Below are 461,373 nucleotides of genomic sequence, written 5' to 3' on the forward strand. Positions count from 1 at the left end.
GGGAGTAAGGCACGATTTTCTTTAATAAGAAATGCGACTAAGTGTCCTAAAATGCCAAGGATAATCAAGACTGTACCTAGATTGTGCAACTGTGTATTCCAAAAAAGAAGGGAATTGGGTAATTCAACCCCAGGAAGGTTTTTATAGATTTTTATCAATCCGGTAAGGATCAACAAAAGGAGGCTTCCACCGATAAAGACATAGGCTACGCGTTGTTCAGCCAGATACTTATCAGAGGGGGGCTCTTTGCCTTTAGTGAACATGGCTTTAATGATTAGATAGGATTCCTTCATATCACCTTTGCGGGGGAAGATATCGAACTCTTTGCGAATAACGGCAGTAACGATGTGAAATGTTGTTACGAAGATTATTGCAATGGCACCCCAGTAATGCAGATTAACTGTGGTAAAATAATTGCTGAGCCATGCCGCGCCGGGGAGCTTAGTAACATTATAACGGGTATAAAGAGGGAGCTGGCCTAAACCGGTGAGAATTAGCAGAAAGATTGAAAGAGCAGTCGTCCAGTGGACAAAACGGTTGGTCAGGGTCTGCCTTAATATCTTATCTTTTTTATTTTTGGTCATCTTGAATCTCCCCTCCCTGATCAGCAGAGTTAGTGCGCTTCCCTTTCAATTTATCCCCTTTTAGGGTTCGATAAGCTGTTAAGCCGGCAACTGCTGCTCCTGCAAGTGGGGCCATAACCGCACTCATAAACATTCCTTTTTGGGTGGAGAGGTAATTCTCTACGTTAACTGGCATGCTTGGACGGCCTGGTGAGGTGTCGTTCTTTTTGGATTTATCAGCTTTAATTGCTTGATCGATTTTCTCAAAGGGGACGGCTGAAATATAGAGGGTTGAGGTGCCACCGTTCTCTTTATCCCCATAGACATAACCGTTGATTTCTTTCGCTTTACTGTAGGTTAAATTTCTTATATCTTCTCTCGGGCCAATGGTAAGGGCACTCTTGGGGCAAGCACTGACACAGGCAGGTTCTTTGTTCTGGGCTATAAGATCAGTACACATATCACACTTATACATTACTCCACCGCCGGCTAAGTCTGGGGCAATATCGAGATAGAGACCAACACCAGCCTGGCGTTGCGGAATACCCCAAGGACAGACATCGCGGCATTTTGCTCCACCGAAACATACGCTATCATCGATGGAAACGGCGCCAGATGTATCTTTGCTGATGGCGCTAAATGGGCAAAGATCCATGCAGGTTGGATTATCGCAGTGCATGCAGCGGCGAGGAAGAAAGACTTGCTGTTCAGTTCCGTTATGCTCTACTTTAACTTGGTCAACAAAGGTCCAGTTGTAAGGGGTAAGGCGGGTTTTAAGATCCCGTTTGCCTGACCAGTCTTCAAATTTTTTCTGTGGCCAATAATTTTTAATCGGTTTTACGGGTTCAGGATAACGGGCTTGATTATGCTTGTTGCAGGCTTGAACACAAAGCGGAGATCCGAGGTTCTTGCATCCATCACACTTCGTTAGATCAATTAAAGTTCCTAATTTACCGCTCCTAGTTTCTGTAGCTTGAACTGGTTTATCCAATCCCGTGGCTGCAAGGGTGCTCAGTAAACTTGCTGCTGTAACCCTTTTAAAGAATGTTCGGCGTGAAATGTTGTCACTCATCTAGATACCCCCCCATTAGTGTTTTTGTTCGACGGCGGATCAATTTAATAAATCCATTTTTTCACTCAGATTCCTGAAGCGCTCTCATCGGGCAATATATTACACATTTTTTACACTGAATACACTTATCTTGGTCAATAGTTGGAGCGTTGTATCCATTTTGTATAATCGCACCAACTGGGCATACATTAATCGCAGGGCAAGTATGGTTTTGTGGGCATCTACTTTCATTTACAGTTATTTGCATAAAAAACATATCCTTTCTTTAGTAGGAATCTCGATCCTTTATTCGTTTTCCTAAGCAACTCAAGCATTTGTAAATAACATTTTTTCATTGACCTTTACATTATCCCTCAAGTAAAAAGGTACCCTATGGGGGTATGGGTATAACAAAATTATATATAGGGATTTGCATATCTGTCAAGACATATTTGGCAAGTAAAGAGACTTTATATATTTTTAATTTGGAATTTATATCAAAAAAACCTAAAGAAAACATTCTAAACTAAGATGTTCCGCTGTTATTTGAAACAAAAAATGATATACTATGTATGTAAACAAAACAAGGGGGCGTTTTAGACTCGCTCGGGGAAGCGGTGGCAAGAGTTGCGCGTCGAGATTCCACCTGGTCTCGTTAAACGGTGGACCTTAATAGTTAACAACGATAATTACGCTCTAGCAGCTTAATTGCCGCTAGCATCCTGCCTTCTGCGCCTACGATGAAGGGTCAGGGTGTCAAAATAGTAGGACTGCTCTAATGACAATTCTCGGAGTCATTAGCTAAGATTATCGAGATAGCCTCGGACGTATCCCGTCTTCTGGAGACTAAGAGGTGAAAGTTAAATAGAAGGCTACACGCGTAGACGCTTTTGTGGCGGCTCTTCGATACAGGGGTGCAATTCCCCTCGCCTCCACCATTACATAGGCGATTAGGACAGTCCGCAAGGGCTGTCTTTTATTTTTGAATAATAAAGGGTTTTGCATAGTTATGAAAGCCTTGATTAAGGCGGGATTTAGATAGGCATTTAATAAAATATATAATATGTTATATGATAATTTGGTGAACCAGGGCTTTAGAAGAGTTAGAAAAGAAAAAGTCTGGATGAATTATCACAAGGATGCAAAACGACAACTGGAAATAGTTAAAAATAAAATATTTCCATGATGTCGCCTTCAAAAATATCATCGGAGGAATCTTGATGGTATAATTAATAAAATTTCGATAAAAAATTTAACCTATAACCTAAATGAGGTCCCGTCCTCTAAGTTCGGAGCCCTGCTATTTTTAGGTATAACAATTACCTGATGGATTCCGCGCATTCGTATTATTCAACTGCCACAACACATGTGGAGTGCGTATGTCTTTTGAAGAAGACTATGTGAAAAAGCATAAGGAAGATAGGAATCGAATCCTTAGTAGAATTAATTATAGGAGGACATGTTATGAAAATTTCAAAGAAAGATGCGTTGACTTGGTTCGAATTCTTTTCAATATTGCCAGAGGATGAGGAAGTTATGACAAAACAACAAGAAATCATTTACGCTACCTTTGCACAAATTGAGGCTGCGATCGATCATAGAAATGATATGTTAATGTCGGAAATCAGAGGCTTGAAAACTTTGGAGAATAGAACTTTTTTTGTGGGAAATGAAAGCAAATTCCCCAAAGGATGTCGTTCTTGTCTGTTGGGAACCGGTTTGAGTGCAATCAGGAAAACGAACAAATGTAACTTAGAGTGTAAGTTCTGCTATCATTATGGAGAACTGGATAATATTGCTCCGGTTGGCGAAGGCATGTGGGAAATCGGAGACACAAAATTTTATGAGAAGGACATTGATTTACTTCTTTCCATCCAACAGAAGCCCACGGGCATTTCCTACGTTTATTTAGAGCCATTCATGGAAATCGAAAAATACTATCCGGTTATAAAGAAATTCAGTGATGCAGGGATTCATCAACATCTCTATACAAATGGCACTTTAGCTACGGAAGAGACGTTGAAAGCTTTAGGTGAAGCCGGTCTTGACGAGTTGCGTTTCAACCTGGGTGCCTCAAATTGTTCGGACAAAGTGATTAGAATTATTGCTATAGCGAAAAAATACATTAAAAATGTAGGTATTGAAACGCCAATGACTCCTGAGTTCTTCGAAACTTTTTTCAAGAAGAAGCAAGCGATCTTAGAGACAAAACTCGATTTTATCAATTGCGCAGAATTGCACTTAAATGCCAATAACATAGACAATTATCACGGGGAAAACATGTATATTTTAAGACATGGCTATATATCTCCGATTTGGAGTAGGGAATTAACTCTGAAATTCATGAAAATAGCCGTTGAAGAAAGCTGGGATTTAGCAGTTCATGATTGCTCAAACTATACGAAATTTGCCAGAGGTTTGAATTTTAGTGGCAATGAGGGCAGGTGGGTCGGATCCAGTAATTATACCTGTGAGTTTTCCAGGATACCCTACGAAGTATTTTTGCCCATACTGCGTGATGACAATTTCAAATTTTTAAATGAAGAGGAATTGCCTGCCGGCTATAAACTAGGAGAGCTGGTTTTTTAGTGAGGTAAGATACCAAATGTTGCAAAAAACAAGGTGCTGACAATAGTTCTTCGTAAATTTGATACGCTTGGTATGTAACTTAAAGTTGAAGACGCTACTGTGGATAATTCTTTAACAATGCAGGTAGGTGCAAATGCTGGACAGACGTTCTCCGTTGACGTGAATGATATGCGTGCTGATGCATTAGACATCTCTAGTACAACTGCATCTGCTACAAAGACAGTAAAAGATAGTCAGGGTAATGATATTACTGCTTCTTATCGCGCAACTACAGATGGTAAAGAAGTAACGAATGGAACAGATAGTACGGGAACTGAATACGCATTAGATGTATCAACTGCAACAAAAGCAACAGCGGCTATTAAAGTATTAGATGAAGCCATTAATAATGTGTCTGCAGAACGCTCTAAATTAGGTGCCTTCCAAAACCGCTTAGAGCATACTATCGCTAACCTCGGAACTTCTTCCGAAAACTTGACCGCTGCCGAGTCTCGCATCCGCGATGTAGACATGGCCAAAGAGATGATGAACTTCCAAAAGAACAACATTCTCCAACAAGCTGCTCAAGCGATGCTGGCTCAAGCCAACCAACAACCTCAAGGTGTTCTCCAATTACTCCGTTAATTGGCTCGCTAAAGCAAGTTAATACACTTACCACAGAGCCAGGGGCATTTGCCTCTGGCTTTTTCACTAACTAAAGGTAATGGAACGGATGGAGCGTGCCCCTTAATAAATGGGGAAAAATTTGTGCCATCTAGCGTAAACTGGGGGAGAGCTGCCTTCTGTCACCTGTACAACCTTGTTTTCTTCGAATAGTAGTTATAACTGAAAGGGAATCCGTCATCTTGGTAGGGAATTAGGTTTGCTCTAATGAAAATAATTTTTATATTCGTGGGTTTGGATAGGTACGGTTCGCCTCCACCAAAACATAACTCAATCTTTGATACAATTAAAAGCCCTTAAGCCCTTGATTCAAGGGCTTTTTTTCATGTGCGCCACGCATGGCGATTAACTAGACGGTGAAAGTCCTTATGGGGGTATGTAGCGACCAACCATTAGCTTAAGGCAAGGGTGTCCACCGCGAGGTGGAATCTAAATTCGAAGACTATGCTAGTCAGTTTTATGGAGATACTAACATGAAACTCAGGGTTTAATTACTGCTTCGTGGACTCAATCAACATCTTTTCAATTGCGTTGTTAGATTATGATGGTATATGCTTAGAAAAGCTTGCTGTATTTTGGAGGAAACAGAGTTTTTTGTCGAAAAATTACATTGACATATTAATAGTAATTAGCGAGGTAAGGAGACAAAAATGAGTAAACAAAATGGCGAATATAAGGAAGGGCTTGAGCGTGGCCTGAGTGAAAGACACATTCAGCTGATTGCACTTGGGGGGGCAATTGGGGTAGGACTGTTCCTAGGATCATCTAAGGCAATCAATACTGCCGGCCCAGCATTGCTTTTAGCATATGCTTTTGGTGGAATCATGATGTACGTCATTATGAGAGCACTCGGAGAATTGGCTGTTTCCCATCCAATTTCAGGATCATTTGCCGCATATGCAAACAAGTTTACCGGCCTCTTTCAGGTTATTTAACGGGTTGGACTTATTGGTTCATGTGGATCGTTACTTGTATGGCAGAAATAACAGCAGTTGGCGTTTACATGAAATTCTGGTTCCCGGATCTGCCACAGTGGCTACCCGCTCTTGCCGCTCTTGCAATAATGACAGCCGTCAATATGGTTGCTGTCAAATTCTACGGTGAGTTTGAATTCTGGTTTGCACTTATAAAGGTTGTTACGATTATAGCTATGCTAGTTATCGGAACACTAATGATAGTCTTTGGAATTTTCCACGGCGGACAGCCAATAGGTTTTTCGAATCTTTGGTCGCATGGCGGGTTCTTTGCAAAAGGAATAACAGGTCCGATTATGGCAATGGTTATGGTATCATTTGCTTACCTTGGAATAGAACTGATAGGAGTCACAGCCGGTGAAGCTCAGAACCCGGAGATAGTTATTCCATCGGCTATTGACAAAGTTTTATGGAGGATATTGGTATTTTACATTGGTGCGCTGACAGTCATCATGTCAATCTTTCCCTGGACTGAAATCGGAACTAGTGGCAGCCCATTCGTTCTGGTATTCTCAGGGATTGGTATAAAATCTGCAGCGGGAATAATTAATTTTGTTGTACTTACAGCAGCTATGTCATCTTGCAACTCCGGCATATTCAGTACTGGACGTATGTTATACAATCTTTCTCTGCAGGGTGAGGCTCCAAAATCCTTTGTAAAGCTCAGCTCACGGCAAGTTCCGTCGAATGCTATAAGGGTATCGGCAGCAGTTATGCTAGTAGGGGTTCTTCTAAACTATGTGCTTCCTGAAAAAGTATTCACTTATTTAACATCAATTGCAACATTTGCCGCGATCTGGACATGGGCAGTAATAATTATATCTCAGATGAATTTCAGAAAAAGTTTGTCACTAGATCAAATTAAGAAATTAAAGTACCCAATGTTTGCATTCCCTATAGCAAGCTATATAGCACTGATATTTCTTTTCTTCGTTATAATAATCATGTGGTTTGACCCTGATACAAGAATAGCTCTTTTTGTAGGACCGATTTGGTTAGCAATATTAACCGTTATATATTATTCAGCAGGAATCAACAAGGTCGTTATCAATGAATCAATTAAGACTACCGATTTGGAAGATGTTAATTAATAAGAAGCATCTTCGATTCAGGGAAGGGGCTAATTTGTTAAAGTCCTAAGCCCCTCTCAGTTGATTGTGTTTCGAAACGGATCGGTTCACCTCCACCTATCGAACCCTCGAATTGAACTGAAGATAATTACGAAAACCTTGAGGTACATAAATCATTTGTGCTGCCCCAAGGTTTTTTTGCATTTTATAAAGAAATTTCGTTTATAGCTTCATTGATATAAGTCCTGGTACCATTGAGACATCAGCGTACTTGATTACACGATTAACGAAAGAATTCTAAATTTAATATAATCCTTTTTTACTGAACAGTTGCTATCTAAATTTTCCACTTGCCATCAATTAGTGACATAGCATATGCAAACTCAGGTACTACACATAAATAATCACGAATATATAATATAAGTAAACTATAATAAATATATTTACAATAAGCAGGCATTAATGCTAGTATTTAACTCGAGAATAATCAATCTCCCCCGTTGACCCTCTAGCGTATTATTAAAAAAGTATTATTCTGTAAGGAGATTTACTATGAAAAAGAAATGGTTTACTATTTTTCTTTGTGTTGCAATGGTTGCTGTAGTTGCAACTGGCTGCGCTTCTAAAACAAGTTCAGAAAAACCTTCTGATAAACCCTCAGCTGAAACATCAGCTGTTAAGGCAGTAGATCAGAAAAAGGTATTCGTACCCGCAAACTGGGTAAAAAGTGTTATTGATGGTAAACAGAAAGAATCAGATAATTACTTAATTATTGAGGCTGCTTGGGGCAAAGCAGAAGACGATAAAGCATACACAAAAGCGCATATTCCAGGAGCAGTTCATCTGAATACAGATGAAATCGAAGAAGATAAGTACTGGAATATCAGAACAGGCGAAGAAATTACAAAAGTAATGAAAACATATGGAGTAACAAAAGACACTAACGTTATTATTTATGGTGCTGACTCAGGAGCTACGCGAGTTGCGTTCGTATTTATCTGGGCTGGTGTTGAAAATGTAAAAGTTCTTGATGGTGGCCTGGATGCTTGGACAAAAGCAGGGTATGATACAAAAGATGGTATAGAAACTGCTAAAGTAACTACAAAAGACTTTGGTGTAAAAATACCGGCACATCCAGAATATGTGTTATCTATTGATGAAGTACAGGATAAATTAGCAAATGATAATAATTTTAGATTAGTAAGTGTTAGAAGTTTGGATGAATTTGAAGGTAAAACAAGCGGATATAGCTATATCAAAAGAGCTGGCGAACCAAAAGGTGCTGTCTGGGGTCATGATGAAGCTGACTACCGCAATGAAGATGGAACATTTATCGATTTTAATAAGGCAGTAGCCATGTGGGCAGAACAGGGAATTACAAAAGATAAAAATATTGCTTTCTATTGCGGTACAGGTTGGAGAGCAACGATTCCTTGGCTAATGGCCTATGAAAACGGTTGGAAAAATGTAAAATTGTATGATGGCGGATGGTTCGTATGGCAGATGGATGAAAAAAATCCAGTACAAGCGATTACTCCAGAAGAAGCGGCAGCTAAATATAAATAAATTCAAATTGACAAAATGTCTGACGGCCGAAAAAGCTTTCAGACATTTTTTACGAGTTTTAGTAGTCCTTGAATTTGAAAACTCATTTTTTTAAATAGATAAAAATTTTTAGATCTTGTATCAGTGTGACGATAGCTAGTATAAGACTTATGAAATAATAGGAGCGATAGGTCTCTGTTGAAAATGCTAAAGTGAAAAGGGTAAATGCTGTTGTAATAATTATGAGCATTATGGCCATTGGTAAGGTCATTTTACCCAAAACAGAACCGTCTTTTTTCATCTTTATAATTTTCATAATAAAAATGATAGCTAATAAGGTTAAGATCCCAATTATGATATATTGCAATCTATGTATGGAATATAACTCTTCCCATTTATGATTGATCGATACAACGTATCTCATCATCCCCATCTTTTTTATAGAGAATATTTGGATTCCATAAGCTACAACCAAGAAAAGAATTTGAAGTATTGTGGCTATCCAATAAAGAAATTTCTGCATCATAAATCTCCTCGTATCATTATCTATATATTATATTATATTATGAAATCTAATTTGAGTAAAAGTTTGTTTCGTAAAGGCTAATTGAAAAAACGATGGATTGGTATAGTACTCTCATACAATTATTACCGTAGAATTAAAACCAAACTAAAAGGAATGAGCCCGATTGAATATCTAACTCATTCCAATATGGTTGCCTAATAAATTTTGTCTAACTTTTTGGGTTCATTTAAATCTAGGGGGTCGAACCTGTACGCAATAGCGTTAATTCCGCACATCAGTATCACTTTACAGCCAAGATACATGTTGATACAGTGGTGTTGATAGAGCGGAAACAGCCTGATATCAAGCGGTTCAGCGGTTTTTATTAGAATATTGCAGTGTGCTTTATGTTCCCTGGACGAGAGTTTCACGGGATCTTTTTCATACGGGGGTCTTACTTTTACGCAATATAAACAAATACGCGAAAGGGAGAGGCATTTTGCGCATTTGTTTTTGAAAATGGGGGAAAGGCCCCCCTATTATGCCGAAATGATTCCATTTAACCCATGTTTAGAGATAGCGTATTCCGGACAAATCCCCGCGTTGCTCTTGTAATTGGAGCAGACGAGATGGTCTTTATTCTCGCTGAAATGGTTGCAGGTACAGAAATAGAGTTTTGCACCTCAGTCCGCGCAGTACAACATTTCGTCTGCTCGATGATAGTAGGATGGGTGTTTACCTTATTAAGCAATAATTGAGATGCCACCGCAGATGCTGATAAACTGCCCATTCATGTAATGGGAGCCCTCGCTCGCCATAAAAGCGACTATAGGGCTGCAATCCTTATAGGCGTCTCCGAAATAACCCACCGGGCTTATCTTTTTTATCTGTTCAGCCGCCGCCTGGCCCTGGGGACTGGTATCGAAACCATCGGCCTTAATTACCGGCAAAAAACAGTTGGTAGTAATGCCGTATCTTCCCCATTCCTTGGCAGCAAAACGGGTCAGTGACATTACTGCCCCCTTGGCCATAGCATAACCGGCAAAACCGGGCGTGCCCGAAACAGCGGAACCGGAGGCACAGGTAATAATACGCCCATAATTCTGCTCTTTCATGTAGGGAAAGCATTTTTGCATTAAAAGCATGGTATAGAGAGGGCCGGTAAAATAGCTCTCGAGGGCAAGCTCAGGTTTGGCGTCGAGTAGATTGGTAGGATGGTCCATTCCCCCCTGAGCAATGCAGGCTAAGATCTCTACCTTGCCAAATTCTGCGATGGTTTTTTCCACCACTTTGTCCAGGTCTTCCTGCTTGGAGATATCGCAGGTCATTGGTACGATTTTGCCGTCCATACCCTCAGCTTCCTTGACCAGCTTCTCCAATTTTTCCAGCCTCCTGGCGCAAGCCAGTACATTGGCACCCTCCTCAGCAAAGCGCAACGCGCAGCCATAACCCACGCCGGAACTGGCTCCGACCACTAGCGCTGTCCTTCCTTCCAGAATACCCATAATCAGACCACCTTTCTTATTAAGTAAATTTTATTTGATCAAACAATCTGATTGAAAGATTTAACCTATATAAATTATAAAGACAAAAGCAAAATTTGAGGTATCTCTGGAATTAGAGTTTTTAAGAACGATTATCCTATAAAAATGTAGGGAGAAAGATTATAATATTAATAAAAATTATTAAAGGGAGAAGAGAGCATGCGGACTACATTTGAAATACTTGTTTTTCAATTATCTAAGATGTGGAATATTCGGAGCAGACCAGCCAAACATGGCTTGGGACAGCTTTCTCTGCCATTGCTATACGAGTATCCTATGGCCATAAAAAAGAACCATACCTATATCTCAACAGCGGATAACCTACCCTCGGAAAGGCTGGAAACTGAAGAGTGCTGCATTATTTGCTGCAACGGCTCACCACCCGAATACTATAATAAAAGCGGATGCGGATTGATAGTTATTGACCCGTCTATCCCCTTGGTCACAGTACATAATAAGGTACAAAATATTTTCTCGTTGTATCAGGAATGGGAAGATAAATTAGTGAAGATAGTGGAGAAAAATGGCACCCTGCAAGAATTGCTGGATGTCAGTTCATTAGTTCTAGAAAACCTGTTATGCCTTACCGACGAAAATATCAATCTCCTGGCTGCATCAAGCCGGGGAAAACGTATCAATGACGATAGCTTAATGCTTCAGTTATTTACTCAAGAAACCACGCTTCCGGTATTGAAAGCGGCGAGTAAAAAAATTGCTGCCAATCGCTATAAGCTTGATTTAAAGAATCTAAAAAAGCTTGATGATTCTTTTGAGCTTTATTTTATAGACATTTTTGATGGGAAAATAAATATTGGGGCGTTAAGTATACATCCAACCGAACATGAACTGCAGGATCATGACCGGCAGCTGCTCGAGATACTATGTTCTTATGTAAAGACCCTGTTGCTGCGCCCCTCTGAGGTTGGAGACAAATCTTTTATGAAACTGCTATACTCTTTGCTCTCTGGCCTCACCACCAAAGAAGGAGAAATTGCCAGACTGGAGGCTGCATTAGATTCTGGGCCGAAGGACAGTTATCGCTGCCTAGTCATCCAACTGCCACTGGATCTAACGAAATATGGAGCTTATCTGCGGCGTCGCTTCCAGGTGGAGGTACCGGCGGTGATTGCCTTTATCCATGAAGGTTTTCTGATTGGGGTTATCAATGAGACAAAGGCCGGCTGGGGCAATACGGACTTTTACCAGCAGGTAAGCTCGTGGTTGGGGAAAATGGATTTCGTTGCCGGTGCCAGCGACAGTTTTTGCGATCTTACTGAGTTGAAGGAATATTATCAGGAAGGTAAGGCCGCTATTAAGTTTGCCAGCCCGGGCGCTTCGAGGGTGAGGACATTCACCGACTGTTGGGATAGTTATGTCTTGGCCAACTGTACTGGAGGATTGCCGGCAAAGTTGCTGTTTTCGCCCGGATTTCAGCGAGTTATAGAATATAACAAAACCTCGTCCGTGGACTATGTGGAAACTTTACGCATCTGGCTGGATGAGGGACGGAACGACTCCCGCGCAGCCGCTCGCTTGTTCATTAGCCGAAATTCGTTCCTGTCCCGGCTCGAGCGGTTAATATCATTATTGGATGACGATCTGGCTGACCCTGATGCGCGCTTCAGCCTAGGCTTGTGCTTACGGTTGTATTATGCGGATAATCGGCATTGACTTAAATGATCTCTATTTAGTTAGTATAGAGATTAAATATTTTGGAATACTGAAGTTAAACTAGTATTGGAGGAATTTATAATGGGAGATAAAAGTTCTAAAACTAAAAAAGAAAATAAGAAGTCTGAAAAGAAAGTAAATTCCCCACAACCATAAAGAGAGTAAGGAAACACGTTTTCAAACCCACCAATTTTGAGAAAATAAATGGTGAAAGCCTTGAGGTACATAAGTTGTACATTCTCAAGGCTTTTTTTGCTGTTCAGAAGAAAATTCCCGTTCAGTCCTTCAAACCATAATATTTACAAATAAATTTATTAGAGTAAAATATGGGGTTATACGGTAGTTGGACGATGAAATTACATGTTCACCTGATCTTGAAAATTTTGCCGTAATTCAATTGACCTTATCCACTATCTTTTTTAACTATTATCCGTCCTAATATATGAAGTTTGATTGGCGCTACTTAGGAGTTCAGAAATTTGATGATGAAGCAAGATATTTTAATGGGACTTAATAACTAACTTTCATTGGTGTAATTTGTCTAGTTCATGTGCAATTTACTTCAGTAAGGAGGATTTACAGATGCATATCAGAGAAAATATATATGGCCCTGACGATCTTGAAAATGAGTTTTCGCTTGAACAGATTATTAATGAGAATGAAACTAAAATCATCAACTTAATATACGGAATGACAGGTGATTATCATACCGCGCAAGATTTAACCCAAGAAACATTTTTAAAAGCGTTTCAGTCGAGGCAATCGTTTAATGGTCAGTCCAAAATCTCGACATGGCTATATCGTATAGCTGTTAATACCACGATCGATTATCAGCGTAAAACTTGTGTGCGTAAGGAAAATCCAACTGAAGAAATCGAAGTTAATACTGCAGTAAGCCAAGACCCCGATCAGAAGTGTCAAAAAACAGCAATGAAGAAAATCCTCTTTAAAGCAATCTCTCAACTCCCTGTCCAACAACGTGAAGTCTATACACTCAGGGAAATCAGTGGGTGCTCCACCAAAGAGGTAGCTGAAATTTTAAATATATCGGTTGAACTGGTGAAGTGGCGTTTGCACAAGGCCCGTACGATGCTTCGTAAGTCGTTAGCTGATGGAAACGGCTATGAAAATATGGGTTCCTTTAAATTAAGCCCAACCGGGATTGAGTAAAATTTTAAACGTAAATTAAACAAAACTCCTACTGTGGAAATATTCCTTCTTACCTTACCCAGATTTTCTATTTTAATTTTATCTCAATGGGCCTTTTTATTCTGACTCGATCACTATCTTTTTCGAATCAGTTTCGTCTTAATCTATGAAAGTAAGGTTGGCGCCACCTAACTATAGAACTATTCAACGGTTATTAGATTGCAATTTATTTAAAGGTAGGGTGAAAATGTTCAATTTTATTAAAAAGATGTTCAACAATGAAAAGGAGAATACAGCAATGTCAAAAGTATTGTATATTACAGCAAATCCAAAATCCCAGGAACAGTCCCTCAGTTTATCAGTAGGAAGTACCTTTATTGAGGAATACAAAAACGCTAATCCCAATGACGAGATTATCAATTTAGACCTATACAAAATGGATATTCCCTTAATTGATGAAGATGTATTTAGCGCATGGGATAAATTTGCAAAGGGTAGTTCATTTGACGGATTAACTCCAGTTGAGCAGAAGAAAATATCTGCAATGAATGCTTTATTAGAGCAGTTTTTAGCCGCGGATAAGTATATATTTGTTACCCCATTTTGGAATTTCACAGTACCTCCAAAGATGAAAGCTTACATCGATAACATTTGTATTGCAGGTAAGACATTTAAATATACAGAGAATGGACCCGTTGGATTACTAACTGATAAAAAAGCTGTTCACATCCAAGCTAGAGGAGGGGTATACTCCAGTGGCCCTGCTGTTGGGCTTGAAATGGGAGATAAATATATCAATACGATACTCTCTTTTATTGGAATTACCGATAAGGAATCTATTATTGTAGAAGGTGCAAATGCAACACCTGATAAAGCGGAAGAAATAAAAGCCAATGCAATCGCTAAGGCTCAAGAGGTTGCTAAAAGGTTCTAAAGGGTCCGCATGTTCAAATCGTGTCGCTCCGACCAAATAAGAAATTGGGAAAACCCGCAAAGCAGTGATATCACTGGATTTGCGGGTTTTGTTTATTTATGTGGAGTAAACCATTTTTCTTATTAAGCACCCTAAATATCCGGTATTTTTCGTACCTTGTCTGACAAATCAGCAGACAAAGTTTTCAGCAATAAGGCAACACCATTTTAGAGTTGATACATAGTGGACTAACTTTGTTCCTACTAAACCTATATTAAAATTGCCATCCTTCTTATTCACATAAACTTATAAAGTCATAAGTTTAATCTACTACCTTTATTAAATATTACTAACACTTTAGTTAGTAATTGTCACCATGCTTCATTAAACAATTTTGATATTTATGAAGGATTATAATCCTTGATGTAGAAATATTATACAAATTCTTATATTTTCGGATTTTATAATCGATATATGTGACAAAGGCAAACTTGGCTAAAGCCAAGGACGCAAAGCTATTGGGCCTTCCAGGTTATGCTGATGGTTGCCAGGTTACCGAAACCAATTTTTGTCACTCTTTATTAGAGCGACTTTTTTATTGCCAAGTGGGAACAATGGTGGTTTGAAAAACAACAAAAATTCCGTTATTGAGGCCTATAAAAAAATAGAGTAGGAGGTATATCTTTGGGTATTAATCAATTTGTTATTTTTACCTTAGGGGAACAAGAATATGGTATTGATATTTTCTGCACAAAGGAAATAGTCCGGATACCAAAAATCACCAAAATACCCAATACATCTGCTTTCATGGAAGGAGTTATTAATTTACGAGGTAAAGTAATACCGGTCATTGATCTTAAGAAAAAATTCTGCTTTGCGCAATCGGGGAATGGTATTGATCATAGGCTTCTTATACTTGAATTAGAAGGAATCAATTTAGGAATTATTGTTGACGATGTTTCTGAGGTAGTAAAAATTAACGAACAAGCAATTGAAACGCTTAGCACAGAGATTGCCACCATTGGAGCAAATAGTATCTATGGAATTGCTAAAATCAATCAACGGTTAATCCTATTATTGAATGCTTTAGAATTAAAAAATGAGATTCTAATTTAATATGAAAGAGAGTTGGCATTATGCTTTCTGTAAATGAATCGAATGCTTTAAAAATGTTTGCTGAAGTACAAGCAAAGGCAGTACATAATAGACCCATGTATATGATTACTGAAGGAGATAAAGTAATTTGGAAAAATGCTTCTGATGTTTTTGATATTGATGTTTTAAGTGTGGGTTCAAGGGTTAGGAGTGAAACCAGTGCTTGCAGAGCGGCTTCTCAAAAAAAGATAATAACAGAGAAAGTCCCGAGATCTTTATTTGGAATGAGGTTTTTAGTAACCTCCATTCCTATAGTTGATGAATCTGGAGATGCTATAGGAGCTTTTTCTACTTATTATCCACTTTTGCATCCTATTGATGCTGCATTTGATCATTTTGCCCCAATTCTGGCAGAGATGTTTCCAGAAGGTGTTCTATTGTATATGACTGACTTGCAGAAGTATATCCATAGACAGTCTTCTAAAGTATTTGATTTGCCAGTTAACCAAATTGGGGACGAATTGAAAGAAGACGATAATGCATTTAAAGCCATTAAAACCAAGCAAATGACAGTAGCAGAGGTTGATGCCAGTAGGTATGGGATACCGCTTTTTGTTGCAAGTTATCCATTATTTGATGAAGACAATGAAAATGAAGTTGTGGCTACTTTTGGGATGGTTATACCAAAAAAGACAGCAGCTCAGTTGCGTGATATGTCCGAAAATCTAGATAACGGTCTCTCTGGAATTTCTGCTGCTTTAGAGCAATTAGCCGCCTCAGCAACACAAATACATACAAATGAGCAGGAACTTAATAAAGATATCAAAGGAATAACTAGTCTTTCAGATGAAATTAATGAAGTGTCAGTATTTATTAAGGAAATTGCGGATGAAACAAAAATGCTTGGGTTGAACGCTGCTATTGAAGCCGCTAGGGCTGGTGAAGCTGGTAGAGGTTTTGGGGTTGTTGCAGAAGAAATCCGAAAACTCTCCGAACAGTCAAAGAGCACAGTTCCTAAAATCAAGAAGCTAACAGATAGTATTAAAGCTAACGTAACAATAGTAAGTGAAAAGAGCGAAAGTTCCTTACATTCAAGTCAGGAACAAGCGGCCGCTACAGAAGAGATAACAGCGAGCATAGAAGAAATAACTTCGATGGCTGAAGAGTTAAACAGTATTGCTAAGCAATTATAGTCGATAACTTTGGACAGCCCTCACCCTTCTGAACTGCACCCCAAATGTTAGACATGTGATAAAGTATTTATGTCTGACAAGAGGAGGTGCAGTTTTTCCTTCTTCCTGTCAAAAGCAATAAATCGTTATTCAGAACGTCGATTACTGATAGGAATCCAACCGCATGAGATTCTTAACATTTTGAGGTGGTGGGATTAATTGGATTCATACAATGATGCGACTTAGCATAAGAAGCATCGAGGAGGGATTTGTTTGAACGCACTGTTACAACCAGGAGATTTTGTCCGGGAATCACTAGAACTACACCTCTTTTTTGGGCGGATTATGAAGGAACACTCAATATTTCTGGAAGCTGGTTTTGTAGCAAAAGATGCCGCATTTGCGCAACAGGCAGATATGTTTAAGTGTAAATTTGCCGAAGTCTTACAAGAGGCTTTAATCTTAGCTAATGGGGTAGTTAGCGAGGAAACATTAAACTCCGGGGAATGGATAACAGATAAAACTCTACGGGCAGAACAAATTACCGAGGAGCTTTCCGGTATTAGCATCGAATCAATTATTACGACAGAAGAACTCAGACTGTGCCCCAATGCAGGGATTAACCAATCACACCTAGAGGCCCAAGTCGCTGTCTTAAATCAGAAAGCAATTGGTTTAGCTAGTACTTTGGTTCAATTTAAGACCAATATACTTGATGGGATGCTGCAATGTAAATTGTTCACTTTCAATTTCCCTTTATTATTAATTCATATCCGGAGAGAAGCGCTACTCTATATTCATCAATTAGAACGCTTGCAACAGCGCATGGTCGTTAATTTTGCTCAGGAAGCTCTGGAAGAGGAAAAGTTTTGGAATAGGCAAATGGCTGAGCACGCTGAGTTTATTAGCCATTTACTTGACCCTACTGAGTCTGGCTTAATTCTTCAGGCAAATAACTTTGCTGGCCAGTTTAATAAACTGGAGGATATAGCACAGGGAAGAGTAGAAGGTACAAAAACTCTTAGCCAGCTAACACGGGAAACTATCACGGCAACCCGTGCGCTTAGGGACTTTAAAGCAGCGGGTACAGAAGGGTTACTCATCTGCAAAATTAAATCAATAATTATTCCCCTCTTAGCAGATCATGTATTAAGAGAAGCTAACCATTATTTGAGAATATTAAACAGATCAAAACGAGAGTTACAGTTATAGCACAATGTAATTTCTATGGATAAGTGATTTAAAGGACTGGAAGTAACATAAAAAAGTAAGAGCTAGGCTTGAAGTGCCTAGCTCTATTTTTAGGAGTAACCTGGCTAGGGGCTTATTAAAAGAAACATTTTCACAAGGGTATAAGCTATGTTAAAAGGGATTTTGGTTATTTGGTTTTCTAATACTGGAAAAAATATGAAGGATATTCCGACAACTTGAAGAACATTGTTAAAAAGTAAATAAGGGCGCTTAAACAACTGGAGATCCCCAAGAAAATTGAACTAAGTATTTTGGATTAATTTATAAGAGTCTAATAAATGTAGTAATAAATGCAAGAGGTGCACAATATGAAGGAAAATACATTATATCCCCATCTATTTAAGCCGTTAAACATTGGGAAGCTGACTTTAAGAAATCGTTTGGCCTTCTCTCCTATGGTCTGCAATCAATGTACTATGGATGGGGATGTAACCGATGCCATGGTGGATTTTATCCGCCGACAAGCAGAGACAGGTGTAGCTTACGTAACTATAGGTGACACCCAGGTAGACCATGAGCGTGGTGGGGCTTTCATGGCTGAGTTGAATATTACATCAGAGCGCTGTCTACCAGGAATGACAAGGCTTGCCGAAGCAGCCTCTTATAGCGGTGCCGTTTTATCTGTGGAAATCTCACATGCAGGCCGTGGCGCTAAGGATCATCTGATTACAAAGCAGGCACTCGCTCCGTCTGCCCTTCCATTCTCAGGCTGTACATCGAATCTTAAAGAAATGGACATGGAAGATATGGAGGATGTCAAAGCGCGTTTTTCAGAATGTGCTGACAGGTGCAGACGGGCAGGTTTCGGCATGGTAATGATTCATTGTGCCCACAACAATCTACTGGGTCAGTTCCTGTCGCCACTGAGCAATAAACGAACGGATGGGTATGGCGGAAGTCCTGAAAATAGGAGACGTTATCCCCTGGAGGTCTTAAAAGCTGTCAGAGAAAGAGTAGGTTCAGAGCTCTGTATTGAAGTTCGTGTCTCTGCCTGTGAGGAGGCAGACGGCGGGCTAGAATTTGAAGAATCGCTTGAGTTTATGAAGGAAGCTCAGCAATATGTCGACATCATCCATATATCACGAGGAATAATATATAACCGTTCCGCAATTTACACACTACCAACATATATGAAACCAAGAATGCTCAATGTCGAATATGCTGCCTTAGCCAAAAGAGAACTTCATGTCCCTGTAGCAGTGGTGGGTAATATTACCTCTCTCGAAGAAGCGGAGGAAATTATATCCTCAGGTAAGGCAGACATTGTTGCAATGGCACGGACTCATCTTGCGGATTTTGAGGCTTTGAAAAAATCTGCTGCAGGTCAAAGCACTAAGGTCCGTCCATGCCTGCGCTGCCATCGCGGCTGCATAGACAACTCTGCTTTAGGGCAGGCAATTCACTGTACAGTAAATCCTGCTTTGGGTTTTGAAAGTATGGAACGGGCTATTCCCTATCCTGCCGCTAAAAAGCGTGTAATGGTAATTGGGGGTGGGCCTGCTGGAATGATGGCAGCACAAACTCTAAGACAGCAGGGTCATGAGGTTACACTATTTGAGCGGAGCAACCGGTTGGGAGGTCTCCTAATTGATGCAGCGGCTCCTGTGTTCAAAACGTATATGAAAAAGTATCTGGATTGGGATAGCCAGACGACCATGGAATGTGGTGCAAAAGTAATTCTGAATACTGAAGTTACTGCCGAAATGGTAGAAATGGAGAATCCGGATGCTGTTATCGTTGCCACGGGCTCAAATTATCTTATTCCAGATATTCCAGGTGTGGATGGCAAGAATGTAAAAATGCTCTCTGAGGTAGAAAGGAACCAGGAAGGTGTAGGCGAGCAAGTAGTGGTATGTGGCGGCGGGGTGGCTGGAGTCGAATGCGCGCTTTCGCTAGCGATGCAAGGCAAGAAAGTTACTATAGTGGATATGCTGCCTGCAAATCGACTTTGCAGGGATATTCCGTTTCTTCCACGTATAGACCTGCTCTCTCATGTAGCAGAGTATAATATTACGCTTTTGGGTGAACGAAAAATAATGAGCTTCAGTGAAAACGGCATATTTGTAGAGGGCATAACAGGAGAACACTCCCTAATACCCTGCGATACCACTATCATCGCCCTAGGTGTCAAGCCTTCTACGTCGCTGGGCACACAGCTTTGTTCAAAGTATGCTCAGGGAGTCCTACTGGCAGGAGATTGCGCAGGCGGCAAAAATTTATATGATGCCAACCATATGGCATTTTTCGCGGCAAAAAGAATATAAGATTCTTCTGTTTCCATCAATTCATAAGATGAAAGTTAGGATTGGGACTTTTAGATATAAAGTGCATACATAATAGGGGTAACCTGATGAGTGGCTACCCCTGGTTTTTTATATGTTCTGGTGATGAGTAGGCTTCAAATGGGCCTAACGTCATCAAGGATGTATCTCAAACAGTAATTCCTTTTCATTGGCATCCGCTACTGGCCCAATAGCCAGAAATTTGAACATTGTAAGGACCATTTTTTCTGAGTGAATAATAATCTCACTCTTTCCGTCTCCGGTACCAATAACGTATATTTTAATTTCAGGAGCAATCTTCCTACCCTTTTCATTATATAGTTCGAAAAAGAGTGCCTCACTCGCAATTTTCTTTGTATCATCTAAAGAGCCTGCATTGGTGATGGTGATTACATTATGAAGAGTCGTTTCACTTAAGGCCTTTTCTTTTTCGAATTTAATGCTCGTAAGATTTATGGACATATTCGCCGTGACGCTTTGTTTATTCTTGGGAGCCAAACGGTAATCCTTGTTAAATTCCCCTATGGCGTAATTTTCCTTCTTGGCTAAATCTTCGACAGTTAATGTTTGATTTGAAGTTCCACTTCCAGAAGAACAGCCAATTGAAGCGATGACGACGAGAAATGCCAGAGCTATGAGGATTTTCTTCAGCAAAGTAAATTCACTCCTTTAATATGGCAAGTTTATTTTTAGAATTTCGCTTCAAACTATTCATTTCCTGCTCTTTCGACAACTATTTAATTATCACTCTAATGAAAATTCTCAACAATCAAAAGTACCTGTCTTACTTGTGAAGTTGGGTGAAGGACCAAGGATCAACAACTCGCTCGGAAACCAGTGGTTTACGAGTAGCACGAGAGTATAGTTCTAATAGTAAAGGACGCCATTTATGGACGTCCTTTACTATTGGTTAAGCGTATTCATAGCACTACTTCGCTGTAGACTGTACCTTGTACATTTGCCGATACTTGGTAGACAGCTGAGACATCGATGTTATTCTCCTTCAAGAGCGTCATTGAGGCAATATAATCGTCTACTCGAAGCGCGATGCCGCATCCGGCCTTGATGCTGGACGGCAAGGGCATCACCCCTGCTGGATATCCAGCCTGCAACAGCGCCTTTTCGGCAAAGATGGACATATGAGTGTTAGGGAAAGTAAGAATATATGACACGAAAGCCAGCCTCCTAGATGTTAATGAGTCGCTTTGCACTGGCCATAGCGGTTACGATACCGTACATGTTAGTGATCTCACCAACCCCTAACTTCTCCGTAATTTCGTAATAATTGGTACAGGTGCCACAGGTTTGAATAAGCGTACCTGCTGCCTCTAAGGCAAGAAGGTCTTCCAAGCTGTTGGATTCCTTGCTGGTAAGATATGCCCCCGAGTTGAAGAACAAAATATGTGTAGGTGGCGGGGTAAGCTCTCTCAGAGCAAAGATGAAACCCTTAAGAAGTATGCGGCCTAGCTCTTCGCTGCCCTCTCCCATGGTATCACGGCTGATGGCGACAACGAGACCCGAAGCTTCATCGGTTACTTGCTCCTCCACGGCGCAGCCTTCACCTGCGACGATGGTCACTTCGATAATATTGTTTTCTTTTTGAGTATATTCGCTTTGATAACCGAGACCGGTGGCCATCTTTTGTAGATTTTGCCTTGAAAGGTCGTTATCGACTAAAACAGTCACAACGCCGCCTGCGTCTCCGAATTCCTTCAACGCTTTTTTTGCACGAATGACAGGTATTGGGCAGACTTGCCCTGTGGCATCAATATGTGTCATGAATAATCCCCCTTATCGTAATAAAATGGGTTGCTCTTGCGGTGAAAGTACTTCACCCACGATCGCAGCCTGTGGTTCCACTTCCTGAATGGCACTCAACAGCTCTTGCACACAGGATTTAGGCGCACTGAGAAACAGCCCACCGGAGGTCTGCGGATCCAGCATTAGTTCCTGTAAGGCAAAAGGTGTATCACCAAGTTCCACAGAGCCCTGCATATAATTGCGGTTACGTTGTGCAGCCGCAGTTAAAAGATAATCCTCAGCATACGCATAAGCTTGTGAGATATACGGTAGCTCCGAAGGATATAAGATCAACGAAGTATCTTTCCCTGCCATTTCCCTTGCATGTGCTAACAGTCCGAATCCTGTGATATCGGTGCAGGCATTGATGGGAAAACGATGCATTTTCTCCGCTGCGTATTTGTTGAGTCTCTGCATGGAAGAGAGTGCCGCCTGCACAGCCTGATCATCGGCCATTTCCCCACGTAGCGCCGCCATGACGATGCCTACGCCAAGCGGTTTTGTGAGAATAAGCTGATCTCCAGGCGCAGGTGTATTATTACGCCAGAGCCGTTTGGGGTCGATGCGTCCGGTGACGGCCAGTCCATATTTTGGCTCTTTGTCATAGATGGAATGTCCGCCACAAAGTACGGCTCCTGCCTCTTGTATCTTTTCCGCGCCACCAGCTAATATTTCGCCTAATTCATCTAATTCCATGCGCTCCGGATAACAGACGAGATTTAGGGCAAAAAGAGGCATACCCCCCATGGCATATACGTCGCTCAGGGCATTAGCCGCTGCGATACGCCCAAACAAGCGCGCATCTTTCACCATTGGTGTAAAAAAATCGACAGTGGAAACAATAGCAGTGTCATCATTTAACTGATAAACAGCAGCATCATCCGATGCATCAAAGCCAACCAAGAGTTTGGGGTCGCCAAAAGCAGGAAGACCAGATAACACTTTGGATAATTCGCCCGGGCCAATCTTAGCTCCACAGCCGCCCGAGGTACAGCTTGACAATAAATCTAGCATGAGAAACCCCTTTCTTAACATAAATATTTGAATTATACTAATATAAGTGAAATTACAGGCTCGAATTGGGAGGAAAAATGATTTATCTGGACAATGCCGCTACTACCCTAAAAAAACCCGATAGCGTCAAAAAGGCCGTTTTGCAAGCCATGGATACGTTTGGCAACGCTTCACGCGGAGCACATGCACCGGCGCTTGATGCCCTTCGTGTGCTGATGGAAGCGCGAATAGCATTGGCCTCACTCTTCGGGTTAAGTGATCCTATGCGCGTCGTATTCACACCCAATGCCACTGTCGCCTTAAACATCGCTATAACTGGCATCAATGGACATATCGTCACAACTGCCGCTGATCATAATGCGGTACTGAGGCCTATATACCGACGGGAAAATTATACCGTTGTTCCTTGCGACAGTAAAGGATGCATTTCGACAGAGGCAATTGCCGCTGCCATCCGACCAGATACTGGCGCAGTGGTACTCGCACATGCCTCTAATGTCACAGGCAACGTATTCGATATTCGATCTATCGGAGAATTATGTGCAGAGCGTGGCGTGCACTTCATCGTAGATGCTGCACAAAGTGCGGGGCTTTTGCCTATCGATATGAAAAACATATCGGCGCTTTGCTTTACGGGTCATAAATCGCTCTTCGGGCCACAAGGCACCGGCGGGCTTTGTTTGGGAGACGGTTTCATGCCTGAACCCCTGTATGTGGGAGGAAGCGGCCATCATTCCTTTGACATTAAACATCCCCATGAATTGCCCGATGCATTGGAAGCCGGTACGCAAAATGCTCATGGGATCGCCGGTCTCTTGGCTGGCGTACACTATATACAAGCCACTGGACTATCAGCTATCCATAGCAAGGCAGACACATTATCACGCCTGTTTGCACATTCGCTTGCGGATACTCCTGGAGTTACGCTCTATGGTGATCTGGATGCGCCCCTTCGTACACCTGTGGTCTCTCTCACTATCGAAGGATATGATTCCTCAGAAGTAGCAAGTCTTCTATTTGAGAAGTATGACATAGCTGTGCGTGCTGGGGCACATTGCGCACCGTTGATACATGAGGCGCTAAGCCTATCTGGCTCGGTTCGGTTTTCCTTCTCACATTTCAACACTGAAGAAGAGACGCAAGTTGCTGTTGATGCCATTCGTACCTTGTCTAGGCAAAAGCGGAAGGAATAGATTACAATTATAATTCAACAAATCAACACTTATTCCTTCAAATAAGAGATTGCTTATGCTGGAAATCATAAAAGTATTATGCCCAATTCTATGGCCAGCAGTTAATCGAACTGCTGGCTTGCTATTAATCCCGTAAAGGTTACTTTACAGATATAAATATTACCGTGTGCTTTTGGGAGTTGTCAAATCTGATATACGCACCTTGTTTATGGACGTGCCAAAAACGCAGGAGAGTATACAAGAGAATTGGAAGAAACTTAAATATTTTTTGAGGAGATTTATACATGATTAGAAAAGCGACGATCAATGATTTGGATAGCATCATGAAAATTGTTGGGAAAATCATCACAGAAATGGCCACATATAACAACTTTCAATGGGATGAGAATTACCCTCAAGCCAGAGACTTTGCTGCCGATATCGAAAAAGGAGAACTCTTTGTTTCAGTAAGAGAAAATGAAGTGGTTGGGTTTATATGTATTAATAAAGATGAACCTAATGAATATGAAGGACTAAATTGGTCATCAAACGAAGAGGCCTTGGTCATTCATAGAATGGGAGTAAGTACGGACTATAGAAATGCCGGTATCGGAACAGAACTTGTAGGGCTTGCTGACGAATTGGCTAGAAGTAGCGGTGTAAACTATCTGAAAACAGATACCTATTCGCTGAATACTAAAGTCCAAGGATTATTTCAGAAGTGTGATTATGCTTTTGTTGGAGAAATGAACTTTTTAGGAAAAGAAAAGCCTTTTTATTGTTATGAGAAAGTTTTAGGACTATAGTCAGAAGTAAACGATGTAATGATACAAAAGGATGATGCGTACTTCATGGATAATGGAGTAGGGCATTAAATCGTAGGAGTGAGGTAAACGTTATGGAAATCAAAGAGAGAATCGAAAAGTTAAGACACTTAATGAAAGAAAATAAGATGGATGCCTATATCATTCCGAGTGCTGATTCGCATCTCAGTGAATATGTGGCAGATCATTTTAAATGCAGACAATGGATATCTGGATTTACAGGTTCAGCAGGTACGGTAGTGATTACCTTAGACGACGCTGGCCTTTGGACCGATGGTAGATACTATATTCAAGCTGAGAAACAACTCGAAAATTCCGGAATTCGTTTATTTAGAATGGCAGATCCCGGAGTACCCTCGTATACGGATTGGTTAAAAACCGTTCTTAAAGAAGTAAGCTGTGTTGGTTTTGATGGTAACGTTTTTTCTGCAAAAAGCGTTAACGAAATGGAAAAGGAATTTAAAGCAAAAAGCATAAGCTTAAAAATAGATCAAGATTTAATGGGTAAGCTATGGGAAGACAGACCAACCTTGCCTGCAAACGAAGTTTTTGTCCATGATATTCAGTTTGCCGGACTTTCTAGAATGGAAAAATTGAATCAAGTAAGAGCGGAAATGAAGACAAAAGGGGCAAACCATCATTTGCTCACTTCCTTAGACGATATTGCTTGGCTTCTCAATATTAGGGGAGCCGATGTTCCTAATAATCCCGTGACTATCGCCAATGTCGTCGTAGCCTTAAATACGTGTTATCTATGTATTGAAGCTTCAAAGGTTCCAAGTGCTGTTAAAGCAGAGTTAGAGGCAGAAGGAATTAAGTTAGAAAGTTATTATGAAACGGCACAGCTTTTGCAGAATCTAAAGGACAATGATTCCATCATGCTCGATCCCGATATGACGAATGCCAGCCTATATAACGCGATTAATAATGATGCTGCAAAAATTGAGTGTCCTAATCCTACGACAATGTTAAAGGCTGTAAAAAATATAACTGAACTTGAGAATCTAAGAAGCTGCCAGATTGATGATGGAGTAGCCATGGTAAGATTTATTAAGTGGCTGAAAAACTCTATTGGAAAGCAAAACGTAACAGAGCTGTCTGCAGGAGATAAGCTGGAGGAGTTTCGGAGACAAAACCCAGTTTGTGTGGGTCTTAGTTTTGATACCATTGCAGGGTATAAAGATCATGCTGCAATGATGCATTTTACGGCAAAACCAGAAAACACCTACACCCTGAAAAATGAAGGGCTGCTGCTCGTAGATTCAGGCGGCCAATATTATAGTGGAACAACTGACATTACAAGATCGATTGTCCTCGGAAAGCTTTCAGAAGAAGAGAAAAGAGATTATACATTAGTATTAAAAAGTCATATAGCCTTAGCTACCGCTAAATTCTTATATGGCACGACAGGTTCTAATATAGATATCTTAGCAAGACAACCGATCTGGAAATACGGTATGGACTATAAATGTGGAACTGGACATGGAGTAGGGATTTTCTTAAATGTTCACGAAGGACCACAAAGAATGAGTCAGGTACCTAATAGTGTAAAACTCACAGAAGGTATGATTCTTACGAATGAACCAGGCATATACAAAGAAGGCAAACATGGCATTCGAACAGAAAACATGATGATCGTAGTCAAAGATGAAAAAACGGAATTTGGTCAGTTCATGAGATTTGAAACCATCACCTATTGTCCTATAGATTTAGATGGGGTCGATCAAACGATGCTAACCCAAAGTGAGCTAGAATGGTTAGAAACTTATAATAAAACGGTCTATACAAAGCTCTCTCCTTATTTGAACGAAGAAGAGAAGGCCTGGTTAGCTAATGAGATAAATTATTAAAATCAACAGTTTTAATAATTACCCTATAAAAGACCTCCTATGATAAGTTTTATTTCTTCCATAGGAGGTCTTTTTTATCACTTTACGAATTTCAAGATTCAGTTCAAGAAGAGGCTTTATATATCGCCATTATCCGTTATATGGATTTTGGCTACCCGATTGTAGATCGCTTTGAATATCTTGTTTGATTTTTTGTGCCTCTGATTGATTAGAAAGTTGTGTTCCGAATGTACTGCCTTGCTGACCTTGTTGCATACCCGATTGCAGATCGCTTTGAATGTCTTGTCTTACTTTTTGTGCCTCTGATTGGTTAGAAAGTTGTGTTCCGAATGTACTGCCTAGTTGACCTTGCTGGTTAGCAGATTGTAAATCGCGCTGGATGTCTTGTTTCACTTTTTGTGCATCTGAGCCGAATTGATTTTGGTTTTTCATTTTGTCACCTCCCAATGATACTTTCTCCAGTTTGGATACTTTTATTTGTGGAAATTTGTGGAAGGTGCTTTTCCCTTTGTTGAGGAGAGTAAGAAAAAGGTAGGCCAGGAATTCGATATTCCTGGCCCTTAATATACGCTTCCAGCTAATTCAAGCTACCCTTTCCAATTAACACATTAATAATCGGAGAATCATTAGAATTAACATAATTATGACGATTAAAGTAGTTAAGGGCAACGCTAATAAAGGAAGGATTGTGGACATATGTTTCACCCCCCCTGATTTTTCTGGCATAAGAATTGAGAGAGGGCATTAATGTAGGGTGATAAGGGCCCCATAAGAAGAAAAGAGAGAATTTGGGGACTATAACCCCGGGCTGAACCGGGGCTATAGTCTGTCGGAGCATTAGGTGCTAACGAAGGTAATTTGATTACACGGAATTCGTACAATAGGACGAACTCCATCGATACGAGTACCAATATTCGAAAATTGTTGAGCTGAAGTTAGAACTGCAACACCGTCTTGTAACCCCCCGAACGTACCTTTCCAGAAGCTCGAGTCTTCGCCGACAATTAAACGGGCACCGATGGGAAAACTGTCAAATAATACTCTGCAAGTGAAAGGTACGGAGGATTGACTTAGAAAAGGATGGCAAGGCCGAAAACAACCCAGACCCATATTATAATCCCCCTTAATTTAGATTTGGCCAAGACCTAGGCCTATAAGAATAAGAGGGGGATTTGATATTATACAAGTTATTTACACTTCCTGATTCCAATATATTCAGGTTGTCTTCATTGAGTTACCGTTTGATTAACGAAAATGGAAGTTGTCTCTAATATTTCTGTTTCATGTCAAGTTTTGTGTTTTCTTAAGCTGAGGTAACCTTTTCCGATAAGGTCTAAGATAGGCTTGCTTTTGTTTTGTTTAATTGTTATCTCTTCGAGAACGAGCTTCTTCTTCTCAGAATGAAACAAATCCTCAATTTAATACCTGTCAATCTTCTCTAGTATCGTCGAAATACCTAAATCTCCAGGTGATGGATAAGGGAGATTTGGACATAAATCCACTCCAGCCTTACGGTAGGCGTTAGCCCAGAGTGTTGAGCATAGATTAGTATCATCCGCTTTATAAGGCCATACCCAATTTAATAAATATCTTGATGCTTCCCAGAGGAGTAGCTTGTAATCATATCTTGTTCCTAATTCGCCAACAACGTGATCAACAATTATTTGGCGTTGTTCATTTGTTAAATTGTCACAAGTAAATACTTCCGCTCTTCCGTTATATATACTAAGGTTCTGGTATCTGGTTTTTTTAAATGGGAGGATCTCAATAGCTTTATCTGGTTCTACTACACCAGCCACGTGGGTATAGGAACTTCCAGTAACTGATTGGATTACTTTATCGATCCAAGTGTTACCTCGAATCAATAGAATGTCACCGGGCCGAATCTTGGAAGAAAAGTCTTCTGCCAGAATCGTATCTGTGGCATTTTGTGTTTGAGAGCTAAGAATGATTTTGCTATTGTCAGAATTCCCAATCCTAAAAACACTAAGAGCTAGGGTGCAAGCCGTAAGTAACAAAAGGCTTATAGGAAAGATTGATATTTTCTTTATATACCTAAGCACATTAAATTCCTCCCTAAAATCGCTGGTGCTATCGTTACTATATCGAAAAGCTATTTTCTAACGCCTTAGTATCTTCGGAAGGACTTCAATTTATAACTTAAAACCTCAAATATAAACATTAAAAAGAGGTGTCAAAGTTAAAATTTGCACCACTCATAATAACGGAATAATATGAGACTAGTAAGTTAAATCTATTGTTATGTGCCAATAAAATAAAAAGCATTGGAATAATCTGCCGATTGACGAACGATTATCAATACTACGAAAACAATGGAATCGTTTAGAGGAGATGCGTAAACTTAACCCGAACATTTATACTCATTAGGCTATAAATTGGTATAGGAATCCAAATGCTTTAGTAAAATATTCAACTTTCCTAGTTTATGGCTCTCAAGTTAGTTCTAGGAGCAAAAAGGAAAAGAGGGATCTCAGACTCTTGAGATTCCTCTTTTCCTCTTCTTTTTGTTAATGACTATCATTTTTATAGATGGAGATTATTGTTGTTTGTACTGGGGCTCCTGACCCTGAATGTATTGCTCTCTTCCTTGCAACTCAGCTAGAGCAGAATCAAAGGATTGGGCGAGTTGTTCAAACGTTTGCTTTGCCTGTTGATCCTGAGTTTCTAAGGAGAAGGTCTTCATCGTAGCGGCTGCGTTTTGAACTGTAGCGATAGCTTGTTCCATTTGTGTTCCAACGGTCATTTTATCACCTCCTTTATAGAGTGATTAATGATGGTTAACCTTTAGGTTTAAAAATGAGCGACCCAAGGAAACCAAAGATGATAGCAGCAGAGACACCGGCACTGGTAATCGAAAAGATACCGGTTAGAACCCCGATCGGACCAGAAGATTCGAACTCCTTCAAAGCACCCTTAACTATCGCATTACCAAAATTGCTGATAGGTACGGTAGCCCCTGCACCAGCAAATTTCACGAGGGGTTCATAAAGACCCAAGCCGCCAAGAATAGCGCCCACGACGACTAAGGTACTTGTAGTATGGGCCGGAGTTAGTTTAAGCCCGTCAAGCATTAATTGCCCGATGACACAAATTAGGCCGCCCACGATAAAAGCCCATAAAAATTTTTCCATATAAAAAAACATCTCCTTTAGATCTCAATACTTACGGCATGGGCGATACAAGGGATGCTTTCTTTCTGCTGGTAGGACATAGGGGAAAGTAAAGCACCTGTGGCAATGACTAAAATCTTTCGGAGCTCACCCTTGCGCATACGATTAAGAAAGTGACCAAAGGTGGTAACAGCACAGCAGCCGCATCCACTTCCTCCGGCTAGGACAACCGGTTGATCTTCTTTGTAGATTAGTACTCCGCAATCTGTAAAGATCTCTTTCGGTATATTGAGGCCATGCTTTATTAGTAAGTCACCTGCAATTCGATGTCCCACTCTTCCAAGGTCCCCCGTTGCGATAAGATCATAGTAACTCGGATCTCGATCTAAATCTCTGAAATGGGCTTCAATCGTATCCACTGCGGCGGGTGCCATTGCCGCTCCCATATTGAAGGGATCCGTAAGTCCCATATCAATCACACGCCCAATCGTTGATGCGGTCACTCTGGGACCTTCGCCTTGAGCAGCAACTAAAGCGGCGCCAGCGCCTGTTATCGTCCACTGAGCTGTTGGTGGTTTTTGGGATCCGTACTCCGTTGGATACCGATACTGTTTTTCTGAAGCGGCATTATGACTAGATGCACAGACTAAGGCATTCTTAGCAAATTGACTGTCAATAAGGAGGGAGGCTAGAGATAAACCTTCCATCGAAGTAGAACAGGCACCGTAAAGCCCAAGGTAAGGGACAGATAGTGTCCGAGCGGTAAAACTGCTAGGAACAATCTGGTTAATTAAATCCCCGCTGAATAAAAACTGAACATCTTCCTTTTTCATCTTGGCCTTTTTAATGGCTGTCTCACAGGCTTGTTCTTGAAGTTTTTGTTCCGCTTTCTCGAAGCTATCTTGTCCCAGTCGTATATCTCCATGCAGGAGATCAAAATCCGAAGCTAAGTTACCTTTTGCTTCATAGGGCCCACCCACCGCAGCGGAAGCGATAATGGTAGGTTTTGACTCAAAAACCCAAGTCTGATGGCCTTTTAACATTTACATCACACCCAATGCTCTTAAACTTATAACGACTAAAGAAACGACAAAAGCAGAGAAGACACCATAAACAATGACTGGACCTGCCAGCTTGAACATATTACCGCCGACTCCTAGAACATAACCTTCAGTTTGGTGTTCAATAGCAGCTGAGGCGATGGTATTGGCAAAGCCAGTAATAGGAATAACAGTGCCCGCTCCTGCGAACTGAGCAATATGGTCGAAAACACCGAAACCTGTGAGTAAAACCGTAAGGATGATAAGAACTGCTGTTGCAGGATTTCCTGCAGCCTCTTGAGAGAAATGAAAATACTTAACAAAGAACAAGGATAAGGCTTGGCCTATCGTACAAATAATCCCTCCGACGAAAAAAGCCTTAACACAGTTATAAAGAATCGGCCTTTTTGGCTCTCTTTCTTGGGCGAATTGTTGATATTCTTGCTGAGTAGGTGAGAGCTTCTTTTTCTTCTTACTGGACATTTCAGCACCCCTTAATGCAATAAGTAAGGACGTAATTTATTGAGGAGATCCTCAAGTCTTTGCGAGTTCTTTGAATACATAGCCTTTGCTTCTTTGTTCTCTGTTTGAAAGGTAAACGTTACTAGGTCAGCTTGGCTCTTTTCAAGAGTAGCATAAAGCATTTCTTTGACTTTGGGTTGAGGGAGTTCGACAGAATCGTCAAAGAGATCGAGGTATAAATCGCCGGAGGAATCGACCTGACCGAGAAATACATTCTCAAGGGCTACGCCCATCTTGTCGAGTTCACTATTTAGCCACTCTGGGGTAAGCCCTAAGGAGGCGAGAGGTTCTTCCAACATGTTTCCATCCAAAGCAACCGTTTGTGGTTCAGCCTGAGGGGCGACCTTTCTTCCAAGGTCGTAGGAGGTTACTGGCTTTTTGTGTGACTTTAAGTAAGGATTGATCTCACCGTTTGTCTCCATCACCGCAAATTCCACATCGGTCATATTAAAGGCGTTTTTAGAACGAAGTTTTGCTAACAGGTCTTCTCCCGTCATTCGCACACTCAAAAGGTTTTCTTCCATAACCTTGCCATGCTTGATAAGCACGGCTTCTTTTCCGTTAATTAGCTCGTGCATAACCTTGCTCTTGATTGCGAGATAGTCCAAAGCTACCGGAAGCGTAACCCACACAAACATTACAATAAAACCATAAAACAAAGTGACGAGATTTAAAGACATTAATGTGGCCGTTATGGCAATTATGATATAGCCTATAAAATTAAAAGGATTGATCTGAGTAATATTCCTTTTGCCCAATAGCCTTACGGCTGCCCAGACTAGAATAAATAAACTGATTGATCTTAGAAATATCTGTGCCCATTCTTGCATAGGTATACCTGCCTTCTTAGTTCCCTTTATACTGGGGTTCTTCAAATTCAAGAGTCTTCAAGCGGTTTTCCAGATCTGTAATAATGAAGTGGGTTTCTTCGAGGGCCTCCGTAAACACAGAACGTGTTTCTTCATCTCTCGTTTGTGTGCTATACACTCTTAAGGTTCCCTGGGCCCCTTTCAAGCTAGCTAGGGTTTGTTTAACTTGAGAAGCAACTGTCATATTATCAACCTCCCTTATCACAACGTTATTATGGCTCATTAAAATTTTATAATCCCTCGGATGGTAAATTAGTTAGATGTTTTATTGAAAGAAATGAGAGTACATATTGAAACGGCACGTCTTCACTAATTACTTAGCAAGTGAAGAGTCCATAGGGACTCTTTGGTGGATTCACCACAACTAACTTGTTCGTTTTGTTTCATTCTTGTGTTGTTATGCATGTTGAAGTACACTAAGTCCATGGTGAGAAATCCATTCGTATTAAAAGAGAAAGAGGCTTCGAAAATGACAGGCACAATAATAAAAGTAACAAAGAGTTTTAGCTTTGATGCTGCCCATTTTTTGCCCAATCATAAAGGGAAGTGTTCCTCCATGCATGGTCATACGTATAGATTGGAGGTCACCGTTGTACGCGAAAATGGGAAGCTGATTGATAGCGGTTCTGATGAAGGGATGGTCATTGACTTTTCTGACCTTAAGGCAATTGTGAAGGCAGAAGTTATAGACAAAGTGGACCACAAAGTTTTAAATGATGTATTTCCCTTTAGGACAACAGCGGAGAATATAGCTGCTCATTTTATGGGTGTTTTAATCGATAAATTGCAACCTTTTGGCGTTAAAGTGGAGAAAATTAAATTATGGGAGACACCAGATTCCTGTGTGGAAGTAAGTCATGAATGATATGAACGTACGCTATCCAATCATCGAGATATTCACGAGTATTCAAGGTGAAGGATTTCATATGGGAAAGGGAGCTACTTTCATTCGTGTCGCTGGATGCAATCTACGTTGTAGTTGGTGCGATACCTCTTATTCCTTTGATATATCCAAAGCACGATGGATGTTTGCCAGAGAAATCGCGGATGAAATTCAAACTCCACATCGGCATATCGTGATTACTGGTGGGGAACCAACCTTATACGATCTTGGGCCATTAGTACAAGAGTTACATAGGATGGGTAAATATGTAGCGATAGAAACAAATGGTACCAACCCAATACCAGTGGAGTGGGATATCGATTGGATTACGGTATCACCAAAACCAAGTAGTGGGTTCGCCCTATCTTGTCATGCAGACGAGTTGAAGTATGTAGTAGATGATGAATTCAGTATTGAGGCTATAACTGACCGCACTATGCCTGAGGGAAGGATTTTTCTTCAGGTAGAAAGTGGGCGACCTGAGTCAGCTCGTAAAGGATATGATTTGATCAATCGTTATCCAGAACGTCGATTACGGATGGGAATACAACTGCATAAAGTTCTCAACGTGAGGTAATTCCAACATTATCTTTCATTCTGGTTTATCCAACAGTCATGGAAGGTAATTTTTTATGATGTGATTGTGAAGAGGAGGATTCATACTTTATGAAATTAATATCATGGAACGTTAATGGGATACGAGCTTGTGTAAAAAATGGTTTTCTGGATTTCTTTGAAAAAGAAAATGCCGATATCTTTTGTCTTCAGGAAACAAAGGTCCAGGAGGAACAGATTTCCTTTAATCTTGATGGCTATTATCAGTACTGGAATTTTGCTCAGAAAAAAGGGTACTCAGGAACAGCCATATTTTCAAAAATTGAACCTATCAATATAGTATATGGAATCGGCAAAGAGGAGCATGACCAAGAAGGCAGAGTCATAACCTTGGAGTTTGAGAACTTCTATATTGTGACGGTATATACTCCGAATTCCCAAAGAGGACTAGCTAGATTGGACTATAGGATGAAATGGGAAGAAGACTTTATAAACTATCTAAAAGGGTTAGATAGCTTAAAATCGGTTATATTTTGTGGGGATTTAAATGTAGCCCATAATGAAATAGATCTAAAAAATCCGAGCTCAAATCGAAAAAACGCTGGTTTTTCGAATGAAGAAAGAAGCAAATTTACTGAAGTGATTAACAATGGGTTTGTAGATACGTTTCGGTACTTTTATCCTGATAAGACTGAAGCCTATACCTGGTGGTCGTATATGTTTAATGCTAGAGCCAATAATGCGGGATGGCGAATCGATTACTTCTGTGTATCAGAAGGGTTGAAGGATCAGTTGAAAAATGCCGTTATATATAGTGAGGTTACAGGCTCTGATCATTGCCCAGTCGGATTAGAGATATTTTAAAAAAATGAGTGCACTTGTTTTTCTCATCAGTATCGATGAAAATCAAGTGATGTCCCGAGGACTCACTTGATTTTTATATCGGACAAAGAGTATGGAGAAAGAATAATGGATAATTCTAAATTAAAACGAAGTGTCTATCCCATGCCAGAATTCATAAGAGACGCTCTGTTAAGAGATAATTTAATTGAAGAATATAAAATGCGACCACCCTATCAACAAAACGACTATATAGGGTGGATAACAAGAGCCAAGAGACCCGAAACCGTGCAAAAAAGACTTAATCAAATGATAGCTGAATTGCAGGATGGGGATAAATATATGGGCATGGACTACAAGGCATCAAAAAAAGGACAAAATACTAGGGTTGCCAATAAAAAACGTATTCTCATCATGACGGCTGTGTCAGGAGAAAGGGAGGCAGTATTACGCGGACTAGATAGACTGCAGATTAATCAAAAGTGTGATGTCTTGCTAGCAGGAGTTGGTCCCGTGGCAGCTGCAGCGAATACAGCGAAGGTATTAGCGACGACTAAATACGAGTTGGTTATAAGTACTGGTATCGGTGGGGGTTTTATTGGCAGGGCTGAGGTCGGTTCCCTTGTGTTAGCCAATGAGATTGTTTCGGCAGATCTCGGAGCAGAGACGCCGGAAGGATTTAGGTCTTTGGATGAATTAGAATTTGGCTCCACCAAAGTTGAAGTAGAGTCTAGCTTAGTCGATCAGGTGACGGAGGCTTTGCGTGCCGCAAAGCTCCCGGTTAGCGTCGGTCCGATAATCACAGTATCTACGGTGACTGGAACAGCGGAGAGTGCTGAAGAAATGTGTAGACGCGTGCCAGGTGCTGCTGCCGAGGGGATGGAGGGGTACGGCGTTGCTCTAGCTGCTCAGATTTTCGGAGTACCTGCCTTGGAAATCCGCGCTATCTCGAACCAGGTCGGGCCAAGGGATCGGAGCGCCTGGAGAATTAAAGAAGCATTCGATGTTTTGGAAAAAGCTTATACAGTATTGGAGGAGTTACTATGAAAATTGCCTTTTCACCTTGTCCTAACGACACGTTCATTTTTCACGCATGGGTCCACGGACTCATTCCTGATGCACCGAAACTTGATGTAACTTACGCAGATATAGATATAACAAATAGTTTGGCAGCCAGCTCAAAAGGCCCGGACGTGGTAAAAATTTCGTACGCTGCACTGCCCTGGGTGTTGTCTGAATATGCTTTGTTACCTTGCGGTGGCGCCTTGGGGAGAGGATGTGGGCCACTGGTACTGACCTCAGACGAAAGCGCTGCTGATAAGGGACCAGCGGGCTTGAAGGGACGACGTGTAGCTGTGCCCAGTGAACGATCCACCGCCTACTTACTGTTTAGGCTATGGGCAGCTCAGCAAGTTCCAGGGGGCATAGGTGAAATTGTTGTTATGCCCTTCGACGAGATTATGCCTGCGGTACGCGATGGGGCAATTGACGCAGGACTAGTCATTCATGAGGCACGCTTTACATACCCTGAGTATGGTCTAAAGCTCTTGGCTGATTTAGGGAGCTGGTGGGAGTCAGATGCCGGTTTACCGATTCCACTGGGAGCGATTATTGCTCGTCGGTCCTTGGATTTGGATGCTATCTCCGGATGGATCAGAGCATCAGTTAAATATGCGTGGGCCCATCCGCAGGAGTCCCGGGAGTACGTGCTACAACACGCCCAAGAGTTGTCCAGTGAAGTGGCAAACGCTCATATCAATCTTTACGTGAATGAGTATTCCGAGGATTTAGGCGAAAAAGGATATGAGGCTATTACTGCACTCTTGAGTCGGGCCATGCAAGAGGGAATCGTACCAAAGTTTGACTTGGCAGCACTGCGTATATAAAGGAGTTATAGCAAAGAAAAAGGCCGGGATATCCGGCCTTTCGTTGTTAGAATCTCCGACGGTGACCAAAGAAGAAAAATGGGAAAAAGAAGGGAAAAAACGGGAAAAAAAACGGAAAGAATCCAAAACGCCTAAAACCAAACATACCTCAATCTCCTTTCTCTTATTCAGATTGATGCCCAAGCATCCTTAATTTAGAAGATTACGCCGAGGGCGATAAGGATCAAAATAGCAATGGCAATAATAGCTGCGCCAACACATTGACCTCCGCCCATAACAATTGGGTTGCAACATCCGCCACCATAACCCATGCCGTACAAATTGATCTCCTCCTCTCACATCAGATTAGAACTCTTTTAGAATGCAATTCCCATCGCAATAAGCAGAAGAATGATTACAACTACGATTGCGATACCTTCTAATTTCTCACCATGACGCATAACTCCATCTAACCCCACTGCCATACTTTCAACCTCCCTTCGTTAGATAGTACATAATATGCCTTGTCTTAGATAGATGTCCCAAGTGCTGTAATAATATGTAGAGATTTATTTGTTTCATAGCGAACAGTTGCCACAAACGAATGATAGGGGAAAGGGTCAAGAGTCCGGTTTTTGCTTTTGTTATAGGACAGATTGACTTAAATGAAAGAATGTAATAATATAGTAGCAATGGCTATTTTCTTTAATATCGATAATTGAATAGAATCAACTTCTTATCAAGAGTGGTGGAGGGGCTGGCCCGATGAAACCCGGCAACCGGTATTTTTAAAATACAACGGTGCCAATTCCTGCAATGGATACATTGATAGATGAGAGAGGAAATGGTGTAAATTAATCCTCTTTCGTATGAATGAGGATTTTTGTTTTGAAAGGGGAGAGTCACTTTGCCTATCAACATACCCGATGGTTTACCAGCTGCTGAAATATTAAATAATGAAGATATTTTTGTCATGAATGAGGGAAGGGCTTCACATCAGGATATTAGACCACTGAGTATCCTGATTCTCAATCTCATGCCCAATAAAATTATCACGGAAACACAAATATTGAGGCTTCTAAGCAATTCACCGTTACAAGTCGATATCACCTTACTTTATCCCGAAACGCATCGTTCCAAGAATACTCCAGAAGAATATCTGGTCAAATTCTATGATACCTTTGAGAACATTAAGGATAAGAAATTTGACGGAATGATTGTCACTGGAGCGCCAATCGAGCAGATGGATTTTGAAGAGGTTGATTTCTGGCCGGAGTTAGTGAAGATCATGGACTGGAGCCAACATCATGTTTATTCGACCCTGTACATCTGCTGGGGAGCACAAGCTGGATTGTACCATCAATTTAGTGTTCCAAAGTATTCACTTCCTGCCAAGATGTTTGGCGTTTTTCCCCATACCATTAACAGAAAGAATGTTAGGCTCTTCAGAGGGTTTGACGATATTTTCTATGTCCCCCATTCCAGGCATACGGAAGTAAGAAGGGAAGATATCGAAAAGGTTGCTGAGCTAGAGATTCTCTCTGAATCCGAGGGGTCTGGCGTCTATATAGTGGGCACAAAAGGTGGTCGGCAAATTTTTGTGACAGGCCATTCAGAATATGATCCCCTGACCTTGAAATCTGAGTACGACCGAGATATAGCAGGAGGTCTTCCTATCAACATCCCTCAAAACTATTATCCGGGGGATGATCCGAAACAACCACCGATCGTTAAGTGGAGGAGTCACTCCAATTTGCTCTTTGCAAACTGGCTCAATTACTATGTCTATCAGGAAACTCCCTATAATCTTAATGAACTTGATTAAATAAAAACACGAAATTGAGGAATGTGATCTTAGCCAGAGCAATCAAATTTCAAAGGATTAAAAATAGATTGAGAAAGAAGGAATTTCAATGCCAGATTATGAACACGATCGGGAAGCCGCATGGCAACTTCTAAGCGAATATGTCAAGAGTGAGACTCTTTTAAGACATGCCATAACAGTGGAAGCTGTCATGCGCCAATTTGCCTCCCTCTATAATGAAGATACTGAAAAATGGGGCATCATTGGACTATTACATGATATCGATTTTGAGATGTACCCTGAACAGCATTGTCACAAAACGAGGGAAATACTCGAGCCAAGGCATTTACCTGAAGAGTATATTCGGGCCATAGAAAGCCATGGTTACAAACTTGTCAACGAAGTGGAACCCATCGAAAATGTTGAAAAGGTGCTTTATACCATTGACGAACTGACAGGTCTTATTTCTGCCACGGCACTTCTTAGACCCAGTAAAAGCCTTTTTGACTTAACTGTAAAATCCGTAAAAAAGAAATGGAAGCAGAAGAGCTTCGCTGAGGGAGTCAGCCGTGAAGTCATAGAAGACGGTGCAGAAAGGCTAAAGATGGACTTGGATTATGTTATCGAGCAAACCATCAAAGGCATGCAGAACGTCGCGGCTGAAATAGGTCTAGAGGGAAACCTAGAAGCGGGGAAGTAAATAATACTGAGGAAAACTATGAGCCAGTAACTCTCTTTTAAGAGTGATACTGGCTTTAAACATTTTGGAAGAGGAATAAGAGAGTAAATATAATATGATTTTGCTAAACGTTAAAATAGTTAACGCTTTTTAAGGTGTTAACATAAATCCCGGCCTTATGTTAACTGGTTTACAACGAGTTAACATTCTAACGTTAACTAGTTTACAAATTTCGATATAATAAGCGCGTATTTATCGGGCTTTCGTGTTGGCATGCTTATTGCAATGAAAAATAATGTTATCGAAATGTTGTCTCAACGTCCTGTTATTAAATAATGAGACAACTAGATGTTAAAATTTTAAAGGAGGGATATTTGAGGGCCCATTATCTTAGTCAAGTGCTCTTATAATTTGTCTTTTAATTTGGGTTTTCTTATTTTCAGTACACTATATTGGGAGGAATTATATTATGACATCTTATTTTGATGCTTTAAAAGCAGAGATGAAGGATTGGAAAACAGCACTATTAGTGATTGTCTTTACAGTAGCAAGAGTGATTTTTGGGTATGCTTGGGTTGAAGCAGGAATAGGCAAAGCTACAACATGGCTTTCTGATGGAAAACTCAATTCGATTGGTTTAATTAAAGGAATGGTTAATAATCTAGCGGCTGCCGGCCATCCTGATCCACTGGGTATCACCCATTGGTATGGTTGGGTTGCTAATATTTTCTTCGTAAATATGATGCCTGCACTTACTGATGTCATGGTTGTTGCTTGTGAAATTGGAATTGGTTTAGTCATGATTCTAGGCTTTAAAGTATTCTGGGGTGGTTTAGTAGCGTTATTCATGAATCTCCAGTTCTTTGCTTCCGGATCCTATAATAATTTCGGTTATGTTTGGACAGACTTAGCAGTAATGAAATTCGCAAAATATGCTGAAATGATTGGCGTAAGCGGATACCTTAGTTTTAAGAAAAATCAAAAATTACTACAAACTGGTAATAAGAAGCAAGCAGCCTAATTTAATGTGATAAAGTACAACGTAAAAAGCCTTGGAGGTTAAAGCTCTAAGGCTTTTTTATATTTCTGACTTTGAGTCTTTTTCAAAAAAGTTAAAACATCTAGATGCTAAATATAAAAAAATACTAAAAGATAAAAACATGATAACTTAATTAGCGAGCTCAAACAAATTGAGTTACTCGCCAAAAATAGTCTTGACAGGATGACCTGTTATAGATTAGAATCTAAATAACCTAGAAAAATACTTAACACGATGAAGGGAAGTCCCAAGCTCAATAGTTTAGAGAGCTGACGGTTGGTGCAAGTCAGTCTACGAAGCTAAAGGATTCCATCCTGGAGTGGCCAATGATGAATTGTGACGGGTTCCGCCCGATAGCGCGGACATAAGTTGGCCGATTTGGCAACATGGGTGGCAACGCGGGAATAACCTCTCGTCCCTAATTGGGATGAGGGGTTTTTATATTTTTAAGCGTCTGTTTTCATGTACCTTTAATCGGTTAAAACTTGGGTGGCACCGCGGAATTCCCGCCCCAATGATGGGGTGGGTTTTGTTTTTCCCTAGATATCCAGTTTGATACATTTTAACAATAAATTTTTAAAAAAGGAGTATTTTATGAGAATGACCTATTCGATGGTACGAGGTCCGACTGAGAAAGACGTGGCTTCGTAAGTTCTTACAGAAATTACGGGCGAGAGAAGACTATTTAAGTAGCAAAATTTTAGTAGCGATGAGTCATTTTTAATAAAAATAGTATGAGAAAGTAGGAGATTTTCATGGCAAGAGTCTATAATTTTTCCGCGGGTCCAGCCGTATTACCAGAAGAGGTGCTAAGAGAAGCAGCAGAGGAGATGTTAGACTACAACGGTACAGGCATGTCCGTTATGGAGATGAGTCATCGCTCGAAAGCCTTCGAGAACATTATCGCAGAAGCTGAAAAGGATCTTAGAGATCTGATGAATATACCGGATAATTACAAGGTCTTATTTCTTCAAGGTGGAGGCTCACAGCAGTTTGCTATGATTCCCATGAACTTGATGAAGAATAGAGTAGCCGATCACATTAACACTGGACAATGGGCGAAGAAGGCAATCTCTGAAGGTAAACTATACGGAAAGATCAATGTCATAGCTTCCTCTGAAGATAAGACGTTTTCGTATATACCAGATCTAAAGAACCTCAAGATTTCTGAGGATGCTGATTATGTTTATATCTGCCACAATAACACAATTTACGGAACGAAGTTTAATGAATTACCGGATACCGGGGAAAAGATTCTAGTCGCTGATATGTCCTCAGATATTCTCTCAGAACCCGTTGATGTCACGAAATATGGTCTTATTTTCGCCGGCGTTCAAAAGAATATTGGCCCTGCAGGGGTGGTTGTGGTCATCATTCGTGAAGATTTAATTACAGAGGATGTCTTACCTGGGACTCCAACGATGTTGAAATACAAAATTCATGCAGACAATAATTCTTTGTATAATACCCCTCCAGCCTATGGAATCTATATTTGTGGCAAAGTCTTTAAGTGGCTTCAGAAGCTAGGCGGTCTCGAGGCCATGAAGAAAATAAATGAGGAAAAGGCTGCCATCCTCTATGATTTCCTCGATTCAAGCCAACTGTTTAGAGGTACTGTTGTGAAGAAGGATCGTTCTTTAATGAATGTCCCCTTTGTCACAGGTTCGGAAGAGCTCGATGCAAAGTGTATCAAGGAAGCGAAAGCCGCTGGGTTTGATAACTTGAAGGGACACAGGACTGTGGGTGGTTTGAGAGCAAGTATTTACAACGCGATGCCCATCGAAGGGGTTAAGGCTTTAGTCGAATTCCTGAAGAAATTTGAAGAAGAAAATAGTTAGAGAAAACCGAAAAGAGTTAGATAAAAATTGCTAAAGAATAGGTAGAAAAATTAAGGGGTGGGTGTGATTATGTTTAAGATAAATTGCTTAAATCCTATAGCCAATGTGGGATTAGACTTATTGAGTGACAATTACGAAGTGGTTGATCGATTCAATGATGCACATGCGGTACTTGTTAGAAGTGCGAGTATTCATGATTTAGAATTGCCCCGTACCTTAGAGGCAATTGCTAGAGCAGGTGCTGGAGTCAATAATATTCCTCTGGATAAATGTGCTGAAAACGGAGTTGTCGTCTTTAATACTCCAGGTGCTAATGCGAATGGGGTAAAAGAAATGGTCATCGCTGCATTGATTATCTCTGCACGTAACATTGTTGGTGGAGTTAACTGGGTGAACTCATGTGGACAGGATCCAGAGGTTGCAAAACTCGTTGAAAAAAATAAATCGAAGTTCGCCGGGACCGAAATTAAAGGCAAAAAGCTTGGTGTCATAGGGCTTGGAGCGATTGGAGTTTTGGTGGCTAATGCGGCCAATAAACTTGAGATGGAAGTTTACGGCTATGACCCCTTCATTTCTGTGGAACACGCTTGGAAACTTTCGAAATTTATTAAGCCGATCAAGTCTGTCGATGAGATCTTTAGAGACTGTGATTTTATTACAGTTCACGTGCCTTTAACAGACTCGACCAAGGGAATATTTAATAAAGATACCTTTGCGATGATGAAGGAGGGAGTTAAAATACTGAACTTCTCCAGAGATTCGTTGGTCATCGATGAGGATATGATTGAAGCCTTGGAGTCTGGAAAAGTTGGTCGATATGTTACAGATTTCCCGAATCCTAAGGTGTGCGGCGTCGAGGGAGTCATTACCATTCCTCATTTAGGAGCTTCGACGAGTGAATCAGAAGATAACTGTGCGATTATGGCAGTGCAGGAAGTAATGGACTATCTAGAAAATGGGAATATCAAAAATTCGGTGAACTATCCAAACTGTGACATGGGAGTATGTAATCAAGCGGGTCGTATAGCCATTAATCATAAAAACATCCCGAACATGCTCGGCCAGTTCACCTCAACTTTAGCGAAAGAGAACTTTAATATTTCTGACCTAATGAACAAGAGTAAAGGACAGTGGGCCTATACGATGATTGATATCGAATGCCCGTCTTCTCCTAAAATAATCAAGAAACTGAGTGAGATCGAGGGAGTTCTAAGAGTAAGAGTTATCAAGTAGCGAGAGGGGGCGAGGAGATAGGTCCCTCATTTCACAGAACCAAATGCAAGCAAGAAGCGAAACGGGTGCCTGTCCCCTCGTTTCACAAGAACCTTATGGAGCGGAGGAAGAGTATGGCTACTATAAGACCTTTTAAGTCAGTAAGACCTAGAGAAGATGTTGCAAGTAAAGTGGCAGCACTTCCCTATGATGTATATAATCGTCAAGAAGCTTTGGAAGAAGTATTGAAGGAACCGTTATCCTTTTTGAAAATTGATAGAGCAGAGACACAATTTGATAAAGACTTTAATCCCTATGATACGAAGGTCTATGAGAAAGCAAGAGACCTTCTGCAGGATATGATGAATGAGAGCATATTGATTAAGGAAGATAAGAACTGTTACTACGTCTATGAACTGATTATGGAGGGGCGTTCCCAGACGGGTCTGGTGGGATGTGCAGCGATCGATGATTACCTCGATAATGTCATAAAGAAACATGAAAAAACGAGAGAAGACAAAGAAATCGATAGAATAAACCATGTCGATCGTTGTAACGCTCAAACAGGACCGATATTTCTAGCGTATCGTTCGCAAAAAGACATTAATGAAGTGGTAGAGAGGGCAAAGAAGGGAACTCCCTTATACGATTTTCTAGCTCCTGATGGAGTTAGGCATATCGTGTGGAAAATCGATAAGGAAAGTGACCTGGAAACAGTCTATACAGGGTTCAAAAATATCCAAAGCATCTATATCGCAGATGGGCACCATAGAACCGCTTCAGCTGTTAAGGTCGGATTGAAACGAAGAGAAGAAAATCCAGATTATACTGGAGAAGAGGAATTCAACTTCTTCCTTTCTGTACTCTTTCCCCATGATCAATTGATGATTTTAGACTACAACCGCGTAGTCAAAGATTTAAATGGCTATAGTAAAGACGAATTTTTAAGCGAAGTAGCGAAAGCCTTTTTACTAGAAGAAATGGGCTCGGAACCGTATAAACCTATAGCAAAGGCTACCTTTGGGATGTACTTGGAGGGAATGTGGTATAAGTTAACGGCACAGGAGGAGATTCTTTCCGAGGATCCTGTTGAGGGGCTCGATGTTTCCTTGCTTCAAAATCATTTGTTAACACCGGTTCTCGATATTAAAGACATAAGAACAGATAAGAGAATAGATTTCGTCGGCGGCATAAGAGGACTCAAAGAACTCGAAAAAAGAGCCAACAGTGATATGAAACTTGCCTTCTCCATGTTTCCAACGTCGATCAATGAGTTGTTTGAAGTATCCGATGCCGATCAATTGATGCCACCCAAGTCAACTTGGTTTGAACCTAAGCTTAGAAGCGGATTGTTTATTCATGAGTTAACATGATTTTTCTTCTAGTTCTGGAACGGCTTCTGTAAGTTTTTGCACTTATGGGAGCTGTTTTTTCTTGGGAGGAAAATTTTTCAATAGATTACTTGAATGTTTTTTACTATCCCATTGAGATATCTTCCGTCTTAATAAGTGAAGTTAGGTTGGCGCCACCAAACTTATAACTTTAAAAAAGGGACGGATAATTTTAAATGAATAATAATCAAACCACAACTGAGACCAGTCTTCTAAAAAAAGTCTTTGCAGTTTCCCAATCCAATAGCCTCTTAATTTTGCGTCTCGCCTTAGGAATTATCTTTTTTGCCCATGGAGCCCAAAAAGTACTAGGTTGGTATGGAGGATATGGATGGGAGGGCACCCTCGGCTTCTTTGCTCAAACCTTTCATATCTCGGCGCCTTTAGCTGGATTATCCTTTTTAGTCGAGTTTTTTGGTGGAATAGCAATTATTCTTGGCTTATTCACTCGTCCAGCTGCACTTGTACTTGCGATTAATGTTTTAGTAGCGATGTTTATGGTTCATTGGCCAAATGGTTTCTTCTTGAATGGAGCTATTCAAGGCATTGAGTTTGTTTTTGCCCTCTTTATGATAGCCCTTTACTTGTCAATCAAAGGTGCAGGGACAATTTCTATTGATAAAGTAATCTATGATCATTTGAAATAAGAATTAAAGATGAGTCGATGAAAACGGAAAAGAATAACAGATGTCAAAACGAGCTTCGCATCACGTATCAACGTGGGTGAAGCTCGTTTTGATCTTTTAGAATAAGACTGCAAAGGATAAACAATTGTGGATATTGACAAACTATGCTCTGAAGGACCCAGAGGAACGCGATAACTATAGCAAACAAGTGCGATTGTCCCACTGGAACTTTCGGGAAAAAGGAGGATTTTTGCATCAGAATCAGGAATAAGTCTTTCACTATAAAATGGGTAGGAAAGATGAAATTAATGGTCTACACCTGTAAGGAGAAGAATGATGGAAATTGTAGTGGGAGTTACGGGGGCAACTGGGACGATATATGCCATGAATTTACTGAGGGCCTTAAAAGAGACAGGTAAAGTAAATACTCATCTTATTATGAGTGATTGGGCCAAAGAGAATTTGAGAATAGAAACGGATTATTCCTTAGAAGATATGGAGAGTTTAGCCACAGTTGTCTATGATAATAAGAATTTAGGGGCAAGAACCTCGAGCGGATCCTTCATTACGGATGGAATGGTTATTGTACCATGCAGTATGAAAACCTTGAGTTCGATTGCCAATGGGTTTGACGATAATCTTATTTCCAGAACAGCCGGTGTTATGCTTAAAGAAGGAAGAAAACTAATCTTAAGTCCCCGTGAGACTCCGCTAAGCGCAATCCATATAGAAAATATGCTTAAATTGTCAAGGCTCGGAGTAAGAATGGTACCGCCAATGCCGGCCTTTTATAATCATCCTCAGAGTATAGAAGACGTGATCGATCATCATGTCATGAAGATACTAGATCAACTCGGACTTGATTATGATAGAGGGAAACGGTGGCAGGGTTAACTGTAGCCAAGCTATTTCTGAAATGTTAGGGTATGTAAATTTGGGGTAATTAACAAATAGCCAGCGCTTCAATTCGGAGTGCTGGCTATACCTATAGGGCTGAAGTGTTAGTCCAAGTTAGATAATCTGAGCAACTTTTTGGATGTTCTCAGCAGAGCTGGCCAATTGAGGCATTGAAGTGGCGATTTGCTGAGAGGGAATATTGTAAGAATTGGAATAACCTTGACAATTACTGTTAATGGTCAAGGAGTAAGTACAATAAATTACTTATCTAGTGAAGTATAGCGTATAATAGAATTATATGAGTAAGAAGGACAGGGAAGAGAGGGAGAGGGTTATGCATACCGATGAGTTGCTTAATTTCCAGGATGAGTTATTAAATAAGCTTGTATCGGGTGGCGGACTTAGAGAACTAGCCATGCAAATAGCGACTCTTTTGAAAAAGGAAGTGCTCATCACAAATCCTTCTCAGCGTATTCTTGCTTCTACTGTCATGAATGAGGATTTTAGCGAGGGAAAACTGCTTAGAACGTCGAAAATCGATCCAATTTCTAGTCGAGCTACAGTTTTCACAGGGGAGCAAGAGATTGAAGTACTTGCTATCGAGCTCAGCAATTACGCGAAGAAATTAGGCTTTCTTTTAATCTACGAGCCGGGATCCGATGTGGAGAATAAAATCAAGATTCTGTGCCAACAGGCGAGGATGGCTTGCGTCCTAGAATTACTGAAGCAAGAGGAGTTGCTCGAGACCAAACGACAATATAGAGATTCTTTTCTTTTCGATTTGCTCTATGGAAATATCGAAGAGCGTTCGGATATTATTGCTATGGGTGAAATTTGGGGTTGGAATTTTAAGTGGCCCCATGTCGTAACAGTATTCGAGATAGAAGGTTTTGAACAGTATTCCGCTGATAACCATTTAGTAGAGATGATTTTGGATATTGCTCAATCCGTGCTGCAACAGCAGGATAAAAAGGCGATCTTAATGAAAAGAAACGAAGAAATCGTTCTGATATTACCTTTGGAGGACCAATGCCGTCGTGCTAATAAAGCCTATATGAATATGTTCCTCAAGCAGATGAAAGCCCAGGTAGAAGGGCGTTTTGCCGAACGGGTTGTGAGAGTAGGGGTCGGAAGGGGCTATGCTGATCCTACAGAGCTGTTTCGCAGTTACCAAGAGGCAAAAGTTGCTTTGAAATTAGGATATTTACTTCATGAGCATAATCAAACTCCTTTCTTTATGGACTTAGGGGTAGAACGAATTCTTTATAACCACGAACAGAAGGAATTGCAGGAGTTCTATCTGGAGACGCTTGAGGATTTAGAGCGATTTGATAAGTCGCAAAAGAATGACTTGATGGAAACCCTTGAAAAGTACGTTGCTCATCGGTGTGACTTGAAGAAAACGGCTGATGCACTTTTCTTGCATCCCAATACCCTTCGCTATCGGCTTAAGAAAATCGAGGAAATTCTTCAGATTGATATGGAGGATTTCAATGCGATTTTGTCTTTAATGGTTGCCTTTAAGATAAAATACTTAAAGAAGCTCTAGTTGTTGAGGAGGTCCCATGACAGAAGAGGTTAAGATTTTCCATAATGTCTGCCCACGTAATTGTTATGAGACGTGTGGCTTATTATCCCATGTGCAGAATGGACGATTAATCAAAGTGGAGGGTGATCCTCATCATGGGTACACTCAAGGTCGCCTCTGCGCTAAAGGGTATGCTTATACAGAATATGTGTATAATTCCCAGCGCTTACGATACCCACTAAGGCAGTTTCCGCGAGGATCAGGGAATTGGCAACGGCTGAGTTGGGAGGAGGCCCTGGAGATCATAGCAGGCAAGATTCTAGAGCTTCATCAGCGCTATGGTTCCTCCTTGGCTTGTACCTATAATAAATATTCCGGAAATCTAGGACTGCTTCATTATGCTACAGAGGGGTTGTTTAGGGGCTTTGGCTCGCATACCAAGCTCTATGGGGATGCTTGTTTGGCGGCTGGGAGTGATGCTGTAGCGTATAATCGTGGTCGGATTGCTATTCCAGATCCTGAGGACATGGTGGAATCAAAAACAATTATTCTCTGGGGGGTTAACCCCGCAAAGACTGCAATTCATCAATGGAACTTTATCAATCAAGCACGCGATAATGGAGCCAAGCTTCTAGTCATTGATCCCCTGTATACTCCTTCGGGGGCCCAAGCGGATATCTATCTTCAGATTACCCCTGGAACAGACGGGCTTTTGGCTATGGCAGTCGCTAAAATTCTCCTGGAAGAGGGACAGTTTAACCAAGAGTATATCAAGGAACACACCCTCGGCTGGGAATCCCTGCAGAGTTATCTTCAGGAAGCGGTGACCCTTGAAGATGCAAGCAAGGTTACAGGAGTACCACAAGAGGGAATTCGAGAGTTAGCGGCCTCCTATAAGGAGAAACCGTGTGCCACTTGGGTAGGGTTTGGCCTTCAGAGGTATTCCAATGGCGGTCAAAATATCCGCTGTATCGACGCTTTAGTCGCCCTGAGTGGTAACCATCAGCTTAAGGGCGGTGGGCTTTACTATAATAATTGGGTGAATGGCTTGTTTAAGACAGGGCTCATGAATTTCCCGAGACCGGCGAACCAGAATCCAATCATAGAGCGCACTCTAGATATTAATCACTTTGCCCAAGAGGCCTTAGCACTAACTGATCCCCCTTTAAAATTCCTATGGATTGCCAGTCGAAATCCCTTAAGTCAAGATCAAGATCTGCTGAATTGGCATAAACTCCTAGAACAATTAGAGCTTGTAGTTACTGTGGATTTGTTTATGAATGAGACAACAGCTCAGTCCGATATCGTTTTGCCCGCGGCGAGCCCTTTTGAAGATTATGATCTGCACCGGAGCTACTGGCATCAATGGGTGGCAATTAATCAAAAGGCAATTCCGCCTTTCTTTGAAGCCAAAAGCGATTTGGAGATTGCTCGAAATTTGACGGAAATGTTAAATAAGCTTCATCCAAATTTCTCTAGCTTTCCCTACCAACTCACGGCTTTAGATTGGATAGCCGCTGAATTAACACCGGAAATCCTTGATAAGCTTGGGATAACCACGTGGGAGGAACTCCTTCAAGGACCGCGTAAACTAAAGACTTCAGAAGTGCTTTGGCATGAACAGGGTTTTCAGACGAGCACCGGTAAATTTGAGCTTTATTCGGTTGCAGCGAAGAAAAATCAACTCCCGGCTATGGCTAGGTTTCAAGAGCAGGAGAAGAATTCTTCCTATCCCTTACGCCTCCTTACTCCTCAAAGCCTGTTTCGGATACATTCCCAATATAGGGCGCTATCTTGGTTAAACCAGGACAAGGGAGTAGAAGTGGTAGAGATGAATCCTCACGATGCAGTACTCAGGGGTTTAAACGAAAAAGATAGTGTAACGGTTTTTAATGATTGGGGATCGTGTCAACGGCGAGTGAGGTTGAGCGATCATGTTCCCCAAGGGATCGTGGTCATGGTCCAAGGGGGGAAAGATCCGGTTAATAAATTATTGGCCAAGCAATCTGCAGATATGGGCACTCAATACTCAGGTTCGCGGGGAGCGGCTTATTATGATACATGGGTAGAAGTAAAGAAGAAGCTCCTATAGGGAGAGGGGTGTGGAGAACAATGCTTAACGCAAAAGGCTTTCTCTTTAATGTCGATCGCTGTATCGGTTGCCGTTCGTGCGAAGTAGCTTGCAAGAATGAAAATAAGACAGCTTGTGGGGTACAGTGGCGGAGAGTTACACAAAACGGAGATGGGACGAATCTGTCCATTTCTTGTAATCATTGTTCTAGTCCGGAATGTTTCAGGGTCTGTCCTGAACATGCCTACGTCAAAAAACGGGATGGAGTCGTACTGATTGATTCCAACCGTTGTGCCGGGTGCAAGACTTGCGTTTCAGCCTGTCCCTATAGGGCTCCCCAATTCGATCCTGAACAGAACAAAACGAGCAAATGCAACTACTGCGTTACTCGTCAAAAAGCGGGTTTACTCCCCGCCTGTGTAAGTGCTTGCCCCACGGGTGCTCTTCAAGTGTTGGATCTCAGCAAGGATTTAAGGACGGATGCCGTAGCTACTGTAGAAGGGTTTCCGGATATTCGACTCACAAATCCTTCGATTCGTTTTTATCCAGCTAGGCCTAAGAAGAGATATTGGTTAAAGAATTGCTAAAGGCCTCTTACCGAACATATTTTAATAAACCTACAAGGAGCATTAAATGAGCATATCAAGTGAACTGAGAGTTTATTGTGATATGCTCATTTTTTTGTACAAAAAATCGACAAAATATTTGTAGCTTTGTACAAAACGATTTGTGCAATAATGGGCATGAAAAAGGGGGTGTTACCAATGAACCAAGAAAACGGATTAAAAGCTCAACCTTTATTAGAAACGCGAGTTTTTGTTTATGATGTGTTGAGGAGAACCTTTTTAGAAGAACCCACGAAAGCGTTTTTGAACCTCATTATGGAGAAAGAATTTACTGCAGCATTTCCCTTTGCTGAGGAAAATGAAGAGATCCGTGAGGGAATTGCTCAAATCGCTGCATTTTTGCAGGAACATGATTTGAAAAGTGAAAATGAGTACAATGACTTGCACTGGGATTATACTCGGATGTTTATTGGACCGGATAAATTACCGGCTCCTCTTTGGGAATCAGCCTATCTCAACAAAGAACGACTCCTTTTTCAAGAACAAACCCTTAAGGTTAGGCATGCTTATTTAAAATATCAATTCTTGCCTAAGCATTTCGGTCAGGAAGCCGATGATCATTTAGGCTTAGAACTGGATTTTATGTACCTACTGAGCGAACTATCCTTGAAATATTTGCAACAACAGGATTTTACCGGGCTGAGTGAAGTCTTGGAAGATCAAAAGGCGTTTTTGCAAGACCATCTACTGAAGTGGGTTCCTGAGCTAACTCAAAAGATTCTTGCAAGTGCTAACCTGGCCTTCTATCAAGGAATGGCTAAGATTCTTAATGGGTATCTCACTTTAGATCTTGAAGCCCTCGAAGAGCTTTTAGATATGGATTTTGAAGCGTCTTAAATTAACTGGAGGTGACTTAACGTGGCTAATCTCATTGAGAAGGCAAAGAATTATGCGATGAACAGAAGGTCTTTTCTTGGTTTATCAGCTGGTGCTGTCGCAGCAGTAACACTTCCGGGTTGCGGATTAACAAAAGTAGATTCGACTACGGTAGCGGCAAATCTGGCGAATAAAGAAGGAGAGTGGATTGCCGCCGCCTGTTGGCATAACTGCGGCGGACGTTGCTTGAACAAAGCCTATGTTGTCGATGGAGTTGTCGTCAGACAAAAAACTGATGATACCCATACCGACTCTCCCGATTATCCGCAACAGAGAGGTTGCCATCGCGGACGTTCCCAAAGACACCAGGTATTTGGTGCAGATCGCATCAAATATCCAATGAAGCGGAAAAATTGGGAACCCGGTGGCGGTAATAAGGAATTACGGGGAAGAGACGAATGGGTACGCATTTCCTGGGATGAGGCGTTGGATCTTGTCGCTAAAGAATTAAAGCGAATTAAAGAACAGTATGGAAATAAATCCATTCTTGGTACCAGCAGACTCCTCAATTTCTACGGTGGAGGCCTTACAAGATGGGGATCATCTTCATCGGGTGCATGGGGAATCCCTCAAGAAACTATGACAGGTATGTTCTCATGGAAGTCGAACGACAGACTGGACTGGAGAAATGCAAAACTCATTGTTTTGTGGGGATCCAACCCTGCCCGTTCTAACTTAGGTAATCCGGCTTACAACCTCATGCAAGCGAAAAAAGCGGGGGCAAAATTTATCGTAGTTGATCCTTTTGTGACGCCAACGGTGAAAACATTAGCTGACAAGCATATTCCTTGCCGACCGGGAACAGATACGGCGCTGCTATTAGGAATGGCTTATCATATGATTGAAAAAAATCTGCAAGATCAGGATTTCCTTGATCGGTGTACCGTAGGATTTGATAAGGATCATATGCCTGAAGGTGCAGATCCTAAAGAAAATTTCAAAGATTATGTTTTAGGTACCCATGACGGTATCCCCAAAACTCCTGAATGGGCTTCAGAAATTTGCGGAACGGACGCCAAACTTATCAGGGAGTTCGCAACAGAAATTGCCACAACCAAACCGATGATTTTTTGTTCCTCCTTTGCCCCTGCACGTACCTACAGAGGGCAGCAATACTGTCAGGCATTTCTTACCGTTGGTTGGATGACTGGAAACGTAGGAAAACCGGGTGCTGGTGTTTGGACGATGAACTATGCAGCAAATCAGAGTTATGGCGGTAAAACCCTTGTCAAAGCCGGTGCAACAGGTCTTCCAGCTGCTAAAAATCCATTATTCCCAGATGCAACCTACGGACCCTACGACGGCTACCGATGGGCTAACCCGACAAATTCGAATGCCTATGGTATGGCATATTGTGAAACCTATGATGCAATCTTGAAAGGTGAATACACTGGAACAAACGGACGGGGAAAAGTTCCTTGCGATATTCGCTTGATTTGGCTGGTCCGTGATGGATACGGCTATAATTTCCTAAACCAATCCTCTGATATCAATAAGGGAGTTAAAGCCTTCCGCAAAGTAGACTTTGTCGTAACCAATGATATCGTTCTTTCATGCATCTCAAAGTATGCTGATATTGTTTTACCGGCAACGACAGAATGGGAAAAAGACGGGAAAATCTTGCAAGGGAATCCGGAAGCGATCTTTGTTACTCCAAAAGTAGTGGAGCCGCTTTTTGAGGCAAAAACAGAAGAGTGGATGGATCGTGAACTTGCAAAACGCCTTGGACTTAATCATGAAGAAATTTATCCAATTAGCGGGAAGCAACAATTTTTCAACAGCATTGCCGGAGCGCAAGCAATTAAAGAAGACGGAGTAAATTACGAGACCCTGGTCACGATTACGGATAAAGACATTCAAGAATGGGGAGTTAAAGGAAAGCCCCAACAAGGAAAGATTGCTATCAATGACTTGGTTAAACAGGGCGTTTACCAAGTGCCGAGAACTCCGAGTGACAAACTCACGGTGGTTCAGGGAGAAGATTTTGTGAAAGATCCGAAAGCTTTCCCTCTTACGACTAAAAGCGGCAAACTCGAAATCCACTGTCAAGCTTTATCAGATAAGATCAAAGCATACGGCTTAACGACAATTCCGCCAATTGCGAAGTATGAACCGCCACTCGATGGCTATGAAGCTACGTTTAAAGATTGGAAAAGCAAAAACAAAGAGAAGGGGAAATATCCCTTCCAGCTTGTTACGATCCACTACGGAAGACGTTCCCATTCCACATACGATAATATTCCCCAGCTTAGAGAGGCCTATCCTCAGGACTTCGTGATGAATAAAAGAGATGGAGAAGGCCTTGGTCTTAAAAATGGAGATACCGTCTTAATTGAGAGTGCCTATGGAAAAGTTATCCGGCCTCTTACCCTCACCGAAGCCATGATGCCAGGTGTGGTAGCCCTTGGTGAAGGAGCTTGGGTAGAGATGGATGATAAAACAGGTATTGATAAAGCCGGTGCAACAAATACCCTTTGTGGAGCCCGTTTAAGCGGACAAGGGGAAGAACCCTGGAATACAACGATTGTTCATGTTGAGAGATACAACGGCGAAGCGTTAAAACCAGATGCTGAGTGGGAGCAACGAATCATATTTTAGGAGGTGACACCTGATGGGACAAAAAGGTTTCTATAATGATTTAACGGCTTGTTCAGGATGTAAAGCATGCCAAATTGCCTGCAAAGATAAAAATGATCTGAAAGTAGGGGAACTGTTCCGCAAAGTATTTGATTTTGAAAATGGAACGTATCCAGACGTAAAGGGCTATTCCGTTTCCTTAGGATGTAATCACTGTGATCATCCGAAATGTGCTGAGAACTGTCCAACCGGTGCCATTTACAAACGGGAAAAAGATGGTTTGGTCGTTCAGGATCGGAAAAAATGCATCGGTTGCAAACTTTGCACCTGGTCTTGTCCATATGGACGGCCACAATACCTTAAAGAACAGGGTAAAAGCGGAAAATGTGACGGATGCGCAGACTTGGTGGACCAAGGTAAAAATCCGGTATGTGTCGATACATGTCCGATGAGAGCTATCGAATTCGGGGACATTGAGGAACTGCGTAAAAAATACGGCAAAAATGCGGATGTACAAGGTCTACCGAGTTCAGGGACGACCAAACCGAATATTGTAATTACCGACAAAAAGCGTTAGAACTAAATTGCTAAGAGTTAGGAGGTAAGTAAAAATGATATTTGCCGAAGAATGGCCTCTCATGACCTTCACACTATTAAGTCAGTTGGCTGTGGGAACGTTCATTATCTTGATGATAGTCAAAGCCAGCTTAGGAAATCAGGATTCCCAAGTTTCGAAAGCCCTAAGCTTTGGGTTTACTGCAGTGGGTCCTGTTACGTTGTTAGCCTTAATCTTTTCTGTATTCCACTTGGGTGATCCCTTAGGCGCTCCGCGCTCAATCTTGAATCTGGGTTCCTCTTGGTTGAGCCGTGAAATCTTGACAGCGGGTGGTTTCTTTGTCCTTTGGTTTGCTTTTTGGTGGTTATCCCGTAAAGGCAAAGAAAGTAGCGCTTTAGGGTGGATCACTGCTCTGGTGGGTCTAGCAGCCATCTTCAGTATGTCGCATATCTACAGTTCCTCAATTCGTCCAGCCTGGGATAATACGAATACGTATATTGCGTTTTTCGGGGCAACCTTGGCGATGGGGGCTTTAGGAGCAGCCAGTGCGATTGTTTATGGTATGAAGGGGAGTACTTTCTCCACGACACTTACCAAGACTTTAAAGAGTATGAGCTATATTGGAGCTGCAGCCGTAGTATTGCCACTAGCCTATCTCCCCATTTTCATCTCAGGTTTAAATGCTGGTGGGACCACTGCTGAAGCTTCAGCCCAGATTCTAACGGGAAGCATGGGTATGCTGGCAGGCCGAGGGATTCTCTCCGTATTGGGTGTAGCACTCCTGATTTATGCCTTGAATAAAGGGGGCGACAAGAGTAAAACACTTTCTGCTAGTACAATCTATCTGGCCTTGGTCTTAGTTCTTGTAGGCGAATTTATGGGCCGTTACCTCTTCTATGCGAGCGGAGTTTCTCCTATTATTGGTGGCTAAGTCGTATTTGAAGTAACTATTGATTCGTGAAGGGGCTGTTGCAAAACGAACGGACGGGTTCGTTAAGCATCAGCCCCATTTTCTACTCATAAAATAAAACTAGCGCTTTCTAAATGTTCAAAGTTTCTAACTTAAGAATGCAGAAAAAACGATTTATTGTCGATTTGTGAGATAATACAAAAAAAGAATGTTGATTTTGTACCTTCGTACAAATCGCTTTGTGCAATAATGGACATGAAGAGGAGGTAAAGGGTTATCTCGTTTTGGATCTTGAGGCTCTTGAAGAGCTTTCAGATATAGAGTACAAGGTGTTTTAAATTAACTGGAGGTGAACATACGTGGCAAATCTCATTGTGAAGGCAAAGGATTATGCATTGAACAGAAGGTCTTTTCTTGGATTAACGGCGACCGTTACAGCAGGTGCTGCTGCAGCGATTACGCTTCCGGGCTGCGGACTGGCCAAAGTAGACTCGACTACGGTAGCAGCAAATATGGCAAATAAGGAAGGCGAATGGATTCCAGCAGCGTGTTGGCACAATTGTGGCGGACGTTGTTCGAATAAGGCCTATGTCGTCGATGGAGTGGTAGTTCGTCAAAAGACGGATGATACCCATCCCGATACACCGGATTATCCACAGCAAAGGGGTTGTAATCGCGGTCGTTCGCAACGGATGCAAGTCTTTGGAGTGGACCGCCTGAAATATCCCATGAAGCGAAAGAACTGGGAACCCGGTGGTGGTAAGAAGGAATTGCGCGGTAAGGATGAGTGGGTACGTATTTCTTGGGATGAGGCCTTGGATATCGTAGCTAGTGAGATCAAGCGGATTAGTGGGAAATATACAAATCGTGGAATCTTTGCTTCTAATGCAGGTGACCTTGGACGTGCATTCTCTTTGGCAGGGGGTTATATCGGCTCCTGGGGAACGTCCTCTTGGGGATCCTGGCGTTGGGGACCTGAAAAGTTCGGCATGGCCGAGGGATTTTATGAGCAGAGTATCAACGACCGTATGGATCTGAGAAAATCAGAACTCATCGTCATTGTAGGGGGCAATGCTTCTTGGAGTGCTGGTGGTAATCCCACGTATCATTATCTGCAAGCCAAAAAGGCAGGAGCCAAGTTTGTCTTTATCGATCCAATGTACTCAGATACGGTTGATTTATTAGATGCAGAGTGGATTCCTGTGCATCCGGCAACAGACCATGCGATGTTCCTAGGTATGGCCTATACGTTGCTCAAAGAAGATAACCCAACCACAAACCCACTGATTGACTGGGATTTCCTCAGTAAATACACCGTAGGTTTTGACAAGGATCATATGCCGGCTGGAGCCGATTCCAAAGACAACTTTAAAGACTATGTTTTGGGGGCCAATGATAATACACCGAAAACCCCAGAGTGGGCGGAAAAAATCTGTGGTGTGTCTGCTGCTAAAATCCGTGAATTGGCGCTTCAAATCGCGAAAACCGAACGCGTAGCCTTGCTTACCGCTTGGGGAGCAGCACGTATTCAAAATTCGGATTCTTGGCCGCAAATGTTCATGACCTTTGGCGCGATGACAGGCAACATTGGTAAATCTGGATGCATGACTGGAGTAAGCTGTCACTACGCCACGGCAAATGGTGGAACTAGCCTTGTTACAGCGGGAGCAGCTGGTTTACCAGCCATTGCGAATCCGATTAAAGAAACAATCAATGATATCGAAATGTGGTTAGCCATTTTAAATGGTAAATACACTGCAGGCTATCAAAATGTTAAAGACGTCAATATTCAAATGATCTATCATGGCTATGAATCTCACCTCCAAACGCGATCTGCACAGGCCAAGGGCATTGAAGCACATCGCAAAGTCGAGTTTGTTCTTTCAGCCAGCCATTTTCTGACGACCAATAGTAAGTATTCTGATGTCGTACTCCCCATCATCACAGAGTGGGAGAAGGTTGGCGGCTTTGGATCGTTTACAAACCGGGAAACCCTTATTTTCTGGCGTAAAGTAACCGAACCCCTTCATGAAGCGAAGAGCGAAATGTGGATTGCTCAAGAACTTACGAAAAGGCTTGGGCTTGATGCGACGAAAATACTACCGATTAGTTTTGAACAACAATTCTATAATCAGATTGCTGGGTGTAAGGTGATTGCAGCCGATGGTAAGACGATGGAACCTTTGGTAACGCTTACCGAGGCCGATATCAAAGAAATCGGAGCCACTGGAAAACCTCAGCAAGGCCGTATTACGTTCAAAGAACTTAAAGAGAAAGGCGTTTATCAAGTCGAACGGAAACCAGGAGATAATCTTGGGTTCATAGCTTATGAGAAGTTTGTTAAAGATCCTGTCGCAAATCCTTTGAAGACGGCCAGTGGCAAGCTGGAAATTCACTGTCAAGCTCTGGTGGATTTTGTAAAGAGCAAAGGATTCACTGAGATCAAGCCAATCCCAACGTATAATCCTGCAGTTGAAGGCTATGAAGCAACCTTTAAAGACTTTAAAGCCAATGTTAAAGGCGAATATCCGCTCCAAGTCATCAATCCCCATTATCTCAGACGTTCCCATAGTATTTTTGATAATATCCCCTGGCTACGGGAAGCTTGGCCTAACCCTGTATTCTTAGCGAAGAAAGACGCTGAGGAACGTGGAATTAAGGAAGGCGAAACAGTGCTAATCAAGAGTAGTCACGGTAAAACCTTACGTCCTGCGCACTTGGTGGAATGGGTGGCACCTGGTGTTGTCGCACTACCTCACGGTGCTTGGGTTGAGATGGATGAGAAGAATCAAGTGGATAAAGCTGGATCTGATAACATGCTAACGGGTCCAATCCCAACGGGGCAAGGCATCGGAGGTTGGAACTCGACCATTTGCCAAGTCGAGAAATGGACGGGAGAACCCCTTGAAGAAGATACAAAATGGCCACTACGGATTGTTCTATAGGAAGGAGTGAATGACATTGGCACAAAAAGGCTTTTATTATGACCAAACGAGTTGTATCGGTTGTAAGGTTTGTCAGGTCGCCTGCAAGGATAAAAACAATTTGAAAGTCGGAGCACGTTATCGTCGGGTCTATGATGTAGAATCGGGGAAATTCCCCAATCCTCATAGGTCACATTTTTCCATTGGTTGTAACCACTGTGAGCATCCTAAATGCGTTGAGAACTGCCCGACAGGTGCACTTCAGAAGCGCAAAGAGGATGGCATCGTGACCCATGACCGCGACAAGTGTATAGGCTGTCGCCTCTGCGTCTGGTCTTGCCCTTACGAGGCTCCTCAATTCAAAGAGGATGAGGGTAAAGTTGGTAAATGCGACGGATGTTCAGACTTGGTAGCTAAAGGGGAAAACCCAGCCTGTGTCGACGCTTGTGTGATGCGTTGCCTTCACTTTGGCGATATCGAAGAATTCCGTCAGAAATATGGCAAGAATGCAGATGCACCTGGTCTACCGAGTTCCGGGACGACCACTCCGAATATTGTAATTACCGTCAAAAAGCGTTAGAACTCAATCGCTAAGAGTAAGGAGGTAAGTAAAAATGATATTTGCCGAAGAATGGCCTCTCATGACCTTCACACTATTAAGTCAGTTGGCTGTGGGAACGTTCATCATCTTGATGATAGTCAAAGCCAGCTTAGGAAATCAGGATTCCCAGGTTTCGAAAGCCCTAAGCTTTGGGTTTACTGCAGTGGGTCCTGTTACCCTGCTAGCCTTAATCTTTTCTGTATTCCACTTGGGTGATCCCTTAGGCGCTCCACGTTCAATCTTGAATCTGGGTTCCTCTTGGTTGAGCCGTGAAATCTTGACAGCGGGTGGTTTCTTTGTCCTTTGGTTTGCTTTTTGGTGGTTATCCCGTAAAGGCAAAGAAAGTAGCGCTTTAGGGTGGATCACTGCTCTGGTAGGTCTAGCAGCCATCTTCAGTATGTCGCATATCTATAGTTCTTCGATTCGTCCAGCCTGGGATAATACGAATACGTATATTGCGTTTTTCGGGGCAACCTTGGCGATGGGGGCTTTAGGAGCAGCCAGTGCGATTGTTTATGGCATGAAGGGGAGTACTTTCTCCTCAACACTGACCAAGACTTTAAAAAGTATGAGTTATATTGGGGCAGTAGCCGTAGTATTGCCACTAGCCTATCTCCCCATTTTCATCTCAGGTTTAAATGCTGGCGGGACCACTGCTGAAGCTTCAGCCCAGATTCTAACGGGAAGCATGGGTATGCTTGCAGGCAGAGGGTTTCTCTCGGTATTGGGTGTAGCACTCCTGCTTTACGCACTGAACAAAGGGGGCGCCAAGGCTAAATTGCTCTCGTCCAGCACAATCTATCTTGCCCTGATTCTAGTGCTCGTTGGCGAATTCATAGGCCGTTACCTCTTCTATGCTAGCGGAGTTTCACCTATTATTGGTGGCTAAGTCGAATTTAAACTGAATACTGATTCGTGAAGACCTTTGTATTCATCATAATGATGAAGCAAAGGTCTTCTCTTACTCAGAAAGGTATTCTTAGCGAATCAATACAAAAGATAGCCAATTTTTTTGTATCCTTGTACAAAGTCCGCTATGACATAATAAGGCAAAGAGTGGCGAAGGGGTGATAAAATTGACGCAAAAAGGATTTTATTATGAGCAAGCAAATTGTATCGGGTGCAAAGTTTGCCAGGATGCCTGCAAAGCTATAAAGAATCTGAGGTTTGGTCCCCTTTACCGGCAGGTCTATGATATGGAAAGTGGGCATTCTCCTGTGCCAAGAAAGTTACACCTTTCTATAAGTTGTAACCACTGTGATCATCCCAAATGCGTGCAGGATTGCCCGACAGGTGCACTGCAGAAACGCCAAGAGGATGGTATAGTGGTCCATGACTACGACAAGTGTATAGGGTGCCGCATTTGCACTTGGTCTTGCCCTTATGGCGCTCCTCAGTACAAAGCGGGAGAAGGTAAAGTAGGAAAGTGCGATGGTTGTTTAAGCTTGCTAGAAAAAGGGGAAAACCCGGCCTGTGTGGACGCTTGTGTCATGGGATGCTTGCACTTTGATGAACTCGAAAAACTTCGTCAGAAATATGGATATGACACAGAGGAAATTGGCTTACCAAGCTCTGGTATGACCAAACCGAATATTGTCATTGCGATTAAGAAATCCCTTAGTGAGGCTGTTAATGGTTAGCGTGCTTAGGCTGCTTAACCGATCACTTCTAAAAAGTCAAAATTAGTATTGATTCATAAAGACCTTTGAATTATCGTAAAGATAGAGCAAAGGTCTTTATTCTTTCCACATTCCAGTCTTTGGGGCAGAGTATTTTAACTATTTTTCTAAATAAAGCTCAAGAAAATTAAAAAAGGCTCTTGACATTTAGAATGATTATAATATAATAAAACATGTAAAGAGCATATCACACCAACCCATAATATAAAAAGTAAAAGAGTTTAAAGGAGAGATTTTTAATGAAAAAATTTGTTTGCGCCGTCTGCGGTTACATCTATGAAGGAAATGAAGCTCCCGAACACTGCCCACAATGTAAGGCACCTAAAGATAAGTTTTCTGAGAAGGTTGAAGGGGTTATGCAGTGGGCTGATGAGCATAAAGTAGGAATCGCTCAAGGGGTTGACCCTGAAGTTATTGAAGGATTAAGAGCTAACTTCACAGGTGAGTGCACTGAGGTTGGAATGTATCTGGCAATGAGCCGTCAAGCAGACCGTGAAGGCTATCCTGAAGTCGCAGAAGCTTACAAACGGATTGCCTTTGAAGAAGCAGAACATGCGGCTAAATTTGCTGAACTTTTAGGTGAAGTCGTTAATGCAGACACCAAGAAGAACCTTCAATTGAGATTGGATGCAGAGTTTGGAGCTACCCAAGGAAAGAAAGACCTTGCGACTTTAGCGAAGAAACTCAATCTCGATGCAATTCATGATACCGTTCATGAAATGTGCAAAGATGAAGCTCGCCACGGTAAAGCCTTCCAAGGATTACTCAACCGTTATTTCAAATAAGATTTTTGAGGGATAAGGAGACAAACCTTGTCCCTCTGTTTTTTTACCCTTTTACTGAAGTTTAAAATTAACTATTGACGTACAGCCAAGTGTCATGCTAAATTCTATATAACAGTTGAATGAGTAATCGACGATGATGGAGAAAAGTAGATCATCTCCAGCCTTCAAGGGAGAAGAAGTCACTGACTGGGAACTTCTTCAAGGTATGGCTGATTGAAGTTCTCTCCGGAGTTGCTACGTTGAAAGAGAAGTAGGCGTAGCCGGGGTCCCGCCGTTAAAAGGGAAAAGGTATCGGAATAATATCCTGCACCTTTATAGAGCGCACTTTTGAAATTGGGTGGTACCGCGAAATCTAGCATTTCGTCCCTTTACGGATGAAGTGCTTTTTATTTTGGTTGGACTTACTATTCCTGTACCTGATTGAGGTGGGCTATTTATAGCCAATTTGGGTGGTACCGCGAAACTTTTCGTCCCTTTTGAGGATGGAAGGTTTTTTATTTTATTTAAACGGAGGAATTAAGATGAAAAAGTTAGGTCAGGGTAATTCCACATACACTAAAAAGTGGTGGACTCGTATTGGGGTATCAATCACTATTCTATCACTTATTCTCACGGGTTGTGGATCCGCAAAGTCAGGTACAGGAGCCACAGGGGGTAGTTCGCAGCCCACAATTAAAGTTGGAGTGGTCGATACCTATACCGGAGGAGCAGCAGTCTATGCGAAAGAAGCCTTAGAAGGGTTTAAGCTAGCAATTGCTGAGGCCGAGGCAAAAGGTGGTCCTAAGATTGAAGTTGTGACTCGCGATGATGAGTTCAAGGTAGATAAAGCGGCCAGTTGGGCAAAGGAGCTTGTACTACAACAGCGGGTTGACGTGTTAGCTGGGACCATCAATAGTGCGGGAAGCTTGGCGGTCTCTCAGTATGCAAAAGAAAATAAGACCCCCTTTATGGTCTGGGGGGGCATGAGCGAGAAAATTACTGGAGCTGCTGGACATCGTTATGTCTTCGGGATGCTTCCAAACACGGCCATTATCGGCAAGGCAGGGGCAGCCCAAATGGCGAAAACTTCTTACAAGAATTACTGGTTAGCTGGAAGTGACTATGAGTATGGTCACGCCGTAGTGAATGGTCTATGGAATAACTTACAACAAGCGAAACCCAGTGTCGTTAAACAAGGAGAATCCTGGTGGAGAGTGGGGGAAACCGATTTCACACCGTATATTAACGCTATTCGTAGTGCGAAGCCAGATGCTGTAGTCGTAGGGACGGGGGGAGCAGATTTGGTGGCGTTCATGAAAGCGCTTCAAACTACTGGCTTAGCTAAGGAAATCCCAGTTTGGATTCATGTCTCGACAGATGCAGCTTCGTTAAGCCCACTAGGCAGTGAAGCACCTGAGGGAGTACTAGGGACAAACCCCTATTTCTCATACTTCCCGGATACAGCGGAAAACAAAGCGTTCGTGGAAAACTTTAAGAAGGCCTATAATCGTGAACCAGCTTCCTTTGCCTTATATGGTTACTTAAGCGGTCAATTTTTAGTCGATGCAGTTCAAAAGGCGGGGAGCGCGAACAAAGAAAAGATTGTTGATGCTTTAGAAGGAATGACGGTGGATTCACCGGTGGGTAAAGTTACCTTGCGCAAAGAAGACCATCAAGTAATGTTACCCATGTTTTACGGAACTACAGCCAAAGCTTCTGATAAATTTATAGCGAAAGATATCGTTTCTTTATCTGCTGATCAGATCATGCCATCTGTCGAAGAGGTTTTAAAGACCAGGGAGAAAAAATAAGGCGCGTATCACCCCTTGATCTTAACTAAAAAATCTAATACTTAGAATAAATGGTATTGTCCCCTTACCTATCTACTGTTATAATAAATCACAATTCTAATAAATCTGTTACTAGACAGCATGCATCTAGACATTTACTAGAAAGCCTCTAGACCGGGAGCATATAAGAAGGGTAACCTTCATGCCGCTCACGGCACATCAGATGATGAAAAAGGATTCGGAGTTCTAGGGAACGGTCAAGTCCGTTCCCTACATCGGGTCTTTTTCAGAGAAGGGTAGAGAATTACATGAGATAGGATGGGAGGATGGTAGTTACGGTAGAACACAGGAGTTTAGAGATTTTAGGTATTAGGGTTTAAAAAAGTAGGTAAATGTAGAATGGAGGAACGGTAGTGAAGAAGTTAGGTGTAGTTTTAGCACTGGTGTCTGCATTAATCCTTAACGGATGCGGAGCGGCTAGTACAGCGACAGAAGGAAAAGGGGCAACAGGAGGAAGCGCTCAAACCACGATTAAGGTTGGAGTGATTGATTCCTATACAGGTGGGGCTGCGGTCTATGCGAAGGAGGCCCTAGATGGATTTAAGCTTGCTGTGAATGATGCAGCCGCTAAAGGCGGACCAAAGGTTGAGATTGTAACACGTGATGACGAGTTCAAGGTGGATAAAGCAACGAGTTGGGCAAAAGAGCTTGTCATGCAACAGCGCGTTGATGTTCTGGTTGGAACCATCAATAGTGCGGGAAGTTTAGCGGTCTCACAGTACGCCAAAGAAAACAAGACTCCCTTTATGGTATGGGGCGGCATGAGCGATAAAATTACTGGATCAGCAGGCCATCGATACGTTTTCGGGATGCTTCCTAACACGGCGATTATCGGCAAAGCAGGGGCAGCCCAGATGGCTAAAACTTCCTACAAGAATTACTGGTTAGCAGGAAGTGACTATGAGTATGGTCGCTCCGTAGTGAATGGTTTATGGACTAACTTGCAACAAGCGAACCCCAGTGTGGTTAAACAGGGAGAATCCTGGTGGCGCGTGGGTGAAACGGATTTTACGCCTTACATCAACGCGATTCGTAATGCTAAACCGGATGCTGTCGTTGTGGGAACCGGTGGTGCTGATATGGTTGCCTTCTTAAAAGCCCTTCAAACGACAGGCTTAGCCAAGGAAATCCCCGTATGGATTCATACTGCGACTGATGCAGCATCTTTAAGTCCACTTGGTAGTGGAGCACCTGAAGGAGTACTCGGTACAAATCCTTACTTTTCATATTTCCCTGACACAGCAGAGAATAAGGCCTTTGTGGAAGCGTTTAGAAAGGCCTATAATCGAGAGCCGGCTGCCTTCGCACTTTACGGATACTTGACAGGGCAATTCCTAATCGATTCGGTTGAAAAGGCAGGAAGTAAGGATAAGGAAAAGATTGTTGATGCCTTGGAAGGAATGACGGTAGATTCACCGGTGGGTAAAGTTACCTTGCGTAAAGAAGACCACCAAGTGATGCAACCGATGTTCTATGGAACGACGTCAAAAGTATCGGATAAAGTCATTGCAAAGGATATTGTTTCTATACCTGCGGAGCAAATAATGCCGTCCGTTGAAGAGGTACTGAAAACAAGAGAGAAGAAATAATCAAGTTCCTGTTGACGGTACCAAGGTACCGTCAATTTGCCTTCTGAGATGGGAGTGAATGGATATGACATTGAGTTTAGCAGCGATCGGAAGTCAGATGCTGATTGGTTTAAGCCGGGGGATGATTCTGTTTATCGTTGCGTCAGGGCTTACTTTAGTTTTCGGAGTACTCCGAGTCAACAATTTTGCCCATGGTACGCTATATATGGTAGGAGCCTATCTGGCCTATAGTGTGACACTTCTCGCTAGCAACTCCGGAGGAGGATTTTGGCTAGCGCTCGTTATCGCCCCTTTGATTGTAGCCCTTCTAAGTTTGGTGATTGAAAGGGGGCTTCTGCGCTTTATTTATAAGAGAGATCATTTGATGCAGATGCTTTTAACCTATTCACTCATACTTATTTTAGGAGATTTAGTAAAAATGGTTTGGGGAACGGATTATAAGACCTTTGCCATGCCCCCCATCCTGAATGGAGCTATTAATTTAGGCGAGGTCGCACTTCCAATCTATAACTTGTTTTTATTAATCATTGGCCCCTGTGTGGCTGTGGGCTTATGGTATTTCCTATCCCATACTCGTCTGGGTAAACTTTGCCGGGCCACGGCGACCGATCGAGAGATGGTTGATGTCTTAGGGCGAAACAGTACCTGGGTATTTGCTTTTGTATTCGCCTTAGGGGGATGGTTGGCAGGATTAGGGGGAGCGCTCATTGCTCCAACGACCAACATCGCGCTGGGAATGGATGCAAATATTAATATCTACGCCTTTTTAATTGTCGTCTCTGGAGGCTTAGGGAATATCTGGGGTGCTCTGATTAGCTCAGTTTTAATCGGGCTAGCGGAAGCCCTAGGAGTTCTATTTATACCTGGACTAGCAATTGTTATTCCTTATGTAATAATCGGAGTGATTCTTATTGTTCGTCCTGCTGGGTTGCTTAAATCTGCATGGTAGGAAGTGAAAGATGATGTCGAGCTTAATTGAAAATGTGACAACCCGTAAGGGGAAATTTACCGGATATAACCGCATCTTCCTTATGTTAATCTGGGCAATCTTTTTGTTGCCGCCGCTTATTTTATCTCCCTATGCTAACTATCTTTTAACCAGTATCTTTATCACTGCACTTTTCGCAACCAGTCTAAATTATGTTCTTGGGTACGGTGGACTGATGCAATTTCATCACGCGGTTCCCTTTGGCGTCGGGGCTTATGCTGCTGCGATAGTCCTAACTAAGACCCAATTGCCTTTTCTAGTTGGAGTTATCGCCGGACCGATTGTTGCCGCGATTATTTCCCTCTTCATCGGTTGGTTTTGCGTTCGCTTACGGGGTTTGTACTTCGGAATGCTTACCCTAGCCCTCGGGCAACTTGTTTGGGCTATTATCTACCGCTGGAATACACTAACGGGTGGAGATGATGGGATTCATGCCATTCCGATTCCAGAGGCGCTGAGCTCCCCTACCGTCATGTACTATGTTGCTTTTCTGACGTTTACAGTCTGCATACTCGTTCTTTATATTCTTATAAAATCACCTTTTGGTCTGATTTTGAAGGCCTCTAGGGATAATTCAACCCGAGCAGAGGGAATTGGGGTGAATGTACGCAAGCACCAATTAGTGGCTTTTGTCACCTCTGGTTTTTTTGCAGGTATAGCAGGTGTGATTTTTATTTTGCTTGAACGGTCTGTTACGCCTTCCATGCTTTATTGGAATAAGTCAGCAGAGGTCATAATTATGTGCCTAATCGGTGGAATAGGTACCTTCTTAGGCCCAAGTTTGGGTGCTGGTATTTTAGTCCTCCTCTCGATGGTTATCGGAGTGTACACAGACTATTGGCTGCTTGTATTGGGTTCAATCTTGCTCCTACTCGTCTTGTTTCTTCCGCAAGGAATTCTCGGATTAGCGAAGGATTTGCTCCATAAATTCACACGAAATACTGCCACGGGGAGCAAAGGAGGGGAAAAATGAGATGCTGCGCGTTGAGAAATTAACCAAGAACTTCGCTGGGTTCCAGGCAATCGCTGACGCGAATTTGCACGTGCCTAAAGGTGAGATTGTTGCTGTCATCGGACCAAATGGTGCGGGAAAATCCACCTTGTTTAACCTGATCACGGGCCATCTTTCCGTCGACTCAGGACAAGTAACGTTTAAGGGTCAGCCCATCACGAACTTGCCGCCTCACAAGATTTGCAAGTTAGGAGTATCACGCTCCTTTCAACTGATTAATATATTCACTCGACTCACTGTGTTTGAAAATATTCAGGCTGCAGTACTTGCTGAACAAGGGAAGTCGGGCAAAATGTTTATTCCTGCAGCAAAAATTGCCCTAGAGGAAACGTGGCAAATTCTGAAGGAGTTTGGTCTTACTAGTTTTGCGGAGGTGACCTGTGGGAATCTCTCTTATGGAGATCAGAAGGTTTTAGAAATTGCGATTTCCTTTGCATGTAAGCCGGAGCTATTGCTCCTTGATGAGCCAACCGCTGGAATGTCACCGGAAGAGACACAGAAGATTGTTGACCTCGTCAAGAAATTATCACGGGAGCATGGGGTAACCATCCTTATAACAGAGCACGACATGGATTTGGTATTTGATGTTGCACAGAAAATCATGGTGCTCCATCAAGGGCGAACCCTTGCCCAAGGGTTACCACAAGAAATTAAGCAGAATAAAAGCGTACAGGAAGCCTACTTGGGGGAATATGTGTCATGTTAGAACTTAAAGATATTCATACCTATTATGGTGAAAGTCATGTGCTTTTTGGGGTCTCACTTCAGGTAAGACCAGGGGAGGCGGTGGCGCTTTTAGGACGGAACGGGGTCGGGAAATCGACCACGATTAAAAGCATCATGGGCTTAACTCCTCCGAAAAGCGGGCAAATAGTATATAACGGGAAGGAGATACACCGTATTCCAACCCGAAAAAGGGTCGATCTTGGAATTTGTTATGTTCCAGATAATCGAAGAATCTTTGCTGATCTAACCGTGCGTGAAAACCTCGAAGTAGCCGATGGGGGTATACGAAGGACAAGTCGGGTACCACCACAAGGTGCTAGAAATATATGGACTTTGGATAAGATTTACGAGCTTTTTCCAAAGCTAAAAACGATGGAAGGGCGTCGTGGTGGATACTTAAGTGGCGGAGAGCAGCAAATGCTTGCAATCGCCAGAGCACTGCTCGGTAACCCTGAACTCCTGATTCTCGATGAACCAACAGAAGGATTAGCCCCGTTGATTGTAGCTGAGTTAGAGGAAGAAATTCTTAAGCTAAAGGCGACGGGAATATCCATCCTTATTGCGGAGCAAAATCTAAAATCTGCCTTACGAATCGCGGATCAATGTTATGTTCTAGAGAAGGGTCAAGTTCGTTTCTCGGGCACGGTACAGGAGTTACGCGATAATGACGAGGTTAGAGAAAAGTATCTGTTAGTTTGAATTGATTCGTTAGAACATCAAGTTGCACATTCTGCAGTTGGCATTGAACATAATTACTACAGCCTTACAGGCTTGATCCAAATATTAAGTAGAATGTTAATCAATTACTCACTCACGAGAGTCCGATTATTGGGCTCTCTTTCTAATTGTGCCAGCTTAAATTTAGTAGATATTCATTACTCTTTATTAACTGATAAAACAAGCCGAGGTCAACTTTATGTCAAGTCTCGGCTTGTTTTTTGAGATTAACTTTTTGTCATAGTGGCTAAACTTTAAATTGTTTTGAAAAGAGTTTGCAAGCAACTCAATTTTTATTTTTAGGTACAACCATTAAAATTCTAGTATAATAAAGTTAAAAATCTGTAGTGGATATTAAGGGTTTTTATAAAAAGAGCAAATTAGGAAGGGTGGAAAAAATGAAATCTACACTTCAGAAACCTAGTATTATTGTCTTTGTTCTTTTAGTAACAATTACACTTGTTTTTTCGATTAGTTCATTCTCCAAAATTAATGCCGTAGAGTCAAAAAAAACAATTGGGGTTTTAATCTCTTCAGATTACCGCATGCCTAAAGTCGAGGGAGTAAAAAAAGGACTGGAGGAGTACCAATTTATTGAGGGAGAAACCGTTCTTTATAGTATCAAAAATGCCGCTCTGAACTATGAGTCGCTTCCTCAGCTTGCGGAAGAATTGGTGGAAGAACACCCAGATGTTATCTTTGTGACGGGAGAAGCTGAAGCTTTAGCGGCTCAAAAGGTAGCACAAGCTAAACAAATACCGATTATCTTTGTCGGTGTAGGGTCGGCTAAAGAAATAGGGCTAATCGAGAGTTATAATTCTCCCGGAAAAAACATCACAGGGGTAGAAAATTATTATCTAATTTTATCGGGCAAGCGCTTGGAGTATTTTCAAAGACTACTCCCGGGGGTTAAGAATATCGCGGTGATGTATGACCCTCGAATAACTCCGGCTAAACCGACCCTGAATTTTCTAAATGAAGCTTCGCAAAGATTGAAGCTCGAAATTCAAGCGATTCCAGTTGAAAGTCGAGAGAAGATCCTTGAAGTGATGAATGGGTTAGACATCCAACAAGTGGATGGGGTGATGTTTCTTTGTAGTCAACTTCTTGAGGCAGTTACAGATGAGGTAAGCCCAATAGCACTTAAGAAGCGCATACCGATCATGGGAGTGAGTGAAGAACAAACGGCTAATGGTCTTCTGGCATCTTATGGAATGCCGTACTACGAACAAGGTTTACAAGCGTCTCGACTTGTGGCTAAGGTATTGCATGGGGAAAATGCTTCACTCATCCCAGTAGAAGCACCAGCAAAGGTTGAGTTTATCGTGAATCCGGAAACGGCAAAGAAGTTGCAGCTCCACCTCGACCCAGCGGGGTTGACTTCTGTTACGAAATTTGTGGAATAAGTACGTAGAATGAGTGATTTGGATTATTGGAGTAACGCATGATGAATAACTCGAAGAAGTGGCTAAATAAACTCCCCTTTCTTAAGACCATTGAGTTCCGTCTTCTCCTTTTCGCTTCGATTATGTCCCTTGTGCCTTTGCTTATTCTGGGGGGATACAACCTTCAGGCCGCACGTGAAAATCTAGAGTCTGCTGTTCGCTACCATCATGCCCTTGGCTCCTTAAGTATCGCCAAAGATATTAGTACGATGCTTGAAGAGGCTGAACGGACCTTTTCTATTATATCAAAGACAGAGGGCATGACATTTGCTGACGAAAGTCTTAGAGAACGGGAACGGATTTTCTACGCTTGTCTAACCAGCCTTCCTTATGTTGATGAGATATCGGCCATTGATGCTAATGGGCATGAATTGGCAAATGTGTCACGCCTTCGAGTAACGGCGGGGGAATCCTTAATAGCCGAGAGTATTGACTTGCTAGAGAATCTTCAATCCAAGAAGATTTTTATTGGCGATGTTTATATGGACGAAGGAAACCAACCTGCTTTTGAATTAGTGATTCCTTTTTTTGATCAGACGCATACTATCTCGGGAGGAATCATCGCAAAGATCAGCCTTCGAAGTATTATGGAGCGGATATCTCTCGTTTCAGGAGGAAAAGAGGAGTACATTTTTCTCGTTGACGAGCAAGGGCGTTTGATCGGGCATGAGGATTATAGTCAAGTCTTAAGGCAGCAAGATGTACGCCCAAGCCTTCCTTCGAGCGAGATGCTAAAGGAGGGCACTGAAAAAGGGTTACCTCTGGTACGGAATTATCGTTCGTACACGGGTGAAAATGTCGTAGGCGCCTATGTCCCAGTTAAAGGAACAGAATGGGCGGTTATTTTAGAACAACCTGAGCGACAGGCCTATGCTTCCTTCGCTAAGCTCAAGAATACGTTTGAATTAAGTACGTTGGGTTTAATCATAACGGTCTTGGGAATTAGCTTGTTTTTTGGTCTTGGCTTTAGTCGACGGTTAGAAGCCCTGAAACAAGGAGTCCGGAGAATCGTCAACGGGGAGTGGGGTATTACCCTTCCTGTTAAAGTTGAAGATGAAATCGGGGAAGTGCTTATCGCCTTTAATCATCTTAGTGAAGAGCTAGAGCGTAAAAAACAGATGGAAATGGCAATGCGTCAAGCGGATAAAATGGTCACAGTGGGGCTGCTTGCAGCAGGTGTTGCTCATGAGATTAATAATCCGCTGGCGGCGATTTATTTATCGGTGGAAGAACTTCTGGAACGTCTGGATGGAGGGAAGTTAGGGTCTGCGGAGCAAATGGAGCTCAAACGCTATCTGGAAACCATTGCAGAACAATCTGAACGGTGCTCTGGGATTACGCGTCAACTCCTTGAGTTCTCGCACCAAAGTAGGAATGAAGAAACTATAGAGTCTCTCTATAACTTAAATGACTTAATCCCAAAGAATTTGGGCCTCATCCAGTTTCGCTTACGAAAACAAAAGATTGAGCTTGAGGAGAACTATGCAACGGATTTGCCGTTTCTATGGGGAGATGGGAGTGGGATTCAGCAAGTCGTTTTTAACCTTATCTGTAATGCGATGGATGCCATGCCAGAGGGGGGTGTTTTATCTCTCCGAACTGAGTGCGAAGGTGAATGGATTAAGTTTTCCATTAGAGATAGTGGGATCGGAATTCCTGAAGAACATCTTCCGCGGATTTTTGAACCCTTTTTCACGACGAAACCGGTTGGGAAAGGGACGGGACTGGGTCTTTCCGTCTGTTATGGAGTAATTCAAAAAGCCCAAGGGAAAATTGAAATAGAAAGTACTCAGGGTGTCGGAACAGTTGTCAGGGTCTATATACCGCGAAGAGGGGATAAGGATGAGTGAAAACATTAACTTACTCATAGCCGATGATGAAGTAACCTATGCTCAGCTTTTAGGGGAGCGGTTTGCACGCAAGGGTTTTAATGTAACTGTTGTGCATACAGTGACTCAAGCATTAATCGAGATTCAAAAGAATCACTTTGATCTTGCACTATTTGATCAACGTCTACCCGATGGCGATGGCTTGGAGCTTTTGCATGTTGCTAAGGCAGCTGATCCAAACTTGGAAGCCGTGATCCTTACGGGGTATGGAACAATTGAGAGTGCGATTGAAGCTTTGAAAGACGGAGCCTATGACTATCTCACAAAACCTTGCAATGCGGCAAAGTTGGAGTTTACTCTCTATAAAGCATTAGAAAAAAGACGCTTAGCAGAGCAGGCAGCAGGCTTGTCTGAAGCTTTGCGTCGACTGTCGGGAGCGGGCCCGATCATCGGCCAAAGTGATGGAGTGAAAAAAGTTGTAGAAATGATCCACCTTGTCTTGGATAGTGATGCTTCTGTCGTGATTCTTGGGGAAAGTGGGACAGGGAAAGAACTCGTTGCAAGGGCCCTGCATTTTTGGGGTGAACGACGGGATCAACCTTTTCAGGTACTGAATTCGGCTGCTTTGCCGGCTCAACTCCTAGAAAGTGAACTCTTTGGATATGAAAAGGGTGCATTCACTGGAGCGAACTCAACGAAAATGGGTTTGGTCGAGGTGGCTGACGGGGGGACCCTGTTTCTCGATGAGATTGGAGATATGGATCTTTTGGTTCAAGCAAAGCTGCTGCGGTTTTTAGAAAGTGGGGAGTTTTTGCGGGTAGGATCGACACGAGTACGAAAAGTGAAGGTGCGGGTGGTCGCCGCGACGAATCGAAATCTTGAGGAAGATGTTCGAGAGGGACGATTTAGGGAAGACCTTTATTATCGTTTGAATGTCGTTACGATTGAGATCCCTCCGTTGAGGGAGAGGAAAGAAGACATCCCCATGCTTGCGACCTATTTCTTAAAGAACAAAAGGGGCTCACGCAGTGAAAAGGAACTCAGCAAGGAGTCCATTCAAGCACTAGAACATTATGATTTTCCAGGGAATGTCCGAGAGCTTGCAAACATTATTGAGCGAGGCTATCTTCTTGCAAAGGGTCCTTGGATTGAGCCTGAGCATCTCTTTTGTTCGAGTATTAAAGGTCTTCGTAAAGAAGTGTTGTCCAAAAACGTGGGGATATCTCAAGTTGGGGAGCTTAGTTCACCAGAGGATGTTTTTTCGGAAAATAAGGAGGATCTAAGCCTGCAGGCCGTCGATAAACGACATATTCAAAGGGTCTTACAATATTCTGGAGGGAATAAGACTCAAGCGGCTAAGCTTCTAGGGATTGGACTGAGGACATTGTATCGAAAAATGGAAGAGTACGGACTATGAAGCCAAAATGACTAACTTTTGCCAAAACGACAGGGTAATGTCAATATGACATGGTAAAAATGAGGAGAGTACGAAAGCTCGGTTAGAAAAAAACCGGGCTTTTTGGCTTATTTGCACAGGCTTTAGGAATAAAAACTATCTTGGCATGGTACTTGCAATTATTATCACATGTAGGGCGAATACGATATACCGATTTTAGAAAGAAGAGGTGAAATAAGATATGAAGCGCCGTGACTTTTTTAAGATGACAGCTTTCGTCGGGGCTGCAGCAGTAACGGGTTTAGGAATCGATAAGCTGAGCCTCGCCGGTGAGCCACCAGAGTTTGCGCCTGTTTCCGGTTCTGGACAAGAAGTAGAAGCCCGAATTAATTTAAAAACGGGTCAAGTCGAGCCAAATCCCAATATTCTAATGAGACATAGTGCTTGTTTAGGATGCTACAGTTCCTGTGGAAATCGAGTCAAAATCGATAAACGCAGTGGCAAGATACTCAGAGTAAGTGGAAACCCCTATAACCCTCAATCTGCAGGCCCCGCCCTAGCCTACGAAGCACCACTTACAGAGGGTTATCTAGCGTTCAGCACGTATAAGGAGCGTGGACATGCGGGAAGAGCAACCCTTTGTGCACGGGGAAATGCTACGCTTGATGCTCATTATGATCCTTATCGAATTTTGGTTCCGCTAAAGCGCGCTGGAAAACGAGGAGAGGGAAAATGGAAACCCACCACCTGGGAACAAGCGATTCAGGAAACCGTGGACGGTGGAGATCTCTTTAAAGAGTATGGAGAAAAAGCCATTGAGGGACTACGTCAAGTATATGATGTGAAAACTCCGATGGATCCATCCCAACTCGAACTCGGACCTAAGTCGAATCAGCTCGTTATGATCGGTGGACGGGGCGACGGGAGGACGGCCTTCGGTGGTCGTTTTATGGGGGCCTTCGGAAGTGTGAACAACTTCTCTCATGGCTACACATGAGGGGGGTCCAAGACGCCTGCGTCGCAGGCGATAGCTGGAGGAAATATCCTCAAACCGGATGTCGATAACACGGAATATATTCTTTATATCGGTGCTTATCCTGGTCATAGTGGTAAACCTATGCAGACGATTGCTCGTCAAGTTGCTATTCAAGCGAGTTCTGGGAAGCTTAAATTTGTCGTTGTGGATCCCGTCATGGTTGGAGGAGCAGTCAGTCCCATTGGGGATGCTGCAAAATGGATTCCTATTAAACCGACAACGGATAGCGCTTTTGTGATGGGAATGCTTCGTTGGATGATCGAGAATAAGCGAATCAATGTGGATTTCCTGAGTTCTCCGAGTCTTGCCGCTGCAAAGAAAAAAGGCTTTAACAGTTGGACGAATGCCGCACATCTCGTGATCGCCGATCAGGAACACCCAAACAACAGAAAACTACTTAGAGCGCAAGATCTGGGGCTAACCGTCCCTCCACCACCCGAAGCGGATCCGAAGGCTGCAGCACCTACAACTCCTCCAGAATATTTCGTTGTCATGGATAAAGTGACCGGGAAGCCCATGCTTCATAACGAATCAAACGAAGGGGATTTGTTTTTCCAAGGTGAGGTCACGGATGTTAGTGGTAAAGCGATCAAGGTTCAAACAGCCTTCGTAATTCTCAAGGAAAGTATTTTTAAACAGGATGTAGCTGCATATTCGAAGATCTGTGGAATTCCCGAGGCGACGATAATCGAAGTTGCCAAAGAGTTCACCGCTCATGGCACAAAAGCAGGAGTCGATGGGATGGGGAATACGGCATCGACGACCGGCTTTGACGCTTCGATGGCACAATACCTATTAACTTTAATGATTGGCTGCATGAATAAAAAAGGTGGCGTGGTCACTCGACGAAATGCCTACAAGTCAGTTGCAGCGGGTCCCCGATATAATCTCTCTAGTTTCCCGAACCAACCTAAGACTTCTGGGATCAATATAAGCCGTGCGGGTGTCCCCTATGAAAAGACCCCCGAGTTCAGGCTCCGCAAGGCAAAAGGAGAAAACCCCTATCCTTCGAAGATGCCTTGGCATCCGGTAGGAAGCGGCTCAGATAATCAGGCAATTTTCTCGATTGTCAATGGCTATCCCTATCAGGCTAAGATTTTAATGTTCTGGATGTCCAATCCTTTGATGACCACACCAGCAGCAGCGCGTGCGGAAGTATTAGAGGGGCTCAAAAGTGTGGAGCGTGTTCCGCTGATTATCGCGATGGATGCCTTCATGGGGGAATCGACCGCTGTATCAGATTATATCGTTCCAGATACGACACCGTATGAAAGCTGGGGACTTGCAAATAGTGAAGGAAACTGCCCAGGTAAGGTTGTAACTTTACGCTGGCCGGTAGTTGAACCGATGACTGGGAAAATTTCCAATAATCGATTTGCTTGCTTTGAAAATTACTGTATTGATGTTGCGAAGAAAATTGGAATTCCTGGTTTTGGGGATCAAGCGATTCCAGGCGCGGATAATAAACTCTATCCATTAAATGGCCCAGAGGACTACTTCTTAAGAGGTGCAGCAAACTTGGCCTATGATGGAGAAGCGGTACCGAACATTGCGGACACCGAGATGAAGCTGCAAGACCTTGAAGCAGCGACGACGTTTTGGCAAGGTTCTCTCAGTACGGAAGAATGGCCAAAAGTCCACTATGTGATGGCTCGAGGTGGACGCTTCGAAGATAGCACGAAAGCATACGTGGGTGATAACCATAAATATGGTTTTGCTGGCTGTTTTAATGTCTACGTCGAAAAGATGGCTACAGCTAAGAATTCTTATACAGGTAAGCCCTTCTCAGGAACCTTGGTCTATAATGAGGAAACGTTTGCTGATGGTACAGCTCTACAAGAGAAGTATCCTGAGAAAGATTGGCCATTTAAAGGAGTTTCCTACAAAGCAAAGTTCCGTAGCATCTCCATGCTGTCTAATACCCTTCTCCGTGATCTGAATAAGACGAATTACATTGAGCTCAATTCAGAGGATGCCGCAGGATTGAAGCTGAAAAACGGAGACAAAGTGAAGCTAATTGCAGCGACTGGCGGAGAAGCCGTAGGAATTCTCCAAGTTCGTCAAGGGGTTGCCCGCGGAACAGTGGCCGTTGCTTTCGGGTATGGTCACTGGGAGTACGGCTCCCGTGCTCATCAAGTTGGGGACAAGAAAACGGGTGGAGACCCGAGTATCGCTTCAGGTGTACTACTCGGCGGGATAAGCCTTGTTGACCCCACCGTGAAGGGAGTATTTGGCTTCAGTGAAATGTCAACCGGGGGCCCGAGCCGTAATGGAGGAGCATTCCGAATAGAAAAAGCATAGGCGGTGCTTCGATGAATAACACGAATCCTTTTCCTATGGATCCAGAGATAGACTCACTTAAGAATGCAGTTGCAATGCACGAAATTGCACCGGGCTAATACGCCGAAGCAGTGAAAGTCGCTGAACAGTGGGTCAAAAGTGATAGCGAAGATTATGATCAAGGCTTTTTAATTGCCCAAGAGAGGAGGATACATCATGCCAGAACAAAAGGCGCATTATGGTATGGTCATTGATTTGAAACGCTGTGTCGGATGTCATGCCTGTACAGTTACCTGCAAGATGGAAAACGGTGTTCCGGAAGGCTTTTTCCGTTCTTGGGTTGTTGAAGCGGATAAGGGTGCTTTTCCGAATGTTACCCGAGTGAAGTTACCTCGTCTGTGCAATCAATGTGAAAATGCACCGTGTGAACACGTTTGTCCTGTAAAGGCAACCCATCGTGACCAGGGTGGAGTTGTGATCGTAGATGAGAAAAAGTGTATCGGTTGTCGGTACTGTGTGTCCGCATGCCCCTATGATGCACGGTATGTTAGTCCGAAGAAAGGGACAGCTGATAAGTGCGATTTATGTCTTGACCGGATTAAGGTTGGATTGATGCCCGCTTGTGTAAGCACCTGTATCGCCCATGCTCGTTTCTTCGGGGATCTGAATGATCCCCAAAGTGAGGTTACCAAACTAATTAGCGGAAATTCCTGTCAAGTCCTTCGCCCTGAGTTGGGCACGAAACCTAGCGTTTATTATATCGGGTTGGATGAAGCTCTCGTTGGAGCAGACTACGCCAACCTTGTGAGAGGGAGGTAAGTGCGGTGGATCTAACCTTTATTTATCAGGTTGAACATCATGCTGCTTTTGGCCCCTTGGTTGTTCTCTATTTCTTTCTAGCAGGACTCAGTGCCGGGCTTTTCCTTATTTCGAGTCTGAGCACGGTGTTTGGACTTGGAAAACTTAAGCCCTTAGCGAAACCCGCCTGTGCGATGGCATTAGCAACACTCATCCCTGGGCTTTTAGCCCTAGTCATAGATTTGGGTCAGCCATTGCGTGCCTTGACGCTCTTTTTCCGCTTGAATCCGTCTTCCGTAATGAGTTGGGGCTCGTTTATCCTGTTAATTTATGGATTGGCCCTATTGCTTTATGCCTACTATCTTTGGAGAGAAGATAGTAAAGTGAAGTTTTGGGGAAAGATGGGTGCGGTTTTCGCGGTGGCACTTGGGTTGTATACTGGATTCCTGATTGCCGTCGTGCCTGGTCGTCCCTTATGGAATTCCGCTTTACTCCCTGTTCTGTTCCTTGCTTCGGGCTGGGTTGCAGCACTGAGTTTGCTGAGCTTAGCACAGAGCTTTTTTCCGAAAACTGTTCAGATTGAAGGAGCGAGTGCGGAAGAAGCCATGCACGGAATGAAGATCTGGATGGTCATCCTCGAGATCTTACTTGTAGCCTTTCATCTGTTAGCCGTTCTGACGGTAAACGATGCTGGACGCGCTGTAGTGCATAATTTTATTAGTGGAACGAAGGGCGTTTCTTTTATGCTGATACAGGTTGTCATCGGTATGATTCTCCCACTACTTATCGTTCTCTTGAGTAAGCGTTCTGGTACAGCGCTCGGACTTTCCGGTCTCTTAAGTCTGATCGGGGTCTTTGCTCTTCGCTATAACTTCGTTTTTGGCGGAGAAGAACTTCCGCAAGCGGGCACGCTCCTCTATCTCTTTGAAGGGGGAAGGGCTTGGATCTCAACGGTTGTTCTTTTAGTAGTTACCGCAGTGCTTATTTTCTTCGTACCAGGAATATTTAATAGCATCACAGGGAGAAGTGCGACTGGGTCAGGGAAAGCTTTCTAAAATTACAGAATGATGTCAGCAAAGTTAACTCCTCCTTAATTATAGTGAGACAAGGGGACAGCAGGCCGTGTGATAGTCACATCAATGTCGAATATCAGATCCAGCCTTGTCCCGCCTTGTCTCACCTTTTTAATCCGACCCTGTTGGTTTTTTGTGCATCGCGCTATAAATCCATCATTGGCTGCAAGCCTTATAGTTCCTATAGACAGAACCTACCATACCTTGTAGCTATGTTCTCCGATCCCTGGAATAACGGAGCTCTTTTCCAACAGGGCATCGATACACATCGTTTTCTTTATGCACCTTTATTTGTTCTCGATCCCACAAGTGCTAACTGGCATAATTGTTGCTATGCGGAAGTGTTATCCAGTGTCTCATTAAACTCAAATCGTTTTGAGCAAACCTTTGGAGGTGAATTCCTAGTTATGGATAATGAAGAAGCCTTTCTTGCTTTAACCAAGGAGAACATTTACTCATTTATGGCTTGTATTTTCTTACGGGAACCCGATCCGGTGACTTGGCCTGAGCAATCCCAAGCCCTTTATAACATTTTAAGAGAAATGGGGCAGAATCCTGAGCGCTTTGGAGAAATCATCCCTGAACAACTTAACATTCATGTAGAGAATCTTCGTCAAGAGTACTTTGATTGTTTTTTTGTCCCTATGTCGGGTAAATATGTTCCGCCGTACGAATCGGTACTCTTGAATTATAAACCGGAAAAAACTAGACCTTACGGAACTCTAAATAGCCCAGAAGCACATCATGTTGCTCAATGCTACAAGGCAACTGGGTTTACTCCGAAAAAGCTAGACATGTTTGCGCCGTTAAAAGAGATTCAGTTTCCTGACCATGCAGGGTTCGAACTTGCTTTTATGGCGATGATTTCTCGAGCTGAAAAAGAAGCATGGGAAAATCAAAATCATGAAGAGGCAGCATCATGGAAAGAGTGGGGTTCACGGTTTTTGCGGGAGCATCTTGTAACGTGGTGGCCGAATTTCACCTTAGCTCTTGAGAAAATGGCACCGGGTTACTATGCTCAAGCTGCAAAGGCAGTAAATATCTGGATACTCAGTGAACTTGAGGAATCAAGAAATCTCATAGAGGAGGGGAGGTGCCGAAATCTAAGCTCTTAAAGTTCTTACGGCGGCTTAACTATCCCTATTGTAACGTTAAAACTTAAAAAGAGGTGAGGCATTAAATGAAAAGACGCTCCTTTCTAAAACTATCGACTATTGTTGGTGCTGCTGTAGCTACAGGCTTAAGCCTAGAAAAATTGAGCCTTGCTGGCGGAACTCAGGAATTCGTCCCACTCACAGGCAATGGACAGGAACTTGAAGCGATAATCGATGCAAAAATAGGTTCAGTGAAACCGAACCCAGACATCATGATGCGCAATAGTGCTTGCTTAGGATGCTATAGCTCCTGTGGTAACAGGGTTAAGATCGATAAACGCTCTGGTCTAATCTTAAGAGTAAGTGGCAATCCTTATAACCCAAATAATGCGGAACCCCACTTAGATTTTGAGGCGCCTCTAACCGATGCTTATTTAGCCTTTAGTACGTATAAAAATCGTGGACATATGAATAGGGGGACTCTCTGCGCACGTGGAAATGCAACCCTTTCTGCCCATTATGACCCGTATCGTATCACCGTACCTCTTAAACGAGCGGGTAAACGTGGTGAGGGAAAATGGCAGCCCATAACTTGGGAAGAAGCTGTTAAGGAAACCGTTGAAGGTGGTGCCCTGTTCAAACACTTAGGTGAAAATGCTTCTATCGAGGGATTCAGACAAGTTTACGATAGACAAACCCCACTGGATCCAAATCAACCTGAACTTGGTCCGAAGTCCAATCAGCTTGTGATTATCGGAGGTCGTTTCGATGGAAGAGGAACGATCACAGGGCGTTTTGCGGGAGCTTTTGGAACACCTAACAATTACGGTCATGCCTATTCATGAGGGGGCTCCAAATTACCTGCGGGACAGGTAGCTAGCGGAAATCAAGTTAAGCCAGATGTAAGTAACGCTGAATTCATTATCTATCTCGGAACATCCCCTGGTCACAGTGGTTCCCCTTTCCAATCCCTAGCGAGACAAGTCACAGAGGGGGCAACCCATGGAAAGCTCAAGTTCGTCGTCGTCGATCCGGTGATGAATGGTGGAGCCTTGGGACCTTTAGGAGGACGTGGCAAGTGGGTTCCGATTAAACCTGCAACCGATGGAGCTTTTGGGCTCGCCATGATTCGTTGGATCATTGAGAACAACCTTCATAATATAAGTTATCTCTCTTCTCCAAATCTTGCGGTTGCAAAGAAGAGGGGGTTTAATAGCTGGACGAATGCATGCCATCTAGTCATCGATGACCCGACACACCCGAATAACCGGAAGCTTCTTAGAGCGGAAGATCTGGGATTAACCACGCCACCTCTACCTGAACCAGATCCAAAGCAAACCGCACCTGCAAAGAAACCCGATTATTTCATTACGATAGACAAGGCGAGCGGCAAACCGGCCATCTATACAGACTCTCAAGAAGGAGATATCACGTTCCAAGGAGAGTTAACAGTGGCCGAAGGCAGAACCGTAAAGGTTAAAACAGCTTTCCTAATTATCAAAGAAATCGCATTCAGCCAAGAATTGTCAGCCTTCGCTAAAGATTGTGGTATCCCAGTCGAAACCATCATCGAGATTGCTCAGGAGTTTACATCGCATGGAACCAAAGTGGGAGTCGACGGTATGGGAAATACCGCTGCTGCGAATGGCATGGATGGAGCCTGGGTTCACTATGTACTTTGTGCCTTGGTCGGAGCTTTTTATAAAAAAGGTGGGCTCATCCCTGGGATTGGAGGAGCCTCGTATAAGAGCTTTACACCGGGTCCAAGATATAATCTCGCGACATATCCTGGAGCCCAACCCGTCCAAGGGGCTCGGATTAGCCGAACCGGGTTTGACTATGAAAAGACTTCAGAATACAAAAAGAAAGTCGCTGCTGGGCAAAACCCTTACCCATCAAAGCTCCCCTGGTTTACCTTTGGGTCCGCCTCTGATAACCAAGCAATCTTCTCTATCGTGAATAACTATCCTTATCAAGCCAAGATCCTGATTAATTGGATGGCGAATCCACTACTTTCCACCCCTGCAGCAGCCCGCAAAGAAGTACTTGAAGAACTAAAAAAAGTGGAAAGGGTTCCTCTCTTTATTGCGATTGACGCATTTATGGGGGAAATGAGTGTACTGGCGGATTATATCATTCCGGATACTACACAGTACGAAAGCTGGGGACTCCCAGGAATCTGGAGTAACTTTGCCGGTAGAGCAACGTCGCTTCGCTGGCCTGTAGTGAAACCTATGACTCCGCAAATCGCTGAAGGCCGTCATGCTTGCTATGAAAACTATCTTATTGATGTGGCCAAAAAAGTTGGCTTACCTGGATTTGGCGATCAAGCGATTCCCGGCGCAGACAATACACTCTATCCGTTAAATAACGCCGAAGATCTTTACTTGAAAGCCATTGCCAATATTGCCTTCGATGAGACACCCGCTCCGGATATAACCAAGGATGAGATCAAGCTTCAAGGCTTGGAGGAGCTTTCTAAAGGTTGGGATAAGAGTTTAAAACCAGATGAAGGGGCAAAGGTTCTTTATGTAATGTCCCGAGGCGGTCGTTTTGAAAGACATGGTTCAGGATTCGTAGGGGACAATTACAAATATTCGAATCCTGGTTGCTTTAACCTCTATAGTGAAGCCCTGGCTACTGCTAAAAACGCTTATACAGGAAAACCCTTTTCCGGCGTCGTCGGATGGAACCCGGAAGCCTTTGCTGATGGTACCCTCCTCAGTAAGGCTTTCCCCGAAGATAAATGGCCATTAAAAGGGGCCTCGTATAAAGCGAAATTCCGGAGTGCAACTATGCTTGCAAACTCAGTATTACGTGAATTCAATAAAACGAACTATGTGGAAATCAATACAGAAGAAGCGAAGCGCTTTGGACTTACGGATGGAGATAAGGTCAAAGTCATATCAGCGACTGGCGCAGAAGCCACAGGAATCTTAAAAGTCCGTCCGGGAATTGCCCTCGGGACGATCGGAGTCGCTTTCGGTTACGGCCACTGGGAGTATGGTGCACGGGCTCATCAAGTCGGTGACAAGAAACTTGGTGGCGATGCCACAATTGGTACAGGGATTTTGCTAAACGCAATCTGTCTGATTGATCCGACCTTTAAAGACAGAATCTATGGCTTTAGCGAAATGTCTACCGGAATCCCAAGCCGAAACGGTGGGGCGTATCGAATCGAGAAAATTTAAGGAGGGCAAAGTCAAATGCCGGAAACCAAACCGCATTATGGAATGGTGATTGATCTCAGGCTCTGTGTCGGTTGTCACGCTTGTACGGTCGCCTGTAAAATGGAGAATAATCTCCCCGAAGGTTTTTTTCGCTCTTGGGTCGTCGAAGCGGATAAAGGAGAATATCCCACAGTAACCCGGGTCAAACTTCCACGCTTATGTAATCAATGTGAGTCCGCCCCTTGTGAGCAGGTCTGTCCGGTTAAAGCAACACACCGGGATGAGGGCGGAGTCGTTGTGGTAGATTCGAAGAAATGCATCGGCTGCCGCTATTGTATCTCTGCGTGTCCCTATGATGCTCGTTACATCCATCCGAAGAAAGGAACAGCGGATAAGTGTAATCTTTGTCTCGATCGAGTCAAAGGAGGGCTCATGCCAGCTTGTGTCAGTACTTGTATTGCCCATGCACGGTACTTCGGGGATTTCAATGATCCGATGAGCGAAGTAAGCCAGTTGCTCAGTGAAAACTCCTATCAGGTTCTGCACCCTGATCTAGGGACAAAACCCAGCGTATTCTACATTGGATTAGATGGTGCCCTTGCAGGTGCTGATTATGCCAGCTTGGCCAAAAGGAGGTAAGAGGGGATGGATATGACCTTTATCTATCAGATTGAACATCATGCAGCCTTTGGACCGTTAATTGTACTCTACTTTTTCCTGGCGGGCCTGAGTGCCGGATTATTTATTCTTTCAACATTAGGTCCCGTTTTTGGAATCCAAAAATTTAAACCCTTAGCTAAACCTACTTCGACGATGGCTTTAGCGACATTAGTTCCCGGACTCCTCGCGTTAGTCCTCGATCTGGGGCAACCCTTTCGTGCCTTAAGCCTTTTTTATCGAGTTAATTTTCAGTCCATCATGAGTTGGGGCTCCTTCATTCTACTAATTTACGGGATCGCTTCCCTCATCTACACATGGTATCTCTGGAAAGAAGATGCTCGGATGAAGACATGGGGAAAAATTGGAGTCGTTTTCGCGGCAGCACTCGGTCTCTACACGGGATTCCTTCTCGCCGTGGTGCCGGGTCATCCCCTATGGAACTCCGCATTACTCCCCTTGCTCTTCTTAATCTCGGGTTCTGTTGCTGCTTTAAGCCTAATCAGCCTCACCAAAGGCTTTGCCCCTAAGGCGGTTGGACTTGAAGTTATGGGTAGCGAGGAAGGTATCCACACGGTGAAAGTCTGGATGGTGGTACTCGAAATTCTTCTTATCGCCTTTCATTTGTTAGCCGTTCTCACCCTAAATGATGCCGGTCGAGCCGTTGTGCAAAACCTTTTCAGCGGGACGAAGCAGATGTCTTTCATTATCGTGCAACTCGTCATCGGCATGTTTCTCCCCTTGATCCTACTGCTCTTTAGCCAACGTTCTACTAAAATACTTGGTATTTCTGGGTTACTCAGCCTGATCGGAGTATTTGCCTTGCGATATAACATCGTTTTTGGTGGGGAAGAGCTACCCCAAGCAGGAACACAGCTTTACCTCTTCGAGGGAGGAAGTGGTTGGTGGTTGACCGCTGGCCTCTTAGTCCTAATCGTAATACTCTTAATCGGATTACCTAAAATTCTTCAAAACATGGTCAAAAAATCTTCGGGTATAGCTTCTTCACAAAGTATGTAAATCTAAAACCCTCCTTTATATAGAACTGAACTGTAACCCGAATAATGGATTACTTAAAAAGAGTTCATTTTATTCGGGTTTTTCTATGCCCGTATACATGAAAAATCTCCCACCTGCTTAGAGACTGAGCTGTCCCCCTGTCTCAGAAACCCTAAAAAGGGAATTTTCTAAAAAAGGTATTGACTGATTATATATTATATATTATATATAATATATAATCAGCATTGAAAGGATCATGATATGAAATGGATACCTCGGAAAGAAAAAGTTATACGACAAAAACCGAAATGGTCTATGAACAACTAAAAGAAAATATCATCAACGGACTTATAGAACAGGGCGAGAAAATAGTAGCAAGAGAACTTGCTAAGCAATTTGGGGTAAGTGATATTCCAGTTCGTGAAGCGTTAAAGAAGTTAGAATCCGAGGGGCTTGTAGAAAACGTTCCTCATGTAGGATCTCGTGTGAGCCCGGTTAATATACAAAAAGCGAGCGAGATATTTGCTATCCGAACGGAGTTGGAAGCATTCGCCACTCGATTGGCGGCCCAAAATGCTAAGGCCAACGAAGTAGACGAGTTACAAGAGATCGTGGATGAGATAAATCTGGCTTTGCAGAATTCAGATATTAAAAAAGTAAGTCGATTAAATACTGCCTTTCACCAAAGGCTTTATCAATTATCTGGAAATGAAATGCTTTGCGAGCTGATCATTTCTCTGATGGATCGGTCTCAATATTCCAGATCCGTATTTACACTCATTCCTGACCGTAAAGAAAAATCGAATCAAGAACATCAACTGATGGTTGATGCTTTGCGCAAAGGAAATGCTGAAGAGGCTGAAAAGGCTTTGAGAGCGCAAAAGAAGCATGCTTTTGCTGCGCTTTTAAATAAATTAAAATCTGAAAAAAAGGGGGAGAGAAGTTAACGTTTAGGGTCATAGAAAGAAAGGAGAAAGGTCATTTATGGTTGGAAGAGATTTTTTAAAAGGGTATCTCGATTTACATGTTCATGCAGGTCCATCAAATATCCCCCGGGAACTTGATGCAGCAGAAATGGCACTTGCCGCTGATGAAGCAGGTTATAAAGCCATCGTGATTAAGGATCACCAGTATTGTACAGCTCCCTTGGCACATGTGTTAGAAAAACATTTGCCACTTAAATCTGGGCTGAGAATTTTCGGCGGCATGGCGGTTAATAACTCAATCGGTGGTTTGAACGCAAAGGCAGTCGAGGTAGCGATTGCATTAGGAGCCAAGATAATCTGGATGCCTACGGTCTCGAGTCTAAATCATATCGAAAAGCACAAAGGACATGGTTTTAAATTCCCTGAGGGAAAGAAACACAATATACCGGAGAATCCCATTGTTACTATCGACCAGAACGGAAAGCTGTTACCAGAAGCAGATGCAATCATTCAAGTCATTGCACAGCACCCCGATGTCATTCTAGCAACAGGACATGGAACACGGGAAGAAGTCAATGCTTATATCGTTCGGGCTCACGAATTGGGAATTAAACGCATCCTCGTTAACCATCCGACGTACATGATCGGATCGACCTTGGAAGACATGAAGTATTGGGCTTCACTCGGAGCTTTCATGGAGCTTTCCGGTTGTGTCAGCGTTCCAAGCTCAAATTATTATTGCTTAGATGTAAATGGAATCGTTGAATCCATCCGTGCTATCGGGGTGGAGCACACGACCATTGGTTCTGACTATGGCCAAGCAAAGAATGGTAGTCCACTTGATGGGGCTGCTGAATTCTTCGAACTGTTACTTCAAAATGGGATAACGGAGCAGGAGTTAGTGCAGATGACTCAAATTAATCCCAACTATCTGCTTGACTTATAAATCTACAGGAGGAATAGAGATGGTTACTAAACACGTAAAAATGAACGATTTAATGTGGGAACAAGTCCGTGAAGGGGTTGCTCGTAAAGTCGTTCATGCTGAAAAGGGAACAGTTTGTCTCAATAAGCTGAACTCTGGTCATGAAGCAAGACCTCACCAACATCCACATGAGCAAATCGCTATCATCTTAAAAGGTGAAACCAAATTTACTGTAGGTGAAGAGGTTTTTGAACTCGGTGAGGGAGATGTCATTGTTATTCCACCCAATGTTATTCATTACGCAGAAGTAACGAATGGTGAAGATTGCTTAAATCTTGATATTTTCGTACCTCGCCGTGAGGACTATGTAGATACGCCTGTGGCAAATGGAAGTGCCAACGAATGATTACGGTCAAAGAAAAACTGGTAGCCAACAAGACGGTTGTTGGAACGTTTAGTAAGTTTTCAAGTCCAGTCGCCTCTGAAATTCTTGGGTATCTTGGCTTTGATTTTGTAATCCTAGATATGGAACATTCGGCCCTTGATTATAGCCAAGCTGAGAATCTCATGAGAGCTGGAGAAGCTGCAGAAATTTCAACGGTTATTCGAGTTCCGGGAATTGAGGAAAACCCAATTCTACGAGTTCTTGAAGCTGGAAGCCAAGGGATACAAGCTCCTGGAGTCGATAATGCAGAAATGGCGAAAAAGGTCGTTGAGGCAGCAAGATATCGTCCCTTGGGAATGCGTGGACTTTCGTTTTCTACACGTGCAGCACAATATACCATCAAAGATAAAAGTAAGCACATGACAGATTCTCTCGCCAAACAATTGGTTATAGTCCAGATTGAAAGCAAGGAAGCAGTAGAGAATCTGGAAGAAATCGCAGCGACAGAGGGTATTGACGTCTTGTTTTTAGGGCCTTCTGATCTCAGTAATTCGCTTGGAGTACCTGGCCAAGTGAACCACCCACTTGTGCAGGAAGCTTTGAAGAAACTTTGTAAAATAGCACAGGAAAATGGTAAGGTGGCTGGAACGTTCGTTGGGAACCAAGAACAGGCCTTACGAGCACTGGAAGCAGGCGTTCGCTATCTGGTCTATGACAATGATGTTGCCTTTTTAGTAAAAGGTGCGCGTACAGTCCTAGAAGAACTAAAAAATCACTTAGCTTAAGAAAGAGTGGAGGATTATTTAATGGCCGTAACATTTGAAACTAAACGACCATGGTACAAAGATATTAACAAACAACAATGGAATGCCCTAATTGCAGCCTTTCTCGGGTGGGCACTCGATGCTTTTGACTTTTTGCTTTATAACTTCACGATTGTTACGTTGATTAAGCAGTGGGGATTAACGACGGCTACCACAGGATTAGTCGCTTCCTTCACCGTGGTTGCTTCAGCACTTGGAGGTATGGTTTTTGGACGGTTTGCAGACCGTTTTGGACGGATGAAGGCCTTAACCCTTACTGTTCTCATCTATTCACTTGCTACAGGACTTAGTGGTTTATCTCAAAATATCTGGCAACTGATGGCATTCCGTCTTCTTGTAGGTTTAGGGATGGGTGGAGAATGGTCAGCTGGAGCCGCACTAATCTCTGAAACCTGGCCCAAAGAGCATCGCGGAAAAGCAATGTCAATCATGCAATCCGGATATGCTGTTGGGGGATTACTCGCTTCACTGATTGCAGGCCCAATTATTCAAGCGTATGGATGGCGTCCGTTGTTCTTCATCGGAATCATACCAGCTATTCTTGTTTACTGGGTTCGTAAGCATGTTGAAGAACCAGAAATTTGGAAAAACAATGGAACTCAGTCCGCATCTTCGACACTTGTCAAGACCTCCTGGAGTGATCTTTTCAAAGGTAGTCTATTAAAAGTAACGATCATTGGAACGATTTTCTGTATCATTGGTCTAGGTGCAAGTTATCCGATGGCTTCTTGGCTTCCGATGTTCTTAGGAACAGCCGTGGAAAAAGGCGGAGCTGGATTCTCGGTGGTTAAAGCTTCTCTCTATACAATTCCCTATTACCTGGGAAGTATTATTGGATATCTAATGTTCGGTTTTCTTAGTGATAAGATAGGTCGGAAAAAGAGTTTTGCTATCTACTTTGTAGGTGCAGCTATCGTTATTCCTACCTTTATCATGATCGGTTCAGGTAATATCCCTGTATTCTTCATACTCATGGCTCTTGTTGGATGTTTTGCAGTAGGTTATTATGGCGGCTTTGGTACAGTCTTGGCAGAGATGTATCCGACGCGCTTACGTGGTTCAGGGCAGGGACTCTGCTACAATGTAGGTCGTGGAGTTTCAGCATTTGCAATCACAGGTGCAGGAGCTTTAGCTATGTCAGTTGGGGTAGGAAAGGCCCTTATGTATTCTTCAGCAGGTCTTTTTGTTCTAGCTATATTTGCTACCCTTATCTTGCCTGAAACAGCGGGAAAAGAATTAGAATAAAAAAATACCTAAGAAAAAGCTTTTAGAAAAAGCATTTCTCAGGCAAAAAAGAAAAAATCATCATCTATAATAGTACTAAATATTGTAAAATGCGTCAAGGCGCTATAAACAGTGCGAATAGTTCGAGAAAAGTCCTTGAGGTGTTAAGAGCCTCAAGGACTTTTGCAAAAGGAGTATATTTATGAAAAGAAAAGTCGTCGTCGTTAGTGCTGTACGGACTCCTGTCGGTAGTTTTATGGGAGTGTTTAAAGATATCTCAGCAATTGAACTTGGAACGGTTGCCGTGAAAGAAGCATTAAAGCGGGTAAACCTCGATCCCGCGACAGTGGATGAAGTCATCCTGGGGAATGTCTTGCAGGCGGGCCTTGGCCAGAATCCTGCTCGACAAGTTGCCCTAAAGGCAGGAATCCCGGAATCTGTACCTTCCCTGACCATTAATAAGCTGTGTGGGTCAGGACTCAAGGCGATTAACCTCGCTGCCCAAGCGATTATCGCGGGAGATGCGGAAATAATCGTAGCAGGGGGTATGGAGAATATGTCCCGCGCCCCGTTTCTCCTCCCAGAGGGTAGAACAGGGCATAAAATGGGGGCAACGACGATTCTTGACAGTATGATCAGCGATGGCTTGGTCTGTGCAATGAATGATATTCACATGGGTATTACTGCAGAAAATGTAGCTGAAAAATACAATATCAGTCGTGATGAACAGGACGAATTTTCATCAACAAGTCAACAAAAGGCAGGTGTCGCAATCGCAGAGAATCGCTTTACTGCCGAGATCGTACCTATGCCTATTCCGCAGCGGAAGGGTGATCCTGTCTGGGTGGCACAGGATGAATATCCAAAACCAGACACAACACTTGAGAAACTAGCCAAGCTCCGTCCAGCCTTTAAAAAAGAAGGTACGGTCACCGCAGGAAATGCCTCGGGTATTAATGACGGTGCTGCGGCAGTCGTTGTTATGTCTGAAGAAAAGGCCCTTGCTCTTGGACTTGAACCCTTAGCTTATATTGTGTCCTATGCCTCAGCTGGAGTAGCCCCAGAAATCATGGGTACCGGCCCTATACCCGCAAGTCAGAAAGCGATGCAAAAAGCTGGGTTAGGCATGGCGGAAATCGATTTAATCGAAGCGAACGAAGCCTTTGCTGCGCAAGCGCTTGCAGTGGGTAATGAACTCGGAATTGATCCAGTCAAATTAAACGTTAACGGGGGGGCTATTGCGTTAGGCCATCCGATTGGAGCGAGCGGAACCCGAATCTTTGTCACCTTGCTTTATGCGATGAAGGAACGTAACGTGAAACGCGGCTTGGCGACCTTATGTATCGGTGGGGGACAAGGCGTTGCAACAATTATTGAACGCTAAGAGGGGGTCAAAGCAATGATTGAAGTCATATCGATTCAAGAAGCAGTCGATAAAGTTAAAGATGGGATGAGCATCATGGTGGGAGGCTTCATAGGCTCTGGTGCTCCTGGTCAAATTCTCAGCGAGTTGGCCGAGGTAAATCTTAAAGAGTTAACGTTGATCGCCAATGATACAGGGATCCTAGGCGATCCGCTCAGTCAAATGGTTGTGAACCACCGACTGAGAAAAGTCATTGCTTCTCATATCGGAACCAATAAGGAAACAGGACGACAAATGAATACTGGGGATATAGAGGTTAGTTTAGTACCCCAGGGTACACTTGCAGAGAGAATTCGTGCCGCTGGAGCTGGACTCGGGGGAGTGCTAACTCCAACCGGAATCGGAACGGTCGTAGAAGAGGGTAAGCAGAAAGTATGTGTCGATGGTCGAGAATTCCTGCTTGAAGTCCCCCTTTCGGCTGATGTGGCTATACTTAAAGCGCATAAAGCGGATCGGGCGGGGAATTTGGTATATCGACGGGCGGCACGCAACTTTAATCCCTTGATGGCGACGGCTGCAGAGGTAGTTATCGTAGAAGTGGAAAAGATTGTTGAAATCGGCGAGCTGGACCCTGATGAAGTGATGACTCCGGGGATCTTTGTAGACTACCTTGTATTATCCCAAAGCGCGGAGGTGAAAAACGTTGGATAAGGAAGCTCGCCTAGAGTGGTTAATTAAAAGAGTAGCTCAGGAATTTCATACTGGTGATGTCGTAAATCTCGGAATTGGAATGCCAACGAAAGTTGCGAATTACTTACCCCAAGGGGTGACCATCCTTTTACAATCGGAAAACGGATTTTTGGGGCTGGGTCCTTCACCAGAAGAAGGAAAAGAGGATGCGGATACCGTCAATGCAGGTGGACAGTATTCCAGCATCCTACCAGGTGGGTGTTGCTTTGATAGTGCAACGTCTTTCGCTATTATTCGGGGTGGACATGTGGATGCTACTGTCCTGGGGGCCTTACAGGTTGATCAGGAAGGAAATTTAGCGAATTGGATGATTCCGGGGAAGATGGTTCCCGGGATGGGTGGAGCAATGGATCTCGTTGTTGGAGCACGGAAAGTGATTGTAGCTATGGATCATACGGCCAAAGATGGAAGTTCTAAAGTTCTTAAAAAATGCACTTTGCCCTTAACAGCAGCACATCAAGTGAATCTGATTGTGACAGATATGGGGCTCCTGGAAGTTACAGCCAGCGGATTACTCTTGAAGGAACTCGCTCCAGGTGTAACCCTCGAAGAAATTCAAGCGTGCACAGAGGCGGAATTATTAATAGATGAGACGCTGGTCGAATGTGCATAAACCGGCAGTTTCATTGAAATTATGATTTGAAGTGATAGAGCATAGGACAATGTTAGGAGGTAAAAGGATGAAAATTCTTGGAGTAAATGGAAGTCCTCATAGGAAGGGGAATGCGGAAGTACTCGTGACGACCGTATTAGAGGAGGCTGCCTGTCATGGAGCTGAAACGGACTATATTTTTGTCGATGCGCTGGATTTTCATGGTTGCAAAGGGTGCTTGTGGTGTCAACAGGACGGAAGGGGTCTATGTGTTCAAAAGGATGAAATGACGGCACTCTATCATAAGATTGCGAGTTCTGACGCCATTGTTATCGCTTCGCCTATCTACTTCTCTGGAATTACCGCACAACTCAAAACATTTATCGACCGTTTATATCCGTTCTACGGCAGGGGGGGAACCCCTAGCCGTCTACCTCGAAAAATAAAATGTGCATTGATTGTTACACAAGGACAACCAGACCCTAATAAATATGCACAGTCTATAGAAATCGTTGCAGATAGTTTACGTTTAATCGGCTTTAATGTCCTTAATGATATTTTTATCGCACCCAATTTGCCAGATAAAGGGGACGTCTTAAAAAATCTAACATATTTAGAGCAGGCCAAGTTATTAGGCAGACAGCTTTCAACTTGATTTATTAGCTATTTCATGTATCTATCCAGCAATGATTTGTAGACTTAATACTTCTTATATAAAGGAGTTCTAATAATGGGTCAGCCAAAAATTCTTCAGATATTACCCATGTATCATCCAGAAGGGGAAAAGATACTACGCCAAGGGGCAGAGGTGATCCAAACAAATCGCTACGATATCCCTCATCTATGTGAAATGGTGAAAGATGTGGAGGGTATCATTCTACGTGCTCCCGCAAAAATAACACGTGAAGTCATTGATGCCGCACCTTACGTGAAAGTAATAAGTGGTGCAGGTGTCGGTCTTGACAATATTGACGTAAAGTACGCTACAGAGAAGAAAATCCCCGTTTTGCATGCTCCTTCTATTAATGGAGTCTCAACTGCAGAGCATACTTTAATGCTCATAATGGCTTTAGGTAAATCCCTGATCTCTTTTCATGAAGAAATGCGAAAGGGGAATTATGATTCACGGACGACCATTTTCACACACGAATTAAGAGGAAAACGAGTCGGCATCGTGGGTTTTGGCAATATTGGCAAGGAGGTCGCCCGTCGCCTAAAACTCGGACTTGACATGGAGGTAACCGCCTGGATTAGGAAAGAAGACAAGGAAAAACAAGAGTTTGCAGAGAAATTAGGGATTAAGTTAACAACCAACCTTGAGGAGGTTTTCTCCGAGTCGGATTTCCTATCCCTTCATATTCCTTTAAATCCTCAAACCAAAGGCTCTATTGATTGGCATCTTTTTTCATTGATGAAGCCTACGGCTTACTTTGTGAATACAGCGCGTGGAGCGCTAGTCAATCAAGAGGATTTATATGAGGCCCTAAAAGAAGGAAAAATTGCAGGTGCTGGCTTAGATGTATATGATCCTGAACCTCCTGCCGAAGATCTAGCTCTTTTTTCATTACCCAATGTTATTCTTACTCCGCATGTTGGCGGAACGACGGTAGAAAGCAACTACCATATGGCAACGACAGTGGCTACCAATCTCATCCGCTTCTTTGCGGGAGAACGGCCGAAGTTTGTCGCCAATCCTGAGATACTCGATTAAAAAAATAGAATTTTAAGCTGCTCCTAAAAAGTTAAGCGAGTAAAATCAGCGATACTTCCGTTGATTTTACTCGCTTATTTTGGCTTGCCTAAAACTTACTTTCTACATAGGACTTAAAATGTGCTACTGCAGGTGATACATATCCCTGACTCCGCCAAACCACTTGAATTTCTATTAAGCATCGAGGTTCACGTACGCGAATCAGTGAAGGATGGTCGAGCTTTTTAAAGTCAATTAACGGTGAGCCTATTCAAACACCTTCTGAAGATTTAGGGGGTGTTTTCCTTTAATTAGGGTTTTGAAGAATTGTCATAACTTTTTTGAATAGGCCTATAAGAAAATCAACTAAGATTTTCCATATAGCCGACATAGAATTACAAATTTTTTATATATATGGAAGATATAATTAGCTTGTATATAACAAATTCAAATAATTGGAACAGGAATTTTGATAAGTAAGGAGGCGTTTTAGGGGAGTGCTTGTCCATGTGTTCACTTGATCATGAGAGATCTAAAAAATCGGAGGTGTTCATTAAATGTCAGAGGAAAAGCAAACTGTATCACGGAGGAAGTTCTTAGTTGGATCAGCGGCATTTGCCGTCGGAGCTGTTGCTGCAGGAGTAACAGCGGGAATTAAGCCTAAAGTGGCTGCTGCAGAGACCCCGCCCCTACCGTTTCCTTATCTAACCCTGGATGTAAATCTGGTTAAACAAAGGGGTTATAATAACTACTTCACGGGTGGTTGTATGTATGCCTCGGCTAAAGCATTATTGGATACATTAGTTGAAACCGTGGGTGCTCCTTGGGATTCGATTCCCGCGGATATGTTTAAGTTCGGAAAAGGTGGAGCGCTAAACTGGGGAACACTTTGTGGTGCCTTGAATGGATCCCTGGCGGTTATCGAATTAGCTGCAGGAACCGCTGCAGAAACGATCGGGCCAGAACTTCTGGGCTGGTATACTAAATTCCCATTCCCGAGCAGTGCTCACGAAACGTATTGCCATTTCCCGAATCAAGTGACAACGGTTTGTGATTCCCCTTTATGTCATCAGTCCGTAAGTCTCTGGTGTGATGCTGCAGGTGCTACCGTAAATAGCGTTGAAAAGAAAGATCGTTGTGCCAAACTCGCTGGAGATACCGCTGCAAGAGCGGCTGAGCTATTAAATGCTTGGAAAGCGGGCACGTTTGCAGCGGCTTATCAGCCGGATGCAGACTTTGCACGCTGTTTGCCCTGCCATGTCGGACCGACAAGTCGTTATGATAATGTTCAAGGACAAATTGATTGCCTAGAATGTCATACGGATCGGGCAACCCATAAAATATAATCTGTGAAAATGGAGGTGTGAATTATGTCTTTAGAACAAAAGAATTATGATCGAAGAAATTTTTTGAAAAACCTGGGTTTATTAGCTGCAGGAGCTGCTGTATCAACGGGCATCGGTAGTATAATCAATCCACAAAAAGTTCAGGCGGCTGCTCCGGTCCTTCCGTGGCCCTATGTAACTCTAGATACGACAGTCATTAGACAAAGAGCCTATGACAACTATTGGGTTGGAGGGTGCATGTATGCATCATCAAAGGCTCTTTTAGATACCCTTTACGAAACTGTAGGGACTCCTTGGGATACATTACCGGCAGACATGTTTAAGTATGGTAAAGGCGGAGCTTTTAACTGGGGAACGCTTTGTGGCGCTTTGAATGGGTCTCTTTATGTGATGAATCTCGCGGCCGGAACAGCGGTCGATCCCTTAGGGAATGAATTGATTGGTTGGTATACGACAAATCCATTTCCGAGTAAATTGATGGATGCGTATGCGAAATACACCAAAGTTAAACAAACTGTTTCAAATTCCCCATTATGTCACCAATCGGTAACGTTATGGTGTAACACTACAAACAAGGCAGTAAGTTCTGACGAAAAGAAGGATCGTTGTGCAAAAGTTGCAGCAGATACCGCGGCAAAGGCAGCAGAAATCTTGAACGCTTGGAAAGCAGGGACATTCCAGGGGATTTATCAACCAGATGCTTCGTTCACAAGTTGCTTATCCTGTCATAATGGAGCAACCAGCACATTGGATAATGAGCAAGGTCTTGCAAATTGCACCACATGTCATAGCGATAAAGTCACTAGTCATCCGTAATGGAGTAAGTAGCTTGAAATCCATAGGAGCATAACAGTAACGGTTATGCCTCCTATGGATTTTTGTTTGAGTGTGGAAAATTAAGGGACTCGTGAAAACTAAAACGCTCTTTCCAGCTGGATGTGTGTTATAATCAAAAATAATTTTTTGAAACCACTATATAAGTTAGACAGAGGGGATAATTGTGAGAAATAACAGCGAATTTGAGTCGGGGTTCAGCAAAGAAGAAGCTCTGGCAGAGGCCTCACGTTGTCTTCAATGTAAAAAGCCCCTGTGCAGACAAGGATGTCCGGTTAATAATGCCATACCTCAATTTATTAAGGCTCTGAGAGAAGAAGACTATAACCTGGGTCTAGAAGCAATTTATCGACACAGCTACCTGCCTGCAGTTTGTGGACGTGTTTGCCCTCAGGAGAAGCAGTGTGAAGCTAGCTGTATCTTGGGTCGAAAAGGGAAGGCGATTCGAATCGGGAAGCTTGAGCAATTCATAGCAGACAGGGGGAAAAATGTTGAGTTTACGAAAGTAATCTCTACGATGGGAGCGATCGCCGTTATCGGTTCTGGTCCCGCAGGGTTAGCGGCTGCCGTTCAACTCGCCCAATTAGGTTACGCCGTCACGATCTTTGAAGGAGAAGCAGAGCCGGGTGGCGTACTTCTTCACGGTATACCTGAATATCGATTGCCCAAGGATGTGGTTCGGCGTGAGATTGAAAAGATTAAAAATCTAGGTGTCGAGTTTAAATTAAATGCGTTAATCGGCGTTGATCTATTCTTGGACGATCTTTTTGCTGAGGGGTATCAAGCCGTGTTCATCGGAACAGGGGCTGGATTACCTCAAAAATTAAACATACATGGAGAAGACCTAGAAGGAGTAATTTCTGCACTTTTCGTCCTTCAGACTACGAATCTATATAATTTGGGACAATTGCCTGAAGTTGAATTACCCATTGAGAGTGGGGAGAAAGTGGTTGTCATTGGAGCAGGTAACGTGGCGATGGATGCAGCACGCACTTCAAGTCGTTTGGGTGCCGAGGTTACCGTCCTAGCCCGCCGCGGCACGGACCAAATGGCAGCAAGGGATGTCGAGAGGGATGAGGCCATTGCCGAAGGGGTCATAATTCGTCCCTTCACAGCCCCTCTTGAGATCTTAGGCGAAGAATTTGTGTCAGGAGTACGATGTGCGAGCACAGAAGTTACCGAGGATGGACGCGTTAGCGTCAAAGCAGGGGAGAGCTTTGTCTTACCTGCCGATAAAGTAATCTATGCAATCGGTCAGAGAGCCTTTGCTCGAATTGTCTCCACCTCAGAAGGCTTTGAAGTCGATAAGCATGGTTTACTCATCAGTAATGACCATGGGATGACGACTAGAGAAGGAGTTTTTGCAGCGGGAGACGTTGTTCATGGCCCAGCAACGGTAGTCAAGGCCATGGGAGAAGGAAGACGAATTGCTATAGAGATGCATGCCTACCTACTGAGAAGAAACTAGGCTTAACTTGTTCTCCTTTCAGAACAAAGTGCTTCACACACCCAGAGGTGGGAGGGGATTCGTACCCTCTACGGAAAAATCAAAAGAAGTTTCAAAAAATATGTAGGACCTCATACACTTGCGATAGTGCTATGGGGTCCTTCTTTTGCCTAGTCAGTGGGACACAATTCAATCCCAAATTGTTAAGTTATTTACTAAAAGTATTGAGACATTCATGTGAGAGGGATAAAATCGCAAGCGGATTGAGCAGAATAACGAGGAGAAATAATAGATGTCTTGTGGAGAAATAATAGAAACCCTATAAGTAATAGGATCTCAACGTGGAGGATCACGTAGTGCACATCACGATAACTAACCCCAAAGAATTATGGGTTCCTGTACTAGTCATTGCAGTTATCTTAGGAGTAGTCTTATTATTTGCGGTACCGATCATACGTTATATTGTCAAGAAAGTCGTCAATAGCTCGGCCGAGAAACTTTTGACAGAGAAATACACTCAGAATCTAGCAGAGTTTTTACCTTCCTTGAAACGTTATTCGATCCTAAATGCTATAGAAGTGAACTTGCGGGCTGAGAGCGGAAAAATAATAACGCGGCCCTTAGGTACCCCAAAACATTTTCTTGGCTACGAGAACCTCATGTTCGCACCTAGACAAATGAAGAAATTCTCTCTACATAATAGTACCCCAGTAGACATGAGTGTTACACTTGGGCCTAATGCGAAAAAACCGCTCAAAATAAGCATGCCACTAATGATTAGTGCTATGGCCTATGGTCTGGCTCTCAGTGAAGAAGCAAAGATCGCTTTGGCTAGAGCGGCAAAGACATTACAAACGGCCACTTGTTCTGGAGAGGGCCCACTTTTACCTGAAGAGGCAAAGGAGGCCGATAAGTACATCGTGCAAATTTGTCGCTGGTCATGGGGAGCGAGGACCCCCGAGCAAATTGCTGCTGCGGATATGTTGGAAGTGCAAATGGGACAAGGGGCTGATTTGGGTAGTGCGTTTATAGAGGCTACAGAAATGGAGGGAAGAGCACAACAGCTTGCAGGATTACCTCCTGGTCAACCGACAGAGGCCCTTCCAGCACCCCCAGGGCTTCAGAAACCAGAAGACTGGCCTAAGTTTATTAAAAACTTGCGTGAAAGGGCAAATGGGATTCCTATCGCACTGAAGATTATGGCCACTGGAAATCTCGAAGAAGATTTGGCTATGGCAGTGGACTTAGGTTTCGATGTCATTGTGATTGATGGGGCCCAAGGAGGGGCCCATGCCACGACCCCCATTAAGCAAGATGATTTTGGGTTACCCAGCTTAAACGCGTTAGTTCGTGCGGAGCGGTATTTAAAAAACAAGCGGATTAGCTTGGTCGTAGCAGGAGGATATTTTACTCCTGGTCAATGTCTTAAAGCTTTAGCCTTAGGTGCGGATGCCATCTATATGGCTACGGTTCCTCTCTTTGCCTTAGCACATGGTCAAGCACAGAAAGTTACCCCCTGGGAGCCAATTACGACGCTGGTTTATTACGATTCACCGAGCAAGACAAAGTTGAATATTGATCAAGCTGCTACGAGTGTCGCCAATGCAATGCAATCAATGGTCCTGGAAATGCAAGAAGGAATGCGTGCCTTGGGAAAGGCATCGCTAAAGGAATTAGGGCCTGAAGACCTTATCGCACTGGATGCTATCACGGCTGAAGTGACCGGAGTAAGATCGGTGTAGATCATCCATCAACCCTTAGTAAGTCGATACCATATACCCTTGCCTAAGGCATGTAGATTGTATACTTCTCCCTATAGAGTTGCAAAAGTGTCAATTAAAAAATATAATTTTCATATCATATTGAGTTAGATGAGTATGTAGTTGTGAAGGGAGATTCATAAAGTTATGGCTCTAATGAACGAGAATTACTTAAAGTTACCCGGTAGCTATCTTTTCTCAGAAATTGCCCGCAGGGTAAACCAATTTAAAAGTGAGAATCCAGACGCGGATATCATTCGCCTAGGAATCGGAGATGTTACGAGGCCGCTTCCACCTGCAGTTATCGAGGCCATGAAAAAGGCCGTCGATGAGATGGGGAAAGCAGAGACTTTTAGAGGGTATGGCCCAGAGCAGGGCTATGATTTTCTCATCGAGAAGATTATCGAAAATGATTATAAAACACGCGGAGTTGACTTAGCACTCGATGAAGTGTTTGTCAGTGATGGAGCAAAAAGCGATACCGCAAACTTTCAAGAGGTATTTGGCACATCGAACATTATGGCAGTAACCGATCCGGTCTATCCCGTATATGTCGATAGCAATGTCATGGCTGGGCGAACCGGAATGTTTGATACGGAGAAAGGGCAATATGGGGATATCGTGTATCTGCCCTGTACTGAAGAGAATGGAATCAAACCAGCTTTGCCGACAAGCCGGGTCGACATGATCTATCTGTGCTTCCCTAATAATCCGACCGGAATGACCTTGACCAAGGAAGAACTGAAAATATGGGTAGACTATGCTCGTGATAACAAATCAATTATCCTATTCGACTCTGCTTATGAAGCTTACATACGTGAAGAAGGGGTCCCCCATAGCATTTATGAAGTAGAAGGGGCTCGTGAAGTCGCAGTCGAATTCCGTAGCTTTTCCAAGACCGCTGGTTTCACTGGAACTCGTTGTGCCTATACAGTGGTGCCAAAGGAAATCTTAGTATATGACTCAAACGGTGAGGCTCATAGCTTGAATAAACTCTGGCTGAGAAGACAGGCCACCAAATTTAATGGAGTCTCCTATCCCGTCCAAGCCGCTGCTGCAGCCATTTACACCGAAGAAGGCAAAAAACAGGTGAAGGAAACCATCGATTACTATATGGAAAATGCTCGTATCATTCGAGAAGGGCTAGAAAAGGCCGGCTACAAAGTCTTCGGTGGAATCAATGCACCCTATATCTGGATGAAGACTCCAGACAATATGGGTTCTTGGGAGTTCTTCGATAAGCTTATGAAGGATGCCAATGTGGTAGGTACCCCAGGTGCAGGCTTCGGAGCCAATGGAGAAGGGTATTTCCGTCTGACCGCCTTTGGAACACGGGAGAATACGGAGAAGGCGATTGAACGGATTAGGACTCGGATGTAGATGCTAATCTTAAGTCGATAACGTAAAAAATGGAGCCAGTCCTCTTATTGAAAGGGGGCTGGCTCCGCTTATATCTAATTTCCAGAGGTTATGTCTCCAGGATTTTGCTTTACATCGGACCTTCGCCGTATTGAATTCATTTTAAGCAGTCGGCTTCGGGCGAAACCGACCTTCAGCCGTTTAGTAGCCTTTTTGGGCATGCGGCTTCGGGCGAAACCTTCCACCGGAAGCTTTCGTCACCGGACACTTTCGTACTCTGTAAGCTGCGCGGACCAATCTAATCGCTCAGGATCATTCGTCATGAGCTTGAGGGCCACAGAGACGCTTCACACTTCTCCCATAACTTCCCCCATATGCGAAATATCATATCCCCCAATCCCCGAAACCTCATTTCGGAAGGCAGCCGACTTTAAGATGCTCAATAAGGCCTGGAAATGGGGTTTCGATAAATCCGCTTTGCGTACAACTAAATCATAGCGTTCCTTTTGTAAAGGGACGAAGTCGATATTGCTGACTTGCATGGCGGCCTTTTCAATTCCTAAGCCAACGTCCGCTTCACCGCGTGCCACTCTACTAGCGACCGCGACATGAGTCATTTCTTCATCTGCATAGCCTTGAACCTCTTGATGGGGGATTCCTACAACTCTCAGTTGCTCGTCAAGTAATACTCTTGCCCCTGAACCGCGTTCACGATTGACAAAACGAACATCAGATCGAGCCAGGTCACTCCAAGAAAGGATTTTCTTGGGGTTTTCCTTAGCCACATAAAACCCCTCAGCGCGGTAAACCAGATTAATGATACATGCTTGATGGCCCGGTAATAATCGACGAACATAGGGTAGGTTATATTCATTGGTATCACTATCCCATAGATGTGCGGTCACAACATTGGCAACCCCGCGGTAAAGAGCGGTTAACCCGTCAAGACTCCCGATATAATGGCGCAGAAAACGAATATGGGGAAACTGTCTTTCCAAGTGACGAGTCAAAATATCTAAGACAATGTCTTGTCCACAGATGACCAATCCTTGATCTTGTTCGAAGTAACGATTTACAGGTACATTTACCGCTGGAGAGACTTCCGGAGGAAGGCCAGAACTCCCCCCTTTAGACTTTTGAATATAACTCTCAAGGTCTGCACTCTCGACCCGAACTTTGCGACCAATATGATAAGCGCAGAGATCGCCGCGTTTGATCATCTCATAAACAGTGAACTTTGAAATTTTAAGGATCTTTGCCACTTCCTCAGGCGTATAAGAGACATCATTTGACAAAGAAATCTCACCTTCTTTCAGTTAAGTTAGTTTTTGTTATTGCAATTGATTATACCATATTATACAATAACCTTAAATTTAGTTATGTTAGTTTATGTTTGCTTATATTCGCAGAAGCGATTTATTATGGAGGTGAGCAGAGGTAAACAATTAGATAGCTAACAAAAACTAATATAACTGAATTAAGAGAGAGTAGATCTTATACGAAGACTAACTGCCACTCAATCTAATTGTATCAATAAAAGGCTTATGCTACAATAAAAAGGAGGATATTGTGTGAAGAGATTTTCAAAATTATTTCTCATTTCAAGTTTACTCGTTTCACTGATTTTGGTCGGTTGTGGTAATAGTAATACGAGTATCAATGCGAAAGATGCTGCACCGAATACCGCGCAAACAAAATCTTCGGAAATCATCGTATCGGCGGCCGCAAGCTTGAAGGACTCAATGACAGAACTACAAAAAGCTTATAACGCGAAAAACCCAAATATCAAGTTAACTTTCAATTTCGGGGCTTCTGGAACCCTCCAACAACAGATTGAGCAAGGAGCTCCAGCGGATCTCTTTATTTCTGCAGGAAAATCACAAGTTGATACTCTGGACCAGAAAAATCTGCTCGTCAAAGAAAGCATCGTCAATCTCGTTGGGAATGACTTAGTTCTTGTCGCTGGGAAGGATAACAAGGATGTTACTACTGTGCAAGATTTGACCAAACCAAGTGTTGAGAAAATCGGCATTGGAACACCTGAATCCGTCCCCGCCGGGAAATACGCACAGGAATCACTGACAAATCTTAAGCTTTGGGATACACTAAATCCAAAGTTCGTCATGGCGAAAGATGTAACCCAAGTTTTGAATTACGTAGAGACTGGGAACGTAGAAGCGGGAATCGTCTATAAATCGGATGCTCAAGGTTCTACAAAAGTAAAAGTGGTCGCAGCGTTCCCTGCTGATAGCCATAAGGCCATTGTTTATCCTGCAGGAATTGTTGCCGCAACGAAGGAAAAGGCGGCGGCAGGGGAATTCCTTAAGTATTTGCAAAGTCCTGAGGCCCAACAAATCTTTGTCAAATATGGCTTTTCATCTATGACAAAATAGTTTTCAGGAGATTTTTATGGATTTTGACTATTCCCCCATTCTTTTATCTTTAAAAGTTGCAGGAGCAGCCGTACTTATTGTCGTCTGCTCTTCTATTCCTATAGCGACCCTCATGGCAAAGTGTGAGTTCGTTGGCAAGAATATTGTGGAATCCATCCTCACTCTCCCTTTGGTGCTCCCGCCCTCTGTCGTGGGGTTTACTTTGCTATATGCTTTTGGTAAAAATGGACCTTTGGGTATATTCTTAGAGCATTTTTTTCATTTCAAAGTTGTGTTTACTATATGGGGTGCTATTATTGCCGCTGCGGTGGTTTCCTTTCCCTTAATGTATCAGTCAGTGAAGGCCGCTATCGAGAGTGTAGACGACAAATTGGAGAAGGCTGCACGTACCCTAGGGGCAGGAGAACTCAAGGTGTTCTTTACAATCACCATTCCTTTGGCTTGGAATGGGGTTGTCGCGGGTTTTGTTCTGGCTTTTGCTCGGTCTCTAGGAGAATTCGGGGCAACTCTGATGATTGCGGGGAACATCCCTGGAAAGACTTCAACCATGCCTCTCGCGATCTACTTTGCCAGTGAAAGTGGACAGACGCGTGAAGCTTGGATACTCGTTTCGATTATGGTCTTATTTAGTTTCCTGGTCATTTTTGGATTGAATCATTGGGGGAAGGGCTCGAAGAAGCGTAACTCAAATGAGGGGGTGGTGTAATGGTAAGGGTACACCTCAGAAAAAAGTTGCCTTCATATGACCTCGAGGTGAATTTCTCGATAGAGAATAATATCCTTGTCCTTGTCGGCCCCTCTGGAGCAGGGAAAACAACGATACTCCAGTGCATAGCGGGGCTTCAAACCCCGTCCTGGGGAGAAATCGTGATCAATGATAAATCTGTGTTTTCCTCCCAAGGAAAAATTGATGTACCCGTGAAAAACCGCCGCATTGGGTACGTTTTTCAGGACTATGCTCTCTTTCCGCATATGACCATCGAGAAGAATGTCCTTTATGGAAAGCCGAAAGAAGAGTGCGCTTCACATAAAGCCCTGGGCGTCTCAGAAATCTTAGAAATCCTTAAAATTGGACATCTTCGGCAACGTTATCCAAGCCAAATCTCGGGCGGAGAAAAGCAAAGGGTTGCCTTAGCCCGAGCATTAATGACTGAACCAGAGCTAATGCTCTTGGATGAACCGTTGTCCGCTCTCGATCTTGATACGCGGACACTCCTCCAACAAGAATTACTGAAAGTACAAAGTCAGTGGCAGATTCCTTTCATACTCGTTACTCATGATGCCCTTGAAGCAGAGATTCTAGGAAATCAAATCATTAAGATTGACAAGGGCGTGCAAGAAACATTGAAAATGCCTCGTGCTCCGCTGGCTCAAGTCATGAGAGTGTAATCTGAATGAGGCCCTTGCAGCTTGGTGACGATTCTTATAATACACTTATTTAGAAGAGGTAAGACTGGTTTGTGCACTTTGGAGGTTTTTGTGATTCTTGGTAGCCCTTGATCGTTTATTCATTTAAACGATCAAGGGCTATTTTTATTCCCCAATCACTCACCCATCCTTCCCTAGCCCAATACACTATTACAGATGAAGGCGGTAAGGGGGGAGTGCCATTGAGGAATGTTGTAGAGCTACATAGGTTAGGAATGAAGTATCAGTCCTTAAACGGGGAAATCGTCGCTCTTGAGAATATCAATTTTAATGTTCGTGAAGGAGAATTTGTCAGCATCGTCGGTCCAAGTGGTTGTGGAAAATCAACCCTCTTATCCATTATCTCCGGATTATTGCCACCCACCTCTGGAAATGTTCTCGTTGATGGAGAGGACGTCACGGGAACATCGAGAAAAATCGGCTACATGCTACAAAAGGATTACTTATTTGATTGGAGGACGATCTTTCAAAATATTCGACTCGGCCTGGAGATCCAGAAATCAGTTACCCCTGAGGCTAAAGAATATGCAGAACGACTTTTGAAAACCTATGGTCTTTATGAATTTCGGGATAAATACCCGAGCCAACTTTCTGGAGGGATGAGACAGAGGGCTGCCCTGATTCGCACCCTCGTCACCAATCCTCAGATTCTCCTTCTGGATGAAGCATTTTCCGCACTGGACTATCAAACGCGCCTTGCCGTAAATGATGATATCTACAAGATTATTAAGAAAGAAAATAAAACCGCCATCATGGTCACGCATGACATCGCGGAGAGTATCAGTATGGCAGATCGCGTCGTAGTGTTAACCCGAAGGCCTGGTACAGTAAAGAGCATTCACGATATCCATGTCAGTCTGGACGGACGGACCCCCTTAAGCTCCAGGGAAGCGCCAGAATTCAGAACGTATTTTCAGGAGATATGGAAGGAGCTAGATGTCCATGTCTAAACATCAAAGAGATCAAAAGGAATCTCCACAGATTCCTTCCATATCACCAGAACATCAGGAATTTCTGAGAGGTGTCCGCTTAGAAAAACTAAAGGTCAGACTCACTCAACTCCTTATCTTAATCCTAGCCTTTGGTCTATGGGAAATCTTTGCCAGGGCAAAAATTGTGGATCCCTTTATCACCAGTCAGCCTTCACGGATCCTTAAGACGATAGGGACGCTCTATGAACAAGGGGTACTTTTCGAACACATTGCGGTAACCTGTATTGAGACTATCGTTGGGTTTGTCCTTGGAACGCTCTTGGGAACGCTTCTGGCCATTGTATTATGGTGGTCGGAATTTATCTCTAAGGTTTCTGAACCGTATCTCGTTGTTCTTAACAGCCTTCCCAAAATCGCTCTTGGACCTATATTTATCGTCTGGATCGGAGCTGGTCCTGCAGCCATTATCGTGATGACCTTAGCGATCTCTTTAATAGTAACCATCCTTGAAGTATTAAACGGTTTTTTGTCGATCGACGTGGAGAAGATCAAACTTGTTCAGACCTTTGGAGGGACCAAATTTCAGGTATTGACAAAAGTTCTTCTTCCGGCGACTCTTCCCAATATAATAAACGCCCTGAAAGTCAATGTGGGGCTCTCTTGGGTGGGAGTAATCGTCGGAGAATTCCTAGTCTCAAAGGCTGGTTTAGGATATCTTATCGTCTATGGCGGGCAAGTCTTCAAGCTCGATCTAGTAATGACGAGTGTCCTAATTCTAGGCATAGCAGCAGCTCTGATGTATCAGGGAGTGGTATATCTTGAAAAGTTACTTGTGAAAAACCATAAGTAAAATCCAGGCGGAGAGAGAACTGCCCATTGACCATGGCTCAGCTCTCATCGATCAAGAAAAAGTTAAATTCACATATATTCTTTAAATATTAAAAAGGGAGGGTCTATATGAAACGGTATTTAGTTCTACTTATCGTGGCGCTTCTTGGTATCTCTTTGGTTACGACAGGGTGTAATAATCAAAGTGGAAAGACGGAGCAGCTAACAAAAATTAAACTTTCTGAAGTTACCCACTCTATATTTTACGCTCCTCAGTATGTCGCCCTAACGAAAGGATTCTTCAAGGAAGAAGGTCTTGAAGTCGAACTATTCAACGGTGCTGGCGCAGATAAAGTCATGACAGCTGTACTCACTGATCAAGTAGAGATTGGGTTTGCTGGACCAGAAGCAAGTGTCTATGTGCATAATGAAGGGAAAGAAGATAACAGTATCGTTTTTGCCCAATTGACGAACGGGGATGGGACTTTCCTCATGGCAAGACAGCCCAATCCGAATTTTAAGTGGAGCGATGTCAATGGGAAGACCATCATCGGCGGACGAAAAGGCGGAATGCCGGAGATTATTCTTCAGTACGTCCTACGTAATAACGGTCTAGTTCCAGGAAAAGATGTTAAGATTGACACCACCATGCAGTTCGCAGCAATGCCTGGAGCCTTCCTTGGAGGGCAAGGAGACTATGTCATTCTCTTCGAACCCACAGCCTCCGAAATGGAGAAAGAAGGAAAGGCCTATATCGTAGCTTCCTTAGGCAAATCCAGTGGAGAAGTTCCCTATACAGCCTACTTTGCAAAGAAGAGCTATATCGAGAAGAACCCAAACACAATCCAGAAATTCACTAACGCAATCTATAAAGGCCAACGCTGGGTGGCTACCCATACTCCTGAAGAAGTTGCTCAAGCCATCAAATCACACTTCCCAGAGGCCAATGATCAGATTCTCACCACGGTAGTAAAGCGTTATCAAGAGCAAAACACCTGGAAAAAGGATCCTATTCTCCTGGAAAAGGACCTTAATGTCTTACAAAAAGCGCTCCAAGATGCCGGTGTATTAGATAAGGTCGCACCCTACGATAAAATCGTGACCAGGGTATTTGCCGAAACCGCCATTAAGAATATCAAATAATTAGGTGCAAAATTGAGAGAGCTACTTCTTTTGAGAGTAGCTCTTTTAGCATGTTCGGAGGTAAAACTAAGGGCTTTTGTTGTGCATGAAAAAAACAATTTTAATAAAACTTCCTTATTTTTTAAAGGATTATAGAGGCTTAAATAGAATATATATGTTAAAGTTTGAAATTTTTGTAAAGTAGGTGTTGATATTATGCTTTTATGGATATTCATCTTAGCGACTTGCCTGCTTGCTGGGTATGTTTTCTGGCTTAAACGCAAATATCAAAATTTGCTATACATTGCTGACTCAGAAACTAGAATTTTCAGAAGTGCTTTTGAAGCTACGGCGATGGGAATGGCTGTAGTCAGCCCAGACTTTAATTACATTGTAATTAATAAGGCATATGGAGATATAATCGGATATACCACAAAAGAGCTATTTGACATGGTTCACAAGGATTTTATCCACCCAGACGACCGGGAGGGGGATACCCCTTATGTAAAGAAAATGTACGAAGGAAAAATTGACGCTTTTCGTTCCACCAAAAGGTATATCCACAAGGAAGGGCATATTATTTGGGCAGAAGCAACCGTTTCAATGGTTCGGGATGAAGAAGGTAGACCTAAGTATTATATTACACAAATTCAGGATATTACGTCTGCTAAAAAGGCGGAAGAAGAGTTAAGACAGTCCAGAGATCAGGCGGAAATCCTAGCCTGCACAGACCATCTCACAGGGTGCTTGAATCGAAGGGCATTTATCTTAAGACTGCAAGATGAGTTAGAACGCGTTAAGCGAACTGAAAGGCAGATGGCGATGATCCTTGTGGATATCGATCTGTTCAAGAGGGTGAATGATCAATTTGGTCATTTGGCAGGTGACTACGTCCTTCGGCAATTTAGCGAGTGTATAAAACAGAATGTCAGGACCTATGACTTCATCGGTCGTTATGGAGGAGAGGAATTTATCATCTGTCTCCCCGAATCTGACGCAGAACATGCCCTTGTGGTCGCCGAACGGATGAGAAAAAGCATTGAAGAGTTAGAGATAGAATACATGGGTTCTAAGATTACTGTTACTGGAAGCTTTGGCGTTGCATGTTATGAACATGATTCTACCGATAACATGGATCAGTTAATCTCTAGAGCCGATAAAGCGATGTATATCGCTAAGAGTCATAAGAACTCAGTATATCAGTGGGCATCTTAAATTCTTCATCCCACTTTATCCCAAACGATATTTCTTTGCATAATGATAATATGTAAGGATATTACAGGAAGAAAAGAAGAAAAACTGGGAAACTATAATAAACAATTGTAAAAAACTATATTGATATAAGACCTCTAAAGTGTTATGATAGTCTAAACTGTTGATGGGGAAGTAAAACCGCAAGACCAGCCTCAAAGAGAGCCGGGGTAGGTGGAAGCCTGGCAGGTAACGGAGCGTGTAAATGGGCCTCTGAGGGCGGAGCGAAAAGAAATGAGTAGCTTTCGACGCATAGCCAGCGTTACTGGGCTAAGGGTGTGATGGCACTCTGCAAGAGAGGATGCATGAACGAGTTTTCTTTTATATATCATGCATCAATTAAGGTGGTACCGCAGGTTTGACGCCTGTCCTTAAGTTTACGCTTAAGGGCAGGCGTTTTTGATTTAGGTACGAGCCTCTTTCCATTCATTTCCGCGGATGGATGGAATATTGCAGGGAAGAAACCCTCAAATCTTAATCCAAAAGAATTTGATAAGAGAGTGGGAGGAATCTTCAATGAAAAAAAGATTAGCGGGAATGATTGCAGGAGTTTTAAGTCTTTCATTAATCGCTTCAACAGTCGGTTGTGGGACGAATGCAGGTAGTAATACGGGAAAAGCCGATGGAAAAAAGAAAGTAGGAATTGTCCAGATTGTTGAGCATCCATCATTGAATACCATTAAAGACGCTTTCATCACTGAGTTGGCAGCGAAGGGCTTCAAAGATGGCGAAAATATAACCATCGATTATCAGAATGCTCAAGGCGATCAGACGAATTTAAAAACGATTGCCCAGAAGTTTGTAAAGAATAAATATGACCTTGTTGTTGCCATTGCGACTCCCTCGGCCCAAGCCGTCGTGAGTGAGACCAAGGAAATTCCAATTGTCTTCTCAGCTGCGACCGATCCCGTAGGCTCGGGTCTCGTAACGAGCCTGGAAAAACCCGCGGGGAATGTCACAGGAACTTCAGACCGGGTATCCGCTGAAAAAATTATGGAGTTAGCTAAGCAAATCACTCCGAATATGAAAACAGTCGGGGCACTCTATAACTCCAGCGAAACCAATTCAGTCTCCGTCATCAAAAATTTAAGGGAGTACGCCCAGAAAAATAACCTGCAAGTCGTCGAAGCCACAGTCATGAATTCTTCAGAAGTTCAGCAAGCCGTGAATTCCCTTCTCGGCAAAGCGGATGTCATCTTTTCTCCCATTGATAATACGATAGCCAGCGCAATGCCGCTAGTGACTCAGACCGCGAATAAAGCAAAAATCCCAGTCTACGTCGGAGCAGATTCCATGGTGAAAGACGGAGGACTCGCCACCTACGGAATTAACTACACCATTCTCGGAAAAGAAACTGCAACCATGGCTGCCGATATTCTTAACGGAAAGAAAGCTGGGGACATCCCAGTAAAAACCATGACCGATATGGATATCTATTTGAACAAGAAGACCGCAGACACGATCGGGATTACCTTCCCAGCGGATATCGTCAAGAAGGCGGCTCAGGTGTTTGAGAACTAAGATATATGAGCTAGAGGTCTCCAGGATTTTGCTTTACTCCGTTCACTCCGTAAGCTGCACGGACCGATCTAATCGCTCAAGTTCTCCGCTCCGACGGGTTCACCTTCAGCCGTTAAGCTGTCTCTTAAGCGTGCGGCTTCGGGCGAAACCCTCCACCGGAGGCTTTCGTGGCCAAATCGGCTCCTGCCTCGTGGCCGGTTGGAAACGTCCGTGTTTCCAACCCGTCTCCGCTGCGTACTTTTCTCGAAGATCGGTTACCGCTCGCTTAGAAGGCGTTCACTTCTGTAAAGCAAAATCCTTGGGTTGTTTCTTGGGCTATTGTTCTAGTATGTTTCTCAAGTCACATCTTGCATAACGCTAAAAGATTCTAAGACCACATAGAGTAGCTTCTCGCACAAGAGTGAACGATTTGCGGCGGAAGGGCGTTAAGGCGAATGGAGCTTTCGAGGGCGAGACCCGTCGTAGGGTTTCGGCCTTAGCAGCGGCGCCACTGGTTCACATGCAGTAAGCAAAAGGGTTTGGCAACGGAAGTGTCCAGTGGACATTTTCGCCCGAGGCGGCATTCCACAAATGATACTCATCCGCTGAAGGTGCTCCCTCGGAAGCGAGTTCGCCAGACCTGGAGCGCTAAGTGAACGATGTGCGAGAAGCTACACGACCTGATAGCATCGATATCCCACATATCCCCAGAAAATTTTCTAATTAAAGGAGTACAAGACCAATGAGCATCCTAGCCTTTCAAGGTTCCATCGAACTCGGAATAATCTATGCAATCATGGCACTTGGCGTCTTCATATCCTTCCGTACGCTGAATATGCCAGATATGACCGTCGACGGGAGCTTTGTCTCGGGGGCTGCCGTATCTGTCATCATGAGTATGAACGGACATCCCTATCTAGGCCTTGGGCTTGCTTTCATAGCAGGGTGTGGAGGGGGATGTATCATGGCCTTTCTTCATACCAAACTGAAGATACAGCCACTTCTCGCTGGAATCCTTTCCATGCTCGCTCTGTACTCCATCAATTTAAAGATTTTAGGGGGGAAAGCAAATATTGCCCTCTTGAATAAACCTACGGTGTTCAGTAACTTCGAAAAGGTTGTTAGTGGGGAATATAGTCGGCTCATCATTTCTTTGGGCTTAATCCTTTTTTGCCTGCTGGTGCTGTACCTCTTCTTGAACACCCGCCTTGGCTTTCTCCTGAGAGCGACTGGGGACAACGATCAGATGGTCAGAGCTTTAGGAGTAAACACGGATTTAATGATCTTTATTGGGCTTGCCATCTCCAATGGATTTGTAGCTCTTTCTGGAGCGATGATTGCCCAGTACCAATCCTTTGTCGATGTCGGAATGGGAGTGGGGATGGTCGTCATTGGACTCGCTTCCGTCATTATTGGAGAAGTCGTTTTTGGGACGAATTTCTTAATTCGTAGGTTAATTGCCGTAATTCTCGGATCAATCCTCTATCGGTTAATCATCGCCATTGCACTAGAACTGGGGATGCCACCGACCGATTTGAAGCTCGTATCTGCTGTGATTGTTGCCTTAGCCATGTCGACGCCTGTCCTTAATAAACAGTTTTCCGTAATGAAGAGAAAGTTCAATTCAGGTCGAGCGGATATGAAAAGGAATGCGCACTGAAAGGAGTGAGGGTCTAATGCTTAAATTAGAAGGAATCGGGAAAATCTTTGCCAAAGGAAGCAGCAATGAAAAGCGAGCACTGGATCAGGTCAACCTTTCTCTCCAAGAGGGTGAATTTGTCACCGTCATCGGAGGAAATGGCGCAGGAAAGTCCACCCTCTTTAACTGTATTTCCGGAGTGTATGAGGTGGAAGAAGGACGAATCTCTCTCGATTCTGTAGACATCACCTATTATCCAGAATACAAACGCTCGAAATATATCGGTAGAGTCTTCCAAGATCCCTTAAAAGGCACTGCCTATGATATGACCATCGAACAGAACCTAGCTATCGCTTTTGCTAAAGGACAACGAATCAGCTTGCGACCTGGAGCGACTCAGAAAGAACTTCGCCTTCTAAGAGAACGCCTGGAGGTACTAGACCTAGGGCTCGAGAATCGGATGAAGCATAAGGTCGGACTTCTCTCTGGAGGACAGCGTCAAGCCCTCACTCTTCTTATGGCAACCCTAGTCAAGCCAAAGATCCTCCTTCTCGATGAACACACAGCAGCTCTTGACCCAGCCATCGCTAAAAAGGTCATGATGCTAACACGTCAAATCGTGTCAGAAGAAAATCTTTGCACGTTAATGATTACGCATAATATGAAAGCTTCCCTGGAGTTTGGTACCCGGACGATCATGATGCATGAAGGAAGAATTATCTTGGATCTTCAGGGAGAAGAAAGAGACCAGATGACAGTCGATCAACTCATTGAACAGTTTGAGAAGAGAAGCGGCACAGAATTAGATAATGATCGTATGTTGCTTGGATAAAATCAAGAGCAATTGCCTTGTTAATGGTTTTTGTTAATGGTATTCAATACTGTTTTCTTCAAGTTAATAGTTTTTCGGTAAGGTAACGAGGAGTTCTATGGAGCACCTCGTTTTTTATTCCACGTCAGTAAGAAGACGTCGATGTTCAGACATATACTCAACTTAAATGAGTTGTAAACCATTGGGTGCTAAGCGATGAAAGTCGCTTTTGGTTGAGTTTAAAAAAACAAGGAAGGAAGATTTAGTTGAATCTCGAATTAATTCGTGTAGGTATTTGTTGATTTACGTCGAGTAAATGAAGATCAGAAGTCTTCGGGGGGTCACCTTTGAATAATTTACTGTCCCAACATCATAAACGAATTACAATCTTCTTAATCGCTCTGCTCATCCTTATCCTCCTTGGAATTATAAGCTACTCTTTACTCTATGAAGACTTTCGTAACGAAAAGCAGGCCGAGATCGCCAAGAATAACCAGGCAGCTGATCATGCTGCACGCTACTTGAATGAATATCTTGATGGTTATAAATCTGCTTTGGAAAACCTTGCAGCAACGCCATCAATCATCTATGAGGATAGTGAAGTAACGAAACAAATGATGCAGGATTTTGATTTGGCTCGCCCTGAGACTTCGCTGTTTTGGGTGGCTAATTCAAAGGGAGAGTTTGTGGCGAAATATCCAGATGAATATCTGGATCAGAGCATTTTAGATCGTGAATTCTTCAAGGAGGCGATGAAGGGGGAAAGTTTCATAGGGGGGCCTTACATCAGTACAATTACGGGTACGGAAATTATTGTGATTTCTGTTCCGTATTATCGGAACAATCAGGTAGCAGGAGTTGCGGGGGTCTCCATTCCCTTGTTTGAAATACAAAAAAGACTTTCGATTATTCAAGTGGGGGACAAAGGATATGTTTCATTGGTTAGTCTAAAAGGGGATATTCTGAGTCATCCACACTTAGCGGAGTACCGTGAGACGTTTTCCTTCCATCAAACTCCTCTCTATAGGCTTCTCTTTGTCGATAAGCTTGAAAGAGGGTATTTTGATCAAGCACCAAACGAGCCAGGGAGAATGCATTCCTTTGTCAAGTTAAAGGAAGCTCCTTGGGTTGCTATAACGGTTCAACCCTTACAAGAATTAGATATTAAGTTGCAGAGGACCCTTGGGCGGAACCTTCTCGTACTGCTTATTGTAGGTATGTTTGTGGGTTTTTTAATCCATTACATTCTTTTATTGAGAGATATGAAGAACGCAGAGAAAATTAAACAGACCGAAAAGCTGGCTGTCGTAGGAGAGTTGGCAGCTGGAGTGGCTCATGAGATAAGAAATCCATTAACTTCAATTAAAGGTTTTGTTCAGCTTATCGATTTGAAAAAGGGGACGGAAGTTCCACACTTCTATATAGAGACGATCTTAGACGAACTGGATCGTATCGAACAAATCGTTGGAGAAATGGTTGTATTGGCTAAGCCGGCGCATGAGGAAAAAAGTCAAGTCGATCTCTCCCTCTTGCTTCAGGATACGGTGAATCTTATGTCTCCCCAAGCAGGGATGCGAAATGTGATGCTTCGCTTAGAGATTGAACCAGGGTTACTCTTCGTCAAAGGGGTAAGGAATCAGCTAAAACAAGTAATGATTAATTTAATAAAAAATTCAATTGAAGCCATGGAAGCAGAAGATAAAGGCGAGATAATGATCACAGCAGCCTATGAGGTAGAATATATTTTTATCACGGTAGCAGATAACGGGAAGGGTATAGAGCCCGAGGTGATAAACAAGCTTGGAACTCCCTTCTTCACGACCAAGGATTCGGGAACCGGGCTTGGCTTAATGATTTCTTACGGGATTATCCAAAACCATGAGGGCGAAATTGAGGTCGAAAGCAAACCAGGGGTTGGAACAAAGTTTAAGATCATCCTTCCGGCGATAATAATAAGATAAATAACTGGAGAAAGAGAGCTTAGTGCCATAGCGCACTGAGCTTTTTTGATAAAGGAATTTTAGGTTTTCTAACTGTAATGTCCCCCTTTGTAATGGTGCTATTATAATCAGTAAAAAATAAATTATAATCGTTAAAAAATAGAGGTAATTATCAAAATTTATAGAATATTATTTAATCAGCATTTTACTTTAAGGAATTTGCCGTGGATTTGAAAGATTATACTATCATTGTCGAATCCAAACCCAATTTGCTTTGAAATTAACGGGCCAATGTGAAGTGCGATTATTTAATGGAAATCGGGGCTGGATGGATGTACTACCTTATATGAGTAGCGGTATGACGTTATTTTAATAGGGAGGGAATTCAATGAAAATCAATCCTAATCAGTATGAAGCCATTGTTGAATCATCTCCGAATATGGTATGGAGAGCAAACTTACAAAAAGAATGTGATTACTTTAATACCACTTGGTTACGCTTCAGGGGAAAGACCATGGAAGAAGAGGTTGGCTTTGGATGGCTTGAGGGTGTGCACCCTGAAGATAAAGAAAAATGTTTAAGGACATTTTCAGAGGCTTTTGATCAGCGTGTTTCCTTTAACATGGAATATCGACTTCAAAGATATGATGGTCAGTATAGATGGATCAATGATTCGGGAACCCCCTCCTTTGATAGCAAAAAGCGCTTTCTTGGGTACGTGGGTAGTTGTATGGATATCGATGAAAAAGTCGAAGGTAGGATGTTAAAAGAGTTCGTAAAACAAGAACAACTGAATATTATTAGTGACGTTGCTTCAGGTATAGCTCACGAGATTAGAAATCCGTTAACTACAGTTAAGGGGTTCTTGCAAATATTAACGGAGCAAGTCAGATTTGCTTCTTTTAAGGATTATCTAGAACTAATGCTTAGCGAGATCGACAAAGCGAATGAGATCATTACTAATTTTCTATATCTAGATTTGAATAAAGCCTATAGGCTTAATATAGGCTGTCTAAATAATGTGGTACAACAAGTGATTCCAACATTAGAAAGATATTCTCATCAAAAAGGGATACATATAGTTATCGAAGAAGAGAAGAGATTGCCTCCTTTACTTTTAGATGAAAAAGAGATTACTATGCTTATCTTGAATCTTGCTACCAATGGTATAGATGCAATGGACTCAGGTCAATTAAGTATCAAAACCTATCTGGTCGATAGTGCTGTGATATTAGAAATCCGAGATGAAGGTAAAGGCATAGAACAAAGCATTTTAAACAAGATAGGCAAACCTTTTGTGTCGACCAAAGCGAACAAGGTCGGAATAGGATTAGCGATGTGTCATAGCATAGCACGTAGACATAATGCAGAGATCAGCTATAAAACAAGCGAACAAGGAACAACATTTTATATCTCTTTCACTAAGATTGCACAAGAATCAGAGTATGCTAATCTCATCGGGTAACCTCGCCAGTACGGTGAATATAAGAATTTTAAAAACCTGTAAAAACAGCTGATAAACTAAGGACTAGCTCGATAGATAACTGTTTTCCTGCAATAATGCGCATGTTTACTTCTTTACCTCTTTAGCATACTAAAGTAAAATAGCATCATGATGAATCGGAAGAGATGAAGGAGTTGTTATTTGTATGAAGAAGATTATTGCATTAGCAATGACGGTTGTGATGTCAGGAATATTACTCGTAGGCTGTGGAAGCACAGGCAAAGCAGGGACTGCCAGTACGGGTGGCGCAACGAATAGTGCTCCACAAAAGATTGTTATCGGCTTAGATGACACTTTCGCCCCTATGGGTTTCCGTGATGAAAAAAATGAACTCGTTGGCTTTGACATCGACCTGGCAAAAGAAGCGGCTAAACGCTTGAACATGGATGTTGAGTTCAAACCCATTGACTGGAACAGTAAAGAAGTTGAGCTGAATAGCAAGAAAATTGATGCGATCTGGAATGGTTTGAGCATTACTGAAGATAGAAAGAAAAACCTGAGCTTTACTAAACCTTATTTGGCGAATCGACAAATCGTCGTTGTCCAACCGAACTCTGCGATTAAGACCAAAGCTGACCTTGCAGGAAAAGTCGTGGGTACACAAGAAGGAAGCTCTAGTCTTGATGCCATCAATGCGGATGCTGCAACAGCAAAAAGCTTTAAAGAACTTAAGAAGTATCCAGACTATGTAGCTGCACTACTCGACCTCAAAGCAGGACGGGTCGAGGCGATCGTAGTCGACGAGGTTGTTGGTCGTTATTATGTCGCTAAAAAGCCTGGAGAGTACGCAATTATCAAAGATGACTTCGGCGCTGAAGAGTATGGTGTAGGCTTAAGGAAAGACGACACACAACTTTTGGAGAAACTGCAAAAGGCTCTCGACGATATGAAAAAAGAAGGCAAATCCGCTGAGATCTCTAAGAAGTGGTTTGGAGAAGATATCGTTAAGTAAATTCATTCAAGTATCTTAGAATTTACAGGCTGATGGTTTACACCATTGGCCTTACCTATTTTAGGTGAAGAAAAACTGTAGAAGAAATAAAGTGCATTACTAGAAGCAGGCATTGCAGTATGGAAAGAACCCATTATATAATATTGTGTACCGTCCCCGAAAATAGAGTGGATTACTTATGTAAGTGGCCAAGAATTTACTAGGAGAGAAACAAATGCAATATATTCTTGAGATTTTGGGTCCCATGCTTGACGGCACGGTGGTTACCCTGAAGATGTTCTTAATCACGATTATCCTATCTTTGCCGCTCGGGCTCATGCTTGCTCTCGGCCGAATCTCTAGATTTCGGGCGCTTAAGTCAGGGATTGGAGTGTATATCTGGTTATTCCGTGGCACCCCGCTCATGCTCCAGCTCTTATTCATATATTATGGACTTCCCTTTATACCGGGTATCGGGGTTAGCTTGACGGATTTCCAAGCAGCCATTTTAGCCTTTGTCTTGAACTACGCCGCCTATTTCGCAGAAATTTTCCGTGCGGGGATTCAATCGATCGATCGAGGGCAATATGAGGGTGCTAAGGCGTTAGGGATGACGTATAGTCAATTGATGCGCCGAATTGTTTTGCCACAGGTTATCAAGAGGGTATTACCCCCTGTGAGCAACGAGACGATTACACTCGTCAAGGATACCTCCCTTATTTATGTCTTAGCGATGAATGATTTGCTCCGTACTACGCGGGCTTTAGTTCAGCGAGATTTCAACACGATGCCCTTCATCGTAGCAGCGGTATTCTATCTAGTCATGACGCTTGTTCTCACGTGGGGCTTTCAAAAGGCTGAGAAGCGTTATGCGGCCTATGACGAGTAAGCTTCACAGGGAGTGAAATGATAATATGAAAATGATTAGTGCACTTAACATTCACAAAAACTTCGATAAACTCGAAGTCCTCAAAGGAGTTTCCCTGGAAGTCCAAAAAGGAGAAGTGGTTGCCATCATTGGACCCTCTGGTTCAGGGAAAAGCACCTTTCTTCGTTGCCTCAATCGTCTCGAGACGATTGATGGGGGTACGATTAATATCGAGGGGGATGAACTTGTCGCGACGGGTGCTGAAGGTAAGCCTAAGTATGCCGAAGAAGCGAAGGCCCGGATGATCTGTCGTAAGATGGGTATGGTCTTCCAACAGTTTAATTTATTTCCCCATCTTACGGTGCTAGAAAATGTCCTTGAAGCTCCAATCACAGTTAAAGGAGTCAAGCGTGAAGAGATTATCCCGGTGGCCAAGGAACTCCTACGGAAGGTAGGACTAGAAGATAAGTTCGACAGTTATCCTTCTCGGTTGTCGGGCGGTCAGAAGCAGCGCGTGGCGATTGCGCGAGCACTGGCTATGCAGCCTGACATCATGCTTTTTGATGAGCCGACCTCAGCACTTGATCCGGAACTCACAGGAGAAGTGCTTAAGGCGATGAGGCAGCTTGCTGAAGAGCACATGACTATGATCGTCGTGACTCATGAGATGGGCTTCGCTCGAGAGGTCGCGAATCGAGTGATTTTCATGGATAAAGGTGAAATCGTTGAGCAGGGAACTCCTGAAGAGGTCATTGATGACCCGAAACAGCAGAGAACCCAAGCTTTTCTGAATCATATGAGTGCGAAGTAAGCGAAAAAAAGAAACAAGAATTTGATCAATTTCATAAGATAAAGTGCCTCTAAGCCCTGTAACTGGCTTAGGGGCACTTTGTTCTTTGTAGATATCTTTGATAATGGTATGACGTCTAGTTAAAAGGTGTAGGTCGACCAAGGAATTCTAGCTGGAGTAGGTGAGCTTGTACGCTGAATCAGAACCTGACATTTAACAAAGCTAGAACTTCCTCGATAGGGTTGAGCAAGGTACTTTGGGAAGATCCTGCGAAGAGCAAACCGACGGCTTGATTCTTCAGATCGAACACTAATGAGCCACTGTCCCCGCCTTCCGACATGGGGGTAGTAAGGATTTGTTTTTCGAAACGGAGGACTTTTCCCGCACCATAACTTATATCTACTGTAACATTGAGGGCTCGAATCTGTCCGGTTGTGAGACCCGTAGTACGGCCCGACTTTTGTACCGGCATTCTGAGTGCAGGGAGGGTTACTCCTTGAATCTCACCGATTCCCAAGATATCCGGAAGGATTAAGTCCATACTTCTCGGTTTCGCGAGGGCACAGTCGACTACATTAGTTTTGGGTGATGCCTTTAGATTGACATACCTGGCTAGGGTACCAATGACGTTATTCTTTTTGTCCCCTCCATCGAGTGCGCCTGGTTGGAGGATTCTGTCCCCAATCCTCGCTCGGCCATCTCTTCCATTGGTTTCATTGGCTAAGACGTGATTGTTGGAGAGGATGAAGGGTTCACCCGTTCTTTGATCATATACCACAGCACCAAACGTACCCGCAGTAATCCGATAATGACCGATACTGACTCCCGGGGGAGCAGGTCTTACACGTAAGGTACGCTCCACTTCCTCAGTGATTTGGTAGGCTACAGGTGAAGCTGATGATTTTCGTCTGGGATATGCCTTGAGTTCTCCGACTTCGATGACATCAGTATGCACACCATCCAACGATTCCGGCACAAGTTGGTCTGCTAGGAGACTCTTAAAGGGAAGCTTTTTATTGACGAGGACGATAATTGCCTCTTCTTCAGTTTGTTTTCCGCCAACCTCTTTGAACCCCCTTCCTACCCCAATGACTTGAGGTTTTTTAAGGAGGTATTCTCTTGATGTTTTATCGAGCATGCGCATTCCTCCATTGTCCAATTTCTATCAGCTTATGGCATGCTTGGACAAAAGGTGAGAGGAAAGACTGTTTGCCGAAATACGTTGTAAAATAATTTTATGGAAATAGAAGAGAGAATCATTCAATCACTAAACAGTTTTTTTGGTTGCGAGAAGTCACGAAGAGGACTTTGTTCATTTATGTCGAAAGCTTAAGGTTTAATAAGACTTTATAAGCAAAAGAGAAGATAATGTCTTTTTTTAATAATTATCGGGAGGCCATTAAGATATGAAATCAAAAACTTCCCTGCAGATGACCATTGGAACAAAAATTGCCCTGATGTTCTTACTTGTTATTGCCATGTTTGTTGGTCTGATTTTCTATTCCCAAATAAAAACCAAAGAAATTGAGGTGGGATATGAGGGAATTGTTAATCGAAGCGCTCCTTTGGTCTTTGAGGTTAAAGATCTGAATATGGAACTAAAGAATCAAGGCTATATGGTTCGGGGATACCTACTGACCGGAGATGAGACCTATCTCACTCAATACCAAGATTCAAGAAAAAAGATGAATGATTTATTTACAAGTCTGAGTAAAAACTTAATCACGGTGGAAGGGAAGCAGATGATTCAAGATACGCGGCTGGCGATTAGTCGCTATCATGACTCGACAGATCGGACGATAGAGATTTATAAAAATCATGGACTTCAAGACGCTCTGACCAATCTATCGGCTACAGGGACGGATAGCAAGCTTGCAGAGGATAGGGTTAAGGGCTTTGTAACCTTTTTGACCGAACGGATGGGAATGCGCCAAAACGATAACGTAGTACTCGCTGATAAAATCCACACGACTCAGAATTGGACGATGGGGATTGTGGCTTTAATCGCGATCGGTTTGGGAATAGGATTCTCACGGGTGATTTCCCGACCCCTGAAACAAGTCGCTCAAGTTGCTGACGCTATTGCCAGCGGAGATCTAACCCGAAAAACTCTAAGTTACAGTGGGAAGGACGAGATAAGGAATCTCGTTGACTCGTTTGATACGATGGGAGATAATTTGAGAGAGTTGCTTTCTCAGGTGAATCAGATTTCCGAGCAGGTTGCAGCTTCAGCTGAGCAGCTAACTGCAAGTGCAGACCAATCCGCTCAAGCGGTTAATCAAGTCGCAAGTGCTATCACTGAAGTTGCTTATGCAACGGAAAAACAGCAGTCTGCAGTAGATAGTACACGCCTCAGTGTCGAAGAATTATCGGCTGAGATAGAGCAAGCTGCAGGAATTACGAATACGGTGGCTCGTGCGATCGAACGGACAGCGGCTGCAGCTCAAGATGGCGGGAAAGCCATTGACTCGACGATTCAGCAAATGAATACCATTGAAAAGACAGTTCTTCGATCCTCGGAGGTTGTAGCGAAGTTAGGGACACGCTCTCAAGAGATCGGTCAGATTGTCACGACGATTTCAGGAGTGGCAAGTCAAACGAACCTTTTGGCACTAAATGCTGCGATAGAAGCTGCCCGAGCGGGGGAACAGGGTCGAGGCTTTGCTGTGGTCGCAGAAGAAGTTCGCAAGCTTGCTGAGCAGTCTCAAGATGCGGCCCAACAAATCGCTACCCTGATCAGTGAGATTCAAAAGGATACCGATGAAGCAGTAAGTGCAATGAGCGTCGGAACGAAAGAAGTGCAGGTAGGAACCAAGGTTGTGAACACAGCAGGACAAGCCTTTAACGAGATCACAGTGAAGATTGAGGAAGTAAATCACCAGGTTAAAGATATCACGGATGGAATGCAACGGATGGAACAAAACGGAAATCGATTTGTCAGCGCTATCCAAGAGATTGAGCAAGTAAGTAAGGCAACAGCAGATGAGGCTCAATCCGTATCAGCCTCGACGGAGGAACAATCAGCCTCGATGGAAGAAATCGCAGCGTCCAGTCAATCTTTATCAAAAATGGCGGAGGATTTACAGCTCGCAGTCTCTAGATTTAAGCTTTCATAGAAGCAGTTTGAAGTAGACGATGAAAGTGTCTTAAGTCCCGGAGTTTTCCGGGACTTATTTTCTTATATTCTTTGTGTTTTTTGGGGAAATTAAGCTTGAAAAAACAAAGAAATGTGCAAGCTATTATAGAAATTGCTATAGCGAATATTAGTAAATATTAATTAAGTATCATTATTTTAGTAATTTATGGTATACTATTTCTTTAGTCCATTTACAGAAAGAGGTTATTTTATCGTGATTAAATTTGAAGAATTAGGCATAGACGAACAGATAGTTCGCTCTGTAAGCCATATGGGTTTTGAAGAGACAACTCCCATTCAGGAAAAGACCATACCACTGGCCCTTCAGGGGAAGGATCTCATCGGACAGGCTCAGACCGGGACTGGAAAGACTGCTGCGTTCGGAGTTCCCCTTATTCAGGGATGTCAGCGGGAGAATGAACGTCCTCATGGGCTTGTGCTTGCACCGACCCGGGAGCTAGCGGTTCAGGTAGCCGAAGAGCTTAATAAAATCGGACATGACAAAGGGATTCGTACCTTGCCTATTTATGGAGGGCAGGATATCTCTTGGCAGATTAATGCCCTGAAGAAAAGACCCCATATAATCGTGGCAACCCCTGGAAGACTCATGGATCACATGCGGCGTAAGACCATTCGTTTAAATGAAGTTAAAATGGTCATTTTAGATGAAGCTGATGAAATGTTGAATATGGGTTTCGTCGAAGATATCGAGACCATTCTTCAAGAACTTCCAGAAGAACGTCAGACGTTGCTTTTCTCTGCGACTATGCCGAGGCAGATTCAGAATCTTGCCCAACGGTTCATGAAAGAGCCGGAGGTTATCCGGGTTGAAGCGAAAGAAGTGACGATGCCAAGTATTGAGCAGATGTATTTGGAGGTTCCTGAGAAGCAAAAATTTGATGTCCTCTGCCGGATGATGGATATTAATCCTACAGAACTAGTGATCGTCTTCGGTCGCACGAAGAGACGGGTTGATGAACTTTCAGAAGCGCTAAGTAAGCGCGGCTATTCAGCAGAAGGAATTCATGGAGACTTAACACAGAATCGAAGGGATAGTGTCCTTCGCAAGTTCAAGGAAGGCACGATCGAAGTATTAGTCGCCACCGATGTAGCGGCCCGGGGCTTAGACATCAGTGGGGTCTCACATGTATACAACTTCGACATCCCCCAAGATCCAGAGAGCTACGTCCATCGCATTGGTCGTACTGGACGAGCAGGAAAGACGGGAGTAGCGATCACCTTTGTAACCCCAAGGGAAATAGGCCACCTTCACTTGATCGAGCAAGTCATAAAGCGCAAGATTGCAAGAAAGCCTGTACCGTCACTCATCGAGGCATTTAAAGGCCAACAGCAAATTACTGTGGAAAAGCTGATGCGGGTCATCGAGGAAGAAGATATCCAAAAATACCGCGGCATGGCAGAAGATCTACTTGAGGAAACGGATTCAGTGACTTTGCTATCTGCAGCATTGAAGCTCCTGACCAAAGAACCAGACCAAGGGAGCATCGAACTCTCACAAGAAGCGCCCTTAAGGACGAGAAATTTCAGACCAGATCCCAGAGACAATCGGAGAAGTGGAGCGGGACCGAGATCTGGAGATTGGTACCCAAGACCTAAATCGGGCACGAATCGTAGTAATAATCGAGGCAATTCAAGAAGGCCGTAAAAATATAACCAAAAAATGTGAAGCTCGGGCGATAAACCCGAGCTTTTAGTCTTTGAATGAATTTCATGAGAAGTGGTTGCTGCAGATTTACCTAGTGTCTTATATGGCTAGGAACAATGGCAACTAAAGAATCGAACTTAACTTAAACTTTTGCCATTAATGTTCGAAAAAAACTCTTGACCAATCTCTAATCATTCTGTACAATGAAGCATGTCAAAACTTCATATTGTTCATATAGGCGCAGAGATATGGTCTGCATGTTTCTACCGGGCTACCGTAAATGGCCCGACTATGAGCGAAAGTGTACCTAGGGCAACATATTATTCATATTAATATTTTCTATATAATATGAAGTCCAAGTGGTACAGATTTAGAGGATTAGAAAGTTTAATTCTTTCTTTTCTTTTGGATTACACCGAAGGGATAAAAGCCCAGGCGGGTAGGTTTCACTCACTTTTTCTTGAGTCGAAATCTACCTGTCTGGGTTTTGTTTTGCTCAAGAAATGAGGCCGGCTAGAAATTTACGTAACAGAATGATCGTAACGGAAGACATCTAAGGAAAGTGAAAAAGGAGGCTTATTTCCATGGCAAACCAAGCAAAACATCCCGTCGATGAAGTATTACCTTTCGGACAACTCCTTCTCTATGGACTTCAGCACGTATTGGCTATGTATGCCGGAGCAGTCGCTGTACCCTTGATTATTGCAGGGGCCGCTGGGCTCACGAAGGAACAAACAGCTTTTCTTATTAATGCGGACTTATTTACTTGCGGAATTGCTACATTGATTCAAACCCTGGGCTTTTGGAAGTTCGGAATTCGAATTCCTGTTATTCAAGGAGTTACGTTTGCAGCAGTTACCCCTATGGTTATGATTGCAAAGGGCCAAGGTATGACAGGAATATTCGGGGCTGTCATCATTGCGGGACTCTTTACTCTCTTGATTGCACCGTTTTTCAGTAAACTCATTCGTTTCTTCCCTCCTGTAGTCACCGGTAGCGTCATTACTATCATCGGGGTTTCCCTTCTTCCGGTAGGGGTTAACTGGGCAGCAGGTGGAGTAGGTAACAAGAATTATGGTTCGCTGACGTATTTATTGGTAGCAGCAGTTGTTATGATCACCATCTTGGCTATCAATAAGTATTTCAAAGGATTTATAGCAAATGTCGGAGTGCTTCTCGGATTACTCGTTGGACTCATCGTGGCAATTCCATTGGGAATTGTAAACTTTTCGGGTGTATCGAGTGCTCCTTGGATTGGAATTGATACCCCATTCTACTTTGGTCTTCCTACTTTCGAAATCGGAGCAATCCTCTCCATGATTTTTGTAATGGTCGTCGTAATGGTCGAATCCACAGGAGATTTCTTAGCGATTGGTGAAATTATCGGTAAGGAGATTGGGGAAAAAGATTTAACACGCGGCTTAAGAGCGGATGGATTGGCAACCATGCTCGGTGGAATCTTCAATGCCTTCCCTTATACAGCTTTTGCACAAAATGTAGGGCTTGTCGGTTTAACTGGCGTGAAAAGTCGCTTTGTCGTTGCTACATCTGGTTTAATCTTAGTAGTGCTTGGACTTTTCCCCAAGATTGCGACGATTATTGCTTCTCTTCCTAATGCTGTTCTCGGAGGAGCAGGAATTGCGATGTTCGGAATCGTGGCTGCTAGCGGAATCAAAACCTTAGCTAAAGTAGATTTCGAGAATAATAACAATATTTTTATCGTGGCAATCAGTATTGGGATAGGCCTTATTCCCCTCGTTGCTCCAGACTTCTTTAAAATGTTTCCAGCTTGGAGTCAAACCTTCCTGCATAGTGGAATTACCTTAGGCTCGATTGCAGCCATTATCTTAAACGCTTTCTTCAATGGACAGGGTAGTAAAGATGTGAAGGAAGTCGTTCCAGATCCCAGTATTGATGTAGCTTAACAAGCAAAAGGTGGGGAGACGTCCCCACCTTTTTTAGGTTTAGGGGTCCTTAAGTTTATGGATCTTTAAGTATAGGGATCCTCTTTCGTCGTCAAAAATCTTGAAGCACTCCATTCAAGGGAGTGCGCAGTACATCAGAAGTAATAAGGTTCCTTCAAGTGTGAAGTGGCAGGCAAAAGAAGGGGCCTTCTTTGATTTTTTACCAGATGACTAAGAGACGCCAGACTTGATATGGGCCCGATAATCTGCCATGATAGGATTAACTTTTTAGAGTTAGTTATGGGTGGATAATGAGGGATTGAAGAATGATAGCACAAAGCTCAGGAACTTTATGGGATATGACGCGATTGGCCTCGGTAATCACTTTGATTGGGGCAGGCGGAAAAACCACTGCCCTTCAATCTTTGACAGCGGAAATTCATGCCCAAGGGAAAAAGGTCATCGGCACGACGACGACAAAGGTGTATCCTATGCCTTTTAAAGCCCTTTGGAAAAGTCCAGTTCTTCCGCCGCCGATAGAGAGTGAGTATCCATGTTTTTGGTATGCGGATGAAGATGATAAAAATTGCAAATGGATTGGACCGACGGTCGATATTCTTGATCAAGCCTTGCGTCTCAGAGAGCCTCTAGAGTCGCAGAAAAATAACGTTTGGGTGATTGAAGGAGATGGAGCACATGAAAAGAAACTCAAGTGCTGGGACTCTCACGAACCACAAATACCCTTTGAGAGCCAATGCGCTATCTTAATGATCCATGGGGAGTTATGGGGAAAAATCCTAACGGAAGATGAGATCCACAGACCTGAGAAATGCCCTGACTTAGTGGGAAGGGCTTGGTCGGGAGAAGCGGCAGCAGAATACATACTGAGCTCCCCTGTTTTTTACTCAAGGCATCAAGCACTTTCTTGGATTGTGCTTTTTAATGAATATGATGTTGGCAACCCAGAGTATTTCAAGAATACTTTTGATATAGAGCGTACAATAGATTGTTTAGAAAAGCATTTAGTCAATCATTTTTCTCAGGTCGAGAAGCAGGATATTAAGCCACTCCATCTAAGAATTGCTTCGGGCAATGTAAAGGAGGGAAGGATTAGATGGTACGATTTGTGGTGATGGGAGCGGGGATAGCCTCCCGCATGGGGCAGGACAAGCTGGCTATGCCTTGGGGGGATACGACAATCCTCGGGCATGTTCTCCATACGCTAAACGACTCGCTTAAGTTACTCGATATGCAGCATGAAGTGGTCGTTGTTGCCAGAAAGCCCTTCACTGGTTTTTGCTCAGATAAGTCCAGGTTAGCATGCCCTGAGGCATCGAGGTCGCAGAATTTCGAGGAGTCTAACACGAAGTGTGCAGAAGGTTTTTTGGACAGTTCGCGAGAATATAAGTTCAGGTGGATTCAGGTTCCAGGGGCTCAGCCCTTAGCAGATACGATTCGCGTAGGGCTTTCAGACTTACCGGATACAGTCGAAGGAATTTGTTTTATTCCCGGAGACCAAGTCGGACTAAAGTCTCACGTTTTAGCAGAGCTTACGACGTTCTTTTTAGAGAAGACTCCAGACTTTCTTGTTCCGCAAGTCGGTGGAGTAACCGGGTCACCCGTGTTTTTCCACGTGCGCTATTTACCCGAACTTTTGGCGCTCCAAGGGGAACAAGGGGGGAAACGTGTTATCGAGAGCTATCGTGATCGCTGGACAACGTATCCCGTCGAGGAAGGATTTATGCTCGATATCGATACCATGGAAGACTATGAAAAACATAGTGGTCTTTAAGAGAGGGGGAAAAACTTTGGACTTAGAAATATATAAGAAGCTTAATTCCCTTCTGATAGCTAAAACTTCTGGAATCTTTGGAACGATCATTTCGGAAAGTACAGAGGATTTATCCCGAGGAACGAAATTCCTAGTTGATGATAAGGGGTCACTCCTCGAAGGAGATATTCCGAAAGACCTATTATCCTTGATGAAGGAGCCGATTCAAGGTGTCCTTGCAGAGAATAAAGCAAGGCTTCTTCGATTGAACTATCGAGAAGCTCAGCTCCAGATATTTCTTGATCCAATTTTTCCGATTGCTCGACTCATTATCCTGGGCGGGGGACACATCGCCTTACCCCTTGTTCGGATGGGGAAACTCTTGAACTATGAAGTAACGGTGGTGGATGACCGCCCTTCGTTTGCCAATCCAGGACGTTTTCCGGAAGCGGATGTGGTTCTGTGTCAGGACTTTAAGAGTGCGATTCGAGAGATCAGCTTCGATGCGAATTCCTACGTGATCATCGTGACGCGTGGGCATCGCCATGATCAGACCTGTTTAGAGGAAGTCTTGAAGAAACCCCAAACGGCCTATACTGGGATGATCGGAAGCCGGCGTAAGGTTGCGACCCTCCTTGGGAACCTGAGAGAAGAAGGGTACTCCGAAGACGATCTTAATAAGGTGTATACACCGATCGGTTTAGATATTGGTGCACAAACTCCGGAAGAGATAGCGGTCAGTATCATGGCAGAGATTATCATGGTTAATCGCTATGGTTATAGCCAAGGTTTAAAGTCAGGTCGTGCGGAGAGATCGAGGCAGGGAGGGATCTACCTTGGATAGAAAAGTGATTGAAGCGATTTCCTGCTTAGAAGGAGAAAAGGCTGCCTTGGCTACCATCATTGGAACTAAGGGTTCCACGCCTCGGAAAGCGGGTGCCCAAGTCCTTTTTTTTCAAGATGGACGGACCATCGGCACGATCGGGGGAGGCTGTGGGGAAGCAGAAGTCCGGAGCCACGCCTTTCGAGCTATCGAAAAGGGAGAACCCCTCCTGATCCAGGTCAATTTAACCCATGAAGTCGCAGAACAAGATGGGATGGTCTGTGGTGGAACGATGGAGGTTTTCCTAGAACCAATCCAATCATAAAATTAAAAGGGGCAAATTGCTACATATGCAAACTATGAGTTATACAGGTCATCGTCCTGTCGTCTTAATTCGTGGGGCAGGAGAACAAGCAACAGGGGTGGGTTGGGCTCTAAATAAGGCAGGATTTCGAGTTGTGATGACGGAAATCCCCAAACCCCTGATGGTTCGTTGGCCAGTCAGCTTCGGAAGTGCAATTGATGAAGGGTCTTGGGTAGTGGAAGGGATAGAGGCTATCCGGCTAGATTCCCCAGAGGAGTGTAAAAGGGCCTGGCGGGAGGGAAAGCTTCCGGTTCTGGTTGACCCTGTACTTGAATATTTACCTCGAATCCGTCCAGATATTCTCGTAGATTCCATTATGGCGAAGCGCAATTTAGGTACGACTAGGGATATGGCGCCTCTAACAATAGGGATGGGGCCAGGCTTTTGCGCTGGAAAGGATGTTCACTGTGTCGTAGAAACGAATCGTGGGCATAATTTAGGACGTCTTATATCCTCAGGCTCGGCCGAACCGAATACGGGGATTCCTGGATCCACACTTGGCTACACGCGAGAACGGGTACTTTATGCACCTGTTTCAGGCATTTTTGAGGCCAAGCGTAAGATCGGAGAGGTCGTCGAAGTTGGGGAGGTGCTTGGAGAGATCCGACATGGACAAGAATTCACTCCAGTTCACGCAACTCTTGATGGAGTTTTACGAGGACTTCTTCGTACAGGAACAGTCATAGAAAACACAGAAAACAATGAAAATCGAGTCAAAGTAGGGGATATTGATCCTCGTTTCAAAAAAGAATATTGTTGGACGATCTCAGATAAGGCGCGAATGCTCGGCGCATCTGTCCTACTGGGGATCTTAGAATGGCAACACTCTCATCTCAATAAATAAGCCTAGTTGAAGGCCAAGAACAAGACCAAAAGTTTGGACACGACCAAGACTTTGATCAAGGACAAAGCTAAGAATAAGATCAAAACCTAGATCAAGATCAAGACCTAGATCAAGATCAAGACCAAGAAGAAGAACATAACAAAAAACAAAAGAAACATTTAAAACTACAGCATTTTTTAATTAAATGAAATCAAGCGGGGGGCTGAAAGCGTGTTTACTTTACGAGACATCGTACAACCCGAGACTCTAGAAGAAGCTTACGAGCTTTTGCTAAAGCAAAGAAGTAATTCGATACTTGGCGGGTGTGCCTTTTTACGATTAGGTTCAAAGCGAATTGGGATAGGGATTGACCTATCGAAGTTAAATTTGAATCAAATAACCGAACGAGAGAGCTTTATCGAGATTGGCGCAATGACCTCTTTTCGGGATTTAGAGACCAATCCCTTACTAAAGGAAGCCTTTGATGGGATTTTACCCAAAGCCGTGGGGAATATCATCGGCGTGCAATTCCGAAATGGTGTGACTGTAGGAGGCTCGGTTTTTTCTAAGTATGGGTTTTCAGACCTCATCGCTGCTCTCTTAGCTTTGGATACTGAGATTGATCTTTATAAGGCCGGACGTATGCCACTTAGCGAATTTTTGCAAAGACCCTTAGAGAAGGATATTCTTACCCATATTCGGATTCCTAAGGAAGAGCGGAGAGCTTCCTATCAGGATCTCCGAATTTCGGCGAGCGATTTTCCGGTCTTAACCGTAGCAGTATCTTGTACTGGTGAGGCTTGGAGAATCGTCGTCGGGGCTCGCCCAAGGACAGCCCAGCTTGCAGCAAAAGCTTCTGAGCAACTTTCTAGCGTGCTTACTAAAGTCAAGTCGGAAACTCAGTCAGGAGCTAAGATTGAAGGAATGGATAAGGGGACACAAGATGCTCTCGAGGCAATTTTAGATCAGGTCATTGAGGAGTTGAGCTTTGGCACGAATGCCAGGGGAACGGAAGAATATCGCAAAGCAATCACCAAAGTCTTAGTTAAACGTGGGATTACGGAGGTCTTAGCATGCAAATCGAAGTAAGCTTAAATGGCAAAAAAGTAGTGCTTGAAGCAGAAAAGGATGAACTCCTTGCCGATACTCTAAGAGCGCATGGAGTTATGAGTATTAGAAAGGGTTGCAATACGACCTGTTGCGGGCTTTGTACCGTCTGGATGGATGGAAAACCTACGCTTTCCTGCTCGACCTTAACATTTCGTGCTCAAGGGAAAGAAATTACCACGATGGAAGGACTTAAGGTGGAGGCCGAGGAGTTTGCGAAGGTCTTGGTCGATGAGGGAGCAGAGCAATGCGGTTTTTGTAGCCCGGGCTTCATCATGACCGTGCTCGCGATGAGAAATGAGTTAAATAATCCTACAGAGGAAGAAATCATTCATTATTTGACGGGAAATTTATGCCGGTGTACCGGTTATCTCGGCCAACTTAGGGCCATTAAAAAGTATCTGGGGGTGGCTTAACGTGAAGGTCGTTGGAACAGGTATTTCAAAAATTGATGGGTTAGCGATTGCCACGGGGCGCCCCGTGTATACAGAGGATTTAGCAGTCGCTGATGCTTTGGTGGTTAAAATCTTAAGGAGCCCTCATGCTTTTGCGCGCATCAAGTCGATCGATACGACTCGTGCTGAAGCACTCGAAGGAGTAGAATGTGTTTTAACCTATAAAGATGTTCCCAATGTTCGCTTCACCTTAGCGGGTCAATCCTATCCTGAACCCTCTCCCTATGACCGTTTAATTCTCGATGAGATCGTTCGTTATGTTGGGGACGAGGTCGCGATTATCGCTGCCGTGGACGAGCGAACGGCTTTAAAAGCGATGAAACTTATTAAAGTGCAGTATGAAGTATTCGAGCCGGTTTTGAAATTAGAAGAGGCTGAAGGGCATCCTTCCGTTGTTCATCCTGAGGAGGATCTTCACTGTAATTATGAGATTGGAATGCAAAAGGAACGAAATGTTATCTCTTACCAAAAAGTTGAAGCAGGTGAAGACGTCGAGGAGGAGTTAAAGAAGTGTGCGGTTGTCGTTGAGGAAACCATATTCACTCAGGCTCAGGCCCAGGCGATGATGGAAACCTACCGCGCTTTTAGTTACCTCGATCATGCCAATCGACTCGTGGTGACTACTTCCACACAGATTCCCTTCCACGTTCAGAGGCAACTTTCACGGGCTCTACAAATCCCTGCAAGTCGGATTCGAGTGATTAAACCGCGGATTGGTGGGGGTTTTGGTGGAAAACAAACAGGGGCATGTGAAGTGTTCACAGCGATCGTAACGATGAAAACAGGAAAACCTTCGAAGATCATCTATGACCGCACAGAAACGTTTAACAGTACAACAAGCCGTCATGCTATGAAGATGAAAGTCCGTTTAGGTGCGGATCGGGATGGAATGATTCGTGTCTTCGATTTGGATGTCCTCTCGGATGGTGGGGCCCATGGAGAGCATGCTTCCACGACCTTAGGAGTTGTGGGAGAGAAGACCCTGTCTCTTTATAACAAAACCCGTGCAGTTCGGTTCACCGGCAAGGTAGTTTATACCAACAAGATGCCCGGAGGGGCTCTACGTGGGTATGGTGCAACCCAGGGGACCATGGCCTTGGAAACAGGTGTAAACAAGCTTGCCGCAGAGCTTAAGATGGATCCCGCAGAAATTCGGCTGAAAAACTTGATTCAAGCGGGGGAGACCTCGCTTGTGTATAATGGAAAAATAATAAAAAGTTCGACCTTACATGAGTGTATCCGCAAAGGGAAGGAACTCATTGGCTGGGATGAGAAATACCCGCGTCAAGAGTTAGAGAATGGAAAAGTCCGTGGAATCGGGATGGCTGTAACCATGCAGGGTTCGGGAATTGCTGGAATCGATACAGCCTCAGCCGAAATCCGGCTTAATGCCGAGGGAAGTTACAACCTGCTTATTGGCTCTACTGACATGGGTACTGGAAGTGATACCATTCTCAGCCAGATGGCCGCAGAAGTTCTTGAGACAAAGGTGGAGAATATAGTTGTCTATGCGGGCGATACAGATACTTCTCCTTATGATCCAGGATCCTATGCTTCGAGTACGACCTATGTCACAGGAATGGCGGTCGTTCAAGCAGCCGAAGACTTGAAAAAGCAAATTCTTGAGCAGGGTGCAAAGTATATGGATGCGAATCCTGAAGCGGTCGAATTCGACGGAAAGGCCGTGACAACCCTCGATGGTAAGACGAGTATTCGACTCGAGAAGATCGCCGAGTTGAATGTTTTGGGCTCAGGCAGACATCAACTTGTAGGGAATGCAACCTACGGTAGCCCTGTTTCGCCTCCGCCCTTTATGGCAGGGTTTGCCGAGGTCGAAGTCGACCCCTTGACAGGTAAAGTGGAACTCATCGATTACGTCGCGGTGATTGACTGTGGAACGGTCATTAATCCAAAGCTCGCTCAGATTCAAGCTGAAGGAGGCTTGGTTCAAGGGATAGGGATGGCTCTCTACGAAGACGTACGCTACGATGATAAAGGCAACATGAGCACAAATAATTTTATGCAGTATAAGATTCCATGCCGAAAGGATATTGGTAACGTTCGGGTTTCTTTCGAAGCAAGCTATGAGCCAACCGGCCCCTTTGGTGCAAAATCGATTGGGGAAGTCGTCATTAACACCCCTGCTCCCGCAATTTCTGATGCTGTGTATAATGCCGTAGGAGCGAGGGTAACGAGCCTCCCGATAACACCCGAGAAGGTGTTCATGGGTATGAGACAGAAGCGTGACTAACGCCTGCAAGGCAGGTGAAACAGGGGGACAGGTCCCTTGTTTCACCTAGCTAATGCTGCCGGAGCACAGACAAGAGCCAATGATTTGATACGATGAACTGCCTATGGACAGGGAAAGATGTCTGTAGGCAGCTTTTTTATGCCACTCCTCCTGCTTTGCGGCTGTTCGTTCTCAAAAAAATAGACAAAAATAAAAAAATCTACTTATATACTAGACAGACTTAATAATATGATGCATAATATAAGCAAAACAGTGCAAAAAGTCTGACCAATTCTCGAGAGTGAGGGCATACAATTGAAAGACCTAGAGACATTATTTTGGCAAGCATCTATCGACGAAGTAAAACGTGGATATGTATATAGCTCGGATACAGAAGAATACCGCTGTCTTCGTTGCGGAAAGGGATTTACGAAGGGAGTCATTTATCCAGACCAGAATCGGTGGCTGGACGCTGAAAAGGCGGTTCGCGAACATCTCTCCCAGGAACATTCTTCAATGTTCGAGTATCTCTTAGGCTTGGATAAAAAAATAACGGGCTTAACAGAGCATCAAAAGCAATTGCTCACCTATTTTTATCAAGGTTTAAGTGACCAACAAATTGCTAAAGAACTTGGTGGAGGGAGCACCTCGACGATTCGAAATCATCGGTTTGCCTTGAAACAAAGAGAAAAGCAAGCCAAGGTTTTTTTCATGATTATGAAGCTATTGGAGGAGAACAAGATGGCCTCAAAGGAACAGTTCGTGCCCGTCTATAACTCTGCGACGATGGTCGATGAACGCTTCGCCTTAACGGTCGAAGAGTATCAAGAAATTATCCGAAGATACTTCAAAGAGGGGGAAGCCGGTCCCTTAGCTACCTTTCCGACGAAAGAAAAAAGGAAGATTGCCGTTCTGCGCCACTTAATCCAACGCTTTGAGCGTGGTAAAAAGTACACGGAAAAAGAGGTTAATGAAATTCTAAAGCAAGCTTACCCTGATTTTGTCACCCTAAGAAGGTATTTTATCGAGTATGGATTTATGGACAGGGAAGACGATGGCAGTGTGTATTGGGTCAAGAAATAGTGAAGTAGATAGACAGAAAAGGAGCAAATTCAAATGCGAAGCTCGATCCGTCTATGCTCTTTAATCCGCGCTTGAAATAAGGTTGTGTAGAGGCAAAGTAAAAAGGCAAAGTAAAAAGGCAAAGTGGGAACGGTTAGACCGTTCACACTTTGCCTTTATCGTTTTGTTTATATATGTTTTGTTTCTATTAAATAAAGTCCTAAAGATTTGAGCTAGTCCTGTACGTTGGCATCAAGTACTTTGAATCCCGCTTTTTCGATGATGGCGACGATTGAATCTTTATCCCTCGTGTCCAAACGCAAGACGATTTTCCGAAGATCCATGATAGAAGGATCAACCATGATGATACTAATAATGTTGACTTTGGCTTTGGAGATCAATTTTGTGAGGGTGGCAAGTCGTCCTTCTATATCGTCGAGGACGATTTCCAGCCGGATACCCCGTTTGCCTAAGCCAAGGCTGTTACCCAAGGTTCCAAGGAGTTGCTGCTTTGTAAGTAAGCCAGCCAAATTACCCTTAGAGTCAATGATGCAAAGAAATTGCATCTTCATCTTGGCCATGGTTTGTAGGGGATATTCTAAGAGATCGTTAGGATTAACCGTTCGATAATCCGTTTTCATTTGCTCGCTTACTTTAGTATCCTGAAGATAGTCTGATTTTGAGGGGAAGTCATTGAGGAAAAAAGTCTTATAGATATGTTGTTTGGATATAACCCCTACGACTTGGCTTCCACGGAGTACTGGCAAAGCATCATGTCCATGGAGGGACATCAACTCCAGAGCATCCTTAAGAGTATGATTTTCTGTAAGGGTAATGACTTTTGATGCAGGAATCATGTGATTACGAACGTACATACAATCCCTCCTCGAGCTTTTCCTTTGGCTTCTCTTTACCTTAGATATACTAGGGTGAGCAAGATATTTCCTGCAGGAATGAAAAATATTTATTGAAGAAATAGAAGTGTGAGTTTTATCACACAAAAAGAAATACTGGAATCACGGTTTCATTGTTCCCATTCAGTTAATATATTCACAGGCGGTCGAAAGTGTAGAAAATCAATTGTCTCGAACCGTCCAATAATAAACGGATCACAAACAATATAAAAAATTAGAAAATAGGGGGATTCGAAAAATGAGTATGTTCTGTTTTCAATGTCAAGAAACCGCTAAAGGTACCGGCTGCACGATCAAAGGTGTGTGTGGCAAGACTGAAGATGTATCAAATCTTCAAGACTTATTGATTTATGTCCTAAGAGGGATTTCAATCTACGGTGTTCAAGCTCGAGAACTGGGTGTCGTCCGTCAAGACATCGACAAATTTGTCATGGAGAGTTTGTTCGCGACCATTACGAATGCAAACTTTGATAATGCACGCTTTGTAGCACTTATCCGCGAAGGTCTCGACCTACGTAATCAGTTAAAGAAAGAAATTGTTGAAGCGGGTGGAGTAATCCCTGCTGACCTTCACGATTCTGCAACTTGGACGGCTGTTTCAGCTGAAGCTTTTGATCAAAAAGCAGCACAAGTTGGCATTTTAGCGACTGAGAATGAAGACGTTCGTTCCCTTCGTGAGCTTCTCATCTATGGACTTAAAGGAATGGCGGCTTACGCTGAGCATGCCTTCACTCTTGGCTATGAAGATACTAGCATCTTCAGCTTTATGATGAAAGGCTTGAAAGCTACCACCGATGATACCCTTGGTGCTGACCAACTCGTGGCTCTTGTTCTTGAGGCTGGAAAATACGGTGTCGATGTTATGGCTCTTCTCGATAAAGCGAATACGTCTACTTACGGTAGCCCGGAAGTAACGAAGGTTAATATCGGTGTTCGTAATAACCCTGCTATCCTTATCAGTGGTCATGATCTCAAAGACCTCGAAGAACTCTTGAAGCAAACTGAGGGAACTGGAGTAGATGTATATACCCACGGAGAAATGCTCCCAGCACACTACTACCCAGCCTTCAAGAAATACGCTCACTTCGTTGGAAACTATGGAAACGCTTGGTGGAAACAAGATAAAGAATTCGATTCCTTCAATGGACCGGTTCTTCTCACCACCAACTGCTTAGTTCCTCCTAAAGATTCCTACAAGGATCGCGTCTTTACTACGGGTGTCGTCGGCTTTGAAGGACTAAAACACATCGCGGCGCGTGAAGAAGGTCAAGCAAAAGACTTCTCTGAAATCATCGAACTAGCTAAGACGTTACCTGCTCCTACTGAGATTGAAACCGGTGAAATCGTCGGTGGTTTCGCCCATGACCAAATCTTTGCCGTTGCTGACAAAGTGGTTGATGCAGTGAAATCCGGAGCCATTAAACGCTTCTTCGTCATGGCAGGTTGTGACGGACGCATGAAGAGCCGTGATTACTATACGAACTTCGCAGAAGCCCTCCCGGCGGATACGGTCATCCTCACTGCAGGTTGCGCAAAATACAAATACAACAAATTAAACCTTGGCGACATCGGTGGAATTCCGAGAGTCTTAGATGCTGGACAATGTAACGACTCCTACTCTCTCGCAGTGACTGCCCTTAAGTTAAAGGAAGTCTTCGAATTAAATGATATCAATGATCTTCCTATCTCCTACAACATCGCTTGGTATGAGCAAAAAGCAGTCATCGTACTTCTTGCTCTTCTCCACCTCGGAGTGAAGAACATTCACCTCGGACCCACGTTACCAGGATTCCTCTCCCCGAATGTAGTCAATGTTCTCGTTGAGAATTTCGGTATCGGTGGAATCACTAACGTAGAAGACGACATGAAAATGTTCATGGGTCAATAATCTAACTAAACTAAGAGCAGGAGGCTTTGGCCTCCTGCTTTTTTGGTGCGGTCACGCATGGCGCTTAACGTGACGGTGAAAGTTCGATGGGGGAGGAGAAACGAACAGGTCCCGCGTTTCAATCCTGTGATGCAAATCACTGTATTTCATGAAAAGGCATTTGAAGTCTATAATTGGTATTTCACATAAACCTAAGTTATCTTATAATAGGAAATACAAAACTGTAACTCTGCAATAATATACTATATGCCTTGAATTTTAAGATGTATATTTATGAAAATACTTTCAAAGGGGTGTGCTTCATGAATATTACGTCTTTTTTGTTATACTGCTGCATTGTTACATTCACACCTGGACCTACAAATATTGAAATATTGTCCACAGTGCATAATTTCGGGTCAAAGAAGGCAATGGAGTATGCATATGGAGCAACAATTGCTTTTGGTTTATTACTTGGTATTTCCGCTATATTGAATACTCTACTTGTAGCAGTAATACCAAAGATTTTGATTGTTATGCAGATAATCGGAAGCTTTTATATGCTCTATCTTGCCTATCAAATATTCAAAATGGATGTAACAGAGTCGGCTGAGGTCCAAACTGCTAGTTTTATTTCTGGCTTCCTTATGCAGTTTGTCAATCCAAAGGTCGTACTGTTTACAATGACTGTAATTCCAAGCTTTGTTATGCCATACTATACAGCTCCGCCTGCGCTTGCAGTATTTGCTACTTCTATAACAATTATTGGATTTTGTGCATTTGTTACATGGGTTCTCTTCGGTGTAGTGTTCAAGGAATTTTTACAGAAATATCAAAAGACTGTTAATGTAATTATGGCATTATTTTTAGTTTATTCTGCGATAATGGCATCTGGGGCAGTTGAGCTATTTAAGAGGTGATTCATATGGATAGATTTATATATAAAAAATCAACAGGTATTACTGCGTTGTCAGCAAGCTTTACTGATTTCAAATATAAAAAGCACTCCCATAAGGAATATGCGTTAGGTGTAACACTGCGAGGTATTCAGCAGTATAACCTTGATGGAAGTTTACAGTCGTCATATCAAAATGGTGTCATGCTTTTTAACCCGGAGCAGCCGCATGACGGTATGGCACATGATAAGACAGGTATTGATTATGTTATGGTATATATTGAGCCGAAACTGTTTTTAGAGATTCTTGAAAAGAAGGATATGGTCCGCTTTTCTTCTCCAATTGTGTATAATTACAGGCTTCAACAAAGAATACTAAACCTTTCTTGTGCAATATTGAGCGGAAAAGATGAGGCATTGTGCAATGAATTACTTCTATCTCTTACGGATAGCTTAACTCAGCCCAATCTTTGTATGAGTTCCAGGAAGGATAATGATTTAATCAGAAAAGCAAAGGATATGATTCATTGCAGCCTGGAAAATGTACTAAGACTTGATGACATTTGCAGGGAACTTGATATTTCAAAATTTCAGTTTATCAGAATGTTTAAAGCCGGTACTGGAATTTCGCCCTATCAATATTTTCTAAACTGCAAGGTAGAACTTGCAAAGCAGTTAATAGAAAAAAACAAAGATGTTTATTCGGCAGTAGCAGAATGTGGTTTTGTAGATTTAACCCATTTAAATAAGCATTTTAAAAGCATATATGGAATAACAGCATTTGAATATATGTCATATCTAAGTTAGGGAGTCAAAATCCTACTATTTCTGGTATACTTTATTCTGATTTCCCCGGTTGGTCTTTCACTGTCCTGTCTAACTATGTTAATATCAAAGACGTTGAGAAACTTATATAAAACTAAGGGGATAAAGAATGGATAAAAATGATCTCGCCAAGCTAAGAAAAGAATTTAGGGCAGGCAATGACGGACTTAAATTAAAGGAAATTTGCAGCGTTTATATTAAGAAAGATAGCGCACAAATTCTCGGAGTAGAGACTGAATACTTCGAGAAAATGGACGAATTAAAACAGGAGTTTTACCTGAAAGGGTTTAAAAAGCTCATTACAGGTCAACTGGACAGTAAGATTTTTGAACTGAGTTTTGCGGACAACAAACTCGGTGAAAATCCGGAGCAGAAGGTGCTGTTCGACGCCCTGCACTCGGATTTTAAAGAACAGATTGTGCACATCGTGCAAAAAATCATGGATCACAGTGAGTCCTACGAATCGGATTATATGATTTCATTTACCCGCGGGGAATTTTGGATTCCTGTAAAAAATGAAGTGGGCCAAGACGATGAGGCAAAAAATGATGTGGTGAATGCTTTTGAATTTGTGATGGGTACTGTCAACTTGGTGGCCATTCCCAAACGGGCCTTAATGTTTGATTTTGAGGAGAAGAACTTTAGAGTTGATATTCCGATGAATGTCTATATCAATGCCTTATCACCTGAAGAGGGATTTGTGTTTCCTTCCATGAGTGATGGGTATGCCGATACCAATAAGGTCATTTATTATACCAAAAAAGATAATCAACCCAGTGAAGCCTTCATTCACCATGTTCTGAATTGCGAAGTGATCTCAACAGCCCAAGATGATAAAGAACGGTTTTTAACGATTATCAAGAATGTCACCGGAGATCAGGTTGAACCTGAAGTAATCGCCAATGTTTATGAACAGATAAGTGAATACATCACTGATGCAAATGAAGACGGTGAGATTCCGACTCTTGGCGTCAAAGCCATTGAACAAATTCTTGTTAAAAGCGGAATTGAAGATACGCATAAACTGGAAAGTGCATTTTTAGAAAATACCGATAAGGTCAATTATGAATTTAAGGCAACCAACCTGCTACCAAGCAGTAAGGTGATTGAAATTAAAAGCAACGTCGCACAAATTAGGATTCGTCATGAGGAGCTAAAACGCATTAAACAAGTCAAGAAGAATGGGCGACAGTACCTACTAATTGAGATCGACGACCCTGCAATTCTAGAAGGCTTTGAATTAAGTACAGAAGAATTTTAAAAATGGCCAACCTCGTAAGGGGTTGGCAATAGGCCTCCCTGGTTTAATTCAACTAGGGAGGCCTATCAATTTACTACTAATACTTCGCATTAAATATGACACAGCCAAAATCACGTCCGCTTTTACATCTGAATTCACACCACTAACCGCTATGATGTAATATTTTACAAGTGTGTACAGTCTAGATAAAATGAAGTTAAAGAGGAATTATGAATTGGGGAGGGATTTTCTCATGCGAGGATTGATTTTGTATGGTGCAAACTGCACTCTTGATGTGTGGGATGTACTGAAAAGTGAATTAACAGTACATAATGTTACATTTGTAGAATATCCACATAATATTACAGAAAAAGCAAACAACGTTTCAGATGTTACTAAGTGGATATATGCAACTTATGGAAATGAGAAGTTCGATTTTATTCTCGGACATAGTATGGGGGGAATTATTGGATTAGAATTGGTTGCAGATTTCAAGTTAAGATGTGACAAAGTAATTTTTATCGATTCCAATTTGAAACCTGCAAAAAACTTTTATCGAAACTTAATGCTTCCTTCCAATATGGAACAATATGGTGAGAAAATCATTTCTATGATAAAGGGAGAGGCAAGATACTATAGTGATAGTTTAAAAAAGGCATTGCAAGAGGAGTTTGATTATACAGATTATATTAGGAAAATAAATTCTAAAGTTTATGGAATATATGGAGATAGAGGGCAAAAATGCTATGTCAATAGGATTAGTGATTTGTGCCTTGATGATGATATTGTTGCAAAAATAGACTTTAGATTCGTTGAAAATTCATGCCATATGCCAATGGTTGAAAACCACGAGGCGTTAGCATATATCATAGAGAGCATTTTAGTCGAATGATAGATATTGATAATATTATCTTTATTTATTTGTGTCGCATTACTCAGGAATGTAAATATTTCGTGTAAAAGGAATTCTGCATGAAAGAAAATGGTTGTACACATACGAAAGTCCACCTTACAAATTTACAATGGTCCAAGACTGAAGTATGGAGCGGAGAATTGAAGCATTCGGAGAGGATGAGTCCAATTTCGAAAGTGTATCGAAGTCGGGGTGTTTCTGTGGTTTTCGGAGGAATACATGTGAGCGCGAATCCTGAAGATGCCCTTGAGCATGCGGATGCTGTATGTGTTGGGGAGGCAGAAGGGGTATGGGCTCGGATCTTAGCAGATACGGACGAAGGCCGACTTCAAGGCCTCTATCAATCTACAGAACCAGTCGATCCAGCCAGTATTCTAGTGCCTCGTTGGGAAGCTATTGATTCTACTCCATATCTTTATACCAATATCGTCGTCGCAAGCCGGGGTTGTCCCTTTCAATGCGAGTTTTGTTACAACAGTTCGGATTATATATTCCATCAATACCGATTCAGACCCGTTGACAAGATTATCGAAGAAATCAAGCATTTAGATACGCGCCATATTATGTTCATCGATGATAATTTGATTGGAAATATTCAGTGGGCTAAAGAGTTAGTTCATGCGCTTAAACCTTTAAGAATCAAATGGAATGCAGCGGTCACCGCGAACATCGTGAATCATCTGGATCTCTTAGATGAGATGGCCGAAAGTGATTGTCAAAGTCTGTTCATCGGGCTTGAGTCGATTAATCCAGAATCCATCAACAGTGTTCATAAATATCAGAACAACCGAGAGCAATACGAACGATTGATTCAGGAAATCCATCAGCGGGGAATGATGATTAATGCAAGTCTCGTCTTTGGATTAGATCATGATTACCCAGAAGTCTTTCAAGATACTCTAGACTGGCTTGTCAGAAATAAAGTGGAGACCATGACGGCTCACATCCTAACCCCTTATCCAGGTACTGCAATGTATAAGCGCTACCTTGAAGAAGGACGGATTACCGACAGGGACCTAAGGCACTACAATACGGCCCATGTGGTGTTTGAGCCAAGGAATATGTCTGTAAAAGAGCTTTACCAGGGGTATCTCTGGATATATAAGGAGTTCTACTCAGTTCGGAATATCTTGAGAAGAATCCCAGATCATCCCCGCCAGCGCGTGCCTTACCTGCTTTTCGGATTTGTCTATCGAAAGTTTGGAAAGTTCTTGTCGAATAGGATCTCTCGAATGGAGCTTATGCATTCCCTTGGTCGGTGGGTCAGGAAGCTATCGTATAACCTAGACTAGCTGTCGTATAGGCATCAATTTGCGAAGAGAAAAGAACAAGCTATCACTTGGGGGGACAAGCTTTGTAAATATGTTAAGAAAGATGAAGTAAAAGCTAAGGATGAGAAGGAATGTAGGGAGCAGGTGTCGAATTACACAATCTGGTAAAGAATCAATGCTTTCAGGAGGAAATTATGTCAGACGAGACGATATGGGAACCTTATGAGCAATCCATCAAACAAATCCGGTCTGTTATAGCGACCCGGATCAAAGGTAATTCATCAGAGGAGATCGAAGAGATCCATGTTCTAGCAAACTCAAAGCGTAATCCTAAACAAATCGTTCGTGATATAGAATCTATGTTAGCAGCACAATTCGGTTTAGAAATCGATCATAAAAAAGTAAGTGTCGTCCAGTTGGAGAGTGAAGAGGAAACTCCGCAAAGCTACGCTAAGCATGGGGAGCAAATACGCCCTAAGCTCGTCAGCGTGTCCTTGCGCACTGTCAATACGATGGCAGAGGTGAAGGTCGAACTCTCTGCACAAGATGAGATCATGGAAGGGGTCTCTACCGGGACCTCCACGACCTATAATAAACTTCGGCTCTTTGTCGAAGCCACCATCAATGCTTTGTCCGGTTTTATGATGGACAAGCTCGTCTTCGCTACGGAAGATGTGATGATTAACCGTCTGGGTAAACATCAGGTTGCTCAGGTGGCGATTAGTTTAATTACACCCGTCGGGGAGCAAACCCTAGTCGGATGTGCTATCGTAAAAAATGATGAGCGGGAAGCCGTCGTAAAGGCGACTTTGGACGCAGTGAACCGGAAATTGTGGTTCTATTAATAATGTGAATCTTGGCCGACTTATAGCATATTAGATTCTATTGCCACATTTTCCATCAATTGAGCGAAGCGGAAAAATGAAGCGAAGCGGTTTAAACCTGAATCTCAAAAAGATTTAAAGGGGGTTTACCGTAATGAGCAAACTTTTCAAGGCTATCGCAGTTCTTGTAACGCTTGTTTTCGCTGGTGGCGCTAGTTTCAGAATCTAATGGCTTTAAAGTCGGCCATTTAATAAAGAGGGTTTATATGAAGAATCTACCTAAGGAATTTAGACGTACTTTTGTTACAATAAGTTTACTGGCGTTAGCAGCCCTTCTTATAGTAACGATTCAAACAGATTGGGATCGTAATAATCTGTTTGATTTACTCGTTTTTGGGATTCTTGCCATAGCGAGTGAGTCACTTCCTGTTGCAATGCCGATTGGTGGTTATGTAACGGTGAGTTATGCAGTTTTTCTCTCCGCGATGGCTTCCGTGGCTCCAGGAGTTTCTTTACTTGCCGCTGCTTTAAGTGGATTATTGGTTGTAGGCTTGGATGCTTTAAAGACACCTTTGTGGAAACGAATTTTTAATGCTTCCCAATTCGTTGTATCGATGACGGTCGCATTACTTGCATTACGGTTACTAGGGATAACAGCTTTTAGTTTAGACATCAAATTAATAGCATATTTTCTATTAGCAGGAGTCTCGTATGTTATTACTAATGTAACGATTGTTTCTATTGCTTTGGGCATTTTAAATAAGAAGTCTCCTTTTGCTATTTGGTCTGGTAATATGCGTAGCCTAATTCCTAGCTTCTTAGCATTAGCCCCACTCGGACTACTCATGTCCATGTTATATAAGAATTATGGATCTCTCGGAATTATTCTATTATTTGTGCCCTTACTTATTGCCCGTCACTCCTTCCAGCTCTATGTGGATATGCGTAAAAACTACCTAAACACTGTCGAGGCGCTTGTTCAAGCGTTAGAGGCAAAAGATCCCTATACAAGCGGTCATTCCAGCCGGGTGGCGCAGTGGTCTGTGAAGCTAGGAGAAGTGCTAGGATTACCCGAAGATCGGCTTGAGTTTATCAAGTATGCAGGAGTTTTACATGACGTTGGTAAAATCGGGGTCAGCGAGAATATCTTGAATAAAAAAGGGCAGCTCGAGGATTCTGAGTGGGATATGATTCGTAATCATCCGGTTATCGGACAAAATATTATCCAGGGGATTGATTTCCTGTTTGATGTAGGATCCGTCGTTCGATATCATCATGAACGTTATGATGGAACAGGTTATCCAGAACGGATCGCGGGTGAAGCCATCCCTTTAGAAAGTCGGATTATAGCTGTAGCAGATACATACGATGCAATGACCTCGAGTCGAAGTTATCGTAAGGAGATTCCTCCTGAGGAGGCTTTAGTAGAGTTAAGACGAGTTGCAGGAACCCAGTTGGATCCTCAAATCGTTCAAGCCTTTTGTAAGATTGTTCAGGACGAGAATCCTCAATTACAGTGTTCTAATCAAGTTCAAACAGTTTAGATTGTCCTTTTACCAATTCTTTAGGCATTAGTTATCTTTATATGAACTACAGATAGGCCTCCCGCATTGGGAGGCCGAAATTTTGCACAAAATACCTAACACATAATTCCAGTATAGAAGGGGGAACACGAATGCTCCTTGAGTCTATTGTTCTAGCGATTCTCATCGGTTTTCTTACAGGGGGAAAGCTAAACCCTCTCCTTGAAGTTCATATGAAAAAGGTGGGGTTGCTGATATTCGGAGCTTTGCTTCAAGCGGTGGTATTTTGGTCCGTAAAATCAAACATCGACCTTGGATTCTATTGGCTTATCCCTTTTTTACATTCATTTTCCTATATACTTCTCCTCGGCTTCACCATGGTAAACCGATCTTTTCCAGGTATCCACATAGTATCTATAGGGATTGCTCTGAATGCCTTAGTGATTAGTCTGAATGGGGGACTTATGCCAGTTGATCCTATGTATCTTCCGGAGGAGAGTCATCTGCTCCTTCAAGCAGGAACCGGAACCCATGGACTTGTGACAGATGCAACCCGCTTAAAATTCTTAGCGGATATTTTTTATGCAGCGATACCAGGGCTTGGAAAACAACTGTTCAGTCTGGGTGATGTATTGATCGACTTAGGAATAGGGATTTTCATCGTGAAGAAGATGCGAACGCACATTTAAAGCACGACTATCGGCCAAAAAATTCAGGCTGTCGCTTCTCCAATATTGAGGCCACGGCCTCTTTTTTATCCTCAGTTCCCATGCAAAACGTGGAGGCTACCTCCTCGTATATAAGCCCAGCTTCTAGTGGAGTATCCACAGCTAAGTTTATTGCCTTTTTTGCAAAGCGAACCGCTAAGGGAGGCATGCTTGCGATGCGCTCTGCCATTTTGAGGGCCTCGTCTATAAGGGCATCTGGGGCTACAACGAGATCGACAAGCCCTATCCGTAAAGCCTCCTGGGCATCAATGGTCTCAGCTGTCAGAATAAGACGCTTGGCTTGGCTGGGCCCTACGACACGAGTTAGACGTTGGGTTCCGCCCATATCAGGATTAAGCCCGAGACGGACCTCGTTAATAGAAAAAGTGGCCTTGCTGGAGGCGATTCGAATATCTCCGCTTAAGGCAAGCTCCAAACCACTACCGACGGTGATCCCATTAAGCACCATTATGACAGGCTTGATATGTCGGTCCCATCGTGTATTCACGCCTTGAAAGCGATGGAGTTCAAGTGAGATAAAGTGGGAGTTGAGTTTGGAAAGAAGACTGAGATCCGCTCCGGCACAGAAGAATTTATCTCCTCCCCCCGTAAAGAGAATCACGCGCACCTCATCGTCCATATGGAGCTCGGACTGAATACGTTCCATCTCCAGATAAGTATCCTGAGTCCAGGAGTTTCCCTTTTCTGGTCGATTCAAAGTGACAAGGGCAATAGCCCCCTTCTTTTCTATCAGGAAGTCGACATAAGAATTCATCAACACTATCGCTCCTTTATATTACAAAATATACGAAGATTTCTTGGTCCCAACACAGGTGGGGTAAAGTGATGTGCGGGGTTGCCAAAAGCATCACTTAAGATCTGAGGAGCTTAGATGAGTTTAGTCGCTTCGGCATACGCCGCATGTACGGCATCCAAGACTTTCGCTGGCTTAGATGCATCTCCGATCAGGTGAAGTGTCACTTGAAGCGGGAGTCTGCTTTGCAGTTCCTTGAAGAGTTCTTGATCTGGAGTCGAGCCGATAGCGAGTACAGTCGTATCCCCCGAAATTAGGGTTTCTCCTTCGGGAGTCATAACCCAAACCCCCTCACGACGTACCCCTTGAACCTTCGTATGAGTATAAATCTTTACCTTGTGTCGCTTAAGATCTGCGAGCATGGACCAGCGGGTACTTGGCCCAATATCCTGACCGATTCCCTTGGCCATCTCGACAAGGGTGATTTGTTTTCTTCCCTGGAAAAGGAGTTTGCCCAGGGTTTCGGGAGCTTCAGCCTGATTTACTAAGAGAAAACGCAGAGTTTCTGAGTCGAGAGTCCCTTGTTCTGCGAGATAGAGGGCTGTTTCCACGCCAACTGCCCCTCCACCTACGATGACAACCTTATTTCCAGTTGAAGCCTCACCCGAGAGAACATCCCAAGCTTGAATAGCAGAAGTGCCCTCTTCAACGTGAAGGGGAGGGTTCAAGGGTTTCGCTCCGGTAGCTAAAACGATATGAGTAAAACCGTCATTTTTGACACTTTCTAAGATGTTTTCAGGGGTAGCGATTTGATTATAAATAACCTTAACCCCTTGATCCTCACAGATTTCTAAGAGATAAGTGGTAAAGCGGTTGAAATCGTTTCGACCAGGAGGAGCTGCGGCGAGACTTAGTTGTCCTCCGGCTTTGTTGGCTTTTTCCCAAACAGTAACACGATGACCCTGGAGGCTGGCCACTCGCGCAAACTCTAGCCCTGCAGGACCAGCCCCAATAACGAGGATGCACTTAAGACCTTCGCGAGCAGATACGTTTTTATGATTAAGATGAAGTTCTGCTTCACGGCCTGCCTCCGGATTAACGAGGCAAGAAACAGGCTTTCCACGAAAGATTTGATCGAGGCACCCTTGGTTACAGGCTATACAAGGTCGAATCGGGCCAAAAGAAGGAGCTTGGATATCAGGGAGTAAAGGTTCCTCTTGTCCCAGTACATAAGTCTTTAATGGGAAAAATGGATCAGCAATTAAGGGCCTCGCTAGCCCGACAAGATCAGCGTCCCCGGATGCGATAATATCTTCCGCGAGCTCGGGAGTCGTAATTCGATTCGAGGCAATCACCGGAATGGAAACGGCGTTCTTAATCCCACGTGCGAGATAGCGGAAAGCTCCTGGGGGAACATTCATCGTGATCTGGGGAACGAGGGTTTCATGCCAGCCGCCAGTTACGTTGATTGCATTCACTCCAGCTTTCTCCAACTCCCTGGCAAAGATTTGTGCCTCTTTGTTGCTATGTCCCCCAGGAACAAAGTCATTTCCAGCTATTCGTGCTAAAAGGGGATAATCTGGTCCCACTAACTCTCGAATTTTAGCCACGATGTCGAGAGCGAAGCGCATTCGATTGGACAGTTCTCCTCCGTATTCATCGGTCCGCTGATTCGTAACAGGGGAGAGAAACTCGGAAATAAGATATCCAGTACCTGCTAGAATTTCCACCCCATCGAACCCTGCCTCTTGTACTCGGGAGGCCGCTTGTGCAAAGGAATTAATCATCTTCTGGATTTCATCAAGGGTCAATTCATGGGGAACTTCTCCGCTGAGTTTCGAGGGAAGAGGAGAAGGAGCAACCGGTTGATGTCCGGTTAAGGCGGAAGAAGCATAGCGACCCGATTGATAGAGCTGTGCCATGATCTTAGAATTTTCGCCATGAACAGCTTCAACCAGTGTTTGAAGACCTGGTAAAAAGCGATCCTCATCGACCTGAATCATCCCCAGGGTGTTTCCCACCTTATCAATCCCGCACCCACCGACAATAATCAGTCCGGCTCCCCCTCGAGCCCGTAGTCGGTAGAACTCAACCAACTGATTGGTTACTTCCCCAGTCGGACAGTAACAAAGATGCATGGCTGGCATAACAATTCGGTTTCTCAGGTTCATACTTCCTATTTGAAGAGGAGAAAAGAGCAGAGTATTCTTCATATCGACACCTCCTGTAAATGAATAGTCATTCATTACCCACTAGAATATCATGAAAACCTAGAAGTTAGAATACCATTTTCAAAGTAATCAGAAAATTATTTAAATATAAAATATTTAAATAATAAGGGTTCCGTTTTTGAAAGAAAGATGATATTATGAATGATAAGAAAATGAATGAGTATTCATTCATACGGAGATTCTAACAAGAAAGGGGAATCGAGATGAACATATTGGTTTGTCTAAAGCAAACATTTGACACTGAAGCGAAGATCGTGATTACTTCTCAGGGCCAAATCGATTCTACGGGAGTGAACCTCATCATGAATCCTTATGATGAATTTGCCGTGGAAGAGGGGATTCGACTCAAGGAAAAGTTCGGGGGCGAAGTGACCGTTCTAAGTATGGGTGGAGCCAAAGTCAATGAAGTGCTACGGACAGCGCTTGCGATGGGGGCCGATAAAGCAGTCGCGATTCAGGATCCGGCCTTAGAAGGAAGTGACGAATTCGTAACAGCGGCGGTATTAGCCAAAGTAGTTCAGGGGATTACTTTTGATATTTTGCTTTCTGGACGGATTGCGATCGATGATGGCTCGAGCCAAGTGAGTACACGACTTGCTGAACTTCTGGGTATTCCCTCGGTGACGAGCATTAATGACCTGAAGGTGGAGGGAATGACGGCTATCGCAACCCGTGATATTGACGGAGGAAGTGAAATAGTGGAGGTCACACTTCCCGCCGTTCTTACCGCTCAGAAAGGGCTAAACTGGCCTCGCTATCCTTCCGTAGCAGGGATTATGAAGGCCAAGAAAAAAGAGCTAAAAACGTTTACCCTTGCAGATCTTGGAGTTGCGGCAGAGGCTTCTGGAACACAGGGTGCGAAGATGAAGATTGTACGTTTAAGTTCAGCTCCTCCTCGGCAAGCTGGCCGTGTGATCAAAGGTGAGCCAGCCCAAGCGGTAGCAGAGCTGGTGCAGGCTTTGATGAATGAGGCAAAAGTCATCTAGCATTAAGGCAGAAGATAAGATAAGAGAAGAAAGGATGAGAAGGATGCCCAAGGGAATTTTAATCGTACTTGAGCAGTACAACGGAGAGCTTCGCAAAGTCTCCTTAGAACTATTGAGTGAAGGGCGTCGTTTGGCCGACTCGTCTGGGGCCTCGGTCATCGGAGTATTACTCGGGCAAGGGGTGAAAAGTTTAGCTGCCACGGCTGTCTCCTATGGAGCGGATAAAGTCATCATTGTTGAGGATGCTGCACTGAAGGCTTACACGACCGGCGCGTACACCTCAGTTCTAAATCGACTTGTTCGGGAAGAAGATCCAGAACTCGTGCTCCTTGGCAATACCGCGATTGGAAGAGATCTAGCCCCACGTCTTGCTCAACGTCTAGGGGTAGGCTGCGCATCAGACTGTGTTGCTGTCGAGAAGGATTCGACCTACGGACTGCTCTTTAAGCGTCCAATTTATGGCGGAAAAGCGTTTTCTGAGGTCGCCACCGAAGCATTCCCGATCCTTGCGACGATTCGTCCTAATAGCTTTAGTGTGACCCCACCCAAGCCCGAACGACAAGCGGAGGTAGTAGAAATCTCGGCAGTGATCGATGCTTCTGATCTTAAAGCCATAGTCAAAGAAATGATTCTTCAGGCTTCCAGTCGTCCTGAGTTAACTGATGCTAATATTATCGTATCAGGCGGACGGGGGATCAAGAACGCAGAAAACTTCAAAATCTTAGAGGAGCTTGCTGACACTCTCGGTGCGGCAGTCGGTACATCTCGTGCAGCAGTCGATTCTGGGTATCGTGACTATAAATATCAGATAGGCCAGACGGGCAAGACGGTTTCTCCGACTCTCTATATCGCCTGTGGGATTTCTGGGGCGATACAGCACTTAGCAGGGATGGGTTCCTCTAAGGTGATTGTCGCGATCAACAAGGACCCGGAGGCCAATATCTTTACCGTTGCAGATTACGGTATCGTAGGAGATTTATTCGAGATTGTACCTCTGCTTACGGAAGAGTTTAAGAGAAAATTGGCGTAAATGAATAAGTCTAAAAGCAGAGTTAACAAGTGTAAATGTTGGAGGAGAGTTGACGAAAAGTTGACGTTTATGCGTTGAAAAAAGGGGGTGATCATGGAGAAATGAGGATAGCGTGCGTTGACAAGTTTGAGAAAAGAATGTCTAATATAAAGCAAAACGTAATAGTAAAGGATGACGTATTATGGCTAGTTCCCGTGAGGATAAGTATCAAAGAATTTTAGATGCGGCTGTTGAAGCATTTGCAGAAGTTGGATTTCATCCCTGTCAAGTCTCGAAGATCGCACGGATTGCAGGAGTGGCTGATGGGACGATTTATCTTTACTTTAAAAGTAAAGAGGAGATTCTGATTCGCCTCTTTGAGGAGCGAATGGGGGATTTCATCCAACTCATGCGGAGTGAACTTGATGCGTGTCGGGATACACGGATGTGTCTTAGAGCAATTATCAAAACGCATTTTGCCTATATGGAGAACAACCGCTCTTTAGCCATTGTCACCCAAGTTGAGTTAAGACAACCGAATTCAGACTTGCGCTCTGCTATTTCTGCTCCCCTGAAGGATTACTTCCGACTGCTTGAGGGGGTGATTCAAGAGGGAATCCAGAAGAAGGAAGTGAGTCCTTCTGTGAATGTCCGGATAGCACGGCAGATGATCTTCGGCACGATCGATGAGGCGACCACAGACTGGGTTTTGGCTCGCTCAGAACGGACCTTAAGTAAGGATACCGAAAGCATTTTAGAACTTTTCGCAGGGGCCTTGAGATTACCGGGGAATAGCAGCCCCCATGCCGCTCACGGCACCATCAGATGACGAAAAAGGTTATTTAAGATGAGGTGTAAACAAGGTACCTGTCTTCTTGTTTAAACCAAAGCAAGACTTTTTTTTGATTTCAGAAAACTGAATATTCATAATTTACAGACATATAATGAAGTGTTATTTCAAAGGAGAGTTTTGGAGTCTAAGCAGAGATGATCTGAGGGCTCTCAGAGAGAAGGAGGATGAACATGCCTATTCATAAGGTGGCGGTCTTAGGCTCAGGGGTCATGGGCAGCACAATTGCAGCTCATCTGGCCAATGCTGGAATCCCAAGTTTGCTCTTAGATATCGTCCCTCCGAGTCTATTGCCAGAGGAAGAGGTGGCAGGGCTAACCTTGGAATCCCATAAGGTACGAAATCGCATCGCAGAATCCAACAAGGCTAAACTTCTGAAAATGAACCCTGTCCCTCTCTTTGTTCCAGAATTCGCGGAACGCATTGAAGTGGGAAATTTTATAGATGATATGTCCCGTTTAAATGAGGTGGACTGGGTCTTAGAGGTCGTGGTTGAACGCCTTGATATTAAGGTTGATCTCTTTAAAAAGGTAGCAGCCTCTGTCCGCCCGGGAACAATTATTAGCTCAAATACATCGGGGATTTCTCTAAAGTCAATGGTGGAAGGCCTACCTGAGGAATTCACTCGTTCTTTCTTAGGTACACATTTCTTTAATCCCCCACGTTATATGAAGCTCTTTGAATTAATTCCAGGACCGAATACAGATCCAGAAGTTCTTAAGTACATGGCCGAGTTCGGGGAGCGCGTCCTTGGGAAAGGGGTCGTCTACGCGAAAGATACCCCGAATTTCATCGCCAACCGAATCGGAGTATTTGGGCTAGCAGCAACCCTCCAAGAAATGCATCGTACGGGTTTAACGATTGATGAGGTCGATGCACTCACAGGTCCTGTTATGGGACGCCCCAAATCCGCTTCCTTCCGTACCGTGGATATGGTAGGGCTCGATACCTTTGTCCATGTGGCGAACAACGTCGCGGACGGGGTTCCGGAAGAGAGAGATCTCTTTATTCTACCTGAATTCATTCAGGGCATGCTTCAAAATGGATGGCTAGGAGATAAGAGTAAGCAAGGTTTTTACAAAAAGGTAAAAACGGCACAAGGAAAAGACGTTCAAGTTCTTGACCCAAACACCATGACCTATGTGCCGAAGAAAAACGTCAAATTTCCCTCGCTCGAAAAAGCCAAGGCCGCTGGGAAGGCTTCAGAAAAACTTCGTGCTTTAGTGTGCGGGAAAGACCAGGGAGCACAATTTGCCTGGAATGTTCTAAAATCCATTCTCCTTTATGCAGCAAAGGTCGCGCCAGAAATTGCCGATGATATCACAGCCATCGATGAGGGGATGAAGCTTGGCTTCAACTGGGAGATGGGCCCGTTTGAAACGTGGGATCTCCTAGGGGTGAAATCAACGGCTGAGAGAATTGTCGCTGAAGGAGGTACACTCCCTGCTCTCGTAGAGAAGCTTCTAGCTGAAGGAAAAGAGCGATTCTATGAGAAAGCCGAAAATGGTTTTACCACCTATTATACAGTTGAAGGATACAAAGCAAAACCAGTAAGTCCATACTCTTACTCCTTGAAGCAAGCACATCAACAAGGGAAGAAAGTCTTTGGGAACTCCGGTGCAAGCCTTGTGGATATGGGGGACGGAGTGGCTTGCCTCGAATTCCATTCTCCCAATAATTCTGTGGGTGCAGATATTCTCAATATGATTCACAAGTCCCTAGAAGAAGTCGATAAAAACTATTTAGGACTTGTCATCGGCAATCAGGGGAAGAACTTCTGCGTGGGTGCAAACCTAATGCTCGTTCTACTCGAAGCAGAAGAGGAGAATTGGGATGAGCTTAACTTCATGATCCGAGAATTCCAAAGAGGAACCATGGCTTTGAAGTACGCGAAGAAGCCTGTCGTGGCAGCACCCTTTGGCATGACTTTAGGGGGAGGCGCAGAGATTTGCCTTCACTCGCATGCTATCCAAGCCTCTTCTGAGACATATATGGGACTAGTCGAACTTGGAGTGGGCCTCATCCCAGCTGGTGGCGGGACAAAGGAAATGGCGGTTCGGGCGATGGAAGGACTCCTACCTGGTGTAATTGCAGCACCTGATTACTTTTTCGCAAAGCGTTTCGAAGCCGTAGCGATGGCCCAAGTATCCACGAGTGCGGAGATGGCGAGGAATATTGGCTTTATGCGCGATCATGATCGTTACAGCATGAACTCCGATCATATCCTTCTCGATGCTAAAGCCCGTGTGATTGATCTGGCACGAAACTTCCGTCCGAACCTACCTAAGAAGGTAAAAACAGCAGGTTCTGGAGTAAGAGCAACTCTCGAGTTAGCTTTATACGGAATGAAGGAAGGACGCTACATCTCAGAATATGATGCCTACTTAGCGAAAAAACTCGCTTACGCCCTGACGGGTGGGGATCGCCCCGCAGGTAGTCTAGTGGAGGAGCAGGTTCTCCTTGACCTTGAGGTAGAAGCATTCCTAAGCCTTGCTGGGGAGCAGAAGACCCAAGATCGAATCCGCTACATGCTTACGAAAAATAAACCACTTAGGAATTAGGGGGTGAAGAGAAATGAAAGAAGCATTGATCATTGAAGCGAAACGTACCGCCGTCGGAAGAGCCATTAAAGGTTCCTTAGCCCAAATGCGCCCTGATGATCTTGGAGCATTTGTTATCCAAGATCTCTTGAAAGAGCTGCCGAACTTAAATCCTGCGGAAATCGATGACTGTGTGATTGGGTGTTCCTTCCCAGAAGGGGAGCAAGGAATGAATATGGCCCGTGTCATGGCTCTTCGTGCGGGACTTCCTCTTGATGTCCCCGGATTCACGATCAACCGATTCTGTTCCTCCGGGCTTCAGGCTATATCCTTAGCTGCAGATAAGATTCGACTCGGTGAAGCTGAGGTCATGCTTGCAGGCGGAGCGGAGAGTATGTCGGCTGTTCCGCTGGGGGGGAGTAAGCCTGCCCCGAATCCATACATGATGGAGCACGCGCCAGAAGTCTACCTATCCATGGGACTTACCGCAGAGAATGTAGCCCGAAAATACGAAGTGACCCGAGAGCAGCAAGATGAGTTCGCCGCACTGAGCCACCAAAAGGCGTGTGCTGCACAGTCAAGCGGCCATTTTAATGAAGAAATTGTCCCTATTCTTCTCTCAGTTGGAAGCAAGGAAGAAAAATGGTTTAGCCAAGATGAAGGGATTCGTGCAGATACCACGGCACAGACCTTAGCAAAACTCAAGCCCGCTTTTCTGAATGGCGGAACGGTTACGGCAGGGAATTCATCCCAGACCAGCGATGGAGCAGCAGCGACTCTCCTCATGTCGGAAGATAAAGTAAAGGAGCTTGGACTTAAGCCACTTGCGCTATGGCGAGGCTTCGCAGTCGCCGGAGTGGAACCCGAGCTCATGGGAATCGGACCGATTAAAGCAATCCCCAAGGTGCTCAAGCAAGTGGGACTAACCTTGGACCAGATTGACCTCTTTGAACTAAATGAAGCGTTTGCAGCTCAGGCTTTAGCCGTAGTAAAAACCTTAGGAATCGATCCTGCGAAAGTGAACCCGAACGGCGGAGCGATTGCTTTCGGACATCCACTCGGCTGTACTGGAGCCAAACTTACTGCCACCCTTCTGCATGAGATGAAACGACGCGGTCTGAAGTACGGGATGGTCACCATGTGCATTGGTGGCGGAATGGGAGCAGCGGGGGTTTATGAGTTACTTTGATATTAGAGAGGAGAAAAGACTATGGAATTAGCCCTTAAAGGCGGCGGCTTTTTGCTAGCCGAAGTAACACCAGAGCAGGTCTTTGTACCGGAGGAATTGAACGAGGAACATTTGCAACTTAAAAAGATGGCGCACAACTTCGTTGAGAAAGAGATTGCTCCCAAAATTGAAGAGCTCGAGGAGCAAGAAGACGGTCTTATGCGTAGCTTTATGCGTCAGGCGGGTGAACTTGGACTTCTCGGATTGGAAGTCCCCGAGGAGTTCGGCGGCTTAAGCATGGATAAGTATGCAACTGTTGTCGTGGGAGAAGAAGTCCCTCGCGGCGCTTCGTTTGCTGTAGCTTTTGCAGCGCATACAGGAATCGGAACCCTCCCTATTGTTTACTTTGGAACTCCGGAGCAAAAGGAGAAGTACCTTCCTGGGCTTGCCAATGGGGAGAATATTGCAGCCTATTGCCTGACCGAGCCAGGTGCGGGTTCAGATGCGCTTGGGGCAAAGTCGACTGCAGTTCTGAATGCGGAAGGAACGCATTATATCATCAATGGAACCAAGCAGTTTATCACGAATGCAGGCTTTGCTGATGTCTTCCTCGTCTACGCCAAGGTGGACGGCAAGCTCACAAACTTCATCGTCGAGCGCGAAATGCCTGGAGTTTCGTTAGGACCTGAAGAGAAGAAAATGGGGATTAAGGGTTCGTCTACCTGTCAGGTGATTTTAGAGGATGTCAAGGTTCCGATCGAGAATGTCGTGGGAGAAGTAGGACGTGGTCACGTTGTAGCTTTCAACATTCTAAATGTCGGACGCTTTAAGCTCGCTGCAGCAGCCCTCGGAAGTGCTCAGCTCGCTCTAGAAGTAACTCTAAAATATGCCGAAGAGCGCAAGCAATTCGGCGCACCCTTAAGTTCCTTTGGTGCAATCCAAGCAAAGATCGCAGAAGTCGCTACCCATTCCTATCTGGCGGAGAGTGTAGTTTATCGTACGGCAGGACTTATGGAAGAAGGTTTTAACGGGCTGGATCTTACCGGAGACTGTCGTAAGGAAGCCGGTAAAGCACTCGAAGAGTACGCGATTGAATGTTCCCTTAATAAAGTATTGGCCTCAGAAGTTCTTGATCTCTCCGTTGATGAGGGCGTCCAGATTCACGGTGGCTATGGCTTTATTAAAGAGTACCCGATCGAGCACATGTATCGGGATTCCCGAATTAACCGTCTCTTTGAAGGAACGAATGAGATTAACCGCTTACTCGTTCCCGGTACGCTTTTGAAACGCGCGATGACCGGAGAGCTTCCTCTTCTTGTTGCTGCGAAGGCTGTCAGCAAAGACCTTCTTTCTGGTGGGTTAGGATCCGTCGAAGAAGGATTAGCTGGTCTTGCCCAAATGACCCAGAAGGCGAAAAAGCTTTTCCTCATGGCTGCTGGCCTTGCCGCTCAAAACTTAGGAAATGATCTTAAAGATAACCAATATGTTCTTATGGGTCTCGCTGAAATGGTTCTCCAGATCTATACCATGGAGAGTGGAGTCCTCCGTGCCCAAAAGGTTCAGGAAATGGACGTTTCGGAGGAGCATAAGGCCTTTGTCGAGAAGGCTGCGACCCTGGGTGCCTTTGGAGCAATGAATATCCTCGAGCAACACGCGAAGGAAGTCCTCTGTGCAGCAGAGAAAGGGGATTCCTTAAGCACCGTCCTTGCAGGGATGCGTAAGCTTGTGCGTCGTCCCAATGTCGACATGATTGGTCTGCGTCAAGAGATTGCGAGCCTGGTGATACAGAAAGGGAAATATCCAGTGAGGTAAAATTCCACTTGAAGTCAGCTTCCAAGTCTTAAAGAATTTTGTTTGACACCCGTTCACTCTTGCATCACAAAATCCTATGGTAGTCTGTTAAGTTTCAAGAGTACCTAGATAAAGAAAAAGAGGAGAGGGTTGTTAAGGGGTAGAGGGGCGTAAATTCAAGAAGACGGGGAGGAAAAACCATGTCTCATTGGGTAGGAGAATACCAAAAAAAATTAGCGACTCCGGAAAAAGCGGTGAGCGTCGTCAAGAGCGGAGACTGGATCATTTATTCTTACGCAGCCAATACATTGCCAGTATTGGATATGGCCTTAGCAAAGCGGGCCGCTGAGCTTCAGGACATTCAGCTTTTAGCGGGAGTTTCGATGCGCCCACATGCTGTCATTAAAGCGGATCCTAGGGGAGAACATTTTACTTGGGATTGTGTACACTTCAGTGCCATTGATCGGAAGTACTATGAAATGGGCCGAGCATTTTATGTTCCCTTGAGATATTCGGAAGTCCCACGGTATATCTTAGAGAACATCCATCGGGTAGACATTCTCATGGTCCAAGTGAGTCCCATGGATAAACACGGAAACTTCAATCTCGGTCCGACGATTTCTCATTATCGGGCAGCTGCGGATAAAGCGAAGACGATTATCGTCGAAGTCAATGAAGATATGCCGATTGCCCATGGGGGATATGGAAACTACCTCCACATCTCAGAGATTGATTACATCGTTGAGGGTGGGCATACGGGTATGCCACAAATTCCGCTGACTGAACCCGGTGAAGTCGATCAACAGATTGCTCAATATGTCGTGGAAGATCTGCGGGATGGGGATTGCATCCAACTTGGTATCGGTACGATGCCAAATGCCTTAGGTACACTGATTGCAAGCTCTGACCTTAAGGATCTTGGCGTGCATACGGAGATGCTCGTAGATAGCTATGTGGACATGTTTGAAGCGGGACGGATTTCCGGACGTAAAAAGCAGATCGACCGTGGGCGGATGGTTTACACCTTTGCTGGGGGCACTCAAAAACTCTATGACTTTATCGATAATAACCCCCAAGTCGCTGGTTACCCTGTGGATTATACGAATGATCGGACCATCGCGAGTAAGAATGATAACTTAGTTTCAATCAATAATGCACTTGAAATCGACTTATCTGGCCAGGTCTGTTCGGAAACAATTGGCCCACGTATGATCAGTGGTGCGGGCGGACAACTCGATTTTGTCGATGCTGCCTATAACTCCAAAGGTGGGCGTAGCTTTATTTGTATTGAGTCTACCTTTACAGATTCTGATGGAAAAAAACACTCTCGAATCCGGCCCCTTTTGACAGAGGGTGCGGTAGTTACGGATACGCGTCCGATGGTTCAGTATGTCGTGACTGAATTCGGCAAGGCCAACCTAAAGGGGCTTACCACCTGGCAGCGTGCAGAAAGATTGATCAGTCTCGCTCATCCGGATTTTCGGGAGGAGCTAATCAAAGAAGCACAAAAACTCAATATATGGCGAAGAAACAACAAATAATTACCCCCAACTCGGAGGGAACTTTGAAGTCCTTCACCATACCACCTATCTCAAGGAACTCCTGCTGAAGGGACAGCTTAGGATAGGGAAGTAAAGATAACGTATCATGATTCGTGTTACCTTGGGCACTATAATAGCTACTATATAATAAAGAGACGGCCATGTGATTCATGGCCGTCTACGAGTCTTCGAAAGCATGTTAACTAATGTGGTGTAATCCTCATGTCAGATCATCAGGATCAAACTCCTGCACACTCATCGCAAACTGTGGAAAAAACTTCACCGTCCTTGCCAGAGTAACTGATGGTTTTCTGGCAACGCGAACAGACGACTTGAAAAGGATGGGAAATCGGAACCGAAATCTTAGGTTGGGTTAGTGTGGCTTGCGATTGTGTGGACTGAGCAAGTGGGGTTGTAGATGAATGAGTATTCATAGAGAAGTCTCCTTTTGTGAGGATGTAAATCTCCTTACAGTTTACTATATGTTATAATGAGTTACAAATGAATACTTATTCATTTTGAGAAAGTCTAATATAAAAACGTAGAGGGGAAGCTGGAGTAATTACGGAGGAGAGATAAGAGTGATGGAATTAAGAGAAATTGGTCCAGATATTTTCTTACTTAAGATTTCTGTCCCGCTGAATGTCGCAAGTGTTAATCTATATATTTTTCGAGGTGAGGTTCCGACACTGCTCGATGCAGGAACAAATACACCGGCAGTCTATGAGGATATTCAGGCTGGGTTAAAGCAACTGGGAATTAAGCATCTGGACCAAGTCATTGCCACACATTGGCATGTGGATCATGCTGGAGGAACGGATAGTTTGGCCCAAGAGGGGGCTCGCATCCTAATCGGAGCTCGGGACTATGAAGAGTGGTCAGGTTTTGCGCGTGGAGAGACGTTTGATATGTTCCAGCAATGGGCGGAGCTCGAGTGGGGAGTACCCCGAGATGAGCTTTCAACCATGTTCAAAGTTTATGATCGACTAAGGTTCCTTGCTTCTTTGCCGGATGAGGTGGAGAAAATAGGGGCGGGGGAGGTTTTAAGAGCAGGAAATACAAGTCTCAAAGCGATTTTCACTCCAGGACATACTGCAGGGCACCTCTCCTTTTATGAGGAGGAGAATAGTCTCCTTTTCTCAGGCGATATGCTTTTACCCGATCAGGTTTCTTACCCAGGAATTTGGTTAGATAGTGGACAGGTGGTAAGTGGCTTACCGAGCTATATGAATAGCTTGGATGTCTTAGAAGGGCTAGGACCTAAAGAGTATTTTCCTGCCCATGGAGTGCCACAGGGCAAGACCGTAGCCCGGTGTCAGGAAGTACGTGCTCAAATCCTCAAGCAAGTTGAACGATTTACTCCTCAAGCAACGGTTTACGAGGGGGCACTCCAGTTAAGCAAGGGAAAGATTAACCCTGGGGTTATGTTTATCCAGCTTCATTATGTTTATGGTTGGGAGAAGCTTAAGAAAATCATGGGAAGCTATAAAAGGTGAACAGTTAGATATAGTGATACTATGAGTATTTAAGGAATTTTGATCGTGCCAAATAATAGAGTCATGCGAACGCCTTCCTCATATAATGAGTAGAAGGAGGGAGGCAAATGACGAATCAAGGGTTCCTTAGTCATAACCATGGTAGCGTAACTCATACTTCCTGTGATGATCGACACTCCCATCAATGTCTGGATATTACGGGCCCAGCGATACTCACGCCTGAAGGAGGGCATGTTCATCACTCCGAGAGCTGGGTGATGTATGAACAGGGGCATTCTCATTATTACACGTCGACCTCTGGCCCGGCACTTCAGATCGTGGGCGGTCAACACGTTCATAATTGGGATTTTTACACGAGCTATGATGCAGGACATCGACACCATGTGAGTGGGCCAGATATGCCAGCACCGAGTATCTAAGTATTTCAGGAAAGAGCGTAGAGTAATGGGAAGTATCGATTCGAAAAAATATGACTTAAACAAGATTGAGTCTGAAGAAGCAGGGCGCTCTCAGTAGTTTACTGGAAGGCCCTTTTTGTTTTCAATAGGTTAAGGGATAAGAAAATGGCGAGATAGGAAAGACATCTATTGTGAACCAAGGATAGTAAAAACTACAGTTTCGAGAGAACAAGTGGTATACTTAAAAGAACTGCAACCCCGCTGAACGTGGGTTTGTCGTTAGTAATACCTTAAATTAATTTTGATAATGTTAGGTGAGAGATATGAGTAGCGGAATACATACAAAAAAAGGAACCTATCGTAAGGCCAATGGGGCTTTGGGACTTTCAGCCTTGGGCCTACTTATGGCCTATCCCTTCCAAGGGGTTTTCTGGGGAGGGCTCTTGACGAGCGGGTGTTCAGCAGCTTTAGTCGGAGGACTAGCGGATTGGTTTGCCGTCAATGCCCTGTTTCGTCGCCCGCTGGGGATCAGGCCCGGGAAGATCTTTCGGACTGAGATTATTCCACGGAACAGGGAGCGAATTTATAGCGCACTTACCGATATGGTGCAAAATGAGCTTTTATCCCAAGAAGCGTTGAAAAACAAGCTTCAGACCTATGACTTTTCTGCGCCCGTGCTTAAGTTATGGGAAGCGGAAGGCCGACAAGGCTTTGAAGCCCCCTTGACTCATTTATTGCAGCAGGTCCTGCCGAATCTTCAACTCGGTGTGGAAGGTTTGGAAAAAGAGTGGGAGTACGTCTTAGGGGATGAGAAGTTTCTCCATGAGAACTTAACTCCGTTTGTGGGGAATCTCCTCAAGCAGGTTTTAGAGAGTGTCGAGGGAAGAAACGCGATTGAAGCGGTGATGAGATATTTAAGAGTTTGGGCACAAAGCCCAGAGGTTCATAATTGGCTCGTTCGTTGGTTAGAAAAATCAATCACACGTTATGTCAATGAGAATCCTTCACGTAAATTCCTCACGATGTTCTTACCAGAACCCTCTGTCTTGGGAAGTAAACTTCAAGACCAAATCGAAGACTACCTTCTGCTCTCAGCTCGGAATGAAGTGCCTGCTTGGCTTAAGAAGAAAGTGGACGAGCTTTGTTCAACGAATTCAGCTTCCCTTTCAGAGGTCATAGATAGGTTTCTCGAGTATGGTAGGAAGAGCCTACATAACGTTCTATCCCAGACCTTTGAAGCACCTGAGAGTGCCTTGAAAATAAGTCAGCTTCTTCTTAACCAAGGTGAAGCTTGGGTTGCAAAACTAAAGGAAAGTCCAGAGGAACGCCTAAAGTTCAATGCCCAAGTGCAAGCTCTGCTCCTTCCACTGATTGAGAAGCAGCATGGACGAATCGGGAAGATCGTTCAAGAAGGTCTCGAACGATACTCGGATGAGATGCTCGTTGAGCTCATCGAATCAAAAACGGGAGAAGATCTGCAGATGATTCGGATTAACGGTTCTGTGGTCGGAGGTCTGGCTGGTATGCTTATCTATCTCGTGAATTGGCTTTTGTAGGGGGGATATTCATGAATTACCGTCGTAAAGCAAATATGGTACTTGGGAGTGTCTTCCTGATTTTCGTGGTTGCAGCTGGGTTAAGGCATTTCTGGCCCTCTCATCAAGGTATTTACTTCTTTTTCTTTGTCAGTGAGGCATCACTGGTCGGGGGAATTGCTGACTGGTTTGCCGTCACAGCACTGTTTCGTAAGCCCTTGGGTTGGCCTTATCATACCGCGCTGATATCGAGGAACCGAGATAAGATGATTGAGGGAATCACCGGGATGGTGCAGAATGAGCTTCTCAGTGAAGCACTCCTCCGTAACAAGATTGAGGGCTTTCATCTAACCCCCTGGCTGATTCGTCATGTCGAGAAAGCGGGAGGCGCTCATTTTCTTTCTGAAAAGTTGGTTCAGATCCTCAGAGATAGGCTCAGCGAGGGTTCAGCCCCCAAGGCTACCTCAGAGCTAGAGCGTAGGATTAAGGGGAAAGTTATCGATTCTGGTATTGCGAAGCTGCTCTTAGCAGGAGCGAGTAATCTTTTCGAAAAAAAGGAGTTTCAGCATTGGCTGGATGAGAGAATTGAAGAGGGCTTAGTACTTGCAGCACAGCCTAAAGTAAGGGACAAGCTCCTACAGTCCTTAGGACAGATTCAGCAAGAACAAGTCGGTAATGGCGGCGGGATGCTTCAGAAAACCTTACTCGGAATTTTTCAGGTAACGGATGGACTTAATCTTGATGAAGCCGCAGATTCTCTACAAGTAGAGCTTATTTTACATCTAAGAGAGTTGCAGAATCCCCATCATCCGCTCCGTGGACGTCTGAAAGAGATCTTCAGAGAGCGGTTCCGTAATTGGGAGGAGGACGCAGATACCCTCAATGCAATAGAACTTTGGAAAAATACCCTCATGCTTGAGACGAAACTTGATGACGTGCTTCTTCCCGTAGTGGAACAAATTCTATCCTCACTGCAAGAAGGGAAACTCCCCTCGGGTCAAGGATTATCCGATTTCCTCGAGCCGATTTTAGTTAAGTGGTGGTCTGAGTTTAAAGAAGATACTCAAATCCAAAGCATACTCGACAAGCTCTCCCAAGATCTTTTGCTACGAGCAGTTCAGAGTGAACATGCAGTGATCGGGCAAATTGTTCGGGAGACTTTGGAGGGACTTGACGATGAGGGACTGAACCACTTTATTGAGGACAAAGCAGGAAACGATCTTCAGTGGATTCGCATTAACGGCTCACTCGTCGGAGGAATGGTCGGGGCCGTGCTATTCGTTTTACTCAATTATGGGTATACACCGCTTTTGGGGGTTTTGAGGTAGAAAATCTTCGATTATGCAATAGAATCACAAGAAGTGCAATTAAACATATGAAAGAGCAAAGGACTTCACAGCAGTGGGTCCTTTTTGTTTTCTTATGATGCTATAAATTGAAGTGAACAGAGTCTGCAAAATTGATCATTGACTCAGGAAACACTACGGTGTATATATATAATATAAACCGACCGAACGGTCAGTTCTGTAAAAGAGCACGATTGTCTTACGGCAAATTCTTCATGATGAAAGGGAAGGGATAGAGTTCGAGAGAAAATTCAAAAACGTAATGAAACTTTTGGAGATTCATGACGTATAAGTTTTGGATAGCACATATGTATTTGAGAAAGGTTCAAGAGATGTTTATTCCATACAAATTAAGGGGGAGAGCTTTTATGAAAAAGACAATATCAACGATGCTGATAGGTAGCATGCTTTTATTGCCGATTCCAGTTTTTGCGACGGACGAAGATGAGGTGCTTCACAAGCTTGATTTTGAAAAGATTTCGGAGGAGATTGAAGATCGTAGTCCAGCCGTTAAAGTCTATTATAATTCGATTGAAGTGGTGGAAGAAACCTTTGATGATCAGGAATATGAGATAGAAAAATCGATAAATGATGCCATCGAGAAAGTTAATAAGCAAATTGAATTTTATCAGACTGTACAGATTCCAAAGTATCAACAATTAATTGTAGATGATCCAGCCAATGCTGGCTTATATCAGCATTACATTGATATTTACAAATGGAATATCGTAAATTTGCAAACCCCTGTTCCATCTGATTCTTCAGGTTCCGATGACTTGTTAGATAATCTCGATGACTTAAGGAGTCTCAACACTACTAAAGTAAGAATCAGTGCACAAATGGGTCGTGAAGGTGAAGTTTATAAGACTGAAAAGTTCTTTTTAGCGTATAAGTCTCTCGAAGATCAATTAAATGAAATGAAGGCACAAAAGGTATTACTAGAGAAGAATCTTGATATCCTAAAATTACAACAAAGCTTGGGATTAGTCACGCAGGTAAATGTAGCATCGATGGAACCGACCCTAAAGACGCTTAACACCGGGATTATAACCATGACTAAATCGCTTGAGGATATTAAAGGGAGTATCAACCTAGCATTAGGGCAAGAGTATGATACCTCATTGGAATTGGGGGCTCTTCCAAGCATCGACTGGACAAAGATTCGTGTGATGGATTATGACGAAGATTATGAGACAGCTTTGCATAATAACTATAATATTAGGTTAAAACAGATGGATTATGCGCTCAAAGATGAGGAAGCCGACCAGGCTACCAACAGCCATAAGGAAGATAAAGCCGAAATCGAACGGGATAACGCCGAAATCCAACTTGATGATCTAAAAATGAAATTGGCTCTAACTTTTGATAAGACTTATCGGTCAGTTAAAGATGCTCAAACGACTTTGGACAATGAGTGGTATGGATTTTCTACAAAGCAAACGGAGTGGAATCAGGCACAACTAAAATATAATTTGGGCCTAATGTCGAAGATCGATTGGGAAACTGCAAGAAATACTTATGATACTGCTTATTCAAAATATAGAACAGCACAACAGGCTCTTACTGAAGCCTATCTAACATATGATTGGTTGGTAAAAGGAATGGAATTTACTACCGGAGCCTAAGTGGAGTTTCTGCAGGAAAAATAAACCTTGAGTTAAGTGTAAAATCGGAGGTAAACTCATTGGCAACAAAAGGAGATAAGCGCATTGACATATTTAACGCTGCTGTCAAAGTAATCTCAGAAGCTGGCTTTGAAGGAGCGAAAATCGAGGATATCGCTAAAGAAGCGGGTATCGGCAAAGGGACAGTTTATGAGTATTTCGAAAGTAAGAACACTTTGTTCTTAGAGCTCATTCATTACAGTGTGGATCAATACCTTGAAGGGATTACCAAGGCACTTGCTGAGGGAGATAATATGCTAGCAAAAATACGCAACTTATCTTCCTTCTGTGCTGAATTTTTGAGCAAGTATTTAGCGATTGCAAATTCCTCAATGTCCTGTATGTCCCTTCCAGAGGATATGAGAGCAAAAATGGTGAAAGACTGGGGCCTTATCCAAAAAACTATAGAAGACGAGGTTCGTAACGCAATTCGAACCTCTGAACTCAGGGCTAACATTGATCCTGAGATGGCCACTGCGGTAATCACCGGAGGACTCAAACAGTACATTACAAAGAAAATCTTCATGGATAGAGTAAGCCTTGAGGAGATTAACCATGATGGCATCGCCAAGGTAATTCTTACCGGTCTAGTAAGGTAGGGCATTAGTCTTGTGTACGCAAGGCACGGTAAAAAGTAAAAGTAAAAGTTGTTAAAAAGGGCCCGGCCCTTGATGGAGGAGTTAAATTAATGAGACAACGGTTTCGTATACTAGCTGGTACTTTAGTAATCGGCTTAGTCCTTCTCAGTTCTGGTTGTAGTGCGAAGAATACTGCAGCTGTGACTGAAGAAAAATACTTCCCGGTAGAAGTTAGCCCTGTTGCTGCGCAGACCTTGGTTGAGACCACTGCTTTCAGTGGGAAGGTGATCTCAGATCAGGAAGTTTCCCTTGTGCCTAAGATGCCGGGCAAAGTTACAGCTGTCAATGTGAAAGTAGGGGATAAGGTTCAGGCTGGAACAGTGCTCATTACCCTAGACACGACAGATTTACAGAAGTCAATCGATATGGCATCGATTGGGGTTCGAACCGCTGAGACCAATTATCTTCGCACGAAGGAGCAGATTGACCTAGCCAAGGCGAACTTAGAACGCCAAAAGCAGCTCTATAATGCTGGAGCAATCTCTAAAGTACAGCTAGAAACAGCAGAGAGCCAAGCTTCTGAGAAGCCTCTCGAACTTGCTCAGATTCAGTGGGATCAGGCTAAGGTTAGCTTGGATCAGGCCCGAGATTCACTAAATAACATGGTAGTAACCACGCCTGTCGAAGGAACGGTCTCTGCAGTCAATGTGAAATATGGAGAGATGGCCTCTAGTGCTATGGCTGCGGTGATCATCACTAAGCTTGATGCGCTAAACATCTCCTTAAGTGTGCCAGAGAATATCGTGAATTCACTTAAAGTAGGGCAAGAGGCTAAAGTCGTAGTCACCTCTGCGGGAGATAAAGAAATTAAGGGTAAAGTCCTAAATATCGCGCCCTCTTCAGATTCCCGCACTCAACTCTATGCGGTAAAAATAGCGATTGAGAACGAAAACGGCGTAATTAAGCCAGGAATGTTTGCCAAAGTAGAGATTCCTACACAGACCAAAGCGAATGTTCTTACTGTAAAGAGTGAGGCGTTGGTGCTTAAGAACGGTCAAAATACAATTTTTGTCGTTGAGGACGATCGTGCAGTAGCTAAAGAAGTCGTACCAGGGCTCGATACAGGAGCTGAAGTAGAAATCGTAAGTGGGTTAAAAGTTGGAGATAAAGTGATTATCAAGGGGCAAACCCTCGTGGAGCAAGGGAGTAAAGTCAAGGTGGTAGGGGGTAGCGCATCTTGAAATTAGCCGAGGTTTCCGTCAAACGCCCTGTGACGATTATCATGGTGGTACTCATTGTCATCCTTTTAGGAACGATTTCTATGACGCGTCTACCGATTGACCTCTTTCCAAAGTTTGAGCTCCCGATAGCAGTAGTCGTGACTCAGTACACAGGAGTAGGTCCGCAAGAAATCGAGAAGCTCATCACCAACCCGGTTGAAGGGGCAATAGCTACAGTTGAAAATATCGACACTGTAACCTCCACAACCACTGAAGGAAGCTCGACAGTTATCGCTTCCTTTAAGACGGGTACGGATATGAACTTCGCGACCCTGCAGATGCGGGAAAAAATCGATATGATCAAGCGTATGTTTCCGAGCGAAGTCACTTCCCCGATGGTATTAAAAATTGACCCTTCCATGATGCCAATCATGCAGCTTACTTTAACAGCGAAGAATGCTGACCTTGCAGAATTGCAGGCGATTGCAGAAGATAAGGTAAAGCCTCAGCTTGAACGGGTCAAGGGGGCAGCCTCTGTCACAGTCAGTGGTGGTTATCTCAATGAGATCGAAATTAAGACTCATCAGGAGAAAATGCAGGGGTATGGTCTTAGCATTAGTACCCTAGCGGGGATTCTCGCAGCGGAGAACCTCAACGCTCCGGGGGGTCAAGTTCAAAAGGGAAATCAAGACTTAACCATCCGTACTACGGGCGAATTCCAATCTGTTGCTGAAATCAAAGAACTTCTCATCCCGCTTTCTACAGGTGGGCAAGTGCGACTCAAGGATATTGCGGATGTAGAGCTAGGACATACAGATCTCACTGCGATTTCACGTACAAACGGGACACAAAGTATCAGTATCGCTGTACAGAAGCAGTCCGGAACAAATACCGTAGCTGTAGCAGACGATATTACTCAGGCAGTCGAGGAATTGAAGGTAGAATACCCGGATCTCATCTTCGATACCGTTATGGACCAATCCGTTTACATTAAGCAGACGATTAACACCGTGTTCAGGGAAGCCTTGCTCGGAGGTTTTCTGGCTATAGTCATTCTCTTTATCTTTTTCCATAATTTACGCACGACGTTTATTACTGCCACAGCGATTCCAATCGCCGTTATGGCGACCTTAGCTACTCTCTACTTCATGGGCATCTCCATTAATATGATGACCTTAGGTGGATTGTCTCTTGCTATGGGACGTCTCGTCGATGATAACATCGTGGCCCTCGAAAATATCTATCGCTATCGAAAGTCGGGGTATTCGAAAGTTGAAGCAGCAATCAAAGGAGTCTCTGAGGTGGGAATGGCCATCACGGCATCAACCCTTACCACCGTCGCAGTATTCCTACCTATTGTCTTCGTCCAGGGATTGACCGCAACCCTCTTTCGGGAGCTTGCGCTAACAGTAAGTATCTCCTTGGGTGCTTCCCTCTTAGTTTCCCTGACCTTGGTTCCTACCTTATCTGCGAAAATTATGAAGGCAGAGGAAATTCCTGTAGGTCGCAAAGGGTTAAAAGGAGCTTTTGATAGTTTCGGTCGAGGTTTTGATCGCATGTTTTCGCGTGTCGAGGGAGGCTATAAGCGTTTTCTCCATTATGCCCTCGGACATCGAAAGACAGTAGTTGGGGTTTCTGTTCTCATTTTTCTCCTTTCAGGGGCATCCCTTTTCACCCTGGGAGCGGAGTTTATGCCAGCAGCAGATTCTGGTCAGCTTACTGCCTCTGTGAAACTACCAGATGGCGCAAAACTCAAGGATACAGATGCTGTGATTACTGAGATTGAAAAAAAACTCGAAGAGATAAAAGAAGTCAAGACGGTCTTCACACAAGTAGGAGGGTCAGGAGGCTTCTCTATGCAGAGCAGTTCCGCCAACAGCGGTTCGGTCTCATTGCAGTTGGTGCCTTTGGCTGAGCGTGAACGTACTATCGGTCAAGTCGCTGATGAACTCCGTGCCCTGACCAAAGACATCCCAGGTGCTGAAATCAAGATTAGCGTGACAGACAATATGTCTATGGGAACCACAAACCCTATCGACATCACGATTAAGGGAGACGAACTGGATCAATTGAAGCAGATCGGTAATGATCTCAAGGAAATGGTCACCTCAGTTGAAGGTACACGGGAAGTAAAAACAAGCATGAGTGAAGGCGTACCGGAGGTCCAGATCCAGATCAACCGTCAAAAGGCATCACAATTTGGGCTCACTGCAGCCCAGATTTCTCAAGCTGTTAAAGGAACGATCTCTGGCACTACTTCCACTCGCTATCGCTATGAAGGTAAGGAAATCAACGTCGTTCTGACAGGGGATGATACCTTTAAGAGATCAATCTCTAACTTAGAACAGACCCCGATTTCTACCCCGCTTGGCATCAGCGTTCCTCTTAGCCAAGTAGCAGAAGTGAAGCTTGATCGCGGTCCGACTGCTATTGAACGTTCAGGACAAACCCGTGTGGTGCATATCACAAGTCAGATCATGAATCGTGACCTTGCAAGCATCACCAAAGACATACAGAGTCAACTGGCTTCTTATCAGATGCCAGAAGGGTATAGTTATGAGATGGGTGGACAGGATAAGGAACTTCAAGAATCCTTCCAAGACCTTGGCATGGCCTTAATCCTCGCTATCCTCCTCGTCTACATGATTCTTGCTTCTCAGTTCGAATCGCTAATCCATCCCTTTACCATCATTCTCTCGCTTCCCATGGGCTTCTCCGGCGGAATGCTCGGGCTCTTCATCACCCGAAGCACCATCAGCGTTCCCGCCTTTATTGGGCTCATTCTCCTCATCGGTATCGTAGTCAGTAACGCCATCGTACTTGTTGATTACATTAATAAACGCCGAGAGCGAGGGGAAGGGCGTGAAGACGCCATCGAGAATGCAGGCCCGATTCGCCTACGCCCAATCCTCATGACCACTCTAGCAACAATCCTGGGTCTCATCCCCATGGGACTGGGCATTGGAGAAGGGTCTGAGACCATGGCTCCTATGGCCGTCGTCGTTATCTTTGGACTTTTGCTCTCCACTGTCTCAACCTTGCTCCTCGTACCTGTTATCTACACGATCAATGAGGATATAAGAGATCGCTTTAGAAGGAAGAAAAAAGGGAAGATGGTTACAACACCAAATGTGACCACACAAGCATAAGAGAAGGCGGACTTTCCCAAAATTGATTGGGAAAGCCCGCCTTTACTCATATTATTTTACTCGTCATCCTCATCCGTCTGACTATATTTCCCCAGCTCAAGCTCCACCTTGCGAAGATGCTCATAAGTCAACTCACGAGCCTTCTCAGCATTTTGCTCACGAATCATCTCATAGATACTCCGATGTTCTTCAAAAAGCCGGCGGGTCGTTCCTTCCGTAGCCGACAACCATAGAGCCCGAGTCACTTGTAAGGTCTGCCCCATAGTCTCCTGCACCGTATTCATCAAGCGATCAATCAGGGGATTCTTACTTGCTTTCGCTAAGGCTAGATGGAATTTTAGATCAAGTTCTTCACTCCGCCGAGCCTCAGGCAAATCCTTCTCCATTTGCTCGATAAGATCTTTTATGTAAGCTAAATCCGCCTCATCTCGTCGTTCCGTGGCAAGCCCGACGGCTTCTACTTCAAGTGCTTTCCGTACTTCCAAGATATTTTGGAGTTTGCCTTTTTCTAAAAGAAGGATAAAGCTTAAAGGTTCGATCACTGCATTCGAAGGAGAGGCTTTAACAAAAATTCCTCCTCCTTGACGGATCTCGAGAATTCCGGTCAAGCTTAGTGCTGCTAATGCCTCTCGAACTGAGGTCCGCGAGACTTGGAAACGTTCCGTAAGCTCATGCTCTGTGAGAAGTCGATCACCCGTGGTAAGCTGGCCGCTTATGATGAGTGACTTAATCTGCTCGAGAATAATCTCTGTGGTACGTTTATTTTTTATGGGGCGTATATCCATGATAATCCCTCAGTTCAATAAAGATTTGTCATTGTCGCATAATTACTTGTTGAATTCCAATTATAGCATACTCCTTAGCAGATTGGAGAAATTGGACCTCGTCTTTCATTATAGCACACTCCATTCTGTGAATTTTAAGGGGATCAGCACCGAGTTAAAAAAGTTCCATTCTTCACAAGGATTCAGAAAGTTTTAAAAGTTCTTTTTTTCCCAAAGGTAGAAAATTCAGATGAATTATCGTATAATTTAAATAGTTCGACAGACAACGTATCATAGGATGGTCAGACCACTATCCTTATTTCCATCTTTTAAGGAGGATTTATATTATGTTAAAAGCGGAAGCTTTGAAAGAACTCATCCAAGTCCTAGGGCAGGAAAATGTCATCACAGAAAGAGAAGACCTACTTACCTACTCCTATGACGCTACTGCGGCGATGAAGCATGAGCTCCCCGATGTTGTGATTACTCCGAACAGCACAGAAGAGGTTGCCGAGGTCGTAAAGATCGCTAATAAATATAGTCTCCCGATTTATCCTCGTGGATCAGGAACGAATCTGAGCGGTGGAACGATTCCCCTTCAAAATGGAATTGTTATGTCTATGCTCAATATGAACAGGATTATTGAAGTAGACGATGATAATCTTACTGCCACAGTACAACCTGGTGTCATTATCCAAGACTTGAATAATGCAGCCGTAGAACATGGACTTTTCTATCCCCCCGATCCAGGAACGGTAACAACCGCTACCATGGGTGGTTCAGTATCTGAGTCCTCGGGTGGCTTACGCGGTTTAAAATATGGTGTAACCAAGCATTACGTCATGGGAATGAAGCTTGTCCGCGCTAACGGCGACATCATCAAATGGGGCGGCAAAACCGTTAAAAACGTCTCAGGCTATGATTTAACTGCTCTTTTCACTGGCGCAGAAGGAACACTTGGGATCATTACTGAGATTCTCGTTAAGCTTATCCCAGCTCCAGAGGCCAAGAAAAGTCTTCTCGGTGTATTTGATGATATCGATAAAGCAGGGAACGCCATTTCTGCAATTATCCGTAACAAAGTTATTCCGGCTACCCTTGAAATCATGGACAATGTCACGATTCGTACAGTTGAAAACTTTGCCCATGCAGGTCTTCCTGTGGATGCAGAAGCTATTCTTCTCTGCGAAGTTGACGGCTATAACGAAGTCGTTGAACGTGAGGCAGCACTTGTTGAAAAAATTCTCAAGGAACAAGGTGCTGTCGAAGTCAATATCGCTAAAGATGATAAAGAACGGGATATGATTTGGTTTGCTCGTCGGAATGCTCTTCCTGCACTTGCACAACGCCGACCAACCACCGTGCTTGAAGATGCTACCGTGCCCCGGAGTAAGATTCCACACATGATCAAAGCCATTCGTGAAATTGCCACGAAGTATGATCTCTTAATTGGAACCTTCGGACATGCCGGAGACGGTAACCTCCACCCCACGATTCTCACCGATGTGAATAATCATGAGGAAATGGAGCGCGTAGAAAAAGCTGTCGACGAAATCTTTAATGTAGCCATCTCTTTAGGTGGGACACTTTCCGGCGAACATGGTATCGGTATGGCCAAAGCTAAGTATCTCCCCTTGGAGTTCGGGGAAGCTGGAGTTAGATTACTCCGCGACATCAAAGAAGCCTGTGATCCAAACTATCTCATAAATCCTGGTAAAATGGTGAGGAGGGACTAAGGTGAGCATTTACAGTTCACTAGACTCCGTTCGTGAAGAACTTAATAAATGTATGAAATGCGGAAACTGCCAAGCGGTTTGTCCGATTTATAAAGAGACACGCAGAGAAGTCGCAGTAGCTCGTGGTAAAATCAGCTTGATCGAGCTTCTTATGGCTGGAGAAACAGAATTAACCGAAGGGCTGGCTGATCGTTTCTCGCTTTGCACCACCTGTATGGCCTGTAACGCGATTTGCCCGTGTGGCGTGAAGTTTGACAAGATCATCCTGGCTGCTCGCGCAGAAGCCGTACGTAGAAAAGGCTTACACCCGATCAAGAAGATCGCGTTTAATACTATTAAAGCTAACCGCCTCTTTGACTTTGGGATGAAGGCAGGAAGCGTGTTCCAAGGGCTTGCCATGAAACGAATCCAAGGAAGCGATAAAGGGGCTCGTCTCCGCATCGACATCGGACTTGGGAAAGAAAAGGTATTCCCTAATCTCGCAAAGCGTCCCTTAAAGGATGAACTTCCGGAAGTCACCAAGGTTGAACACCCGAAAATGCGTGTGGCCTTCTATATCGGCTGTATGACCAACTATTTCTATACCGATATGGGTAGAGCTGTCGTAGAAGTCTTGAAAGAAAATAACTGTGAAGTCGTCGTTCCGAAGGACCAAGGGTGCTGTGGTATTCCTGCCTCTGTGAACGGTGATGTCGAGTCGTCAAAGTTCATGGCTCGTCGTAACCTCCTGGCCTTCGAAAAGCTCGGCGCAGATGCGGTCGTTTCCAACTGCTCTTCCTGCGGAGAAGCTTGGAAGCATGTATTCCCTCAACTTCTCGATGACGAACCGGAGATGAAGGCTCTGGCTGATAAATGGGCTGCCAAAACCTATGATATCTCGGAGTTCCTCATTCATAAAGTTCCCTTCAAAAAAGAAGGTTTGGGACCCGTCAAACGGAAAGTAACCTATCACGACCCCTGTCACTTAAACCGTGGTCAAGGGGTAAATAAGGAACCCCGTGAGATTCTGAATTCCATCCCTGACCTTGAATTCATCGAAATGAAAGAACCTGGCCGCTGCTGTGGAATGGCTGGATCCTTCAGTATTGTGCATCCTGACCTCTCTGAAAAAATCTCCAATAAGAAGATCGCTGACATCGCGCAAACGCATACAGATACCGTAGTTACCGGTTGCCCGGCGTGCAGGCTTCAGCTTGCCAGCGGCGTTGAGAATGCGGGTCTGAAGGAAGATGTCGTGCATACCGTTCAACTTCTTGCTGAATCGTATAAGGCAGGCAAAAAGAGCGTTAAAGAAGCAGCTCGTTAAAGAGGACCTAAGTCCTATTGCTTCATTATTACTGACTCGTGTAAGATTAAAGCGATGAAAGATCGCTTTCCCCTTACATGAAATATGGAATGTAGCGGTGTAGACACACAGTGTTTGCACCGCTACATTCTGCATTATCCACTCGTTCAAAGCTTCAAATACATAGTTACAGCTTGTTTTCCGTTTTCTATTTCCGCTTTCAACATTAAAGGGAGTTGAAAAGACATGGAATTAACAGCTGACATAGCAAATCGAATCGTAGAATTCATATATGTGCAAAGCGGGTCGGAGATCACTTAAGCCAGAGCTTGCCAATCAACTATAGGCCAAAAGTTCCACTTGTATAACCCATATGCCATTTCCCAGTTATCGAACGAGCCGAATACCAAATATGATACTTGGATTGTCCGTCCTTATCTTCACGAACAAAGGTGGATTTATAGATAAAATCGTCATCCCACTGATTAGCTAACCCACTGACCAACAGGGGTTTCTCAAGGGGGAACGTCATTTTGGTTAAGTCACTGACTTGGCTTTCAGCATAGACTAATACCATATCCGTCAGCTTTTGACCTTTTGGCCATCCGCTAATGATAATATCAAGCTTTCCTTTCGGAAGGTTAGGTTTTACCTCTAGGTGCCAGGGAATAAATCCACCGTTCCACTCTTTCCAAGCGGATTGAATTTCCCGGCGGTTGCTCCACTTAATCCCATCAGTAGAATCATAAAGCTGAATAGCACCTGTGCCTGATACTGTCCAAAGATGCCATTCCTTAGCGCTTTTACGCCAGACTGAAGGAGAAAGGGCAAGGTTGTTTTTTTGTTTTCCCCAAGCTTCCTCAAGAACTAAGGTCTTGGGTTCCAACTTCCCATTGGACAGATATTTAATCCTCCATATCCGGTCATATTCTCCCTTGAGTGTCTCACGCCAATAGATGAGAAGAGCCTTTTCATCGGGGTCATAAACAAGCACCGGGTCAGAATTAAAATTGGTCTGTCCGGGAAGGATGTCGATGGGTTTCGTTAAGCCTTGAGGGACCACCCATTTAACCCCATCAGCGCTTGCTAGAAGACTAGGATTCTCGAAGCGATCATATCCATCAGGATAAGGGGTCATCGCCATCCAATAGCGGTATCCCCGCCAACTCTCGACGTTATATTCTACTTTAAAATCGATGACACTCGGATGGACGGCCTGTCCTGAGTTATCATAGGTTGGTGTCGTTAAGGGTTTAAGAGCATTATCAAATAGCCCTACTGTAAACTGTGGATTAAGGGGCTGAGGAGAAACCTCTTTCTTTTCAGCAGAAGAAGTGTCTTTTGAGTCATGGAGTGGAGAACTCTTCGGATCAGCGTAAGGAAATCTAAATTCTTTAGGGTCCTCTTTTTTGTCGTTGGCAAGAACAGTTGTTTTTGTGCTTGCACCCGCTTCGAGAGATAGAAGCAGGATAATTATCCCCATGAGTAAGAAGGCTCTCTTCATCTGATTTCCCCTTCCATGAAAAAATAAAATGACTACCTAATATCATTTTATGACAATAACCTACATAAAAGAATAAACCTTTTCTCACAAAGAAAAAAGGCCTATTTTCACAGATGAAATTTTTTTTATTTAGAAAAATTATCTAACTTACCCAAGCATAGCGCACCACATCAATATAGTGCTGTGGGTCCTGATTCAAATCGATGATCTGTTCACTATCTACAGGTTTTCCGTTTGAGTCGTAAAGGATGCGAATGATTGGGCGGGTAGGGTGGGGCAGAGAATACTTGATGACGATTCCGGATTCGCCACTATTTAACGTGACGAGAGAATTCTCAGGATAGATCTGAATCATATCAAGGAAAGCAGTGATTACATCCGGGGAGAAGTTCGTTCCAGACCCCTTGAGAAGCATTTCGATGGCATGGTAAGGTGGAATACCAGGACGGTACGGACGATCTGTGATTAAAGCATCGAAGACATCCGCGACAGCCACGATCTGGGAATACGGATGGATAGCATTTTTGCATAGGCCATTCGGATAACCACTCCCGTTCCAGCGTTCATGATGTTCTAAGATTGCTGTAAGCACACTGCGTGGTAAGAAAAAGTCAGAGCTTCGTTGTACTCCACGTGTTGGATGAGTTTGTATGATGTGGTACTCTTCATCACTCAGTGCCATGGGCTTGTTAATAATGGAGACGGGAACTGTGAGTTTCCCGATATCGTGCAGCAATGCACCTATGACCAAATGTCTTAACTTCTCATCCGTGTATTTCATGACCGTTCCTATAGCATAAGAGAGAAGGGATACATTGATTGAATGCATATAAGTGTATTTATCATAGCTCCGAAGTGCCTCAAAATCGGCTGCAATCAGAGGATGTTCCTCGAGCTCTTGGATTAATCGATTGACATAAAGAATTCCACTGGAAAAAAGACCGGCTTCAATAAGTTCGGCTTGGACATAGATCCTTTGAATCCAGGGGCAGATTCGTTCCGAAACCACTAAATCCTTAGGGCAGATATCGTAAGAAGAAACGGGGTCTAGGTTCTCCGTTAATTCATAATGGAGGGTATAAACCTGTCGTGAATTAAGTGTGTCAGCCAAGGAGCGAGGATTTTGACCTTTGGAAAGGAGCAGTACTCCTTTTTCATCAAAATAATCGCGGATGACTGGTATCTCAGATGAAAAAATGGTTTGAACAGGTCTAAGCACCAAACGCATAAAAAGCCCCCAGTATCCTTAAGAATAGTACAGGAACTTATATTGGAATTAATATACTTCTCTGAAAAACAGCAAATTCCTTTAATATTCCATTAAAAATCTTTATCAATTTCACATTTGTCGTTATTTATTATTTGACCTTAACTGACCTTTGTACTAAAATAACAGTATCGGGAAAGGATATTACAGAAACAAAAGGAAAGAATACACTAAAATACAAGGGGGTTTCATAATGGGTTACTTAGTACCAATGGTTATCGAACAAACAAATCGCGGGGAGCGTTCTTACGACATTTATTCACGGCTATTAAAAGACCGGATCATTTTCTTAGGTGGACCAGTCGATGATGATGTCGCGAATTTGATTGTCGCACAGATGCTTTTCTTGGAAGCAGAAGATCCCGAGAAAGACATTTTCTTATATATTAATAGCCCAGGAGGATCGATTTCAGCGGGCATGGCTATCTATGACACCATGCAATATATCCGTCCAGATGTCCACACCATCTGTGTCGGCTTAGCGGCAAGTATGGGAGCCTTCCTTCTCGCTGCCGGAACCAAAGGAAAACGGACCGCTTTACCGAATGCAGAAATCCTTATTCACCAACCTTTAATTGGTGGGCATGGCCTTTCAGGTCAGGCCACGGAAATCGAGATTCATGCCAAGCATTTGCTCCAGGTCAGAGAGCGCATGAACCGTATCTTAGCTGAGCGTACCGGGCAAACCTTCGAACGTCTCGAAGCAGACACAGATCGGGATCGCTACATGACCGCAGAGGAAGCAAAAGAGTATGGCCTGGTGGATGAAGTATTAGAAAAAGCGACCCAAGCAAAAGAAAAATAAGTTTTAGAGTCAATTGAATAGAATCCAAGGAAAGAACGTTAGGGAATAAATGATATGCTCCCCGTAAGGTAGAGAGATTAAAATCTGTTACTGGAAGGGGAGCATATCATATCTTTACGCTCTTTTTCTATCGCTTCTTTCTTTATCCTTATCTTAGTGCAATCAAAGAATTTGTGCGATGTTTACTAAGATTTGTGAAGATATTTTGGATCCCGAGGAAAATATTTCTAATGAGACGAAAAACGTGAAGGAAATTTACTTTTTTTGTAGAAAATGCAGAGATACAATAACACGTTAAAAGAACCTCGCCAGAAGCGATTGGGACAAAGAGAATGGAGTGGTCGCGTGAGACAAGAACGATTTCGTCTAGGGATTCAAGTCACAGTTATTATGATTTTCATCGCTTTGGCAGCCGGTGCGGTCGGAGGAGTTGGGATCTATGGAATGTATCAAATGAATGCTCAATCCATAGAGGTTTACACTGATGACGTTGTTCCGATGAACACGTTAGCCGATATTCGTATGCATTCCTTGACCTATCGGGGGAATGTAATATTACTCGTCTCCGCTCGTACTCCTGAAGAGCAGCAGAAGTACGTTTCAAAGATTAAGGATGAAGAAAAAAACATCTCTGAGCTAATGTTGAAGTACGAAAGTATCCCTCGATCGGCTGAGGAAGACGAGGCCTGGCAGGGCTTCAAGGGAGCCTGGGCCAATTATGTAGCCTCAGCAAGCGTCACAGTGAGTTACGCTCTCAATGGAGAGCATGAACTCGCCGTAGCGAATATGTTTGATAAGGCAGGAGCTTTGAATCAAGCTGCCCTTGGAATTTTGGATCAAATGGTGGAAGCTAAGCTTGAACTTGTAGATAGGCATAGCACAGTAGAAACTCAGGGGATTTTCAAGAAGGCTTCACAGGTCTCGATTATTATCTCCGTTTTGGCAGTCGTGGTGAGTATTATCATTGGAGCCCTGCTTAGTCTGGCACTCACCAAAATGATGAAAAATCTTGTACAAGATGCAGGTGAAATAGCGGCTGGAGTTATTGAAAGCAAGAAAAAGTCCTCCTGGAGGGCCTGGAACCGAGAAGGAATACAACTTCAAAACGCCTTCGGGAACATGGTGGTATCCTTGCGCGAGACCATCCAAGGAGTTCGTGATATGGCAGCCCAACTTGCCCAGACCTCACAGGAAATGCGAAGCGGAGCAGAACAATCCGCACGAGCAGCAGAGCAAGTGGCTACCTCTGCAAGTGAGATCGCTGCAGATTCGGAAGAACAAGTTCGTGAAATGACGGAAAATGATCAGAGAATGACGCGTGTCATAGAAGAAATGAATCGAACACAACTACAAGCGGAAAAGGTGAATAAAGCATCCCAACGTTCGGCTGGTCTAGCCCGAGAAGGAAGCTCATCCTTAGAGATCGTAGTCAAGCAAATGGGAGATATTGAACATCGCGTAACCAACCTTAGTCAGGTCATTCAAAACGTGGATGTAAAGTCCTCGGAAATTGCTCAAACGGTTCAACTTATCGATCAGATTGCTCAGCAGACCAATCTGCTAGCCCTTAACGCAGCGATTGAAGCGGCACGTGCCGGCGAGAACGGCCGAGGATTTGCCGTTGTCGCAGAAGAGGTGCGAAAACTCGCTGAGCAGGTTCAACTTAGCCTCGTCGATATCTCACAACGGGTCCAGGAAATGCAGGGAGCTTCCTCAGATGCACATCGTGAAATGAATTCAAGTGTACAAAGCGTCAACCAAGGAAGTACCTATCTGCGTGAAATCTCTACCCAGTTTGGCTCGATTCTTACCTCAGTGGAAGAGAGTGCGGAGCTCGCTCAAGAAATAGAAAAATCTGTACGTCAAGTACAAACGGATGGGATGGAGATGCAAATCGCTATTAAAAAAGTCGTAAAAACTGCTCAGGCGACTACTGCTGGAACCCAGAGCACAGCTGCAGCGGCGGAAGAACAAAACGCTTCGGTAGAAGAGCTCTATGCTTCTTCAGATACTCTCGATCAACTCGCTCAAAAGCTCCACGTGCAAATGGAGCATTTCAAGCTATAACTTGACGGCACCAGGGCGACACATCTTGCCTCAATGCTTATTCCTCAATGATTATTTAAGAATTAACAACTCTTCCGTGCGGTTGAGTACATTATGTAGAAATTCAAATCCTAAGCCAGCGAAGAACCACTCAGGTGCCATTCTCAGGGTGATAAACCCCTGAATATTCAGTGGATCCGTATAGTTCCAAGGGCATTTCCCCAGCAAAGTCTGCAGGAGGAATCCGCTTGTATACTCGATTCCCCAGATGATAAAAAGATAGATGAGACCTCTTTCCCACCAGGGAAGAGGTCTTATTTTTTCGTGAACCGGTTCAAGAAAGACGGCCAGACCGTATATAGGGAGCATCACAAGAAAGGTAAAGCCTGGCATGCTCCAATCTCCCCGAATCAAAGCAGCAAGCCCAGTATAAGTCACCTCGAGGGTTAAGCCAATAAACCCATAGATGAAAAAGCGAAGTATGCGATTAATACGAAAGGAAATAATATCGCTATTCATAAGGTTATCTCCTATTACATATCTTTAAAAAATGAAGATTACTCATGAGACGTGCAAGAAAAGGTTTTCAGTGATAGTATTTGTGAGGAAGGCCTGAAAATGCACCCTTCCCGGTGGAATTTTATGGATGAAGCGGAAGGAAATCTACTAGGATTATGGAAAATAAGGTATAATTAGAACATCCGCGTTACAAGGAGTAGAGATATGAGTATGAGAAAAATTAGAAAAGCAATTATCCCCGCTGCCGGATTGGGAACACGATTTTTGCCGGCGACCAAGGCTCAGCCGAAGGAAATGCTTCCTATCGTGGATAAGCCGACGATTCAGTATATCGTCGAGGAAGCAGTAAACTCCGGAATCGAAGATATTATCATTGTCACTGGGCGCAACAAACGAGCGATTGAAGATCACTTTGACCGCTCTATCGAATTAGAAACGTTTTTAATGAAGAGTGCCAAGGAAGACCTCCTTGATATGGTCCAAGACATCGCCCGCCTCGTGGATATTTATTATGTCCGCCAAAAGGAAGCCCTCGGTTTAGGGCATGCCATTTATTGTGCTCGCAAATTCATCGGGGATGAACCCTTTGCTGTGCTTTTGGGAGATGATGTTATCCACTCCGAGGTGCCGTGTCTCAGGCAGATGATGAATCATTATGAGCGGCATGGTGCGAGTATCGTTGGGGTGCAGCAGGTTCCGATTGAAGACACCTCAAAGTATGGAATTGTCGATGGGATCGAATTTGATGAGCGTTTATATCGTGCTCACGACTTAGTCGAGAAGCCACAACCCGAGGATGCCCCAAGCACCCGACTCGCAATTATGGGGCGATACATTCTCAATCCTGTAATCTTCGATATCCTAGAGACCCTTCCACCAGGCAAAGGCGGAGAAATCCAGCTTACAGATGGCCTGCGTGAACTTGCTAAGCTTCAAGAGATTCTCGCTTATGAATTTGAAGGACGACGTTATGATGTAGGAGACAAACTCGGATTCGTTCAAGCCACGATCGAATATGCCTTACGCCGAGAAGATCTGTCCGCCGATTTATTGAGTTACTTAACCGAATTAGTAAAGAACGGAAACAACTAGTCCGCACAAAGAGTATATAGACACTAGAGCCGAGGAAACTCGGCTTTTTTGTTTAATAATACAGAAATGAATCGAATCAGCAGGAATTCAGGTGAAGAAAAAGAATAAACTCTATGGGGCCTTTGAGGTTTTTCGGATTGTTCGGAACGGTCAGGACCGTTCCCTAAATCTGGGCTTATTCAGAAGAGTATTCTGACGGCAATGGGGTGCGATGAAAAATTAAACTTAGAATATATGGAAATAGGAGGGCCTTAATGAAACAGGGATTTAAATTAGATTTCCAGCAAAGAACAAAGAAGATTTCATCCTTAATTTTAATGTTTGCACTTGTTTTAGGTTTGGTCATCACCAGTATTCCTCTAGGAGTACAAGCGGCGACAGGGCAAACCTACTATGTCTCTCCCGATGGACAGGATAGGGGAATGGCAGGGCTAGGTACCTTAGAAAGCCCGTTTCAAACGATTAAATATGCGACCGGAATCATGAAACCAGGAGATACGCTAATTCTCCGAGAGGGTCGATATAATGAGCTTATTGATCTATACAATAAGAATGGATCGGCAGATGCTTGGTTCACGGTGAAAAGCTATCCAGGAGAAAAAGTTGTACTAGACGGCAAGGATTCCCTTGACCTTGGCTTTATCTTTAACAACTGCTCGTATTGGCGCATCGAAGGAATCGAGTTCACCCGTTACATGGGAGCAGGAATTTATATCAAGGACAAGTGTCACCATTTCGACTTAAACCGCTTAACTATCTATGATTTAGATGGACCTGTAGGAAGCACCTCGGGAACTGAGGGAATCATGGGCTATCAGGATACGAGCTATGTCACAGTGAGGAATTCAGAGATCTATAACATAGGCTTAGATCAGAAAACGCAGAAGGATCATGGAATCTACATCGGATATGGAGCTCATCATTGGACCTTTGATTCAAACACGATTCACAATAACGCTGGAGCGGCTATCCAGATGAATGGGGAGCCTAATGGGGGAAGTTATTGTACACTGACGAACAATGTTCTGCATAGTAACCTCCAGTGGGGCTTAGTGCTCGGTTCTCATGCGACAAGTAATAGTGTCGAGGGTAACATCTTCTATGGTAATCTGGATAGTGATGTCTATCTTCTGGAAAAAGCTACGGGAAATGCCTTCCACGATAATGCCTTTGGTTCCTATACTGTAAAATACAGTGTCGCCATTTCAGACCAGCCCTCTCTTCAGAATACCTTTGATAATAATCGCTATTATAAGAGTAATGATCGAGTGGCTTTTACAGTATCGGACAACATTACCTTTAGAGAGTGGCAAGCTTTGGGTCAAGAGCCCTCGGGCCTGTATCAAAATACCCCCTTGCCTGAGGCCGAGAAAATCATCCTTCAACCCAGTGGAAAAAGTTATATCAGTGATCGGTTGTCTGGGGTAAATCGTTATGAAACAGCTGTAAAAATCGCAGAAGAGTTTCATTCTGGGACAGTGGACCAGGTCGTGCTGGCGTCCGGTCTGAATTTCCCGGATGCTTTAAGTGGAAGCGTACTCGCCATGAAACGAAGTGCCCCGATTCTCCTTGTCGGGTCAAGCCCAGAGGATAGTAGGGAAACCCTGAGTTATATTCAGAACCACTTAAGTAAAAGTGGTAGTCTAACAATCCTTGGAGGACCAGGTGCAGTCGATGAGAGTTTTATCAAAGCTTTTAAGGGAATGGGATATCGGGAAGATCAAATTAAACGCCTCTGGGGAACAAGCCGTTATGCAACGAATCAAGCCGTCAATGAGGAACTCGCAGTACCCAAGGGAACTCCGATTGTAATTGCTTCGGGGAATGGATTTGCCGATGCGCTGAGTATCTCAAGCATCGCAGCTGCGAAAGGGTATCCGATTATCCTGACTGACTCACTACTACCTGATGAAGCGGAAAAGATGATCCTGAAAATATCTCCCTCCAAAGTCTATATCGCTGGAGGAGAAGGGGCTGTCTCTCCGGCAATTCGTTCGCGTGTTCAAAGCCTAACAGGATTAGGAGACCAGCAAATGATTCGGATCGGTGGAGCGAGCCGATATGAGACTTCAATCAATATTGCGAGGCATTTTAACCTAACTGGAGATAGCACCTTCTTTGCATATGGAGAGAACTTCCCGGATGCCTTAGCCGGAAGTGTGCTTGCAGCAAAGCAGAATGCGCCCATTCTTCTGATTAGTCCTCAGGAATGGCTCATGGCAAAGCAGTATGTAGATGCTACCCCCGCTTTGAAGCAAGTCATTTTAGGCGGACCGGGAGTGCTCGGTGAGGATCTCAAAACGCGGCTCAGTCGCTGAGCCCTTCCAAAATAACACGAGAATTCATAAATCAAAATGAGAAAAAAGCTGAGGAAACTTGGCTTTTTTTCTTCTCTTCAGGTCTATCAAAATAATAAATTTAAGTAAGTTAGAATTTTATACAAATCCGCAATGAGGTTTGCTGTTCTTTTTTCGCGAATACCTGTAGCCTTAAGTGACCCCATGACAAATCGGACAAGCTGAGAGCGGAAAATGGGTCAAGCTATTCAGGAAAAGCGACACGTTTTCCTCCTAGAAATTGGTAATATATTAAAGAACTATATTCCATTTTTGAAGGAGGGAGATTCATGGAGTTCGACCAAAAGAAAGTCCTTACTCTGGCAGGAACCCTTGTTTTGGCCGGTGCGGTCGTAGTCGGTGGGATTTATGGACCGAGTGCCTGGAAGGTTTTTATGAATAAGGCAGTCGCTGACAAAGACCCAATCGTTATTCAGACACCACCGGTTGAAGGCTCTGGCACCCAAATCCCTGGCACTACAGGTAGTCCACCTGGGCAAGCCACATCAGGGGTAAGTCCGGCTGCAACGGTGACGAATCCGCCAGGAATTAACGTCGCTCCACAGGGAGATGTCTCAGGGCCAAAGAAATATAAAGAGCCCGACACGAAAGACATCAGTTTGGCACCATCTGTCGCAGGATTTTTTGGCGAGAGTGGGTTGAGCCAAGACGCTAAGAATCTCGTTTACGGGGCCGCCTGGAATATTCATCAGTATGTGGATGGATATTTATATGGACCAAATGGTGGGCCACAGATGAACGAACAGGACATTAAAAAGTACATTGTCTTCCACAAGTCTCTGTGGGATCAACGATTAAAGAGCGAAGCCGGAGCCAATAAGGCCTCGGGACTCAGCAGCTATATCGAAGTGCTGTTGAATCGTGGAATAGACGCGTTTGATGCGAAGGATAAAGTTCGTATCGAGCAATTCCACCAGGAAATCCATGATTTGGATGCGCATCTGATGCGTAATGATGCAAGTGCGAAGATCTACGGTGCAACTCCCTTTGCCACTAAGCGGTAAAGAACTCTTCTTTTTAAAAGTACTGTAGGAAGGCAATATAGCTGAGAAAGAGCAAGGCTAACGACAGGAATCGCGGCTGATTCACCACGAAAGTTTGAGTTTGATACCGCAGGGGCAGGAGACCCGTCCAAGCATTTTAAGTCAGTACACTTCAGATAGATGTCTGGAAATTGGAATACAATTGAATATAGCGGATTTCTTGTGGTACGCGGTAACGTGCTAAGAATGGCCCCTTAGGGGTTAGGAATTCAGATGAGATCTGAATCGATAAGAAGGATAACGCAAGTGCGCTTCAGCCGGCGTAAAGAGAAGGCTGCATTTCTACAGAAAGGAATGCCATAGGGACGAAGGAAAAACAGAGGTTTTTCCAAATGAAGCTTAGACCACTTTAAGCGCTTAAAGTCGGAGGAAGCTTAATGAACAAGAGAGGTTGAAGCGGTGAAGTAGATTCGCTTCAGGTAAGAAATTGAATAAAATTGCGTGCGTAAGTGAAGAAAGATCTGCCCGAGGGGACAGGTCTTTTTCTTTTTGTCTTAAAGCTTATTTTTTAAGAAAATCTTACTGGATTTTTTTAAAAAATGTCAATGGAATACCTTAAAATTCCTAGAAAATGTCAAGAAAATATCTATAAAAAAGTGATTTTTTCAGTTGACACTATATGGAGAATTGCTATAATAAAGTTAATAATACATTTAGATAGTTGTCTAATTATCTAAGGATTAAGGGGGTTGTTTATGTCACCACTCAATGAAACCTTTAAAGCCCTCTCGGATAAGACGAGGCGTCAAATCCTTAAGTTTTTGCATGAAGGGGACTTGACTGCTGGGGAGATTGCCGATCATTTTGATATGACAAAACCGAGCATCTCACATCATCTTAACTTACTGAAGCAGGCTGATCTGATCAGTGACCGAAGACAAGGTCAGAATATCTACTATTCATTAAACACGTCTGTGTTTGAGGAGATTATGGGTTGGTTTCTCGCGTTTAAGGGCAATAAACCAGAAGAGAATTCTGAAGAAGACAATGACTTAGTACGTGATGGTAAACCTGAAGCCTTAGATAAAACTAGCAAAGATACCATAGGTACTAAGAAAGCTAAGGGGGATGCATATGGAAAACAAAAATAAAAGTCAAGGGATGGTTTTCAAAGTCTTTTCTGGTATCCTTGTCCTCATCAATCTCTTGCTTGGAATATGGGCATATCCACACTTACCGGAAAGAGTACCCTCCCATTGGAATACTGCGGGCGAAGTCAATGGTTATTCAGGACCTTTTGTAGGGGCTTTCTTATTACCACTAACCCTTATAGGAATCTATCTTCTTTTCTGGGTTCTCCCAAAAATCGACCCCAAGAAGGCGAATTACACCCAGATGGGTAGAGTCTTCTGGATTATTGGTGCAACGATTATTTTATTTATGTCCATACTCTACTGGGGAACCCTGGGTGTCGCCTTAGGCTATCTAGAGACTCTACCGCGCTGGACCTTCTCTGGTATTGGTCTTCTCTTTGTCATCTTAGGGAATTACTTTGGGAAGATTAAGTTTAACTATACTTTAGGAATCCGCACCCCTTGGACCTTAGCAAGTGAAGAGGTGTGGTATAAGACCCATCGCTTTGCCGGCCCAATCTGGATCGTCGGAGGAATTGTACTTTTTCTCATCGGATTCCTTCCTAAAGCTTGGACCTCTCCCTTGTTTATTGTAGTCATTCTCGCCTTGACTGTTTTGCCTATGGGGTATTCTTACTTGCTTTACAGGAAGGTAATGAAGTCGTAAAAACATTTTAAGCTTGTGTCTAAAATCTCTTTTACCTGGTCAAGATATAAACGAAACTTACTTTAGGTATCTGAAGTTTAGTTGAGTTACCCAGGGGCTTAGCGCCACTTATTCCCGCTTTGGCTGGAACAGTGTAGTGGCGCTTAGCCATCGGGAGAATATAAACCGGTAAAGGAGATTTTTTGTTTATGCGTAAGATGAACTGGCTAGTTGGTTCAATAGCTCTTGGGATAGGTTTGGTTATTGGAATGGTGGGATATGCTTTAGCGATCACCCCAGTGAATGGGGATTCGCGCCTTGTGAGTTTTTTGGGAAATAAGGATTCCCAATCCGTAACAGGGACCATGCAAGATTCTGACCCTCAAAGTCCGGATGCTTTGAATACTTCAGGCTCGAATGTGCAGACACCAGAAGGGAATCTACTGGGTTCAAATGACCCGAATTCACTCGGGACAAATCCAGCTCTCGGAACCTCGGGATTGGATTCAGAGAGTTATCCAGGCTCGGCCTCTGGTGAAGGAGATTTAATTACTCCTGGAGCGACTCAGCCGAATTCAGTAACTCTACCGAACACACAAAGTAATGGAGTATCGGCAGAAATCACCCAAAAAGTCGTTACAGACTATAAGCAAGATATTGGATTCTTTTTTGAAGCTTGGAAATCCCCTGAAATGGTGAGTTTCCGCGCCAAGCTTAATAAGGCCTATACAGGGGATTTGTACGAAAAACATGCACGGCAAGCAGAGGGCTTTATTGCTCAAGGCGTGGGGATAGAAGTCAGCGGTATCCGCTTCGATCAGGTCATAGTGGAGTCAGCCACAGCGACAGCAGCGACCCTAACTGCAGCCTATCACTATGTAGCTCAAGACTACAATATTGGTGATCAAACACCCGTCGGTAATAAGACAGAGCATCAAGTTAAGGTTCGCGTAAATTTGATTAAGGACAACACACGCTGGTTAATAACTGGGGAGACACCGATTCAATAAGAAGTATTAAGGATTATTTCAAGGAGGCATTCATTCCTAATATTGGAATGGGTGCCTCTTTGTTATTTCATTCCTTCAATGAATCTGATAAAATGGACGTGACTATAGATTGAGCGGGGAAATTAATGTTTAAGGAGAGGAGGAAAAGGGTTGGAAGAAAAAATATTGAGCGTTTTAAACCAATTGGTTGAAGGTCAAGAAAGATTAACAATAGGTTTAGAAAAACTTACTAAAGGCCAAGAAGAGTTATCAAGACGTCAAGATGAGTTTTCAAGGGGCCAAGAAGAGTTATCAAGACGTCAAGATGAGTTTTCAAGGGGCCAAGAAGAGTTATCAAGACGTCAAGATGAGTTTTCAAGAGGTCAAGAAAAGTTATGGACTCAAGTGGCAAAGTTAACTGAAGGACAAGGAGAGTTAAGTGCTCAGGTAACTCAGATTAGAACTACGTTAGAAAACGAAACGAATGTTCAAATTCGTGCCTTGTTTGATGCTCGTGAAGCTCAAAATGAAATAAATAACCGAATTTTTGAATCTCTAGATCGGCTTGAGAAGAAAGTAGACAGATTACAATTAGAAACGGCTCATGTTCGTATTGTAAAATGATTAGAACGGAATTTCATTAACATGCCTTTGTTCCTTAAAACGAGCAAGGGCATGTTTTTTCATATATACACAAATTGCTAATCTTTTTCGGCAGGAAACTCCGAGGAAAGTGTTGAACTATGTTATATTCGACACTAATTAGGGGGAGATGCTGTGGTTCGTAGACATGCTTTGGTGAGTGTCATGCTCTGTACACTTCTGACGACTCAAATTCTAATGGAACCCGCTTTACTTAAAGCTACGACACAAACCGTATCCGATCCAGCGAATCAAACAAATCCAACGAACACAACGATTCTAAAGAATCCTTCACTGGATGAAATAAATCTGAAGTTTGAAGCGATTGCCAAGGAAAAAAATATCCCAAGCATCCTTCTCAAAGTCCTTGCTTTTAAAGAGAGTACCTGGCGCCAATTCGACAGCCAAGGTAATCCGATTTTGGGAGCAAACGTAACCCATCCTGCAATTGGGATTATGCAAGTAGCAACCTATAAAGATGATGACAAAGAAACGATTGAAAAGCTCAAGACAGACATTGATTTTAATATCAGGATGGGGGCAGACCTTCTCAATGAGAAGTGGAACTTCACACCGAGGATCGGGGATGGAGATCGCAACAAGCTCGAGAACTGGTATTTCGCCCTCTGGGCATATAATATCTGGTCAGACAGAAATAATCCGAATGTTTTAGAAGCGAATTCACAAGCTACTCAGCCCGTGCTTGCCTATCAGGATAAAGTCATCAATCTTTGCGCCAACCCAGATGGGTTCTTAGCGCGTTATATATTGCCTGTCCAAATTACGAAGATCCCAGCATCCTTATTGCCAAAGGAAGGGATACCGTCAAAGACGGTTGTCTGGGCAACTCCTCAACCTATCCATTACGGTAATCCAGAACAGCCTACTCAACCTCCTAAAGAGCTGGAATTTATAAGACTCGCTGGAAGCGATCGGATTGATACCGCCATTCAGCAAGCCTTAAAAGGTTGGTCCAATGGTGCCCCTGCGGTTGTGCTTGCTCGTGCAGATAATTTCCCGGATGCTTTATCAGGCGTCCCACTCGCGGCAAAGCTCGGAGCCCCCGTACTCCTTACACCCAGTAACGAACTGGATGCCCGAGTACAAAATGCACTAAAGACGTTAAAGCCAGAAAAAGTATACTTGCTTGGCGGAGAAGGGGCACTTGGCACTAAGATAACAACAAAGCTTACAGAATTAGGGTGGGGAACCGTCCAGCAAGTTCGTCTAAGCGGTGTCAATCGGTATGAGACTGCAGCGAGCATTGCACTAGAAACGGCTCGCCCAACAAGTCGTATCTCTTCTGTATCTCAAACAGGACTGGTCTCAAGCCTATCAGATCCAGTAGAGGCCGTCGCCATTGCCACAGGTGAAGACTTTCCAGACGCCTTAAGCATCGCTTCGATAGCCGGAGCAAAGCAGATGCCTATTCTACTCACTGAGCCCAAAGCCTTACCAGAAGAAACCCTTAAAGCACTCAAGGATCTGAAACCGAAGAAAGTGTACTTAATTGGCGGAGAAGGAGCAATTTCCCCCTCGGTTCAGGCGAATCTCCAAGCTCAGTTAAACCTTTCCTCCTCAAGCCTTATCCGTATATTCGGCGCTTCGCGCTATGACACCATGGCCGCCGTCGCAAAAGCCTTCGCAGGAGAAAGCCAGGGATTAAGCTTTGCCACAGGAGAGGATTTTCCCGACGCCTTAGCAGGAGCTGCTCTAGCAGCCCGTCTTAAGTCTACCGTCATACTTCTCCCCAAGTGCTCCCTTGAAGAATATCCGAACCTAAAGACCGCAATCGATCAGCACCCCTGGAATTCCACAGCCCAGCCGTATATCTTTGGGGGAGACGGAGCCATCTCAGACGAGCGTGAGCAAGAGCTTAAGGACTTGCTGTCTAAAAGTCAAGCCTGAGAAACCACCCAGGGATTTTGCTTTACAGAAGAAAACGGCTTCTAAGCGAGCGGCTACCAATCTTCGCGAAAAGTTCGCAGCGGAGTCGGGTTGGAAACATGGACGTTTCCAACCGGCCAAGAGGCAACAAGTGCGATAGCAGTGCCATCGGGAGCCGATTTGGCCACGAAAGCCTCCAGTAGAGGGTTTCGCCCAAGCCGCCTACTACAAAGATAACTTAACGGCGAAGGTGGACCCGATGGAGCGGAGAACTTAAGCGATTAGATCGGTCCACGCAGCTTACGGAGCAAACGGTGTAAAGTAAAATCCTGAAGACTTCACTTCAAAGCAACTAAATTCACGCGAATAACCCCAGAATTCCTAGCGATCTGCCCCTACACCCCCATTTGAGGAATTCCCAACCCAATAAGCCTTTATATCCGTATGCACAAAAGTGTATGCCTTGTTGTAAAACTGAAGAAACTATAGTAAACTGATGAACGATGATTTAAAACTACGAAATTAAAGGGATTTCATCCATTCCCTTAAGCGTTTTAAGGAAGGGATTATAAAACCATGCTATGGCGTAAAAGAACTCTGTTACTTATGGCAATCGACGCTGTGCTCGTGAATCTCGCAGCGTTTTTAAGTTTTTATATTCGATTCGAAGGAACGATTCCAGAGGAATATATCTGGACTCTTACTCACTCGGCATGGACCGCCACGGTAATCTATTTGGCGGTTTTCTACGTCTTTGGACTTTATAAGAAGTTATGGCAGTATGCCAGCACTGGAGAGCTTTTATCGATCGTCTTCGCAGCCACAGTAGGTACGGCGGGCACGGTCGCAGTCGTTTATTTCCTAGCCCCGATGCGTTTTCCACATTCTGTTTCCGCCTTGCTCTGGTTTACAACCGTTTTTTTGATTGGCGGCTCACGTTTCATGTGGAGGATTCTTCAAGAAAACGTATTTACGCCGCATGTACCCGGTTCGCAGAATCAAGTCTTGATTATTGGTGCAGGCGATGCAGGTGTTATGGCAGCTCGAGAACTTAAAAATAAAAATTATCGAGAGGGCCGTCCTGTAGGTTATATTGATGATGCTGCGAAAAAGCAGAGACTTCAACTCATGGGAATCCCCGTGCTAGGTACGCGCAAAGATATTCCGCGAGTCGTTAAAAACCATAATATTGATGAGATCATTATCGCGATGCCCTCGGCTTCCGGAGATGTCATTCGTGAAATCGTTCAAATCTGTGAAAAAACCGGTGTCGAATTAAAAATTATGCCGGGCGTTTTTGATGTCATGAGCGGAGAAGTCGATACGAAGGAAATCCGCCAAGTCCAAGTGGAAGATTTATTAGGGCGCGAACCCGTAAAAGTCGACCTCGAAGATGTCGCAGGATATCTTACCGGAGAAACCGTCCTCGTCACTGGGGGTGGAGGCTCGATCGGCTCTGAGCTTTGCCGCCAGGTTGTAAGGTTCAATCCAGCAAAGCTTGTCATCGTTGGGCATGGAGAGAATAGTATTTTTGATATCGAGCAAGAACTTCGCGCAGACAACCCGGGACTGGATGTCGCGACAGAGATTCTTGATGTGAAAGATCGGGATAAAGTTCAGATTGTTTTCCAACGCTACAAACCAGGAGTCGTCTTTCACGCAGCGGCACATAAACATGTTCCACTGATGGAGAAAAATCCTGAAGAAGCCATGAAAAACAATATCATGGGAACAAGCAATCTTGCAGAAGCGGCCGATGCCTCGAAAGTCAAAACCTTTGTTCTAATTTCTACCGACAAAGCGGTTAATCCGACGAGTGTCATGGGAACGACGAAACGGGCTGCCGAAATGGTCATCCAAAGTTTGGACAAGCGTTCCGATACAAAGTTTGTAGCGGTACGGTTCGGGAATGTTCTCGGTAGTCGAGGAAGTGTTATTCCGACCTTTAAGAAGCAGATCGCTAAGGGTGGACCGGTCACGGTCACACACCCGGAGATGGTTCGCTTCTTCATGACGATTCCGGAAGCCTCTCAGCTCGTTATCCAAGCGGGCTCGATGGCCGAAGGCGGAGAAATCTTTATTCTCGATATGGGTCAACCCGTCAAAATCGTGGACCTAGCCCGAGATTTAATTCGACTTTCTGGCTTTGAGCCTGAAGTTGATATTAAGATTAAGTTTACAGGAATGCGACCCGGTGAGAAACTTTATGAAGAACTCCTGACAGCGGAAGAGGGAACCTCGGCGACAAAGCATAAACGCATTTTTGTCGCTAAGCCTAATGATATCAATACTCAGCAGCTTGAGGAGCTCATTCATCTCATTCGGGAGCGAGGTTCTTATCTTACTCGAGAAGAAGTTATTCAACACTTGCAAACCGTTGTACCTACGTTTAGAAAGCAAACGCCCAAAGCGGTTGCTAATCAATAAGGGGGAAAAATTCCATGTTGCGTATGAAAGAAGTAATTACCAGCGAAGATGTTCTCGCTAAGACTCTAAAAGAAAAGATTTTGGCTCATTCTGCAACCGTCGGTGTGATCGGACTCGGTTATGTGGGTCTCCCCTTAGCGGTAGAGAAGGGAAAAGTTGGGTTTAAGGTTATTGGTTTTGATATTAACGCTGCGCGTGTCGGACGTGTCAACGCCGGAGATAACTATATCGGAGATGTCAAGAATGAAGAGCTCCAAGAGCTTACGCAAAAGGGAACCCTAACAGCCACGACAGACTTTGATCGCCTTCCAGAGTGCGATGTCGTCGTTATCTGCGTACCAACACCCCTGACCGTCACTCGTGACCCAGATATCTCCTATATCGAATCCTCCACTGAGCAGATTGCAAAGTACCTAAGACCTGGTCAACTTGTTACTTTGGAAAGTACAACCTATCCGGGAACTACGGAGGAAGTTATCCTTCCGTTACTTGAGAAAAAGGGACTTAAAGTAGGTAAGGACTTCTTCTTGGCCTTCTCACCAGAGCGTGTTGATCCAGGGAATAAACGTTTCAGCACCCACAACACCTCAAAGGTAGTCGGAGGAATGACTCCAGTTTGTCTCGAAGTGGCATATACTTTCTATGCCCAAACGATTGTTAACGTTGTACCAGTTTCCTCTCCGGCAGCTGCAGAGTTGACGAAGGTTTTTGAGAATACCTATCGTGCCGTAAACATTGCCCTCGTTAATGAACTCATGCTTCTTTGTGACCGCATGGGTATCGATATCTGGGAAGTCGTAGAAGCTGCTGGAACCAAACCGTTTGGTATCCAAACCTTCTGGCCAGGTCCTGGCGTCGGCGGACACTGCATCCCGATTGACCCCTTCTATCTCACATGGAAAGCACGTGAGTATGATTTCCATACTCGCTTCATTGAGCTTGCTGGGGAAATCAATGTTGAAGTTTCTTATCATGTTATTAATAAAATCATCCGAGCTCTCAACGATGAGAACAAGAGCTTAAAGGATGCTAAGATTTTCGTACTCGGAGTTGCTTATAAGAAAGACATCGACGATGTCCGCGAATCTCCAGCACTTAAGATTATGGAGCTTCTCCGTAAGAACGGAGCTGATATCTCCTATCACGATCCGTATATCTCAGTTATCGAGCCCCATGGTGGCAGCACGATTCATTTAGAGAGTACAGAACTCACGGATGAGACCTTAGCCGCCGCTGATTGCATCTTGATCCTCACGGATCATAGTGCGGTTGATTATCAACGCGTTGTTGATCATGCGACTCTTGTCGTCGATACCCGGAATGCGACCAAAGACGTTGAGCACAACCGTGAGAAGATCATTAAAATCTGATCAAAAACTAAAAAAAGATATTTTAGGGGAATCGATTAGATTCCCCTTTGAACGATGTAAGACTATGGATAAATATGGAGAGTGAAAAAATGGAAAAGAAAATGAGATTTGCAGTCATTGGATGTGGGCGAATTGCTCCAAAACATGCAGAATCCATCGTCGCCCTTGAAGAAGCAGAACTCGTTGCAGTATGCGATATAGTTCCTGAAAAAGCTCAGGCGTTTGCGGATAAATATGGTGCAAAACCCTATACCTCTTATGAAGAAATGCTTGCCAACGAAGATCTCGATGTCGTGACGATTGCGACAGAATCGAATTTGCATGCTCCGATCGGAATCGCTGCCGCGAAAGCCGGCAAACATGTCATGGTGGAAAAGCCAATGGCTATGACTCTAGAAAGTGCGGACGAACTCATACGTACCTGTAAGGAAGCCGGAGTTAAGCTGGCCGTCATCCACCAAAATCGTTTCAACAAATCTGTGAAGCTCATGCACAAAGCGCTAGAAGAAGGCCGTTTTGGCAATCTCACTCATGGACAAGCAACCGTCCGCTGGAATCGCGACGATAATTATTACGCCCAAGCTCCTTGGCGGGGAACGAAACTCCAAGACGGCGGCGTACTTATGAACCAGTCTATCCATAATATCGACCTCTTACAGTGGACTTTCGGACCTGTCGAGTCTGTTTTTGGATATACACGCACAGCAATGCGCAAAATTGAGATGGAAGACATCGGAACAGCCGTCATTAAATTCAAAAGTGGAGCTCTCGGCATCATCGAGGCCGCATCCACGATCTACCCCAAAAACATCGAAGAAACTCTGAATGTCTTTGGAGAAACCGGTTCTGTTATCATCGGTGGCATCGCCGTCAACCGAATCGAGAACTGGGAGTTTCCTGCTAGCGAAGAAGAGAAGAAACAAATCTTTGCCAGTCAGGAAAATGATCCCCCGGACGTCTATGGATTTGGGCATCGCGAAGTTATCAGCGACATGATCGAAGCTATTCGTCAGGACAGAAGCCCTGCCATCCCAGGAGAAGAAGGACGTAAAGCCCTTGAAATAATTTTGGCTATTTATAAGTGCCAGGAGACCAAGCAGCCTGTTGTGTTCCCACTCGTGGAGAAATGAGGACAAGCTAATGACGACTGAAAATGCACATACTATAATAGCCCCTACAGCGACCGTTCCATCAAGTGTAACCCTTGCACCTTTCTGCGTAATCGGCGAGAACGTCACCCTTGGCGAAAACGTTACACTAGGCGTAGGCTGCGTCCTCGAAGAAGGCGCAACAATTGGAGCAGGTTCGACCCTCGGACATCACGTAACGATCTCCGCAGGAGCTTCTCTCGGCGAAGAATGCCAACTTTCTGCTCATGCGAGCATAGGCACCGGAGCTAAAATCGGGAACCGCACTCGCATTGGCGAACACACCTCCGTCTATCTCCAAGCAGAACTTGGAGAGGATGGATTCATCGGAAGCAGCTCATCAATCGGACGTTTCCCCAAAGCTGCCGCGACCAGTACAGTCAAAGCCCAAGCAGACCTACCCCCACTGAAGATGGGGAATGGCTTTACCATAGGTTGTTCAGTCGTTCTTTACGCAGGAACATCTTATGGGGAGAAAGTCTTTCTCGGAGACGGTGCCTTAGTTCGCGAACGCTGCGCGATTGGACAGAATGTCGTCATCGGAAGCGGTGCAGCTGTCGAAAACGACACCCGAATCGGCGCCTTCACCAAGATCCAGACCGGATCCTATATAACAGCTTACATGGAAATCGAAGAGCGCGTCTTCATCGCCCCTATGGTTACCACCACAAATGATAACTACATGGGTCGCACAGAAAAACGCTTCAAGTCCATCAAAGGAGCAACCATCGGCAGAGGAGCCCGAGTCGGAGGAGCATCGATTCTCCTCCCCGGCGTCAAAGTAGCCCCCGAAACCTTCGTTGCAGCCGGCGCCTTAGTCACTAAGGACACTACCGAAAAACGCGTCGTCAAAGGCTTCCCCGCGAAGGACTTACGGGCGGTTCCTGAAGAAGAGCTTTTGCCATAAACAATTGCTTTGTGGGTTGTAGGCCCGTGCAAGTCGAGTTGCGTTACAGATGCTCGGAAATACGCTCGCAGACCGAACTATGGGCGAAACTGCTTGGTGAAAGCTGCGGGGTTCCCGCCTAAAATCGCTCCTGCTCAATAGGCGGCGTCCACGTCCATGTGGCCGCCCCGCTATCTGGGGTGCAGTTTAGCCCAAGTTCGGTAGCTGCTCGCGAAGAAACCTCGCGTACTGTAATCGTAACTCACTTTGCAGGAAGGCTTGCAAGTAGTGACTTAAGAGACTAACCCAAGCTATAACCTTGAGGAATCACCCAAGAATTTTACTCTGCGAGAGAGAACGACTTCTAAGCGAGCGGTAATCAAACTTCGCGAAGAGTACGCAGCGGAGACGGGTTGGAAACATGGACGTTTCCAACCGGCTAATAAGGCATGGATGCCGATTCAGCCGGGGACCCGTCGAAGCGGAGGACTCGAGCGAATAGTTTGATCCGCGCAGCTTAATGAGTGAACGGTGCAGAGTAAAATTCTGGAGAACCCACTGATGATAGAGCCTCAGTAAATCTCAGCTAAGGAAAGGAAGACGCCCGATGACCATCCCACTCTTAGACCTGAAAGCCCAATACCTAACGATAAAACCCGAAATCGACACAGCGATCCTTAACGTCCTCGACTCCTCCAAATTCATTCTCGGACCCGAAATGAAGGCTCTCGAAGCAGAAATCGCCGCCTACTGCGGTGTTAAAGAAGCCATCGCCGTAGGTAACGGCACCGATGCGCTTGTTCTCGCCTTGAAAGGACTTGGAGTTGGCCCTGGAGATGAAGTTATCACCTCGCCTTTTACCTTCTTCGCCTCCGCAGAGACCATCGCTTCCGTCGGCGCAACCCCTGTCTTCGTGGACGTCGATCCCGTCACCTTGAATATGGACTTAAACAAACTTGAAGATAGAATTACCCCTCGCACCAAGGCCATTATCCCCGTCCATATCTTTGGACAGATGGTGGATATGGATCGCCTCATGGAGATTGCTGCTCGTCACGACCTCAAAGTTATCGAAGACTCCGCCCAGGCCATTGGCGCAGAGTATCGTGGGAAAAAAGCGGCTTCGATCGGGCATGCAGGAACCTTTAGTTTCTTCCCAACGAAGAACTTAGGTGCTTACGGGGATGCCGGGATGATTGTCACAGATGACGAGCACCTCGCAGCTCATCTGCGGATGCTTCGCTTCCACGGCTGTAAGACAAAGTATTATCATGATGAAATCGGCTTCAATAGCCGGATGGATGAGATGCAAGCGGCGATTCTTCGCGTTAAATTTAAATATATTGACCAATGGAATGAAGCACGCCGTGAAAAAGGAAATGTCTATAATGAGCTCCTCGCGAAACTGCCCATCACTCTTCCAGGGGTTGACCCGAATGGAACTCCAGTCTATCACCTCTATGTTTTCCGCACAGAAAAACGGGATCAGATTATGGAAGCCTTGAAAAATGCGGGGATTGCGACTGCGATTTATTATCCTGTACCGCTTCATCTCCAACGCGCCTTCAGTGACCTTGGCTATAAAGAGGGAGACTTCCCAGTAGCAGAGAAGGCCTGCCAAGAGGCGATGGCGATACCTTGCTATCCAGAGCTTACCCTTGAACAACAAAAAGAAATTGCTTCCGTAATCCAAGCGGCCCTGAGCTAGGGGGAGAGGTTAAGGTATGTCTTTTTTGAAAGAGAAGAAGTCTAGGGTAAATGGAGTGTTTGCACTCTTCATCCTAGGAAATGTCGCATTAAGTCCGAATCTCATTTTTTTGAATCTATACGCCCTTGTAATGGGTCTCCTGATCATCAATCGTATCCACTGGGAGACACCCTCAGAGCTTCTTTATCACTTTGTTCTTCTGTTTTCAGTGATGGACTTTGCTTTTAACCTTCCCATCATGGGACGGTTCAACATCTATTACCTTCATATCGCCTTGTTCATCCTGACACTCAGTATGTTTATCTCGTTTATTAGAAAACGCCCTTCGTTGAGTATTAAGCGGCTTGCCTCGAATCGTTATTTGCTTTTCCTTTCGATTTTTATCGCCTATATGGTTGTATCCCTTGCTTGGGCGGAAAGCCGTAGTGCTGGAATCAAATACATCATTAACTATGCGATCATGATTTGTTTCATGATTGCGGTGTACACGTTTAACCCGAATCGAGAAAAGGTGAAAGAAACCCTGAAAGTTCTCCTTTACACCTCGATACCTATCCTTTTCATTGGCTTGCTTGAAGTGGCGAAGCTTCGCATGCCGATCAAAAATGTCTATCTTGACAACGGGTGGTATGTCAAAGGGGTAGAGTACCTAAAGACGATCCCAACTGTATTTTTCTATAACCCCAATAACTATGCAGTGTTTCTCGTGATGCTCATGTCGTTTATTGTTCCCTTCGTCGTCTATAACCGCAACAAAGGTAAGAATATTCTTTTCTGGGTAATGCAATTTCTGGCGCTCATGAACTTGATTTTCTCCACCTCGAGAACCGGATACATCGTGATGCTTATGACGATGGTTGGATTCATTTTCCTCTTCCTTGTGATGAAGGAGTGGAAAAAGTTTCGTAAGGCTCTCGTCATTGGGTTATCGACCATTATCCTGTTTCAAACCTTGTCCTTTGTTCCCGATTTAGGTGTTTATTACGGAAAGTTCAATGACACCCCGCTTTTGAGCCGCCTAGGCTTTCATAGCAGGGTCCCCAAGAACTTACCCCTCGCCCAATTTGGAGAGGAAGGTTCTGCTAACGATCGCTGGACGATGATGGTTAACATTACGAAAGGAATCACGCTAGAAGGTCATCCTCAGGGATTTGGGGTCAATAATACCGGACTCTTTCTGAAAAAACAGGGTAATACACACGGGTTGGTGAATCCCCATAGTCTATGGTTTGAGGTTCTCGGAGACTTTGGAATAGGGATTTTCCTCTATTTTATCTTCATCTATCTCAATATGCTCTGGGATTTGCTCAGAATTTATATCGAGACTCGCAAAAAAGCGGCCTATGGTTTGACCTCATATCTAACCGTGAGCCTAATTGCTGCGTTGGGTGGTTTTATCTTGACAGCCTTTGCGCCGAGCACGGTGATCAGCTTTCCTCAGATGTGGCTACTCTATGGTCTAGCAGTTTCTGTTATTCTTCGTCGTAAGGTATTTCTCGAAGGAGAGTCAGAAGAACCCTTAGAGTGACGATAATGAGTACTTAAATCTAAGTATATAAAGTTAGGTGGGTCTAGGTGCGAATCTTAATCTTAGCGGGATGGTATCCGAATAATAATAACCCCATGAAGGGGATCTTCATCCGAGAACAGGCCAGAGCCTTAGCAGCTGCTGGCCTCTCGGTCGCTGTTTTCTATCCCTTTGATGAGGAAATCGCATCCAAGCAAGTGGAAGTGAGCCAGGAACAGGGCTTTACAGTCTTTCGGGCGAACACCTATGGGCAAGGCAATCGATATCTTGCGAGGTTTCTAAGCTATCACACGGCTCAGAAAAAGCTTCAGGAAGTTGTCGGGAAATTTCACCCAGAGCTTATCCATGTTCATGTCGGGTATCCCGCGGGAATCATTGCCTATCTTTTCACGCGATCCCACCGAATTCCTTATGTGATTACAGAACACATGTCTTACCTCAAGGACTATGTTGAGAAGTGGCAGCACCGAATTCTACTTCGCCCAGCTTTTGAGCAGGCGGCGCGAGTGCTCCCCGTAAGCTCATCACTCGCTGAGCAGATAAAGGGTTTCGGGTGGGAGGTTAAACTTCAACCGGTACCGAATGTGGTAGATACCGATCGATTCAAGTGTGGGAACTCAAGTTCAGGTGCAGATTCAGACTTATTGTTAAATTCAAGTCGGACACTGGATTTAGGTTCCAGCGCGATTAACGATCAGATCAACCTTCTATTCGTCGGGAATATGGAAGAGACCCAAGTCAAAGGACTGCAATTTCTTCTCCCTGCCTTTGCCAAAGTGCTAGCTGAGTTTAAAGGTAAATCACCTCAGAACTCTTCAGGGAGAAAGTTACACCTGCATTGTGTCGGGGATGGACCTAAACGTGCAGACTATGAAAAGCTAGCAGGAGATTTGGGAGTCAAGGAGTCTTGCACCTTTTATGGGCGAGTGAGTCCAGACCACATGCCGGAATTTTATCAACGAGCAGATCTACTCGTCGTTTCTTCTCTCAAGGAAACCTTCGGCTGCGTCCTCATCGAAGCCATGGCAAGCGGGAAACCCGTCGTTGCCACAGCCTGTGGAGGCCCAAAAGACATCCTACAACCTGAGGTTGGGGTCTTAGTAGAACCCGGCAGCACGGAGGAGCTTGTCCAAGGGATTAAACAAGTCATCTCTACTCTGGAAAGTTATAACCCTGAAGTCATCCGTCACTACGCGGAAGATAAGTATAGTCCCCAAGCAATAGCTAAAACTTTATCGGCTATCTATGAAGAGATTCTAGCCTAATGAACACTTGAAAGGGAGAATAAAGCGAATGGGTTTTACAAAATCAGTAACGATCACGTTCTTAAGCAACTTGCTTTTGTTCTTTCTCTCAATTATCAATACGACGGTTCTTTCCCGAGTACTGGGTCCTGAGGGAAAAGGAGTCGTTGATGTCGCGAATAACTTTTTGAGCTTTGGTACCTTGATTCTGGGTATGGGGTTTGCAGCCTCTAATGTCTATTTCTTAGGAAAAAGAAAAGATGCTCAAAATGAGATTATAGGAAATAATATTCTTGTCTCCCTCTTAGGGGTCTTAGCGTTACTGCCTTTTTACTTCTTGCATCAGAAATATCAGTTTAAGTTTTTAGAGGGTGTCACAAATCTGCAGATGATTGCAGTCTTGTTGACGATACCTTTGGTTAATTTCAAATCGGCAATGATCAATATTCTGCTTGGAATGCAGGATATTGTAGAATACAATCGAATAAATGTTATTGATAAGATCCTCAGCATAGCACTCTTGGTGGTCTTTCTATTAATAGTAGTGAGCCCGACAGCAGCCATTCTATCCTTGCTCGTTGGAACCGTTGCGATATGCATCTGGCAAGTCTATCTCCTCATCCTTAAGCCTCGCCGAACTCCTCGATTGGATAAAGGCCTGATGAAGGATATGTTTGGATATGGAGTAAAGGCTCAGATTGGAAATATTATTCAGCGCTTAAACTATCGGCTCGACGTCTTTATTCTCAATTATTACTTACCTCTTGATCAGGTGGGGATCTACGGAATCGCCGTAGTCTTAGGGGAAACCCTCTGGGGAGTGTCTGGAAGTATTGCGACTGTTGTTTTTCCAGTCGTATCTTCCTCTACAGATAAAAAGTCACTCGTGATTTTCACCAATCAAGTCACACGCGTGAGCTTAACCCTAATTATCTGCTTCTCCGTGGGTCTAGCGCTGGTCAGCAAGCCCTTAATTATCCTCTGGTTCGGTCAGGCCTTCGCACAGGCAAATGGGGCCTTGTTGTGGCTATTGCCTGGGATTGCAATTTTCTCCGTATCCAATATCCTGGCCAACTTCTTAGCCGGTGTGGGCTTACTCTCAAAAAATATCTACTCCTCCATCATTTCCGGAATCGTCACAGTGGTGTTAGATATTCTCCTGATTCCCAGGATCGGCATCAATGGAGCCTCCATCGCCACAAGTCTTTCCTATATGGTCTTTACCCTCATGACGATTATCTTCTACACGCGTTATACCCAAGCCCGCTGGGTCGACCTCATCTTCATTAAGAGCTCAGACGTAGAGATGATTAAAGCCTATATCCTGAAAAGGTTTAAAAAGTAAAAGATTCCCTAAGCCGGAATAATATTATCTTAGATAAGAATTCTGAAGAAAACTTGAAAGAATACCCAAGGATTTTGTTTTACACAAGGGAACGCCTTCTAAGTGAGCAGGTAACCGATCTTCGAGAAAAGTACGCAGCGTAGACGGATTGGAAACATGGACGTTTCCAACCGGCCACGAGGCAGGAGCCGATTTGGCCACGAAAGCCTCCGGTGGAGGGTTTCGCCCGAAGCCGCACGCTCAAGAGATAGCTTAACGGCTGAAGGTGAACCACTCGTAGCGGAGAACTCGAGTGACTAGTTTGGTCCGCGCAGCTTACCGAGTGACCAGTGTAAAGCAAAATCCTGGAGATGCTAACCTAAGAAACAACCTGGAAAATCTACGTATAACCGCGAAGGAGGAAAAGGCATTGCTCTGGATCACACTGGTCATAACCCTACTGGCCGTTGCATGGGGATGGAAAAATCCGCGTCTTCTCTTACCTCTTTTGATCCTTGCCTTACCTCTTGAGATTTCTCGGGAGTGGTTTCCGCACCTGGGAGTTCTGGATAAGCTGGGCGAGTTTGTCGGAGTGATTTATTTTGGTCGGATCTTGACGCTCGCCGTTCTCGCCTATTTCCTCTGGTCCTTGATCAGGACAAGGAATAATGGGTTATATGAGATGAAAACTTGGGACTGTCTCCTCGATACCCTACGTTCTCCGTTATTCTTAGCCCTTAGTGCGTATATACTCTGGGGAGCAATCTCCGTGCTTTGGTCAGTGGATCCAACGAAGTCCCTGGTCGGTGTCGCCCGGTTGGTCTTGCTTTGGCTCTTGGGAGTCGCTGTGGTCGACCTTGTGCGAAGGCAGGATGGATACTTCATCGTACCGTTATCCTTTGCGGCAGTGTCCTCCGGACTTGCCCTAATCGGAGTTTATGAGGTGCTTAGTCACAACTACATCTTCCTTTCCGAAATCTACGAACTTTCAGGTCGAGCCAATGCAACGTTTGTTGATGCGAATATCTATGCACGGTTTTTAATGATTGGAATTCTCGCGACCGTAATCTTGATGCTCGGGGCTCCCTGGAGTGGTCGGCTTGTCGGAAGCGTCGCTCTTCTTATCCAAGGAATTGCTCTTGTGGGAACGGGGTCACGAACGGCGTGGCTTGCCATGCTCGTCGTTTTCTTCGCTCTCGCGGTTTTGATCCCCCGAAAGCCTGTGATAGTTTCAATCCTTGGTGGAGTGATCCTAGCGGGTATCGGGATTTTCATGAATCCAGAGTATTTACAACGGATACTAGAAATCAAGCAGAATTTCGGAGCAGCTCTAACTCAGCGCCAATACCTAATTACCTCAGGAATTGCAATGTTTAAGGAGAATCCTGTTCTCGGGGTCGGGTTATCCGGCTTCCAGCAGGTTATGTTGACTCGCTTCACAGATCTGATTCAGAATGATGTAAGCCTTTCGCATACCGCTTTGGTTACGACCGCCGCGGAATTGGGAACAATAGGATTAGGAATATGGGGAGCCTTTCTGGCACTACTGTATTCTCGGTTACCTCGAGTGTTACGATCTCAGCGCTTTGCATATCGGCACTCGATCTACCAACCAAAGTCTTACCAAGTGATCTTTGGAGTACTCGCAGTAACCGCGATTTTTATCAGCTCGCAAGGGGAAGGCCGATTTTTTGAAGATCCTTATCTTTGGATCTTAATTGGATATCTTACAGCGATTCGTGATGTGGAGGAGGTGAGCTAAAGTGCGCGTATGCTTTCTTGGGGATGCGGGAAGTATCCACCTGCAACGTTGGGTTCAATATTTTGTAGAAGCTGGATATCAGGTGGAGGTCATCTCGTTTCGTCCCTGTACGATTAAGGGAGCAAAGGTACATCTCTTAGCTCGAGGCCAAAGCGGGCGCATCGCCTATATTATGGCTCTGAGCAAAATCCGCCGACTCCTCGAAGAGATTCAACCAGATATTCTTCACGCTCACTATGCGACGAGCTTTGGACTTCTGGCATTGGTCAGCGGCTTTAGCCCCTTGGTCGTTTCCGCTTGGGGTTCGGATGTCCTCGTTGCTCCCCAAGAGTCATCTTTTCTCCGTGTCATCGTGAGTCAAGTTCTCAAACATGCAGATGCGCTCACCTCAGACTCTGAGTATATGTCACAGCGGATGCGTGAGCTACTCAAGGGTCAGGAAAAAATCCTCAAGACCGTGACGATGGGGGTATCACGAGACTGGTTTGAACAGCTTCCAAGTGTCGATAAAAAGATGCATCAGATCTTAAGCCTAAGGGGTCATCAAAGTATTTATAATATCGACATCGTCATTCAAGCGATGGCTGAGGTCGTTCAGAGTATACCAGAAGCTCGGCTTATCATCGCAGGGGAAGGTCCCGAGACTCAGAATCTCCGTACCCTCGCTCAGTCCTTAAAGCTTGAGAAGAACATCCAGTTCGTTGGACAATTACCGCATGCTGCTGTCCAAAGCTATCTGAATGAATCAGCAGTTTCCGTAAGTGTTCCTTCCTCGGATGCCACAGCAGTTTCTCTGCTTGAGACCATGGCCTGCGGATCGTTTCCGGTCGTCTCCGAATTACCGGCGAACCGGGAATGGATCGATCAGGAAGTGAACGGACTATTAGTTCCTTCGAAAGATGCTGGGGCTTTAGCGAAAGCGTTGATTCGAGCGCTCGAGGACTCAGATTTGCGTACTCAAGCGCAGGAGATCAACCGTCAGCGTGTCAAGGAAAAGGCCATCTGGGAAGAGAACATGCGCGAGATGGAAGAACTCTATCAAGCTCTGATAACGCAAGGGAAAAAGTGAGGGTGTCGATAAGGCAATGAATATTTTTCAGATGATCAAGGCCTATGGTGGGATGGTACTCGGGAAAACGGATTACTGGCACCCTGATATGAATGTGAATCTCGAACTTAATCCAGATGTACTCCGCAAATACCCTGTCGATATGTCCGCCAAAGCAGAGTATGCAGGGGAATTCGATGCCGAAGGGATTCCGCTGGTTGAAATGGATGGGCACCTCTCCTACTTACCTGTCACCATTTCTCAATATGCTTTGGGTAACTATGATGAATATATCAACAAGAAGCAACCGGTTAATTGGGAGCGTTTCCTTCGTTCAGCAGACTGGCTTGTTACGAACTTAGTCGAGTTTAAAACAGCGGGCTGGGGCTGGGTGAACGATCATGATAAAGGTATCTATAATCTAAAAAAGCCATGGCTCTCCGCGCTCTCACAAGGACAGGCACTTTCCGTACTTGCTAGAGCCTATCAGGAAACTCAGAAGGACGTGTATCTAGAGTCCGGGAAAAAGGCACTCGGAGTATTTTTTCGCCCCTCGGCTGAAGGCGGTATTCTCGCTCAGTGGAATGGGCTCGATTACTACGAAGAATACCCCTCCGAGCCCCCCTCTTTTGTCCTCAATGGATTTATCTTCTCACTCTGGGGGCTCTGGGATTTTTATCTCGTTAGCCAAAGTGCCGAGGCCAAAGAACGCTATGAGACAGGGCTACTTACCCTCAAAGAGTGTCTAGCCAAGTATAATATTTCCTCTCTTAATTGGTCTAGATATGACCTTTATCCCTTTGCAGTGGCAGATATCGCGAGTATCTTTTACCATAAGCTTCATATCCAGCAGCTTAAGGCAATGGCCTTACTCACAAGAGATTCACGCTTTACCCATCAGGCCGAGAGTTGGGAAAAAGCTCGAAGAAGTAGCCTCCGTTATTGGCTTGCGACCGCTTACAAAATCCGGCATAAACTCTCGATTCGAAAACAAAGCAGTTATGTCCCGAGTGTAAAGAAAGGGTAGTTGGAATGAAAAAGGCACTGGTTATCGCATACTTCTTTCCTCCTCTCGGTGGAAGCGGAGTGCAGAGAACCTTAAAATTTGTAAAGTACCTTCCCATGTCTGGGATTCTACCCGTCGTCAGCACGGTTAGTAGTGGACATAACTTTGCCTATGATGAGAGTCTACTCGAAGAAATCCCGCATGAGGTGAAGGTCTACCGATCCTCAAGTCTTGAGACTCTTTGGTTGCGGGAGGCCTTAGAAAAAATTGCTTCACTTCGGGGTTCAAAGAAAACCGAGGTAGATTCGAAGGAAGAATCTAAGGCAGATATCAAGGAGGATTCCAAGGAAGATGCGAGTGCAATTGTTGCAATGGAGGATACCAAAGCACCTTCCGCAAGCATAGCAACCCCGGTAACTCAAGAACCCTCCGGACCCTCCGGACCCTCCGAACCACCACGAAGATCCCTCAAACAACGCGTGTTTGACTTTATCGATAATTACCTCTTCATCCCGGATTCCAAGGTGCGCTGGCTCCCCTTTGGGTTTCTCAAGTCCTTGCAGGTCGCACGCCGGGAGCAGGTGGATTATATTTTCTCATCCTCCTACCCGTATACCGTTCATCTGATAGCACTTTTAGTCCATAAATTTTACCGTAAACCCTGGATTGCAGATTTCCGGGATCCGTGGGTCGGAAATAAAGCCATGCAGAAGGAGCTGCCTTTTCGGAAAAACCTTGATGCCTGGCTAGAACGTAAAGTGGTGGAAAACGCAAGCTACCTCCTGAATGTTACTCCAGCACTTACGGAGATGTACAAGAATCGCTATCCGGAATATGCCTATAAGATGATTACTATCACCAATGGCTTTGATCCAGCAGATTTTCAGGAGATTACCGAGATTCCGCAAGAAAAGTTTACTCTTATTCACACCGGAATTATCGCGGAAAACTATGATATGGAGACCTTCACAGAAGGGGTGGAGCGTTTCTTAACAAGGCATCTGGAGGCAAGAAGTAACTTCCAGTCTCTTTTCATCGGGTACGTCCCGCCTCAGTACGAGGAGCGAATGAAGAACCGTCTTCAGGACACCGTTGTTTTTAAACCCTATATGCGGCATAAGGATGTGCTTAATTACCTAGCCGGTGCTCAGCTACAGTTTATGACGTTTGACCGGAGCGTGGATATCGCTTATTCTGGGAAGCTCTTTGATTACATTGGGATAGGAAAACCCATCTTAGGGCTGTTACCTGAAGGAATCGCCGCGAAGCTTATCCGCGAGCGTGAGTTAGGAAGGGTCGTTACCCTTGAGGATCCTGAAGGACTTGCCCAGGCGATCAGTGTGTATTATGAGGCGTGGCTCGCTCAGGATTCGAAAGTTTTCGAGACCGGTTCGAGAGAGCGTTGTTCCGAGTTTAGCCGTGTGAATCTAGCCCAGCAGCTTGCAGCACTTTTTCAGTAAAAGGAGATCTTGGTGTGCGTATTCTTATGTTGACCCAGTATTTCCCGCCCGAGACCGGAGCAGCCCAGGTTCGTTTGTTTGAAGTTGCCAAGGCCATCCGGGATCAGGGACATCAGATTGAAGTAGTCACAGCCTTTCCAAACTATCCGAATGGCGTGATTCCACCCGAATATCAGGGAAAGTTTTATATGCGAGAGGATCTTGATGGAATTCCCTTGTACCGAACGTGGATTTATCCTGTCCAGCGCGGGAAGTTCTGGAAGCGTTTACTGAACTATTTCTCGTTTGTCTTCTCAGCCCTTTACGGAGTTTTAAAAGCCGGGAAAGCGGATTATGTGTTCGTCGAATCCCCTCCGCTTTTTATCGGGTTTACCACACTGTTTACGAAGTGGGTCAAAGGAGCCAAGGTTATTTTTAATGTGTCTGACCTTTGGCCTGAATCCGCGGTCTCCTTGGAACTCGTCACGAATAAGCAGTTGATAGCCATGGCGGAAAGCCTTGAGCGGACGATGTATAAGTCCTCTTGGAAAATCTCCACGCAGACTGAAGGGATCATTGATTCTCTAAAAAGTAGGGGAATCCCTGAGGGAAAGATGGTCTTTCTCCCCAACGGAGTAGACCCCGATCTCTTTACACCGCATGAGCCAGATGCAGAACTCGTAGAGAAGCTTAAGCTTCAAGGAAAATATGTCATTCTCTACGCAGGAACGATGGGTTATGCCCATGGTTTAGAAGTGGCCTTGCAAGCTGCGGAACTCCTCGAGAAAAGTGAACCAGACATTGTGTTCCTCTTTGTCGGGGACGGGTCAGAAAAACCACGCTTAGTGGAGATGGCCCGAGAGGAGCAGCTTTCCAATGTGCGCTGGGTTGATTTTCAGCCCATCACCGTGATGCATCGCTATTATAGTTTATCGAGTCTTAACCTATCCACCCTAAGGCGTTACAAGCTCTCTGAAGGGGTTCGACCCTCAAAGGTCTTCCCAGGACTCGCAAGCGCTAAACCGATCATCTATGTCGGTGAAGGCGAAGGCGCAAGGATCGTGGAAGAGAGCGGCGGAGGAGTCGTTATCCCGCCAGAAGAGCCTGAACTCCTGGTCCAAGCGATTCTTAATCTGAAGAAGGACCCCGAGTCCTGTCAGGCAATGGGGGTCAAAGGACGGGAATTCGTAATTAAGCATTACTCTTGGAAAGCCATCGTCTCGCGTTGGCTGAAGGATCTAGGACTTTAGAAAATCACGAAAGGAGGAAACTGAAATGCCGAAGCTCTGTCTACTCGCGAACGCTGCAAGCCCCCACACCCAGAAATGGGCGATTGAGCTATCCCACCGGGGATGGGCTGTTGAGCTAATCAGTTTTCTTCCTGCTGAGATTCCTAATGTTCCAGTCCATGTCGTACCGAAAGCTTTAGGCGGGAAAATCGACTTCATCCTGAGGATCCGTTGGGTGGAGAGTAAAGTTAGGGAGCTTCGACCAGATTTGGTGCATGCCCACTATGCGACCAGCTTTGGTTTCCTTGGGGCACTATCGGGAGAACACCCGTTTATCCTTTCTGCCTGGGGAAGTGACATCTTCTCCTTCCCACGCAAATCCGCGTTCCACCGCTATCTACTCCAGTGGATTCTAGGTAAAGCCGACTTTCTCTGCTCGACGAGTCATGTTATGGCCGAGGAGATGGAAATCTATCTGGAAGAGAAAAAGGATATAGAAGTGATCCCCTTCGGGGTGGATGTCGAACTATTTTCCCCACCGAAGAACGAAGATACTGCCTCGCCAGGAAAAATCGTTTTTGGAGTTGCGAAATATTTGCAGCCAGTCTACGGCTTAGACCTTCTTTTAAAAGCCTTTGCTCTCTTAGAGGAGAAAGAGCCCGGACGTGCCCTTTTACGGATCGCAGGTGCAGGGCCCGAGCTTTGGAAGCTCCAGGCACTCGCAGGGAGGCTGGGAATAGCAGACAAGGTCGAATGGATCGGTGCCATCCCCAATTCTGAAGTTGCGGAGTTCTATCGTAGCCTTGATGTCGTAGTTGTTCCCTCCCGTAAGGAAAGCTTTGGAGTCACAGCAGTGGAGGGTTCCGCCTGTGAGCGTCCTATCATTGCAAGCCGAGTCGGAGGACTTCCGGAGGTCGTGAAAGATCAAGTAACAGGCCTCATGGTAGAACCCGAAAACGTGGACTCCCTAGCCCAAGCGATGGAGTATCTTATAGAACATCCAGAAGAGAGACGTCGAATGGGGAGAGCCGGGCGGGATTTTATCCTCGAACATTATGACTGGAAAAATAATGTGACCCAGATGGAGCGAGTCTACCATGCCCAGCTTGCTACGAGACGCAGAACCTGAGAGTTAGATTATAACCGCACAGCCTCACTCCTAATACATACTGAAGATACATACCTGAGTATCGAATCAGAAGTCAGACACTCAATCTAGGGGTCTAGAATATATCATACCAACATATCTAAAGTACGAGGAGGTGATCAAGATGGTACAGAACTCAGCCGCACGAGAATCCATAAGTCAGCCAGGAAAAGAGTACCCTATCACATACTCACGCTGGCAGTTGCTAGCGAAGCGGGTGCTTGACCTCTTCGTATCCTTCGTCTTGCTCATCTTGCTCTCGCCCTTACTCCTCTTTATCGCACTCTGGATTCGGATGGACTCCTCAGGTCCAATCATCTTCAAGCAGACCCGTATCGGTCTTCATGGCAAGCCCTATACCATCTATAAATTCAGGACGATGGTGACGAATGCAGATGAGATCATGAAAGCGAAGTTGGCTAAGTTAGAAAGCTTAGAGAATTTCACCTTTCAGGAAAAAGATGACCCACGGATTACACCAAGTGGTCGCTTCTTACGTAAACTGAGCTTTGATGAGCTGCCACAGCTTTTGAATATCTTGATAGGGAACATGAGTTTAGTTGGGCCACGACCCGAAGTTCCGGATATCGTGAAGCACTACACCACTGAGCAGCACAGACGATTGAATCTTTTACCCGGTGTCACAGGGCTAGCTCAAGTTAACGGAAGAAGCGAGTTGACCTTAGCTGAGACAATGTCATACGACTTAGAGTATGTTCATCGCTGGAGCTTTTGGCTTGACCTCCAAATCCTTTGGAAAACTGTATTTGTTGTGCTTACCGGTAAAGGGGCATACTAAATGCGTAAGCCATACTAGGAATTAGAGATACTAGGCAATTATGTTAAGGTTATTCAGACCAGCTCAATGTATGAAAGAGTATGGTCTTTAACTTTCATTAATCGTAGATGCATATAAGTCGAAAAACGAGCAATTAGATAGTATAATAAAGAACTAACAGAGCGAAGAACTAATAGCACGAAGAACTTATAAGCAATCAATATGGCACATAAAAGTACATAATGAGCCTATGAGCAGGCGAGCTGCATTGCGGAGAGAATCTTTTAGGCCGAAGAGCGAGGGGAGCGCCGGAGACGTAGCGTGAAGCCGAGCTACGGTTCACATCAGGTATTACCCAGAGGTTCAGCGAGGTAGCGAAGACGACTAGCGATGCCTACGGCCGAATGCTCCCTCGCATTCGAGCTCTGAACCTATAGATGAACGGAGCAATGCAGCTCGCCGCCGACCCAGATAAAAAGACCCTAAAAAATACTAAATACTAGGAGGATCACTATGATACGCGAAGTCATTCTAAACCAACTAGCAGAGATCACCGGAGAAGACGAAATCAAGAGGAATCCAGATATCGAGCTCTTTAACGGTTTACTTGATTCCTTCGGGATAATCCAATTATTTGTAGCGATTCAAGAGGAACTAGATATCGATGTCGCTCCCACCGAAGTAGATCGCGAGATGTGGTCTACTCCAAATAAGATTATAGCGTACCTTGAGGAGCGCTTCGGCAAATGATCAGACGAAGTTTGGGGCCAGTCATCGTGGCACTCATTCTCTTCTTTCTCACCCTGTCCTCTCTCGAACCAATAACTAGGGCAGTTCTCGATCGATTCTACTTTAGACCAGGTGTCGTGCAAGCAGCCGGATCCTCACAAACCCCGATCGCTTTTCAGGGAGTGGTTCTCCAAGAAAAAGCGCTGACCACTCCTGATATTTTGCCCCTCTACGGATCTTCGGAGTTTTCCGCTGAGTCAGAATTCCATCCCTGGAAGGTCTTTGATGGAAAACCAACGGGGTTTGTTCCTTTTCTGGTTGGGCGGGGTGGGAGCCAGAGCTTGGTCCATAGTCTAAGCTTGGCAGCTCAAGGGGATACTCTGAAAGAGAAAAAGGTTGCAGTTATACTTTCTTCACAGTGGTTTGTCCCTCAAGGGATCACAACCGAATATTTAGCGCAAAATTTTTCTCCCTTACAGGCCTATCAGATACTTTATGATGATACCTTATCATCCCAGATCAGAGGACAGATTATTGCCCGCTTGCTAGAGTACCCGGAAGTGTTGAAGAGTTACCCGACGCTTGAGAGGAATCTTCGTCATTACGGAGACAGCGGACTTAGAAGCTGGGTAGAGGCCCCCTATACGGCGGTCTATCGAGTGGCGGGGTGGACTGAACTCCAGGCACTCGTGCTTCGAGATGCGATGGAAACGGCTCAATTTTTACCTTTATTAAAAGAAGATGTTGTCAATCGAAATGCAGATACCGTAAACGTGAATTGGGAGGCGGGGACAAGCTCCTTAGATTGGGCGAAGCTTCGGAAAGCAGCCGAGCAACGGGGAAAAGAACTTACAAGAAACAATTCCTTCCATGTGATGGATTCTTATTATACAAAGTATATTGCCCCAGACCTTAAGAAAAGTAAGGGATCTTCTGAAGGATTAAGTCTTTACCCCTCACCAGAGTATCAAGATTTACAAATCTTGATGGATGTGCTTAACGAAAAGGATGCGGAAGCTCTCTTTATCATTGTTCCGACTAATGGGAAGTGGTATGACTATATCTCCTTTTCTCAAAAAGAGCGAAAAGCGTATTATGCACGGGTTAACGATATGATTCAAAAGAACGGCTTTGAAGTGGCGGATTTTTCCGGACATGAATATGAACCCTATTTTCTGCAAGATATCATGCATCTAGGGTGGAAGGGATGGGTGTACGTCGATGAAGCATTGGACAAGTTTTATCACAAAGGGTAAAGAGTGGAGTCCGACCGCTCGGTGGTTTGGACGGGTATTTTATTACTACTTCATTTTAATGGCACTTTTCATTCTTTATTTTGTTCAGAAACAGCACGTACCAGCACCCTATATCTATAACAACTTCTAAAAGCGAGTGGGGACGATTATGCTAAGAGAAATCATCGACCAGTGGGCAGTTGAGTGCCCACAACGCATTGCTCATCAGCACCGAGAGCAGGCTTTAACCTATTCGGAGTTAAAGCAGTTCTCTGATGCACTTGCAGTATGGATTCATGAGAAATTAGGGGAAGAGCAGGAAGCCCACTCTCCTATTGTTGTCTATGGTCATAAAGAAAATGAAATGCTTGTAGCCTTCTTGGCGTGTATTAAATCCGGGCATCCCTATGTCCCCGTGGATACCACAGTTCCCCTTGAAAGGGTACGCCAGATTATTGAAGCCTCTGGAGCGAAGCTTCTTCTTTCCCCGCAGGAAGTCCCTGAAGGGTTAAGGAAAGAGGGATTAGTCGTTCAGGAAAAGCTATCGATCCACCGGTCTGATAGAAGATATCTTGGACAAGCACCAGCCCTGGAGTGGCAGGTGGGTCAAGAGGATGTCTACTATATCATCTATACCTCAGGAAGTACGGGCACGCCTAAGGGGGTTCAAATTACCCTGGGGGCTCTTGAGAGTTATTTAAACTGGGTCAATACGGCCTATAACCCGATCGCGAAGAAGGAAGTCTTCCTAAACCAAGCTCCTTTCTCGTTTGACCTCTCGGTCATGGATCTTTACATGTCTTTAAGCACCGGAGGAACCCTCTGGAGCATAGATAAAGCGGAAATTGCCAACCTTCGAGAGGCATTTCAGTCTTTCTCACGCTCAGGCGTAACCATTTGGGTTTCTACTCCTTCGTTTGCGGAGATCTGCCTCATGGATAAAAGCTTTAACGCGACACTCCTACCAGAGCTGAAGCATTTTCTCTTTTGTGGAGAGGTCTTACTCCATGACACAGCAGCGAAGCTTATCGAGCGGTTCCCGGGAGCGAAGGTTGAAAATCTCTACGGTCCGACAGAAGCTACTGTGGCAGTAACGACCGTTACGGTCACTCCAGATATTTTAGCGACCTATAATCCGCTACCCGTCGGACAAGCCAAGCCCGATGCCCAAGTCCTCATTTGCGATTCAGAGGCCTTGGATCAAGCCATGCAGGAGGCTGAGTTGAAACATGCCCCACAGAACCTGCCAAACGGAGAGCGGGGAGAAATCATCATTGCTGGCCCGAACGTCAGCATAGGGTATCTCAATAACCCGGAGCAAACCCGTAAAGCTTTCTTCTCCTGGCAGGATGAAGCCGGGACAATTTGGCAAGCTTACCGGACAGGAGATGCAGGAGCCTTCAAGGGTGAGCAGCTCTTCTTTTATGGTCGGTTAGATTTTCAGGTCAAGCTGCATGGTTACCGAATTGAGCTTGGAGACATAGAAGAGAATCTCAGAAAGCTTCCTGAGGTAGAGAATGCCGTTGTTCTTCCCATCGAGAAGCAGGGCAAGGTCGAATACTTGCAAGCCTTCCTGACAACTACAGAAACCGTGACAGAAGAATTCAAGACATCCCAAGCCCTCAAGGAAGCACTACGTCAGAGCCTTCCAGACTACATGATTCCAAGACGATTCACCTATGTTCAGACCATGCCTATGACCCCGAACGGTAAAGTCGATCGAAGGGCTCTTCTGGGAGGGATCCGATGATTCCTTATGAGAATTTCTCCTTCTTCGCCTTGATGCTCGTTCCCTTAGTTACTGCAGTGCTTCTAGGACTCTTAGGGGTTTCCGGGCGAATCCGAGCCATATGGCTTATCGTTGCTACCCTTTTGATGCTCTGGGTGGTTTATCGGCCCGTCATCGCGCTAGCTCAGGTGGTTACCTATTTCCTTTGGGGCTACATCCTCGTCCGAGGTTTTCTGGCCTTTAGGCAGAGTGAAAAGGGTAAGGATAAGAAAACCCTTCAGCGAGTGTATCTGCTAGCAGTTCTAGCCAGCATTTTACCCCTTGTCTTAGTTAAGCTGAATCCGGTTTTTAGCGCGACTGGGATATTGAGCACCCCCATCGGGTTCTTAGGGATTTCTTATTTAACCTTTCGGACCACTGGAACCGTGATTGAAATCCGCGATGGTCTCATCAAAGAAGTAAAATTCCTTGATTTTATGCTTTATATTTTATTCTTCCCCACCCTAGCCTCTGGCCCAATCGACCGTTATCGGCGCTTCGTCGAGGATTTAACCAAGCCGCCTTCCAGAACGGACTACTTAGGCTTAATTGGTGAGGGAATTGATCTCATCTTCCGAGGGTTGCTTTATAAGTTCATCATCGCGTACCTCATTAATAAGTACGCCTTAGCGCCTTTAACTCAAGTCTCAGGATTTGTCGCAACGATTAAGTATATGTATGCCTATAGCTTTTATCTCTTCTTTGACTTCGCTGGATATAGTGCCTTTGCGGTCGGAACGAGTTACCTTCTTGGGATTAAGACCCCTCAGAACTTTAACAAACCGTTCCTCTCGAAGAACATTAAGGATTTTTGGAATCGTTGGCATATGTCACTATCCTTCTGGTTCCGAGATTACATCTACATGCGTTTCGTCCTAGATTCCGCTAAGAAAAAGCGCTTTAAGAATCGCTATGCCTCCGCTTATATCGGCTATCTTCTCTTATTTGGTATCATGGGAATCTGGCATGGGACCCAGCTTCAATATATTGCTTATGGTTTCTATCACGCGGCAATCATGATTGGCTATGACTGGTTAGAGCGGCAGAATAAGAGCAAACACTTCTGGGGTGAAGGTCGGGTCTGGGATGCGTTAGCTACAGTCGTCACCGCACACTTTGTCTTCTTTGGCTTCCTCATTTTCTCCGGTCGACTCGGGTAAGACCAGACTTTTTCATGAAACTTATAGCTAAGTGATGCACTATTATCATGATTGAACGTACAAAAAGGATGTCTCGAGTGAATCCACCAAAATGAGGTTCACCAGAGGCATCCTTTAATTTTATGTAGTTTAACAACATTCTTAATTTTCCAGTTGATTATTAAAGAATTCGCGGTAATATAGAAGTGTCCCTAAATTTCGATAAACTTAGACAATAAATTTTAAAAAATAAAGGAGGGAGATTTCAATGTCCCTCGAACTTCAAATTATAAAACCAGAGAAGAAGTATGTTTCGGAAAGAATAAGCAAATTGGGTCACTTCCTAAGTCATCCGCTTTGCATTTTTCTTTTTACGATCCTTCTTTTTGTGCTTAGTATCACTTTTCTTATCCGAGGTATGAAAGCTTGGACAGAAAACGTTGATTTAAAGCCCGGTGTGGTCAAGGCGATGGGAGTCAACCCACATTTTGATACCTTCCAAGGTTTACTCCTTCAGCAGAAGGCCTTTAGTACCCCAGGGGTACTCCCTATGTATGGATCGTCTGAGATGTCTATGATTAAGGATTATCACCCGGCTAAAGTACTAACTCCTGAGACAGGAGTGACTCCGTTCCTGGTCGGAAAGGGAGGAACCCAGACCATCATCCATGTATTGAATTTTGCTTCCCTTAAGGACTTAGAGGGGAAGAAGGTTGCTATCTTTTTAACCCCCCAATGGTATGCAAAAGGGGGTATACCCCAATCCTTCTTTGAGGGAAATTTCTCAGCCCTGCAGGCCTATCAGATACTTTATAATTCAAAGCTTTCGCCAAGGCTTAAGCGTCAGATAGCGGAACGAATTCTTAAGTTTCCAGGAGCCTATACTGATTATCCACATCTTAAGAAGCTGCTATCAGATGAATTGGAATCGGGCTATAGGGTTGAAGCGGATCGTACCTTGAATTGGGTCCCTGCTCATATGGAATACGCTGCTTTAGAAATCCGGGACATCGTTAAGACGGAATGGCATCTAAGAAGACTTTCGCAAAAAACTATAAATGACTATTCCTCTCAAGACACCTCTGTCCAACCCGTGGCATGGGACAAGCTCCGTGAAGAAGCTCAGGTCGAAGGGATGAATTCCACGACGAATAACCCCTTCGGTATGGATAATACCTTCTATCAAGACAATATTCTCCCCAAGCTTCAGGAAAAGAAGGATACGGATAAGAATGATTCACTGTCCACTTCACCAGAGTATGATGATTTGACGCTTTTAATTCAGGTGCTTAAGGAAAAAAAGGTCAAGCCCTTATTTGTAATCATCCCAATGAATGGGCGATGGTATGATTACACTGGCTTACAGCGCTCAGAACGAGAAGAGTGTTATACCAAGCTTGATACTCTAATTAAGGAAGGAGGTTATCCTGTAGCGGATTTTTCCTCTCATGAGTACGACGATTATTATCTAAGGGATCCCTGGCATCTTGCCTGGAAGGGCTGGGTCGATGTGGATCAGAAGTTATACGAGTTCTATAAGGAAAACTAGGTCTAAGAATGAAGTGTATAGAGATAAGTAAGCTTGCGGGGGAGTAAAAGTGAAAGTACGGCGCTTTGGCCCAATGGTTATCGCGATTGTTTTGTTCGCGTTAACCGTCTTTTTTATGAGGCCACTTACTGAAAGCATAATCGATAATGTCTGGTTAAAAGATCCTGAGAATATCGAGGCCGTTGGTCTCAACCCTGAACCTGAAGTGCTGTACGGGAGCATACTCCAATCCAAAGCGATTAGGACCGACGGAATTGTGCCCTTCTACGGCTCCTCTGAGCTCGGGACCGGATTTGAGTTTAACCCTACAAAAGTATTTGCCAACAAACCAACGGGCTTTACCCCGTTTATCGTGGGCAGAGGGTCTGTCCAATCCTTAGTCAACGTCTTAAACCTTGCATCCCAAGATGGCCTAAAGGGGAAAAAGCTAGTCTTTACCTTCTCCCCCGACTGGTTTGCCGCAAAAAATGGACTTGCCTCAGAACGCTTAGCGATGAACTCTTCACCACTTCATGTCTATCAGGTCATCTTAGATCCTAAGCTTCCTCGAGATATAAAGAAGGAAATCGCACAGAGAGTGCTTGAAGTTCCAGAGGTCATCAAGGACTATCCAGATTTGAAGCTTCTCCTTGAAACCTATCTGTCGGAGGACTGGGGTTCTACGGCGAAGAGAGTGGGGCTCTGGCCCTTAGCCGAAGTGAAGCTCGCAGCTCTGGAAATCCAGGATGCCAGGCAGGTTCAGCCCCTTCTCCAAAAGGCGAAGCAAAAGGCAAAGGGACACCCAGAAGGATCTACCCCGACAGATCCTAGAGTAGCTTGGGATAAACTTCTCGATCGTTCCGTTCATCGAGGGCAAGACCTCATCACGAATGACTTGAATATCCTTGATTCAAGCTATGCCTCCCACGCAGAATACGGAAAGAAGGGCTCCTGGAAGAATCTGAAGCTCTACCCTTCAAAGGAGTATCAAGACTTTGAGCTTTTGTTACGTATATTAGAAGATAAAGGGGCAGAGCCGTTATTTGTACTCATTCCCGCCAATGGAAGATGGGCAGATTATGCTGATTTTCCAGTCGGAGAGCGGAAGGCCTACTATCAGAGAGTTCGTGGCATGATTCAAGATCATGGCTTTCAGATTGCCGACTTTTCCGATAAAGAATACGAAAAGTATTTTATGCAGGACCCTTGGCACATCGGTTTAAAGGGATGGGCGGAAGTGAATAAGGCTATCGATGCATTTGTGAACTCCTAAACTCAATGATTCTACATTTCATATCTCGCACACACAGAAATGACCGAGGGCTTTGCGCCTTCGGTCATTTCTACGTACTTATGCTAGCAGGGGAGAGGCTTCTATATGAAAAACAATTTTATACTAGAATTCAAACGAACGTGTTATACTATGTTTACAGAACTTCTGAATTTCAGATGGAGGGACAAGAATGCAAACTGCAGCAAAAAGGAAATCATACGGCTTAGTACGTTTGGGAAAACGCTCTGTTCTTACCCTTGGAGCAGACTTAACACGGGAATTGCGTTTATCGGATGGTGATCTATTTGAGCTTTGCGTACAGGACGGAAAAATAATTTTAGAACCCAAAAAGGTTATCCCCGCAAATCAGGAATGGTTTTGGACAGAAGAATGGCAAGCAGGGGAGCGCGAAGCTCAAGCTGAGATTGATGCAGGGTTAACAAAACGTGCTAATTCTGCAAAAGAACTCATGGAGGAACTAATGAAAGATGACGATTGAGCATTCAATAATCTTTGATTGGACTCCTCGCTTTAAACGGGCTTTTAAAAAGATACCAAAACAAGCACAACTCCTTTTTGGGGATAAGATCGCACAATTTGAAGACGATTGGCGGCATCCATCACTAAGAGTTAAGCGTATAGAAGGAACAGAAGGGATATGGGAAGCTAGTGTGAACATGAGTATCCGTTTTACCTTCAGTTGGCTTAAGGATGGACAGGGAAACGAGATCTGCCAGCTTCGTAACATCGGAGATCACGATCATTGTCTGAGGCCACCGTTCTAATAGGGGATTGAAATTAAGCCCAGAACAACAAAATTTAATTCGGAACAATGAAGAAACCTTAGCCAACAGATAGGCTAAGGTTTCTTCATTCTATTCGTAATTTAGATTCTTCATTTTCCTGGTAACTAAGTTAGTATCGACAGAAGAATCCTAACGTAGATGTTGTCTTAGTATGGGATAAATAATCTTAGCGGTATCATCGTCATTTACCCATCCCATTGCCCATGGGCCAACTCCAGCAAGTCCAAATTCTTCGAGTAAAGAGAGTTTAGCATTCCAGCTCTTGCTATCATCAAAATATACTGTATGCCCAACACCTTTGCTGTCGGTATATTTAAACGTAGGAGTACCCACTGAATCGGTCACAGGGTTTGATTTTTCGTAAGAAATATCTGCTTTATATAGCTGTAAGGTTTCAACAGCCTTGGAATACCCATAAGCTGTTGAATCATATAGATCATTTCCATCCTTATCTTTTCCTGTAGTGACCCAATCTCGGCCATAGTAAGGGATTCCCATCAAGACCTTTTTCATATCGACGCCCTCACCTTTAACATAATTGAGAACTTGCCTAATCCAGGGTAAGGGTGCGATAGGTCCGGGAGCGGAAGTTCTATAGTGATTATCATAGGTCATTACATGGAGATAATCGACGTATTGTGATAAATCATGGTAATTATATTCATCTAACCAATATTGACTAGATGAGCTTCGTGCCATAACGGCCATGATTACAATTTTATTTTGAGGCTTTAGCTGAGTATATAATGACTTCATGAACTCAGTAAGATCTTTTTCTACGCTATCATCTAGCAACTCAAAATCAACGACAACTCCGTCTGAATTTGTGTTTTTAACTAGGGAAATGATTTGAGCAATTAGCTTCTCTCTTGCAGCAGGATCTTTAAGCATGGTGTCTATTTCTGAGCCACTTCCATTGACCAGCGGTACAACTTTTAAGCCAAGTCCATGTGCCATATTAACCAACTGGGTGTAGTTAGGTGAAGCACTATCCCACACGAGTTCAAGTGTACCGTCTGCACTAATGGATTTTCTCCAGTTTGGGGATACGTAGTCCACATAGTCGGTCGTTTTGTTTGGAATCCGGGACAGCTGTTGAATATAAGCGTTGAGGCTTGAGTAACCATCCCAATACTGTAGAGAAATTCGTGGGCTTACAGAGCCCGTTCGAATCATACTTTCAAGACCGTAGCTTATCACTCCCCAACCTCCGAGCATCGTGAAAGAGGAGCCGCCTAAGCGCCGGGTACTGAGATAGCCCATGCTATCCGTACTTAAATCCTGTTTCGGGACAAGGACGATCGGGTTGTTTTGCTTTGCTGCGAGCACTGCACCAGCGAGTGCATCCGGGAAGTCCTCACCTGTGGCAACATAGATGGAATCAGAGGAATAGCTCAATGTATTTAACACCTTGAGATTTGTTTCATAGCGGTCAAGACCTGCGAGGCGACCTACGGTGTATTTCTCTTTTAAAAGCGTTTCTACCTTGGGTTCAATAACCCCTTCTCCCCCAATTAGGGTGATTTTCGTTACGCCAAGGGTTTGAAGTGCGTTAAGGGTTACCTCAGGGACACTCCCTGCATCGGTTAGGAGAAGGGGGATCCCCTTCGCAGCCGCATAGGAGGAGATACTTAAGGCATCGGCGAAGGACTCTCCAGCAGCAAGGAAAGCTTCAGTCGAGCTGGGGACTCCTTTTAAAGCGATTTTCGCAGCCGTTTCATAGCGATCTTCGCCCTTTAAGCGTTCGACAGTGAGGTTGTTTTTCGTCAGTGTCGCTTCTACTGCACTGGAAACGGCACCTGTTCCACCCAAGATATAGACTTTAGTAGCTTTTAGACGTTGGATCTCAGCCAGGACTCCCTCGGTTAATTGCCCCGTCTCAGTCAGAAGAAGGGGACCATTTGCTTGAGAACTCTTAGCTAAGACTGCACCAGCAAGGGCATCCGGAAAATCATCCCCTCGGGCAAGAACAACCGTACCGGCTTGTGTCCAACCCGCTTGGGAAACCTGAAGGGCGGTATCATAACGCGAAGTCCCAGCAAGACGAAAGGCTTGAGGGGCAAGTGTATCCGCGTAAACCTCATTCGTATGACCTACCGGAAGAACGGAATTTGAGAAAAAAAGGGTAAAAGTAGTTAAGGTCGCAATAAGCGTGGCTGTGACTTTTTTGGGGAGCCGAGATTGGGTATTCAATCGTTTCAGCATGTCCATCTCCTTTACTTTGATAGTAGCATCTTTGCATACTTCGCCAGAATTAGGTAGATTCCTTCCAATTTGCTGTAAAAAGCAAGTAGTAGTTTGTCGAAAAAGGAAATAAGCCTGCTGGGGCGAATTTAAATCTTAAATTAAGATAGGATGTCTTAATTCTAAAGGAATTAGATCGAAAGAAATACAAGAAAAAAAAGGAAGGCAAAAATGCCTACATTTAATGATACGAAAACAAAGTTCTCTTTTGATGGGGATAAGGGAGGAAATGCTTAAGATGATAAATAGGAACGCGAGGGTTATAAGCGTAGGGGTGATTCTAACACTGCTCTTCGGTATGAGTACCGTACCTAAGCACACTCAGCTTGAAGCAAGCGGGTATGAAGAGAGGGAAAACAGCAAGGTATCTGAGAATAAGGTAGCCACGGCAACCCAAGTGAATCCCGCCTATGTCAAGGAGGAAATAGAATCAACGGAGAAGTTAATAACCTCCGAGGAAGCTAATCCGTCTGAGAAGTCAGGGCTTATATCAGATCTTTCAAATCGATTCGTTGTAAAGCTTGCTCAAGGGACATCACCTGAGGAGATTGCCGAGAGCATCCATGCTGAAATCCTGCGGAAGGGACCGCTTGACTATATAACGCTAGCTGTACCTTCCGGGCAATTGAACGAAGCCATCAAAGCTCTCGGAAGAACTCCGGGAGTATTAAGCGTAAACCCCGCGCAGAAGATTAAGACCGCAGAGGTCACAAGCCCACAGGTAACAGACTCTCACTATTCAGAGCAGTGGGGACTAAGCAAGGCTGAGGTTCAGAGGGCTTGGGGACTTGGTGCGACAGGCGCAGGGATCACAATCGCGACCATTGATACAGGTGTAGATGTGAATCATCCTGATCTGAAGAATAATCTTGTCGAAGGATATAACGCTATCACCGGAAAAACGGGGCTCTCCGCCGTACAGGATAATAATGGGCATGGGACGCACGTGGCTGGGATTGCTGCAGCAGGACTAAACGGAGAAGGAATCGTCGGAGTTGCTTATCAGGCGAAGCTTATGCCAATTAAAGCAATGAATCGCTTGGGAGAAGGAACCGATGATGTCGTTGCAGACGGAATCATCTGGGCGGCGAATCATGGGGCACAGATCATTAACTTAAGCATCGGGGCTAATGAGGAAACCAATATTCTGAGAGACGCGATTCAGTACGCTCAAGCGAAAGGAGCCTTGCTTATAGCAGCTGCAGGGAATAAAGAAGAAAGTAGTTCAGTTGCTTCTATAACCTTTCCAGCGGCTGAGTCTGGAGTTCTGGCCGTTACTGCAACAGATAGTAGAGATCAACTGGCCTCCTTTTCCGTAACTGGGCCACAGGCTGGATTAGCGGCCCCTGGAGTGAATATCATCAGTGATTATTGGCAGAATCGTTCAGGCTATGCCTCGACAGATGGGACCTCCATGGCTTCTCCCTTTGTGTCTGGTACAGCTGCACTCGTCTGGGGTCTTCATCCGGAACTCAATGCAGAGCAAGTAAAGATTCTCCTTGAGAATTCAGCCCTGGATCTCGGGGGAGCCGGACGTGATTCAGACTACGGTTTTGGACGAGTCAATGCGTATTGGGCGGTGAGGTTTGCAGAAAAGCTCGAAGATGTTCCATCACCGGCTAATTTAACCTGGGTAGGGGGAAGGGTGCAAAGCGAAACGGGACAAGCCTCAAGCACGACGGCAAAATTAACGATCCCGCCCAGAGCATTTGGAACAGATCCAGAAAAACGTGTCTCAGTTCAACTCACTGCTCTCCAAGAAGTACCTGATTTTCCTCAAGAGATTATCTCGGCAGGGGACGGAATCTTAGCTAAGTGGGATAGCTTGAGTCAGAAAAGCTTAAGTTTAACCGTCTTACTTAAGTCGGATCAGGTCTCAGGGAGCAAAAATCTATCGCAGGGCGATAACCAATTAGCCTATCTTTATCACTGGACCGGATCACGCTGGCTCAAGATAGGAGGGGGAATCGGATTAGCTGAGATGTCTCAAGGGGTTACAGCAGGAATTTCAGAACCTGGGATTTATCGGGTCGGCTTCGAAGCCCTTCCTGAAGATAATCGGATTGCCGGAGAAGACCGGATTCAGACCGCTGTGCAGATTTCACAGGCCAATTTTTCGACGGGGGCAGATACCGTCCTCTTCGCACGTTCCGATGACTTCCCGGACACTTTAGCAGGAGCACCCTTGGCCTATAAATATCATGCACCGATTCTCCTGACAGAGGTCACTGCTTTACCAGATTCTGTACTGCAAGAGCTGAAGCGGCTTAACCCTAAGAGGATTATCCTCTTAGGAGGGACGGGTGCTGTCTCTACATCCGTGGAAGCCAGGCTTCAAGCGCTTGCCCCTGTACAACGCATAGGAGGAGCAAATCGCTACGCGACCGCTTCGGGAATCGCCAAAGAGCTTGGCATGATCGGAGAAGCGGTCCTTGTAAATGGGAACAATTATCCAGATGCCATCACCATGGCCGCAGTGGCAGCGCAAAGAGGAATCCCGATTCTTTTGACAGAGTCTAACGCTATACCCGCTGAGACGGACACCACTCTTAAGAAGTTCTCCGTGAGTCAGACGGAAATCATCGGTGGAGAAGGTGTTATCTCCTCCGTAATCTTCAGAAGCCTTCCCAGCCCTACCCGCCTCTCTGGGACCGACCGCTATGCCACTTCCGCAGCGGTGCTTAAGGCGTATCCTCCCGAGGGCAGCCTTGTCTTTCTCGCTACAGGAGAAAACTTCCCGGATGCTTTAACGGGAGGAGTCGTCGCAGCCCTTAATAACTCGCGAATCGTCCTTGTTCCCCCCGAAGGAACCAGTGCTAAGCAACGTGAGGTTATTGATCCCTGGAGTGGGAAAAGTTCCTTTGTTTTCGGAGGGAATAGCATTGTCCCAGAGGATATAATCAGACAAGTGCAGGTTTTGATCCAGTAAAGTAATAAGAACCCTGTTAGGATTTCCCACTCAAGGACAGAAGATTTTTGCAGGATTTGCCTGAACCATGTCGAAACCCATAAAGAAAACCTAAGAAAAAGGAGGGATATCAGTGTGGCAACGAAAAGTTAAATGGGGTTTCTTACTTGCGGCATTCATAGGCTTTTGGTTAACGAGCCAAGCCATTACGCAAGCAGCTCCATTAACAGCCCAGGTGACACGACTCTACGGACCAACACGAATCGAAACTGCCATTCGGATTTCCCAAGAAGGGTGGACGAACGCCCAAACGGTCTTGCTCGCAAGAGCCGATGATTTTCCGGACTCCCTGGTCTCAGTGCCCCTATCTAAGCGCCTTGATGCACCGATCCTACTTACTTACCCAGAAGAACTCGATGCAACCGTTCTTAAGGAGCTAGAACGCCTCGGAACAAAGCATGTCATCCTGCTCGGTGGGGCCGGGGTAATGGGAGAAGAAATTACTACCCCTCTTGAGAACGCGAATCTAACGTGGGAAAGAATCGGGGGAAAAGACCGTTATGATACTGCCGTTCAGGTCGCAGAGCGCCTGGGCGGAAATGGACAAGTCATTCTTACAAATGGGCAAAACTTCCCGGATGCTTTAGCCATCGGGCCGTATGCAGGTTTCACAGAAACTCCGATTCTACTCACAGACTCAAATGAACTTCCCGAAGTTACTCGGGATACATTAGAAGCCTACGGTGCTTATAAGCTCAATAATGGGGGAGAAGCCGTCGCCAAAACCTATGTCATCGGTGGAGAAGGAGCGGTATCTCCAGAAGTCGTTCAAGGGTTAAGCGGCATTACACGAATTTCCGGCAAGGACCGTTATGAGACTGCTGCGCGGGTCCAATGGTTTGCCCAAGAAAAACTGAAAGGGCAGACACAGGCAGGCACGTTACAGAAGCTTTTTCTCGTTACAGGCCAAAATTTTCCCGATGCCTTAGTTGCTGGAGCGCTTGCAGTGAAGCAAAATGCCTTTCTCTTTATGTCTGAGAAGGATGAACTCCCTGTGATGACCTACTCCGCCATGGGGAATGCCGGCGATAAGCTTTGGGTCGTGATGGTCGGAAGTCAAGCCATTCTTTCCGAACAAGTTCAAGGTATGGTCGAGGGGAGAATTATCCCGCCCTATCTCCTAGCAGGAGTAACGGTTGTCCTCGATCCGGGCCACGGCGGGAAAGATACAGGTGCCATCGGTGCGACCGGTTCATATGAAAAGAACAATACCTTGCCGACAGCCCTTTACGCTGCTGATTTACTAAGGCAAGCGGGTGCAAAGGTTATCTTGACCCGAACCAGTGACTCTCCTCCTTCCGGTGAGGCCTACACAGAATTAAAAGATTTACAAACTCGCGTAGACATTGCGAATCAGAATAAGGCCGATATTTACGTCAGTATACATAATGATTCCTTTTCTAATCCAGAGGCTGGGGGAGTAACGACCTACATATCCGAGGATAACCCACAGATGGATAAGGCAAAAGCCTTAGCAAACGCTGTCCAGAAAGAAGTCATTAAGCAGGTGGGATTACAAGATCGCAATGTAAAAAGTGCGAATTTTTACGTGATCAAAAATACGAATATGCCTGCTATTCTGGTTGAACTGGGCTTTGTTTCCAATCCAACAGAAGAAAAGCTCGTCGCAACCAGTGATTTTCAGAAGAAAGCAGCCATGGGGATTTACCGCGGAGTCCTGATTAACCAAGGGTTCTAAGGCCATACTCAGGAAAGGTTCAGGGAAAATTAATAAATTCTTAATCCGAATTCCATAGAAAGGTATGGAAAAAGTCAGGCTTTTTCGGTATACTTAATCTCGCATTCAATTTTGTTATAGCTATGCTTCCAAAGATTATAAAATATTTTTGGGCAGTAGCAGGAATATTACTTCCTCTGCAGAATAGTTATAACGAGTGTAGAAACTGATATAGGTTTCTACATTACAATGCGTCTAAAGGGTAAGCCACCCGCGAGGCTCAGGCCTCTCTGGGGGGGACGCCCCCGTAAAAGGGGTGGGGTGCCTTTAGATATTGCGCAATGTCTAAAGATTTGCGGCTTATTTAAGGGGGGTGGAAGATCAAACACTTTTTCACCTTAGGTGAGGATACGGGTAACATACATACTGTTTCTAATTAAAAAGTACACATGAAACCCGCAACTCCGAAGACACAATTTTAGTTCCACATGAAAGAGAGGAGAAATTCACTACATGAAAAAGACGAAAAAAGCTTTAGCATCTTTAGCTATCGCTGGTATGGTACTCTCCATGGCACCGATGAGCGTTTTCGCTGCCGATGCTACAACTAGACTCTCAGGCGCAGATCGCGTTGCAACTGCAATTGCAGTTGCTGCCAATGGCTGGGCAGCAGGTTCTGACAGCGTAATCGTTGTTTCTGCTGACGATGCTAACATCGTTGATGCTTTGGCTGCAGCTCCTTTAGCTGGCCAACTCAATGCTCCTATCCTCGTAACCTACAAAGATGCTTTGGATGCTCAAGTTCAACAAAAAATTGTTGATCTCAAAGCTAAAAACGTATACGCAATCGGTGCTTTAAGTGACGCAACTGTTGCTTCCTTAAAAGCTATTTCTGGCGTAACCGTTGAGCAACTTCAAGGTGCTGACCGTACGGAAACTGCTGCTAAAGTTACAGCAAAATTGAGCAAAGTCAATGGATCCTTTGTTGTTGCTTATGACGGCAAAGCGGATGCACTGTCTGCTGCTTCTTTTGCTGCTGCAAACGGCTATTCCATCGTCATTGCTAATCCAGACGGTACAATTCCTACTAACGAAACAGTTGTTGCCCCGACTTACTCCGTTGGTGGCCAAGTAACCGTTGCTGGCGCTACAGCTCTTGCTGGTGCTGACCGCTACGCTACTAACGCTGCAGTTGTTAACGGATTGACCTATAACTATGACAAAGTCTATGTTGCTAACGGCGAATCCCTCGTCGATGCACTTGCTGGTGCTCCTTTAGCTGCTAAGACCAAATCCCCAATCGTTCTTGCTGATGCTACTCAAGCAGTTACCGCAGCTAATGATAACCTGACTTCTTCTAGTCAAGTAATTGCATTAGGTGGCGTTGGTGCAGTTAGCGATACAGTTCTTGGGAAAGTTGCTTATCAAGCTCCTGCTACATTAGCAGTTGAGAGTGTAAGTGCTATTAACCTCGCAAAAGTCGTTGTAGTATTCAACCAAGCAGTAGATGAAGATTCTGCTGAAGTTGCTGGAAACTATGATGGAATCCCTGTTGTAGCTGCAGAGTTACAATCCGATGGTAAAACTGTCAATCTGTATATCAACAATAAATCAGATGAAACAGTTGCTGGTCTTGACAACTTTGAAGACTACGATGTAACTATTTCTGGTGTGAAAACCGTTGATGGAGTTGAGATGGATGAAGCATCCTTCGAAATTTCAACAAAGGATACAACAGTACCAGTAATTAGCTCTGTAGTTGCAAAAGGAAGTAAGTATGTTACAGTAAGCTTCAGTGAAGCAGTTAAAAATGCTGTTGTCAATGATGCTACTGACTATACTAACTTTGAATTAGATGGCGATCCTGTTGCTGTAGCTGATGTAGCTGCTTCCATGGGTACATCTGGTCAAACTATGACACTGAAGTTTGTTAATGCGATTACCGCTGGTAAACACACATTAACATTGATTCAACCGGCTAATGCGACTGCAGTTCAAGACTATGCAGGTTATAAAGTACCACCTGCAGAGTATGAATTCACAGTTACAAACGACTTCGCAGCTCCTTCAGTATCTAGCGTTAAGGTTATTGATCAGTCTAAAGTACAAGTTGTATTCTCTGAAGGTATGAACATCAATTCTACTGACGGAAATATTCAGGAGAAAGATTTCTACTGGAATACAACTGGTAGTGCGTCAAACACTGCGAAGTACAGCGATGATATTTCTAAAGTGAGTGACACTACTTGGGAAATCAGCTTCACTGATAATGCACTTGATACTGGAAAAGTCTACTTCTTTGCTAAAAATGTTGAAGATTTCTCTGGTAACAAATTAGCTGGTAATGTAGATGTTAATACCTACAAAACCGAGTTAACAGTTGCTGCAAATGAAGCTCCTAAAGTTACTGGTGTTACAGTAGAGAGTGACTCTGAATTAACAGTTAAGTTCTCTACATCAATGGATGAGGATACTGCAAACGATACAGACAATTATGTCTTAAAAGATGAAGATGGAGATGTCATCGACATCAACTCTGCTACATTAGTAGATGATGAAGTAACTCTCTTATTCGATGCTCTGTCTGGTGGAAAGTACACACTAGAAGTCTCAGGCGTTGAAGATGTAATTGGTACGGAGATGGCAAGTGCTCAAACTTACACTCTCAATATCACAGATACAACGCAACCAAGTGATGTTACAGCAGTAGCTACTTGGCAGGATGATTCAATCGTAATTGCATTTGACGAGGAAATGGCTGTTTCCGGTGATTATGCAATAGATAATAAGGACAACTACAAATTCCGCGGAAATGATCTTCCAGCTGGAACAGACCTTACAGTGCTTGATGGTGGTAAGAAAGTAAGAATTACCTTCCCGTCCTCTATTACCCTCAGTGCTGCAGATTCAATTGATATTGGATACTTTGATGCAAGTAAGGTATATACAGTAGCAGATTCTTCTGGTAATTTGTATACACCTGACACACTCGCAATTGGTGCAGAGCAACCAGCATTAAATATCAATACCGCTGGAACAACAGTTAAAGTTAACAGTTCTACGGAAGTTGAACTGACATTAGCTTCTTCCCTACCTGGATTTGATGAAGTAGTAGCAAGTGATTTCGTACTTGTAATTGGCACTAACACTTATGATGTTGTGACTGCCGAATTAGATGCTGACGATGATACCAATAAGACAGTATTTTTGACGATTGATGATGCTGATCACGAAATCGCTGCTGGAGAAACTGTTTACGTCAAGGTTCTTGATCTAAATCCAGCAGAATCTACTGACCTATACGGTATCGCAATTACAGACAATGTCATGACCCCAGCTGCTTCGACAAACGCAATCAGCCCTGTACTTGACGGTGCAGTAATTGTTTCTAACGATGTAATCGCTGTGAGCTTTGATGCTACTATTGCTAATGCTAGCTTTACCAACCTCAAAGGAGACTTAGTTATCACCCAAGGAGACAATACATGGACTGGTAATGACTTCTCCACAGTTGGATCTTCTTACGCTGCTGGAACTGTATCTGGTACAACTGATACCAAGACAGTCTACCTACAACTCGCTAGTAGTTCTGACAACTTCTTTGACGTTGCTGCTGATGCGACTATCAAAACTGTTGGCGAAGACTTCATTGATACCTTAGGTTCTAATGGTGGCGACTTAGCTGCTAATACCACAGGTATTACGACAAATTCGATGGCTCCAGTATCCTTAGCATTCGCAACTGACACCTTTACAGTTAATTTCAATCGTGCAATTGACTTCAAGACGGTTAAGGATGTTACTTGGACGACTCTGACAGCAACAGCAGATGTTGATGCCGATGGTGTAATGACATTTGATGGTGTGAACATTGGTGAAATCAAAGGCTTCACCACAGTTGCTCCTGTTAGCAATATCCCGGTTACGATTGCTAAAGTTGGTAACTATGGATTAGCGATTACAATTGGAGCTAATACAAATGGTGATTATGATGGAACAGCTAATATGACATTTGTTGCTTCCACCAAGATCAAGTCTACAAGCGGTGTTTCTGCTTCTGATGCTGTAACAGCAGTCTGCGCTACGAGTGCAGCAGGTGCTACTTTTGCAGTTGATAAGGCAGCTCCTGCTGCTCCGACAGCGACACTCACTGCTAATACGATTGTATTAGCGGGTGAAGCTGGTGCTACAATTAAGTATACTGTAGCAGCAGCCGCTACACTTCAAGCTGATGTGCTTGCAACTGGAACTGCATATACAGTAGCTCTCACACCTGCTGATGTTACTGATACATTCCACGTATCAGTTGTAGTAACTGATGCAGCTGGTAACACAACTTATAAAGATTTTGTTGTTACAGAAGCTGTCGCAGGAACAATCACAGCTGTAAACTAATTAGCAACCTCAGACCTAGGCTCGGGGGGAACTTCCCAGAGAATCTCCCCCGGGATCGTACCCCCTCAGGGTTCGACAATAGTTACAAAGAGATTCGATTGCCCCCAGGGTAATCGAATCTCTTTCTATCATTGAGAATGGTAAGCGCTCACGATAAGGGTAAGCGTCTAGTAAAACGTAAGCGTCTAATAGGTTCTTTCCAGCTTTAGTTGAATTTACAGCACTAAAGTGGTATAGATTTACAATTAAAACTGACCACTGATTTACGAATAGAATTGACCACTTTCGAAATAGACATTATCCTTCTTTCAGGGTGTTGAAAGGAGGAAAATTCGGAGGTGAGAGATGTGCAAGACTGGATAACGGTCAAGAAACTATATAAGAATGGGGTGAAAAAGCAACAAATAGCAAAACAACTTCATATATCAAGGAATACAGTCAAGAAGCTAATAAAAGCCAATAAAGAACCTCGGTATAATAGAACGATTTATGCTAGCAAGATTGATCCCTATCAAGAACTCATTAAAGAATGGTATCAAAGTCCACAATACGATTACATAGGAACTCGGATATTCAGAGAATTAAAGAAGATCGGTTATACCGGAAGTATTAGTCCCTTATATCGCTTTTTGAAAAAATTAGACGGCGATAAGCATCAAATTAACCCCAAGGCAACGCAACGAATCGAGACACCACCAGGAGAACAAGCACAATTTGATTGGGCTGAGTACGATGTGGTCCTCGATAAAGCCATCACGAAAGTGTACTGTTTTTCCCTGGTAATGGCCAATAGCAGAGATAAAAGGATACACTTCTCATTATCTTGTGATGGAGATGCGATTTATGATGTCATACAAGAGTTATTTAACGAGTTCGGAGGGGTTACTCAAGAACTAATTATTGATAACCCAAAAGCTCTCGTTGTTGAGAATGTTGAAGGAAAAGAAACCAAATATAATCTGGATGCTCTCAGAATGGCAGCTCATCTTGGGTTAGAACTCAATGCCTGCGCACCGTATCGAGCCCGAACCAAGGGAAAAGTGGAAAGACCTTTTAACTACATCGAAGAGCAGTTTATTAAAGGAAACTCCTTTTCATCAATGATCGAATTAAACAGAGCTGGAAAGGAATTTATTAAAGATTGGTGTCGTCAGAAACACGGGACAACAAAACGAATTCCAGAAGAGGCTTTTAAAGAAGCGGTTCCATGCCTGTTGCCATTACCCGATAAGCATTTCTTCCTCACAAACTTAGAAACAAGAAAAGTTAGTCTAGATTCACTAATAAGCGTAAATGGCAATAAATATAGCGTTCCAGTTAAGTATGTAGATAGGATTGTTCACTTTAAAATTTTCTATGGCTACCGATTAGAGATCTACGATTCAAAAAACAATGGGATAGCATCTCATAATCTTCTAAGAAATAATTCTGCAATATCTAGACTTGATTTACACTACGCCGAAATTGCGGTTAAAACGCCAAAGTCGATTCCCGAAGTTAAACGTGTATTTACGGCAACCTTTTCAAGAGGTGCGGAGTATTTAGAAAAGGCCAGTAAACGACTCCAACAGCCCAGTTACCACGCGCGACAAATTCTGAAGCTTCAGGATTTGTACACCATCGAAAGCCTCGAACTCCTCTTAGGATACTGTATTGACCACAATATCTATGAAATTGACAGTATAAAGGAAACTCTAAAAGTTAAGGCTGTGGATATTTTGCTTGGGAGTTTGGGTAAAGAGGTTGCTGCCACCACTGAAGCAAATCCTGATTTAATAAGAGATCTATCCTATTATGGTGGAGGTGGTCAATTTTGAGTGTAAATCCTACGATTAGCGCAGAGGATCAACATATTCACAGGACTTTGAAAAAGTTTAAGCTCGTCGATATCCGTAATAATTACAATGATTTGATTGAGGAAGCTAAAAGAGACAAACTCGATTACAAAAGCTTCTTGATCAAGCTCATTCGATATGAGGAACATGGAAAACTACGGCGAATGGTAGAACGGAATACGAAATCGGCCGGTTTTGACATCGATAAGACCCTTGAGAACTACGACTTTTCTTTTCATAACTACCGGTATAAGACCAAGATAATGGAGTTGGCCAGTCTCAACTTTTTAAATCGAAATGAAAACGTAATCTTAATCGGACCACCTGGTGTAGGCAATTATCGAAAGAGTCTAGTTATGGAAAGAAATTAGTGTACATCCTTAGTAATGCAATGAATGTTCTTTAATTTCCTTCCATAATAATCAGGGACGACAAAGGTTCTGTAACCAATGAAGGATATCGTTGTTTTCCTCCCATGCAGGAGCGTCCTCGCTCATCACTTGGGGATATGCAGCTTCCAAAGCTTTTCTTTTAAGCTCAGTATCGAATTTTAAATATATCTCAGTTGTGGTCACACTAACATGTCCTAACAAATCGCGAATATATATCAAGTTTATACCCGATTCCAACAGATGAAGTGCTTTTGAATGCCGTAGTATATGCGGATGTAGCCGGTTTGGAAAAGCCTCGTCACTATGGTTGAGCTTAGCCTGTTTAAAGTATTTGTCGAGAATATATGTAATGCCTGGTCTTGTAAAAGCTTGGTACCTGCTGTTATGAAACAAAGGACTTTGCTGTCGCCCATTTTCGAGAAGGTGGTTTTCGACCATATAACCTTCAAGAAGACTTCGGGTTTTAGCCAAGATTGGAACAATTCTTTTCTTGTTGCCTTTACCAGTCAAGGTAATCGTTGGAGGTTGCGCCAATCTCACTTCGCAGACCTTCAGATCGATCAATTCCTGCACTCTAGCACCTGCATCATATAGGACGACCATTAAGGCCAAATCACGACGACCTCTTTTCGTGGACGTATCAGGCTGTTCGAACAAATAAGCTAACTGATCCATAGAGAGATGCGGTATCGTCTGTTGCTGTTTCTTTTTAAACGGTATGCCGAGGATCTTTTGACTCTCAAATAAGATTTCCGGATATTCAGTTTGGGCATATCTGAAGAAACTGTGAATAGCGGCCAACCGCTGATTCCGGGTACTTGTACTTACATTTTTGAAGGTTTCGAGCCATTGTAAAAAGTTCTTAATGCTAAGTGGAGTTACACAAGCAAACGAAATGCTTTCCGGCCTGATTCGCTGTTCCTCTCGCATGAACATTAGGTATTGTTTAAAGGTATCGCGATAGGATTTAATCGTGTTAGGGCTAACATTTCTCTGTCCAGGCAGGAAATCAGTCAGATACCGCGCAAGTGTTTTTGCGAAATCAGTCTGCTTCATACAATACCTCCACCTCTGGGATGATGTATGAACAGGTTTTTTCAATCTTACTTGTAATGTCTGGATATAAATCGGCAGTTAGTCTCAGGTATCTTTGGCTTCCACGTAAATCTTCATGACCGAGGTAGGCCGAGAGATAGGGAAGGCAATTGTTAAGGTCCTTTCCTTCTCGAACCCACTTTTTCAAGCAGTTTACTGCGAAGACATGCCGCAGATCGTGAATACGAGGACCTTTGCCCCTCCCCAAATGTGAAATTCCCGCTTGCCGGAGAATATCTCTAAAGAGCTTGTATATAGTCGACTCTGAATAATATCCGCCATACGGAGAAGGGAAGAAAAAAGGGTTCCCTTTCTTTCCAATTTCGACGGTTACACAATATTCCCGGCACCGTTCGGTGAGGCTTTCCGCCATAGGTAATATTCGTTCTTTATTAAACTTTGTATTTCGAATATACAAGAGGCCTTTATTAAGGTCAACATCCTGTAGGGTCAGATGTACCGCCTCAGAAATCCGAAGGCCACATCCATAGAGTATGCGGAGTAAAAGTGGCATGACTAAATGTCGATTGGGAGTACTGTCATTAGGCGGATAATGGTCGCACACCTCAAATATCCTTTTCATCTCATCACTCGAAAATATATAGGGAATGTAAGCATATCGATCAACTGTAACCATTGACTTGGGATAAACATACGCGGAGTAACCAATGCGATTCATATATTCCGCTAATCCACGCAACAATGAAATCCTGCCACATTGTGTTGAGATCGTCTCATTTGGCTTGCGGGTGGTCCAGACCATAACCAATTGCTTTGTTAACACTGTTTCTTTTAAGTATTGACTGCACACAAAGGAGTCGAAACTCTTCAGCATTTCAGCGCCTTTTTTGAACTTGTATCCAACAGCTTGCTTTTCTGCGATGTAGCTCTCAATTGGAACGGTTAGTGAACTCAGAAACCGTCTGCTTTCAGGCATCTGCGAACACCTCCTCAGGGTCAAGCGCACAGGCCTTTAACCCATTCAGATCCGTATGCAGATATACCGAAGTTGACTTTGCATCAACATGACCCAGGATTTCAGAGATAATGGCAAGAGATGCACCTTGTTCCAAAAGGGCGCTAGCCAGTGAGTGCCTCAAAGAATGAAGTCCGTGCCGTTCCCCGCGAGGAACGTTAATACCGGCCAAACGGGTGTATTTTGTAATTATGTTATGGAGATTTGCATTTTTGCCAAAGGCCTCAAAAGGGGCATGTAGACGAACAAACAAGTACGGCACATCGCAAATAGGTCGTGCATTTTGAAGATAATCGATTAGTGCCCAGCCTATGTCGTGAAGAATCGGATAGGTAACTTTACCTTTTGTTTTTTCTTGCGTAATAGTAATCGTTTTGTCAGTCCAGTTTAGATCCGAGAGTTTCAAGGCCTTTATATCACCAGCACGTATTCCGAGCTTTGCAACAAGAATAAGGATGGCATAGTCTCGTTTTCCGAGAGAGCTTCCTCGATCAATAACTTCAATCATACGCTTTACCTCAGCCGGATCCCATGTTGATGGTACGGCTGGGTAATTATATTTGTTCTGCTTTGGCACGCTGAGAGACAAATCTATGTCGGTGTACCCGTTTAGGTAGAGAAACCTCAAGAACACTCTCAGTGTAGTAAGTATGGCCGCCATACTTTTTTCATGCTTTGGACAAATGCTTATAACATAATCCGAAATGATTTTTGGCGTAAGTTCTCTTATATCCGCTACTCTGCGTAGTGAGAGATAATCCACAAAAAAGAATAAGCGCTGCAGTCTAGTACGCATTCCGCGCATGGAGTATTCATTATTTTCGCATTCCTTCTCATAGGCTGTTAAAACTTCCTCAAACTGCGGCGGTTTTTCGAATCCCTTTCGCTTTATGATTCTGCGAATGATAACACCATGGAGTTGATAATCGCCCAGAAGTCGGATTGACCGGATAGCCTGTTTTGCTTTTTGAGGAAATGCTTGAAGATAGTAATCCGTTGTACATCCATATTTTTCTCTCAAATACTCCTTTCCGAGATTTTCTGAGAAGTTCATATCACCTCTGTTCTGCGCAAATGTACAGAATCCGTTTGAATGAAGCACGCAACCCGCATATGGTGTTATATGCGTAATTTAGTTGCTTGAGTTCCTCGATGACCTCTGCAGCGAGTACCTCAATTGGTTTTCTTGTTTCCATAGCTTACCTCCTGATAGACAATATTTCATTGCCTATTCTGAGGTTTTACTGAAGTTTTTATGGAAAGAAATCAAAGAACATTCTTCGTAATAACGGGGATGTACGCTAATTTCTTTCCATAACTAAACTCTTTCGATAATTCCCAGCCCCTGGGGTACCGATCATAGTAATATTTTGCCGTTTCTTTATGTAGTCACAAGAGGCGAGCTCCCCTATAAAGGATTCTGAGATGTGTTCAAGTCTCTCATAATGAAATTCATCCAGCGTTTTCATGACGGGGAACCCGGCCTTTTTGATTCTTCGTGTTTGTCCAGCCGCCTGCCGTTGTAATACTTCAAGCTTCATCGTCTCGCAGAGAAATTTATCATAGCCATCGCCAGGGGAGAGCTGCCTGACCACGTTTTCATAACCCACAAATGCTGGGGTCCTAAGCTGCTTAGCATAAAGCTTGATCGTCTCTTTAATGGGGTTTATCTCGTGAGTATTTACTCCACTCATACCCTAGCCCCCCTGTTCATCAGGGCATCATACTTGTCAAACTGTGGTTTTGAAACCTTGATATCGATTGAGGGATAGATTCGCTCCGGGTGGGGAGTATCCTGAAGGAGATAGGCTTGTATCTGTTCGACTGATAGTGTAGGACTTTTTAAGCGGCTTATTACTGTCATGACCTTGGCTTCCCCATAGTCTATACAGAGTCGCAGAAGTTTGACCATTTCACGGGGGCCAGACAGCCGTCTGCCGATCTCCATCAGTTCAGTGGATATATTATTCTTTACTGGCTTAGCGTTGAAAACACTTCGGGGCCGTTTCTCAATAAGGTCTATGTAATGTTCAAGTCGGTATTTCGTTTGTCCTCTTTCGTAACAACGGGGATATTGGGCAATCTCAGTATTCCGGTACACCATCACAACCTCGTTACCATAGCCCTTTACACTCACTTCTTTGTCTACATACTTGAACGGTACGGAGTAGTGGTTGTAATCGAATCTCACGGTCGAGAATTCACTGACTCTTGCGGTGATGCTCTTGCTTGAATCAAACCTATATCGGGGTAACTGGGTCATCCTTACCTTTGTCGTTAGTGCCATCCCACCGATGGTTTGCTCTCTACCGGCAATCTTATGATTACGGTATTTAAGGCACCTTCGTAGGAGCTCCGCGTTAAGATCGTCTAGGCTTTCCACTCGGGGTATAGGCACCAGCATATTCCGCCTTACTAATCCGACCATCCCCTCGACCAAGCCTTTTTCGTGCCCAGATGCAATATTGCAGAAGTCACATTGAAAGGCATAGTGTGCGGCTAATGCTTTGTAGCGATCTTGAGCTTTGGCATGGACTCCAAAACCTTCTTTGACGGCTACTTTGGCGTTATCGAAGATCATCCGTTTCGGAGCCCCTTCGAAATAGTCGAACCCACTGATTTGGCCTTCAAGAAAGCTTTCTTCATTCTGTCGGTAAAACGCTTTACAGTACATATCTGCGCTGTAACACTCTCGCATACAGAATAAGTTAATCTTCATTTTCTTGCCCTGGATATATACCGTTGCCTCACCCCAGTCTATCTGGATGGCTTCTCCTGGATCATAAGATAAGGGGATAAAAACTTTCGCTTGTTTACCCTTAAGTTCGGCTACGATTTCTCGTATCGTTGTTTCGCCACCCTCGAAATCCATAAAGTCCACAAGAAGATCATAGATTCGCTTGGCGGTGTGTTTTTGTTTCTTGACATTCTCAGCCTCATCGCTAGCTAAGCAGCTCTTGATGAATTCCATCACCTCATCGGTTACCACATAGCGCTGACGACCACTTACTCCTCGCCGTTCCCATGGGACCTGAGTGCCCTCGTAGTATTTCTTGACTGTGTTGCGTGATATCCCGAGTATTTTAGATATTTCCCTCTGTGACTTGCCTTCGTGCTCATGTAGGTGGCGGATCTTTTCATAAATCTCCACTTCTATTGACACCCTTTCTCCCCCCTGTACGTCAGCTCTCTTTCTCTTCTGAACTATACAGGGTTTTTAATAGAAGTGGCTCACTTTTTTCCTGGCGTTTTATCTATTTTTGGCTCACTTTTATTGTAGCGTTTATAATTTCTTTGAATTCATTAACTATGTCTATGATCTCCTTGTACCGTGGATATTGCCTATTCACTCTGTCTAAACATTCGGTATCGAGTCCTTTGATTTTCTCTAATTTCTTAAACAATAGTTTTATTAATGTTTTACGTTCCACTAATTCGATATTCCCTGGCACCTTTTTATTGGCAATGTAAGTATTCTGAATCAGCTTCTTTATACGTGCCATATAATGTCTTAGTGTAGAGGATGAACCAGCATAACCTTTTTGGCGGATTTCTGTTTCAATTACAGGTGAGGAGACGCCTTTATCCATTAGCAAATTTATTTCACGTAGGTATGGATCTAAGATGCTTTTCCTCTTAACACTATAGCTTCCATGAATGGCTGTTACATCTTCTTCCAAATATCTTGAAACCGTCTGCCTAGATAATTGTAGCTCTTCGGAAATTGACCTAATAGAATACTTTTTCACATGCATATTCCTTACTGTATTTATCAATTCCTGCTTCTTTAACACTCTTTGCTCATGGGAAAGTTCCATAATGCTCCTCACATACCGATTACGTTCTTCCTCGCTCATTCCCATCAATCTATCCAGTGTCCGAATATCCATATTCAACTGTTTGCAAATCTGTGTCTTACCGCAACCTTCTACCAGCATTGACAGTGCTCGGTTTGACTTTTCTTCTAATGTTAGTTTTTTGTTTTTTATAGCAATATCCAATGTTTCCGTCACATCAACTTGAGGTTCTTCAGGCAACTCAATGGTTATTTTTGCTTTGAAATATTTCATAAGGAACTCTTTACAATACGAAGTTAAATTCTTAAGTAGATGAAATCGATCACTTACCTGTATAGCCTTGGGATGAGCTGTTGTTATAGCGTTGTGGTAGGTAATAGAACCGTCTCTTGAAATGACTTTAAGATTTGGATAGGTCTTTAACCATTCTACAACATCATCGCATTCTCTTGACGGAATTAGATCAATCACTCGGTGAGTTTCGATATCAACCATGATTGTTCCATAAGATTCCCTTTTCCTAATTGCAAAGTCATCTATACAGACCAAAGTAATGGATTCCTTATCAATTATCGGTGCTTCTTTTTTTTAAAAGATTGCAAATAGTACTTTTACCTACTTTCGCAACACTCGTTTTCAATAGGGCAGATGCTGTCAGAGAGCTTACATTCATGGATAAATTAATTATTTCATCTTCCAGGCGCTTTGTCTTCTTGGCCTTGGCCGGCAGGAAATCAAACGTCTCGGCGAATGTTGTATGTTCACACTCTGGATTATGGCAGAACATTTTTTTGTTTCTAAGAATTACAATGACTTTCTTATTCTGCATCGGTAAATCTTGAAAACTTCTGGCATAATGAGAATGGATTTTTGATGAAGGTTGTCCACAAAAAGGACAGTTAACTGTTTCCCTTATTGAAACAACTCGAATGAAAATCGTATCGTCAATTATCTCATGGCTGACGTACTCTAAATTCCCATCTAATAACTTAATAAACTCATCCATCGAATAGCCTCGTTTCAAATGTTTCTCACTATTCATTTATATCGCTAGTCATCACTTAATTCAACTAACTATGGAAAGAATCACTTTTTTCTTGACGTTCGCAAGAAATATTGTCGAATAAAAATATTGGCAAATTTGAACAGTGGATACATAGGGCATCAGGCTTAAATATCCGTGGAATAACTTCATTTATAAATGGCATAACCAGAGATATTACAGCTGTAAAAAATGCCATTAAATATGAATATAATAATGGACTCGCTGAAGGCAGTGTAAATAAGCTTAAAGTTATAAAGCGTATAATGTATGGCCGTAATAGTTTCGAAATGTTAAAAAAGAAATTGTTATGGCTTGAAAAAGGCCGAAAATTCAACTAACTATGGAAAGGACCATTTCTATTTTGCCATAAACAGTTACAAATTTCTGGTGCATAACCCAAGCAACCGTAGAAGGAGATGCCATTGAGTGCTGAATTACCGGATATGGCATTGGTGCTTTCTCCATGTAAGGCTGACCATTCTTACGACAGGTACGACACTCGAAGGTCTCGCGGTAAATGTCAATAACTCTGACCTGAGCAGGTATGTACTCGATTTCTGTACGGATAAACTCTTCGCCCACCGACACAAGCGTAGTATTGCATGCTTCGCAAAAACGGTCTTCTTCAACAAGCGTACAAAGACGTTTTTCGTGGGGGATATCTTTCAAGAGTTCCATCCGTTGGCCTTTAAATTTCTTTCGACGATAACTCTGTACTTCCTTAAGGTCAGGCTCTGGAGCCGCCGGATTAGGCTCAGTTTCTGCTTCATCAAAAAGAGACATCTGTCCCAATGAAAGGACTGATGTCTTCTCTGAACTTCTACCAAAAAGCTTACGCTTTAAATATTCAACCGTATCGTGAAGTAGTTTATTTTCTTGTTCCAGTTCGGATATGCGATTTTCAAGTGTTTTTACCTGATCCGTTGCGCTCATTTTTGCTGTTAAATACAAGCCGTTATATTCAACTTTTTTACGGCCTTGGGTTGATCTATCGATAGCCCTTCTAGGAGCCATCTGAATTCTTGGTAGGTGACACTGCGAACGGCTTCAGCATTCATCGGCCATTTAAAGCTTCCGTTTTCTAACCGTTTATACAGAAGAACGAATCCATCACCTTCCCAATAGAGTGCTTTCATACGATCACGTTGCCGACCGCAGAAGAGAAAGAGACTATTCTGGAAGGGGTTTAACTGGAAGTTCTGCTGGACTACGGCTGCAAGTCCATCAATCGATTTTCGCATGTCGGTATACCCACAAGCGATATAGATTTGCTCTGCTTTGGAGATATCACCGAACATGTTGCAGTGCCCTAAGCGTATTTTCGATCAACGTTGCTGATGCGTTATTGGAAATTTCCAATGTAACAGTACCCATTCGCAAAACAATATCCGACGATGATTCTTGATCCGGAGAGTCAGTTTCGACCGTATGGACCGGAATGTTTACCGGAACGATTAAATTGTTTCCACTAAGTGATGGAAGAGCTTCACAAGCAGCTTTGCGAATACGCCTTAACCAATAGTAATAACTTGTTGTATTAATGTTATTCTCAGCACACCATACAGCAACTGTCTGTCCGCTACTGCGGCATTGACGCACAATCTCAGTCCACTGATTTAAACGATATTGACTAGCAACTTTCCTTGTATCCAACTCTAAACCTCCTTTAAAAGTTTTTCAACTTAACTTGAAAAACTTTAAAAACTTTAATTTAGAGGATTGTCCCATAGTTTTAGGAAAGTTTCTATACACTGTTTTACTAGACGCTTACGTAATAGACTGATTTGCATAAAATAGAAATAATTTCAATATTAAGACGCCCTCTTTTAGGATACTATAAAAGATAAAGATAGAGGAGGGTTCTAAAAAATGAGATTGAGATTATTAATGAAATCCCAATCTTCCGTACTGAAGATTGGGAAGATGAAGGATTCAATTACTATTGGGCTTCTTGGAGGCTTAATTGGGGCAATCTTTATGGATATATCAAATTTCTTAATATTTAAGGCAGGAAAAACCGAAACGTTATATGGATACATAGCCGGTGGATTATTTGTAGCTCCTTTCAGAACAAAACAAAGGAAAAATTTTATTTTAGGCGAAATAGCCCATTTAGGTATAGGTTCAATTTGGGGAGTTCTATTAACATATATTTTAAAGAAAACAAGTAAAGATTATCATCTAATTAAGGGTACGTTTGTAGCAATACTTTCTCTAGGTAGTCTTATAGCTGGGCAAAAGTTTGGAGTACTGAAAAAATTTAGGCTAACAAAGACATTTTATTCTGCTATTTGGAACCATATTGTTTATGGTTTAGTTAGTGCACAAGCCATCGTTTCATTATCTGATTCAACGATATTTGCGTCTGATAACGACGTTGACGTAACGAGTAGTTTTTCATGGGCAGGTATCGAGCATCCTGAAATATAATAGTCACTGAAAATTTGAAGAGATCCGGGCACCTTTGAGCGAAGGGAAGGGGCAAGTTGATCTCTTTTTGTCAAATCTTGAGGGGTTCAGACACCTGAATCTACCCTGTTTGGTACTAACAATCCTGCGATTAAGGTAAAAGTACTCTAATTATGACATTGTTTTTATTATATAATTCAGATATTTTTTAGGTAAATCTTTCTTAAATAATATATGATTATAGTATAGTTTGTGCCTAAGTTCACTATAAATACCTTAAGTTTATAAGGAGGCTTAAAGGATGAAAAATCTTAAACTATTTCAGTTGCATTTATTAATCTATCTAGTTATTGCATCAATGTTGCTTCCTAGTTATGCCTTAGCGGCGACTGCTCCATCTGCGCCAACTAATCTTACGGCAACGCCTATAAGTTCTAATCAAATTGATTTGAAGTGGGATTTAGTGGTTGATCCGAATGACCCAAACGCCGATGCAATCTCATATACTGTTTTAAGAGCAAGTTCTTCTTCAGGTACATATACCGAGGTTAATGTCGTATCAACTAATGACTATTCAGATATGGGGCTTTTGGCCTCAACACAGTATTATTACAAGGTGAAAGCTACTAGTAGCAGCGGTTCCAGCGGCTTTTCTTCTGTTGTTTCAGCCATAACCTTAGCTCCAACGCAAGTTCCGGGTATTCCAGAGAATCTTAATGCAACTGCAATAAGTTATAATGAAATTAAATTAACCTGGAATCCCACTACTGATGCAACTTCATATATTGTTTACAGAGCAACCTCCGCAACAGGGTCATACACAAGAATAGCTACGGTTCAAGATACTTCATTCAATAATACCGGGCTTACAGCAAGCCGTACTTATTACTACATGGTGCAAGCCACCAACAGCAAGGGTACGAGTGCTTACTCTTCAGTCTCTTCTGCAACAACGCAAGCTGCGCCGAGTATACCCTCAGCACCAGCTACTCTTACAGCTTCGGCAGGGAGTTCCAGCGAAATTAACCTAGACTGGGGTGTAGTTAGTGGAGCATCTTCCTATTATATCTACAGAGCAACTTCTTTATCTGGGACTTATACCCAAGTTGCAACAGTGACCACTAATTCCTATTCAGATACAGGACTCTTGGCCTCAACAACTTATTACTACAAAGTTAAAGCCTATAATATCAGCGGACTGAGTAGTTACTCTCCGGTGGCCTCAACTACAACCTTAGCACCGACAGGAGTTCCTGATATTCCGGCGAATCTCGATGCAGATGATTCTGGAAACAACTCTGTTTCTTTAACTTGGAACACTGCAAATGATGCAACGGGATATTATGTTTACCGAGCAACCTCAGCTTCAGGAACCTACACTAAAATCGCTACAGTCAAAGCGACCTCGTATACCAATACAAATCTTACCCCGGGCAAGACCTATTACTACAAAGTAATAGCCTATAATAGCTATGGATCAAGCGACTATTCTACACGAGCATCTGCTTATGTAACCCCTAGTATCCCTGGCGAACCGTATGATCTCAATGCCACAACCAATGGTTCGAGTGAAGTTTACCTTGACTGGGATACCGTGGATAATGCAACCTCTTACTATGTTTATCGTGCGACCTCTTTATCAGGGACATATACAAAAATCGCGACTGTTAGTTCTCAACACTATACAGATACCGGCCTGTCGGCAAACACAAGATATTACTACAAAGTAAAGGCTTATAATAGTTATGGTACAAGTGACTATTCCGATAGTGAGTATGCAACCACAAATTACTATGGTTCTTATGGGGATAATATTGGACGATTAGCAGGTCAAAACCGTTACGAGACAGCGGCTAAAATTGCAGAGGAGGGTTGGACCAGTTCCTACTATGCCGTTCTTGCAAGTGGGGAAGATTTCCCAGACGCATTATGTGGGACACCACTAGCTGGAAAATACGATTCCCCGGTCTTATTGACCTCACGATATAATTTAGAAAGCCAAACAAGAAATGCATTAACGAATTTAAACGTTCAAGAAGTATTTATCATCGGGGGAACAGGCGTTATCTCATCCACTGTTGAGCAAACAATCAAGAATATGGGGATTACCGTTATCAGGCTTGCTGGGAATGATCGCTATGAGACTTCAGTCAAGGTTGCTGAAAAAATGGGCTATGTAAATCAAGCTATCATTGCTACAGGAGATAATTTTCCAGATGCGCTATCTATCGCACCGATTGCTTCAATGAAGGGATTTCCCATTCTGCTAACTGCCAAAGATCAACTATCTGGAGTAGTAAAAACCTATCTAAAGAATAATATTCAAAGCACGGTCGTCGTAGGTGGTAATGGAGTGATAAGTAGTTATGTCTACAATCAGCTTCCCTCACCAACACGGTTAAGTGGAAATGACCGTTATGAAACGAACTTGAATATTGTCAAAGCTTATATTAACACTTTGGATTTTGACACCTCGTATATTGCAACAGGAGAAGATTTTCCAGATGCTTTAGCGGGTTCGGCACTCGCCTCTGCAAATCAATCCCCTATTCTTCTCGTTAGCAGTGTTACGAGTCAGGCAACGAAAGATTTTTTGAGCAATCGAGATGTGGATAAAATCACTGCTTTGGGAGGTACTGGAGCTGTAACAGATAGTATCCTTGTAAGTCTTGGGTCGTCAATTTTAGGACCTTCATCTACGCTATTTACTCCCGATAATATTTCAGCTACTTTCATGGGCTCGAATGAAATCTATCTTAACTGGGATTCAGTATCCAGTGCCACATCTTATTATATTTATCGGGCAACCTCTTACTCTGGAACCTACTCTAAGATTGATACAGTAAGCACCTCTTACTATTATGATACTAATGTCTCTGACGATACGACCTATTATTATAAAATTCAGGCTCATAATAGCTCTGGTACAAGTGCTTATTCATCAATTGCTTATGTAACGACAGATTCCGAAATCTCGCTTGATACACCAACGAATTTAGATGCAATTGCCTTAAGTTCCAGTTCAATCTACCTAACTTGGGATGAGGTAGATGGTGCGACTTCGTACTATATTTACAGAGCAACATCGTCCACCGGAACTTATACGAAAATAGCTACTGCATACAACGAATACTATACCAACACAAATCTCACAGCAAACAAGACATACTATTACAAAGTTCAAGCGCATAACAGCAGTGACACAAGCGGTTATTCTGTAAGGGCTTATACGACGACAGATTGATAACCGAATAATGTATGAACAGACAGACCCCGCTCACTTTTAACAGTGAGCGGGGTCTGTCTGGTATATCAACACTCGATAGATATCCTTCTAGCCTGTATTCAGGTCTAAGGGCGAAAGTACCTTTTTTCTAGGCCATTAGACCTAATTCGCTGAAATAGCCTTGTTGGGTTATTTTGTAAAGTGCTATAATGCAGAAAGAGAGAAAGGTTGGATAAGCTTTTCGGAAGTAAAATTATATAAGGAAGTGGATAAAGATGAAGAAACAAATCAAGACTTTAGCCTTTGTTTTTGGCTTAGCCCTTTGTGCTTTTTCTTTCAATGCCTCTGTCGTTCTAGCTGACGAGACAGTTACTGATCAAAATACAACCGCGGTAAGCACAGAAACTGCACTTACAGAAACCACCTCTAGTACAGAATCGTTGGAAGTCACCGAAGCAAGTGCAGCTACCGAAACTGCTGGAGGTACAGAAGTTATACCAGGCACCGAAACCACCGATCCTATTTCAGTCCCAGAAGCTACAGAAAATAGTGATACCGCAATTGAAACCGAACTTCCTCCAGTACTTGATGAGAACGGAGAAGTTGTCTTACCGGGGACACTTCCAGATTCTCCATTTTACTGGTTAACGACACTTATCGAAAAACTTCAAGTCGTCTTCACGGTTGACCCCGTGGAAAAAACAAAACTTCTAGAGGAGCAAGCCCTAGAGAGAATCGCAGAAGCTGATGCATTGATTAAGAATGGGGATACTGAAGAGGCTGAAGTTGCACTTCAAGCATACTCGGAAAAAGTCACTGAAGCTCAAGCTTTTTTAGCCACACTTACTGAGACAGATTCTGAAACGATGCAGAAACTTGAGACCGCGCTCAGCGAGTCTCACGCCAAGAATATTCAAACCTTGGGTGGACTATTAGATAAGCTTCCTCCCCAAGCCGCGCAGAAAGTGGCACTAAACGTAGTAAAGTCTATGGAAAAAAGTATTGCTAAAATGGAGAAAAAAGAACAGCTAAGGGTTGCTAAAGAACTTAAGAAGGCAGCTGAAGGTTTAGAGGATACCGAATTATCTGAGGAAGATCAAGAAGCTTTGGAAACCCTTGAAGGAACCCTTGAACCTCAGAATGGTGATTTAGAAGAGACTGTTGCAGTAACTTCGGGTGTGATGTTAAGGAGTATGGCAGTAACAGCAGATTCATTAACGACAAGTACTTCAAAGGATACGACGGCCAATACGAGTAAAGAGAGTCGTCAAGCCCTAAGTCAGAAGAATGAGAAGTATGATGGAACGGAATTGAAAGCTAAAGTTAAAGCCGAGGAGATCCCGCTGCAGGAGCAAAAAGAGGGATTAAAAGCGGAACCAAGACAGCAAGAAGTAAAACAACAGGAGTTAAAAGAACAAGAACAGAAGCAATTAGAGAAACAAGTGCAAAAGGAAGAAAAGGCACCGAAAGAGCGTGGAGATGAAGGTAAGTCAAAGAGCAAGGAATAAATTTAATCCCTAGAGCTCGGAAATGTCATGATGGTTTTTCAGAAATCAAGTCGACCAAATCACTGAAAGCACGTTAATATGGTCAAAAAGCACAAAAATGTAGGGAACGACTGGGCCGTTCCCTACGTTTTTGTGCTTAATTACAATTTGGAAGAACTCTTTTTAGAGGCTAAGCGTAAAAGGGCTTAATCCCTCCCCAGCTATCAAAGGCTTTTTCGACCTGGGATTTGCCGTAAAAATAATCAGTGAAAAGAACAAATCAGTGAGCTGTGTGACCGCCTCTTGATTTAAATAAGTTAAAGATTCCGGAAAACCCCTGCTTTTTGCAATGATTTATAGGCAATCAAAATAAATGGGCCAAGAATTAATCCTATTACTCCTGTAGCTGCTAAACCGATATACATGCTCGCTAAAACAAACAGTGGATCAAGTCCTACATTGTCACCTAGAATTTTGGGTTCGATGACATGCCTTAAGACAGAAACGACAATAGTAAGGATAAGAAGTTCCACTGCGAGAACATTGTTTCCAACAATAGCAGATAGTATCGACCACGGGATGAGGACTATCCCTACACCTAGAACAGGCAATATGCCAAAAATTCCAGCTAATGTGCCAAGTACAATTGCATACTTGGCTTTAAATAATAATAGTGTTGAGATACAAATAAGCAGAGAAATGCCGAAAATGATGAGCTCCGCTTTGATAAATCCAGATAAGGCTTTCGAAAAATCATGACCGAGTTCCTTAAGGCTTTCCCTCCACTCGGATGGAAAGATTTTTAGGAAGCCAATAATGTATCGTTGACTTCCCATTGATAAAAAGTAAGTTGCCACAATAGCAATTACAATGACGATAATTGCTTCAGGAATTGTGATTGCAAAGGAAAGACCTTGACTTAATAATTGCGGGACGGAATTCATGAGTTTTGAAACCGTGTCTTTAATCATTGAAATATACTCTGCTGGGAGGTTTAGATAGAGTGTTTGAGCTTTCGTTAACATATTTGAAAAGGTATTTTGGAAAATTGTATTATAATGTGGCCAATTGAGATAGATGTCTTGGAACTCGCTAATGATTATAGATATTAGGATAAAGATGAGTAAACTTAATCCTCCTATGCCTATAATCATCGCCATGATAACAGCCAAACTCTCCGGGAAACGAAGTTTTCGTATAAGATAATTCTTCAAAGGACTAATCATTGCCACCATGATGAAGGCGAGAATAAATGGAATAAAAAGATGTATAAAATGGCCAATAATCCATATAGTCAAGCCGATGAGTACCCAAAAGCCAATAAACTTTAGGGTGCGAACCAAGAAAGACTGGGTAATAAGATCCACTAATTAGACTCCTTTCTTCTCTGGAAGCGATACGATTTAAATAGATTAAAGATTTATACTGATTATAACAAATAAAGTAGATATAAGGTATGTTTACTCGAAAGATATAAATATAATAACCTGGGCTGTACACTATTTTTAGTGTGCTTTCCCCAGGTTTTTTTTATTTTTAATTAAAAGAGGGGGTGGTTGGTTAATCTATGGATATGTCTTACCAGCCACTATTTGGAGGTGTCATTCGTGCGTAGTGGATTAATTAAAACTCAACAGCCTAGGAGGTTGGGTTGGGTAGATATCTTGGTCATTGTTATATCTAGAAAGGGAAGAGGGTAAATAGGCCAAATGACACTTTTTTTAAACAAAAAATGTAAGCCGACGATAGATAATAGATATAATTATCCCCAGTTAAATATACTAGGTATATCTTGAAAAGCATCTATGCAAACTCTATTGGGGAGGAGATGCTATGACTTGGCGAAGGTTATCTGGAATGATTATTAACTAGAACAAGTATGCGATTAATGTTGAAAAAACAGATAGTGGTTTTTGTAGAGATGTAAAAACCACTATCTGCTTTTTAAGCTTACTTCTATCAATTATTGCTGGACTGTTGTTTGTTGTGCCGTCTGGGGTGTACTGCTAGCGGGTGTGTTCAATGCTTGGCTTATGTTCTGTAGGTCAGACAATACTTTCTGCATAGCACTAATCCGGTTTTGAATATCGGCTTGGATTTTCTGTAGGTCAGTACTAATTGCTTGCTCGTTATTAGCTTGCTTATCGCTCTTCAATTGTTGCCAATCCGCTTGGCAGGTTTGGGCAAGTGTTTCCAAAGCAGAGATATCACTTTGAGCCGCGATTAGACCATTTAGGGCTGTAACGATAACATCATAATTTTTGGCTTGTCGGTTTGTTTTAATTTGCTGATGAATTTGATCCCTCACTGTTTTTATCTGAGATCGGAGGTCTGCCTCTTGTTTTTGCAGGTCTCGAATCGGCCCTAAGGCCTGCTGCATCTCTTGAGTATTTTGAATTCGCAATATCTCTTTTTGTAAACGAGCCGTATTATGATCCGCTTTTTCCTGAGGGGAAAGCTTAGATGAGCTTGCAGATGAAGTTGGGCTGGTCGTTGATGTCTCGGCTAAGGCTGGAATGGCACTAGTCAGAATTAGTCCAACCGTCATTAAGGCAATGATTTGTTTTCTCATGATCATACTCCTTTTAATAAATTTTTAGCCTATTCAATGTTCCCTAAGCTGGAATCTAGAGCGTTCAATGCTTTGTCAAGGTTCTGCAACTTTGCGTCCACTTCTTGATTAACTTGTTTTTGCCCTTGAGAGGACTTGGTGTCAAATTGTTGGGCCTGTGGATTTACCTGGGGAAGCTTGTTTGTCTGTGCATTACTGGGCGGATTGCTGCTGACAGAAGCCGATGAAGCTCCGGTTTTACCACAACCCGCTAAGGTAAGACATAAAAGCACTGTTATTAGGAAGACTCTTTTCCGCAAAAATCCATTCCTCCTCTGAAATTATTGTTAATCGTTTTGGATTAATTTAAGTATAGGGTTGGAAACTGAGAATAACCTGAGATTATTACTTTTCTTTTTCGGGATAAGGGAGTCGTATGCAAATAGCAGTACCTTGTCCGGGTATGCTGTCTACGTGAATTGTGCCATGGCGTAGTTTAACAATGTCACCCACAATCGCCAATCCGAGACCCGCGCCTTGACCTTTGCGTTTATCGCGAGCCTGATTTCCACGATAAAAGCGTTGGAAAATATGGGGGAGATCCTCTGGGTTGATACCTTCACCGTCATCGGCCACGGAGAGCACGCAAATTGAGTCTTCTCTGACAATTGTAACCTTGATTTTACCCACATCGCTGGTGTGCTGGACGGCATTTTGCACGAGATTGTAAAAAATATGCTTTAACTCCTCAGACGAGAGCGGGAGCTCGTCAGCGGTACAATTAATGTCCAAGGTTCGAGGATAGGCTAGTGATTGTAATAGCGGAGTTAGAGTGTTTAGGGTATCCGCAGGAAGTAACGAGGGAATTTTTTCATTTGCCTCAACCAAGGTAGCACTAAAACGATTGAGAGTAAGCAAAGTCTCCGTCAGGCCGATTAGCCTTTCGGTTTCTGTCAACATGGTTGCATGCGCAGAGTGAAGTGCTTCAGTATCTGAGGTGTGTCCTTTGAGCAAGATTTCGAGAAAACCACGGATTGAGGTTAAGGGGGTACGTAGTTCGTGAGAGGCATCTGCAATAAACTGGCCCATTTCCTCCTTAGCCTCCCGTTCTTTGACCAGGGCATGCTCTAAAGTTTCAAGCATATGGTTCAATGCTTCGGTCAGATATTTAATCTCACTGGCGCTATTCGGGTCAACGGGTATCCTTAAATCATAACGCCCCGCAGCAATTCGCTCGGAAATTAGCGAGATGGTTCGAAGCGGCTGCAAGGGTCGTCGCAAAACAAAATATGAGGCAATACTTCCTAGAAGAAGTACTACAATAACAGCAATTACTGAAGTCTTGACTTGATTGGTCAGGGTATTATCTACAGTTGACAATGATGATGTAACGACCATATATCCAAGGGGTGATTTCTGATTAGAGCCTGTGTTTGCGCTGGTGGGTTCATTGGGCAATACGGGTTTAACGAGCAGTAATAATCGGTCTCCGTTTTTTTGCCGCAATACATATCGTTTAGGGACAATTGGCCGCTTAGCCAATTGATTTTGGATGATTCTGTCCCGATTCTGAATCACTTGATTGTTGACTTCTTTACGCGCAAATACTCCCTTGAGCTGGCCATCGTTAGTATAGAGAAAGACTTCGATTCCCGAACTCAGATCCGAGTATGATTTAGGCGGGGATTGGCGACCGGTTAGCCAGTTTACAGGCTCCTGAGCGGTAAAAGAAGCTAACTGACTCTGTACACTTTGCTCTTGTGCTTTTAACAAAAAGCTACTTAAGGTCTGATACTGTACTATCCCAATGAGGGTAGCAAGCAGCAGCAAACTAATCCAAATGCGTACTAAGAGTCGAATGCGTAGAGAACGACTATCACGCTTATCTCTCATGGTTACGAACTCACCAGTCGGTAACCTGCGCCCCGCACGGTTTGAATGATGGTGTGATTTTTGTCTCCAAGTTTATCCCGCAAATAACGAATATAAACTTCAACAATATTTTCCTCGCCACTAAAATCATATCCCCATACATGATCTAGGATCGACGATTTGCTTAATACTCGGTTCGGGTTCCATAAGAAGTAGGACAAGAGCTTGTATTCCGTGCGCGACAGCTCCAAAGGGGAGTCTTGATAATGAATGAGATGATGAAAATCATCCATACAAAATACCCCTATATTCCGTTGTCCTGTCAGGTTAGGGAACCGGTGACGGAGTTGAACTTCAATCCTTGCCAACAATTCATCGAAGTGGAAGGGTTTTCCGATGTAGTCATGGGCCCCCTGCCTCAGGCCTTTTACGGCATCTGTAGACGTATTTTTGGCCGTTAACATGATCATCGAAGCGTCTGAAATGCGCGGTATAGCTTTGCATAGGTCATAACCATCAAGTATGGGCATCATCAAATCCAAAATAACGACATGTGGATCGAAATCTGGCATAATCTCTAAGGCTGTCTGACCATCATCTGCAGTTTTAACCGTATAACCCTCCTGGCTTAAGCCCAAACTGATCATTTTCCGGATAGCAGGGTCATCGTCAGCAATTAGAATACGAAACGGATGGAGTATCATGGTTCGCCTCCCTTTAAAATCTATTGACTTAAGTATAGCTTATCAAGCTGAAAATAAACTTAGAGGTATAAACTAAAGATCTATTTAAGGTTAGAGTTGTTTTCTAACAGTTCCTTAATCTTTGCGATATCTGCTTCAATTCGATGTAAATGTTGTTGCATATCATCAATTTCCTTTTCAGCCTTAAAGTTAATCGCAAAGTCTATCAAGGATTCATTTTTGTCGCGCGCCGCTTGTCGGTTTTGGCTCATCATAATGATCGGGGCCTGGAACGCAGCGGTGAAGGATAAAACAAGATTGAGGAGAATAAAGGGTGGGGGATCAAAATGGCCGATAACCATTACGGTGTTTGTTATAATCCATAAGGCTAGAAAACAACTGAACAAGATTATGAAGTGCCAACTCCCACCGAAAGTGGCTATTCGGTCTGCCAAACGATCTGACCACTTAGTGTTTACCTGGTATTGCGCATCGAGTTGTCGTTCTATAGCGTTCTCATATTCTTTGACGATTTCTTCGATGTGATTCGTATAATCCTTTAATGAATTCTTGTTCAAAATTCTCTACCTCTTCCTAGCGTATTGCTTAATTTTACCAGAAACATAAATAGAAATAAAAGCCTGATCACGTGTGGTCAGGCTTTGCAGTGTTCTTATACAACCTACTTTGTGATATAGGTCTATACAGAAAAGGGCTTAATGCCGCCCCACCGATCGAAGGCTTTTTCGACCTGGAATTTGCCGTAAAAATAAATCAGTGAAAAGTACAAATCAGTGAGCAGTGTTGGGGCTAAATCTTCCTTGGGGGTAAGAGCGAAGAACTCGGCTATATGCACTGGAGTGAAGCTTAAGGTCTTGAACTTTCCGCTGACCTCCCAAGCATCAGCAGCATTTGCTGTGTTCTGTCTCCCTATGATATGGCTTAAGGGTTCCTCGGTAATGACTTGGGTTATAAGTATCGGTTGGAGTTGATCAGCTTTTAATATGAGTGCAAGCACTTGTACTTTATTTTCCTCGATGGCATAGCCCGTTTCCTCTTTTAACTCTCTAACGACTGCTTTGATGGGGTCAATCTCGTTATTATTGTCAAAGTCTGCCTCAGGGTCCATATCTCCTCCTGCTGTGTGCCCCCAAACACCAGGGTAATTCGCGTTCTTTTTACTCCGTTGTGAGATAATAACATATCTTTCGTTGCCTTGCTCTACGATGACATTGATACTCACGGCCATGTTATTCGCTCTTTTTGCCCCGAGCAGCTTCTTAGGTTCCTCATTTAATAAGGAATCTACAGTATGCTCACCGACCTTTTCTTTAAGTGCAAAGTTAGTCACAGCAAACGTAAACCAATTAGTGGGCCTGAACTGGAGCATCAGTAATGGCATCGGGCCATCCTTCTTTAGAGACCAATGCTCTAATCTAACCACTCGACCATTGAATAATATTGCACCGTTTTTGATGGCATTATCTTGAACCTTGTGAAGAAGTTGGGGAACAAAGGGAAGAAGCTCTTGTGAGAAATCCTTAGAGGTCCTTGATAAATTTTTCAAGACGTAATCCATATGATTTGTGCGGTCAACTTCATCTAATGAGCTACAATCGGGTAACCCAAAAGGCTTATCCATATTAAGTGTGGTTCGGATATTCTGCTTGGAGAATGATTTATATTTTTCCTCAAAGGAAAAAAGAACGTACGCAGGAATCGTAAATCCCTTAGGCTCTTCTGTATTCATTACTGATCCCCCATTCTATCTGAGACGCTTTGTGGTTCATGCTTCTAGGTAAAGGAATATACAGCGACACTGACTAAAATCAAGGCTATCCCTGATAAGGCGACTGTTAGTATTCTTCGCATGGAAACTTGATTCGTTGGCATTAACGCAAAAAAACCTGAATAACCGGTTAGTAAGGCACCAATTAAAACGACGATAAGAAGTGATGCATCCTTAAACGTCTGTTGGTTAAGAATCTGTATAGAAGCAATGGTAAAACTTATTATGGCTGTAAAGAATCCTAAGATTTGGAGATTCTGTGCTCTGACTTCCTCTAAGGACAATTTGAGCTCCTTTATGCGATTTTCAGATTCTAACTGTAAACGAGCCGCATCAGCCTTTAACTTAGCCGCTTGTGCGGAGACTTCTTCTATTTGCTTTTCTGAGAATTTAAGCATTTGCTCTCTTTCGATTCGAGTCATGATATACATATATTCATTGATCCGTATGGCATAATCTTTTTCGTTTGAATTTTCCTTGTCAATCGCTTTTAAGATACTTTTTTGCCCCTTATCGAACTCACCTTGGAGAGCTAATAGCCTTCCTTTTGTACAATAAAATTTCGCATAGTCACTTTCGAGTTCTAAGGCTTGATCGATTGCGGCTACTGCTGAATCTAAGTGATCGAAAGCGAGACAATTTTCTTTTGTTTCACAGTCACGTCCACGTTCTTGTTCATCTTCAGCCATAAGAGCGACGATTTCAGCGTAGCTATGTAAGACTCCGGGGTGTTCAGGGAGAGTATCTTTAGCCTTTTCAGCATTTTCTAAGGCTAATTTATATGTGGATTTACTTTGCCGATATAATAGAGATTTAAGATGCCAGTATAAAGGGATAGTATTAAAGAGGGAGCCGAAGTTATAATCTAGTTCCTTGAATTTTGTAATATCCTTATTACGCCTATATATCGTAGCTAAGGAAAAAAAGGCGTAGAAGCGAGTCTTGGAATCTGAGGTCTCATCTTCGATCAGGGATAGAAACACACTAGATTCCTGGGGGAAATCTTCAACCGCAATTTTGGTTAACACTCTTTCAGTTTCTCTCGGCTTTTTGTCGGGTAAGTGGCTGAAACGATTGAGAATGTCCGTCTTGATTTGTACTGAATCGTGTGGGTTTTCTTTCATCATTTACCTACCTCCAATATCCTCTAATGAAATTGAAAGAAGAAGAGCCGAAGCATCATCCGATATCTTTAGGCGCTCGAATTTATCCATGGTTTTATCCTTGAACTCTATCTCGCGAATTAAATCCAGGGCGTTTTGAAGGCTCAACTTCTGCAGTAATAGATCATCCCATTTACAGGTGTTATATAAATCGACTACCCTCGAGAAACCATCGGTACAGCCGAGGACGTTCATATCACTATCGAGATCAAGGCTGCCGAGAGTCGCATGAGCTACACCTTTTCTGTCCCAGGTGCAAGTCCAATAGCCTTCACTTGAATTCATGAGTGAACGATTTTTTTGAAGTAAGGACATTCTATAGGATTCAAGTTCATTGCGATCAAGATTACCCTTCAGCCTTTGGCTTCTTAGCTTCTGAAGGACACTGTGATCGAGGGCGACGACCGTCTTGTCTTTAACTTCTAGCAAATGATCTCTATAGTGGAATATCAGGGAGCAATCCCCTAACGTTAGATACTCCAGCGTATTCGAATTGACCCTTAACATAATTAAACTGCAACTGGGTATCTCAAATAAGGTCATCTTCGTAACGTCTATGCCGAGATTTATGACACTCTGCTCTACCTGAGTTAGGGCTAGGTTAAGAAGAGATTTTAAATCTGGGGTATCTTCTTGATGTAAGATCGATGTTAATGCGCTATCAAGTTCTTTAACGAACCACTGGGCATCTGATGGACTGGGCAAGAAATGGGATTTAGAAAGTGGTGTGGCTCCATCCATTATCCAAAACGTTTTCTCATAGTGTCCAATTAAATCTTCATTTACGGCACTACCCCCATGGGTTAAAATTTTAAACTTAACTTTAGACATGCATTTGCTCCTCTACTAAGTAGCTTATCTCAATTGAATTTTCATAGACTTTTCAATAAGTCTAAATTCAACAAAGGTGAGGGTTCTCCTTTAATTTACCTAATTGTAGAGTTCTTTTCTTTTTCGTTAGTCCTTAAGTCCTAGACGAATAGGACTTGAGTACTAACTTTAGACTATTAGATAAAATTCGACATTAATTTCGATATTTTTTAAACCTAGTCCTTTAGAATTATTCCTAGGATTGGATCCACAAAAACAAACTCGTTCAAGAGCGGGAGATGGACCTAACTTTTTGGTTTCGAAGGAGAGAGTTGTATGAGAAAAATTCTAACGGGTATAGTAACGATCAGTTTATCGGTCAGCTTATTTTTAAGTCTTCCAGCAAATGTGATGGGAGCGGGCGTAATTCAAATGAATACGGCGGTTGAACGCTTATCAGGTCTCGATCGGTATGAAACGGCGACTCGAATCGCGGATGAACTAGCCGAGCAACATGGAATTTCATTCTCTACTGGAGGTAAGTTCGAGAATGTTGTACTTGCCTCGGGAAATAACTATCCTGACGCGTTGGCTGGAGCACCACTTGCTAATCAAGAAGATGCACCTATCTTACTCTTGGATAGCACTCCAGAAGCCAGTTCGAAGACACTTGAGTATATTAAAGCGCATGTAAAGCTTTCAGGAGAAGTCTACCTTTTAGGGGGAACGGGGGTCATTCCCTTGAGCTTCACCGAGGCGTTGAAGGATGCGGGCTTTGCTCCGGAGAAAATTCATCAGCTCGGGGGTCAAAATCGAAATGAAACGTCTCTTATCATCGCCGAGAAAGTCTCCAACCCACTTAATGAAGTCGTTCTCGTGAGTGATTCCAACTTCTATGATGCACTTACAATTGCCTCTGCTGCAACTTCAGATGCAGGTCCCATTCTTTTGGTTTCTGATTCAGGATTGACGACCGAGCAGAAGGCATTCTGTGACCGACAAAAGACGGTCGTTGCGCTCGGAGAAATTGTGAAAAATATCGGGAGTATTTATTCGAGAGCTTTAGGAGTTGCTGGAGCGAATCGTTATGATTCAAATGCGCTGTGGAGCATACAGTTAAAAAACAAACCGTTTATCTTTTTAGCCACGGGGGAGGATTACCCTGATGCGTTGGCTGGAGCAGTTCTTGCGGGTTCATTAGGGTCGGCTCCTATCTATTTAACGAAACCTAACGAACTTCCTCTAGAAATCGAGGCGGCACTGAACATTGCATCTTATTATAATAAACAAGCTCAAACTCTAACAAATGAGCACGGTCAGACCGTGAGCATTCCACCGGTTGTCTATCCTAAACTCTATGTATTAGGTGGTCAGGGGGCAGTGTACACGGAGATCGTAAACAAGGCCGAAGAAATTTTGAACGGGCCTGGATTTTCTCTGAAATAAGCTTAGAATTCAACATATTTGCAAAAGAAATCTGATTGCCCTCCTGGGTGGTCAGATTTCTTTTTAACTCATTAGTGGACCACTGGATAAATCTTAGTACAAGAAAACCCGATCACTTAAAATTAGTGATCGGGATGCTTGTTTGTCGATTATGGGTAAGTTTAAGGACATTTCGAAAAATGACTAGCAATTGTCTTGGAGTTTATTTCTTGAAGGTAATTGGGGGTGGAACACTCGTTGTTTCAAGTTCCAATGAAGTTCGCGTGGAATCCATCGGAACTACAAGCTTAAGTCATGTACGCGCTTCTTGTCAGCCCCTTATGAATCTAACTTCCCAGTCCGCAATCTTAAGCAACTTGATGAATCCAAATCCCTGGATATCAATAGTAACTTGAGGCCTGAGTGGCAGCCCCTTCGAATAATATATGCTCAATCCATCTTTCTCTATCACGTGATACCGTTCAGGCTTCATTGGCCTCCCTTTGCGCACATCAGGCGGAGCGACGACGGGGATACAACATGAACTGATATCTATCTCATCAATCGTGATGTCCTTATCATTATTTTTCTCTAGATACTCTAGAGCTCGAGGTGTTATGACAATATTAACTCCAGTGTGAATGGTTTGATCCATGTAAATAGCCTCCTCCAAGTGTATTTTATGGACCAATGGCAATAATATGCGGCATGGGTTTATAATTGCTTTTGCCGAGTTCTTCGGTTTTAATAATCGTCCCATTGAGTTTAACCGTTCGAAAGGCCGACACGATATATCCCGGTTGCCCCATTTGCTTGACAACGTGTTCACCCTTTGCGAGTGAACTATCTTGGATCGTTTGTTCAGTGGGAGGAATTACGGACTCTATCTTACTGGAAATCTGGACTACCTGTCCCGGTTTAACTTTTCCATAAAGCTCGATGGTCAATGCATTCTTGACGACTTTCGAACGGATGAGAAGATAACCTCCGGTATCATTGTTGAGCTTTAAATCCAAGTCAGGATAAGCAACAGTTGCATCTTGTCCTAAGGGCGCGTAGGATATGGCTAACTCATGATTCGAACGTTCCTTTACGCTTAAATTAGCTAGAAGACCTACATTATAAAGCGTACTGGAAACCTGACAGATACCGCCGCCTAGTCCAGGAACAAATTCTCCGTTTACAATAACATAAGCGTCTTGATAACCCTTCTCCCCGGTTCTTTGACCGACAATACCGTTAAAAGAAATCGTTTCTCCAGGTTGTATAACTGCTCCATCCAGAGCCTTGGCTGCGATACGGACATTCTCACTGCGTTCTAGGAGTGAAGCGTCAAATTTGGTGGTGTAACTTGCTAGCAAACCATCGATTTTCTTGGTCTCCAGATCTGCAGCTGTGACGGAAGGCTTTACTTCTTTAAGATTCACTTTGATGGAGTCGGGACTTTGGAAGATTTTACTTTTTTTAACCTGAGTAACCAAAGGTTCGATTTCAGTAGTTTGACCCAGCGTTTCACTCTGAATCTGCATCCGATTCTGTTCATTGACATGAAACGATGCATCAATCGGTGCTTTATTATATTTGGCTAAGTTCGCAGTAAACGTATCTGTAAGTTTTTTGTCATCCCAAGTCGGAACGAGGTCAAAGTGTACCTCATCTGAATCATTCATTTTACTTTTGGCTTTATCAAAAATTGAGCCTTTTCTGCCAAGGTCATAAGCCTCATTTAAGGGTGCTTCAATGTCTATATGAGTTTCCAGGCTTTCAAGAGAGAGCTCAATCACTTCTCCATTAACGTCTAACTTGACGGACTGAGTCAACCACTTTTTTACTTCTTCGTTGATCCTTTCTTGAGCCTGGTCTTTTGTTAATTCACCCACTTCGATACCCGAGATAATCACGCCTTTGTTAAACAAATGATCATCTCGCGTATATAGTTTAAGCGCGATAGCTGAGGTAATAATGATTCCTAGAAGTGTTAATAATACAATTTTCGTGATTTTCAACGATGTTTCCCCCAAAAAGCTGATGTTTTGTATTTAAACAAATAATTCAACATACAAAACTAATTTCCTCTATTCGGTGAATAAATCAAGATGACAGTTTCTCCCATGTCCTGAGGAATTGCCGGAATACACGATAAACGCTAGTTCCCGTTTTAAAAGGGAAACAATAGCGCACGGGGGAGGAGGGTTATATTCTCTGGTTTCATCGAGAAGGGTGGAATCTTCCGCCGATAAGGAGAAACATTCGTAGAACAGGAGGGGATTACGCATTTTTGAGGAGCTAATCGCTAATATTGCTATTTGGAGTGTGCTACTGTCAGTAAAGTGCGGAATAAGGTCAAGGTAAACCCTACAAAAGTATAAATGCTATGCGAAGTACTTTATGAGAGGCAATGGTCCAAATAGAAAGGGAGGTATAACAGTTGAAAAAGCTTATCTCAAGTATGCTCGCTGTTGCTTTGGTTACCCTCTTAGTGCTCCCATCAGCCGTCCTGGCCAAACAGGTTGAGGATGCGGAAAAGAGTAAGAATAATGGGAAGGAAAAAGGTTACCAGAGCAGCCAGATGAATGCAAAGTGGAGTCGGTTTGATGTCGAACTCCAAGGGACTGATGGAAGTGGGAAAATAATCAAGATTATTGATGACAACCCTGTCTTCGATTATGAAGTAGCTAGTGGAAACGAAGGTTTAGCAAATGGAGATTCTGTTGTAATCAACGTGCGTAATCGTGGGGGAAATATTGTTAAACAACTTAGGTATACTATAGATGGTCTAGAAGATGTAGTAAAAGAAACGGAGCCTGTGTATCTACATTCTACAAGCCTGGATTTAGATGAAACGTTTGGAGCGGTTAGGTTCTTGAATTTCAATAACCTGGCGGGGACTGCAGAAGTTTATTTGACGGATGATCAAGAAAAGCTAAGCACAACAAATCGTACACATATCGACTTCTACCGTGGGACCACAATTGACGATGAAACCCCCTATGGAGATTGGGAAGAGCGGAATAAGGTGCGCTTCGGGTATGATTCAGATGAGGGGGAGGTTTGGGTCGAACTGAATGCGGAATATGAGTATCGGGCAGAGTATGATACTATCCAAGATGCGGATTTTGATACTATCCAGTTTATGCTTCTCAATCGTCAGTCAGGTTCAGACGTTAGACTTGAGAATATCAAGGTTAATGGGAAGAAAATCAGTGATACAGTTTTAATCGGAAATTCTACTTGGCCTAAGTGGAATCTCGAGGGAGATATTCAAAATGCTCATGGGAACTTCGTCGTAGAAGCTGAGCTCGTGATTACAGGGAATCAACCGAGCAATGAGTATAATAAGGTAGAAATTATGTTTGGCAAAAAGTAGTAATAATAGAGAGATAGGAAGATAGTAGAATAAGGTAGAAACAAAGAGATAAGGTACTCCACATGAAGAGAACCTCGCTTTCACTTTTTAGGTGATGCGAGGTTCTCAGTTTTATAAGTTTCTATGGTTCTCTGATTTCTATCTCCGCTTTGATCTCGAAGGTTTTACGGCCCCATTTGTCTTGGTGTGTGACGCGATATTTGTAATGGTAGGATCCGAAGTCTCGCAATCGGCTTCTTCTAAAAGCCCTTCGGTTGTTTCTTCTGCGCCAACGGCAACACGATCAACGCTACTTTCCGCAACACTCACGAATGCACTTTCTTCCACAGCATCCCCTAAAAGCCGACTTGAGCCGATAAACTGAGCCCCTTGGTCGATTTTCAGCTGTTGAGTATAGATATTCCCGTATAAGCGAGCACTCGAACACAGCTCGAGGCTTTCTCTTGCGGTGATATCCCCACGGACCTCTCCGGATATGCTAATCGTATTGGCTTGGATCGTTGCCTTAATCACAGCACTTGGGCCAATCACCAGATCACCGGTTAAAGTGACCACTCCTTCAATCTGCCCATCAATTCGAGCATTCCCTTTGAGGGTGATGTTTCCTGTGAATTCACTTTCTGCAGCGATGTAGGTTGTCTCTCCCCCTCCTGACTGGAATGCACTTGCTAAACTTTTCGGACTCGATGAATTTTTACCCCACATGCTTCATTGCTCCTTCGTAAAATCTGTAAATTGGAGTGGATCTATCGATTTACCATGATCACGGGCTCCATAATGAAGATGGGAGCCTGTACTACGACCAGAGTTCCCGCTATAGGCGATGAGGTCACCTTTTTGAACGGTGTCTCCCACTTTGACGAGCAAGCTTGAATTATGACCATAGAAGGTTTCGATTCCTGATCCATGGTCGATTTCAACCTTTCGCCCGTAAACCGCATCCCAACCCGCAAAGGTGATTACTCCCGCTGCTGTCGCATGAACCTCGGTACCATAATCACAGGCAAAATCAACTCCGTTATGAAATTCACTCGTCCAGCCTCCAAAGGGATTGCGGCGGTAACCGAAGGTAGAGGCGATTTCATGTTCCCCGTTAAGGGGGAGGATGCTCGGGGTATGGTTGATTTGATCTTCCTTTTGTAGGGCTAAGTTGTAATACTGTTCTAATAGAGTACGTTGCTTAGAAATTTGCCCCGGATCACTAGTAAGCGTCGAAGAGGATTGTTGGACACCCCCCCGGCTTAGTTGTGAGGAAGTCGTAGATGTAGGCGTAGTGGATGAAGTCGGAGTATTAACTTTCAGGATGGACGTGAGTTTCAATTCAAGGTCGCGAATCGATGAAAGATCTTGAGCCATTTGCAAGGATTCTTCTTTGAGCTCTTCGATCTTTTGATCTTTTTCCTGATTGGCTAACTTAAGCTGATTCACAGATTGTAATTCAGCATTCTTGATTTGGAGAGTATGAGACAAATAAAGATTGTAGGAAAATAGGCCAACGATAAGGACCCCAAGGGTCAAGACACCGGAAACTAGAATGCGTTTACCCTCAAGTGAGAATTGAAATTGCCGAGTTGGCTTATGATTGGGGGGGATAATTAAGAAGGTATATCTATCTTTCATGCCACTCCTCCTGAAATGAAAGACACAAAGGTATAAACTTTGTGTCTCTTCCTGCTGTCGAATATATGCTATGTGTAGAATATATGGCATTGGAAAGCTTGTCAACGCTTTAATAAGAAAAAAGCACTACAGTCAAACGGAGAGAGGACTAACCTTTTTGTTCTTTTTGTTACAAAATCGGGTTTTATTCGAGAAAAATCTACCAAATATTTATTGGAAATGCTATAATTAGAAACAATTGGGATTAAGAATGATTTCTATTAACGATTGATTAAGCAAGTTGAAAACTCTATGTAGGGGTGAGATAACAAATGTATGTAGAAATTATGATGGAAATCATCAAAAATGCCGCTTTGTTACTTGCCCTAAGCATAGTCTATGAAATAAGCTACCTTATTCCTACAAAACGAAAGAGACTAGCCCAAGTTATTAAGGGGAGTTTAATCGGATTAATAGGAGTAGCGGTAATGACTCTGCCTTTTAGATTTTCGGCGGACGTTATTTTTGACACTCGCTCGATTCTAATCGGAGTAACTGCCTTAACCTTTGGGCCCCTTCCAACGGTGATCGCCGCTAGTATGATAAGTATATACCGGATAATTATCGGAGGCGGAGCAAGCGTATTTGCTGGTGTGGCGGTTACAGTTTCCTGTGCTGTTATAGGATTATTGTGGCGTCATTTCATGTTGAATAAGAGTCATTATCGTTGGTTAAATATCTATTTATTTGGCATCTGCATTCATGTGGTCATGCTCTTATGTATGTTTATACTCCCGTGGCCTTTGTCAGAGCAGGTGTTGGAAGCGATTAGTTTACCTGTCCTACTTATATATCCGGTGGCTACTGTTTTATTATGTCTCCTTCTTCTCCAGCAGAAAGAACGTAAGGAGGCATTAATCCAAATTGTTGTCGCTGAAGAGCGCTATAAGAGCTTATTTGATAATAATCATGCTACGATGTTGCTTATTGATCCAGATAACGGAGATATTATCGATGCAAATCTTGCCGCTAGCCAATTCTATGGATGGCCGATTCAAAAGATAAGGTCAATGAAAATCTCGCAAATCAACACCTTGACCCCCGAAGAGGTCAAAGTTGAGATGAAGAAATCAGCGGACAAAAGACGCAGCCATTTTCAATTTAAACATAGGATAGCTACGGGGCAGGTTATTGACGTCGAGGTTTTCAGTGGCCCTATCCCGCTCGATGGCCGAACGATGATCTACTCGATCGTTCACGATATCAGAGAGCGTGTAGCCTCAGAGAATGCCCTGCGAGAGGTTGAAGCCCAACTTCGGCAGCAGCAAAAGCTAGAAGCTATCGGAACTTTGGCTGGAGGTGTAGCGCATGAGATCAATAACCCAATCTATGGGATTATCAACTATGCACAACTCATTCTTGACTCCATAGATCACAATACCCAGAATGCTGAATATGCCAAAGAAATAATCCATGAATCTGAGAGAGTATCCACGATAGTAAAAAACCTATTACAGTTTTCACGTCAAGAAAAACAATCCCATAGCTATGCTAAGATTGAAGATATCATTGACCAGACGCTCTCATTAATAAGGACAATTATCCGAAAAGATCAAATCACATTGGATATCGATCTAGAACAGGAATTGCCAGAAATAAAATGCCGAAGCCAGCAAATACAGCAGATCATCATGAATTTATTAATCAATGCTAAAGATGCTTTGAATGAGAGATATCCGAAATATCACGAAGATAAAATAATTCGCATCGCCTGTAACCAGTTCACGCTTGATCATCAACCTTGGCTTCGCATTACCATCGAAGATCATGGAAATGGGATCCCTGTGGAAGTGCAAGAAAAGATATTTGAACCTTTTTTCTCAACTAAACCTAAAGATAAAGGAACGGGTTTGGGCTTATCCATAAGTTTTGGAATTGTTAAAGATCATCATGGGAGGCTTACTCTAGATACGAAGCAAGGCTCATATACTCGGATGTATCTGGACTTACCAGTAGATAACGGCTGGGTCATTTAAGGATTTCTTTCAGTTTAGGAGGGGTTACATGAGTAGAATTTTGGTCATAGATGACGAAAAGAGTATTCGCATCACTTTATGCGAATTCTTACGAATGGAAGGCTATCAAGCAGATTTTGCAGTGAACTCAAAGGAAGCGTATCAAAAGTTACAGGAAAAGGATTTCGATGTAGTTATTACAGATATCATCATGCCTCGCGAATCTGGGATTGATTTACTCAGCAAAATACGAGAACGATCTCAGACGATTCAAGTGATTGTTATGACTGGGGAACCAACGGTGGATACCGCTATCAACGCGATACGAAGAGGCGCGAATGATTATCTCACGAAGCCCATTAACAAGGCAACCTTACTGCAAACCGTCCATAAAGCGGCACAGCTTAAAGCACTTTATGATGAAAAGGCTCAACTCGAAAAGCAAAACATGCTCTATCAAAAAAATCTTGAAGAACGTGTTGAAAGTAGAACTCATGCCCTCCAGAGTGCCATGCAAAGTATAATTAACCTTCTATCTTCAGTGGTGGATCTTCGAGACCCCTATACAGCAGGCCATCAACGCAGTGTCGGAAATTTGGCTGCAGCAATTGCTAAGAAGATGAATCTCGAACGTGAAACGCTCGACTTACTCAGGATCATCGGGTATATCCATGATATCGGCAAAATTGTAATACCCGCTGAAATATTATCGAAGCCTGGGAAACTAAGTCATCTCGAGATGGAAATGATACGAAACCATCCCTTAAGTGGATATGAGATGCTTCAAAAAGTTGCACTTCCAGAGCCCGTCGCAGAAGTGGTCTATCAACATCACGAACGCTTGAACGGGAGTGGTTATCCAAGAGCACTCAAGGCTGAAGAAATTTCACTGGAAGCCCAGATTATAATCGTTGCTGATGTAGTAGAAGCAATGATGTCCCATCGCCCCTATCGGCCAGCTCTCGGGATTAAAGCAGCACTCTCTGAAATTAAGGAAAATGCAGGGAAACTCTATCAACCCGAGGTTGTTCTTGCCTGCAGCGAGCTGTTCGAAAAGGATGGCTATGTCATCGATAACGTAGAACACCAATTCACTTTCTCGCTGGCCTAGAACTCCATCTAATGTAAGACACTTTTTACGAGAGGAGCAAAGATGGGATCAGTATGGCCATGAATGCGGAGATTATGTTTTAAAGTGCTTGTCAGACTTTATGAAGTCAAAAATAAGGGAGCGGGATATACTTTCCCGATGGGGCGGTGAGGAGTTTTTGCTTCTTATCACTGATACGGATTTTGAAGGCGCAGTCATTGTGGCTGAGAAACTTCGAAGCGGAATTGAAGCTTTAGAAATAACGTATAAGGAAATAACCCTGAGAGTAACCATTACGTTTGGAGTCGCGGAGTATAGTCAAGAAGAGGATATAGAGGGGACAATTAAAAGAGCTGACAAAGCTCTGTATAAGGGTAAAAGTCAAGGCAAAAATTGTGTGGTTAGTTCATGAGATAGAATAACCCGTAGATATAAAGAGAGTCGATTTGCCTTAGGGGCGAATCGGCTCTCGGATTATTGTTTGTTTACTTATCTAGCTATTAGAATCTGAACAAAAATAAATTTAGAAACACTTTGAACATTATGGGACTAATCGAACGCCTGCCAAGTTATTAATAGCTAATCAATGCTGCCATTAAAATGGCACTTGAAAGGGAGAGGCAAAAGGAGAAGATGCCTACGCCAATATTACCTGCGGGGATTTCCTTGCGGACGGATACTCCTGGGGAGAGCAACTCAAATAGCCAGTAAACAGCAATAAAAAATAGAATAGCCGTGATTCCCCAAACCACAAGATCCCAGAGACCGCTAGCATGGTAAATCGCAGATCCAAGGACAATGGCTAAGCCAATGATCTTACCACCTAAATCAAAAGATATGGCCTTTGATGCGGCAACTTTTTTAACATCATGCAACTCGTCACCCTCGAAAAGCAATTTAAATTCTGGGTAGGGTGTTGTTTTAGTGAATAGGAAAATACCTATTAGAACCAGGGGCAGTGTTACTGCCAAATAAGCAAGAAAGTTTAACAATAACATGAACATATCTCCTTTTCCCATTACTTATAACCAACAGGCAAAAAATACGAAAGATTGCCGGTAATTAGTTCGCCAACTCTTAACCCGATTCCCGAAGCTTGACCTCCGATTAGAAAGGATCCCCACAGCGCTTTTCCTTTATAGAGACCTGAAAGGGTCTCTATCTCTATATCTTCTAAGTCAACCATCTCCTGATAGACCATAGGCTGTTCCCAATAATTCGCTTCGTTATCCTGAGCGATCAGGTCTCCATTCTTTGAGAAAAGGCGGATTGCACCTCCTTCCCTCCCAAAAAGTGGCTTGCTGACATGCGGCCGTTTATCGAGAAATCGGTTCTCAAGATAAGTAGGCAGCATATATTTTTCAATCACTTCATGTTCCTCAGGTTCGAAAAATTCCCCTGCTTCATGCAGATTCCAGATCAAGGCCTGAACCGCTTTACTTTGCGCGAGAAAGGCAGAAGGGGGATTGATGAGAGCTAGTTTCTTTCGCGAGACTAAATCGAGAACATGGGCACCGGTGGGGTATTGATCGACTTCATCTTTTTCCTCCGCTAATTTCTCTAAGGCATGAAGTCGATACCAAATATCGATGGGAGTATACAGACCTTCTTGATTGCAATAACACAATCGATCCTCATAAACTCTTAACTCTTCTAAAGGGACAAACTTGGCATTGAGCCCAGACTGGTGCAGGAGGTACTCTGTTGTTCCTCGATCCTCCTCGTGCCAACCGAGGGAACTAAATACGATGGTTTCCGTGGGATAACCCAATTCAATATATTTCTTGACAATGTCTTGAAAAGCCTGAGTAAGGTGTGCTTCCATTCCGGCATTAGGGTTTTGAGAATGATAATACGTACAGGCTCGCGCATTCACATAAAAGGCTTCGACCACACTGGTCGGCGTATCCGAATTGAACTCCAACATCTTAAGCCCTTGCTTCGTCTGGGCAAAGTCAAAACGACCAATGCTAGTGACGATATGCTGAAACACAGGAACTCTAATTGTAGGCCAAGCTTCGGGAGGAATCCCTAGCATGTCTAAGACTTCTTCATTAGCTTGTTGCAGGATGTTAATAACTTTGGTATAAAGATTTCCGAGCTTGGTCGTAGCATAAGCGATTTCTTCTCGGAACTCACGGGTTATGGAATGCATACTGGCAAGGGCGTATTCTTGTTGATACATCGTTTGCCAGCCAAAAACCTCTTTAATGGACCCATAGAGTTCAACCGATTTTTCTTGATAACTTTTAGCCATGAAGCTTAACCTCCGATAGAGCCACCGCTTGAGCCAAGTCCGCCTTTGGCACCGCTCGAAATACCACTATTGGGTATAGTTCCTTGAGTTCCACCCGGTTGGATGTCGGTATTAGGACGGATTGCCGAACCAGGATTGTTCGTGATACCGGCGCCTCTTCCCCCAAAACCCCCAAAGAAAGGCATGAAGAAAGGAAAGAACCCACCGCCTGACCGTTGCTCCTGGACTACTTCGACAGGATTTCCGTTTTCATCATAGGTGGTTGTGGTTCTAGGTTGAGTCGCGCTACATCCTACGAGACTCACAGCCAAGGCGGAAGATAAAAATACGCTCATGAGTTTTTTACTTTTGTCCATTAAAATTGCTCCTCTATCCTTTCGTTAATCTCAGTAACTATGATTTAGACGGAGTAACATAGATGACATACCTTTTGCTATCTTCATCAATTTCAGTCGACGTTTTTTCATATTCCAGTCCACTCATCGTCAGATAGTTTGCTTGAAGGTGTAAGATGAGATCCATATAGTCTGTGAATTGAAGGGAGGTTAGTAAAGGATACTCGCTTGTGTGCTCTAAATATTCCCGAATTTCGACTAAAATATGACCCTGGTGAACGGCAGGGTAGTTTTTCGCGGTCTCGTCTACGCTTCTCTGAACATAGATAACATAAAGTAATAAGGGTTCAAGGGCTGTGGACGTCTTTTCATACACTATCCCATCTTTAATAAAGTAGTCACATTGGAAACGAACGGATATCTCCTCACGAGAAATCTTCTCGTAATGGTAGAGTGTGGGATACCCTTTAGATTTGTCGAGCAAGCGGTATTCTAGTCTATACAGAATAAGCACTTCCTTTTTTAAGTCTTTACTAGGACCAAAGGCTTCTATAACACATTATACCATTAATTTGAACTATAGTTCCTTAAAAGACAAGTATGTACAGCATACTTAACCACCTTTTAAAAACAGTATTATCAATGCCCACTTCTATTGACACCCTTTCTCCCCCCTGTACGTCAGATCTCTTTCTCTTTTGAACTATACAGGGTTTTTTAGTAGAAGTGGCTCACTTTTTTCCTGGCGTTTTAGGCGTTTTATTTATTGTTGGCTCCACTTTTATTATAGCGTTTATATGCTTAGAGTCTCGTGGATAAAACATCGTCAAATGGTTTAAGCTAACTCAGAATTTTTGAGTAGCGGAGGCAACTATGCGAAACGAAAGGGTAAGCATCAAACAGCCATCGGAGGGGCTGAGAGGTTTTGAACCTGAAATTCAGGAGAGGCCTGAGGGGAATTCCAGTTGTGATACGCCGAAGGAACAGGACCCACTTTATCGGAAACTGGATGAATTTATCGACAGCGTTTCAGATGAGGATGGGGTGCTCATCCGCGTACTTCACTATGCCCAAAACGTATTTGGCTATCTACCGAGGGAAGTTCAAATCCATATCGGTAAACGTCTGGGGAAATCCTTAGCTGAAGTATATGGTGTCGTTAGCTTTTATCATTACTTTGTGACGGAGCCGAAAGCGGAATATACGATTGAGGTTTGTATGGGAACCGCCTGTTATGTTAAGGGAGCTGCAAGCATCATTTCTGAATTAGAGAAAGAACTGGGTATCAAAGTCGGTCAAATGACCGAGGATCAAAGATTTGGACTTAAGGTTTCACGCTGTATCGGAGCCTGTGGTTTGGCACCGGTTATGGTTATTGGGGAGGATATTCACGGTCGATTGACCCCGGCGATGATTCCGGAAATCCTCAAACGCTATGCAAAGTCCAAGGAGGCTTAGAATAATGGATTCAATATCTCAACTCGAAGAGATTCGTACACGGGTACTGAATATCCCGAAGGGCCGGATACTCATTGGAATGGGGGTGTGCGGGATTGCAGCGGGTGCGCGGAATACCTTACAAGCGAGCCAGGAGGAACTGGTCAACCGACGGTTGGAAGAATGGGAGATTGTGCAAACGGGTTGCCTGGGAATCTGTGACCGGGAGCCCTTAATGATCGTGGAAAAACCGGGTGAACCACGGGTCATTTATTATGGGGTGGATGAGGATCGGGCAAGACAGATTGTGGTTAATCATATCGTCAATAACACGATCGTTGGAAACTGGGTATTACCCGAAGATCAGGCTATTTATTCATAGTAAGAGGTGAGCGTAGTGCACTATCGCCATCATGTGCTCGTGTGTCAAGGAACAGGTTGCCTTTCCAGCGGGAGCATCGGAGTGTTAAGGAGTCTGGAAAAGGAAATTAAAGCAAAGGGCTTGGCTGAACAAGTCAAGGTTGTCAAGTCAGGCTGCTTTGGGTTTTGTATGCAAGGGCCGGTTATGATCGTTTATCCGGAGGGGGTCTTCTATACGAAGGTCACTTCGGAAGATATCCCAGAAATCGTTGAAAAGCATCTTAGAGGGGGTAAAACCGTTGACCGGTTACTCTTCCGCGATCCAGTAACTGAGCAACCGATTGAAGAATTTGAGGATATACTTTTCTTCAAGGGACAAAAGAGGATTGTCTTAAAACATTGTGGATCGATTAATCCGGAAAATATCGAAGAATACATAGCCCAAGATGGATATTTTGCACTTGCAAAAGCCTTAACGGAAATGTCTCCGGAATCCGTCATCGAGGAAGTGAAAAAATCCGGTTTAAGGGGACGCGGGGGTGGAGGGTTTCCAACGGGACGTAAATGGGAATTTGCCCAGAAGGCTCAAGGGAAACCCAAATATGTTGTTTGTAACGCTGATGAAGGGGACCCAGGAGCTTTCATGGATCGGAGTATTCTGGAAGGGGACCCTCATGCAGTCATCGAGGCGATGTGTATCGCAGGTTATGCCATTGGATCGAATCAGGGGTACATTTACGTCAGGGCGGAGTACCCTGTGGCCATTAAACGCTTAGAGATAGCAATTCAGCAAGCGAGGGAAAAGGGGCTGCTCGGTAAAAGGTTATTTGGTACGGAGTTCTATTTTGATCTCGATATCCGACTCGGTGCGGGAGCTTTTGTCTGCGGAGAAGAAACTTCCTTAATCCGTTCCATCCAGGGTTTAAGAGGGGAACCACGCCCCCGTCCACCTTTTCCGGCAGTCGAGGGACTCTGGGGAAGACCAACCTTGATTAATAATGTAGAAACCTTAGCTAACATTCCTCAAATCCTTCGCAAGGGCGGTGACTGGTTCGCTTCAATTGGAACAGAACGTAGTAAGGGGACCAAAGTATTTGCTCTTGCTGGTAAAATTCATAATACCGGATTAATCGAGGTACCCATGGGGACCACTCTGAGGGAAGTCATCTATACCTTAGGTGGAGGAATCCCGGAGGGTAAAAAATTCAAGGCTGCTCAGACAGGGGGGCCCTCTGGCGGATGCCTAACTGAAGAACACTTAGATATTTCCTTGGAGTATGACTCCTTACTTAACGTCGGTTCTATGATGGGATCGGGTGGGCTCATTGTCCTGGATGAAGACAGCTGTATGGTCGATGTCGCGCGCTTCTACATAGATTTTATGCGGGATGAGTCGTGTGGCAAGTGTACTCCTTGTCGGATCGGAACGAAAAGGATGTTGGAAATCCTCAACCGAATCACGGAAGGGAAGGGAACAGAAAAGGACCTGATAGATCTAGAGGATCTAGCAAAAGTAATTCAAGAAAATTCCCTTTGCGGGCTGGGCGTATCCGCTCCCAACCCCGTACTGTCTACCTTGCGATACTTCAGAAAGGAATACGAAGCGCATATCTATGATAAGCATTGCCCGGCGGGGGTGTGCCAGGCTTTACTTTCTTATCGTATAGACCCCGAGCTCTGTAAATCCTGTGGATTATGCCGCAAGGAATGCCCAACCGGTGCCATTAAGGGAGCCCCAAAGCAGAAGCATTTTATCGAGTCCGAGGCGTGTGCTCGATGTGGGGTTTGCTTGACGAAGTGCCCCTTTAAAGCAATCTCCAAGGGATCAGACACCCGAATTCATCTAGATCACTCTCACTCTGCTGCCCACTAAGGAGGAAGAAAGAGTATGGTTCATTTGACCATTGATGATAGGCCGACCGAGGTGGAGGAAGGGACCACAGTGATTGAGGCGGCTCAGGAATTAGGGATCGATATCCCAACGTTATGCTATTTAAAAGAAGTCAACGTCATAGCTTCCTGTCGAATTTGTCAGGTCGAGCTCGAGGGGCATCACAACTTGATTGCTGCGTGTTCCTTAACGGCAGCGGAGGGTATGGTAATCCGAACACATACCCCCCGAGTTTTGCACGCTCGGAAAAAGGTACTCGAGCTTCTCTTATCTGATCATCCGTTTGATTGTCTGACCTGTTTCCGAAATGGAAATTGTGAATTGCAAACCCTAGCTCGTGAGATGAATGTTCATGGTTTGCAATGGGAGGGGGAACGAGGTGTTTTCGCCGTCGATGATCTCTCTCCCTCCTTAGTGCGTGAACCGAGCAAGTGTATCCGCTGTCGCCGCTGTGTAACCGTCTGTCGGGATGTTCTCACGGTAAGCATCTATGATATGCTCCATCGTGGCTTTGATTCCGTGGCCGGCCCTGCCTATAATGATAGTGTCCAGGATACTCCCTGCATTACCTGTGGACAGTGTGTACTCGTCTGTCCAACAGCTGCACTTCATGAGAAGGATGATACCGATAAAGTGTGGAGAGCCCTGCAAGACCCTGAGTTGCATGTCGTGATTCAGACGGCTCCCTCGATTCGAGTGAGTTTAGGGGAAGAATTCGGAATGCCTCAAGGAGAGCTTGTCGCCGGGAAAATGGTTTCGGCGCTCCGTCGATTAGGGTTCAATAAGGTGTTTGATGATTGCTTTGGAGCCGATGTCTGTATCATGGAAGAGGGGCATGAGCTCTTAGCTCGTTTGGAGGGTCATGGAGGACCCTTGCCGCAGTTCACCTCCTGTTGTCCCGGCTGGGTTAAATTCTGTGAGAACTTTTATCCTGAACTGATTCCTCACTTGTCTTCAACGAAGAGCCCCCAGCAGATTTTTGGTGCTTTAGTTAAGACCTATTATGCGAAGCAGGCAGGGATTCCAGCGAAGAAGATTTTTAGTGTCTCGGTCATGCCGTGTATTGCCAAAAAGTTTGAAGCGGCGAGACCGGAGCATCGAGATAGTGGTCAACAGGATGTGGACGTGGTACTTACTACGAGGGAATTGGCTCGAATGATCCGCATGAGTGGAATGAACTTCGCAGATCTCCCAGATGAGGAATTTGACCAACCGATGGGGTATTCGAGTGGGGCAGGGGTCATATTCGGTGCTTCAGGTGGAGTCATGGAGGCAGCCCTACGTACTTTGAGTGAGAAGGTTAACGGCTCTGAACTTTCCGATGAGGAACTGGAAAAAATCCGCTCCTTCAATGAACTAAGGGAGGCGGAATATCAACTAGGGGACCGGACGCTTCGTGTGGCCGTGGCCAGGAATATCGGGGAAGCGCGTAAGCTTTGTGACAGGGTTCGGAATAAGAAGGCCGAATACGACTTTATCGAAATCATGGCGTGCCCGGGAGCCTGCGTCGGTGGAGGGGGACAACCCATCTACTCAAACCTTGATAAATGGAGTCTACAGATTGATCTTCGTAAATCCAGAGCGAGAGGCTTGTTCCAAGCGGATCAACAGAAAGAGTATCGGAAATCCCATGAGAACCCCTATGTGCTTAAGCTCTACGAAGAATTCCTCGGCGAGCCGAACAGTGAAAAGGCGCATGAGCTCTTACATACGGGGCATAAGGCGCGACCGCTCTATACCTGTGAAGGAACCTATGCGGGAGATAAGGTGGATCATCGGCATTACCGAGAAGAACAGGGGTATGTTCATTAGGAAAAAAAGGAGTCAACACAAGAAAAGTGTTGACTCCATTTTTGATCAAAGAACGAAAAATGAAACTGCCATGATTAAGTACACTGCGAGAAGCTGAACCCCTTCCAACCAATTGGACTCACCATCATTAGCTACTCTGTTAGCAATGAGAACCGCAAATACAAGGGCGATCAGTTCGAACTCATTAAATACGATACTCATGGGTGTGAATAGCAAGCTGAGGAAAATTAAAACGGGTGTCACGAAAAGAATAATCTGTAAGCTTGAACCAAGAGCGATTTCAACGGCTATATCCATTTTATTTTTGTAAGCCATTACGATGGCTGTACTATGTTCTGCTGCATTACCAATGATGGGTATCAGAATGATTCCGACAAAGAATTCACTAAGTCCAATAGCCTTCGTCATCGGATCGACAGCACTAACAAAAAACTCACTCTCTAAACCAATAAGTACCGTTGTTACTATTAAAACAAAAATTGCCTTTTTAAGAGACCATTTGGGAGTGCTCTCCTCCTCGTGATCAACTGAATAAATATCCTTATGAGTATGAAAGGAAAAGAATAGGCTCAATAGATAAATGCTGAACATAATAACCGCTACGATAACACTTAGTCCTTCGTACTGGGTATTAAGAAACTCAGTAGGTACCGTATGTGTAAAAATGGCCGGGACGGTTAAACCAATGACAGCAAACAACAACATGCTTGAAGTCACTTCAACCGCCTGTTTATTGAACGACTGCGATTTATATTTGATTCCCCCTAAGAGCATGCTGGCACCCAACACCAATAATATATTGCCGATTACCGAACCAGCAATTGACGCTTTGACTACATCAAAAAGCCCTGCCTTCAAGGCGAAAAAAGCAATGATGAGCTCCGTAGCATTACCAAATGTAGCATTAAGAAATCCCCCGATGCGAGGTCCGGAGTAAAAGGTGATTTCCTCCGTTGCTTCACCCATTAGCCCAGCCAAGGGGATAATCGCTAATGCAGATAGAACAAACATTACTGTACCTGACAGGTGGATAAACTCTCCGAGGATACTTATTGGAACAAAAATAAGTAAAAGTCTCAAAAATTTCATTTACGATCCCACTCCTATCTATTAATACCCTTTTTGATTTACATAAACTAGGTGATCAATAAGCAAGTACCCTTCTTTTTAAGTTCTATAATAACATACATGACTACTTATAAGTAATTTACTCGACTCGCGGTTCCCGCTCGGTAGGGGTCGTAAATGAAGTATGGTCTAATAATCTTTCTGGTATAGCCCTTGACGTCTATGAATAAGTTTTAGAAAGCAAAATTAATCTAAGGGGGAGTTATGGTTAAGTGCCTTTTAAACGTAATCCTTGGAGCGCTTGGAGTTGCTATCTTGCTTTCATGTTCTACGATGTATAGCTTGGCCTGTATAGTATTGGGATGGGCCCCCGATCTATCCCTTAAAACCTGGGCATATATCACTATTGGACTAAGTGCTGCTATTTTAGTTGCAAGCTTTAGTCTATGGCGATTCACTCAATTTAAAGAAGGGATTCACGGCTGGATTCTCATTCCGGGATTATTCCTTGGCAAACTATGGGTAAACTCGGTGGATGAGATATCCTTTTTGAACTTTGTCATCGGATCTTTGTATATAGGACTGGTCTTGATTGTTTTGGTATGTCTTGAAATCGGCCGGAGTTGGTATATGGATCGAATGACTGAGAAGTCTTAGGGTGGAAAGCGTGTTAATTCCCTAGTAATTAGGAACGTGAATTTTGTTCACCCAAATACGTAGAACTGGGGAGATAAGGGATGTTAAGGTTATACCCTTGTCTGTTCAGAATGGTTCCTTTGATTAGGGCTAATTCTTCATGGACATTTAATTCCGCAGCAATTTGCGCAGAAGTGAACTTCATATTGGCGCAGTCCAAAAAGTCGCCGTCATCGATAAGCAGCTGTGCAGCAAATAGGTTTGCCTCGAGTTCACAAAGATCGGCGACGTTAAATATATGATAATCCTTCATTAGACCGAGCTTAGCCTGCCTGCGGTGCAGTCGATCATGGCCTAATTCATGGGAACAGGTGATGTTCTGTTCAATTTCATTTAAGCGAGAGTTAATAACAATAAAACGATTGCGGTAGGTATAGTTATAAAACCCCTTGAGTTGCGAGAATTCTCCGTACTTCACGGTGATGTTGAGATGATTGGCAATCTCAAAAGGGTTTCGTGTCTTATATTGCTCTACTAACGCATCTGCTTTTTTGATGATGTGGTCCATACGGTTCCCCCATCCGGCAAGTTCTATTTATTGCGCCCGTATTTTTTGTTATTTTGCTTCGCTTCGAAGTACATTTCGGAGACCATTCGGAAAAACTCATCCCGATCTTCCTCCGGTAATTCGCCCCCAGCAAAGAGAGCTTGAACATTATTCAATACTTCCTTGGCTTGTTGACTTCCAGTATAACCGAATTGCTCGACAGATTTTTGTACAAAGGCTCCATCCTTGCCGACAAGTGAATCAATGGACACCTTAAACACTTCAGAGAGTTTCTGGAGTGTTTCTGGCTTTTTAGGGAAGCGTACATTGGCTTCGTAATAGCCAACCACACGATCGGACACGCCAATTCGCTTTCCAAGTTCGGCCTGGGTTAAACCTGCATCCTCGCGCATCTTTCTAAGTCTCTCACCGAACAACATATTCGTTCACCTCCGTCTGAATCTAATGGAATTATAACAAAACGTTCGGTTAACGTCAATAATACGAACAAAAATATCGATTGACGACAATGAAAATATTCGCTAGAATAGGCACAGAACGAAATGTTCAAAATTTAAGGAGGTGCGAGAATATGAAAAACCAAGGTTTTAAAGCATTGAGGCTGCATCGCGGGTACACCCAAGAGGGGTTAGGATTGGAACTGAGAATAGCGGGGGATTATGTCAACATGATCGAAAATGGCCGTCGAACACCCAGCTTTGCCTTAGCGAAGAGGATTGCTGATTTCTTCGGGGTAACGGTGGATGAGCTATTTTTTTACCCTGATTACGAACAAAACATTCAGAATTACTCATATATCGATAAAACTGTTCGAATAAAGGGCGATAGTGACAAATGATAGGAGGCCGTAGGTGAGATAATCGGCCTTGAATAGCAAAAGCTGAAGGAGGCCCTGTCCATGTGAGAAAGCATGGAGGACTGACAGGGAGTGACTCGAGTTCGGGAGAAGGAGGAGGGAGTAGCGATGAAGGCTAAAGATTATTTATCACAGGCTTTTCGGTTGGACCAGAGAATCAGTAGTAAATTAGAGCAGGTCGCATGCTTGAAGGATCTGGGGAAGAAAGCGACTGCAAGCACTCAAGGGAGGTGTGTCGGCGGGATACAGCAGTACAGCCCGATGGAGAATGCAATCGTGAAGATGGTCGATCTGGAAGAGGAGATCAATGCAGATATAGACAGGCTTGTGAAGCTGAAACGCGAGATTATGGGGGTGATTAACTCCGTCGAGCAGCCAGAGTATCATCTTTTATTGGAACTTAGATACCTGAGTTATAGGACCTGGGAAGATATCGCTGAACGGATGAATTATAGTTATCGTCAGGTTCATAGGTTACATGCTCAGGCGCTAAATAGTTTAGAACAGGGCATACCCTGTCATAGTATGTCCTAAGCAAAGGTGATAATCTAAGTATAGAACAGATGTTCTCGGGCAGGGGAGCATGTTCACACACTCTTCCTGCCCGGAGATGCGTGAATACCCCTTGTCCAAAGCAGTCGGCAGGCCCGGCTGCTTTTTTTAATGGGAGAACGTCTGTGGATATCAAGAAAGGAGGTGTTGAAGATGGCCGTAACCTCAACCGCTAAAGACTCGGTATTGGTCGTAAGTTATCAGGTGGGTCTGAACGAATTAGGCGCTCCTATCGTGCGCCAACGGAGTTTTCCTAATGTCTTGGTCGCTGCCTTAGACCAGGATGTCTATGACGTCGCAGCTGCACTCTATGCTTTGCAGGATTATCCTCTAACCGGCGTGCGCCGCGACAATCGATTCGACCTCGTGTCAGAGTAAGAACGTTTCCTTGAGTTTAAAAGGAAGGACCTTTGAGGAAAGGAGGGAATAGAATGGCAACAACGACTAGAAAAGTCTTGAGAATGACCTTCAATACCGCTCTTGGTGGAACAGTAAGTCTCACCTTGCCAGAGCCGAAAGTAGGTATCACCACGGCAGAGATTGAAGCCGTAATGGATCAGATTATTGCTAAGAATATCTTCTTAGGTTCCGGTGGAGCGATGATTTCGAAGAGCGATATCAAAATTGTGAATACTACAACGGACGACCTTTATGATGCTCCTATCGCGTAAGCGAGAAGGACGAGTGAGTTCTAAAGGAGGTTGGTGGAGGCGTAGAGGAAACTCTATCGCCTCCTGATCGTAAGAGGGTAAAAAAGAAGGAAGGGGGTTAAGGCATGGAAGAAATTTTAAAACTGGTCGGGAATTTTGGCTTTCCCATCGTGGTCAGCGCTTATCTATTAGTGCGGATCGAAGGGAAACTCAATGAACTTTCAACAAGTATTATGGAGCTTGCAAAAGCCATAGCCGTCCTAGAAGTACGAAAGTCTCCGGTGGAGACTTTCGCCGAAGCAGCTTACACCAAAAGATAGCCTAACGGCGTAGGATGAGGAGAGGTCAAATAGATGGATTGGCACTTGAAGAGCGGGTGAGTCTATAGTAGAAAGAAAGAAGGCTTAGAAATGCCCCATGGGGCATTTCTAAGCCTTCTTTCTTATGATCAAAGCGTCGAGCTTATGCACGGCTAAGGATATGGGGGCTACGGCAACTTATAATAAAGCCTTTTTATTAACTTCTTTAACCCAACCGTCATCCAGTTCGTTTATCCAGTCAAAGGTGTGGCATTCCAAGCAGCTAGGGGTCGATTGTTTATGTACTTGATGACAAGTAAGACAATCTTGTTCTCCATTGTGGTTATCATGAGGATTCCCATGTGAGAAATTTGTTGCAGTCTTAATTTTTTCGCGAGTATGGCATTTCAAGCATGACTCCTGAGAAGAGACACTATCACTCTTTCCACCGGTTAATTTCTTAAAGCCAATTCCGAGTTGATCCTGTCCGTGACATTGCTCGCAAGATACACCCACATTATGATGTTTACTTGCTAAGAGATTACTACTATTATTCCATGTATTAACCTCTGTCTTCACGCTACCCTTTACTAGGGTAACTGACCCTACACCGATGATCACTAAAGCAACTATTAGTATCATGATGAGCTTTTTAGTAGTGGATAGTTTTTGGCCCATAACGCTATACCTCCATTTTTCTAGTACCCCTTAGAGATTGTTTTTTGTTCATTTACCACTGTCTTGAATATGACCCCCCCTTTGATGGCTTAGCCATAACATGACTAAATTCTACAATAACTTGTTCTTATATTCACTTGGAGGGAACTCTGAAACTTTTTCATATCATGCTCCAATTAACCTTTTACAAATTAAATATAAGGAACAAAAATCTAGTTCAAGAATCGAAAAGGGACAAATTATTATAAATTTCGACAAAATAATTCTAAATATGTTAGCGGTTATTCTTCTTTTAACTTTTGGAGTCGACTCCAATGCTGGAGTGGACTCTGATTTTACACAGAAATATTTGGAGTCTCATACACTCGTCTATTTCATTTTTCCATGGTACATTACAGACAAGCGTCACATTTCACAAGCTCATCTATAGTCGCACCACGCTATTAGGAAAGGAAGGGTAAAGATTTATGAGCTCTGAAGACAAATCAAAAAAGGGACTTTCGCGGAGGGATTTTTTCAAGGGTAGTGCATTTGCTGCTGTAGGAGTCGCTACGGGTGGCATCTTAGCCGGTTGTGGAACACCAGCCGCTCAGACTACGACTACACAGGCACCTGCTGCTGAATCTGGGGGTAAGAAATGGAGCTGGGAAACCAAACCGGCATCTATCCCCGCATCTGAAATTAAGAAAACAATTGATACTGATGTTCTTGTCATCGGCGCAGGACTTGCAGGTACCGTTGCAACCTTATCGGCCCACGAAGCTGGAGCCAAAGTTATTCTCATCGACAAAAACGAAACAACAGCTGCTCGAGGCGGACATATCACCGCTTTTAACAGTAAGCTTCAGCAAGAAATGGGCATCAAGGTTGACTACCGTCAAGTCGTTAGAAGGTGGATCTATTGGGCACAAGGTCGCTGCAAAGAGGAAATGCTCTGGCTTTTTGCTCACAAAAGTGGAGCCTGTTATGACTGGGTAATGGATATGGTGCAACCCCGAGGCTTGAAAAGTGCTCTATGGGACGGCTATTTTAAAGGACCGGATTATACCGAATATCCAGTGACCCACTTCTTTTATAAGGAAGGCACGAATTTCGTTTACACCAATGGTAATGTCGAAGGGGCTGGCAACGCTGTCCTGCTTCCCGAATTGGAATCCATCATTAAGGAAAAAGGGATTGAGATTCACTATAAAACTCCAGCAGTTCAATTAATTCGCGAAGGCACTGGTCCGGTCAAAGGGGTTATCGCGGGGACTAAAGGGAACTATACCCAGTATAATGCTAGTAAAGGGGTTATCATTGCTACTGGTGACTATGCTTCTGACAAAGAAATGAGAGAAAAATATGCTCCTTATTCTCTAAAAATGGATGCTCAGATCTATTTCCCGAATAAATGCAATACCGGGGATGCCCATAAAATGGCGATGTGGTCTGGCGGCGCCATGCAGAAAGTGGAGCCACATGCAGGTGTCATTCATTTAGAAGCCGGTGCCAACAGCTATGGTTTTCTCCATATTAACGGTTTAGGTAAACGCTACAAGAATGAAGACGTAAACACCCAGTCCAAGAGCGTCACCAAAGCCTATGAGCCAGGCGGGGTTGCCTGGACTATTTATGATGCCGATGGATTATCTGAAGTCAAACAACAAATTGATTCGGGTATTGCTGGAGGTTTGTTCTACGGGCAAACGTTCCAACGTATCGGTGCAAAGTACGATTTGGCAGCAGAGCAGCAAATTTTGGAAGGACAACTGAAAAGCGGCAAAGTCGTTACCGCTAATACACTAGAAGAGCTCGCACAAAAAATGAACGTTCCGGTGGACACCTTCTTGGCAACCGTCAAGCGCTATAATGAAGTCGTTACGGCCAAAAATGATGAAGACTTTGGTAAACGTGCTGAGTTATTGACTCCGATTTTGAAACCACCTTTCTATGCAGGGAAACTGCTCAGTACGATTCTGACGATGGTTGGGGGATTGCGCACCAACACAGGCTTAAATGTTTTAGATGAAAACGATCAACCGATTCAAAACTTGTTTGTCGCCGGATCTGCTGCAGGTGACTTCTTTGCAAATGACTATCCGACGATTTGCCCGGGTATCGGGCATGGTCGCTGTATCACCTTCGGCCGTTTGGCTGGACTGATTGCTGCCGGGAAATCGATAGATACGGTCCCTTCATTAAAGATGTAAGTAGTCGTCAAATATGTTCTTCCTAATCGTTTAAGGGAGCGTCCAGTAACTGACGCTCCCTTAATTTAAATGAACTATAAAATAGTTAAATTAGTCTGTTATGATATAATATTAATCATAACATTTGAATGTCATTGGGGATGATTATTAATGAAGAAAAACAAACTGAGTTGGGAGAAGCCACCTGCTCCTATCCCTAGCTCCGAAATTATAAACACTATCAATACTGATATTGTGGTCATCGGCGCAGGGCTTGCTGGAATGGTTACCGCCCTAGCGGCTCAGGAGGCTGGCGCTACTCCCATTTTAATCGAAAAGAACTGGACATTTTCTGCACGAGGCTACCATAATGCTGCTTTCGGCAGTAAACTGCAACAAAAATTAGGTGTTAATATAAATTATCGACAAGTCATCAAAGAGTGGATTAGATGGGCTCAGGGAAAACTTAATGAGGATTTGCTCTGGCTTTTCGCTCGTAAAAGTGGAGCCTGTATGGATTGGCTTACGGACATAGCCGAAGCAGGCGGTATGCAAGTCAGTCTTTGGGATGGCTATTATAAGGGACCTTATTATACAGAATATCCTGTGAGTCATATTTTTTATATCCCAGGAGACCCAGAGGATTCCTATAATTATGACCTAGTCAAAACCTTAGAAAAAACAGTAATAGATCGAGGAATAGCCCTTCATTATAACATGCCAGCTGTACGCTTGATTCGAGAGGGCGATGGGCCGGTTACGGGTGTTATTACTGGAAAGCCCGGTCACTATACTCAATACAATGCCAGTAAAGGAGTCATAATTACCACTGGGGATTATGCATCCAATCTAGAAATGCTAGAGCGATATAATCCTTCTGCCCTTAATGCTGATGCACAATACTATTTTCCTCAATCCTCAAATATGGGGGACGGTCACAAATTAGCCCTGTGGGTGGGTGGAGCCATGCAAAAAGTGGAACCCCATACAGCTGTGATTCATTTAGAGGCCGGAGCCATGAGCTATTTTTTTCTCCACGTTAACGCCAAAGGCAAGCGTTACATGAATGAAGACGTCAATGTCCAATCCAAAAGCTGTACGAAAGAGTATCAGCCAGGTGGAATTGCCTGGACTGTGTATGATGCGGATGGCCTAGCAAATGTGCAAAGAGTTTTATCTATGAAACAAAGTGGAGGTTTGTTCTGTGACCAGGTCACTCGATTAGCCGGTGAAGAATGGAACATGGAAACTGAGCAAGCTCTCTTAGAGGAGCATCTTAAAGCAGGTAAGGTTGTCTCGGCGGATACGCTCGAAGAGTTGGCTCGAAAAATGAGAGTTCCAGTTGATCAATTCAAGGCTACGATTGCCCGCTATAATGAACTGGCTAGCTTGAAGGATGATCCAGATTATGGAAAACGACCGGAGTTGTTGACCCCAATCATAAAACCCCCGTTTTATGCAGGTAGACTTTTGAGTACAATCTTGACAGCTTTAGGTGGCCTGCATACGAATGAAAATTGCGAGGTCTTAGATGAATTTAATAACCCTATAAAAAATCTATATGTAGCAGGATCTACAGCTGGAGACTTTTTTGCGAATGACTATCCAACCATTAGCCCTGGCATTGGTCATGGACGTTGTATTACTTTTGGCCGAATTGCAGGGACTATCGCTGCTGGAAAATCTGTTGATATCATACCATCAGCCCAAATTTAAGTGATATATATCTAACTGTTTAAAGAGGATGATGCTTTTATGTCAACGACTAATATAAAAAGCTCATATTATTTATTAGAAAAAATGTTAGATGGTGGGTTACCTTTTCTTAGATCTTATTTGCATACAAAAATTGAGTACCCTGTAATTATTACAGATGCCCTAGGCCAAATTAGCTATCCTGATTTACTGAGCAGTGCTAATGATAAAAAGGGATTCTTTATTGATATTCCTGAATTTACAGAGGACTACTATTATGAACCGTATAAGTCTTGCCTTTATTATGCTATTCAGCACAATTCAACGATTGGGTATGTCATTGTTGAAAACCTCCCCAAGGAAAGGATTGATACCTCTCTAATCGTTATTAAAGAAGGGGAATTAGCGTTAAAGTATTATTTTTCACTCAATAGTAAAAAAGAGGAAGATCCTAAACAAAGCTTGTCTTCGAATTCCTTTACCCCTGCAGATATCAATATCCCTGAACAACTTAAGTTATACGAACCAACTATGGATCCAAACAATTACTACTTTGTCTCGGTATTAGAGGTAGAGGAAGGATCCTCAGACTTAAATTGGAATACTTTACGCTTGAATATCTATTCAACTATGCAGAAAGAAAATACAGAATATGTGAGCTCTATCATAGCACCCGAACGCTTAATCACTATTCACAGAGGTAATCCCGTGGATAACCCCATGGATATAGACCCGAATTGGCCAGGTCAAGAAAACTTAGAAGCAACCAAACAGACCCTTGAAGAAAAATTTAATTTTGGCTTTTCTCTCGGTCTAGGCAAGGTTTATCCACCCTCAGATTTGCTCAAAAGCTACCAGGAGGCATGCATTGCCTTAGCTTTATCTAATTTAGTGGGCGAAAAACATTCGATTCAATATTTTTCTCAATTAGGAGTTTTCACACCCATTTTTTCTCTTGATCTTAATAGTATCAGAAATTACTGTATGCAGATTTTGGGGAAAGTAATTGAACATGACAAGCAATTTGGGACTGACTTTATTGGTACCCTGAGAATTCTACTAGATAATGCGTGTAGTTGGACAACAACCGCTTCCAAACTATATGTCCATGTGAATACCGTATATTATCGAATGTTCAAAATTGAAAGACTGCTCAATGTAAATTTTTCTTCCTATCAAACCCGGATTCATCTTTATACTGCAATTAAAACGTGGGATGTCCTTCAAAAGTGTGAACTGATAGAATAACCAGTAGAGCTAATAAAAGAAAGCAAATGAAGAGGCTGCTACACCATGAACAGAAACGTTCGTTGCGTAGCAGCCTCTTCATTTGGGCTCTCTATAATTCTAAGTCTTTAAAAGGCTCCGGTTGACAGGAGAGATACCTTTTCGTCTTAGAGCAAGGATGATTTTTGTAAGGCACCGTAAACACTTTTTGTCAAGATGCTTGCAACGATCGTTGCTACGAGGGTGGTTAGTGATGAACTTAAAAGTGCGATCTTCCAGTCGAGATGAATGACATAAATCAATCCGAGCATAACGCAAAAGTTACCGGTAACATTACACCCGATCTGAGCCAGTATATGGTGGCTTAATTTCTCCATGGAAAACTTCCTTGCAATTAATGAATAGGAAATGGAGCCGATGGTATTGGCGAAAATAAAGAAAAATGCGAGAGGGGAATAGGCTGTTGCCATGGCTACAATGGCTTCCAATAAACCGGAGATAATACCTGCCGGCTGTTTGTACATTAAGACGATGAGACCAGTAAAGAAGGCCCAGCAGGTTCCATTAAAAAGTAATAGGGTAGGGTCCAAAATACCGTCGATACGTCCTGTTACCTGCATCATAATCAGGAATACGATCCCTACGATGACGGAGCCTACTAAAGCTTTTGTGTCTGTTCTGAATAAACTTTCTTTCATTTTTAACTCTCCTCCTAAAATTTTGTGATTATATAAATGGTAATAGCCTGCTAACAAGATGGAGGGTTATTACCAATAACATCGTAACGATTAAAGCGATATCGTACTTCTTAATCGATAGATTTGAAGAAAAGGTTCGGGTTTTGCTCCGACCATAGCCTCTTAACTCCATTGCTAAGGCTGTCTCTGTCGAACGTCTGACAGCGCGGTATAAAAAAGGCAGGAAGGTTGGAATAATGCCTTTGATATTGTCCCAGACGCTTTCTATTTTAAGGCCTCTGGTGCGCTGACTATCGATGATGGAGATATATTCATCTTTCATTAGAGGGATGAAGCGGACGCCCAGTCCCACCAACATGGCAAAGCGGTAGGGAATTTTGAATTTCATGAGCATTAAGGTGAAGTCAGTGGGTGAGGAGGATGTAAAAAACTGCATACTTGCAAAGACAATAAGGGTGGCCTTCAGTAGACCGGTAATCGTGAGGGGGATTGCTTCACTGTAGATTTTGAAGATGCCCCATTGGTAGATTAGAACGCCTTCCCTGCAGAAGAGCAGTTGAAGGATGAGTAGCTGGAGTCCCAAAAGTAACATGATTACAATCATGACCTTATACTGCTTCAAGGAACCCGTTAAGATAAGAGAGGCCGTAAGTCCCACTAATAAAACAAGGCATAACTGAATAGCAGTTTCCAAACTCAGTGCAAAATAGATCATCAGGGCATACCAGGCTAGTTTTGTCCGAGGATCCAACGTATTTATAAGTTTTATATTTTGTTTTTCCTTTTGTTCAATGCCATAAGAAAGTCCCATTCTAACCCTCCTCAAAGGAAATAACAGGTTTGAAATTTAGCCCCAGGTCTTTTAGCGTATCAAGATGCTCCTTGAGATCATTTGTTGAGATATCCAGTTGAAGGCGATGGTTATGCAGGGCAACTAACCGGTTCGAATAGTTTTTAGCCATGGTTAGGTCGTGGGTAATAACCAGGATTGTTTTGCCATTCTTGGACAGCTCGGCTAGTTTATCCATGATCATATATCCTTGGCTTTCGTCAAGGCCCGAGGTCGGTTCATCGGCGAGGATGAATTCCGGATCACTGACGAGGATGGAGGCTAGTGCCAAAAGCTGGCGCTGACCGCGGCTTAAGCGTTGGGGATGCATTTTCTTATAGTCAAGCAGCCCCACAAATCCTAGACACTCATCAATTTTTTGATCAATTATTTCATTTTGCTCACCTCTTAACTTCAGTGAAAATCCAACCTCTTCTTCCAGGGTGCTTGCAAAAATCTGATAGTCAGGGTTTTGAAACAGAAAGCCCATGTGCGCACGAATCTCTGTAAGGTTTTCTTTATTTAGAGGTTGGTTAAAAACTTTAATCTCACCCTGAGAAGGCTTTAATAGACCGATGAGCATTTTGGCTAGGGTTGATTTTCCGGACCCATTTAATCCGATGACGGCTAAGAAGTCGCCCTTATGAATTTTTAAATGAATGTCTTTACAACCGAGCAAATTATTTTTGTACTGGTAGGAGACATTTGTAATTTCGGCTATGATTTCCCTCGGCTTACCGTTGTTCGTCAAGGAAGTGGCGCATTTCAGCCTTCCTTTTCGATGTTCAATTTGTTCCTTGTAATATTCCGCAGGCAAATACTGTTTGAAAATTTCGCCGTCCCTCATATAGAAGACTCTGTTGGCATAGTTAAGGACTTCCTCAATTCGGTCCATGACCAAAACAAGGGTTAGATTCTGAATTTTATTTAACTGACCGAGCCGCTTATATAGCTCGAAGCGGCCCAAGGGATCCAGTTCCGCGGTTGGTTGGTCAAGAATCAAAATAGGGGCATTGAGAGCCAAGACACCGGCCAAAACAACACGCTGGGCCTGCCCGCCTGAGAGCGAAGCGGTCTGTCTGTTTTCATAGCCCGTTAGACCTACAAATTCCAAAGTGTTTTTAACCGTCTGATCTATTTGTTCCAGGGGGATTTCTAGGTTCCCGAGGCCGAAGGCAACATCCTCGTATACATCCAGACTGATGATTTGGTTTTGAGGTTCCTGCATCATGTATCCCACATAGTCGGACATTTTATTGAGGGGTATGTCCTTGATATCTTGACCCATGATAGTGACTTTCCCCGTTAATTCCGCGCTATGGTAGTGAGGGATAGCGCCTGTGATCGAGTGCAGCAAAATCGATTTTCCAGAGGCTACATCTCCTGTAATGACGATGAAATCTCCCTGATTAATTTCAAGGTCAATATTTCTGAGTGCTGGTTTTTCTTCATGCGGAAATACGAGTTTCTCGATTTTGATCGTTGCAATTGTTTTCATGGCAGCTCCTAAAGCATAAAAAATTATAAAAAAAAGTCCCAGCTTTATAAAAAAGCTAGAACTTTACCATTGTCCATCTTCGCGATATTTTATAGGCAGGTCTCCTGACTTATAGACTAAGATGTACGCCTTCCCAGTTATCCCAGTGGCAAATGCACATCGTCAACATCTAATTACAGTGGTGGGTCCGTCCAGGATTTCTACCTGGTTCCCTATTATCCCTTGCGGGCACCTAAAAAATGATGTATTCAGTTGGCTTAATGTTAGAATAGTAAAATGATTTTGTCAATAGGGGATGAAATAATCATGACATAGGAAATTGCAAAAACAGCCAAGGTTCCTGCCATCAGCAGGAGCCTTGCTTATTATACGGGATTAAGAAGGATTAGCGCAATCTGTGTCGAATATTGGGAATAGTATTGCAATTCAAAACGCTTAACTGATGCTTATGGGTAATGAAATAAACTGCAAGAGGAACATATGAGTAAGTAAGGATAAGGGGCTTTTCAATGAATGTTGAAGTTTTACTTACGAATAAAAAACTATGTGTAGGTTGTAATAAATGTATAGCTAAATGCCCGGTCAAAGCAAACGTAGCGTTCTTAGATAATGGTGAAAATCGGGTTAAAACTGACCATTTGAAATGCATTCACTGTGGGGCGTGTATAGACGTATGTGATCATAAGGCCCGAGATTTTGCTGATGATACTGAGAGGTTTTTTGCTAACTTAACACGGGGAATTGGTATTTCTGTCATTGCAGCTCCTTCTATCAGATATAACTTTCCTAATTATAAACGGTTATTTGGTTATTTAAAGTCCTTAGGGGTAACGCTTGTTTACGATGTGTCGATCGGTGCAGATATCACGACTTGGGCTTATCTAAAAACCATTGAGGAGCAGAAACTAGATTCAATTATTGCTCAACCCTGCCCTGTGATTGTGAACTACATTCAAACATACCGCTCTGAACTGATTAAGTACCTTGCCCCAATCCAAAGCCCTATGATGTGCACGTCAATTTACTTAAAAAAATACAAAAGGATTGACGATAAGATAGCATTCTTGTCTCCTTGTATCGGCAAAATCGATGAAATCCAAGATAAAAATTCGATGGAACTCGTCAATTATAATGTTACCTATCAAAAAATGGAGGCCTATTTTGAAAAGAATCATATTGACCTCAACGATTACCCAGAGGTAGATTCGATAGCTGGGTTGTTGAATCAGCGATTGAGATATTAGGGAAACATCCTGACGTATCAGTTTTCGTAAACATCTCGGCATCGAGTCTTGGAGATACAGAATTACTGAAATTCATTGAGAGTAGAATTAAAGAGAGTAATCTTGAGCCTTTCCGAATTGGGTTTGAAATCACTGAAACTGCAGCAATCAGGGACTTAGATCATGCAGAACATTGGATTCAGAGGTTAAAACAAATAGGGTGTAAGTTCGCCTTAGATGACTTCGGAGTAGGCTTTCTGACGTTCAATCATCTAAAAAGGTTGCCCGTAGATTATCTTAAAATTGATGGAACCTTTATTCGGAATCTCGACGCTAGTCCTACTAATAATGCATTGGTACATGCCATCAATGCAGTTGCTCATGCCCTTGGTAAGGCGACCATTGCTGAATACGTTGAGAATGAGGAAATATGGACAATTTTACAAGAACTAGAGATAGATTGTGTTCAAGGATATTTTTTAGGAAAACCTATCCCTTTCGTAGACCAAAAAGTTGAAATCGGGTCAAGCTTATATATGGCTAAGGATATGGAGGCAACGGCAAGGGACAAAGTAGTTAATGCTTATTGTCATTTTTAAAACGAAAGACACAATCGGGCAGGATATATGCCCGATTTATTATTTAATTAATCAATACAGAAAAAGATTATTTTAGTAAGAATATGTATTGACAGAATTTTATGGAATGGTACTATTGAGATAGCACAAAGTTAGAATTATTTCTGTGTTCTAGATTAGAAAAAAGGAGAGAAGAAAGTGAAAAAAGGGAAAAAGATTATTGCTCTTGCCCTGAGCGTGCTTTTAGTCGGTATTACTGTTGCTGGTTGCGGCAGTAAAGCAAGCACGAATACAGCAAGTAGCGACACCAAATCAAAGGCTAACGATACCTTGATTTATGCGCAGGGCGCAGAGCCGAGAGGACTGGATCCGGCCCTCGTCGACGATGGGGAGTCAGCCAAGGTCATGATCAATATCTACGATGGGCTCTTAAAGTACAATAAGGATTCCACAAAGGTAGAACCCTCCCTGGCTAAGAGCTGGGATGTAAGTCCAGATGGTCTTTCCTATACGTTCCATCTCCAAGAAGGAGTTAAGTTCCATGACGGCACCGATTTTAATGCTGAGGCCGTGAAGATTAATATCGATCGTCAGATTCCTCCGCAGGTTACAGCGGATATGGCTTATGGTCCTTTCGTTTATGGTTCAGTAAAAAATGTTGAGGTCGTGGATAAGAATACCGTTAAAATCAATTTAACGGAACCTAGTACTCCCTTCCTCAGCAATTTGGCTATGGTCATGGGCGCACCGATCGTTAGTCCCAAGGCTTTAAAAGACAATAACAACAATGTCAACCAAGCACCTGTCGGAACTGGCCCCTATAAATTCGTAAAATGGGCGAAGGACGAAAACATTGTTTTAGTCCGCAATGATCAATACTGGGGGACCAAAGCTCTTACCCAGAATGTCATCTTTAAATTCATTAAAGACAACTCTGCACGTGTCGTTGCTCTGAACAACGGTGAGGCTGATATCGTTGATGGTATCGATGCGACAGTGGTTAAGCAGATCACGGATGCACAGAACAAAATCTTCCAAGCTCCAGGTATGAATATCAATTACATGGCTTACAACACCTCCAAAGCACCTTTCAATGATCCTAAGGTTCGGAAAGCAATTTCTCAAGCCATTAATGTTCCTGAAATGGTAAAGAGCCTGTATCAAGGATACTCCGAACCTGCGACCTCCATTCTCCCGACTTTCATGGAAGGTTATGACAAGAGTATTTCCCAAGTAGCCTATGATGCTGCAGCCTCTGCTAAAGCATTGAAGGAAGCTGGTTTAACTTCCGTACACATGATCACCTATACCAATCCAAGACCCTATAACTCCGCCAACGGTCAGGCTCTTGCCGAAGCCATTCAAGGTTACCTTTCCAAAGCTGGAGTGACCGTCAAAATTGACGCTTTTGACTGGACTACTTATAAACAAAAAATAAAAGCGGGCGATTATGATATCGCTTTCTATGGTTGGATCGGGGATAACGGGGATCCTGACAACTTTATGTACCTGTTAGCTCACGAAGACCGCAGTATGAATGTCGCTATGTATAAAAATGCCGAATTCAACAAGTTAATCGCCGATGGGATAAAAACTCCTGCAGGCCCAGCGCGCAATGCGATTTACACCCAGCTCGAAAAGATTGCTGCGGCTGACGCTGCATGGCTCCCGATTTCCCATGCTCAAACACTTGTTGCTTACAGACCGAATGTCCAAAATTTCTACTTCCATATGACGGGTATTGCTCCATTGGTAGGAGTGTCCAAAAAATAATAAGTATCAAATAATAAGGTAGGCTGCCGAGAACCGGTATTTTATATCGGTTCCCGGTTTTGCTTTTTTCTGGTGCTAAAAGGAAAAATACACCAAATGTCACATGAGCTGAAAGGTGTTGCCAATGCTTAAATATATCATTAAACGGATTTTGATGTTAATTCCTGTGCTGATTGGTGTTTCTATTATTGTCTTTCTGATTATGCGCGTCTTTTCACCGGACCCTGCTCCAATTGTTTTGGGTGAGCATGCAACTCAGCAAGCGGTCGAGGCGTGGCGACAAGTGAACGGGCTGAACGATCCGATTTACCTGCAATATTTTCATTTTATTACGGGTGCCTTTACAGGTGACCTGGGTATGTCCTACTATACTAAGGCGCCCGTCTTTAAAGAGATTATGTCGCGTTTCCCCGCCACGATCGAGTTGGCCTTGGTTTCCATTATCTTGGCTTCGATTTTTGGGATTCTCATCGGAGTCATTTCTGCAGTAAAAAAGAACTCCATTTTCGATAATGCTGGCATGTTCCTGGCGTTAATCGGTGTTTCAATGCCTATCTTTTGGCTCGGTATCTTGCTGATTATTCTTTTTTCTGGCTCTTTGCACTTGCTTCCCTCAAGTGGAAGAATCGATCCGCTGCTGCAACCAGCAACTGTGACTGGATTTTATCTGATTGACAGCCTGATAGCAGGCGATGGGGAGGCCTTTCTCGATGCCTTGCAGCATTTGGTGTTACCAGCAGTTGCCCTGGCGATGTATTCTATGGCCATCATTGCCCGGATGACTCGTTCAAGTATGCTGGATACCTTGCAGCAGGATTATATCCGTACGGCAAGGGCTAAGGGTATCTCCGAAAGTAAAGTCATTCGCAAGCATGCCTTTCGTAACGGATTGATTCCGATTGTTACTGTTATCGGTCTACAGTTAGGGAGTCTTCTAGGCGGTGCCGTACTGACGGAAACGGTGTTCTCCTGGCCAGGGATTGGCGCGTATACCGTGGCCTGCATCCTGAAGTCCGACTTTCCTGTGGTCCAGGGTGTCGTATTGCTTGTTGCTACGGTTTTCGTGCTGGTGAATTTATTGGTCGACATAATCTATGCGTTTCTCGATCCGCGTATTAAATATTCTAAGAAAGAGGGGTAGCTTGTATGAACAAAGATAATATCTCGAAGTCAGATGAAAATCTGGTACAGGCTGCCGAATACGTGGAAAAACCGGAATCGCAGCTGAAGGAAATGTGGGAAACTCTCAGGCAGAATAGGGCCGCTGTCGTCGGCTTGTGTATCATCGGAATTCTTGTGCTGATTGCTGTGGCTGTCTGGGTGAGCGAATTATTTGGGAAACAGATCTTGCCTTATGATCCCAATTATTCGGATATGACTAAAAGCTTTATAAAGCCAAACGCCGAGCACTGGTTCGGAACAGACCAGTTGGGGAGGGACTTGTTCAGTCGAATCCTTGACGGTACGAAGATCTCTCTGTTTGTTGGTGTTAGTGCGGTTGCCATCTCGCTTTCGATTGGGGTTGTGTTAGGCGCCCTCGCGGGGTACCGTGGCGGAAAGACGGATACGATCATCATGCGCATGATGGATATGATGCTGGCCATCCCCTCCATTTTGCTGGCTATCGCTTTTATGGCGGCCTTGGGCAAGGGACTTGACAAAGCGGTTATTGCCATCGGGCTTGTGTCCATTCCAGAGTATGCCCGTATCGTACGGGGGAGTATTCTGTCTATCAAAGAAAATGATTACGTTCAGGCGGCAAAGGTCATCGGCAACAAGGACAGCCGTATTATTTATAAGCATATTTTACCGAATATTATTTCCATGATTGTTGTTCGGGCCACCCTTGGTATATCCACCGCTGTGCTCGATACCGCAGCACTTGGCTTTTTGGGTCTGGGCGTTCAGCCACCCTTTGCTGAGTGGGGTGATATGCTGGGTCGGGCAAGGGGTTTTATTTTCACTGCGCCCTACACCTTGATTTTCCCCGGTATTGCGATCACCCTTACCGTCTTGGCGTTTAACCTGCTTGGTGACGGGCTCCGGGATGCGCTGGATCCGAAATCCAGAATAAAATAGGGTGGTGAATACGATGTTGTTGGAAGTGAAAAATTTAGTAACGGAATTCAAACTGAAACGTGGTACGGTTAGGGCCGTCGATGACATCAGTTTTACCATAGATAAGGGCGAAATTCTGGCCATTGTCGGGGAATCTGGCTCCGGAAAAAGTGTGACCTCCCTTTCTATCATGGGGCTTTTACAGAACCCCGGCAAGATTGCGGGGGGAGAGATTTCCTTCAAATCTCAGGATTTGACGAAGATGAGCCAGAAAGAATTGCAAGACATTCGTGGTAATAAGATTTCAATGATTTTCCAGGAACCGATGACGTCTCTGAACCCCGTCTGGCGAATTAAAGATCAGATCATGGAAAACATCAGGACGCATATGAAGATCTCCAAGAAAGATGCCTTGAAACGCACGATTCGAATTCTGGATACGGTAGGGATACCTTCTCCAGCGGAACGTGCCAAGGACTATCCGCACCAGATGAGTGGCGGCATGCGTCAAAGGGTCATGATTGCGATGGCACTTTCCTGCGAACCTGAACTTTTGATTGCTGACGAACCGACCACGGCACTCGACGTGACGATCCAGGCTCAGATTCTAGAGCTGCTTTATAATATGAGGCAACAGTTCAACATGGCTGTTTTGCTCATCACGCATGATTTGGGCGTGGTTTCTGAAGCGGCCGACCGTGTCATCGTGATGTACTGCGGCAAGATTGTTGAAGAAGCCGATGTGAAGAGCCTTTTCAAGAATCCCCTGCACCCCTACACCGTCGGTTTGTTAAATTCCATTCCTCAAATCGAGGATGACAGTGATGAACGATTATATATGATTAAGGGCATGGTGCCTAATCCCTTGCATATGCCATCTGGCTGTTCCTTCTCCGATCGCTGCGACCGCTGCATGGAACGATGCACGAAGGAAATGCCAGAACTACAGGAGATTGACGGACATAAGGTGCGTTGCTTTTTATATAACGACACCAAGGAAGGGGAATTGAGTGCAAAATGAGCGAAGTATTGATGGACATTCAAAACCTTTCCAAGCATTTCACCGTCGAGACAAATATGTTCGGCAAGCCTGTTTCTGTGTTAAAAGCAGTGGACGAGGTGTCCTTTACCATTCACAAAGGGGAGGCCTTTGGTCTGGTCGGGGAATCCGGCTGTGGGAAAACCACTCTGGGTAAAATCCTCGTTAATCTTTACAGCCCCACAAAGGGTAAACTTTTTTTCGAGGGCAAGGAATTGACTGCGCTGAATGAAACGCAGCGTCGCTCCTACTGCAAGGATATCCAGATGATTTTTCAGGATCCTTACGCCTCTTTGAACCCCAGGATGACGATTGGCGACATCATCGCTGAACCCATCATCATCAATAACCTTCTGCCGATGAATAAAGTGGAAGAACGGGTCATCTATCTATTGAACTGTGTGGGTCTCGCGCAGCATCAACGGAATCGCTATCCGCACGAATTTTCCGGCGGTCAGAGACAGCGTGTGGGCATTGCCCGCGCTCTGGCAGTGGAGCCCAAGCTCATCGTCTGTGATGAACCGGTTTCTGCACTGGATGTTTCCATTCAGGCTCAGGTGTTAAATTTGCTGGACGATTTAAAAGAGGAGTTCGGCCTGACTTACCTGTTTATCGCTCATGGTTTGAACGTCGTTAAGCACATCAGCGACCGCGTGGGTGTGATGTATCTCGGGAAGCTGATGGAGATCGCACCGAAACGGGAGCTTTACGCGAATCCTCTCCATCCTTACACCCAGGCTTTGCTTTCTGCAATCCCCATCATTAATCCGGAGAAGAAAAAGGAACGCATCATCTTAGAGGGAGACGTTCCCAGTCCGATTAATCCACCCTCCGGCTGTCGCTTCTGTTCTCGTTGCTTTAAGGAACTTGAGCGTTGTAAACTCGAGGCGCCGGTAATCAAAGAAATTTCTCCCGACCACTGGGTTGCCTGCCATTTATTTGAATGAGGCTACCGAAAAACAATGTGCTCAAGCGAGCAGTAAAAGAGATCCGATTCGCCTTTTGAATCGGATCTCTTTCTATTTTTAGAGGATAATCTGTATACCACAATTCCTCAAATCTGTTCGGAGTTGGCTTACGGGCATCCCGAAATCTTATTTAATGAAATCTCTCTTCATTTTCTTACGCTTAATTAGTATAGATCGGAATATTTAGCTCTATATAGGTTTGATCTTGCAGATTAACTTTTTCAGTAACAATTAATTTTCCAATAATATCTCCAACCACAGTATAATTATGTTCTTTTAAATAATCTATTGCGAATTGAATAGAGGACTTCGATAGGAATTCCTCAGTTGTTGTTAGAACAGTGGATAGATATGTTTGAGCGCTGACATATTCAGTAGTATCATCAATTTTAAGATCAAAATATTGCATTTCATCTTCAAAAATAGCTAGCCCCCAAGTACAGTTTAAACGGTTTTCCTCAAAAAAAGCATTTTTTTCCACCCTGAAAGAACGAAATGAATAGGGTAAACTATTCATCCAAGTGTTTATAACATCCTTCAGCGAACTATTTTTTAGTAAAATGTTTTGGTTTGTTTGTTTTACGCGGTAGATACCGGGTAATTTTTTTATTTTGAGTTGATATAAGGAAGAATCTATTCCTGTAATATCTTTTTTTACTTCTAAGATTTTATTTAGAAGTAATGTGTTCATCTTGATTTTTCTTTCTAGATCCAGTTGGGTCTCCTCGATCTTTGCAGTTATTTTTTCTAAGGATGGATTGTTGACAAGATCAGCCACATCATTCAAAGAAATCTGGAAGCTTCTGTACCATCTACTCATTAGTAGTTTTCTAGCGTCTAAATCGTTGAAATATCGATAATTGTTCTGTTTGTCTTTAATTGGTTTTATAATACCACGTTTTTCATATAGTCTCAGAGTATCTACCGTTATTCCGAGTATCTCGGAAAACTCTCCGATTGTGTATTTCATTCATATTCTCCTTTATTCAATAAAGATTACATGAATATAATTTAACTTCATTATACTTTATTCTCGTAGTTTGTTAAAGATGGTACAAAAGTCCTTGACCTTGGTGCAGGACCATAGTTTATTGTTATCTTGTTACAGACGAAAATAATATAGAAGGAGGAAAATCAATGGAAAAGAAGTCCCGATTTAAAAGTATACTCTCGATATCTCTTAGCGTATTGTTAGTTCTCGCAATGATTGTCGGTTGCTCCAAACAGGTATCACAAAGTTCAAATGCAAAAACAGAGAAATTGCAGACTGATGTTGTCGTCGTTGGAGCAGGAGCTTCTGGCGTATCCGCAGCAGTAGCCGCGGCGGACAAAGGTGCCAATGTAATTCTACTTGAAAAAACAGCAATTATCGGAGGAGCCAGTAATATTTCCTGGGCAGGTAAATTTATTAACTCAAGTGTAGCTCTTCAAAATAATTTAAAGGTTGACGAAGAAAAGATTATTTCCGATTGGATCGTTATGAACCACTGGAGAGTTGATGCTGCAGATCTTAGACAATATATCACGAATTCAGGAGATACCTATGACTGGTTAGCCAGCAAAGGATATCCAACAACCTTTCTTAATTTTCACGGTGAACAGATGCATATGCTTCCTGCATATGAGCAACGTCAGGACCTCTTGAAAAAAATGTTGGCTAATTCGGTAGAAAAGATTGGCGGTAAGGTTCTTACTCAAACAACCGCAACCAAACTTTTGAAGAATGATAAAGGTGAAGTTACCGGCGTCGTAGCAACTAAGAAAGATGGTACTACCCTGGAAATAGCCTCTAAGAATGTCATTATGGCGACAGGCGGTTATGCCGGAAATAAAGAAATGGTCAAAGAAGCATCTGGATTTGACCCGATTCTCGGCGGACTTTCCCAGAATGTCGGTGAAGGGTTAAAGATGGCTTGGGACGCTGGGGCTGAGAAACCGGTTAATTTTGGAATTCAAATGTTTCACCAGACTTTAAGCAAAGCAACGGATAAATTGAATGGTCAATATAGTCCGGATAAAGCGAGCTACCCGTTAATGCTGGATTATCTTCCTACATTAATGAACGTTAGTCCTTCAGGTGCAAGATTCAGAGATGAATCTGCCGTCATGGTTCCAGATGCCGCTTCGAATACGAGCATCTACCAAGGACAGGTTCACTATACAATTGTATCTAAATCTCAAGTTGATGCCTTGGTGAAGGAAGGGATGAAAGGAATTAAAGCTCCTGCCCTGCCGGCAATGCCTCCGGAATTCTATCTTGCTTGGAAGGATAAATTTAAATTAGATAATCCATGGACTGATGCAGATAAGGTTTTAGAGTCTATGGTAACAAACGGAGATGGCTTCAAAGGCGCTACGCTTGAAGAATTAGCTATAAATGCAGGAATGGATCCGACTACCTTAACCCAAACATTTAATAATTATGAACAGGCTTGTAAGGCTGGAAAAGATACTGATTTTGGCAAAGCTGCTTCATTATTAGTCCCCTATGGTGCAGGCCCGTATTATGCTATTCCTGCCCAGATAAATAACTTAGCTTCTGTTGGTGGGTTAAGCGTTAATAAACAATTCCAAGTATTGAATTCCAAAAAAATTCCGATCAAAGGATTATATGCAGTAGGTTTGGAAACCGAGGGTGTATTATTCAGTGATGCCTACATCGGTAACGGAGATGGCATCGGTTATGCCTTTACTTCTGGACGTATGGGTGGGGCGTATGCAGGTGATAATGCCTTAGGAAAATAATAAAATCTATATCAAAGGTAAATAAAGTTTGTGATCTTTACAAAGAGGGCTTCATTGCCCTCTTTATAGAGTATTGAATAAAACACAGTTAATATTTAGTTGGATTGTCCAGTAAATTGATTCTATATAATACAGGAGGAAAAGATGAAAAAAATACTAATATTATTTGCAGCAGTAGTACTCATATTTACAGTAGTAGGATGTTCAAGTGGCGCGAAATATAAGGATGGGACATATTCAGCTGTGGGCAAAGGTAAGGGCGGAGATGTTAAAGTAGAAGTAAAGGTTGCAAATGGAAAACTATCGGAAATCAATGTTCTCGATAATAAGGAAACACCCGCAATGATCGACTCTGTTGAAGATGGTTTAATTCCTGAGATTATTAAAAAGCAAACTACTGAGGGTGTTGATACTGTTTCAGGAGCAACATTGTCTAGTAAAGCAGTATTAGAGGCTGTAGGCAAGGTTCTAAAAGATGCTGCGAAATAATTCTTAAACAAATAAAAACGACCAACAGCTCAAATAACGAGAAGTTGGTCGTTTTTATTTAGTAAATATTTTTGCTATTAGTAAAAATTAAGAAGGTTTTCTATAAAATTCGACGAATAATAAGTCTATTATGTAACACAATCAGAATAAGGAAGGTGTATTTATAACAATGAAAAAGAGAATTACAAAGTTGTTTACTGGAATGTTAATAGGAGCACTGCTACTAACAACAGCTGGATGTGGAGGGTCTTCAGCTCCCGCAGCAAGTTCAGGTTCACAAGGTGGAGGAGTAGCTAAGCTCGGTGTCGTCGCCTATATGTCTGGAGGCGGAGCTGCCTATGGTCAAGCCATTAAGGAAGGCTTGGATCTCGCTAAAGATGAAATCAATGCGCAAGGCAAGGTTAAAATCGAACTCCTCTATGAGGATTCACGTGGGAACAATACCGAAGCGATTAATGCGGTTAATAAACTAGTCAATAAGGATAATGTCGTTGGAATTATTGGGCCAACCTTAAGTGGAGAAATGTTTGCGGCTGGCCCGGTTGCCAATCAATCAGGAGTTCCAATCATGGGAACTTCAACCACGGCCGAAGGAATAACTGAGCTTGGTGAATTTGTCTTCCGGAATGCTTTGCCTGAGTCATCGGCAGTTCCGCAAGCCGTCAAGAAGGCGGTTGAGAAATATAACTTGAAAAAAGTAGCGGTCATGTATTCCAGCAATAACGACTGGGCAGTGTCTGGTTATAAGACCATTGAGAAAACCCTTAAGGAGATTGGCGTAGAAATTATCGCTACTGAGACCTTTGCAGATAAAGATACAGATTACTCCGCTCAGTTGACAAAGATTGCCTCATTAAACCCAGATGCCGTGATGGTATCAAGTCTCTATCAGGAAGCAGCTCTTGTCTTAAAGAAAGCAAGAGAAATTGGGATTATGGTTCCCTTCGTCGGAACGAATGGCTTTAACTCTCCAGAGTTAATCAAAATCGCCGGAAAAGCAGCAGATGGAGCAGTCGTTGCAAGCCCTTGGTATCCTGGTAAAGAAAACGATAAGATTAAGAAGTTTGTAGCTGACTATAAAGCAAAATACAACAAAGTGCCTGACCAGTTTGCAGCTCAAGCTTATGATGCGCTTTACATCTACGCTAGTGCTTTGGAAAAAGCCGGAACAACCACAGACCGCAAAAGATTGCGCGACAGCCTCGCTAACATTAAAGATTTCCAAGGTGTTACCGGGAAGTTTGCTTTTAATGAAAAACGGAATCCGTTGATGGAAGCTACTGTCTTGATCGTTAAGGATGGTCAGTTTACCGAACTAAAATAAACTTTAGGAGTGAAGATCTTGTTCTGGCAGCAATTGGTCAATGGTCTGACATTAGGAAGTACGTATTCATTAGTTGCTTTGGGATATACCCTAATCATGGGGGTCCTAAACATTATCAATATGGCTCACGGTGAGATATTTATGTTCGGAGCCTTCATCGGCTTAATTATGGTGAACTATCTAGGGGTAAATATCTTTGTGGCTATGATTGGTGCAATGGTGGCCGGTGCGTTGCTAGGAATTCTTATGGAAACGCTTGCCCTGCGTCCCTTGAGACGCCGGGCCGTTTCTCATCTGGCTCCTTTAATTAGCACGATCGGGGTATCCATCTTTCTTGAAAATCTGGCTTTAAAGGTTTTTGGACCGCAAACACAGGCGTTTTCTGCGGGAGCTTTATCCGGAGTTCAGATGCAGCTGGGTCCAGTTCAGATTACTCTCGTCCAAGTTGTAATTCTGGCGATATCCTTTGGTTTGATGGTTATTCTTCGTTTTTGGCTGTCTAAAACGCGGGTGGGTAAAGCCATCCGAACAACTGCGGAGAGCATCGAGACAGCTAATCTGCTTGGTATCAATACGAATAAGATCATCTTGTTAACCGTCGCCCTCGCTTCAGGGTTAGGTGGAGTTGCCGGAGTTCTGGTTGGGCTCTCCTTTAATGCAATTGAACCCACGATGGGCTTGAGCATGGGCTTGAAAGGGCTCGCTGTTCTGATTCTTGGCGGGATGGGCAATATCACCGGAGCAATGGTGGGAGGGCTGATTTTAGGGATCGCCGAAGTCTTTACAGTTGCTTATGGTGCCTCGTCCTATCGAGATGCTATAGCCTTCGGTATGATTATTCTGATCTTATTTATTCGTCCTCAAGGACTTTTTGGATCTTCGTCGCGGCAAGGAGGGCGTTTTTAAAATGGCAGTTATATTGAACCAATATTATCTTCAGATTGCGATGTTCGTCTTGCTCAATGCCATCCTCGGGGTGAGCATTTATATGACGCTATCGACCGGGCAGTTATCTCTGGGAAATGCCGGATTCATGAGCATTGGAGCCTATACGGGTGCGATCCTGACTATAAAAGCAGGCTTACCCGTTTATTTGGCTGTCCCAGTCGGTGGTCTTGCCGCCAGTCTTATTTCCATAATTATCGGCTTCCCAGCGTTACGACTGACGGGGATTTACCTAGCGATTGCTACGCTTGGCTTTGGAGAAGTTGTTCGTGTTATCATTTTAAACTTAAAAATTACGAATGGTGCCTTAGGGATATCGGGAATTCCGACCCTTGGATTAAAGTTTGGTAAATTGCTTTCTTCCTTGGGTTTGTCCGAGGGAATCGGAGGATTAACCCCTCAGCAGACCAGTAACTTGCTGGTATTAGCTGTTCTCCTCCTCGTTCTCGCTTTTCTGTTCTTTTTCTGTGTAAGACTGAATAGGTCGAGAGTTGGGCGGGCGTTTGCCGCTATTAAAGCGGATGAGCCAGCAGCCGAAGCCATGGGGATTAATACGACCTATTACAAGCTACTGGCCTTTGCTTTAGGGGCTTTTATCGCCGGAGTTGCTGGTGGTCTATCTGCGCATTTAACTTATTTTATCGGACCGAAAGATTTTGCCTACCATCGTACTGTGGAAATCCTTACTTTTGCTGTCTTAGGTGGAAGCGATTTAATTATTGGTCCAATCATCGGGGCCTTACTCCTCACCTTGCTCCCTGAACTGTTACGCTCGGCTTCAGAATACCGAATGATGATTTACGGAGCGCTTATGGTTGCTATGATGGCCTTTCGGCCTCAGGGCCTCATTAGTGAGGATACTGTTCGTTTCTGGAAGGGTAAGCTTAAAAGGAGGATTAAGCAATGACGTTAGTCCTTGATCAAGTCAGTAAAAGCTTTGGTGGTTTGAATGCGTTAAGCGATATCAGCTTTAAGGTGAATGAGGGAGAAATCTTAGGGATTATTGGTCCAAATGGTGCAGGAAAGACAACGCTCTTTAACCTCATCACGGGGATATTCCCTCCCACTGAGGGAAAGATCACCTATAAGGGTAAGAATTTGCTAGGAATACGACCGTATAAGGTTACGGCATTAGGCTTAGCTCGGACCTTCCAGAATATCCGTTTATTTGGCCATTTAAGTCCTTTGGATAATGTCATGGTCGGGGCACATTGCCGAACTAAGGCTGGAGTATGGACGGGATTATGGCGCACTCCTGCCCAGTGCAAGGAAGAGAAGAAGACCAGAGAACGCGCTCTGGACCTACTTAAGTTGGTTGGCATCGAAGAAGTCACAGATACGCCTGCGGGTTCGCTACCCTATGGGCAGCAGCGTCGTTTGGAGATTGCCAGAGCGCTAGCCACAGAACCCGATTTAATCCTGCTCGATGAACCTGCAGCGGGGATGAATGAGAGTGAAACCGAAGACCTAAGTCTTCTGATTAAGAAAATACAAATGACGGGTAAGACCGTCATTTTGATCGAACATGACATGAACCTGGTAATGAACGTTTGTGATCGACTCGTGGTGATTAACTTCGGACAAAAGATTGCCGAAGGTAATCCGGCTGAGATTCAGCAGAACCCGTCGGTCATTGAGGCTTATTTGGGCCGGGAGGAGGCGTAGAGATGCTGAGGATTAGCGGTTTGACAACGAGTTATGGCAGTATTAAAGCAATCAAAGGGATTGATATAGAGGTTCCCGAAGGCTCGATTGTATCCCTTATCGGGGCGAACGGTGCTGGGAAAACGACCACAATGAAATCTCTTGTTGGGCTTCTCAAGCCTCAGGCCGGGCACATTAAGTTTCAAGGCCAGGAGATACAGGGCTTAGCCCCGCATAAGATCGTAAACCAGGGAATGTCTTTGGTCCCAGAAGGCCGGAACATATTATCCGGGATGACGGTCTTGGAGAACTTGGAAATGGGAGCTTACCAAAGAAAAGATAACGACGTTCAAGCCGATTTAAAAAAGGTTATTCAGCGTTTCCCTATCTTAGAGGAACGTAAACAGCAATTAGGGGGGACCCTTTCCGGAGGGCAGCAGCAAATGCTTGCAATCGCCCGTGCTCTTATGGCAAGACCTAAGCTTCTATTGCTTGATGAACCCTCTATGGGCTTAGCCCCTCTGGTCGTAGCTGATATCTTTAAGGTTATTCAGGAGATTAATCAGGAAGGTACGACTATTCTCCTCGTTGAGCAAAATGTTCGTCAGGCCTTAAAGATTGCCCACTATGCCTATGTTCTAGAAACAGGAAAGATCGTCCTGCACGGAAAGGCTCAAGAGGTCGCTAGCAATCCTCGCGTGGTGGAAGCCTATCTGGGCGGAGCGAAGGTAGATTCCCAAGTGTTAGTTAGGTCGTGACTTGTTAGTAAAGTAGTACCTCGATAAGATTAGTTGTGGCGAGGCCATCGAGGGAACGTAGGGAACGTAGGGAACGATCCCTGTGTCGTTCCGAAAGGTTGGAAATCCCTCTTTCGGTATTGCACGGGGCAATTCCCTACATTTTTTGGCATTTTGATGTTTTGCATTTTATGATTTCGGTATTTTGATAATCCAAGAGAGGAGATGTTAGACCATGAGTAATCAAACCTATAAAATAGTAAAGAACAAGGTCACTGAAGGGCTTCATGATATGGAGTCTCGGAAGGGAAGATTGCGTGCTTTTGATGTGATTCGTCCGGCTATGCTTAAGATGGTTCCGAATTATCCCGAGCTTTCCAACCGGTTGCGTGGTATCAAAGAATACAGTATGAATCATTTGGATGAGGTGATCGCGAAAGCGCAGAAGTCCTTGGAGAATAAAGGGTGTAAGGTGTATCTCGCAGAAACGACGGAAGATGCTCAGAAGTATATCGCAAGTCTAATTCCAAGCGAGGGATTGGTGGTTAAGTCTAAGTCGAATGCGGGTAAAGAAATCAATATCTCGCATTACCTCGAAGATCGTGGCGTGACGGTCGTGGAAACCGATCTCGGAGACCGAATTAATCAGCTGGCTAAGTGTGAAGCGAGTCACTCTCTGGCACCTGCTATCCATATTCCTATCGAAAAAGTGACTGAGCTTTTTTCGGAAGAGGCAGGAACAACGTTAGAGTGCACTCCTGAAGCGTTGGTGGTGTCTGCCCGAAAAGGACTCCGTGATTTTTTAGTTAAAGCGGATGTGGGTATCTCGGGAGCGAATGCGATTGCAGCTGATACGGGAAGTGTTTTCGTAACTGAAAATGAAGGTAATATCAGGGCTGTGACTATGATGCCTAAAGTCCACATTGTGATTGCAGGCGTGGAGAAAATAGTATCCACCCTCGAAGATGCCATGCAAGTGGTACGGGCTGCAGCGGTCTATGGCGTGGGTCAGGATATCGGGACGTATGTTTCCGTGATCTCCGGGGTAAGCGAATCTCTTGATCCTGATCTTAAGGAGCTCGTGCAGGGTCAAGGTCCAAAAGAGGTGCACATCGTCTTATTGAAGAACGGTCGTAAGGAAGCGATCGAAGCAGGATTTATAGAGTCTCTTTACTGTATTAACTGTGGGAGTTGTCTGAATTTTTGCCCGGTTTATGGGGAAGTCGGCGGCAACTACGGGTATAAGTATCTGGGGGGACGCGGTATAGTCTTTGCTGCCTTTCATGATGGTCTGGCAAAATCCGAAGAAAATGGCTTATCGCTCTGCATCGGTTGTCAGAAGTGTCAAACCGCATGCCCAGTCCAGATGTCGACTCCGGACATGTTATGGAAGCTTCGCCAAAAGGTAGTGGCCAAAGAAGGGGTAGGCTGGAAAAAAGATTTCATCTTCTCGACGCTCACCAAACCTCAAGCCTTGCCGACGGTAAGCAAGCTAGCGACTACGTTCGGGAAGCTGGCTTTAAAAGAGTCGAAGATGGGGATGACCTCCCGCTTGTCTTTAGAGTCCTTTGGTTTACCGAAAGAACGCGTGATTCCTCGATTCTCAGGAAAGTCCTTTGAGGAAACCGCGCATCCCAAAACGATTGCTAAACCGATTAAAAAAGTAGGTTTTTATCCTGGATGTGTTGTGAATTATACCGAACCAGATCTTGGTGAAGCTCTTCTTCATGTCTTGGGAGAAAACAATGTCGAGGTCAAACTCGCCAAAGAAAATGTTTGCTGTGGAATCCCCAGCATTGTAAGCGGTGATCTGGCCCATGCCAAAGCGATGGCTTTGAAAAACATCGAGACCTATAGTTCTTTTGATATGGATGCTTTGGTTTTTGTTTGCCCGAGCTGTGCAGTCGCTTATAAAGAAGAGTATCCTAAGCTTTTTGCGGAGGAATCACCAGAGATTCAGGATAAAGTGAAGAAACTCGCGAGGAAGGTTAAAGATATTAACGAGTTTCTGAGCGAAGATATCGAGTTAAAGCTTCCCAGTCAACAACTCCTGGAAAAGGTGACCTATCATGATCCCTGTCACCTCGCCCGCAGTATGGGAGTAAAAAAGGAGCCACGGGAAATTATTCAGAAGATTCCTGGAGTCGATTATGTGGAAATGCAGGATGCCGATGCGTGCTGTGGTTTCGGCGGATCCTTTAGCTTAAGCTTCTATGAACTTTCGCATCGAATTAATGAAGGTAAATTACAGAACGTTGCCGATACCCAAGCCACCACACTGGCTACGAGTTGTCCCGGGTGTATGGTGCATTTCCGTGATGGGATTGCTCAGCACGAGATGAAGCAAAACGTTTCTCATGTAGTCCAGATTCTAAGCCGAGCCTATGGAAGGAGATCAGAAGTATGAGCAGTACGAAAGTTCAAGCTATCTTAAAGCAAATCGGTTCTCGCCGCGAAATACTTCTTCGAGAGTATCCTAATTTAGCTAACCAAGTACAGGAAATCAAAAGTACGGTAGCAAATAACCTCAAAGCCCATGTGGAGAAGGCAACTTCCTCGTTAAAGGCTAAAGGCTGTCATGTGATTTTTGCCAAAGATGCTGCGGAGGCACAAGAGCAAATCCTAAAAATCCTAGCGGGAAATCAGCGTGTAGCCATGAGTAAGAATCCTATTTTTACCGAGATTGCTCTGAGAAATTATTTAAAATCGCAGCAGGTTGAAGTTCTGAATACCGATCTGGGAGAGAGGGTTGCCGGGACTGAAATCGACGTACATCCTTGGATTGCTAGCATCAATACGTCAATCCCGAATAGAGAATGGGTAACTCAGGTTAAGGATGAAATCAAGGAGCAGGTAGCGCATGTAGAGTATGGAATTACAGGGGCGGAGGCGATTGTTGGACAAAATGGAACCCTTGCCCTGTTAGAAAGTGAGGGGAATGTACGATTCACCTCGAATCTTCCGTATAACCATATTGTGGTGATAGGAATTAATAAGATTGTTCCTGCACTCGAAGATGCCTTAGCCGTATGCCGGGGGATTAGTGTGTATGGGCTAGGAAGGGATCTCCTTAACTATATTTCCTTCATCCATGGTCCTAGCCGCACAGCGGATATCGAGTTTAAAATGGTTCAGGGTATGCACGGCCCCAAAGAGGTGTATGTCATCTTACTGGATAATGGACGCTTGGCAGCGGCTGAAAGCCAGGAGTATGAGGTGCTTAAATGCCTACACTGCGGAGGTTGTTTGGTCGATTGTCCAAAATATCAAGCTGAAGGATTAGAGAAGGGATACCATTACACTGGGAAAAGAGCGCAGATCCTGGCAAGTTTCTTAGCCGGGTCAAAACAAGCCGATGATACGGATTGTGGAGAATGCTCATTGTGTAATCAAAACTGCCCTGTGGGTATATACGTTTAGATTGGCGGACGGAGGCTGTTGCAAAATTGTAAATTTGAACAGTTAATCATAGGGAACGGCCCCTGTGTCGTTCCGAAAGGGGCAAATTTCTCCCTTTTCGGAATTTCACGGGGGCTATTCCCTGCATTTTTTGCGCATTTTGACCTACAAAATATATGAGATGAAGGTATTTTTAGGTCCTTATTTCAAGAATTCTGAACTCTTTTTACTACTGTAATTGGAGGATGTGCACTTAAAAGCGGTGGCCCAAATTTAACGATTGTGCGTCCCAATTGTGTATTGAGTACTTCGCCTACAGCTTGCCATATAGCCGTTATTACAATTGGAACTAAAGACCAAGTGGCAATTGTCGCAAATACGGGGATTCCAAAAAGCTGAGAAAGCCCAGTACCTAAGAAGAAGATATCTGTTGTTATCATGAAAACTACGTTCACAAGGTTTTTATAGAAAGATGGAAGTGTAAAGCAAATCATATAGATTGCCATGAGCGTATAAACAAATCCCGTTACATCTGCAGTATTAGCCGGCATCAAATTCATCGGTTTTAAGAGATCTGCCCACATCGTCATGAAACAGAAGAGACTGAAACCTAACATAATATTCCCGCCTACAATCTGTCCATTGCGAAGTTCAATAACACCAACCGTAAATTGGACAAGTCCAGAGGCAAAACCAAGAGGGATCAATGCAGCCGCTAATGTATGAGACGCATAACCACTGGATATCGAAAAAACACCGATTAAGAGAAAACTTAAGACCATCAATCCGGCTGGATTAGGACTGGCAAAGGGATGATCGCTATTTGACATCGTTCTTCCTCCAATTTCCACTACATTATTCTCAAACCAAGAGTCATCAGTTTCTCGTTATACTAGCCCTTTTTAGACTATCTTCAGCAAGATCATGAGATACCTCCTTTACTCGTAATTCACCTTTTTCTATAAGGCAGTAGAGCTTAAGTCTGTGTCTTTCCCGGATTACGTAATTGACAAAAGGGGAAAATAACTTAAGTTGTTGCTAGTGAAATATAATGCAAAATTCACACCAAATTACCTGCAAACACATAGAAAATTTATAAAAAGAAGCCCCCAATTCGCTCATAGTAGGCGAATTGGGGGCTAAACTAATTATTCGAATCTATATTTAAGTTCCATAAGTTGTGATTTCCGTACAATTATTAGTTGGATTTTGAGATATTGTATCAATTTAAGACTTAACTTTTGGAGGGTAGATCATCGAATAGGGGCAAGAAAGTTACTCTTTAACCTTATTTTCATCACAGGGTTTACCCTCAGGTTTAACTTCCTGGTTAACTTCAGCTTTGATCTCAGGCTTAGCTTTGGCTTTTCTTTTGATTCTAAACTCGCGCCAAATCGCGATTAAAAAGACGATGATTGCGCCGGATAGCACTGAACCTAGAATAACAAGGACTAAGGGTACCTCAGCTACGATCCAGAATAAATTGATTGCTACTGGAGCAGCATTCTGGACTGCAAAGATAGCCACTAATAACGCAACTAGCAAGGTGAAAATCAATAAAATCATGCTCGCACCCCCTTTTTTCTCGAATTCGACTTTACTCTAAAAGAATCCTGCTTTTATCGTATTAATCCTACGAACTTTTAAACAAGAATATACAATTAAAGTGAGGAACTAACTATCTCTGATTCCATGCTTAAAGAAACGGGGTTATTCGTGATAGTTAGCAATAGAATAAACCTAGTATATGCAAATAATACAAGAAAACCCGTGCTTTAAAAGTCATGTTATAGAGAATTACAGAGAAAACTTGGGAAATAGGGAAATTTAGCAGGAATTATTGAGAATAAAATAGAAGATAAGGTAATAAGAACTTAAAAGTAAGAACTCCTAAAAATAAACAACAACACTACCTCGTTACCGAACGGTCACGAAGGTAAGCTTTTACCTTTGCGTAATGACAGGAGGCTTAAGGTTGAAAGAAAAGAATCGCCGAAAGATTGTACCTTGGTCTTTCAAGACGGATTTTAATAGCGATTCGACGATTCGTTTGGCTTCACGCGTTTTCGAATTCTCTCAGGAAGGGATCTGCATGACGGATCCATTCTTGAGGCTTCTCAGGTGCTCTTGGAGCTCTCCTCCCTAACACAAATTGCCAAGAAGCAAAGCCAATCTGCTGCCATGAATTCTCAGACAACGCTGGATACTGCTGAGAGGGGGAAAGGGACAGTTGAAGATGCCGTGGGAAGAATGGCTACGATCCGTGCCAAGACCCTCGAAACGGAAGACCTTATGGTGACCTTAAGTGCGCTTTCTAAACAGATTGATACGATTACGGAAACGATCACAGGACTTGCGAGCCAGACGAATCTCCTCGCACTTAATGCGGCGATTGAGGCGGCGCGTGCGGGTGAGTCAGGAAGGGGCTTTGCTGAAGGGAATAGAGGAAGTCACGCCTGAAGAAGTTACCTCTCACCAAAATTGTCGGTTAGGAAAGTGGTATTTCTTAGAGAATAACCCCTTTAAAGATGCTGCTGAGTTCAAAGCGTTAGATGAGCCTCATCATCTCGTGCATAAAATGGCCTATGAGGCAGCTTTGGCTTACCAAGCAGGGGACGTGAAGAAGGCTCAAAGATGTCTTAAGAAGTTGGATCAACAATCGGGTAAGGTGATTAAGTATTTGAATATCCTGATAGCTAAAGAAGAGAGAAATGCTAAAGCGTGAATGCCATAATGCCATATAGTAGAAGTCTATAGTTAAGGTCATAAGCCAGAGGGACTCCACTTGATTTGCGTGGAGTACCTTGGCTTCTTGTATACTGGTATGTGAAATTTAGATCTTATAGGAGTAAAGAAATGAACAGATCGGCTAGAAAAAAGTCGTACTCTAACATCAAAGTCTGATCAGGATTATTTCGACTTCTCTCGAGGTTATTCTGGCTGAAATAAAGTCAAAATAAGTCGGGCAGTGGGCAGAAAGAGTATATGGAGTAGAAAAGTGACTAATTCTATTGACGTTTTGGAAGATTTAGGTTAAATTTCACTTAGGTTATGAACGTTTTTCCGAGAACATTCTTAAGATTCATCCGTTAATATAGGAGATGGAGCAAATAGTTGATAGGGGGGATCGCGCTGAATAAGAAATTATGCCCAGTGTGCAGGAAGTTCTCTTATTCTGCCCTGACGAAGGGTAAATGGATTTGCCCAACGTGTGGGACTGATATCTCACGGTATCAGGCGAAGCCACTCGATCAGACGGATATAGAAGTTGAATTTGAGAAGGAAGCGGAAATGCCCTTAAGCCAAGGTAATGCATTTTTCCCAGATTGGCCACAGAACACCTAGATAAAATGCCCTCACATAGTAGAGCATCTTGATTCTACTGTGTGAGGGCATTTTATCTATCTGTGTGAGAGTGGTATTTCTAACGTACTCGACAGTACGTCTTTCAATCAGAAAATAAGGTCACTAATATTTGAGGATACGTATTATCCGGGCTTCTAATTCAGCAATGGAAAACGGTTTGGTTACATAGTCATCCGCCCCGCAATGAAACCCTTCGATGATATCACTTTCACTAGATCTCTTAGATAAGATTACGATTCGGGTATTACTTGAGAGAGGATTTTCTTTGATTTTGCGGCATATTTCTAGGCCATCTACATCTGGAAGGATCAGATCTAACACGATGGCATCAATGAATTGCTCACCAGCAATTTGAATCGCTTGCTGACCGGTAGAGGCAAGGACCACATTATAACCAGCTCCACAAAAACGTTCGCTTAATAATTTAAGTATTGTGCTTTCATCATCCACAATAAGGAGCGTCTTTGATTTTTTTGTTTCATTACTCAAGCCGCTATATTTGACGACTTTGTTTCTTCCCGCTTTCTTAGCTGCATACATTGCTTCATCAACCATACCGAGGAGTTGACTCACCGATTTAACCTTCTCGTCAACCTCCTTAATGCCACAGCTAAAAGTAATGTAAAGATCATTTCCAGAAAAACATATCGGTTTTTTCGTAAAAGCTTCCCGTAAACGGTCAACCGCAAGGAAAGCATGCTGCTCATTAGTATCCGGCAAAAAAAGAATAAATTCTTCACCTCCATAGCGGAAGAGACAATCACATTCTCTAATGTTTATACCTATGAATTCTGCAAATTGCTTGAGTACAAAATCACCCGTTATGTGCCCGTAATTATCGTTTATACGCTTAAAAAAGTCTAAATCGATAAAAGCAACTGAAAAGATGGTTTTATTCCTCCTATACCTTTCTAATTCGTCTTTAAAACGTTCATTTAAATAATATCTCGAGTAGGCACCCGTGAGACTGTCGAGTAAGAGTTTTTCTTTATATTTTTTTGCACGTCTTAGGACCATCTCAACTCGTAAGATTACTTCTCTGAGATTAAAAGGTTTGGTTATATAGTCGTCTATATCCGATACCATTGCCTTTATTTTTGTCTCAATATCATTCATTGCACTCAGAAAAATTACGCATATATCCGAGTAATCGGGTTTTTCCTTAATTCTAGCTAGAATCTCATATCCATCTACCTTGGGCATTAATATATCCAATAATATAAGATCAGGTTTGCTTAGTGCAATAATATCCATCGCAGTTTGTGAATCATCGCAAATATATACAGTATATCCCTCGCTCGTAAAAATGCTTTCGAGTATATTTAGGACAGTGATATCATCATCAATTAAAAGGATCTTACCTGCTTCGGGCATATTTGTATAATTCAAAAATTTTTGACCTGATACCACATCATTGCTGCTTGGCCGAGTACTAATAAGCAGATGCAGGATTTCATTAAGGGATGTAGTAATTACCTCCGCAAAGCCTGTTTTTGGGTGATCACCGGTCATAAAATCCTTTACCGATGTTTCACCCTCTTTACCAAGTTCCGAAAGCCGTGCTAACCCTAATGTAGAGGCTGTACCATTTAATGAATGAAACAGTCGTAAGATCTCCTCAAACATTTCAGAAGATAATTGATTAGCAGGCATGTTTACCCAACTGATTATTTTTTCAATCTTAGGCAGCAAATCTTCTAAGAAAAACTGTTGAGACCTGTTCAATAGTTCCTGTAATTCATCATTCCTTTGTTCCATTGTAAATGTCACCTTCCAAAGTAATCATAAAAATGCTATCATTACTTTTAATCTCTTTAACTCTAATTCCATTCTGGCTTAAAATCTTTTCTAAATGTTCATCTAAGCTTTCGTCACCGTGCATAAACATCTTGGCTTTGACAGACTCGTTCATAACCTTATGAACGACATTTAGAAGTTGTTCAGGTTTAAATGGTTTTACAAGGTAATCGCTTATATCTTTTGATAGAGATCCGCCATTGTTTTCATAGATGCTGGAAATTACTACGGGTATATGATTGGTTTTCTTATTGTCCTTAAGTGCTTTTACTACATCCCATCCCGTAAGCTTCCCGGCTAATTTGATATCCAAAATAATTATTTTGTAATTAACTTGATCAATTAATCTAAGGGCCTCTTCTCCACTGTTTACAGTATGTATGGTAAAACCGTCTTCTTTAAGAATTGTTTCAACTAGGTTCGCTAAATTCTCATCATCTTCAACAATCAGAATTGAATGTTTTCCATATTCGTTGATCATAGGGTGTTCTTTAATTATAAAGGTGCTTTGAGACCATGATGAAGCTGGTTGCTCAATCGGAAGAGTAAAATGGAAAGTACTTCCCACGCCATAGAGTGACTCAACCCAGATTATCCCATTATGAGCTTGTATAATTTCCTTGCAAATGGCCAACCCCAATCCTGTCCCACCAATTTCACGGCGGTCGTTATTATTCACTCTGAAGAACTTTTCAAAAAGCTTTGTTTTTGCTTCCTCAGGTATCCCTAAACCATGATCCGTAATACTGACTTGAAGCATATCATCATGGACTAGAACTCTGATGGAAATTTCTCCTCCCCGGGGGCTATATTTAATGGCGTTGGACAATAGATTGGACATTACTTGTAACAATTTATCACGATCACCATAAATGAAAATGGGTTCTAATTGGTCGAAGTTAAAAATAATCTTATGTTTTTCTCCGGTATTGCCAAATAATTCACTTGTTTGACTAATGACCTCTTCAAAATTGATGCGCTGCTTGTCGAAGATTTGCTTGCCACTTTCCATGCGCTGGATGTCTAAGAAGTCACTAATGAGCTTTGTTAATCGGTCGGCTTGTTCGTGAATTATCTCAATGTATTGCTTTGAACGCTCCGGTGACAACTGACGAGTCAAAAGCAGTTCAGAAAAACCCATAATACTACTCATTGGGGTCCTCAGTTCATGACTCACAGTGCTGATCAATTCCGATTTGAGTAAATCAATTTCCTTATAACGAGTAATATCTCGGAAACGGAAAATCCGTCCAAGTGCTTGGTTGTCGGAGGAGTGGCAAGGTTCTGAAGAGATCCTGCAGTACCTATGTGCAAATTCACTATATTCTAATTCCTCTCGGTAATTTTTATCAAAGTTATCCAGCGACTCACTTAGCCTTGCTAGTATTTGCTCGGCGTTAGTCGACCCGGCAACAACCTTTCGGATTAAACTGTCGGCATCAAAATTGCCCCACGAGCTAGTATGCATACCATCGTTCCCATTATCGTAACGAAAGATCCTTCGCCAAAACTTATTCATAAAGATTGTTTTGCCAGTAGTATCAATCATGGCGATACCGGTCTCTATTGAGTCGATGATCGCCTGCAGGGTATCCTTTTGCTTTTGATTCTTGTTGCTTTCCTTTTCTAATTGGGCATTGAGTTCTTCGACGATTGCTTTCTGTTCCTGGAGCTCAGCTTGTTTATTTATGAGTTGAGCATTGAGGTATGCCAGTTCATCGTTTTCCCTACGCAGTTGTTCCGCCATTAAAACGTTTCTATATATGATTTTTCTCTTCATATTTTTTAATCTCCCAAAATCTCTTCCACAATAGATAACAGCTGGGCCGGGCTAAACGGTTTGGCGATATAAAAGTCAGCAAGTGCCTCCCGCGCTGCCTCTTTATCGGATTGCTGTCCCTTAGCCGTAAGGATTATTACTTTAATTTTCTGCAGTCCATGGGTAGATTTGATCAATCGGCAAACTTCATAACCTGTCATTCCCGGCATCATAACATCTAGAATCACAAGATCGAGTCTTTCCTGGGTAATTATTTTCCAAGCATCCATGCCATTATCGGCTTCAACCACTGAAAAGTCACCTATTTCCAATGTTCCGGTAATTAGCATCCTTAAGGCTCTTTCGTCGTCAGCCACAAGTATTTTCTTCAAGTTTAACCCCCCAGTTATACAAACTGTTTAACCCCGTGCGAATCCATTCCAAATTTAGTGTGGTTTAATTCTTTGTTCAAAACCTTTGGTGTAAATGGAATAAACGTAACCAATTAGAAAAATAAAATACCAGGAAGTAAATCTCCTGGCAGCTGGCTATCATTGCTAATGCATTAGACCCTTTAGCTTTGCGTCATTGTCTTTCGACAATTTTGCTCTTCATAGTATGATAAATATTTCCATTGTTTTAAAAATTATAAAGCCTTTAGCGTAAATTGTCTATATATGAAATTTAATACAGAAGGGAGGTTATAACGGAGATTGGACCAAATGCGGCTAAGATGAAAATTAGTGGGGGCTATTATTCAAACTGCCTTCCTGGTAAGAATTAAAATTTCAGAAATAGTTGAAAAATAGTAGATTATGGATTATGATACAAATAATGTGTTGAAAATTGGTCTGGAGTGATTCATAATTGCACTTCACGAGTTTGTGAGTTGAACCGCAGCCAGGCGGTGTTTTTTATTAAGAATGGTAATGATTATTTGAGATAAACTAATTCTAGGGTTAAAATATATTTTTCAAATGGAGGTCTTACCGTGGGTATTGTGAAAGAACCCAAAAGAGCAGAGATTCAAATGCACCTTACTGAATTTGAAATGCCTCCCATGCAAGACGTTTTAATTGTGGGTCGAGATGCACCTATCGGTCCGGAGGCAGTGAAAAGGATGGTCGATGTCCTTAGCCCAGATCAATACAAAATCATTAAGGTTAATCACCCGGTCATAGAGGCCATCGTAGTACGCAATGCTCTTATCAAGATGATCGAGGAAGAAAAATTAAGTCAATTTATTATTGAGGAGGGAGAAAGGATAGTTGACGCAAGCATGATTATTAAAGCCCATGTCAACATAACTGTGCACGTCAGCAAATCTATCGATTTATGATAAACGTGAAGCGAGTTGCAAATATCTATTCTAAAGAATTTTCAGCGGTTAATGTTTTGGATGGAGTGTCCAAGATTAGGTCATATCTATTGGAATCGGGAAATGGTTGTTGTCCGGTAATGGACGCAGATAATCTGGTTGGAGTAATAACATACAAGGATTTACTGAGAACGCATCCCAATAGAATTGTTGCCGACGCTATGTGCCAGGAACCAGTAATCATTCCTGCAGAAATGCCGCTTTGGGAGGCCAAAGAACTTTTTGAAGATACAGGATTGGATGTGTTATTGGTTCAGGAGGAAGGACTGTTATCCGGTATTCTATCCCGCAATCTGCTCGATATACATTTAGCGTCCCATACTGACTTGCTAACCGGGCTTTATAAGAGTGATTACATATACTATCACGGTGTTCGACTCCTAGGAAATAAGCAAGAAATCAGCATTATTTTTTTAGATTTAAACAATTTTGGTGTAATTGATAAAACTTACGGTCATACAGTAGGGGACATTATTTTAGTCGAAGTGAGCAAAGTGTTAAGCGAAAATATTCCTTCGGAGGCCTTTTTGTGCCGTTTCGGAGGAGATGAATTTGCTCTTTTGTTACCAGCACACTTGGACGAAGCAGCAGCCTTAGCTTACAGTTTGACGGATATTATTGGTAGGCACGATTTTTCATATGGAATAGAGATAAGTATTTCGGCAGGAGTAATTGGGGGACAGCGACATGAAGAGCGTGCTGATGATCCCCTGAATACAATGGAACAACTCATGAATATTGCTAGTCTACGATCAACAGAAGCTAAAAAGAGTAAGGAAGAGAAGATTCTGGCAATCTAAAGAAAAGGAGTTCAACATCCTGATAGGGCTGTGAGCTCCTTTTTTATCGCATTATAACTTCTTTTCTCGAATTCGCGTTTCGCCTCTGAGGTTCAGTATATTCTGCAGACGAACACCGCGACCGATCTAACTCTGAAAGTAGCCTACCAAGACTTCCTATCTGGGGTGATGCCCTCTCATGGTAGAATCAGAATGATTCTACCATGAGAGGGCATTTTATTGTTGTGTCTAGGAGAGGAGACTTAGTTCAAGCGCATACGAAGAATCAAATCGATTAGCTCATTCAAAAGATCGGGTGTAAGGCCTGCCTTTTGGGCTTTTTGAAGAGTAGGCAGATAAGGTAGGCTTTCCTCATTAATGACTAAATGAGAAAAATCATTGGCTTGCTTATAAGATGTCGGGAGACTCGCGCTAGATTCCTCGGTAAAGATAGAAGATATAGGGACATCGAGGGCTTTAGCTAATCGATAGACGGTATCCATACTCGTTGATTGACGTTTACCGGTTTCAAGCTGACTGATTAGACTGCGAGCGACACCCGAACGTTCGGAAAGTTCTCTGGCGCTGTAATTTCTCTTTTTTCTTAATTCTTTTATCTTTTTTCCTAATTCTAACACAGATTCCCCTCCCTATGCTTTGAAAGACAATTACTTCATTGAAAAACACTACGACTATTATTACCGGAAAGGGATAGAACAGACATAGGATGCATTCTTGGAGCAAATCATTATTCCTCTAATTGTTTACAAAATTAAACAATCAGGATATAATGTTTACAGGATTAAACATCATAAGCTGGACAAATTCCAATAATAAAAGAATTTGCTAGTACTTGCCAAGGAAACTTTTTAAGGGAAGCAGGAGGGCAAGAGTGAATAGTAAGAACAGTTTAAGGGAGTTGCGATTAACAAAAGGAGTCACACTAAAGCAACTAGCTCAGAAGACAGGTTATAAGTACAGTTATCTAGTTCAATTAGAAAAGGGGGTGCGTAAAGGAACTCCGAATACCTGGCTTAGACTGGCTCGAGAATTACAGATTCCGGTGGAAGATCTGTTTCGAGAAGCAATTGGAGAATATAATATTAGCGCGAATAAAACTACAATTCCAAATCGGCTAGATAGATATGAACAGATGGATGTGAAAATTCTTGAACAGGAGGGATCGTACTGATTAAAAAATTGTGCCCTGAATGCGAGAATTTCTCTTATTCCGCGATGACAATAGGTCAATGGATTTGCCCTAAATGTGGGTTTGATCTCTCGCGTTATAAGGCAAGGTCAATTGATACTACAGATATAGAGGCTGAAGACATGAAAGCTTCAGCCTCTATTATTGAAAGCTTTAAAAATACATAATCCCAATTAGAAACGTCTATGGATGTTCTAATTGGGATTATGGTAATATTGATGTTTCAATTTGTCGTGATTGATTAAGAATGCAATCGATAAAGGAACCGTTCCTCCATCTCTTTGCTAGGTAATGGCCTACTAAAGAGATAGCCCTGCATTTCATCACAGCTTTCCCTTTTCAGGAAATCGAGTTGTTCTTGTTCTTCGACTCCTTCGGCGATGATTCTGAGCTGAAGATCTTTGGCTAGCCGAATAATTGTACGCAATACGGCCTCTCCGTTATAGTCGTTCCCTATCTCCCGGATAAAGCTCTGATCGATCTTTAGGGAAGTGAGGGGGAGTCGTCGAAGAGAGTTTAACGAAGAAAATCCAGTGCCAAAGTCATCGATCGCGATTTGGATTCCGAGTTCTCTGAGCTGTTTTAACTGCTGGATTGTGGTTTCTCCTCGTTCCATGGCAATGCTTTCCGTGATCTCTAGTTCAAGCCATTGTGGATCCATCCCGGTCTCATCTAACGTCCGCGCGATGGTTTCTACAAAATCTGGTTCGCGGAATTGACGAGCGGAAATATTCACGGCGATGCGATGGGGTGGGAAGCCTTTTTGTTGCCAAGTAAGGTTTTGAAGGCAGGCCTCTCGAAGTACTCTTTCTCCTATCGGAACAATCAGGCCGGTTTCCTCTGCGATGGGGATGAAAATTCCTGGAGATACGAGCCCTCTCTGGGGGGATTGCCAGCGTATTAGTGCTTCGACTCCGACAAGCTCTCCACTGACGAGATTCACTAAAGGCTGATAATGAAGAACAAATTCCTTGCGTTCCAATCCTTTACGCAGATCGTTTTCGATGGTTAGACGTTCATGAGTTTTCTCATTCAGTTCTTGGGTAAAGAACTGATAATTATTGCGTCCTTGCTCTTTGGCATGATACATGGCGGTATCAGCATGTTTGAGGAGGGTCTCAATGTTTTCTCCGTCGGTAGGATAGAGGCTGATTCCAAGGCTTGAGCTAACGAACACCTCATGATTATCGAGGTAAAAAGGCTCAGTAAAGAGGTTGAGAATCTTCACTGCAACGGTGGCGGCGTCCTTTTCGTGATCTAACTCAGGGAGAAGGATCAGAAATTCATCTCCTCCTAGACGCCCGATGGTGTCTCCCTCATAGAGCCCTTTCCGCAGACGCTGAGCGACTAATTGAAGTAATAAATCCCCATTACTATGGCCTAAGGTATCATTGATAAGCTTGAAACGGTCCAAATCCAAGAAGATAATGGCGCATTTTCTTCTTTTGCGTTTCGCGTGAGCAAGGGCGAGAGTCAAGTGTTCATTGAAGAGTAACCGGTTCGGCAAATCGGTTAGGGTATCATGATGGGCCTGGTGCCATATTTTCTCTTCGATCCGCTTCATATCGGTGATATCCTTGAAGATGGAGACTAACTCTCCAGTCGGAAGCTTGTAGATATAATTTTCTCGCCAAAACTTAATGTTGTTCTCCTCATAATAGGCAGAGAATTGTTCGGAATTTCCAGTTTGCCATACGTTTTTCAAGGCTTTTACTAGGCCCAAAGACTCGGCGTAAGGAAAGACAGTGTAAAGGGATTTTCCAAGAACATCTTCCCGAAGACACTGCTCTGTCCGTTCAGCAGCGGAATTAAATTCCTTAAAGATAAAGTCCTCGCCCTCATCGATTACATCATATACGGCAACTGCATTACTCATATGTTCAAGAATTTCGCGGTAGCGAGCTTCGTTTACTTTGAGTTTTTCTCTATCTATAGCCTGGCTAAAAAGCAAGGCGAGCTGAGTCGCAAAGTGCTCGAAAAAAGCCATAAGTTTGGGGCTGAATAAATCTGAAGTATAGGAGTAGAGGGCAAAAGCACCAAAGATGTCTCCCTCATGGATGAGAGGGAAGGAAGCTACCGAATGAATCTGATGGACGTGAAAGTAGTCGGACCAGGGTGCAAAAAAGGAATTGCCCTCAATGGTGAAGGTCTGAGGAACGCCAAGGCTTATGGCACGTCCGATAGCTCCTTGTGCGAATTCTGAGTCATCCCAGCGGATGTTCAAGAGTTCTAACCCTTTGATTCCAGCCTGAGAGCTCGTGGATACTGAGCCGTCCTCTTCCTTTCGTCCGACCCAAACAAGGCCAAAATCAGATTGAGCAGCCAGTCGTTGACACAGTCTCTGTTCGATTTGAGCCAGAGGAGTTTCCATGAGAACTGCTTGATCCATTTCATTAAGAATAGAAGAAGCAATTTCAATTTTTTTGTCTTCAGTTCGATCGACTAGGGTTGTGATGATTTCTATCTGCTTCGTTCTTCCATTAATGATGGTATTGGAATGGGCAAGTAGCCAAGCCGTTTGCTCTTTTTCACTGATGACTTCGATGAGAAGGGACCGATTCAGAGACTGTTCGAGGGCTAGGTAGGGGATAAGCTCTGTGTAATATAAAGTTCGGTCGTCTATTCGGTATTGGGGAAGTTGACGGTCAAGCCTTAAGAGGCGGATCGAAGAATCATTGGAATGAATGAGCTGCCCTGAGTGATCGTGGACTAAGATCCCGCTAGAAATCTCTTCATAGATGCCTCGGTAATAGGCCTCACGCTCTTGGATTTCATCGAATTGTTGCTTAAGTTCTTCCTCTGTAGCGACGAGTTCTTCGTGGGTCGCCTCTAGATCGGAATAACTGCGGCAAAGAGCCTGTTCGGATTGTTTGAGGGAACGCAAAGCAAAGTGCATTAGCCCATAAAATAAAAGAGATGTAACCCCCACAAAGGCCCAACCCTTAACGGTCTGAAGCCAAGAGTCCAGAGAGGATTCAAGCTCTAGGATTTCAAGTAAACGGTCAGAGAAGAGAATCCATAATCCTCCAAAAAAGGCATAGAGAAGTGCGCCAAGTAGAGGAGTATTTTCTTTGAACTTTCGCCAATCCATAGATTTCCCACCTTTCAAAAAGAGTTATTGTTCTATGTGAAATAGAATACAATTACAGCAACTTAAACACTAATATTACTTTGTAATAAACATAGATGTTCTACAATATTCCCTAGGATTCCTGCTAAATTGACCTAATTTACATAGGACCAAGGTCCTATTTTGTTGAAAGGTTTTAAGTGTAATTCGCTTTAAAAGATGAGTCGAGCAATGTTAAATTACTTTTAGTTATTTCTTTTAATCTAAATCCAATTTAGGACTAAAGTCTCTTCCTTCATGATTAGCAAAATTCGACATTGTTTTTGATAGACTAATTTAAGACTATCGATTAAAATAATCTTCGGTCGGTTACTACAAAAAAGGTGCCAAAAGTGTGATGTAAATCATACTCAATGTGTGAAGCGAATCAAGCTTTCTGCGCTACCTGTCTGGTAGGATAAGTATAAAGAGTTTTAAAGGAGTGATTTGATATGATCGCAAAAGTTGACAGAGCGAAATGTATCGGTTGTGGAGCCTGCGCTGCAGTGTGCCCAAGTGTTTTCGACATGGATGACGAGGGTCTAGCTATTGTGATTGCGAATCCCGTTCCAGCAGGGGATGAAGAATCTGCACAAGAAGCAGCAGATGGTTGCCCCGTTGAAGCGATTACCATCGAATAGAAAGTAGTAGAGTGATATGAAAAAATTAATGGAACAAATTGAAGAGCTGCGTTATCGGTTGTATGGTCTGTCTAAGGGGAAGGACCTTGTGGATCCCGAAGTGGTTCAGATGAGCCAAGAGTTAGACCGCTTACTTAATGAGTATTATCAGTCAAACGACTATTATGGCCTTCGAAAAGTCGGATGAGGAATGTAGAAATAGTAGAACCTTAGAGCTTGTCTCTTGGGTTCTTTCTTTTTTTACCCTGTACGAGATTCTACCCAATTAAAACATCATGAGGTGACGTATTAGAAAAGTAGTGGAAACTAACGGGGTTAATCCACAATCAAAAAGATAAGGAGCTTACGTGCGTGTTAGGTGTAGAATCTCCTCCTATTAAGCATCATGTTTCAGTTGCTGTAATATTACGACTAGGATTTTTGTTCCTCATCCTTTCTTCTCTAGGTCTCCTGTTTTTTAATGATTTGTTCCATGCTCCGATTGAGGCATCGCTGACTCCAAACCAGAGGATAGCTGGAGATCAAGTAAAACCGTATGTGGAAGAGCATTTTCAAAAGGTTCGTTGGTATCCCCTTATCGAGACGATCGAGACTCAAGAGGATCAGATTATGATTAAAACCTTGATATTTCCTGACCAAGATGGACGTGTGCTGGCAGATGAAATTGTGGATGATTTACGACAGCAAGGCATAATGGATGAAATTTCGATCTATGGTCGAAATATTTCCTATTCCTTGCTTACCCATAGATTTCCTTCCAGTAGAATGGATAAGTAAAGAATGAATCACCCCCTAGAACTAAGCTCTAGGGGGTGATTTGGGATTATAGATTAAAATGGATTATCATTCTTTTTGCACTTGCGCTTCATACGCTGGTCAGCTAAAGCTAGATAGCACAGGGCATACCCAAGCAGTGAGAAAAATACTGCCGTTGTGAAGAAGTCATAAGAAATCATTATTAGCCCTCCTATCTTGATAAATTCCACAGAGTGTTCCGTAGTGCAGCATGTCCTATAAAAAGGTATACGCAGGATAATTCTGGATTGAGGGAGGAATGTCACGATTTTTCTAGAAATTAATAAATAAATTGCTTGGAGGAGGGGACCACTTGAGACGTTCTTGGAAATATATCATGATACTTAGTTTCCTATGCACTTTACTTTTAACCCAAGCCCCTAATGCACTGGCTTCTGCTACGAGTTCTCGCCTTATGGGAAATGATCGTTATCTAACGGCGATCGATGTGAGCAGACAGGGGTGGTCGGAGGGTGTTGATACAGTCATTTTAACGAATGGGGAAGATTTTCCGGATGCTCTAAGTGCTGCACCGCTCGCTAAGAAATATAGTGCTCCGATTCTTCTGACCGGAGCTCAGCGTCTCCAGACAGAAACGGCCTCTGAGTTAAAGCGTCTGAAAGTGAAAAAGGTTGTGCTCGTTGGTGGAGAGGGGGTCATCTCTACCGATGTGGTCAAGCAATTGAACCTCATGGGGATAACCACGACGCGCCTAGCGGGTGAAAATCGTTATGATACAGCTTTAGCAGTTGCCCAGGAGGTCGGCATGGGGCAAGGGGTTTTCGTGCTGGGGGGAGAGACCTTTCAGGATGCTTTAAGCACTGCCCCGATAGCCGCTGCCCAAGGGATGCCGATCCTACTTGTACCGACGGAGGATCTGACTGCGAACCAAAAGAGTGTCTTAAGTAAAAGCAAACTGTCTAAAGCTATCTTCATTGGGGAAGGAACGGAATTCAGTGAGCAGGTTCTTCAAAAGTTTCCAACCCGCGAGTGGATAACGGGTAGTGATGCTTATGAACGGAATATTAGCTTGGTCACTCGTTTTGCGGACGCTCTTGATTTTGATACTTCTTATGTCGCTACGGGGACGGATTTCCCAGATGCTTTAGCGGCGTCTGCCTTAGCTCAGAAGGGGAAAAATCCCTTGTTCATTCTGAATGGGAATACGATACCCTACCCTATTAGAAGCTTTATCTCGAATCATGTGATTAGTCAGTTTAAAGTGCTAGGGGGAACAGGAGCTATTAGCCGTGACACTGAATACACTCTAACCACGTACCCCGCCCAGTTTTCTTCCTATAAAAATATCTCAGTGAGGATACAGGAAAAACAAAAGTATGAGCTTCCAAAGACTGTGACGATGAAGGTGAGCACAGGGGTATGGGAAGAAGTGCCAGTGATCTGGGGACTTTCTTATGTCTCGACACTTCGAGCTGGGACCTACCAGTATGAGGGGACGGTCAAGGGATATGGAAATTCCGTCTACTTGACCTTGATTGTGGATCCAATTCCCAGCAAGGTGGCAACTTTAACTGCAGAAATCGTGCAAGGGGATTCTTATTATCTTCCAGACTCTATCCCTGTGACGATGAGTGATAACTCGGTGGAACAATATCCTGTGACCTGGAGCTCGAATATTGTCACGATGAATAAAGTCGGAAGCTATTCCTTCCAAGGGGTTGTTGAGGGGTCTACTTTAAAAGCTACACTGAGCCTTAAGGTCTCGGAGGATAGCGCGATAACCTTCACGGATTCGGCGTTAGAATACGCTGTACGGGAGGAGATCGATAGGAATAACTATAGCCAACCCATCTATAAACGAGATGTCTTGAGGATTACTTCTTTGGATGCGGAGGGGTATGGAATCTCTGATCTCACGGGATTGGCAAGCTTTACAAACCTAGAGCATCTCGATTTACAAAACAATGCCTTAACTGGTGCTGACTTAGCTCCGCTGCAGAAGCTTACGAATCTGAAGTATTTAAACCTCGAGGACAATCAGCTGGAGCAGGTCACCTCTTTAAAAGGACTCATCAATCTGACGTTTCTCGATGTGAGTGGGAATCTAATCTCGGATTTTATACCTCTGAAGGGTTTGACTCGCTTGAGTACACTTTATCTTTCTGGGAATGCGACGCTGGATTATAGTCCGCTTCGCCCGATTTATAATAATTTGTCGAGGGAGGATTTTGAATTAGAGTAGCTTTTTGCGTAGACTTCACTCATTAGCTTCGGGGCTCGAATGCGGCGGAGCATTCGGACGAAGGCCTCACCCGCTTCCGAGGGAGCACCTTCAGCGGATGAGTATCATTTGTGGAATGCCGCCTCGGGCGAAAATGTCCACTGGACACTTTCGTTGCCAAACCCTTCTGCTTACTGCATGTGAACCTGTGGCGCCGCTGCTAAGGCCGAAACCCTATGACGGGATTCGCCCTCGAAAGCTTCGTTCGATTTTACGCCCCTCCGCTAGAAGTCGTTCAGCTAAGGCCGAAAGCCTACCACGGCTTTCGTTCTACGCGAAAAGCTACGTTGCAGGTCTTTCATAGGGCAGCTGTATTGGGTATTTGAAGATCGAGTATACTGTTATATAATAAGGGTAACTTGAAGTATGTTGAGGGAGGGATGTTTTTATGGCAGACTTAAGGGGAATTGCATGGGTCAATGGGAAAATTACGAGTTTAGAGGATGCTCAAGTTCCTTTTTTGGATCGAGGGTACTTTTTTGGTGATGGCGTATATGAAGCAATCAAGGTAACAGGGGGGAAGTTCTTCGCTTTAGAGGAGCACCTGGAGCGTTTTGAGCGGAGTATGAAGGAGATTCGGATTCCAGCACCAAAGACGAAGGCGGAGTTTTCTGCGATTATTCGGGAGTGTGTGGAGAAGGCGGAAATTCCGGATGCGATGGTTTATTTACAGGTGACTCGGGGAGTGGGGCCAAGAATGCATGCATTTCTTCCGAAGGCAGAGCCCATGGTGACTCTTTTTGTTTCCCCGATGTCGTCTGTTGCGGAGGAGGTCCGAAAAGTTGGCGTAACCTGCGTCACTGTAGCAGATGAGCGTTGGGCCCATCCCCATATCAAAACCTTGAATCTACTCCCTAATGTACTTGCGAAACAAACTGCTGAGGAGCAAGGGGCTTATGAAGCGATTTTTATTCGTGGGGAGGAGCCTGGCGGTGGACTCGTTACCGAAGCTGCAAGTAGTAATGTCGTGGCTGTCGTTGATGGGCAAGTCGTGACACCACCGACGAATGGGAGCATTCTACCTGGCGTGACTCGAGCTATTATGATCGAGACGGCACGTGAAGCAGGGATACTTGTCATAGAAAGGGATTTAACTTTAGAGGAGTTACGTCGGGCTGAAGAAATCATGGTGACGAGTACTGGAGCCGAGGTGTTAGGGGTTCGAGAATTAGATGGGATCCCCGTTGGCAAGGGGAAAACTGGCCCGATTGCTCAGAAATTATATGAGGTATTTATGGAGGGCTTCGCCAAACGACTCTCTTAATTAGATTATCGAGAAATTCCTCAATAAGCCGCTTTAGACACCTAGCGAAAGAGTGTCTAAAGTGGCTTATTTACCTCTTTAGGTAGTTCTAATATTGAATATCCGAATAAGTATATTTTAATTTATATGTTAATTTTTAAATATAAAGGAGGAATTGCCTAATAATTTGGAGAATAATGACAAAGTTTGGTCTTATGACATTGACTTTAGAAGAATGAGAAAGGAATTTATAGTGAGAACCTTGAGTAAGGAAGCATAAAAGCATAGTGGAAATGTAATCTCGGAATACTGTGAAAGGTTAAGGGCAGATTTCTAGCGCTTAAAGTATAAGGAGATCACGTATGACTTTGAAGGAATCGATATTTGAGCAGGAACAGCTAGATCTTTTTAAATCATCATCCCTAGCCGAAGGCCTTAAGAGCGAATTTAAAAGTCACCTTGCTGTGCTAAATTTCCAGCGGGCACGAAATTTAGCTATTCTACTCTTTCTGACGAATTTATTTCTCTTGTTTAGTGATTATTTGAACTACCGAAAAGACTTCTGGACTCTTAATCAAGGATACAAGCTTTTATTTCAGTCACATGTGGCTCTGGGAGTTGTCATGTGCCTTCTCATCCAAGTATCAATTTTTTTGAGTACTTCCCCAAGTGAACAAAAGGAACGTTGGCAAGCTTGGTTTACTGTGGTTACCTCCTTATCTGTTTTGAGTATTGGGGCGTATACCTCTGGAGTCGATCAGTTGCTCCATCAGCAGATTACCGTATATATTCTTGCATCGTTCTGCATCTCTGCCCTAATCTATCTTAATCCTCGGGTCAGTCTTGTAATCTATCTCATTTCCTATGCGCTCTTCTGGGGGTGTCTACGGGGGTTTCAGATAGACTATGAACTTGTAAGGGGGCACTCTGGCAACGGGGCCATCCTTGCTTTGGTGGCCTGGTTTTTTGCTGTAACTCTTTATCGGCTTCACCACAGGGATTTTCAGCATCAGAAGTTTCTAGAGGAGATGGTCAAGCACCAAACTATGATGCTCCAAGAGGCTATGGCCCGAGAGGAAGTAGAGAGAAACTCCAATCAGGAAAAAGTATCACAGTTGGCCTCAATCGTGGAATCCACGGATGATGGTATCATCGGAATGGCTCCTGATGGGACGGTTCTGTACTGGAATCAGGCGGCGGAACAGGTGTATGGGTATACGCAGGAGGAGATCGTAGGGAAGTCTATCAGTATGATTTTCCACGAGGATCGATATGATGAACTACCAGAAATATTCGCAAAAGTTTTAAGGGGTGAAAAAGTTTCGCACCTAGAAACTGAACGACGTCATAAGAATGGCCGAATTATAGAAGTTTCACTCACCGTGTCTCCGATCAAAGATAACCTGGGAAACGTCATTGGAATTTCAACCATCTTGCGAGATATAGGCGCAAGCAAACAAATGGAGCGGGAACTTTCCCGCCTTGAGCGACTGAACCTGATTGGGGAGATGGCGGCAGGTATCAGCCATGAGGTTAGAAACCCGATGACAACGGTACGTGGCTTTCTGCAACTGCTCTATGATAAGGAAGGAAATGCGGGTAATAGGTCGTACTACGACTTGATGATTGCTGAACTAGATCGAGCGAACTCGATTCTTACGGAGTTTCTATCCATTAGCCGAACGAAGATAACCGAGCGAAGAAGTCAAAACCTGAATGAAATCATAAAGTCGATGTCCCCCCTCCTCGAAGCGAGTGCTGTATCAAGTAATAAGCGTTTTCAAATTGAGATGGAGGAGTTGCCGGATTTATTGCTTGATGACAAGGAGACGAGGCAGGTCATTCTCAATCTGTCTCGTAATGGGCTTGAGGCAATGGAAGAAGGGGGCACATTGACAATTCGGACCTATACTAAGGAGAATGAGGTCATTCTTGAGGTTCGAGATCAAGGTCCAGGCATTAGTCCAGAGTTAATCGAGCGGCTGGGCACTCCCTTTTTGACGACTAAGAATGAGGGAACCGGGCTTGGGCTTGCGATATGTTACGGAATCGCTGCTCGTCACGATGCGCGAATCGAAGTGGAAAGTGGGAAAGGTGGAGCAACCTTCCGTGTGAGATTTCTGATAAGGCGTTAAGAAGAACTGGGAGCGTTGCAAACTATTTTTTAAAGTAGTAGCGATGCTCCTTCTGCTTTATGTCGTAAGAATTTAGATTATCTAAGAAGGAAAAAATCTAAGAAATGCTGAAATAGATAAAGATTACTTGACGAGATTATTGAAGAAAGGAGAATATCACTTGTATATCATCGATCACTTTGAAGGGAAAAGGTGTGAATGGGTAGTCATCAGGGCGAGTAACTGCCAGACCTTTAAACTTCCGCGCCTTATCCTACCCGCAAACACTTGGGTAGGAGATGCATTATCTATTTCGGTAACTGTTGAACAAACCGAAGCTAGAGAATGCAGGTCTCAATCTATTTTGGAATAAAAGAGAGCTCTCAGTACCACCTGAGGGCTCTCTACATCTTCCAAAGGACTACTTACACGTGGACAACTTTATAATGTTGTTAATTTACTAGAATATATGGAGTTAATTACCATTATAAAATAATACTCACTCTTCCATACTACATATTGTGGTTTTAATATCTCTCAGGAGGCGAATACTTTGACAGTACAACAAGATTTAGAAAAAGCAAAAGCTGCGGCGCAATCAGCACTAGGTACCTACGCTACATTTGCATTATCTACTCAAGATCAAACTGCTCAAGAAATGTTTAAGGATCTTGCTGATGATGCACAGCGTCATGTCTCAATGCTCAATGGACGTCTTAATTATGTTATTCAAAATAATAATTTGAATCAGCAACAAACAACCTAAAGACAACGAATGAGCATAACAACAGCCCCAACAGAAATGAGGGCTGTTTTACATTGGTTAAGTAGACCGCCCAATAAAAAGCCCTACCTTTCGGTAGAGCATTATAATCACTTTGCTGCTAGATAATATTCATTCAAAAGCTTGTCTAATTTCTGGCTTAGTTTTATTACCTCTGGATCCGTAAGAGGTTTGCATTTGCCTAATTGATTAAGCTCCTTACGCATTTCTTCAATAGGGTTGAGTAAATGACAGTTCACCGCAACTCAAACTTCCTTTCTATCGTAACTCACGAATCCTATTGTACTTCAAGGTTGACCGTCGAATCTATAAGAAGTTTTGTCGAATTACGTCTATTATATGACAAAATGTACTGCTGTTGGTGAGGATATCATTCTCAAGCTGTCTGGATATATCTGGCATGATCAATCTTCATGTCTCGGGGAATTATATGGTTATCTTACAATCAAGGTAGGTGGTTTGATTATGCTAAAGGATATAATTAATTCAGATAGTGATATTTTCTGGGAGTGGTGGTCTAAACCCATGGTATCAGTGGATAAAGAATATCGTCCCTCTATCGTTGAAGTCAGAAACTGCGCTACAAGGCGCCACAACATGCAATAAAAAAGCCGAAGCCTAGGCTCCGGATAAGAAGGAAATCTAATGAATTACTATAGGATATGGACGAAGGTGACAAAGGGTTACCGCTTGGCCAAAATACTTTGATTAAAAGAGTCTCGCCAAGCGAACTGAACTGCGCCCTGTCAAGTAGACAGCAAAAAAATAAAACCGATTTAAAAGCGGCCTTGGTTCGAAATTCCATCGGACTGAGGCCGTTTAATTTCGCCTGTATCTTTTCTAATTGTAAAAATAGATGTAGTCTCCATTATCAATGCATATGCCCACACATACGGATAAAGGTAATGTTTCTTATATTAAAACAACTTAGGAAACTCTTTTAGGCCTAGGATAAGCATCTCTACAAGCTGCTCGAAGTCCTTCTGATGAATCATCTCTACGGGTGCGTGCATATAGCGTAAGGCAACCGAGACAGCAAGCATTGGGATTCCAGCCTGCTGAAGGGCAGAACCGTCTGTTCCTCCCCCGGTCATCGCGGCCTGAAGTGGAATTCCGTGCTTCTTACACACTTCCTGGAAGAACTTTCGTAAGAAGGTATCCGACATCGCGAGGTTATCTACGACGCGAAGGACGGGTCCTTCCCCTAAACGAGCGGGGGCATAGTGGAAGGGCACTTCGGGTAGATCAGCGCAAGTATAGGCATCGACTGCGATAGCATAATCAATCTTCAGCGTAGCAGCGATTCCCTTGGCTCCATGGAGTCCGATTTCTTCCTTTACTGTCCAGATGAAGGTGATACGGAAGGGGAGAGCTTCCTCTTTTAGGGCTTCAAGGACTTTAAGTAAGACGAGGCAACCAAAGCGGTCATCAAGTCCTCGGGCCGAGATGTAATCGTAATTGAGGACGTTGAATTGCTTTTGGAAAACGACCGGGGTAAGTATATCAACTCCAAGAGCCTGGGTCTCCTCGCGGGAGCGGGTTCCAAAGTCGAGATAAAGATTCTCACTCGGGATCGTTTTACTTTGCTCGGATTTATCGGTCATGAGATGGGGTGGTTTGAGTCCAATGATGGCAGGAATCACGCCGTTTTCGGTTAGTGCATTCATGGCCCGCCCAGCGAGTGTTCGGTCATCTATGCCATTAATTTTTCGGAAGCGGGCATAGCCGTTTTGCTCGACATATGAAACGATGAGGCCGAGCTCATCCATGTGAGCCATCAGGGCAACATTTTTCTCGCCGCTACCAATCTCAGCTATGAGGTTTCCTACGGCATCGACTCGTGGGGCGATGCCAAGGGCCTGGACCTTTTCGGCGAGGTAAGTGCGGATGGGGTCTTCGTAGCCGCTGATGCCGGGGATGGAGATGATTTCTTCGAGTTCGTTAAAGAGTGACAACGCAATTCAAGTCCTTTCTTAGGAGATTCTCCAGGATTCTGCTTTACATTGGTCACTACGTAAGCTGTGCGGACCAAACTAGTCGCTCAAGTGCTTCGCTCCGTCGGGTCCCCGGCCAAATCGTCTCCTGACTCGTGGCCGGTTGGAAACGTCGTGTTTCCAACCCGTCTTCGCTGCGTACTTTTCACGAAGTTTGGTTTCCTGCTCGCTTAAAAGGCGTTCCCTTTTGTAAAGCAGAATCCTTGGGTATTCTTTCGAGTATTTCAAAGGATTCTTTCGAGATATTTTACTTCACCAGGTGGCAAGCGACCTTATGGCCGGGGGAAACTTCTTTGACCGCTGGGCGGGTAGTTTTGCAGATATCCATGCAGTGGTGGCAGCGGGTATGGAAGGCGCAGCCACTGGGTGGATTGGCGGGGCTGGGGATGTCTCCGGTAAGGATGATGCGATCTGGCCTTTCTCGGGGGTTGAGGTTTGGTGCTGCTGAGAGGAGGGCTTGGGTGTAGGGATGGAGAGGGTTGCTGTATAGATCAGCTTTTGGGGCGATTTCTGCTATTCGTCCTAGGTACATGACTCCTACGCGGTCGCTGACGTGGCGGACAACGGAGAGGTCGTGGGAGATGAAGAGGTAGGTGAGCTTGAATTGTTCTTGGAGATCCTTCATGAGGTTGAGGATCTGGGACTGGATCGAGACGTCGAGTGCGGAGACGGGTTCGTCTGCTACGACGAGCTTAGGATTTGTAATGAGTGCCCTAGCGATGCCGACCCGTTGGCGTTGTCCGCCGGAAAATTCGTGGGGATAGGAACCGGCATGGTATTCGGTTAGGCCGACAATTTCCAAAAGTGTAAGCATTCGCTTTTTTCGTGCAGCTTTCGGGACGCCTTGGATAAGAAGGGGTTCCTCGAGGGTTGCTCCGATGGTCTTACGAGGATTAAGGGAGGCGTAGGGATCCTGGAAGACAATCTGGAGATCTTGACGCATCTGACGAAGTTCATTTCCCTTAAGTTCGGAAAGCTTCTTATTATTGAAGATAACCTCGCCTCCTGTGGGTTCAAGAAGACGGATGATGGTGCGTCCGGTCGTGGATTTACCGCAGCCGGATTCTCCTACAAGGCCGAGAGTTTCTCCTTCCTGGATTTCAAAGGAGACGTCATCAACGGCTTTGACATAGCCAACGGTTTTACTGATGACCCCACCAGAGGAAATCGGGAAGTATTTTTTTAAACTTTTTACTTCTAGTAAAGCACTCATTTTGCACTCACCTCATTTAAAGTCGATGGGGCATTTCTCCAGCAGCGGCTTTTTTGGCCGTTCGGGAGTTCTACGAAAGGTGGTGCTTCTTCCAGACATTTTTGCTCGACATATTGGCAACGCGTAGCGAAGCGACAGCCATGCTCGATCGTGCCTGGGAGTGGAACGCTTCCAGGGATGGGTTCCAGTCGATCTAGATCAAGATTGGCCTTCGGCATGGAGTTGAGTAGTCCTTGGGTATAGGGGTGAGCTGGGTTTTCGAAGAGGGAGAAGATATCCGCTTCTTCGACGACTTGACCTGCGTACATAACGTAGACTCGGTCACACATTTCAGCGACGACACCGAGGTCATGGGTGATAAGCATAATAGACGTTTTTTGAATCTCACGGAGTTCACGCATGAGATCTAGAATTTGCGCCTGAATCGTCACATCGAGAGCGGTGGTTGGCTCATCAGCGATGAGAAGGGCAGGGTCGCAGGACATGGCCATAGCGATCATGACCCGTTGACGCATTCCGCCAGAGAGTTGATGAGGGTATTCATCCAGGATTTTCTCAGGACGTGGGATATTGACTTTTTTGAGCATATTTAAAGAGTGTTCCCGTGCTTCTTGCTTCGAGCACTTCCGATGGATTATGACCATCTCACTCAGCTGTTGATTGATTGTATAGACCGGATTCAGGGAGGTCATCGGCTCCTGAAAGATCATGGCGATTTCGTTTCCACGTATGCTGCGCATTTGTTCTTCAGTGAGAGTGAGAAGGTTTTTGTCATTAAATAGGATCTCACCTGCGGCAATTTTCACACCGGTCCGAGGAAGGAGACGCATCACTGTAAGAGAGGTGACGGTTTTCCCCGAACCCGACTCCCCAACAATTCCTACAGTCTCACCTTGTTTTACACAAAGATCTATTCCATCGACTGCTGGGATAATTCGACCATTTGAAAAGAACTGTGTTTTCAGGCGGTTAACCTGAAGTAAATTTGAAGAATTAGACATATGAACACCTCTTTTTTTGCTGGGTTAAAATACTTTATATTTATAATTTTTATGAAACTTTTAATTGCCAAAAGTTCCAAAACTTATTGATTCTTGTAAAAAATGGTGATAACCTATTATACAACAAGGGATATGAAACAACAACAGTCAGCGGACAGTTGAGTAACACTTGCGGACTAGTGTGTTGTGAATGGAGGAAAAGAAATGTTTAAGAAAATAAGAACAACTATGGCGGCGGTACTCGTTGGACTTCTGCTCGTGACAACGGGTTGTGGAAGCAGTGGAGGAAGTAGCCCAACCACCGCAACCACAGGAGGTAAGACCGCTACAAAAGAAGGGGGTATATTAAATATCGCACTGAGTGCGGATGCCCCGAAGCTGGACCCTTCCCTTTCAAGTTCCGTGTATGATCGGTATGTGTTCCAGAGCTTATTTGATAAACTCTTCGATCTCGATAAAAATGGCAAAATAGTGCCGGTTCTCGTTAAAGAATATAACGTATCCGATGATGGTAAGATCTACACCTTCAAACTCCAAGAAGGAGTCAAATTCCATGATGGCACAGAATTCAATGCTGAAGCGGTTAAATTTAACTTTGCCCGAAACATGGAAGCTGCATCCCCTCGTAAAAACGAACTTGGTGCAGTGAAAACGGTCACTGTCGTTGATCCGCTCACTGTGAAGATTGAGTTATCCCAAGCGTATGCACCGTTCTTATCGGTTTTGACAGACCGCGCTGGAATGATGGTTTCCCCAGAAGCTGTCAAAAAATCCGGTAGTCAAGAATTTATGAACCAACCCGTTGGTACCGGTCCGTTTATGTTTAAAGAGCGTGTAAAGGGAACCACGATTACCCTCGTGAAAAACCCGAACTATTGGCAAAAAGGGCTTCCTCATCTCGATCAAGTCGTCTACAAGATTATTACGGATGCTAATGTATCTGCGATGAACATGAAGAGTGGCCAGATTGATATGACCGACTGGCGTTTTCCGACCAAGGAAATAGAAAACTTTAGTAAAGACCCGAACTACACTATCATTAATCAACCTGCTCAAGGATATGTTGGTTTCTATCTGAATGTAAACAAAGCACCTTTTGATAACAAATATATCCGTCAAGCATTAGATGTCCTGATTGATCGTGACTCGATCATTAAGATCGTTAAGAACGGTGCCGCTACTCCGGCCCATCAACCGTTCCCGCCGGCAAACTTCGCTCATAATAAAGCGGATGTCGCTCCGAAAGTGGATGTCGCTAAAGCAAAAGAACTTCTTGCTAAGGGCGGTAAGCCGGATGGATTTAGCTTCACGTTCAAAACGGGAACCACTCCGGACAATCAACGGATTGCTGAAATGCTACAAAATATGTTCAAGCAAGCGGGTATCGACATGACCATTGAAAAGATCGAATTTGGTGCCATGCTTGATCAGGCTAGTAAGGGGAACTTCGAAGCGGTAGCTCTCGGGTGGAGCGGACGCCCTGATCCCGATCAAAACATATATGATGATGTAGTCACTAAGGCGTCTTTGAACTATGGCGGCTATAGTAATCCTCAGGTCGACAAGCTTATGAAGGATGCTCGCATCGAACTCGATCCTGTGAAACGTACAGCGATTTATACCGATGCAATGAAAATCGTCAATGATGAATTACCCTATATCTACTTCTACTTTGAAAATAATGTTTTAGGACTGACCAAGAAGGTTCAAGGGTTCAATTATGTTTCAGACGGTTTAATTCGGACTGCAACAATCTCCAAGGAGTAGTTTAAACGACTTGATGCAGTCGGTCTTCCGACTGCATCAAGTCAAGTTAAGGGAGCACATTCGATATGAAATATTTACTCAGGCGCTTATTGCTTGCGATTCCGGTCATCCTCCTTGTGACAATAATGGTTTTTTCCCTCATGCATCTTATACCCGGAGATCCGGCGACCGTTATCCTGGGGCAAGAGGCTACACCTGAGGCCATTGCAGCGATGCGTGCTGAGTTAGGGCTCGATAAACCGATTGTCATTCAGTACCTTACTTGGTTAGGTGGAGTGCTCCACGGTAATCTGGGGCGCTCTTTAGTCGACCACACGCCAGTGGCCGCCTTGATTGCGCAGCGCTTGCCTGCAACTCTGGAGCTCACCCTTGGTACGTTTCTCGTGGCGCTTATCATTGCGATTCCAGCAGGGATTTTTTCCGCTGCACGTCAGGGGACCTGGGTCGACTATATTAGTACATCCTTTGCTTTGGGGGGGATGTCTGTCCCACATTTCTGGTTAGGAATGATGTTCATCGTCCTCTTCGCAGTGAAGCTCGGGTGGCTTCCCGCGTCGGGGTATGTTCCGTTCGTGGATAACCCTTCTGAGAATATGAAGGCCATGATTATGCCGATGGTCGCGACAGGGTTACGTGAAGCCGCGATTCTCATGCGGATGGTAAGAAGTAGTCTGCTTGAAGTGATGGATGCAGACTATGTTCGTACTGCTTATTCAAAGGGCTTAAAGGAGCGTACCGTCATTCTCAGCCACGCTCTGAAGAATGCGTTTGTGCCTGTTCTGACTTCGAGCGGTTTGATGATCGCAGGACTCCTTGGAGGACTTGTTATTACTGAAAGCATTTTCTCTATTCCTGGTTATGGTAAATTGATTGTAGATTCGATCTACACCCGAGATTTTGTGACTGTCCAAGGAGCAATTCTTGTTTCAGCATTATTAGTTGTTGTGGTCAATCTGGTTGTGGATATCCTCTATACCGTGATCGACCCGCGTATCAAAGTGGGTAAGGGGGCAGGAGCATGAGTAGTCTAGCAAATACTTCAACGAAAGTGACTGCTTCTAATGCCTCAGTCGTTCCAAAACGCGAAAGGCAATGGAGGGTCATGTTTCGGCGGTTTAGGAAAAATAAGCTGGCTGTCTTCGGTGGGCTGATTGTCTTAGTTCTAATCCTCACAGCACTTTTCGCCCCTTGGATTGCTCCTTATGACCCTGTATATTCTCAAGATTACAATCATACGCTTGAGCAACCGAGTAGTACCCATCTCTTAGGAACGGATGATCTCGGCCGGGATACGTTCTCACGGATTGTCTATGGTGCGCGGTTATCTATTCAGGCTGCCATAATTACAGTCGCGATTGCGGTAGTCATTGGGGTGCCCATTGGACTCATCACTGGATATGTCGGAGGCTTCTGGGATGAGTGGGTCGTGATGCGGGTTGTCGATGCTTTTCAAGCGTTTCCTTCGCTTATCTTAGCGTTGGCGATGGCTTCTGCTCTTGGTGGGGGCTTCTATAACGCGATGATTGCGATTGGGATTGGTTTCTTGCCTTCCTTCATCCGAATTACTCGGGCACAAGTTATGACGGTAAAGAACCTTGAGTACGTCCAAGCTGCAAAAGCGATTGGTGCGGGTAACCTACGAATTATGTTCGGGCATATCCTTCCTAATACGATGGGGCCGATTCTTATTCAGATGACTTTATCCATGGCTGCTGCAATCATAGCAGAAGCTGGACTCTCTTATCTGGGTATAGGAGCAAGTCCGGAGCAACCCAGCTGGGGTTCCATGCTGAGTATTTCTCAAGGATTCCTGAATGTGCAACCGCTGATGGCTATTTGGCCAGGACTCGCAATTTTTATCGTCGTGCTTGGCTTTAATCTCTTCGGAGATGGCGTTCGTGAGATGCTTGATCCGAAGATGAAGAGCTAAAAGGCTGTAGCAAAATTGTAGATTTGCATATGGTAAGTGTAGGGAACGACCCCTGTGTCGTTCCGAAAGGGAAAAAGTATCCCTTCTCGGAATTGAACAGAGGAAATTCTCTACATTTTTTTGTGCTTCTGAGAATGCAGCTGTTCGCCTTCATTGGCTTTTGCAAAAATACCCAGAGCACTGTCTCGGGGTATGCCTTATAATGAGGAGAGACCTGCTCGGGAGGAGAAATGGACTGGATGAAGCGAATTGATGAGCGAGAGCTTAGCACTGATAGTTGGCCACAAAGGCTTCTAGAATGGTACTGGAAATTTAAGCGAGATTTGCCTTGGCGTAGGACGAGTAACCCGTATCATATCTGGGTTTCTGAGGTGATGCTGCAGCAGACTCAGGTAAAAACGGTCATTCCGTATTATTATAATTTCTTGGAAAGGTTTCCGGACCTTGCTTCTCTAGCCCAGGCTTCTCTGGAAGAGGTACTGGAGCTGTGGCGCGGACTTGGATACTATTCTCGGGCGAGGCGTCTGTGGGAGGGTGCTCGCTTTATCCTTGAAAAGGGAGAGGGAAGGGTGCCAGAAGATTATCTGTCCCTCTTAAAAGTCCCTGGAGTTGGGGAGTATACGGCTGGGGCGATTGCAAGTTTCGCCTTCGGGGAGTGCGTCCCGGCCATTGACGGTAACGTGAAGCGGGTGGTCGCTCGTTTTTTAGCTTGGGAAGAAGCTATCGAGAAGGTGAAGACGAGCCGTTATTTTTTGGAATACCTGAAGGGGTGGCAGCCAGTAGAACATGCTGGGGATTTCAATCAGGCGATGATCGAGCTAGGAGCTACGGTGTGTACTCCCAAGTCTCCAAAATGCGCTGAATGCCCACTGTTAGAAGGGTGTCAAGGGTTCGCGTTGGGGACACCGCTGTCTTTCCCTGTGAAGCGGAGTAAAGAAAAGATTTCTGAGGCAATTCGCCCGACCCTTGTTCTCCTTCGTAATGGGAAGGTTCTATTAAAGAAACGCCCTTCTGAAGGGCTTTTGGCTGATCTCTGGGAGTTTCCGGGTGAGGAGCTATTGATCGAAACTCAAAAGGTTCAAGGGAAGAGCTTGGCACACGTCGGGAATTCCTTGCTGGCAGCTGAGGAAGTGTCCAGCTATCTGACTCAAGGGGAGTATATGAGCCAGGGTGAGGAATTTAGCGAGAAGACAAAAAGGGGTTTTCCGTGGTTTACTCTTTATCAAAATCAAGTTTCCAATCGTTTCGATGATGCTGAAGTACAAGAGTTGTTCAAGCAGGAGGTTCCAGTGTTTGGACCGCTCGTGCATACCTTTAGTCATCGACGCTGGAGAGTCTTCTGGATTGTTCTCGATTTAACGGGAGTGGAGTGTTTTAGGGAGAACGCTTGTGCAGAAGCATCGGGCCAATTTCGTTGGATAGATGCGAAGGATATGGAGAAAATCGCTTTGCCTGTTGCTTTCCAGAAGGTGTGGAGAGTGTCATTGGATTCGGGTTGGGTGGTTGATGTATAATCATTAGTAAAACGACTAAGGAGTTGGGGTTCGATGAACTCGACCGGCGTTAACGTGAGAGAGGTTTTAGAACTTCCCATTTTAAAAGATTCTCGAGTCTTAAGTGGGGCGAATGGGCTGGACCGACTGGTTCGTTATATCGATATAATGGAAGTTCCAGAAATTAAGCCGTGGTTAAGACAGGGGGAGATTCTCCTGACCACTGCCTATTCGATTCGCGAGGATTCGAGTCTGTTACCGAAGTTGGTGGAGGACCTTGCCTCAGCGGGTGCAGCAGCATTAGTCTTTAAGCCGGAACGCTTTATTCATCAAATACCTGAGGAAATGATTGAGGCGAGTGATAGGTTGAAACTTCCTGTCATTGCCGTACCTGTCGGAACACCCTCGATTGATATCACACATTCTGTGATGGAATTGATTCTCAATCGGCAGTCGGCTCTTTTACGCCAAGCGGAAGGAATCTATAAGAAGCTTACGGCGATGGTTCTAGAGAACAGGGGAATTCAAGCGGTGGCTGATGCCGTCTGTGGGATGTTAGATTCGTCTGTTCGTGTGGTTGACTCAGTAGGTGAAGCAATCGTTGTGTCCCCTCGTGGGAGCAACCACGATTTTGAGCATTCTCTGCAGTGGAATATAGTAGTAGACAAAGAGATTGTAGGGAAATTCTTCCTTCAAAAGAAGGGTTTAAGTGCTATGGATCAGGTTTGTATCGATCAGGCAAGGTTGGTTTTTGCTCTTGAATTAATGCGGAGAAAAACAGCCGAAGAGACTGAAAAAAGGTTAAAAGGGGATTTTATCGATGAGTTGCTCTCTGATATTCCACCGACAAAAGCGAACACGCTGAAAAAAGGACTACAACTAGGGCTTAATCCCAATCTATTGTGGCAAGTTGCAGTATTTGCCGAGGAAGCTCAGATTTCCTTGAACAAGAAGGTACGTGCTGAACTCGTGAGTCTATTTATGACCGAGGGTCAAAAGCAGGGGGCTCATCCTCACCTCGAAGTACGAGGTGGAAGAGGAATCTTGTTCTTGCCGACTCGGCGAGGGGAAGGGGGGTCGTGGTCTTGGAAGGAGCGTCTTGCAACGTGGCTTCAGCAAGGGAATCACCCTCAACAAACGCTCATTCTAGGAATTGGGAAAAGTTATCCTTTATGGGAGATTGCGAAAAGCTATCAAGAGGCTAAGAAGGCTTTGTTCATCGGCCAAAGAACTTTTGTAAGCACCCAGAGCCTTCGCTATGAGGAGGTAGAGATCTATGATATCATAATGGAGATATCGGACAAGGAGAGGCTCGCTTCTTTGTTCAGAAGCAAACTGGCAAGTATACTGGACTATGACCAAGAACATGGAACAGAGCTCTTAAAGACTTTTTTTATCTACCTTGAAGCGGGTGGAAGTACTCAGAATACAGCAGAACTCTTATATATTCACCGTAATTCTGTTAAGTATCGCTTGGAACGCATTCGGGAAATTGCGGATATTAAATTTGACTCCGATAAACAGCGTTTTGAATATCTATTTTGTCTGGTTTGGTATCTGATGAACAAAGTATGATGTATACAGAAGAGGGTTATTTGTCCACGATGAACAAATAACCCTCTTCTTTTCTGTAAATCAAGACGTAGTAATCAAACAAGGAATTCGATAAAATTGCAGATAATATATTTGCGGAAATAACTGAACTATAAAGCTTCGGAGAAGGGATGAGTAATTTTGGTTGCTTATGTTGTGCGTCGACTGATTTATGCAATTCCAGGCCTTATTGGAATCATTCTGATTACGTTCATCCTGTCTCGTGTTTTGCCAGGGGATCCGGCTATTATGCTGGCGGGAGAACAGGCTCCTCCTGAAGTCGTTGAAAAAATCCGGTTAGAGATGGGCTTGAATGACCCGCTTTATATGCAGTTTGTAGATTATGCTAAAGAACTGGTTCAAGGGAATCTGGGAACGGCTTGGCATACAGGGCATACCGTTATATCGGATTTTACGACACGATTTCCGGCAACCTTAGAGTTGACTATTGTTAGTATGTTCTTTGCAATCTTGATCGCGATCCCAGTGGGGGTGTTATCGGCGACAAAGAAGAATTCATGGGTGGATCACATTTCGAGAGTTTTTTCCTTGCTGGGGGCAGCCATTCCAATCTTTTGGTTGGGTCTCGTTCTCATCTATATCTTTTATGCTAAATTGGGGATGGCACCTGCTCCGCTCGGAAGGATTAGTCAGGGAGTCTATCCGCCAACCCATATCACGGGACTCTATATCCTCGATAGCCTCATCACTGGAGATATGGTGGCCTTAAAGCAATCACTCAGGCAAATCATTCTACCAGCTATTTGCTTAAGTACGGGAACAATGGCCATCGTGGCTCGGATGACTCGATCGAGTATGCTCGAAGTCATCGGGTTGGATTACGTCAGAACTGCGCGAGCCAAAGGACTGAGTGAAAGTACGGTTGTGTATAAACATGCCTTAGTCAACGCCTTGATTCCGACCTTGACGGTCTTGGGATTACAGTTCGGTTATCTTATCGGGGGTGCGGTTATCACGGAAACGATTTTCGCTTGGCCTGGAATTGGAAGTTATATCACGGAATCTATCCTCGCCACAGATTATGCTCCGATTCAAGCGTTTACGCTCTTAAGTGCCATTTTATTTATGATTATTAACTTGCTTGTCGATTTGGTCTATGGACTTATCGATCCAAGAATTCGTTACGAATAAATAAGGAGGGTGGACGATCATGGCAAAAAAGTCAATCTGGATACATCTGTTAAAGAATCGTTTAGCCCTCATCGGTCTTTTCTTCATCGTACTATGGACGTTAGCTGCGATTTTTGCTCCACTCGTTGCGCCCTATGCTCCGAATGCTACTGATACAGCTATTAAGCTCCAGGCCCCGAGTGGGAGTCACTGGTTTGGAACGGATAATTTTGGGCGGGATATTTTTAGCAGGGTAATCTATGCAGCTAGAATATCGCTTTGGACGGGAATCATCGGAGTAGGAATTTCCTTTTCCATCGGTGTGCCTTTAGGAGGAATAGCTGCTTATTTTGGAGGAAAACTCGGGAATACGATCATGCGTGTGATGGATACGTTACTGGCCTTTCCTTCACTTGTATTGGCGATGGCCATTGCGGCTTCGATTGGACCGGGGTTAATGAGTGCCATGATTGCAGTAGGGATTGTCGGGATTCCCGAATTTGCGCGGCTTATGTTTGGACAAACAATTTCTCTGCGTGAGAAGGAGTTCGTGGAAGCAGGTCGAGCGATTGGGGTTAAGAACAGCGAGATTTTGCTTAAACATATTTTCCCGAATGCGCTGGCTCCGTTGCTCGTTCGGGCAACCCTGGGTCTAGGCTTTGCGATTCTTACCGCGGCAAGCCTTAGCTTTCTAGGATTGGGTGTTCGCCCACCCATCTCTGAATGGGGAGCGATGATTTCGGAGGGGCGAGAGTACATTATTTCCGGTGAATGGTGGATTGTCACGTTCCCCGGATTAGCGATTGCGACATCAATCTTAGGGTTTAATTTGCTGGGAGATGGATTACGGGACATCTTAGATCCGCGGATTCGTACTGGCAAATGATATACCAACAAGCAACATATTAAACGAGATGGGGGATGAAGTATGAAAAAGGTCAAATGGATTGCGGCAATCTTAGCCTCAGCGCTGCTCATTACGACAGTCGGTTGTGGAAGTAATGCAAATCAAGCCGCCAACAATGCACCTAAAACAGGCAAAGACATCGTGGTCGCTTACTCTGAAGGAGGGTCTACAATGGATCCGGCTGAGGCGAATGACCTCACCTCGGATACGCTCGTTCTGGCAGCGTATGACCAGTTGATAACCTATGCGACCAAAACCGTCAATGGTGCAGAAATTGCTAAAACGGAAGAAATCAAGCCGATGCTCGCTAAGGAATGGAAAGTTTCCTCAGATAACAAAACCTACACCTTTACCCTCAATGAGAAAGCTAAATTCCAAAGTGGCAACCCGGTAACTGCCGAGGATGTCGTGTGGTCCTATGATCACGTTAAAAATTCCAAGTCAGGTAGCTTCTTATACGGGCTAACGAAAATCGAGAAAGTTACTGCCAAAGATGCTAAGACCGTGGAGATTCAACTCAAGGAAGCCAATCATATGTTCACGCAAATTATTGCGATGTACACCTTCTCCATCATTGATTCGAAAGCTGTGAAGGATAAAGGAGCCGATTACCTAAAAACCGCTGCAGCTGGCTCTGGACCCTTCAAATTAGAGAAATGGGATCCTGCAAGCGAGGCAATCTTCAATGCTAATGCAGATTATTGGCAAGGGGCCCCAAAAACGAATAAAGTAACCATGAAGTTCATCAAGGAAGCTTCGAACCGTGTTCTCTTACTCGGTAAGGGTGATGTCGATTTAGCCATTGAAATTCCTGCTAAAGATGTTGCTGAATTAAAGAAAAATGAGGCACTCACTGTTCGTTCTGATCCGAGTAACCGAATTCTCTATATGGCTTTAAACAGCAAGGTAAAACCTTTTGATAATGTAAAAGTGCGTCAGGCGATTGCTTATGCTATCCCTTATGACAAGCTCCTTCATGATGTTATGTATGATCAAGCGAAACAACTTAAGAGTGCAGTACCTAGTAATACTCCCGGGTCAACTGATGCAGGCTTTGTTTACAAGTATGATCTAGAAAAAGCAAAACAACTCTTGAAAGAAGCTGGCTACGAGAAAGGCTTTAGCTTTGACTTCACTTTAGGTTCCGGATTCCAAGATTGGGAAGACGATGCCGTTCTAATTCAGTCAGAGCTTCAAAAAATTGGTGTCACGATGAATATCCAAAAAGTTGCTCGTGCACAATTCTTAGAAATGCAAAAACAAAAAAATCTAGCGGCTTATCTCTCCAAATGGACCTCCTTCGTTAATGATCCGGGCTACCACCTCGGCTTCCTCTTATACGGAAAAGGCACTTCAAACTATGGTAACTATCAAAATGCTCAAGTCGATAAGCTATGGGAACAAGCAAACTCTGAGCCGGATCAAGCTAAGCGCGAAGTCCTCTACAAGCAAGCTCAAGAAATCATCACTTCGGAAGCTCCTTGGGTTTATATGTATGAGTACAACCGTGTTGTCGGTTTAAATAAGAATCTTAAAGGGTATGTCTACTACCCGGATGAAGTTATTCGTTTCTATCCTCTGGCGAAATAAGGGATCTAAACCAATAACGAATCTATAGTCATTCTCCTACCCCCGGTTCCAACTAACCGGGGGTAGCTTGTAGCAATGTAAATGAGGTGTGGATTATGGACTGGAAAGCAAAAGTACGAGAAGAGATTGAACGTAATCAAGATGAACTCATTCAACTTTGTTCAAAATTACTTCAAATTCCGAGTGAGAATCCCCCGGGTGATTCACGGCTGGTCAGTGAGTTTATAATGGATTATCTCAAGGAAGCAGGGATAGAGACGACGATTCATCAGGCCTCTGACACGCAGTGGAATCTCGTAGCTTCAGTTGGCAATTCAGGAGATAAACATCTTCTCTACTGTGGCCATTCGGATGTGGTTCCTGCAGGAGATTTGAGTCGATGGGAGTATCCTCCTTTTAGTGGGCTAGTCAAAGATGGTTATATACATGGTCGGGGTGCAAGCGACATGAAAGGTGGGCTAGCTGGCTTACTTTTCGCCACCAGTACTTTGGTTCGTTTGGGAGTTCCACTGGATGGGAAACTCTCTTTGTTTGTTGTGCCTGATGAAGAAACAGGAGGACATTTGGGGGTTCCCTGGGTCTTGGATAAGGGCTTGATTACAGGAACGGCCTGTGTGATTGCTGAACCTTCTTCTCGTTTGAATCCAACGATTGGTCAGAAGGGAAGCTGCTGGTTCGAGTTTACGGTGCAAGGTGTTCCTGGCCATGGAAGTTTATCTCCTTTAAATGGGGAAAGCGCAATTGTTAAGGCAGCTAAAGGGATCGAAGCACTACAGAAAATTTGGGAAATGAAGCCGAATATTCCGGCTGATGTTCAGGCGATAATCGATTTAACGAAAGCTTACATTAAAGAACGTGAGCCGAAAGACTTTAGCGATGTTATCGACCACGTTTCCGTGAATATCGGCACCATCAATGGGGGAACCAAAGTCAACATCGTGGCAGATCGCTGCACGGTTCAGGTGGATACTCGGGTGCCTTTTGGATTAGAATATACCGATGTTTTAGCTGAGGCAAAACGTCTTTTACTTGAGGTTGGGATTGACGTAGAAATTAGGCCTTATGGCTTCCAAGGCAATGCTAATTGGACGTCACCGACGGAGGATATCGTGAAGCTTCTCGTGGAAAATATCAGCGAAGTGACAGGTGAAGAAGCCTATGGAGTACTGCAGTGGGCTTCTAGTGATGCTCGGCATTTCCGAACCCATGGCATCCCTGTTCTGCAGTATGGTCCAGCCGACTTATCCGGAATTCACTCCTTTAACGAGCGAGTGCCTGTGCAGAATCTTATCGAATCCGCGAAGGTCTATGCTTTAACTGCTTTGGACTATCTTGGTATAAAAGATGAAGAACAGAAGTAGACCGTGGCGGCAAAGAATTATTACAGGATGAGACTAAGACACGATGAAAAGGGAGGTCGGCTTTTTTGTTAAAGCAAGTTATCGAAGTTATGGATTTGATGGATAGCTCATATGTATCTGGGCAAGTTGTTAAAGATTATTTACTCGCTAAAAAGGATGTTCAAGTTTTCGTTGATCGCGTTCGAGGGGAAGAAGGAAGTACAGATTTTGTTAAAATCCTTATCCCGGGGACGAACGGTAAAGTCCAGGGCGGAAATAGTCCGACTCTTGGGGTTATCGGCCGACTGGGTGGACTCGGTGCACGTCCAGAACAAATCGGGTATGTTTCTGATGGGGATGGGGCTGCGGCGGCAATCGCTTTAGCGGCTAAACTCGTGGAGATGCAGGTTAAGGGGGACTTCTTGGAGGGGGATGTTCTGATCTGTACTCACATTTGTCCTGATGCGCCGACCCAACCTCATGACCCGGTACCCTTTATGGGTTCGCCGGTAGATATCTTGACGATGAACCAGTATGAAGTGGTCCCAGAAATGGATGCTATTCTTTCGATTGATACGACCAAAGGAAATCGTGTCATTAACCATAAAGGGATTGCGATCTCGCCAACGGTCAAGGAAGGATATATCCTCCGTATCAGCGAAGACTTAATCGATATACTACAAACGGTTTCGGGCCAACCTGCGATGACGTTTGCCTTATCTACTCAAGATATAACTCCTTATGGTAATGATCTTCATCACTTAAATAGTATTTTGCAGCCTGCTGTGGCAACGAAGGCCCCTGTGGTTGGGGTTGCTATCACGACCCAGACTGCAGTACCAGGATGCGCTACGGGTGCGAGTCATGAAGTCGATGTAGCCTTAGCTGCACGCTTTGCCTTAGAAACGGCGAAACAATTTGGTCGACAGAAATGTTCCTTCTATAATGAAGGCGAATTTGCACATCTTCAGGAACTCTATGGCTCGATGAACCATCTGCAAACGCTCGGTGGTGTCAACGAAAGCTCGTAAGGAGGACAAAAAATGGAGCCGCTACTCAAAGTATCTGATTTGAAAACGGAGTTTCTCACCCCGGACGGAGTGGTTCGGGCGGTCGATGGGGTGGATTTCACGCTGCATCGTGGGGAAACGTTAGGAATCGTCGGAGAATCAGGTTGTGGAAAGAGTGTCACTTCTTTGTCTGTGATGCGGCTTCTTGCAAAAGATACAAGTCGGATCGCCGGCGGGAAGATATTATTTGAAGGTCGGGATCTTCTTACTCTGCCTGAGAAAGAAGTGCAATCCTTGCGGGGAAATCGGATTGCCATGATTTTTCAGGAACCGATGACCTCGTTAAATCCAGTTTTCAAAATTGGGAATCAAATTGTCGAGGCTTTAAGATTCCACTTGAAACTTGAAAAAAAAGAAGCTTCTGACAAGGCAGTTGAACTTCTAAAACGGGTGGGAATTCCCAGACCGGAAATGATAGCAAAGGAATATCCTCACCAGCTATCCGGCGGGATGCGTCAACGGGTTATGATTGCTATGGCGATGGCCTGTAACCCGAGTGTTTTAATCGCAGATGAACCGACTACCGCTTTAGATGTGACGATCCAGGCTCAGATTCTTAATCTCATGCGTAAACTTCAGGAGGAAAATGAGACCGCGATTCTTCTGATTACCCACGATCTCGGTGTGGTTGCGGAGATGTGTGAACGGGTCGTGGTTATGTATGCTGGACAAGTCGTGGAAGAGGCCCTGGTTAAGGATTTGTTTAAGAATCCACAACATCCGTATACAAAAGGACTCTTGAAATCTTTGCCCTCACTTGCGGGGAAGGAAAAGCGTCTTTCCTCTATCCCGGGACAAGTACCTAATCCGTTAGAAATGCCTAAGGGATGTCGATTTGCTCCACGTTGTTCCGAGCGGAGGTCACACTGTGAGGGGGCTCAACCTGAACTTACCCTCGTTGCACCAGGACACCAGTGCCGATGTCTGCTCAGTCAGGAGGGAAGCCGATGAGTACCTTACTTGAAGTAAAAGGTCTAAAAAAACATTTTCCTATTACCAAAGGGGTATTTAATAAACAGGTTGGAGCGGTCAGGGCTGTCGACGGGGTCACCTTTACGGTAGAAGCGGGAGAGACCCTTGGAATCGTCGGGGAATCAGGCTGTGGAAAGTCCACAACGGGCCGAGCGATTCTACGCTTGCTTGAGCCGACTGAGGGTGAAATCCTGTTTGAAGGGGTCGATATTCGTAAGCTTAACCCCGAGGAGTTACGTCGTTTCCGGACGAATATGCAAATTGTTTTTCAGGATCCGTTTGCTTCTTTGGATCCGAAGTGGACAGTGCAAAGAACCCTAGAGGAACCGTTTCGTACGCACTTGAAACTTAGTGAAGCTGAAATTAAAGACCGTGTGGCTCAATTAATGGAAGTGGTCGGCCTATCGCCCTATCATGCGGAGCGTTTCCCCCATGAATTTTCCGGAGGTCAACGGCAGAGAATCGGAATTGCTAGAGCGCTTGCTCTCAATCCCAAGTTTATCGTCTGTGATGAGCCTGTATCTGCTCTCGATGTGTCGATTCAGTCTCAGGTCCTTAACTTACTGCAAGATCTACAAGAAAAATTTTCTTTAACCTATCTTTTTATATCCCATGACTTGTCAGTGATTAAATTTATCTGTAACCGAGTCGGCGTCATGTATCTGGGGAGGATGGTAGAGCTTGCCCCAACGGAGGAAATGTTTCAGGAGCCCTTTCATCCTTATACAAAAGCTCTGATGTCCGCAGTTCCTGTACCTGATCCGGAGGCCCCGAAAAACCAAATCATCCTGTCTGGCGATGTGCCGAATCCAGCGAATCCGCCCTCAGGTTGTACGTTCCATACCCGGTGTCCGATTGCGACGGATATTTGCCGCTCTGTTGTTCCAGAATGGAAGGAAGTATCGACCGGGCGTTTTGTGGCTTGTCATTTGTGCTAAAGCCCTTGGAACAGGGGGACAGGTCCCTCGTTTCATCATATCTCCTTAAGGAAGTAAAGCTTATGAAGAAGAAACTTGGTGTGGTAACCATCGGCCAATCTCCTCGTGTAGATGTTGGTCCGATATTAGAGAAGCACTTGGGTGAAGAGGTTAAGGTGCTTCAAACGGGGGTCTTGGATGGCTTCAGGCTGGAAGAAATCACAAGTCGGTTTGCGCCTGGACCCAAGGATTATGTACTGACCTCTCGCTTGAGTACGGGTGGTTCAGTGGTCATGGCGAGGGAGAAAATATGGCCAATTCTCCAAGGGCGGATTTATGCACTTGAGGAAGAGGGCTGTGAAAAGATTTTGGTACTTTGTACAGGGGTTTTCGAAGGCTTAAAGACACGTAAAGCCCATTTAATCGAACCTGATCAGATTATCACCCCCGCTGTAGCAGCGATGGTTCGTGGGTTAAAGTTCGGTGTGATTGTTCCCCTGCAAGAACAAAAGGAAAGTCTTGTGGGTAAATTTAAAAGACATGGGCTTCACCCGTTTTTTGCTGCAGCTTCCCCGTACGTGTCTAAAGCGGAGGATTTTCAACGAGCTGTCGAAACTCTAAAGGCTTCAGGTGTCGAGATTATTCTCTTAGATTGTATGGGGTATACTGAGGAGCATCGGGAACTTGTGAATCGACATGCGAGTATACCTATCATTTTATCGAATTCGCTGATGGCTAAGATTCTTTCGGAAATGATTTAGAATGAAAAGCTGGTTTTCCTTACTTTAAGGAGAATCGGCTTTTCTTCTTTATACGCCTAAAATTTCTGATGCGTTGATAGTTTTAACTAAGCCTTTGCTTAACAGGAATTGAACAAAGTTTGTCGAATTCTTGTTATACGACAAAGGGGGATAATGAAATGTCTAAATCAAGATTAGGATTTTGCCTTCTAAGAGGTCATACGAGAAAAGCGTGGAAAGCGTTAACAGCTACCACGCTTGCTCTGATTTTAAGTGTATCGAGTCCGATGCTCGCTTTGGGGAGTCAGCTGACGGAAGTCCGTGACTTGCTTCAAAGTGGTTATGTAGACCCTGTGGGTGATTCGGTACTAAGCTCTCCGAGTATCGAGGAGATCCTTCAAAAACTAGGTGATCCACATACTAAATTCTTCACAGAAAGTGAATATCAAGATTTCCTCAATTCGATGGATATGACTTTCTCTGGAATTGGAGTGTATATCAATATTGTTCCAGAGGGAGTTGCGATTACCTCAGTGATGCCGGGTTCTCCAGCAGGTGAGGTGGGACTTCGAGCGGGGGATGTCATCGTTAAAGCGGCAGGACAACCTCTTGCAGGTCTTTCTCAAGAGCTGGCAACGGGGCTACTGCGCGGCCCAGATGGGAGTACGGTACAGATCACTATCATCCGAGGCGAAGAACAACTCGATCTGAATGTTGCGCGAAGAGCAATCGAAGTCCCGACAGTAATCGGGGAAGTGGTTAATGGACATACGGGGTATATAGGGATTCAGTCGTTTGGAGCGACCACCCCGGCAGGCTTCGAACGAATTGCTAGGGAGCTCAAAGGAAAAGGGGTTGATTCCTGGATTATTGACTTACGGGATAATCCAGGTGGATATTTGACGTCTGCCTTGAGTCTAGCAGGGTACTTTATCGGAGACCAAACCGCTCTCCAAACCAAAGGCCGTTCTCAAACGTTGACCCCTTATGCTGGGGTAAAGCAAGAGTTTCTCTTAAATGAGCCTGTCATGTTTTTGACGAATGAAAATAGTGCGAGTGCTTCAGAAATCTTGACGGCTGTCGTCAAGGATTATGGGAAGGCCACCATTCTGGGAAATCGTACTTATGGAAAAGGATCAGTACAGAGTATGTTCCCGCTTACAGAGGGCGGGGTTCTAAAAATGACGGTTGCGAAGTTCTTCTCGCCGTTTGGCAAGGAAATCAATAAGGTGGGAATCAGTCCAGATCTTAAAATCGTGGAAAGTGATCCAAAGCGGCTAGCGGAACTCCTTCTGGAGGGGGTAAATCATCAAGTCGAAAGTATAAATGCTGGGCAGAGCGGAAATCCTTCTGAGAAGGTTCAACTTAAGGCAGGGGGTAAGTCTTGGGAGATTCCACTGAATAAGGTAAGGACTTCTGTTTATTGGGCAACCTATTCCGAGCTGACCCGCACTCTGGTCTCTCACGCGGATCTAAGTAAAGGTAGTGGATCGGGCTGGAACACTTTTTCTGAAGCGGATTGGGCTGCGAACTGGCCACTTTTCTATCCAAGTTATCGAGGTCTGAATGAATTGACCGAGCTTCCGCTTGATAAAAAATTTACCGTTCGTTTTACCGCTCCCATTGACTGGACGAGCGTAACCCGTGAGAGTCTGGAGCTCATCGAGAGTGAAAGTGGGGCCCGTATTCCGCTTGAGTTCGAACCAATCGATGACCAAGCGGTACGTGTCATCCCTGAGGAGCGTCTTGAAGCAGGGAGAACGTATTGGCTTCTCACGCATCGTGGGATTCATGGGAAGGATGGGGTCGCTCTGCGTGAGGGAGCGCTGGCGGTAGCTAAGACGATAAGCGGGGAAGAATCTGCTTCGCTAAGCACATCAATGAATACAATGGGGAAGGTTAAGGTTCAAGACGGAGTTAGGGGCTTTGCTGTTAGGCCGGAGCTCTATGGTATACCGGAGTTTAAACCGGCGCTGAATCCGAGTGATTATGGTCAGGCGATTATGGAATAGAAGGGGTAGTGGATTATGGAAAATCACCAAGTAAGTGTAAGCCTTCGCCACTCGAAGACTGTGACTTTACCGCGTTTGAATCGGCTGAGTCCTTCTTTAGAAAGTACGGCTTTGAAGATTATGGAGGAGTCGGGAGAACTCGCACAGGCTATCGGGAAGTTCCGGGGGCTGAGCGGTGAGCAGCTTAGAGTGGAAGAAGCTGAGGCGATGCAAATGGTCGCCCAAGAACTTGTCGACGTCGCGCAAACCGCGGTGACGATGATGTTCGTCTTGGAGGAACAGTACGGGATTGATATCGAAAAGATCATGGAGGAGCACATCACTAAACTCAAGCAGAAGGGCTATTGTGATTAGGGTAAGAACTGTCATGTTATGGTGAAGCTGAGGTACTAAGAGGTTGGGGTAGTGTTGAGGCCTTAGCTTTTAGGTCTTTATTTACTGCTGTAAGGGATTGACAGATGCTTTAGGGTTGAGATAGACTATCGTTATAGTACAGTTGAGTCTTATTTCCAAGGGTTATAGTATAGTCGATAAATGGTTTCTTTTGCTTAGTTGCTAAGCAAAAAAGCAGGACAGTAGATTTTCAGGTTGGTTTCAACATATTAATTTAATATCTGTAGGATGGTAGGAAGGTGTGTAGTTGGAGTCAACACCCTTTCTTGGGGTGCTTTTATTTTATCTTTTTCGGGGAGGTAATTTCATGAAGCAAGAGTATACATTTAAATATGGCGAAGGATATCTGCACTTCCAGATTAATCCCGAAAACGTAATTCAGGAGTTACACGCGAAGGACATTCAGACTCTTCAGGATGTAGAAAAGGAAGTTGAAAGGGTTCTAGATGACCCGATTGCTTCTCAGCCGTTTAATACCCTCTTTCAGGCAGGAGATAAGGTAACGATTGTCGTGAGTGATATTACACGGTTGGTCAAACTCCATGAGTATTTACCACCGATTGTAAAACGCCTGAATAGCTTGGGAATTCCGGATGAAGATATTCTCATCCTGACGGCCACGGGGACACATCGGGAGCAGACTCCTGAAGAGAGAAAGAAAATTGTCGGTGAGGAGCTATTTTCTCGCCTCCAGATTATCGATCATGATTGCGACCATTCCGAAATGGTACAGGTCGGGACGACGCCACGGGGTACGGAAGTGGTTGTGAACCGCTTGGTGGTAGACCGCAAAGTGATTCTCACTGGCGGTATCGTGCATCATCTCATGGCAGGCTTTGGTGGGGGACGTAAATCCATCCTCCCTGGAGTAGCGAGTCGGAGAACGATCGCCCAGAATCATCTACATGCCTTAGATCCAGAGGCAGAACAGTCTAACCCATTGATTGGAGTGGGGGCGCTCATTGATAACCCCTTGCATGAGGATATGGTTGATGCTGCACGTTTCGTGAATCCGGACTTTCTCATAAACTCCATCATTCATACGGATGGCAAAATCGCGAGATTAGTCGGCGGACATTGGCTTAAGGCTTGGGAAGATGGCTGCCAATGGGCAGATGATAACTATGGAGTACCGATCGAGAAAAAGGCTGATCTCGTCCTTGTAAGCTGTGGTGGTTTTCCGAAGGATATATCGCTGTATCAAAGTACGAAATCCTTATTTAATGCCTCGCTTGCGGTGAAGCGAGGGGGGACGATACTTGTCTTAGCGGAGTGTCGTGAAGGTGCTGGGGCAACGGAGTTCTTCGGTTGGAATGACCCTCTCAAGGAAAGTAAGCTTGATCCTGAGCTTCGTAAAAACTTTACGATTCCTGGATATATCTTCTACGCTGCTGTAGAAGCTGCTCAGAAAGCGAAGGTGGTGCTTTACTCGACGATTGCTCCAGAGCTCGTCAAGCCGATGGGAATTATCGGAGTCAATTCACTTGAAGAGGCTTTGGAGTTAGCTCAAGTTAGTAAAGAAGAGCAGGAGATTATCTTAATGCCTTACGGTGGAGCAACGATTCCGCTCGCACAGAAGGGTTAAAAATGTTTTCAATTTAGTAAGGTTTGCTTATCGGATTATGTACGTAATTTGCATCCTAGAAGAACCTTTGAAATGATATTTAAATGGCTTTAAAAAGCCAAGGAAAAGGGCGTTTTTTATACGTCTAATCCTTGGCTTTTTTTATATAGTTATAAAAATCACTGATATTGGGAAAGAATAGGAATAATTCTTAAATCTCAAGAGGTGATTTTGTTTGCCACACCGACGATGCCGAAAAGCCTCGGCGATTTTCCTCTGCTGGGTGATGACATTATTCTGGTGGCAGAGTATGGTCTATCCTGTGCATGGAGAATCCGGCATTAGCACATCTCGTGTGCAAGATGCCAAGGTGCAGAAAACGGGCACAAGTTATGAGAGTAATCTTCAGGGAGGAAAAAAACTCATAACGGTTCAGCCTGGGGAAACCTTGTCTGGGATTGCCCGAAAATATCAGACAACGATACGTCAAATTATTAGCCTGAATGGAATTCGGAAACCGGATGAAATTAAGGCGGGTCAGAGACTCTGGGTCAATGTCTCGGAGGACGAGAATTTTTTCAAACTCAATCACGTGGTAGCCGCAGTCGCAGAGGTTACACCCAAGCAGGAATCTTCGCTTGCAAAGGGGGATAACCCAGTGCAGACAGTAGAGATTTTTGTCAATAATGAGAAGGAAAATGTAAGTGCTGCTGAAGATGTCCCTAAGGATGTCTCTGAAGATGTCGCAGGTCAAGATCAGCAAAGCTATACGATTCTTCTTCAACCGATAACCTCGGTTCCGGTTCAGGTTTCGGAAGAGACCCCGACGGTTAAAAGCGCAGAAGTAAGTTCACAAGGGACAGTGGGGAATTCTGCAGCTCTTTCACGTGGGCAAGGAACGTTCACGAAAGAAGATGTTGAACTGCTTGCCCGAGTGATCCATGCTGAGGCACGGGGAGAAGATTTTGAGGGGCAAGTCGCCGTAGGGGCGGTTGTATTAAATCGCTTGGAAGATTCTCGCTTCCCCAAAACAATTCATTCTGTGATTTATCAGCAAGGCGCATTCACGGCGGTCCTAGATAAGCAGATTCACTTAACCCCAGATGAAGCAGCTTACCGTGCGGCTGAAGCAGCTTTAGAAGGTAAGGATCCAACAGGAGGGGCAATCTATTACTACAACCCCAAGACTGCTACGGATCGCTGGATTAAGAGTCGCCCAGTCATTAAAACGATTGGAAATCACACCTTCAGTATTTAAACTAAATTCATTTCTTCCCTGAAAGAAAAGCCTGCTTCGCTCATGCGAGGCAGGCTTAAATCGTCGTATGTTTTGGGTCCCCTTGGCCCTTGTGTAAACGAAATACAGCAATTTCTGGAGGGACATTGATACGAATCGGGATCCCGCTCTCTCCGATTCCACGGTTGATGTACAGGGGGATTCCTTCTATGACATGGTAGCCCTCGTAAATTCCTTGGTCTCCTAGAAAGGTATTTGTGACGAAGGGTTTCATCCCAGGAAGCCGGACTTGTCCGCCATGGGTATGTCCCGTTAGAAAGAGTTCTGCCCCATATTTGTAGATGCCATCGAGACAGTCAGTGGAATGAGCGAGCACAAGGCGAAAAGGTGCGGATGTAGAAGATGAAGATGTGGAGGATAAGGATGAGGATAAAGGTGAAGGTGTCGATGCTGACGAAGAGGATGGAGGATAGAGGGGGCGAGAGGCAAGACCAAGAGAAGGAGACGTTCTGGAAGGATTACTCATTAGCTTGGAGTAGGCTTTGTCAACATCATCGTGGGCTGTTGCTGGATCGTCCACACCGATTACCCAGAGGTTTAAATCACTGAGAAATTCAGAATCATTAATGAGGGGAACCCACCCCATGGTGCCAAGAAGCTCCTGATAACGCATAAAAAGGGTGCGAGAAAAGTGGGAGTAGTCATTGTTCCCCATGACCAAATATTTTCCTAAGGGAGCTTGTAGAGGTTGGAGGTAGGCTGCAACCTTTGTAAGGTCTGAACGCTCAGAGATTAAATCCCCAGTTAGGACGAGGAGGTCTGGAGATACTGAATTTACAGCAGCAGAGATTTTTTCGGGAGCAAGGGGTAGATTCTCGAGATGAAGATCAGAGAGTTGGACGATGGTTTTCCCATTAAGCTGAGATGGAAGCTCAGGATAATTGAGATCCCAGACTTCTTTTTTTAGAGTAAGGGTATCATGGCTTGTCCAAGCAAGGACGCCACCTCCACCGATTAAAGTCGAGGAGAGAAGCCAGTGACTAGCTGTCCAGCCACCGAGACCTTTGAGGAAGGTTCTTCGGGAGATAGGGGGATTTGGTTTCTGCATCATTTTCCTCCTCTTTGTTTCTTGTGACTTTCTCAATGACGTTCTTACAGATATTTCAACTGGTATTAGATATACCGAACTTGTATTACTAGAGATACATCTAAGAATGATAGTAGCACACCTCGCCCCCAACACAAAATACTCTCTTTGCACATATCCTATTTACGAGAAGTCAGGTGAATGTCAGGAGGGAGAAATGTGAGATTCAGCAGGGATCAGGGAAATGGCTCGTTTGGACAGGCCGACCCTAGAGGTCCCGGGCGAATGGTCCCGGGGAGTATGATGCGACCGGGGGGATTCCCAATGGAAGGGGCTACGATGCCTGGGGGATTTGGCCAAGGAGGAGGACCTGCTAATGCTGCTGGAGGGGGGTTCCCACCTGGGGCCGGAAGGATACCGATGGGTGCACCACAAGCAGGAATACCACCGACAGGAATGCCTCCCATGGGTATGCCGCCAGCAGGAATGCCACCCTCTGGGATGCAGGGTTTTAGTGGAATGGGTCAGGTTCCCATGCAAAATCCTGGACCTATGATGGGTGGAGCCCCGGGCGGATCTATTCGTAATAACTTAGGATCAGAATTAAAAAAGCGTGGTTTCTTCCAGAAGGATGGTCAGATCAATAACTCCCGTGGAGGATTTTTCGGGCCAAAACCGCAGCGGCAACAGCAAGCTATACCACAAGGGGGTGGTAATATGGGAACAGGGCCTTTCTCGTTTTTAGGAAATGGGGGCGGAGCCGGTGGACCTGGTCCGGGTATGCCACAAGCGAGGCAATTTATGTTAGAAGCAGCACAAGCAGGAATCAATGCAAATGGTATTGCTACGATCTCACCGGATAATGTGTTTTCGTGCATCGCGAATCTACCCTCGCCCAATACTTTAATGGGGCAAGGGATTGGAACGTATGCAGCTTATCTAGTGGATAATAAAGGTCAGACAGGATTTTTAGCTGGGATATTAAGACCTGCCGGGAATGGAGTTTATCAGGCACAATTCCGCAGTCAAGTTCCCCTGGCACATTATACTCGTGTGATGATCACGGTTGAGAATCCGCAACACCTTGGGCATGTACCGCAAGGGCCGGTCATCTTACAGGTGAAGCAACCCATGGGTCCGGTTCGTTTTTTGACACCGATAAAAAATGCAGGAGGATCTGTCTGGAAAAAGCTTTCCGGGTTAATTCAGAGAAAGCCGAAAATCCCCGTGCTTCCAGAAGCAGGTCCAATTCCTAACGAAATTGTGCCTCCAGTAAATATTGAACCTCAAATGGGAAACCCACCTATTGATCCACCCATCAATCCGATGAATTGAGATAGATAAAGGGGCCACAGTTTTTTCAACTGGGCCCCTAATTTACTTTATAAAACAAAAAGTATGAAAATGATGATCCCTATAAAGGACAGTAAACTCAGGGTCACTGTGATGCCTATGGTAGCTAGAGTAACCGAACTTAGAATCGCATTGGAAGCAAAGGCGATAAGGAAGAAAATCGCGATTGAGAGGACACCTGCCCCGCGAGTAGGTGTAGCAATGACTGTTTCTGGCGAGGGATATCCTGCTGCATTTGCTCCTGTCGAGGGGTTTCGGTTTACAAAGGGTGGGTTAGTCATGGACTTCCCCCCTTCGTGGGAGTTGAGGGTTGGCAGCCAGGGGTGCCGACTCCAGAACGTTCAACTAGGAATTGGGCGATGATCATCGCCAGGGCAATGATGAGATTACCGGGGACACCAGGTATTTCAAAGAGAGGAACGTTGAAGGAGGAGTCTGGGCTTCCATCGAAGGAGCCAAAGGGAGCGCCAACAATAAGAGAAAAACTCAAATTATCTGGGAAAAGCGGTTCATCCCCCCCTACGGGACCAACGCCTTGCCCTCCTGGATTCCCATTCGGAAAAGTAATCTGACCTCTGTACACGCTTTGCACTAACTCTGAGAGTTGGGCGAGATTTAAGGTAACGGGATACATTTCCGGCGGTAGCCTGTTTGGATTAGGGAGTTGAATGAGGGAACGTTTTGCTAAAAAGGTCATGAGAATATCAAGTCCGGCGACAATGAGCCCCGCGAAGGGAAATTCGACCTTCGCGAGGGGTAGAATAATCGCACTCACTGGGCTAAATGGGAGATTGCAACGAATGGGGCTATCGATGAGTATGGAAAAAGAAAAGGGAGTGACTGGAACGGAGGGGAAACAGTTTGGGGATGTTACCATATCACTCACCTCCGCTTCAGTCACGACTCCAAATTAGATTAAGCGTCCTCAGAAACCTTAGAATATTGGAACGAAAAAACCTCAGATGCCATGAATACCATGAATACCATGAATACCATGAATACCATGAATACCATGAATAACATGAATTCCATAGATACCATAGATAACATTGATCAGAAAAACCAAGTTTGGATAATGAGCCAACTCCCAAGTGCTAAGACAATGAGAAAGGCAATAAGGGTGATGGGGTCAGTAATATCATTCTTAATGAGTGGACCGCAGTATCCATTCGGGGGCATGGGGATTCCCCCTTACTTGTTATCTGTCAGGCCGGGAATTTTCATACCGGGTGGGAGTTTCATTCCAGGGGGAAGTTTCATGTCCTGCGGTATTTCCATAGTTTTGGTGGGTTTTCCTCCGCCTATTGAATCGAAGATTTTTTGGGCCATGTTCTTGATTTCATCGGGAAGGGGAAGCTGATCAGCGCTCGGCATACCGTGGATTGTGGTGGTTATCGTTAGGTTAACCATTGCCATAACGCGTTCAAAGCTTTGTTGTGCTTGGAAATACGTGCGAATAAGAGGGTGTTTATTCATGAGACGGATCTTGAGATCAATGAGAGCTAAGGCATCTTTTTCGGGGATGACTTTGCTGATCATTTGGGTGGTCACAAGTTGGCTTTCTTTTTCTTGGTATTGGAGAAATCCTTCATTGGCTTCCGAGTCTGCTTTGATCGCGGCTTCGGCTGCTACTAAAGCTTGTACTTCTGGGGTTTGACCCAACGCTTCCCCGAGTTCCCTAGCTTTATCGATGTAGCTCATTCTTTGGGCACCTCCTATGATTACTGATTCTCTCAAGGACGGGTTCAACTAAACTTCAGATGGGATTAGAACTCCACATGAACTAGGTTTCCTTGATACTAAGGTATGCGAGGTTTTGTCAGGACGTGAGAGTGTAAATCTCTAGCCTAAATATTGGGCACAAATATCTATTTTTATGGAGGGATTAAACAACGATTTGTAGAATTATTTGTATATGGATATTAAGGATTTAATGTGAGATTGTACACCACATCTTAAATAAATTGGCAGCAAGATTGTATTATTATAACAACGTATCTTCCTAATTTGAGTATCAAGGTGAAATGAAAAGGGGGAACAGCAAGTAGCATGCGTACCTATCGATTGCAAATTCGCTTAATTCAATTTTCCGTGGCCTTAAGCTTGCTTGTGGTGGTCGCGGGTTTCTTCGGATTATGGGGGAATCGCACAAGCGAGCAAGCTATAACACAGCCTCAAAAAGAAGAAACTCAGGTGAATGCTTTGCAAAATACGAAAATTGTCGCGCTTGGAGATTCCTTTACCTTTGGCTATCCGGGGAAACCGGAGAAATCCTGGCCTGAGGTGTTGGCGAAGACCATCCAAATCGATGTCGCCAATAAAGGGAAGACCTATCAGACTGCTTTGGATTTGCTTTCTCGATTCGAAGCGGATGTATTGAGTGAGAAGCCTGGTAGGGTCATTATTTTCGCTGGAAATGGGGATGCACTTCAAGGAGTTCCTCTTGAAACGTTTAAGAAACAGGTTCAAGCGATGGTGGAAAAGTCTGGGGGAAATCATATTGTTCCAGTGCTTGCCTTGCCCGTGCCTTATCCAGGTGCTCAACAAGCAATCAAAGAACTGAGAGAGTGGGAAATAAGCTATGCACAGGAGAAAAAAATCCTTGTGCTGGATTTTGCTTCGGTCTTAATGAATGCTGACAATAAATATTTAGAGGGTCTTTCGGCGGATGGGAAGTATCCGACTGAAAAGGGTTATCAGGCAATGGGGGAGTATGCGGCGAGGGTGCTTAAGTAAGTTCGCCATGGCATAAAGTAGCATGTCTCCAGGATATTGCTTTGCACCGGTCACTCAGTAAGCTGCGCGGAGCAAACTAATCGCTCAAGTTCTCCGCTACGACGGGTGCATCCTTCGCCGTTGGGTCATCCTCTCTAGTCACCGGCTTCGGCAAAACCCTCCACTGGAGGGTTTCGTGGCTAAATCGTCTCCCGATGGCACTGCTATCGCACTTGTTGACTCATAGCCGGTTGGAAACGTCCATGTTTCCAACCCGTCTCCGCTGCGCACTTTTCGCGAAGGTTGCTTACCTGCTCGCTAAGAAGTCGTTCCCTCTTGCAAAGCAATATCCTTGGGTGGTCTTTCAAGGTTGTTTTTGAGTATGTCTTCTGATAAGATTACAAACTCCCTCTGTTGCAACTTTAGTGTAAGACACTTATTAAAGCGAAGAAGATGTACCCGACCACGCCGCCGAGTAGGGCGTAGTGGGGATGGCGTTCTCGAGAGAGGGGCCAGAGTTCGGCGAAGACGAGGAAGGCCATGGCTCCTCCGGCGAGGGCGAGGAAAAAGGCGAGGGAATTCTGGACACTGTCTACGGCGAGGAGACCGATGAGTGCTCCAAGTGGGGTGAAAAAGGCGATTCCTACATTGAGGAGGAGGATTTTCCACCAAAGAATGCGGGCCATTTTAAGAGGTGCGGCAGTGGCCATGCCTTCGGGGAGATTGTGTAAGGTGATGGCGAGAGCAATCAGAAAGCCGAGTCCATCGGTTGCTTCTTGCCCGACTGCAATGGCCATACCTTCGGGGAGATCGTGAAGGGCAATCCCTGAAGCGACAAGAAGGCCGATTCTTTTGAGACGTTGGCGTCGGGAAAGAGGCAGAGTCGGTGAGGAGGAATTCATCTGTCGGTCAGCAAGCCACATAAAGAGGATGCCAACGATCAGGCCAAGCACAACTTGGTTTAGAGGCCCAATCTGCCAAGCGGTGGGCAAGAGGTCGAGGGTGACAACGGCGAGCATGACCCCGCCGGACCCGGCTAATAGGGTAGCGAGCACGCGTTCCTGGGGGCGGCCAAAGATCAAGACAAGCAAGCTTCCTAGGGTTGTCGCTAGTCCCGCTATGGTACTGATCCACAGAATATGGAGTGCATCCTGCATGAAAACTCCTCCCTAATAGGTGAAACCGAGAGTAATCGAGCTGTTAGGCAGACTTCCAAAGCCTTATTAAGGATTTATGTGAAATTTTTAAGGGATAGAAGCTTTTTAGAGGATAGGGACAATGAGTAAGTCGTAGAAATCTTTATGACTTTTTTCACATTAGTATGTCTAGACCCTTACTTCTCTTGGACATAATGGTTGTAGAGAGTAATGTTTCGGGAGAAGAGAGGGTTATTTTTAAATGAAGGGTTTCGACTTCATAAAAAGCGTAGAGCCGATGAAGCAATTAGAAACAGAAAATTGCATTGCTTTTGAGCTTGAAAGAACATGTCTGAAAGGAAATCGGTGGGATTATTTCAAAAAGAATCTGAGAGCATTTGACTTCGGATGGATTTGTGTCCTGATCTTAAGTATAGCTTTAATAGTGTTTGTGCAATCTGAGAAACTTGGGCAATCCTTAATCCAGACTCGAGCAGTGCAACAGTCACTCGACTTAAATGATATGACTCAAAGTGCAGTGAAAAGCCCAGAAGAACTCATTCGTTTTCATGTGGTGGCGAATTCGGATTCGGAAGAAGATCAGGACTTAAAACGGGCGGTTCGGGATGCAATTCTCAAGGAGGTTTCGCCACGGCTTGCTGCTTCACACTCATTGAAGGAGTCCCGGGAAATCTTGATTGGGCTTCGGCCGGAGATGGAAAAGATCGGTAAGACGGTGGTTGAATCCTGGGGCAAGGATTATTCTGTGAAAACAGAGTACGGGAATTTTATTTTCCCAACAAAATCGTATGGTACCTTGATTCTCCCTGCGGGAGAGTATGAAGCGGTTCGGGTTGTTATCGGGGAAGGTAAGGGGTCAAATTGGTGGTGCGTGCTCTTTCCTCCGCTATGCTTCGTAGATATCGAACATTCAACAGCCGTGGCAGTGGATGGGAAACCAGGAATTCCGTACGATGAGAAGAATGGTATCAGCGAAAAACAGACTCAGGGTACGAAGGAGTCCGTGAAGGCGTCCGTTCAGGATGCTGGGAATGGGTCAGTACAGGAAATCGTGAAGGGGTCAAAAAAGGTAGTTGAAAAGCCCAAGGTTCGCTTCTGGATTATCGAAGAACTTCGACGGATCTTTTGATATAACGTTATGATTGAATGTTAGAAGGATTCTCGTTCAAGGAAATATAACCTAGAAAAAGTTAACCTCGATTTTTAATTGCGCTTCAAGTATGTAACACTACCCGTTTCAGATGGAACATCTATTGTTAATAATATGAAACAATCCTAGAATTTTACTTTTAACTAAATTAAGTTATTTTAATAAGTGGGAGTAATTCAAGTAATTCACAAATGCACATGAATAGTGTAACTCAACATCAAAGGTATTATTTTAAGTTAAGACTTCTTGAGCGTTGGCACGGTAATTGCAATGCTTAGAAAGTGGGCTTCTAAATACTCATTTGGAACCAAGCTTCGTTGTCTAGAGCTAAGGAATAGTTCAAGGGTACGACTTGTTACTGATGAGTACTACAGATACCCCAAAGAGCTTAAAATAGGGGGGAATTACTTGCGTAAACACAAAAGGATTATTCCTACTTTGGTTGCAGCCTCAATGCTCCTTAGTACTATTTTAGCCGGCTGCGGTACGACGACTCCGACAAGTACACCAAGCAACTCAAGCACAGCACCCGCAAAAAGTGATTTTAAAATTTTAGAGGCGAGTATGCAAGACATTCAAAAAGGACTAAAAGACGGAAAAGTGACCTCTGAGGAACTCGTGAAATTCTACTTGGAACGTATCGAGAAATACGACAAACAAGGTCCCAAACTAAATAGCATTATCTATCTGAATAAGAAGGCTGTAGAAGAGGCCAAAGCGCTCGATAAAGAGCTCAAAGAAAAAGGACCAAGAAGCCCACTTCACGGTGTCCCTATTATCCTGAAAGACAACTTTGATACCTTTGATATGCCGACCAGTGGCGGTAACAAAGCGATGAAAGATTCACAACCCACAAAGGACGCTTTTTTAACGAAGAAATTGCGTGATGCCGGTGCAATCATTATCGCTAAATCAAACCTTCATGAACTCGCACGTGCAGGGTGGACGATGAGTTCCTTAGGAGGACAAACCCTTAACCCGTATGATCTTACTCGTACCCCAGGGGGTTCTAGTGGTGGTACAGGAACATCGATCGCAGCGGACTTTGCAGTCGCAGGTATGGGTTCTGACACTGTAAACTCTGTCCGCTCCCCAGCTTCAGCTAACAGCTTAGTGGGTTTCAGACCGTCGTACGGTTTACTTAGTCGTACTGGCGTTATCCCTGCAGCCATGACTCAAGACATGGCAGGCCCAATCACCAAAACTGTAGCCGATACAGCAGTCATGATGAGCGTTATGGCAGGAGTTGACCCCTCTGACCCTGTAACTAAAGCTGCTGAGTCTCACATCGAGAAAGACTATACAAAATTCCTTGACAAGAATGCCCTCAAAGGCAAGCGTATTGGGGTTGTTCGTGAAATTGTAGGTAAAGATCCCGAAGTCACCAAGGTATTTAACAAAGCCCTCGACGTCTTAAAAGCTCAAGGGGCTGAACTCGTAGAGATTACTGACCCCAACTTCAACACCGGTAAAATCTCCAAAGAATGTGACGTACAAGTTTGGGAGTCGAACCCCAATCTCGATGAATATCTAGCAGTACTGGGGGACAAAGCTCCTATAAAAACAACGAAAGAGCTCATCGCCACCAACACTATGGACCCATCTATTATGAAGTTAATGAACGGCTCTCAAGCCCTCTATCCCAACAACCTAACTGACCCTGCGTATAAAACTGCCCTTGAAAATGGTCAAAAACTACGCGACCTCATTAACAAAACCTTTGCTGACAACAAACTTGATGCAATGGTTTACCCACACCAACAAGTATTAGTATCCAAAGTAGTAGACAATGCACAACCCGGTCGTAATGGTATCCTTGCATCAATTGGTATGACACCTGCCATTACCGTCCCTGGAGGCTTCTCCACTCCCACAGCAGATGCCCAAATTGGAGTACCGATTGGAGTAGAATTTATGGGTCTACAATGGTCTGACGCAAAATTGATTTCCATCGCCTACGCCTTCGAGCAAGCAACACATGCTCGTCAGGTTCCTAAGGTTACTCCATAATTAAAAGTGATTTACTTAGTCTTTTATTTCTTGCACAAAGACGATAGTTTCATGAGCTATAGGAAAAGTTGCAGAAAAGGGGCTGTTTGTTTTGAAACAAACAGCCCCTACTGTAGTGCGCCACGCATGGCGACTGAATTGACGGATTAGCGAAAAATCCGGTCGATTAGAGTTTGAGGAATGACGCCTTCAGCCCCAAGAATCAGTTTGGTCTTCATCATAGCCTTATTGTACCTTATATTCTCTAAGACTTCAGAGTTCATTCTTGGAGAGATAAGAACTAAAGGGCTGTTGACAATTCCGGCAAGGGCTGAACCAGCCAATGCATCTGGAAAATCTTCTCCTGTCGCAAGGAAGGTAATAGCATAATTGAATTGAAATTTCGACAGCACTTCGAAATTGGTCTCATAGCGATCCATGCCTGAGATGCGTTCCGGACCCGGAAGGGAAGAATCGAGGCTCGGGTCAATGACACCATATCCTCCGACGATATACGTCTTGTCAATGTTATGGGCACTTATATAGTCGGTTAAACCTAAGGGTAAGGCATGGGTTGGAGTTAATAAGATGGGAATCTCCTGGGAGGCAGCATAGGAAGCGATGGATAGGGCATCTGGATAATTCTCACCCGTAGCGAGGAATACTTCTCCTCGGGGCTCGAGGCGCTTGGCGATGGCCAAAGAGGTTTCATAGCGATCTTGACCTTCGATGCGATCTGTGGAAATCCCCTTTGCTTCTAAGCTCTTTTCTATCCCTGTGGAAATTGCGCCGATTCCGCCGATGAGAAAGACCTTTTTCACGCCGAGGCGATCGAGTTCCCCTTCAGCTTCTGGAGATAGAACTTGAGAATCTGTAAGAAGAATTGGAGCCAAGTATTTTCGGGCTAAGGGAGCGGCGCTAAGGGCATCAGGGAAATCCTGACCGGTTGCGAGCACTGCATAGTTTGAGGAGTGCCAGTTCTCTTGGGCGATTTTTGCACTCGTTGCATAGCGATCTTTCCCGCCAAAGCGAACAAACTCAGAGCTTGTGGTGAAGCTCGTACTAAAGTCCTCATCGATCGTTCCTCCGGCATACCCGACGACTGAGGAAGGAGAGAGGGTCAGGGTATACGTGGTATTGTAAGCCAGGTCGGACTTGGGTCTAATAACGAGAAGGTCATCGAAGCCTTCCGCGAGAACTTCCACTTTTGTGCCTTGACTGCTTCTGAGTGTTATACGACTTAAATCTCCAGCAAGGACGGGGTGATTAAAGGAAAAGAGAATCGGTCCTGTAATAAGTTGGTTTGTCTCATTATTGGGTGGAATGGTTTCAAGGGGTTCCAGTGTTTCAGCAGTTTGGGGCAGGTCGATTCGCTCGATAAAGTACTCTCCAGCCGCATCTTTTGCTACTGAGGTGAGGACACCGGCTTGATTGGTTAGATAGAGGGGATAGCCGGCCGTGCTTAAAGTTCCCAATCGGTCAAAGGGTACTTTGAAGGGGAGTGGCTTGGCATGATAGGTGGAGTCATAGACCATAATTCCCGGGAAATCCGGGGAGCCTACATAAAAACGATGGGAGGTTAAGTCGAAGGCTAGGCTGCTATATCGGGACTGAAGGGTTCCGATATATACACCGTATTCGTCGTAAATTTCTCCAGACGTATTAAATACGTATTCCCCATCGGGAGAAACTTGCAAGCCTGGTTCAAAGGCATCCTCCGGTAAGCCGCTCCAAGTACGATCAGTGCTAATATTTTTGACGATTTTACCTTCACTGAGTTCGTAGGTAGCGAGCTGGGCAGGATGCTGATTGATTTTCGACGTATACAACTTGTCTTTCAAGGGATTTATAGAGATATGACCTTGTGGCATGACAAAACCGTTTGTTCCTATTTGATCCCCACTTTTTTGTAGGAGGGATTTTGTGGAGCGGGAGTAGATGTAGATTTCCTCCCAGTAACCCGAACCGGGGGTTAGATAAATAAGTCCGTTTTTGACAGTGATATCATAAGGGTCAGTATCTACCTCGAATTCTTCCTTTAAGGTAAACGCTTCTGTGTCGATCAGAGCGATTTTACCCGCTTGGGGGTTGTTATTCGAATTGATGGAATGTCCATACTTCGAAAAGGTGACATAAAGCTCATGATTTTCGTAGGCGAGCCTTTCGGGCGCAAGGTCAAAGGATATGCTTTGGATGGTTTTGTCTTCATAGTTGAAAGCATAGACCTTTTTCTCAGAGGGGCTTGTCAGGTAGACGACCGATTTCTCTGGATGGAAGAGTCCATCATAGGGGGTAAAATTGATAGACATCAGTCGATTCTCTGTAACAGGTTGAAAAACTGGAAGGTTGGGATTATCGACGGGATTGGCTAAAGCAGGCTGAAGTGAGGTGAGTAGTAAAGTGGTGGTGAGGAGAAGGCTCAACATTGCCTTTCTGCTTTTAAGAACGCTTAGCATGAGATGACTCCTTTCTGATTTGAAACTTTGCATTGAAACAACTAAGTGAATACTTAAAAAAGTAAAAAACCGCTAATAATCATCCGACACTGAAGTCCTTTAATGAAAGTAGCGGTTTGGAAGAAAACCTTTAATTTAATGTAGGTCTATAATTTAACAGGTCTATAATTTAATAGTGACATATAAAGGATAATTTAGAGGACGTAAAAATAAAAGAGAAAACAAATGGTGCAGAATCCAAATGTTTTCTCTTTTGTATTAAATTCCTAGAATCTCTTTCAGCTTCCTCGATTGGGTGCGGCTGACCGGAATCTCACTGCGTTCTTGATCATCCACGACAACGGTATACGTCCCGTTAAAGTAGGGGATGAGTTCGCGCATTCGTTTGATATTGACGAGATAACAGCGATGAGAGCGGAAAAACAGACTCGGACTCAGGCGAGCTTCGAGATCTTTAAGGGTAAAACGTGTAAGATAGGATTCTTTTTGCGTTTTAGCAAATACGTTATCTTTATCAGTATAGATGTAAATGATTTCCTCAGGACGGAGGAGGAGGGTCTTTCCACGCTGTTCAACTGGAATGACTTCAAGGGGACGGGGAGGAGAACCATTTGAACCATTCGAGGTATTGGCGTTAATCATATCATTTGTGGGGATGGACATTGTGTCAGCTGTAGGATCGGGTGAGGGCTCAAGGGACGGCGCAGCTTGAGGAGAAGATGCAGCACTGCGTTTAAACACTTTTTTGAGTGCTTGATCCAGACGCTTTGGGTTGATTGGCTTGAGAAGATAATCAAGGGCGTTGACACAGAAGGCATCCACAGCAAATTCTTCATGTGCAGTGATGAAAATGATGGCAGGAGCATTCTCTTTTTCCTTAAGTTGTCTGGCTAGATCAATCCCTTTGAGTCCCGGCATATCTATATCCAGGAAAACCACAGAGTAATCTACATTGTTGATAAGCTCCAAAGCTTCAATGGCGTTGGTTGCTTCCCCAACAATCTGAAGGTCTGAGTAATCTTGGAGTAAGAAACGGAGCTCTTTACGAGCTGGGGATTCATCATCCACTAACAAAGCGCGAAGCTTCAAAGGTATCACCTCTTTTCTATGGTGCAGTGAGATCAGATTGAAGTGTTTATTTTCATACTATTTTGACAATAGGCTAAAAATCCCTCTTTTTTAATGTAAAAAATTTGTTCGGTATAGATAATTTTGGAGGGAGAACCTGTACTATTTTTCTGGACAAAGCATAGCATTTAACTAAGACTGGATAAGGAGGAGAAATCATGGTTAAAGATTGGGACGCTAAACCCAGGCCAACTCGTATAAAATTCTTGATGTTCTTGAGTGTAATTTTACTGAGCGCGCTTGTTTTGTCAGGTTGTGGAACACTGCAGACTCTCGTGCAAAAGGATGGAAAAACTTCTCCGCTGGCTGATTGGATAGGGGGCACAAGTCAGGAGGCGAATATCCCGGCAACGAGCAACCTTGGAGATGGCAAGGCAATCAGCCTTTACTTTCCTGATTCAACCGGCAAAGCGTTGATTAAAGAAGAGCGGACACTCCCCAAAACCTTGAGCCTGGCTCGTGAAACCGTGAATCAATGGTTAAGAGGTCCTGCGGTTCAAGGGAATACTCAGGCTGCGGTGGATCCGAAAACCACTTTAATTGATATTGCAGTCAAGGATGGAGTGGCCACAGTAGATCTGAGTCGTGAATTTACTCAGGCGTACGGAAAGATATCTCAGGAAGTGGCAGTTTATGGCTTAGTCAATACCTTGACCCAATTTCCAACCGTTCGGGAAGTTAAGCTTCGGATTGAGGGAAAAGCTTTAACGAAACTCGGCACCCTTGATTTAACTAAGCTTTCTTATCGTGAAAGTCTGGTTAAAGGTTCAAGTGTGAATTCAAACGCTTCGGCTGGGTCAGGTGCAAGTCTTCCTGTAGTTCCCGCCACAGGTAAAGGGACAGACAGTCAAAGTAAGCAAGGCTCGAATTCGGTGCTGCCGGATTCCCCTAGTTCTATCAATCTTTTTTCCTTCCCAGCGAGCTCAACCTAAAGCTAAACATCAGCAGAGGAAGAGTGTATTAGATATTATGAAACAGCGTTTCATTTTGAGATGAGACTGAGAACTTCGTTTAATTTAATTTATATCATAATACAGAACGATCTAGAAGTATAGAGTGATTTTTTAGATAGTTTAATCCAGGCAGGTGTGCCTGGATTTTTACTTATTGGCTTTCTATTAGGACAAAATTTATGAGGATCAGGTGGGGGGAATGTTTTTTGGGTTGGGGTTATGTTAAAATTAGAGTAATAAATTAGGGGAATATTCGGAAAAAACAAGCTCTTTATAGGAGTAGAAAGGGGGCTGAAGAATGGAAGAAACCCAAGGGTTAAGTCGGCAGTTAGAAGAGGCGATTCGTCGCTCGAATACTGTGATCTATCGCAGAGGCCGATCCATTCTCGCTGAAATGGGGATTTCTAACCCTCAGTTCAACGCATTGCTGACGCTGAATGAGTTTGGTCCGCTGACGATGGGGGAGTTATGCAAGCATCTGTTGACGGCTTGCAGTACAGCGACAGACTTGGCAGATCGTCTGGAACGTGATGGATTAGTCGAGAGGGTTCGTGATTCTAAGGATCGTCGGATTGTCAGAATGCATATGCTCTTGAAAGGGGAAGAAGTGGTTGAGCTGGTCATTAGCGAACGCCGTCGTTTTTTCGATAAGGTGTTACTCGGATTTAAATCAGAAGAGCAGGCGCAAGTATTGGAAAGCTTTGAGCTATTGGCCGACCGGATGGAGCGCTTGGATAAAGATCACCCGGTTCAACTTGTCGAAGTGCAGGATATGAAGAAAAGAGTCAATTTCTAGTTCGTACAAAAAGGTTTTTTTGCCTGAAATGTCGAATTGGTTTTCCTAGCATAATGCGGGGTGCACGGATGCACTATGACTTCTCATGGAGGAAAAAGGACATGACGAGCTGGGAAATCCAAGAATACAAAGAAAAGATCCAAAGCAAGGATCCTTTGACAAGCAATCATTGTACTAGGGCAGCAGAATATGCTGTGGTTTTGGGTGAACAGTTATCGCTTACGATGGAAGAGTTAGAGGCTTTAAGTTTGGCTGCTGTTCTTCATGATCTTGGAAAAATTCGAATACCTGATGAAATTCTTATGAAGCCAGCTTCTTTGTCTGAGGAGGAGTTCGGCCTTGTTCGGTGTCATCCAGCCTGGGGCGCGGATATGATTGAGAAAGATGCCCCAAATGACCCGAAGCGGAAATTTGTGGCAGAAATCGTGCGTTATCATCATGAACGCTATGATGGATGGGGTTATCCTGAAGGGTTAAGAGGGGAACGGATTCCTTTTCTTGCCCAGATTATTTCCATCGCAGATGCTTTTGAGGCCATGACTTCAGATCGTCCTTACCGCAAAGCAATGACGCCTTATCAAGCGCTTAGCATTCTCAATGAGGAGCGGGGAAAGCAGTTCCATCCTGAATTAGTTGACCGATTTGTTCAGTTAATTGCCTGATATGCTGGATATCATTTCTGTTTCTGATGAATAATTGACCTCGAAAATAACTGAGACAAGCAAACCACGGCCAAATTCGGTCGTGGTTATTCTTTTTCCCAGGCAGTATAAGGATCAGCCCGGTGCAGATAATACCCAAATAATATTTAGTGGATGATATGGCTTGCAGGAATATCTTGTGAAGTGTCGAATTCCCTAATTGTAAAATGGACTAATTAACCATGCCAATTATTGAAGCCAATTGCATATAGTAAGTAAGGATACATAGAGTAAGTATGGATAGAGTAGGGGGGATTAAGTAGATGGAGCTTGACCGGAAAAATGGGATACCCTATTACATTCAGCTGAAGGATCAGATTCGTAAGCAAATCATTCAAGGGACATGGCTGACCGGAACCAAGCTTCCGACGGAACGGGAATTGGCCCAAGAACTCGGAGTAAGTCGTAATACGGTAAGCCAAGCATATAAGGAACTGGAAAGTGAAGGGGTGCTTTCATCCACTCAAGGAAGGGGAACGTTTGTCGCTGATAGTTCTCACACCGTTCATCAGGAAAATCGCAAAGAAAAGATTTTGCGAATCATTGATGTGGCGATGGAAGAAGCAGTAGGTCTGGGATTTACAATCGACGATTTTGTATCGTTTGTCCATGTCCGAGGAATGGAGAAAAAGGAATTTCTCTCAAAGGTTAAAGTTGCTTTCGTGGAATGCAATCCGGAGCAACTGGCCGAGGCCCATTGGAATCTCGGTCCCGGGGTGACTCTCATCCCCATTCTTTTATCAGAACTGAAAGAGCGGCGCGGCCGGGAGCGGATAAAAGGAATGCACCTGGTGGTTACGAGCACGGGGCATCTCCAGGAAGTAAAGCAGTTACTTATGGGAATGGATTTGCCGGTTCTCGGGATATCTCTTCAGCCGAAGCTTGAGACGATTGTTCGGGTAGCAAAGCTGCTAACGGGGAGGGACGTTGCTTTAATCTGTGAGAGTATGCTCTTTGCGGAAAAGGTGAGGTCCGCGTTAGCTGAAGCGGGCCTTTATCCCCTCCTTAATAACCAGATTCAGGCTGATGAGGAGAAACTTAAAGCTATTTTGCCAGAGTGTAGTGCAGTCATTACAGTGCCTGGTCAGAGGAGGAAGGTCGAGAGGTTTCTTCCCGATCATATGGAGCTGATTGAGTTTCGATTTGAGCCGGATGCAGGGTCACTGAATTTACTACGAAGTACTCTGATGGAGCTTAAGCAACAGAAGGAACCTGTCCTTTTATTTCGTGGAGGTGTAATATGAAACGTCAACATGTTATTGGTATGTTTGATTCGGGTGTGGGTGGCTTGACGGTGATGAAGGAGATTACGGAGCAGCTTCCTGAGCTTCGCATTGTCTACTTTGGGGACACAGCACGTGTCCCTTATGGGAATCGGAGTCGGGAAGAATTAATTCGCTTTGGGGAGGAAATCATAACCTTCTTGATTAGTCAGGGGGCTGAAGCGATTGTTGTCGCCTGCAATACGAGTTCAGCTAATGCGGTCCCCGTACTCAAGGATAATTTTGATATTCCCTTGATTGGAACGATAGAACCGGGTGCCCGCTCGGCTGTCAAAGTAACGGAAAATGGGAAAATCGGGTTGATTGCTACAGAGGCTACTGTGCGCAGCAAAGCTTACTCGTCTGCCATAAGTAGGGTTTTATCTAAGGGGATATTGCCGGAGAAACGTGAACTCCGAGACTCCTGGCAACAGGGGGAGCAGCCGATCAGTCTTGTCAAAGCGCAAGCTTGCCCTCTCTTTGTTCCTCTTGTCGAAGCGGGGCTGGCAAATTCTCCAGAAGCTCGGGGGATTGCTCGGACGTACTTGTCCTCGATTCAGGAGGCTGGGGTGGATGCCTTAATTTTAGGATGTACTCACTATCCCTTCCTCGCTCCGATCCTTCGAGAGATTCTCGGAGAAAAGATTCAGCTCGTGGATCCAGCAAAGTCGATGATTGAAGAATTAAAAAGGGTTCTCGATAAGTTGGAGGAAAAGGGTACCTTGGAGGGATCCGAATTCAAAACAGAGCAAGTGGGGGAAACCGAGTCGGAAAAGGTAACCTGGAAAGACCGTTTTTTCGTAAGTGGCGATCCAGAGTTATTTAAGCAAGTCGGGGATACCTTATTGCCTGGCAAAATTCAGGATGTAATACAAGTGAGTTGGGGAGATTAAAGCTAAGCCCAAATATAGGGTTCGGTAGGAGGAATTGAAGTGGAACAGAAAACATTGGTTCTCGGAGTGATTGGGGCCGATGTCCATGCGGTTGGAAACCGGATTCTCGACTATGCGTTTACACAGGCGGGGTTCAAGGTGATTAACATCGGAGTGCTTGCCTCTCAAGAGGAATTTATCCGTGCAGCCATCGAGACGAATGCGGATGCGATCCTCGTATCCTCGCTCTATGGGCATGGGGAAATCGATTGCCGAGGGTTAAGGGAAAAGTGTCAAGAGTCAGGTATTGGAGATATCCTTCTCTATGTGGGAGGGAACCTCGTCGTTGGTAAACAGGAGTTTTCTGAGGTTGAAAAACGCTTTTTAGACATGGGTTTTGATCGGGTGTATCCTCCAGGGACGATGCCCGAGATTGCGATAGAAAATCTGCATCAAGACGTTGGGGAATAAGGAGGGATAGGGTTTGCAACATATCCTTCTGATCGATTTTGGGAGCACGTATACAAAAGTAACGGTCGTCGATCTGGATCAAGAAGAGATTATTGGGTCAGCTTCGGCAGGTACAACGATTGAGACGAATATCATGGAGGGGTTGAATCAAGCTCTTCACAAAATCCCTGAACCCCAAGGGGGCTGGAACTTTGTTCGTAAGCTCGCCTGCAGCAGTGCTGCCGGAGGGCTGAAAATGATTGCCAGTGGGCTTGTCAAGGAATTAACGGCTGAAGCGGCCCGTCGCGCGGCACTCGGGGCAGGAGCTCGAGTTCTCGAGATTTTTAGCTATGAGCTGACGTCAGAGGATATCCAGAAAATCACGAAGGCCCAGCCGGATATTATCCTTCTGGCCGGGGGAACGGATGGAGGGAATAAAGAGATTCTCTTAAAGAATGCCGAGAAGCTTCTTGAACTTCCGATAAGTCTTCCAATCGTTGTCGCAGGGAATAAAGTGGCGTCTCCGCAGGCTGCAGAGCTACTTCGGCAAAAACATGATCCGGTCGTGGTGGCAGGCAATGTCATGCCTGAACTCAATGTGCTCGAGGTGGAATCCGCTCGGGCTGCGATAAGGGACTTATTCTTAAATCAGATCACCCAAGCAAAGGGTTTGAATCGAGCCGAGGAACTCATCGAACGAGTCATGATGCCGACTCCAGCAGCTGTTCTTTCGGCGGCGGAGCTATTAGCGAAAGGTTATGGGGAAGAAAAAGGACTCGGGGAGCTCGTGATTATCGATGTCGGGGGAGCTACGACGGATGTCCATTCTATCGCGACTGGGGATCCAAGCAAGCCGGGAGTTATGCAAAAAGGTTTGCCTGAACCGTATGCGAAGCGCACCGTCGAAGGCGATCTCGGGATGCGCTATAGTGCAGAGGCACTGGTTGCGGCAGCGGGAAGACAATTGAATCACTACCTGGGTTGGAGTGAAGAGGAGATTCATGCTCAGCTCAAACTTCTTCAAAAGGATCCTTGGCGAGTCCCTCAGGATGAGCGGGAAGCTAAGTTCGATACTGCACTCGGCCGTATGGCCGTGGAAATGTCCGTAAAGCGGCATGTCGGAACGATGGAAGTCGTGTATACTCCGTTTGGCGCAACGTATATTCAAATCGGAAAAGATCTGACCCAGCTACCGGTGGTGATTGGAACTGGAGGAGTACTCCTCCATCACTTGGAGCCCGGAGAAATTTTGCGGGGTGCACTTTTTGATTCGGCTGAGCCCATGGTTCTTAAGCCTCAACTACCCGCGTTTTACCTTGATCAAGAATATATCTTAGCAGCGATGGGCCTTTTACGAGAAGTGGCTCCGCTTGCTGCATTACGCATGATGAAGAAGTATCTAGTTAACCTGCCCGATGACTAAGCGCCACTAATATTCCTGTTAATTAAGGAGAGTTAAATGGCGCTAAGTCCCTGGATAACTCAACTAAACTTCAGATAAAGCTGAAACTTCACCTGAAGTAAGTTTCATTTATAGATGATTACGAGGAGGTTTTTTATTCATGGAACTGACCGTTCATCGTATGGACCCTGAAGAATTTGCACGGCAGCGTCAAGAGGTCTTAACCCAGTGGACAACCGCTAAGGATGTGGATTTTGAGGAAGCGATAGCATATCATAAGAATCTGCCTAAGAGCAAGGTCTTTGCTCATAAGCTCAAGGAAGGGAAAGAAAAGGGGATTACCTTTGCGCAACCGCGTGCTGGGGTGGCCCTTCTGCATGAACATTTAGAGCTTCTCCGGCATTTGCAGGATGAAGGGGGAGCGGATTTTCTTCCGACGACGATTGACTCCTATACGCGTCAAAATCGCTATGCGGAAGCTCAGTCTGGAATTGAAGAGAGTCGGACTGTGGGGCGTTCGATGCTGAATGGTTTCCCCGCAGTCAATCATGGGGTTGCAGCGTGCCGCCAAGTGGTTGAAAGTATGCAGGTTCCGGTTCAGGTCCGGCATGGGACTCCTGATGCCCGACTTCTGGCAGAGATTACCTTGGCAGGAGGGTTTACGGCGTACGAAGGGGGCGGAATCTCGTATAATATTCCTTATGCGAAAGAAGTCTCGATCGAAAGTACGATCAAGTATTGGCAGTATGTGGACCGGTTGGTAGGGCTGTATGAGGAAAAGGGTGTAAGTATTAATCGGGAACCCTTTGGTCCTTTAACGGGGACACTTGTTCCTCCTTCTGTTTCACATGCGGTAGCGGTGATTGAGGGAGTCCTAGCTGTTGCACAGGGAGTTCGGAGTTTAACTCTCGGTTATGGTCAGTGTGGAAATCTCCTTCAGGATGTGGCTGCGATTAAGACCTTGCCCATCGTAGCCGAAGAGTATCTGAAGAGACTTGGTTTTGACGAGTTTAATATTACGACGGTCTTCCATCAATGGATGGGTGGTTTCCCGCAGGATGAGGCCATGGCCTATGGAGTTATCTCTTGGGGGGCTACTGCAGCTGCCTTAGGAAAAGCCACGAAGGTCATCGTGAAGTCTCCCCATGAGGCGTTTGGGATTCCGACGAAGGAGGCAAATGCTGCGGGGATTCGGACGACGAAGCAAATCCTTAATATGCTGAAGGATCAGACCTTGCCGAGGACCGAGGAAATGGCCTTAGAGGAGAAGATGATTATCGCTGAGACTCGGGCGATTCTGGACAGGGTTCTCGAACTTGGTGAGGGAGACATGGCAGTTGGAGCCGTTCGAGCCTTCCAAGCGGGGGTCATCGATGTACCGTTTGCGCCAAGTCGCTTTAATGCAGGGAAGATCCTGCCAGCTCGGGATTCACAAGGAGCGGTAAGGATGCTCGATTTCGGGAATTTGCCCTTCGATGAGGAGATCAAGGAGTTTCATCGGGAACGAATCGCCAAGCGTGGGCGTGATGAAGGCAGGGATCCGTCGTTCCAGATGGTGATTGATGATATCTATGCCATTGGTAAGGGTATGCTAGTGGGGCGGCCACGCTCCTGATGGCTTCGAAGTAGTGAAGCGGGGGCGGTACTGCTTCTATCTTTAGGTGAATTGTAATAAAGGGGGTTAGTGTATGAAAATTATTGATGTGCTTGCTTCACCTGGACTTACTGGCTTTTACTTTGATGACCAGAAGGCGATTAAAGCGGGGGCGGGTCATGATGGGTTTGCTTATACAGGTGAAGCGATGACTCCGGGCTTTACTGCGGTTCGGCAGCGGGGGGAGTCGATTTCTGTGATGCTCATCTTAGAAGATGGGCAGGTGGCGTACGGGGACTGTGCTGCAGTTCAGTATTCGGGAGCGGGTGGTCGTGATCCGCTGTTTTTGGCTGAGGATTTCATCTCGATTATCATGGAAGAGATTCGGCCGAAGTTGGTGGGGCAGGAGCTTAATTCCTTTAGGCGGATCGCTGACTTGGTAGAGCATTCTCAGCGGCCAAATGGGGTGCGATATCATACGGCCATTCGGTATGGGGTAAGCCAGGCGATTTTGGATGCCGTAGCTAAGGCAAAGAAAGTTACGATGACAGAAGTCATTTTGGAAGAATATCATCTTCCATTAGTACTTGAGCCTGTACCGATCTTTACCCAGACGGGGGATGACCGCTATGATAATGCGGATAAGGCGATCCTTAAGCGAGCAGGGGTACTTCCGCATGCGCTGATTAATAATGTGGAGACAAAGTTAGGTAAGAACGGTGAACTCTTACTTGAGTATGTGAATTGGCTGAGAGATCGGGTTATTCAACTGGGAGGCTCTTCTTATCGTCCTGTTTTGCATATCGATGTCTACGGGACGATTGGGATTGCTTTTGAAGATGATGTCGAACGAATGGTACAGTATTTCGCTGAATTGGAAAAAGCGGCTGAGCCACTTCGTCTGAGGATCGAGGGTCCGATGGATGCAGGAAGCACGAAAGATCAGATTCTTCAGCTCAAAGCCTTGCGTGAGGCACTGAGAAAAGCGGGGGTTAAGGTTGAAGTCGTAGCGGATGAATGGTGCAACACGTATGAGGATATCGTAGAGTTCGTCGATACTCAGGCTGCTGATATGGTGCAGATTAAGACGCCGGATCTCGGTGGAATTCAGAACACGATCGAAGCAGTTCTCTATGCGAAAAAGTTTGGAGTCGGGGCTTATGTCGGAGGCTCCTGTAATGAGACAGACTCGGGTGGACGTACTGCCGTTCATGTCGCGCTTGCGACTCGGCCGGATCAGATGCTTGCTAAGCCGGGGATGGGTGTAGACGAGGGATATATGATCGTGCATAATGAAATGAATCGGACATTGGAGTTTCTGCGGTATAAGGAGAGGAAGAAAACGCATTCGAGTGAGGCGTTTTGGAGTTAAAATCTCGCCCAGATTTAAATTAGAGTTGAGTGAGGTCTCCAGGATTTTGCTTTACACCGTTCACTTATTAAGCTGCGCGGGCCAGACTAATCGCTCAAGTACTACACTCCGACGGGGTTTCCGGCCAAATCGTCTCCTGACTCGTGGCCGGTTGGAAACATCCGTGTTTCCAACCCCGTCTCCGTTACGTACTTTTTGCGAAGTCTGGCTACCGCTCGCTTAGAAGTCGTTCACTCTGGTAAAGCAAAATCCTTAGGCATTTTTTAGGGAAACTTAGAGTTTGAAATCAGTATTTTTAACTAAGGATTTAGTGTCGAATCTTGAGGGGGTCAGCCCCCTGTGAACAAGGGGTTAGGAATTTAATGAGTAAAATCGGTTTAACGACGACTGTACCGGTCGAGGTGATTTTTGCTGCTGGGGAGACCCCGGTGGATTTGAATAATATCTTCATCTCGGATACAGCTGAGGCGATGAAGCGTATCGAGGAGGCGGAGCTTGCGGGGTATCCTCGGAGTGTGTGTGGGTGGATTAAGGGGTTGTATTCGACGGCTTTGAAGAACCCCGAGATCGGGCGGATTGTTGCGGTCACTCAAGGGGATTGCAGTAATACTCACGCGCTGATGGAGACTTGGGTAGAGCATGGGATTGAGATTATTCCGTTTGCTTTTCCCTATGATCGGGATGCAGATATGCTTAAGCTTCAGCTGGATAAGCTGGTAAACGCTCTGGGGACGACCTGGGATAAAGTATATGAACAGAAGAAACGATTAGATGCTATACGGAAGCTCGCCTGGGAGATTGATAGGCTGACTTGGGAAGAGAATAAAGTTAAAGGGTTTGAAAACCATCTCTATCTTGTCTCCTGCTCGGACTTTAATGGAGATCCGGAAGGGTTTGCTGCGGATATGGAACGCTTTATCGCAGAAGTTAAGGAGCGCGAGCCGATTAATATTAAAAATAAGGGACCTAAGAAGCGAGAGCTGCGGATAGGATTCATGGGGGTTCCGCCGATTATGCCTGATCTCTATGATTTTATGGAGGCGCATGGGGCACGGGTTGTTTTCAATGAAGTTCAGCGGCAGTTCAGTATGCCTTTTGAGACAGAGGATATAGTGGAGCAGTATAGACTGTATACTTATCCTTATAATATCTTTGGACGGGTAGAGGATGTTGCGCGGGAGGCAGAACGCCGGGAACTCGATGGGATTGTCCATTATACGCAGAGCTTTTGCTACCGTCAGATTGAGGACCTCATTGTACGCAAACGGTTGGATTATCCGATCTTGAACCTTGAGGGAGAGAATCCGACGGGACTCGATGCGAGGAGTAAGATGAGGTTGGAGTCGTTTTTGCAGATGCTTCGCGATTAAGACCTTCTGTATACGAGATTGTCTCCAGGATTCTGCTTTACTCTGGTCACTCTGTAAGCTGCGCGGACCGAACTAATCGCTCGAGTACTTCGCTGCGTCGGGTTCACCTTCAGCCGTTAAGTTATCCTCTTGTGTATGCGGCTTCGGGCGAAACCCACCTTCAGCCGTAAAGCTATCTCTTAAGCATGCGGCTTCGGGCGAAACCCTCCACCGGAGGCTTTCGTCACCGGAGGCTTTCGTGGCTAAATCGGCTCCCGATGGCACTGCTATCGCACTTGTTGCCTCGTAGCCGGTTGGAAACGTCCATGTTTCCAACCCGTCTCCGCTACGTACTTTTCGCGAAGTTCGGTTACCTGCTTGCTTAGAAGCCGTTCCCTTATGTAAAGCAAAATCCTTGGGTAGTTTCTAAGGATAGATGAAAATTAGTACTGATTCTTGAGGGGAAGATTAGATGTCAACGGTATGTGGAATTGATTTAGGTAGCCGAAGTGTAAAAATCGCTGTGATAGAGAACTCTTTGGATGGGGAAACGTTGCAGATTAAGCGGTTGGATCGGCTTGATACGATCAAGTTTTATCGGGAATATGGTCGGAAGGTTAATGGGAAGCTTGCGGTGGACTTTAAGGCGCTGGGACTTCCTGAGGTGGAGATGCTCGTCTCGACGGGTTACGGACGAAATACTCTCGAAGTTGCTGGGGGAGAGACGATTCCTGAACTTAAGGCTCATGTCAAAGGTGCGATTTACCAGACGGGGCTTAAGGATTTCACTTTAGTGGATCTTGGGGGACAGGATAGTAAGATCATCCAGGTAAAAAAGGGTCGAATGACTGATTTCCAGACCAATGATAAATGTGCCGCTTCTTCGGGACGGTATCTTGAGAATATGGCGAGTGTCTTGGGAATTACGCTGGAAGAATTGGGTGAGCATTCGGAAGAGCCCGTAGAACTCAGCTCGACGTGTGCAGTGTTTGGTGAGAGTGAGTTAATCGGGAAGATTGTTGAGGGGGAACCCTTATCGCGGCTTGCGGCTGGAGTGAATGCGACGATTGTTAAACGGATACTTCCTCTTCTTCGCTCCTATCCTGGAGAGTTAATCGTTTTTACTGGGGGAGTTGCTCATAACAAAGCCGTCCAGGAGCTTTTGCGGGAAGGAACGGGTCGTAAGATTGTCGTTCCGAAGGAGCCTCAGTTTAATGGAGCGATTGGTTGCGCTGTGTATGGGTTTGAGGAACTTGAGGAAGATTAAAAGATTGAGGTGATCAACGAATGTCCAAACAAATCCAAGTCGATGAAATCATCGAAGCAGTAGAGAAACTTTGTATCGAGGCGAATTATGACCTCGGGGACGATATGATGCTTAAGTTCAAAGAGTGTTTGACAACCGAAGAGGCCCCGTTGGGACGGGAGGTTTTTGAACGGCTGATTGAAAATGCGACGATCGCCCACGAAGAGCGGGTGCCGATGTGCCAGGATACGGGAATGTGCGTAATTTTCGTGGAAATTGGGCAGGAGATTCAAGTGACTGGAGGGGTCTTGAAGGATGCGCTCAATGAGGGAGTGCGACGTGGGTATGAGAAGGGTTATCTTCGTAAATCCATGGTGAAGGATCCTTTTGATCGGGTGAATACTGGGGATAATACTCCGGCGATTATCCATTACGATATTGTCCCGGGTGAGGAACTTCACATCACAGTCGCACCCAAAGGTGCGGGGAGTGAGAATATGGGGGCCCTTAAAATGCTAAAGCCTTCAGAGGGGTTAGAAGGGGCTATACAGTTTGTTGTGGATACGGTGGAACGAGCGGGTGGAAACCCTTGCCCTCCCATTATCGTGGGAGTGGGCGTCGGTGGAACCATGGAGAAGGCAACGTATCTGGCGAAAAAATCCCTTCTGCGTCAGGTGGGTGAGTCGAATAAGGAAGAGCGCCTCGCCAAAATCGAGCAGGAGATTCTCAAGCGGGTGAACCAATTAGGGATTGGACCTCAGGGGTTTGGCGGGGTTAATACTGCTCTCGCGGTGAATCTCGAAGTTTACCCGACCCATATCGCTTCTTTACCTGTGGCGGTAAATATCCAGTGCCATGCGGCTCGCCATAAAGAAGTCGTCTTAAAGGGGAGGGAAGGATAATGGGTGATTCAATTCGCATAGAGACTCCCCTGACTCAAGAAAAAGTCGCCCAGCTTAAGGCGGGCGACAGTATCTTGATTAGTGGAACGATTTATACGGGGCGAGATGCTGCTCATAAGAAAATGGTGGAAGCTTTAGCCCGTGGGGAGGAGCTTCCCTTTGATGTTCGGGACCAGATTATTTATTTTGTGGGTCCCACACCTCCAAAGCCGGGTCAAGTGATTGGCTCAGCGGGTCCGACGACGAGTGGACGGATGGATGCGTATTCTCCGAAGTTGATTGAGCTCGGCCTGTCCGGGATGATTGGAAAGGGAATCCGTTCTGCGGAGGTCATCGATGCGATGAAAAAGCATGGAGCGGTGTATTTCGGTGCGATTGGTGGGTCTGGTGCACTTCTAGCAAAGCGGATCGTGTCTGCAGAAGTGATAGCCTATCCAGAGCTCGGACCTGAAGCTGTACGGGAACTCGTCGTGAAGGATTTCCCAGTCATGGTAATCATCGATAAGGATGGGAACAACTTGTACGAATTTGGGCAGGCGAAGTATCGGAGAGTCTGATGAGGAGTCGGTGTAAAGGCCCCCTTTCAGTTGTACAACGTGCTGTGTAATAAGCAGCAAAAAAGCAGCTAATGGACTAGAGTTGGCTGCTCCACAAGTCAGAGCGCGCCACGGACGGCGCGCTCTCAAACAATTCCTATTAGCAACTACTTCGCATTTTAAAGAAAAGTGCGTCACAGGTTATCTCCTTTAATATTCAACGCTTTATTGATAGTTTCTTGAATAAATGGGCTACAGCATTTGCCTAAAGGATTGTTAATTTCACACTTTCCGTTCTTCATTGCTCCCGTAAGTCTAATAATATCCTTCATATCTTTTGCTCCATCATTTATAACGGCATCAATAATTTGTTGCTCTGTAACTTGGTTGCAATAGCATAGAAATTTTGGATTAGCATCCTCTTTAAACCATATAGGCACTTTTACCTGCCGTCTACTGAATGATGTTCCTAAATCTGGATTAAAGTAGACAACATTGCATTCTTCATTCATACAAATAAAATAAGCATAATCTTTTACTCGGTCTTTAAATTCATCAATAACTAAATGTTTTATAGTAATGTTTTTAACTTTTATTCCTTCACTATTACATACAGGACAGAGGTTATTATTCTCTACTGCACGAGTAGAGTTTTGTTCACTTGCTCAACAGGATTTGTTTAACTCTAATTCTCGCATAATAAATCATCACTCCTTGAGTCTATTTTAAGTATTAAACATGATAATCTGCAAATATATCTACTGAACATAATGCTACTTATGCGTAACAACTGCAAAGAATTCCGGTGTATTGGCCTGTGAATAGATGTTCGAACTGGTTTGAGAAAAGCCTTGATAATTAGAATGAGAAATGAAGAGTGAATTACAAGTTTGCACCTCTCAAGTGAATCCGTTATGAAGATCATAAGAAGTTACTTTTCAGCTGACCATTTCTTTGAGTCAGAAGTGTTTAGGACTAATCCTAGCGAGGGAGAAGCCAGTTACTCTCCTTATATGGATTTCGGATCACCGCTAACTCTTTCCGACTCGCAATGAACTCTTGGACTGTACCGCGCAGCCAAACCTGAAAATGCTCTTTGTTGTGCTCTTTGTCATACCGATTATTAGACCTTTCCAAAAGCTGTATTTCCATAATGGATGCTTCAGGAATATATCACTATCCTTTCCTTGTATACAAGTATAAGAAATGGGTTACATTGGTACGAGGTTTACAAATATTAGCCAATAGTGTATCCTATTAAGGGGTATTGTTGAACAATATTGTTATTTTATTTTAGCTTTACTTTATCCAAAATATAAAACTATTGAGTATGAATGAGGTTAGGGTTATGAGTAAGCAAACAGATGCAGCTTATCAATATATCAAGCAAAGAATATTAGAGGGTAGTTACAAACCGGCTCAGAAGCTTAATGAAAGCGAATTATCTGAGGCAATTGGGGTCAGTCGCAACACGGTTAAAAAAGCTTTGTTGAGCCTTCAACAAGAAAATCTGGTAGAGATTGAGGATAATAAGGGTGCTAGCGTCAAGTCATATACCCTTGAAGAAGTAAAGAACTATCTTGAGATTCGGGAAGTTCTCGAAGGACTTGTTGCGAGAAAAGCAGCAGGAAATATATCGGATGAAGACTTAAACGAGATGGAGCAAATTCTCGAGCGAATGTATCTGTGTATTCAAGAAAATCGCTTGGATGAATATTCTAAGTCTAATCAGGAATTCCATAAGGTTATCTATATGACGTCTAAGAACGATGAAGCAGTCGAAATGATTACTATCATCCGAACCCAACTAATTCGCTATCACTTTCGAACGATTCTGGTTCCGGGGAGAACTCAAGAGTCCTATAAAGACCATAAAAGGATCCTAGAAGCGTTGAAGGCTCGGGATGGGAAGCTAGCTGAAGAGGCAGTTCGAAACCATATCGCAAATGTCCGAAATACGATTGAGAAGAATTATAACTATTTAATCTAAACGTTTTTTAGGTATATTAAGCGTATCCTGAAATAGAGTGGATGCATAAAAGAATATGAAAGCTATTTGACGGGGATTATTCCTCGTCTTTTTATATGCTGTCATTTTTGCATGATATCTTCCAACTTAGCTATGCGCAAGGTAAGTTGTTCATATCTCCTCCACAATATTCGCACTTTTTTTCGGGAATCCTAATTTTCAGTATTGACAGTCTATTACGCGGTGAATATAATATGAATTGTCAGCAAAATTGTAGAACAATAATGAAACACAATATGGCTTTACAATTTTTTGGATCATAGAAAGGTGAGGAGATTTATGTACGAAGAGTTAATCCAAGGTGCCTACGATCTTCATGTTCACTCCGCCCCGGACGTCATGCCGAGGAAAATGGACGATTTAGAGATGGCAGAACGGATCCTAAAAAGCGGAATGAAAGGTTTCGCGATGAAGTCTCACTATTTTTGTACCGCAGATCGCGCTAGCTTAATTAATAAGCTCTATCCTGGTGTTAATGCTGTAGGAACGATTACGTTCAACAACGCAGTCGGCGGCTTGAATCCGGTCGCTATGGAAATGGCTGCTCGTGCCGGAGCGAAACTGGTTTGGATGCCTACCTGTGATGCAACTAATGAGCAAGGATTTCTAAAAGCCAACCAATATAGCAAGCTTCCTTACTGGGCTAAACTGCAAATGGAACTCATAGAGCAAGGAATCGCCACAACCAGTGTAAGTCTCCTTGAAGATGGTAAATTGAAGAAGGAAGTCTATGACATCCTGGATACGATCGCCAAATTCAATATTATCTTGACCACGGGTCACATTGGGAAAGAGGAAACCTGCGCTTTAGTTAAAGAAGCCGTTAAGCGTAACGTCAAGAAGATTATTGTTACTCACCCCGATTTTCCTTCCACGTATTACACGAAAGAGGAGCAAAAAGAACTCGTTGACCTCGGTGCTTATATGGAGCATTGCTTCACTACCCCGTACACGAACAAAACGACATGGGAAAACGTATTCGAACAAATTCGTTATGTCGGTCCTGAGCATTGTACTTTAGCGACTGACCTTGGACAGCCTGTGAATCCGTATCCTGATGAAGGCTTACTCATGTTCGCTACGAAACTCGTGGAAAATGGCTTCACTAAAGAAGAAGTAAAGCAAATGACGATTGTTAACCCAACTCAACTCGTTGAGGGGTAATCGTTGGAGATTAATAGTAGAAGTTAAGTGAGTAAAAGTTAAATAGTCGGTGTTAAAGTAGCGGAAGTTTATCGAAGTAGCTTTCCCTTTGAGGTTAATTGAAAAGGGAAAAATCGAAATAATTTTTGGAGATGACAATAATGATTGACAGCAACACAAATCTACTCGTCGTGAGTGCCCATGCCGCAGATTTCGTCTGGAGATCAGGAGGTACCATTGCGAAATATATTAAACATGGCGCCAATGTAAAACTTGTTGTTCTTAGCTATGGTGCTCGTGGAGAATCGAATGATCTTTGGAATATTGAAGGTCAAACGTTAGAAAACGTAAAGAAAATTCGTCAGAGTGAGATTGAGGCTGCTGCGGCTTGCTTGGGTGTAACTGATCTCGAAGTATGGGATTTCGAAGACTACCACATGGAAATTACCCCAGAGCGGATGGAGCGGATGGTCAAGACGATTCGTGCCTTCAAACCTTACCACATCTTGACTCATGGTCCTCGTGATGCCTTTAATCCAGATCATGAAACGGTTTATAAGTACGTTTTTGATGCCGGTGTCATGTCGACCTCGAACGGTGTTCGAATCGATGGATATCCGACAGCAAAACAAGCGCGTATCTTTGGCTTCGAACCCCATCAAACAGAAATCAGTGATTTCAAACCAGAGGTTATCCTCGACATCACGGAAACCTATGAGCAAAAAGTAGCTGCAATGAACTGCTATAAAGCCCAAAAACACTTGATTGAGTACTATAGCGCAAGGGCTATGACCAGAGGAAATCATGCTCGCCGTTGTTCAGGGAATAAAGAATATAGGTTTGCTGAGACCTTTACACGTGTCTTCCCTTATGTCGGAGGTGAGTTCGTCTAATGGAAAAGTACGTCGTTAGAAATATTACGAGACCGAGTCAGGAAATACTTGCAGAGTATAATCAACTTGATGTTTCGACGGTCTATGAAGCCCAAGGAAAACAAGGCTTACTCAATCGAGAACTTCGCCCCATTATCGAGGGAACGAAACTCTGTGGGCCTGCAGTGACTGTAACCTGCCCCACTGGAGATAATTTGATGGTTCATGCTGCGATTGAAGTATGTAAACCTGGAGATATCCTTGTGATTAACACCATCGGCAAAAGTGAAGCTGGAATGGTTGGAGAACTGATCGTTACGGCTCTCATGAAGCGTGGTGTGAAGGGGATCATCACAGAAGCGGGTATACGAGATGTGGCTCAGCTTCGCAAACTTGGCTTTCCAGTGTGGACAAGGTCTATCTACTCCCAAGGTAATACGAAGTCAAAAGGTGGCTGGGTGAATGCTCCTGCGGTTTGCGGCGGTATGCTTGTCAATCCTGGAGACTTGATTCTTGCCGATGATGACGGTGTCGTTGTGGTAAAAAAAGATGATCTGGAAACTACACTTAATGCTTCGAAACAACGTGGCCTAAAAGAAGTGGGAACCAAAGAAAAAATTGCCCGTGGGGAATTAAGTTTAGACTTTTACAACTTAAGACCGGTCTTGGAAAAAGAAGGCGTTGTATATTACGACTCTGAAGAAGATATCCAAAAGCAAGCTTAATTTATACCCTCGTATCGAGAATATACCCCCCAAACGAGAATTTAAATGAACTGTTCAAGTAGAAACTGAATTTTGGTTAGGACAATTCATATGTAAGGTTAATTCATCGCAATAATCTTAACACGAGAGAGTAAAGGGGAAATTTATGTATGGTACATTCTAATGCAGGAAACCGCTTAGATCGGTTGCCTATCTCTTCTTTCCACAAATGGACTGTGGTTGCTGTCGCGTTTGCCTACTTCTTTGAATTCGCCGATGTTAATACCTTTGCCGTAGTTGCACCGCAGCTCGTAAAGCATTGGGGCATCTCTATGAATACCATCGCCTATATTACCTCGATCTCATTTTTAGGAATGTTTATTGGATCCATCGCTGGAGGTTGGATTGCCGATAAATATGGTCGAAAAAAAGGTTTGTTGTATACAGTTATATTCTTCTCCTTCTTTTCCTTATTGAACGCTATTGCATGGGATCCCCTCTCTTTGGGATTTTTCCGTTTACTCACAGGAATGGGACTCTCAGCAATGACCATCGTAGCAAATACCTATATCAGTGAGATTTTCCCTGCTAAAATCAGAGGTAAATATTTAGCCTATGCGATGGTCATCGGTATTTGTGGTACTCCTGCTACCACTTGGGTTGCACGCTTCTTGATTCCGATTTCAGATTGGTCTTGGAGACTCGTATTTGTCTGGGGTTCACTTGGAATGATCTTCCTGATGTTCCTCCCCAAACTCTTAGAATCTCCACGTTGGCTTGAGAGCCGTGGTGAGTTTGACAAAGCTGATGTCGTCTTGAAAAAACTCGAGGTCGAAGCTACTGCTGAACATGGTGCTTTGTCAATTCCTGCTGAATATCGTGAAGAAGTTAAGACGACTAAAAAAGTACCCATTGCAGACTTGTTTAAAGGACAGTATCTACGCAATACCGTCGTGCTTTCGATTCTTTGGATTTGTCAAACTATCGGTTTCTTTGGTTATTCCACTTGGGCACCCACGCTCTTAGCTAAACAAGGATTCACGGTTGAAAAATCCTTAACGTACGTTGCCTTAAGTGCCTTAGGAGCTCCTATCGGTTCCTTCTTGGCTTCTCTCATCTCTGACCGTTTCGAGCGGAGATGGACACTCACGGTATTTGGTGCTTTAATCGCCCTAAGTGGTCTCTTATACGGAATTACCTTTAACCCAACGTTTATCGTTGTCTTTGGATTGATGGTTAATATTTTTGAAAGAGCCTATACTTCCTTTGCTTATGCCTACTCTCCCGAGTTATTCCCCACAGAAGCAAGGGCGACAGGAACAAGTATTCCTTATGGACTGGGTCGCTTATCCAATCTTATCGGACCCATCATTATCAGTTCTCTCTTTACAGGTTACGGATATCGAAGTGTATTCTACTTCATCGCAGGGACTTGGCTCGTTGGAGCAATCGTCCTTGGCTTATTTGGCCAGAATACCAAGAAAAAAGAGACTGCTGGAGCACTTAAACCAGCTGCCTAAGATTTCAAATATGGGGTGCTATCGTTGGGTTAACGAAAGTCTAGCCGCCGCTAGCACCCTCTTTTTTTTGTGGCTGTTAGCCATCAGACAGAAACTGGAGTGATATGATATGAAATTTGTACGATTACAGGCCGATAATGGCATTAAATACGGAATTTTAGAAGAAGAAACTATTCGAGTCATTGAGGGAGATCTCTTCAATTCAGAATATCGGCTTACTGAAGAAATCATCCCACTGCAGAGGGCGAAATTGTTAGCCCCTTGTCTACCGGGAAAAGTTCTCTGCATAGGGCTCAATTACAAAGAGCATGCAGAAGAAGTGGGTTTTGCCTTGCCGGAGAAACCGTTGATTTTCCTAAAGTCAACGAGCTCGATTAATGATCCTGAGGGAGAAATCAACTATCCCCCTGAGACTCAACAGTTGGAGTTTGAGGGTGAGCTCGCTATCGTGATCAAGAAGGAAGCAAAAAACGTCCGTCCTGAGGAAGCCTATAACTATATCTTTGGGTATACTTGTGCTAACGATGTGACTGCTCGGGACATTCAAAGACGTGAGAGTCAATGGATGCGCAGCAAATCCTTTGATACCTTTTTGCCCTTAGGACCTTGTATCGTAACCGATATCGATCCGAATAACTTAAGAATTCGGTCCTATCTAAACGGAGAAATTAGGCAAGATTCAACAACGGCAATGTTCATTCATAAAATCCCAGAAATCCTTGAATTCGCAACCCAAGGGATGACCCTTTATCCTGGTGATGTTATCTTGACAGGATCGCCTAAGGGGACTGGAGCGATGAAGATTGGAGACTCTATCGAAGTAGAGCTAGAAGGCATCGGCCGGTTAAGCAATATCATCGCAGCGGGGCAGAAGATAGCTGTAAGCGCAAAATAGAATGTATGACGAAAAAAAGCAGGAAGTGTCGCTAGCTACTTAAAAAGTAGTTTGGCAACACTTCCTTTTTTGTTAGATTGGACCCTTATAGAAGGAAGGTTTCGACTGTTCGTCCTTTTGTATGATAAAATAGGTATTGAATACTAGGGGTAAGGGAGGTAATTTCATGGAAAGACCAAGCTCACCATCGGTGCTTTCAGATTTCGACCTCCATGAGATAGCCAAACGGAGTGGAGTTAGTGTCGGATATCTTTCTATGATTTTTAACGGAAAAAGAAAGAATGTGAGTCTGTCTGTTCTTACCCGCTTAGGCTTTGCCCTCAATCTTCCAGTGGTGGAGATTAAACAATGGATTCTGGAGTCTTCTGAAAAAGGTCAAATTGCTGAGCAGATAGGAAAAAAGGAAAAGGCTAAAAGGGTAACACAAAAAGAAAAGGACGAAGAATTACAATATTTGATTCTGCGCATTCTTAAATCTCTGGAGAAGTTCGACCCAATTCAACTGAAGGAACTGAGGTGCGAAGCAGAGAGAAATTCAAAGTTGCTTCCCCTCAAGGACCAACTGATTGAGTGGATTGAAGGGATTCTTGCTGGTAAGAACAGTCAATTCAAACAGGCACTTGAACATTTCAGGCGGGCGAGAACCTTTAGAGCATCGAAGGTCTATGAGAAACGAATGCTTGCTAAAATATACGGTGGGATGGGTGGCTGTTATACTGTACTAGGCGATCATAGAATGGCCTTTAAGATGTTTACAAAGAGCTTGAATATTTGGGGAAGAGGTGCTGACGCAGCACTTGTCTATTTGAATATGGGAACTCTATATCGAAGATGCCAAAAATATCGTTATTCTCGCCAATCTTACCTTCAGGCGATAGAATTGGGAAGTTATTTTATTCGGATTATGGCTTATTCTGGGTTAGGACAGATCGGTATCGATCAGAAGGATTTAGAAAGCGCCCGTACCCATTTACTCAGCGGGTATAAACTGAGCAAGCATCAGCCTGAGATGTGGGGCGTTCCAGAATTGTACTGTAATCTAGGGATCGTGTATAAGTTATCCCATAAGTACAACAGGGCGAAAGCGATTCTAAATAAAGGAAGACGTTTGGCTGAGAAGTTAGGAGCAGTTCGCGTAAAGTATTACATCCTGCTCGAGCTTGAAGAGGTACTTTTGTTTCTTGAACTGAGAGATGAAGCCAATACTGTGTTTTCTCTGTTAGAAGAAGAGCTAAGTGATGACGGGGATCTATTCCTTTTGGGTAAGATATTACTGTCTAGCGCGCAGAATCTATGGGATAGTTCGCAGGAGCTCGCCTTAGATTGCCTCTTAAGGAGTTATCGTACTTTGGGACAGGTAGGGGCATCGAGTGAATTGTTAAGGTGTTGCCAGCTTTTAGTGGAGGCTTTTTCGAAGAAAGGAACCCCAGAGCTAGGTGACTTTTATCAGGATGAAGTGAAGAGAATAAAGAAGATGTTAAACGACAAGGCGGTCTGAGTTGTCTTGTCGTTTTTTGTCGAGGCTGTAAACGCAATCTTCGACAATATATCCATATCTAACCCTGAAATGCGATCTACTCTATAATAGCAGTATTAGCGTAAATGAAAGGTGTTGGATTACATGCGAAAGATTGTGTTTGGAATTTTGCTGAGTGTAAGTCTAGTTGTTATGGCCTTTGGGGCAGTTGTGAATGTAGACCCCATCCATATCGGCTCAGATGATCCAATTATCAATGTTGATCCGATTCACATTGGTCTTGCAGAAATTAAGTAATCGTTTGACTATAGCTAGACATCAAGATTTTGGTGCGGGACTCTGACTCCCTGGAGAGACAGAGTGGAACTCCCACTCTAGAAGTGAGAGTCTGAAATCGATAAACCTTGAAAGTATTCGAAGCTAGATGTCGAAAGGGCACGTCTGACTTAGTTGATGTGCCTTTTTTCGTTGTCTATAGGCATAATTCTTAAGACATGGGAGTATATATGCAACTAGGCTTCTGCCTTTGTAAATTGAATTGTTGTATAAACATTTCTCCTAAGCATAAGCCGAGTTTTAATATTGTAATGGGTTTGAGAGGTGTTCATCGTGTGGTATCAAAACTTGGTGGAACATATGGACGGTGGGGTCATCCGGACAAAGAAAGGGCGTATTCTTAATTGGAACAAAGGAGCTGAAGAGATTTACAAGTATTCTGAAGCCGAGATGATGGGGAAGAATATTGCGTCTCTCGTTGCTCCTGAATGGCAGAGTAAAATGGAATTAATGCTGGACCGTATTCAAAATGAAGAAGTTCCTTCCTTAGAGATGAGGCATATCGGAAAAGAGGACAAGGTCATCTTTGCTTGGGTTACATTTATTCCGAACCGAGACGAAAATAAGGATGTTGAAAGCGTAACCTTGATCATAAGGGATATTACCGCTCAAAAGAAGATTGATGAGCAAATGCGCAGACTTGACGAACTTAATCTGATCGGGCAGATGGCTGCAAGTATAAGCCATGAAATAAGAAATCCAATGAGTGTCGTAAAAGGCTTTCTACAGATTTTGAGTGAGAAAAACGAATTGGCTCGCTATACAGAATACTTGGATATGATGGTCTCGGAGATTAATCGCGTAGACTGTATGTTAAGTGAATTTCTAGCCTTCGGGCGGCTTAACACGGGGAAGATGATGCTACAAAACTTAAATGAAGTTATCCGCCCACTTCTGCCTCTAGTGCAGGCAGATGCAACTAAGAGTGACAAGCAAATACTAGTGGAACTCGAGGAAATCCCCAAGCTTGAGCTCAATGGAGATGAAATACGCCAGGTGGTTTTAAACCTGGTTCGTAATGGCTTAGAAGCAATGTCAGTGGGTGGGATGATCAAGCTGAAGACGTATTGTGAAGGAGATACAGTGGTTCTGGCTGTGCAAGATCAGGGGACAGGAATCTCTCCACAGATTATGGAAAAGCTGGGGGCACCCTTTTTAACCACCAAGAAGACGGGAACAGGGTTAGGACTATCGGTGTGTTACAGGATCGTGGAGAAACACCAGGCGAGGCTTGATGTTCACACAGGGCCAGAAGGAACGACTTTCTATGTGAGGTTTCCAATAGTATAAAGCGAGGTGTGGTGCCGCTTATTCCGCTTTTAGCCAGACTCCTGAAATGTTCACGAAAACTTCACAGTTTCTTAAGAAGAAATTAAGAAGTTCTTGATATACTCTGAAGTAAGATTTAATTCTGGTGGAGTATAGGCTGACATTAGCGTGTACGATTTAAAGGAGAGATGGCTATCGTGAGTATTCGCTGCCCGATTTGCGGTTCGAGAGAGACGGGGAAGATTAACCGGGGAAGGTACTTTTGCGGAGAATGTTGCCATGAGTGGACAGTTGAAGACGAAGGCAGTATAACGGTATATAAGATTGCAGTTGATGGGACGATTATCCGTTTAAGATCTAAAGCTAATCTAGCGCCTAATTCACTTCAAAGGTATGCCGGGTAGGTAAGCAGAAAAAAGTGGTTAGAAGTGTAAAAATAAACTGTCCTCAAACAAAATTCCTGTTGGAGATTGTAAAATCCTGCAGGAATTTTGTTATTTAGCAAGAATGTAGAAGGTATCATGTAGAATAATTCTAAATGACAAGTGAAGAGCATTAAGATCACTGTTCACCCTGGGATAATAGATCAGAACGTCTAGAATGACATATTTGGATCTCTTAATTAGGAAGGGAAGGATTTCATGGGGACATTAGAACGCAATGAAAGATACGAGTGGACTACGGAGGGGATTTGTAGCTCATCTAAGATTCAGTGGGGAATCACAGAGCAGGCCAATGGAGTGGTCGCTATCTTGGTGAACGCTCCAGGTGGTGTCTTGACTGGAAAACAGTTGCGGATCATCTCTGAAATTGTCGGGGAAGAGGGCATCATTAAAAACAGTCGGAGGATGGCTCCGGTCTTACTTTTGCCTCGGGAAAAGGTAGGAGAGGCCTTAGAAAAGTTGAAGCTGGCCGAGCTGCGGGTGGCTAATCTGCATAGCAGTGTACGCAATATTGTGGCGTGTCCAGGCAAGGGGCTTTCAAGCAATTCCCGGGGAGATACGCTTGAGTTAGCGGCTGCCTTGGATCAGGAGTTTTATGGAACCGTACTCCCTTGGGATTTTAAGATTGGGATTTCAGGCTGCCCAAGAAATTGCTCGGGTGTGCATTGCCATGACGTCGGGCTAATGGCGGAACCGAGAGGAAGGTACTCCCTCTGGATTGGGGGAACTGAGTCTGGTGCAGCTCCTAGACATGGAGAACTCGTTCGAAAAGGGATTCCGCGTGAGAAGGTTCTGGCGGTTATCCGCCGGATCTTGGAGGAGTACTCTGAGCTCGGCGAGACCTATAAGGAAGAGCTTGGGCATCGAATTCGTCTCTACCGAGTGATCGAAAAAGTAGGGCGAGAGCATTTCGTTAATGCGATAGCGGAAACACTAGAATAAAAAACATAGTATTTAGTAGGACGTATTACATAGAACAACTTTAATGGAACAAACGGTGTTGATCATGAGAGGAGATAAAACGATGGGGCGTCAAGGTTTTAGTAAGCTCACCGCATTTAAAGCGTTTTCCAAAATGGACAAGGCCTGTACTTCAGGCTGTCGTTGTTCGGCTCTATGCCAATTGTTTATGGCGAAGGAATTCTTAGGATATGCAGCCCAAACGGGGGAGAAATTCTCGGATAAGATTCCAGACGATATTCTCGATATGTTTAGAAGTGTTCCTTTGAAATCGGAACGCTACAACCAGATGGAGTTACTGGATGCTTTCAATGAGGTTCAAAGCATCTGTGATGATTGTCCGCTCGAAGAGCATGACGCCTATTGTACTGTCAATGTTGTTCTTACAGGGCTTGGAATCTTAGTCTATGGCAAGGATTTCGTGACAGATAAGGATAAGGCTGCAGTAAACTAAAGGCATGAAGGTCTACTTCTAAATGAGTAGACTGAGTTAAATCTTACCAGATGATTCACTTGTCTAGGCACACTGCACCTACGAAGATATATTATTGGATAGAAGAGAGGAAAAATTATGATTCAGCTTCACCAATTCGATCTCGAGGAATCAATTAAACTACTAAAACTAGATAATAACGAGCTCGCTCTATTAAAAGAGTTCAAGCCCATTTTGGAGCGGGATGTTGATGTGATCATTCAGCAGTTCTATGCTCATATTACGAAGATCCCGAAGTTGAGAGAGATTATCGATCAGTATTCAACCCTCGAGCGCCTAGCTGTGACTCAGAAAAAATATTTGCTTTCTATCTTTCCCGATAAGATCGATGAAGAATTTATTATGGGACGGGTAAAAATCGGCAATGCCCATAATCGGATTAACTTGCCTCCCTTTTATTACATGAGCTCCTACCAAACGTTGTATGATTTGATCCTGCCACGCATACACCAGCATTATCGCAAGAAGTCTGAGCAGGCCTTGCGTTTAAGTCTAGCGATCCTTCGGATTTTTAGCTTTGACCAGCAAGTGGTTATGGCGAGTTATATCCAGTCTTACGTTTCTGAGATAGATAAGAAAGCCGAACTAGAGAAGGCCTATGAGGAAATCGACCTCTTGCAACGTCGTGTGAGTGAGGCAAGCCAGGCCTTAGCTGCGACGTCCGAGGAGACGGCTGCTTCTGCAGCTCAGATGCATGAAGCGACTGAACAGATATCCCACAACGCGGGGGATGCCGCAGAGTTTTCCCAGCAGGTGGACAGTCTCGCTCGGGAAGGAGCCCAAAAGATCCAACAGATTGCAGAGCGAATCCTCGGGCTTGCTGATATGACTGCGCAGATGCAGGTAAAGATGTCGGAGCTCGATCAAAGTTCGGCTCGCATTGCCAATATTACGGACGTCATTAAGGAGATTGCTTCCCAGACGAATCTTCTGGCCTTAAATGCGGCGATTGAGGCGGCGCGAGCTGGAGATTCTGGACGTGGATTCGGAGTCGTTGCTGAGGAAGTAAAAAAACTTGCGAGTAACTCTGAACAGTCCGTTAAAGAAATCAGTGCGATGATTACAGTGGCGAGACAAAATACGGTGGCTGTTAATAAATCAATCGAAGATACTACGAAAGAAATGCATGTGGCTGCGGCCGAGGCCCAGGGCGTTGTGACCCGCTTCGGGGATATTATGTCGGCGATAAATTCGAGTATCCAACAAGTACGTGAAATTGCTACGCAAATTGATTCCCTTACTATGACGGCTGGGCAGATCGGAGCGGCCTCTGAAGATGTAGCGAATTCTGCCACGTCACTTGCTCAGATGGGAATTCGAGAATAGCCAGAGAAATATCTCGATCCAAGGGGTCTCTGGTTGAGCTTCAGAACGTAGGAGAGGGGCAAGTCAGGGAATTCGGATCAGAAAGGAAATTTGCGTGATAACAGATGCTTTATATATTCGCAGAATGTGGAGTTTTTCAAAAGCCTTAGATCTTGCCTTAGTGGATGAAGAGATTGAAAAGGGCTTTAATGCCCCGATCGGACAAAGGCACGGGGAGAGGGTTGGATATATCGCCCTTAGTATCGGGAGAAGTCTCGGGCTCAATCAAAAGGAGCTTATCCAAGTCTTGATCGCCGGTCTGATGCATGATGTCGGCGCGGTCGGGGGATTTCACCAATACCATGGAAAACCCGGTTTGGTCAAGGAACACTGTCTATTAGGTGCAAACATCGTCCAGAGATTCCCGGATGGAGATATCCTTGCCCAAGCTGTTCGCTATCATCATGAATCCCCGAACCCGGCGTACTCAGCCTTAGGAGTAGAACAGAAAGAGGTTACGCTTATGGCGAAAATCCTCTCTCTTGCAGATAAGATCGATGTCAACCTGTGCAGGAAGGTTATGAATCATTCAGACCGTGAAAGTCTTTTTCAGTGGGTAAAAGCCGAAGAGGGAAATCAAATTTATCCTGAGGTTATCCCTGCTTTCATCGAGACAGCTCGTCGTGAGGCGTTTTGGCTTGATCTGGAACAGACGGATTTGCTTCAGACTTCCTTGGGCCTTCTTTTTAACATGTGGTACATGCCGACTTCGCAAAATACGGATAATAAGCTCATTCTTGAATTGGCTTCGACCTTTGCGGACCTAATCGACCAAAAAAGCGATTTTACAGCGAGACACTCCCGTTCTGTGGCTGAGAATGTAGAGCGATTGGCTCAAGGCTTGGGCTGGGAAATGAAAGAGCTCAAGGAGATTCGGGTTGCTGGTTTACTCCATGATCTAGGTAAACTTTCCGTGCCGCAAAAGGTCTTGGACAAGCCGGGACGACTCGACCCCAATGAGGTCGCGATTATCAGAACGCATACCTATCATACCTACCACCTGCTTGCGGGGGCTGGCTTTCCACTCCATATAGCACAGTGGGCGGCGTACCATCATGAACGCCTCGATGGGTATGGCTATCCGTTTGGTATTAAAGCTGAAGGCTTAGATACTGGGGCAAGGCTTATGACTATTGCTGATATGTATACTGCTCTGACTGAACAACGGCCCTATCGGGAAGCACTAAGTGCCGGCGAGGCTCTCGAGATTATATCTAGAGGTGCCGGGACGTCAGTGGATGCAGAGCTCGTGGAGGTCGCACGGAGGGTATTAGTGTAGAATATCAATGAGCTGTGAGATGTGGTTAAAAAAGTGATTTATAGTTTAATGCAGATCTCGTTTTCGGGGTCTGTTTTTTCATTTCCCCATTGTGGTTCATGGATAAAATAATTATATGTTTTTTGTAGCATGCTTTTAATGTACTATTATATATAAGAATTAGTTAACTCCTAAAAAAAATTCACTATTATTTTCAATTTCATTTAGATTTCTAAAAACTAAAAAATACGCCAAGGAGGAAGGTAAAAAGTGATTAAATTTAATGATGCTGAGGTCATGGAAGAATACGAAGCTCTTCCTCAAGGCATTAAGACTGCCTTTGAGGATGTTTGCAGTAAAGAAAAAAGAGATATTTATTTAGAAGGCGTTTATTACACGAAAAGCGATAAAGGAATTGCCAATCAAAGGTGTGCTAATTTATCAACGTTTACTCTAAAACAGGTAGGGGACTCCGTCGAGGTTGATGAAACCATTTATGTTGGTATTTTTGACTATGATAATAAGATAGAAGTTACTGTTACTCGTGATTGATGGTTGAACTGAGAAAGCTGCGCATTGAACATGCGGCTTCTTGCGTATGGTTTTGCATAAGTTGTTATTTCGTTTTAAGTGCTGTATCATACCAAGAAAAGGGATAAGGGATGTTAATCCTTGATGAATCAGGACTGAAGAGGGTGCCAAAGTGTTTTATTCTTTTGAGTTGGAACAGTATCTCGGGGATTTGCTGCCCAAGCGAGATGAGTTGTTGTTAGAGATGGAGGAGCAGGCTTTAAAGGAGACCATTCCTGTCGTTACACCACCTGTGGGGAATTATTTGGCCTGGCTTGTTAAGGTGAGCGGGGCTTCTCGTATTCTTGAGGTGGGTACTGCGATTGGGTATTCAACACTGTGGTTGGCTAAGGGCTTAGAGAAGCGAGAGGGAAGGATTATCACGATCGACATGAATGTGGATCGGGCGACGCGGGCAAAGGAGTACTTCGTTCGAGCAGGGGTAGCAGAGAAGATTGAGGTTCATATGGGGGATGCGCGGAAGATTCTGCCGAGCTTTCAGCAGGGGACCTTCGATTTTGCCTTTGTGGATGCGGCGAAAGGGGAGTATCTTGATTATCTTGAACTTGTCATCCCCTTGATGAGTGTGGGTGGAGTGCTTGTCGTGGATAATGTCTTATTTCGGGGTTGGGTGGTTCCGGGATCGGAATTTGCACCAAAGTATGACCGAATGGTTGGGCATTTACGCGAGTTTTTGAGTCAGTTGACTCAGAATCCGGAGTTCCAGACGAGTGTACTGCCATTTGGGGATGGGTTGGCGGTAAGTGTACGGAAGGGCGCATAATTTATCGTTATTGGGATGAGAATACGATTAAAACCTGCATCCCTATCTTTTCAAATCCCAGCTACCTGTCTACAATAAGAGTAGTGTGGTTTTCGGAGAGGCGGTGGCGATGGTGCCGACACTATTTGTACATGAACATCTAATGCAGGCGGTTTACTTTGCCCCACGAGGGAAAAAACGCCTGCTATTTCTGGGAACGAATTTACAGCAGAGGTATTTAAGCCCAGAGGATAAGTTGATTGGTTTTTTAGGGGATGCCGGAGCGGGTAAGTCGCTGCTTATCCGGGGGATGTTTCCGGGTTTAGAGCTTACCAACGATGACGACGGGATTAACGTTAGACCCCTTCCCCTGATGGAAGACGCAGAACGAGATCATTTTCGATGCCATACCTATCATTTGGATGTACGATTTGAATCAGCTTTTACGCAACCCTGGAAGATTGCGGAGGCCATCAAAAAGGCGGTTATGAAGGGTCGACGTGTGGTGATTGAACACTTCGATCTGGTTTACCCCTTTTTGGGAGTCAATGCAGAAGTTCTGATTGGCATCGGGGAGGAAGTGATTGTAACCCGTCCGACGGTTTTTGGTCCAGAGCCTCAGAGCATTGCAAAGATAGTTTTTGAATCGATTAAGTACAGACGGATGGCCCATAGTGCAGAAGATATCACCTCCATGATTCTCGAGGAGATGGGATTGGAGCATCCAGAGATTCATAGTGATATTAAGCATGGGTTTGTCTTGGAGCTACCGGAGAAACCCGATATCGATCTCGATATAGTGGAGCAACGGGTAAGAGAACTGATTCAAGCGGACTTGCCCATTTGCTTTTCTGATGAGGAACATATCCGGATGGGAGAAATTCTTTATCCCTGTACGGGTCCACGCATTCATATTAAGAGGACCTCGGATATTAAGGGTTTCCATCTGCTTAAGGAGTTTCGCTTTGATCCTATTCAACGGATGTATACCATCGCGGGAATCGTCGGAGATGATGGGCCCAATCGTTCCGTTGACTTGATCGGTGGAAGGAATCAGGGGCTGTCTACCTAGAGGCGCCTTTACATAGAATTTAAGAGGTACTAGTGCGGAGCGAATATCTTTTGCACATTTCATTTATTTTTTCTCAGATACTCTTACACGAAAGCTGTCTTATTAGCTTAAGAGTTTAATGAAAATATAAGAAACGAGGTTTCAGGAAAAATGAAACGATTTGATGGTCGGGAAGCAAATCAATTGCGCCCTGTAAAAATTACCAGAGGGTTTACCCAAGTTCCAGAGGGTTCTGTGTTGATCGAAGTCGGGATGACTCGAGTAATTTGTACAGCAACTGTAGAAGAAAAGGTTCCTTCTTTCCAAAAAGGAAGTGGCCTGGGCTGGGTGACTGCAGAGTATTCTATGCTCCCACGAGCTACTCATACTCGAAATCAACGTGAGGCGACCAAGGGGAAACTCACGGGAAGGACAATGGAGATTCAGCGTCTTATCGGGAGGGCTTTACGTTCCGTGATTGATTTGAAAAAGTTAGGGGAGCGGACGATCTGGCTTGATTGTGATGTCATCCAAGCCGATGGAGGGACTAGAACAGCTTCGATTACAGGTGCTTACGTTGCTTTAGTCGATGCGCTCAATCGTCTAGTCGAAAAGGGAGTTCTAAAAGAAATCCCTATCCAGGATACCCTCGCTGCTGTGTCTGTTGGTAAGGTCGGGGGCGTTCCTGTACTCGATTTAGCTTATGAAGAGGATTCAAAAGCAGAGGTTGATATGAATATCGTCATGACAGGGGCAGGAAAGTTCGTCGAAATCCAAGGGACTGCTGAGGAAGTTCCTTTTGATCGGGCGGAATTAGATCAATTCCTCGTACTAGCTGAGAAAGGGATCCGTGAGTTGATGGGAGAGCAGAAGGCGGCGTTAAAGAAGCTTTAAGAAAGCAGGATTGGTTTCATGAAGATATTGCTTGCAACCCAGAATCTTGGCAAGGTTAAGGAGCTTCAGGAGCTTCTTCAAGGGGAAGAGATTGAAGTGATGTCTTTGCGGGATATTGCTAACTGGGAAGAGGTCGAGGAGACAGGGGAGACGTTTGCTGAGAATGCTGCGCTGAAGGCAAGAGTTGCGGCGAAGCGGTCTGGGTTAATCTCCTTAGCGGATGATTCGGGGCTAGAAGTTGATGCTTTAAAGGGTGCGCCCGGTGTGTACTCTGCGCGGTATGCTGGGGAGCCTAAGGATGATGAGCGGAATAATGAGAAGCTTATAAAGGAACTTGAGGGGGTACCAGAGGAACAACGGAGCGGACGTTTCCGGTGTGCCCTCGTGATTGCTACTCCAGAGGGTAAAGAGTTTCTGACAGAGGGAACAGTAGAGGGCCGGATACTAAAGGAGCGCCGCGGAGCAGAAGGGTTCGGCTATGATCCGCTTTTTTATCTTCCAGATTTTAAACGAACGATGGCTGAACTTAATGTCAGTCAAAAGAATAAATTAAGTCATCGAGCTCAAGCTTTTCAAAAGGCGATTCCGATCCTTAGGGAACTTATGCAGGGACATCAAAGTTTCTAAAACCTAAAAATTTTAACCTAAAAAATTAAAAAACTTTTTCAAGAAATGCTTGACTATGATGCCCGAATCAGATAGAATAATCATTGTCACTGAACGGGGCATAGCGCAGTTTGGCTAGCGCGCCTGCCTTGGGAGCAGGAGGCCGGGGGTTCAAATCCCTCTGCCCCGACCATTTTTTTCATTGGTGTCTGGGTTTAGTGAGAGGCTTATGCGCCTGTAGCTCAGTTGGATAGAGCATCTGCCTTCTAAGCAGGTTGTCGGGGGTTCGAATCTCTCCAGGCGCACCATTAAAGTTTAACATGGTGGTTGTGGCGAAGTGGTTAACGCACCGGATTGTGGCTCCGGCACTCGGGGGTTCAAGTCCCCTCATCCACCCCATACGTAAAAGATACACCGGAACTTAGTTTCCGGTGTTTTTGTTTATTGTCCGTAATTAGGGTATAGTTGGGAAGGTTTTTTTTTGTCCATCATTTGCCAAGAGGAACACAATGGGAATCAGCGAACAGTTCGAATTGAACGATATAATTTTTGTCATAAATAGGAGGCAAAGGATGAGAAAAGGTTTCAAGATGATGGCTTTGGTACTTTGTGTATTGATAGCAACACCACTTGTAATGTCACGGGCCGCAATGGCGGACTCGCTGGGCTTTACAGCTATCTCGGCAGGTGGACAGCATCGGATGGCACTTGACGAGAAGGGGAAAGTCTGGACCTGGGGGATTAATCAAGGGGGTCAACTGGGGGATGGAACTACAATTCCAAAACCTTACCGTGTGGAAGTAGTAGGCCTAGAAAATATCCAAAAGATTTCCGCTGGAGGGATGCATTCCGTAGCCTTAGATGGGCAAGGGAAGGTTTGGGTATGGGGAATGAAGCCAGTAGAGTTCAATGAAGGTTCGAGGCAGATTCAATATTCCCCGGTACAACTGAGCCAGTTATCGGATGTGAAGGATATATCAGCGAATATCCATACTGTGGTTTTGAAGAAGGATGGGACCGTTTGGACTTGGGGGCTTAACGATCGAGGACAATTAGGGGATGGATCAACCAACTTTTCTACTACTCCTGTACAGGTAAAAGATCTTAATGAGGTTATCGCAGTTTCTGCAGGAGGTTTTCATACGCTTGCGCTACTCAGTGATGGAACAGTGTGGAGTTGGGGAGATAATACGTCTGGGCAGCTAGGTACGGGTAGCTCAGATTATTTCAGCACTACGCCCGTTCAAGTAGCGGATTTGTCCGAGATTGTTGCGATTTCAGCAGGACATTATTTTTCCTCTGCTCTTAAAGCGGACGGAACGGTCTGGACCTGGGGTAGTAATCGAAGGGGCCAATTAGGAGATCAATCAACCGAGGATCGCCGTTCCCCTGTTCAGGTCGTGGGGCTTGATGGGATCCAAAAGATTTCTGCTGGCGTGAATGAAATGATGGCCCTGGACCAAGAGGGGCAGGTTTGGGTTTGGGGAACGGACTGGACGAGACGAAATCCGGCGGATTACGATCTTGGCTATGAAGTGCTTCTTAGTCCCAAGAAAGTACAGGGGTTGATGCAGGTTAAGGAGATTGCATCAAGTTCAAATTATACCGTCATTGCTTCAGATGGCGCGCTACTGACTTGGGGTCCGAATTATGGGTTGCTCGGAGATGGGACGGCAAATGCCCGAGCCCTACCGGGACCAGTAGTGGATACGATTCTACCCGAGGATGTACGGCTATCGGGTGCAGATCGGATAGATACAGCAATAGCCATCTCGAAAAAAATGATGCCAACGGGTCAGAGTGCAGATGCTGTATTAATTGCTACTAGCGAAGATTTTCCGGATGCACTTGCAGGGGCAAGTCTAAGTGGTCTGGTGAATGCGCCACTTTTACTGGTCGATCCGAATTCAGATAACGAAAAAACGTTGAAGGAAATTTACCGAGTTTTGTCCCCAGAAGGAACAATTTATATTCTCGGTGGGAAGGGTGTTGTCTCTGATCGTCTTGAAGAAAGTCTTAGGGGCAATCCATATGGGCATGCGGTCAAACGCCTGGCTGGAGAGAATCGCTATGCTACGGCTGCAGCAATCGCTGAAGAAGTAAATTCTGTTCAAGGAGGAGAAGTGATCATCGCGACAGGGGAAAACTTCCCTGATTCCCTAGCAATGTCCCCTTACGCAGCAGCGTATGGGATTCCCTTGCTTCTTGTAGAAGGTAACAAGATTCCTGAAGAGACACTTGAATATTTAATAAACCTAAAACCAGAAGGAATCACGATTGCTGGGGGTGAAGGAGTCGTGAGTCGTGGAGTCGAAGAAAAGCTTAAGGAGCTTTTCCCTGAGGCTGAGCTGCGCCGTTTAGGAGGTGTAAACCGTTATGAAACCTCTTCGATGATCGCACACGAACTCTTTGGAGATAGCAGTTCCAATCTCTTCGTGGCCACTGGAACTAATTTTCCTGATGCATTAGCGGGATCGGTATTCGCGGGAAGTACAGAATCTCCGATCATTTTGGTCGAGCAAAATCAGATCCCTGAAGAAGTTTCCAAATACCTGAGTTCTTTGACCTCAAAGAAAGTTGTCATTCTAGGTGGACAAGGCGCAGTAACAGAAGAGGTTTATACAGGGGTAAAGGCTAATTTCTTGAAGTAAGCACTCTTTTTTAGCCATGTGAATCTATAATCAAAGGAACTATTATAGGGATTTATTCCATAGAGGTGTCCGAGAAATCGGACACCTTTTCCCATTGATTTTGAAGAATGAGATTCGAAGGATCTCATTGGCTGGCAGAATCGCTTGAAGCTTGAGTATTGTCAAGTGAGGAAATAAGATATAGAATCTATTATCGTAATGTATTAGGACTTCTTTAGTGAGTTTTTTCCTTCAGGGAAGGATAAAATGAAAATCATTGCTTGACTTAATTTTCTAAAAAAGTCATACTGTTTCATAGAAGAATATTCGAAACGGAGTTTCGTTGGATGAAACTACCAGTCGATCGGAGGATATTATCGTGGCAGAAAAATATGTTCAAACGTTAGAGCGCTCTTTGGATATTCTTGAAGTTCTTGCCCATACGGAAGAACCCTTAGGAGTTACAGAGATTGGCAACCGTATAAGTCTGCACAAGAGTACGGTTCATCGAATTTTACAGACCTTATGTTATCGTGGTTATGTCGAGAAAGAGAAAGATAATGAGCGGTACAAGCTTGGGATTAAAATCGTAGAACTCGGAATTCGCTTCTTCAATGATCTAGAGATTCGTAAAGTGGCGGGACCGGTCTTAGAAGACCTTGCAAAGGCTTTGGATGAGGTCGTTCACTTGGTACTTCATGATGATGGTGAAGTAGTGTATATCGATAAGCGAGAGAGTTCACATGTGGTTAGTATGCGTTCAAAAGTAGGGCGCAGAGCACCTATGCATTGTACTGCTGTTGGGAAAGCTCTTCTGTCTACTATGACGAATGAGGAAGTCATACGCATCTTAGAAACTAAAGGGATGCCTGGTTTTACTCCTTATACAATCACAGAGCCGGAAGCGCTGATTAAGAATCTCGATGAGATCCGGGAGAGTAAGATTTCTGTGGAGCATGAAGAAAATGAGATTGGGATTATCTGTTTGGGTACTCCTGTTTTTGATTATTCTGGTCGTGCTATTGGTGCTATTAGTATCTCTGGACCAGCTGCCCGAATGAGAGAGAAGGGAATCGACAGGATCGGGGAAGAATTAAAACGCGCTGGAGAGCTTATTTCCACGAAGTTGGGTTTCAATTATTATCAGAATCCAGGAAAGTAAAACCATTTGGGAAAATAATGAATTGAAGAAATAAATGTTTTTAGAAAATTTACTCTTGACGTTTTGGGATCTTCAAGCGATAATAGAAACACAAGGCAATTGAAACAACGTTTTAAATAGTGAAACGATTTATGCTCCAGGTAGGATGAATACAATTTTATTCTTCAACTTGAGGCATTAAATTTCACCATAATGCAAAACGAAGTTTCATATTATGGAACACTTCTATTCCTTGTTTGATCCCTTTTTTCTTAAACCCATTTCTCTTTTTTAACATTATTATGAAACGTAGTTTCATAATGTGAGACAAGTGAGTGATCCTTAGTGCTTTAGGTAGCCCTAAGTGGCTTTTGACCAAAGGAAGTATGAAGAAACAATTTAAGGAGAGTGACGGAATGAACGCTATGAGACTTACTTTACCATCCTATAATCCAACGAAAGAGTGTCAAGGATGTACCTTGAGAGACGAAAATAAGGTGGCAGCGCATATTCTGTCGTTTCAACTTGCTGAGCTTCTCTTAAAACGTTTATCAGGAACTTGGCAACTCACCAACGGAGAGCTTAAGCTTCGTTTGACGGGTGTTGAACAACCTTTGTGTTTCGAATTAAATACAGGGACCCTAGGTTACGGGTCGTTAAGAGCATCGATTGGCGCACGGTATTCTGTAGAAAAAGGAATCGTTGCGTTAGCAGATGAGATTTCTCAAGATTTTGTGCTTCCTTCTTCAGTAGACGAAGGATATAATGATTCTTTATTTGGTCTCTTTGTTAAGTTAATTGAAATTTATCATGCTCGCTGTGGACTGAATATTTTACCTGTAGAAAAGGATAACCAGCTTGTGGGTTGGGAGTTGTCCCTCTGCGAAGAAGGCCCCCGCGGATGGATTAGTACCGAGGGAATCGCTGAGAATCGCTTTGGTGAGCGGGCAGATATAAAAGAATGGTTTACCCTTCGACCTGAGAAGATGGCGACGTATGTATTCGGCTTTAACCGGTTCTGTAGGAATTATCCTAGTCCGTTCAAAACGATTAAATAGGAATCGTAGAACCCACTTCACTCTTTTGTGAGGTGGGTTTTTGCTGTTTCTAGTCACCGAAATATTTGCTTTGTACATAAAAAAACTTACAGAACATTTTCACAATGCCTATGAAAGAATTAAATGACGAGTTATAATAATCCCAGTAGCAAGAATTGTTGCGCAATTAAAAATCTATTTAATACGGTGGTCTGACCATCTACAAAGAAGGGGGAGTTTAAGTGAGCGTTTTAGCAGACGTTTATGAAATGCTCAACACGTGTAATAAGTGTGGATTCTGCCATACAGCTTGTAAGACTTATAAAGTGAATGGCGCTGAGACCACAGTTGCACGGGGGAGAATCCAACTGATTAAAGCAGTGGCCGATGGAAAACTCGAACCGGATCAAGATTATGAGGATGCCATCATGAGTTGCTTGCTTTGTGGAGAGTGCGGGGTGGCCTGTCCGAGTGGGGTAAAGGGTAATGAACTCGTTCTTGCAGCGCGTCGCGATCTGAAACTCAAAAAGGGGATTAAACCTTTTGCGAAATCCTTTGCTCTTAAAACCCTAGCTAATCCGAAAAAGTTGGAACGTGCGTTTAAACTTTTTGGTGGAATGGGTAAAAGTGTTCTGACAAAGGTTGATGGTGTAGATTACTTCCGCGGTGTCGATATCAAAGGCATGAATGTTGCCAAAGTACCTTTTCTTGAGCAAGTCCCTGAGAAGATTACCGTTCAGCATCCGAAACATAAAGTTGCCTTTTATGTTGGCTGCTTCTTAAATCATTCCCTAGATCATACTGCACATTCGGTTATTAAAGTTTTAACAAAGAATGACTGTGATGTGACTATTCCGAAGGATCAAGTCTGTTGTGGACTTCCTCAATATGCATACGGGGATTTTGAGACCGCTAAGGTCAATGCTAAGAAGACCATTGAGACATTCTTAGCGAAAGATGCCGATGTCATTCTAGCTGCCTGCGGATCTTGTGTAGCAATGCTTAAAGATGACTACCTCAAACTTTTTGCAGATGATCAAGCTTACTTACCAAAGGTTCAACAATTCTGCAGTAAAGTGGTGGAGTTCTCTGAGTATATGGCTAAAATTGGGGTCGACGAGTCGAAACTTCATAACTCCTCCCCAGTTAAAGTAACCTATCATGATCCTTGCCACATGGTTCGTGGAATTAAAGTTACCCAACAACCACGTCAGATGCTTAAAATGCTACCTCGGGTTGAATATATCGAGATGAACGAAGCAAACCGTTGCTGTGGAGCTTCTGGTCTTGTCCAAGCGTTCTATCATGAGATTTCCACAGATATTACCCATCAGAAGGCTCAAAACATCCAGGATTCTGGAGCTGAAATCGTGGCTACCAGTTGCCCTGCTTGTATGATGCGGATACAAGGTGGAATTAACTTTGCGGGTCAGAACCAAAAAGTAATGCACGTTGCAGATTTAATGGCAAAAGCATACGAAGGATAAGCCTTGAAAAGTAGCCGAATTACCAAATGATGGTCTGGCTCCTATGTTAAAGATTTATTTAAATGGTGTAATACGGAACATTTCCACACCGCAAATTCTAGAAAAGATGGAAGGGCGGGTAGTCATGAGCAACTCAATTTCGAGTCTATTACAAGGGATTGTCGGCGACCAAAATGTCATTGATAACCCTTCGGAAATGGCAAAATACCTTAAGGGAAATGGAAACCCAGCAGTGGTCGTTTTCCCTGGAAATACCACCGAAGTTTCTGGCGTCGTTAAACTAGCGAACGAGAAGAATGTTAAGATTTCTGTAGCAGGTTATGTTGTGGATACTAAAGGCTTAGAGGGTGGAATCGCCCTAGTAATGAGTCGGATGAACAAAATCGTTGAGATGGACCATGAGAACCTTGTAGCCGTAGTTGAGCCTGGAATGACTCATCAAGAGTTTCTTAAGCAAGTCGGGGAAGCAGGACTGTATTTCCCACCAGAACCCTATGAAGTGGATACAAGCTCCATTGGCGGCTGCTTTGCAATCGGGGATTCTGATTCGAAGACCTTTAAGTATGGCCCGACACGGACTTTCCTCTTAGGCTTTGATATGGTTCTTCCAAACGGTGAGATTATGGAAATCGGAAACAAATGTATTAAGAACGTTTCTGGTTTAGACTTCATCCACTTCGCAGTAGCTAGCCAAGGAACCTTCGGGATCTTCACAAAGCTTTTAGTGAAGATCTTACCAGCGCCTGCAGCGAAGAGGGTTGTAGTAGGTCGCTTTGCTTCAATGCACAAAGCCAATGCAACCTTCAATACGCTCATTAAACGAAACATCCATCCGGATCGGATGAATCTGATCAGCGAAAGCTTGGTGAAAGACGTTCTTCCGGGTCAAGGTCACCTTGCTTTGATTGACTTGGAAGGATTCGTTCAGTCTTCTCAAAACATGGCTAATGAAATTGCTGCTGTTTTCACCTTAGGGGGTGGAACTGACGTTCAAATCATTAATGATGCTGAAGGCTATGAAAATGTGATTAACGGTTGGTTGAAGGTTCGTCAGGTCCTCAATAATAAGCCTGAGCAAGTTCTCGAATTTGCTGTGGGTCCGATGAAAATGCCTCAAGCGCTCAATCAATTAGAAGGAATTATTGGAGACCTTGGAGCCTATCCGGGAGTTGTCGTAGAAGGGCTGTTAGGCTTTGCTCGTTTACTGCTACCGGAGAATGCGGACAAGATGGCAATGGCTAAGAAAGTCAATAAAATGGCGATGTCCTTGGGTGGCAATGTCACAGGCCTTCTTGGTCACAAAATGATGTGTGAAGCTTATAATGATGCGGAAATGTGGTCTGACACCACAGCACTGCTCAATGAACTTCGCAAACAATTTGACCCCAAAGGAATTCTTAATCCTGGGGTAAGCCTGCAGGGTTAAAAGATAAGGAGGGCTGAACATGTTATCCCAATCGATTATCAATCGCTTGAAAGAAATAGTTGGGGAGAAAAACGTGGTAACAGACAAAGTAGGTCTGTACTCGTATAGTTATGATGGCACGTTATTATCTGGTGATGCGTTAGGAGCCGTTTTCCCGCATACAACGGAACAAGTCGTTGAAATCGTCAAATTAATGAACGAGCAAAATATTAATCTTATTCCTAGAGGTGCTGGAACGAATGAGAGTGGTGGATCCATTCCTTCCGAAAATTCTATGGTTATTAACTTTGCTCGTATGAATAGAATTCTTGAAATCGACACTGAAAACTTCGTTGCGGTCGTTGAACCAGGAGTCATCAATTTTGACCTCCAACTCGAACTCGAAAAGAAAGGCTTTTATTATCCCCCAGATCCGTCTTCCTATAAGGCCTCAACATTGGGAGGGAATCTCGCTGAATGCTCAGGTGGACCCCGGTGTTTTAAATATGGGGTTACCCGCGATTATATCTTGGGTGTAGAAGTCGTTCTCCCGAATGGCAAAGTCATTAACGCTGGGGGACGTAACTTTAAAAGTGAGCCGGGCTATGACTTAACTCGGATCTTCAATGGCTCGGAAGGAATCTTGGGACTTGTAACGAAGATTATCCTCCGTGTCTTACCGAAACCAGTAGCCAAGAGAACCATGCTAGCTATTTACAACAAAGTTGAAGATGCTTCGCAAACGGTTGCTGATATCGTTGCAGCCGGTATTATCCCAACAACTCTCGAATTAATGGACAACCTCCTTATCAATACGACTGAGGATTTCGTTCATGCTGGGCTTCCCCGTGACGCTGGAGCAGTTCTCATTATTGAGATTGACGGATATCCGGAAGATATGGATGAGCAAGTCAAGACGATTGGCGAAATCACCAAGAAAGCCAATGCGAGAGAATTTAAAGTGGCGCAAACAGCAGCTGAAGTCGATCAAATTTGGGCAGGTCGACGCGTTGCTTTCGGATCTGTTGCTCGCGTTAGACCGTCGTATGGTGTGAATGATATTACGGTTCCGAGGAGTAATTTCCCGAAAGCGATTGAGGGAGTCCTTAAAGTCGCAAAAGATTTTGGTGTGACGATCGGAGTTGTAGCCCATGCCGGTGACGGAAATCTTCATCCGCTGATTCTTTTCGATCAACGGAATAAGGAGGAAGTCGAAACCGTCCATGCCGCAGAACAGGCGCTCTGTAAGATGGCTCTTGGTCTCGGCGGTACGATAAGTGGTGAGCACGGAATCGGAGTCGTTAAGAAGAAGTATCTTGATTCGGAGTTTAAACCGGAAGCGATGGAATCCTTTAGAAAAATTAAGAGAAGCTTTGATCCTCAAAACCGCTTTAATCCCGGTAAAATTTTCTCATTATAGTAAAAAAATAAATACAAAGATAGTAAAAAAATAAATACAAAGCATCACGATTTTTCGTGGTGCTTTGTATTTTTTAATATATATTTTTATCAAATATTCTATCCAATATTTAGATGAAGTTTTTAAAATCATTGACAACTTTAAAACTTTTATCTAATAATAGTTTATTAGGTTTAATTTTTTAACCTATTCTATAGGGACGATGAGATCTATTGAGCTTATCTCCTCAAAAATTAGATTTGGAGGGTTACAGAATGGAAAAAAGATTATTTGATCTGGGAGAACTTGCTCAGTTCGACGCGAATGTACCACAGAAAGTTCTTGTTTACCAATCGGATAAGACTCTAGGTGCTATGTGGTGCTTAGAACCGGGTCAAGAAGTGTTCTTACATATGCATCCCAATGCCGATGATGTCTGGATTTGTATCGAAGGAGAGTCTGGCCTATACTTTGCCGGTGATGGCAAAGAGGTAGAGATTTCTAAAGGTATGGCCATTCTCGCTGAAGCAGGCCAAACACATGGAATGAGAAATACGGGCAAGGATCGCTTCGTCTTCATTGGCATAGCGGGCCCAGTACCTGTGCAAACAGAAAAGCTGGCTAACAACTAAGAACTAAGAACAAATAGTCATGGACTTGAGATAGCACAATCGCAAAAGGATTGCGTCTTATCACAAAACGATTGCATGCTAAGTAAAATGAGGGACAGTCTCTTCAAATGGAGAAACTGCCCCTCGTTTTTTTATCTTTAAAGAAAAACGTGTGGACAACCCCCCTTAAAAAGAGAGAAATAGTACGTAGTTATAGAGTGTACAGGCGCTGAAGTCACAACCGAATTCGGAGATACAATGATAAAAGGAGAGGATACTAATTATGAAAAAGCAAATCGCTATTGTACTCACAGCAGCTCTGCTGGCTTTTCCGGTCTCTTCAGGAGTCGTATTAGCGGAGACAGCACCAACTAACACTACGGTAACTACGACGGATACAACGACGGATACAACGACGGATACAACGACGGATACAACGACGGATACAACGACGGATACAACGACGGATACAACGACGGATACAACGACAGGTACTAATACGACAGGTACTAATACGACAGGTACTAATACAACAGGTACTAATACAACAGATGTAACTAACAATGAAACTCCCGTAACAGATACAACCAATACGAGTACAGAAGTAACCCCTGTAGTTGATGAAAACGGAGAAACAGTTGATCCTGGAACCACGCCAGATTCTCCCTTATATTGGTTTGATAGTCTTATTGAGAAAATCCAGGTTGCACTTACTTTTGACCCTGTGAAAAAGGCAAAGCTCATTGAAAAGCATGCGTGTGAGAGACTTGCTGAAGCTGCGAAAGTAGCTGAAAACGTGGACAATAAGGACGTTGAAGATGTTGAAAAAGTGGAGTACGTTGAGAAAGCGCTAACTCGCTACAATGAAAAGATCTCAGAGGCCCAGGAATACTTGGGAAAAGTTGAGAATACCGAATCAGAAGAATCTCAAAAGCTTCAAGCTGTATTAGCTAAAGTGAATCAAGAGAATGTAGTCGTCTTGGAAAAGCTCCTCGAAAAGCTTCCTCCTCAAGCAGCTCAAAGACTTGCATTAAATATCGTCCGTACGATGGAGAAAGCCGTTGCGAAGGCTGAAAGAATGGATAATAAGGATGCTCAAGTTAATGAAAATGAGCAAGCTGAAACTACTACAGATACAGACTCTGCAACTCCTGTAACTACAGATTCAAACACTAACACTACGGATACTCAAGTAACAGGAACTGAGGATTCTAACTCGGATGAAGTCTATACAAAGCTCACAAAGGAAGAACTAAAAGCTCTTTCAAAGGAAGCAAAAATGGCTTTGCGTGAATTCCAAGTAGCTTTAGGTGTGAAAAAGGCCCCTAACGGACATGCCTTTGGATATTATAAAAATTTCAAGCAAGAAATGGATGATGTAAAAGCTGAAGAGACTCAAAAGGTAGCTGCTACTCAAACCATTAAACAGCAACAGGTTCAACAACCGGTCCAAGCTCAGCCCGCAAAAGTTCAGCCAGTCCAAGGTCAAAATGTACAAAAGTCAGAAGTGAAAAAGGATACTTCGGAACAAAAGAAGTATGAAGAACGTGACGAGAAAAATCGTTCTAATGATGACAAATCTGACCGTAATGATAATGATCGCGATAAGAATGACAAAGGAAATCATGATCGCGACTAAGTGTAGAACCGCAGAGGATATCCCTCTGCGGTCTCTTACTAGATATATAATTTGCATTCCCTTATTTTTACAGAAAAATATATTCATAAAAGCTTGTCAACTTTGGCGAAGTAAGATATAATCATATCTGCAGCTATCACTGCAAATGCGAGAGTGGCGGAACTGGCAGACGCACTGGATTTAGGTTCCAGCGGGAAACCGTGCAGGTTCAAGTCCTGTCTCTCGCACCAATTTAAGAAGTTTAAGATCGTCTAACATTCTTTGTTAGGCGATTTTTATTTAGTCGCCTTGAAATGACCTCAAGAAAGATTAAATGAAAATTTATGTGAACCTTAACTTTGAGATTTCCCGATTTTGGGTTAAAATGGAGGAAAAGGTTAACGTACCATGAGGAGGACTTTTTTCGTGGGGGAATTACGCATATTAGTATTTTCTGCGACCTTTGGAGCGGGTCATGTTCGAGCAGCGGAGGCGACGATTGAAGCTATCCGAGCAAAAGCGCCTGAGGCTGAGATTACCCACCTGGATTTTGGAGCCTTTTTGAGTAAGACACTGAATAAAATTGTGAAGAATACCTATATTGAATTGATTAAACATACTCCGCGACTCTGGGGGAAGTTTTATTACCGAACCTCGAAGATCCGCCCCGATTCCGTATTGCAACATCTCATCAATATTCTGGGACGCAGAGAATTTCTCGACTATATCAATGAACTACGGCCTGATGTTATTATCTGTACGTATCCGACCATCGCGGGAGTCCTAGGTGAGCTACGCTTAAAAAGGACTCTTCCGGTCCCGATTGTATCGATAGTTACTGATTACGCTGTTCATAGCCAATGGGTTCACCCAGGGGTCGACTTGTATATCGTAGGGAACCAAGATGTCTTCGAAGGTCTAACCAGTCGTGGAATTGACTCGACGAGGATTCGACTCACAGGAATTCCGGTGAGTCCGAAGTTTGAACAGAAGCTTGACCGTGAAGAACTCGCCCATCGCTTTAACCTCCTTCCGAAACGCCTCACTTTCCTGGTAATGGGGGGAGCTTATGGGGTCTTGGGTGGAGCAAAAGGAGTATGCAAAATTCTAGTGGAGGCTGAAGAGCCGGTCCAAGTATTAGTGGTTTGCGGTCAAGATGAAAAACTCTATCGATCCTTAGATGGACTTATGTCAGAGGGAAGAAACCCGCTTCATCGTTTTGGGTACATAAAGAATGTAGAAGAACTCATGACCGTTGCGGATATGATTATCACAAAAGCTGGAGGGCTCACTGTTTCAGAGGCTCTCACCAAACGGCTTCCCCTAATTATCTATAAACCTATTCCAGGGCAAGAGGAAGAAAATGCCTATTTCGTAGAAAAAATCGGAGCAGCAAGACTAGCGCAGACGGAAGAGGAATTAGAAACTACGATTCATCATCTTCTCTCCCATCCCGAAGAAATGGCTAAAATGCGTGAAGCTGCGGCCAAGGCATTACCTGGGAATGCTGCAGATAGCGCAGTGAACTATATTTTTTCCCTGCTAAAAGATAAACCACTTCCAGCAAGAAAAGAAATAAAACGGGTAGAGAAAGTACTTCAAAGTTAGCTAGAAATGAGCTATTGGATGGGAGCTAAGCCTATATGAATCGACTTATTGAAATTCACTCCTCTGAAGATATCCCGCCTGAATGTAGAAACACGCCTATAGGTGACTTGCTCGAATATCATAATCTAAACAGAGCACTTGAACCTGTGGAGAAGGCACAGCTTCTCATCGGTATGTGTATGGATAATCGAAAATCCCTAAGAATTCCTGAAAACTTTGCTTTTATCTTGCGCACGGGTGGGGGAAATCTCCGGTACAGTGAATTCAAGGTTTCCTATGCCGTTTCGATTGGCGGGGTTGAGGCAATTGCCTTGCTTGCCCACAATCACTGTGGAATGGTGAATCTCGTAAGTAAACGAGAGGCGTTCGTTGAAGGACTTATCCGCTCTGGGTGGGAGAGAGAATTTGCAGAGCAGCATTTTATGAACTTCGCACCTCACTATGAAATCGGGAATGAAATCGATTTTGTATTGGTTGAAGCTCAGAGACTTCGCCAGAGGTATCCAAACCTTTTGGTGGCACCGCTTTATTATAGAATTGAGGATAATGCTATTTTGCTTGTACGGGAGAATTAGATCCTCAGCCGTTCTAAAGAAGTTTAAAATGAGTTAAGATGGGGTGACTCGAGGAGATTACGTTAATAAGAACGTGTTTTTTAGAGTTAATCATTGTCAAATAGGCCTAAAGCTTGATTTTCGGCGCGTTGTTTGATAGAATGGTCAGGTAAATTTGCTTATTAATACCTTTGAAAAAACTTTATGGAAACCTGATTGAAAAGGGGAACGCCAAGTTCCCCTCTTCTGGTGATGTGGGATAATCAAGCTTTAAAAGGTAGTAATTGACGAAAAATGTCAAGTTTGCCTTGAGGTGTTTTCGGATAAACTAACTTTATCCTCAAAAAATTTGAAATATCTGCACCCATTTCAATCTGTCGTTGCGTGGCGGAATAACGCTCGCTAGTTTACATAGAATTTGGGTTCAAAGGAAGTATTTAAGGGGGAGCACAAATGTCGGTTAAGATGGACAAAATAGAGAAGAACACGGTTGAATTAGAAGTTACCGTGGATGCGAAAGACTTTAGTGCGGCTGTTAATAAAGCTGCAAAAGTACTTGCTAACAAAGTAAATATTCCTGGGTTCCGCAAGGGCAAAGCTCCACGCTTAATGGTTGAGCGCCATGTTGGTACCGCGACACTTTTCAATGAAGCGGTAGACGATCTCCTCGGACCGGCTTATACGAAGGCCGTGGATGAGACGGGAATCGAACCCGTTGATCGTCCAGAGGTTGATCTCGTCCAAATGGAAGATGGTAAGGATCTCATTTTTAAAGCAAAAGTCACAGTAAAACCTGAAGTAGAACTCGGGACATATAAAGGTTTAGACGTTGAGAAGACGGCTGCAACGGTAACCGACGAAGAAGTTGAAGAAGACTTGAAGCGTAAGCAAGAGCAACACGCTAAAGTAGTTAACCTTGAAGAAGGCACTGTCGAGAACAAAGACAGCGTCACCATTGACTTCGCTGGCTCTGTGGAGGGGGTTCCTTTTGAAGGGGGCACAGCCGAAGGATATGATTTGGTCATCGGATCTGGCTCTTTTATTCCAGGTTTTGAAGAGCAAGTTATCGGTGCTCAAATTGGCCAAGAAGTCGATGTCAACGTTCGCTTCCCAGATGAATATCATGTTGAAGACCTTAAAGGAAAAGATGCCTTGTTTAAGGTTAAGGTGCATAAGATAAAAAGAAAAGAACTCACTCCGCTTGATGATGAATTTGCTAAAGATATTAGTGAATTTGAAACCCTTGATGAATTGAAAGCGGATTTGAGAGACAAACTGATGAAAGCAGCAGAACAACGCGCAGAATCCGAGTATCGCAATGCCATCGTTGCTAAGGCTGTCGAGAATGCAAGTGTTGAAATTCCAGAGGCGATGATCCATACCCGTGTCGATACGATGGTTCAAGATTTGGAGCAAAACCTTTCTAATCAAGGACTTGACCTGGAAACTTATTTCTACTATATCGGTACGTCCGAACAAGAAATGAGAGAGAGATTCCGTCCGCAAGCCGCTGAAAACGTAAAAACTGAACTCGTTTTAGAAGCAATCGCAAAAGCAGAAGGAATTCAGGTCGACGAAGCAGAATTAAATGATGAGTTAGCGAAACTCGCCGAGCGTTATCAAACCAGTGCAGAAAACTTAAAACAGGCCCTTCTTGCCCGTAGGGAGCTAAATCTGTATCGTCAGAGCTTAGTTTCCGAGAAAACGGTAAGCTTCCTGGTTGAACAGGCGTAACCTACGTGCAAGGGTATTCTGTGGTAGAGAGGTGAGAGGATGGCAAAGTACAACGACGAAAAGAATCAGCTTAAATGCTCATTCTGCGGCAAAACTCAAGACCAAGTCAAAAAGTTAGTCGCGGGCCCTGGAGTATACATTTGCGATGAGTGTATCGAACTCTGCAATGAAATCATTGAGGAAGAACTCAGTGAAGACTTAGGCGTGGAAATCGGAGATATTCCGAAGCCTAAGGAAATCCGGGCAATTCTCGATCAGTACGTGATCGGGCAGGATGAAGCAAAAAAAGCACTGTCAGTTGCCGTTTACAACCACTATAAACGGATTAACCTTGGAATGAAGATCGATGATGTCGAACTCCAAAAATCAAATATCGTGATGCTAGGGCCGACAGGATCTGGTAAAACTTTACTAGCCTCCACGTTGGCGAAAGTCTTAAACGTCCCCTTCGCAATTGCAGACGCAACCTCTTTGACTGAAGCTGGTTATGTCGGGGAAGACGTGGAGAACATCCTTCTCAAACTTATCCAAGCGGCTGATTATGATGTAGAGAAGGCTGAAAAAGGCATCGTCTACATCGATGAGATTGATAAAATTGCGCGTAAATCCGAGAATCCCTCCATTACTCGGGACGTTTCCGGGGAAGGGGTTCAACAAGCTCTTCTTAAGATCCTCGAAGGAACGGTTGCAAGTGTCCCACCACAGGGTGGACGTAAGCACCCACATCAGGAGTTCATCCAACTCGATACGACGAATATCTTATTTATCGTCGGGGGTGCCTTCGACGGAATTGAAAAGATAATCCAAGGTCGGATAGGCAAAAAGAATATGGGCTTTGGTGCTGAGATCAAGAAGAAGAGCGAGCAGAACATTGGAGAAACGCTCAAGGAGCTCCTCCCAGCAGATCTTCTCAAATTTGGTCTTATTCCTGAGTTTGTCGGCCGTTTACCTGTCATGGTTACGCTCGATGCTTTGGATGAAGACGCACTTGTTCGGATTCTTACCGAGCCGAAGAATGCTCTTGTGAAGCAGTATGAGAAACTTCTCGAACTCGATGGTGTCGCCCTAGAGTTCAAAGAAGAAGCACTCACTGCCATCGCAGAGGAAGCGATTCGCCGGAACACAGGTGCTCGTGGTTTGAGAGCGATCGTTGAAGAGATTATGCTTAATGTGATGTATGATCTACCTTCTCGCACTGATGTCACCAAGTGCGTCGTCACAAAGGATGTCATCCTAAAGAAGGAAGAGCCCTTCCTTGTGACAACGGATAAAGGGAAAAAGAGTAAGAAGGAAGAGTCCGCTTAAGCTTGAATGGCTGTTACAAAAGGCTGTTATCCAGAATTAACTGGGTAACAGCCTTTTTCTACGTTTCAAATCTTTCGCTTTCTGAGATCATTTAGTAATTCAAACATTAAATCATGGAGTGTTTATTGACCACCAAGAGAAAGGAACTTAGAATTTTTGAGCCCTCCGGAGTCAAGATGCTTTCGGGGTGAAATTGTAGGCCGTAAAAAGGATAGTATCTGTGGCGGATCCCCATGACCAGATCATTTTTGGTACGTGCTGTGATGATAAAAATGGAGCTCAGTTCAAGGGGATCGACAATGAGGGAGTGATATCTTCCAGCGAGAAAGCCTTGTTCACATCCCGAGAAAAGTTCTGTCTCATCATGAAAGATTGGGGATTGCTTCCCATGTAGCACTTCTCTAGAGCGGGTTACTTTTGAGCCGAAGGCATGGGCTAAGGCCTGATGCCCTAGACAGACTCCTAGAAGAGGAATAGGCTTTCCTTGACGTGCACGCTCGTTGAGCAGACGAATAACTTCGAGGGAGATTCCGGCCTCCTTCGGGGTACAGGGTCCCGGGGAAATGATAACTCCATCGGGGTCACAGGCTAGAAACTCCTCGGCCTCTAATTCATCATTTCGATAAACCTTTATGGATTCCCCTAATTCGCCGAAGGCCTGAACGAGGTTATAGGTGAAGGAATCGTAGTTATCTAAGATTGCAAGCATAAGATCACGGCCTTTCTGGATGAAGTTTAACTCACCCTGAAAAATTAACAACGTTAAATAATGCATTCGCCTTATATATTGTCTCTTTGTATTCATGTTCTGGTACGGAGTCGAAAACGATTCCAGCCCCAGACTGAACACTTACTTCATTTTCTTGGATGGTTAAAGTACGAATTGTAATGCAAAAATCTAGATCTCCATTCCAACGAAAGATGCCAAGTGCTCCACCGTAAGCACCTCGGTAGTCGGGTTCTAAGTCCTGTAGGATTTCCATAGCTCGTACTTTCGGTGCGCCACTTAAAGTACCCGCAGGAAATACAGCTTTTAAGGCATCGAGAGAATCATAGGGGGTAGTGAGCTTTCCTTCTACCGTTGATACAATGTGCATGACATGGGAGAAATATTGGACTCCAGCATATTCGCTAACGTCGACACTTCCATATTTAGATACTCTACCGATATCATTGCGTCCAAGGTCAACAAGCATAGCATGTTCGGCCATTTCTTTAGGGTCTTCTAGAAGTTCCTTTTGTCTAAGTTGGTCTTCCTCAGCGGTTGCACCTCGTGGGCGGGTTCCGGCGATAGGGCGGGTTTTGATTTGGGATCCGATAGATGAGATTAATAGTTCAGGAGAGCTTCCGACTAAGGTTTCCTCCTCACCAAATATGCAAAAAAGCCAAGGTGATGGGTTTAGAACTCTAAGCTTTTGATAGGTAGACCACGGTTCAATCCGAAGGTTAAGGGTAAATCGTTGAGAGAGAACGGCCTGGAAGATGTCTCCGGCTCGAATATATTCCTTAATTCGTTCGACTCGAGATAAGAAATTCTCACGTGACATATTAGGCTGCCATACTTTGCAACTTACTTCTTTTAAATCAAGGGAATTTGATAAGGAAAATGGTTGATATTCTCTGAAATAATGGTGGAGCTCTTCCGCCCAAGAATTGAAAACCTGTTGCAAATGGTCTTCTTCTTCAGCGAAGACTTCTAGGATGACTTTATTATAGTGAGGAAGGATAACAATATTCACTGGACAAAGGCGGAAGAAATAGTGCGGCGTAGCTGAACTTGCTTTGGGTTTTTGCCAATGAAGTCCCCATTCATAGTCTAGATACCCTATTATTCCGCTTTCAAAATTCATTCCAGGAAAGTTGGCCTCACGAAACCTTCTAAGATGGATCAAGGGATCTGGATTAGAAGTCTCAGTTTGGTCAAAGGTTTGACGGGATAAGATCCAGCCTTGACCAAAGCCCAGATAGGTGCGTTCCTGTGCGCCTTCTTTACCTTCAAGGAGGGCAAAGCACTTTTCCCCAAGTGTTTCTCCGAATTGAACGAGGCCCATAACCCAGTTGGGATCACGATTAGTAAAAGATTCAAGCACCCACTCTTTTTGTGCAGCTAGCATAGCGTCGTCAACTCCTTAACAAGGTGAATTTCGCAGTTTAAATACCCATTTATAAACCTCTTGTTCGCAATTGCATATCTCAGCTTCCGGTAGCTTTAGGTCATCAAGCTCGGCGAATCTCTTTACTAAGGCACTTCCTACTATGACACCCTCGCAGACCTCGCTTAGTTTTGCAACTTGTTCTGGGGCTTGGATCCCGAAGCCGACAAATCGAGGTAAGGAGAGTGGAGTTTTTAGAGAAAGTATGAAATTAAGGATATGGGGAGGAATTTCCGCTTCACCACCTGTTATGCCATTGCGAGATAAGACATAGGCGAAACCGTCTTCAACATCAGATAGGGTTTGAAGGTGGTCGGGCAGGCTCGTTTGTGCAATCATCGGGATAAATGTTAATAGATCTTCGATGACCTCACTTGCTCGTTGGCGAAAGGATGCACATTCGCGCCATGGCAAGTCGGGGAGAATTATACCATCTACTCCGGCTTGAACCGCATCTCGAAGGAAACGGTCATAGTCATAAGTGAGTATGGGATTGAGATAACTCATTAGGAGTACAGGGGTCTCATGGTTCTCTTCACGGAAACGACGTACCAAACCTAAAACTCCCCTGAGATTCGTTCCTCCCTTGAGGGCTCGTAAGCCTGCCGCTTGAATTACTGGGCCGTCGGCTATAGGGTCGCTGAACGGAACTCCGAGTTCAAGTATGTCGACTCCGGCTTGGGCAAGTCCTTTTAAGCGGCGAAGGGTAGTCTCTGAATTCGGGTCTCCAGCCATGAGATATGTGATTAAGCCAGTTCCCAGGTTGTTTTGGGGTGTCTTTTGTCGAGCCTTGGCAAGGGCACGCTGTAATCGGTCATTCATATGATTAACCTCCTTAATTTTATTATTAGAAGTTATGAGGAAACCCTAAAACAGCTTTCCTCCTGTGTGAGAAGCTACCGACTTCGGGTCACTATTGGTAATTCTTTTATGGTTTAGAGCAGTTTAGTTATCGGAGAAACTTTGCTAACGTCTCGACATCTTTGTCTCCTCGTCCAGATAGGTTAACGATAATGTGCTGATTTGGGGAAAGCTTGGGAGCAAGTTTTACAGCATAGGCAACGGCATGGGAACTCTCTAAAGCAGGGAGTATTCCCTCTGTACGGGCGAGAAGCTCACTTGCTTGAAGGGCTTCTTCATCGGTTACACTGACATATTGAGCGCGTCCGATGTCTTTGAGATAGCTATGCTCTGGTCCAACTCCAGGGTAATCGAGGCCTGCAGAAATGGAGTGTGTGTCGAGGATCTGGCCATCCTCATTTTGCAAGAGATAGCTGTAGGCCCCATGCAGAACTCCAGGGCGCCCTAAGGTTAAAGTGGCGGCATGCTCTCCTAAGGCTGATCCTTTTCCTCCAGCTTCGACTCCAATCAGCTGAACACTTCGATCGGGGATAAAGGGATGGAAAAAGCCAATTGCATTACTTCCCCCACCGACACAGGCGATGAGAATATCCGGAAGATGTCCCACCTCACTTAAGAATTGGGCACGGGTTTCCTTGCCGATTACGGTCTGAAAGTCTCGAACGATTGTTGGATAGGGATGGGGTCCAGCGGCTGTGCCAAAACAGTAGAACGTGTCTTCGACATTTGTGACCCAGTCTCTCAAGGCTTCATTGATTGCATCCTTAAGGGTACGTGATCCAGTAGAAACTGAGCGGACCTCAGTGCCCAGCATTCTCATACGTAGGACATTGAGATGTTGTCTTCGAATATCTTCTTCTCCCATATAGACCACGCAGTCGAGTCCAAAGAGTGCACAAGCGGTAGCGGTCGCGACCCCATGCTGGCCCGCCCCAGTTTCCGCTATAACCCGCCTTTTTCCCATTCGCTTCGCAAGGAGGATTTGACCGATGGTATTGTTGATTTTGTGGGCACCCGTATGGTTAAGATCCTCGCGCTTTAAATAAATTTGGGCTCCATCCAACTTTTCACTCAGACGTATTGCAGAGTAGAGAAGGGAAGGACGTCCGACATACTTTTTCAAGAGGTCGTCGCACTCGATTTGGAAAGCGGGATTTTTTCGAGCGTTTATATAGGCCGTCTCTAATTCTTCTAGGACCGGAATAAGGGTTTCTGGAACAAAGGAACCGCCATATCGTCCGAAATGGCCACCTTGGGATAAAGAGGTGTGGTTAGTTAACATGTGAAATCCTCCGTTCGTTTTTTAATTATACGTCTTCAACTCGACGGATGATGTATTTCTCAATTGCTTAAATTTGGCGAAGGCTTTTCCTGAATCAAGGCTTTCAGTAGCTAGGGCGATTCCTTCTTGAATACTGAGTGCTTTCTCGGCTGTATAGAGGGCAGTTCCCGCATTGAGGAGTACAATATCACGTTTAGGTCCCTTTTCACCCTCGAGGATACTGAGAGTGATTTGGGCATTGTCTGTTGGAGACCCTCCCTCGATATCATGGAGTGAGCACCGCTTAAAACCGAGTTCTTCTGGGTTAATAGTGAAGTTAGTCATTTCTTCACCTTGAATTAGGATGGCTTGGGTATTGGCTGTGAGGCTTACCTCATCTAAACCATCTTCTCCTACAGCTACGATAGCTCGTTTGACTCCGAGAATTTGGAGAGCTCTGGCCATCTTCGGCAGAAGGGGAAGGGAAGAAACCCCGAGTAATTGGTAGGGAGCATTGGCTGGATTGAGTAGGGGTCCGAGTAAATTAAATATAGTTCGGATACCAAGCTCACGACGTTCTACAGCGACTTTGGCCATAGCAGGATGGTAAAGTGGGGCGAAAAGAAAGGCCATACCAATTGTTTGTAGGTGGGCTTCACTTTCCTGAGGTGTCGTGGTAAGAGAAACTCCGAGGTGTTCTAGAACATCTGCACTTCCACAACGACCGGAGGCAAAGCGATTCCCATGTTTCGCAACGGGGACTCCTGCACCAGCTACAATGAAGGCGGCAGTTGTTGAGATATTGAACGTGCCACCACCGTCTCCACCTGTCCCACAGGTATCGAGTGCCCCTTCGGGGGCTTTGATCGGGTGACTTGCTTCTCGTAAGGTTTTTGCAAAGGCGGCAATCTCTTCAGCGCTTTCTCCTTTAAGTCGTAAGCCGAAGAGTAGGCCACCAATTTGGGTAGGGGTTAAATTACCTGCAAGGAGGTCTCGAATCACAGCGGAGGCGAGTTCGGGAGGGAGATCTTGATTAAGGGCTAGGCGGTCTAGCGATTCACGGATTTTTGTTGTCATAATGGATTACTCCTTTCAGATTTGGGGTTTAATTTCGAGAGTTGCGCTCCAGTTCCATAGAGGATGAAGTGAACCAGTGGTGCCGCTTCCCAAACCATTAGAGGTTTAAGGACTTTGCTCGGTAAACGAATTTTTGGATAAGCTCGCGGTCCTTACGGCCATGAAGTTCTATACCTGAACTGACATCGACTCCGTAGGGGTTGGTTTGGCGGATGGCGTCAGAGATATTCTCAGGATTGAGTCCGCCGGCTAGAATTACTGGGTAGCCAGTTTTCTTTATTTCCCGAAGAAAGTCTTGGAAATGAGTATCCTGCCAGGGAAGGGGGACTCCAGTTCCGCCAGTGTGTCCTTGGTGGTTGGAGTCGAGGAGTATCCCGTGAAGGGAGTGAGGGAGGCGTGGTTGCCTGTAGATAAAGTCCCTGGAGTCGCCATTTGATAGGGAAGGGAAGGAGATTACTTTAATCTTAGGAACTGGAATTTCACGATATAGTTCTAGATCCTCCCCACCATGGAATTGAAGGGTGTCTAATACGCTTTGTCTCGTGATTGACGCGACCTTGGCTGGAGATTCGTCTGCAAATACTCCGACTTTACTCACAAAGGGCGGAAGGTGGGACGAAATCATTTGAATTGCATTTGGCTCGATATATCGCTTGCTACTCGGAACGAGGATGAATCCGAGAGCATCCGCACCTGCTTCCACTGCCCAAAGTGCTTCCTCCAAGGACTGAATTCCACATATCTTTACTCGAATCATCAGATACTCCTACTCCTTTTGTTTTTTTTGTATCATACTTAGGGTGGGGTTCATTAACTGGGAGAGGCCTTTTTCTTAAGTCCGGCCTGGAGTAGAGCTTGGATATGTCGTGAGGGATGGCTTGACCGGACGCAGGATTCTCCGACTAAGATGGCATTGGCTCCATATTGGGAGACGAATGCAGCATCTTGGGGGGTGTGAATTCCGCTTTCACTGATCAGGATGCAATCGTCTGGAACAAGGCGGCTTAGCCCCTCTGTTCGTTTTAGATTAATTTCAAACGTTCTTAAATCTCGGTTATTGATTCCAAGGATGGAGGCACCGGCGTCAAGGGCTCGTTTAATTTCTTGCTCGTCCCGACATTCAACTAAGACTTTTAAGCCAAGTTTATTCGCTAAGTGAAGAAGGCTTTTAAGCTTTGTGTCGTCTAATATCGCCGTTATGAGAAGAATGGCATCTGCTCCCAGTAAGGCACTTTCATAGAGTTGGTATTCTGTGAAGAGAAAGTCCTTGCGTAAGAGGGGGAGGGAGGTTAAGCTGCGTACCTTTTGAAAATCTTCTGTTCCTCCCAGAAAAAAGTCTTCTTCTGTGAGAATAGAGATGAGTGAAGCACCCCCTGCCTCATAGTTCTGGACAATTTCTTCGAGAGAGTGTTCCCAAGGAATAGTTCCTTTGCTCGGGGATGCCCGTTTAATCTCGGCTACGACGTGAAAAGTACCCCGGGTAAGTAGCCATTTTCTGGGTGAGTATGCGATGGGGTTTTCCCGCCATCGCTTTACGAGTTCCTCAAACGGCAGGGCCTTCTCACTCTCTCTAAGACGTTTTCTTTTCTGGATTAGAATTTTGTCTAAGATATCCATGTGCTTGCCACCTCCTGAATTCTAGAATTTAAACGAGGTTACAGTGTATCAATGTTTGTACTCCCTCATTTTTGTACACAAAAAAAGCCTTCCGTCCCAAAGGACAGAAAGCTTCTGTGGTGCCACCTTAATTCATACTTGATTAGGACTTCAGAAAAACCTTGTAGAGTAGGCTTTACACATGAAGACACCAATCAGATACCTTAATCAGGTACGGAGAAACTCATATAAACATACTTTGCTTCCGTTTAAAAGGACAATGTAAGGCCGGTTTACGGAAGGTTAACTTCCTGAACATTCAACAGGAAAATAAAAAAACTTCCTGCCCAAGAAAAGGACAGAAAGTTACTTCCGTGTTGCCACCTTAATTTGCATAGATCAAGAAATATAATTGATATACTCGACCCATACCTCTAATCGGATGCGGAGAGAATGTCATAATTGCTCTCGATACCCGTGTTTCTGTAACGGGAAACCCCCGGCTCACCTACTCATAAAGTCAAGAAATTGACTATTCTTTCGGATTGCGCTTCTGAGACCCATTCCACCAAACGGTTTGTATCAGCTCTCACCAGCCCTGACTCGCTTGGACATTCCTGCTAAGGCGTACTCTTTCTCATCATCAGCTCTAACACATTGAATTGATTGTTATTATATGCTGGAAAATGGAGGATGTCAAAAGGTTTTATTCTAAATTTTTTCATAAGGCTTGTAAAATGTACTAGTCAACCTTTATACCCCTGCCGGAAATGCTTTAAACTAACGTTTCCAAATCTAATTCTCTGGTAATACTACAAAGGAGAAATTAGGTAGATTTTGCCTGCAGGAGGGAATGTGAACGGATGAATGGTTTGAGTGGTATTGTCATGGTGGTCCAGCTTATTTTTGCTGTGGTCATCGGGCTCTATTTTTGGGGGATGCTAAAGTCCCAGCAGGGAAACAAGGTTGCAGTGGAGCGAGAGTCACGCAAGGAACTTGAGAAACTTGAGAAGATGCGTAAGATTACCTTGACTACACCGCTTGCGGAGAAAACTCGGCCAACAAATTTTGAAGAAATTGTCGGGCAAAAGGAAGGTATCAAAGCCTTACGTGCGGCACTATGTGGCCCGAATCCCCAGCATGTACTTATATATGGCCCTCCGGGAATAGGAAAAACAGCGGCGGCTCGTTTAGTGCTTGAGGAGGCGAAGAAAAATCCACTGTCTCCGTTTAAGGAACATGCTAAGTTCATGGAGATTGATGGTGCAACAGCTCGGTTTGATGAACGGGGGATTGCAGACCCTTTAATTGGTTCTGTCCATGATCCGATTTATCAGGGCGCTGGGGCTATGGGAATGGCAGGGATTCCTCAACCTAAGGCGGGTGCGGTGACGAAAGCCCATGGGGGTGTTTTGTTCATTGATGAGATTGGAGAACTTCATCCGATTCAGATTAATAAGCTATTGAAAGTTTTAGAGGATCGTAAAGTCATACTCGAGAGCGCGTATTACAGCTCAGAAGATCCGAATATCCCAGCTCATATCCATGACATCTTTCAAAATGGTTTGCCTGCAGATTTCCGTATGGTTGGAGCAACCACGCGTAGTCCAGAGGAGATTCCACCTGCGATTCGCTCGCGATGTATGGAGATCTATTTTCGCTCGCTCCTTCCAGAGGAAATTGCTCAAATCGCTCGGGGTGCCGCCGGGAAGATGGAGATTCCCATCACGGCAAGTGCCGTCGATGTCGCTAAGCAGTATGCCACAAACGGACGTGAAGCCGTCAATATCGTTCAGCTTGCTGCAGGGGTCGCTCAATCAGATAAGGTTTTCGAGATTAATGCCGCAACCATAGAGTGGGTGGTAACCTCGGGGCAGTATGCCCCACGTCCAGATCGGAAAGTCCCGCCAGTAGCTGAAGTCGGAGTCGTCAATGGACTTGCTGTTTATGGTCCGAATATGGGGATGCTGCTTGAACTCGAGGTGACGGCCCATCCGGTCACTCCGGGTACAGGAGAACTCCTCGTGACGGGCATCGTGGAAGAAGAGGAACAAGGGAGCTCCTTTAAGAAAACCCGACGTAAAAGTATGGCGCGAAGCTCAGTGGAGAATGTCCTCACTGTGATTCGTCGTCAGCTTGGCATTACCCCTCATAACTATGACATTCATGTCAATTTCCCTGGGGGAGTACCGATCGATGGACCTTCGGCAGGGATAGCGATCGCCACGGCTGTCGTCTCTGCCATACGTAAAGAGAGAGTGGATAATTTCTTGGCGATGACAGGGGAACTTTCTATACGGGGCGGGGTGAAACCTGTTGGTGGAATCGCAGCCAAGATTGAGGCTGCCCATCAAGCAGGATGTCGAAGAGTTTTTATCCCAAAAGAAAATTGGCAGGAACGCTTCAACAATTATGCCGAAGGCTTCGAGGTTATCGCTGTGGAAAGTTTAACTGAAGTATTGGCAGAGGCCTTGTTGAGCGATTCTGGGATTGAAAAGACCGAAATTCGGCCGATGCTGGATGAAGTCTTATCTCGTCTCGATTTAAATCCTGTACAGGCTGTCAATTTGCCTGAGCGAGGTCAATCATGTTAGAATAGTTCTAGACAGAGAATGGCACACTAATTTCAGTGTGCTTTTTTCATTCGGAACCTCTAAACTGTCCGAATGAGAAGGAGGGAATTTGATGAGCAAAGAACGGGAATTACCATTACTGCCCTTGCGAGGGATTCTTGTCTTTCCATATATGGTGATCCATTTGGATGTAGGACGTGAACGCTCCATGGCAGCTATTGAAGAGGCAATGCTGGGAGATAGAATCATCCTCTTAGCTTCACAGAAGGAGACAGAGATTGATTCTCCTAACGCAGAGGATATCCATTCCATTGGAACTTTAGCAGAAATTAAGCAACTTCTAAAACTCCCAGGGGGTACGATGCGCGTCCTAGTCGAAGGGATGCACCGTGGAAAAGTTTTAGGATTTGTAGCAGAGGAGCCTTACTTTAAGGTTCGGGTAGAGGAAGTCGAAGAGACAGTTAAGGAAATTACCCCAGATCTCGATGCCTTAACTCGTGGTGTGATTCATCAGTTTGAAGAGTATGCTAAGTTGAGTAAAAAGGTCCCACAAGAAACTCTGGGGACAGTACTCGGAGTAGAGGAACCAGGGCGTCTAGCCGACATCGTGGCCTCACACCTTAATCTAAAAATCGGAGATAAGCAATCTATCCTTGAAGCCCTCGAAGTTTCAGAGCGCTTAGAGCGCCTTACTGAACTGATTATGCGGGAGATTGAGATCATGGAGCTTGAGCGCCGGATTGGTCTTCGTGTGCGCAAGCAGATGGAAAAAGCACAAAAAGAGTATTACCTGCGTGAGCAGATGAAGGCGATCCAAAAGGAACTCGGGGATAAGGATGAGAAGCAGGCTGAAGTCGAGGAATATCGGCAAAAAGTTGCTCAAGCAAAATTATCGGCTGAGGTCGAGGAAAAGGCTTTAAAGGAAATCGACCGACTTGAAAAGATGCCTCAAGCTTCTGCAGAAGGGACGGTTGTACGAACTTATCTCGATTGGATTCTTGCCCTTCCCTGGAGTAAGGTGAGCCGAGATAAAACGGATATTCCCCGCGCTGAGAAGATTTTGAATGAGGATCATTACGGTCTGGAAAAAGTCAAGGAGCGGATATTGGAGTTCCTAGCCATCCGAAAGCTCACACCGAAGATGAAGAGCCCCATTCTTTGTTTCGTTGGGCCACCTGGAGTGGGGAAAACCTCTCTGGCTAAGTCTGTTTCGCGTGCGCTCGACCGGAAATTTGTCCGGATGTCTTTGGGCGGGGTGCGTGATGAAGCGGAGATTCGCGGACATCGTCGGACCTACATAGGTGCACTTCCGGGGCGGATTCTACAGGGGATGAGAACGGCTGGAACACGAAATCCGGTATTTCTCCTCGATGAGATTGATAAGATGGCCTCGGATTTCCGTGGCGATCCAGCCTCTGCACTTCTCGAAGTCTTAGATCCGGAGCAGAATAGTACTTTTGCTGATCATTATCTGGAGTTGCCCTTTGATTTATCGAACACTTTATTTATCATGACAGCCAATTCGTTACATACAGTTCCGCGACCACTGCTCGATCGAATGGAAGTCATTTCGTTAAGCGGCTATACCGAGGATGAAAAGGTTAATATTGCACGGAAATATCTCGTTCCCAAACAGCTTAAGGCACACGGCTTAAAAGAAGAAATCATGCCCATCAGCGATGAGGTTCTCTTGAAGCTAGTGCAGGGCTATACTCGGGAGTCCGGAGTACGTAACCTTGAACGCCAAATCGCAAATCTCTGTCGTAAGGTTGCGACACGCTATGTGAAGAAGGAGTGGGAGCCTCAGGCACTCACTCAGGAGGAACTGGAGGATTTACTGGGAGCGCCTCGTTTCCACTTCCAGGTCGCAGCGCCCAATCCGGAAATCGGTGCAGTGACTGGGCTTGCATATACTGAAGTCGGTGGGGATGTCCTAACAATTGAGGTGATCCCGTTGCCAGGCAAAGGGCAGCTCACTTTGACCGGTAAGCTTGGGGATGTGATGAAGGAGTCGGCCTATGCCGGTCGGACATTCGTACGTGCTCACTCACGGGAGTTAGGAATACCGGATGACTTTTATGAAAAGGTCGATCTTCATATTCATGTTCCGGAAGGAGCGATTCCCAAAGATGGCCCTTCTGCCGGGATTACGATGGCGACCGCGATGGCTTCAGCTCTTACTAATCGTGCGGTTCGTTCGGATCTTTGCATGACAGGGGAAATCACTCTGAGAGGGAATGTCTTGCCCATCGGTGGAGTGAAGGAAAAAGTCCTCGCTGCACATCGCGCTGGGATGAAGATCGTCATCTTGCCTGAGCAGAATCGTAAGGATCTTGAAGAAGTTCCAGAAATGGCGCGCAAGGCTTTGGAATTCCACTTCGTGAGTCGGATGGAAGAAGTGATTGATCTGGCGCTTCTGCCGGTTGCGGAGTCGGAGCAGTACCTTGGGAGGGCTAGTCAGTTTCCACTCTTCGGGCAAGGGGAGATTCCGTCAGTGCCGGTGCCTAGGCCGGAGGAACGGCCGGTGTCGAAGGGGTATTAATTTCACTATAGAAGAATTACAAAGAAGACACGGGGTTAGCTATACCCCGTGTTCTTGCCATATGGACTTCATATTAGAGTAAAAAGGAGCATGTTATTTTGTGATTACAATTCGTAAAGCTGAATATGTCACATCAGCGGTTAATTTCAAGGGTTACCCTGAAGGGCCTGAACCGGAGATTGCCCTGGCTGGGCGCTCGAATGTCGGGAAATCGTCCTTAATCAATAAGTTTATTAACCGGAAGAATCTTGCCAGAACAGGGAATACTCCGGGAAAAACACGGATGCTTAATTTCTACCGAATTAACGATGAATGGACCTTCGTCGACTTACCGGGTTATGGGTATGCAAAGGTGTCTAAAGAAGTCAAGGGGACTTGGGGCACGATGATGGAGGAATATTTTTCTCGCCGTGAGAACTTGAGGGCGGTCATTCAAGTGGTGGATATGCGGCATGAGCCTAGCCTTGAGGACAAGGAAATGCATGCTTTTTTGCGCACTCGTGGGATCCCCGTCCTGGTCGTCGCGACAAAGGCGGATAAGATCACCAAGGGTCATTGGCCAAAGCATCTTAGCATGATTGCTAAAGGCTTAGAGATTCCTGATTGGCACTTGATTGTTCCGTATTCCGCAGAGACGGGACTGGGAGTGGAAGATCTACACCAGGCGGTGGAAGAGATTCTAGCGGAGCCTGAAGAGGAAGACTTAGAAGTAAAGTCTGAGGAAAATTTGTAGGGAACGGTCTTGACCGTTCCCTTTTGGCATCGTGCGCCACGCATGACGATTAACTAGACGGTGAAAGTCCGTTATGGGGGTATGTAGCGACCAACCATTAGCTTAAGGCAAGGGTGTCCATCGTGAGGTGGAATCTGAAGGAAGCCGGCGGCAAAGTTCCGACCCGAGGAACACGAACAATATCAGGCGCAAAACGTGGGGCAAGACTGCGATCCAAGCCGAAGCCCAAAAGCTACACGGACACGTTAGCGTAAATGTTGCGGGTACATGGAATGAAAGTGAATCGTCTTACCGTGGGAGACCTCACAGACAGGCGGAAACAGAGTAAGAAACCTGGTTGAAACAAGATTTATCGTGAGGAGTCAGCAGAAGCCATAGTACAGAGGTGCTCTAGACACCGACGGAAGGGCCGAACCAAAGGAGGTGTGGGTCAATGAAAGTTACTGAAAGTGGTAATTTAAAACACAGACAACTTCGTTTTGAAGACTATCTGCAAAAGGTATCTGCGGAACAGAAAGAATATGTAGAAGTGTGCGCGCCACCAAAGATGACCGAAACCGACAGCACTAACACCAACGAGCAAACAGAGAAACTGGTGGAGGAAATCCTTAATGCCGAGAACTTGAATCGAGCCTACAAGCAAGTGAAGAGGAACAAAGGTGCAGGTGGAATCGACGGTATGCAGGTGGATGAACTTCTGCCCTTCCTGAGAGAACACAAGGATGAACTTCTACAATCTCTCTGGGACGGGAAATACCGTCCAAAACCCGTACGGAGAGTAGAAATACTCAAAGAGAACGGGAAAATGAGAAAACTGGGAATCCCCACCGTCGTGGACAGGCTCATCCAACAAGCCGTAACCCAAGAGCTCTCGCCAATCTTCGAGAAGCAATTCTCAGACAACAGCTATGGATTTCGACCTAACCGAAGTGCCCATGATGCACTAAGAGAGTGTCAAAGACACATTGCTGATGGTTATGTCTACGTAGTAGACATGGACCTAGAGAAATACTTTGACACGGTCAACCAAAGCAAACTCATCCAAATCCTATCGGAAACGATAAAAGATGGAAGAGTTATATCCTTAATCTATAAATTCCTCAGAGCAGGAGTCATGGTCGATGGATTATTCGAAGAAAGTCCAGAGGGCGTCCCACAAGGGGGTCCACTGAGTCCATTACTTGGAAACATCATGCTGAACGTCTGTGACCACGAGCTAGAAAGACGTGGACACCGCTTTGTGCGCTATGCAGATGATATGATGATTTTCTGCAGGAGCAAGAAAGCGGCGCAGCGGACCCTAGACCATATTCTTCCGTACATCGAAGGGAAGCTATTCCTCAGAGTAAACAGGGAGAAAACAAAAGTGGCACATGTCAAAGAGGTAAAGTTTCTAGGACATGGCTTTTATATGCACAAAGGAGAAGGACGTTTGAGAATCCACCCGAAAAGCATCCAAAAACTGAAGGATAAAATCCGAGAAATGACTGGACGAAGTAACGGAATGGGAATCGAAGAAAGGAAAATGAAACTCAATCAGATAGTGCGAGGCTGGACGAATTACTTTAAGCTAGCTGACGCAAAGAGCCTACTTAGAACACTAGATGAATGGCTGAGAAGCCGCATACGGATGGTCACATGGAAACGATGGAAGAGAATACGCACGCGCGGCGAAAACCTCAAGAAACTTGGGATTAGAGAAGAGCAAGCATGGATGTGGGCAAACACAAGAAAAGGCTATTGGCGAATAGCCCATAGCCAGATTTTACTGATAGCCCTATCCAACAAACGAATTGAGCGTGCCGGATATCTCAGTTTTAATCAAATATATTTTGCAAAGTAACGTGTAAACTTTGGAACCGCCGTATACCGAACGGTACGTACGGTGGTGTGGGAGGTCGGCTGATCAAATAATGGTCAGCCTCCTACCCGATTATGTCACAACGTCCGCTATGGAAACGTGGGGTTTAGGTTATCTGGAGTTAATTAAAAAGGCGGAAGAGACCTAAATTCCAATTTTGTAGCCGAATTAGATATTATCTGATATACTCAATTTGGGCAGTATCATTAGAACTGCACCTTTTTGTGAAATCCAGTTATTTATACTGCCTGTATCCATTATGGACCGGGACAGAGGGATAAAACAGTTCTGTGTTTAAAAGTTCCTTCTGGCTAAAGGAACTTTTTTTATTGTTTTATCACCTCTCCTGAAAAAAGGAGGAAAAATTATGAAATCAACAAAAGACTTCTTGGAAATGAAAAAGCAAAGAAAAAAGATTGTCATGGTAACTGCCTACGATTATCCATCAGCTAAGCAAGCCGAGCAAGCTGATGTAGACATGATTCTAGTTGGTGATTCTCTTGGTAATGTTGTACTTGGCTATGATTCAACCATCTATGTGACAATGGAAGATATGATTCATCACGCTAAGGCGGTTAAACGTGGGGCTTGCAACACTTTCATAGTAGTTGATATGCCATTTATGAGCTGTCATCTATCCATCAGAGATACACTTTTAAACGGAGCAAGGATTCTTCAGGAAACTGGTGCTCAGGCTGTAAAAGTGGAAGGGGCTGATGAAGTGCTCCCCCATATCGAAGCACTTGTAAAAGCTGGTATTCCTGTTGTATCCCATCTAGGACTGACTCCGCAATCAGTAGGAGTCCTTGGAGGATTCAAAGTTCAGGGGAAAGATGCAGAGACTGCTAGGAAAATAGTCGAGGATGCGAAACGATGTCAGGAAGTAGGTTCCTTTGCTGTTTTGCTTGAATGTGTTCCAAAACAGCTTGCCGAAGAAATTACTTCCTTACTTCCAATTCCTACGATAGGGATTGGAGCAGGTGTTCATACTGATGGACAAGTGCTTGTATACCATGACATTCTTACTTACGGAGTAGAACGCGTCTCGAAATTCGTTAAACCCTTTGCAAATGTGAATGAACAAATGATTCACGGCCTAAGGGGGTATGCAAACGAAGTGAGAAACGAACTTTTCCCTGATGACGAGCACAGTTTCACAATGAAAGAAGAAGAATTAAAGACTCTTTACGGAGGTAGGGAATGACTTAAGGGGTTCAATTTTTGGATTTGAAAATCTAAAAATAACCACAAAATCGCAACTGTTTAGCATATCAATCAGCAAAGTTTCTAGCAGGAAAATAGCCATGATTTGGATTCATCAAATCATGGCTATTTTCTGCTGCTTTACTCGTGACAGCCTCTGGGATTTTCACTTTACTGCTTATAATAAGAAGATTAGGAATAAGAAAACATTATTTTATTCTTCGTTACTTATTAGCTGAAGTGCAAATGATCTGGTGCGTTTATCATCTGTGATAAATATAGAATTATACCCTAAATCTCTTTCAGCGAGCATTCCAACATATTTTAATTGAGAGTGCTTGCAATACCTTCTGATACCCTCTTCAAATAAGTCAGCTCCTTTTTCTGGTTTGTAACCACAGGTCGTTATAATAGCTAACTTTTTACCAACCCAAAGAGAAGGTCCCACTTCATCACCATAATATTTATTCATTCCATATACTAATCGGTCCAACAATGATTTCATTGGTGGGGTACAGTACCAAGAATGAATAGGCGTAGCTAAAACAATTACGTCGCAATCGGATATTTTGTCAAAAATATCTTGTGTATCATCCTTGAACTGGCACCCGAAAGTAGTCCAATCTTTTTGGCAGTTTCTACAAGCAATGCAGGGTTCAATATGCTTGTCATAAAGCCAAATTAAATCATGCTGAATTTGATTAAGCTTAAGCTCTTCAATAAACGGCTTTAAAAGCTTAATAGTATTTCCATTCTTTCGCGGACTTCCCATAAGAATACAAAATCTCACATTACCACTCCTCTACTAATATATTACTTAATTAAAAAACCATTTGCACTAAAAACATATAAACTGCCGTTCCAACTCCAATGCTCAGAAGGGTATTGCCTTAACAGATGTTAAAGATGTTTACTTAACTATGAGACCTAATAGTGTAGATAGAGAAACTGCTTGCATCGTAGTAACTATTGCACCTTTTACATCAGGAATGTTTACTCCTATACCGTCAATTTCACAGCTGGTAAAGTCTATTCCCTTAAGATTTGTGAATTGCATTTGGGCCTGAAGTAGATTAGACTCTTGAAATTCTACTTTCGAAAAGGTTGAGTTCTTAAAATCCGAGGAACGTAATTGACATTGGAGGAAGGCAACTTGCTTACAATTAGAATAGCTGAAGAAAGCATATTGACCATTGCAATTTTCGAAAATGACATCTCTCAAGGTGGCATCACTAAGATTGATACCAATGATTTTACAATTAATAAATTCGACTCTATGTAAGGACGCTTCATTAAAATCTACATTGGATAAATCACAATTTTGAAAGCTTACATCGATCAGCTCTATATGTCGAAAAATGATTTCGCTAAAAATAACGTTTTTCAATATGACTTGTTTGAACGTCACTCTATCTGTTTTGTGGTTTTCTAAAGTGCAATCGCTTATTGTTCCGAAAGAAAAGATGGTTTCATCCTCTATAGTTTCAGCCGATAATTCTATGCGAGATAGTCCGTTATCAAATCTAGGTCTTAAGACTTTTGTTATTACTTTCTTGTCTTCCATGTGTGATTACCTCCATTTGGTACCTTGATTTGAGAATGATGCTCTATATTTAATCAAGTTGAATTAGTAATGTAAGCTATTATACCATTAGTAGCCAAAGATATTAAGGTAATCACAGAAGGTCCAGTTAAGATGATCTTAAGTCATCATAACTGGACCTTTCCTTTGCACTTTCCTACAAATGCATTTCTTTCACTCATTAGATTACATCAAAAAGACTTAGTTGATCACTTTCTGGAATACCTTTTAAGCAACCAAATTTTCTAAGCATATCTATAGCAGAATTCCCAATCTTAGAACGTTTCTTTACATCCTCTATGGAGTTGAAGGGTTTTTCTTGGGCAGCGTTATATATACCTTCTGCCGCGACGGTTCCCATTCCGGATATACTATTTAGGGGCGGTCTTAAGCCTTCCTCTTCTACCAGGAATTTTGTGGCATGGGATTTGTATAAATCAATGGGCAGGAAATTAAGGCCCCGTTCATACATCTCCAAAACCAATTCCAAGTCATCGTACATATCTTTATCCTTAGGGGTGGCTTGATTGCCCAGCGCCTCGATTTCCTTCATCTTGGCCTTAACCTTTTCTTTTCCGTATATCATAAATTCGGAGTCAAAGGCCTTGGCTCGAATGGTAAAGTAGGCTGCGTAATAGGCCTTAGGTATGTGGACCTTAAACCAGGCAATTCTGAAAGCCATCATGACATAGGCTGCAGCATGGGCCTTAGGGAACATGTATTTTATTTTTTTGCAGGAATCGATATACCATTCCGGAACATTGTGTTCTCTCATTAAAGCCTCATATTCCGGCCATTTTGGTTCCTTTAGAGCCTTTCCCTTACGCACCGTCTCCATAATCTTAAAGGCAGTATTGGACGGTAGACCCTTCTTAATAAGATAGACCATAATATCATCTCGGGTACACACGGCTTCACTTAGGGTAACTGTTCCCGCATCAATTAAGTCCTTAGCATTCCCCAGCCACACATCGGTACCATGAGAAAGTCCTGAAATACATATCAAATCGACGAAGGCTGTAGGCATGGTATCTAAAAGGATTCCTCTTACGAACTTCGTCCCAAACTCAGGAACTCCAAAGGTTCCCACCTTGGAATAAATCTGATCCGGGGTTACTCCTAAAGCTTCCGTGGATGAGAATAGTGACATGGTCTCCTTATCATCCATAGGTATCTTTTGAGGGTCTACACCGGTGATGTCCTGTAGCATTCTTATGACTGTTGGGTCATCATGACCCAATATATCTAGCTTTAATAGGTTCTGGTCAATCGAATGATAATCAAAATGTGTTGTTATGATATCCGAATTTGGATCATCGGCAGGATGCTGTACGGGGCAAAATTCGAAGATTTCGCGGCCCTTAGGCACCACTATGATTCCACCAGGGTGCTGTCCCGAAGTTCGTTTTATGCCTGTACAGCCTTTTGAGATTCTGGTTATTTCTGCCTTGTTTTTTATAAGGTTTTTTTCCTCTAAATACTTTTTCACGTAGCCAAAGGCTGTTTTGTCGGCTATGGTACCTATGGTTCCGGCCTTAAAAGTTGTACCCTTTCCAAAGATAACTTCTGTATATTTATGGGCTTTTGCCTGGTATTCCCCAGAGAAGTTTAAGTCGATATCTGGCTCCTTATCTCCATTGAAGCCTAAGAAGGTTTCGAAGGGGATATCTATGCCATCCTTAGCCAGCTTTTCTCCGCATACTGGACACACTTTATCCGGCAAGTCAAAGCCGATCTTAAAGCCGTAGTCGGTGAAGTCCGAGTACTTGCAGCTGGGGCACCTGTAATGGGGTGGCAGGGCATTGACTTCTGTTATACCCGTCATATAGGCGACCACAGATGAACCCACAGAGCCTCGAGATCCTACCAGATAGCCATCCTCGTTAGATTTCCATACAAGCTTTTGAGCGATGATATACATGACGGAGAAGCCATTTTTGATAATTGAATCCAGCTCCTTATCGAGTCTTTGCTGAACAATTTCCGGCAATGGGTCTCCATAGAGTTCATGGGCCTTCTCATAGGCAATATCCTTAATGGTCTGCTCGCAGCCTTCAATATGAGGTGGGCATTTCTCCTCTGAAATAGGACTGATCGGCTCACACAAATCGGATATTATATTGGTGTTGGTTACGACCACTTCATAGGCCTTTTGCTGTCCTAAATAGGAAAATTCCTCAAGCATCTCCTCGGTGGTTTTTAAATATAAGGGTGCCTGTTGATCTGCATCCTTAAAGCCCTGACCTGCTTCTAGTATGCGCCTGTAGATCTCATCCTCAGGATCCATGAAGTGAACATCTCCCGTTGCGACTACAGGCTTGTTTAGTTTTTCACCCAGTGCAACGATTTTTCGGTTAATCTTCTTTAAATATTCTTTGTCTGGCACCTGCTCAGTTCTTACTAAATAATCATTATTTCCGAGAGGCTGGATTTCTAAATAATCGTACTCCTCTGCAATGGCTTCAATTTGCTCATCGGATTTTCCCAGTAAGATGGCCTGGAAAAGCTCTCCTTCACTGCAGGCACTGCCAAGGATTAAACCTTCGGAGTATTTCTTATAAAGGCTCTTCAAAATTCGTGGTTTTTTATAAAAATAATCGAGATGGGAATAAGACACTAACTTATATAAATTCTTTAATCCTATATAATCCTTGGCTAATATTATGGCATGATACGTTTTAAGCTTCTTATATTCTTCCTTCTTTGCTTCTTCATCGGAGCCATATTGGTCTATATCCTCAAGGGTTTCTGCTCCCCTTTGCTTTAGCTTTTCAAGCATTATCTTAAACACCTTAACGGTGGTATCCACGTCATCTAAGGCTCTATGGGCGACCTCCACCTTTATGCCAAGATTTTTAGCGATTCTTCCTAATTTATACGTTTTATAATCAGGAAAGAGCTCCTTGGCCAAGGACAAGGTATCCAAATAGGTGTAATCGAAGTTATAGCCTAAGATCTTGGCATTATGTTTTAAGAAGCCTATATCAAATTCAGCATTATGGGCAACCAAGACACTCCCATTAATAAAATCCAGCATCTTAGGAAATACCTGTGCTATGGTTTCTGCATTTCTTACCATATCATCGGTTATGTTGGTAACCTCCACAACCCTTGCTGGAATAGGCTTTTCAGGATTTACAAAGCAGCTGAATTCCTCGATGACTTTTCCATCTTTAAGTTTCATGATTCCTATTTCTGTGATTTTTTCGGTTACGGCTGAAAAGCCTGTGGTTTCCAAATCCAACACACAATAGGTGGTATCCATACTCTGTCCCTTTGGGTTTGTGACAGAGGGCTTTTTATCCGGTGCCAAATAGGCCTCTACTCCATAGATAACCTTCATGTTGGGATTTTCTCTTCCTAAGAGTTTATGGGCTTCAGGATAGGACTGAACCACTCCATGGTCCGTTATAGCAATGGATTTCATGCCCCAGCTCATGGCTCTTTTAATTAAATCCGTGGCACTGGTCATAGCATCCATCTGACTCATTTGGGTATGCATGTGTAGCTCTACCCGCTTCGCTTCTGCCAAATCCCGCCTCTGGGCCTTCTTCATGCCTTCTGTTTCTACGATAGTATTAGCAATAAGCTCAATTTCCCCAGAAAACTTGCTATAGCCTGCATTTCCAGAAAGTTTGACACCTTTAGCCTTTTTAAGCCTGGATAAAACTTCCCCGTCTTCACCGGGTTTGAGGAAAGACTTACAGGTCAGGGAACTTGAGCCATCATATAAATCAAAGGAAATTAAAGTCTTCCCGCTTCTTAATTCTTTGGCGTCGATATTTGATATTTCACCCTCTAAAGCGATCTTACCCTCATCCGGTGTAATATCAGTAATTTTAATGACGCGATCCTTGATCGTCGCATTTCTGCCTAAGATCAAGGATGGATCGCCTTTTTTTCCATCGGTTTCCGCTTTTATATCCTGCTTTATTTCCGCAGCTTCCTTAGATAATTCAGGAGCGTTATTGCTAGGTGTGGTCATAACTTCCTTTTGAAGTAGCAACAATTCCTTTTCTTGTGTAGCTTCTTGCAGCCTTAATAATTCTTCAGGGCTTACGTTATCAGCAAAATTTATTTGATAGGCTGTGCCGTACAGGTTTTTTATGACTTCTTGGATTATCTTATCGTAACCCTTTGCTTTTAATAAGTAGGATACTGCCGTTTTAAACGTAAAATTAATCGTGTTATTTTTCGCTATTTCATATTCACAATGAGTTAGAGCTGCTTTTAAGACCGGATATTTATCAGACAACACGACTACAATATTTTCGAATTCCTCTTCTAGGGGCTTTTGATTCGTTCCCTCCGCGTACTCGACAGTGATTATTGAATCGTCTACTGCTAATCTTTCTCTTATAAACTTATTAAGACGTTCAATTTCTCTTATTTCGATATATTTTTCAGAACTGATTTTCATCTCCAGGGTTTTTGTACTTTTAGTTATGACCACCGCTTCGACAAAGGCTGTATTTATGTTACCCCGTACTTCATAATCACTAAAAATTTCACTTATTCTTTTCATGATACTTCCTAATTTCTCCTAAAAATTTTTGAGAGTAATAGAGCCCATAACTATTTCTCATTATAACATTGATTACCTTTCCTTGGTTTGATGAAATTTTCCCTTATTTAGATAATACAACTATGATACTTTTCAGGCTTCTCCTCGAATATACATTATTGGAAACGAGTGAAAACACTTTCGAGTGTATACCCTTAATCTGGGTGTGAGGAGCGGAGGGCTTTGAGAGATTTAGCAATCATGTTATTCAGCTTGGGAGTCATCCTTATGTCTGCAGAGGCATTTACGAATGGTGTGGAGTGGCTCGGCAAAAGGCTTCATCTCGGAGCAGGTGCGGTCGGAAGTGTGCTAGCAGCTGTTGGGACAGCTTTGCCTGAGACGATGGTCCCCGTGATTGCTTTTCTAGGGACACAAGGGGAGGACGGTATTGCAGAGGTAGGAATCGGAGCAATCTTGGGTGCTCCGTTCATGCTCGCGACCTTAGCTTTCTTTGTCTCAGGAGTTGCTGTACTCGTTTTCAGGCGCAATAATGGGCCGCTATTTATGAACAGCTCAGTCATCCGACGAGATATTAAGTTCTTCTTGCTCGTTTATAGCTTCGCTATCTTGGCTTCTTTCTTACCGACTCGCCCCTTAAAGCTCGGAGTAGCCGGCTTGCTTCCTATTCTTTACGGAATCTATGTCATAAAGACTGTGCGTAACAGCCAAGGAGCTGAAGATCACTGCAATTTACCTCCACTCTACATTTCACGACGCAATCACAGTCCTTCTCTTAACCTGATTCTCGCGCAGCTGACCTTGGCATTGTTAGGAATTGTCGCAGGGGCACATGCGTTTGTGGATGCAGTTCAATCGGTCGCACTCCTTACAGGAATTCCAGCCTTTATTCTTTCCCTGATTATCACACCTATCGCGACAGAGCTTCCAGAGAAATTTAACAGTGTCATTTGGCTGAGGCGTGGAAAGGACACATTAGCACTGGGAAATATTACGGGTGCGATGGTATTCCAAAGCTCGGTGATTCCTGCGATTGGGATTGCGCTTACACCCTGGCAACTGGATCCGTTGGCATTATGGAGCGCACTATTAGCTTTAGGCTCAGGACTCCTAATATACATGACGCTTCGACGCAGGGGGACGATTCTCCCTATCAATCTCATTGCAGGGGGAGGATTCTATCTCCTATTTATCTTGACCCTTCTTCGCTTCCCCCAGTTCCACTGAATTCAGCGAAGAGCGTACCTAAAAGTACCAGTGCTGCCCCGGCTAGCCCCCGGGGCGTTAATATTTCCCCTGCTAACAGGAAGGCAAAAATCGCTGAAAATACAGGTTCTGTGGAAAAAATCAGAGCGGTATGGGTGGGCGTTGTAAACTGCTGCATCTTCATTTGAACAACAGCAGCGATAGAGGTAGCGGGGATTGCAGTGAGGAGAATGCCAATCCAAGCATTTGAAGTAAAGTTTAGGGAGTCATGTGAAAAGAAAAAACTAGATATCCCGCTGAGAACAGCGACGGCGAGAATTTGCCCAGCGGCGAAGATTGTGGGGTTCTCGGAGGGGGCATGCTGGCCAACAAGGAAGATCTGTAAAGCAAAAAATACAGCACACATGAGAACGATTAAGTCTCCAGAGTTGAGGCTTAGATTTTCTCCAAGAGAAAGAAGTGCTAGGCCAAACATAGCACTCATAATTCCAACGATAAGAAAAGGGCGGGGGAGCTTCCGAGTGGTTATGAGGACGAGGAGCGGAACCAATACAACACTTAGGCCAGTAATAAATCCTGCGTTGGAGGCACTCGTGTATTGAAGTCCGATGGTTTGTGAGGCATAACCGAGGAAGAGAATACTTCCGATTCCAAGTCCTTTATAGAGGCTTGGGCGAGTCAAGTGAGCACGCTGAGTCCAGACAAAAGGAAGCAAGGTTAGGAAAGCCAGCCCAAAGCGAATTTCGAGGAAGATGAAAACCGGTAAGTCTTCGGTGGCGCGCTTTACGATGACAAAGGTCGCTCCCCATACGAGAGTGATGGCGAGTAAGGATAGGTCGGCCCAGTGGCGTTTAATGATCAAAAAATTCACTCCTTAATGTGAAAAGAACACAGAAAAGCCGTTGCGCCTTGGGTGCGTAACGGCTCATGATTGTACTGTACTTGTACTGCCGTACTTTAAGTATAACGAAGTTCCGTAGTGATGGGAAGAGTGAATTGAGTTAGCCGTTTGCGCCATCAAAGGGGAGCTCGGTCATCGGTGTCGGTGGCATCGGACCGAAGGGGGCTGGAGTGGGCGTGGGTGGAGCTGAGACCTGGATGGGCATTTCCTGCATTTCTGGCATTTGGGCTATTTCTACTCCACAGAAATGCATTTTAGCCTGTGCAAAACATTGGTAGTGGCGTTCCTCATCAGCGGCCAACTGACATAGGATGGCTTGAATTTCTGGAATTGGAATTTTCTTAGCTAACTCAGAATAGTGTTTAGCAGCTTGGGCTTCGTCTTCCATGTTATAGTCGAGAATTGCGCATAGCTCGGAGGTGTAGTTCAGGAAGCGAGAACGCCAGTCGACCCAATGCCCTTTGCTGAAGGCACCATAGCGGGGATCAACTCCGAGAAAACGAATCGACCAGGCAAGTTGTTCGAGATGGCGAAGCTCATCATAAGCGATAGGGCGGAGGAGTTCGTCAAATTCGGGTCGATCGAGAACGACCGCTTGATACAGGTAAGTCGTAACAGCAGAGAGCTCTGAGTCCTTACCTGCATACACATCATAAAGCAACATTGCGTAAGTAAAATTGGGTTCTGGAATTTCCCCAGGTACGGGCTCAGAGGTCTCAAAAGTGGGTAGGAGGAGTACTTGGCCTGGATAGATTCGATCAGGATGCTTTAGATGATTAAGATGGATAATATCGGACATTTCTACCTTATAGGACTTAGCAATCTTGTAGATGCTATCCCCAGGTTGAACGACATAGCGGGCATAATCCATATAAGTTTCCCCCTCTCGCGGTATATTTTACTATATTCCCCGAGAGAGGAAGATGGGAAAGGGTAATTTTTCCACGAATTATCGGACGACTAAGCATGAAATGGACAGGTTCACCATAGAAATGAAGTAAAGGAGTTGAAGGGGGCGGAGAGCATGGGAAATTCTATACTTAAAGGAATGAGTGCAGCTCTGTTTGTTACTGTCATTACTTTATTCGCGGGGATGTTTTGGACAGCCATGGGGCTTGGCGGACTCACAATGTCAACTCTTGTAGATATCGGTTTGATCGCAAGTTGTGTGGCAGCAGGATATCAGGCGGGAAAAATGAGTGGGCAATGGGTACTCGGCGGAGTGTCTGCCTTGGGATATGTCCTTTTATCGATTGTGCTTTTATCCTTATTCCTCGAAGTAAATGGTTGGGGAGTTATTCAGATCGTGGCTGAAGGAGGACTTATCGGGATACTGGCAGGTGCTTTCGGAGTGGGGGGAGGAGCTGGTAAGAATCGACCCGCAGGGAGCTGGAGGTCTTCCGGACGTTTTTCGACTTGGGGAGATCCTTACAATCGTGATTCTTATCGTAGAGATACCTATGAGGAGTGGGATAGCCATGTAGACGATTGGGATGACCGCGAAAGCCGTGATAATGACCGAGAAGATCGAAATAAGAAAAGCGCAAGTGAATACTGGGAAACTGAGAAGAACCTTGAGGATAAGGACTTAAGAAACTCCGATAGGGTCTCACGGACAGGCTTGGATAGGCTTTCCCGGACAAAAGAAATAGGGGCTGAGAAAAGTAAGTGGACAGAAGAGCTTGATTCTTCGAGGCAAAGAGTACACCATGGCTTTGAGAGTTCCGGAAAAAGCTCGGAGGAGGATGAGTGGGAAGATTGGGTGCGCGAAGAAAAGAAAAGCCCCTCATCAAGTTATCGTAAAGCTTGGTGGGAAGAAGACGTTCTTTAGTATAGAATTTGGCAAGGGTTACAGACTAACAAGGAAGATTCTCAAACAAAGGGTGAGTGAGGGAATGGCCTTGATGGAAAATGCCCTTGTTTTTGTATTATTTGGGGCGATCGCAAGTTTCTTTGGATGGGGGATTCTCATCATTCTCTTGTTCTTTATTGGCAAGAAATTTTTTAGGACGGGAGTACAGCGGATCTTCAATCTCGTATTGGGACGGTTGTTAGAGGATCCCTATTCAGAGAATTTAATGGAGCTTTGGAGTGCAGTCCGAAGAACATCGATCCAAAACATCGTAGAAATTAGTCTGAGAGCCCAGTCAGGGAAAGTGATTAAAAGAGCCATGGGTAGTCCTAAACCCATGAATCATTATGATAACCTGATGTTTGTTCCAGCTCAGATGGCACGTCTTCCGATTGACCTGACAGTCCCCGTGGATATGACGGTGACACTTGGGCCAAAGGCTGAGAAACCGATGTCGATACCGATTCCTCTTATGATTGGGGGGATGGGATTTGGAGTTGCCTTAAGTGAGGAGGCGAAAGTAGCCTTAGCCAAAGCAGCTAAAGAATTAGGAACTGCTACGAATTCAGGTGAGGGGCCCTACTTAATTGAGGAACGAAGGGAAGCTGGCAAATATATTTGGCAGGTGAGCCGTACTCCTTATGGTAGAGATCCTCAAGCGATTGCAGCGGCAGACATGCTTGAAGTTCAGATGGGGCAAGGGTCAAGAATGGGAGGACATATCCTAGAGCCCAAGGAGATAAAGGGAAAAGCGCAGAAGCTTATGGGGGTATCCCCGGTCGGGGCTACCATCTTCCCTGCGGGTATTCCAGGAATTACAAAACCGGCAGATTGGCCGCGATATATCGAGGAGTTGCGGCAAGAGGCCGGGGGGATTCCTATCGGTCTTAAGATGATGGGAGGGGGCAGGCTGGAAGCAGATTTAGCTGTCGCCATTGAGGCGGGTTTTGATATTATCTGCGTCGGTGGGGCACAGGGAGCGGCGGGAGGAGCTTCTCCTATCCTTACGGATGATTTCGGAATCCCGAGTATTAATGTCTTATTAAGGGCTCAGCGATATCTGAAGGAGCAAGGAGTCAGACAGGATATTAGCTTGGTTGCGGCTGGAGGATATGCTACGCCTGGAGAGTGCCTTAAGGCATTAGCTCTAGGAGCGGATGCGCTATATCTAGGAACCGTTCCACTTTTTGCCTTAGTCCACAAGCAGCTCGGTAAGGTTTTACCTTGGGAACCTTTGACGCAGCTTGTGTGGTATAATTCGAAGTATAAGAATCGTTTGGATATCCCTTTGGCTTCCCAAAGCGTCGTGAATGTGATGAAGTCCTTCGTGATAGAAATGGAGGAAGGGGTCAGAGCCGTCGGCAAAAAATCGCTTGCCGAGTTAGGACCAAACGACTTAGTGGCTTTGGATGACTGGACGGCGGAAATTACCGGAGTGCCAATAGCTTGAGAATAAAATCTTTCCCCACATTTCAGCGAATTAGAAAAAGGCTTGAGTGGCTCAAGCCTTTTTAAGTACGTTCTTCTTATTGAGTATGCTCTTTTAGTTAAGTTTAAACTTTCTTGCCGCTTGCTGAAGTTCCTGGGCAGTAACGGAGAGTTCCAAGGTCAATTTATTAATTTCTTGCATCGAGAGCATTTGCTCTGAGCCACTCCCTGCCACTTCTTCGGTTTGAGCAGTGGTCTCTTGGCTGATGGAAGCAACTTGAGTTACTTCATGTGAAATCATTTGAGAGCTCTGGCTAAGTTCACTAGAGAAGCTGAAGACCTCCTCGATTTGCTGGTTCACGACTTGGGTATTTTCCTTAATTCGGGTGAAGGCTTGTTGTGCATCCTGGATTGCGAGAGCCCCGCTTTGGACAACCGCTTTTTCGGTACTCATGCTGGCGATCGCTTCTTCCAGACTGGTTTTGATATCAATAATAATTTGTTCAATTTGAGCACTGGAAAGGGTTGATTGTTCTGCTAGCTTTCGAACTTCTTCAGCAACGACGCTAAAGCCGCGACCATGTTCTCCTGCTCGGGCAGCTTCGATCGCTGCATTGAGCGCGAGGAGATTCGTCTGATCAGATATAGCTTTAATCGTCTCCACGATCGAACCGATAACGGCCGATTTTTCACCGAGGGAAGAAATGATCTGACCGGTACTTTCAACAGAATGATGGATTTGGTCCATTTGGAGATTGACTTTCGACATAGCAGTATCCCCGTCTTCAGCGACCTTTAAGGCAAGGCGCGAGGCTTGATCGGCTTGGTCGATATTCTCTTCTATCTTTTGAGTCGCGTGAACAATATCTTGGATCCCCTTCATAATACTTTGTACGCTATTCGCTTGGGTCTGTGAGCCAGAAGCAACTTGGTGTATGGCTTCAGAGACTTGTTTCGCAGCGAGTGCAGTGGTTTCTGATCGTGTTGATAAGATTTGTGAGGATTCGGCGAAGACATCTGCACCGTGGGATATATCCCCTACGAGTGAACGGAAATTCTCTGTCATCTGATTTAAGGATTTACAGAGGGTTCCAATTTCGTCCTTCAGATCCATACAGTAGAGAACTGCGGTGAGATCACCCTTAGCCATGTGATCCGCAAATTCAACTCCACGTCGAAGTGGGGTTGAAACTAAGAAGGCTATGTAGAGTCCATAAAGTAAGACGATAAGGCTCGCTACAATCATGAAGATTAAAAAAGTCCCGATGTTTTTCTCTAGGTCCGCTCCTGCCTTAACCATGTAGTAAATTGTGCCCCCGGCAGCAAGGGTGATGATGGCGTTGATCCCAAACGCCAGTGATAATTTTGAGGATACGGATAAATTGAACCACCAGCGAACAATACGGGAGTGTTTAAAAAAGAATTCGCTTACTCCATTTAAAAGACTTTCCATCCCAGGCCTCCTCAATGTGTTCTTACCTTATCTGTTGTATTGTATAGCTTACGTCCTTGTAAGTGGGATAAGGGGAATTTCGGAAAGATGAAAAAGTTAAAATAAAGATATTGAATGATTATGGGAAATTTAGTGCGTGGATAAGTACGTGAATAAGTGCGTAATAAGCGTGAAAAAGTGTATAAATAAGTACGTGAAAAAAAGAGATAAATTAAGATTCTTAACTACAGTGGGGCGAAAAATAAAAAATGAATTTGAAATAGTTAATAATTGGGGGAATATTGAAGCAATTACATTGTATCACATGTTATTTGAATTGGGGAGTAGGAGCAAGCTTTTTTGACATTGAACTTGAGGATTAGTATAATATATAAAGCTGGATATTTACTGAAAGTATAGCTTTTTTAGTTATACTGAACATGAAATGAACAGATGTACAACTCGAAGAATGTGAGGAATAGTCGGAACCGGCTGTTTAGAGAGAAAGATTGATACGCTGAGAGATCTTTCCAGTCCGGGGCTAGGGTCGCACAGGAGAGGCAAGGGGGAATAGAGTACTCCTTGACGGGTAGCCCGTTATAGCTTAAGAGAGTAGAAATTTTTCTGTATTTTGGGGAGTTTCTTCTAAAAAAGGTGGTACCACGAGCCCTTCGTCCTTTTATGGATGGGGGGCTTTTATAATTGAAAGGAGAGTATTTTATGTCGGACGACTTTAAAATGGAAAAAGTCTATGATCCTCGACAAGTTGAGGAGAAATGGTATCCGTTCTGGGAGGAGAAGGGATACTTTCACGCTGAGGTGGATCAATCCAAGGAAGCCTTCAGTATCGTAATGCCCCCACCAAATGTCACGGGAGCACTTCATCTCGGACATGCGATTGATAATACGATTCAGGATATTCTCACTCGTTTCAAGCGGATGCAGGGTTACAATACGTTATGGCTCCCTGGAACAGACCATGCTGGGATCGCAACTCAGGCCAAAGTCGAGGAGCAGCTCGCCAAAGAAGGAACGAATCGTCACGAACTCGGTCGCGAGAAGTTCATTGAGCGGGTTTGGGAGTGGAAGGAGCAGTATGGGGGACGAATCACCCAGCAACTTCGTCGGATGGGAGCATCTTGTGACTGGTCTCGTGAGCGCTTTACGATGGATGAAGGGTGTTCGAAGGCGGTTCGAGAGGTATTCGTTGACCTTTATAATAAAGGGTTAATCTATCGTGGGAACTATATCGTGAACTGGTGCCCGCATTGCCATACGACAATCTCTGATATTGAAGTCGAGCATGTGGATCGGGAAGGAAACCTTTGGCACTTACGCTATCCTGTCAAAGATAGCGATGAATTCCTCATCGTTGCAACGACACGCCCAGAGACTATGCTCGGAGATACTGCGGTTGCGGTTCATCCGGAAGATGAGCGCTATAAGCATTTAGTGGGGAAAACGATTATTCTTCCTTTAGTCAATCGGGAGATTCCGATCATTGCTGATGAATATGTAGATCGGGAATTCGGTACTGGGGCAGTGAAGATTACACCTGCTCATGACCCGAATGACTTTGAGATGGGACTTCGTCATAACCTCCCTTCGATTGCGGTCATGGACAAAGAAGCTCGGATGAATGAGCAGGCAGGTATATATCAGGGGATGGAGCGCTATGCGGCTCGTAAAGAGATCGCGAAAGACCTTGATGCCCTTGGTGTACTCCTAAAAGTAGATCCTCATCAGCACGCGGTAGGGGAATGCTATCGTTGTTCTACGGTCATCGAGCCAATGGTCAGTAGACAGTGGTTCGTCAAAATGGAGCCCTTGGCAAAGCCTGCCATGGAGGTCGTTCGGGAAGGAATTCTGGAATTCGTACCGGACCGCTTCGCAAAAATCTATCTCGGATGGCTTGAGAATATCCGTGATTGGTGTATTTCCCGTCAGCTTTGGTGGGGCCATCGAATCCCCGTATGGTACTGCGAAGACTGTGGAGCGGAGATCAGTGCCAAAGTGGATCCAGACGTTTGCCCGAAATGCGGTTCAAAGCATCTGCAGCAAGATCCAGACGTATTGGATACCTGGTTCTCTTCAGGACTCTGGCCGTTCTCCACGATGGGGTGGCCTGAGCAGACTCCAGAGCTTAAGCAGTTCTATCCAACCTCGGTCCTGGTTACAGGACGGGATATCATTTTCTTCTGGGTTGCTCGCATGATCTTTACCGGACTGGAATTCATGAAGGAAGTTCCCTTCAAGAAAGTCATGATCCATGGCTTGGTTCTCGATGCTCAAGGTCGGAAGATGAGTAAATCCCTTGGCAACGGTGTGGATCCCATCGAGGTGATTGATCAGTATGGCGCCGACACCCTTCGCTTCATGTTGATCACAGGAAATACTCCTGGCAATGATCTACGCTTTCATCCTGAGCGCCTGGAAGCCACTCGGAACTTCGCCAATAAGATTTGGAACGCGTCTCGCTTTGTGCTCTTGAATCTTCAGGATTATGAGGAAGCACCGCGCGGGGAATTGAAGCTAGCGGATCGCTGGATTCTTTCTCGTTATGAAGCCACGACCCAGGCTGTTACTGAGGCACTCGACCGTTTTGATCTGGGTGAGGCAGCACGTCTTCTCTATGAATTCATCTGGAACGAGTTCTGCGATTGGTATATCGAGCTTGCGAAGGGTCGACTCTATGATAAGGAACATCCAGAAGCTCGGCATGCGGTACAGTCCGTTCTTCTCGAGATTCTGGAAGGGACGATGCGACTCCTTCATCCCTATATGCCGTTTATCACTGAGGAGATATGGCAAAACCTCCCCGTTAAGGGAGAAAGCATCATGATGCAGCCCTGGCCTAAGGTGTCTGGATATCGGAACGATTCTGTGGAAAAACAGATGAACTTGATTATGGAGGTCATCAAAGCCATTCGGAATATTCGTGCTGAGATGAATGTCCAACCTGGGAAAAAGGCAGAAATCATTCTTGTTGCTCCAGAAACGGAAAATCGTGAGGTTCTTGAGCTCGGCAAGGAAAGTATTCGCCATCTGGCAGGAGGCTCACAGGTTGATGTCGTCGCCAGCTTGGAGCTTAAACCTGCTCAGGCCGCAAGTGCTGTGCTCGATGGGGTAGAGGTATATCTTCCACTACGCGGACTTCTTGATCTGGAAAAGGAGATTGCTCGCGTGGAGAAGGAAATTGCCCAAGCGCTTCAAGAACAAAGCCGCTTAGAAGGAAAGCTTAATAATCCAGGCTTCGTAGCGAAGGCGCCTGAGCAAGTTGTTGCTAAGGAGCAAGAGAAGCTTGAGGGGATTTACGCTCGGATTTCTACGCTGAAGGCGCGGATTGAGGAATTGAACGAGGCGTAAGGCCAATTCTGCCAGCAATCGAGTATAACGAATAGTAGTATAAAGAATTTTAAAAGGTATGCTTATCGAGTTCGATTAGCATACCTTTCTTTTAGATGGACTATATTAGATTCGCTTGCTTGCTTGTGCACTGAGTTGATTCAATGCTCTTTGCTTTCGATCTTCCGTTCTATTGCCCTAACGGACTCAATTAATTCCTCATGAGCCTCTTTGACACCATTTTTAACAGCTGCCTTTATTAGGTAATAGAAAATTGCTAAGCTAAGGGCCCATAGTAGGACTGCAAAAATCTCCACCTTAATTCACCTCTATAAAATGATATGCTAACTCTTAGATTTATTTATTCTCTATCCTATTCATCGATTCCTTTTTCTAACCTTGCTCTCTACTTTCAAAAACTTCCCGAAAATTGCAGGAAATCGAGTTTTGATAGGGAATCAATGGGTAGAAGTTTGTACATATTAACATAACGTATAAAAAACTAGGGTGGTTAGTAAGAAAAAGATAATGGTAGGAGGAGCGTAAGGGATATGGAAACTGCAGGAAATCAAGGGCATGAAACAAAGCTAGCGGCAGAGGATGTAGACCGCTTAGAATATGACTATAGAGAGGCGATGGACTATCTCGTAAACTTGACCAAGTTTGGAATGAACTTCGGCTTAGGTAGGATCGAAGAACTTCTTAAACGCGTTGGAAATCCAGAACAGAAGCTGAGAGTAATTCATGTGGGTGGTACGAATGGCAAAGGCTCAACAACAATGCTGATCGCTGGAGTTCTCGAGGAAGCTGGGTTTAAGGTCGGGGTATTCACCTCGCCTCATCTTCAGGACTATCGGGAGCGTATAACCATCAATGGAGAAATGATTCCTAAAGCGGAAGTGAGTAGGCTGATTCATACCGTTCGACCGCATCTGGAGGAACTCGTTCAGAGTGGAGTAGAACACCCGACTGAATTTGAAGTCAATACTGCGATGGCTTTCATGTATTTTGCTGCCCAAAAGGTCGATTTTGCCCTGATCGAGGTGGGATTAGGAGGGGCGATCGATTCAACGAATGTCGTCACACCACTGATCTCAGTCATTACTAATGTTGGGATGGACCATATGGATTACCTCGGAGAGACCTTCGGGGAAATCGCTAAAGTGAAGGCGGGGATCATAAAGCCCAGTTCGATTACAATCACTGCAGCGAATCGTCCGGAGGCGCTTCAAGTGATTCGGGAAAAAGCTCAAGCTGTTGGATCACCACTCTGGGTGGTCGGAGAAGATGTACACTGGGAACCGCGTTGGAGTGGGGAAATGGAGCAGGAATTTGATTTGGTCGGGCTCCATGGTGCGTATAGAAAGCTTCATTTACGGCTTGTTGGAGAGCACCAAATGGTGAATGCAGCAACCGCTGTGGCTGCGTGTGAGGTTTTGCAATCCGAATATGGAGTGAAGATTGAGCGACATCATATTTATGAAGGTCTTCGCAAAACGGTATGGCCCGGACGTCTGGAAATGCTCTCACTCAAGCCCAAAATTCTGCTCGACGGGGCACATAACGTTGATGGGGCAATGACCTTAGTCAAGGCCTTGGAGCTATTTGGCCGACGGCGGTTAATTCTCTGTCTAGGAATGCTGGGAGATAAGGAGCGGGAGAAGGTTGTTGAGCTTTTGTATCCCCTTGCAGATGAAGTCATTATCACCAAACCGAATTCTCCCCGCGCTGGATACTGGCAGTATCTCGCAGAGTTAATCGAAGCAAAAGGGAAGCCCGTAACTCGGATCGAAGAACCGCGGGCTGCTGTTTTAGAAGCGTATTCTCGCCTGCAGCCCGAAGATATGCTCTGTGTGACGGGCTCCCTCTATATGATTGCAGATGCTCGGAATGCCCTTCTTGAGATTTTGCTCAAAAATAAAGAGAGTTAAGTTTGACTAATTAAAAAAGTCAGATCGCTAATATATAGAAGGTTTATCTTCATAGTCGACTTACTTGGGGGCATCGCCAACTACTTTGAAAAGTAGTTTTGCAACGCCCCCAAGTTCTCTTTAATGTTCTTTTTGTAAATTCAGCATTAAAAAATTAACATAAACTTAACACTTGGTTTTTAAAAATTTGTTACAATACTACGGGAGTTTTGTGCCAAATATGACTGGAGGTTTAAACATGTTTAGTTTATCTTCAAAAGAAGACAAATTCTACACTTTGTTTCGACAAAGTACGGACGTAGTTTGCTCAACTGTACTTAAGCTTGAGGAACTCGTGGCTCAGAATTCTGTCTCAGATCAAGATGCTGAAGTAATGCACGATTTAGAACATCAAGCTGATAAGGTCACGACTGAGATTATCGATCGGTTGAACTCAACTTTTATTACTCCATTGGATCGAGAGGATATCTATACTCTAGCTCAGAGCCTCGACGATATCGTCGATCTGAGTCAAGGAGCGGTTGAACGGATGTCCCTCTACCGGACCCAAAAACCGTCAATTGGTGCACAGGAACTTGTTCACACGATTGCGAAGGCAACAGACCAGATTAGAATCGCGTTTTGCTGTTTAAACAACATCCATTTTAAAAAGTCTGAAATTCTTGCTGCTGCCGAGGAAATCTACTTGCTAGAATCTGCAGGGGATACCTTATACCGTCAAGAAGTTGCCCGTCTCTTTGAAAATGAGAAGAATCCGATTGAAATCATTAAATGGAAAGAAATCCTTGAACACTTAGAAAATACGCTAGATCACTGTGAGGATATCGCCGATCTCCTCAAAGGAGTTGTATTAAAGTATGATTAGTTCCAGTGCGTTGCTTGTCTTGGTCGTTTTCTGCGCGCTGGCATTTGACTACATTAATGGCTTCCACGATACAGCTAACGCAATTGCGACAAGTGTTTCTACTCGGGCTCTTACTCCTCGAAGAGCGATTATTATCGCTGCCATTTTCAACTTTACAGGAGCGCTTGTCAGTACTGGGGTAGCTCAAACGATCGCCAAAGATATTGTTAACCCTTCATTTGTTACACAAGAAGTTGTGATTGCTGCTCTTCTTGGAGCGATTGTCTGGAATCTCGCTACATGGTATTTTGGAATCCCGAGCAGTTCCTCCCATGCGATTATCGGCGGAATGATGGGGGCTGCTATTTCAAAGGCTGGATTTGAAGTGCTTCGCGTCCAGGGATTAACAAAAATTATTGCTGCACTACTTCTATCGCCAATTATAGGTATTGCCCTCGGTTTCATAGTCATGAAAATCCTATACTTTGTTTTTCAAAAGGCTGCCCCTTCGAAAATTAATCATGGTTTTAAGAAGATGCAGATTCTTTCTGCTGCTTTACTTGCCTTCAACCATGGTTCAAATGATGCGCAAAAGTCAATGGGTATTATTACGATGGCACTCATTGCTGGGGGTCTGCAGGCCTCGACAGATCTTACTCCTGCATTATGGGTTAAAATCGCCTGTGCTTTGGCTATGTCCTTAGGTACTGCAGCAGGTGGCTGGAAAATTATTCGGACTATGGGCGGAAAAATATTTAAGCTTGAACCGATTAATGGCTTCGCCGCGGATTTAACGTCTTCGATAGTCATCTGGACTGCGACTGCCTTCCCGGGCTTACATCTTCCGGTATCTACCACACATGTGGTTTCTGGTTCGATTATGGGTGTTGGAAGTGCTAAAAGGATTTCCGCAGTTCGCTGGGGAGTTGCCCAGCAGATGCTTGTTGCTTGGGTCGTAACCATTCCTACTGCGGCTATCACGGCTGCGATATTCTACCAAATTGTTTCATTAGTGATTTAGATTTAAAATCTATATAGAAACTAAAGATTTTCTACGCCTTAGCTTTTGATGAAGTTAAGGCGTTTTTGTTTATGAATGAAAAAGTAATTAAGTTTGAAGAGAGAGGTTGTTTAATAAAAAATAATATTTTTAATCGAAAAATAATATTTTTTAACTTAATAATAATATTTAATCTATTTTTAAAAAAGAATTTTATGCTAGGATATTTAGGTATCATAATGCTGTTATAAGATTAGAATCGCCCTCAAAATGTGGAAAAAGGGCGGTTTGTTGTTTTTGTATAAGCTATTTGAACATCCCTCTGTATTTCAAATTTTTTTGATTATATCAAAAAAAGATTAATAATAAAATTATGTTTGAGTTCACAAAATTACACAATGAAGTTATGCAAATAAGGAGTTGCCCTATGAAAAACACCGAGAAACTATTGGAGGATGTCCATCCCTTGGTTGAGATCCGAAAATTTCTTTACGATGTCTTAAGACGCACATATCTTAAGGAGCCCACCCAAGTCGACATTAAGCTTGTGAAAGAACTAGTTAGTTCAGATGAGTTTCCTTTTGTGTCAGATAGTCCTAAGATTTTAGAGGGCATAAATCAAGTTAGAGATTATTGTTCACAAAGTGATATGACGAGTGACAGGGTCTATAGTGATTTGCATTGGGAGTATACCCGTCTGTTTATTGGTCCCTACGAACTTCCTTCGCCACCCTGGGAATCAGTGTATGTCAATAAGGAACGTCTTCTTTTTCAAGAGGATACACTCAAGGTCAGAAGGTTTTACTTAAAATACTCCTTCTTACCGGTCGAATTTGGGCATGAAGCTGACGATCATCTTGGTTTAGAGTTGGACTTTATGTTTCGCTTGAATGAACTCGCTTTGGAAGCGATGGGTCGAGGGGATTCGAATGAGACACTACAACTGCTGAGGGATCAAAAGCTTTTCCTCGAAGAACACCTTCTCAAGTGGGCTCCACAATTCGTAGAGAAGGTCGTGGAACATGCTAATACCGATTACTACCGGGGTATGGCTAAGATTCTTGAGGGCTTCTTGATCTTGGATAATGTAGCGCTTGATGAACTTATTCATTGTTTAATGAGTGAGGCATAAAGCAACAGTAGCTAAGACAATAGACTGCTTTGACTAATTTCCCTTTGGAAAAACCAAAGGGATTGAATTATATCAAAATAAGGAAGAGAGGAAGAATTTCGAAATGACATTAATCGAAACAGCTAAGAATTACGTCATGAGTCGAAGATCATTTCTCGGTAAAACAGCGACCCTCACCGTAGGGGCTGCTGCAGCGGTTACTCTGCCAGGTTGCGGCTTGCAGAAAGTGGACGCTGATACTACCGCAGCCTTGATGAACAAAGAGGGCGAATGGATTACGGCAGCTTGCTGGCATAACTGTGGTGGACGCTGCCTGAACAAAGCGTATGTCGTCGATGGGGTCGTTGTTCGTCAAAAAACAGATGATACTCACCCTGATACCCCAGACTATCCACAGCAAAGAGGATGTGCACGCGGCCGCTCTCACCGGAAAATGGTTATGGGTGCAGATCGCTTAAAATATCCTATGAAGCGAAAGAACTGGGAGCCTGGAGGCGGTAAAAAAGAACTTCGTGGTAAGGACGAGTGGGTCCGCATCTCTTGGGATGAAGCGCTAGATATTATGGCGAGTGAGCTTAAGAGGATTAAGGAGAAGTACGGAAATACTAGTATTTTCGCACCGGTTGGCGGTTCTGATGCTCTTCAAGCCGTCCCGCGCCTCTTAAGTGAATTTGGCGGATATACAGAACGTTGGGGAAGTGTTTCCTGGGGTTCGTGGCCCACTGTTTATACTAAGGTTACTGGACTTCCGAATAATGGAGCCTCCTCAGGAAATGATCGCTTTCGGCTGAGAGATTCAAAACTCATTATTCTTTGGGGTGCAAATCCTGCTCAGTCGAGCCAAGGACTTCCGACCTATAACTATTTACAAGCGAAGAAGGCCGGAGCGAAGTTCATTGTTATTGACCCACTCTATTCCGAATCGGGTAGAACCTTAGCAGACCAATGGATACCGGTACGCCCAGCGACCGATACGACCTTGATTCTCGGAATGGCACATCATATCCTTACAAATAAACTACTTGATCAGAAGTTCTTGGATAATTGCACAATTGGCTTTGACGCCGACCATATGCCAGAGGGTGCAGATCCCAAGGAGAACTTCAAGGATTATGTTCTTGGGACATATGATAATACACCAAAGACTCCGGAATGGGCTTCAAAAATCTGTGGAGTTAGCGCCGAAATCATCCGCAAGTTCGCTCAAGAATATGCGACAACTAAACCAGCAGCGATAATTTCGGGTGGGGCACCAGCGCGCATCAATAATGGAGAGCACTTACCTCATGCTATGATGACACTTGCTTACATGACAGGTAATGTCGGAATTCCGGGTGCGGGTGTTAGCCCCAATATGCACAACAGTGCAACGAATGCTGGGCCGACTTTGGTTCAACCCGGAGGCAATGGCCTTCCTAAGATTGCTAATCCTATGAAAAGCAAAATTAATAGTGGCGAAATGTGGGATGCAGTCCTTAAGGGACAATTCACTGAAAGCAAAGGGAAGAAGGTAAATGTTAATATCCAGATGATCTGGAACTGGTTTAGTCATAACCTGAATCAAAGAGCGGGTACGACACAAGGAATTGAAGCTCATAAGAAAGTTGAGTTTGTTGTGGCTCAGAACCTGTTCTTAACCACCGATGCAAGATACTCCGATCTAGTGTTGCCTGTGACCTCTGAATGGGAGAGATTCGGAGGCTTTTTGACAGGAAACCGTGAAATTCTCATTCACTACAGGCAAATTATTAAGCCACTTTATGAAGCCAAAAGTGATATATGGATTGTCTCGGAAATTGCTAAGCGCTTAGGAATCGACCCGACAAAAACGATTAATCCAATTTCTGAAGAGCAACAAGTCTACAATCAACTCGCAGGGGCAACAGTCATCAAAGCGGATGGATCAGGTTTTGAGAAATTAGTGACGATAACTGCGGATGATATAAAAGAACTTGGAGTCAAAGGAACCCCACAAACTGGACGTACCTCCTATAAAGAATTCAAAGAAAAGGGGATTTACCAAGTTACGAGATCTCGTGGAGACAAGTTGGAGTTTACGAGTTTTGAAGATTTCCTCGCCGATCCCGTTGGTAAAAAATTAGCAACCCCCAGTGGTAAATTCGAAATCTACTGTGATTCACTTTCCAAAGAAATTGAAAAGATTGGCTTTACAACGAAATCTCCTATACCAAAGTATGATCCCCCTCGTGAAGGATATGAGGATGGGATAAAGGATGGTTTCCCCTTCCAGGTTGTTACGATTCACTATTTCAGACGTTCACACTCCACGCTGGACAATGTGCCCTGGTTGCGTGAAGCATTTCCCCAAGAATTTAGGATGAATGCAAGCGATGCTGAAAAGTTAGGGATCAAGACGAACGATATCGTGAAGGTAACCAGTCGACACGGATCCATAATTCGTCCTGCTTATGTCACTGAGACCATCATGCCGGGTGTAGTCGCCTTAGGTGAAGGGGCATGGGTTGAGATGGACGAACAAGCAGGAGTAGATAAGGCAGGAAGTACTGGGATTCTTAATGGACCCATTGCTACGGGTCAAGGCCACTCTGGGTATAATTCCTGTAATGTCAAGGTTGAGAAGTATGATAAACCCCTTGACCCTGATGTCAAATGGCCTCAAAGAATCATTTTTAAGGAGGTGTAAGCAATGGCACAATTAGGATTTTACTACGATATGACGGCGTGTACAGGATGTAAAACCTGTCAAATCGCCTGTAAGGATAAAAACAATTTAGAAGCGGGAACGCTTTTTCGGCAGGTTTATCAATTCGAGGGAGGTAAGTTCCCCAACCCTTGGGTTTATAACCTTTCCCTTGCCTGCAATCACTGTGCAGAACCTAAATGCACGAAGAACTGCCCGACCGGTGCTTTATACAAACGAGAAAAAGATGGTATAGTCATGCATGATCCAGAGAAGTGCATCGGCTGTAAGCTCTGCACTTGGTCTTGCCCCTATGGAGCCCCCAAATATATTGAGTCCAAAGGGAAGGTGGGGAAGTGCACTCTTTGTGCGGATCTTATCGATAAAGGGGAACAACCTGCTTGTGTAGCAGCTTGTCAAATGAGAGTTCTTGAATTTGGTGATATCGAAGAACTGCGTAAGAAATATGGTAATACTGCAGATATCAAGAGAATACCTGATTCTGGAATAACGAAGCCTTCGCTCACCATTAAACCCAAGAAAGAAGCTATGAAGTAATTAGTTAACTGAAAAATTTATAGGAGGCTGAGTTATGTTTGCTGAGGAATGGCCTTTAATGATGTTTACACTGCTAACCCAATTAGCGGTCGGCAGTTTCTTCATGCTCGTTCTCATTCGCTCCTTGCTCGTTAAGACGGAGCAAAAGGAAGCGAATCGATTCCTACAATTTGGAGTCAAAGCAGTAGGTGTGACGATGGGAATTGCCTTGGTGTTTTCTCTTTTCCACCTTGGAACCCCTAGTGGAGCTTATCGTTCCATTCTAAACCTTGGATCTTCTTGGTTAAGTCGTGAGATTCTCACAGCCGGAGGCTTCTTCGTACTTTGGCTCGTTACCTATCTACAGTTTAGAAATGGAAGCTATAGTAGCGTCCTCGGTTGGATAACTTCCCTTGTCGGTTTGTTGGCCATCTACAGCATGGCGAGTATTTATGCTACCTCAATCCGCCCCGCTTGGGACAATGCCAATACGTATCTCGCGTTCTATGGGACAACCTTCCTTTTTGGTAGCGTTGGAGCAACTCTTTCCTTGCTCTGCGGCAAAAAAGGAACGAACTTTTCTGACGAGTCTTTAAGCGCCTTGAAAAAGGTCAGCATCATTGGCTTGGTTGCTGTGATTATCCCACTCATTTATCTTCCTCTGTTTATCTCTTCTCTTAACGGGGGCAATTCCGCAGCGATAGCATCTGCTCAGTTGTTATCAGGAAACTACGCTTTCCCGTTAGCCTTTCGCTGGATTCTTAGCGTGGTTGGAGGTATTCTGCTTGCGTACTTCATCGCAAAATTGAGTAAGAAGCAGGCTGTTTCTGGTAACATGCTTTACCTTGCGTTCGCAACAATAATTCTTGGGGAATTTATCGGTCGTTATGTGTTTTATGCTTCGGCCGTATCCATTATGGTAGGTATTCAATAACCTCATTAGAATTCTTTTTATGGAGTCGCTCAATTTTTGAGCGGCTCTAATTTTTTTGGTTTAAGCGTTACTTATCTCAACCCAAAAAGGGGTGGCGATGTTATTCCACACCTAAAGAGGTGGGAGTCTTCTTGCCATACTAACGATAAATTGTTCACTCAGGCATTATAGGCCCATTAAGGACATAAGATGTAATGAAACTCAGGTTGTCCTCATTGCAAGAAATTCAAACGGGATGCTGTGAAGGAGAAAAAGTGGTAAAAAGTTGACCGCGAATCAGGAGAGTGATAAAATGATGAAATACAATCGTTTAAAAAGATGGGTGATCGGGCTTTTTGGACTTAGTATATTGGTATGGATGACTTGGTTTTTTGGTTATACTTATGTTAGGATGGCTACTCAACCGAAGAATTTAGCAAAACCCGTTCCGAGTACGCAGGAACAAGGTGAAGCACGAATAGACTTATCCGTGCTTGAGTTTTGGACCTGCCAAATCGGAGTCTTCAATTCAGAAGAAAACGCAAAACAGGAGAGAGACAACCTCAGACAATTGGGCTGGGATGCCCAAATTATCACGAAGGATCCGTGGGTTGTTGGCATAGGATTTGCTCATTCTCAACAAGACTTATCTATTATTCGTGAACAACTAAAAGAGGGGGGGATTGTATCCATTCCCAAAAGTATGAAGTTACCGGAGCATGCCTATCGAATCCGAGGTGTGGGAGCCGAGCAGACAGCTCGAATCTTGGAGTCAGTTCATTTATTTTTAAAAACTCCACTCTCCTCACGAGAGAAGGCTCTTTCCGAGCTTGAGAGAGAACTCATTATTCCTAGCCCTAAAGGCCTCTCAAAACTTCAAGAAGCGGGAATGCTTATTATTAAAGCAGAAAGAACTCTGCAGACGGATTCGCTAAAAATCGTTTCATTAGGACTTTTTGCAGAGTACCAGGCGACACTGGATACACTTCAGAAATAGATTTATCCATTTTGTAAAACTATTCGCAATTTAGAATAAAATTATTTGCTTATTTCAAAAAGTAAGTGATATAATTATTTTACTTTATATAATTTGGAATATGTGAAACGGGGGATCATGTTGAAAACGCTAAAAATCCCAGAGGCTACAATTATTCGGCTTTCTGTGTATTCGCGGCACTTAACCGAAGTAGACCGTAAGGGAATTATCACCATATCTTCAGGCGATATCGCTGAAGGAGTCGGGGTAAGCCCAGCCCAAGTCCGAAAAGACCTTGCATACTTTGGTGAATTCGGAACACGCGGAGTAGGTTATAATGTCAAGGACCTACATCGTCACATTTTGAAGATCCTGGGTTTAAGCCAGGATTGGAGTGTGACACTTGTTGGTATAGGAAACTTAGGTTTAGCACTTAGTACCTATAAAGGTTTCCGTGAGCGCGGATTCATTATCACAAGTATCTTTGATAATGATCCGAAAAAGATTGGGACTACGATTAATGGAGTCGAGGTCATGTCTACTGACCGTCTCGTTGAAATCGTTACCGCTAACAAGACTCAGATTGGAATCATCGCAGCTCCTTCTGCTGTTGCACAAGATGTTGCAGATCAGCTTGTTGAATCAGGGGTTAAAGCGATTCTTAACTTTGCGCCAGTTGTTTTAAATGTTTCACCGGAAGTTGAGTTGAGAAATGTAGACTTGGCTGTCAATCTGGAAGTGCTGACCTTTAATGTAGGCGCTCATCGCTTCTAAGCTTCTGGATTGTTTAAAAAGGTTTTAGTTTTGGATTCAATGCTTAAATTTAAATGAATTTGCAAAAAGTAAGGCGAGGAATTGTCCCGCCTTACTTTTTTTCGTTTCCGGCGCTTGAAAAATCAGTTGGCCTCAAGTAGAATATTGTATACAAGATACAATCGCTACTCGGATTACTTATAAGTATTTACATAGAGTTTTTTGGGATAGAAAAGGGAGAGATTTTAATGCGTTACGAGAAGGACTTATTAGGAATTCTGGAGGTTCCAGATGAAGTATATTATGGTATCCAGACGATTCGAGCGACAGAAAACTTTCCGATTACCGGCTACCGCCCTCATCGAGAAATGATTCGGGCTTTGGGGTTTGTTAAAGCTGCAGCCGCTCGGGCGAATATGCAGATTGGAACGATGACAAAGACGGTTGGGGAGGCAATCCTTCAAGCTTCTAAGGAAGTGTCAGAGGGCAAACTTGATGACCAATTCGTAGTTGATGTGATTCAAGGCGGAGCGGGAACTTCGATTAATATGAATGCGAATGAAGTGATAGCCAATCGTGCGATTGAGTTGTTAGGCGGCAGGAAAGGGGAATATTCCAAGGTTCATCCGAATGTTCATGTTAATATGGCGCAAAGCACGAACGATGTTTTCCCGACCGCGATTCGAATTGCTTGTTTGAATATAGCGGATGACTTGATTTTGGCCTTAAGGGAGCTAACGGTCGCTTTTGAGGATAAGGCAAAGGAGTTTGATGGTGTCATTAAAATGGGGCGGACACATCTACAGGATGCGGTCCCCATCCGCTTAGGACAAGAGTTCTCAGCCTATGCCCAAATGCTCAGACGGGATATTCGACGGATTGAAGAGGCTTCGAAAGCTCTTCAGGTCGTTAATATGGGTGCTACAGCTGTAGGTACGGGACTTAATGCAGATCCAGTGTATATAGAGAAGGTGTCGGATAATCTAAGAGAAATTACTGCGCTTCCTCTAGTGAGGGCGAATAATCTCGTGGATGCAACTCAGAATACGGATGCCTTTTTGGAAGTGTCTGGAGCGCTCAAGACTTTGGCTGTTAATCTCTCAAAGATCGCCAATGATCTGAGACTTATGGCCTCTGGACCACGAACGGGGTTTGGAGAGATTAATCTTCCCTCCATGCAGCCTGGTTCCTCTATCATGCCAGGTAAAGTAAACCCGGTTATGGCTGAGGTAGTGAATCAGGTGTCCTTCCAAGTGCAGGGGAATGACTTTACGATTGCGTTGGCGTGTGGTGCGGGACAGTTAGAGTTAAATGTGATGGAACCTGTCGTAGTGTTTAACCTGCTTCAGTCTTTGGATATTTTGAGAAATGTCCTAAAGGTCTTTAGAGACCGGTGTATCGTAGGAATCACTGCAAATGAAGCTCGGTGTAGAGCTCTAGTAGAGAATAGCGTCGGGGTAGTCACAGCGATCAATCCTCATGTCGGGTATGAAGTCGCATCACTTGTTGCGAAGGAAGCCATTTCTTCGGGAAGACCTGTTCGAGAGATTGTCCTTGAAAAAGGAGTGCTTACTTCCGAGGAGCTTGATGTCATCTTAAACTCGTTTGAGATGACGAAGCCTGGGATTGCTGGGGCGGAGTTGCTGAAGAGGTAATTTGCAGCCAAGCCTTTACGAAAAACTGGGGTATGTAGCTTTTCGCGCAGCGGACCTTCGGGCGTGAATCTCCACCGGAGACTCACGTACTCATTAGCTTCGAGGCTCGAATGCGGCGGAGCATTCGGACGAAGGCCTTCCTCGCTTCCGATGGAGCACCTTCAGCCGATGAGTATCATTCGTGGAATGCCGCCTCGGGCGAAAATGTCCACTGGACACTTTCGTTGCCAAACCCTTTTGCTTACTGCATGTGAACCAGTGGCGCCGCTACGCTAAGGCGCGAAACCCTACCACAGGTTTCGTCATCGAAAGCCTCGTTCGATTTAACGCCCCTCCGCTAGAAGTCGTTCACTACTGCGCGAAAAGCTACGTTATTGGGTTTTTGAAAGTCAGGCCCTTGCGAATTAGAACTCCAGGTGCTAAACTAAAAAGTGTCGAAAAAACAGCCAGGGAGCACCATGCCCTGGCTGCATTTCTATGGGTGAAAGGGGGTAAAATATGCCGGCAGGTCGAAATAACTCGGGGACGGGTCGCACGATTCTCCTTATTATGACAGGAGCCGCTCTCGGAACGCTAATTGGCTTTGGACTTCAAAAATATGGGATTTTCACTCCGTTTTTGCGTCCGGCAGTTATCGATTTTCCCTCGCATACGTATCTTGATTTCTTTTTTCTTTCCTTTTCATTTGGGTTCCGTCTGAGTATCACCTTTGCGACACTTTTAGGTGCACTGGGTGGATATTATCTCTCTAGGAAGTGGTAGCATGCTCGTATTGGCTTCGACCTCCCCACGCAGGGGGATGCTTCTTGAAGAAGCTAGATTTATGTTTGCTCGAGTTAAAGCAGAAGTTTCAGAAGAACTTCCACAGGGGGTTTCTCCTGAATGGGGGGTACAAGAACTTGCTTTAAGAAAAGCTCAGGCAGGGTTAGCACATTGGCTTGATTTAGGTGGGGATCCAGAGGATATTATCCTCGGAGCAGATACCATTGTTGTATTAGATCACGAGATTCTAGGGAAGCCCAGAACTGAGAGAGAAGCAGAGCAGATGCTTTCCTCATTAAGTGGGCGAGTGCATGCTGTGTATACTGGAGTCGTTCTCATGAATGGAAGGGGTCGGAGAGAGAGCGCAGCGATACGGACAGAGGTCTATTTCCGTCCTTTAACTCAAGAAGAGATACTCACGTATATTTCAACAGGGGAACCGATGGATAAAGCGGGAGCTTATGGAATTCAAGGAAAAGCTTCGGCATTTGTCGATCATTATGAAGGGTCCCTCAGTAATGTGATTGGTTTGCCCATGGAACATGTCAGGGAACGACTGAACGTGTGGGGGATTGAGCAGGAAAATATCACCCTGCCTGAGGTGAAGGATGGATTATCGTCGTTTGAAGGATCTCCCAGGGGAACTATTACCCCGTGAACGTTTATTCCAGTATGGCCCGGAAGCCTTATCGAATCGGGAGATTCTTGCGATTCTCTTAAGGACAGGGCTTAAGGGAGAAAATGTACTAGAATTTGCGGAACGTTTATTAACCGAAGCGGGAGGGTTATCCGGTTTGGCTCGCCTTACGGTACACGAGTTAACCCAGCTCCATGGCTTAGGAAGTGCGAAGGCTGCAGAAATTAAGGCCGCCTTAGAGTTGGGAAGACGCTCCGTCTCTTCTGATCCGCTGGCACGACCGGTGGTGAATTCTCCGCAAGACATTGCCCATCTCGTAATGGAGGAAATGCGCTACCTCGATCGGGAACACTTCCGAGTCGTCAGTCTTTCAACCAAAAATCATGTCTTGGGGATTAGCTCTATTTCCGTGGGCTCTTTGAATTCTTCGCTCGTTCATCCGCGGGAATGCTTTAAAGAAGCGATTCGCCGAAACTCCAATGCGATTATTCTTTTACATAATCATCCCAGTGGGGATCCTAACCCTAGTCGGGAAGATATTGATGTCACTCGAAGGTTATCCGATGGGGGACAGATCTTAGGAATTGAAGTACTTGATCATGTAATTATCGGGGATAATCGGTACATAAGCTTGAAGGAACGAGGGATATTATAAAGGAAACTTGGTGAGGGTTGACCCTCGGGTAGAAGTCAAAGCCTCCTAAGGAAGAATTTGGAGTGGACAAAGCCCCAAAAATTTCTTACCCTTATCGTATTAACCTTATGTACCTATACACTGCTGTAAACGGAAGGGGAATTAACCAATGTTTTTTGGTAAGGATTTAGGAATTGATTTAGGAACTGCGAATACGCTCGTCCATATGAAGGGGAAGGGAATTGTCTGCAATGAACCTTCTGTGGTTGCGATGGATATTGATAAGAAGATACCCCTTGCTGTCGGAGATAAGGCCAAGGAAATGATTGGCCGGACGCCGGGCAATATTACTGCAATTCGTCCACTCAAAGATGGGGTTATCTCTGATTTTAATGTGACCCAAAAGATGCTGAAGTACTTCATATCCCGTGCCTTGGGAACAGAGTCTCCGTTTGCTCGTCCACGGGTCGTCATCTGTGTTCCTTCTGGAGTCACGCCAGTGGAAGAACGTGCCGTTAAGGAAGCAGCTCTCGCTGCTGGTGCAAAGGATCCAATCATCATGGAAGAACCGATGGCAGCAGCGATTGGTGCAGGACTCCCCGTCAGTGAGCCGACTGGAAACATGATTGTTGATATCGGTGGAGGGACCACGGAAGTCGCGGTTATTTCCTTAGGGGGAATCGTAACCAGTCGCTCAATTCGGGTAGCTGGAGATGAGATGGATGATGCGATCGTTGCGCATATCAAACGTCGCTATAACTTGATGGTCGGATATCGTACGGCTGAGGATATGAAAATGGAGATTGGGGCGGCCTATCAAGCTGAACCGGGCGTGAAGTATCAAGTTCGCGGGAGAGACCTTCTTACAGGTTTACCTAAAACGGTGGAAGTAACAGCCGAAGAAATTCAGGAGGCGCTTCAAGAGCCTGTCATGGCTATCGTAGATGCCGTAAAATCCTGCTTGGAAAAAACTCCACCCGAGCTTGCTTCGGATATTATGGATCGTGGAATCGTCATGGCCGGAGGGGGTTCACTTCTTCGTAATCTGGACAAGCTGATCTCCGATGAGACAGGGATGGCCGTGCATCTAGCCGAGGATCCGCTTTCTTGTGTTGCTTTAGGAACAGGAAAGGTATTAGAAGATGCGGATATTCTCCGTAAAATTGCTGCCTTACAAAAGAGCTGAATCTAAATAAAACGGGGAGGAACTTTTGGTGGGAAAAAGAGTGACTGCAACGGGAATCACGGTTCTCGTTTTCTTCCTGGTGTTAGGCGTATTGGTCAGTATTCGCTTAACTGGACTAGGGAACCAATTTCCTAACCCGATTGGTGGGGTGCTGCAGCGCGTTCTTAGCCCGGTGGAGGATGGATTGCTCCAAGTCGGAAACGAAATCCGTCAGAACACCCGGGTTCTTTGGAATTTCAATGCTGTTGAAGAAGAAAACGTGACTTTAAAAAAGAAAGTGGAACAACTGACCGGGGATAATCTGAAGCTTAAAGAACAGGTTCTTGCGGGAATGCGTTTCAATGAGCTTGATCAGGGGATGTTTCGAAGCCCCACTCTGGACAAGTTCCCTAAGGTCGGGGCAAGTATCATTAATCGAAACCCTACGGCTTGGTATCAAACCCTGACCCTAAATCGAGGCACGAGTGATGGAGTAGCCGTTAATAATCCTGTCATTGGGGAGTATGGTTTAGTCGGGAAAGTCGTTGCCGTGACCTCGAGTACCAGCGAAGTGCTTCTGATTACGGATAGTGAGGGTCAAGTGAGCGCCTTAGTTCGCGGAAGCACAGGTTCGCCGACGTTTGGGATTGTCCAGGGAACCTATAAGAGAACGTCTCGATTAGAAGCGGAAGGGAATCTCCAAATGCTTTTCCGCAGGGACGATAATGTTAATCTAGGGGACTTTGTCCTCTCTTCTGGACTCGGAGGAGTTTATCCTAAGGATATCCCGGTGGGAAAGGTAGAACAGATCCAACTGGACCGCTCCGGGTTGTTAAAAACGGCGTATATCACCCCCTTGGTTGACTTTGACTCGTTAGAGGAAGTTTACATCGTTAAAACAGCAGGGGGGCAGTAACTATGCGTTATCTCATCATACTCGTGATGGGTCTTTTGAGCCTCATTCTGCCGGGGACGGTTTTTTACTTCTGGTCGTGGGGTGGAATTAAGCCGGATCTAATTATGCTTTTCACGATTTATATGGCCTTGCATCATCGGACTGTACCTGGAGCCCTCTGGGGGCTTGGAGCGGGTATAATCGAAGATCTATATCTTGGTAGACATCTTGGGATGTATTCCTTGACCCTAACGGCGGTAGCGTTGCTAAGCAATTGGCTCACCCAACGTTGGTATCGGGATAATTATCTCTTAATTGCGCTGCTTGTCTTCCTGGTTAGTTTTGCAGGACAAGGGTTAATGGCTCTATTGAGCATCGTGGTGGGCGCACAGTGGTCGTTCGGAGACGCTCTGCGCTTAGTTGCTGGGGGCTCATTGTATAATGCAGTTTTAGTGCCGATTACCTATCCGTGGATTCATCGCTCGTTTACGCGAGGGTGGTTAAAGTATCGGCCGAGGTATGAGCGTTAAGGAGGCTTCAGGATGGAAGATAATGAACGAAAACCCTATTTGCATCGTTTATGGGGTTTAAGTGCCGTTGTGTTTCTGGTTTTTGCGATTCTCGGTTTCAATCTTTGGCGCCTGCAAATCGCTCAAGCTTCCTATTACGCGACTAAGGCTCAGGGTAATGTGATGCAGCTTGTGACGATTCCCTCCACTCGCGGGGATATTAAGGATCGAAATGGGAACCTCATGGTCACCAGTATTCCTCAGTTCGCATTAACGATTGATTGGATGGATTTACAAAAGGTACAGAATACAAATTGGAAAGATGTTATTCGACGATTAGCAGGGTATATCAAACCGTACTGGCCGAACCAGGCCCAAAGCGTGGATTCTATCACGGAAGATATTCTGGTTATGACTCAGAATCATCAGTGGGAGCGCTATCGTCCCGTTACTGTGATGAATAACGTACCTGATCCCTTGAAGGCCATTATAGCGGAGCACCAAGAGGAACTCCCTGGTGTTAGTGTGGATGCTTTGCCGGTGCGAGATTACCGGAGAATATCGCTTGCTGGCCAAATTCTTGGCTATGTTCGAGAAGTGAGCAGTGATCAGGAAATTGCTCAATTTAATAAAGACCCCATGGCTCTTAAGGACGGGTTCACCTATGCTCAAGGAGATCTAGTCGGCAAGATGGGTGTAGAGAAAAGCTATGACTATTGGCTTCGTGGAAAAGAAGGAATTCAGCAGGTTGAGGTCGATAACAATGCCCGTCCAATTTCTAAGGATGTTATTCAGCCAGCTGAACCGGGAAAAACCCTCCAGTTGACTATCGATGCGGATCTTCAGGAAGTGGTTGAGAAGTCCTTGGATGACGTATTCCGAGAGAAGGTTCTTCCTGCTCATCCGGACGCAAATGCGGGGGCAGCGGTGGTTATCGATGTAAAGACTGGGAAAATCTTAGCAATGGCTTCACGTCCCTATATGAACCCAAATGACCTAACAGGTATCATCTCAGAGGATATCGCGAATAAGTACTTTCAAGTTAAAGAGGCAGCCTCTTTCAATCGGGCGATAGCAGGAGCCTATCCGCCTGGATCTACCTTTAAGATGATTACTGGAATGTCAGCCTTACAGGCTGGTTTGGTCACGCCCTATGAACAATTTAATAGCTCAAACAAAATAGCCACTCTAGGTAAAGATGGAATTGACGAATGGTTGCCAGGAGGCTTTGGTCTAGTCAACTTAAATCGCGGACTAGCTAATTCTTCGAATATATACTTCCAAGCGATTGGGAAAAGGGTTTTTGATAGTAATCCAGAATTGGTTAAACAAGTAGCCAACGAATTTGGATTAGGTGTCTATACTGGGGTTGACATCCCTGGAGAGGCGAAGGGAATTGCTCCTTCTGCAGAATGGAAGAAAGAGCAGTTGGGCCCCTATTACCAAAAGATTAGAGACAATAAGTTAGCGGCCATCGAAAGTGATTATGAGAATCAGCTTTCTCAAGCTCCCGATGAAAAAACTAAGAATAAGCTTCTAAAAAAAGAAGAAAATGAGAAGAAGCAGGTCGAGGTCTGGTATAACCAGCAGATTGCCCAGAAAGTAAATTGGCAATTATTTGAGACCTTCAATACGTCAATTGGTCAAGGTGATAATTTATATTCTCCCTTACAGCTTGCCAATTATGTGGCAACGATTGTCAATGGGGGAAAGCGTATGCAGCCTTACATTGTTGACAAAATTTTAGATCCTGTTTCCGGGAATTTGGTCTATGAGAATAAACCCGTGGTCAAAAATACTGTGTCTATTTCTCCTGAGAACTTGGAGCATATCAAAGAAGCCATGAGTAAAGTAACAAGTGGCGAAGGAACTGCTAGTTGGCTATTTGCTGATGTTCCCCAGTTCAGCGGTGGAGGAAAAACGGGTACAGCACAGATTGGTTCAAAAAATACAGTTTCAGGGGATCTCTTTAATGGTGTGTTCGTAGCCTTTGCTCCCTATGATGACCCGCAAATTGCTTTCGCGGGGGTTGTCGAATATGGGGGACATGGTGGTGAAACAGCCGGTGTTGTCGCCAAAGCTGCTTTCATGAAATATTTTGGTTGGGAATCTTCCAGCAAAGGTTAAAACTTGGTAGCAAGATAATTAAAAGAATGAAAAAACGAGGAAAATCGTCCTCGTTTTTTTCTTATGGCGAAAGGGAAATTGCTTAGTCCTGTAGAATTACTATGAACGTCTATAATATGTTCTTTTTCTTGAAGGTTTGGACAAGCTTTGAGGGCGAGATGCTTAGTGTAGCATCGAACACGGAAACAATTGGGGGATTGACGGTTGACACGGACGGAACACATAGCCTTAAAGGGGACTCGGGAGGGCATTGTATTATAT

403 protein-coding genes, 4 tRNA genes, 1 other RNA gene, 6 pseudogenes, 5 riboswitches and 2 other annotated features (2 of these 421 running past the window's edge) are annotated in these 461,373 nt (G+C 44.1%); of the genes and pseudogenes, 315 read left to right on the forward strand and 99 right to left on the reverse strand.

Annotated features, from left to right (window positions below):
- The 3 genes from ACZ42W_RS01310 to ACZ42W_RS01320 form a co-directional block, all read right to left on the reverse strand.
- Positions 1-584, reverse strand: the 5' portion of a protein-coding gene (locus tag ACZ42W_RS01310; protein WP_464167831.1) for a formate dehydrogenase subunit gamma. It extends 166 nt beyond the left edge of the window; only the first 584 of its 750 coding nucleotides appear in the window; the start codon lies at positions 582-584; the stop codon falls past the left edge of the window.
- Positions 571-1,635, reverse strand: a complete 1,065-nt coding sequence (locus tag ACZ42W_RS01315) for a 4Fe-4S dicluster domain-containing protein (RefSeq protein ID WP_464167832.1) — start codon at positions 1,633-1,635, stop codon at positions 571-573. Before ACZ42W_RS01315 ends, ACZ42W_RS01310 begins: the two co-directional genes overlap by 14 nt.
- Before the next feature lie 61 nt (positions 1,636-1,696).
- A complete protein-coding gene (locus ACZ42W_RS01320; RefSeq protein WP_464167833.1) occupies positions 1,697-1,891 on the reverse strand; it encodes an ATP-binding protein in 195 nt (64 codons plus the stop codon).
- A 310-nt stretch (positions 1,892-2,201) separates the two neighbouring features.
- Between ACZ42W_RS01320 and ssrA the strand changes: the two genes are divergently transcribed.
- The 5 genes and pseudogenes from ssrA to ACZ42W_RS01345 all read left to right on the forward strand — a co-directional run bounded on the left by ssrA (position 2,202) and on the right by ACZ42W_RS01345 (position 8,476).
- Positions 2,202-2,552: a transfer-messenger RNA gene (gene ssrA / locus ACZ42W_RS01325) on the forward strand.
- A gap of 526 nt (positions 2,553-3,078) precedes the next feature.
- Positions 3,079-4,203, forward strand: coding sequence for a radical SAM protein (locus ACZ42W_RS01330; protein ID WP_464167835.1), 1,125 nt, complete (start codon positions 3,079-3,081; stop codon positions 4,201-4,203).
- 102 nt (positions 4,204-4,305) lie between these two features.
- Positions 4,306-4,827, forward strand: a pseudogene (locus ACZ42W_RS01335) (flagellin); the annotation flags it as partial.
- Positions 4,828-5,516: 689 nt separating this feature from the next.
- Positions 5,517-6,931 (forward strand): annotated as a pseudogene (locus ACZ42W_RS01340) (amino acid permease).
- 531 nt (positions 6,932-7,462) lie between these two features.
- Positions 7,463-8,476 carry a sulfurtransferase gene (locus tag ACZ42W_RS01345; RefSeq protein WP_464167837.1) on the forward strand — a complete coding sequence of 338 codons (1,014 nt, stop codon included), beginning with the start codon at positions 7,463-7,465 and terminating at the stop codon, positions 8,474-8,476.
- 1,227 nt (positions 8,477-9,703) lie between these two features.
- On the opposite strand, the gene ACZ42W_RS01350 is transcribed toward ACZ42W_RS01345, so the two are convergent.
- Positions 9,704-10,465, reverse strand: a complete 762-nt coding sequence (locus tag ACZ42W_RS01350; protein WP_464167839.1) for an SDR family NAD(P)-dependent oxidoreductase — start codon at positions 10,463-10,465, stop codon at positions 9,704-9,706.
- Positions 10,466-10,663: 198 nt separating this feature from the next.
- Here ACZ42W_RS01350 and ACZ42W_RS01355 point away from each other — a divergent pair, with 198 nt between their 5' ends.
- The 7 genes from ACZ42W_RS01355 to ACZ42W_RS01385 all read left to right on the forward strand — a co-directional run bounded on the left by ACZ42W_RS01355 (position 10,664) and on the right by ACZ42W_RS01385 (position 20,019).
- Complete coding sequence (locus ACZ42W_RS01355) at positions 10,664-12,175, forward strand: PucR family transcriptional regulator (protein WP_464167841.1); 1,512 nt, start codon at positions 10,664-10,666, stop codon at positions 12,173-12,175.
- Between the two features lie 582 nt (positions 12,176-12,757).
- Positions 12,758-13,345, forward strand: a complete 588-nt coding sequence (locus tag ACZ42W_RS01360) for an RNA polymerase sigma factor (protein ID WP_464167843.1) — start codon at positions 12,758-12,760, stop codon at positions 13,343-13,345.
- 277 nt (positions 13,346-13,622) lie between these two features.
- The gene (locus ACZ42W_RS01365) at positions 13,623-14,258 is read left to right on the forward strand and encodes an FMN-dependent NADH-azoreductase (RefSeq protein ID WP_464167845.1); all 636 of its coding nucleotides are present in this window, start codon (positions 13,623-13,625) and stop codon (positions 14,256-14,258) included.
- 453 nt (positions 14,259-14,711) lie between these two features.
- Positions 14,712-14,797, forward strand: a riboswitch (cyclic di-GMP riboswitch).
- Between the two features lie 124 nt (positions 14,798-14,921).
- Positions 14,922-15,353 carry a chemotaxis protein CheW gene (locus ACZ42W_RS01370; RefSeq protein WP_464167847.1) on the forward strand — a complete coding sequence of 144 codons (432 nt, stop codon included), beginning with the start codon at positions 14,922-14,924 and terminating at the stop codon, positions 15,351-15,353.
- A 20-nt stretch (positions 15,354-15,373) separates the two neighbouring features.
- Positions 15,374-16,525: a methyl-accepting chemotaxis protein gene (locus ACZ42W_RS01375; protein ID WP_464167849.1), complete on the forward strand. Its 1,152-nt coding sequence runs from the start codon at positions 15,374-15,376 to the stop codon at positions 16,523-16,525.
- Positions 16,526-16,777: 252 nt separating this feature from the next.
- On the forward strand, positions 16,778-17,716 hold the full coding sequence (locus ACZ42W_RS01380; protein WP_464167851.1) for a DUF2935 domain-containing protein: 939 nt from the start codon (positions 16,778-16,780) through the stop codon (positions 17,714-17,716).
- Between the two features lie 347 nt (positions 17,717-18,063).
- Positions 18,064-20,019, forward strand: a complete 1,956-nt coding sequence (locus ACZ42W_RS01385) for an oxidoreductase (protein ID WP_464167853.1) — start codon at positions 18,064-18,066, stop codon at positions 20,017-20,019.
- A 153-nt stretch (positions 20,020-20,172) separates the two neighbouring features.
- On the opposite strand, the gene ACZ42W_RS01390 is transcribed toward ACZ42W_RS01385, so the two are convergent.
- The 4 genes from ACZ42W_RS01390 to selD all read right to left on the reverse strand — a co-directional run bounded on the left by ACZ42W_RS01390 (position 20,173) and on the right by selD (position 22,851).
- On the reverse strand, positions 20,173-20,691 hold the full coding sequence (locus tag ACZ42W_RS01390; protein ID WP_464167855.1) for a hypothetical protein: 519 nt from the start codon (positions 20,689-20,691) through the stop codon (positions 20,173-20,175).
- A gap of 266 nt (positions 20,692-20,957) precedes the next feature.
- Positions 20,958-21,209, reverse strand: a complete 252-nt coding sequence (locus tag ACZ42W_RS01395; protein ID WP_464167857.1) for a putative Se/S carrier protein — start codon at positions 21,207-21,209, stop codon at positions 20,958-20,960.
- Between the two features lie 13 nt (positions 21,210-21,222).
- Positions 21,223-21,816 (reverse strand): sulfurtransferase-like selenium metabolism protein YedF, encoded by a 594-nt coding sequence (gene yedF / locus ACZ42W_RS01400; protein ID WP_464167860.1) that lies wholly within the window; start codon positions 21,814-21,816, stop codon positions 21,223-21,225.
- A 12-nt stretch (positions 21,817-21,828) separates the two neighbouring features.
- Complete coding sequence (selD, locus tag ACZ42W_RS01405; protein WP_464167861.1) at positions 21,829-22,851, reverse strand: selenide, water dikinase SelD; 1,023 nt, start codon at positions 22,849-22,851, stop codon at positions 21,829-21,831.
- Between the two features lie 77 nt (positions 22,852-22,928).
- Here selD and ACZ42W_RS01410 point away from each other — a divergent pair, with 77 nt between their 5' ends.
- The 3 genes from ACZ42W_RS01410 to ACZ42W_RS01420 all read left to right on the forward strand — a co-directional run bounded on the left by ACZ42W_RS01410 (position 22,929) and on the right by ACZ42W_RS01420 (position 26,697).
- Complete coding sequence (locus ACZ42W_RS01410) at positions 22,929-24,044, forward strand: aminotransferase class V-fold PLP-dependent enzyme (protein ID WP_464167862.1); 1,116 nt, start codon at positions 22,929-22,931, stop codon at positions 24,042-24,044.
- A 284-nt stretch (positions 24,045-24,328) separates the two neighbouring features.
- Positions 24,329-24,829: a GNAT family N-acetyltransferase gene (locus ACZ42W_RS01415; RefSeq protein WP_464167863.1), complete on the forward strand. Its 501-nt coding sequence runs from the start codon at positions 24,329-24,331 to the stop codon at positions 24,827-24,829.
- Positions 24,830-24,921: 92 nt separating this feature from the next.
- Entirely contained in the window at positions 24,922-26,697 is a 1,776-nt protein-coding gene (locus ACZ42W_RS01420) for an aminopeptidase P family protein (protein ID WP_464167864.1), read from the forward strand.
- A gap of 129 nt (positions 26,698-26,826) precedes the next feature.
- On the opposite strand, the gene ACZ42W_RS01425 is transcribed toward ACZ42W_RS01420, so the two are convergent.
- From ACZ42W_RS01425 to ACZ42W_RS01465, 9 genes are all read right to left on the reverse strand, one after another.
- Positions 26,827-27,129 carry a hypothetical protein gene (locus ACZ42W_RS01425; RefSeq protein ID WP_464167865.1) on the reverse strand — a complete coding sequence of 101 codons (303 nt, stop codon included), beginning with the start codon at positions 27,127-27,129 and terminating at the stop codon, positions 26,827-26,829.
- 405 nt (positions 27,130-27,534) lie between these two features.
- A complete protein-coding gene (locus tag ACZ42W_RS01430) occupies positions 27,535-27,807 on the reverse strand; it encodes a hypothetical protein (RefSeq protein WP_464167866.1) in 273 nt (90 codons plus the stop codon).
- 308 nt (positions 27,808-28,115) lie between these two features.
- Positions 28,116-28,760, reverse strand: a complete 645-nt coding sequence (locus tag ACZ42W_RS01435) for a hypothetical protein (protein WP_464167867.1) — start codon at positions 28,758-28,760, stop codon at positions 28,116-28,118.
- Between the two features lie 494 nt (positions 28,761-29,254).
- Positions 29,255-29,461: a DUF1657 domain-containing protein gene (locus tag ACZ42W_RS01440; protein ID WP_464167868.1), complete on the reverse strand. Its 207-nt coding sequence runs from the start codon at positions 29,459-29,461 to the stop codon at positions 29,255-29,257.
- A gap of 34 nt (positions 29,462-29,495) precedes the next feature.
- A complete protein-coding gene (spoVAE, locus tag ACZ42W_RS01445; protein ID WP_464167869.1) occupies positions 29,496-29,849 on the reverse strand; it encodes a stage V sporulation protein AE in 354 nt (117 codons plus the stop codon).
- A gap of 17 nt (positions 29,850-29,866) precedes the next feature.
- Positions 29,867-30,871 carry a stage V sporulation protein AD gene (gene spoVAD, locus ACZ42W_RS01450; protein ID WP_464167870.1) on the reverse strand — a complete coding sequence of 335 codons (1,005 nt, stop codon included), beginning with the start codon at positions 30,869-30,871 and terminating at the stop codon, positions 29,867-29,869.
- Positions 30,872-31,351, reverse strand: coding sequence for a stage V sporulation protein AC (gene spoVAC / locus ACZ42W_RS01455; protein WP_464167871.1), 480 nt, complete (start codon positions 31,349-31,351; stop codon positions 30,872-30,874).
- Between the two features lie 11 nt (positions 31,352-31,362).
- Positions 31,363-32,220, reverse strand: coding sequence for a DUF421 domain-containing protein (locus ACZ42W_RS01460; RefSeq protein ID WP_464167872.1), 858 nt, complete (start codon positions 32,218-32,220; stop codon positions 31,363-31,365).
- A gap of 16 nt (positions 32,221-32,236) precedes the next feature.
- Positions 32,237-32,443: a DUF1657 domain-containing protein gene (locus ACZ42W_RS01465; protein WP_464167873.1), complete on the reverse strand. Its 207-nt coding sequence runs from the start codon at positions 32,441-32,443 to the stop codon at positions 32,237-32,239.
- A gap of 285 nt (positions 32,444-32,728) precedes the next feature.
- Here ACZ42W_RS01465 and queD point away from each other — a divergent pair, with 285 nt between their 5' ends.
- From queD to ACZ42W_RS01490, 5 genes are all read left to right on the forward strand, one after another.
- Positions 32,729-33,124: a 6-carboxytetrahydropterin synthase QueD gene (gene queD / locus ACZ42W_RS01470; RefSeq protein WP_464167874.1), complete on the forward strand. Its 396-nt coding sequence runs from the start codon at positions 32,729-32,731 to the stop codon at positions 33,122-33,124.
- On the forward strand, positions 33,117-33,719 hold the full coding sequence (locus ACZ42W_RS01475; protein WP_464167875.1) for a 7-carboxy-7-deazaguanine synthase QueE: 603 nt from the start codon (positions 33,117-33,119) through the stop codon (positions 33,717-33,719). The genes queD and ACZ42W_RS01475 overlap by 8 nt, the downstream gene beginning before the upstream one ends.
- Before the next feature lie 89 nt (positions 33,720-33,808).
- Positions 33,809-34,561 carry an exodeoxyribonuclease III gene (locus ACZ42W_RS01480; protein WP_464167876.1) on the forward strand — a complete coding sequence of 251 codons (753 nt, stop codon included), beginning with the start codon at positions 33,809-33,811 and terminating at the stop codon, positions 34,559-34,561.
- A 105-nt stretch (positions 34,562-34,666) separates the two neighbouring features.
- Positions 34,667-35,584, forward strand: a complete 918-nt coding sequence (locus tag ACZ42W_RS01485) for a futalosine hydrolase (RefSeq protein ID WP_464167877.1) — start codon at positions 34,667-34,669, stop codon at positions 35,582-35,584.
- On the forward strand, positions 35,581-36,423 hold the full coding sequence (locus ACZ42W_RS01490; RefSeq protein WP_464167878.1) for a 1,4-dihydroxy-6-naphthoate synthase: 843 nt from the start codon (positions 35,581-35,583) through the stop codon (positions 36,421-36,423). The genes ACZ42W_RS01485 and ACZ42W_RS01490 overlap by 4 nt, the downstream gene beginning before the upstream one ends.
- A gap of 194 nt (positions 36,424-36,617) precedes the next feature.
- Here the strand turns inward: ACZ42W_RS01490 and ACZ42W_RS01495 are convergent, their stop codons facing one another.
- Positions 36,618-36,743, reverse strand: a complete 126-nt coding sequence (locus ACZ42W_RS01495) for a hypothetical protein (protein WP_464167879.1) — start codon at positions 36,741-36,743, stop codon at positions 36,618-36,620.
- 392 nt (positions 36,744-37,135) lie between these two features.
- Positions 37,136-37,241: riboswitch (SAM riboswitch) on the forward strand.
- A gap of 68 nt (positions 37,242-37,309) precedes the next feature.
- Here ACZ42W_RS01495 and metA point away from each other — a divergent pair.
- The 53 genes from metA (at position 37,310) to ACZ42W_RS01760 (ending at position 99,105) form a co-directional block, all read left to right on the forward strand.
- On the forward strand, positions 37,310-38,227 hold the full coding sequence (metA, locus tag ACZ42W_RS01500) for a homoserine O-acetyltransferase MetA (protein WP_464167880.1): 918 nt from the start codon (positions 37,310-37,312) through the stop codon (positions 38,225-38,227).
- A gap of 88 nt (positions 38,228-38,315) precedes the next feature.
- A complete protein-coding gene (locus ACZ42W_RS01505) occupies positions 38,316-38,906 on the forward strand; it encodes an HDIG domain-containing metalloprotein (protein WP_464167881.1) in 591 nt (196 codons plus the stop codon).
- A 448-nt stretch (positions 38,907-39,354) separates the two neighbouring features.
- On the forward strand, positions 39,355-39,906 hold the full coding sequence (locus ACZ42W_RS01510) for a DoxX family protein (protein ID WP_464167882.1): 552 nt from the start codon (positions 39,355-39,357) through the stop codon (positions 39,904-39,906).
- 773 nt (positions 39,907-40,679) lie between these two features.
- On the forward strand, positions 40,680-41,762 hold the full coding sequence (gene serC / locus ACZ42W_RS01515) for a 3-phosphoserine/phosphohydroxythreonine transaminase (RefSeq protein WP_464167883.1): 1,083 nt from the start codon (positions 40,680-40,682) through the stop codon (positions 41,760-41,762).
- Between the two features lie 69 nt (positions 41,763-41,831).
- The gene (locus tag ACZ42W_RS01520; protein WP_464167884.1) at positions 41,832-42,995 is read left to right on the forward strand and encodes a phosphoglycerate dehydrogenase; all 1,164 of its coding nucleotides are present in this window, start codon (positions 41,832-41,834) and stop codon (positions 42,993-42,995) included.
- Between the two features lie 113 nt (positions 42,996-43,108).
- A complete protein-coding gene (locus ACZ42W_RS01525; RefSeq protein WP_464167885.1) occupies positions 43,109-44,347 on the forward strand; it encodes a DUF1015 domain-containing protein in 1,239 nt (412 codons plus the stop codon).
- A gap of 194 nt (positions 44,348-44,541) precedes the next feature.
- Positions 44,542-45,012 (forward strand): DoxX family protein, encoded by a 471-nt coding sequence (locus ACZ42W_RS01530; RefSeq protein ID WP_464167886.1) that lies wholly within the window; start codon positions 44,542-44,544, stop codon positions 45,010-45,012.
- Positions 45,013-45,327: 315 nt separating this feature from the next.
- Positions 45,328-45,885 (forward strand): UbiX family flavin prenyltransferase, encoded by a 558-nt coding sequence (locus tag ACZ42W_RS01535; protein WP_464167887.1) that lies wholly within the window; start codon positions 45,328-45,330, stop codon positions 45,883-45,885.
- 337 nt (positions 45,886-46,222) lie between these two features.
- Complete coding sequence (locus ACZ42W_RS01540; RefSeq protein ID WP_464167888.1) at positions 46,223-47,437, forward strand: PucR family transcriptional regulator; 1,215 nt, start codon at positions 46,223-46,225, stop codon at positions 47,435-47,437.
- 16 nt (positions 47,438-47,453) lie between these two features.
- Positions 47,454-49,508, forward strand: coding sequence for a molybdopterin-dependent oxidoreductase (locus tag ACZ42W_RS01545; RefSeq protein ID WP_464167889.1), 2,055 nt, complete (start codon positions 47,454-47,456; stop codon positions 49,506-49,508).
- Positions 49,509-49,528: 20 nt separating this feature from the next.
- Positions 49,529-50,074, forward strand: a complete 546-nt coding sequence (locus ACZ42W_RS01550; protein WP_464167890.1) for a 4Fe-4S dicluster domain-containing protein — start codon at positions 49,529-49,531, stop codon at positions 50,072-50,074.
- A gap of 177 nt (positions 50,075-50,251) precedes the next feature.
- Positions 50,252-50,950 (forward strand): TorD/DmsD family molecular chaperone, encoded by a 699-nt coding sequence (locus ACZ42W_RS01555; RefSeq protein ID WP_464167891.1) that lies wholly within the window; start codon positions 50,252-50,254, stop codon positions 50,948-50,950.
- A 57-nt stretch (positions 50,951-51,007) separates the two neighbouring features.
- Complete coding sequence (locus ACZ42W_RS01560; protein WP_464170836.1) at positions 51,008-53,587, forward strand: molybdopterin-dependent oxidoreductase; 2,580 nt, start codon at positions 51,008-51,010, stop codon at positions 53,585-53,587.
- A gap of 13 nt (positions 53,588-53,600) precedes the next feature.
- Positions 53,601-54,143: a DMSO/selenate family reductase complex B subunit gene (locus tag ACZ42W_RS01565; RefSeq protein ID WP_464167892.1), complete on the forward strand. Its 543-nt coding sequence runs from the start codon at positions 53,601-53,603 to the stop codon at positions 54,141-54,143.
- A gap of 34 nt (positions 54,144-54,177) precedes the next feature.
- Positions 54,178-55,053: a dimethyl sulfoxide reductase anchor subunit family protein gene (locus ACZ42W_RS01570; protein ID WP_464167893.1), complete on the forward strand. Its 876-nt coding sequence runs from the start codon at positions 54,178-54,180 to the stop codon at positions 55,051-55,053.
- Between the two features lie 338 nt (positions 55,054-55,391).
- Complete coding sequence (locus ACZ42W_RS01575; protein WP_464167894.1) at positions 55,392-57,977, forward strand: molybdopterin-dependent oxidoreductase; 2,586 nt, start codon at positions 55,392-55,394, stop codon at positions 57,975-57,977.
- A gap of 16 nt (positions 57,978-57,993) precedes the next feature.
- Entirely contained in the window at positions 57,994-58,536 is a 543-nt protein-coding gene (locus ACZ42W_RS01580; protein ID WP_464167895.1) for a DMSO/selenate family reductase complex B subunit, read from the forward strand.
- A 34-nt stretch (positions 58,537-58,570) separates the two neighbouring features.
- Positions 58,571-59,446 carry a dimethyl sulfoxide reductase anchor subunit family protein gene (locus ACZ42W_RS01585; RefSeq protein WP_464167896.1) on the forward strand — a complete coding sequence of 292 codons (876 nt, stop codon included), beginning with the start codon at positions 58,571-58,573 and terminating at the stop codon, positions 59,444-59,446.
- Positions 59,447-59,633: 187 nt separating this feature from the next.
- Entirely contained in the window at positions 59,634-60,197 is a 564-nt protein-coding gene (locus tag ACZ42W_RS01590; RefSeq protein ID WP_464167897.1) for a 4Fe-4S dicluster domain-containing protein, read from the forward strand.
- 278 nt (positions 60,198-60,475) lie between these two features.
- Entirely contained in the window at positions 60,476-61,021 is a 546-nt protein-coding gene (locus tag ACZ42W_RS01595) for an NADH peroxidase (RefSeq protein WP_464167898.1), read from the forward strand.
- A gap of 124 nt (positions 61,022-61,145) precedes the next feature.
- Positions 61,146-61,499, forward strand: a binding site (T-box leader).
- A gap of 43 nt (positions 61,500-61,542) precedes the next feature.
- Entirely contained in the window at positions 61,543-62,811 is a 1,269-nt protein-coding gene (locus ACZ42W_RS01600) for an ABC transporter substrate-binding protein (RefSeq protein ID WP_464167899.1), read from the forward strand.
- A 392-nt stretch (positions 62,812-63,203) separates the two neighbouring features.
- On the forward strand, positions 63,204-64,439 hold the full coding sequence (locus tag ACZ42W_RS01605) for an ABC transporter substrate-binding protein (protein WP_464167900.1): 1,236 nt from the start codon (positions 63,204-63,206) through the stop codon (positions 64,437-64,439).
- A gap of 64 nt (positions 64,440-64,503) precedes the next feature.
- Positions 64,504-65,388, forward strand: a complete 885-nt coding sequence (locus ACZ42W_RS01610; protein WP_464167902.1) for a branched-chain amino acid ABC transporter permease — start codon at positions 64,504-64,506, stop codon at positions 65,386-65,388.
- Between the two features lie 10 nt (positions 65,389-65,398).
- Positions 65,399-66,400 carry a branched-chain amino acid ABC transporter permease gene (locus ACZ42W_RS01615; protein WP_464167904.1) on the forward strand — a complete coding sequence of 334 codons (1,002 nt, stop codon included), beginning with the start codon at positions 65,399-65,401 and terminating at the stop codon, positions 66,398-66,400.
- Between the two features lies 1 nt (position 66,401).
- On the forward strand, positions 66,402-67,145 hold the full coding sequence (locus ACZ42W_RS01620) for an ABC transporter ATP-binding protein (protein ID WP_464167906.1): 744 nt from the start codon (positions 66,402-66,404) through the stop codon (positions 67,143-67,145).
- Positions 67,139-67,864: an ABC transporter ATP-binding protein gene (locus tag ACZ42W_RS01625; protein WP_464167908.1), complete on the forward strand. Its 726-nt coding sequence runs from the start codon at positions 67,139-67,141 to the stop codon at positions 67,862-67,864. The genes ACZ42W_RS01620 and ACZ42W_RS01625 overlap by 7 nt, the downstream gene beginning before the upstream one ends.
- Before the next feature lie 416 nt (positions 67,865-68,280).
- Positions 68,281-69,288 carry an ABC transporter substrate-binding protein gene (locus ACZ42W_RS01630; RefSeq protein WP_464167910.1) on the forward strand — a complete coding sequence of 336 codons (1,008 nt, stop codon included), beginning with the start codon at positions 68,281-68,283 and terminating at the stop codon, positions 69,286-69,288.
- Between the two features lie 38 nt (positions 69,289-69,326).
- Positions 69,327-71,177, forward strand: a complete 1,851-nt coding sequence (locus ACZ42W_RS01635; RefSeq protein WP_464167912.1) for a sensor histidine kinase — start codon at positions 69,327-69,329, stop codon at positions 71,175-71,177.
- Positions 71,170-72,573, forward strand: a complete 1,404-nt coding sequence (locus ACZ42W_RS01640; protein WP_464167914.1) for a sigma-54-dependent transcriptional regulator — start codon at positions 71,170-71,172, stop codon at positions 72,571-72,573. Before ACZ42W_RS01635 ends, ACZ42W_RS01640 begins: the two co-directional genes overlap by 8 nt.
- Positions 72,574-72,793: 220 nt before the next feature.
- Positions 72,794-73,549, forward strand: coding sequence for a hypothetical protein (locus ACZ42W_RS01645; protein WP_464167916.1), 756 nt, complete (start codon positions 72,794-72,796; stop codon positions 73,547-73,549).
- A gap of 87 nt (positions 73,550-73,636) precedes the next feature.
- On the forward strand, positions 73,637-75,889 hold the full coding sequence (locus ACZ42W_RS01650) for a molybdopterin dinucleotide binding domain-containing protein (RefSeq protein WP_464170837.1): 2,253 nt from the start codon (positions 73,637-73,639) through the stop codon (positions 75,887-75,889).
- A 195-nt stretch (positions 75,890-76,084) separates the two neighbouring features.
- Positions 76,085-76,687 (forward strand): 4Fe-4S dicluster domain-containing protein, encoded by a 603-nt coding sequence (locus tag ACZ42W_RS01655; protein WP_464167918.1) that lies wholly within the window; start codon positions 76,085-76,087, stop codon positions 76,685-76,687.
- Between the two features lie 5 nt (positions 76,688-76,692).
- Positions 76,693-77,721: an NrfD/PsrC family molybdoenzyme membrane anchor subunit gene (nrfD, locus tag ACZ42W_RS01660; protein WP_464167920.1), complete on the forward strand. Its 1,029-nt coding sequence runs from the start codon at positions 76,693-76,695 to the stop codon at positions 77,719-77,721.
- Positions 77,722-78,146: 425 nt separating this feature from the next.
- Positions 78,147-78,854 carry a TorD/DmsD family molecular chaperone gene (locus ACZ42W_RS01665; RefSeq protein WP_464167922.1) on the forward strand — a complete coding sequence of 236 codons (708 nt, stop codon included), beginning with the start codon at positions 78,147-78,149 and terminating at the stop codon, positions 78,852-78,854.
- Between the two features lie 65 nt (positions 78,855-78,919).
- Positions 78,920-79,678 carry a twin-arginine translocation signal domain-containing protein gene (locus ACZ42W_RS01670; RefSeq protein ID WP_464167924.1) on the forward strand — a complete coding sequence of 253 codons (759 nt, stop codon included), beginning with the start codon at positions 78,920-78,922 and terminating at the stop codon, positions 79,676-79,678.
- Positions 79,679-79,756: 78 nt separating this feature from the next.
- Positions 79,757-82,024 carry a molybdopterin dinucleotide binding domain-containing protein gene (locus ACZ42W_RS01675; protein ID WP_464170838.1) on the forward strand — a complete coding sequence of 756 codons (2,268 nt, stop codon included), beginning with the start codon at positions 79,757-79,759 and terminating at the stop codon, positions 82,022-82,024.
- Positions 82,025-82,039: 15 nt separating this feature from the next.
- A complete protein-coding gene (locus ACZ42W_RS01680; protein ID WP_464167925.1) occupies positions 82,040-82,642 on the forward strand; it encodes a 4Fe-4S dicluster domain-containing protein in 603 nt (200 codons plus the stop codon).
- 6 nt (positions 82,643-82,648) lie between these two features.
- Positions 82,649-83,680, forward strand: coding sequence for an NrfD/PsrC family molybdoenzyme membrane anchor subunit (gene nrfD, locus ACZ42W_RS01685; RefSeq protein WP_464167927.1), 1,032 nt, complete (start codon positions 82,649-82,651; stop codon positions 83,678-83,680).
- Between the two features lie 245 nt (positions 83,681-83,925).
- Positions 83,926-84,606, forward strand: coding sequence for a GntR family transcriptional regulator (locus ACZ42W_RS01690; RefSeq protein ID WP_464167929.1), 681 nt, complete (start codon positions 83,926-83,928; stop codon positions 84,604-84,606).
- Between the two features lie 37 nt (positions 84,607-84,643).
- Entirely contained in the window at positions 84,644-85,531 is an 888-nt protein-coding gene (locus tag ACZ42W_RS01695) for a DUF6282 family protein (protein WP_464167931.1), read from the forward strand.
- A 19-nt stretch (positions 85,532-85,550) separates the two neighbouring features.
- The gene (locus ACZ42W_RS01700; protein ID WP_464167933.1) at positions 85,551-85,916 is read left to right on the forward strand and encodes a cupin domain-containing protein; all 366 of its coding nucleotides are present in this window, start codon (positions 85,551-85,553) and stop codon (positions 85,914-85,916) included.
- Positions 85,913-86,680 (forward strand): HpcH/HpaI aldolase family protein, encoded by a 768-nt coding sequence (locus tag ACZ42W_RS01705; protein WP_464167935.1) that lies wholly within the window; start codon positions 85,913-85,915, stop codon positions 86,678-86,680. Before ACZ42W_RS01700 ends, ACZ42W_RS01705 begins: the two co-directional genes overlap by 4 nt.
- Positions 86,681-86,701: 21 nt before the next feature.
- Complete coding sequence (locus tag ACZ42W_RS01710) at positions 86,702-87,964, forward strand: MFS transporter (protein ID WP_464167937.1); 1,263 nt, start codon at positions 86,702-86,704, stop codon at positions 87,962-87,964.
- A 181-nt stretch (positions 87,965-88,145) separates the two neighbouring features.
- Positions 88,146-89,327, forward strand: a complete 1,182-nt coding sequence (locus ACZ42W_RS01715; RefSeq protein ID WP_464167939.1) for an acetyl-CoA C-acetyltransferase — start codon at positions 88,146-88,148, stop codon at positions 89,325-89,327.
- Positions 89,328-89,342: 15 nt separating this feature from the next.
- Positions 89,343-90,017, forward strand: a complete 675-nt coding sequence (locus tag ACZ42W_RS01720) for a 3-oxoacid CoA-transferase subunit A (protein WP_464167940.1) — start codon at positions 89,343-89,345, stop codon at positions 90,015-90,017.
- Entirely contained in the window at positions 90,010-90,669 is a 660-nt protein-coding gene (locus ACZ42W_RS01725; RefSeq protein ID WP_464167942.1) for a 3-oxoacid CoA-transferase subunit B, read from the forward strand. The genes ACZ42W_RS01720 and ACZ42W_RS01725 overlap by 8 nt, the downstream gene beginning before the upstream one ends.
- A gap of 67 nt (positions 90,670-90,736) precedes the next feature.
- Positions 90,737-91,303 (forward strand): flavodoxin family protein, encoded by a 567-nt coding sequence (locus ACZ42W_RS01730; protein ID WP_464167944.1) that lies wholly within the window; start codon positions 90,737-90,739, stop codon positions 91,301-91,303.
- A 75-nt stretch (positions 91,304-91,378) separates the two neighbouring features.
- Positions 91,379-92,359 carry an NAD(P)-dependent oxidoreductase gene (locus ACZ42W_RS01735; protein ID WP_464167946.1) on the forward strand — a complete coding sequence of 327 codons (981 nt, stop codon included), beginning with the start codon at positions 91,379-91,381 and terminating at the stop codon, positions 92,357-92,359.
- 536 nt (positions 92,360-92,895) lie between these two features.
- Positions 92,896-93,684 carry a C-GCAxxG-C-C family (seleno)protein gene (locus tag ACZ42W_RS01740; RefSeq protein ID WP_464167948.1) on the forward strand — a complete coding sequence of 263 codons (789 nt, stop codon included), beginning with the start codon at positions 92,896-92,898 and terminating at the stop codon, positions 93,682-93,684.
- 24 nt (positions 93,685-93,708) lie between these two features.
- Positions 93,709-94,500, forward strand: coding sequence for a C-GCAxxG-C-C family (seleno)protein (locus ACZ42W_RS01745; protein ID WP_464167950.1), 792 nt, complete (start codon positions 93,709-93,711; stop codon positions 94,498-94,500).
- A 184-nt stretch (positions 94,501-94,684) separates the two neighbouring features.
- Complete coding sequence (locus ACZ42W_RS01750; RefSeq protein ID WP_464167952.1) at positions 94,685-95,986, forward strand: NAD(P)-dependent oxidoreductase; 1,302 nt, start codon at positions 94,685-94,687, stop codon at positions 95,984-95,986.
- Positions 95,987-96,321: 335 nt separating this feature from the next.
- Complete coding sequence (locus ACZ42W_RS01755) at positions 96,322-97,707, forward strand: FMN-binding glutamate synthase family protein (RefSeq protein ID WP_464167954.1); 1,386 nt, start codon at positions 96,322-96,324, stop codon at positions 97,705-97,707.
- Between the two features lie 165 nt (positions 97,708-97,872).
- Positions 97,873-99,105, forward strand: a complete 1,233-nt coding sequence (locus tag ACZ42W_RS01760; protein WP_464167955.1) for an LL-diaminopimelate aminotransferase — start codon at positions 97,873-97,875, stop codon at positions 99,103-99,105.
- Positions 99,106-99,431: 326 nt separating this feature from the next.
- Here the strand turns inward: ACZ42W_RS01760 and ACZ42W_RS01765 are convergent, their stop codons facing one another.
- The gene (locus tag ACZ42W_RS01765; RefSeq protein ID WP_464167956.1) at positions 99,432-100,379 is read right to left on the reverse strand and encodes a substrate-binding domain-containing protein; all 948 of its coding nucleotides are present in this window, start codon (positions 100,377-100,379) and stop codon (positions 99,432-99,434) included.
- Positions 100,380-100,655: 276 nt separating this feature from the next.
- Here ACZ42W_RS01765 and modA point away from each other — a divergent pair, with 276 nt between their 5' ends.
- From modA to ACZ42W_RS01840, 15 genes are all read left to right on the forward strand, one after another.
- Complete coding sequence (gene modA / locus ACZ42W_RS01770) at positions 100,656-101,477, forward strand: molybdate ABC transporter substrate-binding protein (protein WP_464167958.1); 822 nt, start codon at positions 100,656-100,658, stop codon at positions 101,475-101,477.
- Positions 101,478-101,493: 16 nt separating this feature from the next.
- Positions 101,494-102,183: a molybdate ABC transporter permease subunit gene (modB, locus tag ACZ42W_RS01775; RefSeq protein WP_464167960.1), complete on the forward strand. Its 690-nt coding sequence runs from the start codon at positions 101,494-101,496 to the stop codon at positions 102,181-102,183.
- On the forward strand, positions 102,183-102,866 hold the full coding sequence (locus ACZ42W_RS01780; protein ID WP_464167962.1) for an ATP-binding cassette domain-containing protein: 684 nt from the start codon (positions 102,183-102,185) through the stop codon (positions 102,864-102,866). Before modB ends, ACZ42W_RS01780 begins: the two co-directional genes overlap by 1 nt.
- A gap of 221 nt (positions 102,867-103,087) precedes the next feature.
- The gene (locus ACZ42W_RS01785; RefSeq protein ID WP_464167964.1) at positions 103,088-103,855 is read left to right on the forward strand and encodes an ABC transporter ATP-binding protein; all 768 of its coding nucleotides are present in this window, start codon (positions 103,088-103,090) and stop codon (positions 103,853-103,855) included.
- Positions 103,848-104,687 carry an ABC transporter permease gene (locus ACZ42W_RS01790; RefSeq protein WP_464167966.1) on the forward strand — a complete coding sequence of 280 codons (840 nt, stop codon included), beginning with the start codon at positions 103,848-103,850 and terminating at the stop codon, positions 104,685-104,687. The genes ACZ42W_RS01785 and ACZ42W_RS01790 overlap by 8 nt, the downstream gene beginning before the upstream one ends.
- 107 nt (positions 104,688-104,794) lie before the next feature.
- Positions 104,795-105,808 (forward strand): ABC transporter substrate-binding protein, encoded by a 1,014-nt coding sequence (locus ACZ42W_RS01795; RefSeq protein WP_464167968.1) that lies wholly within the window; start codon positions 104,795-104,797, stop codon positions 105,806-105,808.
- Positions 105,809-106,003: 195 nt separating this feature from the next.
- Complete coding sequence (locus ACZ42W_RS01800; RefSeq protein WP_464167970.1) at positions 106,004-107,002, forward strand: GGDEF domain-containing protein; 999 nt, start codon at positions 106,004-106,006, stop codon at positions 107,000-107,002.
- A gap of 552 nt (positions 107,003-107,554) precedes the next feature.
- Positions 107,555-108,559 carry an ABC transporter substrate binding protein gene (locus ACZ42W_RS01805; protein WP_464167972.1) on the forward strand — a complete coding sequence of 335 codons (1,005 nt, stop codon included), beginning with the start codon at positions 107,555-107,557 and terminating at the stop codon, positions 108,557-108,559.
- 721 nt (positions 108,560-109,280) lie between these two features.
- Positions 109,281-110,198 carry an ABC transporter permease gene (locus ACZ42W_RS01810; protein ID WP_464167974.1) on the forward strand — a complete coding sequence of 306 codons (918 nt, stop codon included), beginning with the start codon at positions 109,281-109,283 and terminating at the stop codon, positions 110,196-110,198.
- 16 nt (positions 110,199-110,214) lie between these two features.
- Entirely contained in the window at positions 110,215-111,009 is a 795-nt protein-coding gene (locus tag ACZ42W_RS01815; RefSeq protein WP_464167976.1) for an ABC transporter ATP-binding protein, read from the forward strand.
- A 326-nt stretch (positions 111,010-111,335) separates the two neighbouring features.
- Positions 111,336-112,949: an ATP-binding protein gene (locus ACZ42W_RS01820; RefSeq protein WP_464167977.1), complete on the forward strand. Its 1,614-nt coding sequence runs from the start codon at positions 111,336-111,338 to the stop codon at positions 112,947-112,949.
- Positions 112,950-113,316: 367 nt separating this feature from the next.
- Positions 113,317-114,393, forward strand: coding sequence for a two-component system sensor histidine kinase NtrB (locus ACZ42W_RS01825; protein ID WP_464167979.1), 1,077 nt, complete (start codon positions 113,317-113,319; stop codon positions 114,391-114,393).
- 184 nt (positions 114,394-114,577) lie between these two features.
- On the forward strand, positions 114,578-115,384 hold the full coding sequence (locus ACZ42W_RS01830) for an amino acid ABC transporter substrate-binding protein (RefSeq protein ID WP_464167981.1): 807 nt from the start codon (positions 114,578-114,580) through the stop codon (positions 115,382-115,384).
- Positions 115,385-115,598: 214 nt separating this feature from the next.
- On the forward strand, positions 115,599-116,252 hold the full coding sequence (locus tag ACZ42W_RS01835; RefSeq protein ID WP_464167983.1) for an amino acid ABC transporter permease: 654 nt from the start codon (positions 115,599-115,601) through the stop codon (positions 116,250-116,252).
- Between the two features lie 25 nt (positions 116,253-116,277).
- Positions 116,278-117,042 carry an amino acid ABC transporter ATP-binding protein gene (locus tag ACZ42W_RS01840; protein ID WP_464167984.1) on the forward strand — a complete coding sequence of 255 codons (765 nt, stop codon included), beginning with the start codon at positions 116,278-116,280 and terminating at the stop codon, positions 117,040-117,042.
- 178 nt (positions 117,043-117,220) lie between these two features.
- Here ACZ42W_RS01840 and ACZ42W_RS01845 read toward each other — a convergent pair whose 3' ends face one another.
- A complete protein-coding gene (locus ACZ42W_RS01845) occupies positions 117,221-118,159 on the reverse strand; it encodes a chymotrypsin family serine protease (RefSeq protein ID WP_464167986.1) in 939 nt (312 codons plus the stop codon).
- A gap of 268 nt (positions 118,160-118,427) precedes the next feature.
- Here ACZ42W_RS01845 and ACZ42W_RS01850 point away from each other — a divergent pair, with 268 nt between their 5' ends.
- The 12 genes from ACZ42W_RS01850 to ACZ42W_RS01905 all read left to right on the forward strand — a co-directional run bounded on the left by ACZ42W_RS01850 (position 118,428) and on the right by ACZ42W_RS01905 (position 132,383).
- Positions 118,428-120,137, forward strand: a complete 1,710-nt coding sequence (locus ACZ42W_RS01850) for a methyl-accepting chemotaxis protein (protein WP_464167987.1) — start codon at positions 118,428-118,430, stop codon at positions 120,135-120,137.
- A gap of 234 nt (positions 120,138-120,371) precedes the next feature.
- Positions 120,372-121,823 (forward strand): DEAD/DEAH box helicase, encoded by a 1,452-nt coding sequence (locus ACZ42W_RS01855; protein ID WP_464167988.1) that lies wholly within the window; start codon positions 120,372-120,374, stop codon positions 121,821-121,823.
- Between the two features lie 210 nt (positions 121,824-122,033).
- Positions 122,034-122,135: riboswitch (purine riboswitch) on the forward strand.
- A 272-nt stretch (positions 122,136-122,407) separates the two neighbouring features.
- On the forward strand, positions 122,408-123,748 hold the full coding sequence (locus ACZ42W_RS01860) for a nucleobase:cation symporter-2 family protein (RefSeq protein ID WP_464167989.1): 1,341 nt from the start codon (positions 122,408-122,410) through the stop codon (positions 123,746-123,748).
- A gap of 305 nt (positions 123,749-124,053) precedes the next feature.
- Positions 124,054-124,860 (forward strand): selenium cofactor biosynthesis protein YqeC, encoded by an 807-nt coding sequence (gene yqeC, locus ACZ42W_RS01865; protein WP_464167991.1) that lies wholly within the window; start codon positions 124,054-124,056, stop codon positions 124,858-124,860.
- A complete protein-coding gene (locus ACZ42W_RS01870; protein WP_464167993.1) occupies positions 124,842-125,519 on the forward strand; it encodes a nucleotidyltransferase family protein in 678 nt (225 codons plus the stop codon). Before yqeC ends, ACZ42W_RS01870 begins: the two co-directional genes overlap by 19 nt.
- Before the next feature lie 16 nt (positions 125,520-125,535).
- The gene (locus tag ACZ42W_RS01875; RefSeq protein WP_464167995.1) at positions 125,536-126,342 is read left to right on the forward strand and encodes an XdhC family protein; all 807 of its coding nucleotides are present in this window, start codon (positions 125,536-125,538) and stop codon (positions 126,340-126,342) included.
- The gene (locus ACZ42W_RS01880) at positions 126,335-126,646 is read left to right on the forward strand and encodes an XdhC family protein (protein WP_464167997.1); all 312 of its coding nucleotides are present in this window, start codon (positions 126,335-126,337) and stop codon (positions 126,644-126,646) included. The genes ACZ42W_RS01875 and ACZ42W_RS01880 overlap by 8 nt, the downstream gene beginning before the upstream one ends.
- A 25-nt stretch (positions 126,647-126,671) precedes the next feature.
- Positions 126,672-127,529, forward strand: a complete 858-nt coding sequence (yqeB, locus tag ACZ42W_RS01885; RefSeq protein WP_464167999.1) for a selenium-dependent molybdenum cofactor biosynthesis protein YqeB — start codon at positions 126,672-126,674, stop codon at positions 127,527-127,529.
- 210 nt (positions 127,530-127,739) lie between these two features.
- Positions 127,740-128,597: an FAD binding domain-containing protein gene (locus tag ACZ42W_RS01890; protein ID WP_464168001.1), complete on the forward strand. Its 858-nt coding sequence runs from the start codon at positions 127,740-127,742 to the stop codon at positions 128,595-128,597.
- Complete coding sequence (locus ACZ42W_RS01895; protein WP_464168003.1) at positions 128,582-129,031, forward strand: (2Fe-2S)-binding protein; 450 nt, start codon at positions 128,582-128,584, stop codon at positions 129,029-129,031. The genes ACZ42W_RS01890 and ACZ42W_RS01895 overlap by 16 nt, the downstream gene beginning before the upstream one ends.
- Before the next feature lies 1 nt (position 129,032).
- A complete protein-coding gene (locus ACZ42W_RS01900; protein ID WP_464168004.1) occupies positions 129,033-131,321 on the forward strand; it encodes a xanthine dehydrogenase family protein molybdopterin-binding subunit in 2,289 nt (762 codons plus the stop codon).
- 294 nt (positions 131,322-131,615) lie between these two features.
- Positions 131,616-132,383 (forward strand): DUF2087 domain-containing protein, encoded by a 768-nt coding sequence (locus tag ACZ42W_RS01905; RefSeq protein WP_464168006.1) that lies wholly within the window; start codon positions 131,616-131,618, stop codon positions 132,381-132,383.
- 212 nt (positions 132,384-132,595) lie between these two features.
- On the opposite strand, the gene ACZ42W_RS01910 is transcribed toward ACZ42W_RS01905, so the two are convergent.
- On the reverse strand, positions 132,596-133,237 hold the full coding sequence (locus tag ACZ42W_RS01910) for a CBS domain-containing protein (RefSeq protein ID WP_464168008.1): 642 nt from the start codon (positions 133,235-133,237) through the stop codon (positions 132,596-132,598).
- A gap of 277 nt (positions 133,238-133,514) precedes the next feature.
- On the opposite strand from ACZ42W_RS01910, the gene hcp reads away from it, so the two are divergent.
- The 9 genes from hcp (at position 133,515) to ACZ42W_RS01955 (ending at position 143,323) form a co-directional block, all read left to right on the forward strand.
- On the forward strand, positions 133,515-135,164 hold the full coding sequence (hcp, locus tag ACZ42W_RS01915; RefSeq protein WP_464168010.1) for a hydroxylamine reductase: 1,650 nt from the start codon (positions 133,515-133,517) through the stop codon (positions 135,162-135,164).
- A gap of 302 nt (positions 135,165-135,466) precedes the next feature.
- Positions 135,467-136,063: a LysE family translocator gene (locus ACZ42W_RS01920; protein ID WP_464168012.1), complete on the forward strand. Its 597-nt coding sequence runs from the start codon at positions 135,467-135,469 to the stop codon at positions 136,061-136,063.
- Positions 136,064-136,068: 5 nt separating this feature from the next.
- Entirely contained in the window at positions 136,069-136,845 is a 777-nt protein-coding gene (locus ACZ42W_RS01925) for an AraC family transcriptional regulator (RefSeq protein WP_464168013.1), read from the forward strand.
- Between the two features lie 127 nt (positions 136,846-136,972).
- The gene (locus ACZ42W_RS01930) at positions 136,973-138,124 is read left to right on the forward strand and encodes a DUF4317 domain-containing protein (protein WP_464168015.1); all 1,152 of its coding nucleotides are present in this window, start codon (positions 136,973-136,975) and stop codon (positions 138,122-138,124) included.
- 232 nt (positions 138,125-138,356) lie between these two features.
- Positions 138,357-138,995 (forward strand): alpha/beta fold hydrolase, encoded by a 639-nt coding sequence (locus tag ACZ42W_RS01935; RefSeq protein WP_464168017.1) that lies wholly within the window; start codon positions 138,357-138,359, stop codon positions 138,993-138,995.
- An 80-nt stretch (positions 138,996-139,075) separates the two neighbouring features.
- On the forward strand, positions 139,076-140,308 hold the full coding sequence (locus ACZ42W_RS01940; protein ID WP_464168019.1) for a B12-binding domain-containing radical SAM protein: 1,233 nt from the start codon (positions 139,076-139,078) through the stop codon (positions 140,306-140,308).
- 173 nt (positions 140,309-140,481) lie between these two features.
- The gene (locus ACZ42W_RS01945; protein ID WP_464168021.1) at positions 140,482-141,132 is read left to right on the forward strand and encodes a hypothetical protein; all 651 of its coding nucleotides are present in this window, start codon (positions 140,482-140,484) and stop codon (positions 141,130-141,132) included.
- 245 nt (positions 141,133-141,377) lie between these two features.
- Complete coding sequence (locus tag ACZ42W_RS01950) at positions 141,378-142,655, forward strand: HD-GYP domain-containing protein (RefSeq protein WP_464168022.1); 1,278 nt, start codon at positions 141,378-141,380, stop codon at positions 142,653-142,655.
- Between the two features lie 131 nt (positions 142,656-142,786).
- Positions 142,787-143,323: a DUF5317 domain-containing protein gene (locus ACZ42W_RS01955; protein WP_464168024.1), complete on the forward strand. Its 537-nt coding sequence runs from the start codon at positions 142,787-142,789 to the stop codon at positions 143,321-143,323.
- A gap of 7 nt (positions 143,324-143,330) precedes the next feature.
- On the opposite strand, the gene ACZ42W_RS01960 is transcribed toward ACZ42W_RS01955, so the two are convergent.
- Both ACZ42W_RS01960 and ACZ42W_RS01965 read right to left on the reverse strand, forming a co-directional pair.
- Complete coding sequence (locus ACZ42W_RS01960; protein WP_464168026.1) at positions 143,331-144,116, reverse strand: enoyl-CoA hydratase/isomerase family protein; 786 nt, start codon at positions 144,114-144,116, stop codon at positions 143,331-143,333.
- A gap of 113 nt (positions 144,117-144,229) precedes the next feature.
- On the reverse strand, positions 144,230-146,308 hold the full coding sequence (locus tag ACZ42W_RS01965; RefSeq protein WP_464168028.1) for an oxidoreductase: 2,079 nt from the start codon (positions 146,306-146,308) through the stop codon (positions 144,230-144,232).
- Positions 146,309-146,529: 221 nt separating this feature from the next.
- On the opposite strand from ACZ42W_RS01965, the gene ACZ42W_RS01970 reads away from it, so the two are divergent.
- The 7 genes from ACZ42W_RS01970 to ACZ42W_RS02000 all read left to right on the forward strand — a co-directional run bounded on the left by ACZ42W_RS01970 (position 146,530) and on the right by ACZ42W_RS02000 (position 156,211).
- A complete protein-coding gene (locus ACZ42W_RS01970; RefSeq protein WP_464168030.1) occupies positions 146,530-147,312 on the forward strand; it encodes an electron transfer flavoprotein subunit beta/FixA family protein in 783 nt (260 codons plus the stop codon).
- 43 nt (positions 147,313-147,355) lie between these two features.
- Entirely contained in the window at positions 147,356-148,342 is a 987-nt protein-coding gene (locus tag ACZ42W_RS01975; protein WP_464168031.1) for an electron transfer flavoprotein subunit alpha/FixB family protein, read from the forward strand.
- A gap of 181 nt (positions 148,343-148,523) precedes the next feature.
- Positions 148,524-149,150, forward strand: coding sequence for a TetR/AcrR family transcriptional regulator (locus ACZ42W_RS01980; RefSeq protein ID WP_464168033.1), 627 nt, complete (start codon positions 148,524-148,526; stop codon positions 149,148-149,150).
- A 194-nt stretch (positions 149,151-149,344) separates the two neighbouring features.
- On the forward strand, positions 149,345-151,732 hold the full coding sequence (locus ACZ42W_RS01985) for a 3-hydroxyacyl-CoA dehydrogenase/enoyl-CoA hydratase family protein (RefSeq protein WP_464168035.1): 2,388 nt from the start codon (positions 149,345-149,347) through the stop codon (positions 151,730-151,732).
- Between the two features lie 13 nt (positions 151,733-151,745).
- Entirely contained in the window at positions 151,746-152,900 is a 1,155-nt protein-coding gene (locus tag ACZ42W_RS01990; RefSeq protein ID WP_464168036.1) for a thiolase family protein, read from the forward strand.
- 21 nt (positions 152,901-152,921) lie between these two features.
- The gene (locus ACZ42W_RS01995; protein ID WP_464168039.1) at positions 152,922-154,691 is read left to right on the forward strand and encodes an acyl-CoA dehydrogenase family protein; all 1,770 of its coding nucleotides are present in this window, start codon (positions 152,922-152,924) and stop codon (positions 154,689-154,691) included.
- A 179-nt stretch (positions 154,692-154,870) separates the two neighbouring features.
- A complete protein-coding gene (locus ACZ42W_RS02000) occupies positions 154,871-156,211 on the forward strand; it encodes an acetyl-CoA hydrolase/transferase family protein (RefSeq protein ID WP_464168041.1) in 1,341 nt (446 codons plus the stop codon).
- A gap of 239 nt (positions 156,212-156,450) precedes the next feature.
- Here ACZ42W_RS02000 and ACZ42W_RS02005 read toward each other — a convergent pair whose 3' ends face one another.
- Positions 156,451-156,645: a hypothetical protein gene (locus ACZ42W_RS02005; protein ID WP_464168043.1), complete on the reverse strand. Its 195-nt coding sequence runs from the start codon at positions 156,643-156,645 to the stop codon at positions 156,451-156,453.
- A 150-nt stretch (positions 156,646-156,795) separates the two neighbouring features.
- Here ACZ42W_RS02005 and ACZ42W_RS02010 point away from each other — a divergent pair, with 150 nt between their 5' ends.
- From ACZ42W_RS02010 to ACZ42W_RS02045, 8 genes are all read left to right on the forward strand, one after another.
- Positions 156,796-157,707: an MBL fold metallo-hydrolase gene (locus tag ACZ42W_RS02010; protein WP_464170839.1), complete on the forward strand. Its 912-nt coding sequence runs from the start codon at positions 156,796-156,798 to the stop codon at positions 157,705-157,707.
- A gap of 107 nt (positions 157,708-157,814) precedes the next feature.
- Positions 157,815-158,126 (forward strand): YmaF family protein, encoded by a 312-nt coding sequence (locus tag ACZ42W_RS02015; protein ID WP_464168045.1) that lies wholly within the window; start codon positions 157,815-157,817, stop codon positions 158,124-158,126.
- Positions 158,127-158,428: 302 nt separating this feature from the next.
- The gene (locus tag ACZ42W_RS02020) at positions 158,429-159,661 is read left to right on the forward strand and encodes a DUF445 family protein (RefSeq protein ID WP_464168047.1); all 1,233 of its coding nucleotides are present in this window, start codon (positions 158,429-158,431) and stop codon (positions 159,659-159,661) included.
- An 11-nt stretch (positions 159,662-159,672) separates the two neighbouring features.
- Positions 159,673-160,968: a DUF445 domain-containing protein gene (locus ACZ42W_RS02025; RefSeq protein ID WP_464168049.1), complete on the forward strand. Its 1,296-nt coding sequence runs from the start codon at positions 159,673-159,675 to the stop codon at positions 160,966-160,968.
- Between the two features lie 386 nt (positions 160,969-161,354).
- The gene (locus tag ACZ42W_RS02030) at positions 161,355-162,611 is read left to right on the forward strand and encodes a TolC family protein (RefSeq protein WP_464168051.1); all 1,257 of its coding nucleotides are present in this window, start codon (positions 161,355-161,357) and stop codon (positions 162,609-162,611) included.
- 59 nt (positions 162,612-162,670) lie between these two features.
- Positions 162,671-163,249, forward strand: coding sequence for a TetR/AcrR family transcriptional regulator (locus ACZ42W_RS02035; protein WP_464168053.1), 579 nt, complete (start codon positions 162,671-162,673; stop codon positions 163,247-163,249).
- Positions 163,250-163,338: 89 nt separating this feature from the next.
- A complete protein-coding gene (locus ACZ42W_RS02040; RefSeq protein WP_464168055.1) occupies positions 163,339-164,469 on the forward strand; it encodes an efflux RND transporter periplasmic adaptor subunit in 1,131 nt (376 codons plus the stop codon).
- A complete protein-coding gene (locus ACZ42W_RS02045) occupies positions 164,466-167,597 on the forward strand; it encodes an efflux RND transporter permease subunit (protein WP_464168057.1) in 3,132 nt (1,043 codons plus the stop codon). The genes ACZ42W_RS02040 and ACZ42W_RS02045 overlap by 4 nt, the downstream gene beginning before the upstream one ends.
- A 56-nt stretch (positions 167,598-167,653) precedes the next feature.
- Here the strand turns inward: ACZ42W_RS02045 and ACZ42W_RS02050 are convergent, their stop codons facing one another.
- Positions 167,654-168,382 (reverse strand): FadR/GntR family transcriptional regulator, encoded by a 729-nt coding sequence (locus ACZ42W_RS02050; RefSeq protein WP_464168059.1) that lies wholly within the window; start codon positions 168,380-168,382, stop codon positions 167,654-167,656.
- Positions 168,383-168,708: 326 nt separating this feature from the next.
- On the opposite strand from ACZ42W_RS02050, the gene ACZ42W_RS02055 reads away from it, so the two are divergent.
- Entirely contained in the window at positions 168,709-170,097 is a 1,389-nt protein-coding gene (locus ACZ42W_RS02055; protein ID WP_464168061.1) for an FAD-binding oxidoreductase, read from the forward strand.
- Position 170,098: 1 nt separating this feature from the next.
- Entirely contained in the window at positions 170,099-171,403 is a 1,305-nt protein-coding gene (locus ACZ42W_RS02060) for a (Fe-S)-binding protein (RefSeq protein ID WP_464168062.1), read from the forward strand.
- A gap of 319 nt (positions 171,404-171,722) precedes the next feature.
- Here the strand turns inward: ACZ42W_RS02060 and ACZ42W_RS02065 are convergent, their stop codons facing one another.
- Complete coding sequence (locus tag ACZ42W_RS02065; protein ID WP_464168064.1) at positions 171,723-172,886, reverse strand: hypothetical protein; 1,164 nt, start codon at positions 172,884-172,886, stop codon at positions 171,723-171,725.
- A gap of 142 nt (positions 172,887-173,028) precedes the next feature.
- Positions 173,029-174,114, reverse strand: coding sequence for an HD-GYP domain-containing protein (locus ACZ42W_RS02070; RefSeq protein ID WP_464168066.1), 1,086 nt, complete (start codon positions 174,112-174,114; stop codon positions 173,029-173,031).
- 232 nt (positions 174,115-174,346) lie between these two features.
- Here ACZ42W_RS02070 and clpP point away from each other — a divergent pair, with 232 nt between their 5' ends.
- Both clpP and ACZ42W_RS02080 read left to right on the forward strand, forming a co-directional pair.
- A complete protein-coding gene (gene clpP / locus ACZ42W_RS02075) occupies positions 174,347-174,958 on the forward strand; it encodes an ATP-dependent Clp endopeptidase proteolytic subunit ClpP (RefSeq protein WP_464168068.1) in 612 nt (203 codons plus the stop codon).
- Between the two features lie 345 nt (positions 174,959-175,303).
- Positions 175,304-177,025, forward strand: a complete 1,722-nt coding sequence (locus ACZ42W_RS02080) for a methyl-accepting chemotaxis protein (protein ID WP_464168070.1) — start codon at positions 175,304-175,306, stop codon at positions 177,023-177,025.
- Between the two features lie 51 nt (positions 177,026-177,076).
- Here the strand turns inward: ACZ42W_RS02080 and ACZ42W_RS02085 are convergent, their stop codons facing one another.
- Entirely contained in the window at positions 177,077-177,523 is a 447-nt protein-coding gene (locus ACZ42W_RS02085) for a putative ABC transporter permease (protein ID WP_464168072.1), read from the reverse strand.
- 204 nt (positions 177,524-177,727) lie between these two features.
- Here ACZ42W_RS02085 and galU point away from each other — a divergent pair, with 204 nt between their 5' ends.
- The 31 genes from galU to ACZ42W_RS02240 all read left to right on the forward strand — a co-directional run bounded on the left by galU (position 177,728) and on the right by ACZ42W_RS02240 (position 215,753).
- Complete coding sequence (gene galU / locus ACZ42W_RS02090; protein WP_464168074.1) at positions 177,728-178,615, forward strand: UTP--glucose-1-phosphate uridylyltransferase GalU; 888 nt, start codon at positions 177,728-177,730, stop codon at positions 178,613-178,615.
- 254 nt (positions 178,616-178,869) lie between these two features.
- Complete coding sequence (locus ACZ42W_RS02095; RefSeq protein ID WP_464168076.1) at positions 178,870-180,933, forward strand: cell wall-binding repeat-containing protein; 2,064 nt, start codon at positions 178,870-178,872, stop codon at positions 180,931-180,933.
- Positions 180,934-181,241: 308 nt separating this feature from the next.
- Positions 181,242-181,976 (forward strand): hypothetical protein, encoded by a 735-nt coding sequence (locus ACZ42W_RS02100; protein WP_464168078.1) that lies wholly within the window; start codon positions 181,242-181,244, stop codon positions 181,974-181,976.
- Positions 181,977-182,710: 734 nt separating this feature from the next.
- Positions 182,711-183,106 (forward strand): autorepressor SdpR family transcription factor, encoded by a 396-nt coding sequence (locus ACZ42W_RS02105; protein ID WP_464168080.1) that lies wholly within the window; start codon positions 182,711-182,713, stop codon positions 183,104-183,106.
- Complete coding sequence (locus tag ACZ42W_RS02110) at positions 183,090-183,755, forward strand: SdpI family protein (protein ID WP_464168082.1); 666 nt, start codon at positions 183,090-183,092, stop codon at positions 183,753-183,755. Before ACZ42W_RS02105 ends, ACZ42W_RS02110 begins: the two co-directional genes overlap by 17 nt.
- Before the next feature lie 188 nt (positions 183,756-183,943).
- On the forward strand, positions 183,944-184,744 hold the full coding sequence (locus tag ACZ42W_RS02115; protein WP_464168084.1) for a hypothetical protein: 801 nt from the start codon (positions 183,944-183,946) through the stop codon (positions 184,742-184,744).
- Between the two features lie 150 nt (positions 184,745-184,894).
- Positions 184,895-185,347: a hypothetical protein gene (locus tag ACZ42W_RS02120; RefSeq protein WP_464168086.1), complete on the forward strand. Its 453-nt coding sequence runs from the start codon at positions 184,895-184,897 to the stop codon at positions 185,345-185,347.
- A 153-nt stretch (positions 185,348-185,500) separates the two neighbouring features.
- Positions 185,501-187,273, forward strand: coding sequence for a cell wall-binding repeat-containing protein (locus ACZ42W_RS02125; protein WP_464168088.1), 1,773 nt, complete (start codon positions 185,501-185,503; stop codon positions 187,271-187,273).
- 555 nt (positions 187,274-187,828) lie between these two features.
- Positions 187,829-189,679, forward strand: a complete 1,851-nt coding sequence (locus ACZ42W_RS02130; protein ID WP_464168090.1) for a polysaccharide biosynthesis protein — start codon at positions 187,829-187,831, stop codon at positions 189,677-189,679.
- A gap of 14 nt (positions 189,680-189,693) precedes the next feature.
- The gene (locus ACZ42W_RS02135) at positions 189,694-191,049 is read left to right on the forward strand and encodes a nucleotide sugar dehydrogenase (RefSeq protein WP_464168092.1); all 1,356 of its coding nucleotides are present in this window, start codon (positions 189,694-189,696) and stop codon (positions 191,047-191,049) included.
- Between the two features lie 89 nt (positions 191,050-191,138).
- Positions 191,139-192,179, forward strand: coding sequence for a Gfo/Idh/MocA family protein (locus tag ACZ42W_RS02140; protein WP_464168094.1), 1,041 nt, complete (start codon positions 191,139-191,141; stop codon positions 192,177-192,179).
- A gap of 10 nt (positions 192,180-192,189) precedes the next feature.
- Positions 192,190-193,104 (forward strand): DapH/DapD/GlmU-related protein, encoded by a 915-nt coding sequence (locus ACZ42W_RS02145; protein WP_464168095.1) that lies wholly within the window; start codon positions 192,190-192,192, stop codon positions 193,102-193,104.
- Positions 193,105-193,690: 586 nt separating this feature from the next.
- Positions 193,691-194,791: a DegT/DnrJ/EryC1/StrS family aminotransferase gene (locus tag ACZ42W_RS02150; RefSeq protein WP_464168097.1), complete on the forward strand. Its 1,101-nt coding sequence runs from the start codon at positions 193,691-193,693 to the stop codon at positions 194,789-194,791.
- Positions 194,792-194,807: 16 nt separating this feature from the next.
- Positions 194,808-196,319, forward strand: a complete 1,512-nt coding sequence (locus ACZ42W_RS02155) for an O-antigen ligase family protein (RefSeq protein WP_464168098.1) — start codon at positions 194,808-194,810, stop codon at positions 196,317-196,319.
- A gap of 47 nt (positions 196,320-196,366) precedes the next feature.
- Complete coding sequence (locus ACZ42W_RS02160) at positions 196,367-197,584, forward strand: glycosyltransferase (protein WP_464168100.1); 1,218 nt, start codon at positions 196,367-196,369, stop codon at positions 197,582-197,584.
- Between the two features lie 28 nt (positions 197,585-197,612).
- Positions 197,613-198,908: a flippase gene (locus ACZ42W_RS02165; protein ID WP_464168102.1), complete on the forward strand. Its 1,296-nt coding sequence runs from the start codon at positions 197,613-197,615 to the stop codon at positions 198,906-198,908.
- Between the two features lie 292 nt (positions 198,909-199,200).
- On the forward strand, positions 199,201-200,649 hold the full coding sequence (locus ACZ42W_RS02170; protein WP_464168104.1) for an O-antigen ligase family protein: 1,449 nt from the start codon (positions 199,201-199,203) through the stop codon (positions 200,647-200,649).
- Between the two features lies 1 nt (position 200,650).
- The gene (locus ACZ42W_RS02175) at positions 200,651-201,718 is read left to right on the forward strand and encodes a glycosyltransferase (protein ID WP_464168106.1); all 1,068 of its coding nucleotides are present in this window, start codon (positions 200,651-200,653) and stop codon (positions 201,716-201,718) included.
- A gap of 16 nt (positions 201,719-201,734) precedes the next feature.
- Positions 201,735-202,724, forward strand: a complete 990-nt coding sequence (locus ACZ42W_RS02180; RefSeq protein ID WP_464168108.1) for a D-glucuronyl C5-epimerase family protein — start codon at positions 201,735-201,737, stop codon at positions 202,722-202,724.
- Between the two features lie 5 nt (positions 202,725-202,729).
- Positions 202,730-204,163 carry a glycosyltransferase family protein gene (locus ACZ42W_RS02185; protein WP_464168110.1) on the forward strand — a complete coding sequence of 478 codons (1,434 nt, stop codon included), beginning with the start codon at positions 202,730-202,732 and terminating at the stop codon, positions 204,161-204,163.
- Positions 204,164-204,177: 14 nt separating this feature from the next.
- Entirely contained in the window at positions 204,178-205,392 is a 1,215-nt protein-coding gene (locus ACZ42W_RS02190; protein WP_464168112.1) for a glycosyltransferase family 4 protein, read from the forward strand.
- Positions 205,393-205,417: 25 nt separating this feature from the next.
- Positions 205,418-206,500 (forward strand): glycosyltransferase, encoded by a 1,083-nt coding sequence (locus ACZ42W_RS02195; protein ID WP_464168114.1) that lies wholly within the window; start codon positions 205,418-205,420, stop codon positions 206,498-206,500.
- Positions 206,501-206,642: 142 nt separating this feature from the next.
- Positions 206,643-207,317 carry a sugar transferase gene (locus tag ACZ42W_RS02200; protein ID WP_464168116.1) on the forward strand — a complete coding sequence of 225 codons (675 nt, stop codon included), beginning with the start codon at positions 206,643-206,645 and terminating at the stop codon, positions 207,315-207,317.
- Positions 207,318-207,809: 492 nt separating this feature from the next.
- Positions 207,810-208,046, forward strand: a complete 237-nt coding sequence (gene dltC, locus ACZ42W_RS02205) for a D-alanine--poly(phosphoribitol) ligase subunit 2 (protein WP_464168118.1) — start codon at positions 207,810-207,812, stop codon at positions 208,044-208,046.
- Positions 208,043-209,281, forward strand: coding sequence for a D-alanyl-lipoteichoic acid biosynthesis protein DltD (gene dltD, locus ACZ42W_RS02210; RefSeq protein ID WP_464168120.1), 1,239 nt, complete (start codon positions 208,043-208,045; stop codon positions 209,279-209,281). The genes dltC and dltD (ACZ42W_RS02210) overlap by 4 nt, the downstream gene beginning before the upstream one ends.
- Positions 209,282-209,429: 148 nt before the next feature.
- Positions 209,430-211,010, forward strand: a complete 1,581-nt coding sequence (dltA, locus tag ACZ42W_RS02215; RefSeq protein ID WP_464168122.1) for a D-alanine--poly(phosphoribitol) ligase subunit DltA — start codon at positions 209,430-209,432, stop codon at positions 211,008-211,010.
- Complete coding sequence (dltB, locus tag ACZ42W_RS02220) at positions 211,007-212,188, forward strand: D-alanyl-lipoteichoic acid biosynthesis protein DltB (RefSeq protein WP_464168124.1); 1,182 nt, start codon at positions 211,007-211,009, stop codon at positions 212,186-212,188. The genes dltA and dltB overlap by 4 nt, the downstream gene beginning before the upstream one ends.
- A 247-nt stretch (positions 212,189-212,435) precedes the next feature.
- The gene (gene dltD, locus ACZ42W_RS02225) at positions 212,436-213,716 is read left to right on the forward strand and encodes a D-alanyl-lipoteichoic acid biosynthesis protein DltD (protein ID WP_464168125.1); all 1,281 of its coding nucleotides are present in this window, start codon (positions 212,436-212,438) and stop codon (positions 213,714-213,716) included.
- 49 nt (positions 213,717-213,765) lie between these two features.
- Entirely contained in the window at positions 213,766-214,968 is a 1,203-nt protein-coding gene (gene dltD, locus ACZ42W_RS02230; protein WP_464168126.1) for a D-alanyl-lipoteichoic acid biosynthesis protein DltD, read from the forward strand.
- 190 nt (positions 214,969-215,158) lie between these two features.
- Positions 215,159-215,467, forward strand: coding sequence for an AbrB/MazE/SpoVT family DNA-binding domain-containing protein (locus ACZ42W_RS02235; protein ID WP_464168127.1), 309 nt, complete (start codon positions 215,159-215,161; stop codon positions 215,465-215,467).
- Positions 215,457-215,753, forward strand: coding sequence for a cytotoxin (locus tag ACZ42W_RS02240; RefSeq protein ID WP_464168129.1), 297 nt, complete (start codon positions 215,457-215,459; stop codon positions 215,751-215,753). Before ACZ42W_RS02235 ends, ACZ42W_RS02240 begins: the two co-directional genes overlap by 11 nt.
- A gap of 150 nt (positions 215,754-215,903) precedes the next feature.
- Here ACZ42W_RS02240 and ACZ42W_RS02245 read toward each other — a convergent pair whose 3' ends face one another.
- Positions 215,904-217,979 (reverse strand): cell wall-binding repeat-containing protein, encoded by a 2,076-nt coding sequence (locus ACZ42W_RS02245; protein WP_464168131.1) that lies wholly within the window; start codon positions 217,977-217,979, stop codon positions 215,904-215,906.
- 277 nt (positions 217,980-218,256) lie between these two features.
- Here ACZ42W_RS02245 and ACZ42W_RS02250 point away from each other — a divergent pair, with 277 nt between their 5' ends.
- From ACZ42W_RS02250 to ACZ42W_RS02270, 5 genes are all read left to right on the forward strand, one after another.
- Positions 218,257-220,947, forward strand: coding sequence for a S8 family serine peptidase (locus tag ACZ42W_RS02250; RefSeq protein ID WP_464168133.1), 2,691 nt, complete (start codon positions 218,257-218,259; stop codon positions 220,945-220,947).
- Positions 220,948-221,059: 112 nt separating this feature from the next.
- Entirely contained in the window at positions 221,060-222,685 is a 1,626-nt protein-coding gene (locus ACZ42W_RS02255) for an N-acetylmuramoyl-L-alanine amidase (RefSeq protein WP_464168135.1), read from the forward strand.
- A gap of 492 nt (positions 222,686-223,177) precedes the next feature.
- On the forward strand, positions 223,178-227,059 hold the full coding sequence (locus tag ACZ42W_RS02260; protein WP_464168137.1) for a cell wall-binding repeat-containing protein: 3,882 nt from the start codon (positions 223,178-223,180) through the stop codon (positions 227,057-227,059).
- 338 nt (positions 227,060-227,397) lie between these two features.
- Complete coding sequence (istA, locus tag ACZ42W_RS02265; protein WP_464168139.1) at positions 227,398-228,876, forward strand: IS21 family transposase; 1,479 nt, start codon at positions 227,398-227,400, stop codon at positions 228,874-228,876.
- The gene (locus ACZ42W_RS02270) at positions 228,873-229,265 is read left to right on the forward strand and encodes an ATP-binding protein (protein WP_464168141.1); all 393 of its coding nucleotides are present in this window, start codon (positions 228,873-228,875) and stop codon (positions 229,263-229,265) included. Before istA (ACZ42W_RS02265) ends, ACZ42W_RS02270 begins: the two co-directional genes overlap by 4 nt.
- Positions 229,266-229,316: 51 nt before the next feature.
- Here the strand turns inward: ACZ42W_RS02270 and ACZ42W_RS02275 are convergent, their stop codons facing one another.
- The 7 genes from ACZ42W_RS02275 to ACZ42W_RS02305 form a co-directional block, all read right to left on the reverse strand.
- Positions 229,317-230,342, reverse strand: a complete 1,026-nt coding sequence (locus ACZ42W_RS02275) for a tyrosine-type recombinase/integrase (RefSeq protein WP_464168143.1) — start codon at positions 230,340-230,342, stop codon at positions 229,317-229,319.
- Entirely contained in the window at positions 230,329-231,318 is a 990-nt protein-coding gene (locus ACZ42W_RS02280) for a tyrosine-type recombinase/integrase (protein ID WP_464168144.1), read from the reverse strand. The genes ACZ42W_RS02275 and ACZ42W_RS02280 overlap by 14 nt, the downstream gene beginning before the upstream one ends.
- Positions 231,311-232,411, reverse strand: coding sequence for a site-specific integrase (locus ACZ42W_RS02285; protein ID WP_464168145.1), 1,101 nt, complete (start codon positions 232,409-232,411; stop codon positions 231,311-231,313). The genes ACZ42W_RS02280 and ACZ42W_RS02285 overlap by 8 nt, the downstream gene beginning before the upstream one ends.
- 247 nt (positions 232,412-232,658) lie before the next feature.
- Positions 232,659-233,051 carry an ATP-binding protein gene (locus ACZ42W_RS02290; RefSeq protein WP_464168147.1) on the reverse strand — a complete coding sequence of 131 codons (393 nt, stop codon included), beginning with the start codon at positions 233,049-233,051 and terminating at the stop codon, positions 232,659-232,661.
- Positions 233,048-234,520, reverse strand: coding sequence for an IS21 family transposase (gene istA, locus ACZ42W_RS02295; protein ID WP_464168149.1), 1,473 nt, complete (start codon positions 234,518-234,520; stop codon positions 233,048-233,050). Before istA (ACZ42W_RS02295) ends, ACZ42W_RS02290 begins: the two co-directional genes overlap by 4 nt.
- A gap of 91 nt (positions 234,521-234,611) precedes the next feature.
- Positions 234,612-235,703, reverse strand: a complete 1,092-nt coding sequence (locus ACZ42W_RS02300; RefSeq protein ID WP_464168151.1) for an ISL3 family transposase — start codon at positions 235,701-235,703, stop codon at positions 234,612-234,614.
- 16 nt (positions 235,704-235,719) lie between these two features.
- A complete protein-coding gene (locus ACZ42W_RS02305; protein ID WP_464168153.1) occupies positions 235,720-236,160 on the reverse strand; it encodes a transposase family protein in 441 nt (146 codons plus the stop codon).
- Between the two features lie 110 nt (positions 236,161-236,270).
- Here ACZ42W_RS02305 and ACZ42W_RS02310 point away from each other — a divergent pair, with 110 nt between their 5' ends.
- Positions 236,271-236,537, forward strand: a complete 267-nt coding sequence (locus tag ACZ42W_RS02310) for a transposase (RefSeq protein WP_464168155.1) — start codon at positions 236,271-236,273, stop codon at positions 236,535-236,537.
- Positions 236,538-236,574: 37 nt separating this feature from the next.
- Here the strand turns inward: ACZ42W_RS02310 and ACZ42W_RS02315 are convergent.
- The 3 genes and pseudogenes from ACZ42W_RS02315 to tnpA all read right to left on the reverse strand — a co-directional run.
- Positions 236,575-237,132: pseudogene (locus tag ACZ42W_RS02315) on the reverse strand (IS66 family transposase zinc-finger binding domain-containing protein); the annotation flags it as partial.
- An 8-nt stretch (positions 237,133-237,140) separates the two neighbouring features.
- Positions 237,141-237,497, reverse strand: coding sequence for an IS66 family insertion sequence element accessory protein TnpB (tnpB, locus tag ACZ42W_RS02320; protein WP_464168156.1), 357 nt, complete (start codon positions 237,495-237,497; stop codon positions 237,141-237,143).
- Positions 237,487-237,852, reverse strand: coding sequence for an IS66 family insertion sequence element accessory protein TnpA (gene tnpA, locus ACZ42W_RS02325; protein ID WP_464168157.1), 366 nt, complete (start codon positions 237,850-237,852; stop codon positions 237,487-237,489). Before tnpA ends, tnpB begins: the two co-directional genes overlap by 11 nt.
- Before the next feature lie 216 nt (positions 237,853-238,068).
- Here tnpA and ACZ42W_RS02330 point away from each other — a divergent pair, with 216 nt between their 5' ends.
- From ACZ42W_RS02330 to ACZ42W_RS02340, 3 genes are all read left to right on the forward strand, one after another.
- A complete protein-coding gene (locus tag ACZ42W_RS02330; protein WP_464168159.1) occupies positions 238,069-238,629 on the forward strand; it encodes a hypothetical protein in 561 nt (186 codons plus the stop codon).
- A gap of 280 nt (positions 238,630-238,909) precedes the next feature.
- Positions 238,910-241,852 carry a cell wall-binding repeat-containing protein gene (locus ACZ42W_RS02335; protein ID WP_464168161.1) on the forward strand — a complete coding sequence of 981 codons (2,943 nt, stop codon included), beginning with the start codon at positions 238,910-238,912 and terminating at the stop codon, positions 241,850-241,852.
- 257 nt (positions 241,853-242,109) lie between these two features.
- Entirely contained in the window at positions 242,110-243,342 is a 1,233-nt protein-coding gene (locus tag ACZ42W_RS02340) for a DUF5667 domain-containing protein (RefSeq protein WP_464168163.1), read from the forward strand.
- Between the two features lie 296 nt (positions 243,343-243,638).
- On the opposite strand, the gene ytvI is transcribed toward ACZ42W_RS02340, so the two are convergent.
- From ytvI to ACZ42W_RS02385, 9 genes are all read right to left on the reverse strand, one after another.
- Positions 243,639-244,688, reverse strand: a complete 1,050-nt coding sequence (ytvI, locus tag ACZ42W_RS02345; protein WP_464168165.1) for a sporulation integral membrane protein YtvI — start codon at positions 244,686-244,688, stop codon at positions 243,639-243,641.
- A 596-nt stretch (positions 244,689-245,284) separates the two neighbouring features.
- Entirely contained in the window at positions 245,285-245,893 is a 609-nt protein-coding gene (locus tag ACZ42W_RS02350) for a hypothetical protein (RefSeq protein WP_464168167.1), read from the reverse strand.
- A gap of 29 nt (positions 245,894-245,922) precedes the next feature.
- The gene (locus ACZ42W_RS02355; protein ID WP_464168169.1) at positions 245,923-246,192 is read right to left on the reverse strand and encodes a hypothetical protein; all 270 of its coding nucleotides are present in this window, start codon (positions 246,190-246,192) and stop codon (positions 245,923-245,925) included.
- A gap of 85 nt (positions 246,193-246,277) precedes the next feature.
- Positions 246,278-247,765, reverse strand: coding sequence for a sensor histidine kinase (locus ACZ42W_RS02360; protein ID WP_464168171.1), 1,488 nt, complete (start codon positions 247,763-247,765; stop codon positions 246,278-246,280).
- Positions 247,766-247,767: 2 nt separating this feature from the next.
- A complete protein-coding gene (locus ACZ42W_RS02365; protein ID WP_464168173.1) occupies positions 247,768-248,448 on the reverse strand; it encodes a response regulator transcription factor in 681 nt (226 codons plus the stop codon).
- Between the two features lie 80 nt (positions 248,449-248,528).
- Entirely contained in the window at positions 248,529-249,005 is a 477-nt protein-coding gene (locus tag ACZ42W_RS02370) for a DUF1003 domain-containing protein (RefSeq protein WP_464168176.1), read from the reverse strand.
- Positions 249,006-249,127: 122 nt separating this feature from the next.
- Positions 249,128-250,177 (reverse strand): NUDIX domain-containing protein, encoded by a 1,050-nt coding sequence (locus ACZ42W_RS02375; RefSeq protein ID WP_464168178.1) that lies wholly within the window; start codon positions 250,175-250,177, stop codon positions 249,128-249,130.
- 44 nt (positions 250,178-250,221) lie between these two features.
- Complete coding sequence (locus tag ACZ42W_RS02380) at positions 250,222-251,343, reverse strand: hypothetical protein (protein WP_464168179.1); 1,122 nt, start codon at positions 251,341-251,343, stop codon at positions 250,222-250,224.
- Complete coding sequence (locus ACZ42W_RS02385) at positions 251,344-252,210, reverse strand: hypothetical protein (RefSeq protein WP_464168181.1); 867 nt, start codon at positions 252,208-252,210, stop codon at positions 251,344-251,346.
- Between the two features lie 315 nt (positions 252,211-252,525).
- Between ACZ42W_RS02385 and ACZ42W_RS02390 the strand changes: the two genes are divergently transcribed.
- Positions 252,526-253,635, forward strand: coding sequence for a cell wall-binding repeat-containing protein (locus ACZ42W_RS02390; RefSeq protein WP_464168182.1), 1,110 nt, complete (start codon positions 252,526-252,528; stop codon positions 253,633-253,635).
- Between the two features lie 310 nt (positions 253,636-253,945).
- On the opposite strand, the gene ACZ42W_RS02395 is transcribed toward ACZ42W_RS02390, so the two are convergent.
- A complete protein-coding gene (locus ACZ42W_RS02395; RefSeq protein ID WP_464168183.1) occupies positions 253,946-254,269 on the reverse strand; it encodes a CC/Se motif family (seleno)protein in 324 nt (107 codons plus the stop codon).
- Positions 254,270-254,294: 25 nt separating this feature from the next.
- On the reverse strand, positions 254,295-255,620 hold the full coding sequence (locus ACZ42W_RS02400) for a VanW family protein (protein WP_464168185.1): 1,326 nt from the start codon (positions 255,618-255,620) through the stop codon (positions 254,295-254,297).
- 422 nt (positions 255,621-256,042) lie between these two features.
- Here ACZ42W_RS02400 and ACZ42W_RS02405 point away from each other — a divergent pair, with 422 nt between their 5' ends.
- The gene (locus ACZ42W_RS02405) at positions 256,043-256,981 is read left to right on the forward strand and encodes a hypothetical protein (RefSeq protein ID WP_464168187.1); all 939 of its coding nucleotides are present in this window, start codon (positions 256,043-256,045) and stop codon (positions 256,979-256,981) included.
- 138 nt (positions 256,982-257,119) lie between these two features.
- On the opposite strand, the gene ACZ42W_RS02410 is transcribed toward ACZ42W_RS02405, so the two are convergent.
- Together ACZ42W_RS02410 and ACZ42W_RS02415 are read right to left on the reverse strand one after the other, a co-directional pair.
- Complete coding sequence (locus tag ACZ42W_RS02410) at positions 257,120-257,686, reverse strand: bactofilin family protein (protein ID WP_464168189.1); 567 nt, start codon at positions 257,684-257,686, stop codon at positions 257,120-257,122.
- A gap of 3 nt (positions 257,687-257,689) precedes the next feature.
- A complete protein-coding gene (locus ACZ42W_RS02415) occupies positions 257,690-258,601 on the reverse strand; it encodes a peptidoglycan DD-metalloendopeptidase family protein (RefSeq protein ID WP_464168191.1) in 912 nt (303 codons plus the stop codon).
- Positions 258,602-258,912: 311 nt separating this feature from the next.
- Between ACZ42W_RS02415 and ACZ42W_RS02420 the strand changes: the two genes are divergently transcribed.
- The 3 genes from ACZ42W_RS02420 (at position 258,913) to ACZ42W_RS02430 (ending at position 262,097) form a co-directional block, all read left to right on the forward strand.
- Positions 258,913-260,616 carry a LytS/YhcK type 5TM receptor domain-containing protein gene (locus ACZ42W_RS02420; protein WP_464168193.1) on the forward strand — a complete coding sequence of 568 codons (1,704 nt, stop codon included), beginning with the start codon at positions 258,913-258,915 and terminating at the stop codon, positions 260,614-260,616.
- Positions 260,617-260,644: 28 nt separating this feature from the next.
- Positions 260,645-261,706 (forward strand): HD domain-containing phosphohydrolase, encoded by a 1,062-nt coding sequence (locus ACZ42W_RS02425; protein ID WP_464168195.1) that lies wholly within the window; start codon positions 260,645-260,647, stop codon positions 261,704-261,706.
- A gap of 100 nt (positions 261,707-261,806) precedes the next feature.
- Positions 261,807-262,097: a GGDEF domain-containing protein gene (locus ACZ42W_RS02430; RefSeq protein WP_464168197.1), complete on the forward strand. Its 291-nt coding sequence runs from the start codon at positions 261,807-261,809 to the stop codon at positions 262,095-262,097.
- A 160-nt stretch (positions 262,098-262,257) separates the two neighbouring features.
- Here ACZ42W_RS02430 and ACZ42W_RS02435 read toward each other — a convergent pair whose 3' ends face one another.
- Genes ACZ42W_RS02435 through ACZ42W_RS02450 form a run of 4 tightly spaced genes read right to left on the reverse strand, consistent with a single transcriptional unit; the run spans position 262,258 to position 264,791 of the window.
- Positions 262,258-262,683, reverse strand: coding sequence for a DUF350 domain-containing protein (locus ACZ42W_RS02435; RefSeq protein ID WP_464168199.1), 426 nt, complete (start codon positions 262,681-262,683; stop codon positions 262,258-262,260).
- A gap of 20 nt (positions 262,684-262,703) precedes the next feature.
- Positions 262,704-263,942, reverse strand: a complete 1,239-nt coding sequence (locus tag ACZ42W_RS02440; RefSeq protein WP_464168201.1) for a glutathionylspermidine synthase family protein — start codon at positions 263,940-263,942, stop codon at positions 262,704-262,706.
- A 5-nt stretch (positions 263,943-263,947) separates the two neighbouring features.
- Complete coding sequence (locus tag ACZ42W_RS02445) at positions 263,948-264,298, reverse strand: hypothetical protein (RefSeq protein WP_464168203.1); 351 nt, start codon at positions 264,296-264,298, stop codon at positions 263,948-263,950.
- Positions 264,299-264,335: 37 nt separating this feature from the next.
- Positions 264,336-264,791: a hypothetical protein gene (locus ACZ42W_RS02450; protein WP_464168205.1), complete on the reverse strand. Its 456-nt coding sequence runs from the start codon at positions 264,789-264,791 to the stop codon at positions 264,336-264,338.
- A 359-nt stretch (positions 264,792-265,150) separates the two neighbouring features.
- Here ACZ42W_RS02450 and ACZ42W_RS02455 point away from each other — a divergent pair, with 359 nt between their 5' ends.
- Genes ACZ42W_RS02455 through ACZ42W_RS02470 form a run of 4 tightly spaced genes read left to right on the forward strand, consistent with a single transcriptional unit; the run spans position 265,151 to position 269,777 of the window.
- Complete coding sequence (locus ACZ42W_RS02455; RefSeq protein ID WP_464168207.1) at positions 265,151-265,735, forward strand: NADH-quinone oxidoreductase subunit NuoE family protein; 585 nt, start codon at positions 265,151-265,153, stop codon at positions 265,733-265,735.
- Positions 265,736-265,739: 4 nt separating this feature from the next.
- Positions 265,740-266,096, forward strand: coding sequence for a (2Fe-2S) ferredoxin domain-containing protein (locus tag ACZ42W_RS02460; RefSeq protein ID WP_464168209.1), 357 nt, complete (start codon positions 265,740-265,742; stop codon positions 266,094-266,096).
- A gap of 15 nt (positions 266,097-266,111) precedes the next feature.
- The gene (gene nuoF, locus ACZ42W_RS02465) at positions 266,112-267,947 is read left to right on the forward strand and encodes an NADH-quinone oxidoreductase subunit NuoF (protein WP_464168211.1); all 1,836 of its coding nucleotides are present in this window, start codon (positions 266,112-266,114) and stop codon (positions 267,945-267,947) included.
- Positions 267,948-267,962: 15 nt separating this feature from the next.
- Positions 267,963-269,777, forward strand: coding sequence for an NADH-dependent [FeFe] hydrogenase, group A6 (locus tag ACZ42W_RS02470; protein WP_464168213.1), 1,815 nt, complete (start codon positions 267,963-267,965; stop codon positions 269,775-269,777).
- Between the two features lie 45 nt (positions 269,778-269,822).
- On the opposite strand, the gene cax is transcribed toward ACZ42W_RS02470, so the two are convergent.
- Positions 269,823-270,866: a calcium/proton exchanger gene (gene cax / locus ACZ42W_RS02475; protein ID WP_464168215.1), complete on the reverse strand. Its 1,044-nt coding sequence runs from the start codon at positions 270,864-270,866 to the stop codon at positions 269,823-269,825.
- 243 nt (positions 270,867-271,109) lie between these two features.
- On the opposite strand from cax, the gene ACZ42W_RS02480 reads away from it, so the two are divergent.
- Entirely contained in the window at positions 271,110-271,502 is a 393-nt protein-coding gene (locus tag ACZ42W_RS02480) for a hypothetical protein (RefSeq protein WP_464168217.1), read from the forward strand.
- Between the two features lie 28 nt (positions 271,503-271,530).
- Here ACZ42W_RS02480 and ACZ42W_RS02485 read toward each other — a convergent pair whose 3' ends face one another.
- Complete coding sequence (locus tag ACZ42W_RS02485; protein WP_464168219.1) at positions 271,531-272,049, reverse strand: ImmA/IrrE family metallo-endopeptidase; 519 nt, start codon at positions 272,047-272,049, stop codon at positions 271,531-271,533.
- 23 nt (positions 272,050-272,072) lie between these two features.
- Positions 272,073-272,468, reverse strand: a complete 396-nt coding sequence (locus ACZ42W_RS02490; protein ID WP_464168221.1) for a helix-turn-helix domain-containing protein — start codon at positions 272,466-272,468, stop codon at positions 272,073-272,075.
- Positions 272,469-272,620: 152 nt separating this feature from the next.
- Here ACZ42W_RS02490 and ACZ42W_RS02495 point away from each other — a divergent pair, with 152 nt between their 5' ends.
- The 5 genes from ACZ42W_RS02495 to ACZ42W_RS02515 all read left to right on the forward strand — a co-directional run bounded on the left by ACZ42W_RS02495 (position 272,621) and on the right by ACZ42W_RS02515 (position 274,427).
- Complete coding sequence (locus tag ACZ42W_RS02495) at positions 272,621-272,887, forward strand: helix-turn-helix transcriptional regulator (protein WP_464168223.1); 267 nt, start codon at positions 272,621-272,623, stop codon at positions 272,885-272,887.
- A 126-nt stretch (positions 272,888-273,013) separates the two neighbouring features.
- Entirely contained in the window at positions 273,014-273,439 is a 426-nt protein-coding gene (locus tag ACZ42W_RS02500) for a DUF1492 domain-containing protein (protein WP_464168224.1), read from the forward strand.
- Between the two features lie 171 nt (positions 273,440-273,610).
- On the forward strand, positions 273,611-273,835 hold the full coding sequence (locus ACZ42W_RS02505; RefSeq protein ID WP_464168226.1) for a DUF1659 domain-containing protein: 225 nt from the start codon (positions 273,611-273,613) through the stop codon (positions 273,833-273,835).
- A 53-nt stretch (positions 273,836-273,888) separates the two neighbouring features.
- Entirely contained in the window at positions 273,889-274,128 is a 240-nt protein-coding gene (locus ACZ42W_RS02510) for a DUF2922 domain-containing protein (protein ID WP_464168228.1), read from the forward strand.
- A 104-nt stretch (positions 274,129-274,232) separates the two neighbouring features.
- Positions 274,233-274,427, forward strand: coding sequence for a YvrJ family protein (locus ACZ42W_RS02515; protein WP_464168230.1), 195 nt, complete (start codon positions 274,233-274,235; stop codon positions 274,425-274,427).
- A 177-nt stretch (positions 274,428-274,604) separates the two neighbouring features.
- Here the strand turns inward: ACZ42W_RS02515 and ACZ42W_RS02520 are convergent, their stop codons facing one another.
- Positions 274,605-275,084, reverse strand: a complete 480-nt coding sequence (locus ACZ42W_RS02520) for a cytochrome c3 family protein (protein ID WP_464168231.1) — start codon at positions 275,082-275,084, stop codon at positions 274,605-274,607.
- 467 nt (positions 275,085-275,551) lie between these two features.
- On the opposite strand from ACZ42W_RS02520, the gene ACZ42W_RS02525 reads away from it, so the two are divergent.
- The 3 genes from ACZ42W_RS02525 (at position 275,552) to ACZ42W_RS02535 (ending at position 280,198) form a co-directional block, all read left to right on the forward strand.
- Complete coding sequence (locus tag ACZ42W_RS02525) at positions 275,552-277,276, forward strand: FAD-dependent oxidoreductase (RefSeq protein WP_464168233.1); 1,725 nt, start codon at positions 275,552-275,554, stop codon at positions 277,274-277,276.
- Positions 277,277-277,426: 150 nt separating this feature from the next.
- Positions 277,427-278,971 (forward strand): FAD-dependent oxidoreductase, encoded by a 1,545-nt coding sequence (locus tag ACZ42W_RS02530; protein WP_464168235.1) that lies wholly within the window; start codon positions 277,427-277,429, stop codon positions 278,969-278,971.
- 39 nt (positions 278,972-279,010) lie between these two features.
- Positions 279,011-280,198 (forward strand): PucR family transcriptional regulator, encoded by a 1,188-nt coding sequence (locus ACZ42W_RS02535; protein WP_464168237.1) that lies wholly within the window; start codon positions 279,011-279,013, stop codon positions 280,196-280,198.
- A gap of 146 nt (positions 280,199-280,344) precedes the next feature.
- Here the strand turns inward: ACZ42W_RS02535 and ACZ42W_RS02540 are convergent, their stop codons facing one another.
- The 3 genes from ACZ42W_RS02540 to ACZ42W_RS02550 are packed head-to-tail and all read right to left on the reverse strand — an operon-like array spanning position 280,345 to position 283,202.
- On the reverse strand, positions 280,345-280,875 hold the full coding sequence (locus ACZ42W_RS02540) for a hypothetical protein (protein WP_464168239.1): 531 nt from the start codon (positions 280,873-280,875) through the stop codon (positions 280,345-280,347).
- A gap of 28 nt (positions 280,876-280,903) precedes the next feature.
- The gene (locus tag ACZ42W_RS02545) at positions 280,904-281,686 is read right to left on the reverse strand and encodes an energy-coupling factor transporter transmembrane component T family protein (RefSeq protein WP_464168240.1); all 783 of its coding nucleotides are present in this window, start codon (positions 281,684-281,686) and stop codon (positions 280,904-280,906) included.
- Position 281,687: 1 nt separating this feature from the next.
- Positions 281,688-283,202: an ABC transporter ATP-binding protein gene (locus ACZ42W_RS02550; RefSeq protein ID WP_464168242.1), complete on the reverse strand. Its 1,515-nt coding sequence runs from the start codon at positions 283,200-283,202 to the stop codon at positions 281,688-281,690.
- A 77-nt stretch (positions 283,203-283,279) separates the two neighbouring features.
- Positions 283,280-283,453: riboswitch (cobalamin riboswitch) on the reverse strand.
- Positions 283,454-283,711: 258 nt separating this feature from the next.
- On the opposite strand from ACZ42W_RS02550, the gene ACZ42W_RS02555 reads away from it, so the two are divergent.
- From ACZ42W_RS02555 to ACZ42W_RS02585, 7 genes are all read left to right on the forward strand, one after another.
- Positions 283,712-284,446, forward strand: coding sequence for a [Fe-Fe] hydrogenase large subunit C-terminal domain-containing protein (locus ACZ42W_RS02555; protein WP_464168244.1), 735 nt, complete (start codon positions 283,712-283,714; stop codon positions 284,444-284,446).
- Positions 284,440-285,024: an EAL domain-containing protein gene (locus ACZ42W_RS02560; protein ID WP_464170840.1), complete on the forward strand. Its 585-nt coding sequence runs from the start codon at positions 284,440-284,442 to the stop codon at positions 285,022-285,024. The genes ACZ42W_RS02555 and ACZ42W_RS02560 overlap by 7 nt, the downstream gene beginning before the upstream one ends.
- Positions 285,025-285,201: 177 nt before the next feature.
- On the forward strand, positions 285,202-286,776 hold the full coding sequence (locus ACZ42W_RS02565; RefSeq protein ID WP_464168246.1) for an ABC transporter substrate-binding protein: 1,575 nt from the start codon (positions 285,202-285,204) through the stop codon (positions 286,774-286,776).
- A gap of 124 nt (positions 286,777-286,900) precedes the next feature.
- Positions 286,901-287,917, forward strand: coding sequence for an ABC transporter permease (locus ACZ42W_RS02570; protein ID WP_464168248.1), 1,017 nt, complete (start codon positions 286,901-286,903; stop codon positions 287,915-287,917).
- A 5-nt stretch (positions 287,918-287,922) separates the two neighbouring features.
- Positions 287,923-288,855 (forward strand): ABC transporter permease, encoded by a 933-nt coding sequence (locus ACZ42W_RS02575; RefSeq protein WP_464168250.1) that lies wholly within the window; start codon positions 287,923-287,925, stop codon positions 288,853-288,855.
- Positions 288,856-288,868: 13 nt separating this feature from the next.
- A complete protein-coding gene (locus ACZ42W_RS02580) occupies positions 288,869-289,855 on the forward strand; it encodes an ABC transporter ATP-binding protein (protein WP_464168252.1) in 987 nt (328 codons plus the stop codon).
- Positions 289,852-290,820: an ABC transporter ATP-binding protein gene (locus ACZ42W_RS02585; protein ID WP_464168254.1), complete on the forward strand. Its 969-nt coding sequence runs from the start codon at positions 289,852-289,854 to the stop codon at positions 290,818-290,820. The genes ACZ42W_RS02580 and ACZ42W_RS02585 overlap by 4 nt, the downstream gene beginning before the upstream one ends.
- A 181-nt stretch (positions 290,821-291,001) precedes the next feature.
- On the opposite strand, the gene ACZ42W_RS02590 is transcribed toward ACZ42W_RS02585, so the two are convergent.
- Entirely contained in the window at positions 291,002-291,811 is an 810-nt protein-coding gene (locus tag ACZ42W_RS02590) for a MerR family transcriptional regulator (protein ID WP_464168256.1), read from the reverse strand.
- A 167-nt stretch (positions 291,812-291,978) separates the two neighbouring features.
- Here ACZ42W_RS02590 and ACZ42W_RS02595 point away from each other — a divergent pair, with 167 nt between their 5' ends.
- From ACZ42W_RS02595 to ACZ42W_RS02635, 9 genes are all read left to right on the forward strand, one after another.
- Entirely contained in the window at positions 291,979-293,586 is a 1,608-nt protein-coding gene (locus ACZ42W_RS02595) for an FAD-dependent oxidoreductase (RefSeq protein WP_464168258.1), read from the forward strand.
- A gap of 144 nt (positions 293,587-293,730) precedes the next feature.
- Positions 293,731-294,075: an FMN-binding protein gene (locus ACZ42W_RS02600; RefSeq protein WP_464168259.1), complete on the forward strand. Its 345-nt coding sequence runs from the start codon at positions 293,731-293,733 to the stop codon at positions 294,073-294,075.
- 169 nt (positions 294,076-294,244) lie between these two features.
- Complete coding sequence (locus ACZ42W_RS02605) at positions 294,245-295,399, forward strand: ABC transporter substrate-binding protein (RefSeq protein WP_464168260.1); 1,155 nt, start codon at positions 294,245-294,247, stop codon at positions 295,397-295,399.
- Between the two features lie 18 nt (positions 295,400-295,417).
- The gene (locus tag ACZ42W_RS02610; RefSeq protein ID WP_464168262.1) at positions 295,418-296,305 is read left to right on the forward strand and encodes a branched-chain amino acid ABC transporter permease; all 888 of its coding nucleotides are present in this window, start codon (positions 295,418-295,420) and stop codon (positions 296,303-296,305) included.
- A 1-nt stretch (position 296,306) separates the two neighbouring features.
- Positions 296,307-297,251 (forward strand): branched-chain amino acid ABC transporter permease, encoded by a 945-nt coding sequence (locus tag ACZ42W_RS02615; protein WP_464168264.1) that lies wholly within the window; start codon positions 296,307-296,309, stop codon positions 297,249-297,251.
- Positions 297,248-298,009, forward strand: a complete 762-nt coding sequence (locus ACZ42W_RS02620; protein ID WP_464168266.1) for an ABC transporter ATP-binding protein — start codon at positions 297,248-297,250, stop codon at positions 298,007-298,009. Before ACZ42W_RS02615 ends, ACZ42W_RS02620 begins: the two co-directional genes overlap by 4 nt.
- A 2-nt stretch (positions 298,010-298,011) precedes the next feature.
- Complete coding sequence (locus tag ACZ42W_RS02625) at positions 298,012-298,746, forward strand: ABC transporter ATP-binding protein (RefSeq protein ID WP_464168268.1); 735 nt, start codon at positions 298,012-298,014, stop codon at positions 298,744-298,746.
- A 214-nt stretch (positions 298,747-298,960) separates the two neighbouring features.
- A complete protein-coding gene (locus ACZ42W_RS02630) occupies positions 298,961-301,132 on the forward strand; it encodes an LUD domain-containing protein (RefSeq protein WP_464168270.1) in 2,172 nt (723 codons plus the stop codon).
- Entirely contained in the window at positions 301,129-302,145 is a 1,017-nt protein-coding gene (locus ACZ42W_RS02635) for an LUD domain-containing protein (RefSeq protein WP_464168272.1), read from the forward strand. The genes ACZ42W_RS02630 and ACZ42W_RS02635 overlap by 4 nt, the downstream gene beginning before the upstream one ends.
- Positions 302,146-302,330: 185 nt before the next feature.
- Here ACZ42W_RS02635 and ACZ42W_RS02640 read toward each other — a convergent pair whose 3' ends face one another.
- Both ACZ42W_RS02640 and ACZ42W_RS02645 read right to left on the reverse strand, forming a co-directional pair.
- Complete coding sequence (locus tag ACZ42W_RS02640) at positions 302,331-302,954, reverse strand: acetate uptake transporter family protein (RefSeq protein WP_464168274.1); 624 nt, start codon at positions 302,952-302,954, stop codon at positions 302,331-302,333.
- Between the two features lie 445 nt (positions 302,955-303,399).
- Positions 303,400-303,690 (reverse strand): LapA family protein, encoded by a 291-nt coding sequence (locus tag ACZ42W_RS02645; protein ID WP_464168276.1) that lies wholly within the window; start codon positions 303,688-303,690, stop codon positions 303,400-303,402.
- 534 nt (positions 303,691-304,224) lie between these two features.
- On the opposite strand from ACZ42W_RS02645, the pseudogene ACZ42W_RS02650 reads away from it, so the two are divergent.
- Both ACZ42W_RS02650 and ACZ42W_RS02655 read left to right on the forward strand, forming a co-directional pair.
- Positions 304,225-304,849: pseudogene (locus ACZ42W_RS02650) on the forward strand (methyl-accepting chemotaxis protein); the annotation flags it as partial.
- A gap of 389 nt (positions 304,850-305,238) precedes the next feature.
- The gene (locus ACZ42W_RS02655) at positions 305,239-305,469 is read left to right on the forward strand and encodes a transposase family protein (RefSeq protein WP_464168278.1); all 231 of its coding nucleotides are present in this window, start codon (positions 305,239-305,241) and stop codon (positions 305,467-305,469) included.
- Positions 305,470-305,592: 123 nt separating this feature from the next.
- Here the strand turns inward: ACZ42W_RS02655 and ACZ42W_RS02660 are convergent, their stop codons facing one another.
- The 3 genes from ACZ42W_RS02660 to ACZ42W_RS02670 are packed head-to-tail and all read right to left on the reverse strand — an operon-like array spanning position 305,593 to position 309,438.
- Positions 305,593-307,248 (reverse strand): response regulator, encoded by a 1,656-nt coding sequence (locus tag ACZ42W_RS02660; RefSeq protein ID WP_464168280.1) that lies wholly within the window; start codon positions 307,246-307,248, stop codon positions 305,593-305,595.
- Positions 307,232-309,067: an ATP-binding protein gene (locus tag ACZ42W_RS02665; protein WP_464168282.1), complete on the reverse strand. Its 1,836-nt coding sequence runs from the start codon at positions 309,065-309,067 to the stop codon at positions 307,232-307,234. Before ACZ42W_RS02665 ends, ACZ42W_RS02660 begins: the two co-directional genes overlap by 17 nt.
- 5 nt (positions 309,068-309,072) lie before the next feature.
- On the reverse strand, positions 309,073-309,438 hold the full coding sequence (locus ACZ42W_RS02670) for a response regulator transcription factor (RefSeq protein ID WP_464168284.1): 366 nt from the start codon (positions 309,436-309,438) through the stop codon (positions 309,073-309,075).
- Positions 309,439-309,582: 144 nt separating this feature from the next.
- Positions 309,583-309,665: riboswitch (cyclic di-GMP riboswitch) on the reverse strand.
- 372 nt (positions 309,666-310,037) lie between these two features.
- Between ACZ42W_RS02670 and ACZ42W_RS02675 the strand changes: the two genes are divergently transcribed.
- The 3 genes and pseudogenes from ACZ42W_RS02675 (at position 310,038) to ACZ42W_RS02685 (ending at position 311,224) form a co-directional block, all read left to right on the forward strand.
- Positions 310,038-310,385: a hypothetical protein gene (locus ACZ42W_RS02675; RefSeq protein WP_464168286.1), complete on the forward strand. Its 348-nt coding sequence runs from the start codon at positions 310,038-310,040 to the stop codon at positions 310,383-310,385.
- Positions 310,382-310,495 (forward strand): annotated as a pseudogene (locus ACZ42W_RS02680) (hypothetical protein); the annotation flags it as partial. The gene ACZ42W_RS02675 and the pseudogene ACZ42W_RS02680, both read left to right, overlap by 4 nt.
- 9 nt (positions 310,496-310,504) lie before the next feature.
- Positions 310,505-311,224, forward strand: coding sequence for a GGDEF domain-containing protein (locus ACZ42W_RS02685; protein ID WP_464170841.1), 720 nt, complete (start codon positions 310,505-310,507; stop codon positions 311,222-311,224).
- 242 nt (positions 311,225-311,466) lie between these two features.
- Here ACZ42W_RS02685 and ACZ42W_RS02690 read toward each other — a convergent pair whose 3' ends face one another.
- Positions 311,467-311,841: a helix-turn-helix domain-containing protein gene (locus ACZ42W_RS02690; RefSeq protein ID WP_464168288.1), complete on the reverse strand. Its 375-nt coding sequence runs from the start codon at positions 311,839-311,841 to the stop codon at positions 311,467-311,469.
- A gap of 254 nt (positions 311,842-312,095) precedes the next feature.
- Between ACZ42W_RS02690 and ACZ42W_RS02695 the strand changes: the two genes are divergently transcribed.
- Complete coding sequence (locus ACZ42W_RS02695; RefSeq protein WP_464168290.1) at positions 312,096-312,395, forward strand: helix-turn-helix domain-containing protein; 300 nt, start codon at positions 312,096-312,098, stop codon at positions 312,393-312,395.
- A 259-nt stretch (positions 312,396-312,654) separates the two neighbouring features.
- On the opposite strand, the gene ACZ42W_RS02700 is transcribed toward ACZ42W_RS02695, so the two are convergent.
- Complete coding sequence (locus tag ACZ42W_RS02700; protein ID WP_464168292.1) at positions 312,655-315,504, reverse strand: EAL domain-containing protein; 2,850 nt, start codon at positions 315,502-315,504, stop codon at positions 312,655-312,657.
- A 470-nt stretch (positions 315,505-315,974) separates the two neighbouring features.
- Here ACZ42W_RS02700 and ACZ42W_RS02705 point away from each other — a divergent pair, with 470 nt between their 5' ends.
- The 3 genes from ACZ42W_RS02705 (at position 315,975) to ACZ42W_RS02715 (ending at position 316,940) form a co-directional block, all read left to right on the forward strand.
- Positions 315,975-316,163, forward strand: coding sequence for a ferredoxin (locus tag ACZ42W_RS02705; protein WP_464168294.1), 189 nt, complete (start codon positions 315,975-315,977; stop codon positions 316,161-316,163).
- A gap of 16 nt (positions 316,164-316,179) precedes the next feature.
- Positions 316,180-316,350 (forward strand): Spo0E family sporulation regulatory protein-aspartic acid phosphatase, encoded by a 171-nt coding sequence (locus tag ACZ42W_RS02710; RefSeq protein ID WP_464168296.1) that lies wholly within the window; start codon positions 316,180-316,182, stop codon positions 316,348-316,350.
- Between the two features lie 164 nt (positions 316,351-316,514).
- Positions 316,515-316,940 carry a hypothetical protein gene (locus tag ACZ42W_RS02715; protein ID WP_464168298.1) on the forward strand — a complete coding sequence of 142 codons (426 nt, stop codon included), beginning with the start codon at positions 316,515-316,517 and terminating at the stop codon, positions 316,938-316,940.
- A gap of 53 nt (positions 316,941-316,993) precedes the next feature.
- Here ACZ42W_RS02715 and ACZ42W_RS02720 read toward each other — a convergent pair whose 3' ends face one another.
- A complete protein-coding gene (locus ACZ42W_RS02720) occupies positions 316,994-317,119 on the reverse strand; it encodes a hypothetical protein (protein WP_464168300.1) in 126 nt (41 codons plus the stop codon).
- 152 nt (positions 317,120-317,271) lie between these two features.
- Here ACZ42W_RS02720 and ACZ42W_RS02725 point away from each other — a divergent pair, with 152 nt between their 5' ends.
- The 6 genes from ACZ42W_RS02725 (at position 317,272) to ACZ42W_RS02750 (ending at position 323,323) form a co-directional block, all read left to right on the forward strand.
- Positions 317,272-319,161, forward strand: a complete 1,890-nt coding sequence (locus ACZ42W_RS02725; RefSeq protein ID WP_464168301.1) for a cell wall-binding repeat-containing protein — start codon at positions 317,272-317,274, stop codon at positions 319,159-319,161.
- Positions 319,162-319,258: 97 nt separating this feature from the next.
- Positions 319,259-319,504: a hypothetical protein gene (locus tag ACZ42W_RS02730; protein ID WP_464168303.1), complete on the forward strand. Its 246-nt coding sequence runs from the start codon at positions 319,259-319,261 to the stop codon at positions 319,502-319,504.
- Positions 319,505-319,588: 84 nt separating this feature from the next.
- Complete coding sequence (locus ACZ42W_RS02735) at positions 319,589-320,464, forward strand: D-amino acid aminotransferase (RefSeq protein ID WP_464168305.1); 876 nt, start codon at positions 319,589-319,591, stop codon at positions 320,462-320,464.
- A 341-nt stretch (positions 320,465-320,805) separates the two neighbouring features.
- Positions 320,806-322,578, forward strand: coding sequence for a two-component system sensor histidine kinase NtrB (locus ACZ42W_RS02740; RefSeq protein WP_464168307.1), 1,773 nt, complete (start codon positions 320,806-320,808; stop codon positions 322,576-322,578).
- A 160-nt stretch (positions 322,579-322,738) separates the two neighbouring features.
- On the forward strand, positions 322,739-322,930 hold the full coding sequence (locus ACZ42W_RS02745) for a DUF3006 domain-containing protein (protein ID WP_464168309.1): 192 nt from the start codon (positions 322,739-322,741) through the stop codon (positions 322,928-322,930).
- Positions 322,931-323,110: 180 nt separating this feature from the next.
- Positions 323,111-323,323 (forward strand): DUF1657 domain-containing protein, encoded by a 213-nt coding sequence (locus ACZ42W_RS02750; protein WP_464168311.1) that lies wholly within the window; start codon positions 323,111-323,113, stop codon positions 323,321-323,323.
- Between the two features lie 107 nt (positions 323,324-323,430).
- Here the strand turns inward: ACZ42W_RS02750 and ACZ42W_RS02755 are convergent, their stop codons facing one another.
- Positions 323,431-323,547: an aspartyl-phosphate phosphatase Spo0E family protein gene (locus ACZ42W_RS02755; protein ID WP_464170842.1), complete on the reverse strand. Its 117-nt coding sequence runs from the start codon at positions 323,545-323,547 to the stop codon at positions 323,431-323,433.
- Positions 323,548-323,806: 259 nt separating this feature from the next.
- Here ACZ42W_RS02755 and ACZ42W_RS02760 point away from each other — a divergent pair, with 259 nt between their 5' ends.
- On the forward strand, positions 323,807-323,947 hold the full coding sequence (locus tag ACZ42W_RS02760) for a hypothetical protein (protein ID WP_464168313.1): 141 nt from the start codon (positions 323,807-323,809) through the stop codon (positions 323,945-323,947).
- Positions 323,948-324,258: 311 nt separating this feature from the next.
- Here the strand turns inward: ACZ42W_RS02760 and ACZ42W_RS02765 are convergent, their stop codons facing one another.
- The 3 genes from ACZ42W_RS02765 to ACZ42W_RS02775 form a co-directional block, all read right to left on the reverse strand.
- Positions 324,259-325,296, reverse strand: coding sequence for a M42 family metallopeptidase (locus ACZ42W_RS02765; protein ID WP_464168315.1), 1,038 nt, complete (start codon positions 325,294-325,296; stop codon positions 324,259-324,261).
- Positions 325,297-325,582: 286 nt separating this feature from the next.
- Positions 325,583-326,548, reverse strand: coding sequence for an ABC transporter ATP-binding protein (locus ACZ42W_RS02770; protein ID WP_464168316.1), 966 nt, complete (start codon positions 326,546-326,548; stop codon positions 325,583-325,585).
- Positions 326,545-327,549 (reverse strand): ABC transporter ATP-binding protein, encoded by a 1,005-nt coding sequence (locus tag ACZ42W_RS02775; RefSeq protein ID WP_464168318.1) that lies wholly within the window; start codon positions 327,547-327,549, stop codon positions 326,545-326,547. Before ACZ42W_RS02775 ends, ACZ42W_RS02770 begins: the two co-directional genes overlap by 4 nt.
- A gap of 204 nt (positions 327,550-327,753) precedes the next feature.
- On the opposite strand from ACZ42W_RS02775, the gene ACZ42W_RS02780 reads away from it, so the two are divergent.
- The 17 genes from ACZ42W_RS02780 to ACZ42W_RS02860 all read left to right on the forward strand — a co-directional run bounded on the left by ACZ42W_RS02780 (position 327,754) and on the right by ACZ42W_RS02860 (position 348,226).
- Positions 327,754-329,316 (forward strand): ABC transporter substrate-binding protein, encoded by a 1,563-nt coding sequence (locus ACZ42W_RS02780; protein ID WP_464168320.1) that lies wholly within the window; start codon positions 327,754-327,756, stop codon positions 329,314-329,316.
- Positions 329,317-329,381: 65 nt separating this feature from the next.
- Positions 329,382-330,338, forward strand: a complete 957-nt coding sequence (locus ACZ42W_RS02785) for an ABC transporter permease (protein ID WP_464168321.1) — start codon at positions 329,382-329,384, stop codon at positions 330,336-330,338.
- Positions 330,335-331,246: an ABC transporter permease gene (locus ACZ42W_RS02790; protein ID WP_464168322.1), complete on the forward strand. Its 912-nt coding sequence runs from the start codon at positions 330,335-330,337 to the stop codon at positions 331,244-331,246. The genes ACZ42W_RS02785 and ACZ42W_RS02790 overlap by 4 nt, the downstream gene beginning before the upstream one ends.
- A gap of 230 nt (positions 331,247-331,476) precedes the next feature.
- Positions 331,477-332,760 carry an A/G-specific adenine glycosylase gene (gene mutY, locus ACZ42W_RS02795; RefSeq protein ID WP_464168324.1) on the forward strand — a complete coding sequence of 428 codons (1,284 nt, stop codon included), beginning with the start codon at positions 331,477-331,479 and terminating at the stop codon, positions 332,758-332,760.
- 33 nt (positions 332,761-332,793) lie between these two features.
- Positions 332,794-334,314, forward strand: a complete 1,521-nt coding sequence (locus ACZ42W_RS02800; protein ID WP_464168326.1) for a PucR family transcriptional regulator — start codon at positions 332,794-332,796, stop codon at positions 334,312-334,314.
- 159 nt (positions 334,315-334,473) lie between these two features.
- Positions 334,474-335,484, forward strand: coding sequence for an ABC transporter permease (locus ACZ42W_RS02805; RefSeq protein ID WP_464168327.1), 1,011 nt, complete (start codon positions 334,474-334,476; stop codon positions 335,482-335,484).
- Positions 335,485-335,503: 19 nt separating this feature from the next.
- Positions 335,504-336,349, forward strand: coding sequence for an ABC transporter permease (locus ACZ42W_RS02810; protein WP_464168329.1), 846 nt, complete (start codon positions 335,504-335,506; stop codon positions 336,347-336,349).
- Positions 336,350-336,391: 42 nt separating this feature from the next.
- The gene (locus ACZ42W_RS02815; protein ID WP_464168331.1) at positions 336,392-337,960 is read left to right on the forward strand and encodes an ABC transporter substrate-binding protein; all 1,569 of its coding nucleotides are present in this window, start codon (positions 336,392-336,394) and stop codon (positions 337,958-337,960) included.
- A 95-nt stretch (positions 337,961-338,055) separates the two neighbouring features.
- A complete protein-coding gene (locus ACZ42W_RS02820) occupies positions 338,056-339,321 on the forward strand; it encodes a M20 family metallopeptidase (protein ID WP_464168333.1) in 1,266 nt (421 codons plus the stop codon).
- A 65-nt stretch (positions 339,322-339,386) separates the two neighbouring features.
- Positions 339,387-340,331 (forward strand): DUF1177 domain-containing protein, encoded by a 945-nt coding sequence (locus ACZ42W_RS02825; RefSeq protein WP_464168335.1) that lies wholly within the window; start codon positions 339,387-339,389, stop codon positions 340,329-340,331.
- 12 nt (positions 340,332-340,343) lie between these two features.
- On the forward strand, positions 340,344-341,321 hold the full coding sequence (locus ACZ42W_RS02830) for an ABC transporter ATP-binding protein (protein WP_464168337.1): 978 nt from the start codon (positions 340,344-340,346) through the stop codon (positions 341,319-341,321).
- Complete coding sequence (locus ACZ42W_RS02835) at positions 341,318-342,280, forward strand: ABC transporter ATP-binding protein (RefSeq protein ID WP_464168339.1); 963 nt, start codon at positions 341,318-341,320, stop codon at positions 342,278-342,280. Before ACZ42W_RS02830 ends, ACZ42W_RS02835 begins: the two co-directional genes overlap by 4 nt.
- A gap of 62 nt (positions 342,281-342,342) precedes the next feature.
- On the forward strand, positions 342,343-343,020 hold the full coding sequence (locus tag ACZ42W_RS02840; protein WP_464168341.1) for an AroM family protein: 678 nt from the start codon (positions 342,343-342,345) through the stop codon (positions 343,018-343,020).
- A 158-nt stretch (positions 343,021-343,178) separates the two neighbouring features.
- On the forward strand, positions 343,179-345,011 hold the full coding sequence (locus tag ACZ42W_RS02845; RefSeq protein ID WP_464168342.1) for a S41 family peptidase: 1,833 nt from the start codon (positions 343,179-343,181) through the stop codon (positions 345,009-345,011).
- A 15-nt stretch (positions 345,012-345,026) separates the two neighbouring features.
- Entirely contained in the window at positions 345,027-345,365 is a 339-nt protein-coding gene (locus ACZ42W_RS02850) for a MazG-like family protein (RefSeq protein WP_464168344.1), read from the forward strand.
- Positions 345,366-345,711: 346 nt separating this feature from the next.
- Positions 345,712-346,989 carry an NPN-dependent 2-hydroxyacid racemase, LarAH10 family gene (larAH10, locus tag ACZ42W_RS02855; RefSeq protein ID WP_464168346.1) on the forward strand — a complete coding sequence of 426 codons (1,278 nt, stop codon included), beginning with the start codon at positions 345,712-345,714 and terminating at the stop codon, positions 346,987-346,989.
- Positions 346,990-347,203: 214 nt separating this feature from the next.
- Positions 347,204-348,226, forward strand: coding sequence for a cell wall hydrolase (locus tag ACZ42W_RS02860; RefSeq protein WP_464168348.1), 1,023 nt, complete (start codon positions 347,204-347,206; stop codon positions 348,224-348,226).
- 55 nt (positions 348,227-348,281) lie between these two features.
- Here the strand turns inward: ACZ42W_RS02860 and ACZ42W_RS02865 are convergent, their stop codons facing one another.
- A complete protein-coding gene (locus tag ACZ42W_RS02865; protein WP_464168350.1) occupies positions 348,282-349,316 on the reverse strand; it encodes a metallophosphoesterase in 1,035 nt (344 codons plus the stop codon).
- A gap of 195 nt (positions 349,317-349,511) precedes the next feature.
- On the opposite strand from ACZ42W_RS02865, the gene ACZ42W_RS02870 reads away from it, so the two are divergent.
- Complete coding sequence (locus ACZ42W_RS02870; RefSeq protein ID WP_464168352.1) at positions 349,512-350,627, forward strand: hypothetical protein; 1,116 nt, start codon at positions 349,512-349,514, stop codon at positions 350,625-350,627.
- Positions 350,628-350,674: 47 nt separating this feature from the next.
- On the opposite strand, the gene ACZ42W_RS02875 is transcribed toward ACZ42W_RS02870, so the two are convergent.
- The 4 genes from ACZ42W_RS02875 to ACZ42W_RS02890 form a co-directional block, all read right to left on the reverse strand.
- Positions 350,675-350,926, reverse strand: a complete 252-nt coding sequence (locus ACZ42W_RS02875) for a hypothetical protein (protein ID WP_464168354.1) — start codon at positions 350,924-350,926, stop codon at positions 350,675-350,677.
- Complete coding sequence (locus tag ACZ42W_RS02880) at positions 350,923-351,522, reverse strand: hypothetical protein (protein ID WP_464168356.1); 600 nt, start codon at positions 351,520-351,522, stop codon at positions 350,923-350,925. Before ACZ42W_RS02880 ends, ACZ42W_RS02875 begins: the two co-directional genes overlap by 4 nt.
- A gap of 176 nt (positions 351,523-351,698) precedes the next feature.
- On the reverse strand, positions 351,699-351,824 hold the full coding sequence (locus ACZ42W_RS02885) for a hypothetical protein (RefSeq protein WP_464168358.1): 126 nt from the start codon (positions 351,822-351,824) through the stop codon (positions 351,699-351,701).
- 12 nt (positions 351,825-351,836) lie between these two features.
- Complete coding sequence (locus tag ACZ42W_RS02890; protein ID WP_464168360.1) at positions 351,837-352,346, reverse strand: YlbF/YmcA family competence regulator; 510 nt, start codon at positions 352,344-352,346, stop codon at positions 351,837-351,839.
- 348 nt (positions 352,347-352,694) lie between these two features.
- Between ACZ42W_RS02890 and ACZ42W_RS02895 the strand changes: the two genes are divergently transcribed.
- Positions 352,695-353,381 carry an SGNH/GDSL hydrolase family protein gene (locus ACZ42W_RS02895; RefSeq protein ID WP_464168362.1) on the forward strand — a complete coding sequence of 229 codons (687 nt, stop codon included), beginning with the start codon at positions 352,695-352,697 and terminating at the stop codon, positions 353,379-353,381.
- Positions 353,382-353,782: 401 nt separating this feature from the next.
- On the opposite strand, the gene ACZ42W_RS02900 is transcribed toward ACZ42W_RS02895, so the two are convergent.
- Positions 353,783-354,517, reverse strand: a complete 735-nt coding sequence (locus ACZ42W_RS02900) for a ZIP family metal transporter (RefSeq protein WP_464168363.1) — start codon at positions 354,515-354,517, stop codon at positions 353,783-353,785.
- A 475-nt stretch (positions 354,518-354,992) separates the two neighbouring features.
- On the opposite strand from ACZ42W_RS02900, the gene spoIIR reads away from it, so the two are divergent.
- Complete coding sequence (spoIIR, locus tag ACZ42W_RS02905; protein ID WP_464170844.1) at positions 354,993-355,646, forward strand: stage II sporulation protein R; 654 nt, start codon at positions 354,993-354,995, stop codon at positions 355,644-355,646.
- A 429-nt stretch (positions 355,647-356,075) separates the two neighbouring features.
- Positions 356,076-357,677, forward strand: a complete 1,602-nt coding sequence (locus ACZ42W_RS02910; protein ID WP_464168365.1) for an amidase family protein — start codon at positions 356,076-356,078, stop codon at positions 357,675-357,677.
- Positions 357,678-357,823: 146 nt separating this feature from the next.
- On the opposite strand, the gene ACZ42W_RS02915 is transcribed toward ACZ42W_RS02910, so the two are convergent.
- Complete coding sequence (locus ACZ42W_RS02915; protein ID WP_464168367.1) at positions 357,824-360,112, reverse strand: cell wall-binding repeat-containing protein; 2,289 nt, start codon at positions 360,110-360,112, stop codon at positions 357,824-357,826.
- A gap of 258 nt (positions 360,113-360,370) precedes the next feature.
- Positions 360,371-361,201 (reverse strand): LytR/AlgR family response regulator transcription factor, encoded by an 831-nt coding sequence (locus tag ACZ42W_RS02920; protein WP_464168369.1) that lies wholly within the window; start codon positions 361,199-361,201, stop codon positions 360,371-360,373.
- A gap of 197 nt (positions 361,202-361,398) precedes the next feature.
- Here ACZ42W_RS02920 and ACZ42W_RS02925 point away from each other — a divergent pair, with 197 nt between their 5' ends.
- The 10 genes from ACZ42W_RS02925 to ACZ42W_RS02970 all read left to right on the forward strand — a co-directional run bounded on the left by ACZ42W_RS02925 (position 361,399) and on the right by ACZ42W_RS02970 (position 372,012).
- A complete protein-coding gene (locus tag ACZ42W_RS02925; RefSeq protein ID WP_464168371.1) occupies positions 361,399-362,172 on the forward strand; it encodes a GerMN domain-containing protein in 774 nt (257 codons plus the stop codon).
- A gap of 319 nt (positions 362,173-362,491) precedes the next feature.
- Positions 362,492-362,989 (forward strand): MarR family winged helix-turn-helix transcriptional regulator, encoded by a 498-nt coding sequence (locus ACZ42W_RS02930; RefSeq protein WP_464168373.1) that lies wholly within the window; start codon positions 362,492-362,494, stop codon positions 362,987-362,989.
- A gap of 101 nt (positions 362,990-363,090) precedes the next feature.
- Positions 363,091-363,651: an HD-GYP domain-containing protein gene (locus ACZ42W_RS02935; RefSeq protein WP_464168374.1), complete on the forward strand. Its 561-nt coding sequence runs from the start codon at positions 363,091-363,093 to the stop codon at positions 363,649-363,651.
- Between the two features lie 302 nt (positions 363,652-363,953).
- Positions 363,954-364,934, forward strand: coding sequence for a GntR family transcriptional regulator (locus ACZ42W_RS02940; RefSeq protein WP_464168376.1), 981 nt, complete (start codon positions 363,954-363,956; stop codon positions 364,932-364,934).
- Positions 364,931-365,845, forward strand: a complete 915-nt coding sequence (gene murI / locus ACZ42W_RS02945; RefSeq protein WP_464168378.1) for a glutamate racemase — start codon at positions 364,931-364,933, stop codon at positions 365,843-365,845. The genes ACZ42W_RS02940 and murI overlap by 4 nt, the downstream gene beginning before the upstream one ends.
- A 39-nt stretch (positions 365,846-365,884) precedes the next feature.
- Positions 365,885-366,295: a methylaspartate mutase subunit S gene (glmS, locus tag ACZ42W_RS02950; RefSeq protein WP_464168380.1), complete on the forward strand. Its 411-nt coding sequence runs from the start codon at positions 365,885-365,887 to the stop codon at positions 366,293-366,295.
- 13 nt (positions 366,296-366,308) lie between these two features.
- A complete protein-coding gene (gene glmL, locus ACZ42W_RS02955) occupies positions 366,309-367,697 on the forward strand; it encodes a methylaspartate mutase accessory protein GlmL (RefSeq protein ID WP_464168382.1) in 1,389 nt (462 codons plus the stop codon).
- 139 nt (positions 367,698-367,836) lie between these two features.
- Positions 367,837-369,291 carry a methylaspartate mutase subunit E gene (locus ACZ42W_RS02960; protein ID WP_464168384.1) on the forward strand — a complete coding sequence of 485 codons (1,455 nt, stop codon included), beginning with the start codon at positions 367,837-367,839 and terminating at the stop codon, positions 369,289-369,291.
- Between the two features lie 73 nt (positions 369,292-369,364).
- On the forward strand, positions 369,365-370,642 hold the full coding sequence (locus ACZ42W_RS02965) for a methylaspartate ammonia-lyase (RefSeq protein WP_464168386.1): 1,278 nt from the start codon (positions 369,365-369,367) through the stop codon (positions 370,640-370,642).
- Between the two features lie 362 nt (positions 370,643-371,004).
- Positions 371,005-372,012 (forward strand): 2-hydroxyacyl-CoA dehydratase family protein, encoded by a 1,008-nt coding sequence (locus ACZ42W_RS02970; RefSeq protein WP_464168388.1) that lies wholly within the window; start codon positions 371,005-371,007, stop codon positions 372,010-372,012.
- A 72-nt stretch (positions 372,013-372,084) separates the two neighbouring features.
- Here the strand turns inward: ACZ42W_RS02970 and ACZ42W_RS02975 are convergent, their stop codons facing one another.
- The gene (locus tag ACZ42W_RS02975; protein ID WP_464168389.1) at positions 372,085-372,327 is read right to left on the reverse strand and encodes a hypothetical protein; all 243 of its coding nucleotides are present in this window, start codon (positions 372,325-372,327) and stop codon (positions 372,085-372,087) included.
- A 136-nt stretch (positions 372,328-372,463) separates the two neighbouring features.
- On the opposite strand from ACZ42W_RS02975, the gene ACZ42W_RS02980 reads away from it, so the two are divergent.
- The 3 genes from ACZ42W_RS02980 to ACZ42W_RS02990 are packed head-to-tail and all read left to right on the forward strand — an operon-like array spanning position 372,464 to position 374,696.
- Positions 372,464-373,258: an acyl-CoA dehydratase activase gene (locus ACZ42W_RS02980; RefSeq protein WP_464168390.1), complete on the forward strand. Its 795-nt coding sequence runs from the start codon at positions 372,464-372,466 to the stop codon at positions 373,256-373,258.
- 20 nt (positions 373,259-373,278) lie between these two features.
- On the forward strand, positions 373,279-374,139 hold the full coding sequence (locus tag ACZ42W_RS02985) for a fumarate hydratase (protein WP_464168392.1): 861 nt from the start codon (positions 373,279-373,281) through the stop codon (positions 374,137-374,139).
- Positions 374,139-374,696, forward strand: coding sequence for a Fe-S-containing hydro-lyase (locus ACZ42W_RS02990; RefSeq protein ID WP_464168393.1), 558 nt, complete (start codon positions 374,139-374,141; stop codon positions 374,694-374,696). Before ACZ42W_RS02985 ends, ACZ42W_RS02990 begins: the two co-directional genes overlap by 1 nt.
- 173 nt (positions 374,697-374,869) lie before the next feature.
- On the opposite strand, the pseudogene ACZ42W_RS02995 reads toward ACZ42W_RS02990, so the two are convergent.
- A pseudogene (locus ACZ42W_RS02995) lies at positions 374,870-375,322 on the reverse strand (Csac_0668 family 2Fe-2S cluster-binding (seleno)protein); the annotation flags it as partial.
- 701 nt (positions 375,323-376,023) lie between these two features.
- On the opposite strand from ACZ42W_RS02995, the gene ACZ42W_RS03000 reads away from it, so the two are divergent.
- The 35 genes from ACZ42W_RS03000 to clpX all read left to right on the forward strand — a co-directional run bounded on the left by ACZ42W_RS03000 (position 376,024) and on the right by clpX (position 409,852).
- The gene (locus tag ACZ42W_RS03000) at positions 376,024-376,665 is read left to right on the forward strand and encodes a GntR family transcriptional regulator (protein WP_464168395.1); all 642 of its coding nucleotides are present in this window, start codon (positions 376,024-376,026) and stop codon (positions 376,663-376,665) included.
- Between the two features lie 318 nt (positions 376,666-376,983).
- On the forward strand, positions 376,984-377,868 hold the full coding sequence (locus ACZ42W_RS03005) for a DUF6282 family protein (protein WP_464168397.1): 885 nt from the start codon (positions 376,984-376,986) through the stop codon (positions 377,866-377,868).
- 140 nt (positions 377,869-378,008) lie between these two features.
- Positions 378,009-378,740 (forward strand): PIG-L deacetylase family protein, encoded by a 732-nt coding sequence (locus ACZ42W_RS03010; RefSeq protein ID WP_464168399.1) that lies wholly within the window; start codon positions 378,009-378,011, stop codon positions 378,738-378,740.
- Positions 378,740-379,444, forward strand: a complete 705-nt coding sequence (locus ACZ42W_RS03015) for a 4-carboxy-4-hydroxy-2-oxoadipate aldolase/oxaloacetate decarboxylase (RefSeq protein WP_464168401.1) — start codon at positions 378,740-378,742, stop codon at positions 379,442-379,444. Before ACZ42W_RS03010 ends, ACZ42W_RS03015 begins: the two co-directional genes overlap by 1 nt.
- Positions 379,445-379,593: 149 nt before the next feature.
- Complete coding sequence (locus ACZ42W_RS03020) at positions 379,594-380,943, forward strand: MFS transporter (protein ID WP_464168403.1); 1,350 nt, start codon at positions 379,594-379,596, stop codon at positions 380,941-380,943.
- A gap of 109 nt (positions 380,944-381,052) precedes the next feature.
- Positions 381,053-381,838 (forward strand): fumarylacetoacetate hydrolase family protein, encoded by a 786-nt coding sequence (locus ACZ42W_RS03025; protein ID WP_464168404.1) that lies wholly within the window; start codon positions 381,053-381,055, stop codon positions 381,836-381,838.
- A gap of 166 nt (positions 381,839-382,004) precedes the next feature.
- On the forward strand, positions 382,005-383,336 hold the full coding sequence (locus ACZ42W_RS03030) for a helix-turn-helix domain-containing protein (RefSeq protein WP_464168406.1): 1,332 nt from the start codon (positions 382,005-382,007) through the stop codon (positions 383,334-383,336).
- 123 nt (positions 383,337-383,459) lie between these two features.
- Positions 383,460-383,612, forward strand: a complete 153-nt coding sequence (locus tag ACZ42W_RS03035) for a hypothetical protein (protein WP_464168407.1) — start codon at positions 383,460-383,462, stop codon at positions 383,610-383,612.
- A gap of 312 nt (positions 383,613-383,924) precedes the next feature.
- Complete coding sequence (locus ACZ42W_RS03040; RefSeq protein WP_464168409.1) at positions 383,925-384,941, forward strand: two-component system sensor histidine kinase NtrB; 1,017 nt, start codon at positions 383,925-383,927, stop codon at positions 384,939-384,941.
- A 167-nt stretch (positions 384,942-385,108) separates the two neighbouring features.
- Positions 385,109-385,324: a hypothetical protein gene (locus ACZ42W_RS03045; protein WP_464168411.1), complete on the forward strand. Its 216-nt coding sequence runs from the start codon at positions 385,109-385,111 to the stop codon at positions 385,322-385,324.
- 237 nt (positions 385,325-385,561) lie between these two features.
- Positions 385,562-386,305: a nitrite reductase gene (locus ACZ42W_RS03050; RefSeq protein ID WP_464168413.1), complete on the forward strand. Its 744-nt coding sequence runs from the start codon at positions 385,562-385,564 to the stop codon at positions 386,303-386,305.
- An 82-nt stretch (positions 386,306-386,387) separates the two neighbouring features.
- Positions 386,388-386,777 carry a nitrite reductase gene (locus ACZ42W_RS03055; protein ID WP_464168414.1) on the forward strand — a complete coding sequence of 130 codons (390 nt, stop codon included), beginning with the start codon at positions 386,388-386,390 and terminating at the stop codon, positions 386,775-386,777.
- A gap of 117 nt (positions 386,778-386,894) precedes the next feature.
- Positions 386,895-388,142 carry a methyl-accepting chemotaxis protein gene (locus ACZ42W_RS03060; protein ID WP_464168415.1) on the forward strand — a complete coding sequence of 416 codons (1,248 nt, stop codon included), beginning with the start codon at positions 386,895-386,897 and terminating at the stop codon, positions 388,140-388,142.
- A gap of 94 nt (positions 388,143-388,236) precedes the next feature.
- A complete protein-coding gene (locus tag ACZ42W_RS03065; RefSeq protein WP_464168416.1) occupies positions 388,237-389,460 on the forward strand; it encodes an HD-GYP domain-containing protein in 1,224 nt (407 codons plus the stop codon).
- A 249-nt stretch (positions 389,461-389,709) separates the two neighbouring features.
- Positions 389,710-389,991 (forward strand): hypothetical protein, encoded by a 282-nt coding sequence (locus tag ACZ42W_RS03070; RefSeq protein WP_464168417.1) that lies wholly within the window; start codon positions 389,710-389,712, stop codon positions 389,989-389,991.
- Between the two features lie 151 nt (positions 389,992-390,142).
- Positions 390,143-390,793: an O-methyltransferase gene (locus ACZ42W_RS03075; RefSeq protein WP_464168418.1), complete on the forward strand. Its 651-nt coding sequence runs from the start codon at positions 390,143-390,145 to the stop codon at positions 390,791-390,793.
- A 109-nt stretch (positions 390,794-390,902) separates the two neighbouring features.
- Positions 390,903-391,844, forward strand: coding sequence for an alanyl-tRNA editing protein (locus ACZ42W_RS03080; RefSeq protein ID WP_464168419.1), 942 nt, complete (start codon positions 390,903-390,905; stop codon positions 391,842-391,844).
- A gap of 150 nt (positions 391,845-391,994) precedes the next feature.
- Positions 391,995-392,717 carry a ribonuclease PH gene (rph, locus tag ACZ42W_RS03085; protein WP_464168420.1) on the forward strand — a complete coding sequence of 241 codons (723 nt, stop codon included), beginning with the start codon at positions 391,995-391,997 and terminating at the stop codon, positions 392,715-392,717.
- A gap of 18 nt (positions 392,718-392,735) precedes the next feature.
- On the forward strand, positions 392,736-393,344 hold the full coding sequence (locus tag ACZ42W_RS03090) for an XTP/dITP diphosphatase (protein ID WP_464168421.1): 609 nt from the start codon (positions 392,736-392,738) through the stop codon (positions 393,342-393,344).
- Between the two features lie 94 nt (positions 393,345-393,438).
- Positions 393,439-393,516, forward strand: a tRNA-Pro gene (locus tag ACZ42W_RS03095).
- Between the two features lie 38 nt (positions 393,517-393,554).
- Positions 393,555-393,631 (forward strand) — tRNA-Arg (locus ACZ42W_RS03100).
- A gap of 15 nt (positions 393,632-393,646) precedes the next feature.
- Positions 393,647-393,722 (forward strand) — tRNA-His (locus ACZ42W_RS03105).
- A gap of 173 nt (positions 393,723-393,895) precedes the next feature.
- The gene (locus ACZ42W_RS03110; RefSeq protein ID WP_464168422.1) at positions 393,896-395,974 is read left to right on the forward strand and encodes an RCC1 domain-containing protein; all 2,079 of its coding nucleotides are present in this window, start codon (positions 393,896-393,898) and stop codon (positions 395,972-395,974) included.
- Positions 395,975-396,332: 358 nt separating this feature from the next.
- Complete coding sequence (locus ACZ42W_RS03115; protein ID WP_464168423.1) at positions 396,333-397,115, forward strand: IclR family transcriptional regulator; 783 nt, start codon at positions 396,333-396,335, stop codon at positions 397,113-397,115.
- A 395-nt stretch (positions 397,116-397,510) separates the two neighbouring features.
- Positions 397,511-398,152, forward strand: a complete 642-nt coding sequence (locus ACZ42W_RS03120) for a hypothetical protein (RefSeq protein ID WP_464168424.1) — start codon at positions 397,511-397,513, stop codon at positions 398,150-398,152.
- Positions 398,153-398,373: 221 nt separating this feature from the next.
- Positions 398,374-399,618, forward strand: coding sequence for a (Fe-S)-binding protein (locus tag ACZ42W_RS03125; protein WP_464168425.1), 1,245 nt, complete (start codon positions 398,374-398,376; stop codon positions 399,616-399,618).
- A 124-nt stretch (positions 399,619-399,742) separates the two neighbouring features.
- On the forward strand, positions 399,743-401,044 hold the full coding sequence (locus ACZ42W_RS03130) for an FAD-binding oxidoreductase (protein WP_464168426.1): 1,302 nt from the start codon (positions 399,743-399,745) through the stop codon (positions 401,042-401,044).
- 19 nt (positions 401,045-401,063) lie between these two features.
- A complete protein-coding gene (locus ACZ42W_RS03135) occupies positions 401,064-402,443 on the forward strand; it encodes an FAD-binding oxidoreductase (protein WP_464168427.1) in 1,380 nt (459 codons plus the stop codon).
- Between the two features lie 254 nt (positions 402,444-402,697).
- On the forward strand, positions 402,698-403,054 hold the full coding sequence (locus ACZ42W_RS03140; protein ID WP_464168428.1) for a cupin domain-containing protein: 357 nt from the start codon (positions 402,698-402,700) through the stop codon (positions 403,052-403,054).
- Positions 403,055-403,316: 262 nt separating this feature from the next.
- On the forward strand, positions 403,317-404,672 hold the full coding sequence (locus ACZ42W_RS03145) for a DUF5667 domain-containing protein (RefSeq protein WP_464168429.1): 1,356 nt from the start codon (positions 403,317-403,319) through the stop codon (positions 404,670-404,672).
- Between the two features lie 147 nt (positions 404,673-404,819).
- Positions 404,820-404,902: transfer RNA gene (locus ACZ42W_RS03150), tRNA-Leu, on the forward strand.
- Between the two features lie 175 nt (positions 404,903-405,077).
- Positions 405,078-406,259, forward strand: a complete 1,182-nt coding sequence (locus tag ACZ42W_RS03155; RefSeq protein WP_464168430.1) for an MGDG synthase family glycosyltransferase — start codon at positions 405,078-405,080, stop codon at positions 406,257-406,259.
- A 35-nt stretch (positions 406,260-406,294) separates the two neighbouring features.
- Complete coding sequence (locus ACZ42W_RS03160; RefSeq protein ID WP_464168431.1) at positions 406,295-406,834, forward strand: carbonic anhydrase; 540 nt, start codon at positions 406,295-406,297, stop codon at positions 406,832-406,834.
- Positions 406,835-407,266: 432 nt separating this feature from the next.
- Entirely contained in the window at positions 407,267-408,547 is a 1,281-nt protein-coding gene (tig, locus tag ACZ42W_RS03165) for a trigger factor (RefSeq protein ID WP_464168432.1), read from the forward strand.
- Positions 408,548-408,586: 39 nt separating this feature from the next.
- On the forward strand, positions 408,587-409,852 hold the full coding sequence (gene clpX / locus ACZ42W_RS03170) for an ATP-dependent Clp protease ATP-binding subunit ClpX (RefSeq protein ID WP_464168433.1): 1,266 nt from the start codon (positions 408,587-408,589) through the stop codon (positions 409,850-409,852).
- Between the two features lie 106 nt (positions 409,853-409,958).
- Here clpX and ACZ42W_RS03175 read toward each other — a convergent pair whose 3' ends face one another.
- From ACZ42W_RS03175 to trpC, 7 genes are all read right to left on the reverse strand, one after another.
- On the reverse strand, positions 409,959-410,561 hold the full coding sequence (locus tag ACZ42W_RS03175) for an anthranilate synthase component II (RefSeq protein ID WP_464168434.1): 603 nt from the start codon (positions 410,559-410,561) through the stop codon (positions 409,959-409,961).
- A gap of 31 nt (positions 410,562-410,592) precedes the next feature.
- Positions 410,593-411,966 (reverse strand): anthranilate synthase component I family protein, encoded by a 1,374-nt coding sequence (locus ACZ42W_RS03180; RefSeq protein ID WP_464168437.1) that lies wholly within the window; start codon positions 411,964-411,966, stop codon positions 410,593-410,595.
- 15 nt (positions 411,967-411,981) lie between these two features.
- Positions 411,982-412,827, reverse strand: a complete 846-nt coding sequence (gene trpA, locus ACZ42W_RS03185; RefSeq protein WP_464168439.1) for a tryptophan synthase subunit alpha — start codon at positions 412,825-412,827, stop codon at positions 411,982-411,984.
- A 127-nt stretch (positions 412,828-412,954) separates the two neighbouring features.
- Positions 412,955-414,148: a tryptophan synthase subunit beta gene (gene trpB, locus ACZ42W_RS03190; protein ID WP_464168441.1), complete on the reverse strand. Its 1,194-nt coding sequence runs from the start codon at positions 414,146-414,148 to the stop codon at positions 412,955-412,957.
- A gap of 21 nt (positions 414,149-414,169) precedes the next feature.
- Positions 414,170-415,204 (reverse strand): anthranilate phosphoribosyltransferase, encoded by a 1,035-nt coding sequence (gene trpD / locus ACZ42W_RS03195; RefSeq protein WP_464168443.1) that lies wholly within the window; start codon positions 415,202-415,204, stop codon positions 414,170-414,172.
- Positions 415,205-415,301: 97 nt separating this feature from the next.
- Positions 415,302-415,961 carry a phosphoribosylanthranilate isomerase gene (locus ACZ42W_RS03200; protein WP_464168445.1) on the reverse strand — a complete coding sequence of 220 codons (660 nt, stop codon included), beginning with the start codon at positions 415,959-415,961 and terminating at the stop codon, positions 415,302-415,304.
- A 53-nt stretch (positions 415,962-416,014) separates the two neighbouring features.
- Positions 416,015-416,821: an indole-3-glycerol phosphate synthase TrpC gene (trpC, locus tag ACZ42W_RS03205; protein WP_464168447.1), complete on the reverse strand. Its 807-nt coding sequence runs from the start codon at positions 416,819-416,821 to the stop codon at positions 416,015-416,017.
- Between the two features lie 842 nt (positions 416,822-417,663).
- On the opposite strand from trpC, the gene lonB reads away from it, so the two are divergent.
- The 6 genes from lonB to panB all read left to right on the forward strand — a co-directional run bounded on the left by lonB (position 417,664) and on the right by panB (position 425,713).
- Positions 417,664-419,394 carry an ATP-dependent protease LonB gene (lonB, locus tag ACZ42W_RS03210; protein ID WP_464168449.1) on the forward strand — a complete coding sequence of 577 codons (1,731 nt, stop codon included), beginning with the start codon at positions 417,664-417,666 and terminating at the stop codon, positions 419,392-419,394.
- Positions 419,395-419,485: 91 nt separating this feature from the next.
- Positions 419,486-421,915, forward strand: coding sequence for an endopeptidase La (lon, locus tag ACZ42W_RS03215; protein WP_464168451.1), 2,430 nt, complete (start codon positions 419,486-419,488; stop codon positions 421,913-421,915).
- A 100-nt stretch (positions 421,916-422,015) separates the two neighbouring features.
- Entirely contained in the window at positions 422,016-422,648 is a 633-nt protein-coding gene (gene yihA / locus ACZ42W_RS03220; protein ID WP_464168453.1) for a ribosome biogenesis GTP-binding protein YihA/YsxC, read from the forward strand.
- A gap of 122 nt (positions 422,649-422,770) precedes the next feature.
- Positions 422,771-422,902 carry a hypothetical protein gene (locus ACZ42W_RS03225; protein ID WP_464168455.1) on the forward strand — a complete coding sequence of 44 codons (132 nt, stop codon included), beginning with the start codon at positions 422,771-422,773 and terminating at the stop codon, positions 422,900-422,902.
- A 179-nt stretch (positions 422,903-423,081) separates the two neighbouring features.
- Positions 423,082-424,491: a group II intron reverse transcriptase/maturase gene (gene ltrA / locus ACZ42W_RS03230; RefSeq protein WP_464168457.1), complete on the forward strand. Its 1,410-nt coding sequence runs from the start codon at positions 423,082-423,084 to the stop codon at positions 424,489-424,491.
- A 385-nt stretch (positions 424,492-424,876) separates the two neighbouring features.
- A complete protein-coding gene (gene panB, locus ACZ42W_RS03235; RefSeq protein WP_464168459.1) occupies positions 424,877-425,713 on the forward strand; it encodes a 3-methyl-2-oxobutanoate hydroxymethyltransferase in 837 nt (278 codons plus the stop codon).
- Positions 425,714-425,926: 213 nt separating this feature from the next.
- Here panB and ACZ42W_RS03240 read toward each other — a convergent pair whose 3' ends face one another.
- The 3 genes from ACZ42W_RS03240 to polC form a co-directional block, all read right to left on the reverse strand.
- The gene (locus ACZ42W_RS03240) at positions 425,927-426,502 is read right to left on the reverse strand and encodes a flavodoxin family protein (RefSeq protein ID WP_464168461.1); all 576 of its coding nucleotides are present in this window, start codon (positions 426,500-426,502) and stop codon (positions 425,927-425,929) included.
- Between the two features lie 120 nt (positions 426,503-426,622).
- The gene (locus ACZ42W_RS03245; protein ID WP_464168463.1) at positions 426,623-427,276 is read right to left on the reverse strand and encodes a pentapeptide repeat-containing protein; all 654 of its coding nucleotides are present in this window, start codon (positions 427,274-427,276) and stop codon (positions 426,623-426,625) included.
- A 199-nt stretch (positions 427,277-427,475) separates the two neighbouring features.
- Entirely contained in the window at positions 427,476-431,819 is a 4,344-nt protein-coding gene (gene polC, locus ACZ42W_RS03250; protein WP_464168465.1) for a DNA polymerase III subunit alpha, read from the reverse strand.
- A gap of 222 nt (positions 431,820-432,041) precedes the next feature.
- Here polC and ACZ42W_RS03255 point away from each other — a divergent pair, with 222 nt between their 5' ends.
- Positions 432,042-433,043, forward strand: a complete 1,002-nt coding sequence (locus ACZ42W_RS03255) for a sodium:calcium antiporter (RefSeq protein ID WP_464168466.1) — start codon at positions 432,042-432,044, stop codon at positions 433,041-433,043.
- On the opposite strand, the gene ACZ42W_RS03260 is transcribed toward ACZ42W_RS03255, so the two are convergent.
- Complete coding sequence (locus ACZ42W_RS03260) at positions 433,006-433,884, reverse strand: DMT family transporter (protein WP_464168468.1); 879 nt, start codon at positions 433,882-433,884, stop codon at positions 433,006-433,008. The genes ACZ42W_RS03255 and ACZ42W_RS03260 overlap by 38 nt on opposite strands.
- A 139-nt stretch (positions 433,885-434,023) precedes the next feature.
- Complete coding sequence (locus tag ACZ42W_RS03265) at positions 434,024-434,794, reverse strand: LysM peptidoglycan-binding domain-containing protein (RefSeq protein WP_464168470.1); 771 nt, start codon at positions 434,792-434,794, stop codon at positions 434,024-434,026.
- Between the two features lie 153 nt (positions 434,795-434,947).
- Between ACZ42W_RS03265 and ACZ42W_RS03270 the strand changes: the two genes are divergently transcribed.
- Both ACZ42W_RS03270 and ACZ42W_RS03275 read left to right on the forward strand, forming a co-directional pair.
- Positions 434,948-435,754 (forward strand): TIGR04086 family membrane protein, encoded by an 807-nt coding sequence (locus ACZ42W_RS03270; protein WP_464168472.1) that lies wholly within the window; start codon positions 434,948-434,950, stop codon positions 435,752-435,754.
- Between the two features lie 73 nt (positions 435,755-435,827).
- On the forward strand, positions 435,828-437,225 hold the full coding sequence (locus ACZ42W_RS03275; RefSeq protein WP_464170846.1) for an FMN-binding glutamate synthase family protein: 1,398 nt from the start codon (positions 435,828-435,830) through the stop codon (positions 437,223-437,225).
- A gap of 93 nt (positions 437,226-437,318) precedes the next feature.
- On the opposite strand, the gene ACZ42W_RS03280 is transcribed toward ACZ42W_RS03275, so the two are convergent.
- Positions 437,319-438,656, reverse strand: coding sequence for a methyl-accepting chemotaxis protein (locus ACZ42W_RS03280; protein WP_464168474.1), 1,338 nt, complete (start codon positions 438,654-438,656; stop codon positions 437,319-437,321).
- 435 nt (positions 438,657-439,091) lie between these two features.
- Positions 439,092-439,317, forward strand: a binding site (T-box leader).
- A gap of 38 nt (positions 439,318-439,355) precedes the next feature.
- On the opposite strand from ACZ42W_RS03280, the gene ACZ42W_RS03285 reads away from it, so the two are divergent.
- The 19 genes from ACZ42W_RS03285 to minC all read left to right on the forward strand — a co-directional run.
- Positions 439,356-442,001 carry a valine--tRNA ligase gene (locus tag ACZ42W_RS03285; RefSeq protein ID WP_464168476.1) on the forward strand — a complete coding sequence of 882 codons (2,646 nt, stop codon included), beginning with the start codon at positions 439,356-439,358 and terminating at the stop codon, positions 441,999-442,001.
- Positions 442,002-442,531: 530 nt separating this feature from the next.
- Positions 442,532-443,911 (forward strand): bifunctional folylpolyglutamate synthase/dihydrofolate synthase, encoded by a 1,380-nt coding sequence (locus ACZ42W_RS03290; protein WP_464168478.1) that lies wholly within the window; start codon positions 442,532-442,534, stop codon positions 443,909-443,911.
- A gap of 238 nt (positions 443,912-444,149) precedes the next feature.
- A complete protein-coding gene (locus ACZ42W_RS03295) occupies positions 444,150-444,776 on the forward strand; it encodes a DUF47 domain-containing protein (protein ID WP_464168480.1) in 627 nt (208 codons plus the stop codon).
- Positions 444,769-445,776 (forward strand): anion permease, encoded by a 1,008-nt coding sequence (locus ACZ42W_RS03300; RefSeq protein ID WP_464168482.1) that lies wholly within the window; start codon positions 444,769-444,771, stop codon positions 445,774-445,776. The genes ACZ42W_RS03295 and ACZ42W_RS03300 overlap by 8 nt, the downstream gene beginning before the upstream one ends.
- A gap of 406 nt (positions 445,777-446,182) precedes the next feature.
- Positions 446,183-446,887 carry a TorD/DmsD family molecular chaperone gene (locus tag ACZ42W_RS03305; protein ID WP_464168484.1) on the forward strand — a complete coding sequence of 235 codons (705 nt, stop codon included), beginning with the start codon at positions 446,183-446,185 and terminating at the stop codon, positions 446,885-446,887.
- A 103-nt stretch (positions 446,888-446,990) separates the two neighbouring features.
- Complete coding sequence (locus ACZ42W_RS03310; protein ID WP_464168486.1) at positions 446,991-449,552, forward strand: molybdopterin-dependent oxidoreductase; 2,562 nt, start codon at positions 446,991-446,993, stop codon at positions 449,550-449,552.
- A gap of 3 nt (positions 449,553-449,555) precedes the next feature.
- Positions 449,556-450,107 carry a DMSO/selenate family reductase complex B subunit gene (locus ACZ42W_RS03315; RefSeq protein WP_464168488.1) on the forward strand — a complete coding sequence of 184 codons (552 nt, stop codon included), beginning with the start codon at positions 449,556-449,558 and terminating at the stop codon, positions 450,105-450,107.
- Positions 450,108-450,141: 34 nt separating this feature from the next.
- Entirely contained in the window at positions 450,142-451,020 is an 879-nt protein-coding gene (locus ACZ42W_RS03320) for a dimethyl sulfoxide reductase anchor subunit family protein (protein ID WP_464168489.1), read from the forward strand.
- A gap of 292 nt (positions 451,021-451,312) precedes the next feature.
- The gene (locus ACZ42W_RS03325; RefSeq protein ID WP_464168491.1) at positions 451,313-451,996 is read left to right on the forward strand and encodes an SPOR domain-containing protein; all 684 of its coding nucleotides are present in this window, start codon (positions 451,313-451,315) and stop codon (positions 451,994-451,996) included.
- A gap of 120 nt (positions 451,997-452,116) precedes the next feature.
- Positions 452,117-452,749, forward strand: a complete 633-nt coding sequence (locus tag ACZ42W_RS03330) for a redox-sensing transcriptional repressor Rex (protein ID WP_464170848.1) — start codon at positions 452,117-452,119, stop codon at positions 452,747-452,749.
- 227 nt (positions 452,750-452,976) lie between these two features.
- On the forward strand, positions 452,977-454,383 hold the full coding sequence (gene aspA, locus ACZ42W_RS03335; RefSeq protein WP_464168493.1) for an aspartate ammonia-lyase: 1,407 nt from the start codon (positions 452,977-452,979) through the stop codon (positions 454,381-454,383).
- A gap of 498 nt (positions 454,384-454,881) precedes the next feature.
- Positions 454,882-455,145: a DUF4321 domain-containing protein gene (locus tag ACZ42W_RS03340; RefSeq protein ID WP_464168495.1), complete on the forward strand. Its 264-nt coding sequence runs from the start codon at positions 454,882-454,884 to the stop codon at positions 455,143-455,145.
- Between the two features lies 1 nt (position 455,146).
- The gene (locus ACZ42W_RS03345; protein WP_464168497.1) at positions 455,147-455,803 is read left to right on the forward strand and encodes a Maf family protein; all 657 of its coding nucleotides are present in this window, start codon (positions 455,147-455,149) and stop codon (positions 455,801-455,803) included.
- Positions 455,754-456,437, forward strand: a complete 684-nt coding sequence (gene radC, locus ACZ42W_RS03350) for a RadC family protein (protein WP_464168499.1) — start codon at positions 455,754-455,756, stop codon at positions 456,435-456,437. The genes ACZ42W_RS03345 and radC overlap by 50 nt, the downstream gene beginning before the upstream one ends.
- Before the next feature lie 148 nt (positions 456,438-456,585).
- Complete coding sequence (locus ACZ42W_RS03355; protein WP_464168500.1) at positions 456,586-457,602, forward strand: rod shape-determining protein; 1,017 nt, start codon at positions 456,586-456,588, stop codon at positions 457,600-457,602.
- Positions 457,603-457,630: 28 nt separating this feature from the next.
- Entirely contained in the window at positions 457,631-458,497 is an 867-nt protein-coding gene (gene mreC, locus ACZ42W_RS03360) for a rod shape-determining protein MreC (protein ID WP_464168502.1), read from the forward strand.
- 2 nt (positions 458,498-458,499) lie between these two features.
- Positions 458,500-459,006, forward strand: a complete 507-nt coding sequence (mreD, locus tag ACZ42W_RS03365; RefSeq protein WP_464168504.1) for a rod shape-determining protein MreD — start codon at positions 458,500-458,502, stop codon at positions 459,004-459,006.
- Positions 459,007-459,018: 12 nt separating this feature from the next.
- Entirely contained in the window at positions 459,019-461,112 is a 2,094-nt protein-coding gene (gene mrdA, locus ACZ42W_RS03370) for a penicillin-binding protein 2 (RefSeq protein ID WP_464168506.1), read from the forward strand.
- Positions 461,113-461,316: 204 nt separating this feature from the next.
- Positions 461,317-461,373, forward strand: the start of a protein-coding gene (gene minC / locus ACZ42W_RS03375; protein ID WP_464168508.1) for a septum site-determining protein MinC. 636 nt of this gene lie beyond the right edge of the window; the window shows 57 of its 693 coding nt (coding positions 1-57); it begins with the start codon at positions 461,317-461,319; the stop codon falls past the right edge of the window.

The sequence above is a fragment of the Desulfitobacterium elongatum genome, assembly GCF_055378975.1.

Excerpts from the sequence above, each read along its gene's own strand:
- ACZ42W_RS01315 (WP_464167832.1), bottom strand. The coding sequence starts at position 1,635 with ATGAGTGACAACATTTCACGCCGAACATTCTTTAAAAGGGTTACAGCA.
- ACZ42W_RS01320 (WP_464167833.1), bottom strand. The coding sequence starts at position 1,891 with ATGTTTTTTATGCAAATAACTGTAAATGAAAGTAGATGCCCACAAAAC.
- ACZ42W_RS01330 (WP_464167835.1), top strand. The coding sequence starts at position 3,079 with ATGAAAATTTCAAAGAAAGATGCGTTGACTTGGTTCGAATTCTTTTCA.
- ACZ42W_RS01345 (WP_464167837.1), top strand. The coding sequence starts at position 7,463 with ATGAAAAAGAAATGGTTTACTATTTTTCTTTGTGTTGCAATGGTTGCT.
- ACZ42W_RS01350 (WP_464167839.1), bottom strand. The coding sequence starts at position 10,465 with ATGGGTATTCTGGAAGGAAGGACAGCGCTAGTGGTCGGAGCCAGTTCC.
- ACZ42W_RS01355 (WP_464167841.1), top strand. The coding sequence starts at position 10,664 with ATGCGGACTACATTTGAAATACTTGTTTTTCAATTATCTAAGATGTGG.
- ACZ42W_RS01360 (WP_464167843.1), top strand. The coding sequence starts at position 12,758 with ATGCATATCAGAGAAAATATATATGGCCCTGACGATCTTGAAAATGAG.
- ACZ42W_RS01365 (WP_464167845.1), top strand. The coding sequence starts at position 13,623 with ATGTCAAAAGTATTGTATATTACAGCAAATCCAAAATCCCAGGAACAG.
- ACZ42W_RS01375 (WP_464167849.1), top strand. The coding sequence starts at position 15,374 with ATGCTTTCTGTAAATGAATCGAATGCTTTAAAAATGTTTGCTGAAGTA.
- ACZ42W_RS01385 (WP_464167853.1), top strand. The coding sequence starts at position 18,064 with ATGAAGGAAAATACATTATATCCCCATCTATTTAAGCCGTTAAACATT.
- yedF (WP_464167860.1), bottom strand. The coding sequence starts at position 21,816 with ATGACACATATTGATGCCACAGGGCAAGTCTGCCCAATACCTGTCATT.
- selD (WP_464167861.1), bottom strand. The coding sequence starts at position 22,851 with ATGCTAGATTTATTGTCAAGCTGTACCTCGGGCGGCTGTGGAGCTAAG.
- ACZ42W_RS01410 (WP_464167862.1), top strand. The coding sequence starts at position 22,929 with ATGATTTATCTGGACAATGCCGCTACTACCCTAAAAAAACCCGATAGC.
- ACZ42W_RS01415 (WP_464167863.1), top strand. The coding sequence starts at position 24,329 with ATGATTAGAAAAGCGACGATCAATGATTTGGATAGCATCATGAAAATT.
- ACZ42W_RS01420 (WP_464167864.1), top strand. The coding sequence starts at position 24,922 with ATGGAAATCAAAGAGAGAATCGAAAAGTTAAGACACTTAATGAAAGAA.
- ACZ42W_RS01425 (WP_464167865.1), bottom strand. The coding sequence starts at position 27,129 with ATGAAAAACCAAAATCAATTCGGCTCAGATGCACAAAAAGTGAAACAA.
- ACZ42W_RS01430 (WP_464167866.1), bottom strand. The coding sequence starts at position 27,807 with ATGGGTCTGGGTTGTTTTCGGCCTTGCCATCCTTTTCTAAGTCAATCC.
- ACZ42W_RS01440 (WP_464167868.1), bottom strand. The coding sequence starts at position 29,461 with ATGACCGTTGGAACACAAATGGAACAAGCTATCGCTACAGTTCAAAAC.
- spoVAE (WP_464167869.1), bottom strand. The coding sequence starts at position 29,849 with ATGGAAAAATTTTTATGGGCTTTTATCGTGGGCGGCCTAATTTGTGTC.
- spoVAD (WP_464167870.1), bottom strand. The coding sequence starts at position 30,871 with ATGTTAAAAGGCCATCAGACTTGGGTTTTTGAGTCAAAACCTACCATT.
- spoVAC (WP_464167871.1), bottom strand. The coding sequence starts at position 31,351 with ATGTCCAGTAAGAAGAAAAAGAAGCTCTCACCTACTCAGCAAGAATAT.
- ACZ42W_RS01460 (WP_464167872.1), bottom strand. The coding sequence starts at position 32,220 with ATGCAAGAATGGGCACAGATATTTCTAAGATCAATCAGTTTATTTATT.
- ACZ42W_RS01465 (WP_464167873.1), bottom strand. The coding sequence starts at position 32,443 with ATGACAGTTGCTTCTCAAGTTAAACAAACCCTAGCTAGCTTGAAAGGG.
- queD (WP_464167874.1), top strand. The coding sequence starts at position 32,729 with ATGACAGGCACAATAATAAAAGTAACAAAGAGTTTTAGCTTTGATGCT.
- ACZ42W_RS01475 (WP_464167875.1), top strand. The coding sequence starts at position 33,117 with ATGAATGATATGAACGTACGCTATCCAATCATCGAGATATTCACGAGT.
- ACZ42W_RS01480 (WP_464167876.1), top strand. The coding sequence starts at position 33,809 with ATGAAATTAATATCATGGAACGTTAATGGGATACGAGCTTGTGTAAAA.
- ACZ42W_RS01485 (WP_464167877.1), top strand. The coding sequence starts at position 34,667 with ATGGATAATTCTAAATTAAAACGAAGTGTCTATCCCATGCCAGAATTC.
- ACZ42W_RS01490 (WP_464167878.1), top strand. The coding sequence starts at position 35,581 with ATGAAAATTGCCTTTTCACCTTGTCCTAACGACACGTTCATTTTTCAC.
- ACZ42W_RS01505 (WP_464167881.1), top strand. The coding sequence starts at position 38,316 with ATGCCAGATTATGAACACGATCGGGAAGCCGCATGGCAACTTCTAAGC.
- ACZ42W_RS01510 (WP_464167882.1), top strand. The coding sequence starts at position 39,355 with ATGACATCTTATTTTGATGCTTTAAAAGCAGAGATGAAGGATTGGAAA.
- serC (WP_464167883.1), top strand. The coding sequence starts at position 40,680 with ATGGCAAGAGTCTATAATTTTTCCGCGGGTCCAGCCGTATTACCAGAA.
- ACZ42W_RS01520 (WP_464167884.1), top strand. The coding sequence starts at position 41,832 with ATGTTTAAGATAAATTGCTTAAATCCTATAGCCAATGTGGGATTAGAC.
- ACZ42W_RS01525 (WP_464167885.1), top strand. The coding sequence starts at position 43,109 with ATGGCTACTATAAGACCTTTTAAGTCAGTAAGACCTAGAGAAGATGTT.
- ACZ42W_RS01530 (WP_464167886.1), top strand. The coding sequence starts at position 44,542 with ATGAATAATAATCAAACCACAACTGAGACCAGTCTTCTAAAAAAAGTC.
- ACZ42W_RS01535 (WP_464167887.1), top strand. The coding sequence starts at position 45,328 with ATGGAAATTGTAGTGGGAGTTACGGGGGCAACTGGGACGATATATGCC.
- ACZ42W_RS01540 (WP_464167888.1), top strand. The coding sequence starts at position 46,223 with ATGCATACCGATGAGTTGCTTAATTTCCAGGATGAGTTATTAAATAAG.
- ACZ42W_RS01545 (WP_464167889.1), top strand. The coding sequence starts at position 47,454 with ATGACAGAAGAGGTTAAGATTTTCCATAATGTCTGCCCACGTAATTGT.
- ACZ42W_RS01550 (WP_464167890.1), top strand. The coding sequence starts at position 49,529 with ATGCTTAACGCAAAAGGCTTTCTCTTTAATGTCGATCGCTGTATCGGT.
- ACZ42W_RS01555 (WP_464167891.1), top strand. The coding sequence starts at position 50,252 with ATGAACCAAGAAAACGGATTAAAAGCTCAACCTTTATTAGAAACGCGA.
- ACZ42W_RS01560 (WP_464170836.1), top strand. The coding sequence starts at position 51,008 with ATGAACAGAAGGTCTTTTCTTGGTTTATCAGCTGGTGCTGTCGCAGCA.
- ACZ42W_RS01565 (WP_464167892.1), top strand. The coding sequence starts at position 53,601 with ATGGGACAAAAAGGTTTCTATAATGATTTAACGGCTTGTTCAGGATGT.
- ACZ42W_RS01570 (WP_464167893.1), top strand. The coding sequence starts at position 54,178 with ATGATATTTGCCGAAGAATGGCCTCTCATGACCTTCACACTATTAAGT.
- ACZ42W_RS01585 (WP_464167896.1), top strand. The coding sequence starts at position 58,571 with ATGATATTTGCCGAAGAATGGCCTCTCATGACCTTCACACTATTAAGT.
- ACZ42W_RS01595 (WP_464167898.1), top strand. The coding sequence starts at position 60,476 with ATGAAAAAATTTGTTTGCGCCGTCTGCGGTTACATCTATGAAGGAAAT.
- ACZ42W_RS01600 (WP_464167899.1), top strand. The coding sequence starts at position 61,543 with ATGAAAAAGTTAGGTCAGGGTAATTCCACATACACTAAAAAGTGGTGG.
- ACZ42W_RS01610 (WP_464167902.1), top strand. The coding sequence starts at position 64,504 with ATGACATTGAGTTTAGCAGCGATCGGAAGTCAGATGCTGATTGGTTTA.
- ACZ42W_RS01615 (WP_464167904.1), top strand. The coding sequence starts at position 65,399 with ATGATGTCGAGCTTAATTGAAAATGTGACAACCCGTAAGGGGAAATTT.
- ACZ42W_RS01620 (WP_464167906.1), top strand. The coding sequence starts at position 66,402 with ATGCTGCGCGTTGAGAAATTAACCAAGAACTTCGCTGGGTTCCAGGCA.
- ACZ42W_RS01625 (WP_464167908.1), top strand. The coding sequence starts at position 67,139 with ATGTTAGAACTTAAAGATATTCATACCTATTATGGTGAAAGTCATGTG.
- ACZ42W_RS01630 (WP_464167910.1), top strand. The coding sequence starts at position 68,281 with ATGAAATCTACACTTCAGAAACCTAGTATTATTGTCTTTGTTCTTTTA.
- ACZ42W_RS01635 (WP_464167912.1), top strand. The coding sequence starts at position 69,327 with ATGATGAATAACTCGAAGAAGTGGCTAAATAAACTCCCCTTTCTTAAG.
- ACZ42W_RS01640 (WP_464167914.1), top strand. The coding sequence starts at position 71,170 with ATGAGTGAAAACATTAACTTACTCATAGCCGATGATGAAGTAACCTAT.
- ACZ42W_RS01645 (WP_464167916.1), top strand. The coding sequence starts at position 72,794 with ATGAAGCGCCGTGACTTTTTTAAGATGACAGCTTTCGTCGGGGCTGCA.
- ACZ42W_RS01655 (WP_464167918.1), top strand. The coding sequence starts at position 76,085 with ATGCCAGAACAAAAGGCGCATTATGGTATGGTCATTGATTTGAAACGC.
- ACZ42W_RS01665 (WP_464167922.1), top strand. The coding sequence starts at position 78,147 with ATGGATAATGAAGAAGCCTTTCTTGCTTTAACCAAGGAGAACATTTAC.
- ACZ42W_RS01670 (WP_464167924.1), top strand. The coding sequence starts at position 78,920 with ATGAAAAGACGCTCCTTTCTAAAACTATCGACTATTGTTGGTGCTGCT.
- ACZ42W_RS01680 (WP_464167925.1), top strand. The coding sequence starts at position 82,040 with ATGCCGGAAACCAAACCGCATTATGGAATGGTGATTGATCTCAGGCTC.
- nrfD (WP_464167927.1), top strand. The coding sequence starts at position 82,649 with ATGGATATGACCTTTATCTATCAGATTGAACATCATGCAGCCTTTGGA.
- ACZ42W_RS01690 (WP_464167929.1), top strand. The coding sequence starts at position 83,926 with ATGGATACCTCGGAAAGAAAAAGTTATACGACAAAAACCGAAATGGTC.
- ACZ42W_RS01695 (WP_464167931.1), top strand. The coding sequence starts at position 84,644 with ATGGTTGGAAGAGATTTTTTAAAAGGGTATCTCGATTTACATGTTCAT.
- ACZ42W_RS01700 (WP_464167933.1), top strand. The coding sequence starts at position 85,551 with ATGGTTACTAAACACGTAAAAATGAACGATTTAATGTGGGAACAAGTC.
- ACZ42W_RS01705 (WP_464167935.1), top strand. The coding sequence starts at position 85,913 with ATGATTACGGTCAAAGAAAAACTGGTAGCCAACAAGACGGTTGTTGGA.
- ACZ42W_RS01710 (WP_464167937.1), top strand. The coding sequence starts at position 86,702 with ATGGCCGTAACATTTGAAACTAAACGACCATGGTACAAAGATATTAAC.
- ACZ42W_RS01715 (WP_464167939.1), top strand. The coding sequence starts at position 88,146 with ATGAAAAGAAAAGTCGTCGTCGTTAGTGCTGTACGGACTCCTGTCGGT.
- ACZ42W_RS01720 (WP_464167940.1), top strand. The coding sequence starts at position 89,343 with ATGATTGAAGTCATATCGATTCAAGAAGCAGTCGATAAAGTTAAAGAT.
- ACZ42W_RS01730 (WP_464167944.1), top strand. The coding sequence starts at position 90,737 with ATGAAAATTCTTGGAGTAAATGGAAGTCCTCATAGGAAGGGGAATGCG.
- ACZ42W_RS01735 (WP_464167946.1), top strand. The coding sequence starts at position 91,379 with ATGGGTCAGCCAAAAATTCTTCAGATATTACCCATGTATCATCCAGAA.
- ACZ42W_RS01740 (WP_464167948.1), top strand. The coding sequence starts at position 92,896 with ATGTCAGAGGAAAAGCAAACTGTATCACGGAGGAAGTTCTTAGTTGGA.
- ACZ42W_RS01745 (WP_464167950.1), top strand. The coding sequence starts at position 93,709 with ATGTCTTTAGAACAAAAGAATTATGATCGAAGAAATTTTTTGAAAAAC.
- ACZ42W_RS01760 (WP_464167955.1), top strand. The coding sequence starts at position 97,873 with ATGGCTCTAATGAACGAGAATTACTTAAAGTTACCCGGTAGCTATCTT.
- modB (WP_464167960.1), top strand. The coding sequence starts at position 101,494 with ATGGATTTTGACTATTCCCCCATTCTTTTATCTTTAAAAGTTGCAGGA.
- ACZ42W_RS01780 (WP_464167962.1), top strand. The coding sequence starts at position 102,183 with ATGGTAAGGGTACACCTCAGAAAAAAGTTGCCTTCATATGACCTCGAG.
- ACZ42W_RS01790 (WP_464167966.1), top strand. The coding sequence starts at position 103,848 with ATGTCTAAACATCAAAGAGATCAAAAGGAATCTCCACAGATTCCTTCC.
- ACZ42W_RS01795 (WP_464167968.1), top strand. The coding sequence starts at position 104,795 with ATGAAACGGTATTTAGTTCTACTTATCGTGGCGCTTCTTGGTATCTCT.
- ACZ42W_RS01800 (WP_464167970.1), top strand. The coding sequence starts at position 106,004 with ATGCTTTTATGGATATTCATCTTAGCGACTTGCCTGCTTGCTGGGTAT.
- ACZ42W_RS01805 (WP_464167972.1), top strand. The coding sequence starts at position 107,555 with ATGAAAAAAAGATTAGCGGGAATGATTGCAGGAGTTTTAAGTCTTTCA.
- ACZ42W_RS01810 (WP_464167974.1), top strand. The coding sequence starts at position 109,281 with ATGAGCATCCTAGCCTTTCAAGGTTCCATCGAACTCGGAATAATCTAT.
- ACZ42W_RS01815 (WP_464167976.1), top strand. The coding sequence starts at position 110,215 with ATGCTTAAATTAGAAGGAATCGGGAAAATCTTTGCCAAAGGAAGCAGC.
- ACZ42W_RS01825 (WP_464167979.1), top strand. The coding sequence starts at position 113,317 with ATGAAAATCAATCCTAATCAGTATGAAGCCATTGTTGAATCATCTCCG.
- ACZ42W_RS01830 (WP_464167981.1), top strand. The coding sequence starts at position 114,578 with ATGAAGAAGATTATTGCATTAGCAATGACGGTTGTGATGTCAGGAATA.
- ACZ42W_RS01835 (WP_464167983.1), top strand. The coding sequence starts at position 115,599 with ATGCAATATATTCTTGAGATTTTGGGTCCCATGCTTGACGGCACGGTG.
- ACZ42W_RS01840 (WP_464167984.1), top strand. The coding sequence starts at position 116,278 with ATGAAAATGATTAGTGCACTTAACATTCACAAAAACTTCGATAAACTC.
- ACZ42W_RS01845 (WP_464167986.1), bottom strand. The coding sequence starts at position 118,159 with ATGCTCGATAAAACATCAAGAGAATACCTCCTTAAAAAACCTCAAGTC.
- ACZ42W_RS01850 (WP_464167987.1), top strand. The coding sequence starts at position 118,428 with ATGAAATCAAAAACTTCCCTGCAGATGACCATTGGAACAAAAATTGCC.
- ACZ42W_RS01860 (WP_464167989.1), top strand. The coding sequence starts at position 122,408 with ATGGCAAACCAAGCAAAACATCCCGTCGATGAAGTATTACCTTTCGGA.
- yqeC (WP_464167991.1), top strand. The coding sequence starts at position 124,054 with ATGATAGCACAAAGCTCAGGAACTTTATGGGATATGACGCGATTGGCC.
- ACZ42W_RS01870 (WP_464167993.1), top strand. The coding sequence starts at position 124,842 with ATGGTACGATTTGTGGTGATGGGAGCGGGGATAGCCTCCCGCATGGGG.
- yqeB (WP_464167999.1), top strand. The coding sequence starts at position 126,672 with ATGCAAACTATGAGTTATACAGGTCATCGTCCTGTCGTCTTAATTCGT.
- ACZ42W_RS01895 (WP_464168003.1), top strand. The coding sequence starts at position 128,582 with ATGCAAATCGAAGTAAGCTTAAATGGCAAAAAAGTAGTGCTTGAAGCA.
- ACZ42W_RS01910 (WP_464168008.1), bottom strand. The coding sequence starts at position 133,237 with ATGTACGTTCGTAATCACATGATTCCTGCATCAAAAGTCATTACCCTT.
- hcp (WP_464168010.1), top strand. The coding sequence starts at position 133,515 with ATGAGTATGTTCTGTTTTCAATGTCAAGAAACCGCTAAAGGTACCGGC.
- ACZ42W_RS01920 (WP_464168012.1), top strand. The coding sequence starts at position 135,467 with ATGAATATTACGTCTTTTTTGTTATACTGCTGCATTGTTACATTCACA.
- ACZ42W_RS01925 (WP_464168013.1), top strand. The coding sequence starts at position 136,069 with ATGGATAGATTTATATATAAAAAATCAACAGGTATTACTGCGTTGTCA.
- ACZ42W_RS01930 (WP_464168015.1), top strand. The coding sequence starts at position 136,973 with ATGGATAAAAATGATCTCGCCAAGCTAAGAAAAGAATTTAGGGCAGGC.
- ACZ42W_RS01935 (WP_464168017.1), top strand. The coding sequence starts at position 138,357 with ATGCGAGGATTGATTTTGTATGGTGCAAACTGCACTCTTGATGTGTGG.
- ACZ42W_RS01940 (WP_464168019.1), top strand. The coding sequence starts at position 139,076 with ATGAAAGAAAATGGTTGTACACATACGAAAGTCCACCTTACAAATTTA.
- ACZ42W_RS01945 (WP_464168021.1), top strand. The coding sequence starts at position 140,482 with ATGTCAGACGAGACGATATGGGAACCTTATGAGCAATCCATCAAACAA.
- ACZ42W_RS01950 (WP_464168022.1), top strand. The coding sequence starts at position 141,378 with ATGAAGAATCTACCTAAGGAATTTAGACGTACTTTTGTTACAATAAGT.
- ACZ42W_RS01955 (WP_464168024.1), top strand. The coding sequence starts at position 142,787 with ATGCTCCTTGAGTCTATTGTTCTAGCGATTCTCATCGGTTTTCTTACA.
- ACZ42W_RS01960 (WP_464168026.1), bottom strand. The coding sequence starts at position 144,116 with ATGAATTCTTATGTCGACTTCCTGATAGAAAAGAAGGGGGCTATTGCC.
- ACZ42W_RS01965 (WP_464168028.1), bottom strand. The coding sequence starts at position 146,308 with ATGAAGAATACTCTGCTCTTTTCTCCTCTTCAAATAGGAAGTATGAAC.
- ACZ42W_RS01970 (WP_464168030.1), top strand. The coding sequence starts at position 146,530 with ATGAACATATTGGTTTGTCTAAAGCAAACATTTGACACTGAAGCGAAG.
- ACZ42W_RS01975 (WP_464168031.1), top strand. The coding sequence starts at position 147,356 with ATGCCCAAGGGAATTTTAATCGTACTTGAGCAGTACAACGGAGAGCTT.
- ACZ42W_RS01980 (WP_464168033.1), top strand. The coding sequence starts at position 148,524 with ATGGCTAGTTCCCGTGAGGATAAGTATCAAAGAATTTTAGATGCGGCT.
- ACZ42W_RS01985 (WP_464168035.1), top strand. The coding sequence starts at position 149,345 with ATGCCTATTCATAAGGTGGCGGTCTTAGGCTCAGGGGTCATGGGCAGC.
- ACZ42W_RS01990 (WP_464168036.1), top strand. The coding sequence starts at position 151,746 with ATGAAAGAAGCATTGATCATTGAAGCGAAACGTACCGCCGTCGGAAGA.
- ACZ42W_RS01995 (WP_464168039.1), top strand. The coding sequence starts at position 152,922 with ATGGAATTAGCCCTTAAAGGCGGCGGCTTTTTGCTAGCCGAAGTAACA.
- ACZ42W_RS02000 (WP_464168041.1), top strand. The coding sequence starts at position 154,871 with ATGTCTCATTGGGTAGGAGAATACCAAAAAAAATTAGCGACTCCGGAA.
- ACZ42W_RS02005 (WP_464168043.1), bottom strand. The coding sequence starts at position 156,645 with ATGAATACTCATTCATCTACAACCCCACTTGCTCAGTCCACACAATCG.
- ACZ42W_RS02010 (WP_464170839.1), top strand. The coding sequence starts at position 156,796 with ATGGAATTAAGAGAAATTGGTCCAGATATTTTCTTACTTAAGATTTCT.
- ACZ42W_RS02015 (WP_464168045.1), top strand. The coding sequence starts at position 157,815 with ATGACGAATCAAGGGTTCCTTAGTCATAACCATGGTAGCGTAACTCAT.
- ACZ42W_RS02020 (WP_464168047.1), top strand. The coding sequence starts at position 158,429 with ATGAGTAGCGGAATACATACAAAAAAAGGAACCTATCGTAAGGCCAAT.
- ACZ42W_RS02025 (WP_464168049.1), top strand. The coding sequence starts at position 159,673 with ATGAATTACCGTCGTAAAGCAAATATGGTACTTGGGAGTGTCTTCCTG.
- ACZ42W_RS02030 (WP_464168051.1), top strand. The coding sequence starts at position 161,355 with ATGAAAAAGACAATATCAACGATGCTGATAGGTAGCATGCTTTTATTG.
- ACZ42W_RS02040 (WP_464168055.1), top strand. The coding sequence starts at position 163,339 with ATGAGACAACGGTTTCGTATACTAGCTGGTACTTTAGTAATCGGCTTA.
- ACZ42W_RS02050 (WP_464168059.1), bottom strand. The coding sequence starts at position 168,382 with ATGGATATACGCCCCATAAAAAATAAACGTACCACAGAGATTATTCTC.
- ACZ42W_RS02055 (WP_464168061.1), top strand. The coding sequence starts at position 168,709 with ATGTTAAAAGCGGAAGCTTTGAAAGAACTCATCCAAGTCCTAGGGCAG.
- ACZ42W_RS02065 (WP_464168064.1), bottom strand. The coding sequence starts at position 172,886 with ATGAAGAGAGCCTTCTTACTCATGGGGATAATTATCCTGCTTCTATCT.
- ACZ42W_RS02070 (WP_464168066.1), bottom strand. The coding sequence starts at position 174,114 with ATGCGTTTGGTGCTTAGACCTGTTCAAACCATTTTTTCATCTGAGATA.
- clpP (WP_464168068.1), top strand. The coding sequence starts at position 174,347 with ATGGGTTACTTAGTACCAATGGTTATCGAACAAACAAATCGCGGGGAG.
- ACZ42W_RS02085 (WP_464168072.1), bottom strand. The coding sequence starts at position 177,523 with ATGAATAGCGATATTATTTCCTTTCGTATTAATCGCATACTTCGCTTT.
- galU (WP_464168074.1), top strand. The coding sequence starts at position 177,728 with ATGAGTATGAGAAAAATTAGAAAAGCAATTATCCCCGCTGCCGGATTG.
- ACZ42W_RS02095 (WP_464168076.1), top strand. The coding sequence starts at position 178,870 with ATGAAACAGGGATTTAAATTAGATTTCCAGCAAAGAACAAAGAAGATT.
- ACZ42W_RS02100 (WP_464168078.1), top strand. The coding sequence starts at position 181,242 with ATGGAGTTCGACCAAAAGAAAGTCCTTACTCTGGCAGGAACCCTTGTT.
- ACZ42W_RS02105 (WP_464168080.1), top strand. The coding sequence starts at position 182,711 with ATGTCACCACTCAATGAAACCTTTAAAGCCCTCTCGGATAAGACGAGG.
- ACZ42W_RS02110 (WP_464168082.1), top strand. The coding sequence starts at position 183,090 with ATGGAAAACAAAAATAAAAGTCAAGGGATGGTTTTCAAAGTCTTTTCT.
- ACZ42W_RS02115 (WP_464168084.1), top strand. The coding sequence starts at position 183,944 with ATGCGTAAGATGAACTGGCTAGTTGGTTCAATAGCTCTTGGGATAGGT.
- ACZ42W_RS02130 (WP_464168090.1), top strand. The coding sequence starts at position 187,829 with ATGCTATGGCGTAAAAGAACTCTGTTACTTATGGCAATCGACGCTGTG.
- ACZ42W_RS02135 (WP_464168092.1), top strand. The coding sequence starts at position 189,694 with ATGTTGCGTATGAAAGAAGTAATTACCAGCGAAGATGTTCTCGCTAAG.
- ACZ42W_RS02140 (WP_464168094.1), top strand. The coding sequence starts at position 191,139 with ATGGAAAAGAAAATGAGATTTGCAGTCATTGGATGTGGGCGAATTGCT.
- ACZ42W_RS02145 (WP_464168095.1), top strand. The coding sequence starts at position 192,190 with ATGACGACTGAAAATGCACATACTATAATAGCCCCTACAGCGACCGTT.
- ACZ42W_RS02150 (WP_464168097.1), top strand. The coding sequence starts at position 193,691 with ATGACCATCCCACTCTTAGACCTGAAAGCCCAATACCTAACGATAAAA.
- ACZ42W_RS02155 (WP_464168098.1), top strand. The coding sequence starts at position 194,808 with ATGTCTTTTTTGAAAGAGAAGAAGTCTAGGGTAAATGGAGTGTTTGCA.
- ACZ42W_RS02165 (WP_464168102.1), top strand. The coding sequence starts at position 197,613 with ATGGGTTTTACAAAATCAGTAACGATCACGTTCTTAAGCAACTTGCTT.
- ACZ42W_RS02180 (WP_464168108.1), top strand. The coding sequence starts at position 201,735 with ATGAATATTTTTCAGATGATCAAGGCCTATGGTGGGATGGTACTCGGG.
- ACZ42W_RS02185 (WP_464168110.1), top strand. The coding sequence starts at position 202,730 with ATGAAAAAGGCACTGGTTATCGCATACTTCTTTCCTCCTCTCGGTGGA.
- ACZ42W_RS02195 (WP_464168114.1), top strand. The coding sequence starts at position 205,418 with ATGCCGAAGCTCTGTCTACTCGCGAACGCTGCAAGCCCCCACACCCAG.
- ACZ42W_RS02200 (WP_464168116.1), top strand. The coding sequence starts at position 206,643 with ATGGTACAGAACTCAGCCGCACGAGAATCCATAAGTCAGCCAGGAAAA.
- dltC (WP_464168118.1), top strand. The coding sequence starts at position 207,810 with ATGATACGCGAAGTCATTCTAAACCAACTAGCAGAGATCACCGGAGAA.
- dltD (WP_464168120.1), top strand. The coding sequence starts at position 208,043 with ATGATCAGACGAAGTTTGGGGCCAGTCATCGTGGCACTCATTCTCTTC.
- dltA (WP_464168122.1), top strand. The coding sequence starts at position 209,430 with ATGCTAAGAGAAATCATCGACCAGTGGGCAGTTGAGTGCCCACAACGC.
- dltB (WP_464168124.1), top strand. The coding sequence starts at position 211,007 with ATGATTCCTTATGAGAATTTCTCCTTCTTCGCCTTGATGCTCGTTCCC.
- dltD (WP_464168125.1), top strand. The coding sequence starts at position 212,436 with ATGTCCCTCGAACTTCAAATTATAAAACCAGAGAAGAAGTATGTTTCG.
- ACZ42W_RS02235 (WP_464168127.1), top strand. The coding sequence starts at position 215,159 with ATGCAAACTGCAGCAAAAAGGAAATCATACGGCTTAGTACGTTTGGGA.
- ACZ42W_RS02240 (WP_464168129.1), top strand. The coding sequence starts at position 215,457 with ATGACGATTGAGCATTCAATAATCTTTGATTGGACTCCTCGCTTTAAA.
- ACZ42W_RS02245 (WP_464168131.1), bottom strand. The coding sequence starts at position 217,979 with ATGCTGAAACGATTGAATACCCAATCTCGGCTCCCCAAAAAAGTCACA.
- ACZ42W_RS02250 (WP_464168133.1), top strand. The coding sequence starts at position 218,257 with ATGATAAATAGGAACGCGAGGGTTATAAGCGTAGGGGTGATTCTAACA.
- ACZ42W_RS02260 (WP_464168137.1), top strand. The coding sequence starts at position 223,178 with ATGAAAAAGACGAAAAAAGCTTTAGCATCTTTAGCTATCGCTGGTATG.
- ACZ42W_RS02275 (WP_464168143.1), bottom strand. The coding sequence starts at position 230,342 with ATGAAGCAGACTGATTTCGCAAAAACACTTGCGCGGTATCTGACTGAT.
- ACZ42W_RS02280 (WP_464168144.1), bottom strand. The coding sequence starts at position 231,318 with ATGCCTGAAAGCAGACGGTTTCTGAGTTCACTAACCGTTCCAATTGAG.
- ACZ42W_RS02285 (WP_464168145.1), bottom strand. The coding sequence starts at position 232,411 with ATGAACTTCTCAGAAAATCTCGGAAAGGAGTATTTGAGAGAAAAATAT.
- ACZ42W_RS02290 (WP_464168147.1), bottom strand. The coding sequence starts at position 233,051 with ATGAGTGGAGTAAATACTCACGAGATAAACCCCATTAAAGAGACGATC.
- ACZ42W_RS02305 (WP_464168153.1), bottom strand. The coding sequence starts at position 236,160 with ATGGATGAGTTTATTAAGTTATTAGATGGGAATTTAGAGTACGTCAGC.
- tnpB (WP_464168156.1), bottom strand. The coding sequence starts at position 237,497 with ATGTTCGGTGATATCTCCAAAGCAGAGCAAATCTATATCGCTTGTGGG.
- ACZ42W_RS02330 (WP_464168159.1), top strand. The coding sequence starts at position 238,069 with ATGAGATTGAGATTATTAATGAAATCCCAATCTTCCGTACTGAAGATT.
- ACZ42W_RS02335 (WP_464168161.1), top strand. The coding sequence starts at position 238,910 with ATGAAAAATCTTAAACTATTTCAGTTGCATTTATTAATCTATCTAGTT.
- ACZ42W_RS02340 (WP_464168163.1), top strand. The coding sequence starts at position 242,110 with ATGAAGAAACAAATCAAGACTTTAGCCTTTGTTTTTGGCTTAGCCCTT.
- ACZ42W_RS02350 (WP_464168167.1), bottom strand. The coding sequence starts at position 245,893 with ATGAGAAAACAAATCATTGCCTTAATGACGGTTGGACTAATTCTGACT.
- ACZ42W_RS02360 (WP_464168171.1), bottom strand. The coding sequence starts at position 247,765 with ATGAGAGATAAGCGTGATAGTCGTTCTCTACGCATTCGACTCTTAGTA.
- ACZ42W_RS02365 (WP_464168173.1), bottom strand. The coding sequence starts at position 248,448 with ATGATACTCCATCCGTTTCGTATTCTAATTGCTGACGATGACCCTGCT.
- ACZ42W_RS02375 (WP_464168178.1), bottom strand. The coding sequence starts at position 250,177 with ATGAATACAGAAGAGCCTAAGGGATTTACGATTCCTGCGTACGTTCTT.
- ACZ42W_RS02380 (WP_464168179.1), bottom strand. The coding sequence starts at position 251,343 with ATGATGAAAGAAAACCCACACGATTCAGTACAAATCAAGACGGACATT.
- ACZ42W_RS02385 (WP_464168181.1), bottom strand. The coding sequence starts at position 252,210 with ATGTCTAAAGTTAAGTTTAAAATTTTAACCCATGGGGGTAGTGCCGTA.
- ACZ42W_RS02390 (WP_464168182.1), top strand. The coding sequence starts at position 252,526 with ATGAGAAAAATTCTAACGGGTATAGTAACGATCAGTTTATCGGTCAGC.
- ACZ42W_RS02395 (WP_464168183.1), bottom strand. The coding sequence starts at position 254,269 with ATGGATCAAACCATTCACACTGGAGTTAATATTGTCATAACACCTCGA.
- ACZ42W_RS02410 (WP_464168189.1), bottom strand. The coding sequence starts at position 257,686 with ATGTGGGGTAAAAATTCATCGAGTCCGAAAAGTTTAGCAAGTGCATTC.
- ACZ42W_RS02415 (WP_464168191.1), bottom strand. The coding sequence starts at position 258,601 with ATGAAAGATAGATATACCTTCTTAATTATCCCCCCCAATCATAAGCCA.
- ACZ42W_RS02420 (WP_464168193.1), top strand. The coding sequence starts at position 258,913 with ATGTATGTAGAAATTATGATGGAAATCATCAAAAATGCCGCTTTGTTA.
- ACZ42W_RS02425 (WP_464168195.1), top strand. The coding sequence starts at position 260,645 with ATGAGTAGAATTTTGGTCATAGATGACGAAAAGAGTATTCGCATCACT.
- ACZ42W_RS02430 (WP_464168197.1), top strand. The coding sequence starts at position 261,807 with ATGAAGTCAAAAATAAGGGAGCGGGATATACTTTCCCGATGGGGCGGT.
- ACZ42W_RS02435 (WP_464168199.1), bottom strand. The coding sequence starts at position 262,683 with ATGTTATTGTTAAACTTTCTTGCTTATTTGGCAGTAACACTGCCCCTG.
- ACZ42W_RS02440 (WP_464168201.1), bottom strand. The coding sequence starts at position 263,942 with ATGGCTAAAAGTTATCAAGAAAAATCGGTTGAACTCTATGGGTCCATT.
- ACZ42W_RS02445 (WP_464168203.1), bottom strand. The coding sequence starts at position 264,298 with ATGGACAAAAGTAAAAAACTCATGAGCGTATTTTTATCTTCCGCCTTG.
- ACZ42W_RS02455 (WP_464168207.1), top strand. The coding sequence starts at position 265,151 with ATGCGAAACGAAAGGGTAAGCATCAAACAGCCATCGGAGGGGCTGAGA.
- ACZ42W_RS02460 (WP_464168209.1), top strand. The coding sequence starts at position 265,740 with ATGGATTCAATATCTCAACTCGAAGAGATTCGTACACGGGTACTGAAT.
- ACZ42W_RS02470 (WP_464168213.1), top strand. The coding sequence starts at position 267,963 with ATGGTTCATTTGACCATTGATGATAGGCCGACCGAGGTGGAGGAAGGG.
- cax (WP_464168215.1), bottom strand. The coding sequence starts at position 270,866 with ATGAAATTTTTGAGACTTTTACTTATTTTTGTTCCAATAAGTATCCTC.
- ACZ42W_RS02480 (WP_464168217.1), top strand. The coding sequence starts at position 271,110 with ATGGTTAAGTGCCTTTTAAACGTAATCCTTGGAGCGCTTGGAGTTGCT.
- ACZ42W_RS02485 (WP_464168219.1), bottom strand. The coding sequence starts at position 272,049 with ATGGACCACATCATCAAAAAAGCAGATGCGTTAGTAGAGCAATATAAG.
- ACZ42W_RS02490 (WP_464168221.1), bottom strand. The coding sequence starts at position 272,468 with ATGTTGTTCGGTGAGAGACTTAGAAAGATGCGCGAGGATGCAGGTTTA.
- ACZ42W_RS02495 (WP_464168223.1), top strand. The coding sequence starts at position 272,621 with ATGAAAAACCAAGGTTTTAAAGCATTGAGGCTGCATCGCGGGTACACC.
- ACZ42W_RS02500 (WP_464168224.1), top strand. The coding sequence starts at position 273,014 with ATGAAGGCTAAAGATTATTTATCACAGGCTTTTCGGTTGGACCAGAGA.
- ACZ42W_RS02505 (WP_464168226.1), top strand. The coding sequence starts at position 273,611 with ATGGCCGTAACCTCAACCGCTAAAGACTCGGTATTGGTCGTAAGTTAT.
- ACZ42W_RS02510 (WP_464168228.1), top strand. The coding sequence starts at position 273,889 with ATGGCAACAACGACTAGAAAAGTCTTGAGAATGACCTTCAATACCGCT.
- ACZ42W_RS02515 (WP_464168230.1), top strand. The coding sequence starts at position 274,233 with ATGGAAGAAATTTTAAAACTGGTCGGGAATTTTGGCTTTCCCATCGTG.
- ACZ42W_RS02520 (WP_464168231.1), bottom strand. The coding sequence starts at position 275,084 with ATGGGCCAAAAACTATCCACTACTAAAAAGCTCATCATGATACTAATA.
- ACZ42W_RS02525 (WP_464168233.1), top strand. The coding sequence starts at position 275,552 with ATGAGCTCTGAAGACAAATCAAAAAAGGGACTTTCGCGGAGGGATTTT.
- ACZ42W_RS02530 (WP_464168235.1), top strand. The coding sequence starts at position 277,427 with ATGAAGAAAAACAAACTGAGTTGGGAGAAGCCACCTGCTCCTATCCCT.
- ACZ42W_RS02535 (WP_464168237.1), top strand. The coding sequence starts at position 279,011 with ATGTCAACGACTAATATAAAAAGCTCATATTATTTATTAGAAAAAATG.
- ACZ42W_RS02540 (WP_464168239.1), bottom strand. The coding sequence starts at position 280,875 with ATGAAAGAAAGTTTATTCAGAACAGACACAAAAGCTTTAGTAGGCTCC.
- ACZ42W_RS02545 (WP_464168240.1), bottom strand. The coding sequence starts at position 281,686 with ATGGGACTTTCTTATGGCATTGAACAAAAGGAAAAACAAAATATAAAA.
- ACZ42W_RS02550 (WP_464168242.1), bottom strand. The coding sequence starts at position 283,202 with ATGAAAACAATTGCAACGATCAAAATCGAGAAACTCGTATTTCCGCAT.
- ACZ42W_RS02555 (WP_464168244.1), top strand. The coding sequence starts at position 283,712 with ATGAATGTTGAAGTTTTACTTACGAATAAAAAACTATGTGTAGGTTGT.
- ACZ42W_RS02570 (WP_464168248.1), top strand. The coding sequence starts at position 286,901 with ATGCTTAAATATATCATTAAACGGATTTTGATGTTAATTCCTGTGCTG.
- ACZ42W_RS02575 (WP_464168250.1), top strand. The coding sequence starts at position 287,923 with ATGAACAAAGATAATATCTCGAAGTCAGATGAAAATCTGGTACAGGCT.
- ACZ42W_RS02580 (WP_464168252.1), top strand. The coding sequence starts at position 288,869 with ATGTTGTTGGAAGTGAAAAATTTAGTAACGGAATTCAAACTGAAACGT.
- ACZ42W_RS02585 (WP_464168254.1), top strand. The coding sequence starts at position 289,852 with ATGAGCGAAGTATTGATGGACATTCAAAACCTTTCCAAGCATTTCACC.
- ACZ42W_RS02590 (WP_464168256.1), bottom strand. The coding sequence starts at position 291,811 with ATGAAATACACAATCGGAGAGTTTTCCGAGATACTCGGAATAACGGTA.
- ACZ42W_RS02595 (WP_464168258.1), top strand. The coding sequence starts at position 291,979 with ATGGAAAAGAAGTCCCGATTTAAAAGTATACTCTCGATATCTCTTAGC.
- ACZ42W_RS02600 (WP_464168259.1), top strand. The coding sequence starts at position 293,731 with ATGAAAAAAATACTAATATTATTTGCAGCAGTAGTACTCATATTTACA.
- ACZ42W_RS02605 (WP_464168260.1), top strand. The coding sequence starts at position 294,245 with ATGAAAAAGAGAATTACAAAGTTGTTTACTGGAATGTTAATAGGAGCA.
- ACZ42W_RS02615 (WP_464168264.1), top strand. The coding sequence starts at position 296,307 with ATGGCAGTTATATTGAACCAATATTATCTTCAGATTGCGATGTTCGTC.
- ACZ42W_RS02620 (WP_464168266.1), top strand. The coding sequence starts at position 297,248 with ATGACGTTAGTCCTTGATCAAGTCAGTAAAAGCTTTGGTGGTTTGAAT.
- ACZ42W_RS02625 (WP_464168268.1), top strand. The coding sequence starts at position 298,012 with ATGCTGAGGATTAGCGGTTTGACAACGAGTTATGGCAGTATTAAAGCA.
- ACZ42W_RS02630 (WP_464168270.1), top strand. The coding sequence starts at position 298,961 with ATGAGTAATCAAACCTATAAAATAGTAAAGAACAAGGTCACTGAAGGG.
- ACZ42W_RS02635 (WP_464168272.1), top strand. The coding sequence starts at position 301,129 with ATGAGCAGTACGAAAGTTCAAGCTATCTTAAAGCAAATCGGTTCTCGC.
- ACZ42W_RS02640 (WP_464168274.1), bottom strand. The coding sequence starts at position 302,954 with ATGTCAAATAGCGATCATCCCTTTGCCAGTCCTAATCCAGCCGGATTG.
- ACZ42W_RS02645 (WP_464168276.1), bottom strand. The coding sequence starts at position 303,690 with ATGATTTTATTGATTTTCACCTTGCTAGTTGCGTTATTAGTGGCTATC.
- ACZ42W_RS02660 (WP_464168280.1), bottom strand. The coding sequence starts at position 307,248 with ATGGAACAAAGGAATGATGAATTACAGGAACTATTGAACAGGTCTCAA.
- ACZ42W_RS02665 (WP_464168282.1), bottom strand. The coding sequence starts at position 309,067 with ATGAAGAGAAAAATCATATATAGAAACGTTTTAATGGCGGAACAACTG.
- ACZ42W_RS02685 (WP_464170841.1), top strand. The coding sequence starts at position 310,505 with ATGGACGCAGATAATCTGGTTGGAGTAATAACATACAAGGATTTACTG.
- ACZ42W_RS02700 (WP_464168292.1), bottom strand. The coding sequence starts at position 315,504 with ATGGATTGGCGAAAGTTCAAAGAAAATACTCCTCTACTTGGCGCACTT.
- ACZ42W_RS02705 (WP_464168294.1), top strand. The coding sequence starts at position 315,975 with ATGATCGCAAAAGTTGACAGAGCGAAATGTATCGGTTGTGGAGCCTGC.
- ACZ42W_RS02710 (WP_464168296.1), top strand. The coding sequence starts at position 316,180 with ATGAAAAAATTAATGGAACAAATTGAAGAGCTGCGTTATCGGTTGTAT.
- ACZ42W_RS02720 (WP_464168300.1), bottom strand. The coding sequence starts at position 317,119 with ATGATTTCTTATGACTTCTTCACAACGGCAGTATTTTTCTCACTGCTT.
- ACZ42W_RS02730 (WP_464168303.1), top strand. The coding sequence starts at position 319,259 with ATGAGTATCATTTGTGGAATGCCGCCTCGGGCGAAAATGTCCACTGGA.
- ACZ42W_RS02735 (WP_464168305.1), top strand. The coding sequence starts at position 319,589 with ATGGCAGACTTAAGGGGAATTGCATGGGTCAATGGGAAAATTACGAGT.
- ACZ42W_RS02740 (WP_464168307.1), top strand. The coding sequence starts at position 320,806 with ATGACTTTGAAGGAATCGATATTTGAGCAGGAACAGCTAGATCTTTTT.
- ACZ42W_RS02755 (WP_464170842.1), bottom strand. The coding sequence starts at position 323,547 with ATGCGTAAGGAGCTTAATCAATTAGGCAAATGCAAACCTCTTACGGAT.
- ACZ42W_RS02760 (WP_464168313.1), top strand. The coding sequence starts at position 323,807 with ATGCTAAAGGATATAATTAATTCAGATAGTGATATTTTCTGGGAGTGG.
- ACZ42W_RS02770 (WP_464168316.1), bottom strand. The coding sequence starts at position 326,548 with ATGAGTGCTTTACTAGAAGTAAAAAGTTTAAAAAAATACTTCCCGATT.
- ACZ42W_RS02775 (WP_464168318.1), bottom strand. The coding sequence starts at position 327,549 with ATGTCTAATTCTTCAAATTTACTTCAGGTTAACCGCCTGAAAACACAG.
- ACZ42W_RS02780 (WP_464168320.1), top strand. The coding sequence starts at position 327,754 with ATGTTTAAGAAAATAAGAACAACTATGGCGGCGGTACTCGTTGGACTT.
- ACZ42W_RS02785 (WP_464168321.1), top strand. The coding sequence starts at position 329,382 with ATGAAATATTTACTCAGGCGCTTATTGCTTGCGATTCCGGTCATCCTC.
- ACZ42W_RS02790 (WP_464168322.1), top strand. The coding sequence starts at position 330,335 with ATGAGTAGTCTAGCAAATACTTCAACGAAAGTGACTGCTTCTAATGCC.
- mutY (WP_464168324.1), top strand. The coding sequence starts at position 331,477 with ATGGACTGGATGAAGCGAATTGATGAGCGAGAGCTTAGCACTGATAGT.
- ACZ42W_RS02800 (WP_464168326.1), top strand. The coding sequence starts at position 332,794 with ATGAACTCGACCGGCGTTAACGTGAGAGAGGTTTTAGAACTTCCCATT.
- ACZ42W_RS02810 (WP_464168329.1), top strand. The coding sequence starts at position 335,504 with ATGGCAAAAAAGTCAATCTGGATACATCTGTTAAAGAATCGTTTAGCC.
- ACZ42W_RS02815 (WP_464168331.1), top strand. The coding sequence starts at position 336,392 with ATGAAAAAGGTCAAATGGATTGCGGCAATCTTAGCCTCAGCGCTGCTC.
- ACZ42W_RS02820 (WP_464168333.1), top strand. The coding sequence starts at position 338,056 with ATGGACTGGAAAGCAAAAGTACGAGAAGAGATTGAACGTAATCAAGAT.
- ACZ42W_RS02830 (WP_464168337.1), top strand. The coding sequence starts at position 340,344 with ATGGAGCCGCTACTCAAAGTATCTGATTTGAAAACGGAGTTTCTCACC.
- ACZ42W_RS02835 (WP_464168339.1), top strand. The coding sequence starts at position 341,318 with ATGAGTACCTTACTTGAAGTAAAAGGTCTAAAAAAACATTTTCCTATT.
- ACZ42W_RS02840 (WP_464168341.1), top strand. The coding sequence starts at position 342,343 with ATGAAGAAGAAACTTGGTGTGGTAACCATCGGCCAATCTCCTCGTGTA.
- ACZ42W_RS02845 (WP_464168342.1), top strand. The coding sequence starts at position 343,179 with ATGTCTAAATCAAGATTAGGATTTTGCCTTCTAAGAGGTCATACGAGA.
- ACZ42W_RS02850 (WP_464168344.1), top strand. The coding sequence starts at position 345,027 with ATGGAAAATCACCAAGTAAGTGTAAGCCTTCGCCACTCGAAGACTGTG.
- larAH10 (WP_464168346.1), top strand. The coding sequence starts at position 345,712 with ATGAAGCAAGAGTATACATTTAAATATGGCGAAGGATATCTGCACTTC.
- ACZ42W_RS02865 (WP_464168350.1), bottom strand. The coding sequence starts at position 349,316 with ATGATGCAGAAACCAAATCCCCCTATCTCCCGAAGAACCTTCCTCAAA.
- ACZ42W_RS02875 (WP_464168354.1), bottom strand. The coding sequence starts at position 350,926 with ATGACTAACCCACCCTTTGTAAACCGAAACCCCTCGACAGGAGCAAAT.
- ACZ42W_RS02880 (WP_464168356.1), bottom strand. The coding sequence starts at position 351,522 with ATGGTAACATCCCCAAACTGTTTCCCCTCCGTTCCAGTCACTCCCTTT.
- ACZ42W_RS02885 (WP_464168358.1), bottom strand. The coding sequence starts at position 351,824 with ATGCCCCCGAATGGATACTGCGGTCCACTCATTAAGAATGATATTACT.
- ACZ42W_RS02890 (WP_464168360.1), bottom strand. The coding sequence starts at position 352,346 with ATGAGCTACATCGATAAAGCTAGGGAACTCGGGGAAGCGTTGGGTCAA.
- ACZ42W_RS02895 (WP_464168362.1), top strand. The coding sequence starts at position 352,695 with ATGCGTACCTATCGATTGCAAATTCGCTTAATTCAATTTTCCGTGGCC.
- ACZ42W_RS02900 (WP_464168363.1), bottom strand. The coding sequence starts at position 354,517 with ATGCAGGATGCACTCCATATTCTGTGGATCAGTACCATAGCGGGACTA.
- ACZ42W_RS02915 (WP_464168367.1), bottom strand. The coding sequence starts at position 360,112 with ATGCTAAGCGTTCTTAAAAGCAGAAAGGCAATGTTGAGCCTTCTCCTC.
- ACZ42W_RS02925 (WP_464168371.1), top strand. The coding sequence starts at position 361,399 with ATGGTTAAAGATTGGGACGCTAAACCCAGGCCAACTCGTATAAAATTC.
- ACZ42W_RS02930 (WP_464168373.1), top strand. The coding sequence starts at position 362,492 with ATGGAAGAAACCCAAGGGTTAAGTCGGCAGTTAGAAGAGGCGATTCGT.
- ACZ42W_RS02935 (WP_464168374.1), top strand. The coding sequence starts at position 363,091 with ATGACGAGCTGGGAAATCCAAGAATACAAAGAAAAGATCCAAAGCAAG.
- ACZ42W_RS02940 (WP_464168376.1), top strand. The coding sequence starts at position 363,954 with ATGGAGCTTGACCGGAAAAATGGGATACCCTATTACATTCAGCTGAAG.
- murI (WP_464168378.1), top strand. The coding sequence starts at position 364,931 with ATGAAACGTCAACATGTTATTGGTATGTTTGATTCGGGTGTGGGTGGC.
- ACZ42W_RS02960 (WP_464168384.1), top strand. The coding sequence starts at position 367,837 with ATGGAACTGACCGTTCATCGTATGGACCCTGAAGAATTTGCACGGCAG.
- ACZ42W_RS02965 (WP_464168386.1), top strand. The coding sequence starts at position 369,365 with ATGAAAATTATTGATGTGCTTGCTTCACCTGGACTTACTGGCTTTTAC.
- ACZ42W_RS02970 (WP_464168388.1), top strand. The coding sequence starts at position 371,005 with ATGAGTAAAATCGGTTTAACGACGACTGTACCGGTCGAGGTGATTTTT.
- ACZ42W_RS02980 (WP_464168390.1), top strand. The coding sequence starts at position 372,464 with ATGTCAACGGTATGTGGAATTGATTTAGGTAGCCGAAGTGTAAAAATC.
- ACZ42W_RS02985 (WP_464168392.1), top strand. The coding sequence starts at position 373,279 with ATGTCCAAACAAATCCAAGTCGATGAAATCATCGAAGCAGTAGAGAAA.
- ACZ42W_RS02990 (WP_464168393.1), top strand. The coding sequence starts at position 374,139 with ATGGGTGATTCAATTCGCATAGAGACTCCCCTGACTCAAGAAAAAGTC.
- ACZ42W_RS03000 (WP_464168395.1), top strand. The coding sequence starts at position 376,024 with ATGAGTAAGCAAACAGATGCAGCTTATCAATATATCAAGCAAAGAATA.
- ACZ42W_RS03005 (WP_464168397.1), top strand. The coding sequence starts at position 376,984 with ATGTACGAAGAGTTAATCCAAGGTGCCTACGATCTTCATGTTCACTCC.
- ACZ42W_RS03010 (WP_464168399.1), top strand. The coding sequence starts at position 378,009 with ATGATTGACAGCAACACAAATCTACTCGTCGTGAGTGCCCATGCCGCA.
- ACZ42W_RS03015 (WP_464168401.1), top strand. The coding sequence starts at position 378,740 with ATGGAAAAGTACGTCGTTAGAAATATTACGAGACCGAGTCAGGAAATA.
- ACZ42W_RS03020 (WP_464168403.1), top strand. The coding sequence starts at position 379,594 with ATGGTACATTCTAATGCAGGAAACCGCTTAGATCGGTTGCCTATCTCT.
- ACZ42W_RS03025 (WP_464168404.1), top strand. The coding sequence starts at position 381,053 with ATGAAATTTGTACGATTACAGGCCGATAATGGCATTAAATACGGAATT.
- ACZ42W_RS03030 (WP_464168406.1), top strand. The coding sequence starts at position 382,005 with ATGGAAAGACCAAGCTCACCATCGGTGCTTTCAGATTTCGACCTCCAT.
- ACZ42W_RS03035 (WP_464168407.1), top strand. The coding sequence starts at position 383,460 with ATGCGAAAGATTGTGTTTGGAATTTTGCTGAGTGTAAGTCTAGTTGTT.
- ACZ42W_RS03045 (WP_464168411.1), top strand. The coding sequence starts at position 385,109 with ATGGCTATCGTGAGTATTCGCTGCCCGATTTGCGGTTCGAGAGAGACG.
- ACZ42W_RS03050 (WP_464168413.1), top strand. The coding sequence starts at position 385,562 with ATGGGGACATTAGAACGCAATGAAAGATACGAGTGGACTACGGAGGGG.
- ACZ42W_RS03055 (WP_464168414.1), top strand. The coding sequence starts at position 386,388 with ATGGGGCGTCAAGGTTTTAGTAAGCTCACCGCATTTAAAGCGTTTTCC.
- ACZ42W_RS03060 (WP_464168415.1), top strand. The coding sequence starts at position 386,895 with ATGATTCAGCTTCACCAATTCGATCTCGAGGAATCAATTAAACTACTA.
- ACZ42W_RS03080 (WP_464168419.1), top strand. The coding sequence starts at position 390,903 with ATGGTGCCGACACTATTTGTACATGAACATCTAATGCAGGCGGTTTAC.
- rph (WP_464168420.1), top strand. The coding sequence starts at position 391,995 with ATGAAACGATTTGATGGTCGGGAAGCAAATCAATTGCGCCCTGTAAAA.
- ACZ42W_RS03090 (WP_464168421.1), top strand. The coding sequence starts at position 392,736 with ATGAAGATATTGCTTGCAACCCAGAATCTTGGCAAGGTTAAGGAGCTT.
- ACZ42W_RS03110 (WP_464168422.1), top strand. The coding sequence starts at position 393,896 with ATGAGAAAAGGTTTCAAGATGATGGCTTTGGTACTTTGTGTATTGATA.
- ACZ42W_RS03120 (WP_464168424.1), top strand. The coding sequence starts at position 397,511 with ATGAACGCTATGAGACTTACTTTACCATCCTATAATCCAACGAAAGAG.
- ACZ42W_RS03130 (WP_464168426.1), top strand. The coding sequence starts at position 399,743 with ATGAGCAACTCAATTTCGAGTCTATTACAAGGGATTGTCGGCGACCAA.
- ACZ42W_RS03135 (WP_464168427.1), top strand. The coding sequence starts at position 401,064 with ATGTTATCCCAATCGATTATCAATCGCTTGAAAGAAATAGTTGGGGAG.
- ACZ42W_RS03140 (WP_464168428.1), top strand. The coding sequence starts at position 402,698 with ATGGAAAAAAGATTATTTGATCTGGGAGAACTTGCTCAGTTCGACGCG.
- ACZ42W_RS03145 (WP_464168429.1), top strand. The coding sequence starts at position 403,317 with ATGAAAAAGCAAATCGCTATTGTACTCACAGCAGCTCTGCTGGCTTTT.
- ACZ42W_RS03160 (WP_464168431.1), top strand. The coding sequence starts at position 406,295 with ATGAATCGACTTATTGAAATTCACTCCTCTGAAGATATCCCGCCTGAA.
- tig (WP_464168432.1), top strand. The coding sequence starts at position 407,267 with ATGTCGGTTAAGATGGACAAAATAGAGAAGAACACGGTTGAATTAGAA.
- clpX (WP_464168433.1), top strand. The coding sequence starts at position 408,587 with ATGGCAAAGTACAACGACGAAAAGAATCAGCTTAAATGCTCATTCTGC.
- ACZ42W_RS03175 (WP_464168434.1), bottom strand. The coding sequence starts at position 410,561 with ATGCTTGCAATCTTAGATAACTACGATTCCTTCACCTATAACCTCGTT.
- ACZ42W_RS03180 (WP_464168437.1), bottom strand. The coding sequence starts at position 411,966 with ATGCTAGCTGCACAAAAAGAGTGGGTGCTTGAATCTTTTACTAATCGT.
- trpA (WP_464168439.1), bottom strand. The coding sequence starts at position 412,827 with ATGAATGACCGATTACAGCGTGCCCTTGCCAAGGCTCGACAAAAGACA.
- trpB (WP_464168441.1), bottom strand. The coding sequence starts at position 414,148 with ATGTTAACTAACCACACCTCTTTATCCCAAGGTGGCCATTTCGGACGA.
- trpD (WP_464168443.1), bottom strand. The coding sequence starts at position 415,204 with ATGACAACAAAAATCCGTGAATCGCTAGACCGCCTAGCCCTTAATCAA.
- ACZ42W_RS03200 (WP_464168445.1), bottom strand. The coding sequence starts at position 415,961 with ATGATTCGAGTAAAGATATGTGGAATTCAGTCCTTGGAGGAAGCACTT.
- trpC (WP_464168447.1), bottom strand. The coding sequence starts at position 416,821 with ATGGATATCTTAGACAAAATTCTAATCCAGAAAAGAAAACGTCTTAGA.
- lonB (WP_464168449.1), top strand. The coding sequence starts at position 417,664 with ATGAATGGTTTGAGTGGTATTGTCATGGTGGTCCAGCTTATTTTTGCT.
- lon (WP_464168451.1), top strand. The coding sequence starts at position 419,486 with ATGAGCAAAGAACGGGAATTACCATTACTGCCCTTGCGAGGGATTCTT.
- ltrA (WP_464168457.1), top strand. The coding sequence starts at position 423,082 with ATGAAAGTTACTGAAAGTGGTAATTTAAAACACAGACAACTTCGTTTT.
- panB (WP_464168459.1), top strand. The coding sequence starts at position 424,877 with ATGAAATCAACAAAAGACTTCTTGGAAATGAAAAAGCAAAGAAAAAAG.
- ACZ42W_RS03245 (WP_464168463.1), bottom strand. The coding sequence starts at position 427,276 with ATGGAAGACAAGAAAGTAATAACAAAAGTCTTAAGACCTAGATTTGAT.
- polC (WP_464168465.1), bottom strand. The coding sequence starts at position 431,819 with ATGAAAAGAATAAGTGAAATTTTTAGTGATTATGAAGTACGGGGTAAC.
- ACZ42W_RS03265 (WP_464168470.1), bottom strand. The coding sequence starts at position 434,794 with ATGGATTATGCCCGCTATGTCGTTCAACCTGGGGATAGCATCTACAAG.
- ACZ42W_RS03270 (WP_464168472.1), top strand. The coding sequence starts at position 434,948 with ATGGGAAATTCTATACTTAAAGGAATGAGTGCAGCTCTGTTTGTTACT.
- ACZ42W_RS03275 (WP_464170846.1), top strand. The coding sequence starts at position 435,828 with ATGGAAAATGCCCTTGTTTTTGTATTATTTGGGGCGATCGCAAGTTTC.
- ACZ42W_RS03280 (WP_464168474.1), bottom strand. The coding sequence starts at position 438,656 with ATGGAAAGTCTTTTAAATGGAGTAAGCGAATTCTTTTTTAAACACTCC.
- ACZ42W_RS03285 (WP_464168476.1), top strand. The coding sequence starts at position 439,356 with ATGTCGGACGACTTTAAAATGGAAAAAGTCTATGATCCTCGACAAGTT.
- ACZ42W_RS03290 (WP_464168478.1), top strand. The coding sequence starts at position 442,532 with ATGGAAACTGCAGGAAATCAAGGGCATGAAACAAAGCTAGCGGCAGAG.
- ACZ42W_RS03295 (WP_464168480.1), top strand. The coding sequence starts at position 444,150 with ATGTTTAGTTTATCTTCAAAAGAAGACAAATTCTACACTTTGTTTCGA.
- ACZ42W_RS03300 (WP_464168482.1), top strand. The coding sequence starts at position 444,769 with ATGATTAGTTCCAGTGCGTTGCTTGTCTTGGTCGTTTTCTGCGCGCTG.
- ACZ42W_RS03305 (WP_464168484.1), top strand. The coding sequence starts at position 446,183 with ATGAAAAACACCGAGAAACTATTGGAGGATGTCCATCCCTTGGTTGAG.
- ACZ42W_RS03310 (WP_464168486.1), top strand. The coding sequence starts at position 446,991 with ATGACATTAATCGAAACAGCTAAGAATTACGTCATGAGTCGAAGATCA.
- ACZ42W_RS03315 (WP_464168488.1), top strand. The coding sequence starts at position 449,556 with ATGGCACAATTAGGATTTTACTACGATATGACGGCGTGTACAGGATGT.
- ACZ42W_RS03320 (WP_464168489.1), top strand. The coding sequence starts at position 450,142 with ATGTTTGCTGAGGAATGGCCTTTAATGATGTTTACACTGCTAACCCAA.
- ACZ42W_RS03325 (WP_464168491.1), top strand. The coding sequence starts at position 451,313 with ATGATGAAATACAATCGTTTAAAAAGATGGGTGATCGGGCTTTTTGGA.
- aspA (WP_464168493.1), top strand. The coding sequence starts at position 452,977 with ATGCGTTACGAGAAGGACTTATTAGGAATTCTGGAGGTTCCAGATGAA.
- ACZ42W_RS03340 (WP_464168495.1), top strand. The coding sequence starts at position 454,882 with ATGCCGGCAGGTCGAAATAACTCGGGGACGGGTCGCACGATTCTCCTT.
- ACZ42W_RS03345 (WP_464168497.1), top strand. The coding sequence starts at position 455,147 with ATGCTCGTATTGGCTTCGACCTCCCCACGCAGGGGGATGCTTCTTGAA.
- radC (WP_464168499.1), top strand. The coding sequence starts at position 455,754 with ATGGATTATCGTCGTTTGAAGGATCTCCCAGGGGAACTATTACCCCGT.
- ACZ42W_RS03355 (WP_464168500.1), top strand. The coding sequence starts at position 456,586 with ATGTTTTTTGGTAAGGATTTAGGAATTGATTTAGGAACTGCGAATACG.
- mreD (WP_464168504.1), top strand. The coding sequence starts at position 458,500 with ATGCGTTATCTCATCATACTCGTGATGGGTCTTTTGAGCCTCATTCTG.
- mrdA (WP_464168506.1), top strand. The coding sequence starts at position 459,019 with ATGGAAGATAATGAACGAAAACCCTATTTGCATCGTTTATGGGGTTTA.